At 64.9% G+C, this 401397-nt stretch carries 393 protein-coding genes, 6 tRNA genes and 1 other RNA gene; 257 read left to right on the top strand and 143 right to left on the bottom strand.

Features of this window, described 5'->3' with window-relative positions; genetic code table 11:
• Positions 1 to 144: 144 nt before the first annotated feature.
• Positions 145 to 2469 (bottom strand): FdhF/YdeP family oxidoreductase, encoded by a 2325-nt coding sequence (locus ACFWHR_RS05970; protein WP_382447349.1) that lies wholly within the window; start codon positions 2467 to 2469, stop codon positions 145 to 147.
• Positions 2466 to 3380, bottom strand: coding sequence for a formate dehydrogenase accessory sulfurtransferase FdhD (gene fdhD, locus ACFWHR_RS05975; RefSeq protein ID WP_382447350.1), 915 nt, complete (start codon positions 3378 to 3380; stop codon positions 2466 to 2468). Before fdhD ends, ACFWHR_RS05970 begins: the two co-directional genes overlap by 4 nt.
• Before the next feature lie 76 nt (positions 3381 to 3456).
• Here fdhD and glp point away from each other — a divergent pair, with 76 nt between their 5' ends.
• Both glp and ACFWHR_RS05985 read left to right on the top strand, forming a co-directional pair.
• Positions 3457 to 4734 carry a gephyrin-like molybdotransferase Glp gene (gene glp, locus ACFWHR_RS05980; protein WP_382447351.1) on the top strand — a complete coding sequence of 426 codons (1278 nt, stop codon included), beginning with the start codon at positions 3457 to 3459 and terminating at the stop codon, positions 4732 to 4734.
• Positions 4735 to 4744: 10 nt separating this feature from the next.
• Positions 4745 to 5665 (top strand): NTP transferase domain-containing protein, encoded by a 921-nt coding sequence (locus ACFWHR_RS05985; RefSeq protein WP_382447352.1) that lies wholly within the window; start codon positions 4745 to 4747, stop codon positions 5663 to 5665.
• 85 nt (positions 5666 to 5750) lie between these two features.
• On the opposite strand, the gene ACFWHR_RS05990 is transcribed toward ACFWHR_RS05985, so the two are convergent.
• The gene (locus ACFWHR_RS05990; protein WP_382447353.1) at positions 5751 to 6587 is read right to left on the bottom strand and encodes an inositol monophosphatase family protein; all 837 of its coding nucleotides are present in this window, start codon (positions 6585 to 6587) and stop codon (positions 5751 to 5753) included.
• Between the two features lie 101 nt (positions 6588 to 6688).
• Complete coding sequence (locus ACFWHR_RS05995; protein WP_382447354.1) at positions 6689 to 7918, bottom strand: ammonium transporter; 1230 nt, start codon at positions 7916 to 7918, stop codon at positions 6689 to 6691.
• A 283-nt stretch (positions 7919 to 8201) separates the two neighbouring features.
• On the opposite strand from ACFWHR_RS05995, the gene rpsO reads away from it, so the two are divergent.
• Entirely contained in the window at positions 8202 to 8471 is a 270-nt protein-coding gene (gene rpsO / locus ACFWHR_RS06000; protein WP_382447355.1) for a 30S ribosomal protein S15, read from the top strand.
• Positions 8472 to 8597: 126 nt separating this feature from the next.
• Here rpsO and ACFWHR_RS06005 read toward each other — a convergent pair whose 3' ends face one another.
• A complete protein-coding gene (locus ACFWHR_RS06005; protein WP_382447356.1) occupies positions 8598 to 9143 on the bottom strand; it encodes a hypothetical protein in 546 nt (181 codons plus the stop codon).
• A 420-nt stretch (positions 9144 to 9563) separates the two neighbouring features.
• Between ACFWHR_RS06005 and ACFWHR_RS06010 the strand changes: the two genes are divergently transcribed.
• Positions 9564 to 10565: a hypothetical protein gene (locus tag ACFWHR_RS06010; protein ID WP_382447357.1), complete on the top strand. Its 1002-nt coding sequence runs from the start codon at positions 9564 to 9566 to the stop codon at positions 10563 to 10565.
• Between the two features lie 145 nt (positions 10566 to 10710).
• On the opposite strand, the gene ACFWHR_RS06015 is transcribed toward ACFWHR_RS06010, so the two are convergent.
• Both ACFWHR_RS06015 and ACFWHR_RS06020 read right to left on the bottom strand, forming a co-directional pair.
• Complete coding sequence (locus tag ACFWHR_RS06015; RefSeq protein ID WP_382447358.1) at positions 10711 to 12105, bottom strand: aspartate aminotransferase family protein; 1395 nt, start codon at positions 12103 to 12105, stop codon at positions 10711 to 10713.
• Between the two features lie 2 nt (positions 12106 to 12107).
• On the bottom strand, positions 12108 to 12575 hold the full coding sequence (locus ACFWHR_RS06020) for an Lrp/AsnC family transcriptional regulator (protein ID WP_382447359.1): 468 nt from the start codon (positions 12573 to 12575) through the stop codon (positions 12108 to 12110).
• Positions 12576 to 12832: 257 nt separating this feature from the next.
• On the opposite strand from ACFWHR_RS06020, the gene ACFWHR_RS06025 reads away from it, so the two are divergent.
• Complete coding sequence (locus ACFWHR_RS06025) at positions 12833 to 14266, top strand: APC family permease (RefSeq protein ID WP_382447360.1); 1434 nt, start codon at positions 12833 to 12835, stop codon at positions 14264 to 14266.
• Positions 14267 to 14304: 38 nt separating this feature from the next.
• Here the strand turns inward: ACFWHR_RS06025 and ACFWHR_RS06030 are convergent, their stop codons facing one another.
• The gene (locus ACFWHR_RS06030) at positions 14305 to 14949 is read right to left on the bottom strand and encodes a YitT family protein (RefSeq protein ID WP_382447361.1); all 645 of its coding nucleotides are present in this window, start codon (positions 14947 to 14949) and stop codon (positions 14305 to 14307) included.
• Between the two features lie 61 nt (positions 14950 to 15010).
• Between ACFWHR_RS06030 and ACFWHR_RS06035 the strand changes: the two genes are divergently transcribed.
• The 8 genes from ACFWHR_RS06035 to ACFWHR_RS06070 all read left to right on the top strand — a co-directional run bounded on the left by ACFWHR_RS06035 (position 15011) and on the right by ACFWHR_RS06070 (position 23159).
• Positions 15011 to 16465, top strand: a complete 1455-nt coding sequence (locus ACFWHR_RS06035) for a PLP-dependent aminotransferase family protein (RefSeq protein WP_382447362.1) — start codon at positions 15011 to 15013, stop codon at positions 16463 to 16465.
• 54 nt (positions 16466 to 16519) lie between these two features.
• Positions 16520 to 17629, top strand: a complete 1110-nt coding sequence (gene prfB, locus ACFWHR_RS06040) for a peptide chain release factor 2 (RefSeq protein WP_382447363.1) — start codon at positions 16520 to 16522, stop codon at positions 17627 to 17629.
• Positions 17630 to 17722: 93 nt separating this feature from the next.
• Positions 17723 to 18835 (top strand): cell division ATP-binding protein FtsE, encoded by a 1113-nt coding sequence (ftsE, locus tag ACFWHR_RS06045; protein ID WP_382447364.1) that lies wholly within the window; start codon positions 17723 to 17725, stop codon positions 18833 to 18835.
• Complete coding sequence (gene ftsX, locus ACFWHR_RS06050) at positions 18832 to 19746, top strand: permease-like cell division protein FtsX (RefSeq protein WP_382447365.1); 915 nt, start codon at positions 18832 to 18834, stop codon at positions 19744 to 19746. The genes ftsE and ftsX overlap by 4 nt, the downstream gene beginning before the upstream one ends.
• A gap of 110 nt (positions 19747 to 19856) precedes the next feature.
• The gene (smpB, locus tag ACFWHR_RS06055; RefSeq protein WP_382447366.1) at positions 19857 to 20333 is read left to right on the top strand and encodes an SsrA-binding protein SmpB; all 477 of its coding nucleotides are present in this window, start codon (positions 19857 to 19859) and stop codon (positions 20331 to 20333) included.
• A 5-nt stretch (positions 20334 to 20338) separates the two neighbouring features.
• Positions 20339 to 20980, top strand: coding sequence for a TetR/AcrR family transcriptional regulator (locus ACFWHR_RS06060; protein WP_382447367.1), 642 nt, complete (start codon positions 20339 to 20341; stop codon positions 20978 to 20980).
• A gap of 142 nt (positions 20981 to 21122) precedes the next feature.
• Positions 21123 to 21495, top strand: a transfer-messenger RNA (tmRNA) gene (gene ssrA, locus ACFWHR_RS06065).
• Positions 21496 to 21662: 167 nt separating this feature from the next.
• Complete coding sequence (locus ACFWHR_RS06070) at positions 21663 to 23159, top strand: amino acid permease (RefSeq protein WP_382447368.1); 1497 nt, start codon at positions 21663 to 21665, stop codon at positions 23157 to 23159.
• Between the two features lie 49 nt (positions 23160 to 23208).
• Here ACFWHR_RS06070 and ACFWHR_RS06075 read toward each other — a convergent pair whose 3' ends face one another.
• The 3 genes from ACFWHR_RS06075 to ACFWHR_RS06085 form a co-directional block, all read right to left on the bottom strand.
• Positions 23209 to 23655 (bottom strand): hypothetical protein, encoded by a 447-nt coding sequence (locus tag ACFWHR_RS06075; RefSeq protein ID WP_382447369.1) that lies wholly within the window; start codon positions 23653 to 23655, stop codon positions 23209 to 23211.
• Between the two features lie 223 nt (positions 23656 to 23878).
• Positions 23879 to 24577: a response regulator gene (locus tag ACFWHR_RS06080; protein ID WP_382447370.1), complete on the bottom strand. Its 699-nt coding sequence runs from the start codon at positions 24575 to 24577 to the stop codon at positions 23879 to 23881.
• 269 nt (positions 24578 to 24846) lie between these two features.
• The gene (locus tag ACFWHR_RS06085) at positions 24847 to 26082 is read right to left on the bottom strand and encodes a sensor histidine kinase (protein WP_382447371.1); all 1236 of its coding nucleotides are present in this window, start codon (positions 26080 to 26082) and stop codon (positions 24847 to 24849) included.
• Between the two features lie 115 nt (positions 26083 to 26197).
• Between ACFWHR_RS06085 and ACFWHR_RS06090 the strand changes: the two genes are divergently transcribed.
• From ACFWHR_RS06090 to ACFWHR_RS06100, 3 genes are all read left to right on the top strand, one after another.
• A complete protein-coding gene (locus tag ACFWHR_RS06090) occupies positions 26198 to 26815 on the top strand; it encodes a hypothetical protein (protein WP_382447372.1) in 618 nt (205 codons plus the stop codon).
• A gap of 70 nt (positions 26816 to 26885) precedes the next feature.
• Positions 26886 to 27629 carry a YcnI family protein gene (locus ACFWHR_RS06095; RefSeq protein ID WP_382447373.1) on the top strand — a complete coding sequence of 248 codons (744 nt, stop codon included), beginning with the start codon at positions 26886 to 26888 and terminating at the stop codon, positions 27627 to 27629.
• Positions 27626 to 28249 carry a copper resistance protein CopC gene (locus ACFWHR_RS06100; RefSeq protein WP_382447374.1) on the top strand — a complete coding sequence of 208 codons (624 nt, stop codon included), beginning with the start codon at positions 27626 to 27628 and terminating at the stop codon, positions 28247 to 28249. Before ACFWHR_RS06095 ends, ACFWHR_RS06100 begins: the two co-directional genes overlap by 4 nt.
• Positions 28250 to 28264: 15 nt before the next feature.
• Here the strand turns inward: ACFWHR_RS06100 and ACFWHR_RS06105 are convergent, their stop codons facing one another.
• The gene (locus ACFWHR_RS06105) at positions 28265 to 29278 is read right to left on the bottom strand and encodes a GTP-binding protein (protein ID WP_382447375.1); all 1014 of its coding nucleotides are present in this window, start codon (positions 29276 to 29278) and stop codon (positions 28265 to 28267) included.
• 80 nt (positions 29279 to 29358) lie between these two features.
• Here ACFWHR_RS06105 and ykgO point away from each other — a divergent pair, with 80 nt between their 5' ends.
• Positions 29359 to 29481, top strand: coding sequence for a type B 50S ribosomal protein L36 (ykgO, locus tag ACFWHR_RS06110; RefSeq protein WP_382447376.1), 123 nt, complete (start codon positions 29359 to 29361; stop codon positions 29479 to 29481).
• A 15-nt stretch (positions 29482 to 29496) separates the two neighbouring features.
• Here the strand turns inward: ykgO and ACFWHR_RS06115 are convergent, their stop codons facing one another.
• The 4 genes from ACFWHR_RS06115 to ACFWHR_RS06130 form a co-directional block, all read right to left on the bottom strand.
• Positions 29497 to 31056, bottom strand: a complete 1560-nt coding sequence (locus ACFWHR_RS06115) for a hypothetical protein (protein ID WP_382447377.1) — start codon at positions 31054 to 31056, stop codon at positions 29497 to 29499.
• A complete protein-coding gene (locus ACFWHR_RS06120; protein WP_382447378.1) occupies positions 31046 to 31864 on the bottom strand; it encodes a TIGR03943 family putative permease subunit in 819 nt (272 codons plus the stop codon). Before ACFWHR_RS06120 ends, ACFWHR_RS06115 begins: the two co-directional genes overlap by 11 nt.
• Entirely contained in the window at positions 31854 to 32870 is a 1017-nt protein-coding gene (locus ACFWHR_RS06125; RefSeq protein ID WP_382447379.1) for a permease, read from the bottom strand. Before ACFWHR_RS06125 ends, ACFWHR_RS06120 begins: the two co-directional genes overlap by 11 nt.
• 112 nt (positions 32871 to 32982) lie before the next feature.
• On the bottom strand, positions 32983 to 33387 hold the full coding sequence (locus ACFWHR_RS06130) for a transcriptional repressor (RefSeq protein ID WP_382447380.1): 405 nt from the start codon (positions 33385 to 33387) through the stop codon (positions 32983 to 32985).
• Between the two features lie 177 nt (positions 33388 to 33564).
• Between ACFWHR_RS06130 and ACFWHR_RS06135 the strand changes: the two genes are divergently transcribed.
• The 5 genes from ACFWHR_RS06135 (at position 33565) to gap (ending at position 39993) form a co-directional block, all read left to right on the top strand.
• A complete protein-coding gene (locus tag ACFWHR_RS06135; protein ID WP_382447381.1) occupies positions 33565 to 34053 on the top strand; it encodes a YbjN domain-containing protein in 489 nt (162 codons plus the stop codon).
• A gap of 8 nt (positions 34054 to 34061) precedes the next feature.
• Positions 34062 to 35927 (top strand): HSP90 family protein, encoded by a 1866-nt coding sequence (locus ACFWHR_RS06140; RefSeq protein ID WP_382447382.1) that lies wholly within the window; start codon positions 34062 to 34064, stop codon positions 35925 to 35927.
• A complete protein-coding gene (locus tag ACFWHR_RS06145) occupies positions 35924 to 37870 on the top strand; it encodes a hypothetical protein (protein WP_382447383.1) in 1947 nt (648 codons plus the stop codon). The genes ACFWHR_RS06140 and ACFWHR_RS06145 overlap by 4 nt, the downstream gene beginning before the upstream one ends.
• 26 nt (positions 37871 to 37896) lie before the next feature.
• Positions 37897 to 38838, top strand: a complete 942-nt coding sequence (locus ACFWHR_RS06150) for a GlxA family transcriptional regulator (RefSeq protein WP_382447384.1) — start codon at positions 37897 to 37899, stop codon at positions 38836 to 38838.
• A gap of 156 nt (positions 38839 to 38994) precedes the next feature.
• Entirely contained in the window at positions 38995 to 39993 is a 999-nt protein-coding gene (gene gap, locus ACFWHR_RS06155; RefSeq protein WP_382447385.1) for a type I glyceraldehyde-3-phosphate dehydrogenase, read from the top strand.
• A 91-nt stretch (positions 39994 to 40084) separates the two neighbouring features.
• Here gap and ACFWHR_RS06160 read toward each other — a convergent pair whose 3' ends face one another.
• The 5 genes from ACFWHR_RS06160 to ACFWHR_RS06180 all read right to left on the bottom strand — a co-directional run bounded on the left by ACFWHR_RS06160 (position 40085) and on the right by ACFWHR_RS06180 (position 43017).
• Positions 40085 to 40459 carry a DUF3054 domain-containing protein gene (locus ACFWHR_RS06160; protein WP_382447386.1) on the bottom strand — a complete coding sequence of 125 codons (375 nt, stop codon included), beginning with the start codon at positions 40457 to 40459 and terminating at the stop codon, positions 40085 to 40087.
• Positions 40456 to 41253, bottom strand: a complete 798-nt coding sequence (locus tag ACFWHR_RS06165) for an inositol monophosphatase family protein (protein ID WP_382447387.1) — start codon at positions 41251 to 41253, stop codon at positions 40456 to 40458. Before ACFWHR_RS06165 ends, ACFWHR_RS06160 begins: the two co-directional genes overlap by 4 nt.
• A gap of 78 nt (positions 41254 to 41331) precedes the next feature.
• A tRNA-Lys gene (locus ACFWHR_RS06170) sits at positions 41332 to 41404 on the bottom strand.
• An 83-nt stretch (positions 41405 to 41487) separates the two neighbouring features.
• On the bottom strand, positions 41488 to 42720 hold the full coding sequence (gene nhaA, locus ACFWHR_RS06175; RefSeq protein WP_382447388.1) for a Na+/H+ antiporter NhaA: 1233 nt from the start codon (positions 42718 to 42720) through the stop codon (positions 41488 to 41490).
• 87 nt (positions 42721 to 42807) lie between these two features.
• Positions 42808 to 43017, bottom strand: a complete 210-nt coding sequence (locus tag ACFWHR_RS06180) for a hypothetical protein (RefSeq protein WP_382447389.1) — start codon at positions 43015 to 43017, stop codon at positions 42808 to 42810.
• A 161-nt stretch (positions 43018 to 43178) separates the two neighbouring features.
• On the opposite strand from ACFWHR_RS06180, the gene ACFWHR_RS06185 reads away from it, so the two are divergent.
• From ACFWHR_RS06185 to ilvC, 5 genes are all read left to right on the top strand, one after another.
• Positions 43179 to 43418: a hypothetical protein gene (locus ACFWHR_RS06185; protein ID WP_382447390.1), complete on the top strand. Its 240-nt coding sequence runs from the start codon at positions 43179 to 43181 to the stop codon at positions 43416 to 43418.
• Positions 43419 to 43539: 121 nt separating this feature from the next.
• The gene (gene ilvD, locus ACFWHR_RS06190) at positions 43540 to 45234 is read left to right on the top strand and encodes a dihydroxy-acid dehydratase (protein ID WP_382447391.1); all 1695 of its coding nucleotides are present in this window, start codon (positions 43540 to 43542) and stop codon (positions 45232 to 45234) included.
• 87 nt (positions 45235 to 45321) lie between these two features.
• On the top strand, positions 45322 to 47118 hold the full coding sequence (locus ACFWHR_RS06195; protein WP_382447392.1) for an acetolactate synthase large subunit: 1797 nt from the start codon (positions 45322 to 45324) through the stop codon (positions 47116 to 47118).
• 2 nt (positions 47119 to 47120) lie between these two features.
• The gene (gene ilvN, locus ACFWHR_RS06200) at positions 47121 to 47630 is read left to right on the top strand and encodes an acetolactate synthase small subunit (RefSeq protein WP_382447393.1); all 510 of its coding nucleotides are present in this window, start codon (positions 47121 to 47123) and stop codon (positions 47628 to 47630) included.
• Positions 47631 to 47675: 45 nt separating this feature from the next.
• Complete coding sequence (gene ilvC / locus ACFWHR_RS06205; RefSeq protein ID WP_382447758.1) at positions 47676 to 48692, top strand: ketol-acid reductoisomerase; 1017 nt, start codon at positions 47676 to 47678, stop codon at positions 48690 to 48692.
• A gap of 209 nt (positions 48693 to 48901) precedes the next feature.
• Here ilvC and hrpB read toward each other — a convergent pair whose 3' ends face one another.
• Entirely contained in the window at positions 48902 to 51559 is a 2658-nt protein-coding gene (gene hrpB / locus ACFWHR_RS06210) for an ATP-dependent helicase HrpB (protein ID WP_382447394.1), read from the bottom strand.
• A 27-nt stretch (positions 51560 to 51586) separates the two neighbouring features.
• Positions 51587 to 52492: a hypothetical protein gene (locus ACFWHR_RS06215; protein ID WP_382447395.1), complete on the bottom strand. Its 906-nt coding sequence runs from the start codon at positions 52490 to 52492 to the stop codon at positions 51587 to 51589.
• A gap of 96 nt (positions 52493 to 52588) precedes the next feature.
• On the opposite strand from ACFWHR_RS06215, the gene ACFWHR_RS06220 reads away from it, so the two are divergent.
• From ACFWHR_RS06220 to serA, 3 genes are all read left to right on the top strand, one after another.
• Positions 52589 to 53134, top strand: a complete 546-nt coding sequence (locus ACFWHR_RS06220; RefSeq protein WP_382447396.1) for a hypothetical protein — start codon at positions 52589 to 52591, stop codon at positions 53132 to 53134.
• Positions 53135 to 53137: 3 nt separating this feature from the next.
• A complete protein-coding gene (locus tag ACFWHR_RS06225; RefSeq protein ID WP_382447397.1) occupies positions 53138 to 53458 on the top strand; it encodes a hypothetical protein in 321 nt (106 codons plus the stop codon).
• Between the two features lie 89 nt (positions 53459 to 53547).
• Entirely contained in the window at positions 53548 to 55140 is a 1593-nt protein-coding gene (gene serA, locus ACFWHR_RS06230; RefSeq protein ID WP_382447398.1) for a phosphoglycerate dehydrogenase, read from the top strand.
• A gap of 106 nt (positions 55141 to 55246) precedes the next feature.
• Here the strand turns inward: serA and ACFWHR_RS06235 are convergent, their stop codons facing one another.
• Positions 55247 to 55912, bottom strand: a complete 666-nt coding sequence (locus tag ACFWHR_RS06235) for a FadR/GntR family transcriptional regulator (RefSeq protein ID WP_382447399.1) — start codon at positions 55910 to 55912, stop codon at positions 55247 to 55249.
• Between the two features lie 168 nt (positions 55913 to 56080).
• Between ACFWHR_RS06235 and ACFWHR_RS06240 the strand changes: the two genes are divergently transcribed.
• The 3 genes from ACFWHR_RS06240 (at position 56081) to ACFWHR_RS06250 (ending at position 61176) form a co-directional block, all read left to right on the top strand.
• Complete coding sequence (locus tag ACFWHR_RS06240; protein WP_382447400.1) at positions 56081 to 57595, top strand: amino acid permease; 1515 nt, start codon at positions 56081 to 56083, stop codon at positions 57593 to 57595.
• Complete coding sequence (locus tag ACFWHR_RS06245) at positions 57592 to 58632, top strand: asparaginase domain-containing protein (RefSeq protein WP_382447401.1); 1041 nt, start codon at positions 57592 to 57594, stop codon at positions 58630 to 58632. The genes ACFWHR_RS06240 and ACFWHR_RS06245 overlap by 4 nt, the downstream gene beginning before the upstream one ends.
• 279 nt (positions 58633 to 58911) lie before the next feature.
• The gene (locus ACFWHR_RS06250) at positions 58912 to 61176 is read left to right on the top strand and encodes a polyribonucleotide nucleotidyltransferase (protein WP_382447402.1); all 2265 of its coding nucleotides are present in this window, start codon (positions 58912 to 58914) and stop codon (positions 61174 to 61176) included.
• Positions 61177 to 61378: 202 nt separating this feature from the next.
• Here the strand turns inward: ACFWHR_RS06250 and ACFWHR_RS06255 are convergent, their stop codons facing one another.
• Positions 61379 to 62299, bottom strand: coding sequence for an endonuclease domain-containing protein (locus ACFWHR_RS06255; protein WP_382447403.1), 921 nt, complete (start codon positions 62297 to 62299; stop codon positions 61379 to 61381).
• A gap of 498 nt (positions 62300 to 62797) precedes the next feature.
• Between ACFWHR_RS06255 and ACFWHR_RS06260 the strand changes: the two genes are divergently transcribed.
• The 26 genes from ACFWHR_RS06260 (at position 62798) to dapF (ending at position 90958) form a co-directional block, all read left to right on the top strand.
• A complete protein-coding gene (locus ACFWHR_RS06260; RefSeq protein WP_382447404.1) occupies positions 62798 to 64189 on the top strand; it encodes a M16 family metallopeptidase in 1392 nt (463 codons plus the stop codon).
• Between the two features lie 71 nt (positions 64190 to 64260).
• A complete protein-coding gene (gene dapB / locus ACFWHR_RS06265) occupies positions 64261 to 65079 on the top strand; it encodes a 4-hydroxy-tetrahydrodipicolinate reductase (RefSeq protein WP_382447405.1) in 819 nt (272 codons plus the stop codon).
• Positions 65076 to 65537 (top strand): hypothetical protein, encoded by a 462-nt coding sequence (locus ACFWHR_RS06270; RefSeq protein WP_382447406.1) that lies wholly within the window; start codon positions 65076 to 65078, stop codon positions 65535 to 65537. The genes dapB and ACFWHR_RS06270 overlap by 4 nt, the downstream gene beginning before the upstream one ends.
• A 108-nt stretch (positions 65538 to 65645) precedes the next feature.
• Complete coding sequence (locus ACFWHR_RS06275; RefSeq protein WP_382447407.1) at positions 65646 to 67244, top strand: APC family permease; 1599 nt, start codon at positions 65646 to 65648, stop codon at positions 67242 to 67244.
• Positions 67245 to 67368: 124 nt separating this feature from the next.
• Positions 67369 to 68358, top strand: a complete 990-nt coding sequence (locus tag ACFWHR_RS06280) for a GGDEF domain-containing protein (RefSeq protein ID WP_382447408.1) — start codon at positions 67369 to 67371, stop codon at positions 68356 to 68358.
• A 10-nt stretch (positions 68359 to 68368) separates the two neighbouring features.
• Complete coding sequence (locus ACFWHR_RS06285) at positions 68369 to 69178, top strand: thymidylate synthase (RefSeq protein ID WP_382447409.1); 810 nt, start codon at positions 68369 to 68371, stop codon at positions 69176 to 69178.
• Positions 69179 to 69191: 13 nt separating this feature from the next.
• Positions 69192 to 69719, top strand: a complete 528-nt coding sequence (locus tag ACFWHR_RS06290; protein ID WP_382447410.1) for a dihydrofolate reductase — start codon at positions 69192 to 69194, stop codon at positions 69717 to 69719.
• Positions 69720 to 69723: 4 nt separating this feature from the next.
• Positions 69724 to 70701 carry a 4-hydroxy-tetrahydrodipicolinate synthase gene (gene dapA / locus ACFWHR_RS06295; RefSeq protein ID WP_382447411.1) on the top strand — a complete coding sequence of 326 codons (978 nt, stop codon included), beginning with the start codon at positions 69724 to 69726 and terminating at the stop codon, positions 70699 to 70701.
• 14 nt (positions 70702 to 70715) lie between these two features.
• Positions 70716 to 72392 carry a ribonuclease J gene (locus ACFWHR_RS06300; protein WP_382447412.1) on the top strand — a complete coding sequence of 559 codons (1677 nt, stop codon included), beginning with the start codon at positions 70716 to 70718 and terminating at the stop codon, positions 72390 to 72392.
• A gap of 3 nt (positions 72393 to 72395) precedes the next feature.
• On the top strand, positions 72396 to 73469 hold the full coding sequence (locus ACFWHR_RS06305) for a lipid II:glycine glycyltransferase FemX (protein WP_382447413.1): 1074 nt from the start codon (positions 72396 to 72398) through the stop codon (positions 73467 to 73469).
• The gene (murJ, locus tag ACFWHR_RS06310; RefSeq protein ID WP_382447414.1) at positions 73469 to 75088 is read left to right on the top strand and encodes a murein biosynthesis integral membrane protein MurJ; all 1620 of its coding nucleotides are present in this window, start codon (positions 73469 to 73471) and stop codon (positions 75086 to 75088) included. The genes ACFWHR_RS06305 and murJ overlap by 1 nt, the downstream gene beginning before the upstream one ends.
• The gene (locus tag ACFWHR_RS06315) at positions 75085 to 76119 is read left to right on the top strand and encodes a lipid II:glycine glycyltransferase FemX (RefSeq protein ID WP_382447415.1); all 1035 of its coding nucleotides are present in this window, start codon (positions 75085 to 75087) and stop codon (positions 76117 to 76119) included. Before murJ ends, ACFWHR_RS06315 begins: the two co-directional genes overlap by 4 nt.
• Positions 76120 to 76232: 113 nt before the next feature.
• A complete protein-coding gene (locus tag ACFWHR_RS06320) occupies positions 76233 to 79181 on the top strand; it encodes a DNA translocase FtsK (RefSeq protein ID WP_382447416.1) in 2949 nt (982 codons plus the stop codon).
• Positions 79182 to 79210: 29 nt separating this feature from the next.
• On the top strand, positions 79211 to 80257 hold the full coding sequence (locus ACFWHR_RS06325) for a hypothetical protein (RefSeq protein WP_382447417.1): 1047 nt from the start codon (positions 79211 to 79213) through the stop codon (positions 80255 to 80257).
• Between the two features lie 45 nt (positions 80258 to 80302).
• Complete coding sequence (pgsA, locus tag ACFWHR_RS06330; protein WP_382447418.1) at positions 80303 to 80902, top strand: CDP-diacylglycerol--glycerol-3-phosphate 3-phosphatidyltransferase; 600 nt, start codon at positions 80303 to 80305, stop codon at positions 80900 to 80902.
• A complete protein-coding gene (locus tag ACFWHR_RS06335; protein ID WP_382447419.1) occupies positions 80899 to 81450 on the top strand; it encodes a CinA family protein in 552 nt (183 codons plus the stop codon). The genes pgsA and ACFWHR_RS06335 overlap by 4 nt, the downstream gene beginning before the upstream one ends.
• Positions 81451 to 81531: 81 nt before the next feature.
• Positions 81532 to 82995 carry an amino acid ABC transporter substrate-binding protein/permease gene (locus tag ACFWHR_RS06340; protein WP_382447420.1) on the top strand — a complete coding sequence of 488 codons (1464 nt, stop codon included), beginning with the start codon at positions 81532 to 81534 and terminating at the stop codon, positions 82993 to 82995.
• Positions 82992 to 83750 (top strand): amino acid ABC transporter ATP-binding protein, encoded by a 759-nt coding sequence (locus ACFWHR_RS06345; RefSeq protein WP_382447421.1) that lies wholly within the window; start codon positions 82992 to 82994, stop codon positions 83748 to 83750. Before ACFWHR_RS06340 ends, ACFWHR_RS06345 begins: the two co-directional genes overlap by 4 nt.
• Positions 83751 to 83959: 209 nt before the next feature.
• Positions 83960 to 84280 (top strand): helix-turn-helix domain-containing protein, encoded by a 321-nt coding sequence (locus ACFWHR_RS06350; protein ID WP_382447422.1) that lies wholly within the window; start codon positions 83960 to 83962, stop codon positions 84278 to 84280.
• Positions 84281 to 84425: 145 nt separating this feature from the next.
• Positions 84426 to 84644, top strand: coding sequence for a DUF3046 domain-containing protein (locus ACFWHR_RS06355; protein WP_382447423.1), 219 nt, complete (start codon positions 84426 to 84428; stop codon positions 84642 to 84644).
• 234 nt (positions 84645 to 84878) lie between these two features.
• The gene (gene recA / locus ACFWHR_RS06360; RefSeq protein WP_382447424.1) at positions 84879 to 85991 is read left to right on the top strand and encodes a recombinase RecA; all 1113 of its coding nucleotides are present in this window, start codon (positions 84879 to 84881) and stop codon (positions 85989 to 85991) included.
• Between the two features lies 1 nt (position 85992).
• On the top strand, positions 85993 to 86991 hold the full coding sequence (locus ACFWHR_RS06365; protein ID WP_382447425.1) for a regulatory protein RecX: 999 nt from the start codon (positions 85993 to 85995) through the stop codon (positions 86989 to 86991).
• Between the two features lie 26 nt (positions 86992 to 87017).
• Entirely contained in the window at positions 87018 to 88592 is a 1575-nt protein-coding gene (gene miaB / locus ACFWHR_RS06370; protein WP_382447426.1) for a tRNA (N6-isopentenyl adenosine(37)-C2)-methylthiotransferase MiaB, read from the top strand.
• A gap of 15 nt (positions 88593 to 88607) precedes the next feature.
• Positions 88608 to 89597 carry a tRNA (adenosine(37)-N6)-dimethylallyltransferase MiaA gene (miaA, locus tag ACFWHR_RS06375; protein WP_382447427.1) on the top strand — a complete coding sequence of 330 codons (990 nt, stop codon included), beginning with the start codon at positions 88608 to 88610 and terminating at the stop codon, positions 89595 to 89597.
• Positions 89594 to 90067, top strand: coding sequence for a GNAT family acetyltransferase (locus tag ACFWHR_RS06380; RefSeq protein WP_382447428.1), 474 nt, complete (start codon positions 89594 to 89596; stop codon positions 90065 to 90067). The genes miaA and ACFWHR_RS06380 overlap by 4 nt, the downstream gene beginning before the upstream one ends.
• A gap of 9 nt (positions 90068 to 90076) precedes the next feature.
• Positions 90077 to 90958: a diaminopimelate epimerase gene (gene dapF / locus ACFWHR_RS06385; RefSeq protein WP_382447429.1), complete on the top strand. Its 882-nt coding sequence runs from the start codon at positions 90077 to 90079 to the stop codon at positions 90956 to 90958.
• Here the strand turns inward: dapF and ACFWHR_RS06390 are convergent.
• Both ACFWHR_RS06390 and ACFWHR_RS06395 read right to left on the bottom strand, forming a co-directional pair.
• Complete coding sequence (locus ACFWHR_RS06390; protein ID WP_382447430.1) at positions 90925 to 91374, bottom strand: bleomycin resistance protein; 450 nt, start codon at positions 91372 to 91374, stop codon at positions 90925 to 90927. The two genes, dapF and ACFWHR_RS06390, sit on opposite strands and share 34 nt — an antisense overlap.
• Positions 91375 to 91396: 22 nt before the next feature.
• On the bottom strand, positions 91397 to 92017 hold the full coding sequence (locus ACFWHR_RS06395) for a class I SAM-dependent methyltransferase (protein WP_382447431.1): 621 nt from the start codon (positions 92015 to 92017) through the stop codon (positions 91397 to 91399).
• Positions 92018 to 92345: 328 nt separating this feature from the next.
• Between ACFWHR_RS06395 and hflX the strand changes: the two genes are divergently transcribed.
• From hflX to ACFWHR_RS06415, 4 genes are all read left to right on the top strand, one after another.
• On the top strand, positions 92346 to 93980 hold the full coding sequence (hflX, locus tag ACFWHR_RS06400; RefSeq protein ID WP_382447432.1) for a GTPase HflX: 1635 nt from the start codon (positions 92346 to 92348) through the stop codon (positions 93978 to 93980).
• Between the two features lie 163 nt (positions 93981 to 94143).
• Positions 94144 to 96465: a 5-methyltetrahydropteroyltriglutamate--homocysteine S-methyltransferase gene (gene metE, locus ACFWHR_RS06405; protein ID WP_382447433.1), complete on the top strand. Its 2322-nt coding sequence runs from the start codon at positions 94144 to 94146 to the stop codon at positions 96463 to 96465.
• Positions 96462 to 97739: a hypothetical protein gene (locus tag ACFWHR_RS06410; RefSeq protein WP_382447434.1), complete on the top strand. Its 1278-nt coding sequence runs from the start codon at positions 96462 to 96464 to the stop codon at positions 97737 to 97739. The genes metE and ACFWHR_RS06410 overlap by 4 nt, the downstream gene beginning before the upstream one ends.
• Positions 97736 to 98641: a methylenetetrahydrofolate reductase gene (locus ACFWHR_RS06415; RefSeq protein WP_382447435.1), complete on the top strand. Its 906-nt coding sequence runs from the start codon at positions 97736 to 97738 to the stop codon at positions 98639 to 98641. The genes ACFWHR_RS06410 and ACFWHR_RS06415 overlap by 4 nt, the downstream gene beginning before the upstream one ends.
• A gap of 117 nt (positions 98642 to 98758) precedes the next feature.
• On the opposite strand, the gene lipA is transcribed toward ACFWHR_RS06415, so the two are convergent.
• From lipA to lexA, 3 genes are all read right to left on the bottom strand, one after another.
• On the bottom strand, positions 98759 to 99778 hold the full coding sequence (gene lipA, locus ACFWHR_RS06420) for a lipoyl synthase (protein WP_382447436.1): 1020 nt from the start codon (positions 99776 to 99778) through the stop codon (positions 98759 to 98761).
• Positions 99775 to 100488, bottom strand: coding sequence for a lipoyl(octanoyl) transferase LipB (lipB, locus tag ACFWHR_RS06425; protein ID WP_382447437.1), 714 nt, complete (start codon positions 100486 to 100488; stop codon positions 99775 to 99777). The genes lipA and lipB overlap by 4 nt, the downstream gene beginning before the upstream one ends.
• Before the next feature lie 97 nt (positions 100489 to 100585).
• Complete coding sequence (gene lexA, locus ACFWHR_RS06430) at positions 100586 to 101251, bottom strand: transcriptional repressor LexA (protein ID WP_382447438.1); 666 nt, start codon at positions 101249 to 101251, stop codon at positions 100586 to 100588.
• A gap of 260 nt (positions 101252 to 101511) precedes the next feature.
• Between lexA and ACFWHR_RS06435 the strand changes: the two genes are divergently transcribed.
• The 6 genes from ACFWHR_RS06435 to ACFWHR_RS06460 all read left to right on the top strand — a co-directional run bounded on the left by ACFWHR_RS06435 (position 101512) and on the right by ACFWHR_RS06460 (position 106170).
• The gene (locus tag ACFWHR_RS06435) at positions 101512 to 101916 is read left to right on the top strand and encodes a LysM peptidoglycan-binding domain-containing protein (RefSeq protein WP_382447439.1); all 405 of its coding nucleotides are present in this window, start codon (positions 101512 to 101514) and stop codon (positions 101914 to 101916) included.
• A gap of 40 nt (positions 101917 to 101956) precedes the next feature.
• On the top strand, positions 101957 to 103054 hold the full coding sequence (locus ACFWHR_RS06440; RefSeq protein WP_382447440.1) for a histidinol-phosphate transaminase: 1098 nt from the start codon (positions 101957 to 101959) through the stop codon (positions 103052 to 103054).
• Positions 103055 to 103115: 61 nt separating this feature from the next.
• Complete coding sequence (gene hisB, locus ACFWHR_RS06445; RefSeq protein ID WP_382447441.1) at positions 103116 to 103724, top strand: imidazoleglycerol-phosphate dehydratase HisB; 609 nt, start codon at positions 103116 to 103118, stop codon at positions 103722 to 103724.
• A gap of 53 nt (positions 103725 to 103777) precedes the next feature.
• Entirely contained in the window at positions 103778 to 104413 is a 636-nt protein-coding gene (gene hisH / locus ACFWHR_RS06450) for an imidazole glycerol phosphate synthase subunit HisH (RefSeq protein WP_382447759.1), read from the top strand.
• A gap of 102 nt (positions 104414 to 104515) precedes the next feature.
• Positions 104516 to 105262 carry a bifunctional 1-(5-phosphoribosyl)-5-((5-phosphoribosylamino)methylideneamino)imidazole-4-carboxamide isomerase/phosphoribosylanthranilate isomerase PriA gene (gene priA / locus ACFWHR_RS06455; RefSeq protein ID WP_382447442.1) on the top strand — a complete coding sequence of 249 codons (747 nt, stop codon included), beginning with the start codon at positions 104516 to 104518 and terminating at the stop codon, positions 105260 to 105262.
• A 14-nt stretch (positions 105263 to 105276) separates the two neighbouring features.
• Positions 105277 to 106170, top strand: coding sequence for an SseB family protein (locus ACFWHR_RS06460; protein ID WP_382447443.1), 894 nt, complete (start codon positions 105277 to 105279; stop codon positions 106168 to 106170).
• Between the two features lie 3 nt (positions 106171 to 106173).
• On the opposite strand, the gene ACFWHR_RS06465 is transcribed toward ACFWHR_RS06460, so the two are convergent.
• Complete coding sequence (locus ACFWHR_RS06465; protein ID WP_382447444.1) at positions 106174 to 106575, bottom strand: DUF1844 domain-containing protein; 402 nt, start codon at positions 106573 to 106575, stop codon at positions 106174 to 106176.
• A 218-nt stretch (positions 106576 to 106793) separates the two neighbouring features.
• Here ACFWHR_RS06465 and infC point away from each other — a divergent pair, with 218 nt between their 5' ends.
• The 4 genes from infC to ACFWHR_RS06485 all read left to right on the top strand — a co-directional run bounded on the left by infC (position 106794) and on the right by ACFWHR_RS06485 (position 109053).
• Complete coding sequence (gene infC, locus ACFWHR_RS06470; protein ID WP_382447445.1) at positions 106794 to 107420, top strand: translation initiation factor IF-3; 627 nt, start codon at positions 106794 to 106796, stop codon at positions 107418 to 107420.
• A 76-nt stretch (positions 107421 to 107496) separates the two neighbouring features.
• Positions 107497 to 107691, top strand: a complete 195-nt coding sequence (gene rpmI / locus ACFWHR_RS06475) for a 50S ribosomal protein L35 (RefSeq protein ID WP_024356294.1) — start codon at positions 107497 to 107499, stop codon at positions 107689 to 107691.
• A 53-nt stretch (positions 107692 to 107744) separates the two neighbouring features.
• Positions 107745 to 108128, top strand: a complete 384-nt coding sequence (gene rplT / locus ACFWHR_RS06480; RefSeq protein WP_382447446.1) for a 50S ribosomal protein L20 — start codon at positions 107745 to 107747, stop codon at positions 108126 to 108128.
• A gap of 115 nt (positions 108129 to 108243) precedes the next feature.
• Positions 108244 to 109053: a TrmH family RNA methyltransferase gene (locus ACFWHR_RS06485; protein WP_382447447.1), complete on the top strand. Its 810-nt coding sequence runs from the start codon at positions 108244 to 108246 to the stop codon at positions 109051 to 109053.
• 9 nt (positions 109054 to 109062) lie between these two features.
• On the opposite strand, the gene ACFWHR_RS06490 is transcribed toward ACFWHR_RS06485, so the two are convergent.
• The 3 genes from ACFWHR_RS06490 to ACFWHR_RS06500 form a co-directional block, all read right to left on the bottom strand.
• On the bottom strand, positions 109063 to 110334 hold the full coding sequence (locus ACFWHR_RS06490) for a Dyp-type peroxidase (RefSeq protein ID WP_382447448.1): 1272 nt from the start codon (positions 110332 to 110334) through the stop codon (positions 109063 to 109065).
• Positions 110331 to 110873, bottom strand: coding sequence for a copper resistance protein CopC (locus tag ACFWHR_RS06495; protein WP_382447449.1), 543 nt, complete (start codon positions 110871 to 110873; stop codon positions 110331 to 110333). Before ACFWHR_RS06495 ends, ACFWHR_RS06490 begins: the two co-directional genes overlap by 4 nt.
• A 215-nt stretch (positions 110874 to 111088) precedes the next feature.
• Positions 111089 to 111739 (bottom strand): hypothetical protein, encoded by a 651-nt coding sequence (locus ACFWHR_RS06500; RefSeq protein ID WP_382447450.1) that lies wholly within the window; start codon positions 111737 to 111739, stop codon positions 111089 to 111091.
• A gap of 55 nt (positions 111740 to 111794) precedes the next feature.
• Between ACFWHR_RS06500 and pheS the strand changes: the two genes are divergently transcribed.
• From pheS to ACFWHR_RS06520, 4 genes are read left to right on the top strand one after another with little or no spacing between them, the layout of a single operon-like run.
• Entirely contained in the window at positions 111795 to 112835 is a 1041-nt protein-coding gene (gene pheS, locus ACFWHR_RS06505) for a phenylalanine--tRNA ligase subunit alpha (RefSeq protein ID WP_382447451.1), read from the top strand.
• On the top strand, positions 112835 to 115432 hold the full coding sequence (pheT, locus tag ACFWHR_RS06510; RefSeq protein ID WP_382447452.1) for a phenylalanine--tRNA ligase subunit beta: 2598 nt from the start codon (positions 112835 to 112837) through the stop codon (positions 115430 to 115432). The genes pheS and pheT overlap by 1 nt, the downstream gene beginning before the upstream one ends.
• Before the next feature lie 24 nt (positions 115433 to 115456).
• A complete protein-coding gene (locus ACFWHR_RS06515; protein ID WP_382447453.1) occupies positions 115457 to 115867 on the top strand; it encodes a VOC family protein in 411 nt (136 codons plus the stop codon).
• Between the two features lie 52 nt (positions 115868 to 115919).
• The gene (locus ACFWHR_RS06520; protein ID WP_382447454.1) at positions 115920 to 116660 is read left to right on the top strand and encodes an SDR family oxidoreductase; all 741 of its coding nucleotides are present in this window, start codon (positions 115920 to 115922) and stop codon (positions 116658 to 116660) included.
• Positions 116661 to 116712: 52 nt separating this feature from the next.
• Here the strand turns inward: ACFWHR_RS06520 and ACFWHR_RS06525 are convergent, their stop codons facing one another.
• Positions 116713 to 117144 carry a VOC family protein gene (locus tag ACFWHR_RS06525; protein WP_382447455.1) on the bottom strand — a complete coding sequence of 144 codons (432 nt, stop codon included), beginning with the start codon at positions 117142 to 117144 and terminating at the stop codon, positions 116713 to 116715.
• 208 nt (positions 117145 to 117352) lie between these two features.
• On the opposite strand from ACFWHR_RS06525, the gene ACFWHR_RS06530 reads away from it, so the two are divergent.
• From ACFWHR_RS06530 to ACFWHR_RS06625, 20 genes are all read left to right on the top strand, one after another.
• The gene (locus ACFWHR_RS06530; RefSeq protein ID WP_382447456.1) at positions 117353 to 118258 is read left to right on the top strand and encodes a VOC family protein; all 906 of its coding nucleotides are present in this window, start codon (positions 117353 to 117355) and stop codon (positions 118256 to 118258) included.
• 156 nt (positions 118259 to 118414) lie between these two features.
• Entirely contained in the window at positions 118415 to 119005 is a 591-nt protein-coding gene (locus tag ACFWHR_RS06535; RefSeq protein ID WP_382447457.1) for a hypothetical protein, read from the top strand.
• Positions 119002 to 120897, top strand: a complete 1896-nt coding sequence (locus ACFWHR_RS06540; protein WP_382447458.1) for a YhgE/Pip family protein — start codon at positions 119002 to 119004, stop codon at positions 120895 to 120897. The genes ACFWHR_RS06535 and ACFWHR_RS06540 overlap by 4 nt, the downstream gene beginning before the upstream one ends.
• A 78-nt stretch (positions 120898 to 120975) precedes the next feature.
• A complete protein-coding gene (locus ACFWHR_RS06545; RefSeq protein ID WP_382447459.1) occupies positions 120976 to 121665 on the top strand; it encodes a GntR family transcriptional regulator in 690 nt (229 codons plus the stop codon).
• Positions 121662 to 123224 carry an MmgE/PrpD family protein gene (locus ACFWHR_RS06550; protein ID WP_382447460.1) on the top strand — a complete coding sequence of 521 codons (1563 nt, stop codon included), beginning with the start codon at positions 121662 to 121664 and terminating at the stop codon, positions 123222 to 123224. Before ACFWHR_RS06545 ends, ACFWHR_RS06550 begins: the two co-directional genes overlap by 4 nt.
• On the top strand, positions 123224 to 124123 hold the full coding sequence (gene prpB / locus ACFWHR_RS06555) for a methylisocitrate lyase (protein WP_382447461.1): 900 nt from the start codon (positions 123224 to 123226) through the stop codon (positions 124121 to 124123). Before ACFWHR_RS06550 ends, prpB begins: the two co-directional genes overlap by 1 nt.
• Positions 124124 to 124334: 211 nt before the next feature.
• Positions 124335 to 125471 (top strand): bifunctional 2-methylcitrate synthase/citrate synthase, encoded by a 1137-nt coding sequence (locus ACFWHR_RS06560; protein WP_382447462.1) that lies wholly within the window; start codon positions 124335 to 124337, stop codon positions 125469 to 125471.
• Positions 125472 to 125533: 62 nt separating this feature from the next.
• Complete coding sequence (locus ACFWHR_RS06565; RefSeq protein ID WP_382447463.1) at positions 125534 to 126310, top strand: enoyl-CoA hydratase; 777 nt, start codon at positions 125534 to 125536, stop codon at positions 126308 to 126310.
• A 129-nt stretch (positions 126311 to 126439) separates the two neighbouring features.
• A complete protein-coding gene (gene argC, locus ACFWHR_RS06570) occupies positions 126440 to 127501 on the top strand; it encodes an N-acetyl-gamma-glutamyl-phosphate reductase (protein WP_382447464.1) in 1062 nt (353 codons plus the stop codon).
• Positions 127498 to 128655 (top strand): bifunctional glutamate N-acetyltransferase/amino-acid acetyltransferase ArgJ, encoded by a 1158-nt coding sequence (gene argJ / locus ACFWHR_RS06575; RefSeq protein WP_382447465.1) that lies wholly within the window; start codon positions 127498 to 127500, stop codon positions 128653 to 128655. Before argC ends, argJ begins: the two co-directional genes overlap by 4 nt.
• A gap of 7 nt (positions 128656 to 128662) precedes the next feature.
• Positions 128663 to 129565 carry an acetylglutamate kinase gene (gene argB / locus ACFWHR_RS06580; RefSeq protein ID WP_382447466.1) on the top strand — a complete coding sequence of 301 codons (903 nt, stop codon included), beginning with the start codon at positions 128663 to 128665 and terminating at the stop codon, positions 129563 to 129565.
• 29 nt (positions 129566 to 129594) lie between these two features.
• A complete protein-coding gene (locus tag ACFWHR_RS06585) occupies positions 129595 to 130071 on the top strand; it encodes a prepilin peptidase (protein WP_382447467.1) in 477 nt (158 codons plus the stop codon).
• Positions 130072 to 130220: 149 nt separating this feature from the next.
• Positions 130221 to 131552, top strand: coding sequence for an ABC transporter substrate-binding protein (locus ACFWHR_RS06590; RefSeq protein WP_382447468.1), 1332 nt, complete (start codon positions 130221 to 130223; stop codon positions 131550 to 131552).
• 6 nt (positions 131553 to 131558) lie between these two features.
• Entirely contained in the window at positions 131559 to 132908 is a 1350-nt protein-coding gene (locus tag ACFWHR_RS06595; RefSeq protein WP_382447469.1) for an ABC transporter permease subunit, read from the top strand.
• Positions 132905 to 133852, top strand: a complete 948-nt coding sequence (locus ACFWHR_RS06600) for a carbohydrate ABC transporter permease (protein WP_382447470.1) — start codon at positions 132905 to 132907, stop codon at positions 133850 to 133852. The genes ACFWHR_RS06595 and ACFWHR_RS06600 overlap by 4 nt, the downstream gene beginning before the upstream one ends.
• A 20-nt stretch (positions 133853 to 133872) precedes the next feature.
• A complete protein-coding gene (locus ACFWHR_RS06605; RefSeq protein ID WP_382447471.1) occupies positions 133873 to 134577 on the top strand; it encodes an HAD family hydrolase in 705 nt (234 codons plus the stop codon).
• The gene (locus ACFWHR_RS06610; protein ID WP_382447472.1) at positions 134574 to 137114 is read left to right on the top strand and encodes a glycoside hydrolase family 65 protein; all 2541 of its coding nucleotides are present in this window, start codon (positions 134574 to 134576) and stop codon (positions 137112 to 137114) included. The genes ACFWHR_RS06605 and ACFWHR_RS06610 overlap by 4 nt, the downstream gene beginning before the upstream one ends.
• Before the next feature lie 110 nt (positions 137115 to 137224).
• Entirely contained in the window at positions 137225 to 137545 is a 321-nt protein-coding gene (gene fdxA, locus ACFWHR_RS06615) for a ferredoxin (protein ID WP_382447473.1), read from the top strand.
• A gap of 7 nt (positions 137546 to 137552) precedes the next feature.
• Positions 137553 to 138668: a succinyldiaminopimelate transaminase gene (dapC, locus tag ACFWHR_RS06620; RefSeq protein ID WP_382447474.1), complete on the top strand. Its 1116-nt coding sequence runs from the start codon at positions 137553 to 137555 to the stop codon at positions 138666 to 138668.
• Positions 138669 to 138849: 181 nt separating this feature from the next.
• Positions 138850 to 140142, top strand: coding sequence for a citrate synthase (locus ACFWHR_RS06625; protein ID WP_382447475.1), 1293 nt, complete (start codon positions 138850 to 138852; stop codon positions 140140 to 140142).
• Positions 140143 to 140195: 53 nt separating this feature from the next.
• Here the strand turns inward: ACFWHR_RS06625 and ACFWHR_RS06630 are convergent, their stop codons facing one another.
• Positions 140196 to 140606: a hypothetical protein gene (locus ACFWHR_RS06630; protein ID WP_382447476.1), complete on the bottom strand. Its 411-nt coding sequence runs from the start codon at positions 140604 to 140606 to the stop codon at positions 140196 to 140198.
• Positions 140607 to 140721: 115 nt separating this feature from the next.
• Between ACFWHR_RS06630 and ACFWHR_RS06635 the strand changes: the two genes are divergently transcribed.
• Together ACFWHR_RS06635 and ACFWHR_RS06640 are read left to right on the top strand one after the other, a co-directional pair.
• On the top strand, positions 140722 to 141492 hold the full coding sequence (locus ACFWHR_RS06635) for an ABC transporter ATP-binding protein (protein ID WP_382447477.1): 771 nt from the start codon (positions 140722 to 140724) through the stop codon (positions 141490 to 141492).
• Complete coding sequence (locus ACFWHR_RS06640) at positions 141474 to 143138, top strand: transporter (protein ID WP_382447478.1); 1665 nt, start codon at positions 141474 to 141476, stop codon at positions 143136 to 143138. The genes ACFWHR_RS06635 and ACFWHR_RS06640 overlap by 19 nt, the downstream gene beginning before the upstream one ends.
• Positions 143139 to 143162: 24 nt before the next feature.
• Here the strand turns inward: ACFWHR_RS06640 and dapD are convergent, their stop codons facing one another.
• The gene (dapD, locus tag ACFWHR_RS06645) at positions 143163 to 144119 is read right to left on the bottom strand and encodes a 2,3,4,5-tetrahydropyridine-2,6-dicarboxylate N-succinyltransferase (RefSeq protein WP_382447479.1); all 957 of its coding nucleotides are present in this window, start codon (positions 144117 to 144119) and stop codon (positions 143163 to 143165) included.
• A gap of 64 nt (positions 144120 to 144183) precedes the next feature.
• On the opposite strand from dapD, the gene dapE reads away from it, so the two are divergent.
• Together dapE and ACFWHR_RS06655 are read left to right on the top strand one after the other, a co-directional pair.
• Positions 144184 to 145308 carry a succinyl-diaminopimelate desuccinylase gene (dapE, locus tag ACFWHR_RS06650; protein ID WP_382447480.1) on the top strand — a complete coding sequence of 375 codons (1125 nt, stop codon included), beginning with the start codon at positions 144184 to 144186 and terminating at the stop codon, positions 145306 to 145308.
• Between the two features lie 87 nt (positions 145309 to 145395).
• On the top strand, positions 145396 to 145566 hold the full coding sequence (locus ACFWHR_RS06655; RefSeq protein ID WP_075201434.1) for a DUF3117 domain-containing protein: 171 nt from the start codon (positions 145396 to 145398) through the stop codon (positions 145564 to 145566).
• Positions 145567 to 145671: 105 nt separating this feature from the next.
• Here ACFWHR_RS06655 and ACFWHR_RS06660 read toward each other — a convergent pair whose 3' ends face one another.
• The gene (locus tag ACFWHR_RS06660; RefSeq protein WP_382447481.1) at positions 145672 to 146304 is read right to left on the bottom strand and encodes an O-methyltransferase; all 633 of its coding nucleotides are present in this window, start codon (positions 146302 to 146304) and stop codon (positions 145672 to 145674) included.
• A gap of 194 nt (positions 146305 to 146498) precedes the next feature.
• Here ACFWHR_RS06660 and ACFWHR_RS06665 point away from each other — a divergent pair, with 194 nt between their 5' ends.
• Positions 146499 to 146873 carry a twin-arginine translocase TatA/TatE family subunit gene (locus ACFWHR_RS06665; RefSeq protein ID WP_382447482.1) on the top strand — a complete coding sequence of 125 codons (375 nt, stop codon included), beginning with the start codon at positions 146499 to 146501 and terminating at the stop codon, positions 146871 to 146873.
• A gap of 16 nt (positions 146874 to 146889) precedes the next feature.
• Positions 146890 to 148707, top strand: a complete 1818-nt coding sequence (locus ACFWHR_RS06670; RefSeq protein ID WP_382447483.1) for a putative bifunctional diguanylate cyclase/phosphodiesterase — start codon at positions 146890 to 146892, stop codon at positions 148705 to 148707.
• Here ACFWHR_RS06670 and ACFWHR_RS06675 read toward each other — a convergent pair.
• The 3 genes from ACFWHR_RS06675 to ACFWHR_RS06685 are packed head-to-tail and all read right to left on the bottom strand — an operon-like array spanning position 148694 to position 151712.
• Positions 148694 to 149866 carry an Mrp/NBP35 family ATP-binding protein gene (locus tag ACFWHR_RS06675; RefSeq protein WP_382447484.1) on the bottom strand — a complete coding sequence of 391 codons (1173 nt, stop codon included), beginning with the start codon at positions 149864 to 149866 and terminating at the stop codon, positions 148694 to 148696. The two genes, ACFWHR_RS06670 and ACFWHR_RS06675, sit on opposite strands and share 14 nt — an antisense overlap.
• Positions 149863 to 150426 carry a DUF1003 domain-containing protein gene (locus tag ACFWHR_RS06680; protein WP_382447485.1) on the bottom strand — a complete coding sequence of 188 codons (564 nt, stop codon included), beginning with the start codon at positions 150424 to 150426 and terminating at the stop codon, positions 149863 to 149865. The genes ACFWHR_RS06675 and ACFWHR_RS06680 overlap by 4 nt, the downstream gene beginning before the upstream one ends.
• Complete coding sequence (locus tag ACFWHR_RS06685; protein ID WP_382447486.1) at positions 150423 to 151712, bottom strand: magnesium transporter MgtE N-terminal domain-containing protein; 1290 nt, start codon at positions 151710 to 151712, stop codon at positions 150423 to 150425. Before ACFWHR_RS06685 ends, ACFWHR_RS06680 begins: the two co-directional genes overlap by 4 nt.
• Positions 151713 to 151812: 100 nt before the next feature.
• On the opposite strand from ACFWHR_RS06685, the gene ACFWHR_RS06690 reads away from it, so the two are divergent.
• Entirely contained in the window at positions 151813 to 152316 is a 504-nt protein-coding gene (locus ACFWHR_RS06690; RefSeq protein ID WP_382447487.1) for a general stress protein, read from the top strand.
• A gap of 410 nt (positions 152317 to 152726) precedes the next feature.
• Here the strand turns inward: ACFWHR_RS06690 and hrpA are convergent, their stop codons facing one another.
• Positions 152727 to 156770 (bottom strand): ATP-dependent RNA helicase HrpA, encoded by a 4044-nt coding sequence (gene hrpA / locus ACFWHR_RS06695; RefSeq protein WP_382447488.1) that lies wholly within the window; start codon positions 156768 to 156770, stop codon positions 152727 to 152729.
• Between the two features lie 133 nt (positions 156771 to 156903).
• Here hrpA and ACFWHR_RS06700 point away from each other — a divergent pair, with 133 nt between their 5' ends.
• The 3 genes from ACFWHR_RS06700 to argG all read left to right on the top strand — a co-directional run bounded on the left by ACFWHR_RS06700 (position 156904) and on the right by argG (position 160233).
• Complete coding sequence (locus tag ACFWHR_RS06700; RefSeq protein ID WP_382447489.1) at positions 156904 to 157740, top strand: aldo/keto reductase; 837 nt, start codon at positions 156904 to 156906, stop codon at positions 157738 to 157740.
• A 9-nt stretch (positions 157741 to 157749) separates the two neighbouring features.
• Complete coding sequence (locus tag ACFWHR_RS06705; RefSeq protein WP_382447490.1) at positions 157750 to 158742, top strand: malate dehydrogenase; 993 nt, start codon at positions 157750 to 157752, stop codon at positions 158740 to 158742.
• A 69-nt stretch (positions 158743 to 158811) separates the two neighbouring features.
• Positions 158812 to 160233 carry an argininosuccinate synthase gene (argG, locus tag ACFWHR_RS06710; RefSeq protein WP_382447491.1) on the top strand — a complete coding sequence of 474 codons (1422 nt, stop codon included), beginning with the start codon at positions 158812 to 158814 and terminating at the stop codon, positions 160231 to 160233.
• A 211-nt stretch (positions 160234 to 160444) separates the two neighbouring features.
• On the opposite strand, the gene ACFWHR_RS06715 is transcribed toward argG, so the two are convergent.
• Complete coding sequence (locus tag ACFWHR_RS06715; RefSeq protein WP_010156721.1) at positions 160445 to 160693, bottom strand: WhiB family transcriptional regulator; 249 nt, start codon at positions 160691 to 160693, stop codon at positions 160445 to 160447.
• 190 nt (positions 160694 to 160883) lie between these two features.
• Here ACFWHR_RS06715 and ACFWHR_RS06720 point away from each other — a divergent pair, with 190 nt between their 5' ends.
• Positions 160884 to 161306 (top strand): hypothetical protein, encoded by a 423-nt coding sequence (locus ACFWHR_RS06720; protein ID WP_382447492.1) that lies wholly within the window; start codon positions 160884 to 160886, stop codon positions 161304 to 161306.
• A 70-nt stretch (positions 161307 to 161376) separates the two neighbouring features.
• Here ACFWHR_RS06720 and bcp read toward each other — a convergent pair whose 3' ends face one another.
• Genes bcp through aroA form a run of 3 tightly spaced genes read right to left on the bottom strand, consistent with a single transcriptional unit; the run spans position 161377 to position 164482 of the window.
• Positions 161377 to 161850: a thioredoxin-dependent thiol peroxidase gene (gene bcp, locus ACFWHR_RS06725; protein WP_382447493.1), complete on the bottom strand. Its 474-nt coding sequence runs from the start codon at positions 161848 to 161850 to the stop codon at positions 161377 to 161379.
• Between the two features lie 58 nt (positions 161851 to 161908).
• Positions 161909 to 162967, bottom strand: coding sequence for a ribosome small subunit-dependent GTPase A (gene rsgA, locus ACFWHR_RS06730; protein ID WP_382447494.1), 1059 nt, complete (start codon positions 162965 to 162967; stop codon positions 161909 to 161911).
• 3 nt (positions 162968 to 162970) lie between these two features.
• Entirely contained in the window at positions 162971 to 164482 is a 1512-nt protein-coding gene (aroA, locus tag ACFWHR_RS06735; RefSeq protein WP_382447495.1) for a 3-phosphoshikimate 1-carboxyvinyltransferase, read from the bottom strand.
• A gap of 44 nt (positions 164483 to 164526) precedes the next feature.
• Between aroA and ACFWHR_RS06740 the strand changes: the two genes are divergently transcribed.
• The 3 genes from ACFWHR_RS06740 to ACFWHR_RS06750 are packed head-to-tail and all read left to right on the top strand — an operon-like array spanning position 164527 to position 165847.
• The gene (locus tag ACFWHR_RS06740; RefSeq protein ID WP_382447496.1) at positions 164527 to 165141 is read left to right on the top strand and encodes a sigma-70 family RNA polymerase sigma factor; all 615 of its coding nucleotides are present in this window, start codon (positions 164527 to 164529) and stop codon (positions 165139 to 165141) included.
• Positions 165138 to 165395: a zf-HC2 domain-containing protein gene (locus ACFWHR_RS06745; RefSeq protein WP_382447497.1), complete on the top strand. Its 258-nt coding sequence runs from the start codon at positions 165138 to 165140 to the stop codon at positions 165393 to 165395. Before ACFWHR_RS06740 ends, ACFWHR_RS06745 begins: the two co-directional genes overlap by 4 nt.
• A gap of 14 nt (positions 165396 to 165409) precedes the next feature.
• Positions 165410 to 165847 (top strand): hypothetical protein, encoded by a 438-nt coding sequence (locus ACFWHR_RS06750; protein ID WP_382447498.1) that lies wholly within the window; start codon positions 165410 to 165412, stop codon positions 165845 to 165847.
• A 23-nt stretch (positions 165848 to 165870) separates the two neighbouring features.
• Here ACFWHR_RS06750 and ACFWHR_RS06755 read toward each other — a convergent pair whose 3' ends face one another.
• The 5 genes from ACFWHR_RS06755 to ACFWHR_RS06775 all read right to left on the bottom strand — a co-directional run bounded on the left by ACFWHR_RS06755 (position 165871) and on the right by ACFWHR_RS06775 (position 169939).
• The gene (locus tag ACFWHR_RS06755) at positions 165871 to 166686 is read right to left on the bottom strand and encodes a 3-octaprenyl-4-hydroxybenzoate carboxy-lyase (RefSeq protein ID WP_382447499.1); all 816 of its coding nucleotides are present in this window, start codon (positions 166684 to 166686) and stop codon (positions 165871 to 165873) included.
• A 4-nt stretch (positions 166687 to 166690) separates the two neighbouring features.
• Positions 166691 to 167626, bottom strand: a complete 936-nt coding sequence (locus tag ACFWHR_RS06760; protein WP_382447500.1) for an alpha/beta fold hydrolase — start codon at positions 167624 to 167626, stop codon at positions 166691 to 166693.
• Positions 167627 to 167669: 43 nt separating this feature from the next.
• Complete coding sequence (locus tag ACFWHR_RS06765; RefSeq protein WP_382447501.1) at positions 167670 to 168035, bottom strand: Fe-S oxidoreductase; 366 nt, start codon at positions 168033 to 168035, stop codon at positions 167670 to 167672.
• Positions 168032 to 168979: an arginase family protein gene (locus ACFWHR_RS06770; protein WP_382447502.1), complete on the bottom strand. Its 948-nt coding sequence runs from the start codon at positions 168977 to 168979 to the stop codon at positions 168032 to 168034. Before ACFWHR_RS06770 ends, ACFWHR_RS06765 begins: the two co-directional genes overlap by 4 nt.
• 123 nt (positions 168980 to 169102) lie before the next feature.
• A complete protein-coding gene (locus ACFWHR_RS06775; RefSeq protein WP_382447503.1) occupies positions 169103 to 169939 on the bottom strand; it encodes a DUF3097 family protein in 837 nt (278 codons plus the stop codon).
• 181 nt (positions 169940 to 170120) lie between these two features.
• Here ACFWHR_RS06775 and ACFWHR_RS06780 point away from each other — a divergent pair, with 181 nt between their 5' ends.
• Positions 170121 to 170636, top strand: coding sequence for a hypothetical protein (locus ACFWHR_RS06780; protein WP_382447504.1), 516 nt, complete (start codon positions 170121 to 170123; stop codon positions 170634 to 170636).
• 21 nt (positions 170637 to 170657) lie between these two features.
• Here the strand turns inward: ACFWHR_RS06780 and ACFWHR_RS06785 are convergent, their stop codons facing one another.
• Positions 170658 to 171590 (bottom strand): LCP family protein, encoded by a 933-nt coding sequence (locus tag ACFWHR_RS06785; protein ID WP_382447505.1) that lies wholly within the window; start codon positions 171588 to 171590, stop codon positions 170658 to 170660.
• Between the two features lie 98 nt (positions 171591 to 171688).
• Entirely contained in the window at positions 171689 to 172558 is an 870-nt protein-coding gene (locus ACFWHR_RS06790) for a hypothetical protein (RefSeq protein ID WP_382447506.1), read from the bottom strand.
• A gap of 291 nt (positions 172559 to 172849) precedes the next feature.
• Here ACFWHR_RS06790 and ACFWHR_RS06795 point away from each other — a divergent pair, with 291 nt between their 5' ends.
• The 5 genes from ACFWHR_RS06795 to ACFWHR_RS06815 all read left to right on the top strand — a co-directional run bounded on the left by ACFWHR_RS06795 (position 172850) and on the right by ACFWHR_RS06815 (position 178566).
• Positions 172850 to 174181, top strand: a complete 1332-nt coding sequence (locus tag ACFWHR_RS06795) for an MFS transporter (RefSeq protein ID WP_382447507.1) — start codon at positions 172850 to 172852, stop codon at positions 174179 to 174181.
• Positions 174182 to 174228: 47 nt separating this feature from the next.
• Entirely contained in the window at positions 174229 to 175332 is a 1104-nt protein-coding gene (locus tag ACFWHR_RS06800) for an enoyl-CoA hydratase/isomerase family protein (RefSeq protein ID WP_382447508.1), read from the top strand.
• A gap of 69 nt (positions 175333 to 175401) precedes the next feature.
• Positions 175402 to 176244: a DNA-methyltransferase gene (locus ACFWHR_RS06805; protein WP_382447760.1), complete on the top strand. Its 843-nt coding sequence runs from the start codon at positions 175402 to 175404 to the stop codon at positions 176242 to 176244.
• The gene (locus tag ACFWHR_RS06810; protein WP_382447509.1) at positions 176241 to 177818 is read left to right on the top strand and encodes a PLP-dependent aminotransferase family protein; all 1578 of its coding nucleotides are present in this window, start codon (positions 176241 to 176243) and stop codon (positions 177816 to 177818) included. The genes ACFWHR_RS06805 and ACFWHR_RS06810 overlap by 4 nt, the downstream gene beginning before the upstream one ends.
• Positions 177819 to 177855: 37 nt before the next feature.
• Positions 177856 to 178566: a metal-dependent transcriptional regulator gene (locus tag ACFWHR_RS06815; protein ID WP_382447510.1), complete on the top strand. Its 711-nt coding sequence runs from the start codon at positions 177856 to 177858 to the stop codon at positions 178564 to 178566.
• On the opposite strand, the gene ACFWHR_RS06820 is transcribed toward ACFWHR_RS06815, so the two are convergent.
• Both ACFWHR_RS06820 and ACFWHR_RS06825 read right to left on the bottom strand, forming a co-directional pair.
• The gene (locus ACFWHR_RS06820) at positions 178541 to 178936 is read right to left on the bottom strand and encodes a DMT family transporter (RefSeq protein ID WP_382447511.1); all 396 of its coding nucleotides are present in this window, start codon (positions 178934 to 178936) and stop codon (positions 178541 to 178543) included. The two genes, ACFWHR_RS06815 and ACFWHR_RS06820, sit on opposite strands and share 26 nt — an antisense overlap.
• 1 nt (position 178937) lies before the next feature.
• A complete protein-coding gene (locus ACFWHR_RS06825; protein ID WP_382447761.1) occupies positions 178938 to 179252 on the bottom strand; it encodes a DMT family transporter in 315 nt (104 codons plus the stop codon).
• 218 nt (positions 179253 to 179470) lie between these two features.
• On the opposite strand from ACFWHR_RS06825, the gene ACFWHR_RS06830 reads away from it, so the two are divergent.
• Positions 179471 to 180127 (top strand): asparagine synthase, encoded by a 657-nt coding sequence (locus ACFWHR_RS06830; protein WP_382447512.1) that lies wholly within the window; start codon positions 179471 to 179473, stop codon positions 180125 to 180127.
• Between the two features lie 11 nt (positions 180128 to 180138).
• On the opposite strand, the gene ACFWHR_RS06835 is transcribed toward ACFWHR_RS06830, so the two are convergent.
• Positions 180139 to 180498: a GNAT family N-acetyltransferase gene (locus ACFWHR_RS06835; protein WP_382447513.1), complete on the bottom strand. Its 360-nt coding sequence runs from the start codon at positions 180496 to 180498 to the stop codon at positions 180139 to 180141.
• A gap of 63 nt (positions 180499 to 180561) precedes the next feature.
• Between ACFWHR_RS06835 and ACFWHR_RS06840 the strand changes: the two genes are divergently transcribed.
• The 7 genes from ACFWHR_RS06840 to ACFWHR_RS06870 all read left to right on the top strand — a co-directional run bounded on the left by ACFWHR_RS06840 (position 180562) and on the right by ACFWHR_RS06870 (position 188276).
• Positions 180562 to 181125 carry a hypothetical protein gene (locus tag ACFWHR_RS06840; RefSeq protein ID WP_382447514.1) on the top strand — a complete coding sequence of 188 codons (564 nt, stop codon included), beginning with the start codon at positions 180562 to 180564 and terminating at the stop codon, positions 181123 to 181125.
• A 115-nt stretch (positions 181126 to 181240) separates the two neighbouring features.
• The gene (locus tag ACFWHR_RS06845) at positions 181241 to 182725 is read left to right on the top strand and encodes an adenosylhomocysteinase (protein WP_382447515.1); all 1485 of its coding nucleotides are present in this window, start codon (positions 181241 to 181243) and stop codon (positions 182723 to 182725) included.
• 10 nt (positions 182726 to 182735) lie between these two features.
• Positions 182736 to 184052: an amidohydrolase family protein gene (locus tag ACFWHR_RS06850; protein ID WP_382447516.1), complete on the top strand. Its 1317-nt coding sequence runs from the start codon at positions 182736 to 182738 to the stop codon at positions 184050 to 184052.
• Positions 184053 to 184167: 115 nt separating this feature from the next.
• Entirely contained in the window at positions 184168 to 185004 is an 837-nt protein-coding gene (locus ACFWHR_RS06855; RefSeq protein ID WP_382447517.1) for an ABC transporter substrate-binding protein, read from the top strand.
• 6 nt (positions 185005 to 185010) lie between these two features.
• Complete coding sequence (locus ACFWHR_RS06860; RefSeq protein WP_382447518.1) at positions 185011 to 185886, top strand: amino acid ABC transporter permease; 876 nt, start codon at positions 185011 to 185013, stop codon at positions 185884 to 185886.
• Positions 185883 to 186665: an amino acid ABC transporter ATP-binding protein gene (locus tag ACFWHR_RS06865; RefSeq protein WP_382447519.1), complete on the top strand. Its 783-nt coding sequence runs from the start codon at positions 185883 to 185885 to the stop codon at positions 186663 to 186665. The genes ACFWHR_RS06860 and ACFWHR_RS06865 overlap by 4 nt, the downstream gene beginning before the upstream one ends.
• Positions 186666 to 186806: 141 nt before the next feature.
• A complete protein-coding gene (locus ACFWHR_RS06870) occupies positions 186807 to 188276 on the top strand; it encodes an MDR family MFS transporter (protein WP_382447520.1) in 1470 nt (489 codons plus the stop codon).
• A gap of 110 nt (positions 188277 to 188386) precedes the next feature.
• Here ACFWHR_RS06870 and ACFWHR_RS06875 read toward each other — a convergent pair whose 3' ends face one another.
• On the bottom strand, positions 188387 to 189301 hold the full coding sequence (locus tag ACFWHR_RS06875) for a LysR family transcriptional regulator (protein ID WP_382447521.1): 915 nt from the start codon (positions 189299 to 189301) through the stop codon (positions 188387 to 188389).
• Positions 189302 to 189424: 123 nt separating this feature from the next.
• Between ACFWHR_RS06875 and ACFWHR_RS06880 the strand changes: the two genes are divergently transcribed.
• Positions 189425 to 191092, top strand: a complete 1668-nt coding sequence (locus tag ACFWHR_RS06880) for an aminotransferase class I/II-fold pyridoxal phosphate-dependent enzyme (RefSeq protein WP_382447522.1) — start codon at positions 189425 to 189427, stop codon at positions 191090 to 191092.
• Positions 191093 to 191258: 166 nt separating this feature from the next.
• On the opposite strand, the gene ACFWHR_RS06885 is transcribed toward ACFWHR_RS06880, so the two are convergent.
• Positions 191259 to 191486 (bottom strand): hypothetical protein, encoded by a 228-nt coding sequence (locus tag ACFWHR_RS06885; protein ID WP_382447523.1) that lies wholly within the window; start codon positions 191484 to 191486, stop codon positions 191259 to 191261.
• A gap of 134 nt (positions 191487 to 191620) precedes the next feature.
• Between ACFWHR_RS06885 and ACFWHR_RS06890 the strand changes: the two genes are divergently transcribed.
• Positions 191621 to 193309, top strand: coding sequence for a DUF885 domain-containing protein (locus ACFWHR_RS06890; RefSeq protein ID WP_382447524.1), 1689 nt, complete (start codon positions 191621 to 191623; stop codon positions 193307 to 193309).
• Positions 193306 to 193680 carry a YchJ family protein gene (locus tag ACFWHR_RS06895; RefSeq protein WP_382447525.1) on the top strand — a complete coding sequence of 125 codons (375 nt, stop codon included), beginning with the start codon at positions 193306 to 193308 and terminating at the stop codon, positions 193678 to 193680. The genes ACFWHR_RS06890 and ACFWHR_RS06895 overlap by 4 nt, the downstream gene beginning before the upstream one ends.
• Positions 193681 to 193979: 299 nt before the next feature.
• Here ACFWHR_RS06895 and ACFWHR_RS06900 read toward each other — a convergent pair whose 3' ends face one another.
• Positions 193980 to 195368: an aminopeptidase P family protein gene (locus tag ACFWHR_RS06900; RefSeq protein WP_382447526.1), complete on the bottom strand. Its 1389-nt coding sequence runs from the start codon at positions 195366 to 195368 to the stop codon at positions 193980 to 193982.
• A gap of 146 nt (positions 195369 to 195514) precedes the next feature.
• Here ACFWHR_RS06900 and ACFWHR_RS06905 point away from each other — a divergent pair, with 146 nt between their 5' ends.
• Positions 195515 to 196369 carry a PHP domain-containing protein gene (locus tag ACFWHR_RS06905; protein ID WP_382447527.1) on the top strand — a complete coding sequence of 285 codons (855 nt, stop codon included), beginning with the start codon at positions 195515 to 195517 and terminating at the stop codon, positions 196367 to 196369.
• Positions 196370 to 196518: 149 nt separating this feature from the next.
• Here ACFWHR_RS06905 and ACFWHR_RS06910 read toward each other — a convergent pair whose 3' ends face one another.
• The gene (locus tag ACFWHR_RS06910) at positions 196519 to 198126 is read right to left on the bottom strand and encodes a DEAD/DEAH box helicase (protein ID WP_382447528.1); all 1608 of its coding nucleotides are present in this window, start codon (positions 198124 to 198126) and stop codon (positions 196519 to 196521) included.
• A gap of 142 nt (positions 198127 to 198268) precedes the next feature.
• Between ACFWHR_RS06910 and ACFWHR_RS06915 the strand changes: the two genes are divergently transcribed.
• Genes ACFWHR_RS06915 through ACFWHR_RS06925 form a run of 3 tightly spaced genes read left to right on the top strand, consistent with a single transcriptional unit; the run spans position 198269 to position 201661 of the window.
• Positions 198269 to 198988 (top strand): ferritin-like fold-containing protein, encoded by a 720-nt coding sequence (locus ACFWHR_RS06915; protein ID WP_382447529.1) that lies wholly within the window; start codon positions 198269 to 198271, stop codon positions 198986 to 198988.
• A gap of 10 nt (positions 198989 to 198998) precedes the next feature.
• Positions 198999 to 200231 carry a methyltransferase domain-containing protein gene (locus ACFWHR_RS06920; RefSeq protein WP_382447530.1) on the top strand — a complete coding sequence of 411 codons (1233 nt, stop codon included), beginning with the start codon at positions 198999 to 199001 and terminating at the stop codon, positions 200229 to 200231.
• Positions 200232 to 200275: 44 nt separating this feature from the next.
• Positions 200276 to 201661 (top strand): bifunctional phosphopantothenoylcysteine decarboxylase/phosphopantothenate synthase, encoded by a 1386-nt coding sequence (locus ACFWHR_RS06925; RefSeq protein WP_382447531.1) that lies wholly within the window; start codon positions 200276 to 200278, stop codon positions 201659 to 201661.
• A gap of 238 nt (positions 201662 to 201899) precedes the next feature.
• On the opposite strand, the gene ACFWHR_RS06930 is transcribed toward ACFWHR_RS06925, so the two are convergent.
• Positions 201900 to 202226 (bottom strand): DUF3107 domain-containing protein, encoded by a 327-nt coding sequence (locus ACFWHR_RS06930; protein ID WP_382447532.1) that lies wholly within the window; start codon positions 202224 to 202226, stop codon positions 201900 to 201902.
• Positions 202227 to 202296: 70 nt separating this feature from the next.
• Between ACFWHR_RS06930 and ACFWHR_RS06935 the strand changes: the two genes are divergently transcribed.
• Positions 202297 to 205623: a PD-(D/E)XK nuclease family protein gene (locus ACFWHR_RS06935; RefSeq protein ID WP_382447533.1), complete on the top strand. Its 3327-nt coding sequence runs from the start codon at positions 202297 to 202299 to the stop codon at positions 205621 to 205623.
• Positions 205620 to 209045 carry a UvrD-helicase domain-containing protein gene (locus ACFWHR_RS06940; protein ID WP_382447534.1) on the top strand — a complete coding sequence of 1142 codons (3426 nt, stop codon included), beginning with the start codon at positions 205620 to 205622 and terminating at the stop codon, positions 209043 to 209045. The genes ACFWHR_RS06935 and ACFWHR_RS06940 overlap by 4 nt, the downstream gene beginning before the upstream one ends.
• Here the strand turns inward: ACFWHR_RS06940 and ACFWHR_RS06945 are convergent.
• Positions 209035 to 210246, bottom strand: a complete 1212-nt coding sequence (locus tag ACFWHR_RS06945; RefSeq protein ID WP_382447535.1) for a phosphotransferase — start codon at positions 210244 to 210246, stop codon at positions 209035 to 209037. The genes ACFWHR_RS06940 and ACFWHR_RS06945 overlap by 11 nt on opposite strands.
• A gap of 127 nt (positions 210247 to 210373) precedes the next feature.
• On the opposite strand from ACFWHR_RS06945, the gene nudC reads away from it, so the two are divergent.
• Together nudC and ACFWHR_RS06955 are read left to right on the top strand one after the other, a co-directional pair.
• Complete coding sequence (gene nudC / locus ACFWHR_RS06950; protein ID WP_382447536.1) at positions 210374 to 211351, top strand: NAD(+) diphosphatase; 978 nt, start codon at positions 210374 to 210376, stop codon at positions 211349 to 211351.
• The gene (locus ACFWHR_RS06955) at positions 211341 to 213062 is read left to right on the top strand and encodes an ATP-dependent helicase (RefSeq protein WP_382447537.1); all 1722 of its coding nucleotides are present in this window, start codon (positions 211341 to 211343) and stop codon (positions 213060 to 213062) included. The genes nudC and ACFWHR_RS06955 overlap by 11 nt, the downstream gene beginning before the upstream one ends.
• Here the strand turns inward: ACFWHR_RS06955 and ACFWHR_RS06960 are convergent.
• Positions 213018 to 213902: a hypothetical protein gene (locus ACFWHR_RS06960; RefSeq protein ID WP_382447538.1), complete on the bottom strand. Its 885-nt coding sequence runs from the start codon at positions 213900 to 213902 to the stop codon at positions 213018 to 213020. The genes ACFWHR_RS06955 and ACFWHR_RS06960 overlap by 45 nt on opposite strands.
• A 148-nt stretch (positions 213903 to 214050) precedes the next feature.
• Positions 214051 to 215451 (bottom strand): zinc-dependent metalloprotease, encoded by a 1401-nt coding sequence (locus ACFWHR_RS06965; RefSeq protein ID WP_382447539.1) that lies wholly within the window; start codon positions 215449 to 215451, stop codon positions 214051 to 214053.
• A 131-nt stretch (positions 215452 to 215582) separates the two neighbouring features.
• Here ACFWHR_RS06965 and ACFWHR_RS06970 point away from each other — a divergent pair, with 131 nt between their 5' ends.
• Together ACFWHR_RS06970 and ACFWHR_RS06975 are read left to right on the top strand one after the other, a co-directional pair.
• Positions 215583 to 216716, top strand: a complete 1134-nt coding sequence (locus tag ACFWHR_RS06970) for a PDZ domain-containing protein (RefSeq protein ID WP_382447540.1) — start codon at positions 215583 to 215585, stop codon at positions 216714 to 216716.
• Positions 216717 to 216809: 93 nt separating this feature from the next.
• Entirely contained in the window at positions 216810 to 219842 is a 3033-nt protein-coding gene (locus ACFWHR_RS06975; protein ID WP_382447541.1) for a UPF0182 family protein, read from the top strand.
• A gap of 250 nt (positions 219843 to 220092) precedes the next feature.
• Here the strand turns inward: ACFWHR_RS06975 and ACFWHR_RS06980 are convergent.
• Positions 220093 to 220166, bottom strand: a tRNA-Met gene (locus ACFWHR_RS06980).
• Between the two features lie 534 nt (positions 220167 to 220700).
• On the opposite strand from ACFWHR_RS06980, the gene ACFWHR_RS06985 reads away from it, so the two are divergent.
• The 3 genes from ACFWHR_RS06985 (at position 220701) to ACFWHR_RS06995 (ending at position 228234) form a co-directional block, all read left to right on the top strand.
• Positions 220701 to 223700 carry a hypothetical protein gene (locus tag ACFWHR_RS06985; RefSeq protein WP_382447542.1) on the top strand — a complete coding sequence of 1000 codons (3000 nt, stop codon included), beginning with the start codon at positions 220701 to 220703 and terminating at the stop codon, positions 223698 to 223700.
• 181 nt (positions 223701 to 223881) lie between these two features.
• Positions 223882 to 225669, top strand: coding sequence for a S1C family serine protease (locus tag ACFWHR_RS06990; RefSeq protein ID WP_382447543.1), 1788 nt, complete (start codon positions 223882 to 223884; stop codon positions 225667 to 225669).
• Between the two features lie 147 nt (positions 225670 to 225816).
• Entirely contained in the window at positions 225817 to 228234 is a 2418-nt protein-coding gene (locus ACFWHR_RS06995; RefSeq protein WP_382447544.1) for a CDP-glycerol glycerophosphotransferase family protein, read from the top strand.
• Positions 228235 to 228269: 35 nt separating this feature from the next.
• Here ACFWHR_RS06995 and ACFWHR_RS07000 read toward each other — a convergent pair whose 3' ends face one another.
• The gene (locus ACFWHR_RS07000) at positions 228270 to 229328 is read right to left on the bottom strand and encodes a glycosyltransferase (RefSeq protein WP_382447545.1); all 1059 of its coding nucleotides are present in this window, start codon (positions 229326 to 229328) and stop codon (positions 228270 to 228272) included.
• 163 nt (positions 229329 to 229491) lie between these two features.
• Between ACFWHR_RS07000 and ACFWHR_RS07005 the strand changes: the two genes are divergently transcribed.
• Complete coding sequence (locus ACFWHR_RS07005; protein WP_382447546.1) at positions 229492 to 230733, top strand: hypothetical protein; 1242 nt, start codon at positions 229492 to 229494, stop codon at positions 230731 to 230733.
• Between the two features lie 10 nt (positions 230734 to 230743).
• Here ACFWHR_RS07005 and ACFWHR_RS07010 read toward each other — a convergent pair whose 3' ends face one another.
• A complete protein-coding gene (locus ACFWHR_RS07010) occupies positions 230744 to 231520 on the bottom strand; it encodes an ABC transporter ATP-binding protein (protein ID WP_382447547.1) in 777 nt (258 codons plus the stop codon).
• A 1-nt stretch (position 231521) separates the two neighbouring features.
• Entirely contained in the window at positions 231522 to 232337 is an 816-nt protein-coding gene (locus tag ACFWHR_RS07015) for an ABC transporter permease (RefSeq protein WP_382447548.1), read from the bottom strand.
• Positions 232338 to 232438: 101 nt separating this feature from the next.
• Between ACFWHR_RS07015 and ACFWHR_RS07020 the strand changes: the two genes are divergently transcribed.
• Genes ACFWHR_RS07020 through ACFWHR_RS07030 form a run of 3 tightly spaced genes read left to right on the top strand, consistent with a single transcriptional unit; the run spans position 232439 to position 235364 of the window.
• Positions 232439 to 233521: an ATP-binding cassette domain-containing protein gene (locus ACFWHR_RS07020; protein WP_382447549.1), complete on the top strand. Its 1083-nt coding sequence runs from the start codon at positions 232439 to 232441 to the stop codon at positions 233519 to 233521.
• Entirely contained in the window at positions 233491 to 235062 is a 1572-nt protein-coding gene (locus ACFWHR_RS07025; protein WP_382447550.1) for a hypothetical protein, read from the top strand. The genes ACFWHR_RS07020 and ACFWHR_RS07025 overlap by 31 nt, the downstream gene beginning before the upstream one ends.
• Positions 235063 to 235091: 29 nt before the next feature.
• The gene (locus ACFWHR_RS07030; protein WP_382447551.1) at positions 235092 to 235364 is read left to right on the top strand and encodes a DUF3039 domain-containing protein; all 273 of its coding nucleotides are present in this window, start codon (positions 235092 to 235094) and stop codon (positions 235362 to 235364) included.
• Positions 235365 to 235431: 67 nt separating this feature from the next.
• Here the strand turns inward: ACFWHR_RS07030 and ACFWHR_RS07035 are convergent, their stop codons facing one another.
• The 4 genes from ACFWHR_RS07035 to ACFWHR_RS07050 all read right to left on the bottom strand — a co-directional run bounded on the left by ACFWHR_RS07035 (position 235432) and on the right by ACFWHR_RS07050 (position 242601).
• Positions 235432 to 236748: a nicotinate phosphoribosyltransferase gene (locus ACFWHR_RS07035; protein WP_382447552.1), complete on the bottom strand. Its 1317-nt coding sequence runs from the start codon at positions 236746 to 236748 to the stop codon at positions 235432 to 235434.
• Between the two features lie 50 nt (positions 236749 to 236798).
• On the bottom strand, positions 236799 to 240257 hold the full coding sequence (locus tag ACFWHR_RS07040) for an error-prone DNA polymerase (protein WP_382447553.1): 3459 nt from the start codon (positions 240255 to 240257) through the stop codon (positions 236799 to 236801).
• Between the two features lie 104 nt (positions 240258 to 240361).
• The gene (locus ACFWHR_RS07045) at positions 240362 to 241954 is read right to left on the bottom strand and encodes a DNA polymerase Y family protein (protein ID WP_382447554.1); all 1593 of its coding nucleotides are present in this window, start codon (positions 241952 to 241954) and stop codon (positions 240362 to 240364) included.
• Positions 241951 to 242601 carry a hypothetical protein gene (locus ACFWHR_RS07050; RefSeq protein ID WP_382447555.1) on the bottom strand — a complete coding sequence of 217 codons (651 nt, stop codon included), beginning with the start codon at positions 242599 to 242601 and terminating at the stop codon, positions 241951 to 241953. The genes ACFWHR_RS07045 and ACFWHR_RS07050 overlap by 4 nt, the downstream gene beginning before the upstream one ends.
• A 109-nt stretch (positions 242602 to 242710) precedes the next feature.
• On the opposite strand from ACFWHR_RS07050, the gene ACFWHR_RS07055 reads away from it, so the two are divergent.
• The 7 genes from ACFWHR_RS07055 to ACFWHR_RS07085 all read left to right on the top strand — a co-directional run bounded on the left by ACFWHR_RS07055 (position 242711) and on the right by ACFWHR_RS07085 (position 249225).
• A complete protein-coding gene (locus tag ACFWHR_RS07055; RefSeq protein WP_382447556.1) occupies positions 242711 to 243034 on the top strand; it encodes a DUF2469 domain-containing protein in 324 nt (107 codons plus the stop codon).
• A gap of 171 nt (positions 243035 to 243205) precedes the next feature.
• Positions 243206 to 243619: a YraN family protein gene (locus ACFWHR_RS07060; RefSeq protein WP_382447557.1), complete on the top strand. Its 414-nt coding sequence runs from the start codon at positions 243206 to 243208 to the stop codon at positions 243617 to 243619.
• On the top strand, positions 243616 to 245172 hold the full coding sequence (locus ACFWHR_RS07065) for a YifB family Mg chelatase-like AAA ATPase (protein ID WP_382447558.1): 1557 nt from the start codon (positions 243616 to 243618) through the stop codon (positions 245170 to 245172). The genes ACFWHR_RS07060 and ACFWHR_RS07065 overlap by 4 nt, the downstream gene beginning before the upstream one ends.
• Complete coding sequence (dprA, locus tag ACFWHR_RS07070) at positions 245169 to 246497, top strand: DNA-processing protein DprA (protein ID WP_382447559.1); 1329 nt, start codon at positions 245169 to 245171, stop codon at positions 246495 to 246497. The genes ACFWHR_RS07065 and dprA overlap by 4 nt, the downstream gene beginning before the upstream one ends.
• A 152-nt stretch (positions 246498 to 246649) precedes the next feature.
• Positions 246650 to 247321 (top strand): GNAT family N-acyltransferase, encoded by a 672-nt coding sequence (locus tag ACFWHR_RS07075; protein WP_382447560.1) that lies wholly within the window; start codon positions 246650 to 246652, stop codon positions 247319 to 247321.
• The gene (locus ACFWHR_RS07080; protein WP_382447561.1) at positions 247311 to 248186 is read left to right on the top strand and encodes a ThiF family adenylyltransferase; all 876 of its coding nucleotides are present in this window, start codon (positions 247311 to 247313) and stop codon (positions 248184 to 248186) included. The genes ACFWHR_RS07075 and ACFWHR_RS07080 overlap by 11 nt, the downstream gene beginning before the upstream one ends.
• A 70-nt stretch (positions 248187 to 248256) precedes the next feature.
• Positions 248257 to 249225, top strand: coding sequence for a tyrosine recombinase XerC (locus ACFWHR_RS07085; RefSeq protein ID WP_382447562.1), 969 nt, complete (start codon positions 248257 to 248259; stop codon positions 249223 to 249225).
• 42 nt (positions 249226 to 249267) lie between these two features.
• On the opposite strand, the gene ACFWHR_RS07090 is transcribed toward ACFWHR_RS07085, so the two are convergent.
• Positions 249268 to 249837 (bottom strand): M23 family metallopeptidase, encoded by a 570-nt coding sequence (locus ACFWHR_RS07090; RefSeq protein WP_382447563.1) that lies wholly within the window; start codon positions 249835 to 249837, stop codon positions 249268 to 249270.
• Between the two features lie 304 nt (positions 249838 to 250141).
• Between ACFWHR_RS07090 and rpsB the strand changes: the two genes are divergently transcribed.
• The 8 genes from rpsB (at position 250142) to ACFWHR_RS07130 (ending at position 255964) form a co-directional block, all read left to right on the top strand.
• Positions 250142 to 251059 carry a 30S ribosomal protein S2 gene (rpsB, locus tag ACFWHR_RS07095; RefSeq protein ID WP_382447564.1) on the top strand — a complete coding sequence of 306 codons (918 nt, stop codon included), beginning with the start codon at positions 250142 to 250144 and terminating at the stop codon, positions 251057 to 251059.
• A 40-nt stretch (positions 251060 to 251099) separates the two neighbouring features.
• Entirely contained in the window at positions 251100 to 251930 is an 831-nt protein-coding gene (gene tsf / locus ACFWHR_RS07100) for a translation elongation factor Ts (protein ID WP_382447565.1), read from the top strand.
• A 134-nt stretch (positions 251931 to 252064) separates the two neighbouring features.
• Positions 252065 to 252784, top strand: a complete 720-nt coding sequence (gene pyrH, locus ACFWHR_RS07105; protein WP_382447566.1) for a UMP kinase — start codon at positions 252065 to 252067, stop codon at positions 252782 to 252784.
• A gap of 64 nt (positions 252785 to 252848) precedes the next feature.
• Positions 252849 to 253403 (top strand): ribosome recycling factor, encoded by a 555-nt coding sequence (gene frr, locus ACFWHR_RS07110; RefSeq protein ID WP_382447567.1) that lies wholly within the window; start codon positions 252849 to 252851, stop codon positions 253401 to 253403.
• Between the two features lie 5 nt (positions 253404 to 253408).
• Positions 253409 to 254326: a phosphatidate cytidylyltransferase gene (locus ACFWHR_RS07115; protein WP_382447568.1), complete on the top strand. Its 918-nt coding sequence runs from the start codon at positions 253409 to 253411 to the stop codon at positions 254324 to 254326.
• Positions 254326 to 254928: a DivIVA domain-containing protein gene (locus ACFWHR_RS07120; RefSeq protein WP_382447569.1), complete on the top strand. Its 603-nt coding sequence runs from the start codon at positions 254326 to 254328 to the stop codon at positions 254926 to 254928. The genes ACFWHR_RS07115 and ACFWHR_RS07120 overlap by 1 nt, the downstream gene beginning before the upstream one ends.
• Positions 254929 to 255007: 79 nt before the next feature.
• Positions 255008 to 255658 carry a transglycosylase SLT domain-containing protein gene (locus ACFWHR_RS07125; protein WP_382447570.1) on the top strand — a complete coding sequence of 217 codons (651 nt, stop codon included), beginning with the start codon at positions 255008 to 255010 and terminating at the stop codon, positions 255656 to 255658.
• Between the two features lie 9 nt (positions 255659 to 255667).
• On the top strand, positions 255668 to 255964 hold the full coding sequence (locus ACFWHR_RS07130; RefSeq protein WP_382447571.1) for an ATP/GTP-binding protein: 297 nt from the start codon (positions 255668 to 255670) through the stop codon (positions 255962 to 255964).
• A gap of 29 nt (positions 255965 to 255993) precedes the next feature.
• Here ACFWHR_RS07130 and ACFWHR_RS07135 read toward each other — a convergent pair whose 3' ends face one another.
• A complete protein-coding gene (locus ACFWHR_RS07135; protein ID WP_382447572.1) occupies positions 255994 to 256527 on the bottom strand; it encodes a ribonuclease H in 534 nt (177 codons plus the stop codon).
• A gap of 76 nt (positions 256528 to 256603) precedes the next feature.
• Between ACFWHR_RS07135 and ACFWHR_RS07140 the strand changes: the two genes are divergently transcribed.
• Positions 256604 to 257332: an alpha/beta hydrolase gene (locus tag ACFWHR_RS07140; protein WP_382447573.1), complete on the top strand. Its 729-nt coding sequence runs from the start codon at positions 256604 to 256606 to the stop codon at positions 257330 to 257332.
• Positions 257333 to 257340: 8 nt separating this feature from the next.
• Here ACFWHR_RS07140 and ACFWHR_RS07145 read toward each other — a convergent pair whose 3' ends face one another.
• The gene (locus ACFWHR_RS07145) at positions 257341 to 260493 is read right to left on the bottom strand and encodes a hypothetical protein (protein WP_382447574.1); all 3153 of its coding nucleotides are present in this window, start codon (positions 260491 to 260493) and stop codon (positions 257341 to 257343) included.
• 299 nt (positions 260494 to 260792) lie between these two features.
• Here ACFWHR_RS07145 and ACFWHR_RS07150 point away from each other — a divergent pair, with 299 nt between their 5' ends.
• The 9 genes from ACFWHR_RS07150 to gatB all read left to right on the top strand — a co-directional run bounded on the left by ACFWHR_RS07150 (position 260793) and on the right by gatB (position 273249).
• A complete protein-coding gene (locus ACFWHR_RS07150) occupies positions 260793 to 262940 on the top strand; it encodes a glycosyltransferase (RefSeq protein WP_382447575.1) in 2148 nt (715 codons plus the stop codon).
• A gap of 81 nt (positions 262941 to 263021) precedes the next feature.
• Complete coding sequence (locus ACFWHR_RS07155) at positions 263022 to 263996, top strand: tetratricopeptide repeat protein (protein ID WP_382447576.1); 975 nt, start codon at positions 263022 to 263024, stop codon at positions 263994 to 263996.
• Between the two features lie 14 nt (positions 263997 to 264010).
• Positions 264011 to 265201 (top strand): cysteine desulfurase family protein, encoded by a 1191-nt coding sequence (locus tag ACFWHR_RS07160; protein WP_382447577.1) that lies wholly within the window; start codon positions 264011 to 264013, stop codon positions 265199 to 265201.
• A gap of 85 nt (positions 265202 to 265286) precedes the next feature.
• The gene (gene mnmA / locus ACFWHR_RS07165) at positions 265287 to 266453 is read left to right on the top strand and encodes a tRNA 2-thiouridine(34) synthase MnmA (protein ID WP_382447578.1); all 1167 of its coding nucleotides are present in this window, start codon (positions 265287 to 265289) and stop codon (positions 266451 to 266453) included.
• A 29-nt stretch (positions 266454 to 266482) separates the two neighbouring features.
• Positions 266483 to 268873 (top strand): NAD-dependent DNA ligase LigA, encoded by a 2391-nt coding sequence (ligA, locus tag ACFWHR_RS07170; protein ID WP_382447579.1) that lies wholly within the window; start codon positions 266483 to 266485, stop codon positions 268871 to 268873.
• 157 nt (positions 268874 to 269030) lie between these two features.
• Positions 269031 to 269720: a DNA-3-methyladenine glycosylase I gene (locus ACFWHR_RS07175; protein WP_382447580.1), complete on the top strand. Its 690-nt coding sequence runs from the start codon at positions 269031 to 269033 to the stop codon at positions 269718 to 269720.
• A gap of 126 nt (positions 269721 to 269846) precedes the next feature.
• The gene (gene gatC / locus ACFWHR_RS07180) at positions 269847 to 270167 is read left to right on the top strand and encodes an Asp-tRNA(Asn)/Glu-tRNA(Gln) amidotransferase subunit GatC (RefSeq protein WP_382447581.1); all 321 of its coding nucleotides are present in this window, start codon (positions 269847 to 269849) and stop codon (positions 270165 to 270167) included.
• A gap of 8 nt (positions 270168 to 270175) precedes the next feature.
• Positions 270176 to 271726, top strand: coding sequence for an Asp-tRNA(Asn)/Glu-tRNA(Gln) amidotransferase subunit GatA (gene gatA / locus ACFWHR_RS07185; RefSeq protein ID WP_382447582.1), 1551 nt, complete (start codon positions 270176 to 270178; stop codon positions 271724 to 271726).
• On the top strand, positions 271726 to 273249 hold the full coding sequence (gatB, locus tag ACFWHR_RS07190) for an Asp-tRNA(Asn)/Glu-tRNA(Gln) amidotransferase subunit GatB (RefSeq protein ID WP_382447583.1): 1524 nt from the start codon (positions 271726 to 271728) through the stop codon (positions 273247 to 273249). The genes gatA and gatB overlap by 1 nt, the downstream gene beginning before the upstream one ends.
• A 114-nt stretch (positions 273250 to 273363) precedes the next feature.
• On the opposite strand, the gene glpK is transcribed toward gatB, so the two are convergent.
• The 3 genes from glpK to ACFWHR_RS07205 all read right to left on the bottom strand — a co-directional run bounded on the left by glpK (position 273364) and on the right by ACFWHR_RS07205 (position 277497).
• Positions 273364 to 274878 carry a glycerol kinase GlpK gene (gene glpK, locus ACFWHR_RS07195; protein ID WP_382447584.1) on the bottom strand — a complete coding sequence of 505 codons (1515 nt, stop codon included), beginning with the start codon at positions 274876 to 274878 and terminating at the stop codon, positions 273364 to 273366.
• A 43-nt stretch (positions 274879 to 274921) separates the two neighbouring features.
• A complete protein-coding gene (locus tag ACFWHR_RS07200; protein ID WP_382447585.1) occupies positions 274922 to 275677 on the bottom strand; it encodes an MIP/aquaporin family protein in 756 nt (251 codons plus the stop codon).
• A gap of 98 nt (positions 275678 to 275775) precedes the next feature.
• Complete coding sequence (locus ACFWHR_RS07205) at positions 275776 to 277497, bottom strand: glycerol-3-phosphate dehydrogenase/oxidase (protein WP_382447586.1); 1722 nt, start codon at positions 277495 to 277497, stop codon at positions 275776 to 275778.
• A 113-nt stretch (positions 277498 to 277610) separates the two neighbouring features.
• Here ACFWHR_RS07205 and ACFWHR_RS07210 point away from each other — a divergent pair, with 113 nt between their 5' ends.
• Together ACFWHR_RS07210 and dinB are read left to right on the top strand one after the other, a co-directional pair.
• Complete coding sequence (locus ACFWHR_RS07210) at positions 277611 to 278573, top strand: sugar-binding transcriptional regulator (protein ID WP_382447587.1); 963 nt, start codon at positions 277611 to 277613, stop codon at positions 278571 to 278573.
• A 26-nt stretch (positions 278574 to 278599) separates the two neighbouring features.
• Positions 278600 to 279817: a DNA polymerase IV gene (dinB, locus tag ACFWHR_RS07215; RefSeq protein ID WP_382447588.1), complete on the top strand. Its 1218-nt coding sequence runs from the start codon at positions 278600 to 278602 to the stop codon at positions 279815 to 279817.
• Positions 279818 to 279820: 3 nt separating this feature from the next.
• Here the strand turns inward: dinB and ACFWHR_RS07220 are convergent, their stop codons facing one another.
• Genes ACFWHR_RS07220 through ACFWHR_RS07230 form a run of 3 tightly spaced genes read right to left on the bottom strand, consistent with a single transcriptional unit; the run spans position 279821 to position 281072 of the window.
• Positions 279821 to 280414, bottom strand: a complete 594-nt coding sequence (locus ACFWHR_RS07220; protein WP_382447589.1) for a DUF2017 family protein — start codon at positions 280412 to 280414, stop codon at positions 279821 to 279823.
• An 11-nt stretch (positions 280415 to 280425) separates the two neighbouring features.
• Complete coding sequence (gene clpS, locus ACFWHR_RS07225) at positions 280426 to 280734, bottom strand: ATP-dependent Clp protease adapter ClpS (protein ID WP_382447590.1); 309 nt, start codon at positions 280732 to 280734, stop codon at positions 280426 to 280428.
• Positions 280725 to 281072, bottom strand: a complete 348-nt coding sequence (locus ACFWHR_RS07230) for a metallopeptidase family protein (protein ID WP_382447591.1) — start codon at positions 281070 to 281072, stop codon at positions 280725 to 280727. Before ACFWHR_RS07230 ends, clpS begins: the two co-directional genes overlap by 10 nt.
• A gap of 141 nt (positions 281073 to 281213) precedes the next feature.
• On the opposite strand from ACFWHR_RS07230, the gene ACFWHR_RS07235 reads away from it, so the two are divergent.
• Positions 281214 to 283544, top strand: a complete 2331-nt coding sequence (locus ACFWHR_RS07235) for a putative bifunctional diguanylate cyclase/phosphodiesterase (RefSeq protein WP_382447592.1) — start codon at positions 281214 to 281216, stop codon at positions 283542 to 283544.
• Here the strand turns inward: ACFWHR_RS07235 and ACFWHR_RS07240 are convergent.
• Positions 283534 to 284367: a hypothetical protein gene (locus tag ACFWHR_RS07240; RefSeq protein WP_382447593.1), complete on the bottom strand. Its 834-nt coding sequence runs from the start codon at positions 284365 to 284367 to the stop codon at positions 283534 to 283536. The two genes, ACFWHR_RS07235 and ACFWHR_RS07240, sit on opposite strands and share 11 nt — an antisense overlap.
• A 135-nt stretch (positions 284368 to 284502) precedes the next feature.
• Positions 284503 to 284578: transfer RNA gene (locus ACFWHR_RS07245), tRNA-His, on the bottom strand.
• Between the two features lie 111 nt (positions 284579 to 284689).
• Between ACFWHR_RS07245 and ACFWHR_RS07250 the strand changes: the two genes are divergently transcribed.
• Positions 284690 to 285127 (top strand): DUF1801 domain-containing protein, encoded by a 438-nt coding sequence (locus ACFWHR_RS07250; RefSeq protein WP_382447594.1) that lies wholly within the window; start codon positions 284690 to 284692, stop codon positions 285125 to 285127.
• Between the two features lie 28 nt (positions 285128 to 285155).
• Here ACFWHR_RS07250 and orn read toward each other — a convergent pair whose 3' ends face one another.
• On the bottom strand, positions 285156 to 285812 hold the full coding sequence (gene orn / locus ACFWHR_RS07255) for an oligoribonuclease (protein ID WP_382447762.1): 657 nt from the start codon (positions 285810 to 285812) through the stop codon (positions 285156 to 285158).
• 96 nt (positions 285813 to 285908) lie between these two features.
• Here orn and def point away from each other — a divergent pair, with 96 nt between their 5' ends.
• Positions 285909 to 286472 (top strand): peptide deformylase, encoded by a 564-nt coding sequence (gene def / locus ACFWHR_RS07260; RefSeq protein WP_382447595.1) that lies wholly within the window; start codon positions 285909 to 285911, stop codon positions 286470 to 286472.
• 28 nt (positions 286473 to 286500) lie between these two features.
• Here def and ACFWHR_RS07265 read toward each other — a convergent pair whose 3' ends face one another.
• The 7 genes from ACFWHR_RS07265 to pepN all read right to left on the bottom strand — a co-directional run bounded on the left by ACFWHR_RS07265 (position 286501) and on the right by pepN (position 293520).
• Positions 286501 to 287742 carry an MFS transporter gene (locus ACFWHR_RS07265; RefSeq protein WP_382447596.1) on the bottom strand — a complete coding sequence of 414 codons (1242 nt, stop codon included), beginning with the start codon at positions 287740 to 287742 and terminating at the stop codon, positions 286501 to 286503.
• 47 nt (positions 287743 to 287789) lie between these two features.
• Positions 287790 to 287862 (bottom strand) — tRNA-Arg (locus tag ACFWHR_RS07270).
• Positions 287863 to 287935: 73 nt separating this feature from the next.
• Positions 287936 to 288880 (bottom strand): GGDEF domain-containing protein, encoded by a 945-nt coding sequence (locus tag ACFWHR_RS07275; protein WP_382447597.1) that lies wholly within the window; start codon positions 288878 to 288880, stop codon positions 287936 to 287938.
• A gap of 43 nt (positions 288881 to 288923) precedes the next feature.
• Entirely contained in the window at positions 288924 to 289505 is a 582-nt protein-coding gene (locus ACFWHR_RS07280) for an HhH-GPD-type base excision DNA repair protein (protein WP_382447598.1), read from the bottom strand.
• A gap of 59 nt (positions 289506 to 289564) precedes the next feature.
• Positions 289565 to 290023, bottom strand: a complete 459-nt coding sequence (locus ACFWHR_RS07285) for a globin (protein WP_382447599.1) — start codon at positions 290021 to 290023, stop codon at positions 289565 to 289567.
• The gene (locus ACFWHR_RS07290; protein ID WP_382447600.1) at positions 290020 to 290934 is read right to left on the bottom strand and encodes a mechanosensitive ion channel family protein; all 915 of its coding nucleotides are present in this window, start codon (positions 290932 to 290934) and stop codon (positions 290020 to 290022) included. Before ACFWHR_RS07290 ends, ACFWHR_RS07285 begins: the two co-directional genes overlap by 4 nt.
• On the bottom strand, positions 290935 to 293520 hold the full coding sequence (gene pepN, locus ACFWHR_RS07295; RefSeq protein WP_382447601.1) for an aminopeptidase N: 2586 nt from the start codon (positions 293518 to 293520) through the stop codon (positions 290935 to 290937).
• 156 nt (positions 293521 to 293676) lie between these two features.
• On the opposite strand from pepN, the gene ACFWHR_RS07300 reads away from it, so the two are divergent.
• The 12 genes from ACFWHR_RS07300 (at position 293677) to ACFWHR_RS07355 (ending at position 304904) form a co-directional block, all read left to right on the top strand.
• Complete coding sequence (locus tag ACFWHR_RS07300; RefSeq protein WP_382447602.1) at positions 293677 to 294633, top strand: aldo/keto reductase; 957 nt, start codon at positions 293677 to 293679, stop codon at positions 294631 to 294633.
• 17 nt (positions 294634 to 294650) lie between these two features.
• Positions 294651 to 295271, top strand: coding sequence for a DsbA family protein (locus ACFWHR_RS07305; protein ID WP_382447603.1), 621 nt, complete (start codon positions 294651 to 294653; stop codon positions 295269 to 295271).
• A gap of 39 nt (positions 295272 to 295310) precedes the next feature.
• A complete protein-coding gene (locus ACFWHR_RS07310; protein ID WP_382447604.1) occupies positions 295311 to 295802 on the top strand; it encodes a ribose-5-phosphate isomerase in 492 nt (163 codons plus the stop codon).
• Entirely contained in the window at positions 295802 to 296806 is a 1005-nt protein-coding gene (locus ACFWHR_RS07315; RefSeq protein ID WP_382447605.1) for an Fpg/Nei family DNA glycosylase, read from the top strand. The genes ACFWHR_RS07310 and ACFWHR_RS07315 overlap by 1 nt, the downstream gene beginning before the upstream one ends.
• 25 nt (positions 296807 to 296831) lie before the next feature.
• Positions 296832 to 297461, top strand: coding sequence for a dihydrofolate reductase family protein (locus ACFWHR_RS07320; protein ID WP_382447606.1), 630 nt, complete (start codon positions 296832 to 296834; stop codon positions 297459 to 297461).
• 127 nt (positions 297462 to 297588) lie between these two features.
• On the top strand, positions 297589 to 297936 hold the full coding sequence (gene rplS / locus ACFWHR_RS07325) for a 50S ribosomal protein L19 (RefSeq protein ID WP_382447607.1): 348 nt from the start codon (positions 297589 to 297591) through the stop codon (positions 297934 to 297936).
• Positions 297937 to 298087: 151 nt separating this feature from the next.
• Positions 298088 to 298807, top strand: a complete 720-nt coding sequence (gene lepB, locus ACFWHR_RS07330; protein ID WP_382447608.1) for a signal peptidase I — start codon at positions 298088 to 298090, stop codon at positions 298805 to 298807.
• A gap of 3 nt (positions 298808 to 298810) precedes the next feature.
• On the top strand, positions 298811 to 299494 hold the full coding sequence (locus ACFWHR_RS07335) for a ribonuclease HII (protein ID WP_382447609.1): 684 nt from the start codon (positions 298811 to 298813) through the stop codon (positions 299492 to 299494).
• Entirely contained in the window at positions 299491 to 300330 is an 840-nt protein-coding gene (gene murI / locus ACFWHR_RS07340; protein ID WP_382447610.1) for a glutamate racemase, read from the top strand. Before ACFWHR_RS07335 ends, murI begins: the two co-directional genes overlap by 4 nt.
• A gap of 56 nt (positions 300331 to 300386) precedes the next feature.
• Positions 300387 to 301127 carry a ribonuclease PH gene (gene rph, locus ACFWHR_RS07345; RefSeq protein ID WP_382447611.1) on the top strand — a complete coding sequence of 247 codons (741 nt, stop codon included), beginning with the start codon at positions 300387 to 300389 and terminating at the stop codon, positions 301125 to 301127.
• 2 nt (positions 301128 to 301129) lie between these two features.
• Positions 301130 to 301726: an RdgB/HAM1 family non-canonical purine NTP pyrophosphatase gene (gene rdgB, locus ACFWHR_RS07350; RefSeq protein ID WP_382447612.1), complete on the top strand. Its 597-nt coding sequence runs from the start codon at positions 301130 to 301132 to the stop codon at positions 301724 to 301726.
• Positions 301727 to 301844: 118 nt separating this feature from the next.
• Positions 301845 to 304904: an aminotransferase gene (locus ACFWHR_RS07355; protein WP_382447613.1), complete on the top strand. Its 3060-nt coding sequence runs from the start codon at positions 301845 to 301847 to the stop codon at positions 304902 to 304904.
• Positions 304905 to 305076: 172 nt separating this feature from the next.
• Here ACFWHR_RS07355 and mgtE read toward each other — a convergent pair whose 3' ends face one another.
• The 6 genes from mgtE to ACFWHR_RS07385 all read right to left on the bottom strand — a co-directional run bounded on the left by mgtE (position 305077) and on the right by ACFWHR_RS07385 (position 312309).
• Positions 305077 to 306435 carry a magnesium transporter gene (gene mgtE, locus ACFWHR_RS07360; RefSeq protein WP_382447614.1) on the bottom strand — a complete coding sequence of 453 codons (1359 nt, stop codon included), beginning with the start codon at positions 306433 to 306435 and terminating at the stop codon, positions 305077 to 305079.
• Between the two features lie 363 nt (positions 306436 to 306798).
• The gene (locus ACFWHR_RS07365; RefSeq protein ID WP_382447615.1) at positions 306799 to 308394 is read right to left on the bottom strand and encodes an ABC transporter permease; all 1596 of its coding nucleotides are present in this window, start codon (positions 308392 to 308394) and stop codon (positions 306799 to 306801) included.
• Positions 308391 to 309374 (bottom strand): ABC transporter ATP-binding protein, encoded by a 984-nt coding sequence (locus tag ACFWHR_RS07370; protein WP_382447616.1) that lies wholly within the window; start codon positions 309372 to 309374, stop codon positions 308391 to 308393. The genes ACFWHR_RS07365 and ACFWHR_RS07370 overlap by 4 nt, the downstream gene beginning before the upstream one ends.
• 239 nt (positions 309375 to 309613) lie before the next feature.
• Positions 309614 to 310732, bottom strand: a complete 1119-nt coding sequence (locus ACFWHR_RS07375) for a permease prefix domain 1-containing protein (protein WP_382447617.1) — start codon at positions 310730 to 310732, stop codon at positions 309614 to 309616.
• A complete protein-coding gene (locus ACFWHR_RS07380) occupies positions 310729 to 311076 on the bottom strand; it encodes a PadR family transcriptional regulator (RefSeq protein ID WP_382447618.1) in 348 nt (115 codons plus the stop codon). The genes ACFWHR_RS07375 and ACFWHR_RS07380 overlap by 4 nt, the downstream gene beginning before the upstream one ends.
• A 177-nt stretch (positions 311077 to 311253) precedes the next feature.
• Positions 311254 to 312309 (bottom strand): CobW family GTP-binding protein, encoded by a 1056-nt coding sequence (locus tag ACFWHR_RS07385; protein WP_382447619.1) that lies wholly within the window; start codon positions 312307 to 312309, stop codon positions 311254 to 311256.
• A gap of 150 nt (positions 312310 to 312459) precedes the next feature.
• Here ACFWHR_RS07385 and ACFWHR_RS07390 point away from each other — a divergent pair, with 150 nt between their 5' ends.
• Positions 312460 to 313005: a hypothetical protein gene (locus ACFWHR_RS07390; protein ID WP_382447620.1), complete on the top strand. Its 546-nt coding sequence runs from the start codon at positions 312460 to 312462 to the stop codon at positions 313003 to 313005.
• Here the strand turns inward: ACFWHR_RS07390 and ACFWHR_RS07395 are convergent.
• Positions 312950 to 313336 (bottom strand): DUF4345 domain-containing protein, encoded by a 387-nt coding sequence (locus ACFWHR_RS07395; protein ID WP_382447621.1) that lies wholly within the window; start codon positions 313334 to 313336, stop codon positions 312950 to 312952. The two genes, ACFWHR_RS07390 and ACFWHR_RS07395, sit on opposite strands and share 56 nt — an antisense overlap.
• Between ACFWHR_RS07395 and ACFWHR_RS07400 the strand changes: the two genes are divergently transcribed.
• Positions 313335 to 313985 carry a TetR/AcrR family transcriptional regulator gene (locus ACFWHR_RS07400; RefSeq protein WP_382447622.1) on the top strand — a complete coding sequence of 217 codons (651 nt, stop codon included), beginning with the start codon at positions 313335 to 313337 and terminating at the stop codon, positions 313983 to 313985. The two genes, ACFWHR_RS07395 and ACFWHR_RS07400, sit on opposite strands and share 2 nt — an antisense overlap.
• A 95-nt stretch (positions 313986 to 314080) precedes the next feature.
• On the opposite strand, the gene ACFWHR_RS07405 is transcribed toward ACFWHR_RS07400, so the two are convergent.
• From ACFWHR_RS07405 to ACFWHR_RS07415, 3 genes are all read right to left on the bottom strand, one after another.
• A complete protein-coding gene (locus ACFWHR_RS07405) occupies positions 314081 to 315229 on the bottom strand; it encodes a tyrosine-type recombinase/integrase (protein WP_382447623.1) in 1149 nt (382 codons plus the stop codon).
• Positions 315229 to 315705 carry a hypothetical protein gene (locus ACFWHR_RS07410; RefSeq protein ID WP_382447624.1) on the bottom strand — a complete coding sequence of 159 codons (477 nt, stop codon included), beginning with the start codon at positions 315703 to 315705 and terminating at the stop codon, positions 315229 to 315231. Before ACFWHR_RS07410 ends, ACFWHR_RS07405 begins: the two co-directional genes overlap by 1 nt.
• Before the next feature lie 69 nt (positions 315706 to 315774).
• Positions 315775 to 316269, bottom strand: coding sequence for a helix-turn-helix transcriptional regulator (locus tag ACFWHR_RS07415; protein ID WP_382447625.1), 495 nt, complete (start codon positions 316267 to 316269; stop codon positions 315775 to 315777).
• A 130-nt stretch (positions 316270 to 316399) separates the two neighbouring features.
• Between ACFWHR_RS07415 and ACFWHR_RS07420 the strand changes: the two genes are divergently transcribed.
• From ACFWHR_RS07420 to ACFWHR_RS07550, 27 genes are all read left to right on the top strand, one after another.
• Positions 316400 to 316606: a helix-turn-helix domain-containing protein gene (locus ACFWHR_RS07420; protein WP_382447626.1), complete on the top strand. Its 207-nt coding sequence runs from the start codon at positions 316400 to 316402 to the stop codon at positions 316604 to 316606.
• Entirely contained in the window at positions 316603 to 316848 is a 246-nt protein-coding gene (locus ACFWHR_RS07425; RefSeq protein ID WP_382447627.1) for a helix-turn-helix transcriptional regulator, read from the top strand. Before ACFWHR_RS07420 ends, ACFWHR_RS07425 begins: the two co-directional genes overlap by 4 nt.
• Before the next feature lie 11 nt (positions 316849 to 316859).
• Positions 316860 to 317630: a phage antirepressor KilAC domain-containing protein gene (locus ACFWHR_RS07430; protein WP_382447628.1), complete on the top strand. Its 771-nt coding sequence runs from the start codon at positions 316860 to 316862 to the stop codon at positions 317628 to 317630.
• 508 nt (positions 317631 to 318138) lie between these two features.
• Positions 318139 to 318342, top strand: a complete 204-nt coding sequence (locus ACFWHR_RS07435) for a hypothetical protein (RefSeq protein WP_382447629.1) — start codon at positions 318139 to 318141, stop codon at positions 318340 to 318342.
• Positions 318339 to 318572 carry a hypothetical protein gene (locus ACFWHR_RS07440; RefSeq protein WP_382447630.1) on the top strand — a complete coding sequence of 78 codons (234 nt, stop codon included), beginning with the start codon at positions 318339 to 318341 and terminating at the stop codon, positions 318570 to 318572. The genes ACFWHR_RS07435 and ACFWHR_RS07440 overlap by 4 nt, the downstream gene beginning before the upstream one ends.
• 28 nt (positions 318573 to 318600) lie before the next feature.
• Positions 318601 to 318807 carry a hypothetical protein gene (locus tag ACFWHR_RS07445; protein ID WP_382447631.1) on the top strand — a complete coding sequence of 69 codons (207 nt, stop codon included), beginning with the start codon at positions 318601 to 318603 and terminating at the stop codon, positions 318805 to 318807.
• 296 nt (positions 318808 to 319103) lie between these two features.
• On the top strand, positions 319104 to 319469 hold the full coding sequence (locus tag ACFWHR_RS07450) for a hypothetical protein (protein ID WP_382447632.1): 366 nt from the start codon (positions 319104 to 319106) through the stop codon (positions 319467 to 319469).
• A complete protein-coding gene (locus ACFWHR_RS07455; RefSeq protein ID WP_382447633.1) occupies positions 319466 to 320311 on the top strand; it encodes a DUF2303 family protein in 846 nt (281 codons plus the stop codon). The genes ACFWHR_RS07450 and ACFWHR_RS07455 overlap by 4 nt, the downstream gene beginning before the upstream one ends.
• Before the next feature lie 97 nt (positions 320312 to 320408).
• Positions 320409 to 321614 (top strand): AAA family ATPase, encoded by a 1206-nt coding sequence (locus ACFWHR_RS07460; protein WP_382447634.1) that lies wholly within the window; start codon positions 320409 to 320411, stop codon positions 321612 to 321614.
• Between the two features lie 78 nt (positions 321615 to 321692).
• Positions 321693 to 322193, top strand: coding sequence for a hypothetical protein (locus ACFWHR_RS07465; RefSeq protein WP_382447635.1), 501 nt, complete (start codon positions 321693 to 321695; stop codon positions 322191 to 322193).
• Positions 322186 to 322443 carry a hypothetical protein gene (locus ACFWHR_RS07470; protein WP_382447636.1) on the top strand — a complete coding sequence of 86 codons (258 nt, stop codon included), beginning with the start codon at positions 322186 to 322188 and terminating at the stop codon, positions 322441 to 322443. The genes ACFWHR_RS07465 and ACFWHR_RS07470 overlap by 8 nt, the downstream gene beginning before the upstream one ends.
• A 126-nt stretch (positions 322444 to 322569) precedes the next feature.
• The gene (locus ACFWHR_RS07475) at positions 322570 to 322881 is read left to right on the top strand and encodes a hypothetical protein (RefSeq protein WP_382447637.1); all 312 of its coding nucleotides are present in this window, start codon (positions 322570 to 322572) and stop codon (positions 322879 to 322881) included.
• Position 322882: 1 nt separating this feature from the next.
• On the top strand, positions 322883 to 323728 hold the full coding sequence (locus ACFWHR_RS07480; RefSeq protein ID WP_382447763.1) for a PD-(D/E)XK nuclease-like domain-containing protein: 846 nt from the start codon (positions 322883 to 322885) through the stop codon (positions 323726 to 323728).
• Positions 323725 to 324594, top strand: a complete 870-nt coding sequence (locus ACFWHR_RS07485; protein WP_382447638.1) for an AAA family ATPase — start codon at positions 323725 to 323727, stop codon at positions 324592 to 324594. Before ACFWHR_RS07480 ends, ACFWHR_RS07485 begins: the two co-directional genes overlap by 4 nt.
• Before the next feature lie 408 nt (positions 324595 to 325002).
• Positions 325003 to 325290 (top strand): hypothetical protein, encoded by a 288-nt coding sequence (locus tag ACFWHR_RS07490; RefSeq protein WP_382447639.1) that lies wholly within the window; start codon positions 325003 to 325005, stop codon positions 325288 to 325290.
• 576 nt (positions 325291 to 325866) lie between these two features.
• Positions 325867 to 326229, top strand: a complete 363-nt coding sequence (locus ACFWHR_RS07495; RefSeq protein WP_382447640.1) for a hypothetical protein — start codon at positions 325867 to 325869, stop codon at positions 326227 to 326229.
• On the top strand, positions 326226 to 326765 hold the full coding sequence (locus tag ACFWHR_RS07500) for a hypothetical protein (protein WP_382447641.1): 540 nt from the start codon (positions 326226 to 326228) through the stop codon (positions 326763 to 326765). Before ACFWHR_RS07495 ends, ACFWHR_RS07500 begins: the two co-directional genes overlap by 4 nt.
• Positions 326762 to 327109, top strand: coding sequence for a hypothetical protein (locus ACFWHR_RS07505; protein ID WP_382447642.1), 348 nt, complete (start codon positions 326762 to 326764; stop codon positions 327107 to 327109). The genes ACFWHR_RS07500 and ACFWHR_RS07505 overlap by 4 nt, the downstream gene beginning before the upstream one ends.
• A gap of 8 nt (positions 327110 to 327117) precedes the next feature.
• Positions 327118 to 327330, top strand: a complete 213-nt coding sequence (locus tag ACFWHR_RS07510; protein ID WP_382447643.1) for a hypothetical protein — start codon at positions 327118 to 327120, stop codon at positions 327328 to 327330.
• Positions 327327 to 327659, top strand: coding sequence for a hypothetical protein (locus ACFWHR_RS07515; protein ID WP_382447644.1), 333 nt, complete (start codon positions 327327 to 327329; stop codon positions 327657 to 327659). The genes ACFWHR_RS07510 and ACFWHR_RS07515 overlap by 4 nt, the downstream gene beginning before the upstream one ends.
• On the top strand, positions 327656 to 327913 hold the full coding sequence (locus ACFWHR_RS07520) for a glutaredoxin domain-containing protein (protein WP_382447645.1): 258 nt from the start codon (positions 327656 to 327658) through the stop codon (positions 327911 to 327913). Before ACFWHR_RS07515 ends, ACFWHR_RS07520 begins: the two co-directional genes overlap by 4 nt.
• The gene (locus ACFWHR_RS07525; protein WP_382447646.1) at positions 327914 to 328216 is read left to right on the top strand and encodes a hypothetical protein; all 303 of its coding nucleotides are present in this window, start codon (positions 327914 to 327916) and stop codon (positions 328214 to 328216) included.
• Positions 328216 to 328770, top strand: a complete 555-nt coding sequence (gene ssb / locus ACFWHR_RS07530; protein WP_382447647.1) for a single-stranded DNA-binding protein — start codon at positions 328216 to 328218, stop codon at positions 328768 to 328770. The genes ACFWHR_RS07525 and ssb overlap by 1 nt, the downstream gene beginning before the upstream one ends.
• The gene (locus tag ACFWHR_RS07535; RefSeq protein WP_382447648.1) at positions 328770 to 328997 is read left to right on the top strand and encodes a DUF3039 domain-containing protein; all 228 of its coding nucleotides are present in this window, start codon (positions 328770 to 328772) and stop codon (positions 328995 to 328997) included. The genes ssb and ACFWHR_RS07535 overlap by 1 nt, the downstream gene beginning before the upstream one ends.
• Positions 328981 to 329421, top strand: coding sequence for a MazG-like family protein (locus ACFWHR_RS07540; protein ID WP_382447649.1), 441 nt, complete (start codon positions 328981 to 328983; stop codon positions 329419 to 329421). The genes ACFWHR_RS07535 and ACFWHR_RS07540 overlap by 17 nt, the downstream gene beginning before the upstream one ends.
• A 90-nt stretch (positions 329422 to 329511) precedes the next feature.
• Complete coding sequence (locus ACFWHR_RS07545; protein ID WP_382447650.1) at positions 329512 to 329910, top strand: hypothetical protein; 399 nt, start codon at positions 329512 to 329514, stop codon at positions 329908 to 329910.
• Entirely contained in the window at positions 329907 to 330371 is a 465-nt protein-coding gene (locus ACFWHR_RS07550; protein WP_382447651.1) for a hypothetical protein, read from the top strand. The genes ACFWHR_RS07545 and ACFWHR_RS07550 overlap by 4 nt, the downstream gene beginning before the upstream one ends.
• Before the next feature lie 33 nt (positions 330372 to 330404).
• Here ACFWHR_RS07550 and ACFWHR_RS07555 read toward each other — a convergent pair whose 3' ends face one another.
• Positions 330405 to 330935 carry a hypothetical protein gene (locus ACFWHR_RS07555; protein WP_382447652.1) on the bottom strand — a complete coding sequence of 177 codons (531 nt, stop codon included), beginning with the start codon at positions 330933 to 330935 and terminating at the stop codon, positions 330405 to 330407.
• A 32-nt stretch (positions 330936 to 330967) separates the two neighbouring features.
• Between ACFWHR_RS07555 and ACFWHR_RS07560 the strand changes: the two genes are divergently transcribed.
• The 4 genes from ACFWHR_RS07560 (at position 330968) to ACFWHR_RS07575 (ending at position 334003) form a co-directional block, all read left to right on the top strand.
• Positions 330968 to 332692, top strand: a complete 1725-nt coding sequence (locus tag ACFWHR_RS07560) for a DNA cytosine methyltransferase (protein ID WP_382447653.1) — start codon at positions 330968 to 330970, stop codon at positions 332690 to 332692.
• A 95-nt stretch (positions 332693 to 332787) separates the two neighbouring features.
• Positions 332788 to 333219, top strand: a complete 432-nt coding sequence (locus ACFWHR_RS07565; protein ID WP_382447654.1) for a hypothetical protein — start codon at positions 332788 to 332790, stop codon at positions 333217 to 333219.
• Positions 333216 to 333821 (top strand): hypothetical protein, encoded by a 606-nt coding sequence (locus tag ACFWHR_RS07570; RefSeq protein WP_382447655.1) that lies wholly within the window; start codon positions 333216 to 333218, stop codon positions 333819 to 333821. Before ACFWHR_RS07565 ends, ACFWHR_RS07570 begins: the two co-directional genes overlap by 4 nt.
• The gene (locus ACFWHR_RS07575) at positions 333818 to 334003 is read left to right on the top strand and encodes a hypothetical protein (RefSeq protein WP_382447656.1); all 186 of its coding nucleotides are present in this window, start codon (positions 333818 to 333820) and stop codon (positions 334001 to 334003) included. The genes ACFWHR_RS07570 and ACFWHR_RS07575 overlap by 4 nt, the downstream gene beginning before the upstream one ends.
• Before the next feature lie 132 nt (positions 334004 to 334135).
• Here ACFWHR_RS07575 and ACFWHR_RS07580 read toward each other — a convergent pair whose 3' ends face one another.
• The gene (locus ACFWHR_RS07580; protein WP_382447657.1) at positions 334136 to 335176 is read right to left on the bottom strand and encodes a hypothetical protein; all 1041 of its coding nucleotides are present in this window, start codon (positions 335174 to 335176) and stop codon (positions 334136 to 334138) included.
• A gap of 198 nt (positions 335177 to 335374) precedes the next feature.
• On the opposite strand from ACFWHR_RS07580, the gene ACFWHR_RS07585 reads away from it, so the two are divergent.
• Positions 335375 to 335812: a LexA family protein gene (locus ACFWHR_RS07585; RefSeq protein WP_382447658.1), complete on the top strand. Its 438-nt coding sequence runs from the start codon at positions 335375 to 335377 to the stop codon at positions 335810 to 335812.
• Positions 335796 to 337079: a Y-family DNA polymerase gene (locus ACFWHR_RS07590; protein WP_382447659.1), complete on the top strand. Its 1284-nt coding sequence runs from the start codon at positions 335796 to 335798 to the stop codon at positions 337077 to 337079. The genes ACFWHR_RS07585 and ACFWHR_RS07590 overlap by 17 nt, the downstream gene beginning before the upstream one ends.
• Before the next feature lie 8 nt (positions 337080 to 337087).
• On the opposite strand, the gene ACFWHR_RS07595 is transcribed toward ACFWHR_RS07590, so the two are convergent.
• From ACFWHR_RS07595 to ACFWHR_RS07730, 28 genes are all read right to left on the bottom strand, one after another.
• A complete protein-coding gene (locus ACFWHR_RS07595; protein WP_382447660.1) occupies positions 337088 to 337852 on the bottom strand; it encodes a toll/interleukin-1 receptor domain-containing protein in 765 nt (254 codons plus the stop codon).
• Positions 337853 to 337896: 44 nt separating this feature from the next.
• On the bottom strand, positions 337897 to 338952 hold the full coding sequence (locus ACFWHR_RS07600) for an acyltransferase family protein (protein ID WP_382447661.1): 1056 nt from the start codon (positions 338950 to 338952) through the stop codon (positions 337897 to 337899).
• 110 nt (positions 338953 to 339062) lie between these two features.
• Complete coding sequence (locus ACFWHR_RS07605; RefSeq protein ID WP_382447662.1) at positions 339063 to 339380, bottom strand: hypothetical protein; 318 nt, start codon at positions 339378 to 339380, stop codon at positions 339063 to 339065.
• Positions 339377 to 339802: a hypothetical protein gene (locus ACFWHR_RS07610; protein WP_382447663.1), complete on the bottom strand. Its 426-nt coding sequence runs from the start codon at positions 339800 to 339802 to the stop codon at positions 339377 to 339379. Before ACFWHR_RS07610 ends, ACFWHR_RS07605 begins: the two co-directional genes overlap by 4 nt.
• Positions 339802 to 340350 (bottom strand): hypothetical protein, encoded by a 549-nt coding sequence (locus ACFWHR_RS07615; RefSeq protein WP_382447664.1) that lies wholly within the window; start codon positions 340348 to 340350, stop codon positions 339802 to 339804. Before ACFWHR_RS07615 ends, ACFWHR_RS07610 begins: the two co-directional genes overlap by 1 nt.
• A gap of 3 nt (positions 340351 to 340353) precedes the next feature.
• Positions 340354 to 340998 (bottom strand): M23 family metallopeptidase, encoded by a 645-nt coding sequence (locus tag ACFWHR_RS07620; protein WP_382447665.1) that lies wholly within the window; start codon positions 340996 to 340998, stop codon positions 340354 to 340356.
• Between the two features lie 33 nt (positions 340999 to 341031).
• A complete protein-coding gene (locus ACFWHR_RS07625; RefSeq protein WP_382447666.1) occupies positions 341032 to 341334 on the bottom strand; it encodes a hypothetical protein in 303 nt (100 codons plus the stop codon).
• Positions 341335 to 341344: 10 nt separating this feature from the next.
• Positions 341345 to 343156, bottom strand: a complete 1812-nt coding sequence (locus ACFWHR_RS07630; RefSeq protein WP_382447667.1) for a hypothetical protein — start codon at positions 343154 to 343156, stop codon at positions 341345 to 341347.
• Positions 343149 to 344627 (bottom strand): hypothetical protein, encoded by a 1479-nt coding sequence (locus ACFWHR_RS07635; RefSeq protein WP_382447668.1) that lies wholly within the window; start codon positions 344625 to 344627, stop codon positions 343149 to 343151. Before ACFWHR_RS07635 ends, ACFWHR_RS07630 begins: the two co-directional genes overlap by 8 nt.
• A 9-nt stretch (positions 344628 to 344636) precedes the next feature.
• Complete coding sequence (locus tag ACFWHR_RS07640) at positions 344637 to 345731, bottom strand: hypothetical protein (RefSeq protein WP_382447669.1); 1095 nt, start codon at positions 345729 to 345731, stop codon at positions 344637 to 344639.
• Complete coding sequence (locus ACFWHR_RS07645; protein WP_382447670.1) at positions 345731 to 346615, bottom strand: hypothetical protein; 885 nt, start codon at positions 346613 to 346615, stop codon at positions 345731 to 345733. Before ACFWHR_RS07645 ends, ACFWHR_RS07640 begins: the two co-directional genes overlap by 1 nt.
• A 13-nt stretch (positions 346616 to 346628) precedes the next feature.
• The gene (locus ACFWHR_RS07650) at positions 346629 to 349817 is read right to left on the bottom strand and encodes a hypothetical protein (RefSeq protein WP_382447671.1); all 3189 of its coding nucleotides are present in this window, start codon (positions 349815 to 349817) and stop codon (positions 346629 to 346631) included.
• Positions 349818 to 349861: 44 nt separating this feature from the next.
• A complete protein-coding gene (locus tag ACFWHR_RS07655) occupies positions 349862 to 350110 on the bottom strand; it encodes a hypothetical protein (protein ID WP_382447672.1) in 249 nt (82 codons plus the stop codon).
• Positions 350111 to 350262: 152 nt separating this feature from the next.
• Complete coding sequence (locus ACFWHR_RS07660; RefSeq protein WP_382447673.1) at positions 350263 to 350712, bottom strand: hypothetical protein; 450 nt, start codon at positions 350710 to 350712, stop codon at positions 350263 to 350265.
• Positions 350713 to 350807: 95 nt separating this feature from the next.
• Positions 350808 to 351407 carry a hypothetical protein gene (locus ACFWHR_RS07665; RefSeq protein WP_382447674.1) on the bottom strand — a complete coding sequence of 200 codons (600 nt, stop codon included), beginning with the start codon at positions 351405 to 351407 and terminating at the stop codon, positions 350808 to 350810.
• Positions 351408 to 351473: 66 nt separating this feature from the next.
• A complete protein-coding gene (locus ACFWHR_RS07670; RefSeq protein WP_382447675.1) occupies positions 351474 to 351890 on the bottom strand; it encodes a hypothetical protein in 417 nt (138 codons plus the stop codon).
• Complete coding sequence (locus ACFWHR_RS07675) at positions 351887 to 352225, bottom strand: DUF5403 family protein (RefSeq protein WP_382447676.1); 339 nt, start codon at positions 352223 to 352225, stop codon at positions 351887 to 351889. The genes ACFWHR_RS07670 and ACFWHR_RS07675 overlap by 4 nt, the downstream gene beginning before the upstream one ends.
• Complete coding sequence (locus ACFWHR_RS07680) at positions 352225 to 352614, bottom strand: hypothetical protein (protein WP_382447677.1); 390 nt, start codon at positions 352612 to 352614, stop codon at positions 352225 to 352227. The genes ACFWHR_RS07675 and ACFWHR_RS07680 overlap by 1 nt, the downstream gene beginning before the upstream one ends.
• The gene (locus ACFWHR_RS07685) at positions 352614 to 353009 is read right to left on the bottom strand and encodes a Gp19/Gp15/Gp42 family protein (protein WP_382447678.1); all 396 of its coding nucleotides are present in this window, start codon (positions 353007 to 353009) and stop codon (positions 352614 to 352616) included. Before ACFWHR_RS07685 ends, ACFWHR_RS07680 begins: the two co-directional genes overlap by 1 nt.
• An 8-nt stretch (positions 353010 to 353017) precedes the next feature.
• Positions 353018 to 353497 carry an SAP domain-containing protein gene (locus ACFWHR_RS07690; protein ID WP_382447679.1) on the bottom strand — a complete coding sequence of 160 codons (480 nt, stop codon included), beginning with the start codon at positions 353495 to 353497 and terminating at the stop codon, positions 353018 to 353020.
• A gap of 60 nt (positions 353498 to 353557) precedes the next feature.
• A complete protein-coding gene (locus tag ACFWHR_RS07695) occupies positions 353558 to 354574 on the bottom strand; it encodes a major capsid protein (RefSeq protein ID WP_382447680.1) in 1017 nt (338 codons plus the stop codon).
• An 11-nt stretch (positions 354575 to 354585) separates the two neighbouring features.
• Positions 354586 to 355023 carry a hypothetical protein gene (locus ACFWHR_RS07700; protein WP_382447681.1) on the bottom strand — a complete coding sequence of 146 codons (438 nt, stop codon included), beginning with the start codon at positions 355021 to 355023 and terminating at the stop codon, positions 354586 to 354588.
• Positions 355024 to 355038: 15 nt separating this feature from the next.
• A complete protein-coding gene (locus ACFWHR_RS07705) occupies positions 355039 to 355713 on the bottom strand; it encodes a hypothetical protein (RefSeq protein ID WP_382447682.1) in 675 nt (224 codons plus the stop codon).
• 56 nt (positions 355714 to 355769) lie between these two features.
• Positions 355770 to 356879 (bottom strand): hypothetical protein, encoded by a 1110-nt coding sequence (locus ACFWHR_RS07710; RefSeq protein WP_382447683.1) that lies wholly within the window; start codon positions 356877 to 356879, stop codon positions 355770 to 355772.
• Positions 356800 to 358311 carry a hypothetical protein gene (locus ACFWHR_RS07715; RefSeq protein WP_382447684.1) on the bottom strand — a complete coding sequence of 504 codons (1512 nt, stop codon included), beginning with the start codon at positions 358309 to 358311 and terminating at the stop codon, positions 356800 to 356802. The genes ACFWHR_RS07710 and ACFWHR_RS07715 overlap by 80 nt, the downstream gene beginning before the upstream one ends.
• A 3-nt stretch (positions 358312 to 358314) precedes the next feature.
• Entirely contained in the window at positions 358315 to 360075 is a 1761-nt protein-coding gene (locus ACFWHR_RS07720) for a terminase TerL endonuclease subunit (protein WP_382447685.1), read from the bottom strand.
• A complete protein-coding gene (locus ACFWHR_RS07725; protein ID WP_382447686.1) occupies positions 360075 to 360509 on the bottom strand; it encodes a hypothetical protein in 435 nt (144 codons plus the stop codon). The genes ACFWHR_RS07720 and ACFWHR_RS07725 overlap by 1 nt, the downstream gene beginning before the upstream one ends.
• Before the next feature lie 68 nt (positions 360510 to 360577).
• Complete coding sequence (locus ACFWHR_RS07730) at positions 360578 to 360859, bottom strand: hypothetical protein (protein WP_382447687.1); 282 nt, start codon at positions 360857 to 360859, stop codon at positions 360578 to 360580.
• A gap of 1017 nt (positions 360860 to 361876) precedes the next feature.
• Between ACFWHR_RS07730 and ACFWHR_RS07735 the strand changes: the two genes are divergently transcribed.
• The 9 genes from ACFWHR_RS07735 to ACFWHR_RS07775 all read left to right on the top strand — a co-directional run bounded on the left by ACFWHR_RS07735 (position 361877) and on the right by ACFWHR_RS07775 (position 365146).
• Entirely contained in the window at positions 361877 to 362242 is a 366-nt protein-coding gene (locus ACFWHR_RS07735; RefSeq protein WP_382447688.1) for a hypothetical protein, read from the top strand.
• Positions 362239 to 362796 carry a hypothetical protein gene (locus ACFWHR_RS07740; RefSeq protein WP_382447689.1) on the top strand — a complete coding sequence of 186 codons (558 nt, stop codon included), beginning with the start codon at positions 362239 to 362241 and terminating at the stop codon, positions 362794 to 362796. The genes ACFWHR_RS07735 and ACFWHR_RS07740 overlap by 4 nt, the downstream gene beginning before the upstream one ends.
• Positions 362797 to 362897: 101 nt before the next feature.
• Positions 362898 to 363371, top strand: coding sequence for a hypothetical protein (locus ACFWHR_RS07745; RefSeq protein WP_382447690.1), 474 nt, complete (start codon positions 362898 to 362900; stop codon positions 363369 to 363371).
• A gap of 98 nt (positions 363372 to 363469) precedes the next feature.
• Positions 363470 to 363649, top strand: a complete 180-nt coding sequence (locus ACFWHR_RS07750) for a hypothetical protein (protein WP_382447691.1) — start codon at positions 363470 to 363472, stop codon at positions 363647 to 363649.
• The gene (locus tag ACFWHR_RS07755) at positions 363646 to 363972 is read left to right on the top strand and encodes a hypothetical protein (RefSeq protein ID WP_382447692.1); all 327 of its coding nucleotides are present in this window, start codon (positions 363646 to 363648) and stop codon (positions 363970 to 363972) included. Before ACFWHR_RS07750 ends, ACFWHR_RS07755 begins: the two co-directional genes overlap by 4 nt.
• Positions 363969 to 364106, top strand: coding sequence for a hypothetical protein (locus ACFWHR_RS07760; protein WP_382447693.1), 138 nt, complete (start codon positions 363969 to 363971; stop codon positions 364104 to 364106). The genes ACFWHR_RS07755 and ACFWHR_RS07760 overlap by 4 nt, the downstream gene beginning before the upstream one ends.
• A gap of 16 nt (positions 364107 to 364122) precedes the next feature.
• The gene (locus ACFWHR_RS07765) at positions 364123 to 364533 is read left to right on the top strand and encodes a hypothetical protein (protein ID WP_382447694.1); all 411 of its coding nucleotides are present in this window, start codon (positions 364123 to 364125) and stop codon (positions 364531 to 364533) included.
• Positions 364530 to 364799, top strand: coding sequence for a hypothetical protein (locus ACFWHR_RS07770; RefSeq protein WP_382447695.1), 270 nt, complete (start codon positions 364530 to 364532; stop codon positions 364797 to 364799). The genes ACFWHR_RS07765 and ACFWHR_RS07770 overlap by 4 nt, the downstream gene beginning before the upstream one ends.
• Positions 364800 to 364897: 98 nt before the next feature.
• Positions 364898 to 365146, top strand: coding sequence for an XRE family transcriptional regulator (locus tag ACFWHR_RS07775; RefSeq protein WP_382447696.1), 249 nt, complete (start codon positions 364898 to 364900; stop codon positions 365144 to 365146).
• Positions 365147 to 365569: 423 nt separating this feature from the next.
• Here ACFWHR_RS07775 and ACFWHR_RS07780 read toward each other — a convergent pair whose 3' ends face one another.
• From ACFWHR_RS07780 to ACFWHR_RS07805, 6 genes are all read right to left on the bottom strand, one after another.
• Positions 365570 to 365824, bottom strand: a complete 255-nt coding sequence (locus ACFWHR_RS07780; RefSeq protein WP_382447697.1) for a hypothetical protein — start codon at positions 365822 to 365824, stop codon at positions 365570 to 365572.
• Between the two features lie 297 nt (positions 365825 to 366121).
• Positions 366122 to 366179, bottom strand: a tRNA-OTHER gene (locus ACFWHR_RS07785).
• Positions 366180 to 366542: 363 nt separating this feature from the next.
• Entirely contained in the window at positions 366543 to 367094 is a 552-nt protein-coding gene (locus ACFWHR_RS07790) for a hypothetical protein (protein ID WP_382447698.1), read from the bottom strand.
• Positions 367095 to 367224: 130 nt separating this feature from the next.
• The gene (locus ACFWHR_RS07795) at positions 367225 to 367620 is read right to left on the bottom strand and encodes a hypothetical protein (protein ID WP_382447699.1); all 396 of its coding nucleotides are present in this window, start codon (positions 367618 to 367620) and stop codon (positions 367225 to 367227) included.
• A 128-nt stretch (positions 367621 to 367748) separates the two neighbouring features.
• Positions 367749 to 367830, bottom strand: a tRNA-Leu gene (locus ACFWHR_RS07800).
• Between the two features lie 30 nt (positions 367831 to 367860).
• The gene (locus tag ACFWHR_RS07805; protein ID WP_382447700.1) at positions 367861 to 368649 is read right to left on the bottom strand and encodes a TIGR00645 family protein; all 789 of its coding nucleotides are present in this window, start codon (positions 368647 to 368649) and stop codon (positions 367861 to 367863) included.
• Positions 368650 to 368938: 289 nt separating this feature from the next.
• Here ACFWHR_RS07805 and ACFWHR_RS07810 point away from each other — a divergent pair, with 289 nt between their 5' ends.
• The 7 genes from ACFWHR_RS07810 to ACFWHR_RS07840 all read left to right on the top strand — a co-directional run bounded on the left by ACFWHR_RS07810 (position 368939) and on the right by ACFWHR_RS07840 (position 376997).
• Positions 368939 to 370027 (top strand): TerC family protein, encoded by a 1089-nt coding sequence (locus tag ACFWHR_RS07810; protein ID WP_382447701.1) that lies wholly within the window; start codon positions 368939 to 368941, stop codon positions 370025 to 370027.
• 206 nt (positions 370028 to 370233) lie between these two features.
• Entirely contained in the window at positions 370234 to 371772 is a 1539-nt protein-coding gene (leuC, locus tag ACFWHR_RS07815; protein WP_382447702.1) for a 3-isopropylmalate dehydratase large subunit, read from the top strand.
• 3 nt (positions 371773 to 371775) lie between these two features.
• Entirely contained in the window at positions 371776 to 372378 is a 603-nt protein-coding gene (leuD, locus tag ACFWHR_RS07820; RefSeq protein WP_382447703.1) for a 3-isopropylmalate dehydratase small subunit, read from the top strand.
• Positions 372375 to 373871 carry a UDP-N-acetylglucosamine 1-carboxyvinyltransferase gene (murA, locus tag ACFWHR_RS07825; RefSeq protein ID WP_382447704.1) on the top strand — a complete coding sequence of 499 codons (1497 nt, stop codon included), beginning with the start codon at positions 372375 to 372377 and terminating at the stop codon, positions 373869 to 373871. Before leuD ends, murA begins: the two co-directional genes overlap by 4 nt.
• 80 nt (positions 373872 to 373951) lie before the next feature.
• Positions 373952 to 374728 (top strand): lysophospholipid acyltransferase family protein, encoded by a 777-nt coding sequence (locus ACFWHR_RS07830; RefSeq protein WP_382447705.1) that lies wholly within the window; start codon positions 373952 to 373954, stop codon positions 374726 to 374728.
• Positions 374725 to 375858, top strand: a complete 1134-nt coding sequence (locus ACFWHR_RS07835) for an NAD(P)H-dependent glycerol-3-phosphate dehydrogenase (RefSeq protein ID WP_382447706.1) — start codon at positions 374725 to 374727, stop codon at positions 375856 to 375858. Before ACFWHR_RS07830 ends, ACFWHR_RS07835 begins: the two co-directional genes overlap by 4 nt.
• A complete protein-coding gene (locus ACFWHR_RS07840) occupies positions 375855 to 376997 on the top strand; it encodes a D-alanine--D-alanine ligase family protein (RefSeq protein WP_382447707.1) in 1143 nt (380 codons plus the stop codon). Before ACFWHR_RS07835 ends, ACFWHR_RS07840 begins: the two co-directional genes overlap by 4 nt.
• A gap of 3 nt (positions 376998 to 377000) precedes the next feature.
• Here the strand turns inward: ACFWHR_RS07840 and ACFWHR_RS07845 are convergent, their stop codons facing one another.
• Entirely contained in the window at positions 377001 to 377495 is a 495-nt protein-coding gene (locus ACFWHR_RS07845) for a DUF3515 family protein (RefSeq protein WP_382447708.1), read from the bottom strand.
• An 85-nt stretch (positions 377496 to 377580) separates the two neighbouring features.
• Here ACFWHR_RS07845 and thiL point away from each other — a divergent pair, with 85 nt between their 5' ends.
• The gene (gene thiL / locus ACFWHR_RS07850) at positions 377581 to 378612 is read left to right on the top strand and encodes a thiamine-phosphate kinase (protein ID WP_382447709.1); all 1032 of its coding nucleotides are present in this window, start codon (positions 377581 to 377583) and stop codon (positions 378610 to 378612) included.
• A gap of 33 nt (positions 378613 to 378645) precedes the next feature.
• On the opposite strand, the gene ACFWHR_RS07855 is transcribed toward thiL, so the two are convergent.
• A complete protein-coding gene (locus ACFWHR_RS07855) occupies positions 378646 to 380196 on the bottom strand; it encodes a PucR family transcriptional regulator (protein WP_382447710.1) in 1551 nt (516 codons plus the stop codon).
• A gap of 183 nt (positions 380197 to 380379) precedes the next feature.
• Here ACFWHR_RS07855 and gabT point away from each other — a divergent pair, with 183 nt between their 5' ends.
• Positions 380380 to 381717 (top strand): 4-aminobutyrate--2-oxoglutarate transaminase, encoded by a 1338-nt coding sequence (gene gabT, locus ACFWHR_RS07860; RefSeq protein ID WP_382447711.1) that lies wholly within the window; start codon positions 380380 to 380382, stop codon positions 381715 to 381717.
• A 41-nt stretch (positions 381718 to 381758) separates the two neighbouring features.
• The gene (locus ACFWHR_RS07865) at positions 381759 to 383228 is read left to right on the top strand and encodes an NAD-dependent succinate-semialdehyde dehydrogenase (RefSeq protein ID WP_382447712.1); all 1470 of its coding nucleotides are present in this window, start codon (positions 381759 to 381761) and stop codon (positions 383226 to 383228) included.
• A 97-nt stretch (positions 383229 to 383325) separates the two neighbouring features.
• On the opposite strand, the gene rsmD is transcribed toward ACFWHR_RS07865, so the two are convergent.
• Positions 383326 to 383919, bottom strand: a complete 594-nt coding sequence (gene rsmD, locus ACFWHR_RS07870; RefSeq protein WP_382447713.1) for a 16S rRNA (guanine(966)-N(2))-methyltransferase RsmD — start codon at positions 383917 to 383919, stop codon at positions 383326 to 383328.
• A gap of 43 nt (positions 383920 to 383962) precedes the next feature.
• On the opposite strand from rsmD, the gene ACFWHR_RS07875 reads away from it, so the two are divergent.
• From ACFWHR_RS07875 to mutM, 11 genes are all read left to right on the top strand, one after another.
• Positions 383963 to 386161 (top strand): ATP-dependent DNA helicase RecG, encoded by a 2199-nt coding sequence (locus tag ACFWHR_RS07875; RefSeq protein ID WP_382447714.1) that lies wholly within the window; start codon positions 383963 to 383965, stop codon positions 386159 to 386161.
• Positions 386162 to 386470: 309 nt separating this feature from the next.
• Positions 386471 to 387382 carry an ABC transporter ATP-binding protein gene (locus tag ACFWHR_RS07880; protein ID WP_382447715.1) on the top strand — a complete coding sequence of 304 codons (912 nt, stop codon included), beginning with the start codon at positions 386471 to 386473 and terminating at the stop codon, positions 387380 to 387382.
• 60 nt (positions 387383 to 387442) lie between these two features.
• Positions 387443 to 388351, top strand: a complete 909-nt coding sequence (locus ACFWHR_RS07885; protein WP_382447716.1) for an ABC transporter permease subunit — start codon at positions 387443 to 387445, stop codon at positions 388349 to 388351.
• 68 nt (positions 388352 to 388419) lie between these two features.
• The gene (locus tag ACFWHR_RS07890) at positions 388420 to 389844 is read left to right on the top strand and encodes a sensor histidine kinase (protein ID WP_382447717.1); all 1425 of its coding nucleotides are present in this window, start codon (positions 388420 to 388422) and stop codon (positions 389842 to 389844) included.
• Complete coding sequence (locus tag ACFWHR_RS07895; RefSeq protein ID WP_382447718.1) at positions 389841 to 390518, top strand: response regulator; 678 nt, start codon at positions 389841 to 389843, stop codon at positions 390516 to 390518. Before ACFWHR_RS07890 ends, ACFWHR_RS07895 begins: the two co-directional genes overlap by 4 nt.
• 8 nt (positions 390519 to 390526) lie before the next feature.
• Positions 390527 to 391516 (top strand): siderophore-interacting protein, encoded by a 990-nt coding sequence (locus ACFWHR_RS07900; RefSeq protein WP_382447719.1) that lies wholly within the window; start codon positions 390527 to 390529, stop codon positions 391514 to 391516.
• Positions 391517 to 391580: 64 nt separating this feature from the next.
• Positions 391581 to 392072: a pantetheine-phosphate adenylyltransferase gene (gene coaD / locus ACFWHR_RS07905; protein WP_382447720.1), complete on the top strand. Its 492-nt coding sequence runs from the start codon at positions 391581 to 391583 to the stop codon at positions 392070 to 392072.
• Positions 392073 to 392103: 31 nt separating this feature from the next.
• Entirely contained in the window at positions 392104 to 392688 is a 585-nt protein-coding gene (locus ACFWHR_RS07910; RefSeq protein WP_382447721.1) for a YceD family protein, read from the top strand.
• 13 nt (positions 392689 to 392701) lie between these two features.
• A complete protein-coding gene (rpmF, locus tag ACFWHR_RS07915) occupies positions 392702 to 392905 on the top strand; it encodes a 50S ribosomal protein L32 (RefSeq protein WP_382447722.1) in 204 nt (67 codons plus the stop codon).
• A 65-nt stretch (positions 392906 to 392970) separates the two neighbouring features.
• Positions 392971 to 393711 carry a ribonuclease III gene (gene rnc / locus ACFWHR_RS07920; RefSeq protein ID WP_382447723.1) on the top strand — a complete coding sequence of 247 codons (741 nt, stop codon included), beginning with the start codon at positions 392971 to 392973 and terminating at the stop codon, positions 393709 to 393711.
• A complete protein-coding gene (mutM, locus tag ACFWHR_RS07925) occupies positions 393704 to 394696 on the top strand; it encodes a bifunctional DNA-formamidopyrimidine glycosylase/DNA-(apurinic or apyrimidinic site) lyase (protein ID WP_382447724.1) in 993 nt (330 codons plus the stop codon). The genes rnc and mutM overlap by 8 nt, the downstream gene beginning before the upstream one ends.
• A gap of 75 nt (positions 394697 to 394771) precedes the next feature.
• Here mutM and ACFWHR_RS07930 read toward each other — a convergent pair whose 3' ends face one another.
• Positions 394772 to 395335, bottom strand: a complete 564-nt coding sequence (locus ACFWHR_RS07930; RefSeq protein WP_382447725.1) for a hypothetical protein — start codon at positions 395333 to 395335, stop codon at positions 394772 to 394774.
• Between the two features lie 122 nt (positions 395336 to 395457).
• Between ACFWHR_RS07930 and ACFWHR_RS07935 the strand changes: the two genes are divergently transcribed.
• The 5 genes from ACFWHR_RS07935 (at position 395458) to ACFWHR_RS07955 (ending at position 400049) form a co-directional block, all read left to right on the top strand.
• On the top strand, positions 395458 to 396579 hold the full coding sequence (locus ACFWHR_RS07935; RefSeq protein ID WP_382447726.1) for a glycosyltransferase: 1122 nt from the start codon (positions 395458 to 395460) through the stop codon (positions 396577 to 396579).
• Complete coding sequence (locus tag ACFWHR_RS07940; RefSeq protein WP_382447727.1) at positions 396576 to 397652, top strand: glycosyltransferase; 1077 nt, start codon at positions 396576 to 396578, stop codon at positions 397650 to 397652. Before ACFWHR_RS07935 ends, ACFWHR_RS07940 begins: the two co-directional genes overlap by 4 nt.
• Positions 397649 to 398638, top strand: a complete 990-nt coding sequence (locus ACFWHR_RS07945) for a glycosyltransferase (protein WP_382447728.1) — start codon at positions 397649 to 397651, stop codon at positions 398636 to 398638. Before ACFWHR_RS07940 ends, ACFWHR_RS07945 begins: the two co-directional genes overlap by 4 nt.
• Positions 398635 to 399468, top strand: coding sequence for a glycosyltransferase family 2 protein (locus tag ACFWHR_RS07950; RefSeq protein ID WP_382447729.1), 834 nt, complete (start codon positions 398635 to 398637; stop codon positions 399466 to 399468). Before ACFWHR_RS07945 ends, ACFWHR_RS07950 begins: the two co-directional genes overlap by 4 nt.
• Before the next feature lie 74 nt (positions 399469 to 399542).
• Positions 399543 to 400049, top strand: coding sequence for a GNAT family N-acetyltransferase (locus ACFWHR_RS07955; protein WP_382447730.1), 507 nt, complete (start codon positions 399543 to 399545; stop codon positions 400047 to 400049).
• Positions 400050 to 400401: 352 nt separating this feature from the next.
• On the opposite strand, the gene ACFWHR_RS07960 is transcribed toward ACFWHR_RS07955, so the two are convergent.
• On the bottom strand, positions 400402 to 400719 hold the full coding sequence (locus ACFWHR_RS07960) for a chorismate mutase (protein ID WP_382447731.1): 318 nt from the start codon (positions 400717 to 400719) through the stop codon (positions 400402 to 400404).
• Between the two features lie 21 nt (positions 400720 to 400740).
• Entirely contained in the window at positions 400741 to 401259 is a 519-nt protein-coding gene (locus ACFWHR_RS07965) for a DUF1648 domain-containing protein (protein ID WP_382447732.1), read from the bottom strand.
• Positions 401260 to 401397: the final 138 nt, after the last annotated feature.

The following is a 401397-nucleotide window of genomic DNA, read 5'->3' on the forward strand; positions in this document are numbered from 1 at the left end:
CGCCCCCCCGCTTGGGGCCCCCGGCCCCCCCCCCGCGGGGGGGGGCGGGGGGGCCGGCGGGCGCGTCCCCCAAAAATCCCGGGGGCCGCGGGGGGGGGGGGGGGGGGGGGGCCGCCCCCCCCCCCCCCCCACTTCGCTGTGCAGCTACACCGTTACCGGGCGACCGACTCCCACGGGGGTGTTCGACGGCTCGAGCCGCACGATGATCGCCTTCGACACCGGGGTGTTGCTCTCGAGCGCCGTGCTGTCGAGGGGCACCAGCACGTTCGCCTCCGGGAAGTAGGCCGCTGCGCAACCGCGCGCGGTCGGGAAGGCGACGGTGCGGAAGCCGCGCAGCACACGGTCGGGTTGGTCCTTCCACTCGCTAAAGATGTCGACCGTCTGGCCGTCGCTGAGACCGAGCTCCGCGAGGTCGTCGGGGTGCACGAAGATCACCGAACGGCCCTTCTTGATGCCGCGGTAGCGGTCGTTGAGGCTGTAGATGGTCGTGTTGAACTGGTCGTGCGAGCGCATCGTCTGCAAAATCAAGCGGCCGGGCGGGCACTCGACGTGCTCGAGCGCGTTCACGGTGATCCGGGCCTTGCCCGTGGCCGTGTTGAACCGGCGCTCATCGCGCGGTCCGTTCGGCAAGATGAACCCGTCGCGGCGGCGGGTCTTCGCGTTGTAGTCGGCGCAGCCCGGCACGACGCGTGAGATGTGATCGCGAATCACGTCGTAGTTGTCGATCATCGCGAGCCAGTCGATGCCGTGGCGGGTGCCGAGCGTCGCGTGGGCGATCCCGGCGACGATCGCAACCTCTGAGCGTACGTGCTCAGAGATCGGGGGGATCTGTCCGTGGGACGCGTGTACCGCGCAGACCGAGTCTTCGACGGTCACGTACTGCGGTCCGCTCAACTGCGCGTCGACCTCGGTGCGGCCGAGCACGGGCAGAATCAGCGCTTCCTCTCCCGTGATGACGTGCGAGCGGTTGAGCTTCGTCGAGAGCTGCACGCTGAGCCGCGTCTTGCGCATCGCCGACTCCGCGAGGTTCGTGTCAGAGATTGCTCCGAGCAGATTGCCGCCGAGGCCCATCCAGACTTTAATCTTTCCCTCGGCGAGCGCGCGGATGCCGTGCACCGCGTCGACACCGTGATCACGCGGCGGCTCGAACGAGAACTCGGCCCCGAGCGCGTCGAGGAACGAATCGGGCATCTGCTCCCAGACGCCCATTGTGCGGTCGCCCTGCACGTTCGAGTGGCCGCGAATGGGCGAGGCGCCGGCGCCCGGCTTGCCAATGTTGCCGCGCAGCAGCAGCAGGTTGATGATCTCCTTGATCGTGTCGACACTGCGACGGTGCTGAGTGACACCCATGGCCCACGCGATGATGACCCGATCTGAGCTGAGGTACCGCTCAGCGAGTTCGTCGATCTCAGCCGTCGAGAGCCCGGTCGCCCGCTCCACCTCTTCGTCATCGACTCGCTGAATGTGCTCGGCAAACTCTTCGAAGCCGTCGCAGTGTTCTGCGATGAAGTCGTGATCGAGCACCGTGCCCGGAGCCCGTCGTTCCGCCTCCATGACACGCTTCGACAGTGCCTGCAGCAGAGCGGCGTCGCCGCCGGAGCGAATCTTGAGGAACTGGTCCGCGATCTGCACTGCCTTGCCCGCGTAGCCGCGAATCGACTGCGGGTCCTTGTACCCGATCAGCCCCGCCTCCGGGAGCGGATTCACCGCAACGACCTTCGCGCCGTTCTGCTTCGCCTCGTGCAGGGCCGTGAGCATGCGCGGGTGATTGGTGCCGGGGTTCTGCCCCATGATGATGATCAGGTCGGACTTTAAGAAGTCGTCGTACGCAACCGTCGACTTACCGATGCCCACCGAGTAGGTCATCGCCGTGCCGGTGGACTCGTGACACATGTTCGAGCAATCGGGGAGGTTGTTCGTGCCGAGCACGCGGGCGAAGAGCTGATACACAAACGCCGCCTCGTTCGACGCCCGCCCACTCGTGTAGAACGACGCCTCATTCGCGTTGTCGAGCGCGTTGAGGTGCCCGGCTGCGATGTCGAACGCACGGTCCCAGCTCACCGGCTCATAGTGATCTGAACCGGCTGCCTTATAGACAGGTTCGGTGATCCGGCCCTGCATGCCGAGCCAGTATTCAGTCTTGTCTTCAAGTGATGTCAGCGAGTGCTCCTGCCAGAACGCTCGCGACACAGTGACGGGCGTCGCCTCCCACGTGACGGCCTTCGCGCCGTTCTCGCAGAACTCGGCGATCTTGCGGTGATCGGGGTCAGGCCACGCGCAGCTCATGCAGTCAAAGCCGTCTTTGTGGTTGATCTTCGTCATGAGCTTCGCGGTGCGGGCGAGACCCATCACCTTGATCGCGGGCTCCATGGAGTGGAACACGCCCTCAATGCCCACCGCGTGGGTTTTCGGGGGAGTGATCTCGATATCGGCGTCCGAGAAATCGTCGCGTGGGGCCTTCGGGCTCATGAGTGGACTGCTTTCTCGAGGGTGTGGCCGGATACAGGGGAAGTCGTGCCGTCGTTGGCTTCGTTGCCGTCGTTGGCGTCGATCGCGGGGTCGACGATGCGATCGTCGCGAGTGTAAATGACCATCGACTCACCGCGCAGAAATCCCACGATGGTGAGACCGGAGGCTTCTGCGAGCTCGATCGCGAGCGACGACGGCGCCGACACTGCGGTGAGCATGGGAATGCCCGCCATCAGTGCCTTCTGCGTGAGTTCGAAGCTCGCGCGGCCAGACACCATGAGCACGTGGGATCGCAGTGGCAACAGCCCCTGCTGCAGCGCCCACCCGACGACCTTGTCGACGGCGTTGTGGCGGCCGACGTCCTCGCGCAGCACGAGCATTTCGCCGGTGCGGCCGTCAAACAGTGCGGCGGCGTGCAGCCCGCCCGTGCGCTCGAACACGGCCTGCTGCGCGCGCAACGCATCGGGAAACGAGATGATGCGCGAGGCTTCGATGACGAGCGGGTCGTCGGCGACGGTGAAGTGGGATTGCGTGTGGACAGCGTCGATGCTTGCCTTGCCGCACAGCCCGCACGAACTGGTCGTGTAGAAGTTTCGCTCGAGACTCGGATCAAGCGGCGGCACGTCAGGGCCGAGGGCGATGTCGAGCACGTTATAGGTGTTCGGCTCGCCGTCGCTCGCGCAGTGAATTGCGGCTGCGAAGTCGCTCGCCCGATGGATGACGCCCTCCGAAACGAGGAACCCCGCGGCAAGCTCAACATCGTGGCCCGGTGTGCGCATTGTAATTGCGAGCGATTTGCCGCGCACGCGAATTTCGAGTGGCTCTTCCACGGCGAGAAAATCGGCGCGACGGGTTCGGGATCCGCCAGCCGTGAGGCGGGTCACTCGTCGACGAGCTGCGATACGGGACACACCTCTTGGATATCATCGAAGTGGACTGGGAGCAAGCAGGCATACCGGCGAAGACTGTGGCCAGGATCGGAGCGGCATGAGCGAAATCCATGACGAATCGCGCTCTGTCGCCGCGCATCTCGCGACCGTGTTGGCCGAGACGAAGCCGTTGCCCGCCTCGAGTATGCCGCTTCGCGCCGCCGTGGGCCTGACGCTCGCGTCTGACGTGCTGGCCCGTGTCGATCTGCCGCTTTGGCACAACTCGGCAATGGACGGATACGCGGTGCGCGCGAGCGATACCTCTTCGGCGGGCGATGCGTCGCCGGTGGGCCTCCGCGTGATCGGTGAGGTCGCGGCGGGCGATTCAGCCGACCCGGCACTGCCGCCGGGCACGACCGTGCGCATCATGACGGGCGCGCCGATGCCGAGCGCTGCCGACGCAGTGGTGCCCGTCGAGCACACGGTCAACGATGTGAGCGGGGACGCGTGGGCTGAACACACTGTTGACGTGCTGAGCCCCGTGGCCGCCGGCGCTCACGTGCGGCGGCGCGGTGAAGATGTCACCGCTGGCGCATGCATCGCCCGCGCAGGAGACCAGCTCGGCGCTCGCCGCATCGCGGCGCTCGCCGCCGCAGGTGTCGCCGAGGTGAGCGTGCGCCCGCGCCCGCGCGTCGCTGTCATCGCCACGGGAGCCGAGCTGCGCGCCGCGGGTGAACCGCTTGAACGAGGTCAGATTCCCGAGTCGAACTCGCTGCTCGTGCAGGCGCTCCTCGCAGAAGACGGAATTGAAGCCGTCTCAGTCTCAGTAACCGACGATGACGCGGTGACCCTCGGCGCTCGGCTGCGTGAGCTCGCCGGCGAGGTCGACGCGGTGATCACGACGGGCGGGGTGGGGCCGGGCGCGCACGACGTCGTTAGGATCGCGCTTGAGCGTGAACCATCGGTGCACGCCGTGCGGGTCGCCGTGAAGCCCGGGCAGCCGCAGTGCTTTGGAAGGCTGGCTGGCGGTAGTGGTAGCGGTGGCGGCGCGCTGATGTTTGCGCTGCCCGGCAATCCCGTGAGCGCAGCGGTGAGCTACGAACTGTTTGTACGGCCCGCACTATTGCGCCTTCAGGGTGCAACGCGTCTGCAGCGCACCCGCGTCCGGGCGGTGGTCGAACGCGGCTGGCGCGGCAGCCCTGGCCGATTGCAGGTGTTGCCCGTGCGCGTCCGAGGTGCGTCGACGGGCTTGCAGTGCTCGCCAGCTGTCGACCCGCGCGGCTACTCGCACGCCGTCGGCGGCCAGGGGGGCGCTGACGGGTACGCACTCGTTGATGTCGATCGTGGGGATGTTGCGGAGGGCGAATCCGTCGACGTGATCCTGGTGACCTCGTGAGTGTGACGTCGTGAGCGCGATCGTCGCCGCGATCATCTTCGCGGGCGGGCGCGGTTCCAGACTCGGCGGCGCTGACAAGGCAGACCTCGATCTGGGCGGGCAGCGACTGCTCGATCGGGTGATTGCCGCGACGCAGGCCGCTGGCGTGAATCGCCCGGTCATCGTGGGTCCGGATCGCGCGGGCCTGAATCACTGCGTCGTTGTGCGCGAGGATCCGCCGTTCGCGGGACCGCTCGCAGCGCTCGCCGCTGGGCTGAGCGCGATCGGGTTGGAGAGCAGCGAGCGTGACGCCGAACTGCTGCTGCTCTCGTGCGACCTCGAGCACCCCGACGCCGTGATCACTCAGCTGCTTGCGCAATCCCCGGCAGCGTATGAAGACGCCGTGGTGCTGCGCGACCCCGACGGGCGGGCGCAGTGGCTTGCGGGGCGCTACCGCGTCGCGTCGCTCTCGCGAGCTGTCGCACATCTCGGCGACGAGATCGCGAACCAACCGCTTCGGCGCGCCACCGAACGGCTGACGATCGGCTGGCGCGACGCGCCAAGTGAGATCGTCGCAGACATCGATACACCGCAAGACCTTGCGCGAGCGCGAGCGCGAACACAACGTCAAACGCAGCCGTACGTCGAGATTCCAGACCCAGGAGGACGCATGTCGAATCATCTCCCACCAGAAGCTCTTGATGCGTGGCTCGCGGCTGCGACCGCGGAGCTCGGCGTCGATTCAGAAGCTGTGCGCATCGGCACCGTGCTTGACGTCGCGCGCGACGTTGCGCACGACGTTGCGCGGCCGGCGGCACCGCTGTCGACATTCCTGCTCGGGGTGGCCTACGCCCGCTCGGGGGCTGCGGATCCCGCGCAGCTTGAAGCGCTGGCCGAGCGCCTCACCGCCCGCGCGGTGGCCTGGAAAACGGAGCACGGCGGCACGGAGTGAGTCGGGCGAGGCGCGGCTGATCCGCCGCGCCGCTCGGTTGGCTGCTCGTCGCGGGTAGCGAGTAGCGAGTAGCGAGCCGCCCGCGCTACTCGCCGAGTGCGAGTGCGCGCAGCTCTTCGACGAGACCCGGCGCGCCGACGACCATGAACGGTTCGCCCGGCGGGGTCGAATCGTCGCGTCCGATGAGCGTGGCGCCCGCCTCGCTCGCGATGAGCACGCCCGCCGCGTAGTCCCACGGCATGAGGCCGCGCTCGTAGTAGGCGTCGAGACGTCCAGCGGCGAGCATGCAGAGATCGTATGCAGCAGAGCCGTTGCGGCGGATGTCGCGTGCCCGTGGAATCACCCGCGCCACCATAGCGGCCTGCTCCGTGCGGCGCTCGACCGTGTAGCCGAACCCGGTCGCGACCAGCGCGACAGCGAGATCGGTCTGCCCGGTGACGTGAATCGGCTCGCCGTTGCGGGTGGCGCCGCCGCCGAGCCACGCGACGAAGAGCTCGTCTGTGCGCGGGTTGCAGATTGCGCCCGCGATGGCGCGGCGGCCGTCCGCGAACGCCGACTCGTCGGCGACAGTTGCCGCGATGCTGACTGCGTAGGCAGGCAGGTCGTACAGGTAGTTCACGGTCCCGTCGATCGGGTCGATGACCCACGTGATGCCGCTCGTGCCCGTGATGCCGGTGCCCTCTTCGCCGAGGATGCCGTCATCTGGACGGACGTCGAGGATCGCGGCGACGATGAGTCGCTCGGATTCCTGATCTGCCGCCGTCACGACATCGGTAGCACTCGATTTACTCGCGGCGATCGAGACGCCCTGCGCCCGCAGCTCAAGGATGCGTGCACCCGCGCGTTCGGCGATCTCGGCGGCGAGCTCAGCGAGCGCCTTCGGATCGTGGTCAGACGCTGCTGCTGCGGGGGAGTCGCTCATGGAGCAGAGCCTAGTCCAGCCGGGCGCCTTTGCTGGTGCACGGGGCATGAGAACGGGGCCCGAGCGTCATCGACCGGGCCCCGCGTATAGGAGAGACAGAATCAGCGCGTGGGCACCGGCTCCGACTCAGGCGAGGCGTATGCATACGCCTCTTCGCCGTGTGCGGCGAAGTCGATCCCGGCCTCCTCGACCTGCGGCGGCACGCGCAGCCCCGTGAGGAGCTTCACGCCGAGCGCGATGACGAGGGAGACCACGAAGGAGTACAGCATCACCGACACCACCGAGATCGACTGCACAACCAGTAGACCAGCGTCGCCGCCCGTGAACAGGCCGTCGTTGAAGGCGAAGAAGCCGAGGTAGAGCGAACCGATGACACCTGCGACGAGGTGCAGGCCGACCACATCGAGCGAGTCGTCGTAGCCCAGGCGATACTTCCACTCGATCGCGAACGCACAGGCCATGCCGGCGATGAGGCCGAGTAGGAGCGCCCACACGGGGGAGAGACTCGCGGCCGACGGCGTAATCGCGACGAGGCCGCCGACGGCACCCGAGGCGGCACCGATGACACCGGGCTTCTTTCCGCGAATGACATCGACCAGGATCCAGCCGACAATACCGGCGGCGGGTGCTGCGAGAGTGTTGACGAGGATCAGGCCAGCCTCGCCCGTCTCTGTGGCGAGCCCGGCGTTGAAACCGATCCAGCCGAACCAGAGCAGGGCGGCGCCGATCGTGACGAGCGGGATGCTGTGCGGCTGGTGCGACCCCTTGCCGAAGCCGATTCGCTTGCCGGCGACGAGCGCCAGGGCCAGTGCCGCGGCGCCCGCGTTGATGTGAATGACCGTGCCGCCCGCGAGATCGATGACGTCGGGCAAGCCGAGAGTCGCACCGAGATTCTGAATCCAGCCGCCACCCCAGACCCACGCGGCGACCGGGAAGTACACGAACGTTGCCCAGACGCCCGAGAAGAGCACCCACGAGCCGAGCCCGACGCGGTCAGCGATGGCACCCGATATGAGCGCCGTGGTGATCATGGCGAAGACGGCACCGAACCCGACCCCGATGAAGCTTGCCGGATCGGTGTTGATCAGACCGAAATCTTTAAAGGGGCTCCCCGCGAAGCCGCTCTCGCCCTCGGCGAAGTAGTTCATGCTGTAGCCGAACAGGATCCACAGCACGCCGACGACGCCCATCGCGCTGACGCTGAACAGCATCATGTTGACGACGGAGCGCACGCGTACGAGGCCGCCGTAGAACAGGGCGAGGCCCGGGGTCATGATCAAGACGAGGGCCGCGCTCGTAAGCGTCCACACGTCAGAAGGAGTGAGTTCCATGCTGGTGCCTTTCTCTCGAGCGGGCCATGTCCGCCACAGTGGAACCAGTGTGCGCCGCGGCTGTTTCGTAGCCGTCTCCGAGCAGTTACCGCCCCGTGCCGGTTGTGTTTCGTCGCGATGTCGGGCGGGCATTTCGCGCTTATCCGACGTGAGCGAGTAGCTCAAGGGGCGTTCATGGCGGAATGGTGGTAGGCTATGCAGGTTGCCGTTTGAACGGCCGCGGATAAAGAGAGCCCCAGCATCCTGCTGACGGCGCCGCGCAGCAAGAGGAAGGGGATCCCTTATGGCACTTGAAGCAGATGTCAAGCAGGCGATCATCGAAGAATACGCGACGAAGCCGGGCGATACCGGTTCCCCTGAGGTTCAGGTCGCGATGCTGAGTCGTCGTATCAAGGACCTGACCGAGCACCTCAAGGAGCACAAGCACGACCACCACTCGCGTCGTGGCCTCCTGCTGCTCGTCGGCCAGCGCCGTCGTCTCCTGGGTTACCTCCAGAACGTCGACATCGCGCGTTACCGTTCGCTCATCGAGCGTCTCGGTCTGCGCCGCTAGTCTGCAGGTTCGCCGGCGATCGCCGGACGCACCATCTGCGAAGCGCCCGTCACCTTACGGTGGCGGGCGCTTCCGCGTATGCGGGGTAGTGAACAGCGGGGTCGTGAACAGTGCGGGGTCGTGCTGTCAGAATGACGAGCTGAACTGATAGATCAAGCCGCCGAGGAGTGAAAAGCCGTACGATACGAGTCCGATTCCGGCGGCGACCGCGGCGCCAATCGCGGCCCAACGCCAACGGGTCATCCGTTTGGCAACGAGACCGATGATTGCCAGGGCTCCCGCGGTCAGCAACAGCGCGATGTTGACAATGCTGAGGATCGTTCCAAGTAATTGGAAATCGTCCGAGCTCGCCGCCAACCGGTAGAACGTCGGTGTCAGCATTGGGATCAACGCGTTAACGAGCAGCAGTGCGAGTGCGGCGATACCGGGCACATTGAGGCTGCCGGGCGCGTGCGCGTTCCCACGTTGGCCCCCGCCAGGAGTGACCTGCGCGTACTGCGCAGGCGGCTGGTACTGCGGCGGTGCATACTGCGGCACGGCTGCTTGCGCCGGTTGCACCGGTTGCGCTGCTTGCGCCGCCTGCGTCGGTTGCGCTGCTTGCACCGGTGATGCTGTTCGCGCCGGTTGCGCTGTCGCCGAAGACTGCGGAAGCTGTGCGTCATTGCTGCTCATGCCTACACCCTAACCCGCCCGCCCGCTCCCGCACCGCCTGCTCCCGCCCCGCCCGCTCCCGCCCCGCCCGCTCCCGCCCGCTCCCGCCCGCCCGCTCCCGCCCGCCCGCCAACCCAACCCAACCCCGCTGAGCACGAGGGCTTCCACCGAACCCGAACGGTTTCTTGCGGGTTTTTCCCTCGTGTTCGCGGTTAGGCCTCGTGCTCGGCGGGCGTTGGCGCGCGGCGCGGAGCGGCGTTGGCGCGCGGCGCGGAGCGGCGTTGGCGCGCGGCGCGGGGCGGGGCAATTCCGCTCACAGGTATGGTGGCGGCTGAATTTTGAAGGAGTTCAGGGGAGGTCTGTGGAAAACTCCAGTTGGGCGGTATGGGCGGGCAGCATTGAAGCATGCCACTCGATAGCGGGGACATCAGAATACGAGGCGTGTGGGAGCACCTTTCCTTCGCGCGGTCGGCACTCGACGACCTTGAGCGGGGCGCGATTGCCGCGGGTGTTCGAGAGGGGCGACTCGTGCGCGTCATCCGCGGGTGCTTTGTTGCTCATGAAGTGTGGTCGATGTGGTTTCCCGAGCAGCGTCTCCTCGCCCGAACCCTGGCGGTTGCGGCGGTGAATGCGCGGTGCGCGCCCCTCTTCTCGCACCAGTCTGCTGCGGCGTTGTGGGGCATCCCGTTGTACGGGCTCCGCGACCTGAGAGTGCACACGCTGACACCGACTGCGAGGCCGGGGCGTAGCTCGGCGACGGTCGCTCGACACCTCGGCGAATGGTGCAGCAGTGACGAAACGCAGATCTTCGGTATCCGCGTGACGAGTCTGACGCGCACTATCTTGGACCTCGCGCGATGCGCTTCCCCAGAAATGGCTATATCGGCGGCCGACTCTGGCATGCGCTTGCTCTTCGGTGCACAGCGGGAGGGGGTATCAGACCCCGCGCACGAGTGGCGCGCGGAACAACTTGCACTGCTTGATCGGTTCCCGGGACATCGGGGCGTACGCAAGGCCAGACACCTGCTCAAGTTCGCGGACCCGCGGGCAGACTCTCCCGTCGAAAGCGTCAGCCGGCTCTGCCTGGAGCGACTCGACATTGACGTCGACATTCAGGTGCGCGTGGACGGAGTCGGCGGTGCCCGGTACTGGGTTGACTTTGAGTTTCTTGGGCAGGGCATCTTCGGGGAGGTCGACGGTCAGGCAAAATACCTCGATGCCGAACTGCGCGGCGGCCGATCTGCGGAAGCCGTGGTCGTGCTTGAGAAGGAACGCGAGGATCAGATCCGGGGCATCACAGGGAACTCGATGGTGCGGTGGCCCCCGAAAGCGCTGACGAGCGTGCGCACCCTGGGCGAACGCCTGCACTCATTCGGCGTCGAAGTTCCCAATCTCGGACGCGCCCCGTCCCGACGCCCCGCTCAACACGAGCGCTTTCATTGAGCACGAGGGAATATCAGCGTTAAAACCCCTCGCGCTCAGCGAAACCCCTCGCGCTCAGCGGGCTGGCCCGGGCCGCGGCGCGGCGCCGGAAACAGGTGTGGCCCCCTCGCGAAGCGAGAGGGCCACACCTGTCAGGTCAGAGTGATCAGACCTTCGAGGACGCATCCTTGAGGACGCTGCGGAGGATGCCGCCGATTTCTGCGAACTCTGCCGGACCAATGGTCAGCGGCGGAGCGAGCTGGATGACGGGGTCGCCACGGTCATCGGCGCGGCAGTAGAGGCCAGCCTCCCACAGCGCGGGGGAGAGGTAATCGCGGAGCAGTCGATCCGACTCCTCCTCGTTGAAGGTCTCCTTGGTGGCCTTGTCCTTCACCAGCTCGATGCCGAAGAAGTAGCCTTCACCGCGCACGTCACCAACGATGTCGATGTCGAGCAGCTTCTCGAGCTCAGCGCGGAACAGCGGGCTGTTCTCGCGGACGCGGCCGTTGAGGTCCTCTTCCTCGAAAATATCGAGGTTCTCGAGGGCGGCAGCGGCAGCGGCCGGGTGACCGGCGAACGTGAAGCCGTGGTAGAAGGTGTTCTCGACCGAGTTGAACGGCTCAGAAACCTTGTCGGAGACGATCATCGCACCGAGCGGGACGTAGCCCGAGGTGATGCCCTTTGCAGAGGTGATGATGTCGGGCTCGTAGCCGAGTGCCTTCGAAGCGAAGAACTCGCCAACGCGGCCGTAGGCGCAGATGACCTCGTCGGAGACGAGCAGCACGTCGTACTGATCGCAGATCTCGCGCACGCGCTTGAAGTATCCGGGGGGCGGGGGGAAGCAGCCGCCCGAGTTCTGTACCGGCTCAAGGAAGACAGCGGCGACGGTGTCGGCGCCCTCGAAGAGGATCGCCTCTTCGATGCGGTTCGCTGCCCACTGGCCAAAGGCCTCGAGATCGTTCGACGGCGCGCCCATTTCATCGGCGCGGTAGAAGTTCGTGTTCGGCACGCGGTGGCCGCCCGGGGTGAGGGGCTCGTAGAACTTCTTCATGTCGGGGATGCCGGTGATCGCCAGCGCGCCCTGCGGGGTGCCGTGGTAGGCGACCGAGCGCGAGATGACCTTGTGCTTCATCGGCTGGCCCTTGATCTTCCAGAAGTGCTTTGCCAGCTTGAACGCTGACTCAACAGCTTCGCCACCACCGGTGGTGAAGAAGACCTTGTTCATCTCGCCGGGCGCGTAGCTCGAGAGACGCTCCGAGAGCTCGATTGCTGCCGGGTGGCCGTACGACCAGATCGGCATGAAGTCGAGCTGCTTCATCTGCTTGGCAGCTGCCTGCACAATGCGGTCGCGGCCGTGGCCGGCGTTGACGACGAAGAGACCTGAGAGGCCGTCGAAGTACTGCTTGCCTGCGCCGTCGTAGATGTGGTGGCCCTCGGCGCGCGTGATGACGGGGATACCGTCATTGAGCACCTTGCGGTTGGTGAAGTGCGGCCACATGTGCTTCTTGGCCGAGGCCTGGAGCGCGGCAGTGTCTACCGCAGCAGTGGGATCGTAAGACATGGTTATCGTGTTCCCCAGTCGTATTTCTGTTTGGTGAGTTGGAGGTAAACGAACGATTCGGTCGACGCAACGCCTTCGATCTTGCGGATTCGTTCGTTGAGTAATTCGATCAATCCGTCGTCGTCCTCGCAGACGACCTCGGCGAGGATGTCAAAGGAGCCCGCGCTCAGCACGACGTAGCTGATCTCTGACATTTCGGCGAGGCGATCGGCGACGACCCGGGTGTCGCCGGAAACGCGGACGCCGAGCATGGCCTGGCGGGTAAAGCCCAGGCTCATTGGGTCTGTCACAGCAACAATCTGCATGACCCCGGCATCCGTGAGCTTTTGCACACGCTGGCGCACGGCGGCCTCACTGAGGCCGACCGCCTTTCCGATCTCCGCGTACGAACGACGTCCATCGCGCTGAAGTTGCTCGATGATCGCTTTCGACGTGGAATCGAGCGCCGGCGTACTGCGTTTGCTGCTCACGCTTCTGATTCTTGCAGTCGAAACCTGAAAATGCAAAGGAATCCGAAGAAAGACCGACCAAATTCAGACTATCTCCGCGTTCAGAGGACCCGAAAACGACGGCTGAGGGCCCGTTTTGGGCCCGCGGGGCCTGTCTCCGCTTGCGCGGGGACGGACTCGGGTGCAAGATGATGCCTTGGCGATTCCCTTATCGCCTCAGTGAGGCTGCCGAGCAGATTCCGGTCGTGCGACGCAGCTACGTTCTTGAAGGAGAGAACATGAGTGCTTTGACAGCACCGGCATCGGCAAGCGGAGCTCGACTGAAGCGAAGCCTCGGTCTGTGGGCCATTGTCGGCCTGGGCCTCGGCTATATGACCCCAACTGTCGTATTCGATACTTTCGGCCTCGTCGCGCGAGACACGAACAACGTTGTTCCCCTCGCGTACACGGTCGCTCTGATTGTGATGATCTTCACGGCGATCAGCTACGGCAAAATCGCTGGTGCGATCCCGAGCGCAGGTTCGGCCTACACCTACGCCCGCGAATCCATGCACCCCAACGTCGGTTTCATGGTGGGTTGGACGGCGCTCATCGACTACATGCTGCTGCCGATGGTGAACTGCCTCATTCTTCGCAGCTACCTCGAGGCTTTCTTCCCGAGCATCCCCGGCGCTGTCTGGGTGATCGTCTATGTGATCTTCGTCACGGGAATCATTTACCTCACGATGCGAGGCACCTCGAACATCAACATGCTGCTGCTGATCTTCTCGATCGTCGTCATGGCCGTGTTCGTGGTCATGGTCATCGTGCAGCTCGCGGGTGGTGCGGGCAACGGTGGCGTTGTTTCGGTCAAGCCTTTCTTCCACAACGGCGTGGAATTCGGCGCGGTGCTCGCTGGCGCAACGATCGTCTGCTTCTCGTTCATCGGTTTCGACGCGGTCACGATGTACGCGGAGGAGGCGAAGACGCCGAAAATCATGCCCAAGGCGATTCTCTTCACCGTGATCATCGGTGGCGCGATCTTCTTGATCGCAGGCTTCTTTACCCAGCAGCGGTTCCCCGACTGGAACGAATTCGCGCCGGGTGGCGACATGCAGTACGTCGAAGACAGCACGCTCCCGATCATCGGTGAACTCGTCGGCGGCAAGGTGCTCTCGGCCGTGCTGACGGCAGCTGGTTTCGCGGCGACCCTCGCGTCGGGCCTCGCTTCGCACGCCTCGGTGTCGCGCATGCTGCTCGTGATGGGGCGCAACAACGTGCTGCCGAAGAAGTTCTTTGGCTACATCAACCCGAAGACCCACACCCCGACGTTTAACATCGTGCTGACGGGTGCGATCTCGCTGCTTGCCATCGCCTTCACGCTCGAGATGATCGCGGCGTACATCAACTACGGCGCGCTGATCGCGTTTACCTTCGTGAACCTCTCGGTGATCGCCTGGTTCGCGATTCGCAAGGGTCGTCGCCGCACGCCGAAGGACATCTTCAACTACATCGTGATGCCGATCATTGGTACGGCGCTGACCGGTCTGCTCTGGGTGAACCTCGACGGCCACGCGCTGCTCGGTGGGCTCATTTGGACCGCGCTCGGATTTGTCTACCTGCTGTTCCTCACGAAGGGCTTCCGCAAGAAGGTGGCTTCGTTCGATGAGAGCCAGCCGGTCACGGGCTTCAATAAGATCAGCGACGAAGAACCGGAGTTCACCGAGCGGTAATTTTTCCGGGCGCTCCGCTTCGACGACAGCCCGCCGCCTTACGCCGAGTGCATCTGCTCATCGGCGGGGGAGGCGGGCTGTGTCGTGGTTACGGTGCGAGGGCTCCGGATCGCCCGGCCGGCGAAGAGCGGAAGCGTGATCGAGCAGAGCGGCCCGATCAGCACGGCGAAGGCAACCGTGCCAACGCCGACGTTTCCACCCAGCCACCACCCGATCAACAGCACGGTCACTTCAACGGCGGTGCGCCCGATCCAAATCGGCGTTCCAAAGCGCAGGTGAATACCGGTCATCAGCCCGTCGCGTGGCCCGGGTCCCAGGTGGGCGCCGATATAGATGCCGCTCGCGACTGCGAGCAGTACCAGCCCGATCGCGAAGAACACGATGCGCAGCCACAGCGCCTCGGGCGTGGGAAGCAACCACAGCCCCAGCTCGATGCCAGGCCCCACGAGCAAAATGTTGAGGAGGGTTCCGATGCCGGGCTTTTGCCGCAGCGGCAACCAGAGCAGCAGAACGAGCGCCCCCACAATGATCGTCAGCGCGCCGATTCCGACTCCGGTCTGCGCAGAGAGGCCCTGGGCAAACACGGTCCAGGGGTCGACACCGACAGCGGCGCGAATCATGAAGGCATCCGCAATGCCGTAGAGCAGTAGGCCCGGGATGAGTTGGGCGAGTCGTCGAGTCATTGCATCAGTCCACCTGAGATTGGCCTTGTCCTCAAGTGTCCAATTCGCCTAAGGTGGCCCCATGAACGACATGTGGACCGCGCAACGACTGAGCGCGCGTCGCTTGACCGAGCTCCTGGGGAGCTGGCGCGGCGACGGACACGGATATCTCGAACTCGCCGAGAGTGTGGCGCTGCTCGTTCGCGACGGCCGCGTGGTACCCGGCACGACGCTCCCCGCAGAGCGTCCGCTCTCGGAAGCGCTCGGTGTGAGCAGAACCACGGTCGCGGCCGCGTATCACCGATTGCGAGAGACGGGCGTGGTGGTGTCTCGGCGCGGTTCGGGCACCGTCGTGCGCGGCGCGACCGCGACTCGTGACATGGCCTGGGCCGAAGTCAATGGCGGTATCGATTTTGCGAGCGCCTGCCCGCAACCGTGGAGTGGCCTGCCTGAGCTGAACGCGCGGGCGATGAGTGAACGCCCAGATGTGTTTCAGCTGACCGGCTACGACACCCTCGGACTTCCTGACCTGCGGGCGGCGCTCGCCGAGCGCTACACCGCACGTGGCCTGCCGACTTCTCCCGAGCAAATCATGGTGACCCTCGGCGCTCAGCACGCGATCTTCCTCATCGCGCGCACGCTGCTGCGACGCGGTGATCGCAGCCTCATCGAATCGCCCAGCTACCCGCACGCCCGGGAAGCGCTCGCCGCGACCGGCGCTCTCGTTGCTGAGCTGCCGGTCGGGGCTGGCGACGACGGAGGCTACGACGCCGCGAGCACGCTCGAGATTGCGGAGCGGACGTCGCCGAAGCTCGCGTATCTGATTCCGGATCATCACAACCCGACCGGGCTCAGCATGCCCGATGGTCTGAAGTCGAGCCTCATCACCGTGCTCGCTGGACAGGGTGCGCACCTCATCGCTGACGAAACCACCGCCGAACTTGCGCTCGGGGAGCCACGTAGCACCACACCGTTTGCCGCCTTCGCCGAGCACGAGCATCACCAAGACGCGATCTTGACCATCGGATCAATGGGCAAGACCGTGTGGGGCGGGCTTCGTGTCGGCTGGATTCGCGCCGCCCCCGACCTCATCACTCGACTCGAGGCAGCGCGCCGAGTGGGCGATCTCGGCACCGGCACCTGGCAGCAGGTGCTGGCGCTGCTCGCACTCGAACAGTACGACAGCATTCTCGCTGAGCGCACTCGCGAACTCACGGCCCGCCACCGCTTGCTCGTGAGTCGGGTGGCTGCGGAGCTGCCGGAGTGGACGCTGTCAGATGCTATCGGCGGGGTGTGCGTGTGGGCGGACATCGGCGCACGTGCGAGCTCGCGACTCAGCCGCGTCGCGGCCGCCCATGGATTACAGCTGCCGCCCGGCCCGCGGTTTGGTAGCCCGGGGACGTTCGAACGGTTTGTGCGGCTGCCGTTCTCGGCATCGGAAGCGACGATCTCGGAGGGGGTGGCACGTCTCGGGGAAGCATGGCGCAGCGGGGGAGAGGCGACCGGCGCGAGCACGTTTGCCCGGGCAGTGATCTGACGGGCATCGGCTCCCGCATCCGCCGGCGCGATCCGGCGAGTAAGCTTGACCACCATGCTCGACCTTGACTTCAGCGCCCGTATTCGCGCCCTCCGCTCGACCTACGCCGACATCGCGGCGGTGCTGGATCTGCCCAGGCTCGATCGCGAGATCGTCGAGCTCGAGGAACAGGCCGCGGCGCCTGACCTGTGGAATGATCCCGAGGCCGCGCAGAAAGTCACGAGCGGGCTCTCCCACCGTCAGGCGCGTGTGAAGCGCGTGCGCGGGGTCGAGCAGCGCCTCGATGATCTCGAGGTGCTCATCGAGCTCGCGGTTGAAGCCGAAGACGAGGATTCCGCTGCGGAGGCGGCCGCCGAGCTTGCTGCACTCGAAAAGGTCATTCAAGATCTCGAGGTGCAAACGATGCTGTCGGGTGAGTATGACGAACGCGCTGCGGTGGTCACGATCCGCTCCGGCGCGGGCGGCGACGACGCCACCGACTTCGCTGAGATGCTCCTGCGCATGTACCTGCGCTGGGCCGAACAGCACGACTACCCCACCAAGGTGCTTGACACCTCGTACGCAGAGGGCGCCGGAATCAAGTCGGCGACGTTCGAGATCGACGCCCCCTACGCCTTCGGCAATATCTCCGTGGAGGCCGGCACGCACCGACTCGCGCGCATCAGCCCGTTCGGATCGGCAGACAAACGACAGACCAGCTTCGCCGGCGTTGAGGTGATTCCACTTCTGGAAGAGGCGACCGCGGTCGAGGTGCCAGAGACAGACATCCGCGTCGACGTCTACCGTTCGTCGGGCCCCGGCGGTCAGTCGGTGAACACCACCGACTCGGCGGTGCGCATTACGCATATTCCCTCCGGCATCGTCGTTTCAATGCAGAACGAAAAATCGCAGATTCAGAATCGCGCCGCCGCGATGCGCGTGTTGCAGACCCGCCTGCTGTTGCTGCAGCGAGAGCAGGAAGCAGCAAAGAAAAAGGAACTCGCGGGAAGCATCACCGCGAGCTGGGGCGACCAGATTCGCTCGTACTTCCTCTACGGTCAGCAGCTCGTGAAGGATCTCCGAACGGGGTACGAGGCTTCGCAGCCAGAGGCCGTGTTCAACGGCGATCTCGACGGCTTCATCGCCGCCGGTATCCGCTGGCGCTCACTCACGAAGAACGACTGAACCAACCGGGGTGACTGGGAGTTCACCCGAAGCGGGCGTACACCAGCGCGCCTGAACCCCCGCCCCGGCGGCAAGGCGTACAGTCGTCACGTCATGATCCTCTTCGAGAACGTCACCAAGAAATACCGGGGCACCGCAAAACCCGCGCTCGACGGTATCGACCTCAAGGTCGACCGCGGCGAGTTCGTGTTTATCGTCGGCGCCTCCGGTTCTGGAAAATCCAGCTGCTTGCGGTTGATCCTCCGCGAGGATCAGCCGAGTGCCGGGAAGATTCACGTGCTGGGGCAGGACCTCAGCAAGATCTCCTCGCGCAAGGTCCCGTACTTCCGCCGCAACCTCGGCACGGTGTTTCAGGACTTCCGCCTCCTCACCAACAAGACCGTCTACGACAATGTTGCGTTCACGCTGCAGGTCATCGGTAAGTCGCGCGGCTTCATTCAAGAAGCGGTGCCAGACACGCTCGAGATGGTCGGCCTCGCCAATAAGGCGAAGCGCTTCCCCCACGAGCTCTCGGGTGGCGAACAACAGCGCGTCGCAATCGCGCGCGCCATTGTGAATAAGCCGGCCATTCTGATGGCCGACGAGCCAACAGGTAACCTCGACCCCGCGACGAGCCTCGGCATTATGCAACTGCTGCGTTCGATCAACGCAGCGGGAACCACCGTAGTTATGGCGACGCACGAGGCGACCTTCGTCGACATCATGCAACAGCGCGTGGTCGAGCTCTCGCAGGGCGTCATCGTGCGCGACGAGGTCGGCGGCGGCTACGGCGAAACCGCATCGATCCCCATTGCCGATCTGTCGGACGCGAGTGTGCAGGTGCTGCGCACCTCCGAGGCCGTCGTGCGTGCCGCTCTCGCGCCCGAAATGCTGGGAGACGTTTCGCGGCCAGCGGTCCAGGTAGATCATGTGTCGGAGGTAACGCCCGCTGATCCTGAACTGCCTGAAGAGCACGTCGAGGTACACGAGAGCCCGAAGGAAGCTTCTGTCTTCGAGGAGCCGCACCCGTTCGGCATCGAAGAGCCGGACGATGAGATCGACGAGACCGTGCACGCTGACGGCCCGCTCGGCCGCAGCATCCCGAGCTTCCTGGAACCGGGCAAGCCGCTCGACGCCGTGCAGATGTCGGAGACCGGCAATCTCGCCGAGCACCTCGGGTTGAAGCGCAAAGACGACGATCAGACAGATGTGGGGCCAGTGCGATGAGGGTGGGTCTGGTACTCGGAGAAGTCTGGAGCGGATTCCGACGCAACCTCTCCGTCGTGATTTCGGTCGTGCTCGTCACGTTCGTGTCGCTCACGTTTGTGGGCGCAGCGATTTTGATGCAGCTGCAGATCCAGCAGATGAAGACGTTCTGGTATGACCGCGCTCAGGTCGCGGTGTACCTGTGCACGGATTACGACCAGAGCGCGACGTGCTCGGGCAAGGATGCTGGCGAAGAGGAAATCGCGGCAGTGAAGGCCGCGCTCGAATCTGACACGCTGGCGCCGTATATCGAGGATTCGTTCTTCGTCGATCACGATCAGGCGTACAAGGAATTCTCGAAGCAGTTCGAGGGCAACCCGATCGTGGAGATCACGAAACCGGAGCAGCTCAACCAGACGTTCTGGATCAAGCTCAAGGACCCGTCGCGCTCCGACATTATTCAAGAGACGTTCGCTGGGATCCCGGGCGTGCAGAGCGTATCTGATCAACGAAGTCTGCTTGATCGAATCTTCCTGTTCCTCGGGGCGGCGAGCTACACAGCCATCGCCATCGCTGGTCTGATGCTGATCGCGGCTATGCTGCTGATCTCGACGACGATTCGATTGTCGGCGTACTCGAGGCGACGAGAAATCGGCATCATGAGACTCGTTGGCGCCTCAAACAGATTTATTCAAACGCCATTCATCTTGGAGGGGATCATCGCGGCGCTTATCGGCGCGGTGCTCGCGAGCGCGGCGTCGGTCGCCATTGTGAAGTTCTTCGTGCAGGGCTTCCTCGCGAGCGAAGTGCCCTTTACGAGTTACATCACGGTGGAGCAATCGCTGATTGTGCCTCCAATACTGATCCTGGTTGGCGTAGTGCTGTCGGCGATCGCGGCGAAGATCGCAATCACGCGGTACTTGCGCGTCTAGCGCTGAGCTAAGCTCGCCGCGCGATGCTCGCTCGCCCCCTCGCGGGGCGCTGCGGGGTCGCGCGGCGCGCTATGCTGGGAGGTCCGGCCAGGCGAAAGAAAGGACGTGCCATGCCCAAGGAGAGCGGCGAAAAGCTGATCGCCTCGAATAAGAAGGCTCGGCACGAGTACCAGATCTTCGACACCTACGAGGCTGGAATGGTGCTCACGGGCAGCGAAGTGAAATCGCTGCGCATGGGCCGCGCATCGCTCGTCGACGGCTACGTCTTCATCGAGAACGGTGAGGCCTGGCTCGACGCCGCCTACATTCCCGAGTACCTCAACGGTTCATGGACGAATCACGCACCGCGTCGCAAGCGGAAGCTGCTGCTGCATCGGCAAGAGATTGACAAGCTGTACCAGAAGACCCGCGAGGGCGGCATGACCATCGTGCCGCTGCGGCTGTACTTCTTGGATGGCCGCGCCAAGGTCGAGGTTGCACTCGCTCGCGGTAAACGCGAGTACGACAAGCGACAGACGCTTCGCGAGCAGCAAGACAAGCGTGAGGCTGAGCGCGCAATGCGCCAGCGCAACCGCATGGGGGATTAGCTCTCGTGGACGCAGCTGGGACGGCAGCTGGGACGCCAGCTCGGGTGCGAAAACCGCCGGGGGAGCGTCGCGCTGAGATCCTTGCGGAGGCGGCCCGCATCGCCCTGCACTCGGGGCTTGAGCGGGTCACCCTGCGTGCAGTCGCCGATCCGCTTGGTGTTCGGCCAGGTCTGATCGGACACTACTACCCGGCAGTGGAAGATCTCGTCATCGATGCGTTCGTGCTCGCCGTGACGGGCGAGCGCGATTGGCTCTTCGGCGACCCCGAGCCGCCCCTGAGGCAGATGGCGGGGTTCGTGCAGCGAGCTGAGAGCGCCGAAGCGGTCGAGCTGTGTCGGCTGTGGCTGAACGCACGTCACCTGGCACGGTTCATGCCCGGTCTCGCGGTCGCTATCGACGAGCAAGAAGCTCTCGACCGCGAGCGCATGGTGGCGCTCGTCGAAGCAGGCGTGGATTGCGGCGATTTTTTGACGCAGGATCCGGTGGGCGCGTGCACCCGAATCTACATGGCGGTCGACGCGATCGGCGTCTTCGCGAACAACGCGGAACCCTTTGAACACCCCGCGTTTCGGCACTTCGTCGCGGATGTCGCGGGTTGGTCCCTCGGCGTTGACGCGCGTACGCTGCGGGCGGATTCAGTGGCCTGACCCGCACTGGCACTGCCGGGTTGCCCCTGCTACTGTAGAAGTTCCGGCTGTACGCCGGAAGTGCCGGCGTCTCGCCGGGGTTGATAACTCCACAGTGCATGATGTGAACGTCCCGACCGCGCCGCAGTTTCGGCGCAAATACGGGGCCGATCGGTTTCGACACGTCGATATTGAGACCGTGAGAAGCGGGCCGAGGACGCGGAGTTATCTCGTTAACGCCCTTCGCAAACCATAGGTGCCAACGTTAAGCGCACCGACTTCGCTCTCGCTGCCTAAGCACGAGACCGAGTCCGTCAGATCGGGTAAGCTTCCGCCCCGTTTTTCTGGCGTCATTTAGGAAGCTTGCTGGCACGTTGCGCCTCTGGGCGTGCTGGGACTTGCACTGAGGCTGGGCCTGTCGCACTAGGTGTTCGTGGCAAAGAGCGGGGCCGAGTAGAACGTTTTCACGAACTACGCTCGTAGAAGGCACGGAATCGTCGAAGTGGACCGGGGTTCAATTCCCCGCGGCTCCACCGATACGTTCAGATCATGCACTGTGGATTCACTCGTTTGGGTGGCGGTTTGCCGTTGCCTTTCTGAGGTGTGCCATTGTGCGTGGTCACCCGGTTTTCACGCTAGCCTGATAGCGACGGGTAACCAGTGCCACCGCAACGCTGCGGGTGGAGGAAGGATCTTGGATCACATGACCCAGACTGACGTTCAGCAAACTGAGGGCCCAGGCCTGGAAAGAGCGCTGTCGAATCGGCATATTCAACTGATCGCGATCGGCGGAGCGATCGGTACCGGCCTCTTCATGGGTTCGGGCAAGACTATTTCAGTCGCCGGCCCATCGGTCGTGCTCGTGTACATGATCATCGGCTTCATGCTCTACTTCGTCATGCGTGCGATGGGTGAACTCCTGTTGAGTCGCACGCACTACCGGAACTTCGCGGACTTCGCCGGGGACATCCTCGGGCCGGCCGCGGCATTCTTTGTTGGTTGGACCTACTGGTTCTGCTGGGTAGTAACGGGCGTAGCAGACGTCATCGTAATCGCCTCGGTGTACGTCAAGTACTGGCTGCCCGTCTTCCCAACGTGGATCCCGGCGGTCGCGGTCATCGTGCTGCTGATGCTGCTCAACCTGCCATCCGTTCGCGGTTTCGGTGAAACTGAGTTCTGGTTCGCGATGGTCAAGATTGTCGCCATCGTTGCGCTCATCGTCGCGGGCATCGTGCTCATTGCGACGGGCTTCACGAACGAGTACACCAACTTGAAGACTGGAGATTCGATCGAGGGCACTGCCTCGCTGATGAACCTGTTCTCGGTCGGTGGTGGGTTCTTCGGCGGCGGCGCCATGGGCTTCATCATGGGATTCCAGATCGCAGTCTTCGCATTCGTCGGCGTCGAACTCGTCGGCACTGCGGCTGCAGAAACGAAGAACCCTGAGCGCAACCTGCCGAAGGCGATTAACGCCATTCCCGTGCGTATCCTGCTCTTCTATGTCGGCGCGCTCGTCATCCTGATGTCCGTGGTGCCGTGGGTCGCGTTCGGTAAAGATGAATCGCCGTTCGTGATGCTCTTCTCGCTCGCGGGCATCGGGGCTGCAGCTCACCTCGTGAACCTCGTGGTGCTGACGTCGGCTGCATCATCGGCAAACTCGGGCATCTACTCGACATCGCGCATGGTGTACACGCTCGCGACGAGCGGGGACGCGCCGCGAATGTTTGCGAAGCTCACGAAAGCCAGGGTGCCGCGCAACGCGCTCTTCCTGACCGGTGTGCTGCTGCTCAGCTCGCTGGCGCTGCTGCTTACGGGGCTCGATAAGTCGACGGGCTTCTCGATCGTGACGACGATTTCGTCGCTCTGCTTCATGTTCGTGTGGACGCTGATCCTGATCAGTTATCTCGTGTACCGGAAGCGCCGACCACAGGACCACGCGTCGAGCGCGTTCAAAATGCCGCTAGGCAAGGTGATGCCCTACGTGGTCATGGCCTTCTTCGTATTCCTCCTGTGGGCGTTTACGCAGGACCCCGACACGCGTGCTGGGCTCATCGCGACGCCGGTCTGGTTCGTAGTGGTCGGCATTGGCTACCTCTTGCTGCGTAAGAACGCGACGCACGCGAAGCTGCGCGCCGACCACAAGCAGCAGATTGCTGCCGAGCAGGCCGCTGCCACCGAGTGGCACGCAGCCAACCGCTAAGCGCTGATGGGCAGCCTGCGCTGCTGAGTGCGAGCCCCCGTCGTCCCGGCTACATTCCGGTGCGGCGGGGGCTCGTCGTGTATCGGCTGCGAGCGCCGGGCAGAAAGGCTGCAGCGAGCGCAAGTGCGACGGCGAGTACTCCGGCGACGAGCCCGACCGCAATGCAGGCAACGCACAGCAGCGCCGCCGCGGTGCCACTCGCAAATGTCGCAGCGACGGCGCCCCAGCAGCTTGCAACGACGAGCCATGTGCACATTGCGGACGCTCCGGCCGCTCGTCCAATATTGCGGGTGAGGACGCAGCTCAGCGCAACGCAGCACAGTAGCGCGGCTGCCGGTACGCTCCAGTAGAGCACCGCAAACCAGGGTGACCGAAACGCATCACCCGTCGTCGACTTGACGGTGTGACCGAGCACAAATGTGGCTGAGAGAAATGCGAGCGTCAACGCGCCACCAATGGCGATGCCGAGCCCAGCGCTGCGCTGACGGGTGATCACGGTGCTCCTTCTTGAGCGTGCACAACGTTCAGGTATTCGCTGCGAATCGCGCAACGTTCCGTGTTGGCGCACCGGAGGCGCCAAGCGCACCCTGACGCCCCCCGGTGCACTCTCAGTCAACATCGGGCGCACCACTGACGGCATCCCTCGTATGAGGGATGCCGTGATCCTCGTCTTCTGCATTTTCGTGACGCGAGGACTCATCGAGCCTCGCGACCTGCCGCTAGGCGCTGATGAACCGGTACTGCAGTGCCCGCACGACGAGCTGACCCAGGCTGTTTGCGTAGAGCTTCGTGCGCAGCGACTTTGCGTAGGTGCGCGCCGTCCAGACGGAAATGTTGCGTGCCTCAGCGATCTCGTCGTAGCTCAGGCCCTCGCAAATGAGGCGCAGCACGCCGAGTTCGGCTTCGGTGAGTTGCGGCGGCACCGCGGGAGACTCCGGTAGCCGGTCGCCGCTGACCGATATATCTGCGGCGAGGCGCTTCAACAGCACGGGGTCGTCGCCGCGTGCCGCGACTTTGATCGCGTCACGGAGCGTGCGTTCGGAGGCGGTTTTCTGCACGGCGGCGAGCGCGCCAGCCTCGAGCGCGCGTGCGATTCCTGGTCCCGGTGACACCGTTGTCAGAATCATGACGCGTGCGTTCGGGTGCTCGCGCAGTATGAGTTTGGTTGCCTCGACGCCGCTCATTCCGGGTGGCATGTTGAGGTCCATCAGTACGACATCGGCGGGGGCGTTTCGGTAGGCGTCGATGGCTGCGTCGCCGCTGTGCACTGGCTTTCGTACGGAGAGTTCAGCGTCAGAAGAGAGGGCGAGAGCGAGCGCCTGTGTGGTCCAAGGATCGTCGTCGGCGATGAGCACGCTGATGAGTGCGGTCGCCGGGGCGGCTTCGGATGAGGGCGCGACCGTCGGTGCCGTGTTCACAGGCAGTACTTTCTGTACGCCGCCTTGTTCGTCATACGCCAAGTCTTGCAGTCGGCGGCGCGATTCATGGGAGCATCGACCTGCGCTGACTTTGTGTGTTCGCTCGTGAGAGTGTGTTGAAGGGGTGGCGCAGTTTGCGAAGCCCCCGCCAGTGCAGCGCCGACAATGAGTATCGAAATGAGTTTCACTCATCCATGTCAGCCGCGATCCGCCGTTCTGCCATCCCTCATGTGAGGGGTGAATTTCGGTGTCGGCAGTGCTAGCCAGTGCTACAACCGAGGTTCAGGGAGCCGGATAGTGACCTCAACCTGTGCTGCCGCGTACTGCACCACACACGAGCCCCCGAGCGCCTCGGCTCGTGTGACGAGGCTGTGGGGCGCGTCCGCGAACTTCGCTGTCGCCGCGTTTGTCGACGACAGCACGAGTGCGTCGATTCCGTTCTCTGTCTCCCTGACCACTCGCAAGCTGCAGCCCACTGGTTTTGCGGCGTGCTTGACCATGTTTGTGATCAATTCCCGGGCGATGCTGCGCACATGTTCACCACGCGGCGCGGGCATCGCGGCAATTGAGCCGTCAAATTGAAGCGTGATCGGGTATCCGCCCGACTCGGCCGCGGCAATCATCGTTTCGATATCGACGCTGAGTTCTGCGGCCGACATCATTCGAGCACCGCTCTCTGCCGTTGGCCTCGTGAGGCGGCCGAGCAGCACACGCAATTGCTCCTGTGATGCTCCGTTTGCGAGCGCGAGCTCGCCGAGCCTTCGCTGAGCAGCCTCAGGCGTTCGTTCAGCAGAGATGATCCGAATCATGGCCGCCTGGGTGGCAAGACTGTGCGAAACCGTGTCGTGCGTGTCGACGGCGAAGCCGATGCGCAGTTGCTGCACCGTGCGTTCGTGCTCGCGGGCGGCGGTCTCTCGGCGCGCCAATTCCCGTTGGATCGCTGACTCCGCGAGCGCCGCTGACACGGCAAGTACCGATCCCAGTACCCATGAGAATGCGAGCTGGGCAAACGGAGTCGCGAGTTCGGGTTGCACCACCTGCGAGATTTCGGTCAACGCTACGAGCCCTGCCGTGACCCCGAGCGACCAGGGCCAGCGCCAGGCGGAGAGCAGCACCGCGGCCGCGAACTCGATCGGTTCCTGAAACGGATTCAGATAGTCAGGGTACAACGCGAGAAAAGCCACGAAGCCGCAAGCGGCGAGGAGCGCGCCGATCCGCGGCCTCACCGCGCTCACTACGATCAGTGCGCTCGCGAGATAGAGCATTGTGAGGTAGCCGGGTTCGTGCGTCTCGGCGGCACCCGGCATCAATCCTGAGAGGCACAGTACGAGCGCAATTGCGCGGATCGGCCCGTCGACGAACCGCGGTCCCGCGACTCGACTGAGAAACTTGCGGGCGGACGAAAACGGCTGGCGATCGCGCGGTGAATCAGGCAAAGCGGGCGCCGGATCGCGAAGCATATTCGACGGTGACTGCACCCGCCCGGCCCCCTTCTGCACGCACATCGCAGGCGCCATTCGGCCCCCAGTGGCGCCCAGTCTACGGCGCGGCTCGGTGCCGCGCGGCAAGACTGGAGCGGCTCCCCGCGCCGCTCACGAACTCCCGCGATAGCATTGCAGCGTGTTGTCGACGCGAGCAGATCGGACCGGACGCGGTGTTGCCGCGGCCGCGATTGCGACGTTCGTAGCGGCATTCTCGCACTCCATCGCAAACGCTGAGCCGGCGCCGGTGCTCGGTGTGCTGCTCGCGCTCGTCTGCGCGGTGCCGGTGTGTATTGCACTCGCGGGGCGCACACTGTCGTGGGTGAGACTCGCCTGTGCAATTGGGATCAGCCAGTTCGCCTTTCACGGGCTTCTCCAAATGGGGCTCGGTGGTGGAGCCTTCAGCGTCGGGTCAGTTACGCACGCTCACGGCGCTGCGACCCAAGACTTGCTCAGCGGGGCGAGCGAAGCAGGTTCGGCCGCGGGCGTTGCTTCCCACGCCGGGCACACCAGCGCGGCGATGTGGTTCGCGCACGTGCTCGCAGCGGTCATCACCGTACTCGCGGTCGGTGCGGGGGAGCGCGCACTCGTCGCGATCCTGGGCCTCGGCCGGTTGCGCCGCGTGGCCGAGCTGTTCGCATGGCTCCCCGCGTTCGCGGGTGCGCGCCGTGCACCACTCGCTATCTGGCACTTCACCGGTGCCAGTCTCGCGTGTCTCGCAGAGATACGTCGTCGCGGGCCACCGCTTGCTGCCTGAACTCATCCCCGTTCTTATCCCTGTTCTTGGCGGGCGACACGCCCGCACGCAGTCAATCGGAGACCCTTTCATGCAGCAGCACACCCGTACCCAGAAGTTCATCGGCGCCATCGCGGGCGTCGGCGCCGGCGCAGCGCTCGTTCTCGCCGCTCCGCTCGCGGCCTCGGCCCACGTCACCATTTCGCCGGATCAGGCCGAATCCGGAGGTTGGTCGTACATTACGTTCCGCGCACCCACCGAATCGGACACGGCAAACACCACGAAGCTTGAGTTCCACCTCCCCGAGGACACGCCATTCACGCACGTGTCGTATCAGCCGGTCACGGGCTGGTCGGCCGAGGTCGCAAACGAGAAGCTACCAAAGCCCGTGGATGTACTCGGAAATACTGTCAGCGAGGCGCCGACCGAGGTGACATTCACCGCGGAGGGCGATGGCATCGCGCCCGGACAGGTCGAGATGTTCACGCTCTCGGTCGGCCCCGTCGCCGACACCGGGCACATTGTCATCCCGGTGACCCAGACCTACAGTGATGGCACGGTTGTTGAGTGGGCGGCGACGCCCGAGCAGGTCGAGAAAGACGACACGCTCGAGCCGGCCCCCGTGCTGTGGGTGAACGACGCCCCGCCCGCTGGGGACCACCACGCGGCGACCGATGACGCGAAGACCGCCGCGGCGAGCGCTGAGGCGGGCACAGCGGCGACTGACCAGGGCGGCATCACGCTCGGCCTCAGCATCGCGGCACTCGTCATTGCAGCGGGCGGAGCCCTCCTCGGTGCGCTGGCGCTCTCGCGCTCACGCAAGGCCTCGGCGTGACCCTCGCGCGTCGCACGCGGCTCGCGGCAGCGGGCGCCCTCGTGGCGCTCGTTGCGCTGCCACTGGTGTCATCGGCGGCCTTTGCACACGACCAACTCGTCAGCGCTGATCCGCTCGCCTCCGCGACGGTGGAGTCACTTGACGAGGTTACGCTGCAGTTCAATAACGCGCCGCTGGGGCTCGAGGGAAGCAACCTCGTGCGGGTCGTCGGTCCAGACGGAAGGTTTTACGAAACAGGGTGCCCGACCCTTGCCGGCCCCGTGGTGACCGCTCCGATTGCGCTCGGCGAGGCCGGTGAATACGAGGTGCAGTGGCGAGTCGTGTCATCTGACGGTCACCCCATTGCCGAGAACTACTCGTTCACATATTCGCCGACCGATGGCTCGGCTGGCTCGGCAGGATCAGCTGGGTCAGAAACACCGCTCTGTGGTGACGCAGCCGGGGCTGGGGGCGCCGCTGCACCGGATTCGGCCGGATCGGCTCAGGAAGAAACCCGAGCTGATGAGACCCGAAGCCCGGTGAGCGGGCTCTGGATTGGCGTGGGTGTCGGCGGATTTGCGGTGCTCGCAATTGCCGCGGCCGCCTGGGCGATTCTCCGCAAGCCCAGAGACCGGGAGTAGCGTTCGGGCTGGCCGTTAATCGAGCGACTCGTCTGCGGTGAGCCACTCGGGGAACGGGTCGGGGAAAGTCAGCCAGGTCTCTGGTCCCGCGGCAAATTCGGCATCGGTCAGCGCGGCGTCATCGAGCGCCGCGCTGATCGCGTCGCGGTCGAGATCGAGCCCGATGAGTGCGAGATCTTGACCGATTGCCAGCAGCTCTGCGCCTCCGGTCAACGGATCGCCGCCGACCGGCTCGAATGAGATCACGCGCCCGACGTGGTCCCAGCTCGCGACCGCCTGAGGCCGAGTGGCGAGCCGGCAGAATCCCGCAGAGCGCACGAGCGTGCCGAATTCACCCGGTTCGATGCGGTCATCAAGCACTTCGTGGAGTCGCCCAGGTTGCAGCGGGCGCTCGTGGGTGTATCGGAACGCGGAGACCCGAGTGTCGGTCATGTAGGTGTCGTATTCGCCGTTCAGGAGCTTGATCCAGCCGGCGCGGTCTTGGTGGCTCGGAAAAGGTGTGGCCTCGACCTCGGGCTCGGGGCCGGGCTGCTGCAACCGCAGGCGGGCGCTTGGGGCGATATGGTTCGCGAGTGCCATGAGCGCCGACAGGTCTGCCGTCGACAAGGCCTCCCAATTCACCCAGACGATCTGGGAGGCGTACTCCATCTGTGTGACGAGCAGCTCAGCTCGAGCCATAAGTGGCGGGCCACCTCGCGCGGCGATGTAGTCGTCGCGTAGAAGATCCGAGAAAAAGTGTGCGGCGTCGACCACGCAGACGATTCGGGCCAGGGACATCCGCTCGGACTCAGCGGCGAACGCGCCGATGACCTCGGTCGCCCGGGTGTCTGCGGGGAATTCGACCACGACGCCGCCCGTCGACCGTGACCACGGTACGAGCGCTATCGCCTCGCGAAGCGGGTCCGGGCTCGCCGCGAGCCGCGCGGCCGACAGCAGCATCGCCTGCGTTGCAGCGGCTCGCCGCTCGGCGAACCCTCTGCGCTCGGGCGCGCACGCTCCCATAATTACAGTGACTTCCACCGACTCCATGCATTCCTCTCGCGGTAACGCGGGCGCGTCACATTTCGATTATAGTGATAATCCTTATCATTAACCGAAAGGGGCCTCGCATGAAGGTTCGTGCATCACTGAAGTCGCTGAAGGCGCAGCCGGGAGCTCAGGTCGTACGGCGGCGCGGCCGCGTGTTCGTCATTAATAAGAAAAATCCGCGGTTCAAGGGCCGCCAGGGCTAATCGCACGCGCAGGCGTCAGGCGCACCAGTCACTGAGCCCGCCGAGAACGGAGCGCACGGTGTCACCCGTCGCAACACGTACGTAGGTCGTCGTTGTGTGCGAGAACCCCGGTGTAACGGGGCGGCCGTCTGGGGCCCCCTCGCGCGACACGGTCTCGATCGCAGCAAACTCAGCATTCGGCGAGAGGCACACTCGCCCGGTTCGAGTGTTCGGGGATGCGGGGGCGAATATCGTGCGCTCTGCGCCACTTTCGCCGCCGTGCTCGGAGACGGTGACATTGCCACCCGTGACCAGTGAGCCATTGTGCAGTGGCGAGCCGGTCGAACGGAGGTCGATAGTTGCCGGTGCCTCCGGGGTCTCTCGGGGACCATTCGACAGACGGTTGAGTGTACTGTCGGCCGATAGTGCGAGTGCCGCGGGGGTGGCGTGAGCAGCAGGAATCGAGGGCGACAGTGTCGGGGCGCTGAGATCGGCTTCAAGCGGTGCTTGTGGCGGCGGGCCGTCGAGCGTTCCCGAGACAACACCGGACATATCGACGAGTGACACCCCCGTCGTCGTCGATACTGCAAGCGTTGTGGTGCCCGGCAGAAACCCGAGTAGTTCGCCTGAGAGGCCGGGGTCGAAACTGCGGGGCTCGGGAGCAGCCTCCCAACCCATGAGTCGACCGCTTGGGCTTTGGTAGATGAGCGACGTCGTGCCGGGAACGAACCGCCAGTCGCGTACACGAACTGCCGCACCTGCTTCGTCAGCCACAGTCAAGACGATCGCGGTGGCTGGGTCGATAATGAGGAGCGCGCGGTCATACAACGTGCGATCATCGCCGGTACCTGATGCGACCACGCCCACCACGCCACTAGCGGCTTCGCTGCGCAACTGGCCGAGCTGGTCTGCCGTCATGATCCGAAACGGCTCAGCTGAGTCATCCGGGGCTGGGGAGCTGGCTGCGGCCCCAGTCTGGCGGCCACGGATCGCGAGTTCTGCACGCCCCGTCTCGTCGCGGGTAATCACCGCGAGCCCGCTCGGTGTGCTTGCGTACTCCTGAATGCGTGCCGCTTCAAACGCCGTGCGCGTTGCGGTCGCATTCTGCAGGTGATGCTCAAGGATGCGATCGCCCGCCTCTGAACGCAGAAGCGTATACGTCGCCGTATCAGGGGTGGCGAACGTCGCAGAAATACTGCCGACCGCGCCGGTCGCCGTGCCCCGCACGCGTGCGTCAATGCGGTACTCAGTTCCCGTATTGAGCATGCTGAGAAAGCGCACCGTGACCGTGCCGCCATCGGACGTGACCTCCACGGGTGTCTTCGGGGTGACGGTCACAGCACCGGAGGCGATCGTCGACACCGGCTGACTTAGGCGTATTTGCACGCGCTGGTCGGTGCGCGCCACGAGCAACTCGCCATTTGCTTCAACCGCCTTGACCCGCGGTGGCTGGGAGAGATTGGCTCCCGCGAGGCACGCGGCCAAGATGCCGAGCACGACAAACAGCGCGATCTGCGGGGCACGAAGACGCCGGCTGCGACGGGTGCGACGAAGGCGCGGGGGAGCGGCGTTCGCCGGTTGAGGCTCAGTAGACATACGGGTCCCGTGGCTCGTCGATCGCGGTGATTTCGTATGGACGAAGTACGACCGGATGCGCGCTCGTGACGTCCGGGTTCGCCACGAACACTCCGGTTACCTCGACCCAGGCACCCTCCGGGTGTGTCTCCTGCCAGCCCGGTGAAAGCACGGGCACGCCCAGTGGCTGAGCGTCGACCGCGCAGCACGAGACGACGAATCGCGCCGCAAAAAACACATCCGAAGCTCCCGTATTGGTCTTGTCGGCGACCGAAACCGCGCGTTCGCGACTGTTCGAGTCGCCCGGCAGCACGAATCCGATGAAACTCGCGGTGCGACCCTCGGCTGCCGACCCGCCTCCCTGGCGCAGCACCATCGCCCAGTCGCGTGCATCGAGATCAGCATCCGTCTGAGTCGAGACCCCGCCGGCAGCCCCGCCGGCAGCCCCGCCAGACACTGCTCCGGAATTGACCTGGCGCTGCTGCGCTGCCGCTGTCGACAGCGTAGTCGGCGGCACGACGAGCAGCGCTGCAGCGGCCGCTGCGACGAGGGTGACGCTGCCGATGCTCCAGAGCGTTCGGCGGGGGTGACCTCGTGGGTCGGAGTGCGGGGCATGATCCTCGTCGGCGGTGGGCAGCGTGCGCAGCGCCGGCACGGCCGTAATCAGCGCGACCGCGGCGATCCCGCAGAGCGTCACCGTGAACCAGGAATACCGGGGGTGCACATACCAGCCCAGTCGTCCGGTCGCGGCGAGCCAGGCCACGCCAGCGATGCCGAGTCCGCTGAGCACGAGACCGCGCCAGTACCGGTCGAAGCGCTCACGCCACAAGGTTGAGCCCCCAGCCGATCACGAGACAGCAGAGCGCGACGAGCGCCGTGAGCAGGGCGAGCGCGCGTACCGTGAAGGTGGTGCGCAGCAGCGCCAGCATCTTAACGTCCATCATTGCTCCGAACAGCAAGAACGCGACGATGCTGCCCGGGAGAAAGGTTGCGCTGAGCGAAAGGATGAAAAACGCGTCGACGCTGGAACAGATGGCGATGACGAAGGCGAGCAGCATGAGCGCGAGTACCGAGTACAGCGGGTGCGTGCCGAGCGCGACCAGCATCTGGCGCGGGGCGCCGACCTGGATTGCGCCAGCCAGGGCCGACCCGATGATGAGCGCGGGCATGAGGGCGCTCGTCTCCTCGGCGAAGCCGACTGCGCTGCGACGCAGCCGGTCGCCCCGCGCCTCGTGACCGGAGTGCGCGCAGTGCTCGCGGAAACCGGGGGTGAGCAAGGCTGACTGGTCAGCTGAGCGACTGAGTAACCACCCGGCGAGGTTTGCGATCACGAAGCCACCGATGATTCGGCTGACGAGGATGCCGTCGCTCCACCCGAACGCGTGATATGTCGTGATGATGGTGACCGGATTCAGTACCGGGGCGGCCAACAAAAATGTCGCGGCCTCAGACACCGTGAAACCGCGCAGCATCAGCCCGCGCGCGAGCGGCACATTGCCGCACTCGCACACGGGCAGCAGCACGCCCGTCACTGAGAGCACCGCGCGACGCAGCGCGGGATTGCGCGGGAGTACTCGGTCAATCACGGTGCGCGGAACCCACACCTGCACGACCGTCGAGAGCAGAATGCCGAGAAAGACGAACGGGAGTGACTCGATAAATACGCTCAGCGAGAGCGCGACGAAATCAGCGAGGGCTGACGGGAGTGCGATCGCCGGTCCGATGAGATCGGTGCCGGCGCGAATCCCCACCGCGGCGATGAAGACGACCGCTGCAAGCGCCGCTGCCGCGAACGGACGGGCACGCGCGCGGGGGCGCGTGGTCACCACCGACATGCACCCTCCACTCCGACTCTACGTACGTGCGCGGTCGGCACCCGATAATCGTTCTCAGTATATGAGGATCGGGGATGCGAGAGGCGTGACGCGTGCGTGTCGCGCGGATAGGTTAGGCAGCCTGCGCAGCGCGGCAGGCCGCACAGACGCCGAACACCTCAAGCGTGTGCGAGTGGATCTCAAAGTCATGGGTGTGGGCCACCGAAGTGAACCACGCCTCATCGGGTGGCTCGATTTCGATCGTGGTGCCACAGCTGGTGCAGACCATGTGATGGTGGTGGGTCTGCGGATTCTCGCAGGCTCGGTACAACTGCCCGTCGGGCGTGGCAATCGCATCGGCCTCTTGATTCTCAACGAGCGTATTGAGTTGGCGGTAGACCGTCGCGATGCCGATCTTGGAACCGTCGTTCGCGAGGCGGCGATGCAGCTCCTGTGCCGAGATGAATCCGGCCATTGATTCGAGGGCTGAGCGCACCGCTGCGCCCTGAGCGGTACGCCGGGTTCGAGTGGTGGTCACGATTGCAGCTCCAGAGTTCGAGGATCGCATCTGATGCTAGCAGCGGCGTGTCACGCACGGTTCTTCCGCGAGCGAACGGACAGTGTGGGAGCATGTTGGCATCGGTTCTATCAGTGTGGATTCCGGGCGCTGACCATGACCGTACCTCTGACACGTTGACCGAAAGGGTACCCCCGCATGGGATTCTTCACTCAGGATGCTTCCTCGAACACAGGAGCAGCGGGTGGCCTTGCACCGCTCTCCAAAGATCGTGTCAAAGCGGCGCTTGAGGCCGCGGGGTGGTCGTACACCGTCGACGGCGATGGTGATATCGGCGGCGGATGGGAGTACGGTTCGTTCTTCTTTTTCGTGAACGGCAACGAGCAGGAGTTGCTCTGTGTGCGCGGGTACTGGCGCGGGCGGCTCGAAGAAGCCGACTATGCGCGCGCGCTCGAACTGTGCAACACATGGAATGCCGAGAAACTGTGGCCGAAGACCTACGTCGGACGCGACGAAGAGGGTGCGGTGCGAGTGAACACCGAGCACAATGTCGATTATGAGGCAGGTCTGACGGACGCACAGCTTTCACAGCACCTGGTGTGCACCATCAACACCAGCATGGCTTTTTTTGAGCACGTCAACGAGACCTTCCCCGAAGCCTGGGCCAAGTTCAAGCCCGAAGACTGAGTCTCGTCGTGACGCAACGGTTTCAGGTCGACCTCGCGGGAATGGTCGACCTGCTTTCCCGGCATCTCTATTCGGGCCCGCAGGTGTACCTGCGCGAGCTGATGCAAAACGCCGTCGACGCCGTCACGGCGCGACGTGAGCTTGATTCGGGGGCACCCGCGCAGATCAGGATCCGATGCGGCGCAGACGCCGACGGCCGTGCGACTCTCGAGATATCGGACACCGGGATCGGCTTGACCGGAGAAGAAGCCGCTGAGCTGCTTGCAACCATTGGTCGCTCGTCGAAGCGCGATCCGGCGCTCGGGCTCGGGCGAGACGCCTTCATTGGCCAGTTCGGTATCGGGATGCTCGCTGCGTTCATGGTCGCCGATGACATCGAAGTGATCTCGCGCTCGCTCGCTCCCGATTCCGTGGCGACCCGGTGGCTCGGCAGCGCGGACGGCACGTTCGAGGTCGCGGAATATCAGGAGCCAGTCGGGCTCGGCACGACGGTGAGGATCAGTGCGCGGTCAGACGCTGCGCACTGGCTTGAAGTCGACACCGTGCTCGCGCTCGCCGCAGAATTCGGATCGCTCCTCCCGTATGACGTCGCGGTTGAAGTGCCGGTGCCCGGCGGGGCACACGCCTGGCGTCGGATCACGGAACCCGAGCTGCCCTGGCAGGCGGCCCACGCGTCCGCCGGCGAGCGCGAGCGTGCGCTCGCCGCGTACTGCGAGCGCACGTTCGGATTTACACCCCTGGGACACATCGACCTCGAGGTGCCGCTCGCCGGGGTGACCGGGGTCGCGTTCATCCTGCCGCAGGCGGTCGCCCCTGGCTCGGGTCAGCAGCGCGTGTATCTGAAACGAATGCTGCTGGGCCCGCGCGTGGACCGCGTGTTGCCCGAGTGGGCGTTCTTTGTGCGCGCAGTCATTGATACCGACACGCTGTCGCCGACGGCCTCACGCGAACAGGTGCACGACGATGAAGTGCTGATGGGCGTGCGCGAGGCGCTCGGTGATCAGCTCAAGCGGTGGGCGCTCAACGCGCTTCGTACGCCGAGTTTGGTCATGCGCCGCTGCATTGAGACGCACCATCTTGCGCTACGCGCGCTTGCAGTGACCGACCCTCAGATGCTGGGCCTCGTCGCTGAGGTGCTCCCGTTCGAGACCAGCGATGGACCGATGACTCTGGCGGAGGCGGGTCGAAGCGGTGAGATTGTGTATACCTCTACTCCTGAGGCGTATCGTCGCGTCGCCGCCGTGGCGCGCGCGCAGCATCTCGTCGTCGTGAACGCGGGCTATGTCTACGATTCAGATATTTTGAACAGTCTCGGTCGGCGCGATGGCTGGCGCACGCGCGAACTCGAAAGCGCAGATCTCGTGCAGGTGCTTGGGCTCCCCAGCGCAGAGCGTGAACTCGCGCTCGGCGCTGCGGTCGCGCGGGCGCGGGCGATCCTGGCTTCCGATGACTGCAATGTCATAGTGCGCTCTTTCGCGCCCGCAACGGTGCCAGCGATTCTGCTTCGCGATACGGAAGGCGAGCACCGCCGCGAGCGTGATCGTGAGCGGCGAGAGAGCCCAGATCTCTGGGGCGGGCTGCTCGACTCATTTGCCGACGACGATGTCGCTCGGAGCGCTCCCGAACGGTCTCGCACGCTCGTGTTGAACGACGACTCAACCGTGGCTCGACGACTACTCGGGGCCCCCGGCGGTGCGGTCTTTGCGGCCGGGCTGCGTTCGCTCTATCTTTCGGCGGTAATGCTCGCTGGCGATGGGCTGCGCTCCTCGGAGTCCGCTGCACTTTCCGATGCACTCGGTGTACTGCTCGACGCGTCACTGGCGGGGTCGTCGACCCAGAGCGCGGTTCCCCCAAATGCTCAGGAGCCAGCATGACGGTCGAACGAGAACTGATGACGTTGCGGAGCCTGCCCTACGGCACCGCCCGGATTGCAGCAACCGAAGCGATCGCTCGCCGCGTCGAGGCAGAGGGCCCGGCCGAGCATCTGGCAACGGCGCTCCTCGAACTCGTCGAGGCATATACGTTTGCGGACGAAGGGGCAAAATCGTTTGTAGTGTTCGCTCGACTGCTGAGGCTGTGGGACAGGTCGCCCGAACTGTTCGATGCCGACGATCAGCGGAATTTGTTCTGGGAGTTTAAATGGATCGCGGGCGACGTAGCCGAGTTTCCGCAGATCACCCACGCGCAGGCTGAGGCATTTCTGCGCGATATGGAACGTCGCTTTGAGCTCGCTGGCCACGGACTGTCGTCTGTGCGTATGAGTCGTTTTCGGTGGGCCTGGCACGTCGGCGACCCGGGCGCTGAAGCCGCACGAATGACTTGGACTACGGGCGCGCGAGACGAATTTGAGGACTGCACGGCCTGCATCATCGGGCAGCAAGTCGATTTCTTCGTTGAGTCCGGGCGGTACGACGAGGCGGTCGCACTCGGTCTCACGCAGCGCTTCGATTGCAACCTCGAACCCACGCGAACGCGCTACGCGCTCGCTTATGCAGCGCTCATGACTGGCGACACCGAACTCTCCCGGTCGTCGCTCGCGGGAGCGTTCGCAAGTGACGACGGGGCCGCGACCGACTTCGGTCCGGCTCGCGGCAAAGGATTCGAAACGCTCGCTCGTGGCGGCGATCTCGAGTGGGCGCTGCGCATGTTGCGCAACGATCATGCGGCACTGCTGTGTGGTGGATCGAGCCCGCTCTATCGACTGCGCTTTCTGCTCTCCGTGCTCGCTGGTCTTTCGGCGAACGCGGAGTTCGCAGAACGCGACACTGGGTTCCGCGAGTCGGAGTGGCGCACCGTCGCCGACCTTTCCGCCTGGGTGCTGGGGGAGTGCCGGGCACTCACGGCGCTGTTCGATCCGCGCAACGGAAATAACCACTACGCCGATGCGATTGACCGCGCGGCGCGGGCAACACTGACGAGCACTCCGCTGCGCTTCGGAGTCGGCGACTCTGCAAACGTGCCTGAACTCGGGGTTGGATCAGGAGCCGGAGTGGCGTCAACGCCTGGTTCGGCGTCGCGTACTGCGTCTCCGAAGGCGTCATTAGCAATTGCCACTACCGGCACTGACGACTTCGCGGAAGCTGAACGTCACGCTGCCGCACAGCGGTATTCGGCGGCGGCAGCGTCGTACATTGCGGCAGCAGCGATGCTCGAGGCCGAGGGTTGGCTCGAACGAGCTGGCCTCTCGTACGCCGAGGCGGCGCAGTGTGCTGCGCTCGACGGTAATGACCCGGTTTCCCATCAATACTTCGCGGAGGCCGTTCCTCGGCTGCGAGCGGGCGGTGGTGACCCCAGCGCGATCGCTGCGGTGCTCGCAGCGTGGGCGCCCATCGCATCGCGCATGGATGATTCGGGGCAGCAAGTCGCAGAAACTGCCGCAGAGCTCGATCGAATTGGGGAGTTTTCTGATGACGGGCTCGCGAACGAACTCGCCGAACGCCAGCGCCGTGCTTGGCAGCGTCGCCGAGCGACGCTGCGCGACACACTTGCGCGTTCGATCGCCGCTGCGGGGAAGCGGTCGGGTGAGATCGCGTCGCTCGGCACCGACCGCGCAGTGACCGAGGCAGTGCTCGCCGGCGAAGAGTTCGCGCAGCTCGGGTTCGTCACCGACGCTGCGCACGCTTTCTGGCTCGCTGGCCGGCTGCAGCGCAGCGCCGGAGCCACCTCGGAAGCGATCTGGTCGCTGGAATCAGCATTCGAGGGCTTCGGATCATCCCGGAACCTCGGCGATCGCGCACGAGTCGCGGGCGAGCTCATCGAACTGTTGCGGGCGACCGGTCAGCCCGAACGCGCGGAGGCATTTGTCGCGCAGCTGTGAGCTCGTGCGAGAGTATCCTGAGAGGTATGAAGCGGGTCGCGGTCGTCGTGCTCGAGGGGGCAAAACCGATGGATGTCGGTATCCCCGCTCAGGTGTTCACGAATCGCGCCAGCATGCCCTACACCGTCGACGTGTGCGGCGTGCGACCGGGGCTGATCGCTGGCGGCGACGGGCTGTCGTACCACGTCGAGCACGGGCTCGAAGCGCTCGAAGGAGCCGACCTGATCTTCGTGCCCGGCTATCGATTTCCGGATCGCGAACCACCGCCCGCAGCGCTCACTGCCGCCCTCGGGGCGGCGCACGAGCGAGGGGCGATCCTCGCTGCGATTTCGACCGGGGCGTTTGCGCTCGCCGCAACGGGGCTGCTCGATGGTCGGCGCGCGACGACGCACTGGCACTACGCGAGGCGGCTGGCCGAGCAATTTCCCGAAATCGATGTCGATGATCGTGTGCTGTTTGTCGATGAGGGGTCGGTGTTGACGTCTGCCGGGGCCGCCTCGGGCATCGATCTCTGTCTGCATCTGCTGCGCCGAGAGGCAGGGATGGCCGTGGCAAATCACGCTGCGCGCCGCCTGGTCGCTGCGCCCTACCGCAGTGGCGGGCAAGCGCAGTATCTGCCTCACAGCGTTCCGGAGTCGATTGGTGAGCGTTTCACGCAGACCCGGGAGTGGGCCCTGCGCCATCTGGGCGAGCCACTCACCATCGCTCGGCTGGCGGCGCACGCGCGTGTCTCCGACCGCACGTTCTCGCGTCGCTTCCTCGATGAGACCGGCTACACCCCGATGCAGTGGGTGATGCGCGCGCGGGTAGACCGTGCACGCGAACTGCTCGAAGAAACTGAACTCGGCATCGACACGATCTCGGCCACGGTTGGCCTCGGGTCCGCGACCAACTTGCGTCGTCACTTTCGTCGCGTACTCGGCACGGCGCCGACGGCGTATCGGCGCACATTCTCGCAATCTGAGTAACCGCGGTAGCTCGTTTCGGCACCGTTTCTCAGCGATGTCAGAACATGGCAGTTTGTGTTCGAATGATGGCAATGCGGCCACTGGTGCGCGTGGTGCCGACGTACCAGTCTGGTATCAGTTCAGTTTGTACCGCTTTGCGAAGGAGATCGAAGAGCAATGACTCGTCGGGTAGCCATTAACGGATTCGGCCGTATCGGGCGGGGCGTCTTGCGCGCCCTGCTGCAGCAGGGGAGCGACCTCGAGGTCGTCGCGATCAACGACCTCACCGATGCGCCTACGCTGGCGCACCTGTTGGCGCGCGACAGCCTGTACGGCAAGCTTGATCAGCCGGTCTCGGTTGAGGGCACCACGCTCGTCGTCGGCGATCGCCGCATCGAGATTCTCGCCGAGCGCGATCCCGCCAAGCTTCCCTGGGGCGAGCTGGGTGTCGAGGTCGTGCTCGAGTCGACCGGTTTCTTCACGAAGGCCGACGATGCGCGCAAGCACATCGAGGCTGGGGCGAAGCGCGTGCTCGTCAGCGCTCCGGCAAAGGGCGCAGACCTGACGCTCGTCGTCGGCGTGAATGATGACCTCTACGATCCCGAGCAGCACCAGATCATCTCGAACGCGTCGTGCACCACGAACGCACTCGCACCGCTCGCAAAGGTGCTCGACGATCTCGCTGGTATCGAGTGGGGTTCCATGATGACCGTGCACGCCTACACGGCAGATCAGCGCCTGCAAGACGCCCCGCACTCCGATCTGCGTCGCGCTCGCGCCGCAGCACTCAACATCGTGCCGACCTCGACCGGTGCAGCGAACGCGATTGGCCTCGTGCTGCCGCAGCTCGATGGCAAGCTGGTCGGCGGCTCGCTGCGCGTGCCGGTGCCCGTCGGCTCGATCGTTGAGCTGACCGCCATCGTGTCTCGAGAGGTCACCCGTGACGAGGTGCTCGCCGCCTACCGCGCGGCTGCAGACGGCCCCCTCTCGGGCGTGCTCGAGTACTCGGAAGAGCCGCTGGTTTCCTCCGACATCGTCGAAAACCCGCACTCCTCGATCTTCGACTCGGAGCTCACCTACGCCGACGGCAAGCACGTCAAGGTGACCGCCTGGTACGACAACGAGTGGGGCTTCTCGAACCGCGCTGCACAGGTGCTCGGCACCCTCGCGGGCTAGTCCTGCAACACAGAAGCGCCTCCGCCCGGTATTCGGGCGGAGGCGCTTCTGTGTGTGCCAGAGCGGCGCACCTGCAAGTTAGGCCTGCCAGTTACGCCCGCGGCTTGGGCGCGCGGAGCCGGCGCACCAGCGCCGCGATGCTGCGCCAGCCGATGAGAAACACTCCGAGTGTGATCGTCGCGACCACGATGAACGCGGGCGCGATGCCCGATCCTGTCGCCGCGCGCAGTGCCATGCCGATGGCGACCGTACCGATCCAGAGCGGCAGCCCCGATCGCACGATGCTCAGCGGCCAGCGATGCACGCGTGCGGCAAGCCACATCACGACGAGGCCAGCGAGGAACGGCCAAGCGGTCTCGAACAGCCCGCCAAGCGTCGCCGCGCGCTCATGGCTACTGCGGCCAATACCGGCAAACAGTAAGACGAGCACGACGTCGATGGCTCCTGCGACGATTACAACCTTCACGATGCGGCCCCCTCGATCACGGCAATTACGGCGTCGTGCAGTTGCCCATTGCTCGCGAGGGAGCTGCCGTTCCAAGCGCTCTCGGCGCCCGCGATGTCCGTGAACCGGCCGCCGGCTTCCCGAACGATGGGTACGAGCGCTGCGAGGTCGTAGGGCTTCACGTCGAATTCAGCGACGATGTCGACCAGGCCTTCGGCGAGCAGCATGTACGACCACATGTCGCCGTACGCGCGATCGCGCCAGACGGCACGACTCAACGCAATCAGCGGCTGCAGGTAACCGGCGAGGTCCCACTGCTCGATGCTCTGGAAACTGAGCGAGGCGTGCTCGATATCGCGCACGCCAGACACCTGCAGCCTGCGGGGGCCGGCGCCCTGCTGCTGACCCCAGGATCCGGCGCCGGTCTCAGCCCACCAACGCGCCCCGAAGGCGGGCGCCGAGACGACGCCGACCGTGGGCTGACCTGCGACCTCGAGCGCGATGAGTGTTGCCCAGTTCGGCACGCCGCGCAAGAAATTTGACGTGCCGTCGATCGGGTCGATGATCCAGCGCCGGTCGCCGCGCTCATCGCGACCAGACTCCTCGCCGAAGAAACTGTCATCGGGAAGCTCGGCGGCGATGCGCTCGCGCAGCGCGCGCTCTACGGCGGTGTCCGCGTCCGTCACGAACGTTCGGTCTGGCTTCGTGTTCACCGCGAGGTCGGCGGCTCGAAATCGCGGAAGCGAGATGCCGTCGGCAAGATCGGCGAGCTCGAGCGCGAACGCGAGGTCCGGTGAGGGGGGCGCCTGGGTCATGGACACACCTTCCGTGAGCGGCGAATGACGCCGAGATATGCGAAAAGCCCGGTATGAAATACCAGGCTTTTCGATCTGTGCGCCCTCACGGGCTCGAACCGTGGACCCGCTGATTAAGAGTCAGCTGCTCTACCAACTGAGCTAAAGGCGCATATCGCTTTTCCGAGCAAGTAACTCGCTGAGCAACGGATGAAACTCTAGCACGGCCGAGAGGCCGCCCTCAAATCGAGGTGCTCATCCCGCGCGCGTCGCGCCGCGTCGCCTGACGAGCAGAGTTGCCGAGAGCGCCACGGCAATGAGCGAGCCCGCCATCACCGCCAATCGCGCGGTGTCAGCGTCGCCCGCGTCGGGCAGGCTGAGCTCGGTGACGAGCAGTGAAACGGTGAACCCGACGCCGGCGAGTGACGCGACTCCGAGCAGTTCGCGCCACGATACGGACGGGTCGAGCCCCGCCCGCGTGAACCGTGTGACGAGCCAGGTGGTCAGCGCGATCCCGAGCGGTTTGCCGACAACCAGGCCCAGCATGATGCCAATGGCGATCGGGTCGAACGGAAAGCGCGAGGCGCCCCCGAGCGCGACGCCGGCGGCGAAAAATGCGAACACCGGAACTGCGAAGCCCGTTGAGAGTGGCCGGATGCTGTGTTCTAGGTCTGCGGCGAGCGTCGTGCCGTCTCGGCGCTCCACTGGCACGAGGAAGGCCAAGGCGACCCCCGCGATCGTCGCGTGGATACCCGAGGCGTGCACGAGTGCCCAGACGATGATGCCGAGCGGCAGCAGCGTGCACCACGGCAGCCAGCGGTGCCGCGAGAGTGGCCCAGCGAAGCGGCGGGCAACGTACGCAAAGAGCGTCAGCGGAATGATCGCGATGACGAGCGGCAACAGGTGCAGCGCATCGGTGAACGCGACCGCGATGATCAGGATTGCGATGAGATCGTCGACGACCGCCAGTGTGAGCAAGAAGAGGCGCAGCGCGACCGGCACACCCGGAGCGATCACTCCGAGCACGGCGACGGCGAACGCAATGTCGGTTGCGGTGGGGATCGCCCAGCCGCCGGCTCCTTCGCCGCCCGCATTCACCGCGAAGTACATCAGCGCGGGAACGACGACACCGCCTACGGCAGCGGCCACCGGCACGATCGCGGTCGAGAATCGGCGCAGCTCACCCGCTACAAATTCGCGCTTGAGTTCGAGCCCGACGATAAAGAAGAAGATCGCGAGTAGCCCGTCCGAGGCCCAGTGGCCGACGCTGAGGTCAAGGCCCAGCGCGGGAACGCCCAGGTGTGTATCGCGCAGCGCGGCATAGCCGGGCGCAAGCGGGCTGTTTGCCGCTATGAAACCGAGCGCCGCCGCGATAACGACGATGAGACCGCCGATCGATTCAGTACGCAGTAGGCGTCCGACGCGGGCCGCCTCACGGCGACTGAGTCGCGCAAACAGGCGTGGGGTGGTGGGGGAGTCAGGGGACATCAGTGCCTTTCAGGATCGGCGCACACGAAATGCGCGTCGACCAGGCTTCCCGACTCACCGGGACACAGTCTATCCGAGGTTCGCGCCCTACTTGCGTTTCTTGCCGGCCTGTTCCTCGGTGTCTTGCTCCTGCATGGACACGGTCGCAATGGCGAGTGCGAGGCCAGCGAGCCACGCGCCCCAGACGAGAAAACGGCGCCAGTCCTTGCGCATCGACTGCGTGCGGCGTGCGGTACTCATCACGCCGAATGCGGAGCCGAGCACTCCGGGGTTTGTGACGTATTTGCCGATCGACACGGTGCCTCCCTCAGTTCAGTGATAGTGACCGTTTCAGCCTAGTGGGCGTGTGACCAGAGACGAGGGGGTTGCGGTAGCCTGGCTGCACCAGACCTCGCGTGTGCGAGGCAGTGACTGCGCGTTCTCACCGGAGCACGCGATCGACAGAAGGAGAAGCCAGCATGGCGAAGCAGGAGACGGGCGCGCTGTTCGAGGAGAGCTCACAGGGCGCCGTAAGCGCGGTGACGGCCATTATTTTCGTCATCTCGATCGTGCTCGCGTTCGGTGGGTTCGTCGTCATGAGCTACGGCGTGAACCCTGATCTCGGTGCCGCCGAAGTATGGACGTTCTCGGCCGGTCTCGCAGCTACCATTCTGGGCTTCGCCCTGCCATTCACGCTGCTCCCGCTCACCGGGAAGTAACGCCCGCACGAGGTGCGCGGGGTCGGCGAAGCGTGCTTCGCCGACCCCGCTGTCGTTATATGGCCGACTTCGGTAGTCAGGGCGGGCGATCCGGGCATGTACGAGGCCTTAGAATGTCCACATGGCAGACACTGACATGAAGCCGCGCAGTCGCGACGTCACCGACGGGATCGAAAAAGCCGCAGCGCGAGGCATGCTCCGCGCAGTCGGTATGGGAGATGAAGACTGGGATAAACCCCAGATCGGAATCGCAAGCTCATGGAATGAGATCACCCCGTGTAATCTCAGCCTTGATCGCCTCGCGCAGGGTGCCAAAGAGGGCGTGCACTCGGGCGGTGGCTACCCGTTGCAGTTCGGCACCATCTCCGTCTCCGACGGTATCTCTATGGGCCACGAGGGCATGCACTTCTCGCTCGTTTCTCGCGAGGTCATCGCCGACTCCGTGGAAACCGTCATGATGGCGGAGCGCCTCGACGGTTCCGTGCTGCTCGCTGGCTGCGATAAGTCGCTGCCCGGCATGCTCATGGCTGCGGCACGCCTCGACCTCGCTTCGGTGTTCCTGTACGCAGGGTCGATCGCTCCTGGCTGGGTCAAGCTCACCGACGGCACGGAGAAGGAAGTCACGATCATTGACGCCTTCGAGGCGGTCGGTGCGTGCAAGGCCGGCACGATGAGTGAAGAAGATCTCAAGCGCATCGAGTGTGCCATCGCTCCGGGCGAGGGGGCGTGCGGTGGTATGTACACCGCCAACACCATGGCGTCGATCGCCGAGGCGCTCGGCATGAGCCTGCCTGGCTCGGCCGCTCCGCCCAGCGCTGATCGTCGCCGCGATTACTTCGCTCACCGCTCGGGCGAGGCCGTCGTCAACATGCTGCGGCTCGGCATCACCGCCCGCGACATCCTCACCAAGAAGGCCTTCGAAAACGCCATCACGCTGCTCATGGCGTACGGCGGCTCGACGAACGCCGTGCTGCACCTGCTGGCAATCGCGCGCGAGGCCGAGGTTGATCTGACGCTCGAAGATTTCAATCGCATCGGGGCGAAGACCCCGCACCTCGCCGATATGAAGCCGTTCGGCAAGTTCGTCATGGCCGACATTGATCGTCAGGGCGGCGTTCCCGTGGTGCTCAAGGCGCTGCTCGACGCTGGGCTGCTGCACGGCGACGTGCTCACCGTGACCGGCAAGACCATGGCCGAGAACCTCGCCGAGCTGAACCCCGACCCGATCGACGGAACGGTCATCCACCACCTTGACGACCCGATCCATGCCACGGGCGGTCTCTCGATTCTGCACGGTTCGCTGGCACCCGAGGGGGCCGTCGTGAAGACGGCCGGCTTCGACGCCGAGCTCTTTGAGGGCCCAGCGCGCGTGTTTGACCGCGAGCGTGCCGCCATGGATGCACTCACCGAGGGTCGCATCGGTAAGGGCGATATCGTGGTCATTCGCTACGAGGGCCCGAAGGGCGGCCCGGGTATGCGTGAGATGCTCGCGATCACCGCGGCCATCAAGGGCGCGGGGCTCGGTAAAGATGTACTACTATTGACTGACGGACGATTCTCAGGCGGCACAACCGGCCTGTGTATCGGCCACATAGCACCAGAAGCAACGGACGGTGGTCCGGTCGCTCTGGTTCGCGACGGAGACCTGATTCGGGTCGATATCGCCGCACGAACGCTCGATCTGCTGGTAGATCCCTCCGAGCTCGAGGCCCGACGAGAAAACTGGGCCCCACTTCCCCCGCGGTACACGCGCGGTGTGCTGGCGAAGTACGCGAAGCTCGTCAAGTCGGCGTCACACGGCGCCGTCACCGGCTGATCCGGTCGACGGGCGTTCGACGCTCGCACGCCGTGGGCCACTCACGGCCGCGATCCGCGATATCACCTCCGATCACGAAAGCTGGACATGACCTCGGAATCGAGTGCACTCCCATCACCCCAGTCCGCCGCGCGCGGCGAGCGGTTGACCGGCGCGCAGGCTGTCGTCCGTAGTTTGGAAGCCCTGGGCGTTACCGACGTCTTCGGGCTCCCCGGCGGCGCCGTGCTGCCGCTCTACGACGCACTGATGGACGCGGCGAAGCTTCGCCACATCCTGGTGCGCCACGAGCAGGGCGGCGGCCACGCTGCAGAGGGCTTCGCAAGCGCGAGCAACACCGTCGGTGTTTGCATCGCAACGTCGGGCCCCGGCGCAACGAACCTCGTCACCGCCATCGCTGACGCCTACATGGATTCGGTGCCGCTGCTCGCGATCACCGGCCAGGTGTTCTCGCACCTTATGGGCACTGACGCGTTCCAAGAGGCCGACATCGTCGGCATCACGATGCCGATCACGAAGCACTCCTTCCTTGTGAAGCGTGCGGAAGACGTGCCGGATGCGATCGCGTCGGCCTACCTTCTGGCCTCGACGGGGCGCCCAGGCCCGGTGCTCGTCGACATCACCAAGGACGCCCAGGAAGCGGAGTTCGACTTCGTCTGGGAACCCCGCATCGACCTTCCGGGCTACCGCCCGATTACGAAGGCGAACAGCAAGCAGATTCAGGCTGCGGCGGATCTCATCGCTGACGCCAAGCGCCCGGTGTTTTACGTCGGTGGTGGCGTCGTGCGAGCCGGGGCGGCCGAAGAGCTACTGCAGCTTGTCGAACTCGTCGGCGCGCCCGTGGTCACCACGCTGATGGCGCGCGGCGTTTTCCCCGATTCGCACCCGCAGCACCTCGGTATGCCCGGCATGCACGGCACGGTGCCGGCGGTGTTGGCACTGCAAGAGGCCGATCTGCTGATCACCCTCGGCGCCCGGTTCGACGACCGCGTTACGGGTAAGGCTGCCTTGTTCGCCCCGGACGCGAAGGTGATTCACGCCGACATCGACCCCGCTGAGATTGGCAAAATCCGCGCGGCCGACGTGCCGATCGTGGGCGACGCAGCAGAGGTGATCGCCGACCTGATAGCGGCGATGTCGACCGCTCAGGTCAGTCGCGAGTGCGAGAACATCAGCGCGTGGTGGGAGCGTCTGCGCGGTCTGCAGCAGAAGTTTCCACTCGGCCACCAGCCGACGAGCGACGGACTGCTCTCCCCGCAGCAGGTCATCCAGCGCATCGGTGAGCTCACCGGGCCGGAGGGCATTTACGCCGCCGGTGTGGGGCAGCACCAGATGTGGGCCGCGCAGTTCATCAAGTACGAGCGCCCCGGCGCGTGGCTGAACTCGGGCGGCGCCGGCACCATGGGGTACTCCGTGCCAGCAGCAATGGGTGCGAAGGTTGCCGAACCCGACCGCGTGGTGTGGGCGATTGACGGTGATGGTTGCTTCCAGATGACGAATCAGGAGCTCGCGACCTGCGTCGTGAACAACATTCCGATCAAGGTCGCCGTCATCAACAACTCCTCCCTCGGCATGGTTCGCCAGTGGCAGACGCTGATTTACAACGGTCGTTACTCGAACACCGAACTGAACACCGGGCACGGCTCGCAGCGCGTGCCTGACTTTGTGAAGCTCGGTGAAGCTTACGGCTGTCTGGCGATCCGCGTTGAACGCGAAGACCAGATCGACGAGGCGATCCAGCTCGCACTCGCGACCAACGATCGTCCGGTGCTCATCGACTTCGTCGTAAGCGCAGACGCGATGGTCTGGCCGATGGTGCGCCAGGGCACGTCGAACAGCGATATTCAGTACGCACTCGAACACAGCCCTGAGTGGGAGGGGGAGTAACCATGAGCCGTCACGTTCTGAGCCTCCTCGTGGAGGACAAGCCGGGTCTGCTGACCCGCGTCGCCGGGCTGTTCGCTCGCCGCGGCTTCAACATTGAATCGCTCGCGGTGGGCCCGACCGAAATGCGCGGCCTCTCGCGCATCACCGTCGTCGTAGACCAAGACGAGATCCTGCTCGAACAGGTCACGAAGCAGCTCAACAAGCTCGTCAACGTGATCAAGATCGTCGAGCTCGAGGGCCCGACCTCGGTGCAGCGTGAGCACGTGCTCATCAAGGTTCGCGCTGATAACCAATCGCGATCCCACGTTCTCGAGGCCGTGAACCTCTTCCGCGCCAGGGTCGTCGACGTCGTTCCCGACGCGCTCACCATCGAGGTCACCGGAGACAGCGGCAAGATCGATGCCTTCTTGAAGGTGCTTGAGCCGTACGGCATCAAGGAGATCGCGCAGTCTGGCCTCATCGCGATGGGCCGCGGATCGAAATCGATCACCGAACGCGTGTTCAAAAACTAACTTTTTACGCACCACCACAACTAAGGAGAGTCCCCAGTGGCAGAGATGTACTACGACGCTGACGCCGATCTTTCGATCATCCAGGGCAAGAAGGTAGCCGTTGTCGGCTACGGCTCGCAGGGTCACGCGCACGCAATGAACCTGCGCGACTCGGGTGTTGAGGTCGTTATCGCCCTCAAGGAGGGCTCGAAGTCGATCGAGAAGGCCGAAGAGGCCGGGTTCGAGGTCAAGACCGTCGCCGACGCATCAGCATGGGCCGACGTCATCATGATCCTCGCGCCGGATCAGCACCAGCGCACGATCTTCAACGAGTCGATTAAGGATCAGCTGACCGAGGGTAAGACCCTCGCGTTCGCGCACGGATTCAACATCCGCTTCGGCTACATTGAGGCGCCCGCTGGCGTCGACGTGATCCTCGTCGCGCCCAAGGCTCCGGGTCACACCGTGCGCCGCGAGTTCGAGGCCGGCCGCGGCATCCCCGACATCATTGCCGTCGAGGTTGACGCTTCAGGCACCGCGTGGGACACGGCGAAGTCGTACGCGAAGGCGATTGGTGGCACCCGCGCCGGCGTCATCAAGACGACCTTCACCGAAGAGACCGAGACCGACCTGTTCGGCGAGCAGTCCGTCCTCTGCGGTGGCACCAGCCACCTCGTGCAGTACGGCTTCGAGGTGCTCACCGAGGCTGGCTACCAGCCCGAGATTGCCTACTTCGAGGTGCTCCACGAGCTGAAGCTCATTGTCGACCTGATGTGGGAGGGCGGCATTGCCAAGCAGCGCTGGTCGATCTCTGACACCGCTGAGTTCGGCGATTACGTTTCGGGCCCCCGCGTTATCGGGCCCGAGGTCAAGGAGCGCATGCAGGAGGTGCTCGCCGACATCCAGTCGGGTGCATTCGCCACGCGCTTCATCGAGGATCAGGACAAGGGCGGCCCCGAGTTCCAGGAGCTCCGCAAGAAGGAGGAGTCGCACCCGATCGAGACGACCGGTCGCGAACTCCGCAAGCTCTTCGCATGGCAGCAGACTGACGCCGACTACGTCGACGGTTCAGCCGCCCGCTAACTGAGCGAACGCAGAATGCCCACCGGCTCAGCCGGTGGGCATTCTGCGTTCTGGGCGGGCGCGCGGCGCCGCCCGCCCGCCCGCCCGCTGAGCACGAGGGTTTCCGCCGAGCACGAGGGTGAAACCGCGCAAAGTTCCCTCGGGTTCACGAACAACCCTCGCGCTCGGCGAGGTCCCGGGGCGCCGGGGCGCCGGGGCGCCGGGCGGCGTCAGCGGGGGCCGGCGGCCGCGCGCTTGGTGCGGGCCGTCGCCGGGGCTGTCCACGGGTCCTCGGGCCACGGGTGCTTCGGGTAGCGGCCGCGCATTTCTTTGCGCACCTGCTGATATGGCCCGTTCCAGAACGACTCGAGATCGTCGGTGACGGCGAGCGGTTTCCGCGCGGGGGAGAGCAAGTGGAAGAGCACCGGCACGCGGCCGCCAACGAGCCGCGGGGATCGCGCCAGTCCGAACACCTCCTGCAACTTCACCGCAACGACGGGTCTCAGCGAGTCGAGCTCGCCGCCCGCCTCGGCGTACGCGATGCGCGCGCTACCACCCGACGGTACTGTCAGTCGCTCCGGCACGAGTGCGTCGAGTTCTGCGGCCGCGGGCCACGGCAGCAGCCGCCGGAGCGCGGACGTGAGGTCGAGCGAGCGTAGCGCCGACCTGCCAGACGCGCGCCCGATGTCGGGACCCAGCCAGTCGTCGAGGCGATCGAGTAGCGAGGCGGCGTCCATCGCGGGCCAGGGGTCGCCAAGTTCGCGGTGGAGCAGCGCGAGTCGGCCCCGCAACGTTACCGCGGTTTCGCTCCAGTGCAACGACTCGAGCCCGTCATCCCGCACCATGCGCAGAATCGCGGGGCCGGTGTCACTCTGGGTCGCGGCAACGGGAGTTGAGGCGAGCAGGATCGCGCCCAAACTGCGTTCCTCTCGCACGTGAACGCGCCCGTCGCTGACACGTGCCTCACGCTTTTCGCCGCGGAGCATCGCGCCGTAGTGGAGCGCGGCAGCCTCTGTGAGTGGCGCAGCGAGGCGGATCACCGCCCCGGTTCCGTCCGCAGCGCGCCCGTCAGCTCGCTGTACCTCGCGCACCGCGATCCACTCGGAACTGAGCAGCGCGCTGCCCTCGGGAAGCGCTGCGCGCGTGCCGCTGGCAAGCAGATACGCACGCGAATCGTGGGACACCCGGCGCGCGATCCACTCCGGGCGCGACAGCGCCAGCACGATACCGGGCGCGTCGCCCGGCGCAACGCCCGGCGCATCTGCCCGCGCGGCACCCCGTACTCCGCCGCGTTCGGCCTCTGCGATCCTGCGCAGTCGCGTTGCCTCGCGCCGCCACCGGTCTGATCCCGTCGCACGGCCCGCACGAAGTTCGCGCAGCAGCAGTGGCAGATCGGCACCCGCTTCGCGGTGATCGGCCGACATCGCCGCGACGATCTCGGATGCGGTACCGGGGCTGCCGAGTTCGGCCGTGCCCGCGATGAGGGCGCGGGCTTCGCGCGCGCCGACCGGGAGCTGAACGACCCTCGACCCGAGCGGCGTGATGCTGCCGCTGGCGTCGACGAGTTCAAGCGCCTGCAACACCAGCTCGGCCTCCCGAATCGCTGCTTCCGGTGGTCGCGTGGGGAGCAGGAAGCCATCGCCCCGTGGCGTACCCCATGCGGCGAGCATCAGGGCCGCGTCGGTGAGTTCGGCCGCGGTTATCTCGGGCGCCGAATCCGCTGGCATGCGCACGAAGTCGGTTTCGGAGTAGGCGCGAACGGCGCGTCCGGGGCCGAGTCGCGCGGCGCGTCCGGCGCGCTGCACGGCGCTCGCGCGCGAGGCGCTGACGGTGACGAGCCCGGTCATGCTCCGTCCCTGGTCGCGCCGCACCTCGCGCGACAGCCCCGCGTCGACCACGAGTTGCACCCCGGGAACGGTGAGCGAGCTCTCGGCGAGCGAGGTACTCACGACGATGCGCGGCGGATCGCCCGGGCCCCGCCCGCGCACCGCGCGATCCTGGTCTCGTGCCGACATGCGGCCGTGGAGCGCGAGCACCTCGACGGCCCTCGTGCCCGAGGCCGGTACGCGGTCCCTGATCAGACTGACGACCTCATCGACCTCGCGGGCTCCCGGCACGAAGACCAGTGCATCGCAGCCGTCGCTGCGCTGCGCTGTCGCTGCGGTGCTGGCCACATGAGCGAGGAACGAGCGAGTGACGCCGCGCTCATCCAGGCGCTGGCGGTCATCGGGGGAGTAGTCGATGCGAAGCGGGTACAGCGCCGACGGGATCTCGACGATGGGCGCTGGGCTGCCGCCTGGGCTGCCACCTGAGCTGCCACCTGAGCTGCCGCCAGCTGCCCCGAGGAGATCGGCAATGCGTGCCGCCTCGAGCGTGGCCGACATCGCGATGACCAGCAAATCCTCGCGCAGCGCGCGGGCCTCAGCCAGCATGCCGAGCAGCAGATCGCTGTCGACGGAGCGTTCGTGCACCTCGTCGAGAATCACGGCGCCGACCCCGGGGAGCTCGGGGTCGCGGAGTAGCCGCCGCAGCAGCACCCCGGGGGTGAGCGCCTCGATGCGGTGGTCGGGGCCGAGCACACGTTCCCCGCGCACCGTGAAGCCGACGGCATCGCCGAGCGCCGTCCCGTCGAGCTGCGCGATACGCGACGCTGCCGCGCGCACGGCGACGCGGCGCGGTTGCGTGAGCAGCACGGTCGGGGATGCTGCTCCGCTGGGGCCATCGAGCAGGAGATTCGCTACGAGCGGCGGCACGAACGTCGTCTTCCCGGTGCCGGGCGGCGCGGTGACCACCATCGCGCCGGTACGCGCTGCCTGCTTTAGTGCGGCCCGCCCGTCGGCTACGACGAGCCCGGCGCCGATGGCGGTGAGGTCGAAGCGGTGCGGCATTGCTTCAGTCTAGGAGCGGCGTTGCGGCTACTCGGTAGGCGATTCGGTGCCCTCTGTGGGTGCGTCAGCCGGCGCATCGGCCGGTGCGTCATTGTTTTCCAGGACCGCGACATCGCCCGACAGTTCGGATTCGACGGCGTCGACCTGCTCCTCGGTGTAGCCGCAGTACTTCACTGCCTCGCTCTGCCAGCGCAGCGTGAGACGATCCTTGCCGCCGGCGTGGGCCGCGGCGACCGTGCCCCGATAGATCTGCCCATCGGCGGATTCCTTGTTGACGTCGGGCACGGTCTCGCACACGTGGAACACCGATCCGCCCTTCACCCAGAACACCTCGTCAACGCCCGTGAGCTTCTCAACGATGTTTGTCTCGGCCGCGTACTGCTCCTGCGAGGGAGACGTGAACGACGTACCGAAGATCGCGGCGACCAGCAGCACGACGATGCCAACGCCGCCCGCGAGGGCCTTCTGCTTGCCGTCCATGTTCTTGTTCGTGAAGATCAGAATGATGAGCGGCAAGAACGCGATGATGGCAATGATGGCGCCGAGCTGGTTCTGCACGAAGAAGCGCGTGCTGTCACTCCGCGACGCTGGATCAAGCCGGTTCGCCTGCTTCCAGAGCAGGGAACCGACAACCGACAGCACGCCGGTGACGACAATCGCGCCGATCAACAGCCACATATTGACCGGCACCTGCTTGAGAATCCAGAAGATAGCGAAGATCTCGATGCCGATGGCGACGGCCCACGCGGCAGCGGCGATCCAGCGCAGCCGAGTCGCTTTCCCCTTGGCCTCCGGTGTTGGAGTCCAGACCGGTTCGTCGGGTCCGCGGCCGCCGGCGCCGCGCGCCGCGGCCGATCCGCCGCCCGCTCGTGTCGACGAAGCGCCCTTGGGAGCCTCGACTCGAACGACCTTTTTCTTTGATGATTCGGCCATGGCCATCTCCCAGGGGTGTCGATTACGGCTCCCAGCATATCCACATGGAGGCCGCTCTCGGCAGTCTCAAAGTGAGCGAACGGATACCCTGGAGCCATGAAACACAAGCCGGGCCGCGCGTCACGGGAATCTCGGGAGAGCTCGCTCGTGAGCGGATGGACCGTCGAGGGCGAACCGGAGGTCGATCTGACACCCGGATCGCCGCAGCCAACCGGTGACCGGGTCCCATTGCCCGTCGACGGATCCGCGGAGGATTCCGCGAGCGATGCGGTTGACGAAGCGGGCGTCGTCGCCGACGCGCAGACGGAGGTCGGGGCGGGCGAGCCGCGGCCACAGATCTCAAACGGCGGCCTCGTCGTGCTCGGCGTCTTCGGTGGCCTCTATCTGCTGTATACCTGGGGCTGGTTCATCGTCGCGCAGGCGTACTCGGCCGTGAACGCGGTGACCGCGGCGGGCAGCGGCGTGATCGGCGGCGTGCTGCAGCAGGTCATTTTCTGGGCGGCGCCGCTCGCTCCGCCGCTGTGGTTCTTCCTGGCACTCGCCTTCAGTCGCGGGGGACGTACGAAGCGTCTCGCGATCCTGCTCGTGATCGGCGCCGTGGTACTCGTGCCTCTGCCGATGCTCATCGCGAGAGGGGCATAACCGATGACACAGCGTATTGCTGCCTGGGTAGTCGGTCTGTTGCTGTCGCTGCTGTACCTGTATGCGATAGTCGCCGGCATCGGGAACTTCGTCGGGGTCACCGGGCTCGGTGCGGCGCTCGGTACGGGGCTGAGCGGATCCGGCACTCTCTGGCTCATCGTGGGTGTGGCAATGCCGGCATTGGTGTTCATTGTCGCGTTGCTACTCGGGCGTCGGCGGGCAGCCGCTACGCGGCTGCTGCTGCTCGCCGCCGGGATAGCGCTCGTCGCGGCGTGGCAGATCGACATGATGCACGTCATTCCCGAGTCGTCATATTTCGCATAGCTCGAAGCTGTCGAGATCTGCGGGGCTAGACTGGTGACCTGCGTGCGCTGCGCGTATTTTCCTCGTTTTCAACCCGAAGGATTTGCTTGATGTCTGCGCCGGTCGTGCTGATCGCCGAACAACTTTCGCCCGCAACCATCGCCGCTCTCGGCCCCGACTTCGAGGTGGTGCACGTCGACGGTACTGACCGCGACGCGCTGCGCTCGGCGCTCGGCACCGCAGACGCAGTGCTGGTGCGCTCCGCCACTCAGATCGACGCGGAGGCGCTCAGTTGGGCGCCGCAGCTGAAGGTCATCGCCCGCGCCGGCGTGGGTCTCGACAACGTCGACATTAAGGCTGCGACGCAGGCCGGTGTGATGGTCGTCAACGCGCCGACCTCCAACATCATTAGCGCCGCTGAGCTGACCGTCGCGCACATCCTCGGGCTCGCTCGGCACCTGCCGCGTGCCCACGCCTCGCTGTCTGCGGGCGAATGGAAGCGGTCGTCGTTCACCGGCATCGAGCTGTTCGAAAAGACCGTCGGCATTATCGGGCTCGGCCGCATCGGTGCCCTCATTGCCGAGCGACTTCGCGGTTTCGGCGTCGACCTGATCGCATACGACCCCTACATTGCAGCGGCTCGTGCGCAGCAGCTGGGCGTGCAGCTCGTGTCGCTCGACGAACTCGTGAGCCGCGCTGACTTCCTGACAATTCACATGCCCCGCACCCCCGAGACGCTCGGCATGATCGGCGCGGAGCAGTTGCGCGCCATGAAGTCGACCGCCTACGTCGTGAACGTTGCACGCGGTGGGCTCATCGACGAGGATGCCCTCGCTGACGCCCTCGCTCAGGGTGAGATTGCGGGTGCCGCTCTTGACGTGTTCGTGCAGGAGCCCCCGGCCGACACCCGCCTGACCGGGTTGCCGAACGTCAACGTGACGCCCCACCTCGGCGCTTCGACCGATGAGGCTCAAGAGAAGGCGGGGGTGTCGGTTGCGAAATCGGTGCGGCTCGCACTCGCGGGTGATCTCGTGCCCGACGCGGTCAACCTTGCCGGTGGCGCAATCGATGAGTACGTGCGCCCGGGCCTTCCGCTCACCGAGAAGCTTGGCCAGGTGTTTGCTGGCCTCGCCGATGGTGCGATTGCGTCGGTCGACATCGAGGTGCACGGCGAACTCGCCGAGCACAATGTGCACGCGCTTCGCCTCGCGGGCCTCAAGGGGCTGTTCTCGAAGGTCGTCAGCGAGCCCGTCTCATACGTGAACGCGCCGCTGCTCGCTGAGCAGCGCAACATTGACGTACGGTTCACCGTCGATTCGCTCTCCGAGAGCTACCGCAACGTCATCACGATTCGCGGAGCGCTCACCGACGGTACGCCGATCTCGGTTTCTGGCACGCTGACCGGGCCCAAGCAGGTCGAGAAGATCGTTGAGATCAACGGCTACGAGGTCGAATTGCCGATCCCGGATCACTTGATCGTCTTCAGCTACGTCGACCGTCCCGGCATCGTCGCGACGTACGGTGGCGTGCTCGGTGAGGCCGGCGTGAATATCGCCGGTCTGCAGATTGCCCGCGACGAGAAGCACGGCACCGCGCTCTCAGTGCTCTCGGTGGACGCTCCCGTCGAAGAGGCTCTGATCGGCGCACTGCGCGGCGCCATCGGCGCTGAGAGCCTGCACACCATCAGCATCAACACGCTGTAGCACTGGCTGGGTGGGTGGGCGCGGGCATTGAGCCCGCGCCCACCTTTTGCTTGTTGCCCGGCTTCCTGCGCTACTTCCTGCTTCACCGGTTGCGCTACTTCGTGCGCTACCGGCCCGCGCGGATCGCCGACGCAACCGCGTCGATGTGCTGCAGCGCTGCGCGCTCGGCGCCGAGCCGGTCGCCAGCCTCAATGGCGGCGTAAATCTCGGCGTGCTCGACGTCTGAGTCGAGCTGTCGTGCCTGCGTGATGTTGAGAAACTCCGACTGCAGGTCGAGCGACCGGCGCATCGATGCTGTGATGCTGAGCAGCACCGAGTTGTGGCTCGCCTCAGCAACCAGGGTGTGAAAGTCGCGGTCGAGCCGCACCCACTCGTGTAGCACCGTCGTCTCCAGCATGCGGCCGAGCAGTCGCTGCATCGCCTCGAGCTGCACGTCGGTGCGCCGCTCCGCGGCGTGCCCGGCCGTCGGCACCTCGACGTGAATGCGCGCCTCCATCAGCTCGTCGGGGTCGAACCCGCCGAACTCAGACACGCCGGAGGGCGTCTTTGAGACGACGTACGTGCCACTGCCACTGCGCGTCTCCGTGAGACCGAGCGTTGAGCAGGCGTGGAGCGCTTCACGTACGACCGACCGACTGACCCCAAACTGCTTCGCGAGAGAGAGTTCGCCTGGAAGCCGATCGCCAGAGGTGATCGCGTCGTCGTCGATGAGATCGCGGATTGCGCGGAAGGCGGCCTCGGTCGCGCTGACGCGCTGTACGGGGGAGTGCATGAGTGACCTTTCGGGAGCGCAACGCGGGCTCGCAGGTCGAGTGTCGGCGTCGGCGCGGATCTACTGGGATAAGAATATTGAGTTTTTCCCTCATTCAGGTAATCTGTCTGACAGCCGGACAGGTTCGCGAGGGCGCGCCGCCGCTGACGCAGAGAAGGGTCACGACTCATGAACGACGAAGTTCTTTCGAATGAAGCGACGCCGACGGACTCACCCGTCGCTGTCGCGGCAGCGGTCGACCAGGGCGATGACGGGTATCACCGAGGGCTGAAGCGCCGTCACCTCACGATGATCGCGATCGGCGGTTCGATCGGAACCGGCCTATTCCTCGGCGCCAGCGGCCGCATGGAGATCGCCGGTCCTTCGCTCGCATTCGTCTACATCATTTGCGGCCTCTTCGCGTTTCTCGTGGTGCGGGCGCTGGGCGAGCTCGTGATGTACCGGCCGTCGTCGGGTGCATTTGTCTCGTACGCCCGCGAGTTCATGGGGGAGAAAGGTGCATACGCCGTTGGTTGGCTCTATTTTTTGAACTGGTCAACCACGGTCATCGCCGACATCACGGCGGTGGCGCTGTACATGCACTTCTGGGCAGTCTTCGTGCCCGTGCCGCAGTGGCTACTCGCGCTCATCGCACTCGCGATTGTCTTCGCTATGAACGTCGCGTCGGTGAAGCTGTTCGGTGAGATGGAGTACTGGTTCGCGATCATCAAGGTCGGTGCAATCGTCGCGTTCGGCGTCATCGGTATCTTCCTCGTAGTCACGCAGACGCCGGTCGACGGTCACACCCCTGGCTTCTCGCTCATCACCGACAATGGTGGCTTCTTCCCGAACGGCGTCGGAGCCATGTTCGTGATCGCTCTCGGTGTGGTCTTCGCATTCGGCGGCACTGAAATGGTGGGGGTCGCAGCGGGCGAGTCCGAGAATCCACGCGCGGCGATCCCGAAGGCCGTGAACTCGATTATGTGGCGCATCGTGCTGTTTTACGCCGGGTCGGTGATTCTCTTCACGCTGCTGCTGCCGTGGAACGCGTACTCGGGTTCGGAGAGCCCGTTCGTCACCGTCATGAACTCGATCGGCGTACCGTACGCGGGCGACATCATGAACGTCGTCGTGCTCACCGCGGCAATGTCGAGCCTGAACGCCGGCCTCTACGCGACCGGGCGCACGCTGCGCTCGATGGCGGTCGCGGGCACGGCGCCCGCCTTTGCGAAACGCTTGAACAAGGCCGGCGCTCCGTACGGTGGCATCATGATCACGGCTGCGATCGGCGTGCTCGGCGTCGGACTGAACTTCATCGTTCCCGCTCGCGCGTTCGACATCGTGCTAAACCTGGCGGGGATCGGCATTGTGGGCACCTGGGCATCGATCATGGTCTGCCACTGGCTGTACGTGCGGCGCACACGGCGCACCGGTGAGTCGAGGCCAAACTACCGTCTCCCGTTCGCGCCGGTCACCAACGCAGTCACCCTCGTCTTCTTAGTGCTGATCGTGGTGTTGATGGCGCTCGATGCTGCCGTGGGCCAGATCACGCTGCTTGTCTTCCTCGGTGTTGTGGTGCTCATGGTGCTGGGCTGGTTCATCGTGCGACGCCGGATCAACGCGTCAGCGTTCACCGCAGCGTTCGCGATCCCGGACGCAGCGCTTGAGCACGATGACCGGTCGCCCGGGCACAACGACCAGTGAGCGAGGAAGGCCGGCCGACCCGCCTGCTGCTGGTGTACTGCGGCGGCACATTCGGCATGCGCGACGCGGGCAACGGCCTCGCGGCGCAGGCGGATCTCCACGTTGAACTCGAAACGCTGATGCGGACCTCGTCGGCGCACCTTGGACAGGCGATCGCCTGGGAGCTCGTCGAGCCCGAACGCATCATCGATAGCGCCGAAGCCGGACACGGCACAGCGCTTGAGATCGCCGACATTATTCGCGAGCGGGTCGCCGCGGGCGAGACTCAGGGTGGGGGATTTCGGGGCGTGCTCGTGGTGCACGGTACCGACACACTTGCGCACAGCGCCGCCCAGACAGCATTCGCCGTCGCTGATCTCGCGATTCCGATCGTCTTCACTGGCGCTCAGCACCCGCTTGGTACCCCGGCCGGAGACGCGGAGGGGAACTTCGGCGATGCACTCGCCGAAGCAATGACGAGTGATACCGGCGGCGTGCGGATCGTCTTCGGCGGTGCGATTCTGCCCGCCGTCCGGGCCGTGAAGCGGTCGAGCGAGCAGTGCGACGCTTTTGTCGCGCGCCGCCCGTTGGTGGCCCCCGCTGCCGGAGTGAGTAATGAGCTCGCAAGCGCGCTCTCGCGCGCCGCCCGCGCGCCTGCACCCCGCATCGGCATGCTCACGATGGTTCCGGGGCTCCCGGCGGCTCTGCTCGCGACCGCACTCGAGGTGTTTCCGGATGGCCTCGTGCTCGAGTGCTACGGCGCGGGCACCGCGCCGCTCGTTCACTCCGCGGCGCTCTCTGTGCTGCGCGAAGCGCGGGACCGCGGAACGCCGGTGCTCGCCGTCACGCGGTGCGAGCACGGCGAGGTTGACCTCACACGCTACGCGGTCGGCGCGGCGCTCGCCGCGGTGGGCGTGATTGGGGGAGCGGATCTCACCGCCGAGGCCGCGATCGCGAAATTGCGGGCGCTTCGCCGTGCCGGGCTGTCGGGCGAGTGCCTCGAGCGTATGTTCGCTGCGAACCTGATCGGCGAGCAGCACGGCAATGCAGGGATCTGAACGCCGCGCGGCGGCACTGCGCGGTTGGAAGCTGGAGCGGCATGATCCTGCGCTTTGCCAGCCCCTGGTGCTATTCTGTGACTGCGGGCAACTGCCCGTGTCAACGAAGAACCGAGCACGCCGGCTGGCGGGCTGGTCTTCGGTGGTGGATCCCTCTGGTTTCGCGAGCAGCGCTGCGCAGGGTGGTCGTCTACTGAACATCAGCATCCGCGGTCGTCCGCAGCAGCAGGCTGCGCGATCCGACTGTCCGTCGCGTGCTCTCGTGAGTAAGGAGAACCCGTGGAGGGTCCTGAAATCAAGTTCGCCGAAGCTGTGCTCGACAATGGCACATTCGGCAAGCGCACCATCCGTTTCGAAACTGGCCGGCTCGCGCAGCAGGCCCAGGGCGCAGTCGCTGCGTACCTCGACGAGGAGACAATGCTCCTCTCGGCAACCAGCGCCTCGAAGCAGCCGAAGGATCACTTCGACTTCTTCCCGCTGACCATTGACGTCGAAGAGCGTTCGTACGCTGCGGGCAAGATCCCCGGCTCGTTCTTCCGTCGTGAGGGCCGCCCCTCGACCGAGGCGATCCTTGTTTGCCGCCTGATCGACCGCCCGCTGCGCCCCTCCTTCGTGAGTGGTCTGCGCAACGAGGTCCAGGTTGTTATCACCGTGCTGTCGATCGCCCCGGGCGAGTTCTACGATGCGCTGGCAATCAACGCTGCTTCCGCATCGACCCAGATCTCGGGCCTCCCGTTCTCTGGCCCGATCGCAGGCGTGCGCCTCGCCCTGATCGGTGATCAGTGGGTTGCATTCCCGAACGTCGAGCAGCTGAAGGACGCGGTCTTCGACCTCGTCGTGGCTGGCCGTGTTGTCACTGACAAGAACGGCAACGACGACGTCGCGATCATGATGGTCGAAGCTGAGGCCACTGAGCACAGCTGGGAGCTCATTCGCGGAGGCGCAACCAAGCCGAACGAGGCCGTTGTTGCAGCTGGTCTCGATGCGGCGAAGCCGTTCATCGCGCAGCTCTGCAAGGCTCAGTCCGAGCTCGCAGCGCAGTCGGCGAAGGAGATCGCGGACTACCCCGTCTTCCTCCCGTACACCGATGAGGTGCTCGCCGCGGTCGACGCGCTCGCACGCACTGAGCTTGCTCCGATCTACCAGATCGCTGACAAGCAGGAGCGCCAGAACGCTGACGACGCACTGAAGGCTCGCGTCAAGGAGGGCATCGCCGCGCAGGTCGAGGCCGGGACCCTTCCCGATTCGGCTAACGGCCAGGTTTCCGCCGCTTACAAGTCGGTCACCAAGGACATCGTGCGTAGCCGCGTGCTCACCGAGGGCGTCCGCATGGACGGTCGCGGCACGAGCGACATCCGCGCGCTCGACGCAGAGGTTCAGGTCATCCCGCGCGTGCACGGCTCCGCGATCTTCCAGCGCGGTGAGACCCAGATTCTGGGCGTCACCACGCTGAACATGCTGAAGATGGAGCAGCAGATTGACTCGCTGTCGCCGATCACCAGCAAGCGTTACCTGCACCACTACAACTTCCCGCCGTACTCGACCGGTGAGACCGGTCGCGTTGGTTCGCCCAAGCGTCGCGAGATCGGGCACGGCTTCCTGGCCGAGCGCGCACTCGTGCCGGTGCTGCCGAGCCGCGAGGACTTCCCCTACGCGATTCGCCAGGTCTCTGAGGCGCTGTCGTCGAACGGTTCCACCTCGATGGGATCTGTCTGCGCTTCGACCCTGTCGCTGCTGAACGCGGGCGTGCCGCTGCGCGCACCCGTCGCAGGCATCGCCATGGGCCTCGTCTCGGACGAGCACAATGGTGAGACCCGCTACGCCGCCCTCACCGACATTCTCGGTGCCGAGGACGCACTCGGCGACATGGACTTCAAGGTCGCTGGCACCTCCGAGTTCATCACCGCTATTCAGCTCGACACCAAGCTCGACGGCCTCCCCGCTGACGTGCTCAAGGGCGCGCTGACGCAGGCTCACGAGGCCCGCCTCACGATCCTGGGTGTGCTGAACCAAGCGATCGACGTCCCCGACGAGATGGCTCCGACCGCGCCCCGCGTGATCACGGTCAACATCCCGGTCGACAAGATCGGTGAGCTGATCGGCCCCAAGGGCAAGACGATCAACGGCATCCAGGATCAGACTGGCGCTGACATCTCCATCGACGATGACGGCACCGTCTACATCGGCGCGACCGACGGCCCGGCAGCTGAGGCTGCTCGTGCGCAGGTCAACGCGATCGCCAACCCGCAGAACCCCGAGGTGGGCGAGCAGTACCTGGGTACGGTCGTGAAGAACGCCGCGTTCGGTGCGTTCATTTCGCTGCTCCCGGGCAAGGACGGCCTGCTGCACATCTCTGAGGTGCGCAAGCTCGCTGGCGGAAAGCGCATCGAGAGCGTTGACGACGTGCTGTCTGTCGGTCAGAAGATCCTCGTGAAGATCACGAAGACCGATGATCGCGGCAAGCTCTCGCTCGAGCCCGTGCTCGAGGAGCAGGCAGCTGCTGCTCCCGCTGAGGGCGCCGTAGAGGCTCCCGCAGCAGAGTAACCGCTCAGCTCGACACCGATGCCCGCCGGGCCCCGCTTCTCGCGGGACCCGGCGGGCATCGCTGGTTCTGGGCCGCGTGCACCGGGCACCACCTACCGCCGCGTGTGAGCCGCCCCCAACCCGCCTGGAGGCGACAGAAACTCTGCCTAAAAGGCTCGTTTCGGCGGACATTCTGTCGCCTGCGGGATGCGTGCGCACGCTCTCACTCCTCGCTGACACGTTCAGCAGCGTCAATTGCGGCGAGAAGCTCGCGGATGAGCGCCGTCGGATTGCGCAGGTCGTGTGACGTGACCCTGAACACTCGCCATCCGGCGGCCTCCATCGCACGAACTCGCGTGATGTCGCGCCTGGCCTGCTCTACCGCATCACTGCCGAAGTGATACGCCCCTTCGTACTCGATCGCGATCTTGAGGGCCGGGTACCCGAGATCGGCGTGAAGAGTCCGACCGGCGACGCGCACAGGACACTGAATCGTTGGTTCAGGCAGCCCGGCGTCTGCGAGTACTAGCCGCAGCTCGCTCTCGGCCGGTGACTCGGCGCCAACTCGAATGAGCGGCAAAATCTCTCGGCGAAGTTCAGTGCCGTTCGTACCGGCAAACCTCGCAGCCGCCGCAACAAGCCCGCGTCGTGTTGATGGAGGCCTGTCGAAGCGCGACACGCCTGATATCGCCCAGTCTCCCGCGGCGAGTAACTCGGCGCGGCCCGCGACCTGGGCGAGGAGGCACCACGTATCCGGAATACTCGGGAGCCACGGAGACGTCTCGGGTATTCGGCCGAGCGCTCCAGGGCGAAGTTGGTGTCCAGTCGTTTGCGGTCGTCGCAACGGCCGGGAGGGGCGGATAGCCCCGAGCTCGATGCGATCGTCGCTCGTGCGGGCAACCGGCATCGCGTGCATGCGCGCAGCAGTTCGTCGCGTAAAGAACTGGCCGCGATGCAGCTTGAGTGCGAGCCCGAGGTACAGCTTCGATGTCGCGGGCAGGTTGTGCTGCCGCATGACGACACCGTGTATCGGTCGCTCGACGTCAGCGGCGTGTAACCGCCACCGGGGTGTGCCCGCGGCGAGGAGATCGTGAACTGTTTTCGGGTCGGCTGTGAGGTGGGGGATCGGGGAGAGTTTCCGCATGCCGAAAGCCTGACGAGGATCGAAAAGTGGCGCCTACAGTTTCCACAGACCCGTGCGAGAAACGACCGTGCAAGCGAGCCGCTGTGGATAACTCGGCGCCCGAGATCACCGATCCTCCCCGTCCCGCCCGTTCCGCCCGTCCCGCCCGTCCCGTCCGTTCCGCCCGTTCCGCCCGTCCCTTCCCCCCCCCCTGGAGGCGACAAAAACTCCGCCCATAAACCCGTTTTAGGCGGAGTTTCTGTCGCCACCAGGCGCGGTTCGGGCCCCGCGATTCATGGAGGCGACAGAAACTCCGGGGATAACCGGGTTTTAAGCGGAGTTTCTGTCGCCTCCAGGGGCGGGCCGGAGCGGAGCGGGCCGGAGCGGGCCGGAACGGAGCGGGCGGAGCGGCGGGTGGCCGGAGCGGCGGAGCACGGCGGAGCGGGCCGAAGCCGGGTCCGGGGGACCGGGGCACCCCACCGAGCACACCACCGGCACCGAGGGCCTAGGCTGAGACGCATGCGTGAACCGATCCAACTGCCCCTCGATCAAGCCGAACTGTCTGCCGATTTGGGAGGCGGGCTGGTGCGGCGCACCGTGCATCCGAGCGGGCTCCGTGTGCTGACCGAGCGCATGCCGGGCGCACGCAGCGCGTCGATCGGATTCTGGATTGGCGTTGGCTCGCGCGACGAACAGGCTGAGCGCCCCGACGCCCCCGGCAGCTTGGGGTCGACGCACTTTCTTGAGCACCTGCTGTTCAAGGGGACTCCGACGCGCGACGCGTTCACAATTGCCACCGAATTCGATCGGATTGGCGCCGAGCACAATGCGCTCACCGCGAAGGAGTACACCTGCTATTACGCGAAGGTGCGCGACGTTGACCTCGACGTCGCCGTCACGATGCTGAGCGACATGGTCGCGAACTCGGTGCTCGACGGTGAAGAGTTCGAGACAGAGCGCGGGGTGATCCTCGAGGAGCTCGCAATGGCGGCCGACGATCTCGCCGACGTTGCCAACGAGCGGTTCTTCGAGGCAGTGCTCGGCGAGCACCCGCTCGGTCGTCCGATTGGCGGCTGGCCCGAGACAATCAAGGAAGCGAACCGCGCAGACGTCGATCGGCACTACCGCGATCGGTACGATCCGTCGACGCTCGTGGTGACCGCCGCCGGAGCAGTTGATCACGACAAGCTCGTCGCCCAAATCGTGGCAGCGCTCAACGCATCGCCCGAGACCCGCTGGCACACGGACGGCAGCGCCGCGCCGGTGCGCCGCACGCAGCTGGTCGACACGGCTGTGCGCGAGGCCGCGTCGCTCGATTCGGCCATGACCGCGGAGCCCCGCGTGCAGATCACCGAGCGTCCCTCAGAGCAGTTGAATCTGCTGATCGGCACGCACGGCTTCAGCGCGAACGATCCGCACCGCTTCGCTTACGGCATCATGAACTCGGTGCTCGGAGGCGGCATGTCGAGCCGGCTATTCCAGGAGATTCGCGAGAAGCGCGGGCTCGCGTACACTGCCTATTCGTTTGGCGCGAGCTACTCTGACTCGGGGTTGTTCGCGATGTACGCGGGAACGGCTCCAGAGAAGGCCGCCGACGTCATTGAGCTCAGCCGCGTCGAGCTGCGCAAGCTCGCCGATACTGAAATCTCCGCTGATGAGCTTGAGCGCGCGCTCGGTCAAATCGCCGGATCGACAGCGCTCGCACTCGAGGACTCCGACACCCGGATGGGGCGACTCGCGCGCGCCGAACTCGGCAGTGGCGAGCTGTTCGACCTCGATACCTCGCTTGAACGCTTCGCCGCGGTGACTCCCGCCGACATTCGCGAGGTCGCGGGTATTCTCGCCGCCCGGCCACTCACGGTGGTCGCGGTGGGCGACGCCTCGCGTTCATCGCTGTCGGCGCACGGCTGAGCGAGGACGGGCGCGGGATCCCCGCCCACGACCGCGTCATTCCCCCGCTCCGCGAGCGGTACCCTGGGAGCATGACGATTCGTGTAGCGGTCTCGGGTTCGACGGGCCGGCTCGGCCGGTTGGTGTGCGAGGTCATTGACGAGCACCCGGGTTTCGAACTGGCGGCGCGCCTGCGCAGTACCTCGAGCCCCGAGGAGGGCGCAGACGCGGCGGTATTGTTCGACGTCAGCCACCCCGATGCATCGCCCGAGCTCGTCGATCGCGCGCTCGCGCATGGCCAGCAGGTTATCGTTGGCACGAGCGGCTGGTCGGCGGAGCGCCTCGCGACGCTCGAGACGAAGCTCAATGGGGCTCCCGAACGCGGCGTGATCGTGGTGCCGAACTTCTCGCTCGGATCGGTCCTCGGTACAACGCTCGCGCGCATCGCGGCACCATTTTTCGATGCGGCAGAGATTATTGAAGCGCACCATCCTGGCAAGGTTGATTCGCCGAGCGGTACCGCGGTGCGCACCGCTGAAGTGATGGCCGAGGCGCGCGGTGGTAAGCCAATCGCGGCGCCGTTTGCTGAGCAGCCCGCGCGCGGTGAGCTCGTCGCTGGGATCCCGGTGCACAGCCTGCGACTCGCCGGCGTTGTCGCTAAGCAGGAGGTGCGTTTCGGCGGCCCGGGCGAAGTGCTCACGATCACCCACGACACCCACTCCAACGAGGCATACCGGGCGGGAGTGCGGGCAGCGCTCGAAGCGATCGTCGACGCGCGCGGCCTCACCGTCGGCCTCGACGCGATACTCGGCCTGGGTAATCTCGCCTCAGCCAGCTCAGCCAGCTCAGCCAGCTCAGCCAGCTCAGCCAGCTCAGCCAGCTCAGCCGCCGCGAACGGCGGCAATCGATGAACGCCCGCACCCGCGCGATCATAGGCGTGTCCATCATGAGCGCCGTGCTGGTGCTCTACTTCGTGTTCGTCGGTATCCGCGCGATCGCGCTGCTCGGTTCGGGTGACGTGATCGCCGTAATCATGGGCATCGCAATGATCGTGTTGCCGTTGATCGGTGCGTGGGCGTTGATGCGCGAGATCCTGTTCGGTAGCCAGGCGACGCGTCTCGCCGACCGTCTCGAAGCCGAGGGCGCGCTCCCCGAGGAACCGGTGTCCACGCGACCATCTGGCAGGCCGGATCGCGCTGACGCCGATGCGGCGTTTCCGCGATACCGCGACGCGGTCGAAGCGGAGCCTGAATCGTGGCGTGCATGGATGCGTCTCGGAATTGTCTACGACGCGTGCGGGGATCGGAAGCGCGCCCGTGGCGCGATCCGTCAAGCGATCGCGTTTGAACGGCAGGATCTTCGGGCATAGCTTCCGCGTTTCGTGAATCTTTGGCAGAGTGCATAGACTCGATGCCCGGGCCGCCACGACCGGAACTTTCTGGCATGCGCAATGATGCCCTCAGTCTGGAAAGGTGACATGGCGAAGTACGATCTCAACGCCCCGGAACCCGCGACGCGGACGCTCGACTCCGTCAGCGGCATCAGCAAGAAGGGGCTCCCGTCTGGCACTGTGGGCGTGCTCGGAGCGCTCGTGATCGGACTCTCGGTGTGTGCCCCCGCGTACACGCTCACGGCGGCGATCGGTCCGGCGGCGAGCGAGGTCGGCTATCAGACCCCGGCGATCTTCCTGATGGGCTTCATCCCGATGCTGCTCGTCGCGCTCGGCTACCGGGCGCTGAACGCCGCGATGCCCGATTCCGGCACCTCGTTCACCTGGGCAACCCGGGCGTTCGGCCCGTGGGTCGGCTGGATGGCGGGTTGGGGGCTCGTCGCTGCAACCGTGCTCGTGCTGTCGAACCTCGCGGGCATCGCCGTCGAATTCCTGTTTCAGTCGATCGCGATCATGGTCAACGATCCCTCGATCGCGGACATCGCCGACAACAAGTTCATCAATATTGCTGTCTGCCTCGGCTTCATGGCACTCGCGACCCTCATCTCGTATCGTGGCATGACCTCGACGAAGGTGTTCCAGTACATCACCGTCATCTTCCAGATGGGCGTGATGGTGTGGTTTATCGTCGCCATGTTCGTGGGCGCGGGTGATCCCGCCAACGTCGAGGGCAAGATGCCCGAGCTGTCGTGGTTTAACCCGTTCGAAGTCAGTAGCTTCAGCGCATTTGCAGCCGGCATTGCCGTATCGATCTTCGTGTACTGGGGTTGGGACACGGTGCTCACTATGGGCGAGGAAACAAAGCCCTCCAAGGGTCGCCTGTCGACCGAGAGCAAGGCCGCGATGATTCTCGTCGGCATCCTCGTTGTGCTCTACGTCGGCACCGCTACGGCGACCGTCGCGTTTGCGGGCGTGGGTGATGGCCCGACCGGCCTTGGCAACTCGGCGATCGTTGAGAACGTTTTCGCCGCCCTCGCACATCCCGTGATGGGACCCGCGGCGATCCTGCTCTCGCTCGCGATTCTCGTGAGCGCGATGGCGTCAATTAACTCGACCGCGATTTCGCCCGCGCGCACGCTGCTCGCCATGTCTCACTACCGCGCGCTGCCGCCAGCCATCAAGCGCGTGCATCCGAAGTACAAGTCGCCGCACGTCGCGCTCCTGCTGTCGTCGCTCGTCGCATCGGTGTTCTATGCGGTAATGCGCTTCATCAGCGAGGACGTGCTGTGGGACACCATCACGGCGCTCGGCATGATGGTCTGCTTCTACTACGGGATCACGGCGCTCGCGAGCCCGTGGTACTTCCGCAAGACGGCTGTGCGCGAGGGCGTCGGGGCCGTGATTTCAAAGATGGTGCTGCCGGGTATCGGCGGGCTGCTACTGCTCGTTGTGTTCGTAAAGACCACGGTTGATGCAATGAGCCCGGATGCCGGATCAGGCAGCCACTTGTTCGGGGTCGGCCTCGTCGGCATTATCGGCGTCGCCGTGCTCGGTATCGGCGTCATTCTGATGTTTGTGCAGGCGAAGTCGTCGCCCGAGTTCTTTAGCGGACGCGTGCTGTCGCGGGTGGATGCGTCGTCAGACACGTCGGCGATGCCGGTGTTCGACGATGGGCTCGGCTCCTAAGGCAGTCGACTCGTCGCCAGGTTCAGAGTCATCTGAGATCTCGCAAGCTTCACGCAATTCGCCGCTACCCGTGCGTTTTTGAGCACGATGACGTAGGCTCGGTGGTTCTGAGAGCGGGTGGGTCATGGGGGCGATGTTCGGGGCGATTTTCGCGCGCCAGAACGACAGGTCGGTCGCGACCGCCGCGTTCTTCGCATCGGGCATGATTTTCTCCGCCGCGAACTCGACGGTGTTTCTGCCCGCGGGTGATGTGCGCCCCGACCTCATCGCCGTGTCGATCGTGTGCCTGGTTGCGTGCGTCGCAGTGCTCATCGCGGGTAACCGGTTCCCGACGCGCGCAGCTGGCACACTGATGACCATCGCGCTGATCATTGTCGTGCCGTCTGTGCTGATCTCGCCGAACGCGGTCAGGGCTCTGAACACAGCGGTACTGTTCGGGCCGTTCTTTCTCTACCTCGTCTGGTTCATGCCGATGTGGTTCGCGCGCGTGCTCGGATATTCGTGGATCGTGCTCGTCGATGTGCTGATTCTGTTGAAGTTCGGCCCCTCGGTCGCGTCTGTGCTGATGACTATCACGGTGACCGGACTGGTGCTCGGTGAGTTGATCGGCGAATTCAAGCGACGGCTCGAGCGCACATCGATCACTGATCCGCTCTGCGACGTCTGGAACCCGCGCGGGTTCAGGCGACTGCTCGATCGCGCTGTTGCGTCGTCACTGCGCAGCGGTAAACCACTTACGATGCTGTACCTCGATCTGGACGACTTCAAGCAGGTCAACGATCGCAAGGGACACATCGAGGGCGATCGCGTGTTGCAGCAGTTCTCTCGAAGCATGCAGGAGCGATCTCGACCGCAAGACATTTTCGCCCGATTCGGTGGAGATGAATTTGTGCTGCTGCTCGTTGACGCCGACGCCTCTCTCGCGCGTTCGATCGCCGAGCGCATGCACGAGGAAGTCGCGCTGCCGCGGTGGTCGTACGGCATTGCGGAGTGGGAGCCGGGCGAGTCTTCCGATGACTTCATTTCGCGAGCGGACTTTGAGATGCTCGGTTCGAAACGTGAACGCAAGGGCAACTCGCGTCAACCAGCCAGCCGTGCAGCAGAGCCGCGATAGACTGCTCGCTGTGAGTGCAAACGCGATCCTGACCCCCTATGAAGACCTGCTGCGCGAGGTATACGAGCACGGTACGGCGAAGTCGGATCGCACCGGTACGGGCACCCGGAGCCTGTTTGGGCGCCAGATCCGCTTTGACCTGGCCGAGTCGTTTCCGCTGATTACGACGAAGCGTGTCCACTTCAAGTCCGTCGCGATTGAACTGCTGTGGTTTTTGCGTGGCGAGGGCAACACAGCCTTCTTGAAAGAGCACGACGTCAGCATTTGGGACGAGTGGGCAGACGACAACGGCGACCTCGGCCCGGTGTATGGCGTGCAGTGGCGCTCGTGGCCGACGCCGTCTGGGGAGCACATCGACCAGATCGCGAACGTCATCGAGCAGTTGCGCTCAAACCCGGACTCGCGTCGCATCATTGTGTCGGCTTGGAACGTGGCCGACCTCGATGACATGGCGCTCGCGCCGTGCCACGCCTTTTTTCAGTTCTACGTTGCAGATGGCAAGCTCTCGTGCCAGCTATATCAGCGCTCCGCCGACATGTTCCTCGGGGTTCCCTTCAATATCGCGTCGTACGCGCTGCTCACGCTGATGGTTGCGCAGCAGACCGGTCTTGAGCCGGGCGAATTCGTGTGGACCGGCGGCGACTGCCACATCTACGACAACCATGTTGAGCAGGTTGAGCGCCAGCTCGCGCGTGACGCGTTCCCGTACCCGAAGATCGAGATTCGTCAGGCCGCGTCCATTCTCGACTACACGCTCGATGACTTCGAGGTCGTGGGGTACGAGCACCACCCCGGCATCAAGGCACCGGTCGCCGTCTAACATGCTGCTCGGAATGATCTGGGCTGAGGCCCACGGTGGCGCCATTGGCCGCGATGGCGACATGCCCTGGCGCCTGCCAGAGGATGCCGCTTTCTTCAAGCAGCAGACGCTCGGGGCTCCCGTCATTATGGGACGGGCCACATGGGAGTCACTGCCCGAGCGATTTCGCCCGCTGCCGGGGCGGCCAAACATCGTGGTGACCCGTAATGCGGCGTTCGACGCTCCTGGCGCCTCGGTGGTCCCGTCCCTCGAGCAGGCGCTTGCAATGTTCACGGGCCCCGAGGGCACGGCTGAGGCGCAGGATCGCGTGTGGATCATGGGCGGTGGCCAGCTGTACCGCGCAGGGATGCCCCTCGCTGACGAACTCGTCGTGACGAAGATCGAACTCGATGTTCCAGACGCCGATACTTTTGCGCCCGAGATCGGCCCGGGGTGGACCCTCGTCGACCCGGGAACCCGCGAAACGTCGCGCACCGGGCTCGAGTATCGGTTCGAGCGGTGGCGCCGAGAGCGCTCGCCGGGGGATCGTCAGGTAGCCTAGTCACGTGGCACACGCAGAGAATCCTTTCGGTCAGGTCCTCGTCGCACTCATCACGCCGTTCCAGGCTGACGGTGAAGTGGATTGGGCTGCGACCGAGAAGCACATCGACGACTGCATCTCCAGTGGGGCAGACGGCATCGTGGTCACCGGCACGACCGGTGAGACGAGCACGCTGACCGACCCCGAGAAGCTCAAGCTCGTCGAGGTCGCAAAGTCGGTCTCGAGCGGTCGCGCGAAAATCATCACCGGCGGTGGCTCGAACGAAACTGCGCACGCTATTGAGCTGTACCGCGCCAGCGAAAAGGCCGGTGCTGACGGCGTAATGATCGTCACCCCCTACTACAACAAGCCCACGCAGGCGGGTCTGCTCACGCACTTCCGCATGGTCGCTGACGCGACGGACCTGCCCGTCATTTTGTACGACATTCCCGGTCGCACCGGCGTGCCGATCAAGTACGAGACGATTTTGCGGCTCGCAAAGCACCCGAACATTCTCGCGGTGAAAGACGCCAAGGGCGATTTCAGCGAGGTCAGTCGGGTGCTGAATCAGACCGACCTGATGTACTTCTCGGGCGACGATGCCAACGTGCTGCCGCACCTGTCGATCGGGGCTACCGGTCTCATCGGTGTGACGGCGAACGTAGCCGCTGCCCCGTACCGCGCCATTATCGACGCAGTGAACGCGGGAGACCTGCACACTGCGCGCGCCGTGCATCAGCAGCTTGAGCCGCTCGTGCGCGCGGTCATGACCCACGTTCCCGGCACCGTCGCCGCGAAGTACATCCTGCACGGCCTCGGCCGTATCGGAAGCCCGCGCGTGCGCTTGCCGCTCGTGGGCCCAGAAGAGTGGGAAGCCGCCCTCATCGAGGACGAACTCGCGCTCATCACCGACGCCCCCGGCGTCGACTTGTCAAACTTCAGGCCGGACCGCAACGCGGCTGCCGGCGGTGCCCTGCCCCAGATTGCAGGCACCACCCGCTAATAACAGGAGGCTCAGTGCCCAACCCCGTAATGACCCCGCCCGCTCTCGAAGCGGGAACTCTCCGAATCACGCCGCTCGGCGGCCTCGGCGAGGTGGGCCGCAATATGACGGTCTACGAAATCAACGGCAAGCTGCTTGTTGTTGACTGCGGCGTGCTCTTTCCCGAAGAGCATCAGCCCGGCGTCGATTTGATCCTGCCGGATATCTCGAAGATTGAGCACCGGCTGGGCGACATCGTCGCGGTCGTGCTCACGCACGGTCACGAAGACCACATCGGCGCAGTCCCATACCTGCTGAAGCGCCGCGAGAACATCCCGCTGATCGGCTCGAAGCTGACCCTCGCGTTTGTCGAGGCGAAGCTGAAGGAGCACCGTATTCGCCCGGAGACCCGCGTGGTCGCCGAGGGTGATCGCATCACCACGGGCCCGTTCGACCTTGAATTCATCGCCGTGAACCACTCGATTCCCGATGCGCTTGCCGTCGCGATTCGTACCGAGGCCGGCCTGGTCATCGGCACCGGCGACTTCAAGATGGACCAGCTGCCGCTCGACGGCCGCATCACTGACCTGCGCGCGTTCGCGCGGCTCGGTGAAGAGGGTGTCGATTTGTTCATGACGGACTCGACGAACGCCGAGGTGCCGGGTTTCACCGCGCTCGAGAAAGACATCGGACCCGTGCTCGAACGCGTCATCGAAAAGGCGCCGGGCAAGGTGGTCGTGGCGAGCTTCTCGAGCCACGTGCACCGCGTGCAGCAGGTGCTCGACGCCGCGCAGAAGAACGGCCGCCGCGTCGTGCTGCTCGGCCGCTCGATGGTGCGCAACATGAAGATCGCCTCGGATCTCGGCTACCTGACAGTGCCCGAGGGCGTGCTCGTTGACCTCAAGAAGAGCGGCGACATCCCTGACGAGCGCATTGTCTACATGTCGACGGGTTCACAGGGCGAGCCGATGGCCGTGCTCGCGCGCATGGTGAACCAGGAGCACCAGGTCGAGATCGGCGAGAAGGACACTGTGATTCTCGCCTCGAGCCTGATTCCCGGTAACGAGAACTCGGTGTACCGCATCATCAACGGCCTCATGAAGCTCGGCGCGAACGTCGTGCACAAGGGCAACGCGAAGGTGCACGTCTCCGGTCACGCCTCGGCGGGCGAGTTGATGTATTGCTACAACATTGTGCGCCCGAAGAACGTGATGCCGATTCACGGCGAGTACCGTCACCTCATCGCGAACGCGGGCGTGGCCATTCAGACCGGCGTGCCGCAGAACCGCACGATCATCGGTGAAAACGGCACGGTCGTTGACCTCGTTGATGGCGTCGCCCGCAAGGTTGGCCAGCTCGAAATCGACTTCATCTACGTCGACGGCAAGAGTGTCGGTCACGTGACCGACCAAGACCTCAGCGATCGCCGCACGCTCGCCGAAGAGGGATTCATCTCCGTCATCACCGTCGTCGAGACGACCATGGGCCAGATCATCTCGGGTCCTGAGATTCACGCCAAGGGCGTAGCCGAAGACGATCGCGTCTTCGACAACGTCAAGCCGCAGATCGCTGATGCGCTTGAAAAGGCCATGAAAGACGGCGTCACCGATCCGCACGCGCTGCAGCAGATCACGCGCCGCACCGTTGGCCGCTGGGTCGGCACGAAGCTGCGTCGCAAGTCGCTGATCCTCCCTGTCGTGGTGGTGGTGTAACAGGTGGCAACCGCTCCGGCTTCGGCCGTCGCCCGGTTGGCCATCGGTGCCGAGCGCGCCGCGTGGAACGAGCTGGTCGCAGCCAATCCAGGCGGCGGCGAGGTCTGGTCGGGCCAGCAGTATCTCGAGATTAAGCGCACCCAAAACGGGTATCGCGACATCGCGCTGATCGTTGATCGCATCGGCCATCCGCCGGTCGCGGTCGGCGTGCTCGCGAAGCGGGTGCCGCTGCTCGGAGAGTGGTGGCACCTCCCGGCAGGCCCGGCGGGGGAGGACGTCGCTGAGACGCTCGAAGTCGCTGCGGCGGTCGCGCGGCTGGCGCGATCCCGCGGTGCTTTCTTGCTGAAAATCGAGCCGCGCCTCGGCCGGGATGCGATTCCCGCCATCCACTCCGCTGGGTACGTCGATACCGTGCGCATCATCCCGAATCCGTCGACGATTCTCGTCGACGTGTCGGGCACTGAAGATGAGGTATTCGCGCGGCTCGGCAAGAAAGCGCGCAACGCCATCAACCGCGCGGGACGCGACGGCATCGTCGTGACCCGCGTCGAGCCGACGGGCGAGCACAGTGCGGCGCTTTACCGGCTGCTGCAAGAGACCGCCGAGGGCCGGTTCGTGCTGCGCTCTGAGCGGTATTACCGAGAGTTCTGGCAGAGTTTCGCGAGCGCAGACGCCGGGCAGATGTTCCTCGCGCACCGCGACGGTGAGCTCGTCGCCGGCGCGTACGCGATGGCGCTTGGCGAAAAGACGACGTACAAAGACGGGGCGTCGGTGCGCGCCAAGACTGCCTACGGTGCATCGCACGCGCTGCAGTGGGAGGTCATGCGCTGGGCGAACGAGCGCGGCGCAACTGTGCACGATCTCTGTGGCGCACCGCCGTCTGACCGGGTCGACGATCGTGAGCACCCCCTGTTCGGAGTGGGCCAGTTCAAACGTTCATTCGCGCCGGAGATTACCGACTACGCCGGTGCCTTTGACCTGCCGCTCAAGCCGCTCGCGTATCGTGCGTGGGTGCAGCTCGGTGATCGTATCGCCCGCCGCGCCTCGCTCGCGATTCGGAAGGATCCCTACTACTAATGGCTGCAGGACTCATCCGCGCGAGCGCGGTGATGGCCTCTGGCACGATGGTGTCACGCGTGCTCGGCTTGGCGAAAGCCATGCTGCTCGCGTACGCGATCGGGTCAGTAGGGGCGCGCTCAGCTGACGCGTTCGCGAACGGCAATCTGCTGCCGAACACGGTCTACATGATCTTGCTGGGCGGTGTGCTCAACGCCGTGCTCGTGCCTCAGATCGTAAAGGCGGCGCAGAACAGCGACGGCGGCGCCGGGTACATCAACAAGATTCTGACGCTCGTCACCACCGCTCTCGTCGTGATTACCGGTCTCGCGATGGCCGCCGCTCCGTGGATCGTTCGGCTGACTGTCGACGGCTGGGGCGAGGATCAGCTCGCGCTCGCTACTGCCTTTGCGTACTGGTGCATGCCGCAGGTCGTGTTTTACGGCATCTATACGGTGATGGGGGAGGTGCTCAACGCGCGCCGCCACTTCGGCCCGTTCACCTGGGCTCCCGTGCTCAACAACCTGATCGCCATCGCCGGCATCCTGGTGTTTATCGCGATGTTCGGGGCCGACCCCAAGGGTCACGTGGCAGTGACCAGCTGGAGCCCTGGCATGATTGCGCTGCTCGGCGGGAGCGCGACGCTCGGTATTGTCGCCCAGGCACTGATTCTCTTCGTGTCTTGGCGCAAGGCTGGCATTCGCTTCCGGCCTGATTTCGCGTGGCGCGGCGTCGGTCTCGGGCACACAGCACGGCTCGCGACCTGGACGCTCGCGATGGTCATCGTGATGCAGCTCGGCGGCATCGTGACGAACCGCATCGTGGCGATCGGCTCGGGCGAAGGGCCGTCAACGAGCGCGATGCAGAACGTCTGGCTGATCTTCATGATGCCACACTCCGTGATTGCGGTCTCGCTGGCGACGGCGTATTTCACGCGACTTGCTGAGTGGGGCCAAACAGGTCGCATGGCCGAGTTCCGCAGCGATTTCTCTGCGTCCGTGCGTCAGATCACGCTGGTGATGGTGTACGCGGCGGTCATTCTCGTGACGGCTGCACCGTTCATCGGTCGCGTCATTAACTTCGGCGCGTCTCCTGAGCAGGTTGACATGTTCGGCGAGGCGCTGATGGCGTACGCCGTGAGCCTCGCGGCCTACAGCTTTCTGTTTGTCGTGCAGCGCGCGTTTTACGCGCTCTCAGACACGCGCACACCGTTCATCTTCACCACGATTCAGATGGTGATCGTGATAGCGCTGTCACTGCTACTGCCGATCGTCGTGGCCCCCCGCCACATCGGTCTCTCGTTCGCGGTGATCTGGTCATTCGCGACCATCGTGGAAGCGATCATTGCTACCTGGCTGCTGCGCCGCAAGATCGGCGAGATCGACGGTCGACGCATTGCGCAGAGCCTGACGAAGTACGCCATTGCCGCGGTTCCGGCTATCGTCGTGGGGCTGCTCGCGACATACGTTGGACGCATCATCGCGCCTGAGTTCAGCGTGTGGCAGGCGATACCGTTCGCCGTCATCGAGGCCTTGCTCGTCGCCGCGGTCTATTTTGTTGTGTTGCGATTGCTCAGGTCGTCAGAAGTGTCTGACATCGTCGGCACCATTTCTCGAACCCTTGGAAGGACCCGTTCGTGACCTCCCTCACCGTAACCCCCTGCACCGATCGTGCGGAGTGGGATTCGACCGTCAAGCAGTTTGGCGGCCACCCCCTGCAGCTCTGGGGCTGGGGTGACGTGAAGTCGGCGCACCGCTGGAGCGCCGAGCGCGTGCTCGTGCGCGACGGCGCGGATGCCGATGCGCGGGTCGTCGGGGCGTGCCAGCTGCTGACCCGCACGCTGCCCGGCCCGCTCGGCGGGTTCGTCTACGCCCCGCGGGGGCCCGTCGTGCCGCGCGACAGTGCTGATTCAGACCGCCCGTCTCAGCAGCCGGCCCCCGGCGCGGTGGCTGACGCCGTTGCTGACTACGTGCTCGGTTCGCGGCGCGCGGTCGCCGTATCGATCGAGCCCGACGAGAACGCGGGCGAGTTTGCACTCGATTCGAAGTGGCGTGAGGCGGAAACGACCGTGCTGCCCGCGCGCACGCTGATTCTCGACCTCCGGAACTCCGAGGACGATCTGCTGGGCGACATGTCGAAAAAGCATCGGCAGTACATTCGCAAGTCGGGCCGAGAAGACGCGCTAGAGATTCGCGCCGTCGATACGATCGAGCAGCTCGACGTGTGCCTTGAGGTGTACCGCGAGACCAGCGAGCGCGCCGATTTCGGACTCCACGAAGATTCTTACTACCACGACGTGTTCACGATGCTCGGAGACGATGCCCCGGTGTGGGCGGCCTACGTCGAGGATCGTCCCGTTGCGTTCCTGTTCATGGCCAAGTCGGAACGCACAGCGTTCGAGCTCTACGGCGGCATGGACGAGACGGGGCAGCGGCTGCGCGCCAATTACGCGCTGAAATGGCACGTGATCAGGCACATGAAGTCGCTCGGGATCGAGCGCTACGACTTCGGCGGCCTCATCAACGATGGCGTCACGACGTTCAAGACCGGGTTCGCCTCGCACGAGAATCTTCTCGCGGGCAGCTGGGATCGCCCCGGGCCGGGGTACGCACTGTGGACAAAGGGGCTGCCGCTCGCGAAGCGTGCGGTGCGCGCGTTGAAGCGGCGCTAGCGGGCGGTCGCTCGTCGATTCGGCAGGGGTGATTTCCGCGGAACTTCGCGGCGATTCCGGCGGTCTCGGTGCGTCAACTCGCCAATGTCGGCGGTCGAACGTACCCTCGTACCATGGCCAGTAAAGCTTCGTCGCGCCAGCAATCGGGCAAGACCGCGGATCGGGGTACCCGCTCCACGGCGTCCCGAGCGACCGCGAAAACGAAGGTGCTCGCCGAACCCGCGCCCTCAGAAGGCATCGTCGTTCGCGCCTGGAATGGGCTCGCGCACGCTATCGGTGCCGCCGCTCGCGCCTTCCGAGTCGAGCCACTCGCCCCAGAAGACCGTCGCGATGGCGTGCCGTTGCTGCTCGTGCTTCTCGCCGTTGCCGGCGCGGTCATCGAGTGGTTCTTCATCGGACAGCCGTTCGCTGTGGCGCTCGACGCGTGGTCGTTCGGTGGCCTATTCGGCCGTGTCGCGTTCGGGCTGCCGATTATCATGGTCGGGTTCGCCCTCTGGCTCTTCAACCACCCATCAAGCGTGCACGACAATCGTCGCATTGCCACGGGGCTCACACTCGCGGTGCTGTCGATCGCGGGCCTGTGCCACCTCTACGGCGGCAACCCGAACCCGTGGGACAACCCCGAGCAGCTGAGTGCAGCCGGGGGCGTCTTTGGTTGGCTTGTTGGGGGAGCGCTCGGCTATCTCACGATGTGGGTCGCCGTTCCCGTACTCTCGATCATCATTCTGCTGTCGCTGCTGATCGTCTTGAAGACGCCACCATCCCGCATTGCTCAGCGACTCCGCGAGGCGTATGTCTTCCTGTTCGGTGTCAGCGGTGAGCACGAGGCGTCGGCTGCGGCCAGCGCGGACGCCGCCGTTTCAAAGCGAGACCGCAAACAGGCGAAGGCTTCTCAGCAGGCGCTGTTTGATCTCGAAGCCCAAGAGGGTGATGGTGACGCGACGCCGTGGTGGCGCCGCAACGCGTCCGGCCGCGAAGAAGATCCGGCCTACGCTGGCGACCGCACCGCGCTCGACGCGGCGCTCGATGCTTCAGCCCCTGACCCGTTGCCCGAGCGCAGTGGCGCGTTCGAGTCGGCACTCGCTCCCGAGACCGGCACAGACCTCTTCCCGTCTGATCTGTTCGATGAGCTCGATCAGGCGGAGGCCGCGGTCAGCGCCGCAGGTGTGTCCCCGGCTTCCGGGCTGGGCGATGACTCCTGGGACGCGTTTGATGCGCCAGCAGCCGAACCGACTCCGCCGCCCACCGCGGCCCAGGCGGCGGTGCCTCCGGCCGAGGCGCAGCAGCCGTTTGTTGTCGCGCCGCCGCACAGCCCTGCGAACCAAGCGGCATACGTGTTGCCCGATCAGCACGCACTCGCAACCGGTGATGCGCCCAAGACCCACACCGATGCGAACGATCTCATCACAGCGGCCATCGCGCGCGTGTTTGAGGAGTTCAAGGTTGATGCGCGCGTCTCGGGTTTCTCGCGTGGCCCGACAGTGACGCAGTACGAGGTCGAGTTGGGACCCGGCGTGAAGGTCGAAAAGGTCACGGCGCTATCGAAGAACCTGTCGTACGCGGTCGCATCGAACGAGGTGCGCATTCTCTCGCCGATCCCCGGACGCAGCGCGATCGGCATCGAGATCCCGAACCAGGACCGTGAAAACGTCGCCCTCGGCGACGTGCTGCGTTCCAATAAGGCGCAGCGCAGCACGCACCCGATGACCATCGGCGTGGGTAAAGATGTCAAGGGCGGCTTTGTCGTCGCGAACCTCGCGAAGATGCCCCACCTGCTCGTGGCCGGTGCTACGGGCTCTGGCAAGTCAAGCTTCATTAACTCGATGATCACCAGCATCCTCATGCGGGCCACGCCAGCCGAGGTGCGTATGGTGCTCGTTGACCCCAAGCGCGTGGAACTCACCGTCTACCAGGGCGTGCCCCACCTCATCACTCCCATCATCACGAACCCCAAGAAGGCAGCCGAAGCGCTGCAGTGGGTCGTGAAAGAAATGGACATGCGGTACGACGACCTGGCGAGCTTCGGCTTCCGCCACATCGACGACTTCAATGAGGCGGTGCGCTCGGGTGGCATCGTGCTTCCCGAGGGCAGCCAACGCACACTGAAGCCCTATCCGTACCTGCTCGTTGTGGTCGATGAGCTCGCAGACCTGATGCTGATTGCCCCGCGCGATGTCGAAGACTCGATTCAGCGCATCACGCAGCTCGCGCGTGCAGCGGGCATCCACTTGGTGCTCGCCACGCAGCGTCCGTCCGTGAACGTCGTCACCGGTGTCATTAAGTCGAACGTACCGAGCCGATACGCGTTCGCAGTTGCTTCGGGCACCGACTCACGCGTCATCTTGGACGAGGTCGGCGCGGAACGCCTCATTGGGCAGGGCGACGGTCTGCTGTTGCTCAACGGCGAATCGTCGCCAATGCGTGTGCAGGGTGCCTGGGTTGGCGAAGCCGAGATCGCGCAGGTTGTCAACCACGTGAAGGCGCAGGCGCAGCCCGATTACCGCTCGGACGTCGCTCAGGTGGTCGAGAAGAAGGAAATTGACGAAGATATTGGCGACGATCTCGAGGTGCTGATTGCCGCGATCGAGCTCGTCGTCTCGTCGCAGTTCGGCTCGACTTCGATGCTGCAGCGCAAGCTCCGTGTCGGCTTCGCGAAGGCTGGCAGGCTCATGGACCTCATGGAGTCGCGCGACATTGTTGGTCCGTCAGAGGGCTCGAAGGCCCGTGACGTGCTCGTGAGCCCCGAACAGCTTGGTGAGGTGCTCGGGCGCATTACGGGGGGTCCGGCTGCCGCGCCGCCGTTCGATCCGGCTCGTCAGGCTGCGCAACCGGCGCAGGCCGCCGTCCCGGCCGCGGCGACAGCTCCCGCAGTAGCGGAGTTCGCGGACCCAACGCCGACCCGCCCAGTCGAGGCGGAGACAGATGTTATTGATCCCCTTGCAGACTCGTTCGGATTTGGGGATTCCCGGTACGACGATCCAATCGCGCAGCACCAGTCGACGCTTGAAGAGGTCGACGACGACGGCGATGAAGACGCCTGGCAGCTCACCGGTCGCGACTAACGGACCGACGGTAGGAACAAGGAGGCATCGTGACTTATCCCGATGGATACACGCCCGAACGGCAGCCCGACACTCGCGCCCCAGAAGCCCGTGCCCTGTCGCCTAAATGGATGTGGGGAGTGACGGGTGGGCTCGCCGTACTCGTACTGGGTGGAGCCGGTGTCGTCGTCGGACTCGACGCGCAAACGCATAACAGCGGCTCAGTGCGCAACGTGGCCGAGCGCTACATTGACGCGGTGCAAGCGGGCGATCTCGACGAGGCAGAGCAACTGTACGAGGGCGAAGGCGCTGACTCGTCTGCCGCGCTCACACCCGAGGTGTTTGAATCGGCAACGCACATCACAGATACGAAACTCTCGGGATTCCGCGTCAACTTCGAAGACGGCCGTGCCTCGGGCAACCTCAGCTATCGCCTCAACGGTACCCCGTACACCGATCAACTTGAAATGTACCGATCAGACGATGACGATGACGATGAGTGGCAGGTCGTCAGGGGCCTGCGCTACGAAGTGTCGCTCGATGGTGGGGGAAGTGCGCTGAGTTTCAAGGGCATGGATGCGCCCTTCCCGGCTGACGCCGGGTCCATCACCGCGTATGCGGGTGAGTATGAGCTGGTTTCGCAAAACAAGTTCTTCTCGGCCGCAAATGACGCCCGGTTTGCAGTCACGTCTGAGTACACGAGCCTGTACACGGCGGATCAGGTGACCCCGAACGACGGGTACGCTGACGAGGTCGACCGCCAGGTTTCGCTCTGGTACGAAGAGTGCGCAGCTCAGACCGATGTTTGGGAACTGCAGAGCTGCGGCATCGACGCACCTGACCCGGGCAGCAAATTCGCCGATCCCTCGCAGGTACAGGTGTCCGTTGAAATGACGCGGGCGCCTTCGGTGTCGGACGCCGACGGGATGCAAGACTGGATCCCGCTCGCTGATGAAGGGGAATTTGTCGTCACGTACTCGGGAGAAGACCTCCGGGATCGACGCATCACCTCGAAAGAGCGCGTGCAGGCCACGGCTGGCGACGTTGAGGTAACTCCGACGAGCGACGGCCTCGACGTCGTCGTCTACCCGTACTGAGGCGAAGCGAGTGGGCCACTCGACCGACTCAAGTAGGCTGCTGATATGACCGGCACCGCACCAGCCTCCGCGGCACCCAGCAACTGGAACGCCCCGAACATCATTACTGGTGTGCGTATTGTCGCGACACCCTTCCTGCTCTGGATGCTGCTCGCGGATGCTGGTGCCGATGGGCCGTGGCGCTGGGCCGCGGCAGCGTTCTTCGCTCTGGCAATCGCAACGGACGCGTGGGACGGGCACATTGCTCGCTCGCGCGGGCTGATCACCGATCTCGGCAAATTGCTCGACCCAATCGCAGACAAGTTCCTGACGGGAACCGCGCTCGTGGGCCTGTCGATCTTGGCCGAGCTGCCCTGGTGGGTCACGATCCTGATTCTCGTGCGCGAGGTCGGCATCACCGTGCACCGGCTCATTGTGGCGCATGATGTGGTGCTTGCCGCTGCATGGGCAGGGAAGGTCAAAACTGTCGCGCAGTCAGTCGCAATTACGCTTGCACTCCTGCCGCTTGCCAGTGTGCTCGGGCCCGCAGCTCCGGTTGCCGTCTGGATCAACGTCATCACGATGTCGATTGCCTTCATTCTTACGATGTACAGCGGCATCGACTACGTCGTGGGGTACATGCGGGCGCGGAAAGCGGCGCGGTGAGCGACCCTCAGGTCTTTTCGAAGGCGCGCGACGTCATCGAGGCGGCATCCGCGCGCGGTCTCAAGCTGGCCGTTGCCGAGTCGCTCACAGGAGGGCTCCTCGCCGATGCCTTCGTGTCGGTACCTGGCGCATCTCGGGTGTTTTCCGGGGGCGTTGTCGCATACGACACGGCTCTGAAACGTTCGCTGCTGCGGGTCGACGCGGCGCTGCTACGGGAACGCGGCCCGGTCGATGGCGAGGTCGCCGAGCAGATGGCGATGGGCGTGCGGCTTGCCTGCGCCACCCCAGGTGGCGACTCGATCGCCTCCGTGGGAGATGAGACGTTCGCTCCCGCCGACATCGGCGTCGCGACGACGGGCATCGCGGGCCCGGACCCTGATCCGCAGACCGGGCAGCCCGCGGGAACAGTGTGGATCGCAGTGAGCTTCGCGGGCGGCGAGCGGCGCTCGCAGCTCGCGCTGGACGGGGATCGCGCGAGCATTCGATCCGCCACCGTATTGGCCGCGATCGACCTCGTGAGCGTCGCCCTCGGCATCGGAAGTGAATAGCTAGTCCAATTTCTCGCTACGCTGGAGTCGATTCGATCATCGCAGATCGCGGCGATCCAGCTCCGCAAAGGGGAATAGAGAGTGCAGAAGAACAGACGTTGGACTCGCTTGCGCGCGGGTCTCGCGGCCGGGTTCGCAGCGACGCTGCTGCTGGGCACAGCCGCTGCGACGGCGGTCGCGCCGGCCCAGGCCGAAGAGAAAACGTTCGTCATTGCGACGGACACCACCTTCGCTCCATTTGAGTTCCGCGATCCGTCGACCGGCGACCTCGTGGGCATCGACATGGACCTGATGAATACGATCGCTGACAAAGAAGGCTTCAAGGTCGAGATTCGATCGCTCGGGTTCCAGGCGGCGCTCTCGGCCGTGCAGACCGGCCAGGCCGACGGCGTTATCGCAGGCATGTCGATTACTGACGAGCGCAAAGAGATCTTCGATTTCTCTGAACCCTACTTCGAATCGGGCGTGCAAATGGCGGTTGCCGCCACCGACGATTCAATTACCAGCTACAAGGATCTCGCGGGCGAGACGGTTGTAGCCAAGTCGGGCTCTGAAGGGCTCGCAGAAGCAGAGAAGCTCTCCAAGAAGTATGACTTCACGGTGAAAGCGCTCGATCAGTCCGCAACGATGTACGAATCGGTGAAAAACCAGTCGGCGGTCGCGGTCTTTGACGACTACCCGGTGCTCGCGTACGGCATTGACCAGGGCAACGGCTTGAAGGTTGTCACCGACAAGATTCCGGGCGGCGAGTACGGTTTCGCAGTGGCGAAGGGAAAGAACCCTGAGCTGCTGGCGTCGTTTAATGACGGCCTCGCGAAACTCAAGGCCGATGGCACCTATGACAAGATCCTCGACACGTACCTCGGGTCATCTGAGACGAAACCGAGTGCGGGCGGCAATATCTTCCAGCTGGTCGGGCAGAGCTGGCCGGCGCTGTCGAAGGGCCTGTGGAACACGGTGTCGATCACCGTGGTGTCGTTCGTCATCGCGTTGATTCTCGGCCTCGTCTTTGGGTTCATGAAGATCTCGACGTCCCGGGTGGTGCGAGGTATCGCGACCGTGTACGTTGCAATCTTCCGTGGCACCCCGATCTTGGTGTGGGCGTTCCTGTTTTACTTCGGTCTGCCGCAGCTGACCGGCGCACCCGGCAACGTCTTCTTGGCGGGTGTCGCGACCCTCGCGCTCAACGCCGGCGCGTACCTCACTGAGATCGTTCGCGGTGGATTGCAGTCGGTCGATCCGGGGCAGATGGAAGCCGCTCGCTCACTCGGTCTCGGATGGGGTCGATCAATGCAGCGCGTGGTCATGCCGCAGGCCGTGAAGATCTCAATGCCGTCGATCATTAACCAGCTCGTGATCACGCTCAAAGATTCGTCGCTGCTTCTGACCATCGGCTTCGCCGAACTGCTGTACCAGGCCCAGCAGATCTACGCTGCGAACTTCCGCACGACAGAAATGCTGATCATTGTCGGCGTCATGTACTTCATTGTCATCACGCTGCTGACCTGGCTCGCGAATATCGTTGATAAGAAGGTGAACAAGTGACCGAGAATACGGCGACGCAGACTCGCACTCCCGCGATCGAGGTCGTGGGGCTGCGCAAGTCGTTTGGCAGCAACGAGGTGCTCAAGGGTATCGACCTGGTGGTGACCGAGGGCGAAGTGGTGTCGGTCATTGGGCCGTCGGGATCGGGCAAATCCACTATCTTGCGCTGCCTCAACCGCCTCGAAGAGCCCTCCGGAGGAACGGTCGTAGTGAGTGGTATCGAGCTCACCTCGACCAAAACCGACATCAATGTGGTGCGCCAGAACATTGGAATGGTGTTTCAGCACTTCAACCTCTTCCCGAACATGACTGTGCTCGAGAACATCATGCTCGCGCCCGTTGACCTCGGTAAGAAATCGAAGGCCGACGCCAGGGTCGATGCGCTCGCGCTGCTTGACCGCGTGGGGCTTACCGAGAAGGCCGATGCCCGGCCTGCATCGCTTTCCGGCGGCCAGAAGCAGCGCGTCGCCATCGCCCGTGCACTCGCAATGGAACCGAAGATCATGCTGTTCGACGAGGCTACGTCGGCGCTTGACCCGGAGATGGTCGGCGAGGTACTCCAGGTGATTCGCGATCTTGCCGCGTCGGGTATGACAATGGTGCTCGTGACGCACGAGATGGGGTTTGCGCGGGAGGTGTGCGACCGTGTCGTGTTTATGGCTGAGGGCGTCGTGGTTGAAGAGGGGACGCCCGAGCAGGTCTTTGGGGATCCGCAGCAGGCTCGCACACAGGAGTTCCTTTCAAAGGTGCTCTAGGCCCCTCTCGCGGGGCCATTCCTGAGTCTTCACTGGACTTGAGTCGAGCTGGCTCAAGTCCAGTGAGATCTCAGGAATAGAACGACTATGCTCGGAGTTATTGTCAGTACGGCGATCGAAACAGGTCGGCGTATCCGCAGCGACAACCCTGTCGCGTAGCGGGTAGGGTTGAGGCACGACTCGGGTTGTGCACGTGAAGGAGGGTTCGCATGGTGCTGATGCGTCAAGAGATCGGCGATGTACTGCGTGACTTCCGGTTGCAGAAGGGGCGCACGCTGCGTCAGGTCGCCGGGGAAGCCAGCGTTGCGCTCGGGTACCTGAGCGAGGTTGAGCGCGGTCAAAAGGAAGCCTCGAGTGAGATTCTCGCCGCGGTTGCCGATGCGCTGGACACACCGCTCTCGGTCATCATGGGCGAGGTGAGTGAGCGTCTCGCGGTCGTCGAGGGACTGTCGCTGCCGATGAGCCACCGCGTTCCAGACACGATCCCCGCGGATCTGGTGTCGGGGTACGCGCCCGAACTGGTGTCCTAATCCCCAGTTCTTCATTCGTTCCGTGAACTACGGTGAGGAAGCGCCCGGCCGGTTTCGGTCCGGGCGCTTCGTCTTATTTATGGGGACCGGGCCGAGTGCAGTGAGGGCTGAGAGTGTCAGTGAAGGAAGGGGGTGAGCGATGCGGATGAGTGAATTTCGGCGCGCCTGCGCCTCCGAATTTGGCCCCGACTACGCCCCCATTCTGCTGCGGGACCACTGGCTAGCGTCGCTCGCTGGAACCGCAAACGAGGCTCTTGAGCGTGGCGTTGCCCCGCGTCATGTGTGGGAGGCGCTGTGCGTCGATCTCAATGTTCCAGTGGGGCGCCGTCACGGGCGCGGACTGCCTGACCCGCGAGATCGCTAGCTGACACGCCGACACGTTATTCGAATATGTGTTCGAATGGTGTTATCTTCGTCAACAGGTGGCGCAGTGCGCTGATTCATGAACAGACTGGCAGCTCCCGGCATCAGTGTCGGTGGTCCGATCTAACGTGAATACCGCACGACCACCAATGCCTTGTCTACCCCGACCGGGGTCGAGACAGTATGTAGGCAGCACACCCAGCGGCACGCCGCGCACGTGATGAGGAGCAAGACCATGGCAGCACCGAAAGACCGCGAAAAGGCCCTCGAAGCCGCTCTCGCACAGATCGACCGGAACTTCGGTAAGGGCGCGATCATGCGCATGGGCAGCGACGAGCGTCCGCCCGTCGAAGTCATCCCCACGGGTTCGGTTGCACTGGACGTCGCGCTGGGTATCGGGGGGCTTCCCCGCGGACGCATTGTCGAGATCTACGGTCCCGAGTCCTCGGGTAAGACGACGCTGACGCTGCACGCGATCGCAAACGCGCAGCGCGCAGGCGGTATTGCGGCGTTCATCGATGCAGAGCACGCCCTCGACCCCGTGTATGCCCAGAAGCTCGGCGTTGACATCGACGCACTGCTGGTGGCGCAGCCCGACACTGGTGAGCAGGCCCTCGAGATCGCAGACATGCTGATCCGATCGGGCTCTGTCGACCTGGTCGTCATTGACTCTGTCGCCGCACTCGTGCCTAAGGCTGAGATCGAGGGCGAGATGGGCGACAGCCACGTTGGTCTGCAGGCCAGGCTCATGTCGCAGGCGCTGCGCAAGATCACGGGCAGCCTGAACTCAACGAAGACGACCGCCATCTTCATCAACCAGCTGCGCGAGAAGATCGGTGTCTTCTTCGGTAGCCCCGAAACCACGTCCGGTGGCAAGGCGCTGAAGTTTTACGCCTCAGTCAGGCTCGACATTCGCCGCATCCAGACGCTGAAAGATGGCACTGACGCGGTCGGCAACCGCACGCGCGTGAAGGTCGTCAAGAACAAGATGGCACCGCCGTTCAAGCAGGCCGAATTCGACATTCTGTACGGCATCGGTATTTCGCGCGAGGGCTCACTCATCGACTACGGCGTGGAGCAGGGTTTCATTAAGAAGAGCGGTGCCTGGTTCACCTATGACGGCGATCAGCTGGGCCAGGGCATGGAGAACGCGCGTCGTTTCCTCATCAACCACCCCGATACTGCGCTCGAAATCGAAGAGAAGATCCTGACGAAGCTCGGTGTGAACGGCCGCAAGGAGGCAGAGGCCCCCGCAGCAGAGGTGCCCGCGGCCAAGGCTCCGGCAGCTACCTCGGCGAAGACCGCTACGGCACCGGCCGCTGCGGCAGACAAGCGGGCGAGCGCTTAATATGGCGGTCCGGTTCGTTCCTCCGCCCGCCGAGGGTTCCTCGTCGCGGGCGGAGCATCCGGGTGATCTCGCTGAGGTCATCGAGCTGCGGTCGCAGTTGCGACGCCCGCGCGCGACGCCGTTGACCGACGAGATGCGGGGCGGCCATCCGGCCGGTTCGCAGACGGATGGGTGGTCGCGAGCGCGCTCCCAAGACCCTTCGCTTCACGATGACGATGATCGGTTGGCGTCCGTTGTGTCTGACGCCGAAGATGAATCTGACACCGAGACTGAACCTGACGCCCCAGCCGCGGGGCCCGCGCTGCACCTCGTGCGGCCCGTCGTGCACGCGAACTTCGCGGAGCGTGTCACTCAGCTCGGGGGAACCGAGCACACGGGCGCAGCGGTGCAGACGAACGTCGACGCATCGAAGCTCGATGCCGCCGACCAGGACGATGACGCTGAGAGTGACGACGCTGCGGGCGACGAACACGACGTCCCCAGCGAAATCGAGTCGGCAGAAACTGGCCGCACGGCGACGGAAGACGGGGTGCGTTTGCTCGGGCGCCGCGCGCGATCGAGTGGCGAGCTTCGTGAGGAGCTGGCCCGATTGGATCACGGCGTTGATGCGATCGAAGATGTCATTGACGAGTTCACACGCAGCCTGTACCTCGATGACCTGGGGTTGGCTCGAACGCTGACCGAGAAGCTCCGCGACACGAAGCGCGCGAGCCGCTCTCAGATTCGGGTGAAGCTGCAGGCGCGCAAGCTGCCGAACGATGTCATCGAAACAGCGCTCGGTGAACTCGATGTCGATCAGGAGTTCGAGTTGCTGCGCGAAACCGCGCGCCAGCGCGCGGCAAAGCTGGGTGGTCTCGATCGCCAGGTTGCCGAACGCCGACTGCTTGGTTTCCTCGCTCGACGGGGCTGGTCGGGGGAGCCCGCTACGCGGGCAGCCCGTGACGCGCTCGACGGTGCGGGCCGTGCTTCACGCGGCGGTTCCGGCGTCCGGTTTCAGTAGCTCGCAGCGCCGGTAGAATTATTCTCATGAGTCTCACCGCCGTCGAACCCACTCTCATCGAGCGTTCACCCGCAGCGCTTCGCCGCGATGGCACCCCGCGCAGCTACTCAGTACGCACGCTCGGGTGCCAGATGAACGTGCACGACTCCGAGCGGCTCTCTGGTTCGCTCGAAGCTGCCGGGTACGTTGCCGCCGAAGACGCCGAGTCCGCTGACGTCATCGTGATTAACACCTGCGCCGTTCGTGAGAACGCCGCCAACAAGCTGTACGGCAATCTCGGGTACCTCGCCAGCGTCAAGCGCGAGCGAGAGGACATGCAGATCGCTGTGGGTGGCTGCCTCGCGCAAAAGGACCAGGGCGTCATCGTGCAGAAAGCGCCGTGGGTTGACGTCGTGTTTGGCACGCACAACATGGGCTCGCTTCCGGCGCTGCTTGAGCGCGCGCGTCACAACGCTGAAGCGCAGGTTGAGATCCTCGAATCGCTCGAGGTCTTCCCCTCGACACTGCCGACGAAGCGCGACTCTGCGTCGAGCGGCTGGGTATCGATCTCGGTCGGCTGTAACAACACCTGTACGTTTTGCATCGTGCCCGCACTCCGTGGCAAGGAGAAGGACCGTCGCCCAGGCGACATCCTCGCCGAGGTCCAGGCTCTCGTCGATGACGGTGCTATCGAGGTGACGTTGCTCGGTCAGAACGTCAATACGTACGGTGTCGAGTTCGGAGACCGCCAGGCATTCGGCAAGCTGCTGCGGGCTATGGGCGACATCGAGGGTCTCGAGCGAGTGCGCTTCACGAGCCCTCACCCCGCTGCGTTCACCGAAGACGTGATCGCTGCGATGGCCGAGACGCACAATGTGATGCCGGTGCTGCACATGCCGCTGCAGTCGGGCTCCGACGCGGTACTCAAGGCCATGCGCCGTTCCTACCGGTCGAAGAAGTTCCTCGGTATTCTCGACGCGGTGCGGGAGCGTATTCCGAACGCGGCGATCACCACCGACATCATTGTGGGGTTCCCCGGCGAGACCGACGCAGACTTCGCCGACACGCTTCGCGTCGTCGAAGAATCGCGGTTTGCCACCGCGTTCACGTTCCAGTACTCGATCCGCCCCGGAACTCCGGCGGCCGAGATGGAGAACCAGCTGCCAAAGGCCATCGTGCAGGAGCGCTACGTGCAGCTCACGGCGCTGCAGGAGCGCATATCGCTCGAAGAAAACCAGGCGCAGATCGGACGCACCGTCGAGGTGTTAGTGTCCGCAGCCGAGGGAAAGAAAGACGTCGCGACGCGTCGTTTCTCTGGCCGCAGCGAAGACAACCGCCTCGTCCACTTCGCGCTTCCGCTCGATGCGAACAGTGCTGACGAACCGCGCCCCGGCGACGTCGTCACGGTCGCTGTCACCGCAGCGGCGCCGCACTTCGTGATTGCTGACTCGGCGATCGCCCCTGCACCGGGGGAGCCCGCGCTCTACGCCGTGCGCCGAACGCGCGCTGGCGATGCGTGGGATCGTCGTCAGGCAGAGAGCTGCGGGGTGCCCGCGCCCGCGGCCGACGCAGCGGCTCCGCGCGTGGTAAGCCTCGGGCTGCCAGCGCTCCGTAGCCGGTGAACCGGTGACGCTGTAATGCGTGCCGAAGACCTCGGAGGTGCTCCGACTTCGTCCGGACCTCGGTTGTGGGCAATAGTTGGTGCCACCGGTACGGGAAAATCGGCGCTCTCGCTCGACCTTGCGGAACAGCTCGCGGCAGATGGCCGCGCGGCCGAGATCGTGAACGCCGATGCAATGCAGCTGTACCGCGGCATGGACATCGGCACGGCCAAGTTGCCGGTCGCCGACCGTCAAGGCATCACACACCACCTCTTCGACGTGCTCGCGCCGAGCGACGAGGCCACCGTGGCGTGGTACCAGCCCACGGCGAGAGAGACCATCGCAGCCATCCATAACCGCGGTGCCGATGCGATTCTGGTCGGCGGATCGGGCCTGTATGTGTCGAGCGTGCTGTTCGATTTTCAGTTTCCACCGCGCGACGCGGCGCTGCGCGCCGAACTTGAAGCGACAGAGCAGCGAGACGGCGTTGATGCACTGGTCGAGCGCTTGCGCGCGCTCGACCCCGCTGTCGCGGCCGCCGTCGACGTGCGTAACCCGCGACGCGTGGTGCGGGCATTGGAGGTCGCGCTGCTCGGCGGCGACGCCCAGGTGACGCTACCGGCCGCGCCGAAGCTTTGGCATGATCCGGCGCCGGGGGCGACGCGCATCGTCGGTGTTCGGGCGGAGCGCTCCGAGTTAGTTGCCCGGCTAGACCGGCGGGTCGAAGATATGTGGGCGGCGGGCATCGTGGACGAAGTGCGTTCGCTGCTACCGCACGGTATCGCCGACGGACCAACCGCCTCGCGGGCCATCGGGTATGCGCAAGCACTTGCGCAACTCGACGACCGTCTCACGGAGGCCGAGGCGATAGCCGAGACGCAGGTGCTCACTCGCCGCTATGCGCGACGTCAGGTGAGCTGGTTCAAACGCTACGCAGCCGTCGAGTGGGTGACCGCGGGGGAGTTGCCGCGATCCGGCGCTTTCGCGAGTGCTGCGACCGATCCGAATGAAAGGATCGCCGAATGAGCGATACGACCAGCGCGATTCCCGACGGCGCGAGCGCATCCGGGGCGATTCGATCGTGCACCGATGGTGACCTCGAGGCCGTCGTTGAACTCTGGCGCGTCGCCGGGCTGACGCGACCGTGGAATGACGCGCGCGCCGACTTCATGCGCAAGCGCGCAGTGCAGCCCGAGATGTTTCTCGTGCACGTGGACGCGAACGTCGTGGTCGGCACCGTGATGGCGGGGTATGACGGGCATCGCGGATGGCTGTACTACCTCGCAACGGACCCGGCCCGACGCGGGGAGGGCATCGCGCGCGGGCTGATTTCCGAGGCCGAGAGGTTGCTCACCGAACTGGGCTGCCCCAAAGTGCAGCTCATGGTGCGCCCCGACAACGCCGAGGTTGTGGCGTTCTACGATGCGCTGGGATACGAGGAGGGTGACATTCTGCTGCTCGGGAAACGGACGATTTCTGATGTTCCGGACGCGTAAGCTGGGTGCATGACGACCCTCGCGTTCACCAAGGGCCACGGCACGGGCAATGACTTCGTGCTTTTCTCCGACCCCGACGGTGAGCGAGCGCTCACTCCGGATCAGGTTCGCTTCCTGTGTGATCGGCGCTTTGGCATCGGCGCAGACGGTGTCATTCGCGCGGTGCGGTCGCGGGCGCTGCCCGAGGGCGCGTCAAGTCTCGCCGAAGAGCCCGATGCAGAGTGGTTCATGGACTACTGGAACGCCGACGGTACCCCTGCCGAGATGTGCGGCAACGGAATTCGCGTCTACGCGCACTACCTCATCACCGAGGGGCTCGTGGCGCCAGAGCGCCGCGACACGCTGCCAATCGGCACGCGCGCGGGCGTAAAAGATGTGCTTGCGGGGGTGTCGGGGTACACCGTCGACCTCGGTCGGTGGCGGCTCGCGCCTGAACGGCTCGTCGCCGCGCACGGGCTCGACGTGGCGCGGCCCGGGCTGGGCATCGATCTCGGCAACCCGCACATTGTCGCGGCCCTCGCGGATCCCGCGGAACTCGAAGCGCTGGACCTGCACCGCGCGCCAGCGCTCGATCCGGTGCCCGAGCACGGCGCGAACGTCGAGTTTGTCGTGCCTGAAGAGCCGCTCATCGCCGATGGCGTCGCGCGCATTCGCATGCGTGTGCACGAGCGCGGTGTCGGAGAGACCCTGTCGTGCGGCACTGGTACGGCCGCGGCGGCGCTCGCGTTCAGGCACTGGGGTGGCGAGGGAATGCCGAACTACTGGCGTGTAGACGTGCCAGGCGGGCGACTTGCTGTGCGTATGTTTCCGACCGAAGAGGGCGAACACGTGTCGCTGAACGGCCCCGCCGAGCTGGTCTACTCGGGAGTGATCGAGCTCCCCGAAATCTGACGCTGGCCCAGCGAGCTCTGGAATCGAATGAGATACCCGTCGGGGTCGGCCACGAGAAACTGCTCGACACCGACCTCCGTGGCGGCGTCGATGCGGTACCAGCACGTTTCGGGTTCCATAAAGAGCGACTGACCTGCGGTACGCAGCGCTGAAACGAGAGAGCCGATCTCGGCAACCGAGATCTGAAAGTTGATGCCGCGCCCGAGGGGCCGCTCGAGCGGAGCCGTCACCCAGTTGCGAATGATGCCCTGCTGCTCAAGCATCACGTGCACGTTACCCCGCGTGATGTACGCGAAGCCTTCTTCGACGCGCTCATACGCGATGACGAAACCGCAGAGATCGCGCCAGAAAGCGAGACTGAGTTGCAGGTCAGTGACGAGCAGCTCGGGAACGAGAGCGGGAGCCTGGGAAGTCACAGAGGCGTCCATGCTGTCGCGGTCAGGCTTGACGCTGCGCGCGAATGATATGGAAGCCCTTATCGCGGGCGGGGCGGTCGACTGCGAGCTCGGGGAACTCCGTCGCGATCCAGCGCTGCAGTGAATCCGCTCCCAAGTGCTTTGCCACCACGAGATGCGCGACGCCGTCGTCACTCAGGCGAGGCAGCCACTGGCGCAGGATCGCGTGGAGTGCATCCTTGCCCACCCTGATCGGCGGATTCGAGCGAATCTCGCCGAACATGAGCGTCGCCGGAACGTCTTCTGGAGTGGCCACTTCGATGTTCGTGATGCCGAGCCGCGCCGCATTTCTGCGGGTCAACTCGCGCGAGCGCTCGTTGACGTCGATAGCCCAGACCTCGCGCTCGGGCTGGTTGAGCGCAGCGTCGAGCGCAATCGGCCCCCAACCGCAGCCGATATCAAGCAGCGGCGCGGTGCCCGCGCTACCGAGGGTGTCGGCGGCTGGAAGCTCACGCAGCAGGATCGCGGTGCCGCGGTCGAGCTGCTCTGGGCTGAATACGCCGCCGGCGGTCACGACCGACCGGCTGGCGCCCGCGAGTTCAACCTCGATCTCGCGCGGTCGCAGTTCGCCGTCGGGGGACTCGGAAAAGTAGTGCTGGCTCACCCCACCAGTATCTCAGGCGCGGTGCGCGCTCCTTCTTTTTCTGATGGCGACAGATCTGGAGGCGACAGAAACTCCGTGCATAGAGCCGTTTTAAGCGGAGTTTCTGTCGCCCCGAGGTGGAGCTCGGCCGGGGAGACGCGGAGTTTCCTCGTGGAGGCGACAGAAACTCCGGGCGTAGAGCCGTTTTAAGCGGAGTTTCTGTCGCCTCTCGCTCGGCGAGGGCGCCGTCGCCTTCGCTGTCGCCTCTCGCTCGGCGAAGGAGCCACCGCCTTCGCCACCGGCGAACGGGCGGCGCGCCCGGGCGTACGGTGCGTAGACTTGGGGTCAGATGACGAAACGAAACTCAGACGATGCAGGCCTCGCTGTCGAGGACGCAGCCGTGGATGCCGCTCCCGTGAACGCTCACGCGGAAGCCAACGCTGACAACGACAGGAACGCCGACCACGGCAATAACGCCGACTCCGCACCCCGCGCCGACCCGCTCGACCGGGTGCTTTCGCGCGCCGCTGGCGCCGGATCCGCAACGGTCATCCGCGACCTCACAAGCGGCGCCCAAGCGCTCGGCGACGCCGAGCACGATCAGCTCTCGGGCGACCTCGACGCGATTCGCATGGAGCGTGAAGACCGCGCCTCGCTGAAACGCGTCGTCGGGCTCTCTACAGAGCTTGAAGACGTTACCGAGGTCGAGTACCGCCAGTTGCGGCTCGAAAACGTCGTGCTCATCGGCGTGTACTCTCAGCGCACCGCTGACGACGCCGAGAATTCGCTCCGAGAGCTCTCCGCCCTCGCTGAGACGGCCGGTGCCCGCGTGCTCGACGGCCTGCTGCAGCGCCGCGCGCATCCGGACCCGGCCACCTATCTCGGCAAGGGCAAAGCCCAAGAGCTCACCGAGTTGGTCGCGGCGGTCGGTGCCGACACCGTGATCGCTGACACCGAGCTCGCTCCGAGCCAGCGCCGCGCACTCGAAGACGTGGTGAAGGTGAAGGTGATCGACCGTACGGCCGTCATCCTCGATATCTTCAGCCAGCACGCCAAAAGCCGTGAGGGCAAGGCACAGGTCGAGCTCGCGCAGCTCCAGTACCTCCTGCCGCGACTGCGCGGCTGGGGTGAATCGATGTCGCGCCAAGCGGGTGGCCAGGTCGGCTCCGGCGGTGCTGGCATGGGCTCGCGTGGCCCGGGCGAAACGAAGATGGAGCTCGATCGCCGCAAGATTCACACGCGCATGTCGAAACTCCGCAAGCAGATCGCCGGGTTCGCGCCGGCGCGCGAGGCGAAGCGAGCGAACCGCAAGCGCGGCGAAGTGCCCTCGGTCGCTATCGCGGGCTACACGAACGCTGGCAAGTCGAGCCTGCTGAACCGACTGACCGGCACGCAAGAACTTGTGCAGAACCAGCTCTTTGCAACGCTCGACACGGCCATCAGGCACGCCGAGACTGAAGACGGCCGCCGGTTCACGTACGCGGACACCGTCGGCTTCGTGCGTAACCTGCCCCACCAGTTGGTCGAGGCGTTCCGGTCGACCTTCGAGGAGGTGGGCGACGCCTCGGTGATCCTGCACGTCGTTGACGGTTCACACCCCGACCCCGAAGCTCAGCTGCGCACTGTGCGCGACGTCATCTCTGAGGTCGACGCGCAAGACATCACGGAGCTGGTCGCCTTCAACAAGGCCGACCTGATCGACGATTCGCAGCGCCTCGTGCTCCACGGGCTCGTGCCTGACGCCGTGTTCGTCTCGGCTCGCACGGGTGAGGGCATGGACGAGCTGAAGCGTCGCATTGACGCGGCGCTCCCGGTTCCGGATCGCGAAATCACTGTCGTGGTTCCCTACGACCGCGGCGAATTGGTTGCCGAGCTCCACGAACGCAACCGAGTACTTGAAACCGAGTACGTCGAGACGGGCACCCGCGTTCGCGCGTATGTCACCTCGGAGATGCTGGCGAAACTCGAACCGTACCTCGCGTAGTGCGCGCTGTCGGCGGAGAAATGCCGCGCAGCGGCGCCGCGGTAACGGCAAAGTAATAGAGAGCAACACGACTCGGAGTTTGCGCGGGCGCTGGATACCTTGGGGGAGATCCGCGGATCACGGTGGTTGCCGTGATCCTTGAATTTCCCAGTAAAGGACGGCTATGACCGCAACGACGCCACTGCCCACCGCGACGATCCTCGGATACCCGCGGTTGGGCCGCCGCCGCGAGCTGAAGCGCGCGATCGAGTCGTTCTGGAAGGGGCAGAGCGACGAGGCTGCGCTGCAGGCCACCGCGCACGAGCTGCGCGCGGCGACTCGTACCCGTCTTGTGGAGCTCGGGCTCTCCGTTTCGGGCGGCGCTGTCCCCGAGAGCTTCAGCTTCTACGATCAGGTGCTCGACGCGACGCTCGCGCTCGGCGCGATCCCGCATCGCTTTGCCGACATCGCCGGAAGCGACCTGGTTAAGTACTTTGCGCTTGCCCGTGGCGACCGCGACCACCAGCCTCTCGAGATGACGAAGTGGTTCGACACGAACTACCACTACAGCGTTCCCGAGCTTGACGAGCGCACACCGCTCACGGCGAACCCTGCGCAGCTCGTTGCCCAGCTCGCCGAGTCGGCGGCGCAGGGCATCGAATCGCGCCCCGTGCTGGTCGGGCCGGTCACCTACTTGCTGCTGGCAAAGGCATCGGACGAGGCGAGCGAGGGGTTCCAGCCCATCGATCGGCTCGACGAGGTCGTCGCGGTGTACGTCGAGTTGCTCGCGAAGCTCGCAGCCGCCGGTGCGACGTGGGTGCAGCTCGATGAGCCCGCGCTCGTCTCCGACTCGCTCGCAGTGCCCCGCGATGAGACGCTCGCGCTCGTCGAGCGGGCATACGCGCAGCTTGGCGCAGCTTCGAGCCGTCCGCAGATTTTGCTCACCGCACCCTATGGTGACTCGTCGCAGGCGCTCACACGGCTTGGCAGGCTGCCCGTCGAAGCGGTGCAGGCCGACCTCGTACGCGGGAGCCTGCCAGAAGACGCGCTCGCTTCCGGCGACCTCGCAGCAGCATTCAGTGATACGCAGCTGGTCGCGGGTGTCGTCGATGGACGCAACATCTGGCGAACGAATCTGCGCACCGCGTTCGGCATCCTCGAGCGCCTGCAGCAGGCCGGTATCGCCGTCGTTGCTGGCACCTCGAACAGCCTGCAGCACGTGCCGCACGACGTGAACGACGAAACGCGGCTCGACGCTCAGCTCGCGTCGTGGCTCGCCTTCGCCGATCAGAAGGTCGAACAGGTCGCCGTACTCGCGCGTGGCCTGGCTGAGGGCGCGGCCGCGATTGAGGCAGAACTCGCTGAGGTCGATGCGATCCTCGCGGCGCGTGCCGAGACAGCCGGGGTGCGCATCGACACCGTACGTAGTCGCGTCGGCGCGGTCTCCGATGGTGATCGCGACCGCGCCGCGGAGGAGGATCGCCGCACCGCCCAGCGCGCCCTCGATATTCCGCAGCTTGCGACGACGACGATCGGCTCGTTTCCGCAGACCGGTGAGATTCGCAAGGCGCGCGCCGCGTTTGGCACGGGCGAGATCGACCAGGAGGCGTACGACGGCTTCCTGCGTGCAGAAATCGAGCGCGTCATTCGACTCCAGGAGGAGATCGGGCTCGACGTGCTCGTGCACGGCGAAGCCGAGCGCAACGACATGGTGCAGTACTTTGCAGAGCTGCTTGACGGCTTCGCGGTCACCGAGAACGGCTGGGTGCAGTCGTACGGCACGCGCGCGACCCGCCCCTCGATTCTCTGGGGCGACGTCTCGCGACCGGCTCCGATGACCGTGGCGTGGTCGGCCTACGCGCAGTCGCTCACTGATCGCCCGGTCAAGGGCATGCTCACGGGACCGGTCACGATCCTCGCGTGGTCGTTCGTGCGCGACGATCAGCCCCTCGCAGATACCGCGTCGCAGGTCGCCCTGGCGCTTCGCGATGAGATCGATGATCTCGTCGACGCCGGCATCCGCATCGTGCAGGTTGACGAGCCCGCGCTGCGCGAGCTGCTGCCGCTCGATGCTGACCGCCAGCCCGCCTACCTTGACTGGTCGGTTGGCGCATTCCGCCTGGCGACCAGCGGCGCAGCCCCCGAGGTGCAGATTCACACTCATCTCTGTTACTCGGAGTTTGGTGAGATCATCGACGCGGTCGACGGCCTTGACGCCGACGTTACGAGCATCGAAGCAGCGCGCAGCCGCATGGACGTCGTCGAACCGCTCGGTGACCACGGCTACTCGCGCGGCATCGGCCCCGGTGTGTACGACATTCATTCGCCCCGTGTGCCGAGCGTCGATGAGCAGCAAGAGTTGATTCGCATCGCCGCCTCGCGCATTCCCGGCGAGCAGCTCTGGGTGAACCCTGACTGCGGCCTCAAGACCCGCGGATACGAAGAGACCGTGGCCAGCCTCACGAATCTCGTTCAGGCGGCTCGCGCGGTTCGCGCGGGCGCGTGAGCGAGACGCGTACCGGCGAGGCGGGGGCGACTGCACCGGCAGCCCCCGCCTCGCCGTGGCGCGATGCGGAGCTCCCCACCGAGGCGGTGGGGAGCCTGCCGCGTCCGGCGAGCCTGCAGCGTGCGGTGCTTGACGCGGAGACGGGCCTCGTGGGTGCTGATGAACTCGCCGAGGCGCAGGATCGGGCCGTGCGCGACACACTTGCGCGTTTCGCCGAGACCGGCTCGCCCATCGTGAGTGACGGCGAACAGCGGCGACAGAGTTTTTCCAGCTACCCGCTCGGGACCTCGTTTGACGACGGTCAGATTCTTGAGGGGCCCGTGTTCGCGGTCTTCGCAGACGGCCACCATCGCGTCATTCCGAGTCTCGCGCGCGGACCATTCAGGTTTCGCGCGTGGGCAGCCGACGATGTCACTGCGGCGCGCCCGTTGACGACACTGCCGTTGAAGCAAGCGGTGATCTCGCCCTCAATGCTCTCGTTGATGGTGCCTGTGGCGGGCCTCGGCGAGTACAGCCGCGAGGAGTTTCTCGCCGATGTGGTCGCTGGGTGCGCCGAAGACATTCGTCGCAGCTTTGCCGCTGGGGCGGCGCGCGTCACCATCGACTTCACCGAGGGTCGCCTCGCGCTGCGACGCGATCTTCGTGCGCCGTGGGCAGGCCCAGATGCGCTGGGTGGATTTATTGAGCTGATTAACCGGGTGCTCGCCGAGTTGACCCCCGAACAGCGCGCTGCCGTTGGGGTGCACACATGCCCGGGGAATGATCACGACTCCGCGCACAGCGCCGATGTCGACTACGCCGGGCTGATCCCGGAGCTGTTTCACATCGAGGCTGGGTACTTTCTCGTGCAGGCGGCAAGTGAGAAAGACCCGGATCGTGTCGCTCGCCTGATCGGGCGTCAGCTGCGGCAGCGCTCGCGTTCGGCGGATCAGGCGCCGCGCGTGCTCATCGGGGTGACCAACCCCGCGAGCCCGAAACTTGAGACAGCGGAGGAGATTCGTGACCAGATCGTGCGCGCCGCTCGATTCATTCCGCCGGAGCTCATCGGGTCAACCGACGACTGTGGATTCTCTCCGTATCTGATCGACGAGAAGCCCAAGCACGGTTCGCCAGACTTCGCCCGTGATGTGGCGTTCGCCAAGATCGCAGCTCGGGTGCGCGGCACGAGGCTCGCACAGCAAGAACTCGCGGGCGTGGCTTCTGGTCCTGTCTCGTATGCGGGGTTCGGCAAGACGGGCGCGCCCGCCGGAACGGCGGGGGAGGTGCACGCGTGAATTCACTCCTGCTTCCGGGCGGCGGTGCCACCCGCGCGCGCTTTTCTTTCGAGGTGTTTCCGGCGCGATCGGGCGCGGCCGCCCTCGCGCTCGGCCACGCCGTGCAGCACCTGTCGGCGGCTGACCCAGACTTCATCTCGGTGACGTACGGTGCAAACGGCTCGAACCGCGGTGCCTCGCTCGATCTCGTGAAGTACCTGCGAGACCACACCGATGCGTTGCCGCTCGCACACCTGACAACCGTGAGTGAGACTCGCGAGGCCGTGCGCGAGGCGATTCACGCGATCATGGACGCCGGCGTGCATGATTTTCTTGCGCTGCGAGGCGACCCGCCGCGCGGCACAGACGAGAGCGATGCCGGGGTCATCGGTTCACTCAGCTCGCTCGAACTGGTGCAGCTTATTTCGGAGGCTCGTGCCGAGCGACCAGCGTTCACGAGCGTCGGTCGCACGGCAGTAGCCGCGTACCCGAACGGCCACCCGCTTTCGCGGTCTCGCTCCGAAGACCTCGACTGGCTTGTCGCCAAGCAGGAGGCGGGGGCGAACCTCGCAATCACTCAGCTCTTCTTCCACGCCGACGACTATCTATCGTTCGTCGACGATGCGGGGAAGGCAGGGCTGACTATTCCCGTGCTGCCCGGCTTAATGCCGGTCGCGACGAGCGCGCAACTGCGCAAGGTCGCGTCTCTCGCTGGCCAGGCAGCCCCCGCGGATCTCGCGCGCGAGCTCGAGGCTGAAGGTGGCTATGCGCCCGAACTCGGCGTCGAACACACCGTAGCCCTGGCGAGCGAGTTGCTGGCGGGAGGTGCCCCGTCGGTGCACCTGTACACCTTTAATCGGCACGAGCAGGTACTGGCGGTGCTGCGCGAGCTGAATCTACTGACGCCTGATCCGGTGCGCTGAGCAGTGTTCGGGCTCAGCTCGAGATGCGCTTGAACCGAGTTCGGGATGAGCTTAGGTTGAGCTCGATCTGGAAGCGGCGAGCGGTGCTTGTGCTCGCTCGCCGCTCGCCGATCTCAGCTACACCGCCTGCGGGAACGAGTTCGCAGAGCGTTCCGTGAGGTGCGCGAGCGTCTCGGGTATCGGGCGCCCCTGCGCCAGCATTGTTTGCGCCCACAACCGACCAGCGCGATACGACGATCGCACGAGCGGGCCAGCGAGTACCCCGGAGAACCCCATTTCCTCTGCTTCAAGTTGCAACTCCGTAAATTCCTCCGGTCGCACCCAGCGGTCGATGGGGTGGTGCAAGGTCGACGGACGCAGATACTGCGTGAGTGTCAAGATGTCGCAGCCCGAGTCGCGAAGCTCTCGCATGGTGTCGGTGACCTCAGTGCGGGTCTCGCCCATCCCCAAAATGAGGTTTGACTTGGTCACCATGTCGGAGCGTCGCGCAAGCGCGATGACGTCGAGGGACCGTTCATAGCGGAAACCCGGCCGAATGCTGCGGAAAATGCGCGGTACCGTTTCGAGATTGTGCGCAAAGACCTGCGGTCCTGCCTCGAAGACTTGTGCGAGGTCTTCCGGGCGGCCCCCAAGGTCGTCGGCGAGGACCTCGACGCCTGAACCCGGGTTCAACGCGTTGATCTGACGGATGGTCTCGGCGTAGAGCCAGGCTCCGGTGTCGGGGAGATCGTCGCGAGTCACGCCGGTGATGGTCGCGTACTTGAGGCCCATCGTGCGCACCGACTCGGCAACTCGGCGCGGTTCATCACGATCGAGCGGAAGCGGCTTGCCGCTGGCGATCATGCAGAAGTCACAGCGACGGGTGCAGATCGAACCGCCGATGAGGAATGTCGCCTCGCGGTCTTCCCAGCACTCGAATACGTTGGGGCACCCGGCTTCCTGGCATACCGTGTGCAGACCTTCCTTGGCGACGAGATCGCGCACTTCGCGGTACTCGGGGCCGAGGCGGGCGCGCGTCTTGATCCACGATGGCTTTTTTTCAATTGGGGTCTCAGCGTTGCGGGACTCGATGCGCAGCAGTTTGCGGCCCTCCGGCTCCGGTCGAGTTCCGGTTGAGGGGAGGCGCTGCGCGCTCATGCGATGACCCCTTCGAGAGTAGCCTCGAGGCGACTCTGCAGGGGCTCCGCGACCTGCGCTGGCGTGATGGTGCGGCCGGCGATCTCGCTCAAAGTGGTGACTCCCGCGTCTCTGATGCCACACGGCACGAAGTTCAAAAACGGGGCTGGATCATTGCTGCAGTTAATTGCCAGCCCGTGTGTGATTACTCCTGCCTTGGCGTGTAGGCCGATCTGCGCGACCTTGGCGAGCTGGCCGTCTGCAGCGTCTGCCCACACGCCGGACCGGCCCTCAACGCGTCGACCGGAGAGGCCGAACTCGGCCATCACATCGATGATCGTCTCCTCGAGCGCGCGCACGAGATCGACAACGCCCACCTGTGGGCGCAGACGCACGATGGGGTAGGCCACGAGTTGACCCGGCCCATGCCAGGTGACGCGCCCGCCGCGATCGACGGGCACCACAGGTGTGCCGTCGCTTGGATACTCGTCTGGATCGGATCGCCTGCCAGCCGTGTACACCGGGAGGTGTTCGAGCAGCAGGATCGTTCCGAGCTGAGAGCCGCCCTCGAGGCGTGCTGCGGCCTCGGCCTGCAGTGCCAGGCCGTGCTCGTATGGCACGAAGTCGGGGGCGAAACCCACGGATCGGGATTCCACTCGGGATGGGGGCTGCGGCTGTCCGAGCTGCGGCGAGGAGGCTCGCACTGCAGGTGCATCGTCGGTGCTGATCATGCTCCCAGGCTAGTTGGACGCGATCAAACAAATCAAGTCCCGTAAAAAAGCCGCGCTCGACGGATGGTCTGAGCGCGGCTTCCTGGAGTGCCGGGCGCTACACCGAGCGGAACACAGCGACAACTCGCCCGAGCACTTCAGCGTGATCACCGAGGATGGGCTCGAAGGCGCTATTGCGGGGAAGCAACCAAGTGTGTCCGTCTCGCCGACGGAACACCTTTACGGTTGCCTCGCCGTCGAGCATTGCGGCGACGATGTCGCCGTTCTCTGCCTCTCGCTGCTGGCGGATAACGACGAAATCGCCGTCGCAGATGGCGGCGTCGATCATAGATTCGCCGACTACGCGCAGCATAAACAGCTGGCCGTCTCCGACTAGCTGTCGGGGGAGTGGCACAATCTCTTCGACCTGCTGGTCGGCGGTGATGGGAACGCCAGCAGCAATCTGGCCGACAAGCGGCACGAACGCTGCTTCGACGGGCTGCTGTGCGGGGGCGTCGCTGATCGCGCTGGCCGTCGACGCGAGCTCGACCAGGATCTCAAGTGCACGGGGACGGTTCGGGTCGCGGCGGATGTAGCCGCCGAGCTCCAGGCGACTGAGCTGGTGCGTGACGCTCGAAAGGGAAGAGAGACCAACGGCGTCGCCGATCTCGCGCATGCTCGGCGGGTAGCCGCGGCTTTCCACCGAACGGGCGATGTACTCGAGAATCGCCTGTTGCTTCTCACTCAGGGGCTTCGTGGATCGGGGCGCAGCTGCATTGCTCATCGCTGGTCCTTTCTAGCCCGAAGGCGGTGCGGGATTGTCGCGATCCATGAATGTCGGTGGTTGCTGATTCAGTGATCCCGTTGACCGAAACCCTAGCCGCGGTATTCGAACACTGGCAAACACGTGTTCGAGTGTCGCGAAAAAAATCGAAACATATCTTCGATTAATCCCTTGCGGTTTCGAATCATCGTATATATATTCGAAACAGATGTTCGCACGGGTGGGAAATCCGAGGGCATCCGAACAGAAGGGAAGTCATCATGAGCGCATCAGCGGTTCTGAGTCAGGATTCACGAGAGATCACCGTGTCGACGGGATCGATCCGCCTGACTCGTCGCGGGCGCATCGTGTTTGGTGCCTTCGCGACTGTCTTGGTCGCGGCCCTTCTCGCGCTCGTGGCGGCGTTCGCTGCGCCCGAAGCGATGGCCTCGGCCCACGGGTCGAACGGGCAGCAGTTCGAGTACGTCGTGGTGCAGCCCGGCTCATCGCTCTGGTCGCTCGCGACCGACCTTGATCCCGCCGCAGACCCACGTGATCTCGTTACTGAAATTGTGCAGCTGAATCAGCTGAACGATTCGTCAGTGCAGGCGGGCGATGCGATCGCGGTTCCGCTGCGATACTCAGACAACCCGATCGTTGTATCCGGAGATGACCTCGGCGTGTAGCTCAGTTCCGGCTCGCCGGTCGCGGCTTTAGACTGGTGAAGTGACCAGCCTGAGCGATCTTCCTCTCCGCGACAACCTTGTCGGCCAGCAGCCGTACGGTGCCCCTCAAGACACCGTGGCTGTGCGCTTGAACGTCAACGAGAACACGCATCCGATTCCTGAAGAGGTTGCGATTGACATCGTGCAATCGCTCGCACACGCGGTCACGGGAGTGAATCGGTACCCCGATCGAGAGTTCGTGGAGCTTCGCACCTCCCTTGCGGCGTACCTGGGTCACGGCCTCGCCGCTGAACAGGTTTGGGCGGCGAACGGCTCGAACGAGGTGCTGCAGCAGGTGCTGCAGGCGTTCGGGGGGCCTGGGCGGTCGCTGCTGAGTTTTACGCCGACCTATTCGATGTACCCGCTGCTTGCCGCTGGGACCGACACTGACTGGATTCCCGTCGAGCGTCCTGATGATTACGTCCTCACGACCGAGTCGGTGGTTGAAGCGCTGCGAGAGCACCAGCCGGACATTGCCATACTGTGCGGGCCGAACAACCCAACAGGAACCACGCTTGACTCAGAGGTGATTCTCGCAGCCTATGACGCCTTCGACGGCATATTGATCGTCGACGAGGCCTATCAAGAATTCGACGCCGAACACGAAAGTGCTGTCGCACTGCTCCCCGGGCGACACAGGTTGCTCGTGTCGCGCACGATGAGCAAGGCGTTTGCATTTGCGGGCGTGCGGCTCGGCTACCTTGCTGCAGACGCCGCCATCATCGACGCGCTTCGGCTCGTCCGTCTGCCGTATCACCTCTCGGCGCTCACGCAGGCCGCGGCGACCGCTGCGCTGCGGCACGCTGAGGCGATGCTCGCCACGGTCGCTGATATTCGCGGGCAGCGCGATCGTATCGCTGAGGCCCTCACGGGTCTTGGCTACGTAGTGCACCCCTCTGGCGCGAACTTCCTGTTGGTGGGAGGCTTCGCCGATCCGGCAGCCACGTTTGAGGCGCTCTTCGCCCGCGGCATTCTGATTCGTAACCTCAGCATCCCGGGGCACCTGCGCATCACCGCGGGTACGGAGGCCGAAACCACAGCGGTTATCGAAGCCATCACCGCGCTCGGCCCTGGTGGCGCTCGCTCGGCAGGGGAGTAACCAACAGGGCTGCCCGAGTTTGGATGACTGACGGTTGTTCGCGGCCGATAGACTGACAACCATGACTGCAGCTCCGCGCACCGCCTCGCTCACACGATCGACGAGCGAGTCGCAGATCACCCTGAGTGTCGACCTCGACGGTACTGGCTCGTCGCAAATTGAGACCGGCGTGCCGTTCTTCGATCACATGCTCACCGCGTTCGCGCGGCACTCACTCACTGACCTCACGGTCACAGCGGTTGGCGACGTGCACATCGACGTGCACCACACGGTTGAAGACACGGGCATTCTGCTCGGACAGGCGATCTTGGAGGCGTTGGGCGACAAAGTCGGCATCTCGCGCTACGGTGACGCGCTCGTCCCGCTCGATGAGGCGCTCGCTCAGGCGGTCGTCGATATTTCCGGTCGACCATATCTTGTGCACTCCGGGGAGCCCGCAGGGTACGAGTTCCACCTCATCGGCGGGCATTTCACCGGCTCAATGGTGCGCCACTTCTTCGAGGCGCTGACGCTGAATGCGCGACTGACGGTGCACCTGAAGCTGCTCGAGGGCCGTGATCCTCACCACATCGCCGAGGCCGAGTTCAAGGCATTCGCACGCGCGTTCCGCGAAGCGAAGGCGCTCGACCCGCGCGTCTCCGGCGTGCCATCCACCAAGGGCGCGCTGTGACTGACGCCCCGGCGAGCAGCGGCGCGGCGCACGCGGGCGAAGCGGGCAACGACGTGACCGCACGAAAGTCGGTTGTGGTGCTCGATTACGGTTCGGGCAACGTTCACTCCGCCGTCAAAGCGCTCGTTCACGCGGGCGCTGACGTCGAGTTGACGCGCGATCCCGCTGCCGTGTTGGCCGCTGACGGACTCCTCGTGCCCGGCGTCGGCGCCTTCGACGCGGTTATGCGGCAATTGCGGTCCGTGCGCGGTGACGAGTTGATCGATCGCCGGCTCGCCGGTGGCCGCGCAGTGCTCGGCATCTGCGTCGGGGCGCAGGTGTTGTTCGACCGCGGAATTGAGCGCGGCGTTGAGACCGAGGGGCTTGGTCAGTGGCCGGGCACGGTGCGTGAACTCAGTGCCCCCGTGCTGCCGCACATGGGTTGGAACACGGTCGATGTGCCGCAGGGCTCCCGACTTTTTGCGGGGCTTGAGCGCGAGCGCTTCTATTTCGTGCACAGCAATGGCGCGACGGAGTGGACCATTGAGGGGCGCACCGAGGCGACGCGTCCGCTTGTGACGTGGGCCGAACACGGTGAGCGGTTCATCGCCGCCGTTGAAAACGGGCCGCTTAGCGCCACTCAGTTTCATCCCGAAAAGTCGGGCGACGCTGGAATCCAACTGCTCAGGAACTGGATCGCCACCCTCTGAACCTGGGGCGGCGTTTCGGTACCACGACCGAATCGCACGCTCGCCCCGTCGTACTCGAATTGGCAGCGGCGGAAACGCCGCGCACCCGAAGGAGAACCCCGCATGAGTGAACTCGCTGAAGGCCCCGAACTGCAGCTGCTTCCGGCGATCGACATGGTCGACGGCAAAGCTGTACGACTGACTCAGGGCGAAGCCGGAACAGAAACAAACTATGGCAGCCCTGTTGATGCTGCCCTTGACTGGATCGACCAGGGTGCCGAGTGGATTCACCTTGTTGACCTCGACGCGGCGTTCGGGCGAGGGAGCAACGTCGCTGTCGCCCGCAAGATCATTCGTCGTGCGGGTGATGTCAAGATTGAATTCAGCGGCGGTATTCGCGACGACGAGTCGCTCGAGTCGGCGCTTGAGATGGGGGCGACGCGAGTCAACCTCGGCACCGCCGCGCTCGAGAATCCCGAGTGGACGCAAGCAGTGATTGCGCGCTTCGGAGACCGCATCGCGGTGGGTCTCGATGTGCGCGGGGAGACCCTCGCGGCGCGCGGCTGGACGCAAGAGGGCGGCAATCTGTGGGACGTGCTCGACCGCCTCGAAGAGGCGCACTGTGCGCGCTACGTGGTGACCGACGTCACCAAGGATGGCACGATGCGCGGGCCCAATATTGACCTGCTCAGCAAAGTCTGCGCCCGCACCGACCGTCCGATCGTGGCCTCTGGTGGCATCTCGAGCCTCGACGACCTCGCGGCACTACGCCAGCTCGTGCCGAGTGGACTCGAGGGCGCGATTGTCGGCAAGGCGCTCTACGACGGCGCGTTCACGCTGCCCGCGGCGCTCGATGTCGCGGGCCGCTAAGCGCGACTCAAACTATGGCCATTCGTAAGCTGCCGTCAACGGGCGATTCACCGCGCAGCACGGGAGTGCCCGAGAGTCTTGCAGCGGGCGGCGCGGCAGACTCGGCCGGGTTCCCCTGGGCGGGGCGCACCTTCGACCATCACGACACGGCGTTTGCCGGCGACGATGGCCGGGCCCCGGTTGCGGTCACGGAGCTGGTGGGGGCAGTGCGAAGTGCGGCGAGCGTAGCGCACCGCGCGGCGACTGCCGGTGATTACTGGGATGCGGTGAGAGACGTCGCTGACGCCCAGGCGAATGCGATTGCAGGGTTTGGGGCAGAGCGATTTCTCGTGCCGATGCTCGCTGAGGCTGGCGACCTGGGGGAGACCCCCGACGGCCGTACCGTTGAGAAGTCCCAGGAGCTCTCGATCGTCACGGTCGCCGCACCGGATGGGCGGCGAGTATTGCCGATCTTCAGCTCCGTCGAAACCCTCGCCCGCTGGAATGGCGAGGCGCGCCCGATCCCGGTGCCCGGCGCGCAGGCCGCACTCGCGGCGGCGCAGGAGGGGACCGAGCTCATCATCATTGACCCCGGAACCCCCGAGTGCGAATACGGCGTTCGCCGCACCGCAATCGAGGCACTCGCGCTCGGTAGGCGTGCGCTCCCCGCGTGGGCCGATGCCGACGTGCAAGCGGAGTTCCGAGCAATCGCTGCGGTCGATCCGCGCATCGAAGCCCTCTGGATCGCGCCCGGCGAGCTCGACAGTCGACTGCTCGAACCTGAGGTTTCGGTGCTGCTGCGCATCGTCGCGACGACGGCTGACGAACGCGCCGATGTGCTCACGGCCCTGCAATCGCGCATCGCCGCATCGGAGATCGTGGCGGATCGCGTGGACTCACTGAAGCTGCGGCCGACCGCGGCTGGGTAGGGACTAGTTGACGGGGCCCGTGTACTTCTCGCCCGGCCCCTGGCCGATGGGGTCTGGGATGACGGAAGCCTCGCGGAAGGCCAGCTGTACCGATCGGAGGCCATCGCGCAGGCTGCGCGCGTGCATGTCACTGACCTCGGGGGCGGCCGCCGTGATGAGCCCCGCGAGGGCGTTGATCAGCTTGCGCGCCTCATCGAGATCGACCTGCGAGTCGGGGTCGTCGGCGAGCCCCACCTTGACCGCTGCCGCGCTCAGCAGGTGCACGGCCGCGGTCGTAATGACCTCAACGGCAGCAACGTCGGCAATATCGCGCGTCGCCTGCGAGACGTCGTTTTGCTCGCCCGCGTGGCCCTCAGCATTGTCGTTCGTGAAGTCGGTGGGCTGATCGGCGGTCTGCTCGCTCATGAGGTCCTGTCTGTTGCGGCGGTAGATGTGCTACCATTGGTTCGGTTCTCGGTGTTTTGCCGAGATCACGGAAGAGGAGATTCTCCCACCCGGCACCGCTTTAAGGTTACCGGGTAGTTGACACCCCGCCGATCACTCGGCAGCTTGACAAGGGTGTGGGATCGCGCGTGCGCGGCCCTGATCTCAAATTCCGTGGCTCCGTACCGGAGTGCCCACCCATGAGATCAGAGGAGCCGGCGATCAGCGATCCCCGTACGAATGACAGAATCCGCGTCCCCGAGGTGCGACTGGTAGGACCCAGTGGCGAGCAGGTCGGCGTTGTGCCGATCGAGACTGCGCTCCGCATGGCTGTGGACGCCGATCTCGATCTCGTCGAGGTTGCCCCGAACTCGAAGCCTCCCGTAGCCAAGATCATGGACTTCGGGAAGTACAAGTACGAGGCAGCTCAGAAGCAGAAGGAAGCTCGTCGCAATCAGGCGAACACCATCTTGAAAGAGGTGCGCTTCCGTCTCAAGATCGACACGCATGACTACGAGACCAAGATGAAGCGCGCTGTCGGCTTCCTGTCGCAGGGTGACAAGGTCAAAGCTATGATCCTGTTCCGCGGCCGTGAGCAGTCGCGCCCCGAGATGGGCGTCCGTCTGCTGAAGCAGTTCTCAGAGGACATCGCGGAATACGGCATTGTCGAGTCGAACCCGCGCATCGACGGTCGCAACATGGTGATGGTCGTTGCCCCGCTCAAGAACAAGTCTGAGGCGAAGGCCGAGCTGAACGCTCGTCGCGCCGAAGAGAAGGCCACTCGTCGGGCCGACAAGTCCACCGATACGGACTCGGACGACGACTGAACTGCGGTGCGCTGCTGAGCGCAGCGCCACCCCGCAACCCGCGGCCGAAAGGCTCGCACACTACAAGGAGAAATCGATGCCCAAGCAGAAGACCCACTCGGGGGCCAAGAAGCGCTTCAAGCTCACCGGTTCCGGCAAGCTGATGAAGCAGCAGGCTGGCATGCGCCACAACCTCGAGGTGAAGTCCTCGAAGCGGAAGCGCCGTCTGAATGCCGAGCAGGTGCTCGCCAAGGGCGATGCCAAGCAGGCAATGAAGCTCCTCGGTCACTGAGACCGGCGCGAGCGCATAGCTTTCATCTGAGAATTTCGTAAGGAAGAACTGAAATGGCAAGAGTTAAAAGGGCCGTCAACGCCCACAAGAAGCGTCGCGTAATTCTTGAGCGCGCCGAGGGCTACCGCGGGCAGCGTTCACGTCTGTACCGCAAGGCCAAAGAGCAGGTCATCCACTCGCTCGTTTACTCGTACAACGACCGTCGCAAGAAGAAGGGCGATTTCCGTCGCCTGTGGATCCAGCGCATCAACGCTGGCGCTCGCGCCAACGGCCTGACCTACAACCGCTTCATCCAGGGCCTCGGCCTTGCCGGTGTTGAGGTTGACCGTCGTATGCTCGCTGAGCTCGCCGTCAACGAGCCCGCAGCTTTCGCGACCCTCGTTGAGGTCGCGAAGTCGGCCCTGCCCGAGGACACCTCGGCACCGAAGGCCGCGTAAGCAGTTCTTCCGTCGAAGAACCCCGTTCCAGTTGGAGCGGGGTTCTTCGCGTTTTCGGGCCTAGCCGAAGCCGCACCTCGGACGGCTTGACGTGGGTCGCCGATAAGCTGTCCAGATGAGCGACGAGATTCTGAGCAACCCGAAGTCCGAGCGTGTGAAGCGAATCGCCTCGCTGGCCCGCAAGAAGGAGCGGCAGGCACACGGACGATTCATCGTCGAGGGCCCGCAGGCCGTGCGAGAACTGCTGATCCACCGGCCGGAGCTGACAGAAACCGTATACACGACGCTGGGCAATGAGGCGTGGCAGAGCGAAATCGATCGCCTCGCTTCAGACGCTGGAGTGCGGCTTGAACGGGCGACGGGCGAGGTCATCACTGCGATGTCCGAGACGGTCAACCCGCAGGGCGTCGTCGCCGTCGCGCGCAGCTGGGGCGGCGACGTCGCGGACGTGCTGAAGGGTGCTCGACTCGTCGCGATCCTCCATGAAATTCGGGACCCGGGGAACGCCGGTACCGTGTTGCGCGCAGCCGATGCCGCCGGCGCCGACGCGGTTATCTTCGCGGGCGAGAGCATCGACCCGTTCCACCCGAAAGTGGTGCGCTCAACCACCGGTTCGCTGTTTCATGTGCCCGTCGCCGTGGTCGACACGCTTGCCGATGCGGTCGACGCCGTGAAGACCGCAGGCCTGTCCGCGTTCGCGGCTGACGTGCGCGGTGCGGACGTGCTTGAGGCGCGTGCTGAGGGCGCGCTCGCCGGCCCGATCGCTTGGGTGTTTGGCAACGAAGCGCGCGGGCTGAGCGAGCCCGATCGCGCGCTCGCGGACCGCTCCGTGAAGCTCCCGATCTATGGCGCGGCTGAGTCTCTGAACTTGGCGACCGCGGCGAGCGTGCTGCTCTACGAGACCGCCTTCGCGCAGCGCAGCTAGCTCGCTGACTCAGGCGAGCAGCTTCGCGCCAAGCGTTTCGCCGCGCCGAAAGCCGGGCAGGATCGCGAACACCGCCGACCCCGTATGCGTGACCCACTCGTTGAGCAGGTCGAGCTCGTCGAGCCGCCGCTGGATGGGTACGAACTGCCGCAGCGGGTCGCGCTGAAAGCACCCGAACAGCAGGCCCGACTCGGTTCCGTCGTCATAGTTCGCGGCGCGCCGCACGATGCGTTCGCTGGGGTTGCTCGAGTGGGCGCGGCGCACGTGCGCGTAGCTCGGCACCGTCGGCAGTCCGATCGCATTCTTCTGTTCGAAGTCGATCGCGGTGTGTTCGGTGCCGCCGGTGAGAGGCGCGCCGTCAACGACGCGGCGGCCAATGGCGAGCTCTCGTCCCGGGCGGTCGACGCGATCCCAGGTGTCGAGCTCCATCCGAATGCGTCGCAGCACGAGCGCCGTGCCGTTTTCGAGCCACGGGGTCGAAGCTGTTTCTGACCCGTCGATCCAGACGAGTCCGGCAAAGTCCTCATCATCGGGCTGCGCGTTGACGGTTCCGTCAACCTGCCCCATCAGGTTGCGCATCGTGGTGCCGGAGGACTCCGAGCCGCGCGCCTGCCGAAAGCCCTGCTGTGTCCAGGCACGCTTCGCAAACCCACTGATGTCGCGGTCGAGCATGCGGGCGGCGTGCGCGATCGGTAGGGGATCATCGGCCTGCAGCAGCACGAGCAGGTCGCCGCCGTCGTGACGTCCATCGAGCTCGTCTCGGCTGAAGGCGGGCAGAGCGCCGAGCCACTCGGGGGTGAGCGCGGGATCGACCCGGTCGACCAGTCCGCGGCCAACGCCGATGGTGACCGTGAGCCGTGCGGGTCGGGCAGCCAGTTCGGGCTCGGGATCGGCGAGCGGGGCAGACCCAGAGGTCAGCCCTTCCACATCGTCCGTGAGAATGCGGAACAGCCGGGCGAGCGCGGCACGGTCGGTGTCGCGATGCATGGTGTACGCGACGTAACGCAGATGCGCTGCTGGGGTCGTAGCGACTCCAGCTTGATGCATGCCGTGACAGGGGAGGGCATCAGCACCAAATCCGGGCAGCTCTCCAGCTGCACCGCGCGCGGGCCGCGCCGATGGGTCGCTGCCATTGAGGATGGGTATCGCGTCGGACTGCAGCGCGACGGCGCCGAGCGCTCCGCCCGCGCCGAGCGCGGCGCCAAGCCCGACAGCGCCACCCGCGAACAGCGCTCGGCGACCGAAACGACGGGGTGCGAGGGGCGTCTTGTCGTCGCTCACGCGCTCGGCTCCGACCCGCGTGAGCGGCGCGAACGCGCGTACATGACTCCCGCGACCCCTGCGAGCACAAGTACGCCACCCCCGGCCGCCGCAGCAATGGCGATCGGCGGCGGGTTCGCGGCGGCGGGCTCCTGCGCTGAGGGGACATCTTCACTGCGGGCATCCGGCTCAATCACTGCGGCCGCCACGATCTGGGCGGTGCCATCGGCGGCGATTTCGATGCCGAATGCGCCCTCGATCGGGTGCCCATCGCTCGATACCACTCGCCAGGCCGCGGTCGCGGTTCCCTCGGGCAAATCGTCGACGAGGTCTTGCTGCACTGCCGGCCCCGACGTCGCAGGGGGCCCGTCTGCGAGCTCTGCGCCGTCGGCGCTGACGACGGTAATCTCAGTGCCGACGTCGATGATCGAGTCGCTGAAGGTCAGCTCAATCGCGTCGATGCTGCCACTTGCGGGGTCTGAGATGACTCGGGTGCCGACGAGTTGATCGTGCGCGAGGGCGGGAGTCAGCCCGCTCGCGGCGAAGGCTCCCGCGAGCACGCAGCCCGTGAGACCGAGCGCGGCTACTCGCGGCGCGTGGGAAAAACGTCGTGAGGAGCGTCGTGAAGGGTGTCGTGAAGCGTGTGTAGTGAACGACAAAGCGGTCTCCGATGGTGTGCGTCAACGCACGCCGGAGGAAGCCGGCGCGCGCCGAAGAAACATGTGGTCAGCGAGTCATCTCCCGCTCCGCCACGAAGGCGCAAGCGGGAGACGCGTCAGACCTGCGCCGGAGGGCCGCGGTGAGTGATCGACGCGGCCGTGAGAATGCGTGCGACGTGCATCGCGGCAGCGTCGGCGGTCAGCCGCACGGGAGTCGGGAACGCTGTGACTCCGACGCGCGGAACCACGCAGGGGAGCGCGCGGCGCACCAGCCGCAGCAGCGCCATGATGGCCCGTTCGCCCCGCTGCAGTAGCAGCACGGTGACCGCGGCAGCGGCGAGGTGCGCCGCCCACATCGCGAGGTCTGCGACGTCCGTCGCTGCAAGCTGGGGTGCGAACGCGGTCACCGCACGCACGTGCTCGGCGTGCGCGGGAAGAGCGGCCCCCGCACCATCTGCGCCCGAAGCGCCGGATGGCGCGATCCCGAGCCCCGCGAAGCACCAGTGATAGATGCCCTGAGCCGCGCCCACCGCGGCAGTGAGCCGCCACAGCGATCCGACGCGACCGGCGAGCACGGTGCAGATGGGCAGCGCGAGCATCGCCGTCGCGAGCACGGCCACCCAGGTGATTGATCCACCGACGAGTGCGTGCGAAGCCGCCGCGATCAGAGTTGCGGCGACCGCACCGAGTGCGCCGCGGGCCGCACGAACGCCGCGACTCGCTGGGCGCTGATCGGTCACGACACCCGGTCGCGACCTGATCTGCATGGGCTCAAGCCTACCGGCGCCCACGCAAGGGCGAGCGCCGGTAGGATGAGTTCCCGTGGCAGACACGAATCCCATCACTCAGCAAGCGGCTGACGCAGCGGTTGAGGCCGCGCTCGCCGCATTCGCCGCGGCAGACTCTGTCGCTGATCTGAAGGCCGCGCGCACCGCGCACGCGGGCGAGGGCTCAGCCATCGCCCAGCTCAACGCACAAATGCGAGCGGTGCCGAAAGACGAGAAGGCCGCTACCGGCAAGCTCATGGGCCAGGCCCGCGGGCGCATCGAGGGTGCGTTCTCCGGACGTGAGACCGAGCTCGCGGCGATCGAAGCCGCCGCCAGGCTCGCAGCCGAGACCGTCGACGTGACCGCCGCCCCCGTGCGGCGCACGGCGGGCAGCAGGCACCCGCTCGCGCAGCTCCAAGACGAGATTTCCGACGTGTTCATCGGGATGGGCTGGGAGATCGCGGAGGGCCCAGAGGTTGAGCACGAGTGGTTCAACTTCGATGCGCTCGGATTCGATCCTGACCACCCGGCCCGCGCCATGCAAGACACGTTCTTCGTTGAACCGGCCGATCGTCACCTGGTGCTGCGTACGCACACGTCACCGGTGCAGATTCGCTCTTTGCTCGGCCGCGAGCTGCCGGTCTACGTTGTTGCCCCGGGTCGCACGTACCGCACCGATGAGCTCGACGCGACGCACACCCCGGTGTTCAACCAGGTCGAGGGCATTGCGATCGATCGCGGTTTGACGATGGCTCACCTGCGCGGCACGCTCGAGCACTTCGCACGGCAGATGTTCGGCCCGGAGGCCGAGATTCGACTGCGCCCCAACTTCTTCCCGTTCACCGAGCCTTCTGCAGAGATGGACGTGTGGCAACCGCACGCCAAGGGTGGCGCTCGCTGGGTCGAGTGGGGCGGGTGTGGCATGGTCGACCCGAACGTGCTTGCCGCGGCAGGGATCGATCCCGAAGAGTTCCAGGGTTTCGCGTTCGGCATGGGCATCGAGCGGACACTTCAGTTCCGCCACGACATTAACGACATGCGAGACATGGTCGAGGGCGATGTCCGATTCAATCGTCAGTTCGGAGGACTGGTCTAATGCGCGTTCCGCTCAGCTGGCTCGGCGAGGTCGTCTCGCTTCCCACAGACGTGACCCCCGAACAGGTGCACGCCGACCTCGTGCGTGTGGGCTTCGAAGAGGAGTCGATCCGCCGCTTTGACGTCAGCGGACCCGTCGTCGTCGGTGAGGTGCTCTCTCGCGAACCCGAGGAGCACTCAAACGGCAAGACCGTGAACTGGTGCCAGGTGCGCGTGGCGCCAGAGGGTCAGCTCGCAGCAGACGGCGGCGCCGATGTGCGCGGCATCGTCTGCGGCGCCCACAACTTCGATGCGGGCGACCAGGTCGTCGTGTCGTTGCCCGGCGCTGTGCTGCCCGGTGGCTTTGAAATTTCGGCCCGGAAGACCTACGGCCACGTGTCCGACGGCATGATCGCCTCCGCCCGCGAACTCTCGCTCGGTGAGGATCACGACGGCATCATCGTGCTCTCGCGCCTCGGTATCACCGCCGCTCCCGGCGATGACGCGAAGGCGTTGCTCGGACTCGACGACACCGCCGTCGAGATCAATGTCACACCCGACCGGGGCTACGCCTTCTCGGTGCGCGGCGTCGCCCGCGAGTACGCGCACGCGACCGGCGTTGAGTTCACCGACCCGGCCACCACTGTCTCGCCGACGGCGGCGAGCGGCTTCCCGGTCACGATCGACGATCAGTCGCCGATCCGGGGCCGTCTCGGTGCCACCGGCTTCGTCACCCGCGTCGTGCGCGGCATTGACCAGTCCCGCCCGACTCCCGCGTGGCTCGTGTCGCGTCTGCAGCTTGCGGGAATCCGCTCGCTTTCGCTCGAGGTCGACATTTCGAACTACGTGATGCTTGAGCTCGGCCAGCCGCTGCACGCCTACGATCTGGCGAAGCTCACGGGCGGTATCACCGTGCGGCGCGCTGCTGCGGGGGAGACGCTCGTCACCCTCGACGGCCAGACCCGCGCACTGCACGTCGAAGACCTCGTGATTGCCGATGAGTCGGGTGCCATCGGCATTGCCGGCGTAATGGGCGGCGAGTCAACGAAGGCCGACGAGACGACCGTTGACGTGCTCATCGAAGCGGCGACGTTCGACCCGATTTCGATCGCTCGCTCAGCACGTCGCCACAAGCTGCCCAGCGAGGCTTCCAAGCGGTTCGAGCGCGGCGTTGACCCGCTCGTCGCACAGGCCGCGGCGCAGCGCATGGTCGACCTGCTGGTGGAACTTGCGGGCGGCACCGCCGACACGCTCGGCTCCGACATCGTTGCCCCGTGGCAGCCGACCGAGGTGCGCCTGCCGCTCGCGCGCGTCAACGGCCTGCTCGGCACCGACTACACCGACGACGAGGCACGCGGCGCGATCGCGACCGTCGGGTGCACCATCGTCAATGATGCGGACGGCGTGCTCACCGTCACCGCTCCGAGCTGGCGCTCGGACATTTCGCGCGCCGCTGACCTGATCGAAGAGATTGCACGCATCGTCGGGTACGACCGCATTCCCTCGGTGCTGCCCATCGCGCCAGCCGGACGCGGCCTCACGCGATCGCAGCGCCTGCGGCGCCGGGCGGCTGACGTCGTGACGGCCGCCGGGCTCGACGAGGTGCAGAGCTACCCGTTCGTGTCGTCGGCTCAGCTGCAGGCGTTCGGCGCGGGTGCAGAGCCGACCGGCCCTGACGCGCCCGCCGCGGGTGCCCCCGTCACCGCTGTGAAGCTCGCGAACCCGCTCGACGCGCAGTCTCCCTATCTGCGTCGCTCGCTGTTGCCTGGGCTCGTGGTTGCGGCGCAGCGCAACGTCTCACGCGGTCTCACTGACCTCGCGCTCGTCGAACTCGGGCTCGTCTTCGAACCGAGCGTCGCTGGCAACTCGATCGGCACCGACACTGTTCCGCCGCTCGCTGAGCGGCCCGCTGACGAGGTGCTCGCCGAGCTGAACGCGTCGATCCCGGTGCAACCGCGCCGCGCCGCAGGACTGCTGCTCGGCGATGCTGTCGACAAGCAGGCGGGTCAGGCCGCTCGCGCCTATGACTGGTCGGACGCGCTCGATGCAGCCCGCATCATTGCGGGGGCAGTGTCGATTGAACTCGTGGTCGGGCAGGGCTCGCATCGCGCGTTCCACCCCGGCCGGACGGCGGAGCTCGCGGTTCGCGTCACCAGCGACGGCTCTGACGCCGATGGTGACGAGGGCGGCCTCGTTGTCGTCGGTGTCGCCGGTGAACTGCTGCCCGAGCTCGTGGCGGCACACCACCTGCCGGGTCGCGTCGCCGCGTTTGAGCTCGATCTCGATCGTCTCATCGAGCTCGCCCCGCGCCAGCCGGAGACCGCGCAGCTCTCGACGTATCCCGCCGCGACGCAAGATCTCACGCTCGTGGTCGCCGACGACGTGCCGGCGGGCGATCTGCTCGCCGTAGTGGTTGCCGGTGCCGGTGACCTGCTTGAGGGCGCTCGCATCGTCGACGACTACCGCGGTGCTGGCATTGAGCCCGGCACGAAGGCGCTGACATTCGCCTTGCGCTTCCGCGCGGCAGATCGCACACTGAAAGCCGAAGAGGCCAGCGCGGCGAAGCTCGCCGGTGTGGCCGCCGCAGAGCTGGCGTTTGACGCGAAGCTCCGCGACTGACGCGCCCCGGGAACAGGAGCACACATGACCGGCATCACGCCCTACCTGCTGTTCCCGGGCAATGCCGCTGAGGCCCTCGAGTTCTATGGCTCCGTTTTTGGAGGCGGGCTCGAGCTGCACACCTATGCGGAGTTCGGTCGCTCGGACGGTCCGGCGGATGCAATCGCGCACGGCACGCTCGTTGGCCCCGTAGCGATCTACGGTGCCGACGCGGGTCCCGATGAAGACGCCGTGCACATGGGCGGCATGTTCTTCTCGCTGCTCGGCGCGGCAGCGCCCGCAACCCTGCACCGCTGGTTCGATGCGCTTGCGGCCGGCGGTCGCGTGATTCTGCCCCTCGAATTGCGTGAGTGGGATGCGAGTGACGGTCAACTCGTGGACCGCTTCGGCGTGCGGTGGCTGATTGGGTACGAACCCGCCGATACCGACGCGTAACCCGCGGCCGGTGATCGGCTGAGGTGATGAGCGGCGCGTGAAAGGACAGCAGATGAGGATCGCGATTGCCGGGGGTAGCGGCACCGTCGGGCGGCACGTCGTCGAGGTGGTGAGGGCGCACGGGCACGAATCGCTCGTGCTCGCACGGGCTGAAGGAGTAGATCTTGTGACCGGGCGCGGCCTCGACCTGACCGGGGTCGATGCAGTCATCGACGTGTCTGGCACCTCGACGCAGTCAGCGAAGCGGTCCCGAGGCTTCTTCTCAGCAGCGACAGGAAACTTGCTCGCGGCTGGCGCGCTCGCGGCGGTGCGGCATCACGTCGCACTGTCAATCGTCGGAGTGGATCGCGCCCCGCATGGATATTACGCGGGCAAGGCGGCTCAAGAACAACTGATCGCCGCGGGGCGGATGCCCTGGACTGTGCTCAGAGCGACGCAGTTCCACGAGTTCGCCGAACAGATGGTTTCGAATATGCGTTTCGCTCGCAGCGTCGGCGTGCCGAGCATGCGCACCAGACCCGTTGCAGCGCGTACCGTTGCCGAACGCCTTGTGGAAGTCGCGGAGGGCGAGCCCGAGGGTTTCGCGCTCGAGATCGCCGGTCCGCGCGAGGAACGTATGGCGCAGATGGTGCGCGACTTGATCGCCGCGCGCGGAGACGGGCTTCGCGTGCTCGAGGTGCCGCTGCCCGGTCGTTTCGGGCGAGCGCTACGCGACGGGAGTATCTTGCCATCGGGGAGTGGTGCCGCCTACTGTGCAGGCCCGAGCTTCGCCGAGTGGCTTGCGCGTTCTTGAAGCCGCGATGGAGGGTGCTGCGCTCGGTCGGCGCGGCACCCGCCGTTGCCTGCTAGCCCTCGGTCTTCGGCGCGAGGCTGAACATCCACGGCACACCGAAGCGGTCGGCCAGCATGCCGAACGTATCGCCCCACGGGGCAGTGGCGAACGGCTCACGAATGTCGGCGCCCTGGGAGATGCCGTCCCAAAGAGCGCGGATGCGCTCGTCGTCGTCGCCCGAAATGCAGACCGAGTTGCCGACCGACGCGGCATCGGGCGTCCCCGCCATTGAGGCCGGGTAGTCGGCGACCATGATGGTCAAGCCGTCGGGGGTATCGATTTGGCCGTGCATTACCTTCTCGCCCTCGCTGGGGTCGCCCATCATGCCGGGAATCGAGTCGTACCGCTCGATGCGCAGGTCGCCGCCGAGCACCGAGTGATAAAACTCGAGGGCCTCCCGGGCGTTGCCGTGAAAGTTGAGGTATGGGTTCAGGCTGATAGACATGGAAGTTCTCCTTTGTGGCCGGCAGGGCCATCCTCGGCCCTCCTGTGCATATTTTGCTCCCCGACATTGTGAAACACCAAGCCGACATGGGTTTCGCCCTTGATGGGGAGGTCGTCGCGGCGGATACTAAGAACTGAGCGCAGCGCTACGCCTGCGCACGCACTGAGATCGGCGCCGCTGCCGCGCTCGAAGGCGAAAGGAACTGTCTATGTCCGATCAGAAGATCGTGCCCAATATATGGTGCCAGGGGAACGCGGAAGAGGCGGGAACGTTTTACGCGCGAGTGTTTCCCGACACTGCCAGCGAGGTCGAATCGCGCTACCCAGAGACCGGGCTGCTGGAATTTCAGAAGCCGCTTGCCGGGAAGCCGTTGACGGTCGCCGTGCACCTCGCGGGGTTTCGTCTGACGCTGGTGAACGCGGGCACAGAATTCGCCCCCAACCCCTCGATCTCGATGTTCTTGACCTTTGGCAACGCCCGGTTCGGCGACCGCGACGGTGCGCGTGCAGCGCTGCAGGGTGTGTGGGATCAGCTCGCGGACGGCGGCACAGTACTCATGCCCCTCGACACGTACCCGTTCAGCGAGTACTACGGCTGGGTGCAGGATCGATTCGGCATGAGCTGGCAGCTCGGGCTCGCTGACGCGAGCAACGCAGACCCCGTGTTTGTGACTCCCTCGCTGATGTTCGGAGGCAAGGCCCAAAACCGCGCGGCGGCGGCGCGCGACCGATATCTCGAGGTGTTTCCCGATGCGAAGCCGGGCGGCTCGTACCCCTATGGCACACCCCGAGGGCCGGCAACTGCGGAGTCGCTTATGTATAGCGACTTCACCCTCTGCGGGCAGAACTTCAGCGCGATGGACTCGGGCGTCGAACAAGACTTCTCGTTTACCTGCGGGGTATCGCTCGAGGTGCGCTGCGCCGATCAGGCAGAGATTGATCGGCTCTGGGAAGCGCTCTCTGCGGTGCCAGAGGCCGAGCAGTGCGGCTGGCTGGAAGATGAGTTCGGCGTGAGCTGGCAGATCGTCCCAGAGAACATGGGCGAGCTCATGGAGCGGCCGAATGCGTTCGAACACATGCTTGAAATGCACAAAATAGTCATCGCCGATCTCTGAACGCGAACGCCCGTTCAGTCGCGCAGCCCGGTGAGGTGAGGAAGACTACACTCGCAGGGTTAGCGATTGAACGGGCGGGGAATACGAATGCGGGTGCGGGCGACGGCGGTCAGTAAAGGACCGGGCGGGCGGGCACTCCCGCCGAGCGACGTGACGATGACCTCAGGCACAGCCGTGTTCGTCGAAGCAGAAACGGCGCAGCGACCGACTGTGCTCGGTTTGATCGTCTCGGGGCGGATGAAGCCCGATAGCGGCGAAGTTTCCATCGACGACGCCCCCGACGCGAAGGCTCTGAGGCGCCGCATTGCGCTCGTCGACGCACCCGACGTGAGTGAACCCCACAGCGATGTTCTGCTCGCCGACGTCGTCGCCGAGGAGCTGATGTTCGCGGGCAAATTCGGCGGCCCGGTCGCCGTACGCCGCGAACTCGAACGGCTCGAACTGCGGCAGCATGCCCGCCTGCCCATCGGCGACCTTGCGCCGGGCGCGCGCGTGCGAGCTCTTTGTGAGCTCGCACTACAGCGACCAGAGGTCGAAGGAATCGTGCTCGTCTCGCCCGACCGACACGGCGGCGATCCAGAGGAGTGGTGGAGTATCGCGTGTTCACTGGCAGACACCGGGGCAGCCGTGCTCGTCATCGCGGGCCGCGCCGCACGTGCCGCGATCGACGCGCACCCAGAGGGTTGGGGTACGGGGGAAGTGATGCCGCTGCGTGAGCACGCGGCGGACGGAGTGAGTGAAGCGTGAAGATCCCGCAGATGATTCGGGCCGAATTCGCGCGCCTGTGGGCGACGAAAATGGCGAGACTCGCGTTCGTCGCGCTGATGTGCGTGCCGCTGCTGTATGGCGGGCTCTACCTCTGGGCGAACCAGGATCCGTACGCGAAGCTTGACCAGGTGCCGGTCGCCCTCGTGGTGGCCGACGCGGGCGTTGAGCAGGGCGACGACGTGCGGGTGATTGGTGACGAAGTCGCCGACAATCTCGTCGAAGACGGCAGTTTTGACTGGCATCGCGTGAGTGCGGCGGACGCGGAGCGCGGCATCAAAAACGGCGTCTACGACTTCACGGTCACGCTGCCGAAGGACTTTTCTGAGGCTCTGCAATCGTCTCAGACCGATGATCCGCACCGCGCTGATGTTGTGCTCACGACGAACGATGCGACGAGCTATCTCGCGACGACCATCGGCGAGCAGGCCGTGCAGCGCATTCAAAAGCAGATCGTGCAGTCGGTCAATAAAGAGGCCGCGAAGTCACTGCTCGACGGCATCGCCGAGATTCGTGGTTCGCTCGTCGAGGCCCGCGACGGTGCGTCCGAGCTCACCGACGGTGCCGCTACCGCGCGCGACGGCGCGGGCAAGTTGCACGACGGCACGAAGACGGCAAAGGATGGCTCCGGCGAGCTGTCGGCCGGGCTTGCGCAGCTTCGGGACGCAACCGCAACACTGCCCGAGAGCACCGAGACGCTCGCGGGCGGCGCCGCGCAGGTCGCGGCGGGCAATGCCACCGTCGCTCAGTACGGTCGCGACGCGGCGGGCCTGAGTCAACAGGCGGTCGACGCGCTCGCCGCAGATCGCGCGCAGATCCTGCAGGATCTGCAGAACGCGAATGTCGATCCGGCCGTCATCGACCGGGTGACCGCGGCGATGGATCGCGTCGGCGGCGACCTCACTGATGCCAATACGCGCGTCCAGGGAGCGAGCGACCAGCTCGATACTCTCGCGAGCGGCGCTCAGCAGGTCGCCGACGGATCGCGTCAGCTTGCAGACGCTACGCCTCAGTTGGCAAACGGAATCGCCACTGCCGCTGACGGTTCAGCAGCGCTCGATGACGGGCTCGCGCAGCTCGTCACGGGAAGCGGGGAGCTTGAAACCGGGCTCGGCACACTCACCGACGGCGCTGCCCAGTTGCGCGACGGGCTCGCCGACGGTGTGAAGAAGCTTCCGAATAGTTCTGCTGACCTGCGAGCGGACCAGGCCAAGAACATCTCGAAGCCGGTGGATGTACAGACGAGTCGAGTGACCTCGGCCGGAAGCTACGGTGCCGGTCTCGCACCGTTCTTCATGAGCCTTGCGGCTTGGATCGGCATTTACGCGCTCTTCCTGATCTTGAAGCCGGTGTCGCGCAGGGCCGTCACGGCGCTGCACACGCCGCTGCGCGTGACGCTTGCCGGGTGGGCAACGCCGGCGCTGCTCGGTGCGGCGCAGATGCTCGCGCTATTTGCGATTGTGGCTTTCGCACTGCGGTTCGATTTTGCCCATCCACTGGCGGCATACGGCACAATCGCGCTCGCCTCGGCGACATTCGCGGCAATCATTCTTGCCCTGAATGTCTGGCTCGGGAGCGTCGGGCAGTTCTTGGGCCTCGTGTTGATGGTGGTGCAGCTCGTCACAGCGGGTGGCACTTTCCCGTGGCAGACTCTGCCGTCGCCACTCGCAACGCTGCACCACTTCCTGCCGATGTCGTTCGCGGTCGACGGACTGCGACAGCTGATGTACGGGGGAGATCTCTCTGATGCGGCAAGTCAGGCGCTCAAGCTCGTGCTCGTACTGATCATCGCTGTGCTCGTCGCTGCCCTCGGCGTGGCGAAGACAATGCGGTCGCGAACGCTCAAGGATCTGCAACCGAGTCTGATTGGGTAGCTCGTTCAAACGTATACATTGGGGCTAACATCTGCGATTTTCCTTGCAAATTTCTCCCCTGATGTATACGTTTGAGGCATGATCGAGCGACGCGGGGGAGCCCGAGCGAGCGACCGCGCATATGAAGTTCTGATCTCTCAGATTCAGTCTGGCGAGCTGCCTCCCGGGGCCGTCATCGGCGAGGTAGACCAGGCCGAACGCCTCGGTATTAGCCGCACACCAATGCGAGAGGCAATCGGTCGTCTGGTCGCCGACGGGCTCGTGCGGCAGCAGTCGGCACGCGTGCTCGTGGTTTCAGGCTTCGACGTCGCTGATATTCGAGCACTCTTCGAGACCCGACGCGCGCTCGAAGAGATGGCTGCGCGGCTCGCGGCACAGCGCGGCGATCGCGCGGTCTTCACGGAGATCGCGGATGACTTCGAACGTTCACGCCCAGAAATGGGCGGCGAAAGCACCGACGCGTACTACGCCCTCATCGCGGGCTTCGATGCCGCAGTTGACTCCGCCGTCGCGAATGTCTATCTCAGTCAGGCGCTGCGCCCCGTGCGCAGCCATCTCGTGCGTGCGCGTCAGCTCGCGCGCGACAACAGCGAACGTCTGCGGGCTTCTGCGGCCGAGCACGGGTTGATCGCGCGAGCTATTGCCGAGGGTGATGCCGACCTGGCCGCACACGCCACCCACGTCCATCTACACCGAGCGCTCGCGGCGATCCTCGCCTCGATTGCTGACTCGAGCGCATCCGATTCACCACAGAAAGGTCGATCATGACCGTCACCCACCACGTTCGCGTGCACCGCAGCAATGAAGCGCTGCCGCGCGAGGAGCAGCTCGCCTGGAAGATCGCGGAGGTTGCAGCAGACCCTGTGACTGTCGACGCAGAGGTCGCCGAGATGATCATCAACCGCGTCATCGACAACGCCGCAGTCGCCGCAGCATCGCTCACGCGCGCTCCGATCGTTGCGGCTCGCGCTCAGGCGCTCGCACACCCCGTCTCTACCGGTGGCAGCGGCAGCTCGATCTTCGGCTTACCGAGCACTGGGGTGGACAGCCCGGAGCTGACCAGCCCGGAGTGGGCGGCGTGGGCCAACGGCGTAGCCGTGCGTGAGCTCGATTACCACGACACGTTTCTCGCGGCCGAGTACTCGCACCCGGGAGACAACATTCCGCCGATTCTCGCGGTCGCTCAGCACGTCGGTGCCGACGGTCTTGCCCTGATGCGCAGCATCGCGACGGGGTATGAGATTCAGATGGATCTCGTGCGGGCGATCTGCCTGCACCGCCACAAGATCGATCACGTCGCGCATCTTGGACCCTCGGCGGCCGCGGGTATCGGGACTCTGCTCGGGCTCGACGTCGCGACCATCGCGCAGGCGGTCGCGCAGGCCCTGCACACGACCACCGCGACCAGGCAAAGTCGCAAGGGTGAAATTTCGACCTGGAAGGCCCACGCTCCTGCGTTCGCGGGAAAGATGGCGGTCGAGGCCGTCGACCGAGCCATGCGCGGTCAAACTTCACCCGCGCCGATTTACGAAGGCGAAGATGGTGTGATCGCCTGGCTTCTCGACGGGCCGGAGGCTGCCTACGAGGTGCCGCTTCCGGCACCGGGTGAAGCCAAACGCGCGATCCTCGACAGCTACACGAAGGAGCACTCCGCCGAGTACCAGGCGCAGGCGTGGGTCGATCTGGCGCGCAAGCTGCACGGGGTACGCCCCGAGCTTGCGAACCCCGCGAACGTCGCCTCGATCGTGCTGCACACGAGCCATCACACGCACAACGTGATCGGCTCGGGAGCAAATGACCCGCAGAAGTACGATCCGACCGCCTCGCGCGAGACGCTCGACCACTCGATCCCGTATATCTTTGCGGTCGCGTTGCAAGACGGGGGCTGGCACCACGTTGACTCGTACACGCCGTCGCGCGCTGGTCGCCCCGACACCGTCGAGCTGTGGCACAAGATCACGACCGCGGAAGATCCGGAGTGGACGCGGCGATACCACTCGGAAGATCCTGATGAGAAGGCGTTTGGCGGCCGGGTAGAGATCACCCTCACTGACGGCAGCACGCTCGTCGATGAGATCGCCGTGGCCGATGCGCATCCGCTCGGAGCGCGGCCGTTCGCGCGTGCGGACTACATCGCGAAGTTCCGGTTGCTCGCCGAGCCCGTGCTCGATCCCGCCGAGATCGAGCGTTTCTTGGCGCTCGTGCAGCGCCTGCCAGAACTCTCTGCCGACGAGGTGCGAGAGCTCAACATCGTGGCGCGATCCGGCGTGATCGACCTCGCCGCCGAACGCGGCGGCGACCTCGTTTCTTCGAAGGGACTGTTCTGATGCTGTATGCACACACCCCAGCACATGAAAAGCGCCGACTCTTCCGTGAGCGGCTGGCGAGCGGTGAACTGTTGCGATTCCCGGGCGCATTCAACCCGCTTTCGGCGCGGCTGATTGAGCAGAAGGGCTTCGACGGCGTCTACATTTCGGGAGCCGTGCTGTCGGCGGACCTCGGCCTGCCCGACATTGGCCTCACGACGCTCACCGAGGTCGCTGGTCGCGCCCAGCAGATTGCGCGCATGACCGAACTTCCGGCAATCGTTGACGCCGACACCGGCTTTGGCGAGCCTATGAACGTTGCGCGCACCATTCAGACGCTCGAGGATGCCGGGCTCGCGGGCGCGCACATCGAAGATCAAATCAACCCCAAGCGCTGCGGGCACCTCGACGGCAAGGCGGTGGTCGACGAGAGCACCGCGATCAAGCGCGTTCGTGCCGCGGCCGACGCGCGCCGAGACCCGAACTTCTTGATTATGGCGCGAACCGACATTCGCGCGGTCGAAGGTCTCGATGCGGCGATTGACCGTGCGAAGGCGCTCGTTGATGCGGGCGCCGACGCGATCTTCCCGGAGGCCATGCGCACGCTCGAAGAATTCGCCGCGATGCGCGCGGTCCTCGACGTGCCGATCCTCGCGAACATGACGGAGTTCGGAAAGAGCGACCTGTTCACGACGCAGCAGCTCGCCGATGTCGGCGTGAACATCGTCATCTGGCCGGTGTCGATGCTGCGGATCGCGATGGGTGCGACCGGCCGCGCCCTAGACGAGCTGCTCAGCGAGGGGCACCTCACGGGCAAACTCGATGAGATGCAGCACCGCGCAGACCTGTACGAACTGGTCGACTACGAGGCATACAACCGCTTCGACACGAGCGTCTTCAACTTCAAGGTAGAGCGCTAACTGGCGACTGCTGGCCACTGCTCACCACCGCTGCTGCTCGAGAGTACTGAAAGTGTCGTTACACGCGCGTATAACGACCATTTGTGTACGTTGCGACCTGCGGAGCTGAGTCCGTGGAGCTGAGCCCGCGGAGCCGGCGCGGTTGCAAGAGAGAGTAAGTTCGAAGCGAGGCGTCTCACGGGCCTCACCACACCGCAAAGGAGCGCACCATATGGACCAGGAGATCAAGAAGGGCCTCGCCGGAGTGGTTGTCGACACAACGGCAATCTCAAAGGTGAACCCCGACACGAACAGCCTGCTCTACCGGGGGTATCCCGTTCAGCAACTCGCCGCCACGCAGCCGTTTGAGGCTGTCGCGTACCTGCTCTGGAACGGCGAACTGCCGAGCGAGGGCGAGCTGGCGCAACTGCGCGCGACCGAGCGCGAGCATCGCGCACTCGCCGCACCGGTTCGCGCCTCGATCGATCTGTTGCCACTCGATGCCCATCCGATGGATGTTGTGCGCACGGCTGTCAGCGTGCTCGGTGCCACAGACCTTGCGGGCGGGGGATCGGTGCTCGACGCGTCCGGTAGCCCAGAAGAGAATCTTGCGCGTTCGGTCCGGCTTTTTGCTGCACTCCCCGCGATCGTGGCGTACGGCCAGCGCCGCACGCGCGGTGAATCGCTGGTCGAGCCTCGCGACGATCTTGACTATTCGGCTAACTTCCTCTGGATGACCTTCGGAACAGAGGCCGACCCGGTCGTCGTCGATGCGTTCAACCGCTCGATGATTCTGTACGCGGAGCACTCGTTCAACGCTTCGACGTTTACGGCCCGCGTGATCACCTCCACCCTCTCCGATCTGTATTCGGCAGTCGTCGGGGCGATCGGCGCGCTCAAGGGCCCGCTGCACGGCGGCGCGAATGAGGCCGTGATGCACATTTTCGACGAGATCGGTGACGCTGAACACGTCGTCCCATGGCTCGACGAAGCGCTGGCGACCAAGCGCAAAATTATGGGCTTCGGGCACCGCGTGTATAAGAGTGGCGACTCACGAGTCCCCACGATGCGGGCGGCACTCGACACGCTCGTTGAACACTATGACCGGCCCGACCTGGCAGAGCTGTACGACGCCCTCGAGCGCGAGTTCGTAGAGCGAAAGGGGATCCACCCGAACCTCGACTACCCCTCGGGCCCGGCCTACCACCTCATAGGATTCGACACTTTGACGTTTACGCCGCTGTTTATCGCCTCGCGGGTGACCGGGTGGACCGCCCACATCATGGAGCAGGGCGCCGCGAACGCCCTGATCCGCCCGCTCTCCGCATACAACGGACCCGACGAACGCGCGGTTCCCGAGTCGAACTGACAGCACCCAGCACCCCGCACGTCGCCACGCCACACCCTGTTGAACCCACCGAAAGGACCGAGATGCCCGAGTACACCTCCATCATCGCCGAGACGCAGGGTCGCGTCGCCACCATCACCCTGCACCGCCCAGAGGCGCTGAACGCGCTCAACGGCACTCTCGTGCGCGAACTCATCGAGGCCGTGCAGGGCTTTGATGAAGACCCGGGTATCGGCGCCATCGTGCTCACGGGCTCAGCAAAGGCATTCGCAGCGGGCGCCGATATCAAGGAGATGGCGGATCTCGGCTACGCCGAAATGTACCTCGGTGGCCCGTTTCCCGGCTGGGGCGGGTTTGAACGTACCCGCACTCCGCTGATCGCAGCGGTCGCGGGTTTCGCGCTCGGCGGTGGCTGCGAGCTCGCGATGATGTGCGACATCATCCTGGCAGCGGACACGGCGAAGTTTGGCCAGCCCGAGATCAACCTCGGCGTGCTGCCCGGCTTTGGCGGATCGCAGCGTTTGCCCCGCGCAATCGGTAAATACAAGGCCGCTGAGATGGTGCTCACTGGTCGCACGATGGGCGCAGAGGAGGCCGAGCGGTCGGGTCTCGTGTCGCGCGTGGTGCCCGCGGACGACCTGCTCGCTGAGGCCGCACAGGTCGCTGAGACGATCGCGTCGCGATCGCTCGTTGCCGTATACGCCGCGAAAGACGCGCTGCAGGCTGCGCAAGAGATGCCGCTCTCGGAGGGGCTCCGTTTCGAGCGCCAAGCGTTCGCTGCTGCGTTCTCGACTGAAGATCAGAAAGAGGGGATGCGCGCGTTCACCGAGAAGCGCACCCCGAACTTCACGAACCGATAGTGGTCGCCCGCTTCGCTCACAACGACGTCATCACCGAGTTCACCCGTGCCCGGCGGCGGGCTGAGCGGGTCGCGAGTGGTTGAATAGGTGTGTGCGTGCGGCGAGGCGGCGGCGCCGGAGAGGAAGACGATGACTTACAGCGTCGCGGTAGCGGGAGCGAGTGGATACGCGGGCGGCGAGCTGCTGCGTCTGCTCAGCGCACACCCCGACTTCGAAATTCGAACCGTCACGGGTCACTCCTCCGCTGGCCAACCTCTGATTGACTCGCAGCCGCACTTGCGATCGCTTTCGCATCTCACGCTTCGCGAGACGACGCCTGAGGTGCTCGATGGCCACGACGTCGTGTTTTTTGCACTGCCCCACGGCGCCTCAGGGGCGCTCACCGCGCAGCTCACGAATGTGCGGCTCGCGGTCGACTGCGGCGCCGATCACCGACTTGTCAGCTCCGACGATTGGGCCGCTTTTTACGGTGGCGAGCACCATGAGCCGTGGACGTATGGCGTGCCCGAACTCCTTGTAAAGCGCGCGGACGGCACTGATGGCCGCCAGCGGGAGGCGCTCATCGGGGCGACCCGGATCGCGGCACCCGGGTGCAACGCATCGACCGTCGCGCTGTCACTCGCTCCGGGCATCGCCGCCGGTGTGATCGAAGCGCAAGATATCGTGACCGTGCTCGCGGTCGGCCCCTCGGGGGCGGGCAAAGCCGCGAAGACACACCTGCTGGGTGCGGAACTCATGGGAACAGCGAACCCGTACGCCGTCGGCGGCAGCCACCGCCACATCCCCGAGATTCAACAGGCCGTGAGAGGCGCCGGGGCAAGTGGCGCCCCCACGATCAGCTTCACGCCCGTGCTCGTACCGATGAGCCGCGGCATCCTGGCCACCACGACGGCGCGCATCGCGCCCGGGGTCAGCGCCGCCCAGGTGCGCGCGGCTTGGGAGCAGGCGTACAGCGAAGAAACGTTCGTGCACCTCCTCCCTGAGGGCGCGCTTCCGCGCTCGGCCGACACGCTCGGTGCAAACACCTGCCTCATGAGCGTGGTCGTCGACGAAGCCGCGGGCCGCGCCGTCATCGTTGCTGCGCTCGACAACCTCGCCAAGGGCACCGCGGGTGCCGCGATCCAATCGGCAAACATTGCCCTCGGCCTCCCAGAGGCCACCGGCCTTTCCGTGAATGGAGTTGCACCGTGACCGTTACCGCACCGCAGGGGTTCCGCTCCGCAGGCATCGCCGTCGGGCTGAAAAGCACCGGCAAACCTGACCTCGCCCTGGTCGTCAACGATGGACCTCAGCGCGCCAGCGCGGTGGTCTTCACGACGAATCGAGCCCAGGCCAACCCGATCCTCTGGAGCCGCAAGTCAGCGCAGGGCGGCCCAGCTCACGCCATCGTGCTGAATTCGGGCGGCGCAAACTGCTTCACCGGCGACTTTGGGTACGAAACCACGCGGCTGACGGCCGAGGCCGTCGCGAGCGCTATCGGCTCCGACGATGCCGAGCGCATCCTCGTCTGCTCCACCGGCCTCATCGGAACGGGCGATCAAGTCTTCCGCGAGAAAATCGTCGGCAACGTGCCGGCGCTCGCAGCCGCGCTCGCCGCAGACGATACCTCGGCGGCCGCGGCGATCCTCACCACAGATTCGGTCGAGAAGACCGCGGTCCACGCGGGGGAGGGCTGGACAATCGGCGCGATCGCAAAGGGTGCCGGCATGCTCGCGCCCGGCCTTGCGACGATGCTCGTCGTCATCACGACCGATGCGCTGCTCGACAGCGATGCCCTCGACAGTGCTCTGCGCGGCGCGACATCGCTGAGTTTCGACCGCCTCGACTCTGATGGCTGCATGTCGACGAACGATCAGGTGACGTTGCTCGCGAGCGGCGCATCGGGAGTGACCCCCGATGAGGCCGTTTTCGCGGCCGCCCTCGCCGAGGTGTGCGACAGCCTCGCGGGCCAGCTGCAGGCTGACGCCGAGGGGTCGAGCCACGACATTGATATCGAGGTACGCGGTGCAGCGTCTGCAGCAGACGCGGTCGAGGTCGGCCGTTCGGTCGCCCGCAATAACCTCTTCAAAGCAGCGATCTTTGGCAACGATCCAAACTGGGGCCGTGTGCTCGCGGCCATTGGCACCACCGAGGCCGCCTTCGACCCGTACAGTGTCGACGTGTCGTTTAACGGTGTGCGACTCTGTCACGCCGGCGCACCTGACCGGCCGGTCGACGAGTGCGATCTCACACCGCGCCGCACACACGTTGCGATCGAGTTGTTTGCCGGCGAGCATTCCGCGACGATTCGCACGAACGACCTCACGCACGAGTACGTGCATGAGAACAGCGCCTACTCAAGCTAGGGAACAGATGTCGACGACGAAGCAGACCCTCGACCATGAGCAGGCCGCCGCGCGCGCCGAGGTGCTCATTGGTTCGCTGCCGTGGCTGAAGAAATTTCGCAACGCCATCATGGTGATCAAGTTCGGTGGCAACGCGATGGTCGACGATCGGCTGCTCGCGGCGTTCGCCGAAGACATCGTGTATTTGCGTCACACCGGCATTCGGCCGGTTGTCGTGCACGGTGGAGGCCCGCAGATTAATGCGATGCTCGGGCGCCTCGGCATCGAGAGCGAGTTCCGCGGCGGCTACCGCGTGACCACCCCCGAGACCATGGACGTCGTCCGTATGGTGCTCACCGGCAAGGTGAATCCAGAGCTCGTTGACGAGATCAACGCGCATGGCCCGTTAGCTGCGGGTACAACGGGCGAGGACGCTGGCCTGTTTGTCGGGCGCCGCCGGCCTCCCATCGAGATTGACGGTGAAACCGTAGATCTGGGTCTCGTCGGAGACGTGGTCGAGGTTCGCGTTGCGCCCGTGCTGGCGCTGCTCGACGCTGGGCTTATCCCGGTCGTCTCGTCGATTGCACCCGATGTGGATCGGCCGGGCGACTCGCTCAATGTGAACGCCGACGCGGCCGCAAGCGCGCTCGCGAGTGCGCTTGGTGCTGAGAAGCTTGTGATTCTGACGGATGTCGCGGGGCTCTACGCGGACTGGCCGAATCGCGATTCGCTCGTATCCTCTATTAGCGCTGGCGAGCTCGAAGAACTGCTGCCGAGCCTGGAGTCTGGCATGATCCCGAAGATGCACGCGTGTCTTGATGCCGTGCGCGGCGGCGTCTCGAAGGCGGCCATCATCGACGGTCGGGAACCGCACTCGGTGTTACTTGAGATCTTCACCGAACGCGGCATCGGCACCGAGGTCACCCCGTAATCGCTGCTCTACTCGCGATCGCGGGGCTCGTGAGCTTCGCCGCGTGGTCAATCGCACTCTCGGTAACTGATCTGCGTTCGCGTCGGCTGTCCAACCGGATGCTGATCGCAGCGACCGCCTCCACCCTGCCGCTGCTCGCGGCCAGTGGATTCGCGATGCTGTTCGCGGGGGAGTCTCCGCAGTGGATTGCGGGGGAGCGGATACCCGCCCGCCCGCTGCTCGACTCGCTGGGCGTTGCGAGCGCCTTCGGGATCGGCTTCGCCCTGCTCTGGAAGTGGTTCCCCGTCGGCCTCGGAGGCGGAGACGTGAAGCTCGCGCCGCTCGCCGGTGCGGCCATTGGGTTCGCGGGCGGCTGGTGGGCCGCGCTATTCGGACTCGTCATTGCGTTCGGTGCCGCAGCAGCCTGGGGGCTGGCGATCCGGAATCGACGGCACCCCCATCGCCGCACGGTCCCATTCGCACCGTGTCTGCTGAGCGGCGCTTGGATGGCGATCCTAGTTCTGTAGTGCCTATGGGGTTACGGGCGCAACCCCTGTTGATTTCCGACGTGAATCGGTAGGGTGAAATCGGAGGCATCCTCGCGTGATGCGCACTGGTGCGCTCCCCGGGGTGAGAGGTGCTCGCTCCGGTATCGGATCGGTTGGACGGAGTCCAGATGCACACCACACGATTCACGCGATCTCGGGTCGCGCGCGCCACGACCGGCCTCGCTGCCGCAGCACTGCTGCTGACGGCCTGCGCGGGGGGCGGCTCGGAGAGCGGCGGCGAGAGCAGCGACGCTCCTGCCGGCGACAAGTTCGCAGGAAAATCGCTCACGGTAGCGGCCGCCTGGTCGGGCGCCGAACAAAAGAACTTCGAAGCGGTGCTTGCAGAGTTCGAGCGTCAGACCGGCGCCGACGTCTCGTACACGAGCTTCGGTGATAACGGCCCCACCTACATCAGTGGCCAGCTCGAGGGCGGTTCGCCGCCCAACGTCGCAGTGCTCGGGCAGCCCGCCCTGATGCAGTCGCTCGCCGCTGACGGCGATATCAAGCCCGTCACTGACGACGTGCAGCAGGCGGTCAGCGACAACTACTCGCAGGATTGGGTTGACCTCGGCACCGTCGACGACAAGCTGTACGGCGTGTGGTTCAAGGCGGCCAACAAGTCGACCGTCTGGTACAACGCTGACATTTACGACGAGGCCGGGGCCGAGGCTCCAGAAGACTGGGACGGTTTTCAGGACCAGCTTGGCCTGGTCACGGACTCGGGCTACGCGGGCATCTCCGTCGGAGCAGACGTTGGCTGGCCGCTGACCGACTGGTTCGAGAACGTCTACCTGCGCACCGCGGGCCCTGAGAAATACGACCAGCTCACCAAGCATGAGATTCCCTGGACCGATGATTCGGTGAAGGAGGCCCTCACGGTGCTCGGCGGGCTCTGGGGGAGCGACGTCGTGCAGCCCGGCGGTGACCAGCGTGACTTCCCCACGAGCGTGACCGAGGTATTCGGTTCCGATCCGCAGGCAGGTACGGTCTTCGAGGGTGACTTCGTCGCCGGCAACATCACCGCCGACGGCAACTCGAAGGTCGGCGAGAACGCACTGTTCTACGACTTCCCGTCGATCAATGATTCGGCTCCCGCCGTCGTTGGCGGCGGCGACGTTGCCGTGCAGTTCGATGACGACGAGGCAACTTCGGCGCTGATGGCGTACCTCGCTTCGCCCGAGGCCGCGGAGGTCTGGGTGCCGAACGGTGGTCTGACCTCGCCGAACACCGGTGTCGATACCAAGCTCTATCCAGATGACACGTCTCGGCAGATCGCCGAAGCGCTGACCGGTGCCGAGGATTTCCGCTTCGATATGTCAGATCTCGTGCCCAGCGCGTTCGGTGGCACCCCGGGCCAGGGCTTCTGGCAGGAAATGATCACGTTTTATCAGAACCCCGATGATGTCGATGGGGCGGCGAAACGTCTTGAAGCGGCAGCTGCAGCCGCATACGACGGGTAGCGGACGGTGACCCGCACGCAGACGGTCCCGATCGCGCTCCGCGGTGGCGGAGTGGCGCATCGGGGCCGGCTACGCAAGTGGCTGCTGGTGGGGTCGTTCCTCGGCCCCGCCCTCCTCGCCCTTGGCGCGCTCGTGGTGTACCCCATTGTGTACACCGTCATTCGGTCGCTCTTCGACCGCTCAGGCACCGCGTTCGTTGGCTGGGAAAATTACGTGACGATGTTCACGAACGACACCACGTTCACGGCGATCCGCAACAACCTCGTGTGGGTGATTGTGGCGCCGGTCACGGTGACCATCATCGGTCTGCTGCTCGCCGTGCTCGTCGACAAGATTGGCTGGAAGACGGCATTCAGGCTCATCGTCTTCATGCCGATGGCAATCTCGATGCTCGCTGCCGGCGTTATTTTTCGCGGAATGTTCCAGGAGAGCCCGCAGCTTGGCGTCGTGAACGCGGCAATTACAGGCGTGCAGAGCATCTTCTCTGACACCGCGAGCTATCCGGGCGCAAAGCCGCGCGAGGGCACCGGAATCGAAGTCGATCAGGGCATCATCGCTTCGACCGATGCTGTGCCGGCCGGTGGTACGCAGGACTTTCCGCTCATCGGAGTGAAGCGGACCGCGCTGCCCGAGGGTGCGCGAGACGCGACGACGGCGAAGGCCGCGAGCGACACCCAGATTACGGGCACCGTCTTTCTCGATGTGATTCGAGGCGGCGGTGGCACCGACGGCAAACTGGAGGACGGGAAGACCGGGCTCGAGGGCGTGCGGGTCGACGCCGTTGATATGGACGGCTCGATCCGCGGCTACGCGACGACCGGCGCCGGAGGCACGTATACGATCGACGGCCTGGAGGCCGGTGCTGACTACCGGGTCGCACTGCCCGCGTCGAACTTCGGCGATGGCGCAGCTGGCGTGTCATGGCTCAGCGCTTCGTGGATCAACGTTGTGGTGATTCTCGCGTACATCTGGATCTGGGCGGGCTTCGCGATGGTGATGATCGCATCGGGACTCTCGGCGATGGATCGCTCGTTGCTCGAAGCGGCACGCACTGACGGTGCAAGCGAGTGGCAGGTGTTCTCGAAGATCACGGCCCCCCTGCTCGCGCCCGTGCTACTGGTCGTCTTCGTCACACTGATCATCAATGTGCTGAAGATCTTTGACCTGGTGTACGTGATTCCGCCCGGCGCGTCGAAACCCGCGGCGAATGTGATCGCGGTCGAGATGTGGACGGTTTCGTTCGGGGGTGGCAATAATCAGGGTCTCGGATCGGCACTCGCGATTCTGCTGCTCATTCTTGTGCTGCCGTCAATGATCGTGAATGTACGTCGATTCCGAACGGAGCGTGGACGATGACCGTGCAGCTTGAAGACTCGCCGGCCGACGCGGCTGCGGTATCGGCCCCGCGTCCCGGCGGTACGAAACCGTCGGGGCCCGTGCGCCGCCGCAATCGAACGCTTGCGGCGCGCATTGCGAGCGCCGCAAGCAACGGCATCGTGCAGGCCGTGCTCGTGATCGTGGCGGTGTTCTGGCTCGTGCCGACCGTCGGGTTGCTGCTCACGTCCTTTCGCACGGCGGGCGATAACGCGTCGAGCGGGTGGTGGACGGTTCTCACCAAACCCGCGGAACTCACCCTCGAGAACTATGCCAACCTGCTCTCGAACCCGACCATCACGGGGTCGTTCTGGAACACGATCATCATTACGGTGCCGACGACGATTCTCGTAGTGGGAATCGGCGCGCTCGCGGCGTATGCGTTCGCGTGGATGCGCTTCCCGGGCCGAGACTGGTTGTTCATCGCGGTGATCGTGTTGCTCGCGGTGCCGCTGCAGGTGGCCCTAATTCCGCTCGCGCGGTTGTTCGGGGCAATGGGTATCTTCGGCAGTGTGGTCGGCGTGATCCTATTCCACACGGCGTTCGGGTTACCGTTCGCCATATTCCTGCTGCGGAATTTCTTCGCGCAGGTGCCAGAGGAACTCCTTGAGGCCGCACGGATCGACGGCGCGCGCGACTGGCTGATCTTTTTCAAGATCATGCTGCCGCTCGGGCTTCCCGCGATCGCCTCCCTCGCGATCTTCCAGTTCCTCTGGACGTGGAACGACATGCTTGTCGCGTTGATCTTCACGAATACGGACTCGCAGCCGCTGACCGTCGCGATCCAATCCCAGCTGAGGCAGTTCGGGGCCAATATCGACGTTCTTTCTGCGGGAGCCTTCCTGTCAATGATCGTTCCGCTGATAGTGTTTTTCGCATTCCAGCGGTATTTCGTACAGGCGCTGCTGGCTGGCTCGCAAAAGTAGGAACGGAAGGGGACTACCGGGTGATCGATCGGTATGACGCGTATCTCTTCGACCTTGACGGGGTGATCACGCCGACCGTCGAACTCCATAAACGGGCCTGGCAAGAGACATTCGATGCCTTCTTCGCATCCCGGGGGGAAGCGCCGTACGAGGATCGCGAGTACTTCGCGTTCCTCGACGGTCGCCCCCGGTTTGCGGGGGTGGCTGCACTGCTCAGCGGTCGCGGCATCACGCTGCCGGAGGGTGATGAACTCGACGATGGCTTCACCTCGGTGCGTGGACTCGGTAATCGCAAGAATGACGCGTTTGTCGAGGTGCTTGAGCGCGACGGCATCCAGGCGTATCCCGGTTCTCTGCTCCTGCTGGATCACCTCGCCTCGCGCGACGCCCCGCTCGCGGTGGTGTCGAGTTCACGCAATGCCGAACCGGTACTGCGAGCTGCGGGACTGCGTGACCGATTCCTTGCCGTTGTTGACGGCGAGGTCGCGCTGGCCGAGGGGTTGCCGGGCAAACCGGCCCCTGATACGTTCTTGCGCGCCGCCGCGCTGCTCGGCGTTGCCCCCGAGCAGGCTGTCGTGTTCGAAGACGCCGCATCCGGCGTCGCCGCCGGCCACGCCGGGCGCTTCGGACTTGTTGTCGGGGTCGATCGCGGCGCGGGCCGCGACGAACTGACCGCGGCGGGCGCAGACGTTGTCGTTACTGATCTTGAGGAGTTGCTCGCATGAGCCCAGAGTCATTCGAGGGCCCCCTCAAAGAACTGCGTCGCGACTTCGGCGACGACCCCTGGCGCCTCGTGCTGCGGGGCATCGACCCCGCGCTCTCCGGAGAAGACGAAACGGTACTCGCGCTGGGCAACGGTTATCTCGGGATGCGTGGTAACCACGAAGAGGGCCTGCCACTTGGGACCCACGGCACGTTCTTGAACGGCCTGCACGAAACCTGGCAGATTCGGCACGCGGAGAACGCGTACGGATTCGCAGAGCACGGACAAACGATCGTGAACGTGCCCGATGCGAAGACCATTCGCGTGTACGTCGACGATGAACGCCTCAATCTCGAGTCCTCCGACATTCTCGACGTGCGGCGCATTCTCGATCTGCAATCAGGCACCCTGACGCGCTCGCTGCTGTGGCTGACGCCGACGGGTAAGCGCGTTCGCGTGGAGACGCGACGCATGGTGTCGTTCGCGGCGCGCCATCTCGCGACCATCGAAATGCGCATCACCGTGCTCGATGCTGACGCCGATCTCACTGTCAGCAGTCTGATCGTCAATCGCCAAGATCTCGGGCGCGTTCACACCGAGACTCCCTCCGAAAGCAAGGGATCCTCCGACCCGCGCCAGGCTGAACAAATCACAGAGCGCGTTCTCGATCCCGGTGATTCCGTGCACGAGGGTGGCCGTTCGGTGCTGAGCTATCGCGTGCACGACTCGCGCATGGCGCTCGGCGTGGGCGTCGACCACGAATTCGACGGCGGCGACGGCGGCGAAGACGGTTGGAGTCACCGCGTCGACAAGTCGCAGGATCGAGTGCGACACGTGTACCAGGGCACGGCCAAAGAGGGGCGCACGGTGCACCTCGTGAAAACTGTGGCCTATCACTACTCGGCCACGGCGGTGCTTTCCGAGATGATAGACCGCTGTATTCACTCGCTGAACAGCGCGGCCACCGAACCGCGAGAGGCGCGCTGGGAAAAGCAGCGCGAGTACCTCGAAGCGTTCTGGGATCGGAGTGACGTGCGCGTCGACGCCGACCCGGGGGTGCAGCAGGCGATCCGATGGAATCTGTTCCAGGTCGCGCAGGCCTCGGCGCGCGCCGATGGCCGCGGCATCGCCGCGAAGGGGCTCACCGGCTCGGGGTACGGTGGGCACTATTTCTGGGACACCGAGATCTATGTGCTTCCGTTTCTTACTTACACCTCTCCGATGTGGGCGCGAAACGCGCTGCGCGCCCGCGAGCGCATGCTGCCGCAGGCGCGCATGCGCGCCTCGATGCTCAACGAAGACGGGGCGCTCTTTCCGTGGCGCACGATCAACGGCGAAGAAGCGAGCGCGTACTACGCGGCGGGTACTGCCGGGTATCACATCAACGCAGACATCACCTATGCGCTCGCCCGTTACGTCGCCGCGACGGGTGACCTTGAGTATGTGCTCTCGGGCGCGTCAGACATCGCAGTGGAGACGGCGAGGTTGTGGGCGAGTCTCGGGTTCTGGCGTCGCGACCCTGACGGCGTCGATCGCTTCCATATTCACGGCGTGACCGGGCCAGACGAGTACACGACCGTTGTGAACGACAATCTGTTCACGAATGTCATGGCGCGCTTCAATCTCCGTTTCGCCGTCGAGGTCGCGCGCAGACTCGCGGCTGAGGCTCCGGCCGAGTACGGCGTGCTCATTGATCGGCTCGGCGTCACGACGGATGAAATTGATGCGTGGGAGCGCGCCGCCGAGGGCATGGCGGTGCCATACTCACCCGATCTCGGCATTCACCCGCAAGATGCTCACTTCCTTGAGCGCGAGGTGTGGGACCTGGCGGCAACGCCGCCGGAGCAGAAGCCGCTGCTGTTGCACTTCCACCCGCTCGTGATCTATCGCTTCCAGGTCCTGAAACAGGCCGATGTCGTGCTTGCACTACTGCTCGCGAGCAACGAATTCGGGCTCGATCAGAAGCGCCGGGATTTTGACTATTACGACGCGCTCACGACGGGGGATTCGACCCTGTCGGCGGTGGTGCAATCGATCATCGCCGCAGAGGTCGGCTACCGAGAGCTGGCCTACCGTTACTTCGACCATGCGTTGCGGGTCGACCTCGACGACCTGCACGGCAACTCCGCGGATGGCGTGCACATCGCGTCGACCGGTGGTGTGTGGATGATGCTGGTGCAGGGTTTCGCCGGCATGCGCGATGCGGGGAGGCAGCTCACGTTCGACCCGCGTCTGCCTGACCACTGGGGCGCACTCGAGTTCCGGCTCGAGTGGCGCGGTCAGCGGTTCGAGGTGCGGCTCGAACGTGATCGCATACGCTTCGAAATGCTTGAGGGCGACGGTCCCGTCGTCGTCCGCGTGCGCGAGCATGATGTGCGCATCGTTCCGGGTGAACCGGTCGAGGTCGAGCTGGCCGACCAGGGTCCCGACCTCGGTACGTTCGCGGGTCTCTCCGCAGGCATGCTGCCGCGCGAGGGGGACACGGGTGTGGTGCCAGAGCTGTCGCTCGAGGTGCCCGTCGTCACGACCTCGATTCCAACGCGACCGTTCGACGGATAGAGCCGAACGCAGCGCGCCGAGCCGAGCGCACTGAGCGGCACTGCAGTGGCTCGCGAGTAGGATGGAGGTGCCGGGCATTCCCGGCATCTCCCGAGTGAAAGGCGGGTCTCGTGACCTACGTAATCGCTCTTCCGTGCGTCGACGTGAAAGATCGCGCCTGCGTGGACGAGTGCCCGGTCGATTGCATTTACGAGGGCGAACGGTCCCTCTACATCCACCCGGATGAGTGCGTTGACTGCGGAGCCTGCGAACCGGTGTGCCCGGTCGAAGCGATCTATTACGAGGACGACCTGCCCGAAGAATGGGCCGATTACTACAAGGCCAATGTTGAGTTCTTTGACGAGATCGGTTCCCCCGGCGGCGCCGCGAAGACAGGTATCTACAACTTCGATCACCCGGTGATCGCAGCGCTCCCGCCGCAGGGATCGTAGCTTCAGCATGCGCCAAGCACTGCCCGACTACCCATGGGACGCCATGGTTCCCTACGCGGCACAGGCTGCGGAGCACCCGGACGGCGCCCTGAACCTCTCGGTGGGTTCGCCCGTCGACGCGACGCCCGCAGCCGTTCGTGAAGCCCTGGCCGCAGCCACCGACGCGCACGCCTACCCGGCAACCGCCGGAACGCCCGCGCTGCGCGAGGCAATCGCCGAGTGGTTCGCCAGGCGCCGCGGTGTCACGGTGTCACCGCAAGCGGTGCTGCCTACCGTTGGATCAAAAGAGCTGGTGGCGCTGCTGCCGTTTTTGCTCGGCATTGGTGCGGGCGAGGCCGTGGTTTTTCCGCGCATCGCCTACCCGAGCTACGCGATGGGCGCAGCGCTCGTCGGCGCAGATGCGATTGCATCCGACGATCCCAGCGAGTGGCCAGCGCACACGAAGCTGGTGTGGATCAACTCGCCGTCGAATCCGGACGGCCGCGTGCGCGATGTCGCCTATCTGCAGGCGGCGGTGGCCCGAGCGCGAGAGCTCGGCGCCGTTATCGCGGGCGACGAGTGCTACGCGGAGTTCGGCTGGGACGCGCCGTGGGATGCGGAGCCCATCCCGTCCATCCTCGACCCGCGCGTCGTCGGTGATAATCATCGCGACGTGCTCAGCGTCTACTCGCTCAGCAAGCAGTCAAATCTCGCGGGCTACCGCGCGGCGTTTCTTGCTGGCGACCCGAAGCTCGTTGAGCGTCTGCTGACCGTGCGCAAGCACGCGGGGCTCATGCTCCCGGCCCCCGTGCAGGCCGCGATGATGGTCGCGCTCGCGGACGAAACGCACGTCGACGCTCAGCGGGCACGCTATCGCGCCCGCCGCGATGTGCTGCGGCCGGCGCTCGAAGCCGCGGGGTTCACGATCGAGGGCAGCGAGGCAGGGCTTTATCTTTGGGCGACTCGCGGGGTCGATGCGTGGGACGCGGTCGCCGAGTTTGCCGCTCTGGGCATCGTCGTGGGCCCGGGTCATTTCTACGGTGATGATTCACCGCGGCACGTGCGACTGGCGTTGACCGCGCCCGATGCAGATATTGTGGCCGCCGCCGCGCGGATCCGCGGGGGCGCAAGCCTCGCCGAGTGATTCCGGCCGTTCGCGACCGCGCGCGTTCGAATCGACATTTTGCTTCACATCAAGATATTCTGTGCCGAGGGCGGCATCACTGTGCCGTCGGCCCAGGTTCCAGTTGGAGCCGATAGGGTGGGAGGAATGGCCGTGTCATACCCGACGACGCGCCAGCCTGGAGACCTCACGAGGAGACGACGTGACTGAATCGACGCAGGGCCCGGCCACAGCCAAGCTGACCTTCCCCGGCGGATCCGCCGAATTTCCGATCGTCGACGCCGTCGACGGGCACTCGGCCATTGATGTCAGCACGCTCTCGCGTCAGACCGGTCACACGGCACTCGACTACGGGTTTGTGAACACCGCCTCGACGAAGTCGAAGATCACGTACATCGACGGCGAAGAGGGCATTCTGCGTTACCGCGGGTATCCCATCGAGGAGCTCGCGCGCCAGTCGACGTTCCTTGAGGTGGCGTATCTGCTGATCTACGGCGAGCTGCCCACGTCTGATCAACTCGGCACCTTCGACGAAGAGATTCGTCGACACACGCTGCTCCACGAAGACATGCGCTACTACTTCGAGGGCGTGCCGCACACCGCTCATCCGATGGCCGTGCTGTCGGGCGGACTCCAGACGATGTCGACCTACTACGAGTCGTCACTCGACACCGCGGTGCCCGAGTTCGTTGAGGTAAACACGATCCGCCTGCTTGCGAAGCTCCCCGTGCTCGCTGCCTACGCGCACAAGAAGTCGATCGGACAGGCGTTCCTGTACCCGGACAACAGCCTCAACTTTGTCGAGAACTTCTTGCGTCTCAACTTCGGCAACAAGGCTGAGAAGTACGACATGAATCCCGTGCTCGTCGACGCGCTCGACAAGCTGCTGATTCTGCACGCTGATCACGAGCAGAACGCCTCGACGTCGACGGTGCGCCTCGTGGGTTCGACCGGCGCAAACATGTTCTCGTCTGTGTCGGCCGGCATCAACGCGCTCTCGGGCCCGCTGCACGGCGGCGCGAACGAGGCTGTGCTCGACATGCTCGCGCGCATCCGCGACTCGGGGCAGAGCGTTGAGACGTTCGTCGAAAAGGTCAAGAACAAAGAAGACGGCGTGAAGCTCATGGGCTTCGGGCACCGCGTGTACAAGAACTACGACCCGCGCGCACGCATCGTGAAAGAGAGCGCGGCTCGCGTGCTCGAAGAGCTCGGTGTGAACGATCCGCTGCTCGGTCTTGCCCAGGAGCTCGAACAGATCGCGCTTGAAGACGACTACTTCAAGGAGCGCAAGCTCTACCCGAACGTCGACTTCTACACTGGCGTCATCTACAAGGCCATGGGCTTCCCGACGCGCATGTTTACGGTGCTCTTCGCGATCGGTCGCCTCCCCGGCTGGATCGCCCAGTGGCGCGAGGCTCGCGAAGACGGTCAGACGAAGATTGGTCGCCCGCAGCAGCTCTACATCGGTGCGGGCGAGCGCCACCTCCAGCGCTAGTTCGTCGCAGGCGCGCGGCGCTGATCAGAGCGCCGTGCTGAGCAGCTCGGGTGTCACAGCCACGGATACACGTACGTGCAAGTGACCTCGTCAGAGGACGAACTCTCACTCATCACCGGCTCGTTGTCGATGTAAATCGTGCACGTGATGGGCTCGTCGTGCCCAATCTCCGCGGTTACCTGCACCGTTGTTTCGGTTCCCGAGGCACGGAAAGAGTGGCGGTCGCCGGAACCCCAGGTCTCAGAACGCTGCGATGTACTCGTCTCGTAATCGACCTGCATGATGTCGGCACCGGCCGCCTCAATGGACACGAGACGAGGCCTGTTGCGCTCGGCGGCAATACCGATGATGGCGGCTATCACCACGACGATCCCGACCACAACAGCAACCACCGCCAGGACCACAAACCCGCGCCGGCGGGCGGGCCGTGGCCGCGCCCTCAGCGCTGCGAAGCCTTCAGTCATCGTTCCTCGTAACCTTGCCAATCAACTCGTCCGAGCATACACAGTGGAAACAGCAAGGCGGCCGTCTCCGTGCGGCTGCTATCGGCAGGGGTAACGAGCCGGTTAGGGTGGTTACATGGACTCAGTGATGAACCCACCCGCGCTCGAGATTCGAGGATTGGCCAAGCGCTTCGGCGAGAAGATCGCTGTAAACGGTATCTCGCTGGTGATACCGACGGGCTCCTGCTTCGGTCTCGTTGGCCCGAATGGCGCGGGCAAGACCACCACGCTCTCAATGGCGACCGGCCTGTTGCGCCCCGATATGGGGCAAGCGCTGATCGCCGGTGTCGACGTGTGGGAGCATCCCACAGAGGCCAAACAGCTCGTCGGCGTTCTCGCCGACGGGGTGAAGCTGTTCGACCGGCTCACCGGCGAGCAACTCATTACGTACAACGGCTTACTCGCTGGCCTCGATCGCGAGACGGTGGCTCGGCGCTGCTCCGACCTGCTGACGATGCTCGACCTGGGCGCCGCATCGCGCACGCTCGTAGTTGACTACTCGGCAGGCATGACCAAAAAGATTGCGCTCGCGTGCGCGCTGGTGCACGCACCCAGACTGCTCGTGCTTGACGAGCCGTTCGAATCGGTGGATCCGGTGTCTGCAGCGAACATCCGCGACATTCTGCACGGGTTCGTCACGGGCGGGGGCACGGTCATCGTCTCGAGCCACTCGATGGATCTGGTCGAGCGCATGTGCGACCACGTTGCGGTGGTCGCCGATGGCAGGGTGCTAGCCGCCGGCACCGTCGCCGAGGTGCGCGGGGAATCGACACTCGAGGAGCGTTTCGTCGAACTCGTCGGTGGGCGCGCGGCAATGGAGGGGCCGGCATGGCTGAATCAGGCCTGATTCCGGGCCAGCCTGTCTCGTCGTCCGGCGGCGGCTTTGCGCCGCACGCTGTGACCGCGCGAACCGGTGCCGTCGCCCGGGTGCTCGTGATGATCCGGCTTCGTTTTCTCGTGATGGGTAACACGCTGCGGCGGCACCCGTGGCAGCTGGTCGGCGCGATTCTTGGCGGTCTGTATGCACTCGGCGTGATGACGATGGTCGTCTTCGGGCTCGGATTCCTGGGTATGGGGGAGCCGCAGCTCGCACGAACGGTGCTCATTCTGGCCGGTTCCGCGCTTGTCGTGGGGTGGGCGTTCGGCCCGATCCTGGCCACCGGCATGGATCGCACGCTCGACCCTGCCCGTCTCGTGACGCTACCGATGCGGCCCAGCGTCCAGCTCGCGGGCATCGCCGCAGCGAGCATGCTCGGCATTCCGGGCATCGTGACACTGTTGCTTTCGGTGGCGTCCGCGATCGCGTGGCTCAGTTCGCCTGGCGCGATGCTCGCCGCGGTGCTCCTCGCCCCGTTCGCCACGCTCACCTGCGTATTGACGTGCCAGTTAACGGTGACAGCCATGTCTCGCGCGGCCGGGCACCGGCGCTTCCGTGAACTGATCGGTGGGCTGCTGCTGCTTGTCCTGGTGCTGGTCGGGCCGATCATTTCCGTCGTGCAAGAGGGCGTTGCCACATTCGCAGATCGGCTTCCGGCGATCGCCAATGGTCTGTCTTGGTCGCCGCTCGGTGCCGTGTGGTCCGTGCCCGGTGAGATCGCGACCGGGCACGGAATGGCGGCCGTCGCGAAGCTGCTGATTGCGCTGGTCACGCTGGTCGTGCTCTTTGCTGCCTGGGGATGGCTCTACCGCGCAAACCTCGGCGTGGTCGCTGGCGGCTCGCGCACGAACACGCGCGGTGGTGTCGGCTGGCTGGGTCGCTTCCCGGCCACTCCGCGGGGCGCTATTGCCGCGCGAGCGCTCACGTATTGGCTGCGTGACCCGCGCTATCTGCAGAGCCTCATCGTTGTGCTGGTGATGCCGGTCGTCTTCGGTTTTCTGTCGGGGTCGTCGGGGTTGTCGATCATGCTCCCCGGATCAACCGTGCTCGTGGCCGCGCTGCTCTCACTGAGCACCTTCACTGACGTCTCGTATGACGGCACCGCATTCAGCACGCACGTGCTGCGGGGCGTGCGCGGCGTCGACGACCGCCTAGGCCGAATCTGGGCCAATGCCATCGTCGCGCTCCCGTTGATCGTCGTCGTTGCGATCGTGACCACCGCACTCGTGGATCGGTTCGATCAACTGCCCACGCTGCTGGGTCTCGTCGCGGTGGTAACGCTCGGCGGGTTTGGCGTTGCGAGCGTGAGCTCTGCCATCTTCGTCATGCCGGTTCCGCAGTCGGGGGATAATCCGTTCGCGTCAAAGCCGGGAGCGGGCGTGCTCAGCCTCGTCGGAATGGCGGGATCTTACGGATCGTTGACTATTTTGGCGCTCCCGACGATCGCCACCACGATCGCCGCCGGCGTCACCCGCGATCCGCTGTGGGCCTGGGTTACGCTCGCCGTGGGCGTCATTACTGGCGCGGCGGCTTGCTGGGGTGGTGTGCGGTGGGGATCGGCGATCTTCGATCGCAGGGCGCCGGATCTGTTGGCGCGGGTCGCGGCTCAGGCCTAGCGGGAGGCCCGAGCGCGCGAAGCGCTACGCGTGGAGTGCTGCGTTGAGCTCGATGCCGGTGCCTTCACGGGGCAGTGCCTCGACGGCGCCGGTGCGCGAGTTGCGGCGGAACAGCAGCTTGGCGATGCCGGAGAGCTCGACAGCCTTTACCTCGACGGCGGTGCCCGGTGCCGCGGACGTGCCGTGCGGCAGCATGACCTTGGTGCCCGCCGTTACGTAGAGCCCGGCCTCCACGACGCTGTCGTCGCCGATGGAGATGCCGATGCCGGAGTTAGCCCCGAGCAGGGCTCGCTCGCCAACGGAGATTCGCTCCGTGCCACCTCCGGAGAGGGTGCCCATGATTGAGGCACCGCCGCCGATGTCGGAGCCGTTGCCGACGACCACACCCTGCGAAATGCGGCCCTCGACCATCGAGGCGCCGAGCGTCCCCGCGTTGAAGTTCACGAAGCCCTCGTGCATCACGGTCGTGCCGGGTGCCAGGTGGGCGCCGAGACGCACGCGTGACGCGTCGGCGATCCGCACGCCGTTCGGCACGACGTAATCGGTCAGCCGAGGGAACTTGTCGACGCCGACGGCGGTGATCCCGGCCCGCTTCAGCTGCGGTAGACGGGCCGCGTACTGCTCGGGCAGCATCGGGCCGGCGCTCGTCCACGCGACGTTGGGGAGCTTGCCGAAGATGCCGTCGAGGTTGAGCTCATTCGGGCGCACGAGGCAGTGCGAGAGCAAATGCAGCCGCAGGTACGCGTCTTCGGTCGACTCGGGGCGGGCATCGAGGTCGATCTCGACATCTACAAAACGAATCTCAACCCCGCGCAGTTCATCGGAGCCGGTCAAGCCCGAGAGCTCAGAAGGAGCGATCCACGGATCGCGATCCTCGGGTCGCGTGCCGATTGCGGGAGCGGGGAACCAGGCGTCGAGCACGGTGCCGTCTGTAGCGATTGTGGAGATACCGGCGGCCCAGGCGGAGCGAGAAGCAGTCATACGTTCCATCGTATCGTCGGCGAGCGAGTGCTCGCGGGCCGCCGCAGGCAATAGGCTGGTTCGGGTGAGCAGCGATTTCCAGACGACGCCTGAAATTATCCTCGACCCGCACGCGGGCCCGGTTGCGCTGACGCGGCAGCTCTGCGATATTCCGTCGGTCTCCGGCAATGAGCAGAGCATCGCAGATGCGGTGGCGGCGACGCTTCGCGCGCACGCCCCACACCTCACAGTCACCCGCGACGGCGACACACTCGTGGCGCGCACCGAGCTCGGCCGCGACCGTCGCGTTGCCATTGCCGGTCACCTGGATACGGTGCCCATCAATGCAAATCTTCCCGTACGTGACGAGACCGATGCTGCGACGGGTGAGGAGTACATCTGGGGCCGCGGCACCGTCGATATGAAGGCCGGTGTCGCAGTACAGCTCGCTCTCGCGGTCGAGCTCAATGCGCCAGCGGTCGACCTGACGTGGATCTGGTACGACAACGAAGAGGTTGCGTCAGACCTGAGCGGCCTGGGCCGCGCGATGCGCAATCGGCCGGAACTGTTCGAGGCGGATTTCGCGATCCTCGGCGAACCGTCAAACGGCACCATAGAGGGCGGATGCAACGGCACGCTGCGGGCGCGGGTGACGCTGCGCGGCAAGCGAGCCCACTCGGCGCGCAGTTGGATGGGAGTGAACGCGATCCATCGCGCCGGCGCACTACTCGCGCAGCTTGCGGCGTACGAGCCGGAGCGCATCGTCGTCGACGGGCTCGAATACCGGGAGGGCCTGAATGCGGTGCGCATCGATGGCGGTGTCGCCGGGAATGTGATTCCGGATCACTGCTCGTTTGATGTGAACTACCGATTTGCGCCGAGTCGCAGTGGTGACGAGGCGGCAGCGTTCGTGCGCGAGTTTTTCGCCGAAGCCGACGAAGTGGAGATTGTCGACCTCGCGGCCGGCGCTCGGCCGGGCCTCGACGCCCCGCTCGCGCAGCGTTTCGTCGCCGCAGTGGGCCAGGAGCCGAAGGCGAAATTCGGGTGGACCGACGTCTCTCGGTTCTCGGCGCTCGGTATTCCCGCGGTCAACTTTGGCCCGGGCGACCCACTCTTGGCACACGCAGACGACGAGCGGGTGCCGGTTTCGCAAATCGAATCGTCGGCGGTTGCGCTTCGAGAGTGGCTATCGAGCGACATCTCGCGATGACAGCGGTCGCGTCGTGACGCGCGGGTTCGCCTTGCCTGGGTGAATACCGATAAAATGATGAATACCATCAACCTGCAAGGAGGCGTCATGGCTGCAATGAAACCGAGGACCGGGGACGGACCCATGGAAGCGGTGCGGGAAAGCCGTTTGATCGTGGTTCGTGTACCGCTCGAGGGCGGCGGCCGTCTGGTGGTGTCCGTGAACGATCAGGAAGCGGCCGAGCTGCGCGACGTACTCGCGGGTGTGCTCGACGGCTAACTCATCGTTGCCGTCAAACTCGACGGCACACTGCTGTTTCTCATAACCCCCGCGGTCTCGGCCGCGGGGGTTATGGCGTTCGGGAGTGAACCGGCTGCTGCTGGCTTAACCGTCGAGACGAACGAGCGTCAACAGCCCATCACCTGCGGGCGAAAGAATCGGCGCGATCGCGGGCGATTCAGAGACGAGCGCGAGCAAATCCCGCATCGCCTGGGTGTCTTCGTCGCGCGCCGCGGGATCGGGCACCCGCCCGTGCGCAAATGCGCCGGGAACGACGACGGATCCGCCGGGGCGCACGATGCCGAGAGCGTTTTCGAAGTGCTCGAGCAACTGCGCGGGGGCCGCGTCGATGAGCACGAGATCGTATGCCGACAGGTTCATGCGAGGCATGACGTGGCGCGCATCACCCTCGATCAGTCGCAGTCGTGACGCGGCAATGCCTGCGTCCGCGAAGACGCCCTTCGCTTCCCGCAGGTGTTCCGGTTCGATTTCAATCGATGTGAGTGTCGCCTCGTTCGCGTACCGCAGCAGCGAGAGACCGCTGACCCCGACGCCGGTGCCGATCTCGCAGATCGACTGCGCTCGCGCCAGCGCGGTGAGACCGGAAAGCTGTGCCCCGATGGATCGGCTGACCGGTTCGATGCCGAGTTCGAGCGACAGCCGACGTGCGCGCACGAGTGCGTCGGTCTCGCCGGGGTACTGTTCGGCGTACTGCCAATTACGTTCGAGCTTGCTCACGATTTCCTCCGGTGGTGCTCCGCTCCCGAGCGTCGTGATGCACCGCAGAGACGGGCTATCGGAGCGATCCTGCTCCATAGCGTAGGGCCGTGGGCTGGCGAGGGTCGTTGCACACGCGGGGCAATGGAAAAGCAACGGCGTTGCGGCCCGGGCATTCAGGTCGGACGCTGACGCTGAGCGGTACGATTATCGGAATGGGCCTGACAATTGACAAGATTCTGGTGATCCTCGTGATCGCCATGTTTGTGCTGGGTCCGCAGCGTCTTCCCGGCTACGCGAAGAAGCTCGGTGAGCTTGTTCGAAACGTCAAGCGCATGGCTGACGGCGCCAAAGACCGGTTGCGCGATGAGATGGGGCCGGAGTTCGACGATGTCGACTGGCGCCAGCTTGATCCGCGGCAGTATGACCCGCGCCGCATCATCAGGGACGCCCTGCTTGAAGACGAGCGAGACGCCCGCTCAGATTCTCGACAATCTGAAATGGCGGATGCCGAGGCGCGGCGTAGAATCACTCCACAGGCAGAGCGCGGCGCTGGCGGCGCGCTGATGTTCGACGAGGAAGCGACCTGATGGACGGGAACATCGAGTGACCGCGAACGAGATCGACCGCAACGAAGCGGCCAAACAGATCTCATTCGAACAGCGTCAGATGCACGAGCGTCTTACGAATCCGCAGCACGTCTTCGACGACATCATGATTGCGCTCAACGAGTACTCCATTGTCGTTATCACTGACACGAGTGGTCGTATCACCTACGTGAACGATCGATTCTGCGAGCTGTCGCAGTACTCGCGGAGTGAGCTGCTCGGGCGCACGCACCGCGTCGTAAACTCGGGCCACCACCCGCCTGAGTTTTTCGCCGAACTGTGGGAGACGATCACGGCGGGTCGCGTGTGGCATGACGAGATCTGCAATCTCGCGAAAGACGGCTCGGAGTACTGGGTGAACACGACAATCGTGCCGCTCATTGGTCGAGACGGTCAGCCGACCAACTTCGTCGCGCTGCGCACCGAGGAGACACAGCGGCATACCGCAGAATCGGCCGTGCGGAGGCTCGCCTATGTTGACCAGGCGACGGGGCTCGACAATCGTGCGGCCATGATGCTTGCCATCGAGCAGGACACCTGCGGCGAACTCACGGAGCCCGGCTTTTCGGCCTTCATTACCGTGAGCGTCGACCAACTCTCCGCAGTCAATGACGCGTTCGGATTTGAAGCCGGAGACCGCCTGCTGAGCGATGCCGCACAGCGGCTGAGTAGTCTGCCCGACGCCAATACGCGCATCGGACGAATCGGATCCAACACCTTCGGAATTCTGCTCGCACGGCTCGGAGCGGACCTGTGTGATGCGCAGCGGGCCGTGCACACGATGATCGGTCGCGTCTTCGACTTGCTGGTCGATTCAATTGAACTCGAATCCGGCATCGTCATTGGGGCTGGGGCGAGCGTGGGGCACGTGCTGTGGGCGTCAGAGGATGCTGACATCAGCGCGTGGCTCGATTCCTCCTCCTTTATCGTTTCTGGTGATCCTAACGAGGTCGTGAAGTGCTCCGAGATCGCTCGGAAACGAGCGCGCAAGCTCAGCGGTCAGCGCCGCGCGCAGCGATTCGAGCAGCGCATGCTCGACGCGGTACACGAGCGGATGCTGCTGGTTTCTGAGCTGCGAACGGGAATCGAACGCGGAGAGCTACGGCTGTTTGCACAACCGATTGTCGACCGGAATCGGCGCGTCATCGGCAAAGAGGGCTTGATCCGATGGCACAACGGGATCCGCGGGCTAATGACGCCCGACCAGTTCATACCGCTCGCGGAACAAACCGGCATGATCGTTGAAATCGGGGAGTGGGTGCTCGATCAGGCGTGCCGCGTGCTGGCGGCCTGGGCAGCGGGTAGTACGACGCGTGACCTGACCTTTGCGGTGAATCTCAGCGAACGGCAGCTGCAGGGGAGTGACTTTGTGGATCGCGTGCGCGGCGTGATCGCGCGCCACCGGATTGCGCCTGGTCGTCTGAAGGTCGAGCTCACTGAGAGCGTGCTGCACCGTGACCTCGATCGGACAATCGGATTGCTCGATGAACTGCGCGACGAAGGGGTGCGATCGTCGCTTGACGACTTTGGTACCGGGTACTCCTCGCTGAGCTACCTGCGACGGCTGCCAGTGCAGGAGCTGAAAATCGATCGCTCATTCGTATCCACCGTTGTCGAAGACGAGCAGACCGCGGCGATCGTGCACTCGGTGGTGCAGCTCGGACGTATCCTCGGGCTGCAGGTCGTGAGCGAGGGAGTTGAAACCGAGGCGCAGTTCGAGAAGTTGCGCGCGCTCGGCGTCGATGCCTTCCAGGGATTCCTGTTCGGTCGGCCCGAGCCGATTGAAGCAATCGCCGGAGTCGCTAGCGCGGGCTGATTCCGAGCGGTCTGCCCGCGAGTCCGCGACCGGTCGACACGATGCGCTCTGCGATGCGCAACACCTCGGCCGCGGCCGGGTCAGTCGCATCGGTGAGTACCGTCGGTGTGCCGACGTCGCCGCCCTCGCGAAACGCGGGGCTGAGAGGCACGCTGCCGAGCAGCGGTACGTCACCGTGCTCCGCGTCGCTCAATCGTTCAGCAACGAGAGCGCCGCCTCCGGTGCCGAATATATCAAGCACCGTACCATCGGGCTGGGCGAGCCCGGCCATGTTCTCGACGACGCCGAGCACCTTTTGGCCTGTCTGACGAGCGACGATGGCACTGCGCACCGCGACGTCGGCCGCGGCCTCCTGCGGGGTGGTCACGACAAGGACCTCCGCCTGGGGCAGCAGCTGACCGATGCTAATCGCGATATCGCCGGTTCCCGGGGGCAGGTCGAGCAGCAGCACATCGACATCACCAAACCACACGTCGCGCAAGAACTGTTCAATCGTGCGGTGCAGCATGGGGCCACGCCACGACACCGCCGTGGTCCGGGGGTCGGCGTCTCCGAGAAACATGCCGATAGACACGACCTTGACGCCGTGAGCGACGGGAGGCAGGATCATGTCGCCCACCCGGGTCGGTTGTTCGGTGCGGCCGTCGCGGCTGAGCCCGAGTAAGCCAGGAATCGAAAAGCCGAACACGTCCGCATCAACGAGGCCGACCGAGAGGCCGCGCTGTGCGAGCGCGACTGCGAGCCCAGCGGTGAGTGACGACTTGCCGACGCCGCCCTTGCCGCTCGTGACGGCGACCACGCGAGTCAGGGAGTCGGGTCCGAACTGCTGAGGACGTGATCCGCGGTCGCCCCTGACCCGCTCAATAAAGGCCTGCCGTTCGCTCGGCGACATGACCCCGACGACGACCTCTGCGCTCGCGATGCCGGGAGCGGCCGCCGTCGCCGCACGCACGTCTGATTCGATGCGGCGGGCGGCGGGGCATCCCGCTATTGTGAGCAGGATCGACACTTCGGCGTGCCCTGAGTCGTCGACCGTGACTTCTTGCACCATGCCGAGTTCGGTGATCGGGCGCAGGATCTCGGGGTCCGTGACAGTCGTCAGCGCCGCCCAGACGTCGCGCTCCGCTCCCGTGGCTTCAGCTGGGACGCCCGCCGTCATCGTCGCGGCTCGGCGTCATCGCTCGAGTGTGTTGCGGGCTCGGGGTCGGCATTGGTTTCGTCTTCTGCGGCGAGTTCGGCGAGCAGAGCCTTGAGCTCGGCACGCACGAAGTCGCGATCCGGAAGCTCTTTCATTGCGAGCCGCAGGGCCACCACCTCACGAGCGAGAAACTCGGTGTCGGCGAGGTTGCGCTCGGCGCGCTGCCGATCCTGCTCGATCTGCACGCGGTCGCGGTCGTCCTGCCGATTCTGAGCGAGCAGCAGCAGCGGTGCTGCGTACGAGGCCTGCAGCGAGAGGATGAGCGTGAGGGCCGTGAAGCCGAGAGCGGCGGAGTCGAATCGGAACGTTTGCGGACCGTAGGTGTTCCATGCGAGCCAGGCGATACACACGACTGTGAGCGCGAATAGGAACCACGGCGTGCCCATGCCGCGCGCAATGCTCTCGGTCCAGCGGCCGAACCGCTCGCTATTGCCGGAGCGTTCGTCGCTCTTGCGCGGTGCGCCCAGCCCACCCGTCGCGCGTGGCGCATCGAGACCATTGCCCCGCTTGAACGGGCTCATCGCTGCGCTCGCGATTCAGCGTCAGCGGCGGCCTCGTCTTCGTCGTCGGCGTGGCGCCAATCATCGGGGAGGAGGTGATCGAGCACATCATCGACGGTGACGACGCCGACGAGGCGGTCTTGATCGTCGATGACGGGCAGCGCGACCAGGTTATAGCTCGCGAGACGGCGCGAGACCTCGGCCGCGCTTGCGTGCACCGTCACCGGTTCGATCTCGGTGTCGAGCAGTGATCCCATGCGCTCGTGGGGCGGGAAGCGCAGCATGCGCTGGAAGTGCGCGAAGCCGATGTACTCACCGGTTGGAGTTTCATACGGCGGGTGCGTGACGTACACGGCGGAGGCCATCGCGGGGGAGATCTCGGCGCGACGGATCATGGCGAGACCCTCCGCGACGCTCGACTCAGCGGCGAGCACGATCGGTGCCGGGCTCATCAGGCCGCCGGCGGTGTCAGCGTCGTACTCGAGTAGACGGCGCACATCCTCTGCTTCCTCCGGCTCCATGAGGTCGAGCAGCTCGGCGCCCTGCGCGGCGGGCAGCGCCGCGATGAGGTCGGCGGCATCGTCGGCTTCCATGCGGTCGAGCACGTCGGCGGTGCGGTCGGCGGGAAGCTGAGCGAGCAACGCGAGCTGATCCTGCTCACTCATCTCTTCGAGCGCGTCGGCGACACGCTCATCGGGCAGCTCTTCGATGACCTCGATCATGCGGGGCTGGGGGAGTTCGAGGAGCGCCTCGGCGAGGTCGGCGGGCTTCAGGTCGACGAGCGTCTGTATGAGAAGCTCAGCGGAGCGCTTGCCCTCTGTGTCGCTCGGAAGCTGGAGTTCGGGCCAGGGCACGATGCGGGCATCGCCGCGGCTGAATGGTGCCGCGGGCTTGGGGAGGCGCACGAACACCTCTGACACGAGCCACTCGCCCGTGCGGCTGCGCTCGATCGCGGCGTCTTCAATGCGCGCTGTCGGCGCCGGATCACCCGGCGCCTTCGGTGCGAGCCGCACGTCGCGGCCGATGAGCTCGGCGATCATGCGGGTTTCGCCGCCGCGCTGCTCGAATCGACGCACATTGATGAGTCCGGTCGTGATGACCTGGCCCGACCCGATCGAGGTGACGCGGCCGATCGGCACAAACACGCGGCGTTTGCCCGGGATCTCGACGATCAGCCCGACCACGCGCGGGGCACTCGTGGCGCGGAACACGACCAGTACGTCGCGCACTTTGCCGATGCGATCACCAGCGGGATCGAACACGCCGCGACCGGCGAGTCGACCAACGAAGACCCTCGAAGTACTCACACCCACTACGGTACCGCTCGCCACCTACGCTCGGAGCTGAATCTTGGGGGATTCCGCGAGACTCGCCCGCTTGCGGAGCCTTCGATGGGAGGATGGGAGCATGAGTACTCCTGGTGGACCCATGCGGTCGTCGCGTCTCCCGCTGGTTCCTGAGCTTCCGAAGGGCGACATCGTGTCGACCTACGACCGCTATGAAGACGCGAAACACGCGGTCGACGTGCTCGCGCGAGCCAGTTTTCCGGTGCGTCAGATCAGTATCGTCGGCAACGACGTCCGCAGTGTGGAGCGCGTCACCGGCCGCCTCACGTACGGACGCGTGGCGCTCATGGGCGCGCTCTCGGGGGCCTATCTCGGCCTGTTCCTCGGACTACTGCTGTTCATCTTCCAGCCTGACAACGGTGCGATCTTGGGCGTGTTCGCCGCAGCAATTGCAATTGGCGCGGGGTTCGGCATGCTGTTCGGTGTGCTTTCGTACTCGATGAACCGCAACCGCCGCGACTTCTCGTCGGTGATGCAGATGATCGCTACGAGGTACGACCTGATCACGGAGCCCGAGCTGCTGCACGAGGCTCGCCGCGTGCTGACGGAGTCGGCGCAGAAGTAAATCCCGCCCGCTGTGGCGGGTCGCCTGGGGCTGACCCCGCTGGTGGCGCGCCATACTCGGGGTGTCCCCACTGGTGGCGACAGAAACTCCGCCTAAAACGGGCTGAGAGTCGGACTTTCTGTCGCCTCTAAGCGGCCGGAGCCGCGGAACGGGATGCTGACCCCGGAGTGGCGACAGAAACTCCGCCTAAAACTGGCTCAGAGTGGGACTTTCTGTCGCCTCCAGTGAGCGGAGCCCCGCGATCGGATCCGCCAAGCTGCCAAGCTGCCAAGCTGCCAAGCCGCCAAGCCGCCAAGCCGCCAAGCCGCCAAGCCGCCAAGCTGCCAAGCCGCCAAGCTGCCAAGCCGCCAAGCTGCCGAGCCGCCGAGCCGCCGGGCCGCGGTCGGCCACCCGCCACCCGCCACCCACACCTACCCCTCGCGGAGCGCCTTCTGGATGCGCTGCAGCGAGACCGGTTCCGCCGTGCGGAGTTGCTGCGCGAACAGACTCACGCGCAGTTCCTCGATGAGCCAGCGCGCACGCACGAGATGCTCCGGGGCATCGGCGGGTAGCGGGATCACGCCGCCGGCCTCCGCGAACAGCGCCTTCGCGCGATCCACGTCATTCTGCCATGCGCGGTCGCGGCCCACCTGCTCGGTCAGCCCCCGCATGCGCACCTGCACGGCCTCGAGATACACCGGAACTCGTTCGAGCTGGGCGAGCCCCGTGAGCGAGACGAAGCGGTCGAATACGAGCCCGTCGATTTGTTGTGCAGCGTCGGCGACCTGCCCGAGCACCTGAATCGACTTCGCCGCGTCAATCGCTCGGCGGGCAAGCCGCGCGCCGTCCAGCACGCGCGCGGTGAGCGAGATCGCGCCATAAATCTCGTCGATGAGGGATCGCGCGTAGTCGTCAGCCAACGCCTCGAAGGTCGCAGCGCGCCAGACGAGACCGTCGGCGGCGTGGCGTCGGATCACGCGGTCCGCGACCGCGAGCGAAACGTCCGCAATGGCCTGGTCGAGCGTGCGGTAGGGCCCGGCTCCGAGCAGCAGCTTCTCCTGGTTAGACAGGTGGTCGCGCACGTAGGATGCCGGTGACGGCGAGCTCAGCACGAGCAATCGACGAATGCCCCGGCGAGAGATGCGCGCCTGCTCCGCCTCGTCGGCCACGAGTACGAGGTCGACCGCGGTGCGGCGATCCACGATCGCGGGGTATGCCCGAACCACGCCAGCGCCAGCACCTCGCCCCTTCGCGTACGACGTGTCGACGTGACGCGGAAGATCCCCGAAGTCCCAGGTCGTCGCGCCCGTCCGCTCGAGTTCGCTCTTCGGAAGCGCGGCCGCAGCGACCTTCGCGACACCCTGCGTTGCCTGCTCACGGTGCGCGGTTTGCAACTCGGCGAGATTCTTGCCCGCACCCACGGTGCGGCCTCGCCCATCAACCACGCGAAACGTCGGCGTCAGGTGGGCGGGGAGCCGCTCGGGGTCGAAGTCTCCTGCTGAGACCGGAACACTCGTGCGACGCCGTATCTCACTCGCGAGCAGCTGCGTGAGAGCGGGAGGTGTCGCCCCGGGGGCGACGGGTGCGTCGAGCTGCGGTCCGACCGTCGCGAGCAGAGTTCGTGCCCAATCGGCCGCCGGCACCACGTGCTTCCGAATTGCCTTCGGCAGCGTCTTGATGAGCGCTGTCACAAGCTCTTGACGCAGCCCGGGCACGAGCTTCTCGAAGTCGGAGCCTTCGAGACGGGGGAGCAGCGGCAGCGGCACGTTGACGGTCACCCCGTCGTCATCTGCCGTCGGGTCGAAGCGGTAACGCAATCGCAGCGTCTGGTCGCCATGCGACCACTGTTTCGGGAATTCGTTTTCGTCGACGGTTTCAGAGTCGTCTTCGACGAGGTCTTCGCGGCGCAGATGCAAAAATTGCGGATCTGTCGCGCGCTTCTGCTTCCACCACCCCTCAAAGCTGCGCGTCGAAACGACATCCGCGGGGATACGCGCGTCGTAGAACTCGAAGATCGCCTCATCGTCGCCGACAATGTCGCGTCGTCGCGTGCGTTCCTCGAGCTGTTCAAGTTCGCGACGGAGCTGCCGGTTCGCGCGATCGAACGCCTGGGGCGAGTCCCACTCGCCATCGACGAGCGCGTGCCGAATGAACAACTCGCGCGCGTGCGCCTGGTCATAGCGGGCGAGTTGTACGCGTCGCCGGTCAACGATGGGCACGCCGAACAGCGTGACCCGCTCATAAGCGACCGCCGCACCTTGACTCTTCTCCCAGCGCGGCTCCGACACCTGGCGCTTCGCGAGGGGCCCGGCGAGTTCTTCCGCCCAGGCCGGATCGACGACGGCGTTCGATCGCGCAAACAGGCGCGAAGTTTCGACAAGCTCCACGCTCATCACGACCTCCGGCGGCTTCTTCGACAGCACCGAGCCCGGGTAGAGCACGAACCGCGTCCCGCGTGATCCGAGATACTCCTGCGCCGGCTTGCGCTTCGTCGCCCCGGCAGTGCGACCCCGGGCGGGCGCAGCGCGATCCTGCCGGTCATCACGCACGCCCAGTTGCGAGAGCAACCCCGCGAGCACAGAGCGGTGGATCGCGTCGCCGGTTGCCCCGGCCGCGCCGTCCGCGGTGTCGGGCAGAGCATTACCGGCACTACCGGCACCACCAGCACCAACACCACCAGTCCCATCGGCGCCACCGCGCGGCGACTTCGCAATGCGCGCGAGCTGCCGATTGAGATCCATCCACTCGCGCACGCGCAGAAAGTTGATGTATTCCGCCTTGCAGAGCCTGCGGAACGCGCTCGATGAGAGATCGCGCTGCTGCTCCTGCAGGTAGTTCCACAGGTTCAGCAGGGTCGCGAGATCGCCCTGCGGGTCAGCGAAGCGACCGTGCAGTTCGTCGGCCCGCCCGCGCTCGGCCTGCGGGCGCTCCCGAACGTCTTGCACCGTGAGCCCGGCGACGATCGCGAGCACCTCGGGCACGACACCGTGGTTGCGGGCTTCCACGACCATGCGGGCAAACCGCGGTTCAATTGGGAGACGCGAGAGCTCGCGGCCGATCTTCGTGATGCGGTGGCTGGCGCCGGCTGAGCCGCGTCCGCCGGATCCGCGCCCGCTAGAGCCGCGCCCAGCGCCTGAGCCGCGCCCGCCCTTCGCCGCCGGTTCTACCGCCCCCAACTCGGTGAGCAGCCCGAGCCCGTCGGCGATGCCGCGTTGATCGGGCGGGGTGAGAAACGGGAAGCGCGCGATGTCGCCGAGGCCGAGCGAGAGCATTTGCAAAATCACGGAAGCGAGCCCGGTGCGACGAATCTCCGGCTCGGTGTACTCGGGGCGCGACAGAAAGTCCTCTTCCGAGTACAGCCGGATCGCGATGCCCGGGCTCGTGCGTCCTGAACGCCCCGAACGCTGATTCGCGCTCGCCTGCGAGACCGCCTCGATCGGGAGGCGCTGCACCTTGCTGCGCGCACTGTACCGCGAAATGCGCGCTGTGCCAGCGTCGACGACGTAGCGAATGCCCGGCACCGTCAGCGACGTTTCGGCAACGTTGGTGGCGAGCACGATGCGCCGGGCGCCGCCTGATCGCCGTTCGAAGACACGATGCTGTTCGGCCGAGCTCAGGCGACCGTAGAGCGGCAGAATTTCAGTGCGAGCGGCGCTCGTGCCCCGTCCGGTCGCTCGCATGCGGCCCTGCAGAGCGTCCGTTGCATCGCGAATCTCGGCTTCGCCCGACAGGAACACCAACACGTCGCCTGGGGCCTCCTTCGCGAGCTCGTCAACTGCGTCGCCGATGCCGTCGAACAGATCGCGCTCAACGGTGAGCACCTTCGGTGCCCCGCCCTTTGGGTCAGGTTTCTCAACGCGTTCGACGAGCGGCCGATATCGCAGCTCAACCGGGTAGGTGCGACCAGACACCTCGATGACCGGCGCGGGCTCCTGCGTTTTCGGGTCTTCGAAGTGTTTTGCGAACGATTCGGGGTCGATAGTTGCCGACGTAATAATGACCTTGAGATCGGGGCGGCGCGGCAACAGCGTCTTCAGGTATCCGAGCAGGAAGTCGATGTTCAGGCTGCGCTCGTGAGCCTCGTCGATGATAATCGTGTCGTAGGCCGAGAGTTCGCGGTCGCGATGGATCGCATTCAGCAGAATGCCGTCGGTCATCAGCCGCACGCGCGTCTCGGCTGACACCTGGTCGGTGAATCGCACCTGGTACCCCACGAGGCCGCCGAGCTCGGAACCGAGCTCTTCGGCGACACGCTCCGCAATTGTTCGGGCGGCGATTCGCCGCGGCTGGGTGTGCGCGATGCGCTCCCGGCCGAGCGCCAGGGCGATTTTCGGCAGCTGAGTGGTCTTTCCAGACCCGGTCTCACCCGCCACAATGACGACCTGGTGGGTGCGAATGGCCTCCGAGATCTCGTCGCGCATCTGCGAGACGGGAAGCTCCTCGGGAAACGAGATATGCAGCGGAGGAAGCGTCATGATCCTCCTATTATCCCGTGCCTAGGTGCCGTTCACGTCGCCCGGCGTAGACTGGCGCCGACCGCGCCGGCAGCAGGGTCGGCGGTGTGTACTGCGCGATGCACCACGCGGCGCGACGACGTGAAAGGGCACGATGACTGCACTCCCGATCCCGAATCTCTCACTCAGTAGCGGCACGACGATTCCGCAATTGGGCGCCGGCGTCTATCTCGTGAAGCCGGGTGAGGCTGTGGACGTCGTCGGTACCGCGCTCGAAGTTGGCTACCGCCACATCGACACCGCGAGTCTGTACGGCAACGAGGCGGAGGTCGGCGCGGCAATCGCGAAGAGCGGTCTCGCTCGCGACGAGGTGTTCGTGACGACGAAGCTCTGGAACACTGATCAGTCACGCGCTGCAGAGGCCTTCCAAGAGAGCCTCGATCGCCTCGCACTCGATCGCGTTGACCTGTACCTCATCCATTGGCCGCAGCCCATGTATGGCGAGGCGCTGGGCGCGTGGCGGTCGCTCATCGATATCGCCGACTCGGGTCGCGCATCGGCTATCGGCGTGTCGAACTTTGAGATTTCGGATCTTCGGCAACTCATCGATGAGACCGGCGTCGTGCCCGCCGTCAACCAGATCGAGCTGCACCCGCTGCACCAACGCCGCGAGCTCGTCGAATTTTGCACTGAGCACGGCATCGTGGTCGAGGCTTGGGGTCCGCTCGCGCAGGGGAAGTCCGACCTGTTCGAACGCGAGGAGCTGTTAGAGATTGCGCGGGCGCACGGCAAGAGCGCCGCGCAGGTCGTACTGCGCTGGCATGTGCAGCAGGGACGTGTCGTGTTCCCGAAGACGGTGCGGCGTGCGCGCCTGATTGAAAACGCCGACATCTTTGATTTCGCGCTCACCGATGGTGAGCTGGCCACCATTGATGCGTTTGAGGCCGGAACGAATTTCGGACCGGATCCGCGCACCTTCGACAAGCGATAGGGGAGTCCCGTGACACACGCACCCATCACCATCACGCTCACCGGCGCCGGCGGCCAGATCGGCTATGCGGCGCTGTTCCGGATCGCGGCCGGCGATCTGCTCGGCCCCGATCAGCCCGTGTCGCTCCGCCTGCTTGAGATTCCGCAGGGGATGCGCGCGGCCGAGGGCGCGGCGCTTGAGCTCGCGGATTGCGCGTTCCCGACGCTCGCCGGCGTCGAGATCACCGACGACGCGAACGTCGCTTTCGACGGCGCGAATCTCGCGTTGCTCATCGGATCGCGCCCGCGAACCGCCGGCATGGAGCGCGGCGACCTGCTCGCGGCGAACGGTGCGATCTTTGGGCCTCAGGGGCGCGCGATTGGCGAGTACGCCGCCGACGACGTGCGAGTTGCCGTCGTGGGGAATCCCGCGAACACGAACGCGCTGATCGCCCAGCAGAACGCGCCCGATGTGCCCGCAGATCGCTTCACTGCACTCACCCGGCTCGACCACAACCGAGCCGTCGGTTTGCTCGCCGCAGAGGCCGCGGTCCCGGTGACCGACATCTCAGGCGTGACGATCTGGGGTAACCATTCGGCGACGCAGTACCCCGACCTCAGCCACGCGACAGTGCGAGGTGCTGCCGCGCTCGACGCCGTGGACGCCGACTGGGCGCGCGGCGCCTACATCGATCGGGTCGCGAAGCGCGGCGCAGAGATCATCGAGGTGCGCGGCGGATCATCGGTCGCTTCGGCCGCCAACGCGGCGATCGAGCACGCGCGCGACTGGCTACTGGGAACCTCAGCCGGCACGCGGTGGACGAGTGCCGCAGTGGTGTCGCGCGGCGAGTACGGGGTGCCAGAGGGACTCATCTCGTCTTTCCCGGTGACGTCCAGCGGTGGCGATTGGGAGATCGTGCCCGACCTCGAACTCGACGAGTTTTCACGGGCGCGCATCGACGCGTCGGTGGCCGAGCTGATCGCCGAACGCGATGCGGTGCGTCAGCTCGGGCTGATCTCGTAACCCCGACGGCGCGCTCGCCGCGATCCTGTGCGGAATTGTGAGGGCTCTGAGAGCCCTAGGATAGAGAGCATGTCCAAGGTTCTATCTTCCCTCCCCGTGGGCGAGCGCGTCGGCATCGCCTTCTCCGGAGGTCTCGACACCTCCTGTGCAGTCGCGTGGATGCGCGAAAAGGGCGCTGTGCCCTGCACCTACACCGCTGATATCGGTCAGTACGACGAGCCCGATATTGATGGCGTCGCAAGCCGCGCCAAAGAGTACGGCGCCGAAATCGCGCGTCACGTGGATGCGAAGCGCCCGCTCGTGGAAGAGGGCTTCGTCGCCCTGCAGACCGGCGCGTTCAACGTGCGTTCGGGTGGCAAGACCTACTTCAACACCACGCCGCTCGGTCGCGCCGTCACCGGCACCCTGCTCGTGCGCGCCATGAAGGAAGACGGCGTCGACATCTGGGGCGACGGGTCGACCTACAAGGGCAACGACATTGAGCGGTTCTACCGCTACGGTCTGATGGCCAACCCCGCACTGCGCATCTACAAGCCGTGGCTCGATCGCCAGTTCGTCGAAGAGCTCGGTGGCCGTCACGAGATGAGCGAGTGGCTCGTCGCGAACGGCTACCCGTACCGCGATGCGACTGAAAAGGCGTACTCGACCGACGCGAACATTTGGGGCGCGACGCACGAGGCAAAGAAGCTTGAGTTCCTCGACGCTGGTCTCGATATCGTTGAACCCATCATGGGCGTCGCTGCCTGGCGTGATGACGTCGAGGTTGCGACCGAGGAGGTGTCGGTGCGGTTTGAAGCCGGCCGTCCCGTCGCAATCAACGGTGTCGAGTACTCCGATCCGGTGGCGCTCGTGCTCGAGGCCAACGCCATCGGCGGCCGTCACGGTCTCGGCGTCTCCGACCAGATCGAGAACCGCATTATCGAGGCGAAGTCGCGCGGCATCTACGAGGCACCGGGCATGGCGCTGCTGCACATCACGTACGAACGCCTCGTGAACGCTATTCACAACGAGAACACGCTCGCGAGTTACCACAATGACGGTCGCAAGCTGGGTCGTCTGATGTACGAGGGTCGCTGGCTCGACCCCGAGTCGCTGATGCTGCGCGAGGCGCTGCAGCGCTGGGTCGGCTCGGCCGTGACCGGCGAGGTCACGCTGCGCTTGCGTCGCGGCGACGACTACACGATCCTCAACACCGAGGGCGACAACCTGAGTTACCACCCCGAGAAGCTCTCGATGGAGCGCACCGTGGGCGCCGCGTTCGGCCCTGTGGACCGCATCGGACAGCTCACGATGCGTAACCTCGACATCGCCGACTCGCGTCAGCGCCTTGAGCAGTACGCGCAGCTCGGCCTCGTGGGCGGCTCGATCGCTGAGCTCGTTGGCCAGCTTGAGCAGGGTGGTGCGGCAGAGATCGCCAACGCTGTCGGCGGCATCGATGAGGACGCCGACGAGCTCGGCCTCTCGGCGGCATTCGACGCCGGAACCGACTAGGTTTCAACGCAGGCCTGGGGCGAGGGGCTCAGTCTCGCATGTGAGGGTTGGCCTCGGTGAGAGATTCGGCTTCGGTGAGACGCCTGCGGGCCAAGTTATCTCACCGAAGCCGATTTACTGACGGCAGGCGCGCAGCCGCCGGGCCCGGCATCGCAGGGCCGAGTACGACGAACGGCCCGGTGCCGAAGCACCGGGCCGTTCGTGAAACTACTTAGGAGGCGCGGCGTGCGCGAGCTGCGCGACGCTTCAGAGCGCGACGCTCGTCTTCGCTCAAGCCACCCCACACGCCCGAATCCTGGCCCGTGTCCATTGCGTACTGCAAGCACATCTCGGTGACGGTGCACCGTGCGCAGACCGACTTGGCCCGCTCAATCTGCTCAACCGCTGGCCCCGTGTTACCGACCGGGAAAAAAAGCTCCGGGTCTACTGTGAGGCAAGCTGCCTGTTCACGCCAATCCAATGTGTCCTCCTCTGTAACGCACGCGCGCGAACAATCCGGAGACCGGATAGCCTAGTTTCGCGACGTAACTACCTAATACGTGGCTGAGAATGCTCACGTCGGTGTGCGCGATACTCGACGGGTTATATAGTTCCACGGATATAGATGCAAATCAATAGGTAATACGCAATTGATTGGAAAGCGAGCCGCAATGCCCCCGACATCTCCTGATCACCCACGTTCACGTGCGGGGTGGGCGGTGCTCCGGATCCTGCTCGTCCTCGAGAGCGCTCTGCTGATCGGCGTCGTGATCTTCTCGTTCTCAGCGGCACTCGGCTCGAAGGGTCCCGTGACGCAGAACGTCAGTCTGGTAGTGATGGCTGTACTCGCACTCGTGTGGGTTGCGATCACCGCAGTTGCTGCCGTGCGCGGCCGCCCGAGCTGGGTGCGGGGATCATCCCTCACGATTCACGTGTTGCTGTTTGCCGCTGGCACCGGGTGCCTGCAGCTCGGTATCGGCAGCTGGCAGTTCGGCTTTACGCTCGTGGCGGTTGCGCTGCTCGGTTTCGTCGCCGCCGTGCTCGCGCGACCCGAGCCGCGGCCCGCCTACGACGAGCACGGCAACGAGTTCTAGCCGCCGATACGCGAAGGGTGCTCAACGGGCGCTGTGCGCCCGTTGAGCGCCCTTCGCGCGCAATGCCGGGTCAGACGTCGAGCAGCTTGCGCAAGCGCGCTACGTGTCCGGTTGCCTTCACATTGGTGAGGGCGTGGGCGATGCGCCCAGATTCGTCGATGACGAAGGTCGATCGAATGACGCCCTGCACGATGCGGCCGTAGTTGTTTTTCTCGCCGTAGGCGCCGTATGCGTGGTGCACGGCGGCGTCGGGGTCGCTCAGCAGGGGATAGCTGAGCGCGTCGCGGTCGGCGAACTTGCGGAGCTTCTCGACGGAGTCGCGCGAAACGCCGAGTACGTGATACCCGGCCGCCTCGAGCGGAACGGTCGAGTCACGGAAGTCGCAGGCTTCTGTCGTGCACCCCGGGGTCATGGCCTCGGGATAGAAAAACAGGATCACACGCTTTCCGCTGTACTGAGCGAGCGCGCGCGTATTGCCGTCTTGGTCGAGGAGGGTGAAATCAGGGGCCTGCTGGCCGGTTTCAAGGACAACGCGATCAGTCATGCGTTTAGCCTAGCGGCGCGTCCTCGGGCAGGCAGCACCCTATCGGCCGAGCATGGCCCTACTTCAGCAGGCGACGCAGCGACTCAACGCGGGCGGCACCCGCCGCGTCCAGTCGACCGTCAGACATCGCCGCATCGAGTTCACAGTCGGGGGCATCGTCTTGGTGCGTGCATCCGCGCGGGCAGAGGTCAATTATCTCGGCGAGATCAGTGAAGCCGCGCAGGATGCCCTCGGTGGTGACGTGGCCAAGCCCGAAGGAGCGTACGCCCGGCGTATCGACGACCCACCCGGCTTCACCGTTGGAGGCACCAGGCGTTGCCACACGCAGCGCGACCGACGACGACGACGTGTGGCGGCCCCGCCCTGTGACCTCGTTGACGTGCCCCGTGGCGCGCTCAGCCTCGGGAACGAGTGCGTTAATCAGTGTTGATTTGCCGACGCCAGAGTGGCCGACGAAGACCGTCGTGCGCCCCGCGAGTGAGGCGCGAATGTCGGCCAGCGGCCACGCGTCAGGTGCCGAGTGAAACACCGGCACCTCGAGCGCCGCGAAATGCGCGAGAAACGGCTCAGGGTCGGCGAGATCGACCTTCGTGATGCAGATCAGGGGTGTGATGCCAGCGTCGTAGGCCGCTACCAGGTAACGGTCAACAAGGCGCACGCGTGGCTCAGGATTCGCGGCGGCAACGACGATCAGCATTTGGTCGGCGTTCGCGACCATCACCCGCTCGACACGGTCGCTGTCGTCGGCGCTGCGGCGCAGTAGCGTGCGTCTATCCTCAACAGACACGATCCGCGAGAGCGTGCCCTCGGCCCCGCTCGTATCGCCTACGAGCTGTACGCGGTCGCCAATGACGATGGCTGTGCGGTGCAGCTCGCGTGCGCGCGAGGCGAGCACGCTGCGCTCACGGGCGTCGTCAGGATCGGCGCTAGCGCCGACCAGCGCGGTGTATCGGCCGCGATCGACCGCGGTCACCATCCCGATGACCGCATCGGCGTGCTCGGGGCGGCGCTTCGTGCGCGGTCGGTTCGCCTTCGGATTCGGTCGCTGCCGCACCTGGAGGTCTGCATATTCCGAGTACGGATCGTCGGTGTCGTCGTCGGGGGTGAGCCAGCTCACGGTTTAGAGCCCTTCGATGAAGCCGCGCGCGGCTCGCCCGAGGCCACTGATGGCCGGTCCAAGCCCCGCGGTGGCGTCAAACGCGACGTCGATGCCCGTGCTCGCGGCCGGGTCGACGGACGAGTCGCGTCGCAGCATCTCGCTCCAGAGTTCGGTGAACCGGGGGAGCGTCTTCGAGGTCGAGGCAACGTCCTCGACCTCGATGCCGGGAATGCGCAACCCGATGAGCGCGCCGGTGGTGGCGATGCGGTGGTCGGCGTAGCTGTGCCACACCCCGCCGTGGAGCGCCGCCGGTCGAATCTCAATGCCGTCGTCGAGTTCGGCGGCGTCTCCGCCCAGAGCATTGATCTCGGCGACCAGAGCCGCGATGCGGTCGGTCTCGTGGTGACGAATGTGGCCGATGCCGGTGATTGAGCTCGGGGAGCCATCGGTGCCGTCCGAACCATGAGCTGCAAGGGCGGCGAGGCCCACGAGCGTTGGGGCGAGCTCGCCCGCCTCTGGGACGTGCAGCGTGACGCCCGCGAGCGTGCCCTGCGCGCGCACCGTCAGATTGCCCGTGTCATCTCGCGTCGCGCTCGCCCCAAACTCGGTAAGCAGGCTTCGCAGCAGGTCGCCGACCTGAGTCGTGGCAGCGGGCCAGTGGGGCACCGTGACGCTGCCGCCGGTGGCGACGGCGGCAGCCAAGAACGGAGCGGCATTTGAGAGATCGGGCTCGATCGTCACGTCAATGGCGCGGATCGGCCCGGGCGCGACGATCCACTCCCCGGTCGCCGGCGAACTGACCTCGACACCGCGAGCCCGCAACGCCGCAATCGTCATCTCGATGTGGGGGAGGCTGGGGAGTCGCTCACCCGTGTGCACCACGTGCACGCCCTCGTCGAACCGAGCACCTGCGAGCAACAGCGCTGATACAAACTGGCTCGACAGCGATGCGTCGATCTCGACGCGTCCGCCGCGCAGAGACCCACGCCCGTGCACCGTGAACGGAAGCGCGCCTCGTCCCTCGTCAGCGATATCGGCGCCGAGGTCCCGAAGCGCGTCAAGCACGGGCCGCATCGGGCGCTTGCGCGCGTAGGGGTCGCCGTCAAAGGCGACGGGGCCGAGCGCGAGCGCGGCGATCGGTGGCACGAACCGCATGACAGTTCCGGCGAGGCCGCACTCGATCGTTGTGGATCCGGTGAGCTCATCGGCCGGTTCGATGCGCAGATCGGGGTCGACGAACTCGCCAGTCTGCTGCGGCATTGCGGTGATTTCCGTGCCGAGCTCGCGGAGGGCGTCGACCATGAGCGCCGAATCGCGGGAGCGCAGCGGGACGTGCAGGGTGCTCGGTCCGTCTGCCAGCGCCGCGAGTACGAGCTCGCGGCCGGTGAGAGACTTCGAGCCCGGCAACGGCACCGTGGCGCTGATCGCGCCGCTTGAGAGGGGCGCGGGCCACAGCTCGACACCATCGTCAAGGCTCTCCCCGGTGCCGGTCTCGTCGCCGTCTTTACCCTGGTTCATCTTCGCGATCAGCATCGAGGTCGATTCTACCCGCAGCGAGCGCCAGTAGGATCGGAGTCGTGAGTGATACCGCAGCACAGACGAAGCTGGAACAGCGCTTCACATCGGAAGCGCTTCCGATGCTCGATCAGCTGTACGGCGCGGCCATGAAAATGACGCGCAATCCGCAAGACGCGCAGGACCTCGTTCAGGAGACGTTCTTGAAGGCGTTTTCGGCCTTCGGTTCGTTCCAGGAAGGCACGAACCTCAAGGCGTGGCTGTACCGCATCATGACGAACAGCTACATCAACACGTATCGGAAGCGGCAGCGCGAACCGTATCTCGGTGCCGTCGACGACCTCGAAGACTGGCAGCTGGGCGGTGCGGAGTCGACGACTGCGATGTCGTCGCGCTCTGCCGAGGCCGAGGCGATCGACCGGACGCCTGATTCCGTGGTCACCACGGCGTTGAACGAGTTGCCAGAAGACTTCAGGATCGCGGTCTACCTCGCGGACGTCGAAGGCTTCAGTTACCAAGAGATCGCCGACATCGCGGAGGTGCCGATCGGCACCGTGATGAGCCGCTTGCATCGCGGGAGAGCCCGCTTGCGCAAGGCGCTCGGGGAATACGCCAACGAGCAGGGCGTTGGACTCAATACGGGTACGAAACAGTCCAAGAAGGGAGCAGTTCGATGAGTGATTGCCAGCAGGCTAAGGCGAATGTCTACGAGCTGCTCAGGGGCGAACTCTGCGCAGAGGAATCAGCGCCGATCCGTGAGCACATTGCCGAGTGTCCGTCTTGTCAAGACGAGCGCAACGCGTGCGAGAAGCTCACCAATGTGGTGAAGCGAGCCTGCGAGGAAGAACGCGATAGTAACTGTCCGCCGGTGGATCTTCGCGAAGCGATACTGCGTAGCCTGCGCGGCGAAGACTCGGCCGCGGTCGTCTAGACAGCGCTGCGCTCATGTTCGGGTCGAAGAAGAAACTCAACGACGTAATGGCGCAGCTGCGACCCGATCTCTCGCCAGAATCGCTGGGAGTCGGGCCCGACTTCCCGGGAATCGCCCCGAATCCGTCGTTGAGCGGCGAAGCTCGCAAGCGCAACGCAGAGCTGAGATCAGGGGAGCTGGCTATCGGCGTGCTCGTCGACTGGCGCGAGGTCAATAGCAATCCGCGCGTCGTGCTCATGCTCGATGTTGAGACTGCCGATGGCGGTGCGTTTCGCGGTGTCGCTGACGAGGATCTCACGACCACTGAGCTCACCCGTCTCGCACCGGGGCAGCGGTTTCCGGTGCGCTATCGGCCAGCCGTGATGGACCACTGTGTGGCCCTCGCTCAAGATGCGGACCCCGCTCTGGTGCAACAGCTCTCCGACGAAATCGCGAGCCGTAAGCGGGCGTAGCTTGCAGTGCGCGAGACGACTGGCTAATCGTCTTCGATGGTGAATGCGCCCGAATCGTCGGTGAAGAGCGCAGTCTGGCCCGCTCGCGCGGTGCGCACGAAGTCGGCAACCCACGGGAAGCGCTTGACGTATGAATCGGTCGACCAGACCTCAAGATTCGCCGCATCGTCCATGTACTCGTTCGACTCAAGGCCGGTGACCGACTGCAGCTCATTGCCCGTATAGGTCAGCCATCTCGGCGGATGGTCTGCGTGAAGTTTGGTAATGAAGACCGGCGAATTCCCGGCGATCGGCGCCCGCTCAACCGTGTCCTCGCGCGTGACATCGAGCAACGCATCGACCGAGCCAGCTGCGGCGACGAGCGCCGGCCATCCGTTCGCCGTCGCGTACGTCGCCTCTGCGTCGGTGAGGAGCCGTAACGTGCGCACGTGACCCGCAATGGCGCCGTCAGCTCCGCGCACCTCGTCGAAGGTGTCGCCCCACCGCGACGACGTCGCCATGATCGCCGAGATGAGCGTGTCCTTCAAAAACGGGTTACTGTTGCGCCACGGTGTTCCCACCGGGGGCACGCGCCGGTTCGTCGCAATGTCATCGCAGACGATACTCAGTGCGATGCGGGCCGCTCCCTGCTGGCCATCGAGCACTTCGACGGCCAGTTCGACGCGTTCGCCCGAGTCAGTCGGCAGGAGTGACGCACCAGACGTCATTACTGTGATCGGGCCCCCGTCGGGCCGCTTTTCGATAACGCGCACTGCGCCGCCGATCAGATCGTCATATACGCGGGGCTCAACACCCAGCACATCGAACACGTGCGCGGGAAAAGACTGGTCTACGGTCATCGCTTCAGTGTCGCAGATCGCGTACCGCATTGGCCAGGTCCAGTGGCGCAGCCTCGTGCAGGTTGTGCGGTCCAGCAACGGTGACGACCGGGCTGCGAGGCAACCGGGAACGCCACTCCGCAATATGCTCGGGGCCGCACATCCCTCGGCCAGCGGCGATCAGCGAGACAGGAACCTTGAGCGACTCAAGCGACTCCCAAATGGGCTCGTACGGGTGCAGGGCCGCGTCGTCGCCGTCACCACTCGCTCCGCCGATGGTCAACCCATCCATGTGCGCCAGATGATGCGTCCACTCAAGGCGGCCGTCTGCTCGGCGCCGCGTGTTCAGCGTGACGCCGCGCATGAGCGCCTCGGGATCGCGGCCGATGCCGAACTGCTGAGCTCGCGCAACGATTTCGTCGACGGTCGCGAAGTCACGCTTGCCCTGAATGAACTCGCGAACGGCGCTCGCATCGCGCGCAGGCGAGACGCCCGGGGTGATGTCAACCAGGATGACATCGCGCACCCGTTCGGGCCGCAGCTCGGCGACGAGCGCCGCGGTCAGGCCGCCAAGCGAGTGCCCGAGCAGAGTTACCGGGCCGACCGTGAGCTGATCGAGTGCGGCGGCGATTGCTGCCGTCAAGCGCTGTGGTCGATAGTCGGCGTCTTCTCGCCAATCGCTCCGGCCGTGTCCTGGCAAATCAAGTGAGAGCGCCGGGCGGCCGAGGGCGAGCAGCGTCGGATCAAAACTGTGCGCGTTCAGTCCGGCGCCGTGCAGCGCGACGATTTCAGGCGGGTGCTCACCTGCAAAGGACAGGCCGCTGACCGACCGGTGATCCGGCGCTGTTGCCCACACGCGCCGCACGGTCGGCAGCGGCCCTGCGGCGCCTACTCGCTCGGCATCGCTCGCGAGAAACGCGAATTCGTCAACAGTCGCGGGTGCCTCTATCGGAGTGGACATACCGTCAGTTTAGGGAGCTTCGACAGTGAGCGTCGCGCTCAAGTTACTCGCCGCGAATGTACCCGCCGTCGCGCAGTCCGGCCTCGATTTCAAAGCGATTGCGTAGTGGGTCTCGCCCCGAAAGCGCATACAAAATGGGCAGAGCCATGCCGTAGTGCCGCCACTGCTCAAGATGCACCCGCTCGTGTCGCAGCACGGGCTCCGAGACGTTGTGTCTCGTGAGGTAGCAGGCGCCGACGCAGCTGCCGCCGCGGCCAAACGTCCACTTGGGCATTCCGGTGAATACCCAGAGCCCCTCGCGCCGTTCGATGCGCCCGCGGCTCCAAATGGCGCCCCAGATGAAGCCGACGCAGGTCGCGTACCAAAATCCGACGGCGGCGAACGGCCAGGGTCGGCGGCTCACGGTCACTCGCTCGCCCCGGTGTCGGACGCTTCTGCGGCCCGCGACCCAGACGTCAGAGCCGCGAGGATGCGGAGCACCGTGGGAAGATCTTCGGCCGCGCGGTGCGCGTCGGCCGGTGCGAACTCGCAGATCGCCGCGCCCGCGAGCGGCACGGCCGCGACGGCCGCACGTATCGCGCCGGTGAGTGCCGCGATGCTCAGCCCAAACGGTTCCGGCGCGTGCACCGAAGAAAACTCTGACGGATCGAGGACATCGAGGTCGATGTGAATGTAAAGGCCATCGGCGCCACTGATGCGGTCGAGAATGGCACGATGTAGGGCATCTGTGCTCGCACTTGCGCCTGCAGCATCGGTGCCCGCGCCTGCAGCGTCGGTGCTTGCAGCCGCGGCTGGCGATGACACCGTCGCGCGCACAATGTCAATCTCGAGCCGTTCGAGGTCGATCACCTCTTCGGGATCGAGCGCGCGAGTGCCGACGAGCGTGAGAGCTCCTGGATCGAGTGCTGGTTCAGCGAGTAGATCGGGGGAGCCTTCGCCGAGTGCGTGCCTCAGGGTCATCCCTGACGCCGCGCCAGATGGCGAGGTGCTCGGGTGCTGCAGGTCGGCGTGCGCGTCAAACCAGAGCACCGCAAGTTTGCCCGTTGTGCGCACCGCAGCCTCGATACCCGGGAGCGAAGACGCGCAGTCGCCGCCGACGATGATGGGCGGACGGCCCTCGACGAGGATCGGCTCAAGCGCCGTGCGTGCTGCCTCGCGTGCGCGCAGCAAACTACTCAAGCGCGCGACGGGTGTGCCCATGGCATCACCGGCCTCAAGCGGCACTGCGATCTCGGTGAGCGCCGATTTTGGTAGATCTTCGCGCAACGCATCCGCGCCCTCAGCGAGTTGCATCGCGCGGGACGATGGTGATCCCTGCCACTGCGGCATCAAAAGAAACATCGGGCTTGCCACGGCAACCTCCTCGGGAGTTCCAGTGCTGATCAGGATACCCCCGCGGGTGCCGCGATCTGCCGAGTTCCGCGGTGCGAGAACAGCGGAGAGAGCGCGACGATGAATGAGGCGTGTGAGCCGGCGTCAGCCCACCGTGACGAAATCGATGAGGTGCTCCATGCGTCCCACCAGTTCGGGCTCCAAATCTCTGAAGCTTCGTACGCGCCCCCGAATGCGCGACCACGCGTCAGCGATATCGGCCGGCTCGTCGCCCGGCCAACCGAGGGCTCGGCAAATGCCTGATTTCCACTCGATACTGCGCGGGATTGCCGGCCAGGCCTGTAACCCGACGCGCTCCGGTTTGACAGCTTGCCAGATATCGACGAACGGATGCCCGACAATGAGCACGTGATCGCGGTGCGGACCGCGGGCGATCGCGTCTGCGATCCGAGTTTCTTTGCTGCCACGCACGAGGTGGTCGAGCAGCACCCCCGCGCGGCGATCTGCTGCTGGGCCGAACTTGGCGAGTACCTGTTCGAGATTATCGGCACCCTGCAGTAACTCAACCACGACACCCTCGACCCGCAGATCGTCGCCCCATACCTGTTCGACGAGTTCAGCATCGTGCTTGCCCTCAACGAAGATGCGGCTCGGCATCGCCGTGCGTGCCCGCTGCTGAGGGGCCGCGAACGAACCGGACGCCGTGCGCTTTCGCGGACCCGTTTGTGCAGCTGGGCGCACGAGCCGCACGGGCACGCCGTCGACGAGAAACCCGTCAGTCAGTGGGAAGGCGCGTACCTTGCCTCGGAAGTCTTCGAGCTGCACGAGCCCCTCGCGCGCGCTCACGACCGCGCCGCACCACTCCGTCTCGGTGTGCTCAAGCACGAGCCCTTTTGCGAGAGGTACGTCCTTTCGCTCGGCGGGGCCGCGGCGTGGTTTCATGCGGGCGACGGGATCGAGGTCGTATCGGTCGTCGAACATGAGATTGAGCCTAGTGGGGAGTCGAGACGAGGCGTGCTTCCGGTTGCGAGTCACGACCGAACGCCCGTATCTTGGAATCAAATCCGAATTCGGTCTAGGCCGGACAGACGATAGACTGCGAATGAACTGGGTGTGGGGCTCTGTTCGCAATAGCCAACTGGCAGCATTGAGGAGCCCCAGAATGTTGTATTTACGTCGCGGAGTCGCGGTGCTCGTCGCCGTGTTCGCGACGTGTGCGATCGCTGCCTGTTCGGCCCCGCCCGCTCAGTCCGAGACTGCAGCGACACCCGCGGTGACCTGGCACACCGCAAAGGCGACCTCGCAGGAGCTCGAACGAACGGTCGTCGCCCTGCTGCCAGCCGAGGCTGTGGTCGAGGTGGATCAGGCCGAAACTGGCGATGTTGACGTCTGCAACTCCCGCGAGTATCGGTGGCTGGGCATCACGACCGTGACTCTTGATGAGTCGATGACGCCCGGTGAAGCTGTCGCGTTCATCGAAGCGCGCCTGGGCGAACTCGAGTGGACACTCGTTCCTGATCACGATGTGCTTCGCAACAGGCGACTCGTCGCTACTGACCCGAAGACGGCGACCCGCATTCTGGTGAAGGGCGACGGCGCAGACGAAGAAATTCAGATTGCTTCGACGTCGCCCTGCTTCGCCTCGTCGAACGACGTGGTGCCCGGTCCCGGTTATTAGCGGCTGGCACGCTGGAGCTCGCTAGTGTGGCACCACGCACTCGGTGTTGAAGCCTGCGAGTGTCAGCGCACCGCGGCTGCTTTCATCCGCAAGAATCGCTCGGCCGTCGCCAATCTTGTTGGTGGGGAGCTCTGACACCTTCAAGCTGGCCTGCGAAAGGCGTTGTAACTCGCCGGGATGAAACCCGCCGCCCAAGCTGAGTGCATCGCTGCTTGACCAGACCGTGCGCACGAGGGTCGCGGGACCGGCCTCGCTGATAGACGTGCGCACGCCGTCGAGCAAGGTGGCGGCCCAAGCTGACCGTTGTTTCGCGCCGTCGGCTTCCGAGACTCCCTTCCAGCGACCGTCAATCAGCTGTTCGGGGTGGCGCGAGCGAACAAGCGCGAGGGCTGTGGTGCCGTCAATGGTTTGGCGACCCGCTCGCTCGATGCTGAGCTCTGCGGCAGTGTCCCGCACGGGGTGATCGACGTCAACGTCGACGCCGCCGAGCGCATCGATGGCATCGACGAATCCAGCGCCGTCGATCGACACGTACCGATCAACGGTGACCCCGATGGTGTCGCACACGCCCCGCATCAGCGATTCCGGACCGTCGAGGAGCTTCAGTGACATGGGCTCCCACGAACCGTCGAGCGACAACATGTCTCTGGGGATCGACACCGCTGAGGCGGTGCCAGTGGGGGAGAGACGCACGAGTACGATCGCGTCGGCCCGGGCTTGCCCGTCAGGCGTTTCGGCCTGCACGTCGGAATCGCTGCGTTCGATACCGGAGTCAGCGCCGACGAACATGTAGACGACGCCATCGTCTTGCGGTGTCGGTTCGGCTGTATCGCTGAATCCGAGCTCGGGCATCGACACCGGTGTAATGCGCGCGGCAACAGCGGCAGCAAACCCTGTCGCCGTGAGCACCAGCACGAGGAGCGTCGCCCCGCACACGCGAATGACACGCCGCAATACCCCCGACCTGGACGGGGGCTGCCCAGCCAGATCGGGGGTATTGGGTTTCGCGGTGGTACGCAGTTGAACTACCTATCTCAACGTATTTTTCGGAATTATCGGGCTGCGCGGGCCTTGCGGCGGCCGACGGCGACAGCGCCAGCGCCGAGCGCGAGCGCGGTCACGCCGCCGATGGTTGCGAGGGGAGCGAAGCTCTCGCCACCCGTGGTCGCGAGTGTACCGGGGGAGGCGGGGCGAGCAATCGCTGCCGGATCAACGGGCGTTGCAGCGCTGTTGTCGATCAAGTTGCCGCCGTTGCCGCCGCCTCCGGTGCCATCGGTGATTGTGAGCGGAGCGCTGAGCTCCGTGCCACTTTCTTCGCCGATGAAGACCACGTCGTACGCGCCGAGAGCGAGCGTGTTACCGAGGGTAATCTGGCCCAGGATCTCACCGACATCCGACGCGCTGACTGTGCCGAGGCTCTCGACGAGCACGCCATTCTGGCGGAACTCGACGCGAACCGACTCGTTGGGGGCGAAGCCAGCACCGCTGAAGTCGAACGATTCCAGCTGCTTCGCCTCGCTCACCGAGAGCTGCACGCCCGCGGCCTTGCTGACCCGCAGATCGGATGTCGCGTAGGCGAACTGATCGGCGTAGAGGTTGCAGTACGCGGCGACTTCGTAGACGCCGCTTTCGGAGGGAGCGTCGAGACTGATGCTCCAGGTGCCGTCGGCACTTGCGAAATCGGTCTTCATAATCGGATTGGCGGGATCATCGGTCGCGAGCACCGCGACCACTTCGCCTGGGGCACCGGTCGGATTGACGCAGTTTTCGCCCGACACGGTGAACGATGTCGCGCCGAGCGTGATCGCGGGAGCCAGGGTGATCGGATCGCCCTCCGCCGCCTGTGCGGCAGCGCCGCCAAATGCGAGTGCGGCGATCACGCCGAGTGCGGCCGCGCTGGCCAGCTTGTTCGTGAACTTCATGAGTTCTCCTGGGATTGTGAGTGAATAAGATAACGCGGCGTCAGCGCGCGTTTTTCGTCCTCTACACCCCTCGCAGCATCTTCCGAGTGCGCACAACTCGACGAGTCGAGGTGTGCGGTCAGAGTACGTTCCCCCTGCGGGCCGAACAACATGGAACTTCAGCCACGTAAAAGACTATGCCCAGGTGTTTAAAGTAGCAAGCACACAGTAAATGATGTGGAGACGCTCGTTGGGCGCAGAGGGCAAGAGTGGCGTCGAAGCGCCGCCTCTCGCGTGCACTACTCTGATGCGGTGAACGATCCCGCCAGCGAATCCGGAGCACGCAGACGAACGCTTCGATCTCTGCTGGTCGACACGACCCCACTGCGCGAGAGCCCGGCGTTCGCGAAACTGTGGACCGGAACTTCGATCGCTCAGATCGGTGCGCAGGTGACGATCGTGGCGGTTGGGTTGCATATTTACGAGCTCACGCGCTCAACGTTTGCGGTGTCGCTCGTCGCGCTGTGGGCGCTCGGACCCATGATTCTCGCGGGGTTCGTGGGCGGCGCGCTGGCCGACGCGTTTGACCGAAGACTGGTGGCACTGTGCACGGCAATTGCCGCGTGGCTCAGTATCGGCACCATGACCGTGATCGCCTTCCTCGATGTGCAGGTGACCTGGCCGTACTACGCCCTTGCTGCAGTGAACGCCGCATCGGCAACGATTATGGGTGCGACACGCGGCGCGATGCTGCCGCGGCTACTGCCGACACGGTTGCTGCCCGCGGCCGCGGCGCTGAGTGGCATCACGATGGGTCTTGCGATCACCGTCGGACCAGCAGTCGCCGGGGTGCTGGTCGCGAGCGTCGGAGTGCCGTGGACCTATCTGCTCGATGCGGTGCTGTTCACGGGCGCTTTCCTCGGCATCCTGAGTCTGCCGAGCATGGCCCCCGGCGGCGAGCGCGTGGCGCCAACGTTCCGCTCGGTTGTCGGGAGCCTCACGTTCCTGAAGCGCGCACCGAACGTGCGCGCGACGTTTATCTGGGACCTCGTCGCGATGATCTTCGGCACGCCGCGCGTCGTATTCCCCGCAGCGGGTGCGCTCGTGCTGGGCGGTGGCCCCATCACCGTCGGCGTGCTGACCGCGGCCTTCGCTGTCGGTGCGCTGCTGAGCGGTCTCTTTTCTGGCCCCCTCGGCGGTGTGCGCCGGCAGGGTCGCGCAGTCACCCTCGCGATCGCGACGTTCGGTGTGTTCACCGCGCTGTTCGGGCTGGTGCTGCTCGTCACGGCGACGACGTCCGGCGTCAGCGAGCGCACCGATGAACCGATTATTCCGGCGATCATTTGCGCTGGGCTCGCACTCGCCGGCACGGGAGCCGCCGACAACGTCAGCGCGGTCTTCCGCACGACGATCTTGCAGGCTGCGGCTCCTGACGACGTGCGCGGTCGCATGCAGGGCCTCTTCTATGTGGTCGTGGCGGGTGGACCACGTGTCGGCGACCTGCTCGCCGGTGGCATTGCGACGCTCGTTGCGCTGTGGGCGCCCGCGCTGTTCGGCGGAATCGTGATTCTCGGCATCATGCTCGTGCTGCTGCGCACTGCGCGCGGGTTTCAACGGTACGACGCGCTGCACCCGACCCCGTGAACGCTCGCTTCGCTCGCTGCTGCGGCCCCCGATGATACGGTGCTGAGATGAGCGACGCAGCGCACTCGCAGTCCGGTAGCAGCGACGCACCCCTGGTGCTGGTGCGTCGAGACGGAGCGATCACGCACCTCACGCTGAACCGGCCGCGCGCCATCAACGCCCTGAATACTTCGATGTTCGCTCAGCTCACGAATGCGGTCGCCATAGCGCAGCAAGACGGGTCTGGCGCGATCCTGCTCGACGGTGCCGGCGAGCGTGGATTCTGCGGCGGGGGAGACATCAAAGAGATCTCGAGCGGCTCGGCGCGCACGATTCTCGCGGCCGAATACCGGCTCGACTACGCAATCGCGACCTCTTCACCCCCGGTGGTCGGCATTATGGATGGCATCACTATGGGAGGTGGGATCGGCCTCACCGGGCACGCGGCGCTGCGCGTCGTCACCGAGCGCAGCAGACTCGCCATGCCAGAGGCGCGCATCGGCATTGTGCCAGACGTCGGCGGCCATCTACTGCTTGCTCATGCCCCCCACCGACTGGGTGAACTTCTCGCCATCACCGCTGGAGACATGACCGCTGGCGATGCGATCGCGCTCGGATTCGCCGACGCCTTCGTGCCGACGGAGCGCCTTGACAGCCTGCGCGCCGCGCTCGCCGCTGGGGAACATCCGAACGCCGCGGTAGACGCCGCGCGCGAGCCCGCGCCCGTATCCGCGTTGCTCAACGCGCGTGACTGGTGGACGCCGATTGCCGAGGCGGCGCTCGGGGATGGCGAGCTCGCTGCCAGCTCAGACCCCGTCGGCGCGGCACAGCGACTCATTCGCGCCCTCGAGTCGAGCACCCACGCGCACGCGGCGAGCACCGCGAAGGCCGTGCGCACCATGAGCCCGACTTCGGTCGCCGTGACGCTCGCTCAGATCGACCGCACGCGGCGGTTGAAGCTGCGACTGCCTGAAGTGCTCGCCGACGACCTGCGGACGCTTGGACGGCTCGCGGCCATGCCCGATTTCGCGGAGGGTGTGCGCGCGCAGATTATCGACAAGGATCGCAATCCGCGCTGGTCACCAGCTCAGGTCGAGCACCTCGACCCGGCAGTGATGGCCCGTGTGCTCGATCCGCTGCCCGCGCTCGGGGAGGAGCCGCTCGCGTTCTAACGTGGCCGCGGTGGACAGTACCCTGGAGGGGTGAGTGAGCCCTGGAACGCCGACGGGCCGAGTCGGGTGATGCGCGGTGATAATTTGACGATCCTGCGCTCACTCCCGACAGCCGCGTTCGCCGTTGCGTACCTCGACCCGCCGTTCAACACGGGTCGTGTGCAGCAGGCAGAGCGAGTGCGCGGTACGCGCGTTTCAGACTCGGAGTCGCCGTCGGAGCTGGCGGAGCCGGGCAGTCGGCTCGGGTTTCGCGGTCAGGGCTATCGGGTCACGCGCGAAATGACCCTTGGATACGACGATCGTTTCGGCGACTACTGGGAGTTTCTCGAACCGCGACTCGAAGAGACCTGGCGGCTGCTCTCGCCGGATGGGTTGCTCTATCTGCACCTCGACTATCGCGAGGTGCACTACGCAAAAGTGCTGCTTGACGCCCTGTTCGGCCCTGAGTGCTTCATCAATGAGATCATCTGGGCCTACGACTATGGCGCGCGCACAAAGCGTCGGTGGCCTGCAAAACACGACAATATCTTGGTGTACGCGAAACACCCGGACTGGTATTACTTCAATGCTGAGGCCGTGGATCGCGAGCCGTATATGGCCCCCGGTCTTGTGACCGCTGAGAAAGCTGCACTCGGCAAATTGCCCACTGACACCTGGTGGCACACGATCGTCTCTCCAACGGGAGGGGAACGCACGGGCTACCCCACTCAGAAACCGGCGGGTATCTTGCGCCGCATCATTCAGGCCTCGACGCGTCCGGGCGACTGGGTGCTCGACCCGTTCGCCGGGAGTGGCACGGCCGGTGCGGCGGCGGCTGAGCTGGATCGTCGCTTCCTGCTGATCGACGACAATCCCGAGGCGATCGATGTGATGCGCGCCAGACTCGGCAGTACTGGCACGGTGTTTTCATGACCGGCGCAAACGCGGAGAAGCGCGCAAACGACGGGACACGGCAGACGCTGGCGCCGGATCGCGCACCCGCCGCCCGAGGTCGCGCCGCAGGCGGGTTTCCCGTACACCTCGACCGCCACTCGGACACACCGCTGCCGGTACAACTCGCCGGAGCTCTGCGCGAAGCCATTGACGCGACGGTGCTGCGGCCGGGGGAGACGGTGCCCGCGACGCGCGAACTCGCGCGACGCCTCGGGGTAGCGCGGGGCGTTGTTGTCGCCGCTTACGAGCAACTCATTGGTGAGGGCTATCTGGCCGCGTCCCAGGGCCGCGGCACGCTTGTACACCCCGATTTGGCGCGCACCCAGCTCGACGCGGTGCGCCTTGCGGGAGGCGAATCGGGCACGGCGCTTATTGCGACGGAAGCGGGTGTGGGCGCCGGTGTCAGCACGGGAGCCGGCGAACTTGTCTCGCTCGCGCCGCTTGCGCCCGGCGTGCCAATCACGGACGGCGTCGTGGGGTCAGCGTGGCGCGCCGCCTGGCGCGAGGCCGCCGCAGATGTGTCCGCCGCCTCGGCCGTGGCCCCGTCGCTCGGCAATCCGAAACTGCGACATGAGATCTCCGAGCATCTGCGTCGCATGCGCGGCACCCCACGCGCGGCTCTCGACGTGCTTGTTACGGCAGGCACGCGAGACGGACTCTGGTTGTTACTGACGGCTCTCGGCACCACACGCGGGCGCGATCTCGTGGTCGGCGTCGAAGATCCCGGTATCCCCTCACTGCGCGGCGCTGCTGCGCGCGCGGGCGCTCGCATCGTCGCACTCCCGGCCGACGGTGAGGGGCTCGACACCGGGCGACTCCCGGACGGCTTGCTCGACGCTGTGATCGTGACGCCGAGCCACCAGTATCCGCTCGGCGGCTCGCTGCCACTGGCGCGTCGGCGCGCCCTGATCACCTGGGCTCGGCGCAACGGCGTCGTCATCATTGAAGACGACTTTGATTCCGAACTGCGCTACACGGGCACACCGCTCCCCACACTCGCAGCGCTCGACGACCCCGAAACGGGGGTCGTTGTGCTCCTCGGAACGTTCTCACGCACGATCACCCCGGCGCTCTCGGCGGGCTATCTGCTCGCTCCAGCGGGGTTGCGCGCGCGCATAGAACCCGTGCGCCGAGACCTCGGTGGTCCTGTTTCGAGCGTCGTCCAGTCTGCGCTCGCGGCCTACCTCGCGAGCGGCGAATTGCGACGACACACGGCCCGCATGCTGCGGCGCTACGCCGCTCGACGTGACCTTGTCTCCGAGCGGCTCGCTGGCACAGAATCCGCGCGCGTTCGCCAGATGGACGGCGGGTTACACGCCGTCATCGAATTTTTGGACGACTCGGGACGCGCCCGCCGTCGAGAAGCTGCGGTCGTCGCCGCGACCGAGTCCGCAGGCTTGGGGGCGCAGGCGCTCGGTAGATACTGGCAACGACGGGGGAGCAACGCCGGCATGGCGGGGCTTGTGATCGGTGTGGGTGGTGCCGATGACGCCGCGTTTGACACTGCCCTCATCGAACTCCGAGCGATCCTCGACCGGTTCGCGCACGGGTGACCTGCCGGTCTCCCGTGGTGGCCGATATCCTGGTGCGGTGAGTGTCGACGATCTGTCTCCGAGCATGCAGAACTACCTCAAAGTGATCTGGGGTCTGCAAGAGTGGTCAGACGCGCCGATTTCGAACTCCGCCATCGCCGAGTCAGCGGGCGTCCGATTGTCGACTGTTTCTGATGCGCTTCGCAAGCTCTCAGACCTCGAATTCATTGGGCACGCGCGATACGGAAGCGTGACGCTCACCGACCTCGGACGCGTGCACGCAGTCGCCATGATTCGACGACACCGGTTGCTCGAGACATTCTTGGTGCGCCACCTCGAATACGAGTGGGACGAGGTGCACGATGAAGCCGATCGTCTCGAACACGCAGTGTCCGACGAGTTCATCGACCGGATGGATCGCGTGCTCGGCTTTCCAACGCGCGATCCACACGGTGACCCGATTCCGAGCGCTGCCGGGGCGGTGCACCGCCCCGATGCGATGCAGCTGCTCGCGGCGCCGGCGCCAAGTCGCGCTCGCGTCGAGCGTATTTCAGACGCTGACAACGGCATGCTGCAGTTCTTCGCTGGTCGTGGCATCGTGGTCGATGCAGTATTGCATCTGTTGCCGGGCGAGCCATACTCCGAGACGGTCACGGTTCGGGTTGGCGACGCAGCGAGCGAGCCAGAGACGCCGGTGAGTCTCGGACCCGCCGCCGCCGCCGCGGTGTGGGTGTCGCTTGAGGCTACGCAGGATCCTTCACGAACTTGAGTCCGATCACGCAGCCGATGATGCCCGCGAGAAACAGCAGCTTCAGCACGGACGGCGCCTCGGTTCCGAGCACCATTGACGCCCCCACCGTGAGTGCCGCGCCGAGCCCCGTCCAGATCGCGTAGGCGGTACTCACCGGGAGGCCGCGCATTGCGTAACCGAGCCCGATCATGCTGATCGGGTTTGCAATGAAAAACACGATGGTCGGCACGAGCACGGTAAATCCCTGCGCGTCGTGCAGAGCGAGCGCCCAGACCGACTCAAGAATCGCGCTGGCCAGCAGCACGATCCAGTGCGCCGGTCGAGCCACCTTGGGTGAGTCGCTTACCGGAGGTTTGACCGACGGCGAGAAACGAATCGCGCGAGCCATCTCAGCTCACCGCCTTCAGGCCGACGACGCAGGCAATGAGGCCGATGAGCAGCACCACTCGCAGCACCGTCGCGCGATCTTTACGCGTTGCCATGGCCCACGCCGCGGTCAGCACAGCGCCAATTCCCACCCAGACGGCGTACGCGGTGCCGACGGGAATCTGAGTCATGCCGTAGGCGAGTCCAGCCATGCTGGCGATGTATGCGGCCACAAACGTGACCGAAGGCCACAGCTTACGAAACCCCTTCGACGCATCGAGCGCCGTCGCCCAGACGGCCTCGAGCATGCCGCTCAGAATCAGTAATATCCACGCCACTGACATGACACTGTCCCTCTGGCAGTCGTCAATAGGCGGGTACTGCTCCCTCGTCCGCACCCCAAATTTCGGGGTCCCTTCCAGTGTTGCACGAATGGCTTGGCGGGGAAAGTGCGCGTGCTTCCGCATCGACGCGCGGGTCGCCGATCTCGATCTGTGGGATGTCGGTCGAGTAGGAGATAATGGTCGAGTGCCCACTCGGGCCCGGAAGGAGCGCGGTGTTCGGCTGGTTCAAGAAGCGCAAGCGAGGTTCATCGCGCCCACCGCGGCGGCTGCCTCGGCGAGTGCTCGCGCCGGTTGAAGACATTGTGGAGCAGGGTCTGCTCGTCGCTGACGTCGCAGTTCGCATGACCGTGAAGAACGCGATCATCATGAACGCGCTGAAACGCCACGTCGACTATGACGCCGATCAAATTATTGACATGGTGCGCACCACGACCATCGACCTCGCTGAAGAGCGCGAGCGAGACGCTGCACACATCTCGCGCATGCGCGGCGAGATTCGTGACACCGGCCGCAGCTCGTGGAGTGAGTCCGACTACGGCAATGACGACAACCGCACGCTGCGCCACCGCCAAGAGGTGTACGAAAAAGTCGCCGAAGAGCTGCGCGCCCGCGCCGCGGACGACACCTATCTGAATACGGCGGCTGAGCGCGCTCGCGAGATGGCGTGGGACGAAATCGGAACATCACTGGCTGACCGCGCTGAGCACCCGTACTACAGCGGTGGCAACAATGACGAGTACCGCGAAGAGCGCGAGAGCCGCATTCAGCAACTCATTGAAAAAGATCTGACGGCGCTGATCCAACAGGGCACGCCCGCGCCCGCGAAGGTGCGCAAGTTCAAGCGGAAAGACAAAGACTCAGACGCGTGAGACCGCGTCGGTTAGCTCGCTGATTCGCCAGAATCTGCCGAGTCGGCCTGCGCTGCGAGCAACTCGGGGTGCCGCTGCAGGTAGCCGTCGATGAACCAGCATGATGCTTCAATTCGGCGCTCGCCGACCGCTTCGCCCGTGACAGCGCGACGCGCGAGAAGCCCTGACAGGCCGTTTCCGCGCAGCTCTGGAGCAACGACGGTGTGGTCGAAGTCAATGACATCGTTGCCTCGCAGGGCGTAGTGCGCCTCGCCGACGACGCGCCCGCCATCTGGACCGCTTGCCGTGATGACGTAGCGGCTGCGGTCTGGCTCGTGCGTGATAGTGAATCCGGCTGCCGCTGCGTCTGCTTCGTTCAGATATCTCGCCATGGGGCAAGCCTATCCCCGCCTCGGTCTCGCGGCGAGGCCCGCTCGCGACGGTAGTCTCGGAGCATGCGTCACACCCGTCGTTTCAGCGCGAGCCTCGGCATCGCCCTGGTCGTGCTCGCGACGGTCGGCTGCTCTGCGCCCGAGCCAACGCCGAAGCCAGAGTCACTCACGGTGAGCCGCGCGGGAGCCGTGTATTTGGACGCGGTGTGCCCGGTGAACGACGCGTGGGACACCGCTGATGTCGAGCTGGATCAATTGCGGCTTGCCGTGAGTCGCGACCTGTCGCCCAGCACGAAAAAGTTCTCCGCGGCCATGACCGACGTCGCCGAACAGAGTGCAATCGCGAAGAAAAAGCTCACGTCGCCGAAGCGCACCTGGCCCGCAGTCGCTGACGCCCCCGTCGCAGAAGTTGCAGACACTCTCGAAACGGATCGGGTGCAGGCGCAGCGAGTCGCGAAGCTCACAGCGGCGAAGGCCATTGCGTATGACTGGGCGGGAGCGGAAGAAATCGGAACTGCGGCAGCCGCTGCGCGCGCCGCACTCCAGCTTCCTGCCGATGCAGACTCGGCGTGTGCACAATGGGAGAACACCCTCGACAATAAGCGGACGACTGATGCCGATGAGTAATTCGTCGAGCCTCGTCATCGAACGAGTAATTCGAACTGCGGCACGTGCCGGTAACCGGCTCATCGCCGGGAGCACCGCATCGATAAGCGTTGCTGATGCCGGCGTGAGGTCCGCCTTGACCCACGCGCTGCAGCGGATGGGCGCGCGATTGCGCGAGTCGACTGTCCCCGTAGACTTTGCATTCGTCGATCACGTCGAACAGGTGGAACACGCTGAGTCGCCGATGGCTTACCGCGATCGGCTGCCCGGTGTGATCGTCGGGCTCGATGGCAGCCTGCGAAACCCGCGGGGGGCGAGCGCTGCGGCGCGGATCGCGTGGGCGGCGACCGGCATGCCTGCGACCACGGCACTCGCCGCTCGGCTGGGCGCGAAACGGGCTGACGCTGCTCTCGGCGGCGCTGGACTGCGGATTGGCGTCAGCCTCGTGCTCGAGCCGAAGACAGCCGCCTTCGCGCGTGTGCTCGCCGACGCCGGCTGCGCCGTCGCGGTGTTCAGCGCGGTGTCAGAGACCGACCCAGAAATCGCCGCCGAGCTCGCGCGCGACGAGCGCATAGCGGTGTTCGCGCCGACGGCGGCCGTCGCGGATACCGCACTCGAGATCGATGCTGCTCACGCCGCGGCGATACTCGACTGGTCGCCAGACCTGCTCATCGATGACGGAGCGCATCTGGTGCGGCTCGCACACACGGAGCGCCCGGCGGCGGTCGCAACGCTGCTCGGCGCGGCCGAGGAGACCACGAGCGGCGTGCGGCCTGTGCGTGAAATGGCGGCGCTCGACGAACTGCGCATTCCGGTGATCGCGGTCAACGACGCGCGCACGAAGACCGATTTCGACAATCGAATCGGCACCGGCCAGTCGTGCGTGTTTGCCATTGCAGACGTGCTCGATGGTGCAGCTCCGCGCCCATACGCGGGCATCGCCGGATCGCGCTGGGCCGTGATCGGGTATGGGCCGGTCGGGCAGGGCGTTGCTCAGTTCGCTGCGGCGCTCGGCGCAGAGATCGTGGTGATCGAGCAGGATCCGGTGCGCGCGCTGCTCGCGATCCACGACGGCTACGAGGCGGCACCCGGTGCGTCGGCGCTGCCGAACGCCGACGTGGTCGTCAGCGCGACGGGGGTCTGGCACACGCTGGGCTCCGAGGCGATGGCGACGCTGCGGGACGGCGCAGTTGTTGCGGTCGCTGGCGGCATCGACGATGAGATCGCACTCGACGATATGCGGTCCGCGGGCTGGTCAATGCGCGAGATCGGGCCAGGCATTGCCGCGTGGCGCGGCCCTGGAACCGAGTCGGTGCACGGGGTACGTGTGCTCGCCGCGGGCGGCGGAATCAACTACACGGCGGGGGAGGGAAACCCCATCGAGGTCATGGACCTCTCGTTCGCCACCCAGATCGCAGCGCTCATGCGGCTGCTCGAAACATCGCCGGCGCCAGGAGTGCACCTGCTCTCGGCAGCGGACGAGCATCTCGTCGCTGAGGCCGCTTTGACCGCTCGCGGCGGCGGCGTCGACCCCGCAAGTAACAGCGCGCGTGCGGGCGGCGCGGCGCAACCCTGGCGAGTCCACCGCTATCGCGCAGCCGGGCGGCCCGAGACGCCCTAGACTCGTGCGGGTGAACCCCGCACCCGCCATTGTTGTCTACAGCGCAGCCCTCGTTTTTCCCGTCACCAGCCCGCGCATTGTCGACGGCGCTGTCGCGGTGCAGGGGGACCGCATTCTGCACGTCGGCGACCGCCGCTGGGTGCTCGAGGTGCTCGATGAGCGCGGCGCGGAGTATCGCGAAGAGCACTGGGACGGCGTGCTGGCGCCCGGGCTCGTGAATGCGCACACTCACCTGCAGTACACCGGGATGCGCGAGGTCGCGTCACGGAACTACACGGGATTCGACCACTGGGGCGACGCGTTTGACACCGTCTACGCACGCGAATCGCACGACTGGCGAGCCGCCGCCGCCGAGGGCGCGCAGCTCTCACTCGCTGCCGGCGTTACCGCCGCGGCTGACGTGGTGACCGACCGTGATGCGCTTGGGGCGCTGCACGATGCCGGCATGCACGGCATCGCCTACTGGGAGGTGTACGGCGCAAATAACGCTGATTGGACGCCAGAGGCAAAGGCCGAAGTGCGAGAGCAGATTCGGCAGATACCGACGCCGCCCGGCGCTGGAGTTTCACCTCATGCGCCGTACTCGCTCGAGGTGCAGCCGCTGCTCGAACTCCCCGACATCGTGCGCGAGGAGGGGCTGCGACTGCACATTCACCTCGCTGAAGCGCACATGGAGCGGGAATTCGACGGTATCGACGGCTACGTCGGCGCCGGCCCTGGCGGCCACGGTGCCTGGCCCGAGCTCGGCGCAGACAGCTTCCGCGCGCTGCGCTCACACGGTATCGGGGTGTCGTCGACCCAGTTCGTCGACCATCTCGGAGTGCTCGGCCCCGACTGTCACATCGCTCACGGCGTTTACGTCAGCGCCGACGATCGCGCGCTGTTGCGCGCACGCGGCACGAGCGTCGCCCTGTGCCCGCGTTCGAACGAGGTCATCGGCCTCGACATGCCACCCGTCGCGGCGTATCTGCGCGAGGGCAATGCGATTGCCGTTGGCACCGATTCGCTCTCATCGTCGCCGTCACTCGATCTGCTCGCCGATGTGGCAAAGCTCTACCGGGTGGCTCGCGAGCAAGGGTATCGAGGCGACGACCTGCACCAGCGGTTGCTGGGGGCGGCAACGCTGGGCGGCGCGACCGCGCTCGGTTTGAACGTGGGCAAGCGCCGCATCGGGCAGCTGGGAGTGGGCGCCATGGCCGATCTGGCGTTCTTCGATCTTCCAGTGCACGACGCCGAAGCGGCGCTCGCGGAGCTCGTCGAGGCCGGTGCCGGTCGCGCGCGTCGCACGGTCGTTGGCGGCGTAGAACTGTATCGCGCGAGCGTGTGACGCCCGGTGACTGAGCAGGCACCCGGGCATCGCTGCGTGAGCCCCGAAGTCTCATAGAATAAACGACGTCTTGATCCGCGCCGTTCTGCGCGTTCGCCAGTAGCCAAGGAGTTCCATGTTCCGCACGTCTCGTCTCGCCGCCGCCGTTGCCGTCGGGGCCGCCGCGATGCTCGCACTGTCTGCCTGCTCGGGTGGTGCCACGGATTCCGGTGATGATGCCGGTGTGGCTGCCGTCACTGAGGGCAAGCTCACGATCGCTACGGGCGAGCCTGCATACGCGCCGTGGGTGCTCGACGACGCCCCCGAGAACGGCGAGGGCTTCGAATCTGCCGTAGCCTACGCGGTCGCCGATCAGATGGGCTACGACAAGAGCGACGTGGAGTGGGTGCGCACGAGCTTCGACGCTGCCATTGCGCCGGGTCCCAAGGACTTTGATCTCAACATCCAGCAGTTCTCGGTCAGCGAGGATCGCGCGAAGGCCGTGGACTTCTCGACGCCGTACTACACGACGACCCAGGCCGTGGTCGCCGCGGGCGGCACAGACGCGGCGAAGGCAAAGAGCATCGCTGATCTGAAGGACGCAGTCATCGGTGTCGCTTCGGGAACCACCTCGCTCACCGTCGCTGAAGACGTGATCGCCCCGTCGCAAGACCTGCAGGTCTTCAACAGCGTCGATGACGCGGTGGCAGCGCTGCAGAACGGCACGATCGACGCCCTCGTTACCGATCTGCCCGGCGCGTTCTACGTGCGCGATGCGCAGCTCGACGACGGCGTGATTGTCGGTCAGCTTGATTCAGCCAAGGGCGGCGATGATTTCGCCTTCGTGCTGCCGAAGGACTCCTCACTCACCGCCGACGTTTCGAAGGCTGTTGATGCGCTCCGCGAGAACGGCACGCTTGATGACCTCACCGCGAAGTGGATCGCCGATCAGGGCGCTCCTGTCCTGAAGTAGCCCCGGGTGTCGCAGGTTCACACATCGAGCGGCCCCGCGGCGTTCGAGCCCAGCGCGATCGAGCTCGAACGGAGGGGGTTTCGCAGCGCCAGAAAACGTCAGTCGATCCTCGTCAGCATCGCGAGCACGCTGGTATTTGCCGCCGTCATTGTCGTGGTGCTGATTAACAGCCCCGGGTGGGAAGCGGTGCGCACGACGTTCTTCGACTGGGGTGTCGCGCGTGATGCGTTCCCGCGCGTCATTAAGGGCCTGTGGCTCAACATTCAGGTGCTCTTCGTTGCTGCCATCGGAGTGGCGATCCTCGGCACGCTCCTCGCGGTTGCGCGCACGCTCAAGGGCGCGGTGTTCACCCCGATCCGGCTACTGGCCGCCGGATACACGGACCTGTTTCGTGGCATCCCCGTGCTGCTCGTGCTGTACCTCGTCGGATTCGGCATCCCGGGGCTCGAACTCACCGGACGGCTCCCCGCGCAGTTCTGGGGCACGGTCGCGCTGATCCTCTGCTATTCAGCGTACGTAGCCGAGGTGCTGCGAGCTGGCATTGACGCAGTGCACCCCTCGCAGCGGCTCGCCGCTCGTTCGCTGGGGCTGAGCCACGCCAAGACCCTGCGTCTCGTCGTCATGCCGCAGGCCGTGCGCAAGGTGACTCCGGCGCTCATGAACGACTTCGTCTCACTGCAGAAAGACGTCGGTCTGATCTCGGTGCTCGGCGCGGTCGACGCGATTCGCGCCGCCCAGATAGAGTCCGCGTCGAGCTATAACTTCACGCCCTACGTGCTTGCCGGCCTCCTTTTCGTGCTGCTGTCGCTGCCGTTCATCAGGCTCACCGACTGGATTACGGCTCGGTCTCAGCGCCGCGAGCAGATCGGGGGAGCAGTATGAGTGGGCACGGCCAGGAACAGGGCCACCATCAGGATCAGCCGGTGCTCGACGTGCGCGGAGTGCACAAGCGATTTGGCGATCAGCACGTGCTGCGCGGCATCGATCTGACAGTGCGCCGCCACGAGGCCGTCGTGCTGATCGGGGCCTCCGGTTCGGGCAAGTCGACGCTCCTCAAAACCATCAATTTGCTTGAGCAGGTCGACGACGGGCGCATCGTGCTCGCCGGCGATGACATCACCGATCCCCGCGTGAACGTCGACGCCGTGCGCGCACGCATCGGCGTGGTCTTCCAGCACTTCAACCTGTTTCCGCACCTGTCGGTCATTGAGAACGTCACCCTCGCGATGCGCAAAGTCTTTGGCTCGAGCCGCGCCGAAGCTGACCGGGTCGGACTCGACCTGCTCTCACGCATCGGGCTCGGTGACAAGGCCAATGAGTACCCCGACCGGCTCTCGGGTGGGCAGCAGCAGCGCGTCGCAATTGTGCGAGCCATCGCGACGAACCCCGAGCTGCTGCTGCTCGACGAGATCACGAGCGCGCTCGATCCGCAGTTGGTTGGCGAGGTGCTCGATCTCGTGAGCGAACTCAAAGCGACGGGCTCGACGATCGTCATGGCGACGCACGAGATGTCGTTTGCGCGTCGGGTCGCCGACCGAGTGGTGTACCTGAAAGACGGTGTCATCATCGAGTCGGGCACTCCCGAGCAGATTTTCGAGCATCCCACGCGGCCTGAAACCCGAGAGTTTCTCGCGCGGCTCGGCGATCCGTTCGGGCGGTAACTCCGCGCCTCGGAGGCGTAAATAATCGGTGAACGCGGGAATGATAGTTCCTCACCGTGGGTTAAGGTTGTAGATCTGCCTACGAGAAGCTGTGCGCTTCTCTTTGGGGGCAGCGATTAACTTTTCAAGGAGCCCCAACTTTTGACCCCCGATACCGCCTCAGTGCGGCTACCGAAAACCTCAGATGAGACGATAGATCCCGCGGGCATGCGCGTGATCTGGCTGCTGCTGGTTGCAGCCTTCGTGGCGATCCTGAACGAGACGACGATGGCCATCGCCATCCCCGAGCTCAACAAGACGCTGGGCATTCCACCCGAGCTCGGCCAGTGGCTGACTAGTGCGTTCATGCTCACCATGGCCGTCGTCATTCCGACGACCGGCTTCCTCCTGCAGCGCTTCACCACACGTCAGGTCTTCCTGGCGGCGATCAGCACGTTTGTGCTCGGCACCGCGATCTGCCTCGTTGCGCCCGGCTTCGAAATGCTGCTCGCCGGTCGCGTCGTGCAGGCCGCGGGCACCGGCATCATGATGCCGCTGCTCATGACCACCATCATGAACGTTGTTCCGGCGCGCTCGCGCGGCCGCATGATGGGTCGCGTCGGGCTTGTCATCAGCCTCGCTCCGGCCCTCGGCCCGACCCTTTCGGGTGTCGTACTCGACACGCTCGGCTGGCGCTGGCTCTTCGGCATCATCTTGCCGATCGCTGTCGTTGCGCTGCTGCTCGGCGCGAAGTGGATGACGAATCTGGGCGAGACCACGCAGGCGCCGATTGATGTACTGTCAATTGTGCTCTCAGCGCTCGCGTTCGGTGGCATCGTGTTCGGACTGAGCCAGATTGGTGGCCACGGTGCTTCCGCTGGCGCTTCTTCGCCAGGAGTGATCATTGCAGTCGGCGCAATCTTCTTGGCCCTGTTCGTGTGGCGTCAGCTATCACTGCAAAAGAAGAATGATGCGCTGCTCGACCTGCGTGTGTTCCTTTCGCGTAACTACGTCATCTCGGTTGTCATCATGGCGGTCGTCTCGCTCGCGATGTTCGGCACGTTCTCGTTGCTGCCGCTCTACCTGCAGAACGTGGCGGGCCTCGACCCGACGGCGGCGGGTCTCGTGCTGTTGCCCGGTTCCGTACTGATGGGCGTCCTCGGTCCCGTCATGGGCCGCGTGTACGATTCGCGCGGGCCTCGCACGCTGCTCGTACCGGGCACAATCCTGATCGCGGGTGCGATGTTCGTGTACTCGACAGTGGGCACTCATACCCCGATGTGGTTCCTGATGCTCGTGCAGATCGCAATGTCGCTCGGCCTCGCGGGATCGTTCACGCCGCTCTTCTCAGCGTCGCTCGGATCGCTGGATCGTTCGCTCTACTCGCACGGTTCGGCGGTGCTCAATACACTGCAGCAGGTGGGCGGCGCGGCAGGTACTGCCGTCTTGATCTCGATCTACTCGAGCGCACTGCACGCCGGTGAGGCCGAGGGTCTCTCGACTCCCGACGCCGGAGCTCCGGGCGCGCACGCGGCGTTCTTCACCGCGGCGTGCATCGCGCTGGTGCCTGTTGTGCTCTCGTTCTTCGTGAAGAAGCCAGAGGAAGACGGGGCGTCGCACGGCGGTCACTGACCGTCACTGGTGATCACCGAGTAGCCCAAAAGCGGGCCCACTCCGCGATACCAACGGCGGCTGCGGGAGCAAGTGCTCCTGTAGCCGCCGTTGTCGTTTTCTCGGCTTGCCTAGCCCAGCGCGCTGATTGATCTGCGAACAGCTTCGGCGAGCTGGCGCACCGCTGCCGATGGGCCACCGGGCCCCGCTGGCGCGGCGAGCAGCAGCTCGCGCGCGAACATCGGGTCGTCAATGGGCCTGAGCACTACGCCCTCGGGCGGGTTGAAGCTGACGAGGCTCGGCACGAGCGCTACGGCCATGCCAGCGGCGATCAACCCGAGCACGACCGAGTAGTCGTCCGTGCGAATCGCGACGTTGACCTGCAACCCCTCAGACTCAAACACCTCGCGCACGAGGTCGTCGAGCGTGTCACCGGGGGTCGACCCCATCACCCAGCTGTCGTCGGCGAGAGTGAGCAGGCTGCGGCGATCGAACGAGGTTTGCGAGGCGGCGGGGTGCGACGCGGGAAGCGCGAGCAGCATCGGGTCGGTGAACAGGTGCGTGGTGTGCACCTCAGAGCGAAACGGAAGCCGATAGCCGCCGGCGGCGTACACGAGTGCCGCGTCGAGCGTGTGCTGGTTGACGCGCGTGATGAGCGGTGCGAGCTCTTCGAGTGTCGCGTCGAGCTCAATGCCCAGCTCGGCCACGCGGCTCGCGATACCCGGCAGTAGGCGAGACGCCGCGGTCGGGAACGTGCCGAACCTCAGTCTGATTTTGCCGAGCTGTGCGAGATCGCGCACGTCCGTGAGGGCTCGGTCGGCGAGGCTTAAGATCTCATCTCCGCGCTCGAGCATGAGGTGCCCGGCCGTGGTGAGCTTGCTGCCGCGCGTGCTGCGCGTGGTGAGATCGGTGCCCACGAGCCGATCAAGGTTGCGCAGGTGATAGTCGACCGTGGGTTGGCTCCACCCGAGGCGTTTTGCCGCGCGTGCGACGGATCCCTCTGACGCGACGGCGCTCAGCGCCTGGAGCTGACGGAAGTCGATCACTCGGTACCTCGGTTTCCCTGGAACAACAGGGCCGATTTGCCCCGTCGCGATACATACAGTCTATGGCTGCCGCGAGTCGAATGCGGGCTTCCGGCGCGGCCGCCGAGCGGCCAATCTGGAGGAATGCTGGATCAGGAATCTCGTTTCGACCCCCGTCAGTCGCCTCTCGGCCACGAATCGCAGGGCGCTGCGTCGCGGGCGACTGTCGCCGCGCTCGCGCCGCGCGCGAGCCGTGCAGATGCGAGCCACGCCGATGCGAGCCGTGCAGATTCGAGCCGTGCAGAGAAGCGTCGCCCGGCTGTGTCAGAGGCCCAGCGCACCGCTCCCTACGCTGACGCCCTGCGGCACTTCGCTGATGCGAAACCGATGTCGCTCATGGTGCCCGGCCACGGCAGCGGCGCTGAGCGCGGTGCGGAGCACCTCGCCGGTTTGTTTGGCGACCGCGTTCCCGCCGTCGATATTCCGCTCATGCTCGAGGGTATCGACCTCGGCGAGGACTCACCGCTCGTGCGCGCGCAGCAGCTTGCAGCGGAGGCGTGGGGCGCAAAGCGCAGCTGGTTCCTGACGAACGGTGCCTCGCAGGCGAACCGTACGGCGGCAATCGCTGTGCGCGGGCTGGGCGAACGCGTGCTGGTGCAGCGGAGCATGCACTCGAGCTTCACCGACGGCGTACTGCTGTCCGGACTGATCCCGGCGTTCGTGCAGCCAGCGGTTGATGCGCACCACGGCATCGCCCACGGGCTCACCCCCGAGGTGCTCGACGAGGCGCTGAAGCGCGAGGCCGAGGCGGGCCGCGCGGTGTCGAGCGTCTACGTTGTCTCTCCGAGCTACTTCGGCTCGACCGCCGACGTCGCAGGCCTCGCCGAGGTCGCGCACGCGCACGACGCCGCGATTATCGTCGACGGCGCCTGGGGAGCCCACTTCGGCTTCCACCCGGGGCTGCCCGACTCGCCCGCGCGACTCGGAGCCGATCTCGTGGTCTCGAGCACGCACAAGCTCGCGGGTTCCCTCACGCAGTCGGCCATGCTGCACCTCGGGGAGGGCCCGTTTGCGGATCGGCTCGAACCGCTCGTCTCCCGCGCGTACTCGATGACCGCCTCCACCTCGATGAGCAGCATCTTGATGGGCTCGCTCGACGAAACGCGTCGTGCGCTCATGATGGGCGAGGAGCGCATCGGCGAGGCGCTGCGAGCGGCGGACGAAATTCGGGATCGGCTGCGCGACGATGAGCGTTTCTCGATTATCAGCGATGGCTTCGACGCGTTCGCCGACATCGTTGACGTCGATCGATTGCGGATCCCCATCGACGTGTCAGCACTTGGGCGCAGCGGCCACTGGGTCCGCGGACGCATGAGCACCGAACACGGTATCTATCTGGAAATGTCGACCGCAACGAGCGTGGTTGCCGTTATTGGCGCACTCACGACGCCCGATGCTGATCGTGTACTCACCGCGTTCGACGAGGTCGCCCGCACGGCGCTCGCTGATCCCGACCCGATTGCTGCGGGGGAGTCCTTCCCCGAGCTCCCCGCTCCGGGGGCACTTCGCGCGCTCCCGCGCGATGCCTACTTCGGCGAGAGTGAAGTCGTCGCGGCGGTCGACGCAATCGGACGAGTGTCAGCCGACACCCTTGCCGCCTATCCGCCTGGCATCCCCAACCTGCTCCCTGGCGAAGAGGTTACCGCTGAAACGGTCGCGTTCTTGCAGGCGGTTGCTGCGTCACCGACCGGCTATGTGCGCGGCGCGGTCGATACCGCCGTGTCGGGCATCCGCGTCGTTCGGGCGCAATAGCCCCGGGCGGCGGGCACGTGCTCGCCGCTGCCGCTGACGGTGCCGTTGCCCATGGGCGGTGACAGGCGGCATTGACACGCGGCGTTAATAAGCACAGAGGGGCGGCGATCCTGAATCGGATCGCCGCCCCTCTGTGCGTGTCAAAGCTGCGTGTGTGCGCCTTGCGCTACGGCTTCTTCACGAACAGATTGCCGATCAGCGTTGAGCCGACCAGCACGACGAGCAGCAGCACGACGCCGACGATGGAGATCGCGACAACGTCGAGCGGGTGACCGGCGCTCGAAAGCTCGGAGCCCGTGGTGTCGCCGCCGCCGCTCGCAAACGCGGGGGCTGCAAGGAAGACCGAAGCGAGCGCGACAGTCACGGCGGTGGCGATGCGGGTGCGGATCTTCACGGAAACTCCTCAAGACGTGCGGGCGCGCGGGTGCGCGCGTGAGTGGTTTTAGTCTAGCGTGCGCGGCAGGTCGGTTCGCGCGCGCTCGCCGCGTCGCACGGACGGAGCCGAGGTTCACGCCGTAGCGTAGCCCTATGACTGAACAGCGCCAGCACACCGCGATCGATCGCATCGCCGAGGCGTGGGTAGATACCCTCGTTGAACACGACCCGACCGTCGGCACCTATATCGGCCGCACAGTCGATGGCCTCCCTGACCTGTCGCCCGCTGGGCACGAGACGCTCGCGGCGGATCAGCGCCGCGCGCTCGCCGAGCTCATGGCGACATCGCCGGTTGATGACGTCGACGCAGTGACACGCGCCGACCTTGAAGCTGAGCTGCGACTGTCGCTCACGCAGCACGATGCAGGGGAGCACCTCCGTGATCTCAACGTCATCGCGTCGCCACCTCAGAGCATCCGCGACGTGTTCGATCTCATGCCCACCGACACCGAAGAGGACTGGTCGCGCGTAGCCTCTCGCCTCCGCGCGGTGCCGGCGGCGCTCGCGGGGTACAGCGAAACGCTGGCGGACGGCGTGCGGCAGGGACTCGTGCCGGCGATCCGCCAGGTCACAGAGGTCGCCGCGCAGGCGCGCCGCATCGCGGGTACACCAGAGGATCTAGGTTTCTTCAGTAGCCTCGCGGGATCCGCTGGCACGCCAGCCGGGCTCGCAATCGAGCTCGCTGCTGCAGCCGCGGGCGCTTCGAGCGCGTACGCCGATCTGGCGAGCTTCCTGGAGCGGGAGGTCGCACCGAGTGCGCCCACCGCCGATGCGTTTGGTCGGGATCGCTACGCGCTTGCCTCCGAGGCGTTTCTCGGCGCGAAGGTCGATCTCGACGAGACGTACGAGTGGGGACTCGACGAACTCTCGCGCATGGTCGCCGAGCAGGAGCGCACCGCCGCTGAGATCGTCGGCGGATCGCCCCGGCCCGGCATTGTCGCGGAGGCGATCGCGAAGCTTGAGCGGGATCCGGCGCGCAAGCTTCACGGCACAGATGCGCTGCAGCGTTGGATGCAGGAGACGAGCGACCGCGCCGTCACTGAACTCGCGGGCACGCAGTTCGAGATTCCAGACGAGATTCGCGCGCTCGAGTGCCGCATCGCTCCGACGCAGGAGGGCGGCATTTACTACACCGGCCCGAGCGACGACTTCTCGCGCCCAGGTCGGATGTGGTGGTCGGTGCCCGAGGGCGTCACCGAGTTCGACACCTGGCGGGAGCTGACCACGGTGTACCACGAGGGCGTTCCCGGGCATCACCTGCAGATCGGGCAGGCCGTGGTGAATCGCGGATCGCTGAACGAGTGGCGACGACAGCTCGCGGGAACGTCCGGGCACGCAGAAGGGTGGGCACTGTACGCGGAACGCCTCATGGAGCAGCTCGGTTACCTCGATGACCCGGCGGATCGCCTCGGCATGCTCGATGGTCAGCGCATGCGGGCGGCTCGCGTCGTGCTCGATATCGGTGTGCACCTCGGCAAGCGCCGCCCCGACGGTGGCGTGTGGGACGGCGAGTATGCGTTCGGCTTCCTCGCCGAGAACGTAAACATGAACGATGGCTTCGTGCGCTTCGAGGTGCTGCGGTATCTCGGCTGGGGCGGGCAGGCGCCGTCGTACAAGGTCGGGCAGCGCATCTGGGAGCAGCTGCGCGACGAGGCGGCCGCGCGTGCTGCTGGAGCCGGCGAGTCGTTCGATATTCGGACGTTTCATCGCGACGCGCTGGCTCTCGGCGGCGTGCGGCTCGACACGCTGCAGCGCGCGCTGCGCGGTGGCATCGGCGCGTGACCGGACCGTGCCCGTGCGGGCGGGGCGTCGACTACGATTCGTGCTGCGGTCCGCTTCACGCGGGCGAGGCGGCGCCCACCGCTGAACGGCTCATGCGCTCGCGCTACAGTGCGTTCGCGCTCGGCGACGAGGCGTATCTGCTCGCGAGCTGGGCTCGGGCGACGAGGCCCGCCACGCTCGATCTCGACGAGGATACTCAGTGGTTGCGGCTATTCGTGGAGCGAGTAGAGGCGGGCGGCCCGTTCGACGATGAGGGCTTCGTGACCTTCACCGCGATCGCGCGCGAGCCAGCGGGCCGAGTGGAGCTGCGCGAACGCAGCCGCTTCGCGAGAGACAACTCCCGCCGCTGGGTCTACGTCGACGGCGAGTAAGCGGCTGGCCCGGGCCGCGGCCGTCCCGTCCCGTCCCGTCCCGTCCCGTCCCCGCTGGCCTTGCCCCAGCTGGAGGCGACAGAAACTCCGCCTAAAACGGCTTCTAAGACGGAGTTCTTGTCGCCTCCCAGGTTTTCGCTGGGCCCTACGACGTCTCCCAATGCTGGAGGCGACAGAAACTCCGCCTAAAAGCGCGTTTTAAGCGGAGTTTCTGTCGCCTCCAGCGGGCGGAAGGGCGAGGGGCAGAAGGGCGCAGCCGGAGGAGGGCCCAGCGGGCCGAGGGCGCCGCCGCGGCGGGGTTAGGGGCGGGTGCCTCGGAGTTGGCGGACCCAGTTCTCGACCTCGTCCGCATCGCGCGGGATGTCGGCGGACAGGTTGATGCAGCCGCCCTGCGTCACGACGATGTCGTCTTCGATGCGGACGCCGATGCCGCGGTATTCCTCGGGCACGGTGAGATCGTCGGGCTGGAAGTAGAGGCCGGGCTCGATCGTGAACACCATTCCGGGCTGGAGCACGCCGTCCATGTACATGTCGCGACGCGCCTGCGCGCAGTCGTGGACGTCCATGCCGAGGTGGTGGCTGGTGCCGTGCACCATGTAGCGCCGGTAGTAGGCCGTGCCGTCATCAGCGGGCAAGATTCCCCACTCGCGCGTGCGACGCTCGATGACCTCCATCGCTGCGGCGTGCACGTCGCGGAAGTGGATGCCTGGCTGCACGATCGCGCGCGCGGCGTCGGCAGCTTCGAGCACCGTCTCATAGACGCGACGCTGCACCTCCGTGAAGGTGCCCGAGATCGGCACCGTGCGCGTGATGTCGGCGGTGTAGAGGCTGTCCAGCTCAACGCCAGCGTCGAGCAGCAGGAGGTCACCCTCGCGCACGGCGCCGTCATTCTGAATCCAGTGCAGCGTGCACGCGTGCGGGCCGGAGGCCGCGATCGTCTCGTAGCCCACGGTGTTGCCCTCGAGGCGGGCGCGCTGGTTGAAGACGCCCTCGACGATGCGCTCGCCGCGGGGGTGAGCGCTCGCCTGCGGCAGCGCCGCCAACACGTCATCGAACCCCTGCGCGGTCGCGTCGACGGCGCGCTGCATCTCGTCGAGCTCGTACGCGTCTTTCACGAGGCGCAGTTCGGAAGCGACGCGCGCGACTTCTGCGTCGTCGAGCCCGCGGTCGTGCTCGCCAGCGGTAAACGCGTCGAGAGGCGCCGTGGCAACGCCCAGTGCTGCGGCGACCTGTTCGAGGGATGGCCGGGGGCCGATCCAGAATTCGCCAATTTCTGAGTTCGCGAAGAACTCATCGCTGTCGCGCCCCGCGCGCTCGCGGAAGTAGACCGTCGCGTCGTGCCCGCCCTCGCGCGGCTCGAACACGAGCACTGCGCAGGGTTCAGACGCCGACCCCCAGCCCGTGAGGTGCGCGAACGCGCTGTGCGCGCGGTACTGGTAGAACGTGTCATTGGAGCGCTGCTTCATCGCGCCCGCAGCCACCACCACGCGCTCGCCCGGGAACTGTGCCGCGAATGCCTCGCGCCGCGCCGCCGCGTGCGCTGCAACGGGCAACGCGGCGGGGAGCACCTCGGGGCGGTCCGCCCACTGCGTCGAGAGATACTCGACGAACGTGTCGGTCTGCGGTGTGGTGCTGCGGTTACTGTTGTCGATCTCCACCTCGTGAGTGGACTGCGCAATATCGGTCATGCGTCCATCTTCTCACCTTGTGCGCGAATCGGTAGGGCAGGTTCGGCGGCCTCAACGCGGGCTCAACGCGGCTTCAACGCCGACATGCGCGCGGCTCCGGCGGCTGATGACTCGGGCGTCCGGTGCCGTCGCCGTAAGATGTCAGGATGACTGAATCCGTGGTGGCGCAGGCCGGCTTCGATCTGCACACCCACTCGGTTTATTCGGACGGCACGACTCGGCCGGGCGAAATTGCCCGGGACGCGGCGAAACTCGGACTCACCGGCTTTGCGCTCACCGACCACGACACCATTGACGGCTGGGATGAAGCGCGTGAGGGCGCCGCTGACGCGGACATCGACTTCTTTCCGGGTATCGAGATCACCACGAAACACGACGGTCGATCGCGCCACCTGCTCGGCTACGGCATCGCTCCGATCGCCGGTGAACTCTTCGACGCCCTCGCGCACGTCAGGCGCTCGCGGTTGACGCGAGCCAGGCAGATGGTCGCGCTCGTCGCGAGGGATTACGCGATTACCTGGGAGGGCGTCATTGGCGACGCTGACGCCCGCACCATCGGGCGGCCGCACATCGCTGACGCGCTGGTTGCGGCCGGGTATTTTCCGGATCGCAGCACGGTGTTCACCGAGGTGCTCTACCCACGGTCGCCGTACTACCTCGGCACCGACGCGATTGAGACCGTCGACGCGATTCGCATGGTGCGCGCAGCCGGCGGCGTCGCGGTGCTCGCGCACCCGGCCGCTTTTCGCCAGCGCACGCCCGTTTCGCCGCGTGAAATCGAGGTGCTCGCGGCTTCCGGGTTGAGCGGGGTCGAGGTGCGTCATCCCGAGCACCGCGACGACTGGATGCCGCCGATCATCGCGGCAGTTTCGCGGCTCGGACTGCTCGGCACCGGCTCGAGCGACTACCACGGGACGGGCAAGCCCAACCTGCTCGGTCAGCAGGTGACGGATCTCGATACGGTCGCCCGACTGCGCACGGGCGTCGCTACACCGCGCTAGTGCACGCAGATCCCCGCTAGTGCACGCAACACCGCGCTAGTGCACGCAGATCCCCGCTAGTGCACGTAGCACTGCACTCGAAACTCAGCCCGCACAACCAACTGTGCCCCGTTGACCGAATCTGGTCAGCGGGGCACAGTTGCTTCGCCTTAGGCGTCAGAGGCGACGGGCTCGGTCGAACCCGTGTCTGCAGCGTTCGAGGCCGATGTCGAGCTTTCACCGTTCGAGCCACCGCGACGGCGACGGCGACGACGCTTCGGCGCGGCGGGCTCACCCGAGGCGGCGAGCGCATCAGCCGGCGTCAGGGGAGCACCCGGCTCGCCGCCGCCCTCGGTGTCGTGTCCGTGCTGCTCGTGGCCGTGCGATTCGTGTCGTCCCTGGCCGAGCGGGTTCGCGCTTCGCGTGCGGCGGCGGGTGCGCTTGGCGCCGTTCTCTCCATCGGCTGAGTTCGACGAGTTCGACGAATTCGAAGATCCCGATCCCGATCCCGAGCCCGATCCCGAAGCGCCCGATCCCGAGCGACCGCCGCGACCGTCGGAGCGCTCGCGAGGTGCGCGCTCCTTCACCGGCGTCGCCTTCAGGCGACCCTTTGTTCCCTCGGGAATCTTGAGGTCGGCGAAGAGGTGCGGCGACGACGAGTAGGTTTCGACGGGCTCGGGTACCCCGAACTCGAGCGCCTTGTTGATGAGCGCCCACTTGTGCAGGTCGTCCCAGTCGACGAAGGTTACGGCGATGCCGGTGCGACCCGCGCGTCCGGTGCGGCCGACGCGGTGCAGGTAGGTCTTCTCATCGTCGGGAACCGTGTGGTTAATGACGTGCGTGACGTCGTCGACATCGATGCCGCGCGCCGCGACGTCCGTGGCGATCAGAATGTCTTTCTTGCCGGCCTTGAATGAGGCCATGGCCCGCTCGCGCTGCTCCTGGTTGAGGTCGCCGTGCACAGACACTGCGGAGTAGCCTCGATCGACGAGCTCCTCCTGCAGCTTCGCGGCTGCGCGCTTCGTGCGCATGAAGATGACCGTCTTGCCGCGACCCTCGGCCTGCAGGATGCGGCCGATTACCTCGTCCTTGTCGAGCGAGTGCGCGCGGTAGACTATGTGCTCGATGTTTGCCTGCGCGGCACCCTCATCGGGGTCAGTCGCGCGGATGTGAATCGGGTTTGACATGAAGCGACGTGCGAGCGTCACGATGGTGCCGGGCATCGTCGCCGAGAACAGCATCGTGTGACGGGTCGGGGGAGTCAGCGACATCAGCTTTTCAATGTCGGCGAGGAAGCCGAGATCAAGCATCTTGTCAGCCTCGTCGAGCACCATCTCGCGCACCTTGCTCAGGTCGAGCAGGCGCTGGTTCGCGAGATCGAGCAGGCGGCCTGGGGTGCCGACGACGACCTGAGCACCGGCCTTCAACTGTTCGATCTGGCCCTCGTAAGCCTTGCCGCCGTAAATCGGCACGACGGTCGCCTTGCGGTTCTTCGCGGCGAGTTCGAGATCTTCGTAGACCTGCACGGCGAGCTCGCGGGTAGGTACGACGATGAGCGCCTGCACACCGTCGATCGGGTCAGTCCCGACGCGCTGCAGCAGCGGCAAACCGAAACCGAAGGTCTTACCTGTGCCGGTCTTCGCCTGGCCGATGATGTCTTGCCCGGTGAGCGCGAGCGGGATCGTCTGCTCCTGGATGGGGAAGGCGTCGATGATGCCCTGATCCGTGAGCGAGTCGACCATGTCTTGATCGACTCCGAGTTCGAGGAAAGTGGTCACGTTGCGTCCTATTCGATGGGGGCGATGCTGCGCGCGCGGTTCGAAGGAGCGCAGCGGCCGGCGCTCCGATGGCTCCGGCGGTGAATAACGTTCCGGGCCAGTCTATTCCAAGCGCGTACCACCACGGCGGTAAGCTGGCAGGGTGTTCGAGTGGATCAAAGGCCTGCGCCGGCCGAATGCGCCAGCGCGCAAGATGCGCTCCCGCGGCGATGCGGCTGACGCTGAGCGCGTCGAGCTCGCCGAATTTGCGCCCGCAATCATGACGTTTCTTGGCCTGACCGCGTACCTGCAGCTTGAGCTGTACGAAGCGGCAACACGCGCGGTGTCGGGCGCACCGTCGCTCGAAGCAAAAGACGTGCTCGCTCGCGTAGCTGGGCAGACACTCGCGAAGCACCAACAGCTCACCGGTGAGATTCGTGAGCGGGGCCACGAGCCGCACATCGTCATGCAGCCGTTCTCGTCAGTCATTGACGACTATGTAGAGCGCATCGATACAAGGGACTGGCACCAGCACGTACTCTCGCTCTACCTCGTGGGCGGTCTGTTCGATGACTTCTTTGCGAGCCTCGCTGGCGGGCTGAAAGACAGTTACCGCAGCGAAGCAGTCGCGACCCTGCGCAATGACACCGGTCGCCCCGAGCTCAAGGCGCTGCTCGAAGGCGCGCTCGCCGCGAACGAGCTGCTCTCGAGCTGGCTCGCGCTGTGGGGTCGCCGGCTCGTGGGGGACACACTCCTCGTGTCCCGCGCAGTGCTCACGTTGAGCGAGCACCGCGAGTTCGACGCGAGCGAGGTGGAGCCGGTGTTCACCGAACTGATCGCCGATCACATTCGCCGAATGGACGGGTTGGGGCTGACCGCCTGAGGCGTTCTCCATGCTGACTCTTCCTCTTCCGCACTGCGACTACTTCGAGGCGGGGCGCTGCCGCTCGTGCGCGCTCATCGAGGTGCCGTACGTCACGCAGCTCAGCGAGAAGGAGCGGCGCTGCCACGACCTGCTGCCGCAGGTGCCGGTATCGCGCTGGTTGCCGAGCGTGGCGGGCGGCGTCGCCGACTTCCGCAACAAGGCGAAGCTCGTCGTCGGCGGAGCGTCGGGCACGGTGACGCTCGGCATACTCGGTCGCGACGGCGAGGGTATCGACCTGCGCGAATGCCTGATCCAGGAACCCGGCATTCGCGATGCGATTCCTCACCTCGCAGCATTCCTTGACGGCACCGGGTTGGCGCCGTATGACGTTCCCGCACGGCGCGGAGAGCTGAAATTCGTGCACGTCACGCTGGCGCCGTCGGGTGAACTCATGCTTCGGTTCGTGGTGCGCTCTGAACAGTCGCTGCACGTACTGCGCAAGGCGCTTCCTGCCCTGCTCGCGCTGGTACCGCGCGCCGTCGTTGTCTCCGTGAATCTGCTGCCAGAGCACAGGGCCGTGCTTGAGGGGGAGCGCGAAGAGATGCTCCTGGGATCATCGCTCGATATGGATCTTGGTGACGTCTCGCTGCACCTGCGACCGCAGAGCTTCTTTCAGACCAACACGGCGGTTGCCCGCGCGCTCTACGCGCAAGCGGCCGAGTGGATCGCGGCTGAGCGGCCTGGCTCCATCTGGGACCTGTACTGCGGCGTCGGCGGGTTCGCGCTGCACTGTGCTGCGGCTGCCACGGCCACGGCCACGGCCACGGCTGCCACGGCCGCTGCTGCTGCTGTTGATTCCGGCGCCGGATCGGGTGCGAGCGCAGCTGCCGCGCCGCGCGTACTCGGCGTCGAAATCAGCGCTTCTGCCGTGGAGTCCGCTCGGCGCAGCGCCGCGGACGCCGGTATCACCGCCGAGTTCATCGCGGCCGACGCGACAGCATTCGCGCTCGCCGCCGACGCGAGCGACGTTCCCCACACCGTCATCGTGAACCCGCCTCGACGCGGCATTGGCCCGGCCCTGGCCGCCTGGCTTGAGGCGGCTCCGGCACAGCGCGTGATCTATTCGAGCTGCAATCCTGAGAGCCTGGCAACGGACCTCGCGGCCATGCCCTCCTGGGGTGTGCGCGGCGCGCGAGTGTTCGACATGTTTCCGCACACCACGCACCTTGAGGTGATGGTGCTGCTCGAACGCCAGCGGTAAATCGATCGTCGACGATAGGCCGACGGGAATGGGAAGATGAACCCATGAACATCGTGCTCGGAGTGACCGGCGGCATCGCCGCGTACAAGGCTGTGCTGCTCGCTCGCATCCTCGTAGAGGAGGGGCACGAAGTGCACGTCGTGCCGACCGAGGAGGCGCTGCGCTTCGTCGGGAAGCCCACGTGGGAGGCAATCAGCCGCAACCCCGTGACGACTTCAGTGCACGAGGACGTGCCGGAGGTGCGGCACGTCGCGCTCGGGCAGCGCGCCGATATCGTGGTTGTCGCACCCGCGACCGCGCACACGCTTGCTCGCATGACGGCTGGCCTCGCAGACGACCTGCTCGGCACGACACTGCTCGCGACCCGCGCGCCCGTCGTCGTGGCGCCCGCGATGCACACCGAGATGTGGATGCACCCGGCGACGCAAGACAACATCGCAATTCTCCGTTCGCGCGGCGTGCACTTCGTTGGTCCAGAGTCGGGACGTCTCACGGGCTCCGATAGCGGACCGGGGCGCATGAGCGAACCCGAGACAATCGCTGACCGCGTGCGTGAGCTGCTCGGTTCTTCGGCGCTGATCTCCGATGACGCGGATCGCGGAGCGCCTGAAGACCCGACCTTGACGGCGGTGTTCCCCGTTTCTGAACCCCTCGACGACGTCGCCGAGGTACCGCTTGAGACGGCCGCAGCCGAGGCGTTCGATTCGGCGCGCATCGAGACGGGCGGGTCGGGGCGTGCACCCGATCTCGCGGGGCTGCGCATTCTCGTCACCGCTGGCGGCACGCGTGAACCGATCGACCCAGTGCGATATCTCGGCAACCGATCAAGCGGTCGGCAGGGTATTGCTGTCGCGGCAGCGGCGGCCGACCGCGGAGCGAAGGTCGTGTTGCTCGCTGCGAACGTCGACGACGCGGTGCTCGCTGAGGTGCGGGATCGACCGGCCGTGCGCGTGGTAACCGTCGGCACGACGGCCGAGCTTGAGCGAGCCGCGCGCGCGGCTGCGGCTGGCGCGGAAGCGGTCATCATGGCGGCGGCGGTCGCCGACTACCGGGTGGCTGATGTGGCGGACCGGAAGATCCGGAAGGAGGATTCTCCAGGCTCAGCACCCGTGCTTGAGCTCGTCGAGAACCCCGACATTCTCGTTGGACTCGTGCACGATCGCCGCCCCGGTCAGATCATCGTTGGCTTCGCGGCCGAAACCGTCGAGAGTGAGGACGAGCTGCTTGAGCGCGGATTGCGCAAGCTCTCCCGCAAGGGTGTCGATCTGCTCGCGGTGAACGCGGTGGGGTGGACCGAGGGGTTCGAGTCGGCGGAGAACACGCTGCACCTGCTCGCCGCCGACGGCGATGAGGTGGGCGTCGCAAGCGGCTCGAAGCGCGAGGTCGCTGACGAGTTGCTCGACGCCGTCCGCGCCGCGCTGCACGCGTAGCGGCAGCGCCCGCGCGCCGCACCCGCGCCGCACCCGCGCCGCACCCGCGCCGCACCCGCGCCGCTGAGCGCGAGGGGTTTCGCTGACCACGAGGGAACTTTCGGCATGTTTTCACTCGTGCTCGGCACGAACCCTCGTGGTCAGCGGGGTTGTGCGGGCACGGTCGGGCGACGCTGAGAACGACGCAGCCCCCGCGATCCTGATCGGATTGCGGGGGCTGCGTCGCGTTGCGAGCGAGTCAGCTGATGAAGCCGACCTTGCGGCCGCCCTCACCGCCGAGCTCGATGTAGGCGATCGCCTCAGTGTTTACGAGGTACTGGTGACCCTTCACGTCGGACAGCGAAACGAGTGCGGCGCTGTTCGTGATGGCCTCCTCGACGACGCGGCGAACCTCGTCGGCGCTCGAGTCGGTGTCGAACGCGAGCTCGCGGGGCGAATGCTTGATACCGATGCGGATTTCCACGGGGCCTCCTGAAGTCAGTGGCGCTGAGCCACGGGTCGAATCGTTGTCGAGTCTACGGCTGACGACTAGCTGGGCGCCCGCGAAGCGGTCGACGTTCGCCACCAGCGCACCGCTCCGCCGCGTCGGCGTGTGTGCGACCGTCAGTGTCGGCGCCCGTCAGTAGGCTGACGATATGCCCGCATTCGATCCCTCGCAGCTCCGCGCCATAGAGCTCGATGTTGACGCGCACGCGCGCGTGCTCGGTGCGCCCGGAAGCGGTAAGACACGCGTGCTGGTCGAGGTCTACCGGCGAGCAATCGAACGCCCGGGCTGGGGCGAAAACGACGTCATTGCAATCGCACCGAACCGCCTCGTCGCCTCAGACCTCCGCGCGCGGTTCGAGCGCAGCATCGGGCGCGCGATCGGCGGAACCCCGGTGCGCACCGCGGCCTCGCTGGGGTTCGCGATTCTGTCGCGTGAACATGCTCGAGCAGGGATCGACGCTCCTCGCCTCCTCACCGGCACGGTGCAAGACGAATTGCTCGCGGAGGTGATCGCAGAATCGGGCGTTAGTGGGCGTGCGGCGGCGTTTGCGCATACGACGGGGCTCGTGCCCGAGGTGCTCGCGACGCCGGCGTTCCGTGCTGAGTTGCGCGACCTCGCGCGCATTCTCGATGATTTCGATCGCTCCCCGGCGGAACTCGTTGCTGAGCTCGCAGCCGCACGAGATGCCGCCGCCGGTGCCGCGTTTAGTGAGGGCCCGGGCAGCGAGCTGGTCGAGCGCTGGGCCGCGGCGCTTGCGTTGCTCGAGGAGGCGGCACAGCGCGCTGCCGATCGCAGGCCGGGTGAGCTCAGTTCGAGTGCCATGTTGCGCGCGGCCAGCGCCGCCGTGCGCGAGCACGGCGTCCGATCCGACGCCGAACCGGGCGATGGGTTTGCGGTGCCGAGACTCATCTTGATCGATGATGCGCAAGAGCTCGGCGAGGGGGCGCTCTCGTTGCTCGCCGCTTGCGCTGCTGTCGGCAGCAGCGTGTGGGCGTTCGGCGACCCCGACACGGCGACGGGCGCGTTCCAGGGCGAGCGAAGTGGAATGCTATCGGGCGTCGCGACGACGCTCGCGCGCCGGCAATCGCCAGGAGTCGTGCGCGCCACTCAACGACAGGGTGCGGCCCCCGAATCGCGGGTGACGCTTGCGACGGTGCACCGCCACGGCACTGAGCTGCGAGGTTTCGTGCAGAGCGTGACAGCGCGCATCGGGGCTGCAGGCGCCGGGTCGCAGCGCGAGGCGAACGCTCACGAGACCGAGACTGACCCTGCTGCTGTGCCGGCACGGGCAGCGGTGCAGTTTGCCCGCGTGGGATCGCCGGCTGAGCAGCTCGGAGTAATCGCGCATCGATTCCGCGCACGACACCTCGGGCTCGACGGCGGGGTACCGCTTCACTGGGGTGACATGGCGGTGGTCTGTCGCAGCAGAAGCGAGGCGACCCGTGTGGCGCGGGCGCTTGCGGTGCATCAGGTGCCGACCGGTATTGCGGCGGGCGGTCTCGTATTGCGTGAGCACCGCATTGTGCGCGAGCTGATTCGGCTGCTGCAGCACGCGCTCGGCATCGCGTCCTTGACGGCGGACGACATCTTGCAGCTGGTGGGCGGAGTTGTTGGAGGCCTTGACCCCGTCGCGGTACGGCGACTGCGCGGCGCGCTGGTGCTGCTCGAACGCCGCGAAGCTGCCGCAGCGAATAGGGCACCCGCGAGTATTGATGAGCTTGTACGGGAGGCGGTCGCGTTTCCCGGTGCGACTCCGCTCATCGACAGTGCAGGCGGTCGTGTGCTGCGCCGCATTGGGCTGATTGCGCAGTCGGCAACGCGCGTGCGTGAGGCGGGCGGAACCGCCCGTGAGGTGCTGTGGGCAATCTGGGACGGCACGCGACTTTCGCGTGACTGGCAGGAAGACGCGCTCGCGATCAAAGGTGCGCGCGCTGACGAGGCGAACCGCTCACTCGATGCGGTGATGGCACTGTTCTTCGCGCTGCAGCGCCACGAGGAGCAAGACAGCGCGCAGCCAATTGAAGCGCTGCTGAGTGACCTGTTGGAGAGCGCGGTTCCCGAAGACTCTCTGGCTCGTCGTAGTGAGCGAACGTCAGTAACAGTGACCACACCGCAGGGCGCGATCGGCCGCGAGTTCGACATCGTCGCACTCATCGGCGCACAAGATGGCGCGTGGCCCAATCTGCGCTCACGCGGGTCGCTGCTTGGCACGACAGCCTTGGAACGCTGGTTGCTTGGGGGAGCCGCCGCCCAGCCGTCACGGCGCGACACGATGCACGACGAATTGCGATTGTTCGCTCACAGTTGCGCGCGAGCACGGCGTGAGCTACTCGTCGTTGCCGTCGCTGACGAGCAGCAATACCCGAGCGCGTTCTTCGGCTTCGGCCGCGATCACTTAGTCGAGGGCTTGCCGAGCACCAGGCTCACGCTCAGGGGACAGGTCGCGGCGATGCGTCGACGCGCCGCTCGCGACGTCACCGACACGGGCGCACTGCGTGCACTGGTCGCGCTCGCTGACGCCGAGGTGCCAGGGGCACACCCCGATGACTGGTACGGGGTGATGTCGCCGAGCACAGCAGCACCGTTGATTGACCTCGACGGTGACCCAGACGCGCGTGTTAGGGTCAGCCCCTCGCAGCTCGAACGTGCCGAGAACTGTCCGCTTGACTGGGCGGTGTCGAGCCTCGGCGGGGGCGCTGGGAGCGTGCAGGCGAGTCTCGGCACACTTCTACATCATGCGTTCGAGGTCGCAACGGAGCCCGACGCCGAACAACTGTTCGCGGCAGTGCGTGACGAGTGGGGCAAGCTTCCGTTTGCCGCGGAGTGGGAATCAGAACGCACCGAGCGGCTCGCACGGGCGATGACGGCCGGTCTGGCCGACTATCTCAGGGAGTTCGAGGGCTCCGATCGCACGCTGCTGGGGCGCGAGGCGATGTTTCGCGCGACCATCGACCGCGCCGAACTCAGGGGAGTGGCCGACCGGCTCGAACAGCGAGAGAATCGCGACGGTGAAATGGAGATCACGGTGCTCGACTTGAAGACCGGGCGCACCCCGCCAAGCAAGGTTGCCGCGCAGGAGCACGCGCAGCTGCAGGCCTATCAACTCGGTGTGCTGCTCGGTGCTTTTGAGATTGATTCAGCGAGCGAGCAAGCCGAGGTTGGGTCCGAACCGAGCACGTCTGAGTCGCACGGACTCGGACACGAGCACGAGCGAGAGCACGATTCTGAGCCCGTGAGCGGGGGAGCGCGATTGCTCTACGTGCACCCCGACGCGGCGAAAGGCGCCGGCTTCGTCGAACGTGTGCAGCAGCCCATCTCTGACGAGGCACGCGAGGCGTTCACGACTCGGGTGTCGCAGATTGCTCGAGTGATGGCGGCAGGCACGTTCACAGCCCGCGTTGAACACCACTGTTCTGACCCGCATCAGCCCGGTAGCTGCCGTCTGCACGTGATCCCGTCTGTGAGTCACGCGTGACCGGCCAGGACGCGACGCCGGTGTTCTCAGCCGCGCGCATCGCCGAGATTCTGGCGGTGCCGCCTGCGGTGCCGCTGACGCCCACCGCCGAGCAGCGCGCGGTGATCGAGCATCCGCTAGGTGGCACGGCGCTCGTCGTCGCTGGCGCCGGGAGTGGCAAGACCGAAACCATGGCCAACCGGGTGGTGTGGCTCGTCGCAAACGGCCTTGCCGCGCCCGACGAGGTGCTCGGGCTCACATTTACTCGAAAAGCGGCGGGTGAATTGCGTGAACGCATCTCGGGGAGGCTCGCAGCGTTTGCCGATCGCCTCGGTGACGCCGCAGAACGTGGCGCGCTGTCACCCGAGGAGTTCGCGCGCTCTGGTGTGCTCCGAGAATTGCTCGCCGACGGGCTCGAGATCCCCGAGGTGAGTACGTACAACGCATTCGCCGCCGGCGTGCTGCAAGAATTCGGCATTGCAGCGGGCGTCGCCCCGGGAGCCGCCGTCATCGACACCGCGACCGCCTGGCGCATTGCTCGAGAGGTGCTGCTCACGAGTCGCGACCCCGGTCTCGTCGAGAGTGAGCTGCGCGTGCCCGAGCTGATTCGGCACATGCTCGGGATCGACCACGCGGTGTCTGACCACCTGACATCGCTCGATCGCGTCGATCGCGTCATCGAGGAATTCGCTCGCGTGCAGCACTTGCCCTACAACGAGAAAGAACTTGGCAGCGAACCCAGCGGAAAGCAATACGCGGCCGTTCGCGACGCGGTCGCGAGCCTGGCTGAAACCCCGCTCATCACGCGGCTCGCGCGTGAGTATGCTGCCGAAAAGCAGCGGCGCGGTGTCATTGAATTCCCCGACCAGCTCTCACTCGCGACCGCCGCGCTCGACGGATCAACCGATGCCCGCCGCGTGCTCAGGCGCCGCCATCGAGTCGTGCTGCTTGACGAGGTGCAAGACACATCGGTAGGTCAGACGCGCTTCCTGTCGCGAATCTTCGCTGGCTGTTCGGTAATGGCCGTTGGCGACCCGCACCAATCGATCTACGGCTGGCGCGGAGCCTCCGCCGAGGGGCTGCAATCGTTTCACACTGACTTCGCAGCCCGTAGTCGTGAATCGGCAGTCGATTCGCGCGCCACTCTCACGCTATCGACGAGCTGGCGCAACCCCGGCAGAGTGCTCGACGCGGCAAACGTGATCGCTGCGCCGCTCGCGGCGGATGCGGCAATCGACGTTCCCGTGCTCGCTCCCCGCCCGGGAGCGGGTGCGGGTAGTGTCGAGTGGTTTTTTCCCGAAACGGTGCACGAGGAGCGACTCGCGGTGGCCGAGTGGATGCGCGAGGCGCGCGAGCAACACCTCGCGAGGCACGGCGTACTCCCGACGGCGGCCGTGATCTTTCGCACGCGCAGCGCGATGGCGGCGTTTGCCGCGGCGCTCGCCGATGCGGGGGTGCCGGCGCGTATCATCGGCCTCGGCGGGCTGCTCACCACCCCGGAGGTCACGGATGTCGTGAGTGCCCTGCGCTGCCTCTGGTACGCAGATGCCGGGGGCGACCTGATTCGGCTGCTCGCCGGCCCGCGCTTTCGAATCGGCGTGGCAGACCTCGCCGGTCTCCGTGAAGCAGCCCGCTGGTTCGGTGAGCGCGACATCGCGCAGCGGCCGCTCACGCCCGAAGATCGGGCGCCGGATCAAGTGTTGCCAGACCCTGACCGGCAGTACACGCTCATCGATGCACTCGATCAAATCGCAAGCATGCGCGACCTTGAGCACCGCGCGCTCGCGGGCATCACGACGGTCGGTCGAAAGCGGCTGCGCGACGCGGGCCGGATGCTGGCGGCGCTGCGTCAGGGAGTCGGCGGCAGCATCGCGGAGCTGATCGGGGCGACGGTGCAAGCGCTGCGTATCGATATCGAACTCGACGCGAACGAGGCGCGGGAGCTTGCCGGGAGTTCGGCGGCGCACGCGAACCTCGATGCCTTCACGGACCTCGTCGAGGGATACCTGGCCGTCGACACGCACGGCACGCTGCCGTCGCTGCTCGAATGGATCGAGCGAGCCATGGAGGCTGACGAGGCTGCCGAGCACGTGCCCGAGCCCACGCCCGGCACCGTCCAGCTGATTACTGCGCACGGATCAAAGGGACTCGAATGGGATCTCGTGGTGGTCCCACGTCTCGTGGCCGGCGAATTTCCTGGCCAGGCGCGTGCCGGAGCGGGATGGCTGCGCACCGCGCAACTTCCCGATGAGCTCCGCGGAGACGCGAACGCCCGCCCGGCGCTCAACTGGCGCATCGCGTCAACGCAGCAGGAACTTCGAGATCGCATCACCGAGTACCGGGAAGCACTGAAGGAACGACACCAAGACGAGGAGCGCCGCCTGGCGTATGTGGCGGTGACTCGATCCGCCGATCGACTCCTCCTCAGCGGGTCCTTCTGGGCCGGACACACGCGGCCGCGCCACCCCTCACCGTTTCTTGAGGAGTTGCAGACGGCGGGTGTCGTCAGCGGGTTGCCGGAGACGAGTGCGTTTGGCACCGACCCGACCGAGCGCGAAGAACTCACGCTCGAGTGGCCGCTCGATCCGCTCGGTGCGCGGTCCGAGACGGTGTTGCGGGCCGCCGCGGCCGTGCGGGGAGCGATTGCGGAGGCAGAAGCGAGCGGAACGATCGCCGACGAGCCCCTCGATGAAGCGGTCCGGCTGCTGCTCGCGGAACGTGCGGCGAGCGCGCCCGGACGGCGATCCGGTGTAGCGCAAAACGATGAGTTGCCAGAACGTCTCACAGCGTCAACGTTCCACGAGTTTATTGAAGATCCTGTCGCCGCAGAGCGCGCACGGCTGAGGCCGGTTCCGCAGCGGCCGTACCGGCGCACCCGAGTTGGTAACCGGTTTCACGAGTGGGTTGAACGGCGAGCGACTACGGTTCGGGGAACCGAGTTGCCGCTCGCCGGCCTCGACGAGGTCTCGTGGCAGGCCGATCCCGCGCTTGAAACCGCCGAGGCCGCCGACGCCGCGGAGACGCTTGAGTGGTCAATGTCGCCGGACGCCGCCGAGCTGGCGCCCCTGATCGAACAGTTCGAGCGTTCACGCTGGGCAGCCCTGCAGCCAATCGCCGTCGAGCAGGAGGTGACCCTCCCGTTCGCCGGGCGCACCCTCGTCTGCAAACTCGACGCCGTCTACCGTGTGAGCGACGACCGTTTCGAAATTGTCGACTGGAAGTCCGGCCGAGCGCCGAAGAACGATACTGAGCGTGCGTCTCGCTTTTTCCAGCTCGACCTCTACCGTCACGCGTACGCGCAGTGGGCCGGCATCGACCCCGAGCGCATCGATGTGTCGCTGTTCTACGTCGCAGAGGGGGTCGAACTCACCGTCGACGCACCGCGCAGCCTCACTGAACTTGAGGAGATCTGGCGCTCTGCCGCGGCGACGCTCAGCGGCTAATCGAGCCGGGCAGTTCGTCGTCGGAGATCGGCTCGGTGAGCTGCTCGCCGTCACCGGCGCTGTCAACGTCTTCGATAACACCGGTGGCTTCAGCATCTGAATCGCCGTCGGAGTCGCCTTCGCGTTCCGTGAGCGGCTCGATGAAATCGGTGTCGACGCCAAACATGCGGTCTTCGTCGAGCGCCTCAAACGCGGCGGTGTCCGACTGCGCATCGTCAATGTCGGGTGTCTGACTGAGCAGCGCCACGACCTCGTCAGAGCTGAGCGGCGCCGCAGCCACCGCTGCCGTGAACGCAGCCCCCAGCGCGCCACCGGTTCCCACCATGCGATCGAGCATGGTGACCGCGTCGTCAATGACCGCTTGATCGTGCGTCTCCGTACCGTGTAGCAACCAGCGCGCAACCTCGAGTTCGTGGTACAGCGCGGCGCGTGCGCGGAGGTGCGACAGCGACTCACTATTGCGAGCCCTGGCGTAGCGGGCGATGACACCGTCGAGCACCTCCGGGCCGCCAGCGAGCAGCCACGCCAGATCTGCTGCCGGATCCCCGACCGAGCACTCGGACCAGCCCAGAATGGCCGACACAGTCGCCTCGTCGACTCGGATGTGTTCGGCGTCGAGCGACCCGTGCACCACGGTGGGCGTGAAATCCCACAGGTCGGCCGTCTCCAGCACGTGGGTCCACCGCCGGCGGACGGTCTCTGGGAGCAGACGCGTGGCGTCAGCCCGATCAACGAGTCGGGTCGCGAGCACGCGCAAGTCTTGCGCAGAGCGCACGGGCAACCCGCCGTGCTGCGCCACGGTAATGGGGAGTTCGTGGATCGCCGCGATCGCCTCGGCGAGCGGCTGCAACAGAATTGCGTCGTCGGTCAGCGCGTCGGCCTCGAACCGCGCACCGTCGAGGTGGGTAGTCACGACCGCGCGGGTGTCGCCGGCCCGGGTCATGCCGAGTGCGGTCGGCACGGTGAATGGCAACCGGCTGCGCGGGCCGTCGGTGAGCGCGGCGAGCCCGAGTAGTTCGGCCGACTGCTGCACCTCCGCCTGTTGGGTGCGCGGCACGCGAACGAGCAGCTCAGCATCTTCAGTGACGACGATTGCTGAAACGAACGAGTCATCGCTCTCGTGTTCGCGGGCCCCGAACACCACGAGTCCCGGCACCGCAGAGGTGGAGAGCGCGGCTAAAGTGAAAGGGATGCTGGCCATGTACTCAGGGTATGCACGCGGGTCGACTCGATCGACGCGCCACGCGCACCGAGTCTCAGCCCGCCAGCAACTTGAAGCAGCGACGCGTGCCGGTGCCAGCCTCGGCCGCGCTTGAACAGGGGAACGCATGACCGCCAACTCGACTAGGCCACCACTCGCCAGCGGTGCACTCGACCGCGATGCGGCAACGCGAATGGACCCTAATCTGCTGGCCGCTGCCTGGAACGATCCGGCCGCAAAGCTCCTGGGCCTGCGCGGTGTCGAGATTCCCGTGCGCGAGAACGGCGATGAGGTTGCGATCGCCTGGGCAGTAGCAGGACAAGCGAACGATGCAGACTACGCGCCCGCGACCGACCTGTACCTCGGGCGCATCAACGGCGATCCCGTCTTCGCGCGGTCAGTGCCGGTGAACACCGAGCATTCGGGCGAGGAAGTGAGCGGGTCGTCCAGCGATTCACAGGCACTTGCACGCTGGTGTCACCCGTTCGAGGTCGGCGCACGCCTCACCGAAGCAGAACGGGAAGCGATTGGAGTTGCGTCAGCGCTCATCCGATGGCACGAGGCAGCTAGTTTTTCATCGCGCGACGGCGAACCGACGACGGCCATGCAGGGCGGGTGGGCCCGTCGTGACGCGCACGGCGGTGAGCATTTTCCGCGGACCGATCCGGCGGTGATTGTGCTCATCGAACACGAGAACCGAGTACTGCTCGGATCGAACGCGCTTTGGGAGACGGGCCGGTTCTCGCTGCTTGCGGGGTTTGTCGAGGCGGGCGAATCGCTCGAACAGGCCGTGCTGCGTGAGGTGTTCGAGGAGTCGGGAGTGCGGCTCGGCGACATCACCTACGTCACCTCGCAGCCGTGGCCGTTTCCGCGGTCGCTCATGTTGGGCTTCCACGCGCGTCTCGCGGCAGGGGTTGATCCCGAGGCGCTCACTCCCGATCCGAGTGAGATTTCCGAGCTCCGCTGGTTCACCAGAGATGAGCTGCGCACGCCCGATGCCAGCCTTACGCTGCCGATGCCGCTCTCAATCGCGCGCTGGATGATAGACCGCTGGGTTGCCGAGGGCGACACGACCACGAACGAACCCGATAATCGTGACGCCTGAGGCCGACGACATTCTCGCCGCGCTCGACCCCGACCAGCGCGAGATTGCCGAGAGCCTCCGCGGCCCAGTCGCGGTTCTTGCGGGTGCGGGCACGGGCAAGACGCGCGCAATCACGCATCGCATCGCCTACGGCGTGCGCACCGGGGCGTACGACCCTGAGCGCGTGCTCGCGGTGACGTTCACGCGGAAGGCCGCGGGTGAACTGCAGGGGCGATTGCGCGCGCTCGGTGCCGACGGAGTGCGCGCGCAGACGTTCCACGGTGCAGCGCTCGCGCAGCTCAATCACTTCTGGCCGCAGCTCGTCGGGGGAGCCGCGCCGAAAATGCTCCCGGGCAAGGTCGCCGCGATCTCGCAGGCCGTCGAATCGCTCGGCCTGCGCCTCGGAGGCGAGGCGCTCCGTGACGTCGCGGCTGAGATCGAGTGGCGCAAGACCCGCATGCTGAGCATCGACGCGTACGCGGATCAACTTGAGCAGCGTCCCGTTCCGCAGGGACTTACCGCAGAACAACTTGTGGACGTGCATCGCGCATACACGGGGCTGCTCGAAGAGCGTCGCCAGATTGACTTCGAAGACGTGCTCGTACTCATGACGGGCATGCTCGAGGCTGAGCCGAGCGCGTCGCTGCAGGTTCGCGAGCGGTACCGGTTCTTCACGGTCGACGAGTATCAGGACGTTTCGCCGCTGCAGCACTCACTGCTGCGGATGTGGCTCGGTGACCGCGACGACCTGTGTGTGGTCGGCGATGCCAGCCAGACCATTTACTCGTTCGCGGGGGCGTCGAGCTCGTATCTGCTTCGATTCGGAAAGGAGTTTCCTCGGGCCCGCGAGATCAGGCTCGAACGCAACTACCGATCGACGGAACCCGTCGTACGCATTGCGAACCGGCTGATGCGGGACCGTCCGGGCGCCCTCACGCTGCGCGCCACGCGCGAAGACGCTGCGGGGGCTCCCTCGGGGCGCGCGGCGGTCGTGGCCCCCGCGCCCACGTTCGAGTGGTTCGCGACTGAGCACGACGAGGCGTCAGCCGTCGCCGATTCAATCGCGGCGGCGGTGCGCGAGGGCACCCCGGCGTCTGAGATCGCGATTCTTTACCGTACGAATGCCCAGTCCGTGCGATTCGAGGAGGCGCTGCGCCAGCGCGGCCTGAGCGTGCGCGTGCACGGGGCGCAGCGGTTCTTCGAGCGCGCCGATGTGAGACAAGCGGTCATGCTCATCCGTGGCGAGGCAAAGGTGGCCGACACGCGCCCGCTTTTCCAGATCGTCAGCGACGTGCTGCGCGCCGGCGGCTGGTCTTCTCAGCCGCCCGAGGGCGCCGCTCAGCGCGAAAAATGGGAGGCGCTCAATGCGCTGCTCGGGCTCATCGACGAGATGCCGCCGGGCACAGGTATTCGGGAATTCAGCGAGGAGTTGCTGGCCCGCCAACGCACGCAGCACGAGCCGACCATGGAGGCCATCACCCTGAGTGCGATTCACGCTGCAAAGGGTCTTGAATGGTCGATGGTGCACGTCGCTGGCCTGAGTGAGGGGCTGCTGCCAATCACGCACGCGACGGACGAAGCAGCAATCGATGAGGAGCGGCGGCTTTGTTACGTCGCGTTCACCCGCGCGAAAGACGTGCTCAGGCTCTCGGGTGTCGCCGGGGGAGCCCGTTCGTCACGGCAGCCGTCACGCTTCATCAGCGAGGCCGGGATGATCGCTGCGGGGCACTGAGGCGCGGTGCAGCTCGGCGTGCGCCCCACACGCGCACTCGGTGTGCGGCACGACCGTTTCACGTCGGGGTAGGGCGGTGCCGATTCCGCGGGCGACCGGCAACACTACCCGCGTGTGGTGAACGAGCCGTTCCCCCGCGCGCCAATGGTGTATGAATTTCGCGGCGTATGCGGCGGCGAGGAGCGCTGACTCGGGGTGCTCACTGCTCGGCTGTGAGCCGGCGAGCTGAGCAGCGAGGGCGGCAGTTGCTGCGTCTCGCTCAATTCGGTCAAGTGAGACGCAGATGTGGCAGGGTGCGCCCTCCGGCGCAACAATCGGTCCCACGTGCACGGCGCCGTCGGTGAACCTGACGAGCAGCTGGGGCACTCCCGCCATCAGCCACCGCTGCGAACGTTCGAGCGGCTCCCAGAAGCGCTCGACAAACACGACCAGATCCAAGTCACCCGACGCTTCGTGCGATGCGTCAGCGGTGAAGACGCAAGCGCCGCTAGATTCGAGCCCGGCCTGCAGCGCCGGAATCTGACGGCCGCCGTCGCACACCGCGGCCCGCACCTCGGTGACCTGTTTCGCGCCGTGCTCGGGCACCGGGACGCGCAGCAGTGCCGGCCCAAGCTTCGTGAGCGCTGCCTGCACGTCCGCGAGCGGAGCGCCGACACGACGCGCTTCATGGGGAAGCAGTGCGGCGTCGACGCCAGTGCGCAGCGCGCCGATGAACCGTTGCACGCCCGCGCTTGGTGAGGTGATTCGAGCGATGGCACGCTCGAATCCGATGCGCAGCGTGGTGGGGTCTTCCCAGCAGATTGGGTACGCGGGATCGATGCGGGTGAGTATGGCTGCCATGCCAGTAGTCTGACCACCCCAAGCGGACATCTGGCGTTATCCACAGAAGCCGCGCACAAACGCAGATATCCGCTTACGTGGCGATCTGTGAGCGGATATCTGTGTCAGGAAAGCTGAAGCGCGCTACCTCGGGGGCACTCCCGGCGCGCTACGCGCGAGAATCGCCGTTCTCACCCTCGTGCGGCGGCAGTTCGCCGTCGAGCAGTTGCGCGAGCGCGGCATCGAAGTCGTCGGGTGCCGAGTCTGTCGTTGTACCCGCGAGCCCGAGTCGTTCGAGCAGGCGTGCCGGGTGGTCAAGCTCTTCCGAAGACGGCAAGAGGTCGGGGTGAGCCCACAGCCCGTCGCGCGTGGCCATGTCACTCCGCTCACCGACAAGGCGCCAGAGCGCTGCGGCTTCCCGTAGGCGACGCGGGCGAAGTTCAAGGCCGGCGAGAGCCGCAAAGGCGTGCTCCGCCGGTCCGCCAGTGGCGCGACGGCGACGCACCATCTCGGCGACCGCCTCAGCGCCGGGAATGCGCTTTGCGGCATCTGCGGTTACCACGTCAACCCAGCCTTCGACAAGGGCGAGCATGGTTTCGAGCCGCGCGTGAGCTGCCTCCTGCGCCTCGGTTTTCGGCGGAATCAACGCACCGTTCGAGATCAGTTCCTGAATCTGCTCGGGGTGCTGCGGGTCGATGTCGCGTGCGAGTTCCTCGATGCGATCAGTATCGATGCTGATGCCGCGCGCGTAGTCACCGATCGCGGTGAGCAGGTGCAAGCGCAGCCATTTTGTGTGGCGGAACAGACGCGCGTGGGCGAGCTCGCGAATAGCGAGGTACAGAGTCACGGTCTCTGGATCCTGGTCGAGGCCCTCAGCGAACGCGGCAACTCCAGTCGGAAGCAGCGCACCGCCCTCGCGGCCCTCTCCCGAGAGCAGCGGAATGCCGATATCGCCAGCCGACACGACCTCACCCGAGAGGCGGCCAACGATGGTTCCGAGTTGCACTGCGAACAACGCGCCGCCCACGCTGCGAAGCATTGGCGACGCACCCTGCAGGGCACTACTGAGCTCTTCGGGCATCTGACTCTGCAGGGCGTTCATGAGCGCTCGCGTGATCGACTCGGCGACCGGCTCTGCGAGACCCACCCAGGTGTCAATTGACTGCTGCACCCACTCGATGCGTGAGAGTGTCTTCGGAGCGTCAGGCGTCGGCCCAAGCTCAGTGGCCTCATCGAGCCACAACGTCGCGACGGGAAACGCGCGCATGGCAGCGGCCGGATCGCCATTGCCAGCACCGTCGCTCGCAACATCTATGGCAGTTTTACGAGCGACCGACCAGTCAATTTGATCTGACGGATGCTGCATGGCTCCCTGCAGCGTGCTGAACAAGCCCTGCAGCGCCCCCGGGTCGATGTTGATTCCGGCAGCCTTCGCAAACTGTTCGGGATCAAAGCCATTGGCGGGGGTGCCACCGTTGCCTGACAGCATGTCGCGCAGAATGCGCTGCAGTTCTTCAAAGTCGCCGCCAGAATCGGGGCGGTCGACGCCATCGTGGTCGTTCGCGCTCATTGCCGCTCCTTCTTCGTTGCCTCCCGAATAACGCTACGGCACGGTGCTCAGATGCGCCTGCTAGATTGGCCGACGCTCGGCGAATTCCATTGCGCCGACTGCGAACAGGTGCCGGTGTACTGAGGAGCAAATTGGTTCAGCACGACGTCTCTTCAGGGCTCGGCGAGTGGGGAAACCCAGACGAGGATCGCCGGCGTCGACGCCGGTACACGGTATTCGGCTGCATCGCGATCCCGATCTTGCTCGCCGCTGCCATCCCATCGCCGTACGCCATCGAGCGGCCGGGTCCGGTGGTCGACACGCTCGGTGATGTGACGATCAATGCTGCCGCTGAGCCGGTAGTTTCATTTCCCGACGCGAAAACCTATCCGACGACGGGGACACTGAATCTGCTCACCGTGCAGGTTCTTGGCAGTCCAGATCAGCGCCGCAGCTGGCTGTCACTGCTGCCAGCGGTCTTCGACCCTTCCCAGCGCATTGCGCCGCTCACCGACTTCTTTGTTGAGGGCGAGACGTCTGACGACCGCGACGCACAAAACACCGCATTGATGGCGAGTTCGCAGACTACCGCCGCCGCCGCCGCGTTCCGCGAGATAGGACAAGACGTGGGCGTAACCCTTACGGTTGCGCAGATCGGCAAGGGGAGCGCGGCTGACGGAGTCTTACGCGAGGGTGACGTCTTGAAGACGCTCGACGATGAACCGATCGTCGACTTCGCGATGCTGCGCACACGCACGGTCGCAGCGGGAGCCGGGGCAACGCTTCGGATCGGGATCGAGCGTGAAGGGAAGCAGCAGACGGTTGACCTCAGTCCCACGATCCCTGATGGGGGTACTGAGCCGCTCATCGGCGCGACGATTTCAATCTCGTATGATCTGCCGAGCGAAGCCGACATCAAGCTCGAAGACATCGGCGGCCCGAGCGCCGGCATGGTGTTTTCGCTCGCGATGGTCGATCGCCTGACGCCGGAGGACATGCTCAACGGTTTGACCGTGAGCGGTACGGGCACCATGGCAGACACCGGCGAGGTGGGCCCCATCGGTGGGCTCGAGCAAAAAATGTGGGCCGCATCGCGTGCGAAGAGTGATCTATTTCTCATGCCGATCGGCAACTGTGCAGATGTTCCCGATCACATTCCCAGTGGCTTGCAGGTCGCTCCCGTCTCAACCCTGTCAGAGGCGATCGACGCGGTGGAAACGGCGGCTGCGGGCGACGATCCCGCCGGGCTTGAACGGTGCACAGCTGACAATTCTGCCGCCGGATAATTCGGGCAGCGGGCTAAGACCGCCCCCGGGTTTTGTCAGCGCAGCCCGGTAGGGTGAAGTGACCCATCCCCGCCCTGCACCCTCGTGTGCGCAATGGACAGGAAAGTGAACGAAGACGTGACCGACCCGAACCCCCCGGCCCCGGCCATTCGACGGCGTCGGCTTTCGCCGCTCGCAATTACCGTCATCCTGGTGGTGATCCTCATCCTGGGCTTCCTCGCGGTTGCCTCGGTGATGTCTGAGGTGCTGTGGTACCGCCAGACCGGTTATCTGCCGGTGCTCACGACGCAGTGGCTCGCAGCGGGCGTGATGTTTGTGATCGGGTTCCTGGGTATTTCGGTGCCGGTTTTCTTCGCGATCGATATCGCGTATCGCAAGCGGCCCGTATATGCGCGGCTCACCGCCCAACTCGACCGGTACCAGGAGCTCTTTGAGCCACTGCGTCGCCTCGTGAAGTGGGTGTTGCCCGCGGTCATTGGACTGTTCGGCGGATTCAGCACCGCGGCCCAGTGGCAAACCGCCCTGCTTTGGCTCAATGGCGAGAACGCTGGCGAAAAAGATGCGCAGTTCGGTCTCGACATCTCGTTCTACCTGTTCGATCTTCCGATGCTGCAGGGCATCGTCGCGTTCGCTTCGGCCGCGACGCTGCTCGCACTGATTGCGGGAGTCGCTACGAGCTACCTCTACGGTGGCATCGCCTTTGCCGGGCGCGATGTGCGCGTCTCGAAGTCGACGCGCATTCAGGCTGCTGTGCTCGCCACTCTGTATCTCGTGCTGCAGGCGGCAAGCCTGTGGCTCGACCAGTACAGCACGCTCACGGGCTCCGGTGGTATCCGCACGGGCGCAATGTTCCAGGACGTGAACGCCGTGATCCCGGGTAAGCAGATTCTCGCCGGCATTGCCGTGCTCGTCGCCATCCTGTTCATCGTGACATCGTTCACTGGCAAGTGGCGATTGCCGGTTATCGGTACCGCGCTGCTTATCGCCTCGAGCCTGGTGCTCGGCGTCGGGTACCCGTGGGCTGTCCAGCAGTTCCAGGTCGGGCCCGATGAGAAGAGCCTCGAGTCCGAGTACATCGAGCGCAACATCGCGGCGACCCGCACGGCGTACGGTATCGATGACGTCAAGATGGAGCGGTACGACGCCGTCACGGATGCAGAGCCAGGCGCGCTGCGCAACGATGCGGCGACCACCGCGAACATTCGCATCATGGACCCCGAGATCGTGTCGCCGACATTTGCGCAGCTCGAGCAGATTCGTCAGTACTACAAGTTCCCGGACTCGTTGAATGTTGACCGCTACGAAATTGACGGTCAGGTTGAAGACACCGTTTCGGCGGTGCGTGACATCAACATCGAGGAGCAGACCGGTTGGTACAACCGCACGCTCGTCTACACGCACGGCTACGGCCTCGTGGCGGCCTACGGTAATCAGCGTTCGCCCGGCGGCGAGCCAGTCTTCTTGGAAAACGGCATCCCGACGAGCGGAAAACTCGGCACCTTTGAGCCGCGCGTGTACTTCGGTATGAACTCGCCCAAGTACTCGATCGTCGGTGGCGATCGCTCGAAGTCGATCGAGCTCGACTTCCCAGCCGACGCCGAGAGCAACGCTGAGGCGTCTGCTGACGATGCGAAGCCGGCTGAGCCTGACGCGGCTGAAACCGAACAGGCGGTTGAGTCAGAAGAGACTGCAGAGGACGGCGGTCGTCAGAACATGACGACGTTCACCGGCAACGGTGGCCCGGTGCTCAATAACATCTTCACCAAGCTGATCTATGCGCTGAAGTTCCAGGACATGGAGGTGCTGCTGTCGGGCGCCGTGGTCGACGGGTCGCAGATTCTGTACGACCGTAACCCGGTGGATCGCGTGCAGAAGGTTGCACCGTATCTGACGGTTGATAAGGCGCCGTACGCCTCGGTCGTCGATGGCCGAGTCGTCTGGATCGTCGATGGGTACACGACCTCTGACAACTACCCCTACTCCGAGACGTCAGACATGAATGATTTGACCGTCGACGCTGACAATCCGCAGCGGGACGCCCTGGGGAAGCCGATCAACTACATTCGCAACTCGGTGAAGGCGACCGTCGACGCCTACGATGGCAGCGTTTCGCTCTACGCCTGGGACACCGAAGATCCGCTTCTGAAGTCGTGGGGCAAGATTTTCCCCGGCACGCTCAAGAGCGTCTCAGACATGAGCGGTGACCTGCTCAGCCACGTGCGGTACCCCAGCGACCTGTTCAAGGTGCAGCGCGCGATGCTCGGCGAATACCACGTCACCGACGCCGACGCGTTCTACTCCGCCGAAGACAAGTGGCGCACGCCCGATGATCCGGTATCCAGCACGAAGCAGGGGGCCGCGAAGCTTGCGCAACCGCCGTATTACCTGACGCTCGCGGCAGGCGCCGAGGCCGATCCGAACTATTCGATCTATTCGACCTACATCCCCGCTCAGTCTGGTGCGGGGTCCAGGGATATTTTGACCGGTTACCTCGCGGCGAATTCAAATGCGGGTACGACCGACGGCAAGGTGTCGGAGGATTACGGCACGCTGAAGTTGCTCACACTGCCGAAGGGCGACCCGATTCCGGGGCCGGGCCAGGTGCAGAACAGCTTCACCACCGACTCCAAGGTCTCGAATCTGCTCAATATCTTGCGCCAAGGTGAGAGCCAAGTGATCAGTGGCAACCTGCTCACGCTGCCCGTGGGTGGTGGTCTGCTGTACGTTCAGCCGGTGTATGTGCAGGCAAAATCGGGTACGAGTTTCCCGATTCTCCAGAAGGTACTGGTGTCGTTTGGTGATCAGATTGCGTTCGAAGACACGCTCGATGAGGCCCTCGACGCGCTCTTCGGTGGCAATTCCGGTGCCGACGCTGGTGACACCGGCACGACGCCGACGACTGAAGATCCAGACACGAGTGGGGACGATACCGGCGGTGATACCAGCGCAGGATCGGGTTCGGGTACAGGCTCAGGTGCGACCGCTACGCTCGACGCCTCGCTCAAGGAGATGAAGGACGCACTTGAAGCTCGCGATACCGCGATGCAGAAGGGCGACTGGACGGCGTACGGTGAGGCCGATGACCGCCTGAAGAAGGCGATCGAGGCCGCGCTAGCTGCGGAATAGCAGGTACGAACGTTCGCAGCGGGGTTCGGGTGACTTTGGTCGCCCGAGCCCCGCTGCTTTTGGTGTACTCGTCTGTCGCGGTACACGGGGCAGGAGCCAATCGTGAGGGGAGAGCAGAGTCGGTTCGTCGCTCACAGGCCGAAGATCCCGGAACGCCAAAAATACCCGGCGGGCGCTAAAACTGCTCGCGCGATACACAGCCAAAAGGCCCTTGATCTGGAACGAATTCCTGATCAAGGGCCTTTCTTCGTTGCGGGGGCGGGATTTGAACCCACGACCTCCGGGTTATGAGCCCGGCGAGCTACCGAACTGCTCCACCCCGCGGCACAAGACATTACTCTAGCACGGCATTCTGGGCGGTGCAAACTCGGCGTGTCTCGTCCCTGTGGACAGCGCCAGCGTGATGTTCGCCGCACGGGGGAGTATCACTGCACGCCATCCCGTGACCGCACCGGGTACGGCAGCTCCTGACTCGCGGCCTCGAAAGGAATTATGAATATGACTGCTAGAACACCGCCACCGAGCGTGCGCGGACGGCAATGCGGATCACATGAGAAGCCACCGGCCCCTCGCCTCGCCGCACTTGTCAGCGGGATCGTGGCGGGCGTGATTGCCGTTGCCGGTGCACTCACTGGTGCACCGACCGTCGCGCACGCGGTTCCGAGGGGAGAGTCGGTGTCGTTTAGTGGTGGGCTGACGATTTCAAATTTTGTGTTGCCCAGTGGCTCTCGCGCCTATTGCATCGAAGTGGGGCGAAATGAGCCGTCGGGGTACGTCTCATCGCTCGGCCGACTCACCTATCTACCAGGCGAGAGCGGATCATTTCCGTCCTGGGGTGACCCGCATGGCATGCGACAGATGAACTATCTGATTGACCACCACGGTCAAACCGCGAACGCGTGGAAAGCGGCCGCGGTGCAGCTCACAATTTGGCGGATGCGTGAGAACTTCCGGTCGGGGAACACAGCGCTTGATCGCAAAATCCACGTGTTGGAGGGTTCCGCCCGTGGGCAGAGACTGATTGCTGAATCTGATCGTCTCTACGCCGATGCAAAGTCGAAGGCCAAGCCGCCCGCCGCACCCAAGCCTGTGACGCGCACGTTACGTGTTGCGCCCGATCCGAGCGGCGCTGCTGGTCGCTACCGCGTCGCGTACCCGAAGGGTACGACCGCGTTGAGTGTCACCGGGGGAGTGTTCGTGAGAAACGGCGTCGAATCAATCTCGGTTCCTCGGGGTGAGGCGTCCGCGAGGTATGTGCAGGTCAAAGCGGGCGCGCGACACATTTCCGTGACGGGAACGTGGGCGTCCCAGGGTGGCCGCGGCTGGGAGCCCGCACTTGAAGTGCACGACACAGCGACCGCATCAGGCGCGAGCGGTCAACGAATCGCCGTAGCCGTCGGGAGCTCGTCGGGGCCCGACACGACCGGCAGATTCAAGGCTGCGCGTCACGACGTGCCGCCACCGTCTGCACCTCCTCGGGTAGCTTCGCAGGCGCAGCCGAGCGCCACCGTCGGGGGCACCATGACGGACTCTGTGATCGTGTCGCAGGCACCTGATACAACGGTTGAGATGTGGCCTGAGGCGGTCACCGATTTCACGGCGTACCTCGAACCAGAGGTTGGCGCTCAAAAATATGACGAGCGTTGGCAGCCAGTCTTGGGTGACGAGTACTTGGCGCAGGCGGCGGAGCCTGAGACGGGTGCGCTGCTCTGGAACGAGTGGTGGGGGAACTCGCGGGGCGAAGCGCTGCTCGACGGCACTGGAAGCCGCATCCCAGTAGCCGACGACACCGGCGCTCCGACGAGCGGCGTGAGCGCTGATGGCACGGACTACCCGGTAGTGGCGCTCGACGGAAATGGAAGGCCAGAAATCGACGACGCTGGCAATCCGGTGCTGTTGACGGGGCGAGACCCGGTGATGGAAGAACGCCGCGATCCCGTGACCTGGAGTGAAGTGGAGCTCGCCGGTCTCAGCACCGAGGAGCGATGCCTCGCTCAACCGGTGTTCCACGGCGGAAAAGTACCCGTCAATCAGCCGGGCACGTTCACATCGCCAGAGGTGCCCGTGCACTCGGGAGGCACGATTCACTGGGTCGAGCGAGTCGTGTCGAGCGGCAAGACAGTGCACGAGGGACGCTGCGGGCTCGCAAACGAAACGACGAAAATTGACCAACCCGCTGTGGTGACTCGGGCACTTCCAGACGCGGTCATCGGTGACGAGCTGTACGACGTCGCGATCATCTCGGGCAAACTCGCCGAAAAGGCACAGTACTCAGTGCGGTTCGAGGCGTACCGGGGGCCGGATCGCTCCGGCGGTCACGTACCGGTCGCTGATAGCGATGGCACCCTGTCCGAGGATTCACATGGTGACCCGTCATGCACGGCAGAGAACATTGTGTTTCGTTCTGAACCGATCGCGGTAACCGGACTCGGGGAGGTACGTTCGCCAAGCTTCACTGCGAGGCCCGAGCACGGCGCGACGATCTGGTGGGTGGAAACCCTCTCACTGGAGACACCGGATGGGCCTCGCACCCTGCACCGAGGTGCCTGCGGTATCGAACACGAGACCACCACCGTGGCGCAGCCCGAGATCGAGACCCGTGCCATCGAATCGGCGCCAGTCGGTGCGATGATCTCGGACGTTGCGGTGGTGTCTGGCGGTCTCGCGGCCAACGCTGGGGCCAGCTGGGAAGTGAGTTTTGACGGGTACCGTGCGCACACCGGAGATGGGCAGCCAACGTGTTCGGATGAGAACCGCCTCTTCGGAACCCCGGCGGTCCCGGTTACGGGTCCCGGGGAGGTTGCGTCCCCAAACGTTCTGGCAGAGTCAGACTGGGTGGGCGCCGTGTGGTGGGTGGAAACGCTGTGGCTGACGCAGGGTGACGCACGCACCGCCATACACACGGGCGCGTGTGGCATCGCGACGGAGACGACCCGCATCACAGCGCCCGAGGTGACCACAGACGCCACCTCGTTCGCAGCGATAGGGGATGTGATCAGCGACACGGCGACTGTCACGGGAGACCTTGCGGATCGCGCCGGAGTCGAACACCGAATCGTGTTTCGCGGGTACCGTGGCGACGCCTCAGCAACTGGCACAGCCGCGGCTACTTGCACGGAAGAGTCACTTCTGTTCACCCTTGACCCCGTGCAGGTGACCGAAGCCGGCAGCGTGAAATCGCCCGAAGTAACCGCACTCCCCGAATACGGTGACACGATCTGGTGGGTCGAAACGCTCTCTCAATGGGAAGGCGACACCGAACGTGAACTGCACCGGGGAGAATGCGGCCTTCCCGGTGAGACAACGACAGTGCAGTTTCCGACGGTGCGCACCGAATCTGCTGGCTCGGTGCAAGTTGGGCAGCCGATGTTCGACACGGCGATCGTCGGAGGCAAGTTGTCCGAGCGTCGCGACGTGGAGTTTCGAGTGCGATTCACCGCGTATGCCAGGGACGCCGGTGGTGCCCTGACTTGCGCGTCAGACACCGAGCTGCGTGAGCTCAGTGACTCCGGCGGTATTCGGGTCAATGGGCCAGGCAAATATCAGTCACGAAGCGTGACGACACGAGGCGCGCACGTCGGGTTCGGCGGTTATGTCGAGACGCTTGTCATGATCGAGAACACGAATGAGCATGTCATTGCCGTCGGAAAATGCGGGGCGCCGTCAGAGAATTTCGAGATCCGGCCCGCAAGCGCCGTTGCGCTCGCCGCAACTGGTACGGGCTCGGCATCACTCTGGCTGCTGGGCGCGGGTGCGCTTGTCATCGGCTGTAGTGCGGTGTGCTTCGGTGCTGCGCGGCGGTTGCGTAGACCTCGGGCAGCTCGAGAGCGGGGTGACCTGGCAGTCGGCAGGCCCTAACACGTGCTTCCCGGGCGGGGCGGTCTGAGGACGTGCACTCTCGACCGCCCCGCCGGGGCCCCCGAGCGCAGGCTGGCGTGAATTTTTGGGAAAGTTGTAGCATCTGCAGACGCTCTGCAGCTCTCCCAAACGTAAAACATAGAATTCATCGCCATGCTGAGTACACACGAAGGGAGCCCCCATGAGCACCACACCCGAGTACGACCAAGACGGTCGCCTCATCACCCCCTCCTCTGCGACCCCCGAGGCCGCGGCGGAGTCGCCGGCAGCCTCGGCAGCACCGGCAGCCCCGCCGGTGCAGCACACGCAACCAACTGTGCAGCTACCCGATGCGGTTCAGCCCCAGATTCCGCCGGTTGCGCCCCCGGTTACGCCGCCCACTCCGACGCAGCAGCTGCAGCACCAGCAGCAGGAGAGCTACGGCGTTCCGGCAGTGCCCGCCTATGCGCCGTACGCCGGAGACCAGGCGCAGACGCAGCACACTGCGCCGACGACTCCGCTTGACGGGGTGCACGTGGGCGCAGAGGCGGGCACCGCGTTCGGCCTCGGTGCCCATCACCCCGGTGCCCATGACCCCGGTGCCCACACCGCCGGGGCTCAGGCGCCAGGTTCGCACGCAACTGGCGGTTATGCAGGCGCCGGTGCACCGGGTGGTCCAGTCGTACCGGTTGCGCCGGGCGGAGCAGGCGCTGAGTCCCAGCCCAACGCGGCGAAGGGTCGAGCCGGCATGTTGCTCGCTGGCCTCGCCATTGGAGCACTGCTTGGCGGTGCTGTCGGCGGAGGCGTTGCCGCCGTGGTTTCAGCGAATTCCACCAATACCGGCTCAGCGTCGGCGACGGGCAGCAGCGCAATTACGCTGAACAACGCCGACAATGCCACTGCGATCTCGGGCGTTGCCGCGGTCGCGACGCCGAGCGTCGTCACGCTCGAGGTGGCAGGTGCCAGTGCCAGCGGATCCGGATCAGGCGTGATTTACTCCGAGGACGGGTACATCGTGACGAACGCTCACGTTGTCACGCTCGATGGAGCAGCGATGAGTGACGCGAAGATTCGCGTCAAGCTGAGCGATGGGCGCATCTTTGATGGCAGCGTTGTTGACGTCGATCCATACGCCGACCTCGCAGTCGTCAAGGTTGATGCGACCGACCTTCCCGCGATCAAGGTTGCCGACTCCGACAAGATCGATGTCGGTGATTTGACTGTTGCGATCGGCGCACCGCTCAACCTTGCAAACACCGTCACCAGCGGCGTCGTGAGCGCACTCAACCGCGGTATCTCGGTGGGCAGCCCGCTGATTGAGGATCAGCCGTCGGGCGACAATGGATCGGGCGACAGCGGCTCCGGTGACAGCGGTTCGGGCGATAGTGGCTCCGGCGACAGCGGCACCTCGCCGTGGGACTTCCGGTTCGGCCTCCCCGACGAGCAGGGCCAGCAACAACAGCCCGCCGCGTCGAGCGGCAGTGTGACCCTGCCCGTGATCCAGACGGACGCCTCGATCAATCCGGGTAACTCTGGTGGAGCGCTGCTGAACGGGAATGGTGAGCTCATCGGGATCAACGTGGCTATCGCTTCGACCTCCACGACCGGTGATACGGCCGGCAGCGTCGGGCTCGGCTTCGCTATTCCGTCGAACCTCGTGTCGCGCGTCGCAGACGCGATTATCGCGGGAGATCAGCCGTCGCACGGTCTACTCGGCGCCTCAGTCGCTGACTCCTCGCAAGACACCGACGCCGATGCGAACCACGCCGGTGGCCTGCTCGTAGATGTCTCTGACGGTGGAGCAGCGGTGAAGGCTGGTTTGAAGGCCGGAGACGTCATCACCGCGGTGGACGGCGTCGCAGCGGTCGACGGCACCTCGGTGTCCGCGCTCATTCGCGAACACGCGGGCGGCAGCAAGGTGACGATCGAGTACACCCGCAACGGTAAGGCCGGTGAGACCGAGGCGACTCTCGGCACCTTGAAGTGGTAACTCGACGCAATTAGGGATTGGGCTCCCGACGAACGCCGCGGCACGTTTCCTCACGGAAGCGGTCGCGGCGTTCGCGTGTCTGCGCGGAGTCGCTGTGAGGTCCGGCACGATCCTCTCGGGCGTACTCGATGCCCTACAGTTGAAGCGATGAGTACCGCCGGATTCGACTTCGCGAGCGGCAACCTCTCGAAGCTCCTCGCCATTCCGAAATACGCCCTGTCGTTGATCCTGTCGTGGTTCGTGCCGCGCGTCACGCTTCGCTGGGTGTTCGGCAGTGGTGCAGGCGTCGGTGAGGGTGCCCTCGCAGTCGCGCGGCGACTGCAAGCCACGCAGCCGGACGCCGAGATTCAGTGGCTCGTTGCCAATGAACACGAGGCCGATCGCGCCCGGGCCGAAGGGTTCACCCCGGTGCTGCGCCGCAGTCGGCAGGGGTTCTGGGCGACGCTGCGGGCGGGGCACATCGTGGTCACACATGGACTGGGCGACGTCAACCGGTTCGGAGTGACCGGGGGCTTCATCGTGCAGCTCTGGCACGGCGCACCGTTGAAGCGTCTGCACCTGGACTCGCCGGTCACCACCGCGGTGCGAGGCCCCGCGCCGGTGCGTGCGCTACTGCGCCGCATGTACCGAGCTGGTTCTCGCCAGGTTGACCTGTACGTCGCAGGTTCACCGGTCGCTGCCGAACGCCTGCGATCTGCCTTCCGAGTTGCGCCGGGAAAGGTGCGCGTGCTGGGGGACCCCCGCGACGACGCCCTTGCCCGTCAAGCGCTGAACCCCTCCGAGGCCGCCGACGCACGCGCACGAGTTGTAGAACTGCTCGCGGGTGCGGACGCGGACGCGGGCGCGCGCGCGGGCATTAGCTCGGGCGCGAACACGAGCTCTGGCGCAACAATCGCCGCGGAAGACTCGCTCGTGCTCTATGCGCCGACCTGGCGTGACGGTGAGGCAGATCCGGCGATACCGACCGCCGCCGAGGCCGAACAGATTCGTGGCGTACTCGCCAGGCTCGGTGCGCACCTCGTGATCCGGTCTCACCCGCTTGGTCGTGGCGCTTACGACGCGCTGCTCGGCGACCGAGTGCACGTGCTCGGCGCCGAGACCCTCCGCGACATCACACCGGCACTCGGGGCATTTGACGCCGTCATCACCGATTACTCATCGCTCGCAATCGATTTCGCGTTGCTGGGGCGGCCAATTCTGTGGTTCGCCCCCGACCTAGCAAGTTACGGTCGGACGCGCGGCCTCTACGAACCGCTTGAGGTCACCTCCGCCGGTCGCGTTGCGCTCGACTGGGCAGGCGTGTGCGAGCGCCTGATGTCGCTCGCAGTTCCGTCGGAACACCGCACGCTCGCCCGCGAGGCGAACGCTCTTGCTGCCCGCTTCCACGCGCACACCGATGGCAATTCGGCCGATCGTGTGCTCACGGAAATTGCTCGCCTGCGCACTCCCACAGCCCAGCTCATCCCGGCAGACGCTGTGTTCTTCGAGAGTTTTTATGGGCGCCAGGTCAGCTGCAATCCGCTCGCGCTCGATCGCGAGATCGCGCGGCGGTTCCCCGATCGGGCAAGATACTGGAGTGTCACGAGCGAACGGCAAACGGTGCCCGCCGGCGCGGTGCCGCTCCTCGTCGGTGGCCGTGAGTGGTTCGCAGCGCGCAGGCACGCGCGACTGCTGATCGTGAACGACTGGCTGCGCTACGGGTTCCGGCGTAGGCGGGGGCAGACGGTGGTGCAGACCTGGCACGGCACGATGCTCAAGCACCTGGCGCTCGGTCGCCCGAACGTCGGTTGGCGCACACGACTCGCGATTCACCGCGAAAGCAGGCGCTGGAACCTCATGCTTTCCCAGAACGCCCACTCGACCGAACAGTTTCGCTCGAGCTACGCGTTCCGCGGCGAGATTCTTGAATCCGGATATCCGCGCAACGATCGACTCGCGCGAGCGATGGCCGGAGACACCGCCAACCCGGTTGAGGTGCAGCTCGCGCGTGCTGGTCTGGGGGTGCCGCCCGGGGCGCGCGTGCTCGTGTATGCGCCGACCTGGCGCGACCGCGGCGTAACACTTGTCGACGATCTTGACGTTCGGCGGCTCGCTGAGGAACTCGGGGAAGAGTGGGTCGTGATCGCCCGTGGCCACACCCGCACGCACGCCTTCGGTGGCTATGGCGGAACCGACGCTCGCGTCATCGACGCCTCACAGCACCCCGACGTCGTCGATATCATCTTGGCCGCTGACGTGCTCGTCACCGACTACTCTTCGATCATGTTTGACGCGGCGGTGTCGCGCACTCCGATGCTGTTTTTCGTTCCTGATCTTGCGGCCTACCGAGACCGCGAGCGCGGCTTCACGTTTGATTTCGAACGAGTCGCCCCGGGCCCCCTGCTGTCCGAACGTGCAGACGTCCTCGCCCACGCGCAGGTGCTCGCGGCTGAGGGACGCGATGCGACGTGGATGCGCGAGTACGCCGCGGCCGCCGAGAACTGGCGTGAGCGGTTCGTTCCCCACGACGACGGCCATGCGGCGGAACGTGTTATCGACGCGCTGGTCTCCCGCGGGACCCTCTAGCGACGTTCGCCGCGCGCGAGCACCGAACGTGCGCGCTACACTCGCGACCGATCGACGACTCGGCCGCTGCCGAAGATCCGCCCGCCACCAAAGACGATGCCGCGCAAAAATCCGGTGCCCCAACTCAGGTGCATGGTCACGAGGGTTGCCGCGGTGAGCAAGCGATCGCGCGCACCGCGCTGGTCGGGAATGCGCGCCGTAGCGACGGCGATGCCACCGAGATACGCGACCGCCGGAAGTAGCAGAACGGGCCAGCCAGATGCCCACGGCAACACGCCGAAGGCGAGCAGTGCGAGAATGACGATGCTCACGGCGAGTCCGAGCACCAGCGCCCCAGGGGCAAAAAAGCGCCACGGGTTCGCGCGACCGTAGCGACGCACGAGCACAGCACGCCAAGTGCCCGTTGCGAAGAACTGACGCGCGAGATCGGCAAGACTCGCACGCGGCCAGTAGGTGACGCCGAGCGCGGGTGCGAACCAGATCAGCCCGCCCGCACGACGGATCCTGAGATTGAGTTCCCAGTCCTCGCCGCGCAGGATCGCCGGATCGTATCCACCCACAGCCTCGATGGCCTCGCGACGAAAGATTCCGAGGTACGCCGATTCGGCTTCGCCGGGAACTCCGTCACCGTGGTAGGCCCCGCCGCCGAGGCCATACGGGCTGTTGTACCCACGGGCAATCGCGCGTTGTACGTCGTCGGCACCCGCGGCGCGCATGACGCCGCCAACGTTTGCGGCGCGCTCGACGCGCAGCGCTTCAACTCCGAGGCGTGTGTAATCGGGAGTGAGTTCTGAGTGCGCATCGACGCGCACGATGACCGGATACCGGCTCACCGCCAGGGCACGATTGAGGCCAGCTGGGATATCACGTTCGGGGTTCGCAACGAGCCGTACGCGCGCGTCCTCGGCCGCGAGTGCGGCTGCGATGGCGTCGCTTGCGTCGGTAGATGGGCCGAGCGCGAGTACGATCTCCTTCTCGCCGGGATAGTCCTGCGCGAGAATCGTGCGCACGGCCCGGTCGAGAAACCCTTCTTCGTTCAGCACGGGCATGACGTAGCTCACGGCTGGCAGCTCGGGAAGGGGAGGAAGTCGCACGCCACGATCCTCCCATATCAGCCTGCGCCGCCCCCGCTCACCCGTGCTTACGCTCGGCGAGTGTACCGAAATGGTCGGAAAGGGGCCGGTAACGGGCCGTTTGGGTACGCTCGCGCCTCGGCGACTCAGGTGGATCAGCTGTGACTCCGGTTAGGCTGGTGGGATGCAGGTGGCGAAGGATGTGAAGCGCGCACTCAGGCTCGGTAAGCGCGTACTCAAGGGACGTCAGGCGTACTTTCAGTTGCGGCAGCTCATCGAAGCGCGTGGCGAACTGCCAGAGCAGCACTTTCGGGTCGGCGTCTACTTCGCCGACAGCGACGTGAATATCTATCAGATGCGGCAGTGGTACGCGCCCCTGCGAAAACTCTCGGAACTGCATCCGGTGCTCGTCCTCGCGCGGAATGCGGCCGGCGCCCGCCAACTGATGCAAGAGAGCGAACTCGCCGTTGAGTTCGTGCAGCGTGTGACTGACATCGAACGGGTCATTGAAGCGCAGCAGCTCGACGTGATTCTGTACGTTAACCAAAACACTCGCAATTTCCAGATGATGAGGTACGGGCAGCGCTGGCACGTCTTCGTCAATCACGGTGAGAGCGACAAGATGTACATGACGAGTAATCAGCACAAGACCTACGACTTCGCCTTTGTGGCGGGCGACGCCGCACGCGAACGTCTGTCGCGCGCACTTTGGGACTACGACGTCACCCAGCGCACCGTGCCGATCGGGCGCCCGCAGGCCGACCATCTCGACGGCGAACCGCCCTTCACCCCTGACAATCGAACAGTGGTGTTCTATGCACCCACCTGGGAGGGTGACCGCCCGGCCGCAAGCTACGGGTCAGTGGCCTCACACGGCGAAGCCATCGTGCGCAAGCTCATCGCCACGGGACGTCACCGCGTCGTCTACCGGCCGCACCCGCGCAGTGGCGTTGTCGACAGCGAATTCGGGGCGGCGAACCAGCGCATCATCGAGATGATCGAGGCCGCAAATCGAGACGACGCGACAGCGCAGCACGTGTACGACACGAGCCCGAGCCTCGGCTGGCAGCTGAGTCTGCCCGACGTCGCCATCTGCGACATCTCGGCAATGATCTACGACCGGCTAGCCACGGGCCGCCCGCTGATGGTCACGCGCCCCGTCGAAGCGGCCGCTGCCGTCGACGAGGTGGGGTACCTGAGCGTGTGTGAGTGGCTGACGGCCACTGAGACTGGCAATATCGAATCGGTGCTGGATCGCGTAATCGGCGACGACGAGGCGCGCGAGCGCCTGGTTACGTGGTCGGCGCACTACTTCGGTGACACCACGCCCGGAGCTCCCACGCGCCGTTTCCACGCGGCCATCGCCGATCTGCTGGCGAAGGCCGATGCCGAGCGGGTGAAGCACGCGGCGCTGGGCCGAGGGTAGACGAGCCGAATTAGGCCGGGTGATCGTCGTTATAGCGATCCAGCACGTCATCTATCGGGCCGTCAAGCACGAGCTTGCCACGATCGAGGTAGAGTCCGCGCGAGCAGAAGCGGCGCAGATCGCGCTCGTTGTGGGACACGAGGAAGAGCGTCTTGCCCTCGGCAAGAATCTGTTCGATGCGCGTGTAGCACTTTGCGCGGAACGCCCGGTCACCGACGGCGAGCACCTCATCGACGAGCAACACGGGCTCTTCCAGCTGTGAAATTACCGAGAATGCGACGCGCACCTTCATGCCACTCGAGAGGTGCTTGAACGGGGTATCTGTCACGTCTTCGGCGCCCGCGAACTCGACAATCGAGTCGAATCGATCGGCGATCGTGCGTTTGCTCAGCCCGTGCAGACCAGCGGTGAGCCACACATTGTCGCGCACCGTCAGATCGCCGACGAAGCCGCCGGTGATTTCGATGAGGGGGGCGACTCCTGCGTGCACGTCGACTCGGCCCTCGTCGGGAAAGAGCACACCGGCCACGAGCTTGAGCAGGGTCGATTTGCCCTGACCGTTCCGGCCGACGACGCCAATGGCCTCCCCAGCGTGCACGTCAAACGAAACGTTGCGCAGTGCCCAGAAGTCGCCCGGGCGCCCGCGGCGGGAACGACCGGAGAAGAGATCTTTAAAGCTGCGTCGGGACCCCCGGTTGCGACGGAATCGCACGCCGAGCCCGGAGACGGAAATGATCTTCTCGAGCGCCGGGGTAGCTGCGGAGTCAGACAGGTGTGAAGCGGTCACGTCACAGCTCCTTGAGTACGCCGCCGATGGTGCGGCGGAAGACGAGAATTCCAATGCCCAGGAAGACCAGAGTCATTGCGGTCGACGCGCCGATCAGTGGCCAGTCGATCTGATCCGGGAAGAAACCGGCGCGGAACAGGGCAAAGATTCCTGACAGCGGATTGAACCAGGCGAGGGGCTGAGCGAAATGGGGGAGGTCCGCCGCGCCGTAAATGATGGGCGATGCGTAGAAGAGCACCCGAAGAATCAGTTTCGTGGCCCGTTCAAGATCGCGGAAATAGACGACGAGTGGCGCGACAATGAGTCCAACTCCGAGCGTCAGCATCGCGAGCAGCACGACGGCGACGGGCATCAGCAGGATGCCCCAACCTACGGGCGCGCCGGTGAAAATGGCGAATGCTGCGAGCACTGGCAGGCTCAGTAAAAACTCGATGCCCTTTGAGCACACGATGCGCCCGACCCAGATCCAGTGCGGAAGGGCGACCGATCTCACGAGTTTCACGTCTCGTAAAAACGCGCGTGTCGAATCCGAAATGGCGCCGTTGACCCACACCCAGGGCAACAGTGCGGTGAGCAAGAAAACGATGTACGGCTGCTCGCCGACCGTGCGCTGAAAGACCTGCGTGAAGACGAACCAGTAGATCAAGCTCATCAGCAGCGGGTCAAGAATGGACCAGAGGTAGCCGAGCAGTGACGTCGAATACCGGACCTTCAGATCACGTCGAGTCAGCAGCCACAGTGAAGACCACGCGCTGACGCGACGCGGTCGGGTGCGGGGTGAAGAGGACACAAAGCTATTCTGCCGGGTTCCGACCATCGGCGAGGCCACACGATGTACACCGAACCTTTGCTAAATTAGTAGTCGTGCCGCCCGTAACTCCGTCAGCCATGCCCGCGCCCGAACCCCAGAGGGGGTCGATGCCGAATGAAGCGACGGTGATCGGCGAAGTAGCCAGTGGGGCTGGTGGGGCATCACGATTGCGTCCGAGCCGGACCTCGGGCGGCTCGTCAGGCGCCTCGCAGCCTGACACAGCAACGGATTCAGGAGCGCCTTCGGTCGCCGCTGAGCCGCGCGCGGGGGAGCCTGCCGGCGCGCCGCGCTCCGCGACGCCGCCTCCCGCCGCCGGTTCAGCCTCAGAAGAACCCGCGACTCGCTCGCCCCGCACCGGTCGCATTGAGGTGCCGGTGCCATCGGTGGTGCGCGCCCGCGAACGCGGCCGAATCGCCGAGCAAAACCCCGTTGTGCTGCGCACAGAGATGCTCACGAAGACGTATGGCTCGCTCGTCGCGGCGGGCGACGTCTCCATCGACGTGCACGCGGGCTCATTCACAGGTTTCGTCGGGCCGAACGGTGCTGGCAAGACCACGACGCTCTCGATGATCAGCGGCCTGCTGCGCCCCACGTCGGGTCGTGTCACCGTCAGCGGCGTTGATGTCTGGACGGACGGTCCGGCGGCGAAGCGACTTATCGGCACGCTGCCTGATCGCCTGCGGCTATTTGACCGGCTCACGGGCGCCCAGCTCCTCTATTACAGCGGCGTGTTGCACGGTGTCGCTGAAGCCGCGGTCGCCACACGCTCTGCCGAACTTGCTGAAGCATTCGGGCTCGAATCGGCACTTGGCCGCTTGGTCTCCGACTACTCAGCCGGTATGCAGAAGAAGATTGCGCTCGCCTGCTCGATGATCCACGCACCGGAGGTGTTGGTTCTCGACGAACCGTTCGAAGCCATTGACCCCGTTTCTGCGGCGAACGTCACCGACATTCTTGAGAAGTATGTTTCTGGCGGTGGCAGCGTCGTGATGTCGAGCCACAGCCTTGATCTCATCCAGCGTGTATGTGACCACGTCTCGATCATTGTGGACGGCAGCGTGATTGCTCAGGGCACCGTAGACGCCGTGCGCGATGGGCTCAGCCTCGAGGAGCGGTTTGTGCAGCTCACCGGTGTGAGTGATGCAAGGAAGGGGCTCGAGTGGCTTTCCGGCTCTTCCGACTCCGAGTAGCGCTGCTGGGCGGTAGCTTCCGCGGGTCATTTGGCAAGGGTCTGCGTGCCGCCCTGCTCTACGCGGTGCTCGCGGCCGCTGCCGTGGTGCTCGCCTTCGCGCCGACTGTGCTCGTGGCAGACGCTCACGAGCGCTCTGTTGTCGACCTCATCATTGGCACCGCGATCCTCTTCGGCGTGTTCATCGTTCCCTTCTTCGAGAACCGACGGATGCTTGAGCCGCGCCAGTTCGCGCAGTACCCCGCGGAGTCGGGTTCAGTTGCAGGATCACTGCTGCTTTCGACGGTGCTGACGTGGCCGTTCTTCCTGTTGGTCATCTGGCTCGCAGTGCTCGTCACCACGCGCCCTGAGTGGCATGATCCTGCCTGGATCGCCCCCGTCGCCTGCGTGCTCGCGGCACTCTTTGCCGTGGCCAGTGTGCGAGTGACCTCGCTCATTTCGCGACTGCTCGCGGGTCAGCGATTCGCCGGGGCACTGCGCACCGCTGGCGTCGTACTGATCGTCGCGATGTTGCCGCTCGCCGTGTTCGTCGGCGCCACAATCTTTGCTCCTGGCGGGTTCGAGACTGCTGATCAAGCGGCTGAAACGCTGGCTTTGACGCCGTTCGGGGCCCCGTTCGCGGCAATCCAGGCTGCAGCGGCTGGCGACAGCCAGGGCGCGTTGCTTGAACTCGGCATCCTCGCGGCGGCGATCGTTGTGCTGCTCGCGATCTGGTTTCCGCTCGTCGCCGTTTCGAACCAGCACATTGAACGTCCGCTCTCGCCCGGTATTGCGCGCAGCGGCCTCGGCTGGTTTGAGCGGTTCTCGGCGCGACCCGCGCAGGTAATCGCGGCACGCCAGTTGACGTACTGGGCAAGGGATCCGCGCTATCGCGTCGCACTCTTTGCGATCCCGCTCGCGCCGATATTCATGATGCTCGCGTTTTGGGTCGCGGGGGCTCCGCTCACGTGGCTCGCACTCGTGCCGTTGCCCGTGATCCTGCTGCTGCTCGGCTGGTCCCAGCACAACGATGTCGCGATGGACTCCACTGCGATCTGGGAGCACGTCGCGAGTGGCACGCGCGGTCGCTCTGACCGTGCTGGGCGCCTCGCGCCGGTGCTCATGATCGGTGTGCCGCTGGCCGTCATCGGATCGAGCATCACGGTGACGATTGTCGGCGACTGGCGCATTCTGCCGGCTGTCGTGGGAATGAACCTGGGCGTGCTGCTGGTGGCGTGCGCAGTGTCGAGCATTTTCTCGGTGCTGACCCCCTACCCGGCGACGCGGCCCGGCGACAGTCCGTTCGTGCAGCCGCAGTGGTCGGGGTCGGGCTCCGGCCTCGCGCAAACCATCGCGATGATTTTGGCGCTGGCACTCGCTGCTCCACCGGTCTGGTTTGCGATCACGGCGATCATCGATGTTGAGTTCGCCTCGAATATGTGGGCACTCGGTTTTGGCATCGGATACGGATTCGTCGTGCTGGTGCTCGGTGTTCTGATTGGCGGGTGGCTCTTCGATCGCAGCGGTCCAGAGCTGATTGCAGTCACCCAGGTCTTCGATTAATTCACCGATCCCAGGAGTACACTGACCGCATGGGTATCTTCACGCGCAATGATTCCGACACCGGAGGCGGCGTCGATGTGCTCGACCGCGAACTCGAGAAGCTGCTCGAAGATTCGCAGATCGAGGACGGAGACCACGAACGGTTCTCGCACTACGTCCCCAAAGACAAGATCATGGAGTCGGCGATGACGGGCAAGCCCGTACGTGCGCTCTGCGGCAAGAAGTGGACGCCGTCGCGCGACCCCGAGAAGTTCCCCGTCTGCCCGGACTGCAAAAAGGTCTACGAGGAGATGCGCAAGTAGCCTCTCTGCTGCGAAGCTTGCTTTGCTGCGAGGCGTGAGCGACTGACGTTGGTCGGCCGACGCGCGGTTAGCGGTACTCGGTAGGGATTGCGGGATCTCCGCGCGTCAGGCTCATCGCAACCGGCGGCAGCTCCGCAACGCTGGCCAGGTGGCGCTCACGCGCTGCGGCAATACCGTCGTGGCCGGTGTATTCCTGCTGGATCGCGCCGTCGATGACGAGCGGCACCAGAACGAGGCGGCCGTCGGCGTCGGCGCCCTCGGTTGTGCCACCCGGGCCGTCGCCGAGCAAGATCAGTTCGTTTGTCGCGACGCCGCGAGGGGAGAGTGCGCGACGCACGCTCTTGCGCCCGCCGACCGAAGCCTTCTCCGCCGACTTCTTCGCGACCGACACCCACGCGCCGTCGGCGTCTTCGTGAGCGACGAGCTTGTAGACCATGCCCATCGTGGGCGTGCCAGAACCGACCACGACCGACGTGCCGACGCCGAAGCTGTCGACGGGGGAGGCGGCCAGTGCCGCAACCGTGTATTCGTCCAGGTCGTTCGTGACCGTGATCCGGGTGCGTGTCGCCCCGAGCTCGTCGAGCAGGCGACGCACGCGGCTGACGACGATGGGCAGGTCGCCAGAGTCGATGCGCACGGCCCCGAGCTCGGTGCCGGCGACCTCGATAGCGGTGCGTACGCCCTCGTCGATGTCGTAGGTGTCGACAAGGAGCGTGGTGCCGGTGCCGAGCGCGGCCACCTGCGCCTCGAACGCCGCGAGTTCGCTCTCGTGCAGCAGCGTGAAGCTGTGCGCTGCGGTGCCCATGGTGGGGATGCCGTAGCTGCGGCCAGCCTCAAGGTTCGACGTCGCGGTGAAGCCCGCAATATATGCGGCGCGAGCCGACGCGACTGCGCTGTACTCGCCGGTGCGGCGCGAGCCCATCTCGGCAAGCGGCTTGCCTGCTGCCGCGTGCACCATGCGCGACGCCGCTGTGGCGACCGCGGAGTCGGCGTTCAAGATGCTGAGCGCGAGGGTTTCGAGCAGCACGCCCTCGGCGAAGCTCGACTCGACCGTGATGAGCGGAGAACCCGGGAAAAACACCTCGCCCTCGGGATACCCCCAGATGTTGCCAGAGAACTTGAAATCGGCAAGCCAGTCGAGTGTCTGTGCGCTCACGACCTGGTGCTCGCGTAAAAAGGTGAGTTCTTCGTCGCCGAATCGGAACTGCTCGATGGCCTCCAGGAGGCGGCCGGTGCCCGCAACGACGCCGTACCGGCGGGCGCCCGAGAGGCGCCTCGCGAACAGCTCGAAGACGCTGCGTCGGTGGGCGGTGCCGGCTTGCAGCGCGGCATCGACCATCGTCAGTTCGTAGTGATCGGTGAGCAGCGCCGTCGAGGTATGCACCCGGCCAGCTTAGCCGGTCGGTGTCGGTTGAGCGGGAGCCGTCGCCTCGCTCAGCGGAAGTCGCGGGAGGCGACGCCGATGGGTGCGGCAAGCGGCTCGAAGGTCTGGGCAATCACGTTTACGACGCCCTCAGGGGAGCGCTCGAGCACGCCGCGCACGATCAGCGCTGGCGAGGCTCGCGCGACAAGCCGGTTGCGCGCCCACACCTGCGCCCACGTGACGATGTTGACCGTGCCCGATTCATCCTCGAGCGTGAGAAAGGTGATGCCGCTCGCGGTGCCAGGGCGCTGCCGGTGGGTCACGAGCCCCGCGACCTCCACCACTACGCCCGGCCGCGCGTGTTTGGTGCGGTCCGAGCGAATCACGCCTCGCGCGTCAAGCCCGTCGCGCAGCAGCGCGAGCGGGTGGGTGCCGGTGGCGACCCCCGTGGTCCACAGATCAAGAGCCGTCTGTTCCGCCTCGGTAAGCACGGGCAGCAGCGGCGGTTGCACGTGCACTGCGATCCCGGGAAGAAAGCGCTCGCGGTTGTCCGAGGCCGGAGCCGCCGCCCAGAGCGCCTCGCGGCGATCGAGCCCGAGGCTTTCGCAGGCGCCGGAGGCCGCGAGTGCTTCCAGGCGGGTGCGGTCGAGGTCGGCGCGGCGGGCGAGATCTGCCAGATCTAGAAACGGTGCTTCGGCTCGCGCGCGTTCGATGCGCTCGGCGGTGTCGCGCTCGATGCCGCGCACCTCGGTCAGGCCGAGCCGCACGGCAAACGCGCCATCCCTGCGGTGCAGGGCGCTCGTGTCAGGGGAGCCCTGCACAAACGGCCCCGGCGCTGGTTGATCGTGTAACAGGCAAGCGTCAGAGCCGGTCGGGGCTCGGTGATCCTGCGCGATCGCTTCGAGGCCAGAGAGCGCACCGGAGCGCTGCACATCGGGTGGCAGAATCTCGACGCCGTGCCGCCGCGCGTCCTCGGTGAGGGAGCGGGCGTTGTAGAACCCCATCGGCTGCGCACGCAGCAGGCCGGCGAGAAACGCGCCGGGATAGTGGAGCTTGCACCAGGAACTCACGTACACAATCAGGGCGAAACTGATCGAGTGGCTCTCGGCGAACCCGAACCCAGCGAACGCCTCGATCTGCTCGTACACGCGCACCGCTTCGTCGCCGGTGATGCCGTTTTCTGCCATGCCAACGAAGAGCTTCGCCTTCAGGCTGTCGATGCGCTCCTGGCCGCGTTTTGACCCCATGGACCGCCGCAGCAGGTCGGCGTCTTCGCCGCTGCAGCCGCCCACGATCATCGCCATCTGCATGAGCTGCTCCTGGAAGAGCGGCACGCCGAGTGTGCGTTTGAGCACCGGCTCGAGCTTGGGGTGCGCGTAGGCCACCGCCTCCTGGCCGTTCTTGCGGCGCAGGAACGGGTGCACCGCGCCGCCCTGAATTGGCCCGGGGCGAATCAGAGCGATCTCGATGACGAGGTCGTAGAAGGTGCGCGGCAACAGGCGCGGCAGCGTGTTGAGCTGGGCACGGCTTTCAACCTGAAACACCCCGACCGCGTCGGCTCGGCAGAGCATGTCATAGACCCCGGCCTCCTCTTTCGGCACGGTGTTGAAGGTCCACTGCTCGCCGGTCGATGCCGCGATGAGGTCGAAGGTGTGACGCAGCGCGCTCAGAATGCCGAGCCCGAGCATGTCGAACTTCACGAGGCCCATCGTTTCGCAGCCCTCTTTGTCCCACTGCAGCACCGTGCGATTCTCCATGCGCGCGTGCTCAATGGGGCAGACTTCCCCGACGGGCCGCTCGGTCAGCACCATACCTCCAGAGTGGATGCCGAGGTGCCGCGGCGCTTTCTGGAACGCCTGGGCGAGGTGCTGCACGGCGAGCGGGATCGGGCTCTCGGGGTCCGTCTCGATCGTGCGTCTGCGCTCCAGACCGCGCGTCCAGGCTCGCTGCTGGCCGGCACTGTACCCGAGCGCTTTTGCTGCGTCGCGAACCGCTGCCTTCGGCTGATACGTGATGACGTTCGCGACCTGGGCGGCATTGCGTCGGCCGTAGCGTTCGTAGACGTACTGAATGATCTCTTCGCGGCGCTCCGAATCGAAATCGACGTCGATGTCGGGCTCCTCGTCGCGCAGGCTTGACAGGAAGCGCTCGAACGGCAGGTCGTATCGGATCGAATCGACCGAGGTGATGTCGAGCACGAAGCAGACTGCGGAGTTCGCCGCCGATCCGCGCCCCTGGCACAGAATTTCGCGGCTGCGTGCCTCGCGCACAAGGTCGTGCACGATCAGGAAGTAGCCCGGGAAGTCTTTCTGTTCGATAACCTCGAGCTCGCGCTCGATACGGGTGCGGTGCTTGTCAGAGAGGGGCGTGCCGTACCGGCGCTCTGCCCCCTCCCACACGAGCGCGCGCAACCAACTCATCTGGGTATGGCCGTCGGGGAGCGCGAGCTTCGGGAGGTGCGGGCGAGCCGCACGCAGCGGGAACGCGAGTTCTTCGGCGAGTGGCACCGTGCGCGCGATGGCGTCGGGGTGCCGCGCGAAGCGGCGCAGCATTGCGGCCCCGCTGCGCAGGTGGGCTGCGCCCGATGCCGGGAGGTGAGGATCGAGTTCTGCGAGGCTGCGTCTGGCGCGCACGGCGGCCATTGATTCGGCGAGCGGTGCGCCGGCGGCGGTCGCGTAGTGCACGTTTCCGGTTACGAGGGTCGGCAGGCCGCGCGCCGCGGCGAGCTCGGCGAGCCGGTCGTTGCGCGGATCGTCGCCCGGGTGGCCGTGGTGGCTGAGCTCTACGTGCACGCTGTCGCGACCGAAGAGCGCGGTGAGCCGGTCGAGCTCGATCAGTGCTTGATCGTCGCCCGCAGCCCGGGTCGAGGCACCCTCGAGGGCGCGCCGCACAGCGCCCTTGCGGCAGCCGGTGAGGATCGCCCACTCGCCTCCTCCCGCAGCTGCGAGGGCCTCGAGATCGTAGAGTGGCCGTCCCTTTTCGCCGCCCGCGAGCTGCGCCTCGGTGATTGCGGCTGCGAGCCGGTGATAGCCGCTCGTGCCGCGGGCGAGTACGAGCAGGTGGGTGCCCATGGGATCGGTGGCGCCGAGCTGGGGTGCGTCAAGTCCGAGTGAGAGTTCTGCGCCGTACACGGTGAGGGGGAGCGTCGCCGTGTCGTCGGTCGGTGTGCTCGCCGCCTGTCGCGCGCGGGTGTCGGCGGCGTCGGCGAAGGCCGCGGCGCCGTAAAACCCGTCGTGGTCGGTGAGCGCGATGCCCGCGAGTCGCAACCGGGCCGCCTCATCAAAGAGGTGCTCGGGGGATGACGCGCCGTCGAGAAAGCTGAAGTGAGAATGGGCGTGGAGCTCGGCATAGGGCACGTCGGTGGCTGCGGGGTGCGCGACTGCTGGCGTTGCCGGCTGCGTTTTGCCCCCGGCCCCTTCGGCCGCGGTTTCGTCTGGTGCGGTCTCGGTGGCCGCCGTCTCGTTCGGTGCGCGGCCCGAGAGGCGGCGCTCGAACTCCTTCCAGGGGAGCGAGGAATTGTCCCAGCGCATGATGCCTCCGTTCGCGAGAGTGGTGTCGATTGTGTGCGGTGTTGCGTGCGGTGTGCGGTGTGCGGTGTGCGGTGCGGCGTGCTGTGTGGGTGCGCTCGCAGCGGTCAGTCGTAGCGCCCCTCGGCCAGCCACTCGCCGGCTTCGCAGAGCAGCAGCCAGGCGTCGCCGTCGGCGAGCTGCACCTGGATGCGGAACCGCGCGGGGGCGCCCTCCCACCACCTCTCGCGCACAGCCCAGGGCGGGGACCAGCCCGCAACGGCGGCCTCGAATGCAGTGGTCGCCACGCGCAGCTGAGCGGGGTCGGTGGTCAGCAGATCGTCCGCGTCAATCTCGACGGGGGCGCCCGTGGCGTCGAGCAGCGCGGCGGGGAGCGGCGTCGGAAACACGCGGCTGGGCACGGGACCGACGAGCGCGCCGGGCCACGGCCCCGACGCAGACGTGCGTGCGCTCGTGCGCTCGACGCGCGCGGTGCTCCAGGGCACGAACCGTTGCCGATCCGCGAGGAGGCGCCCGCCCGCGAGTGCGACCGTGCCCACTCCGGTGTGGCCGAGACGGCTCTGCGCGCGGCTGAGGTGATGGTGCACGCGCTCGTCTGGTTCGGTGCTCCAGAGGGCCGGCTCGTGTGCGGCGATGCGGTCGGTGTGTACGGGGGTGATGCGCACGCGCACGACGCCGGCGCCGCCGCGATCTGTCTCGGTCGCGGCGGATGCGGCCTGCCACCGAATACGGCCGACCGTATCGGCCGCGGTGAAGTGCCGCGGGTGTGCCCACTCTCGTTCGTGGTGTACGCCAATGTCGTCCGTGAGCTCGACGCGGAGCACGGTGCACACGAGGCGTTCTTCGGTGAGACCGCCGATGAAGCGTTCGGCGAGCGCGCTGCAGGCAAACGCCAGCTGATCTGCCGCGTCGAGCGGCGTCTCGAATGTGAGGTCTACCGCGAGCTCGCGAACCGGTTCGCGGGGGCGCACTTCGGCGCCGTGGCCAGCCCCAGAGGCGGTTGCGCGCCGATGCGCGGTGAGTCCCAGCGGCCCGAAGCGCTGCCGCACCGCATCCTCGGGAAGCGCCGCCAGCGCGCCGAGTGTGCGAATGCCGAGCCCCTGCAGCGTTTCGGCGAGCCCGGCATCCGTGGCGCGTGACACCGGGAGTGGCGACAGAAACGCCGGCGAGGCACCCGGCTCGACAATGCGGAGCCCTTCACCGGGCGCCGTGATGCCGGGGTCGGTCGACGCCGACCGCGCGACTTGCTCGGCGGTGAATCTGCCATCCGCGATCCCGACTCGCGCGTCAGGGAGGCCGAGCTCAGCCGCGAGCCTGAGTACCGCGGCGCCTGCCGGTGCCTCGCCTCCGTAGTAGCGCGCTGGCCCGCGTGCGCGCATGGCGCAGAGCCCGGGGCGCACGAGCTCGACGCCGGGCACGAGCTGCTCGAGCGCCGCGACGATGGGTGCGAATCGTCGCGCGTCGGTTTCTGGAGCGTGGGGGTAGACCGCGAGTTCTGGGCAGCGGGTCTGTGCCTCGCGTTCTCGGAGGCCGGTGCGCACGCCCTCCATGCGGGCGGCGGCCGAGCAGGCGATCACGATGCGGTTCGCAATGAGGGCGAGCGGGGCATCGGGGGAGAGCCCGTCTGCCGCGTCATCACGGAGCAGTGCGTGCACGGGCCAGTCGGGCACCCAGAAGATGAGTGTGCGCTCGGCGGTCATAGTGCGGCCAGCCGTCTGACAGGTGCGGTGTCGGGGGAGACGACCGCGCCCTGCTCGAACCGAACGGTGTGCTTCCTGGCGCCGAGCCGATCCTGCGACTGCACCACCAGCTCGCGGTTCGCAAGCACCCCGTGGCCGCGGCCCAGGCCGTCCCACCGGGAGGCCGTGACGTGCAGCGTTGACTCGGGTCGCGGCCACGTTCCGGCGACGATGAGTGCGGCATCGTGATCGCGCAGACGGGCCGAGATGCGCTCGGCCTCGGCGGGGCTCGGGCGGGACGTGGGGGCCAAGAGTACGACGGTGAGTACCTCGGCGAGCGCGCCGGTGAGTCCCATCGCATCGGCTCCGGGGTGCGGAATGACGACGCATCGGTCGAGGGCGATACCGAGCGCGGCAGCGGCCTCAGCCCCGAACGAGGGGTCGCCAATCACCCCGCACCACGCACCCGACGCCGATGCCTCCGCGAGCATCGCGAGCGCCAGTTGCCGCGAACCCTGCACGGCGTAGCTCGCCCCCATGCGCAGCGACCCGCCGGGAAGCAGCGGGCGCAGACCGGCCAGTGTGGGCAGTACGCGAGCGTCGAGCCGCACCGGCTGCATCTCGGAGATGCGCTGCTGCAGCGAGCGGACGGTCGCGGGGGAGTTCATGCAGGTATATTCGAACATATGTTCGAATAAGTCAATCTCGCGGTCATGGGCGCGTCGCGGCCCGCACGGGGCTCGAAACTCGCGGGCCAGTCGGCGTAGGATGGTGAGGATGAACGAGGACGAGCTAGACGATTACGAGCGCGAAGCCGAGCTGTCGCTGTTTCGCGAGTACCGCGATATCGCGAGCCAGTTTCGCTATGTCGTCGAGACTGAGCGACGTTTCTATCTGGCAAACGACGTCGATCTGAAGCGCCAAGATGCCGGCAGCGATTTCTACTTCGAACTCGCGATGACCGATGTCTGGGTGTGGGATGTGTATCGCGCTGACCGGTTCGTGAAGTCGGTGCGCGTGCTCACGTTTAAGGACGTCAACGTCGAAGAGCTGTCGGCCCGTGAGTTCTCACTGCCGCAGGAGCTCGCGCTCGACGAGTAACGCTGCGCGGGGTGTGGTGCTGAGCTGAGCGAAGTATGGTGCTGAGCGGTGGTGTGATTTCCGCTCACAACGCGGCCAGTATTCGAGATATCGCCGACTTCTCCACATTCTTCTCAAACCGCTCCACAGCATTCTCCGCTGCACCCATGCTGGTGCTCCAGGAGGTGCAACATGGAGCGCACAACGGCATCACGGCACGAGGTTCCGCCCAGTGGCGCGGGCGGCGAGTCACCCCATAACCAAGCGCTCGGGGCACGTGGCGAGAGCATCGCCGCAGCGTATCTCGAGGGGCTCGGTCTGCGCGTGCTTGACCGCAACTGGCGTACCCGACACGGCGAAATTGACCTCGTCGTCTCCGATCAGGGCGTCATCGTCGCGGTAGAGGTGAAGACTCGCAGCGGCGCGGGTTACGGTAATCCCCTCGAAGCCATCACGGCCCGAAAGGCGGCGCGCCTGCGGCGGCTCCTGCTCGACTGGGTGCGTGGACACTCGGCTCCGGGGGCGGGCCTCCGCATCGACGCCATCGGTATCACCCTGATGCCCGGCGCCCCGCCCCGCATCGATCACCTGCGGGGCCTCTTGTGAGTGGCGTTGTATGCCGGGCGGCCTCCATCGCGCTCACGGGGCTGCACGGCACCACCGTGATGGTTGAATCTGCGATCTCTCAGCAGCTCCCCGGCATCGCAATCATCGGCCTCCCCGACACGTCGCTCGCCGAGGCGAAACTGCGGGTGCGCACGGCGACCGCCCAGGTGGGGATGCCACTGTCAGATCGTTTCATCACGGTGAATCTTTCGCCGGCCTCGCTTCCGAAACACGGCTCCGGGTTTGATCTAGCGATTGCGCTCGCCGCGCTCGCCGCATCGCGGCACCTCCCCGTCACCGGCCTCTCCGAGGTCGCACACCTGGGGGAGTTGGCGCTCGATGGAGAGCTGCGCAGGCCAGCCGGGCTGCTCTCATCGGCTGCTGCCGCTCGGTCGCTGGGCTTCCGGCGGGTGATGGTGCCGGAATCGTGCGGGGCGGAGGCCGCACTCGTGCCCGGCATCGAGGTCATCGCGGTGCGAGACCTTGCGAGTGCAGTGGGGTGGTATCGCGGAGAGCCGGATCGCGGGCGCATCGTGCTCGCGAGCACCTCGACGGCCGTCCCGCCGGCCAGAGACCTCCCGGGTTCAGCGGTCGACATGGCCGATATCGTCGGCCAACCGGAGGCGGTTGAAGCCATGGTGATTGCCGCGGCCGGCAGGCACCATGTGTCATTGCTTGGCCCGCCGGGAGCGGGCAAGACACTGCTCGCGACGCGCCTTCCCACGCTGCTCCCCGAGCTCGCCGATGACGCGGCGCTCGAGGCAAGCAGCATCGCCTCACTGGGTGGTTCACCGCTGCTGGAGCTCGTGCGACGGCCACCGTTTGAAAATCCCCACCACACGGCCTCAACGGCCTCGATCATCGGTGGCGGGCAGGGCATCGAGGTGCGACCGGGCGCGATCACCCGGGCCTGTCACGGGGTGCTGTTTCTCGATGAGGCACCCGAATTTCCGCGCACCGTGCTCGACGCACTGCGGCAGCCACTTGAGACCGGGCGCATTGAGATACACCGCGCACGCATCCGCACAGTGCTCCCCGCGCAGGTGCAGCTCGTGCTCGCCGCCAACCCGTGCCCGTGCGGCAACGCCGGGTCTCCCGACACGGCACTGCGCTGCAAATGCACGCCGCGCGTGCGCGTGAACTATCAGCAACGCATCTCGGGGCCACTCGCCGACCGCATTGATCTGCGGCTGACACTGCACCGCGTATCGAAGGTGCTGCTCGATGACCCCCACGAACGAACCCCATCGAGCGAAGAGCTGCGTGAGCGAGTGGCGGGGGCTCGAGCGCTCGCCGCCGCCCGCTGGGCCGATACCCCGTGGTCGGTGAACGCCGACGTACCGGGAAGGTGGCTGCGCAGTGCACGCCTGCGGCTGCCGCGCGCCGATACCGCCGTACTCGACCACGCGCTCGCGCGCGGTGCCCTGACGCTGCGAGGCTACGATCGCGCTCTGCGCGTCGCCTGGACGGTGAGCGACCTCGCCGGCAAAGACCGCCCGCGCCGGCCAGAGGTTGCCCGGGCACTGGCTCTGCGCGGAGGTGACTTCGCATGAGCATCAGCAAATTGATCAGATGCTCCGACTCAGGGGTGCCTGAACTCCTCGATCAGCTGGTCCCAGCCCCGATGCCCGTACGGCCGCAGGCGCAGTACGCCGAATCACGCTGCGACACCGCCCGTGACGTCCTGCTTGCCAGAGTGGTGTGGTCGCGGCTCATCGAACCCGGCGACGCGGTGGCAGGAACACTGATCGATACGCTCGGAGCATTGCCAGCGCTTGAACTGCTCGCGGGGGAGTCTGGGAAGTACGCGCGTGAGGAGGGCAGCGCTCACCGGGGTACCGTCGGTGCCGCACGTCAATTGCGAACGGCCGCGGCTGCAGCCGGGATCGCGATTGATGGTCGCACGCTCTCCGCCGCGGTCGCTCGCTGGCTTCCGCGTCTCGACCGATCCGCGAGCCTGACTGACCTCGACCGCGCCGTTGCCGCGGGACTGCAGGTCATCGGGCCAGAATCAATCCTGTGGCCGACGTCTCTGAACGATCTCGGACCGCACTCTCCACAACTCCTCTGGGCGCGGGGCAAACCCGCCGAGCTCAGCGCAAAAGCGCTCGCTGTGGTGGGTGCACGGGCGTGCACCGGCTACGGCGCGAACATCACCGCAGAACTCGTGGACACCGCAGGGTCCGCCGGAGTAGCAATCGTGTCGGGTGCGGCCTACGGCATCGACGCGGTCGCACACCGCGCCGCGCTCGCCGCAGGCGTCCCCACGATTGCCGTGCTCGCGGGCGGGGCCGACCGCGCCTACCCAAGTGCCCACGAATCGCTGCTTGAACGTATTGCGGAGACCGGGGTCGTGTGCTCCGAGATGGTGCCGGGGGCCGCGCCAACTAGATGGAGGTTTCTGCAACGCAATCGGGCAATTGCCGCTCTCGCAGAGGCGACACTCGTCACGGAGGCGGGCATGCGGTCAGGGTCACTGAACACGGCTGGGCACGCGGCCGAGCTCGGACGAAACCTCGGAGCAGTCCCCGGACCCATCACCAGTGCAGCCTCCGCTGGTTGCCACCGACTCATTCGCGACTACGGCGCCACACTCGTATCCAGCAGCGACGAGCTGCGTGAATTCATGGGGATTATCAGCGCCGCAGAACAACTGCTCCCGAGTGCGTCTGATCGCCAACCGGCTGCGCACCGTCGCACGCTCGACGCGATCCCGCTGCGCGGCTTCCGCAGCGGTGACGAGATTGCGCTCGCCGCAGGCCTGACTGGGGAAGAGACGCGGGCGATACTCGCCGAACTTGAACTCATGGGGTGGGTAGCCCGTGGTGATCGCGCAGACGGATCGCCCCCGCGATGGCGTCTTGTGCGGCGCGAGTAAGGCCTTCTTAGAGGATAAAAAAAGTGCTGTCAAGGCCCCCCTCAAAACCGTCACTTGAGGGTCTTCAAACCATAGAATATCGGCTCTTCGGGCCTCGGAAATGAGCGAGGTCCTCCGCATGAATAACCGAATAACGTAAGGCTGTCACTGACGTGAACACAGAGGTTCAAGCTCGTTCGTCGAGCACGATGTCGGCGTATCGCATCACCCAGGTAGCCTCAGACGCAGATCTGTTTACCTGGCGTCTGCTCCGTCAGCGTGTGTATCTTGAAGAGGGGCTACTCACACCCGACGACGTCGGGTCCACCATGTACATCGACACGTACGATGCGTACTCAGAGCACTTCTTGGTGTGGGACTCATTGGGTGCGCCTGTCGGCACGGGGCGACTGATCTTTGGGGCCCATGTTGCTGGGCAACGCCTCCAGATCGAAGACACGTTTGACGTGGATATTTTGCCCGACAGCGCCGAGGTCTCAGGGTTCGCAATTTTGCGGGAGCACCGCGTCGGCCTCGCCCAGGTGGGGCTGCTTCGCGCGATGATCGAACGGTTGCGCGAGCGAGGCGTATCGAACGCGTACGCAGAGGTTGAGCCGTGGTTCTTCAGGGGGCTCAATCGCTTCGGATATCCGTGCGCCCGCATCAGCGAATCGAAGTTCGTCTTCAACGCAGAGAACTTCGTGATCCACATGCCGCTCGACGACTTCTGGGAGGGGGTGGAGCACGATATCTCGCGTGCGCGCCGCACCCTTCGCGGCACGTACTACTCGCACCCGTGGGACGGCACGATCGGCGACCAGCACCTGGTGTTCCGTGACGCGTGACCCTGCGCCCTCCGCGGCGCAGGGTCCCACCTTTCTGGATCGCAGTCGCGGCTTATTTACCGATGCCGAACTCCGCAGGCTCGGCTCTGCGACCGTAGCGATTGCCGGGGTCGGGGGAGTTGGCGGACGAGTGGCCGAGGTACTCGCTCGGAGCGGTATCGGAAACCTGCGACTGGCTGACCCCGACACGTTCTCGATCACGAACCTCAATCGGCAGGCGGCATCGACACTCGACTCGCTTGGCCGGCAAAAGACGACCGTCGTCGCCGAGCTGTGCCGTTCGGTCTCGCCGATTGTCACAGTCGACGAATGGTCCGAGGGCGTTTCGGCTGGCAGCATCGACGCCTTTGTGCGGGGCGCGGATGCGGTTGTTGACGGAACCGACTTCACGCTCCCGTCGTTGGGGCTGCTCGTCGCACGCGCAGGAAGCGCGCAGCACGTCCCGGTCGCGCTTGGTGTCGAGGTCGCGTTCGGCGCTTGGCACACGGTGTTCACCCGACCCGGGCAGTTCGAACAGCTGATGGGTCTCCCGCTCGATGTGAGTCCGGAGGCGCTCGACAGCGGTGAGATCTCGGTGCCGCTCTGGCGCTGGGTGCAGCGCGTCCCTCCCTACCTGAACGCCGACGTTTTCGCGCGGGTCGCGCGAGGTGAAATCGATGCCCCCGCCATCGCGCCCGCCGTTGAGATTTCTGCCGCGATGCTCGCGACCGATGTGCTGCAACTTGTACTGGGACGTCGTCCAGCAACGCGCGCGCCCGCCGTACACGGCATCGATGCGCGTACCGGGCGATCGTGGCGGGGGCGCCCCAGCCTGGCTCGGTTCATGCTGAGCGCCAAAGTCGCATCGTGGCGGGCACGCCGGTAGCACGCCAATAGCACGACGAAACGCCGCGAGCCAGAATGCGCTTCTGACGCGCGCCGCCCACAATGAAGACATGCAACTGTCTACGGCCGTCGAGCGTTTCTTGACGGCCGTGCAGTTGGAGTATGGCTACTCCGAGCACACGCTGCGCGCCTACCAGCGAGACCTCGCATGGTTCATCGACTTCGCGGAGGAAACTGGTGCGCGCGAGCTCGCCGACTGCGATATCGAGCTCATGCGTGGCTGGTTGTGGCAGCGTCAGCAACAAGGGCTCGCAGCCACAACGCTCGCCCGCAACGTCGCGACGCTGAAGTCGTTTGGCACCTGGCTCGAACGCTCCCGGCTGGTGCCGGGCAATCCTGCGTCGCGGCTCCGTGCTCCGAAGGCTCCGCGTGATCTTCCGCGAGTGCTCGCCGACGAGCAAATGCGCCGCCTGCTGGCCCGAGTTGAAGGCCGAGGCGACGCCGAGCACCCCGAATCGCTGCGCGATCACGCGGTGCTCGAACTGCTCTACGCGGCGGCGCTTCGCGTTTCGGAGCTGTGCTCGTTGCCGATCACTGGGCTCGATGCCGGTGCTCGAACCGTGCGCGTGCTGGGCAAGGGCGGCAAAGAGCGAGTTGTGCCGTTCGGCGGACCGGCCGCGCGTGCCATCGACACCTATCTGACCGTCGCTCGCCCCGCACTGATTGCTCGAGCCGCGCAAGCCGCAAGCGCTGCATCACAGAGCGCTGCATCACAGAGCGCCGGGCCGCAGAGCGCCAGGCATGATGCCCTATTCGTGGGAAACCGGGGTGGCAAACTGACGCCCAATGCGGTGTACCGACTGGTGGCCCGCGAGCTCGAAGACGAGCCGGGTGGAGGCCCACGCGGTCCGCACACCTTCCGGCACACCGCGGCGACGCACCTGCTGAATGGTGGCGCCGACCTGCGAGTGGTGCAAGAGATGCTGGGGCACTCGAGCCTGGCGAGTACTCAGGTCTATACGCACGTCTCGACCGAACGATTGGCTCAGAGCTACCGGCAGGCTCACCCGCGGGCCTAACGTGCCCTCGCCCTCTCGTTCGCGCCATCTGCATGAGCAGATTCACCACGGCAACAGCACCGGTCTCGTGAAGAAGTAGCGAAGCGGGTTCACATACTCATCGCTGACGCGTACTCCGAGGTGCACGCAACGCCCGCCGCAGTGCCCGGCACCGCTCAGAGTGCCAATCGGCGCGCCAATGTTGACGGTGTCGCCCGCGCTCAGCATGCTCGATACGGGTTCCATCGAGTACACAGTGGTCTCATCGACGCGCACTGAGATCACGGGCCGGTCGACGACCGTGCCTGCGAAGGTGACTGTGCCGCCGACGGGAGCTCGCACCTCGGTTCCGGCGCGTGCGGCGAGATCGACGCCGCGATGACCGGGTCCGTAGGCGTGCTCGGGAGCACGGAACGGCTCGATCACCTCGAACGGAACAGCGACGGGCGGCACCCAGCGGGCGATGCTCGCGGTTTTCGCTGTGACGGTCTGAGGTATCGCAGCCGCCGCGCTCCCGGACGTCGCTGATATCGCTGCCGGGGGGATCGCCACGAGTGGCACTGCCGTGAACACAGTGGCAGCGAGGCGGAGGATCGAGAAGAGAGAGGTGAGCTGAGTGAGCCGGGGAGTCATGCGAAAATCGTGTCAGCCGTGGCGTCCGCCGGCGAGGCGCGAGCGAGATCTGTGAAGAACTCGCGAGAAAGGTCCAAAAATGCGGGCCTGTGAGCGCGCAATTGAGCGGCCTGGCTGGTGTACACTGGTCCAGCACCTTGCAAGAGGTGACTTCGCGTGCCCACGCATCGGAGTGAAGCCAACGGTCCGCGCTCAACACGAACGCGGCGGCTAATCCCGAGGGCACCAGGATCGGGTCGCAACCGCGACCGATGACAACCGTAATACGCGTGCCCGCGAGGGTGCGCAGAACAGGAGGACGGCCATGGCCGTCGTTACCATGCGCCAGCTGCTCGACAGCGGCGTGCACTTCGGACACCAGACCCGCCGCTGGAACCCGAAGATGAAGCGTTTTATTTTCACCGAGCGCTCGGGCATCTACATCATCGACCTGCAGCAGTCGCTCGGGTACATCGATGCCGCTTACGAGTTCGTGAAGCAGACCGTTGCCCGTGGCGGCAACATTCTCTTCGTCGGCACCAAGAAGCAGGCCCAGGAAGCGATCGCCGAGCAGGCGACCCGCGTTAACCAGCCCTACGTCAACCAGCGTTGGCTCGGCGGCCTGCTCACCAACTTCCAGACGGTCACCGGTCGTCTTGAGCGCATGAAGGAGCTCGAGCAGCTCGACTTCGAGGGCACCACGAGCGGCTTCACCAAGAAGGAGCTCCTGCTCAAGAAGCGCGAGCTCGAGAAGCTGCAGAAGTCGCTCGGTGGCATCCGCCACATGGGCAAGACTCCCTCTGCGCTCTGGGTCGTCGACACCAAGAAGGAGCACCTCGCGATCGACGAGGCGAAGAAGCTCGGGATCCCCGTGATCGCGATCCTCGACACCAACTGCGATCCCGACGAGGTCACCTACCCGATCCCGGGTAACGACGACGCAATCCGCTCGGTCGCACTGCTCACCCGCGTGATCGCCGACGCCGCAGCTGAGGGCCTCATGGAGCGCCACCAGAAGCCGTCGGAGGGCGCTGAGCAGGCCGCAGAGCCGCTCGCTGAGTGGGAGGTCGAGCTTCTCGCAACCGAGGCTCCGGCCGCCGAGGAAGCTCCCGCCGCTGAAGCTGAAGAAGCACCCGCTGCTGCAGAGGCTCCGGCCGCTGAAGAAGCACCCGCTGCCGAAGAGGCACCCGCCGCGGAAGAGGCCCCGGCCGACGACGCTGCGAAGACCCCGGCCGCAGAATAATCTCTGACCGTTCACCGAACGACCACTGAAGGAGTCACACATGGCTGCAGTAAGCATGGCCGCTGTGAAAGAGCTGCGCGACCGCCTCGGCGCCGGCATGCTCGACAGCAAGAACGCACTCGTTGAGGCTGAGGGTGACATCGAGAAGGCCATCGAGATCCTGCGTCTCAAGGGCCTGAAGGGTGTTGCAAAGCGCGGCGACCGCGAGGCAAGCGAAGGCCTCGTCGCTGTTCGTCAGACCGAGGGTGCTGCCACGATGATCGAGCTCGTTTGCGAGACCGACTTCGTTGCGAAGAACGAGAAGTTCATTGCCCTGGCTGATCGCGTCCTCGACGCAATCGTCGCGGCGAGGGCCTCGTCCGTGGAGGAGGCTCTTGCAGCTCCCGCCGAGGGCAAGACCGTCGCCGACGTCATCACCGAAGAGGCCGCCATCATTGGCGAGCGCATCGAGATCCGCAAGCTCTCGCGCGTTGAGGCACCCGCCACCTCGGTGTACCTGCACCAGACCTCGAAGGATCTGCCGCCGCAGATCGGCGTGGTCGTGGGCTACGAGGGTGACGACGCCGAGGCCGCTCTCAGCATCGCTCGTCACATCTCCTTCGCGGATCCGCTCTACCTGAGCCGCGAAGATGTGCCCGAGGCTGATGTCGATAAGGAGCGCGCGCTCGTTACCGAGATCTCGAAGAACGAAGGCAAGCCTGAGGCTGCACTGCCGAAGATCGTCGAGGGTCGTCTGACCGCGTTCTTCAAGCAGGTCGCGCTGAACGAACAGATTCACGCGCTCGACGCTGACAAGCGCGAGGTGAAGAAGTTCGCTGAGGCCGCAGGCATCAAGGTGACCGGCTTCGCACGGAGCAAGGTCGGCGCTTAGCCAATCACACCAGGACCCGGGCCGTTCGGCTCGGGTCCTGTGCTGTGTCCGCACTATTATTGGCCCCGGGTACATACGGGGCCCAGTGACGCGAAAGCGTCCACGCTCGACATTCGACAGAGGAGACACCCCACATGACGAAGACCGCCGATCGCAAGCGACGAGTACTGCTCAAGCTCTCGGGAGAAGCCTTCGGTGGGGGAACGCTCGGTGTGAACCCCGACGTTGTCAGCCAGATTGCGCGCGAAATCGCGGCCGCAATGGAAGATGCCGAGGTCGCCGTCGTTGTCGGTGGCGGTAACTTCTTCCGGGGTGCTGAGCTCTCGCAGCGCGGCATGGACCGCGCTCGCGCTGATTACATGGGCATGCTGGGCACCGTCATGAACGCCCTCGCCCTGCAAGATTTCCTCGAGCAGGCCGGTGTCGAGACCCGCGTACAGTCGGCAATCACGATGACCCAGGTCGCCGAAACCTACATCCCGCTGCGCGCCATTCGCCACCTCGAAAAGGGACGCGTCGTTATTTTCGGTGCTGGCGCAGGTTTGCCCTATTTCTCGACCGACACGGTCGCGGCGCAGCGCGCACTTGAGATTCAAGCCGACGAAGTGCTGGTCGCGAAGAACGGCGTCGATGGCGTTTACACCGCTGATCCCCGTCAAGACCCCGATGCCACGCTGATCGAGCAGATCACCTACAACGACGCACTCGTGCGTGGTCTGAAGGTCGTCGACTCGACCTCGTTCAGCCTCTGCATGGACAACGGGATGCCGATGCGCGTCTTCGGCATGGAGCCAGCTGGTAACGTCACCGATGCGCTGCGAGGCGCACCCCTCGGCACCCTCGTTCACGCCTGACGCGGGCGGCGCGGGCCGCGCCCGCTAAGCTGGATCAACGAGCGTTTTCACTAAGGAGTACACCGTGATCGATGAAGTCTTCGCCGATGTCAAGGACCGCATGAACCGCGCGGTTGAATCCGCGAAAGAGAGCTTCGCCACGGTTCGCACGGGGCGGGCGAACCCGTCACTGCTGCAGAACGTGCAGGTCGACTACTACGGTACGCCCACGCCACTTTCGCAGCTCGCTTCCGTGCAGAACCAGGATGCGCGCAGCCTGCTCATCACCCCCTACGACAAGGGAGCGATGAAAGATATCGAGCAGGCCATTCGCGACATGCCGAACCTCGGCGCGAACCCCTCGAACGATGGCACCGTCATTCGCCTGGCGCTGCCCGAGCTCACCGCAGAACGCCGCAAGGAGTTCGTCAAGATCGTCAAGGGCAAAGCCGAAGATGCCCGCGTTGCGATCCGCAACGTACGCCGTTCCGGCAAGGACGACTTTGACGCGCTGAAGGGTGAGGTCGGCGAAGACGAGATCTCGCGCGCTGAGAAGGAGCTCGAGGCCGTCACGAAGCAGTTCATCGATCAGATCGACGAGGCGCTGAAGCGCAAAGAAGCCGAGCTGCTGGAGGTCTGATCCGCATGGCGGGCTCGGAGAAACGCGACGAGATTCGGAGCGCGCTCGAATCGACTCGGGCGCAGCTCGAGGCGACGAACGCCCGGATTGAGGCCCGAGCCGGCCGTAACCTGGTCTTCGCCATCGCTTCCGGAGTCATTTTCGGGGGCGTGTTTCTCGCGAGCCTGCTGCTGGTGAAGCAGCTTTTTGTGTTGCTGGTTGCGGCGCTGGTGGGTATCGCACTCGTCGAACTCGCCTCGGCTTTCCGGATCTCGGGCCGACGTGTGCCGCGCATCGGCGTCGTGCTCGCTGGACTCATTATCGTGGCGGGGGCCGCGATCTGGAACGCGCAGGGCATGTTGCTCGGGTTGTTTGCCGGGTCGCTATTGCTGACAGTGTGGCGTTTGTTCGAGGGCCTCGTGCCGCGCTGGGAAGCGCCGCCGAAGACTGTCGTTCGAGACGTGTTCTCTGGCCTGTTCACGCTGGTCTATGTGGCATTTCTTGCGTCGTTCACCGTGTTGCTGGTGCTCGCTGACAATGGTGAGTGGTGGGTGTTTGCACTCGTGCTCGTGGTCGTGTCGGTCGACGTCGGCGCCTATGCCGCTGGCGTGACGCTGGGCAAACACAAGATGACCCCGCGTATTAGCCCGAATAAGACGTGGGAAGGGTTCGCGGGTGCGGCGGTGGTGGCTGCGGCAGCAGGCGTGCTCGTTTCAATCTTCGCGCTGCACCAGTCCTGGTGGGTTGGCGTCATCATCGGCGTGGTGGTGCTCTTTACCGCGACGGGCGGCGACCTCACTGAGTCCCTCATTAAACGAAACTTGGGTGTGAAAGACATGAGTTCTTGGATTCCAGGTCACGGTGGTTTTCTTGACCGCCTCGACTCGCTGCTGCCTTCTGCGGTCGGCGTCTACGGTGTCGCCCTTGCGTTGGGGGTCGTGTGATGGCCCGGCGTTCACAGCGACCAGAGAAGCCCGCCGTGCAGAATGGACGGGTGCACACCTCTTTCCCGCTCGCGACTGGGTCGCAGCTCGGCTATCACCAAGAACAGGTTGATCAGTTTTTGAGCGATGCCCGCTCCGCGTATGAGGGGGGCACCGAAGGCGGCGCGATGACGTCAGCTTCCGTGCGTCGCCGCGCTTTCTCCGTAAAAAAGGGCGGGTACGCTGCCCGTTACGTCGACGCCGCAATGGATCGACTCGAAGAGGTCTTCTACGAGCGCGAGCGACGTGCGCAGGTGCGTGCCGCTGGCGAAGACGCCTGGTGGGACGAAACGCGCCAGCTGCTCTCGGATGTTCGCGGGCGGATCCATCGCCCCCGTGGCAAGCGGTTCCGGCGCAGGGGACTGTTCGCGACGGGGTATCGCCGTTCGCAGGTTGACGCGTTTTTGGATCGGGTTTCAGAGATGTTTGAGCGTCGTGAACTGGCGCTGCAGCCGGCAGAAGTGCGTGACGTTGTATTCCATTCGCAGTGGCGTGGATACGACGAAGAACAGGTAGATGCGCTGCTCGACGGAGTCGTGGAACTTATTCTCGCGACCCGGTGAGATGCGAAACCATGCGGCGAGATCGTTGCTGAAACGTCCGGTTGTTCAAGACGCCGCGCTGAGATAGAATCGTTATATTGTGTCTGTTGTGAAATTTGCCCCCGTCTCCCGCTGGTCGAAAGTTCGAGGTCCAGTCGCGGCCCTCGCGGTCGCCGGATTCCTTGGCGCGGCCGTGGTCGCGCCGTTTGCGATGCCGAGCGCGCCAGCCGATGCTGAGACGATGGCGTTCCAGGAGCGCATCCACCAGCAGTTCACACCGAACCTGAGTGTCGACGCCGACCTGGTGTACACGGACGTCGAGGTGGTCGAGCTTCCCGATCCGGCAGAGGTTCGTAAGAAGCAAGAGGCGAAGAAAGCCGCTGAGGCAGAAAAGGCGGCGAAGGAGGCCGAAGAGGCGTCACAGTCGACCGGCGGTTCGTCTTCTCCGGCTGCTCCGCCTCGGTACACGGGTGGCGGCTCGCCGGCAGAGTGGATGGCTGCGGCGGGTATCGCGGAGTCAGACTGGGGCTATGTCGACTACATTGCCTCGAAAGAGAGCACCTGGAACCCCAACGCGACGAACGCGAGCTCGGGTGCTTGCGGCCTGATCCAGGCACTGCCGTGCAGCAAGGTGCCCGGTAACGGGTACGACCCGGTCGACAACCTGCGATGGGCGTCGGGCTATGCGACTGATCGCTACGGCAGCTGGGCTGGCGCGTACGCATTCTGGACCGCCAACAACTGGTGGTGAGCTCGCCGCATGGCGAAGCAGCGTCGACCGAATAAGTACCAGCGAGCAGCGCTCGCCCCGCAACCGGATGTCACACGTCTCGCAAACGGCGGTGCACGACGAGAGTCGCGCTCGGGGTCAGAGTGGTTCGTGCGCGATATCCCCGGGCATCGCGCCGAAAAGGAGTACGCCTGCCCGGCGTGCAGCACAGGCATTCCCGTCGGTCAGGCGCACGTCGTCGCGTGGCGAGCCGACGACTTCTTCGGTGACGAGGTCGCGGTGCGCAATCGACGCCACTACCACCTGCACTGCTGGCGCCTCGCGTAACGCAGAGCGTGTAGCTCCCGCGAACGCTCCTAGAACAGCATCGGGGGAGCCGCGGGCTGCTCGACGTCGACCGATGGTGTCGCGGGCGTAGGATCTGTGCCCGCGAGCCCCGGGCCCGTCGCGGGATCACGCCCGGCCTGGAACGCAGTGGCGGCCGCCCGCGCGCGCACGTCTGCGGCCTCATTCAGCGGGTGCCCGGCGTGGCCCTTGACCCACTCGAACGTCACATTCCGGCCCACCATCGCCGCGTCAAGGCGCTCGAGCAACTCGCGATTGAGTACGGGCTTGCCGTCGGATTTTCTCCAGCCGCGACGCTTCCAACCTGGCATCCACTGCGTGACCGAGTTAATGACGTACTGACTGTCGCAGAGAATCTTGAGCGGTTCGGTGGCCCTGTCAGACGTCGCGAGCAACAGGTCGAGTACGGCCATGAGCTCACCCTGGTTATTCGTGGCGCGCGGCCATCCACCGGCGCGCCACTGCGCATCGTCGACGTACCAAGCCCAGCCTGCGGGGCCTGGATTGCCGAGCGCCGAACCGTCTGCTGCTGCCGTGAGTGCCATGCCTTCCATCCTGCCAGAGCGCGCGGGTCCCTCCGGATAGGCTGGGGGAGATCGGCTGAATCCGGAGGAAGAGGGCATGGTAGAGATTTCGAGTAACACGGTCTTGCGGGCGCGCCGAGAAAACATTGAGCTGCACACGGCCGACAGACTCACCCTGTACGGCGAGCTGGCGACGCCGCTCGATCGCGAACCTCAGGCGACCCTGGTGACGCTGCACCCGCTGCCCACCGCTGGTGGCTTTATGGAGTCACACATCATTCGAAAGGCGGCGAACCGTCTACCCGAGCTTGCCGACCTCGCCGTATTGCGTTTCAACACGCGCGGCACTTCGTCGCCGCGCGGCACGAGCGAGGGCGAGTTCGGTGAGGGAATCACAGAGCAGCACGACCTCGCCGCTGCGATGGCGTTCGTGAAGGAGCGATCGCTGCCGCATCCCTGGCTGCTCGGTTGGTCCTTCGGCACCGAGCTCGCGCTCAAGTATGGTCTTGCGCACAATATCGACGGGGCGATCCTGCTCTCCCCACCACTGCACCGGGCGACGCCAGAGGAGGTCGCGGCCTGGCAGCCAGCGGATCCGAAGCTCGTCGCCCTGATTCCCGAGTTTGACGATTACCTTCGACCGCCGGAGGCCGCTGAACGGTTCGCTGACGTGCCGCGAATGACGTTGATTCCCGTCGAGGGTGGTCGTCACCTCTGGGTCGGTGAAAAGCAGACGCGACGCGTGCTCGATGAGATCGTTGCGGCGGTGGGTTCGGCGGCCACCCCATTACCGGGTGAGGTGGCCGCCGAGCGCCTGCAGCAGTAGTTGCCGGTTTAGGCCTGCGTGCCGCGCTGCTCGTCTGTGACCCGGGCGACCGGCGCGGTTTCGTCGCTGACTGGCGCCTCTTCGCCGGCGAGAGCACTGTCGCGCGCGGGCGTATCTCGCTCGGCGGTTGAATCGTCGGTCGGCACCCCTTCAGCTACCGGCTGGGATACGAGGCGGCCGGCGACCGTGCTCATTTTCTGTGCGTTCGTGATGACCTCACCGAGGCTCTCGAAGTATCGCGCGACGGCCCCGCGTTCGACCTTGAGTTGGGTCATGCGATCCTCAGCCGCGGCGAGCACCTTGGTTGCGCGATCTTCAGCCGACGCGAACGTTGTCTGAGCGCGCTGTTCGGCTTCGAGCACGATCTCCGCAGCGTGGCGCTCCGCGGCCGCACGCACGTTACGCGCGTCTTGTGTTGCCTCCGAGCTCAGGTGCTCATACTCGGCACGGGCGAGCTCGAGCTGTGAGCGCAGCTCGGTGAGCTCTGCGCGGGTCGCTTCGAGTTCTCTCTGCGCGGTCTCCGACGCTGCTCGCTGGCGCTCAGCAAGATCGCGCTCAACTGTTTCGCGCTGCTGTGTGATGTCTGCGTTGAACGCTGCGCTCTCGCGCTCGATGCGCTCGGTCATTTCGCGCACTGCGTCTTCGGTATCGGCGCGCAGCTGAGCGAGTCGGGACTCCTCGGCAGCGCGGTGCTCAGCGAGCTCAGCAACTGTGTCGGTTCGCAGCAGGTCGGTCTCTTCCGTCACAGCGGTGCGTTGCGCCGCGACCTCGCGCGCGATTGCAGCCGACTGCGCCTCGCGCTCGCGCTGGAGGTCTGCCTCGTGCTGGGCGACCGCAGCCGCCAGTGTGCGCTCGTGTTCCTCGCGCTCACGAACAACATCGTCGGCGAGTTTGGCGCGCTCACGTTCGATCTGCAGTTCGAGGGCCTCGCGCTCAATGCCGAGTGCCTCAGCTGTCTCATCGCGCTGGATGCGCAGTCGCTCGGTCTCAGCCGCGCGTTCGTCAGCCAATCGCTGCTCGTGCTCGCGCGTCTGCGCGGTGAGGCGCTCCTCGTGGACGGTCGTCTCGTCTGCGATGCGAGCCGCGTGGGCCTGCTGTGAACGCTCGTGTTCGCGCGCGAGCGTTGCCTTCGCCTCAGCGACCTCACGCTCGTGGGCTGTGAGTTCGTCGGCGATCCGCGTACGGTGGTCGTCCCACTCAGATATGACGCGATCCTGGTGCGATGCGAGCTCTGCACCGAGCCGGCTCTCGTGCGTCGCAATCTCTTCTGCGATGCGCGTGTCGTGAGCAGACCGTTCGGCGCTCAGCTCGGCGGCGAGGGACGCACGCTGGGCCTCCTGCTCCGCGGCGAGTTCCGCGCGCGCGTCCGCAATCGCAGACTCATGAGCTGAGAGCTCGTACGCAATGCGGGTCTCGTGCGCCTCCCGCTCCGCAGCGAGAGTCGCTTCGTGCGCGCCGCGCTCGTCCGCGATCGCAGTGTTATGCGCTTCGCGCTCGGAACTCAGCGTGGCGTCGTGCGCTTCCCGCTCCGCAGTCAGGGTGGCGTCGTGGTGAGCGCGCTCCTCGTTGATTGCCGCCTCGTGGGCCGCACGCTCCTCCGAGATCGAGGTGTCATGTGCCGAACGTTCTTCGAGAATCGAGTTCTCGTGCGCGCTCCGCTCTTGCGCGAGTCGCGAAACGTGAGCTGCGAGCTCGTCAGAGAGGCGTACTTCTTGTCGCTCCTGCGCATCCCGAAGCTGAGCCTCGTGCGCCTCGCGTTCGCTACTCAGCGCCTCGTCGTGCGCGGCGCGCTCGGAGTGCAGCGCCTCGCTGTGCGCGGCGAGTTCAGAGCTCAGTGCCTCATCGTGGGCTCCGCGCTCGGTCGCGATCAATTCGCGGTGTTGCGCAAGCTCCGCGGCGATGACTTCGTCATGGGAATCGCGTTCGTGCGACAGTGCTGCCCGGTGGGCGGTAACCTCGCGCACAAGCAACTGGTCGTGATCTTCGCGCTGAGCAGCGAGCTGCGCCTCCAGACGCGTCGTGGCCGCTGCACGATCTTCTGCGGCGACAGCGTCTTCGCGTGCCCGCTCGCGCTCAGCCTGGGCGGCACGAGTGGCGAGTTCGCTCTCGAGCGCCTCGCGATCTCGCGTGATGCCCGCCTCGTGTTCCGCACGCTCCTGCGCGATGCGGTCTGCATGAGCCTGTGCCTCGGTCTGCAAGCGACGATCGTGAGCTTCGCGCTCCTGGGTCAGCGCGGCGTCGTGTTCGGCCCGCTCTTGGGCGATGCGGCCCCGAAGCGTCTCGACCTCAGTGGTGAGCTCGCGGCGCTGCGCATCAATGTCGGCCTCGAGTGTGCGCTGTTGCTCGGTGTAGCGCTCTTCAAGCTCGGCCTCTTCACGGAGACGTCGTGCCTCGAACTCGGCGCGAGCCCGTTCGCCCTCTTGCACTAGGCGTGCGCGTTCGAGCTCAGCTTCGCGCTCGTTCTCGGCTCGCTGGCGTTCAAAGGCTTCGGCCTGCACCTCTGTCTGAGCGCGTAGCTCGTTCGCGGCAGCGCGAGCTTCGGAACTGATGCGTTCGGCTTGAACCTCTGCGGCGGCAATGGCGGCCTGCGCATCTCGGTGGGCTGTTTCGCGAGCCGAAAGTGCCTCACGTTCTGCAGCGCTGCGGGTCAGTTCTGCTTCGCGGCGGGCCTCGTCGAGTAGTCGCTCGCGCTCGGAGTTCGCAGCGGCGGCCTGAGTCGCGACGTCGTTGCGCGCCCCCGTCAAGATGATCTCGGACTGCTCCGAGGCTGAGGTGAGGAGTTCGTCTGCGCGGCTCTGCGCTTGAGTCAGTACCCGTCGGCTTTCTTCTTCAGACGAGCGACGCAGCTTTTCGGCGTCGAGGTCTGCTTGGGCCATGAGGCGCTGGGCATGGTCTTCGGCGACCTGCAGACTCTTTTCAACGCGGAGGCCGAGCCCCGAGTACCCTGATGCTCCGAGCTCGGCCACTTGCTCCTGGAGATCCGCAATCAGCTGGCGTTGCTCATTTCCCACCTGCGACGACTGCTGATGAGCTTGCTGCAGAGCTTCAAGGTGTGACTGCAGCGTGGCAATGTGGCCAGTGAGCGCGCCGACGCGTTCATCTACTTCGTCGCGGTTGTACCCGCGAAACGCAGGGGTGAACTGCTGGGCTGGTTCGGACACAGGCCCTCCGATATCTCTACATGTCGAGTCGTCGCGCCCCGAGCGGGCCGCCGTGCGAACAGAATTGCTCCCCAACGATACCGCAATCGCCCGAGAGCTACGGGGGAGAACAGCAGGCCGGTGATTGGCAATATGAGCGGTCTAGATGCCACTGTCCGCGGCCATTTTCACTGGGTTTCAACGAAGTGCTCATGTCACATGCGGGAAGCTCCGGTAGCGTTGCAGGTTGAAGAATCGTGTTCGGGTGTCGCGACTCCCGCAGTGGCCGCTCGAACCGACGCGAAAGAAGAGGAGATCCCGTGCGACATGCGCTTGCGATCGCAGTGCTCGTGCTCTCTGGCGTGCTCCTGCTGCTGGGGCTCGGCCAACGCACCTTTCTCGCCGGCCCGGCCGAGATCAGCTTGCCAGTAGACACACAGTCCGAGTCAGCCTTCGCAATCGTGGACGGTGCCGAGTTTGCGAAGATTCCCGGGCAGGCGAACGTAGTGGTGCAGGGGAAGGACGCCTTTGTCGCGACCGGCATGACCCGCGACATCGATGCCTGGGTCGAGCCGTTCCCGCACGCGGAACTCTCAGTTGACAAAGCCAAGCAGCGGCTCTTGAGCGCCCTCGTGCCGGGTGCGATTCCCGATACCGCTGTGGCTGAGTCAACGACGACTGACGTCCCCGCAGCGACTGATGCTCCCGCAACCGATGGTGCCGCGACGGACGTGCCGGCAGCAACTGACGAAACTGCCACGGGCGCTGTTGACGCGACCGAGGGCCTTGATCCGCGGGGAAGCGACTTGTGGCTCGACTCACGTTCGATCGATAGCGCGGGAAGCGCCACGGAAACAGAGACTCTGAGGGTTCCCGTTGCTATCGCTGCGGATCAGTCGGTGTTGATCGCGACGAATGGCACGGATCCGATCCCGAGCGAATTCTCGCTCGTCTGGGCTCAGGATCGAAGCACGCCGTGGGCAGGTCCGCTACTGGCGGCGGGTGGCCTGCTCGCGATCATTGGAGCTGTGCTGTATTTGCTCGCGGTCGACCATGATCGACGCGGCTTGGGCCCCCGCCGTGGCCGTCGCGGGCCGCTGCTCGGATTGAGAAACGCGTTTAGCCGTCGGGGCGCACGACGGAGCGCTGCACCCACGACCGAAACCGAAGCCGCACCCCAGGGAGAGCGCATGATCGCGAACGATCGGCGCACGCTGGCCGAGACTCTGCCAGCGGCTCCGCGGGCGAAGCGCGCCTCGCGCCTCGCCCGTCGAGCGCTGCCTGTGATCGGCATCACGGTCGCGCTGGGACTCTCGGGATGCTCGGCCGAGTACTGGCCGGGATCGACCCCGGTGGTCGAAGAGACGCCGTCAGCGCAGCCCTCAAACATCGCACCTGTGCCAGTCACAGAGGCGCAGTTGCACCGCATTATCGAGCAGGTGTCAGCCGCGGCAAACGCCGGAGACGATGATCTTGACGCCGCCGCGCTCGACGACCGTTTCGTGGATGACGCGCTCGCGCAACGCACCGCGAACTACAAGATTCGCGCCGCCGTTCCCGACTACGCCGTAGTGCCGCCCCGGATCACTGATGACGAGCTCGATTACGCGCTCGTGCAAAGCACTGAATCGTGGCCGCGTACGGCGTTCGTTACAGTCGCCTCGACGTCGGGCAAGCCCGATGCCGCGGCAACGGCTGATGGAACCGAAGACGCGAGTGGCGACGCGGCAGCCGGAGGGGCGGCCGCGGGTGATGCCGCTGCCGGAACTGATCCGGCGACTGGCACCGAAGCCGTGGCTGACGCGTCGGCCGACGCTGCCAGCAGCGAGACGACCAGTGAGAAGACTTCCCCCTCACTCGCGCTCGTGCTCACTCAGCAGAGCCCGCAGGAGAACTTCGAAGTGTCGCGCGTGATTGCGCTGAAGGGCGGCATTTCGATGCCGCAGGCAGCGCCCGCAGAAGACGGCACCGCGTTGCTCGCAAACGATATTGAGACGCTCGTGCTCCCGCCGGAAGAAGTGGGAAAGGCATACGCAGCGCTACTTCAGAACGGCGCTGACGCGCCCGAATCGGCCAACTTTAATCTCGACGACGACACGCTGCTCGAAAACTACGGTCTCGCCCGCGCGACGGCTGCACAGAAAGAATCGGATGACAAGGGTCAGACGATGAAGTACAGCGCTTCGGCTCGACAGGGAGACGCAGATGTGGTCGCGCTCTCGACCGGAGCGGGCGGCGCGCTCGTCGCGACGACCGTGATCGACGAGCAGATCGTCGACGCCGCCGGCGGCCGGTACAAGCCGCAGGCGCAGGGCGCGATCACGGCCCTCTCCGGGCTTGAAGGGGAGCAGGAACGACTCGTTCAGCAGGTCGCGCATCAAATGCTCTTCTTCGTGCCGAGCAAGTCGGAAAACGAGAAGATCAAACTGCTCGGCGTCACCAGCGAGCTCGTAGGCGTAACGAACTAGCCGGGTGCGGGTGCCGGCCTCCCTTTCGGCTCCCGCACCCGCACCCGCCACAAGTGTGCACTTCAGAAAGGATCGACAACGATGACGCAGCAGATTCCAGAGCGGCTTCCCGGCGGCGGCGTAGACCTCAGCCATCTCGCGGCGCGCGGCCAGGCTCCGCAGTCGCAGGCGGGGCCCCCGGCTGGCGCTTCGGTAGCCGCCACTGGCGGCTCGGTTGTTGACGTCCCGTCACTCGTGATCGACGTCAGCGATGCGACGTTTGAGCAGGTGGCGCAGCTCTCCACGGTGGTGCCTGTCGTGGCGTTTATTTGGGCTCAGCACAGCGAGCCCTCACTCGCGCTGGGGCCGATCCTCGAGCGAGTGACCAGGGAACTCGGCGGTCGAATCCTGCTCGCGCGCGTTGACGCCGATGCGAACCCGGGGCTGACGCAAGCCTTCCAAGCTCAGACTGTTCCGACGGTTGTCGCGCTCGTCGGTGGCCGCCCGGTGCCGCTCTTTCAGGGTGAGCTTCCCGAGCAGCAGGTGCGCGAGTTCTTCGAACAGCTACTGCAGCTCGGTGAGCAACACGGGGTCGCGGGGCGCGTCAACGCGCCCGATACCGATGGCGCAGAGGCGCCCGAGGCTGGGCCAGCCGAACCCGTCATCCCCGAGGCGCATTTGGCCGCGATCGAGGCAGCAGAGAGCGGCGACTACGAGCGGGCGATCACCGAGTGGGAGGCAGTTCTGACGAGGGCACCAGCCGACGCCGAGGCCCGCGCGGCACTCGTGCAGGTGAAGCTGCTGCACCGTCTGCAGGGACTCACCGCTGACGAAATTCGCAGTGCGGCGGCGGCAGCACCCACCGATATCGAGGCGCAGTTGCGCGTTGCTGATCTCGACGTTTCTGGAGGCCATGTCGAAGACGCCTTCTTGCGATTGCTCGATCTCTTCGCCGCACAAGACACGGATGGGCGCGCGGTGATTCGCGAGCGGTTGCTCGAGCTCTTCGAGGTGGTCGGAGTCGCTGATCCCCGCGTCGCTGCGGCACGCGGGCGTCTCGCTAATCTGCTCTACTGAGCGTCACACAAACCATGCCGATTGCCCGCGCATATTTCGACCACGCAGCGACGTCGCCGATGCCAGCATCAGTGCTTGCGGCGTACGTCGAGGCGCTCGGCACGATTGGCAACCCCGCTTCGACGCACGGTCACGGGCAGCACGCGAGCGAACTGCTTGAGGGCGCGCGTGACCGCATTGCTCGCGCGGTCGGATGCGATCACGCTGAGCTGACACTGACGGCGGGCGGAACTGAATCGATCAATCTGGCGCTCAAGGGCCTGTATTGGTCGCGGCGCCGTTCGGGATCAGGGCCCGTGCTGCTCGTCGCCGAGGGGGAGCATCACGCCACCATCGAGAGCGCCGAGTGGCTTCGCGACACCCAGGGTGCGCGCGTCGAGTGGCTGCCGATCAACGGCGAGGGTCGCCTCGCGCCCGAGGTGCTCGACGCTGCGATTCAGCGGGTCGGCCCCGCGCAGGTGGCGATGGTCTCATTCCTCTGGGCGAACAACGAGGTAGGAACCGTGCAGCCTGTCGCAGAGCTGTGCAGGATCGCTGCGGCCTACGGCATACCCGTGCACGTTGACGCCGTGTCGGCGCTCGGCCAGGTGAGGGTCGACTTCGCCGCATCCGGTGCGTCGCTACTCAGCCTCTCCGCGCACAAGATCGGCGGACCGGTAGGCGTCGGTGCGTTGGTTGTCGGCAGACACGTCACGGCCGACCCGCTGCTGCACGGTGGGAGCCAGCAGCGGGCGCGATCCGGCACCCAGGACGTTGCCGGAGCAGTAGCGTTCGCGGCCGCCCTGGATCTCGCCCTCGACAGCGTCGGAAATCCGAATGCTGAAACGACTCACCGGGTGACTCAACTGCGTGACCGACTGATCGCGGGCGTGCGCGCGGCCGATTCCGGGGCCGTGTTGCGCGGTGCTGAGCCTGGACCGGGGCGCGTACCGGGAAACGCGCACTTCACGTTTCCGGGCTGCCAGGGAGACTCGCTCGTGTTTTTGCTCGACGGTGCTGGGATCTCAGCCTCGGTCGGTTCGGCGTGTCAGGCAGGCGTTGCCGAGATTTCGCACGTGCTGCTCGCGATGGGGCTGCCCGCCGAGGTTGCAGCCGGTGCCCTGCGATTCACACTCGGCCCTGACACGACCGACGTCGAGGTCGACGCACTCGTCGATGCGCTGCCTGGCGCACTGTCGGCGGCTCGAATCGCCGGGCTCAGCTGATGCGGCCGATGCCAGTGTCTGCGGGCACGGCGCCCCCGCGCGCGGTGGAGTCGACGCGGTGCGCTCGGTCGATTAGGCTGCTCTGGTGAAGATTTTGGCAGCTATGAGCGGCGGCGTCGATTCAGCCGTTGCTGCGGCGCGCGCCGTCGAGGCGGGCCACGAGGTGGTCGGGGTACACCTGGCCCTGAGCCGCATGCCCGGCACCATTCGAACTGGATCGCGCGGGTGCTGCACGATTGAGGATGCGATGGACGCCCGTCGCGCCGCCAATCTGCTTGGCATCCCGTTTTACGTATGGGACCTGAGCGAGCGTTTTAAGGAAGACGTCGTTGACGACTTCATCGCTGAATACGCAGCTGGACGCACGCCGAACCCGTGCATGCGGTGTAACGAGAAGATCAAGTTCGCCGCACTGCTCGATAAGGCAATCGCGCTTGGGTTCGATGCTGTCGCCACTGGCCACTATGCGACGCTCACCGAGGGCACGCACGGAATCGAGCTTCACCGCGCGAGTGCGTGGGCGAAGGATCAGTCGTACGTGCTCGGCGTGCTGACGGAGCGTCAGCTCGCGCACTGCTACTTTCCGCTGGGCGACACGCCCTCGAAGCAGCTGATCCGCGCAGAAGCAGCCGAGCGCGGCCTGCAGGTTGCGCAGAAGCCCGACAGCCACGACATCTGCTTCATTCCCGACGGCGATACGCGGGGCTGGCTCTCCGGCCACGTCGACCGCACGCCGGGCGAAATTCTCGACGAGTCGGGCGAGGTCGTTGGCACGCACGACGGCGCGCACGGCTATACCGTCGGCCAGCGACGCGGTCTGCAGCTCGGTCGCCCCGCACCCGATGGCGAGCCGCGATACGTGTTGTCGATTCGACCCGTCTCAAATCAGGTTGTCGTCGGCCCGAAGGAGCAACTCGCGGTCGCGCGCATCGCGGGCGGTCGCTTCAGCTGGGCAGGCGAGCCAGGGTTCGAACTTTCAGAGCGATTCAGCTGTGACGTGCAGATTCGCGCCCACGCCGATCCGGTACCGGCGTTCGCGCGGCTCGAAGCAATTGACGAAGACGAACGCACTGAATCGCATCGCGCGGGCGCGACGCACGAGGTGATCGTTGACATCGATCTTGAGCACGCTGAGCCGTTGCTCGGCGTGGCCCCGGGGCAGACCGCGGTGCTCTACGTGGGGACCCGGGTGCTTGGCCAGTTCACCATCGATCGTGCACTGCCGCTCGAGGTCGCCGCAACCCGATCCTGAATGTCGTCGGTCGCTTCTACACTGGAGGCGTGAGCACGAACACGCAGCAGATTCCCGACGACTTCGACGCAGCCCGCGAGGAGGCGCAGCGACTCGCCGATGAGATCGCGAAGCTTCGGGTGGCCTACTATTCTGAGGCCGCAAGCCTCGTCTCTGACGCCGAATACGATGAGATGTTTCACCGGCTCGAAGCGATTGAGCGCGCGTTCCCAGAACTCGCCGGGCAAGACAGCCCGACACGCGAAGTGGGGGCCGCCGTCGTGTCGGCGGGCTTCCCCGAGCATGAGCATGCGGAGCGCATGCTCAGCCTCGACAACGTGTTCTCCATCGAAGAATTTCGCGAGTGGGCTGAAAAGGCCCGCATGGCAGCCGGGCGGTCGGTGCGGTGGCTGTCGGAGCTGAAGATTGACGGCCTCGCAATCAGCCTCGCGTATCGCGACGGCGTGCTCGAAACCGCTACCACGCGCGGCGATGGGCGCGTGGGCGAAGACATTACCGAGAACATCGACCTCATCCCGGTGATCCCGCGAACACTCACGGGTGATACGTTTCCGCCGTTCTTTGAGGCGCGCGGTGAGGTCTTTCTCACGGGTGCGAACTTTGCTGCTCTGAACGAGCGGCAGCACGAGCTGCAGGCCGCATTCGTTGCCGAACAGCTGGCAAAGGGGCGCGACGAAGATCAGATCCCGGTGCGGTATCCAGAATTCGCGAACGCGCGAAACACGGCGGCCGGGAGTCTGCGGCAACGCGGCGACAAAAAGACCGATGCCGAGCTCGCACTGATGCGTGATCGCCTGGGGCGACTCTCGCTGTACGTGCACGGCATCGGAGCGTGGCCGAATCCACCGATCGACAACCAGTCGGACGCCTACGACTTGCTCGCGAGTTGGGGGCTTCCCGTATCTCCGCACTCGCGCGTCTTTGAGACCATTGACGAGGTCGCCGAGTTCATCGAAGACCGCGGTGCGCACCGGCACGATGTCGAGCACGACATCGACGGCATCGTGGTGAAGATCGACGAGCTTGAGCTGCACGACGAGCTCGGGGAAACGAGCCGTGCTCCGCGCTGGGCGATCGCGTACAAGTACCCCCCAGAAGAGGTGCACACTCGGCTGATCGACATTCGCGTCGGTGTGGGCCGCACGGGCCGTGCCACGCCCTATGCGGTAATGGAGCCAGTGAAGGTGGCCGGCTCGACGGTGCGACAGGCGACGCTCCACAACCAGCAGGTCGTGCAGGCGAAGGGTGTGCGCATCGGCGACACGGTGGTGCTGCGCAAGGCCGGCGATGTGATTCCCGAGGTGCTCGGGGCAGTGCTCGAACTGCGAGACGGCAGCGAAGTCGAGTGGCAAATGCCCGCTAACTGCCCGGAGTGCGGCACGCCATTGCGCCCGATGAAAGAGGGGGACATCGACCTCCGCTGTCCAAACGCACGAGCGTGCCCGGCTCAGGTGAGAGGTCGTGTTGAGCACATCGGCTCGCGCGGAGCGCTCGACATCGAGGTACTCGGTGAAATCACGGCGGCCGCACTCACTCAGCCCGAGGTCCCAAGCACACCGCCGCTCGAAACCGAGGCGGGCTTGTTCGACCTCACACTTGAACAGATCGTGCCGATCGAGGTCAACGTGCGTGACGCCGAGACCGGCGAGCAGAGAATCGACGAAGCGACGGGGGAGTTCGTGCGCCGCGCTCCGTTCCAGCGCGTCACGCTCGACTACGCGCCAGAGGCTGCGGAGCTCACGCCGGCCGAGCGTCGAAAGGCGGGGTTCCGTAAAGATCACCGCGTGGTAACGCCGTCGCGCGACGCCGAGACGTTCTTGGCAGAACTCGAGAAGGCGAAGACAAAGCCGCTGTGGCGGCTGCTCGTGTCGCTCAACATTCGCCACGTAGGGCCAGTCGCGGCGCGCGCGCTCGCCGACTGGTTCGGATCGCTCGAAGCGATTCGCGGGGCGACCGAAGCGGAGCTTGCTGAGGTTGATGGCGTCGGTGGAATTATCGCTGAGTCGTTGATCGCGTGGTTCGAGACTGACTGGCACCGCGACATCGTTGAGCGCTGGACCGACGCCGGCGTGCAGTGGGCGACGCCCGGGCACCCGGGGCCGGGGGCCGCAGCCGCGGCCGGGGGAGTGCTCTCGGGCCTCACGATCGTTGCGACGGGGTCGCTCGAGGGGTTCACGCGCGACGGGGCGAAGGAAGCAATTATTTCGGCCGGTGGCAAGGCTGCATCGAGCGTCTCCAAAAAGACAGACTTCGTAGCGGCGGGCCCGGGCGCGGGTTCGAAACTGGGGAAGGCTGAAGAACTGGGCATCCCGGTGCTCGACGCTGCGCAGTTCGCGCTGCTCGTGACCGAGGGGCCGAGCGCGGTGACGATGGCGGATTCCGTCGCGGAATCCGCCACGCCGAGCGATGAGACAGCGTGACTGGGTTCGTGCATTCGTCCACAACTGTCTAGTTCGACGGGTTATGCACAAGCTGTCGCGTGTGTGGCCGGGGCTACGCAATCCGAGCTACGGTGAAACGGGCCGCTGCGCAACGTGAGTTGGTCACACTTCGGCAATACGACGGTAGGGAGCGCCAATGGCCGCGAACATCGAATCCCCGACGCGTGCCGCGTGGGCGCAGCAGGACCCGCTGCTCACCACCTATTACGACGAAGAATGGGGCATGCCGATCTTCGATGACGACGGGGTGTTCGAGCGATTGTCGCTCGAAGCATTTCAGTCGGGGTTGTCGTGGCTCACGGTGCTGCGTAAGCGTGACGCGTTTCGAGAGGCGTTCGACGGTTTCTCTATCGCTCGCGTCGCGAGCTACGACGACGCAGACATCGAACGGCTTCTGGCCGACGACCGCATCATTCGGAACCGCCGAAAGATCACCGCGACAATCGCAAATGCCGTCGCTGCCGTGCGCCTTCGAGAGACCGCGGGTATCGGGCTCGCGGAGTTCGTCTGGTCATTTCGTCCGGACGAGTCCCCAACGCCCGAGGCCGAAGTAGATGTGCCGAGCACGTCGTCCGAGTCCCGCGAACTTGCGCGCGAGCTGAAGCGGCGCGGCTTCGCGTTCGTCGGCCCCACGACCGTCTACGCGTTGATGACGGCAATCGGAATCGTCGACGCGCACCTGGTCTCAAGCCATCGCCGTGGGTGCTCTGGGCTCTGGACGCGAGACGGCTATCGCACCGACATGCGCGTGCCGTTTACCTTTCGCGTACCGCTTGAGCCGCTGCAACTGCTCGAACCGCTCGAACCGCTCGAACCGCTCGAGTAGCCGCCGTCGCTGAACGGGTTTGGGAACGGACACGGGTACGGGCGCGGCTGAGCGCCACAGATTCCTCGCGGGCACCCCGCCGATAGGATGGAAGGCGTCCCAGAAGACCCCTCCCGATGGAGCAGCATGCCTGACACCAGCGCGGCGAGCACCGAGATCACGGCGGACACCGTCGCACATCTCGCGGGCCTCGCTCGAATCGCCCTCACGCCCGAAGAGATCGGGTCGCTCACGAGCGACCTCGGCTCGATCCTGACCCACATTGCCAAGGTTGGTGAGGTGACCACGCCAGACGTTCCGGCGACGAGTCACCCGATCCCGCTGAGCAATGTCACGCGTCCAGACGAGGTTGCCGATGTGCTGACTCGCGAAGAGGCGCTCGCAAACGCTCCCGAGACGACCGACGGTATGTTCCGCGTGTCGTCGATTCTTAGTGAAGAGCAGTAGGGCCCGCGATGAGTGAATTGATCCAGCTGACCGCGGCCGACCTCGCCGCGAAGCTCGCCTCTGGCGAGGTGTCTTCAGAGGAAGCGACGCGCGCGCACCTCGATCGCATCTCCGCCGTCGACGGCGCGCTGCACGCCTTCCTCGCAACTGATGCGGAGGCATCCCTGACGGCCGCACGCGACATTGACGCGCGTCGTGCTGCCGGTGAGCAGCTCGGAGAGCTCGCGGGCGTACCACTCGCGGTCAAAGACGTGCTCGTGACTACCGACATGCCATCGACGTCGGGCTCCAAGATCCTTGAAGGGTACCGCTCGCCCTACGACGCGACAGCAGTTGCTCGTGCCCGTGCGGCCGGGCTTGTTTCGATCGGCAAGACGAACATGGACGAGTTCGCGATGGGCTCGTCCACCGAGAACTCGGCGTACGGCCCTACGCTGAACCCGTGGCAGCTCGATCGCGTACCGGGCGGCTCCGGCGGTGGCTCTGCAGTCGCGGTGAGCGCCTTCGAGGCGCCGCTCGCTCTCGGGTCAGACACCGGTGGCTCGATCCGCCAGCCCGCCGCGCTCACTGGCACCGTCGGTGTGAAGCCGACCTACGGCGGCGTCAGCCGCTACGGCGCGATCGCGCTCGCATCGTCGCTTGATCAGATCGGGCCCTGCGCGCGCACCGTGCTCGACACGGCGCTCCTCCACGACGTCGTCGCCGGGCACGACTGGCACGATTCGACGTCCCTCGACTTCGAGTGGCCGTCAATGGCGGCAGCCGCACGCAGCGGCGCCGATCCGAGCAGCCTGAAGGGGCTGCGCGTAGGCGTCGTGAAGCAGCTCATGATCGACGGGGTGCAGCCTGGTGTGCAGGCTCGCTTCGAAGAGTCACTCGCGCTGCTCACTGCTCAGGGCGCCGAGATCGTTGAGATTGACGCTCCCCACTTCGAGTACGCGGTGGCGGCTTACTATTTGATCCTGCCCGCGGAGGCCTCAAGCAACCTCGCGAAATATGATTCAGTGCGATTCGGCATGCGCGTCACCCCAGAGGGCGGCGGCACCGTTGAGGGTGTCATGAGTGCGACTCGCGCGGCCGGGTTCGGCGCCGAGGTGAAGCGCCGCATCATCCTGGGCACCTACGCGTTGTCAGCGGGATACTACGACGCCTACTACGGCAGCGCCCAGCAGGTGCGCACACTCATTCAGCGCGACTTTGCCGCTGCGTTCGCGCAGGTCGACGTCATCGCTTCGCCGACGGCGCCAACGACTGCGTGGGCGCTCGGAGCGCACTCGGGTGATCCGATGCAGGATTACCTGAACGACGCCACGACGATTCCGGCGAACCTCGCCGGAATTCCGGGGCTGAGTTTGCCGATTGGCACCGCGAGCGAAGACGGTCTGCCAGTGGGGCTGCAGCTCATGGCGCCGGCCTTCGAAGACGCGCGACTGTATCGCGCGGGCAGTGCAATTGAACAGCTCATCGCCGAGCGCGACGGCAAGCCCTTCTGGGCGCAGGCCCCCACGCTCGATGCGGCCACCCTCGCGGCGGCTCAGACCGGAAAGGCGTCGAACTGATGGCCAAGACCAAGCTGATGGATTTCGACCGCGCGCTCGAGCTTTTCGAGCCGGTCATCGGCCTCGAAGTGCACGTCGAGCTCAACACCAAGACGAAGATGTTCTCTTCGGCCCCGAACGTGTTCGGCTCGGAGCCCAACACAAATCTGGCGCCGGTGTGCCTCGGGCTTCCGGGGTCGCTGCCCGTGCTCAACCACGAGGCTGTTCGCTACTCGATCAGCCTGGGCCTCGCGCTCGGGTGCGAGATTGCCGAGGTGTCTGGCTTCGCCCGGAAGAACTACTTCTACCCCGACATGGGCAAGAACTACCAGATCTCGCAGTTTGACGACCCCATCGCGCACGACGGGTCCGTCGAGATCGAGCTGTCCTCGGGCCGTGTGATCCACGTCCCGATCGAGCGCGCGCACATGGAAGAGGACGCTGGCAAGCTGAATCACATCGGCGGGTCCACCGGTCGTATTCAGGGCGCGGAGTACTCGCTCGTGGATTACAACCGCGCCGGCGTGCCGCTGGTCGAGATTGTGACCCGACCGATCTTCGGCGGCGAAGCAGATACGCCTGAGATCGCAGCGGCGTACGTGTCAACCATTCGCGACATCGTGGTGTCACTCGGAATCTCAGACGCGCGCATGGAGCGGGGCAACATTCGCTGCGACGCGAACGTCTCCCTCCGTCGGCGCGGCAATGAGAACGCCGGTATGTCGGTGCTCGGCACTCGTACCGAGACGAAGAACGTGAACTCGCTGCGTTCGATTGAGCGCGCCGTGCGCTTTGAAATTCAGCGTCAGGCGTTGATCCTCGAGGGTGGCGGCTCCATCACGCAGGAGACCCGCCACTGGCACGAAGATACCGGGGAGACCTCGCCCGGTCGTCCGAAGAGCGACGCAGACGACTACCGGTACTTCCCGGAGCCCGATCTCGCGCCGCTCACGCCCGAGCGATCGCTCGTTGAAGAGCTGCGCGCGCAGCTTCCCGAGCACCCGACCCTGCGTCGCCGCCGGCTGCGCGCCGACTGGCAGTTCTCGGCGCTCGAGTTCCAGGACCTGGTGAACGCCGGGCTGCTCTCGACCATTGAGCAGACGGTAGCCATTGGCGTGCCGCCGCAGACCGCTCGCAAGTGGTGGACGGGAGAGATTGCCCGCATCGCGAACGAGCGCTCCGCGGCCTCGTCTGCCGACCTGATCACGCCCGAACAGGTTGCCTCGGTCGTCGCACTCGTCGACGATGGCACACTGAACGACAAGCTCGCACGTCAGGTGATTACCGGCATCATCGATGGTGAGGGGACGGCCGCGGAGATCGTAGCGGCGCGCGGTCTCGCTATCGTTTCTGACGACGGTCCGCTCATCGAAGCTGTCGACGCTGCGCTCGCGCAGCAGCCCGACGTGCTCGCGAAGATCCGAGACGGCAAGGTGCAGGCGGCCGGAGCCATCATCGGCGCCGTCATGAAGGCCATGCGCGGCTCTGCCGACGCGGCTCGCGTGCGCGAACTTGTGCTTGAGCGGGCGGCCGCAGCCGAGTAGTCGTCGAGCGTCTGGGCCGCCGCGGCCGCAACACGCCGAAGGGCGGCAGTTCACAGAACTGCCGCCCTTCGTGTGTGTAGGCGGATGTGACCGGTTCGCACCGGGCACACTCACTTACTTGACGTCTTCGTCCACCCAGTCCATCGACTTGGTGACGGCCTTCCGCCACTGGCGCAGCAGTCGTTCTTGCTCCGCGCTATCGAGCTCTGGCTCCCAACGTCGATCCTCTTGCCAGTTGGTAGAGAGATCGTCGAGCCCCGACCAGTATCCGACCGCGAGGCCTGCGGCATACGCGGCGCCGAGTGCGGTCGTCTCGGTGACGACGGGACGCACGACGGGTACGCCGAGGATGTCGGCCTGAAACTGCATCAGCGTGTCGTTGGCGACCATGCCACCGTCGACCTTGAGCTCGGTGAGATCAACGCCGGCGTCGGCGTTCACCGCGTCGAGCACGTCGCGCGTCTGGAAGGCGACCGCTTCGAGCGCCGCGCGGGAGATGTGACCCTTGTTCGCGTACCGGGTGAGGCCGAGAATGGCACCGCGAGCGTCGGGGCGCCAGTACGGGGCGTAGAGACCAGAGAACGCGGGCACGATGTAGACGCCGCCGTTGTCGGGCACGCTGTCCGCGAGGGTCTCGACCTCGGGTGCGTCGGCGATGATGCCGAGCTGATCGCGCAGCCACTGAATCAGCGAACCGGTGACAGCGATAGATCCCTCGAGTGCGTAGTGCGTCGGGCCGTCGCCAAGCTTGTAGCCGACCGTCGTGAGCAGCCCGTTCTTCGAGTGCACGATCTCTTCACCGGTGTTGAAAATCAAGAAGCAGCCGGTGCCGTAGGTGTTCTTCGACTCGCCCGCGGTGAACGCGGCCTGACCGAAGGTGGCGGCCTGCTGATCGCCGAGGATGCCGGCAATCGGGGTCTCGCGCAGCAGCGATGAGTCTTCGGCGACCCCGTAGACCTCGGAGGACGACTTGATCTCGGGGAGCATTGAGCGGGGTACGCCGAACGCCTCGAGGATGTCATCTCGCCACTCGAGCGTCTTGAGATCCATGAACATGGTGCGCGAAGCATTCGTGACGTCGGTGACGTGCACGCCGTGCTCAGAACCGCCGGTGAGATTCCAGATGACCCAGCTGTCGGTCGTACCGAACATCAGGTCTCCTGCGTCGGCCGCCTCGCGCGCACCCTCCACGTTCTCGAGAATCCAGGCGATCTTCGTGCCGGAGAAGTACGTCGCCAGGGGAAGCCCGACGATGTCTTTGAACCGGTCGAGGCCACCGTCGGCGGCAAGCCGATCAACGATCGCCTGCGTGCGGGTGTCTTGCCACACGATCGCGTTGTAGACGGGTTTGCCCGTCTTACGGTTCCAGACGACAGCGGTCTCGCGCTGGTTCGTGATGCCGATCGCGGAAATATCGTGTCGCGTGAGATCAGCGCGCCCGAGGGCGATGCCGATCACCTCCTGCACATTGCGCCAAATCTCGCTCGGGTCGTGCTCGACCCAGCCGGCCTGGGGCATGATCTGCTCATGCTCTTTCTGGCCGACGGAGATGATGGTGCCGCGCTTATCAAAAATGATTGCTCGGCTCGACGTCGTGCCCTGGTCGATTGCGATGATGTACTCGGACATGGTGTTCCTTTCGTGTCAGCTTCGTTGCTTGGGAAGAACTTCGCTAGGCCGCGAGGCCGAGCAGGACGGGTGCTGCGAACGCCGCGAGCGCACCACCCACGAGCGGGCCTGCCACCGGTACCCAGGCATAACCCCAGTCGCTCGAACCCTTGCCCGGAATGGGAAGGAGGGCGTGTGCAATACGCGGGCCGAGGTCGCGGGCGGGGTTGATGGCGTAGCCGGTCGGGCCACCAAGGGACGCGCCGATGCCGACTACGACGAGTGCGACGGGCAGCGCGGTCAGGGGCCCGAGGCCTCCGGGTACGCCGACCTGAATGTCGCCGTAATCAGCAAACCCGAACACCGCGAACACGAGCACGAAGGTGCCGAAGACCTCGGTCAGGAAGTTGCCGAACGGGGTGCGAATCGCGGGGCCGGTCGCGAACACGCCGAGCTTCGCGGCGGGGTCTGCCTCAGCGGCAAAGTGCGAACGGTATGCAACCCAGCAGAGCATGGCGCCGATGATGCCGCCGAGCAGTTCCGCACCGGCAGCGACGAAGAACTGCACAATGCTGATTTTGCCCGCAATAGCAAGGCCGAGACCGACGGCGGGGTTCAGGATGGCGCCCGAATAGGCGGAGCCAAGCACGCCGACGAACACGGCGAGCCCCCAGCCCCAGTTGACCATCAAAAAGCCGCCGCCGTTGCCCTTCGTCTTCGCAAGCGCGACGTTGGCAACTACGCCGCAGCCCATGAGTACGAGCAGCGCCGTACCGACGAACTCGGAGAGGAAATAGAGACCGAGGTTGACATCTGGCATGTCGTCATTGACCTTTCGGAAAAGCGAGCGGATTGGCTCGCGGTGGGTGGTGAATCCGGGCGCGCGAGGATGTTGCGCGCCAGGCCGGGTCGCCCCGCTCAGATGTCGACGACGGCGCCCCCGTGTTCGGCGTCGATGCGGTGAGCGGTGCGAAGCAGGGTGACCATGCGGGAGGTCTCGTCGTCGACTCGGGCGGCATCCCAGCCGAGTACCGAAGCGATGGCCTCGGCAGCGGCGTGAATGCGTTCGACGGTGAGCCCGCCAAGGAAGGCGATCGAAGTGCGACGCAGCAGCAGATCGTCGAGGTGCACGACATCTTCGGAGACCGCGAGGTGCGCAAGTTCGGCGAAGGTGTATCCGGAAAGCAGCGGGATCTCGGCGTCGTCCTCGGGCAGCGCGGCGAGAATCTCGTCTGCGCGAGTGCCGTAGCGTTCGAGCAGCGCCTCGACGCGGGCGCGGTCGTTGCCGTCGGCGCGCTCAGCGACCCAGCGAGTGCGCGCTGCGCGCCCCTTCGGGAAGGCCTTACCGCCACCGATAGCGAGAGTCTCGGTGCCGACTGTGCGCGGCACTCCCAGCAGCTCTAAGGTGTCGTTCGCGAGGTGTGCAGCGAGTGCACGGAACGTCGTCCACTTGCCGCCGACGAGGCTCAGCAAGGGAACACCGGCGCGGGTGGTTGATTCGATGCGGTAGTCGCGCGAGACGAAGCCGGGCGCGGTGTCGTCGTGGCGCGGCAGCGGGCGGATACCTGAGAACGTGTAGACGATCTGGGATCGATCTACTGTGATGTCGGGGAACACGTGCGAGATGAGATCGAAGAAGTAGTCGACCTCGTCGCTTGTGCACGACGTTGGGGAGCTCGGATCTGCGTCGATGTCCGTGGTGCCGACGAGTACGCGATCCTTGAGCGGGTAGATCAGCACGATACGGCCGTCCGAGTGCTCGAAGAAGATCTCGCGGCCGCCGGTGGCGGCGAGCAGCTCGGGGTGATCAAGCACGATGTGCGAGCCCTTCGTGCCGCCCATGAAGCGGGTGGCGCCACCGAGTGCTTCATTCGTGAGGTCGGTCCACGGTCCGCTGGTGTTCAGGATCACCTGTGCGGTGATGTCGAATACGTCGCCGGTGGTCTCGTCTCGAAGCTGTACAGCCCCGTTTTCGAAACCGACAGCGGGGAGATAGTTCGCAGCACGCGCGTGCTCGCCGCCGGCCACGATTCCGTCGTGAAGCACGTCGAGGGCGAGTCGCTCTGGGTCGTGCATCGAAGCGTCATAGTAGGTCGCCGTGTACTTCACTCCCGCGTTGAGGCGGGGGAGCTCGTTCAGTGATCGGCGACGTCCGCGGAAGCGGTGGCGCGGCACCTGGCCGCCATCGCGTGAGAATGTGTCGTAGAGCGTCAGACCGATTTTAATGAGGGCGGCACCGCGCTCGCGAGCTTTGCCGCGGCCGTGCGTGACGAGCAGCCGGAAGGGCGCGGAGAGGATGCCGGAGAACGTCGAAAAGATCGGGATCGTCGTCTCGAGCGGGCGCACGTAGTGGGGTGCGGTGCGGAGCAGCCGGTTGCGCTCGGCTACGGCCTCCTGCACGAGCCGGAACTCGCCGTTTTCGAGGTAGCGGACGCCGCCGTGCACCATGTGGCTGGATGCGGACGATGCGCCCGAGACAAAGTCGCCGCGCTCTACGAGCGCAACATCGACGCCCTGCAGCGCGAGTTCTCGGAATGTCGCAATGCCATTGATGCCGCCGCCGATGATGAGGACATCGGCGTGTGGGCGATCCCGTAGGCTCTGCACTGCGGGGCGGGTGTGTGGCGTGCGATCATTCATGACTTCAACCCTTTCAACGTTCGAGGTCAGCTTCCTCCTCCCGTGCACCGAGTTGCAAGCCCATTGCACGTATGTGCATGATGTGTTCATCGAAGCGAGCGAAGGGAGCAGCCATGACGTCGCAATCGTCGAAATCACACGAGGCGCTGCGAGCCGCACAGCTGTATTACCTGCAGCATCTGACAATGGAGGCGATCGCGCAGGAGATGCGCGTATCGCGATCCTCGGTCTCGCGGCTACTCACGCACGCGCGTGAGTCGGGGCTGGTCGAGATCCAAGTGCATTCACCACACGAGGCCCGTTCGCAGCTCGAACTGCGCATCGCCGAGCGTTACGGCATCACCGCGCACGTCGTGCCGTCACCCGCCCGAGCGACTGACGCCGAGCGGCTCGAGCGCACGGCGCGCACCGCAGCGCATCGGGTGGCCGCGGCTGTCGTGGATCGGTCAACGGTCGGGGTCGCGTGGGGTGCGACGATGAGTGCGGTGGCCAGGCATTTGCCGTCGAAGACGGTGCACGAAACACGTGTCGTGCAAATGAACGGTGCGGCCAATGTGCGGACCACTGGGGTGTCATATGCGACTGAACTGCTCGGTGGCTTCGGTAATGCGTTCGCTGCATCGGTGTACCAGTTTTCAGTGCCGGCCATTTTCGACGACCCCGATACCCGGCGTGCAATGTGGCGGGAACGCTCGGTAAGCCGAGTCCTCGAACTCCAGGCGTCGAGCGATCTATTTGTATTCGGCCTCGGTTCGCGAATCGGCGACCCTCGCTCACGCATCTACTCGGGCGGATACCTCGATCGAGAAGATCTCCAAGAGCTGGTGCGCGCGGGGGTCGTTGGAGACTGCGCGACGGTCTTCTATCGGAGCGACGGCACCACCGACGGGGTTGCAATGAATCAGCGCTCCAGCGGGCCTTCGCTCGACACCGTACGTCATATTCCGCACCGTCTCTGTGTCGTGTCGGGAGCCGCAAAGCGAGACAGCCTGCGCGGCGCCCTCGCGGCCCGCATCATCACTGAGCTCGTCGTCGATGAGGAACTCGCGCGGCTGGTCGTCGAGGCTGGCGGCTGAGCTCGCAACGTGGTGGAATAGTACACATGTTCGAAGCCCCGCGGAAGATCGCCTCGGTGCTGCACGTCGATATGGACTCGTTTTTCGTGTCCGTTGAGCTACTCGATCGCCCCGAACTGCGCGGCCTGCCGGTAGCAGCCGCGCACGACACCTCGCGCTCAGTGGTGTCGAGCGCGAGCTACGAGGCGCGCAGGTTTGGCGTGAGGTCAGCGATGCCGGTGGCGCGGGCAAAGCAGCTGTGCCCGCAACTGGTGCTCGTCGACCCGGTCTTCTCAAAGTATCGGGCCGCTTCGAAAGCCGTGATGGCGGTGTTCGAGGAGTTCACGCCGCTCGTGGAGCCGCTCAGCATTGACGAAGCATTTCTTGATGTCGCGGGCACCGTACGCTTGTTCGGCGAACCGGTTGAGATCGCCAGGGCGATCCGGGAGCGCATTCGCGAACGCACTGGGCTGCCGGCGTCGGTGGGCCTTGCGGCAACCAAGTTCGTGGCGAAGCTGGCATCGCAGCGGGCAAAGCCCGACGGCATCCTTGAAATTCCTCCGCAACGCACCCTCGAGTTCTTGCACCCGCTGCCGATAGGAGCGATGTGGGGCGTCGGCCAGGCCACCGAGCGTGCGCTGCACGGGCGAGCAATTCGCACGGTGGGGGAGCTCGCGCGGGAGCCATTGGCCTCCCTTGAGCGGATCGTCGGGAGCGCGAGCGCGCGTCGACTGCACGAATTGGCGAACGGACGCGACGCTCGCGAAATTCAGACCACGCGCACCGAGAAGAGTATTGGGCACGAAGAGACCTTCGCCCACGATGTGTCTGACGCGGCGACCCTGCAGCGCGAACTGCTTCGGCTGGCGACGCGGGTGGGTGAGCGCTTGCGCGGGGCAGACGCCGAGGCGCGCACGGTTGCGATCAAGCTGCGCTGGGCTAATTTCGAGACGATCACGCGTTCGCGCACGCTCCAGGAGGCGACCGACGCGACACAGCGTATCTATCAAACCGCTCGTGAGCTATTCGAAGCGGTCGACCGTGGCGGGCGTGCCGTACGACTCATCGGCGTGCGTGCGGAGCAGCTCATTCCGGCGGGAAGCGATATCGCGGCGCTGTGGAGCGAAGACGAGAGCTGGCGCGCGGTCGATCAAGCGGTCGATGATGTGCGCGAGCGCTTCGGCACGTCGGGCGTGACCTCGGCGAGCCTGCTCACTGGTCGGGGCAAAGTTGTCGACCCGCGTTCCCTCGAAGCGCCCAGCTGATTTTCACGCGACTGGGCCGGGCTGATCCGCGTCTTCCGCTGGTTCGTCGCGTTCACCCGATGCCACGATCGCGAGCACGGATTCGAGAATTGCGGCGAGCCAATCAAAAACGAGGACGGTGCCGCGGGTGCTTTCGTCTTCCGTGAGTCTGTCGTGATCTTCAGGGTCATTCAGTCCGATGCGAGCGGCGATCGCGAGTCTGAGCGCGGTCACGGTCCGCACCCACGCTGGCAGCGTGGTGCGGGAAATGTCGACCTCGACTGGAGCGCTCTCGTTCGGTCCACGGCCGCCGAGACCGAGTGCCGCGGTGACCTCGACCGCGTCCTGCAGCTTGCGATTCAGGAGACCCTGCTCGGTGACGCTGCGAAACGCGCCGGCCTCGGAGTCGCCCGCGTACGCATCCGGGAAGAGTCGAGCCAGCGCCGGGTCGTTGGGGGGTGCATCCGAGCCACCGACCTCAAGGCTCGCAAACAGCGGATCAGGATCAAGGGCCGTGCGGCTGTGGCTTTGCAGGAGCTGGATGAGCTGAGCGATCAACTGGTCAAGCATCGCTGCCTCGTCGTGGTCGAGCAGCAGTCGCAGCCCGTGATCGGGCATCGGCAAGAGTCTCATTGCTCGCCCGCCTGCCTCACGGTGGCCCACAGGCCGTATCCGTGCATGGCTTCGACGTGCATTTCCATGGCCTCTCTTGATCCCTCTGCAACAACCGCGCTGCCGCCGTGGTGCACGCGCAGCATGAGCTCCTCCGAACGCTCCTTCGTGAAGCCAAAGTGCTCCTGAAACACGTACGCGACGTACGACATCAGATTCACCGGATCGTCCCACACCACGGTCTGCCAGGTCGGAGAGCCTAAGGGGACCGGTCGGTCGAGTCGCCGAGTGTGCGTCTCGGCCTGCGCCGCGGGCACTAGCCCCACCCGAGTTCGTGAATGCGGGCTTCGGAGATGCCGTAGAAATGCGCGATCTCGTGCACGAGCGTTACCCGAATCTCATGTTCGAGTTCAGCCTGGTCTGCGCAGTGACGCAGCAGATTTTCGCGGAACAGGATGATGCGGTCGGGCGCCTCGCCGTAGCCGTACACATCCCGTTCAGCGAGTGAGAATCCCTCGTACACGCCAAGGATGTCGCTGCCGTCTTCGGGACTGTCTTCAACGAGGAAAATGACATTGTCGAGCTGCGCGAGCATGTCGTCATGCAACGAATCGAGGCCGTCAGCGACCAGCGATTCGAACTCCTCGTGCGAGATCTCGAGCATGTCTTCACCCTACACAGGTCGGGTGCCGCGCGGCGGGGAGAATCAACCGAGTCGAAGGTTTCACCCGTGACATAATGAGCTGCTGCATATAAGCGCGAGCCGGGAACGGTGGCGCTGAATACTACGGGGGTGGGGGCGGCGATGAAGCGCGTTGGTGTGGTGAAGGGTGACCTCGCGTTTGTGCTGCCATTCATCGCCTTCGCGTTCTTCGTGATCGGCAATGCCGCGGTCCACCTCGTCCGATCACCCCCGGAGTCTTGGACACTCGTGCTGGCGGTGATCGCGAGTGTCATCATCTGCGGGCCATTCCACGTGGGTATCGGGTACGACCGCGGCTTCCCGCAAGCGGGCGTGTCGATCGTCATCCTCGCGATCCAACCTATGAACGGAGCGACGTTCGCTGGCGTTGGCGTGTGGGCGGTGGGAGTGCTCGTAGCCCAGATCATTCTCAAGCGAAGTGTGTGGCGCGGTCTCTACGCCACCGGGCTCGCGAGCGTGGGCGGGGTAGCGTTTGTTGCGACACGCGCTGGGCTTGAATCGCTCGGGGTGTGGCTGATTCCGTCGCTATTCGTCGCTACTGCGGCTTACTACGCGGTCATGTTGCTTGGCGAATTCGCCCGCCAGTGGGGGAGGGCCGAGGTCGACCGCGGCGTTTCGGCCGCTTCGGTGAAGCCGAGTCGGGTCGTGTTGCTGGTGTTCCTCGTCGGCACGGCGATGTCTCTCATGCACTTCATCGACGCGACGGTGATCGGCTGGCTTGAGGGTGACCCTGCAGTGCGGCGCAGCTCGTTTATCGTGCTTCTCACCGGATCGGTCTTCTACGTGCTTGCTCAGCGAACCCGCTCTGAAGACATCGAGGAGAGGTTGAATGCCGTCGTAGATGCGGCGATCGAGCTGCCGCGCGAACACGCTGAGGCACTGGGCCTCGCACTCCAGCGGCGCACTCGTGAGATCGTTCGAGCGAACGAAGTCGAACTGCGGCCCTCCGGCCCGGGCCCCGATGAAATCGGTGCGCCCGTGAGGCTTGAGTCTGGCCCGGAGCAGTACCTCGTCGCATCACGCAAGCTCGGCGGCGGCCCGTTCTCTCGCGACGATGAGCGCGCAATCGAATCGCTCGCGCACTTGGCCACCGAGGCGGCACGCGTGCAATCGGAGGTTGACACGCTCGAGCACCGAGCAAATTCAGATCCGCTCACCGGGCTGCCCAATTACGGCGCGTTTCAGCACGCGCTGACCGAGGCCAATGAACATCGCCCGTATCACGAGGGCATCGCACTGCTGTTCATCGATCTCGACAACTTCAAGAAGCTCAATGACAATCTCGGCCACAGCGCCGGTGATGCACTGCTGCAAGCGATTGCGTCCCGGCTCGAACGCGCGTCGGGCGGCGGCGACTTCGTATCTCGAGTGGGCGGCGACGAATTCGTTGTGATCTTCACGGGCCTCGTCTCGGTCGACCAGGCAAAAGAGTCTGCGGATCGCGTCATCGACGCGGTAAGCGAGGCCCTGGAACTCGAGGGGCACAACTTGCACCCGGTGGTGAGCGCCGGGCTCGCGTTCTCTAGCCACCGCGAGATCGATGCGCAGTCGCTGGTCGAAGACGCCGACCGCACCATGCTGCAGGCGAAACAGCAACGTCGCCGGGGCAGTGATGTGGAGCGCAGCACGGTGAGCATTTCGACGCACCGCTCAACGCGTCTGAACGAGATCGTGGCCCGTGCAATCGCTGACAACCGCCTCATGCTGGCGTTCCAGCCAATCGTTGATATGTCGACGGGAAAGGTGTGGGCGTTCGAGGCGCTCACGCGATACATGGATCCTGAGCTCGGACCGATCTCGGCGCCGTCTCTGATTGCGCGCGCGAAGCGGCTGGGGCTCATGAACGAGCTGACGCGGCAGGTCATCACGAAGGCGCTCGACGCCGCGGAGGAGTTTCGTGACGTTGTGCCGTCGATCGATTGCATGACGGTGAACCTCGAGCTCGGGCAGATTAGCGACGTGCAACTCGGTCCCTACATCCGCGAAGCCGCCCGTAATCACCCCAATATCAAATTGTGCATCGAATTGAACGAGCGATCACTGCGAACAATGAGCGACGAATTGCGGCGCGACGCGGAGCTGTTGCAGGCCGCGGGCGTGATCATCGCACTTGACGACTACGGATCAGACGACTCGCTCGTCGGCGCGCTCGTGCACTTCCCGATGGACATCTTGAAGATTGACAAAAGCCTGATCAGCAATCTCGGCGATGTGCGGCAGCAGGAGGTCATCAAAGCACTGCAGGGTTTCGGCGACAACCTCGGACACACCGTAATAGTCGAGGGCATCGAGGATCGCGCCGCCGCCGAGACCCTGCAAGCGCTGGGCGTGCGAGACGCGCAGGGTTATTTCTACGGACGGCCGATTGCGGCGCCCCTCGTGATGGATCGCCTCAGGAAGCACGGCGATGCCGCCGATATCACTACGGCGTAACGTCGATCCCTGACTTGAGGCGTGCAATCGCCTCGTCCGGATCAAAATCCGGGTCCGCCTCGAAGAAGGCGTCAAACACGCCCATATACGACATTGCAGCGACTGACCAGGTATCTGTACGGTCGAACGTTGGCATTTCGAAGCGCGCCTCGACAAGCGTCGGCACGGTCGCGCGCACAATGCCGAGGCCCTCAATGACCGACGCGGCCGCGACAACGAACGGCTGGTAATCGTCATTCAGACCCGGCTTCAAGCGCAGCCCGATCGTCGGAAGGAGGTTTCGGTAGAAGTTCTCGAGCGTCTCGACGAACGAAAGCTCGCTGGCTCGGAGCGCGTCGAGAATGCGTGTACGTGCGGCGCCTTCGGGCCACGCGACGATGGTCGTTGAGAGCGCGGCGTACGTGCGCCACTTGCTCGACGCTGTGACCACGCTGAAGTTGTACTCGGTTGCCGTGCGAATGATGTCGACCAGCACATCGCGGCGCCCCTCTGGGGTGCGCAGGTCGTCGACTCGCGAGGTCACGTACTGCCACGTCGTGAGGAGCGTCATCGTGTCGGCGCGATCTATCTGGGCTTGATTCGCGAGCTCACAGAACAGATCGGTGAGAAACTCTTCGCCGCTCTGCCAGACCTGACCGAACTGTTTGGGTGTGACGTTGGCATCGGCGAGCAAGCGCGCAATCACCGCATCACTGATACTCAGCGTGAGGCCGGTCGATTCCACATACTTAATGCCAGCGAGTAACACCCTCGTCCGCACGTCATCAATTGCGGGCCGCGCGCGAAGCGTCCCCTGCCCGTTCCAGAAATCACTCTGCATCATTCCCACCCATCCCCATGTTGCGGTGGCCAAATCGTATCACTGGGTGAGAGCCGCAAGGAAAGGCCTGAAACGCAATCGAGGCCCGACTCGCGCTGGAGAATCTCCGTAAGTGCGCGAGGCGGACCTCGATTATCTTGGGGTGGCTAACGGGACTTGAACCCGCGACCACCGGCACCACAAGCCGGTGCTCTACCGACTGAGCTATAGCCACCATGCTGACCTGACCCGCCGGGGCGAACGAGGCAACCCCACGATCATAACCCAAAACCATGACGCATCGCGAACCGACGCGCGTGTCCGAGTCGTGGGGCAGAATGAGCACATGGCTAGTGAACCGAAGACCCAGCCCACCCCCGCCGATGTGGGCGAATTTCTTGACGCAGTGACGCCTGCGAAACGTCGCGAGGACGGGTTCGTACTTGCCGACATCTTTCGTCGGGTGACCGGTGCCGAGCCAGTGCTGTGGGGGCCCACGATGGTGGGGTACGGAAGCTATCGCTATATTTCGCCATCGAATCCTCGCACGCGCGGGAACTGGCCGAAGACGGGGTTTTCCCCGCGCAAGGCCAAGCTTTCGCTCTACGGAGTGAAAGATCTCCCGGAGGGTGCAGCGCTGCTTCCGCGGCTCGGTAAATACACCGAGGGTGCGGGGTGCGTGTACGTAAACAAGCTCGAAGACATCGACCTCGACGTGCTGGGCACCCTAATTGAGATCGCGTGGTCACGGCAAGACGACCCCGAGCCCGTGCGGGGCGCCTGAGCGATTCGCTCTGAGGAGGCCAACGACGTTACTGCGCCGTCGGAACCTCTTCAGCCAGCCCGTCAATGAGCTCGGAATACTGCTGCGTAGCAGCGGTCGAGGTCGCCGTCGCCGTTGCCTTGTCTGGGCCGGGCGCCGCGACCATCACGGCGTCGCGGAAGTACGCGAGCTCCTGAATGGACTCCGCGATATCAGCGAGGGCGCGGTGCCCACCGTGCTTCTTCGGTGCCGCGAAATAGGCAGCGGGGTACCAGCGACGGCTGAGTTCCTTGATGGTCGAAACGTCAACGCTGCGGTAGTGCAGCTGTTCTTCGAGAGTGGGCAGATATTTGGCGATGAACCGGCGGTCCATGCCGATCGTGTTTCCTGCGACGAGCGGGCGACGACCCGAGGTGATGAATCGCTTCAGGTAGGCGATGACCTGCTGTTCGGCGTCCTCGAGCGAAGCGCCCTCGGCGATTCGGGGGAGCAGGCCAGACGTTTCGTGCATCGAACGCACGAAGTCGTTCATCTGGTCAAGAGCCGCCTCGCCCGGATTGATGACGATCTCGAAGCCCGGATCGAGCGGCGTGAGGTCGAAATCAGTGACGATGACGGCGATCTCGCACAGGCCATCCTGATCGACATCGAGCCCGGTCATTTCGCAGTCGATCCAGACGATCTGGTCAGCTGGCGTATTGGCCACGGTGATCTCCTCGGTGCGTCGTCGGGGCGTGCTGAACGCGCGCAATCGGTCCAGTCTACTTCGAGCGCCAAACAAGCCGGGGTTAAACTGGCGGGTATGGCTGTTCTTCCCATCGTGATCTCTGGCGAGCCCGTGCTGCATCGCCCCGCCGCCCCCGTCACCGCATTCGACGCCGAGCTGCGCACCCTCGTTGACGATCTCTACGAGACAACGGTTGCGGCGCCGGGCGTCGGTCTTGCGGCGCCCCAGGTGGGCGTCGGCAAGCAGGTGTTTGTGTGGATGTACGACGAGCAAGACGAGGGGCCGGCGCGCGGGGCCGCGATCAACCCTGAGCTCTGGATCACCCCGGCCGAGCCGGGGTTGCCTGGTGGCGATGAGGTGGAGGGGTGCCTCTCGTTTCCCGGCGAGCGCTTCGCGCTGCGACGCTCGCCACGGGCGCTACTTCGCGCACAGGATGTGGATGGAAAACCGTTCGAGATCACCGCGAGCGGGTGGTTCGCGCGCATTCTGCAGCACGAGTTCGACCACCTGAGCGGGTTGCTCTATGTCGACCGCCTCGTGCACCCCGAAAATCGCGGCGCGCAGAAGGCGCAGCGTAAGAACGGCTGGGGCAAGCCCGGGCTGAGCTGGCTTCCGGGCGTCGACGACCTCGAAGGCTAGTCGGCACGTCGCTCGGTGATCCGGCGCCCTACGGTGCTGGAGTAGCCGGGTCCGTCGGTGGCTCTGGTGTATCGGGCGCGCGGTGCGGTCGCGACGCCGGCGTAATGATCCACGCCAGCGCGGCGACGCCAATGAGCGCGGCTGTGACGCCGAAGGCCCAGCCGAAGCCAGCGACGTCGACGATCGCGCCCGCGATGAGCGGGCCGAGCACGCCGCCCAGGTCGCTCGTCATAGAGTAGGCGGCCACTACCGACCCGCCGCGTCGCTGAGCGAGTACGTCGGCGAGCACGGCCTGTTGCCCGGGATTCACGAGTGCCGAACCCGCGCCCGCGGCAAACATGATCACCAGCGCCACCCACAGTTCCGGAGCGGTGGGAAAAGCGGCATAGGCCGCGGTCAGAATTATCGACCCCGTGATGAGCAGCGGTTTACGGCCGATCGTGTCGTTCCAGCGACCGGAGGGGAAGATGAGGATCGCATTGCCGGCAGCATAAGCTGCGAGAACCCAGGCCGCCATCGTCGCATCGCCGTGGAACGTCGCCGCCACGAGCAACGGGATCACTGACACCCGCACTCCGAATGACGACCAGCCGAAGGTGAACACCGACAGCAGCAGCGTACGATACTGCGGCACTCGCAGTGCGTCGTGCAGCGACATCACATCGCTCGCGTCGAGCACACCCTTGGGTGCGCGATCCGCGAGCTTCGAGGATCGGAGCGCGAATGCGACGACGGCCGCCGCAGCGACAAGCGTGAAGAAATAGAACACGAATGGTGCACGTAGGCCGAATACGGCGACCGCGCCGCCAAGGACGGGGCCCAGGAGGCCGCCGAGTAGGAATCCGGCCGCGTTGACGCTCGCCACCCGCCCGCGGGCGGAGGGCGGGCTCACCTTAATGAGTAGGGCGGTCGCTGCGATCGTAAACATCGCCGACCCAATGCCGCCGACCCCCCGCAGCACCACGAACTGCGTGTAGTTCGCCGCGAGTGCCGCCGCGCCGGTCGAGCCTGCGACGATGAGGATCCCGATGATGTACGTGCGCCGTTCGCCCAGTCGGCCGACGACCCAGCCGGCGAGCGGTGCCGAGACAAGTCGCATCAGCGCGAACGCGCTGACGATCGCTGATGCCGCGAAGTTGCTGACATCGAATTCGAGCGCAAACTGGGGGATCGCTGGCGCGACGACGCCATAGCCGAGAGCGACGGTAAAACCACCCGCGACGAGTGCCCACACCTCGAACGGGAGCTTCGCCTTTTCAGGGGTGCGCACGCGCCATCTTCCCTTCAGATCCGCCTGAGCGGACGTGGAAAACCAAGTGCCTCCGGCAGGATTCGAACCTGCGACCAACGGATTAGAAGGCCGTTGCTCTATCCACTGAGCTACGGAGGCAGCTCTACGAGCGTACACCGTGACGCGAGGCAGGCGCGTGCAGCACCGCCGTGCGGCACCGCCGCGTACCGGCTTAGGCGCGGGCCGCGGCCTTTTGCGCGTACATTGCTCGGTCGGCCATAGCCACAGCCTCGTGGATGGTCGCAATTGACGGCACCGCAGCTGCGGCACCGAGTGATGCAGAGATTCCCGCGTGTGCGAGGGCCGCCTGGAACGACGCGAAGTGTGCGTCAGTCTCGTGTGTTGTGACACCGTTTGCGAGGATCGCAAACTCGTCGCCGCCAATACGCGCAATGCGGTGTACGCGTGTTGCCGCTGAGCTGAGCGCTGCGGCAGTCTCGGCGAGTAACTGGTCACCCGCGGCGTGACCAGCGGTGTCGTTCACTGCCTTGAGGCCGTCAAGATCAATGATCGCGATTGCCACGGGATCGCCGAAGGCATCGACGCGCTCCTGCGCATCGGCCAGCACACGATCCCAACCGCGGCGATTGAGCAGACCGGTCAGCGCGTCGGTGTGCGCGAGCGCGTCCGTGATCGCGATGCTGCGTCGTTCGCGATCGATGCCGCGGGACAGTTCGAGCTGAGATGAGAGCAGCTCGCTGAGCAAACGGATCAGTTCCTCGTCGATCGTCTCCTCTTCGGCCAGCGGCGCTTCGCGTACGCCGCACAGCACGCCAAACAGCTCGCCCTGGTCATCGCGAATGGTGTACCCGGCATAGGAACCCACGTGATCCGCGGCCTCGAGATCTGAGAAGTCGGGATCCTGTTTTGAGTTGCGCACCACGTGTGCCGCACCGGCCGACATGCGGCTGCAAAATGACTCGTTCCAGTCGACTCGATCGCCAACGGACAGCACGTGGTCGTGGTGCACATGCACGTGAATTTGCTCGCCGTTGGTGACGCGGGAGACAGACCAGTCGGTGAGCGGCGTGTGTTCGTTCAGATACGACACGACACGTTCCGCTGATTCCGTGAAGCTCACCGCTCCATTGAGCTCAGAGGTTTCTGGCGTCATCATGTCGCCACCCCGCGTGCGCAATTGACGCAATCGTCAGATGCCGTCATCGCGCACCGCGTTCGGCTTTAGCTGCCGCCTTGGCCGCTCGTTTCGTTTCGCGCACGCGCAGCAGAGACTCCGGCGATGAGATGTCGGCTACGCTGCGGAATGATCCGGCTTCCCCGTAGTTACCTGCGGCTTCGCGCCAGCCAGCGCCTTCGAATCCGAGTTGCTTGCCGAGCAATGCGAGGAAGATCTTGGCCTTTTGCTCACCGAATCCGGGTAGCGCCTTGAGACGCTTCAGCACCGTTGGTCCATCGGGGGAGTCCCGGGTCCAAATCAACTGTGCATCGCCATCCCACTCGTCAACGATGGTCTGGCACAGCGTCTGCACGCGTGTAGCCATTGAGCCCGGGTAACGGTGCACCGCGGGAGTCTGCTTGAATGCCTCTAACACCGTGTCGGGGTCGGTGCTCGCGAGGACCGCAGCATCGACCGATCCGAGTCGTTCCTGGATCTTCAGAGGACCAGAAAACGCGACCTCCATCGCGATCTGCTGATCAAGCAGCATGCCGATAAGCAAAGCGAGGGGATTGTTCGTCAGCAGCTCGTCGGCCGCCGGATCATCGGTGAGGTGCAGGCTCATGCAGCCAGTGTACTGACGGGCGGGGCCGTAATCGAGGCGAGCGCACCCCGTCCGTGCAGTTACTCGAAGCGGTTGACCATGGCGAGAGCCGCGCGCTCGACGTAGTCGCGGAACGCGGCGTCGTGCATGGGGGAGAGAGCCGCCTCGTCGAGCGCAGCGTGCATGTGCTTGAGCCAGCGGTCGCGAGCGTCGGGGGTGACGGCGAAGGGTTGGTGCCGCATGCGGAGCCGAGGGTGTCCGCGCTGCTCTGAATACGTCGTCGGGCCGCCCCAGTACTGTTCGAGAAATGCCTGCAGTCGCCAGGTCGCCCCTTCCCAGTCGTGGTCGGGGTACATGGGCGCGAGCACCTCGTCTTCGCGCACTCCACGGTAGAACGCGGCGGCGATGCGCTCGAACGTCGGCGTGCCGCCGACCTGAGACCAGAGCGTCTCGGTCACGGCATCGCCGCTCGCGCCGGAGCGCAGCGTCAGTCGCGGGCCCGGGGCAGCTCCGGCGCCCGGGTCGACAGCTTCACTCATGCGGCGCCTCCTGGCGGTTTCGGGAGTTCGTCCGCGAGGGTGATGTTATTCTCTCGGAACTTGCTGCGCAGCTCGGCGCGGATACCGCGCTGCACCTCCCACTGAGCCTCGGGTCGGGTCTTCACGGTCAAACGCAGCGTCGCGCGGTCGCCGTAGATGCTCTCGAGCCCGAGGATCTCGGGCGAGCCCGTGACCTTGCGCGCGTACTTCTCGGAGCGCAGCAATTCACGGGCCGCCTCAAGCGTGACGTCGGAGACGTGCGACAAATCTTGCCTGGCGTCAACGGTGACATCGATGACGGCCTGGCCCCACCCCTGCGACGAATTGCCAAGGGTCAAGATTTCGCCGTTTCTGATGAACCAGAGCGTACCGTCAATCGCGCGCACCTGGGTCACCCGTATGCCGACGTCTTCGACGGTGCCACTGATGGTGCCGATCTTCACGACGTCGCCGACCCCGAGCTGATCCTCGAACACCATGAAGATACCGTTCAACAGGTCCTTCACGATGTTCTGGGCGCCGAATGCGAGACCGGCCGCCACGATGCCGGCGGAGGTCAGTAGCGCGCCGAGATTCACGCCCAACTGCCCCAGGATGAGGATGAGCGAAATTACGACGATCACCCAGGTGATCACCGCGCGGCCGACGGTGCCGAGGGTGCGCGTGCGTTGCACGGCGCGCGCGCTGACATACGGCGCTGCGCGCATCTCCGATGTCGTGTCGACGTCTTGCGCCTTCTTAACTCCGCGCACCACGTGCGTCACCGTGCGCATGAGCAGGCGCCGCAGCAGCCAGTTCAGCACCAGCGCCAAGATCACGATGATCACGATCGCGATCGGCACGTGATACAGGGTCAGAAAGTCTTGGAAGGCGTTGCCGACCACCTCTTCCACACCGTCGACATTCTCCATCTAGACCTCCCGGTCGGCGGCCTGCACCCGCAGGGCGCGCTCGACTCCGGCCAGGCCCTCCGTGATCATGCGGCGCACGGCCGCGGGCGCGTCCACGTTCGCGTCAAGCCAGGCTCGCGTCGCATCGGCGAGCGGCTGGTTCGCGAGCTCGGCGGGGTAGAACCCCTCGACCAACTCTTCGGCGATCGCGTAGCTGCGCGATTCCCAGACCGGCAGCACCGCTTCGAAGAAGCGCTCAACATACGGCTCGAGCGCCGCCACGTCGTGCACGCGGGTGAATCCCGCGGCGGTTGCGCGCACGATCGCGTTTGGCTGATCGGTCTGCTCGAACACGGAAGCCCATGCATTCGCCTTGTCTGCCGCGCCGGGCAACGCCGCGCGAGCGTGGGCCGCCGACTGGTTGCCATTGGCGGTGCGATCCTCAGCGAGTCGTGCCTCGATGTCCGCGAGCGTCGCCCGCCCGCCCGCAGCTAGTGCGATGAGCAGCTCCCAGCCGAGATCGGTGTCGATAGTGAGACCCGCGAGCGTGATCGTGCCGTCGGCGAGACCCTGAACAGTGTCGAGGTGCGCCTCGCTCGCGGCGACCTGGCCGAACGACTTGACGAACTGGAATTGACGATCGGAGCCGGGTTCGGCCGCGCTCGCGAGATCCCAGAGCGTGTTGGCGACCTTCTCGAGCGTTGCGGTGCGGCGATCGCGAGCGACATAACTCGCCGACGTGAGCAGGAGCTGACCGAGCAGCGTGCGCAGCGTTGTCGAAGCTGACTCGCGCCCGATGTGCGCGAGCACGATGTCAACGAATCGGCTCGCGGGGAATTCGCCGTCGCGCGTCGCGTCCCAGAGCGTGCCCCAGAGCAGGGCACGCGTGAGCGAGTTGGGCGCATCGCCGAGGTGGCGCGCCGCAGTGTCGAGCGAACGCTCGTCCAGGCGGATCTTGGCGTACGTGAGATCGTCTTCGTTGAGCAGCAGTAGCGCAGGCTGCGCGGCGCCGACGAGCTCTGGCACATCGGTTGATGCGCCATCGACGTCGAGCTCGATACGCTGCGTGCGCGTCAGTTCGCCGTTTTCCAGCTCGTAGAGTCCGACTGCGATGCGATGCGGGCGAATCGTCGGATAGTCGGCAACGGCCGACTGTGCGATTGAGAAGCTCGTGTAGTTGCCGTCGCTGTCGACTTCAAAGACTGGCCGAAGCGTGTTCACGCCCGCGGTTTCGAGCCAGAGCTTCGACCACTCGGTGAGGTCGCGACCGCTGCGGGTCTCAAGCTCGGTGAGCAGGTCGGGAAGCTCGGTGTTTGAGTGGTGGTGCTTCACGAAGTAGTCGTGCACGCCCTGCATGAAGGGCTCGCGGCCGACCCAGGCGACGAGCTGCTTCAGCACCGAGGCGCCCTTCGCGTAGGTGATGCCGTCGAAGTTCACGAGGACGTCTTCGAGGTCGCTGATGGGGGCGACGATCGGGTGGGTCGACGGCAGCTGATCCTGCCGGTATGCCCACGACTTCTCGGAGGCAACAAACGTCGTCCAGCAGTCAGTCCACTCGGTGGCCTCGGCGACTCCGAGCGTCGACATGTACTCGGCGAACGACTCGTTCAGCCACAGATCATTCCACCACCGCATTGTGACGAGATCGCCGAACCACATGTGGGCGAGCTCGTGCAGGATCGTGACGACGCGGCGCTCGCGCATAGCGTCGGTCACCTGGCTGCGGAACACGTAGGCCTCCGTGAAGGTGACCGCGCCCACGTTCTCCATGGCGCCCATGTTGTACTCGGGCACGAAGAGCTGGTCGTACTTATCAAAGGGGTAGGCGTAGTCGAACTGCTCCTCAAAGAACCCGAACCCCTCGCGCGTCTTCTCGAAGATGTAGTCGGAGTCGAGGTACTGCGCGAGCGACTCCCGGCAGAAGACGCCGAGCGGAATCGTGCGGCCGTCGCGGCTGGTCAACTCGGAGCGCACAACGTGGTAGGGGCCAGCGATGAGTGCGGTGATGTAGCTCGACATCACCGGGGTCGGCTCGAACGCCCAGGTCGCAATGTCTTGCTCGGCCCAGTCGCTACCCTGCGCGGCGGCCTTCGTACCAGCGGCACTCGGCGTGGGCGTCGGCTGATTGCTGACGACCTGCCACCGCGCGGGTGCAGTGATGGTGAAGCTGAACGTCGCCTTGAGATCGGGCTGCTCGAACACCGGGAACATCCGGCGCGAGTCGGGTACCTCGAACTGCGAGTACAGGTAGACCTCGCCGTCGGCTGGATCGACGAAGCGGTGCAGACCCTCGCCAGTGTTGGTGTAGCGCTGCGTCGATGCGATGCGCAGCGTGTTCTGCTCGGCAAGCCGCGGCAACTGAATGCGCGAATCGGCAAACACCGTCGCGGGATCGAGTGCCTCGCCGTTCAGCTCGACGCTCTCCACTGAGTCGGCGATGATGTCGATGAACGTGCTGGCTCCCGCGGTACCGCTGAAGTGAACGGTCGTTTCTGCGGTGAATTGCTCGGCACCGCGGGTGAGGTCGAGGGCGACTTCGTAACGGTCGGTCGAGACGACTGCGGCGCGCTGCTGCGCCTCTGCACGGGTGAGATTCGTTCCTGGCACAAATGCTCCTGACGATTGCGAATACGTAATGGCACCAGCCTAGGCCCGACGGTCGACATCGGTTATGAAACCGCTGGATGCGTGCTGAGAACGGCGCCGAAACCGCCGCGAAGGAGGCCGCGACGGCGGTGATCGGATGTGCGTACAGTGGGGCGCATGGCACGCACACTCGGAACCTCTGACCTCCTCGTTTCTGCCGTCGGACTCGGCTGCAACAACTTCGGCCGCCCCGGCACCCTGACAGAGCACCAATCGGGTACAAACGAGGTCATCGGTGCAGCGATCGACGCGGGGATCACGCTCTTCGACACCGCAGACCTCTACGGCTACGCCTTTGGCCGCAGCGAGCGGATGATGGGCGAGGCGCTCGGGGCGCGTCGCGACGAGGTGATTCTCGCGACCAAATTCGGGCACCCCGACGCTGATTCGCCCTACGCCGGCAGACGCGGCTCGCGCGAGTTCATTAGAGCCTCGGTCGAGGGCTCGCTCACCCGGCTGCGCACCGATTGGATCGATTTGTATCAAATGCACGTGCCGGATCCGGGGACCCCGATTTCCGAGACCCTGAGCGCCCTCGACGAGCTCGTGCGAGAGGGAAAGATCCGTTATTACGGTCACTCAAACTTCACGGCAGGGCAAATGCGCGAGGCCGCCACAGCCGCTGACGAGCTGGGAGTGCGCGGCTTTGTCTCCGCGCAGAACGAGCTCAGCCTCGTGCAGCGTGCAGCGGATCGATCAGAAGTGCCGGCCGCCCGCGAACTCGGCCTCGGATTTCTCCCGTTCTTTCCGCTCGCGAACGGGCTGCTGACGGGCAAGTTTGCGCGGGATCGGTTTCCCGCCGATTCGCGCATCATGCGGCAGCGCCCGCACGTTGCGGAGGACGCGGATTGGGATGCGCTCGACGCGTATCGCGCGCACTGCGCCGATTGGGGAGTCACGATGCTCGAGGCGACCTTCGGTTGGCTGCTCGACCATGAGCCCGTCGCCAGCGTCATCGCGGGCGCCTCGACGCCCGCTCAGGTGCGTGACAACGCACTCGCGGGGGAGAAGTGGCGCCCAGATAACGCCCAGCGCGAACGCATTGAATCGCTCTTCCCAGTACTCCGCAGCTGAAGAGTAGGCTGAGCCGCATGAGCATCGAGCGCACCGATTCCGCACAGCCCGCCGTCGAGTTTTGGTTTGATCCGATCTGCCCGTGGTGCTGGATGACGAGCCGCTGGGTGACCACCGTTTCTGAGGCGCGCGGCTTCTCAGTGAAGTGGCATCCCGTCAGTCTGCAGGTCATCAACGAGGGCAACGAGCCGGGATCACACGCGGAGCGCATGCGTGAGGGGCATCGACTCGGCAAGGTCGCCGTCGCGGTCGGTCGCGAACACGGCGCCGAAGTTGTCGGCAAGCTCTATACCGAGTTTGGCACCGCGATTCATCCGGGTGCGCGCGACGATTTCGACGGCATCCTCGCTGACGGGCTTTCCGCGCTCGGTCTCGACGCCGCGTTCGCCAAGGCCGCCGATGACGACCAGTACGACGCTGAGCTGCGCGAAAACACGGCGCACGCGCTGAAGATCGCTGGCCCCGACGTCGGCGTGCCGGTTATCTCCGTAAACGGCGTGGCGTTCTTCGGCCCGGTCGTGACGCCCGCCCCCGAGGGCGAGCAGGCACTGGCTTTGTGGGACGGGATCGTCGCTGCGGCGAGCGTGCCCGGCTTCTACGAGCTGAAGCGCGGGCGCACCGCTTCGCCGCAGTTCTGAACGGGCGTTTGAGCCGTCACGCCGGGTAGAATCGAGCCCATGCGTATTCACGTCGCCACTGACCACGCCGGACTCGATTTCAGCCACCAGCTGCAGCAGCATTTGCGCGCCCAGGGGCACGAGGTCATCGACCACGGCCCCGCCGAATACGACGCGCTCGATGATTATCCGTCGTTCTGCATTAACGCCGCACTCGGCGTCGCTCGCGATGAGCGCGACGGCGTCGAGGCGCTCGGTGTCGTCTTCGGCGGCTCGGGCAACGGCGAGCAGATGGCCGCAAATAAGGTCGACGGTATCCGCGCCGCTCTCGTGTGGAGCGATTCGACCGCGGTGCTCGCACGAGAGCACAATAATGCGAACGTGATCTCGATTGGCGCGCGTCAGCACGAAGTTGCCGATGCAACTCGCTTCATCGATCTGTTTATCGCGACGCCGTTCACCGGTGACGAGCGACACGTCCGCCGCATCGCTCAACTCGGTGAGTTCGAGCGCACCGGTGAGATCGCCGGCAAGCAGGTCGATAGCCTCTAATGCCAGAGGGCCACTCCGTTCACCGCATCGCGCGGCAGTTCGCGGTCAACTTCGTCGGCACAGCGCCCGAGGTGACGAGCCCGCAGGGGCGGTTCTCGCAGGGCGCCGCACTGCTCACGAGGCACACCATGATCGATGCTCGCGCTGTCGGCAAGCAGATGTTTCTCGAGTTCGAGGGCGATCGATGGTTGCGTGTGCACCTGGGTATCTACGGAGCGTGGGACTTCGCGGGCGAGGTTCGCGTTGACCCGTCAATCCAGATTCACGGCCAGACTCCTGGTCACTCGAAGCTCGGCCAGACGGGAGAATACTCGCGGCCGGATCGCGCGTTGCCGGTCGACCGTGACGCGGAGGACTCCGTCACATCGATCGGTGCGCCGCGGCGCAGTCGGGTGCGCATGGCAGAGAGCGACCGCGAGAGCGCCGCTCCAGCGTCATTCCCGCCCGACCCGGTGGGCCAGGTGCGGGTGCGGTTGCTGAACGATCTCGTGTGCGCCGATCTGCGCGGGCCGACGGCCTGCGAGGTGCTCACTCCCGCAGAGGTCGACGCCGTGATTCACAAGCTGGGCCCAGACCCTGCAAATGCGAACACGCCCGCTGAGCGTGACCGTTTCGTCGAGCGTGCGCTGCGTAAGAAGACGCCCATCGGACTCGTGCTGATGGACCAGTCAGTGATCGCGGGCATCGGAAACGTGTATCGCGCCGAAATGCTCTTCCGGGCAGAACTCAACCCGCATACACCGGCCAACACTATTGACCGCACGGTTCTTGAATCGCTCTGGGACGACTGGGCGTATCTGCTCGAGATCGGCATCACCGTCGGTCAGATGATGACGATCGACGGGCTGACCGGCGACGACTATCAGCGCGCGCTTGTCGAGCGAGACGAGCGCCACTCGGTGTACAAGCTCGAGGGAACGCCCTGCAAGCGGTGTGGCACAAACATCGTGCTCGAAGAATTCGGTGCGCGCAAACTCTACTGGTGCCCGGGCTGCCAACATTGACTGCTCCGATGAAAGGAATCCGCGCATGACTCGCACCGTGTTTTATACCGCAACCACGCTCGACGGCTACATCGCCGACCCGAGCGATTCGCTCGACTGGCTGCTGCGCCAGCCTCAGGAGGAGAATGGCGCGGGCGACTACGCGACGTTCATTGCTGGCGTTGGCGCAGTCGTAATGGGGGCGACGACGTACGAATGGGTCATGCGCCACGAGAAAGGCGTCTGGGGATATGAGGTGCCAGCATTTGTGCTGACCCACCGTGAGCTAGAGCCGCCGACCAGCACGACGCATGGCGGTCCAGCAGACGTACGGTTCCGACAGGACGATATCACCGCGCTAGCTGACGAGATGCGCGAGAGCGCCGGCGATCGCGACCTGTGGGTAGTGGGCGGGGGAGATCTCGCCGGACAGTTCGCAGATCACGGTTTGCTCGATGAGATCCTGACATCAATTGCGCCGGTCGTCTTGGGTGCTGGTCGCCCGCTGCTGCCCAGGCGGCTCGACCTTGAACTCCTGGAAGTGGGGCGAAATGGTGCGTTTGTGGTCGCCCGCCACCGGGTGCTCGGCCCACTCACCGAAGACCGTGCGACAGAAGCGGCAACAGCAGCGGCAACAGAATCCGCGCCCGGTGCTCAGCGCGGCTCAGAAGTATGACATAATTGATCCTTGTGCCACGGTGCGGTACTGCCGCGAGGGTCCGCACGGACCGTGAGCTGAATACCTCAATACTTTTTCGATATCCGCGTTCCCGACTTGCGGCGGGCGCAGAGAGTAGACAATCATGCAGAAGCTCGACCTCGTCGATGCCCCGTCGCTCAAGAGCGACATCCCCGATTTCCGCGCCGGCGACACCGTCAAGGTGCACGTCAACATCGTCGAGGGTAACCGCTCGCGTGTTCAGGTGTTCCAGGGCATCGTGATTTCTCGCCACGGCGAGGGTGTTCGCGAGACCTTCACGGTACGCAAGATCAGCTTCCAGGTGGGCGTGGAGCGTAAGTTCCCCGTGCACTCGCCCGCGATCGACAAGATCGAGGTCGTCAGCCACGGTGACGTGCGTCGTGCGAAGCTCTACTACCTGCGCGGCCTCACCGGCAAGAAGGCAAAGATCAAGGAGAAGCGCGACCGCTAAGTCGTGTTTTTCCGGGCCGTTTCACACGTGCCCGTGACGCTCTCAGGCTCCCCCCTGCAATAGGGTGGGAGCCTGAAGTGTCTCACCGAGCGGGTGAGGCCCGTGGCGTCGGTTTTACCGCAGCACCGCTCCCATCGACAGGGGAAGTTACATGAGTGAAGCAGAGGCCACGACCTCAACGCGTCGGCCACGTCGAGGCGGCGTCATTGGATTTTTGCGCGATCTCCTCGTCATCTTGGTGGTGGCGTTCCTGGTCTCCTTCCTGCTGAAGACCTTTCTCGTGCGGAGCTTCTTCATTCCCTCAGAGTCGATGGAAAACACGCTCCAGATTGACGATCGCATCCTTGTCAACCAGCTCGTCCCCGATCTCATCGACGTGCATCGCGGAGACATCGTGGTCTTTAAAGACCCGGGCGGGTGGTTGTATCCGCGCGCTACGGAGCCTCCGCAGGGATTCGAACGAGTGCTGCAGACCATCGGCCTGGCGGCTGACACGAGCAACGAATATGTCGTCAAGCGCGTCATCGGCGTCGGCGGCGACCGCGTTGAGTGCTGCGATGCCCAAGGCCGCGTCATGGTCAACGGTGTGCCCATCGACGAGCCCTACATTGTGAAGCCCGCGGGAGAAGAGCGTGCCTCGGCGATCGACTTCGACGTGACGGTGCCCGAGGGTTCGCTCTGGGTCATGGGCGACAACCGCTACCAGAGCAAAGATTCCCGCTACAACCAAGACCAACCGGGCAAGGGCTTCGTGCCTGAAGAAGAGGTCGTTGGTCGCGCGTTCGTGCTGAACTGGCCGCTCAACCGCTTCACCTGGCTCGGCACGCCCGAGGGAACCTTTACCGGCGTCGACGCCGCACGGGAGAAGTGAGCCGTGGCCGTCACGGCCGAAGCGCGCTCGAAGGACCCGACGCTCGACATAGAGCTGGCCTACTTCGCCGGAGGCGCTGAACTGGTCATTGGTATCGACGAAGTGGGGCGCGGCGCGATCGCCGGTCCGGTTGCGGTGGGAGTTCACGCGGTGCTGCCAGGAACGACCGCGTTTCCCGAGGGCCTCCGCGATTCGAAACTGCTGAGCGAGAAGCGGCGTGACGCACTCGCTCCGATCGTCCACGAGTGGGGCGCAGGCGCCGTCGGATTCTCGAGCGCCGAAGAGATCGACGCGCAGGGCATTACGTCGATGCTTGGGCACGCCGCGCGGCGCGCACTGCTCGAACTCAGATCGACTGGCGTGCCGGTCGAACGCGCCGTGATCCTGCTCGACGGCGCTCACGACTGGCTCTCAACGGTGCTTCGCTCGCCGCTCGATGTGCGCACCCGGGTGGGGGCAGATCGCGAGTGCGCGAGCGTGGCCGCCGCATCTGTGCGGGCGAAGGTCGCTCGAGATGCGCTGATGCGCGAAGCTGATGAGGCACACCCCGAGTACGCTTGGGCGTCGAATAAAGGGTATGGCGCGAAGGCCCACTACGAAGGCATCGCAACGGCTGGCCTAACCGAGTTACACAGGCACACCTGGATCAAGCTGTCGGCGATCGGCTCGGGTAGTGTGGAATCGTGAGTTCGCCCCAGCCTGACGCATTCGCCCCCATCGGGGTGTTTGACTCCGGAGTCGGCGGCTTGACCGTGGCCCGAGCGATTCGTGACCAGTTGCCAGGCGAATCAATGATTTACGTCGGTGACACCGCGCACACCCCCTACGGCCCGCGGCCCATCGCTGAGGTGCGGCGGTTCGCGCTCGACATTCTCGACGGCCTGGTCGAGCAGGGCGTGAAGTTGCTCGTGATCGCGTGCAACACCGCGTCAGCTGCGGTGCTGCGCGACGCGCGCGAGCGCTACGACGTGCCGGTGGTCGAGGTGATCGGTCCGACCGTGCGCAGTGCCGCCGCGATTACCCGGAATGGACGCGTCGGTCTCATTGGCACCCAGGGCACGATCCAGTCGCGCGCCTACGATGACCTGTTCGCCATGCGCCCGGAGATTACGCTCACATCGGCCGCGTGCCCCCGCTTCGTCGAGCTCGTGGAAGCTGGCGAGACGAGCGGCGCGACCGTGCACGCCGTCGCCGAGGAGTACCTCGCGCCGCTCGCGGCAGAGGGCATCGACACACTGGTGCTCGGGTGCACGCACTATCCATTTTTGCGCGGTGCGATTCGTCAGGTCGTTGGCCCCGATGTCGCACTGGTTTCGAGCGATATCGAGACGGCGAACGAGGTCTTCGAAGTGTTGACCGAGCGGCAGCTGCTGCGCCCGTCGGGGTCAGGCGATCCCGAACTGCGGTACGAGGCGACCGGCCCCGATACGGCCGGGTTCGTCGAGCTCGCGCGCCGCATGCTCGGGATCGGTATTGATGCCGTCGACCACCTCGAAACCGGCGTAATCCGGTTACCCCGCTGACCCACGGACGCCGCGCGTTCGTCCCCGTTGATTCACACGTACCACAGGAGCACCGCATGACTGAGACCCTTCGCGCCGATGGGCGCACCCCGCAGCAGACCCGACCCGTCTCGATTGAACGCGGCTGGAGCGCGCAGGCCGAGGGCAGTGCGCTCATTTCGTTCGGCAACACGAAGGTGCTGTGCACCGCTTCATTTACCCCTGGCGTGCCGCGCTGGCTCGCGGGCAAGGGCACCGGCTGGGTCACGGCCGAGTACTCGATGCTGCCTCGTTCCACCAACGAGCGCATGCAGCGCGAATCGGTCAAGGGCAAGATCGGCGGCCGCACGCACGAAATCTCGAGGCTCATCGGGCGCAGCCTTCGCGCCGTCATCGATACGAAGGCACTCGGCGAAAACACGATCGTGATTGACTGCGACGTGCTGCAGGCCGACGGCGGCACCCGCACCGCGTCGATTACGGGCGCGTATGTTGCCCTCGTTGACGCGCTCGAGTGGGCACGCAAGCGTGGCTTTATTGCGAAGAAGGCGCAGCCGCTCTCCGACAGCGTCGCGGCAATCTCGGTCGGCATCGTTGGCGGCGTGCCAATGAGCGACCTTGCCTACGTTGAAGATTCACGCGCAGAGACCGACATGAACGTCGTGGTCACCGGCTCGGGCGACTTCGTCGAGGTGCAGGGCACGGCCGAGGGGGCGCCGTTCAAGCGCGCCGAGCTCGACGCTCTGCTCGATCTCGCGCTCGCGAGCACCACCGAACTGAGCGAGCTGCAGCGCGCGGCACTCGCCGAGGGGCGCTGAACATGACGACCGTCGTGCTCGCGTCGCACAACGCGCACAAGCTCGAAGAGCTGCGCCGCATTCTTGGCCCGCTGATCCCGGGTGTCGAACTCATCGGCTATGACGGCCCCGAGCCGGTCGAGAGCGGTGTGACGTTCGAGGAAAACGCGTTCATCAAGGCCCGGGCCGCGGCGGCGCATACCGGGCTGCCCGCGATCGCAGACGATTCGGGTATCGCGGTCGATGTGCTCGGCGGCAGCCCGGGGATTTTTTCTGCGCGCTGGGGCGGCCCCGCGCGCGATGACCGCGCAAACCTCGAGCTACTGCTGTGGCAGCTGACCGATGTCGCCGATGAGCATCGCGACGGTGGGTTCGTCTGCGCCGCCGCGCTCGCGCTTCCCGGCGATTCGCGCGCGGGCGACATCTGCGAACTGGGCGTGTGGCCCGGTCGCGTGCTGCGCGAACCGGCCGGTGAGCACGGCTTCGGCTACGACCCCATCTTCCAGCCCGAGGGCGAGACCCGCTCGGCCGCCGAGTTGACCGGCGCCGAAAAGGACGCTCTCTCGCACCGCACCCGAGCGTTCACCGCGCTCGCCCCCGCAATTCGCGCGCTCGCCTGAGCCGCACCCCTTCGACGTCGGCTTGTGCGGCCCCTGCGCCCGAGCCCGAGTGCCCCAGCATGGCGAGCACCCAACACACGAGTGACATCATTTCAACTGAAGAAATGGAGACCACCCGATGACGGAATCATCGACGAGTGGACTGGTTCGCCCGAATGTGAGTGCGGCCGACGCCGAAACAATTGCGCGCGAGTGCTATGGGCTTGAGGTCACAGCTCGCGAGCTGGGGAGCAACCAGGATCGCAACTTCGCGCTGACCGCGACCGACGGATCGCGCAGCGTGCTGCGCATCGACAATCCCGTGTTCGCCGACGACGCGCGCGACGCCCAGCACGCCGCGCTCGAGGCGTACCGAGCGGCGAGCGTCGCGGTGGCCTCGGTGCTGCCTGGGCTCGACGGCAACCTCACGCAGCGCTGGAACGGATTTGCGGTGCGTCGCAGCGAGTTCGCAGCGGGGGAGCCGATGGTCGACCTGGGCTACTTTGCGCCGGCGGTGCTCGCTGCATTCGGAGCGCTCTCGGCCGACTCGGCAAACGCGCTCGCGTCGCTTGCGCACCCGGGGCTCGATCGGGCCCACATGTGGGACATGCGCGTCGCATACGCCGAGACGATGGCGCTGGTCGATTCTATCAGCGATGAGGATCTGCGCGAGCGGGTGGCCTGTGCCGCTGATGCGGCCCAGGAGGCGCTCGCGCCGCTCGTTGACGCTCTGCCGGTGCAGGCCATTCACGGTGACCTCACCGACGACAACGTGATGGGCGCGCGGAGCGACGATACGCGCGTCTATCCGGCCGTCGTGCTCGACCTGGGTGACCTGTCGTACGGCTGGCGTGTGGCTGAACTCGCGGTAACGGTCAGTTCGCTACTCCACCACGAACCCGAGCGGCCGCTGCGCGTACTTGACGCTGTAGCTGCCTTTCATCAGCGCGCGCCGCTGTCGGCGGCCGAGGCCCGCGCTGTCTGGTCGCTTGTCGTGCTGCGAGCCGCGCTGCTCGTGGCGAGCGGGTGGCGCCAGCTCGAAATCGACGGCGACAATGACTACGCGCGCGAGCGCATTGCGGGGGAGCAGGCGATCTTCGACGCCGCTACTGCGTTACCGCTCGCCGAAATGACCGAACAGGTGCTTGCGCAACTGGGCTTTGTGGGAGCACCGCGCGGGAGCGGGCTTGAGCTCATTGCCGTTCCACGCGCGATGCAGCGAGTCGGGGTGAACGCCGACTTGGCGGGTGACTCCGGTGTAGCCGGCGTTGAGGCTCATGCGCCACTGCGCGCGTTGCTGCCTGATCTTGGCGGCGCGGTCGCGGTTCTCGACCCGGGCGTCGAGTCCGAGCAGCTCGATTCGGGCGCCTGGATGGAGGCTGACGTCGAGGCGCAGCTAGCACTCACTGCGCTGCGCGCGGGCAACGCGGCGGCGGTGTTCCCCTACGGCGTGTATCGGCTCACGCGTACCTCGGTCGACACGCAAGATGCGGCCGAAACCTGGCCGATTGCCACCGAGATTCACGTGGCTCCCGGGGCTGAGCTCGCGGTGGCGTCGCCGTCGGCTGGCGCGATCGCGGTCGCGACGGAGCAGGGGCTGCTGATCGAACTTGCCGATGGCTGGTTCCTCTCAATCGACGGCGCCGGATCGCAACTCGACCTCGGTGCAACGATTGCCGAGGGCGACGTCGTCGCGAAGCTTGCGGCAGCCGACGAGGTGCGCAAAATGTCGGTTGTGCTCTGCCGGAGTGACGCGATCTCGGGCGCTGAGCCCCCGATCCTCGCCGTGCAGGAGCCGCACCCGGGGCGCGCCCCGCTCGTCGCTCCGGATCGCGTCGCCGCGTGGCGACGCTTCACCCACGATCCGGCTTCGTTGCTCGGCCTGCCCGCGCTCGCGCAGCACGACGAGTCGGGCGATGAGCTCGCGCGCCGCGAGCGGATCTTCGCGAGCGCCCAGGAGCGCTACTACGAGCGCCCCATGCAGATCGAGCGGGGTTGGCGGCACCATCTCGTCGACACGACCGGACGCGCCTACATCGACGTCGTGAACAATGTCACGGGTCTCGGCCACGGCCACCCCGGTGTCGCCGACGCGGTGAATCGCCAGATTCGCGTGCTCGGAACGAACTCGCGCTTTCTCTATCGTGAGCTCGCCGAGTACAGCGAGCGCTTGCTCGCGCTGCTGCCTGCGGGGTCCGGCCTCGACACGGTGCTGCTCGTCAACAGCGGCTCCGAAGCGGTCGATCTTGCCCTGCGGCTCGCCCAGGCCGCGACGGGCCGCAAGACGGTGGTGGCGCTGCGCGAGGCATACCACGGTTGGACGATGGCCTCGGATGCCGTCACCACGAGCGCGTACGACAATCCGTTTGCCCTCGAGAATCGGCCCGACTGGGTGCACGTCGCCGACGTTCCGAACCAGTTCCGCGGCACCCATCGCGGTGCTCAGAGCGGTGCGGACTACGCCGCGGACCTCGGCCGTGACCTGCAGCAGCTCGCCGCCGAAGACCGTGACGCAGCAGCCTTCATCTGCGAGTCAGTGCTCGGCAATGCTGGCGGTGTGCTGCTGCCAGAAGGGTACCTCGCAGACGCTTACGCGCGCGTGCGCGCGGCCGGCGGGCTCTGCATCGCCGACGAAGTGCAGGTCGGGTTTGGCCGCATGGGGTCGACCTTCTGGGGCTTCGAGCAGTCGGGCGTCATGCCCGACATCATCACGATTGCAAAGCCGATGGGCAACGGTTTCCCGATCGGCGGCGTGATCACGTCGAAGCGCGTCGCCGATGCGCTCGCCTCGCAGGGGCAGTTCTTTTCGTCGGCCGGCGGCAACCCGGTGAGCTGCCGCGTGGGTATCGCCGTGCTCGACGCGATGGAGCAGGAAGGCCTGCAAGAGAACGCGAGGATCGTCGGTGCGCGCCTGGCTGACGGCTTCCGCTCGCTCGCAGAACGCCACGCGCTCATCGGGCCAATCCACGGTGAGGGCCTCTACCTCGGGGTCGAGCTCGTGCGCGACCGCGAGACCCTTGAACCGGCGACCGCGGAAGCCGCCGCGATCTGCGAGCGCCTCAAAGAGCTCGGCGTGGTGGTGCTCACGACGTCGGAGCGCTCGAATGTGCTCAAGGTGAAGCCGCCGCTCTGCCTGACGCCAGAGAGCGCTGGCGCGATCCTGGCCGCCCTGGACCGCACCCTCACCGAAGGCTGGTAGCGGACCGGGCGGCGCGGCCGCCCGCCCGCCCGTCCGGCAGCCCGTCCCGGCCGCCCGTCCGGCCCAAACCCGTCGAGCCCCTCTCTTGTTGCCGAGTCCCTTGCGAACATGCGCGTTCGTGGGAGGGGCTCGGCGCCGGGAGAGGGGCTCGGCGGCGTGGCGTGCGCCCGCGCTACAGGCCCAGGATCGCCGTTGCGATACCGAAGTAGACGAGCAGACCGGTCGCGTCGACGAACGTCGAGATGAACGGGTTTGAGAACACCGCGGGGTCGACACGCACAGCCCGAGCGAGCAGCGGCATGCAGCCGCCCACCACAGCGGCAACCGTGCACACGGCGAGCAGAGTGAGGCCGATCACGGCGCCGATCTGTAGCGAGTAGAACGTGCCGGCGATCCCGAACCCGAGACTTCCGAGCAGCAGACCCAGCAATGCACCGGTACGCAGCTCGCGCGAGAGTACGCGGAAGATATCGCGCGGTCGCACGTCGCCGAGGGCGAGCGCGCGGGTCACGGTCGTCGCAGCCTGGTTGCCGGTGTTGCCGCCCGTCCCAATGAGTAGTGGCACGAACAGTGCGAGCACGGTGACCTGCTCGATCGATGCCTCGAATATCTCGAGCACCTGCACGGTCAGCGTCGCGCCGACCGCGAGCACGAGGAGCCACACGACGCGCGACCGCACAAGGGAACGCACCGGAGTCGACAGGTACGGCCGACGTAGCGGTTCGGCACCGCCCTGGCGGGCGGCATCCTTATTCTCAACGTTCTCGAGGATGCGAATCGCGTCGTCAATCGTGAGCATGCCGACGAGTCGCTCCTCGCTGTCGACGATGGGGAGCGCGAGCAGCGAGAGGTCGGCGCAGCGGCGAGCGGCGTCCTCGTCGGAGTCGGTCGCCTCGGCGGTGTGCGCGGGGCTCATGAGATCGGCGATCACGTCGCCCGGCTGGGCCGCAAGCATCTCGCGGAGGCTGACGATCCCGACGACAACGCGCGTGCCATCGAGTACGGGGATCGTGTAGACGGTTTCGGCGTCATTGATGTGGGCCCGTACCCGTTCAAGCGTTTCAGCGACGGTAAGCGACGCGCGCGTTGACACGTACTCGGGGGTCATGCGGCGCCCGACGCTGCCCTGCGGATATCCGAGGAGTGAGGCAGTGAGCAGGCGATCCTGCTCGGGGAGCCCGCGGAGCATCTGCGTCGCCAGCACCGACGGCACCTCATCGAGCAGCCAGAGCCGGTCGTCGGGATCGAGCTCGGCGAAGAGGCGGCTCACGTCGGCGTCTTGCAGCCCGTCGAGCAGGTCGCTCTGCAGTGACGGCGGGAGCGCCTCGAACACCTCGACGGCGCGCTGCTTCGTGAGTAGCCGGTAGAGCACGGCGCGCTGGCGCAGATCGATGCGCTCGAACAGCGGCACGAGTTCCGCGGCGCTCAGCGGTGACAAATCGCGAGTAAGCGCGGGTAGGTCGTTGCTGGCCAGGTGGTTCATGATGTCGTCAAACGACGCGGCGACGGTGGGGATCTGCTGGGTGGTCATGGCGGTGCTCCTACGTGTGGGCGCCGTGGCGCGGCTCGGTGGCGCGACAAGGCGTGCCTGCTTCGGGGGAGCCGGGCGTGCGCGCAGGCCGACGTGGTCGAGTGAGCCGAAGGAGAAACGGCCGCTAGTGCGACGGCGTGGAAACGAGCGCGGAGCCCGGCTGATGACTGCAACTGTCACTGGACATCGGGCTCACCTCACTTCGTTTCGCGGTCGAACAGACCAAGGTGAACCCTAACACCCTCGCCACCGCCCACCCAAACCGGAGCGGGGTAACTTGTGGTGAGTGTCGCGGCGCCGACACCCGCCACAAGTTACCCCGCTTGAGGGGGCGTCAGCCCGTCAGCCGTCAGCCGTCAGCCGTCAGCGCGATGCGATGTCGCGGCGGCGGAAGCCCGTGAAGCCCACGCCGAGCAGCACGACCGTCACGAGCGTGATCCAGACCAGGCCGAGCCAGTCGGCGTCAGATTCCGTCACGTTCGGCACATGCCAGAACGGGCTGATCGCGAGCACCCAGTCCCACAGTTTGAACGTTGGGCCGAGAAGCGTCAGCACAAACGACGCGAGCACGCCCACCCACGCGGCAATCGACACCTGTGGGCGTGCCCCAACAACGGCGACGGAGACCGCGGTGATCGTCCAGACCGCCGGGATCGTCGCGGCCGCCTGCTTCAGGGTGTCTCCGAAATCGACCCCGACGTCACCACTCGAAGCGATCGCGCCGATCAAAGTGCCGGAGATCAGCACGTACATGGCCGGCATTACGAGCGCCAGCGCCACGGTGCTCGCGTAGAGCCGAGACCGGCGTACGGCGCCGGCGAGCACGATCTCGACGCGATCCTCAATTTCTTCACTGTGTAGCCTGAGCATGAGTTGCACCCCGGGGATCGCGGCGATGATCCCGACCAGGCTCAAGATCGTGACCAGAAAGGCGCCGGTCAGCGCCTGCGGGGTGGTTGCCCCAGCGGCGAGGATCGATGCTACGGCCGCGTCTTTCTCCAGGATGTCGTGAATCGATGTGGCGAAGTATCCGAACACGACGCCCAACACCGCGAAGGCGATGGCCCAGGTGATCATCTGGCTTCGATTGAGCCGGATCGCCAACTGCGCTGGCGTGCGCACCGTTCCGCGGGCAGGTCCCGCCCGAGGCGCGATGACTCCCTGCCCAAAATCCCGCCTGGCCTGCAATGCAAACGCAACTCCGAGAGCCGCGACGGTGAACACAACGGCCCAGAGCAGCGGCAACCAATTGTTGCTGTTCGCGGGGCGCGTCTCGGTCAGCCAGCCGAGCGGATTCACCCAGACGGTCCACGCAGGCGCATCGGCGGCGTACGCGAATCCGCGCGCCATGAATAGCACACCCAGCGTCGCGACGGCGAGCGTGCTTGCGGTTCGGGCGTCCGATCCGAGCTGGGCGGTGATTGCTGCGACACCCGCGAACATCCATCCGGATGCGGTGAATGTTGCTGCGAGTAGCAGCGAATCGTCCCACGCGCCGCCACAGAGGCCCGTGGCGACCCCGGCGATAATGCCAACGGCGAGGGAACCGATGAGCGCGAGCCCGACACCCGTCAATAGTCGACCGCCGCGGCCGAGTACGCCCGATGCGAGCAATTCCGCCTGCCCTGAGTCTTCCTGGGCACGCGTGGCACGCACGACGGCGAAGATCGCGCCGAGCGCGGTGAGGAATCCGGCGAGCGCGAGCGACCGCCACGAGTTGAACCCTTCGCTGGTTGAGATATCGAATGCCGGCCCGAAGATGATGCCGAGCGCGGGGTTCGCGCTGATCGCCGTGGCGAGGCCCGCGCGGGCTTGCTCATCCGGGAAGGCCCACGGATACACGAGCACCGACGACACTGAGAGCCCTGTTGCGATCAACACCCAGGGGGCAAATCGTCGGGCGTCGTGAGCGAGCGTAGTTCTGAGCAGCGGGCCGGTGCCCGCGAACGTGGCGCTCATGATGCACCGTGCCTGCCGGCGGCGGTTGGTTTGGCGGTCTCGTCGGCCTCGCTTGTCTCGCTTGACTTGTCGTCCTGGTCGCTCTTGTCGCCCTTATCGTCCTCATACAGGCGCAAGAAGAGCGACTCGAGCGATGGTGGCTCGACCGTCAGCGACGCGATCCCGAACCGGGTGAGCAGAGCCATTGCGTCGCCGATATTGTCGGCATCGGCGGTCGCGGTAAGACGGTCGCCATCGAGGTGGACATCGTGCAGTGCGGCCAGTGCTGACGCCGGAGGCGCGGTTGCGAGCGTCGCACGGATCGATGTGCGAGCGTGACCGCGCAACTCGGTGAGCGTGCCCGTTTCGACAATGCTGCCGCTTCGGATAAGTGACAGCCGGTCGGCCAGACTCTCAACTTCGGCGAGGATGTGGCTCGAGAGCAGCACCGAGGCTCCGCGTGCCTTCGCCTCACTGATCACCTCGATGAACACGTTCTCCATGAGCGGGTCGAGTCCGCTCGTAGGTTCGTCGAGGATGAGCAGTTCGGCGTCAGACGCGAGTGCTGCGACGATCGCGACTTTCTGTCGATTGCCCTTCGAGTACTGCCGCCCGCGTTTCGTCGGGTCGAGTTCGAATCGCTCGATGAGCTCACCGCGACGCTGCTCGTTGAGGCCGCCACGCAGCGCTCCGAGCAGGTCGATGGCTTCGCCGCCGGTCATGCCTGGCCACAGAGATACGTCGCCGGGCACGTAGGCGAGACGACGATGCAGATTCACGACATCGCGCCAAGGATCCGCGCCGAGCACGCGCGTGGTTCCGCTGTCGGGGCGCAGTAACCCCAGCAGCACCCGGATCGTCGTTGATTTGCCCGCACCGTTCGGCCCGAGAAAACCGTGCACGTGCCCGCGCGAGACCTGGAGGTCCAGCCCGTTCAAGGCGGTGAACTTGCCGAAGGACTTCGTGAGTCCGTGGACGTCAATCACGTGTGCTTCGCTCATGAGCGGCACCTTTCCGTGGCGGTCAGCGGTGACGCCTTCAGTGTAGATCCGCTGTGCGCGAGCGCGCTCCGCAACGCGCCAAACGCAGCCCGCACCCTCCCACCCCACCCCCACCCACCACCCCCCCCACTCAAAATCCGGAGCGGGGTAACTTGTGGTGGGTGTCGGCACCTCGACACTCACCACAAGTTACCCCGCTTGCAGGGCGCGGGCGGCGTGAGGGCGGCGTGAGGGCAGTGTTAGCGCGGCGTCCTTCGGTAGCGCTCGACCGCGCCACTTCCCGCCGCGATCGCGGCGAAGAGCACTCCGCCTACGGGCCACACGATCCACGATCGCGACCAGGCGTCGCCAATGAAGCTCCACGCGAGGAAGATCGCGGTGAGCAGCGGCCAGTAGAACGCGGCGATAACGCTCACGATGCTGCGCTCGTCATCGGCGCTCCCAGAGGCGCCGCCCCGGCTCGAGTCTTTGCCGCTCGAGATACGTTCGGCGACCGTGTGCGCCCACGCCTGCGGGAGGAGTACGCCGAGCCCGGCCGCGACTATGACGAGCACGATGACAACGCCGATCACGCTCCAGATCGATCCTTCGGGATCATCGCCCATGAACAAACCGAAGGCGATGAGCGGCATGGGGGAGAGGATCCAAAGCGCTATTGCGACCTGCAGCGCGCGGATACGTCGCCGTTCGTACTGCTCAGCGAGTGCATTCGCCCAGTGAGTGGCCAAGGGGTTCGCGGCAAATTTCCCCTCCGCGATGCGCTCGTGGGGTTTCATCTCCCGTGACGTCGAGAGGAACAGCATGACGCCGACGGCCACCAAAGCGAGGAGCATCAGAAGACCGATGAACACCCCCGCCGACTCCGTGATTGGCACGACACCTGCCTCCGCGGCCGTCGGGAGAAAAATGAGGGTAGCCGGTGAGACGACGAACAACATGATCGCCGCACTCACGCGGAAGCGGATGCGCTGCTGTGCGTCGGCGTACGCCTGAGCTTCGTCGAGAGTGATCGGCTCGTAGCCGCCCGCCCCGCGCGGCGGAACGCCGGCCGCCCGCCCACTCTCATCAGCCAAGCCAGCTACGCCAGCTACGCCAGCGGAGTCTGCTCCACCCGCGACAACGTGCGTGAGCGGTGGCGCAATGTCAGCGGTAATTCCCAGCACGGGCGCCAGTTCCTCAAGGTTGCCGAAGTCGCGAATGACCTGCCCGACTGCCTCATTCTCGGAACGTCCCGACGCGATGATGCTCGTGTAGGCGTCCTCCATCATTCCCTGTAACTCGGTTTTCGCTTCGAGCAGGCGCGGCGTCTGCGGGTAGGCGCTGAACATCGTGTCGAGGTAGGCGATGATCACGTTCACGGTGTGACTCCTTCGGTTGCTTCGGCGATAAATCTGTCAACGACTGACTTCGTGCTGAGCCACTCTTCGACCTTGACGTGAAAGTGCTCGAACCCCGCGGGCGTGAGCTGGTAGTAGGTGCGCGGTTTTCCGGACGGAGAAATCCCGGGGGAGGCGCTCACAAGTTCGCTCGCCTCAAGACGTTTCACGGCCGAGTAGAGCGTCGTTTGTTTGATGACGTATTCGTCACCGCTGATGTTCGAGATGCGCTGGGCAAGCTCGTACGCGTAGGACGGCCCGCTGCGCAGCAACGAGAGCACCATGAGGTCGACGTAACCGCGAATCGCGTCGGCGCTAATGCTCATGCGTACTCCAGGTTTCGGATGTGTTGTCGCCCGAGTGGCTACTACTCCAAACGTACTACGCCTGACGTAGTAACGCGAGCACTTTCCGCAGCGGGGTAACTTTCGACGCGTGTCGGCGCCTCAACACGCGTCGAAAGTTACCCCGCTCGCGGCTAGCCAGCCAGCTGAGAGGGGGCTTCAGTCACTGAGGCGGCGGTAGCGCAGGAGGCGCTTGAGGCCAGCTGCGTCGGGCGCAGCGATTGGACCGGCCGCAACTTCTCGAAGTCGTCGCTCGGCCGACACCTCGTCGAGCTCGATGCCGATCGCGACGAGTTCGCCCACCTCTGGCGGCTGCGCCAATCGCGCCACGTGAATCATGCGGCCGACCACATTCACCAGGTATCCGCGACCGCCCCGCGGTCCGCGCACGCGCACTCGCCCCTTCATGCGGTACGCGCCCTCCGCAGGATCCTCAAGCAGATCTACGAGCGCACCCGGTGCAACCGCCTCGGGGAGCGCGACCGAGACTGCGTGCGCGTGCTCGTGACCCACATGCGCGGGTGCATCCTCGCGGAGCAGGCGCGCGATCGGCAATTCGTCAATCGGATCTTCGGTGCTCGCGGTGTCGAATACCAGTGCCGGATCAATGCGCCCCTGCCGAGCCTCGACAACCAGTGCCGCGGGGTTTCGTTCGAGCACTCGACTACGAATCCGCTCGATCCTGTCGTGTCGTTCGGTCTCGGGAATCAGGTCGGCCTTGGTGACGACCACGAGCGTCGCTACCGCGTGCCGCAGGGGAGGCTCGGGCCAGGTGTCTACGGTCTGAAAGTGTTCGACGGCGTCGATCACTTCGACCACGCCGCCGAGCCTGACGCGCTCCGCCCCGCTAAACCTGATGAGTCGAGCTAGCGTGATGGGATCGGCCGCGCCGCTCGCCTCGATCACGATAGCGTCGAGACCGAGCCGCGGCTGGGTGAGTTTTTCGAGTGCGTCGTCGAGCCCGCCCGCGTCGGGGAGGCAGCAAATGCACCCGCCTGAAATCGCGGCGGCTTCATCGACTTGCCCGGACACGAGCGCCGCGTCGACGTTGAGTGCCCCAAAGTCGTTCACTACTACGCCGAGGCGGGCGCCGGGGGCGCGCAATAGGTGATTCAGCAGGCTGGTCTTCCCGGCACCGAGGTGCCCCGCGACGGCAATGACGGGAATGCGGGGCGAAATATTGACTGGGCGAGACGCGCTGCGCGGTGTGTTCATCAGGGTCCCTCTCCGGTCGCCGAAGGTGTCGACCGCACCAGTCTATTGAGAACGATTATCGGTGGGCGTATCCGCGGAAGGATACGCGCACGAATTTCGCGCAGAATAGCCGTGGGCATCCGCGAGCCGGGTCCGGAGAGCGAGGTCGTCTTGATTATCAACGTTCACGAGCGAGGGCTCCGTGGCTCAAGCCACGATGTGGCCGAGCTGCTCATGACGCTCGCGGGTTCCGATGATCGAATATGGCCGGGCGAGGCGTGGCCCAAGATGCAGTTCGCGGACGGACTTGTCGTGGGTGCGAACGGTGGTCACGGCCCCGTGCGCTATCGCATTGAACTCATTGACCCCGCGGGCCGGGTCGCGTTTCAATTCACCAGGCCGACCGGATTTGGCGGCGGGCATGCTTTCAGTGTCGTTGATACGGCGAAATCCGGGGAGACAGCTTCAGTGGTGCTGCGTCACGAGTTACAGATGTTCGTCACGGGAATGGCCCGCGTGAGTTGGCCGTTGTTCTTTCGTCCGCAGCACGACGCGTTGATCGAGGAGGCCCTCGATAAGGCCGAGCCCGAGCTTGGGACGCCGCCGCTCACGCCCTACCGGCGTAGCCTCTGGACACGCGTGCTCCGCCGCGCTGCGTTTTCTAGGGTTGTCGTGCGGCTTTCTCTGTGGCTGTCACGTGCGCGTGCCACCAAATAACCAGCGGCACCACGAGGAGTTCAAGCACCAGTGCGGCGATGAACACGGGGTGCGGCCAACCGCTCACCAGTACGGAGAGTAGACGCGCAATTCCCCCGATCGCCGCGATCAATAGCATTGCGCGTGTGACTTTTCGTCGTTCGACGGGCTGAAACAGCGACCACCACAGGGCAATTCCTGCCGCGAACCAGAATACATTCGTGAACCGATACTCGCTGTCGACACTGGCGGTGGTGGGCTCGCCGCCGGGGGCGCCCGCTGGACCGAGAATGATTCCAGACAGGCCAGAAGCGACAGGCACGATGCCGAGTATCGCCAACACTGCAGCCATGCGGCTGTTTGCCGAACGCGGCTATGAGAGCACGTCGGTGGCAGAGATTCAGGTCGCGGCCGGCATGACCGGTGGTTCCGGAGCGCTGTACAAGCACTTCGCGAGTAAGGAAGCCGTGCTCGCAGAGGGAGTAAGGCGCTATATCGCTGACTTCGCCGAGCACAGCGCAACCACGGTGCGCAGTCTCCCAAACGATCCTCAAGCCGCACTGCGGGCGATCGCGGAGGGAGTCATGGACTCGATGACCGCGAATGAGGCGATACTTCGAGTGTTGCTGCGCGACCTTGAAGGGCATAGAGAAATGCTTGACCGCGTATGGGAGGGCGTGCTCGCGGGCGTGTACACCGAAATGGCGCAGTGGATCCGCGCCCAAAATGCGGACAAATTGCTTGCGGTAGTCGATCCTGAGGCGACGGCGACTGTCTTGATGAGCGCGCTGACATACTGGCCGATCCTGCACTCGCTGACGGGAAAAGAATCTGGCGGCCTTGCGCGCTCAGCGTATATTGAAGCGTGGATCGACACCTCAGCCCGTGCTTTGGGCATCACTGAGCCGACTCGACCCAACCACCACGTGCGCGAGGGGGGACTTGAACCCCCACGTCCGAAGACACTGGAACCTAAATCTAAACACGGTGAGCCAGACTAGGTCATTTGCCGCATGGTTCTGCCGTTTCCGGGACAGTTGACCCCGCCTAGATCAGCCGTTGCAAGCGTCATAAGGTGCACAATAAGGTGCACCGGTCAACCGTCGGCGGCCTCCATATGACGCGTCTCGATCAAGTCGGCGAGTGCACGCTTCCGTTCCTCCACCGCGTGCGTGTACACACTGAGAGTGAGCGCGGGGGAGGAGTGCCCCATCATGTCAGCAACCGACACCACGTCAGCACCCGCGCTCAGCGCCATAGATGCTGCGGTATGGCGGGCGGTGTACCTGCGGGTATGCGGCACCCCAGCCTTCTCGAGAAGAGCTTTCCAATTTTTCGCGTCCGAGCTCGGCCGGTACGGGCCGCCGCTGTCTCGGGTGAAACACCATGCGTGCGGCTTGCCGTCAGGCTCCCATTCGACCCAATCGGAGCCCTTTTCCGAGCGCTTCAGCATTTGCCGGGCACGCTCTGCTTTCAACATGCCCATGATTCGCGGCGGAACTGCAATCACGCGAGTTCCAGCGGCAGTCTTGGTCATTTGCGCGAGCTGTGCTCCCTTCCCCACGACTTGCACCACCTCCTGTTCGACACGGATCGTGTTCGCCGCGAAGTCAACGTGCTTCCATTCGAGCGCGATCGCTTCACCGGGGCGGAGGCCGAGGTCGAGAGCGAGATGCCAGCGCGCCTGCAAGGGGTCGCCGACGAGAGCTTTGTGGACTGCGCGTACGTCAGCTTCGCTCATAGTCGTCGTGTCAGGTTTCGCGCGCTGAGGAGGCTTCACGAGCGCAGCCACATTGCGTCCGACATGACCGCGCCAAACGGCATGCTTCAACGCTGCCCGGATGATCGAATGCGCTTGCCGTTGAGTGGAACCAGATTTGCCAGAGGCCTCCATCCCTGCGTACAGCATTTCGAGATCGTCCATCGTTAGCTTGTCCACTGCTTTCCCACCGATGACGGGCACTATGTACTTCCTGATGTAGATGTCGTAGATGCCGTTCGTGGTTTCACGACGCTCTGGGCCGGTCACCTTCATCCAATGATTGAGCCAAGTCTCCATTGAGGGGACTTTGCCCGCGACAAGGTGGCCCGTTTCGCGCTGGTGCAAGAGTGCGCGCTTCTTGCGTGACGCCTCTGCCTTGGTCGCGGCGCTGAAGTACTTGCGCTTGCTGTTGACGGTAACGTATCCGCGCCATCCGTTCTCGGTCCTGTAGAGGGTGCCTTCACCCTTTGCTGCGCGTGCCATTACGCCACCTCGAACTTTCTGGCCCACTGGCCTGCGCCCATCTTCGGGTCCTGGTAGATCGTCTGGCCGTAGCGTTCAAGTCGATGGGTGCGTTTCGTACTGAAATGCTTGTAGAGCGCGAGAAATTGACCGCGTGTGATGCCGAGCTCTAGGCAGATGCGGTCAAAGTCGGCGTGGGCCGCGGTCAGCGTTGACCACTCTTCGGGGTCTGCGAGACGGAGCCCGGAGGCGAGATTCGCACGGTGCTCAGTGCGAGTGTCATGTCCTCCTGGGTCGTTGCTTTCTGCGTGGGCGCACTCATGGGCCAAAACTGGGCGCTCGTATTCAGAGGCGACATTGCGATCGAGAATGACGAGTTTTCTAGAGGGAACCCAAACGGCACTGAGGTTGTTCAACGTGTGTCGAACGAGGCGAACCTTCATCTGTTCCAGATGTTGGATGGGATCGTAGGCGGGGTCGTATGAGAGTTCGAACATGCTGCTCCTTCCGAAAATGGGTGCACTAAGTAGAGCTACCCAGCTTCCCGGGCAATTGGTGATGCGCTTCTAAGGGGTGTGGTCCTCGGGTAGGTCGCTCTTCGGTGAGGCCGCAAAGTCTTCAGCCCACACGGCTTCGACGTTGTCGGGGATCTCGTCTTCATCTGCGCTGGCATTCTCGCCGAAGCCGCCGACAATGACATTGCTACGAGCCGCTACCTGCAGGTGTTCGGTCACAGTGGCGACTGCGGCCCGGCCGGCTTCTGCTCGTCTCGTCTCGGGGAGGCTGTCAAGGATGCCCCCGACGATAGCGAGCCACTGACGGGTTTCCGTAGAGAACTCGAACGGTGTGATCTCAATGCCTAGCACCTCGTAGATTCGTCGCAAGTTGTCAATCTGCGGGACCGAGCCTCGCTCAATGTTCGAGAGGGCCTGCCTAGTGATGCCCGCAAGCTCTGCCAACTCTGATTGCTTCATTCCGGCGGTGGTGCGCAGCTCCTTCACGCGCGCAGCCAACTTTCCTCGCTCTTCGAAAGAAAGATTCGGGAGATCGGTTTTTGACATGACTCAAAGCTAACAGGTCAATGTTTTGTTAGCAAGTGATCCCAACAAGTTGACATTTGTTAAATTCCTTGAGTCAAATACTTGTAGTTCGGAATTGCGGCGCGTCAAGAACTGTGTAAAACTACTTGACATGAAGCAGCAAACACAGCCGCCGGGAGTGGCAATCAAGGCACTCCGCGAGATGGCTTCTATGACCCTGAAGGAAGTTGCCACAGGTGCCGACACTTCGGTTTCATACCTGTCCAAGGTTGAGAACGGCGTATTTCATCCCACTCAAACTTATGTCGCCAGAGTTGTCGGGTTCATCTCGTCTTCGATGCTGAGGAAAGCAGCATGACTGCCGTGAAGGTGCTCGAGGTTGAACGCCAGTACAGCGTGAGGTCCGCGGCAGATCTGCTTGGTGTTTCGACGCAGTACATCTACGACCGCATGGATGACGGAGAACTTCCCCGCCGCCTCGATCTTGGCGGAGGCAAAGCTAAGTACCGCATTCCGGCCTCTGATTTGCAGCGTTTCATCGACAGCCGAACCTCAAACAGCAAGAAGCCCAAGGTTGCAGCCTCGGGCCAGAACAACTGATTGGAAGATCAATGTCTGAAGTTCAGCGTATCAACATCATCGAGGATGCGGAGGGTGAACTGCGTATCTCGTCTTTGATCATCGCCGGTCGCACCGACGTGCAGCACAAGAACGTGCTCGAGCTTGTTCGCAAGAACCTCTCGCAATTGTCGGCATTTGGAGGGGTCGCGTTTGAAACGCAACCCTTCATGACGTCGGGTGGGGCCCAAGTGCGAGAGTACGCCCTCTTGAATGAGCCCCAGTCAACACTCCTGATGACGTTCATGCGCAACAGCCCGATCGTTGTTGGTTTCAAGGTGGAGCTGGTAAAGCAGTTTTACGAGCTGCGTCTGGCGCTTGCTACGCCCCGTCGCGTGGTCGAACTCGACCGTAGGCAGCTCGCGCTCATGGTTATCGATGCGGAGGACGCTAGGGAAGCTGCGGAGCAGAAGATCGCAGAGCTAGAACCACGTGCCGGTGCTTGGGACGACCTTGCAGCGGTAGATGGCGACTACTCGATTGGCGATGCGGCGAAGATGCTTCAGCGCGCAGGCATCGTGACGGGGCGCGATCGCCTGTTCGAGTTTATGAAGTCAATCCGGTGGGTATATCGGCAGTCGGGACGATGGCAGGCGCGGCAGAGCGCAGTTGATACCGGTCGTCTTCGTCATAAGCCCCAGTCGCATCGTCATCCTGAGACCGGCGAGACCGTGCTCGACTCCCCGCAGGTGAGGGTCACGATGAAAGGCATCGAGCAGCTGCGAACCCACATGCTCGAGCCACTTTCCGAACTCGCCGGCTAGTACACCGGCGCCCGCCGACCGCCGTTTCGACGGTGGCTGAGCTACTGCATACCCGAAACCGGGTTCGTCACCGTCGAAAGCGTCGAACTCACGGCCGCTGAGCGGTTCACAACTACATAGCTGCAACTGAAACGCCCCTGATTGGTGGGGCGGCACACCACCTGCGCGGTGGGTGACACCGATGGTCTACGCATGACACCCGGTCCCAAAGGTTGCAGCGCTGAATAGAGAACTTGAACAGGATCCTGCCCGAGCAAGCAGTTGCGCGCTTTGCTCCCGGTGACCGCTGAATGGCGGCCAAGGATCCCGACCGGCCACGACGGCACACTTCCTTATCGGCGTTCGCGCTGGGTGTAGCTGTTACACGCACGTTGCTGAACCCGTAGAGGTGGGGAGCGCGGTAGGAAGCATGGTCACGGAGGTGGAGCGTCGGACTTGACGGCCCGCCGCGGGGTTTGAGTGACCGCGGCCACCACGGCAGAGAGCCAACAACGAAGGGAGAGGCGACATGCCCACTCGAATCAAGAAGCTGCGCCGACAGAGCGGTGTGAAATTCACCAAGGCCGAGAAGACGCCGACGCCGCTGTCAGAGCGTCGCGAGTTCCGGGGCCTTGTCCGGGGAGCGTTCGGCACGAAGCACGAGAACTCCACGGTGCTTCGGTCTCCGAAGAAGCTCGCCGAGGCGCGCGAGGCGTGGGGGTTGAAGCCGTGAGCTTGCAGCCCACCGTCGGATGCATCGTCCATGACCACTCGTACGGGACGCCGGGTGGTGAGCACAAGCCGGAGCCTCGCGCCGCGATCGTCACCGCGGTGAACACCTACGACGAAACTTCCACCGTGAGCCTCGCCGTGATGAACCCGACGGGGATGTTCTTCAACGAGCACGTCGCCTACTCGGACGCTTCGAAACTCGGTCACTGGTCGTGGCCGCCCCGAAACTGACCCATCAAACAAAGAGAGAAGAGCGCACATGGAAATCAAGCGCAGCAAGACCGTTGAAGCGAAGGTCGTCGGCGTTCGTCTGATCGGTTCGCAGGTCGCGGTAGCAGCCTTCGAAGAAGCCGAAGGGGAGGAACGCAAGGTCGAACGCTTCCTCACATTGAAGGAAGCCAGGAAGCTTCGGAAGCAGCTCGGACAGGCCATTAAGGCGGCCGAGGGAGCGCCGAACCCTTTCTGAGTAGCCCGGCCGTCGGCAAGTTGACAGCCGGGCTTGACGTCGCGAGCTATTTCGGCTCCGCGATCGCTCCGCCACTCGCCCGAAGCGTTCTCAAGCACCGCCGACCCGTGAGCCTCCGAGATGCCTACTTCTTTGACCGTGAACCCGCGGAACAAACGGTACACATCGCTCGAGAATCGCTTCTGAATATCCAGGACGACGAGAGTGGCATCACGGTCAGCTTCAAAGCGTAAGTCCACGGGCATTTGCCCAGCGCCCAATTGCGTATTCCAGTAACTCTGAAGAAAGGAAGCCTCATGGCTGAAATTGGTGACGACGAGATCGTCGACCCGCAGGACTTCTCAGCGTTCTTGCTGAAACGTCCGGCCACTCACGAGGAGCTCTCGGTCAAGATGCATGACTTGGTGGCGGCCGTGATGGATACGGGAAAGAAGGGCTCTCTCACACTGAAGATCGTGGTGCAGCCCTTCAAAAACGACACGTCGACTCTCGAAGTAGCCGACGACGTGAAGCTCGTCATGCCCCAGCATGACCGCAAGCCGGGGATCTTCTTCCCCGATAAGGACGGCAACCTCACCCGAGATTCGCCGCAGATGCTCGACTTCGGGCCGCTTCGCGTAGTGGACCAAAAGTCGGGCGAGATCAAGGAGGTCAAGAAGTGACAGAAGCTCTCGTTACCGAGCTCAGCGAGGCGTTCACCGCGGAAGCGGTGGTCGCGGACCTTGCGACGCGTGCCGCGGCGCCGGTGAAAGTCGGCCACGGGGACAAGTTCCTCGTCGAGGATGGCAACGGAACTAAGACGGTGCTCACCGTCGACGCGTTGCCGCAGTTCGCTGAGCGGGCGAGCAACAACCGGGTCGTGACGAACGACAATGCGTTCATTGCGTATATCAAGCGGCACGGCGACGACCACACCGAGGTCTGGGCTGATCAGAAACACAACCGCGTTGTCGGCATTATCGACGCGCACTCGGGCGTCACCGAGTTGTCTGCGACACGTTTTGGGCACGAGAAGCACAAAGTCACCCTCGAGCTCGAACACACGCCCGCCTGGGGCGCGTGGGTGAACGGCCAGGGTCTCGGTCCTCAGATGAAGCTCGCCGAGCACATCGAGGAGTACGCCGAGACCGTTCTCTCGCCGTCAGCCGCCGAGCTCCTCGAGATCGCTCAGACGATGCAGGGCGCGCGAAACGCAAGCTTCGTGTCCGGTCAGCGGCTCTCGAACGGAGAGACCCAGTTCTCTTACCAGGAGGAGATCAAGGGGCAGGCCGGCAAGACCGGTCAGCTCACGATCCCTGAGGAGTTCGAGATCGGGGTCGCCCCGTATCTCGGTGGAGCCGCCTACAAGGTGGTCGCGAAGCTCCGATGGCGGCTCGAGGGCGGCGCGGTGAAGATCGGCTACAAGTTGATCGGCATCGACCGCGTCCTCGAAGAAGCCTTCAAGGAAATCGTCGAGCACATCACCGAGGGCGTCGAGTTCTCGGTTTTCAACGGGCGCCCGTAGTCGCCCAGCCCGTCACGGGGTCGAAGCCGTGGCGGGCACTAGCCCGCTCCACATCGAACGTGGGGCGGGCTTTCTCGTGCCCATCGGAAGGAACATCATGCACATCGTCGAATTGTCCATCGAGAACTTCAAGCGGATCCGAGCGATCAGCATCGAGCCCGACGACTCCAGCGCCGTCGTCATCTCGGGTCGCAACGCTCAAGGCAAGACCTCAGTACTCGACGCCATTTGGGCTGCACTCGGTGGCCGCGAGGGCAACAAGAGCGTGAAGCCCATCCGTGACGGTGCCGACCAGGCGCGCGTCACGCTCAACCTCGGCGACATGATCGTCACCCGAATCTGGCGCAACGGGACGACGGCCGTGAAAGTGCAGTCCGCCGACGGTGCCGAGTACAAGTCGCCCCAGTCGTTGCTCGACACGCTGTTCGGGCGAATGTCGTTCGACCCTCTCGCATTCACTCGACTGAGCGCGCGAGACCAGAAGGAGATGCTGCTTAAGCAGGTGACACTCGACGTCGACATCGACAAGCTCGACGCCGAACGCGAGACGAAGTTCGCCGAGAGAACTGAGGTCGGGCGGACGAAGAAAGCTCTTGGTGAGCCGCCAGCGATCGACCCTGCGATTGCTCACGAAGAGACGAGTGCGCGTGAAGTTCTCGGGCAGCTCGAGGAGGCGATGCAGCACAATCAGAGCGTTCGGAGCGCGATTGAAGCGAAAGAGAAGTTGGTGCACCGGATCGAGCAACTCGAGAAGGAACTCGACCAGCTCAAAGGTTGGCTTGGTGATGCCGAGGAGAATGCAACTACTCAGCTCGTTGATGAGGATGAATTGCGCTCACGCCTCCAGGCACTCGATGAGGTGAACGTAGCGATCCGGTCGAACAACGCAGCGCGTGAGCAGAGCGTGAAGCACGCCGAGCTCGAGATCGAGTACGCGGATCTTAGCGAGCAGATCGCAGCGATCGATGCGGAGAAAGCGGAAGCTCTCGCCCGCGCGGAATTCCCGGTCGATGGCCTCGGTTTCGACGCTGACGGGGTGACGTTCGCCGGCATCCCATTCTCGCAGGCCTCCGCGGCCGAGCAGATTCGGGTATCGATGGCAATGGCGATGGCCTCTAATCCGAAGCTGCGTGTCATCCGCATCATGGATGGCTCGTTGCTCGACGACGACGGGATGCGGATCATCACCGATTCCGCGCGTGAGCACGGCTTCCAGGTGTGGATCGAACGTGTCGCAGACGGTGGTGCAGCGTTTGTGATCGAGGACGGCGAGCTGCAGGAGGTCGCAGATGCGGTGGCGTGACCTCGTTCTGATTTTCGTCGTGGCGGCGCTAGCCCTGCTCCTGCTGTATTACGTCCGACTATCGATAGGGGCGTGGGCATGAAGGATCACCTGAAGCTCGCCCGGAAAGAGTTCCCCCGCTACGGCGCCGTGCTCATCGAGGAACACTCTCGGGCTGGTCAGACTTGGCGCATGCCGTGGGGGGAGCGGTGGGTTGCGACACCGCATATGCGTCTCGCCACTGTCCGATCGATGGTCGCTGAGCTGCGAGCACGAGAGGACCCTTTGCACGGCTACCGCTCCGGCGACGTGCCGCCTGGTTCCGAGTTCACCGGCACGGACCACTTCACCGAACGGTTTCAGCTCATGGCTGGCCAGCGCGGACAACTCACCTACGCCGAAGTGAGGGCCGCATTGCTCGAGCCGTCCGAAACACGAATCCATCCCGAGTCCGGGCGATGCGCGTACATCCGAGACCGCGTCGCTGTCATCGCAGCCGTCGAGCCAGGTGTTGGGCTACGGCTTATCACGGCGCTGTGGACGCGTCCTGACCTGTGGGCACAGAACCCACGAGAAATGAAGGAGACCACCAATGTCTGACCAGAACATCACCCGCGAGCACACTGTCGCGAACGCTCACGCTTGCAACGGGATCGTGCATGTCGTTGTCGCCGACGAACTCACGATCGAGGAATCTCGGAAGCTACGGCACGCGATGGAAACCGCGGAGCAGGAAGCTGCTGAGCAGCGAACCAAGCTCGTGAGTAACGTCCATCCGATGTTCGCCGGTCTCCGGGACTTCCTCGAAGACGCTGCGAAAGCACCCGTGGACGACCCCGATGCCGCCTGACCAGATCGCAGGAGGGGGTGCCACGGTGATCGCCCTTACCCTCACCGCCGCAACTTGTTTCTTCGCGGCATGGAAACTCGGCCACATCAGCACGCTGCTCGAGTGGCTCGGAATGAAGGAGAAGTGATGTCGAAGAACCCCATTCCTCGAGTGGCAGCGGTCGGTGCACGCGCTGCCACGGTTGTGTCGAAGCCTTGCAGGAATCGCAACAACCCCGCGGGGCACAACCGCGAGTGCCCCTGCGGTTGGTTCCGAAAGGAGCGGCCGCCGCAGACCGTCCCGTATGACGAGGACGCCCTGAACCTGCCCGCGTCGCCCTATGTCGATTTCGACGAGCTCGAAGACATGGACGACCCGGCCTACATCGAAGCGCGATTCGAATCCGATCGGCTGGACGCCGACGTCGACCGCGTACGAGAGGAGACCCATTTTGGGTGAAATGAAGCGCGAAGGCCTCGTGCTCGGAATGGCGGAGGACGAGTACCACGGCGGACCCGAGTTCTCGTCGTCAGCGGCGAAGGAGATCCTGAAATCTCCGCTGCACTACAAGCACGTCTATATCGACGGGCACCGCGAACCCAAGAAGGCCTGGGACATCGGCACCGCAGCGCACGCGATGGTTCTCGGAACCGGCGCCGAGACAGTCGTCATCCCCGAGGCGCTCCTCGCCGCAAACGGGGCAGCGTCCACGAAGGCCGCCAAGGACTTCATGGCCGAAGCGCGAGCGACCGGCAAGACTCCCGTGAAACAGGGCGAGTTCGACGACATCAAGCGCATGGCTGAGGCTGTTCTCGCGAACAAGGACGCCCGGATGCTGTTCGAGCAAGAACGCCACTCGGAGGCGTCCGTCTTCTCGACGGATGCCGCGACGGGGGTACGGCAGCGATGCCGGTTCGACACCATCACTGCATCGCTGCGCTATGCGGGCGATCTGAAGACGACGGACGACATTGCCCAGCAGGCGGTGAAGATGACCGTCAAGAAGTTCAAGTACCACGTGCAGCGCGAAATGTACGACGAGATCGCGGCGGCCGCAGGCATCGAACTCGTCGACATGCTGTTCATCTTCGTTGAGAAGAAAGCCCCTCACGACGTCGTGGTCTACAAGTTCGACGAGGACCTTCGCGAGATGGGTAAGCGTGAAGCCGCAGCGGCGCGCGAGCGTCTCGTGCGGTGCCGAGAAACGGGCATCTGGCCCGGCCGATACGACGGAATCCAGCTCCTGAAGCCTGCGATGGCCCAGGTCTACGACTTCCAAGACGAATATGAGAGCGAGATCCTGTGAACGACATTCCTCTGCCCGCTGATCCGAAGACGAAGACGAACCCGGTGCAAGCTCTGCAGAACGCTCAGCCCTCGAAGTCGGCGCCGTCGCCCCAACTGGTAACTCGGAAGCCCTCGGGCCTTCCTTCTTGGCCCGTGCTGCTCATGGCAGGGCGCGAGAAGACCGGGAAGAGCTATCACGCGGCGCTCGCGTCAGCCTCCGCCCTGATCGGGCGCACGTTCTGGATCGGCTTTGGAGAGAAGGATCCCGATGAGTACGGGGCGATTCCGGGCGCCGAGTTCGAGATCGTGGAGTACGACGGCACCCTGGGCAGTCTGCAGCACGTCGCTCGGGCTGTCGTCGCCCAACCCGAGGAAGACGGGCGCCCGAACCTCATCATCGTTGATTCGGGCACGCTCATCTGGGAGACGCTGCGGGACAAGGCAACATGGCTCGCTCAGCAGCGTCACCAGGCGCAGAACCGTACCGGTGAAGCTCCCGTCGGCATGGACCTCTGGAACAAGGTCACTGCAGAGTGGAACCAGTTGCTGCGCACCCTCCGGTCTCACAACGGTCCCGTGATCATTACGGCCCGAATGGACACGGTCACTGTGATGGACAACAAGGGCAAACCAACCACGGCGAAGACGGAGAAGGTCAAGGGGCACCGAAACCTCGCTTACGACGTCGACGCAATCATCGAGATGCCCCTGCGCGGCAAAGCCACCCTCACAGGTGCTCGCTCGGTCGTCCACAAGCTGCCCGAGCGTATGGACATCGACGACTTCGACACGAAGGGCATCGACTGGCTCTGGCGATCTCTCGGCCTCGACAAGCACGCCGCGGCGCGCGCCCAGTACACGGAAGCCGCGCCCATCGATGGTTAAAGGTGCAGATCTCGGCGCATTCACTGACGACGTCGTGGACCAGATCTTCAAACGTGACAAGAACAGATGCGCGAGATGCCGACGTGAGCAAGATCGTCGCTACGGGCGGGGCCTGTTGTGGAGCATCCACCACCGGGCCCCACGCGGCGCCGGTGGTAGCCGGAAGGTCGCATGGATCGGTGACGTCTCGAACGGTGTCATCCTGTGCGGCCACGGCACCATCGGATGCCACAAAGACGTCGAGAGATTCCGCCTCGATTCACGCGTCCACGGCTTCATTGTTTCTCGAATCGGTATTCGCAAATCACACGAGGTACCCATCCGGCACGCCGTTCACGGCTGGTGTCGACTCACGCAGGAAGGAGGCCACGAGCCATGCGATCCGCCCTACGACTAAACGATGAGCACGTGCTGCTCGCAGCACGAAACCTGACAACCGAAGAGCTTTGCAGGTTCGCAGGTGAGTACGAGGAGCTCGGCGAGCACAGCCTCGCCCAGCTCTACGCTGACGCTCTCAGTGTCCACGCCTACGAGGTTGGGTGGGGAGAAATCATCCGGCAGAGCATCCACGGGTGGAAGGAGGTGGAAGAAGTTGAGAATCCGCTCGATCAAGCCCGAGTTCTGGAGATCACAGGACATCTCATGCCTGCATCCCGAAGATCGCTTACTTCTGGTCGGGATCTTCTCGTACGTTGACGACAACGGAGTAGGTGAAGATCGGGTTTCGCAGATCGCAGCTGACCTTTTCGCGGATGACCTCGAGCGAGATGCTCCGGAGACATTCGCGAGAGTCTCGCGAGGCCTCGCGAACATCGCAGAAGCGGGCCGAATCTCTCGCTACAAGGTCGAAGGACGCTCCTACCTGCGGGTCGTGAACTGGTCTCGGCATCAACGAATCGACAAGCCCAATAAGCCCCGATACCCGTTTGAGAACGGCGAAATCATGCGGAGTTTCGACGAACTCGCGACATCCTCCGGAGATTCCCGCGAGGATGTCGCGCCTGGAACAGGGGAACAGGGGAACAGGGGAACAGAGGAACAGGGGAGCAGGGGAGAGGCGCAAGCGCCCCCGCCCCCCTCCACTCGAACCTGCAAAAAACACGACCACTGGGGTCACAATGAGAACTGCCGAGCCTGCAAACAGGACCGCGAGGCCTACGAAGTCGAGAAGCACTCGATCGACGCTGACGCCCGACGATTCATCCGCCGGCAGAAGCAGTTCTGTCCGCACGGGTTACCGAGGCATGAATCCTGCGAGAGGTGTGGTGACGCATGGCCGGGCAAATGACGCTGTCGAAGCTTGAAGAAGCGGCAAATGAGAACTCGACCTCGCTACTGGCGCTCATTGAGCGGGGCGATCGCGTGAAGCTCCGCGACTGGGTTGTCAGCAGATCCGGGTCTGAGCTCGCGTGGATGGTTCTCGCACTTGGTGCCGGGTACCTCGATCGTGAGGCCGAATCAGACATGCTGCAACTCTCGTCTGGCCGATTGAGACGCGAGAACGCGACGCTCGAGGAGGCAAACGTGAACCTCTTCCGGGAGAGACGAGAACTCACCGAAAAAGTCCGCGAACTGCGGCAAATCATCGAGGCGCGCGCCGCGGCCGCGCCCGCAAACGGAAGGAGGGTTGCGTGATCCTCGGAATTGATTTCTCGCTCACCGCGACAGGTGTGTGTGCCATCACGGACGGGGAAGCCGAGTGCATCACCGTCCGATCCGGGCCCGGCAGTGAATGGTGGATGCACCCGGATCGAGTCGCCAGCATCGCCGACAAGATCGCCGAGTGGGCCATCCCGCTCGGGGGAGTACCGGCCTGGACCATCGAGTCGCCATCATTCGGCTCGAAAGGGCAACTCGACAAGCTCTACTCCGGTTGGTGGATGCTCGTCGACGCGCTTTTGCTGCGTGGCTGGGATCCGCCGCTACGTGTGACCCCGTCGCAGCTCAAGAAGTACGCCACAGGGCGTGGGAACGCGGCGAAGGACGAGGTACTGCTCGCGGTCGCGCGCCGCTTCCCCGACGTCGCACCGAAGAACAACAACGAGACCGACGCACTCGTGCTCGCTGCCATCGGCGCTGCAGCGTACGGCGAACCGTTCGCCGGCGAACTGACCAAGTACCAACAAGACATCGTCGACGCCGTGCGCGCCGGCGGAAAGGACAAGAAATGAGCTCCCGAAAACGGGCCCCTGGTGCCTTCGGCTGCCTCGCCATCGTGCTTCTCATACTGCTCGCGGGCAGCATCGGAATCACGAAGAGCTTGCACCGCGTTGAGCACACTTCGTGCGTCGTCGAGGAGAAAGACCGTGCCGCAAGTGAGCACGGCTCAGACATGCGGGTGTACACGTCGTGTGGCATCTTCGCCGTGGCCGACAGTATTTGGCTGTTGCGATGGAATTCAGCCGACGTGTACCAGCAGATTGAGGTGGGCAAGACGTACGACCTCGAAACGTCCGGGTGGCGAGTGCCGCTTCTCTCGTGGTTCCCGAACATCGTGAAGGCCGAAGCGGTCTGATGGTTGACATGCGCGGCCAGACTGTTGGCCAAATTCAGGGCAAGATCCTCTTCCAGCTCGGCGAATGTGAGCCCGTCACAATCGGCTACGTTCCCATCCCGCTCAAGGTCACGAAGGTTGGCACCTCTGATGTCGCCGTTCTCGAGATCGGCGCCGATGTCTCCGAGGTCGCCGGCACCATTCGTGCAATTTTCGATTCCCACCAGAAGGAGAAATCATGACCAACCGCCCATCACCCCCATACCCGTCTAAGGACGAGCTGAAGGCCACGAGAGCACCCGCGATCGTGGCCTTCTTGCTTGCCATCGTCGTGATCATCGCGCTGATCGTGATGCTCACCCTGCAGATCACCCACGTCGCAGACTTCGGCGCCGCGACCTTCCTCGCGGTCTTCTTCGGAGGAGCGCTCGCGTTCTTCCTCATTGCCATCTTCGGTAGCCGAAAGCACCCTCGTCAGAGGCAAGTAGAAACCGTGTTCTCGTCCGCGGAACAAGCCTCGATCGATCGGGTCGTAAATCGCGTCAAGCACCAGAGAGGACACAACGTTTGAGGACCGTACGCGTCTACACGAAGCCGCAGTGCGCGCAGTGCACCATGACCAAAACACTGCTCGGAGCTCACGGCATCCCGTTCATCGAAGAGGATGCCACGGAGCCTGGCAACCTCGCAGCGATCAAGGAACTTGGGTTCCTCGCGGCGCCGGTCGTCACCGCCGGAGATTCCCTCGACGACATGTGGGCCGGGTTCCAACCGGATCGAATCAAGGAAATCGCTGAGCGATTCAACAAGTTGGAGGAGAAGTAAATGTCTGAGTTGGTTTTCTACGGCGCCTCGGATGACCTCGTAGAACTTGAAGGCGCGATCCGTAAGGAGTTTGACGCGAGCGGGCCGTGGCGCGGGAAGCTCATCGCTCCTGACGGCGGTGCGCTGTTCTTGAACGCTGAGTTTTCACGGGCGGGCGCCGCACTCGACTGGACCCTATGGGTCGAGAACGCGGAGACATATCCCAGTTGGCTGATCAGATTTGGTGAGAGGCCCGACCGCGAAGGCGACCCCGCAATCATCATCGATGTTCCAGAGGGAACGACCATTGAGGAGGCAAACTGATGGCTGGTGAACCGCTCATCACAGTAGTCGGCAACCTTGTCGCCGATCCCGAACCCCGTGTCAGCCAAGCTGGCAAGTCGTGGGTGACGTTCCGTATCGCGAGCACTCCGCGAATCCGCGACCGCCAGTCCGGGGATTGGTCGGATGGCGAACCATTGTGGCTCGGTTGCCGCGCCTACGGCGAGTACGCCGACAACATCGCCGCATCGCTCATGAAGGGCTCCCGCGTCATGGTGCAGGGCCGCCTCACCCAACGCAGCTACACCGACAACCAGGGGCAGCAGCGCACTTCACTCGACCTCGAGGTCGAGGAGATCGGGCCCTCGTTGCGGTTCGCCACGGCTCAAGTGGCACGCAACAGCGACCGAGGCCAGGCAGGAGGGTTCGGTGCCCCATCGCAAGGTGGGTTCGGCGGACAGAGCGCCGGCGGGATGAACGAATGGGCGCAGACCCCGCCGGAGGGTGCTGGTGGCGGCGCGCAAGGTGGGAGCCAGATGGACTCCTACTACGGCAGCGGCAGCCAAGGTGGTTTTGATGACGAGCAGCCGTTCTGATGAGCGCCGACGTACTCGAGAAGCCTGACACCAGGGTCAAGACGACCGACGGCGGCGACCACGAGCGCATGTCGCACTACTTCCGCAAAGCCGACATTGAAGCCGCATACTTCGACGGCGCCGAGGTGACCGCGCTGTGCGGCAAGAAGGACGTGCCGACGCGCGACTTCACCCAGTATTCGATCTGCAAGACATGCCAGGAGGCACTGAATGCAATCCCAGAGTGACTACGTCACAACCACCGAAGCGAACGACGCTGTGAGGCAGGTCCGCCGCTACCACCAGGAGCAAGTGCGTGAGTTCCGAGTCGCGTGCGGCGACGTCGTCTCCGACGTACCGAAGCTCCCCAACCAGGCGGTTCTCCGCCTCGGGCACAAGCTCATCAAGGAGGAAGTGAAGGAACTCATCGACGCGGTGATCGATGCCGACGCCCCCGAAGTGCTCGACGCGCTCGGAGACATCCTCTACCTCACCTACGGGCTCGCCGCGGCCGCCGGATACGACGTCGACGAAGCCTTCGACCGCATCCACGCAACGAACATGGCCAAGGTCGGCGCCGACGGCAAAGTCCAACGCCGTGAGGACGGCAAGATCCTCAAGCCGGACGGCTGGACGCCCCCGGATCTGACGGATCTCGTCGCCGAGAAATAACCCACCAAGCCTCGCCGCGCGCGGGGCTTTCGCGTTCGAGGGGCCCGGCATGAGTCGGGCCCCTCGTCATTTCGCAAGGAGGTGCCCGACTTGGGGCCAGATAACGAATCTCACAACTTCCCCACAGGCAGCATCTTCATCGCCCCATCGGGGACAGAACTGCCGACCGACAAAGACCTCGAAGTCGCGGGTTTCACGCCGCTCGGTTTTCAATCTGACATGAAGTGGGTCAATGAGGCCCACGAGAAGTTCGAATCCGTCACAGACGCGGCCATCAAAGTGGGCGAAGCGATGAAGACGTGGTCGGTCACCCTTTCCGGGTTGCAGTTCGACGCGTTGCTTCTCTCTGCGGTCTTCGGACGCAAGCCGGTCCGTAAGCGCGATCGGAAGCGCTGGGTCGCACTTAAGAAGCTGCAGTCGAAAACAGCACGAGGTCTCTGGCGCACTGAACAGCGACATGCAATCGGAATCAAGGAGGGCTCACGATGAGCACCTATGCATCGAAGACTGACGTCACGAGTGACCGCTCCCGGGGCGAGATCGAGAAGACCCTCAGCCGGTACGGCGCGACGCACTTCGCCTACATGACGGAGCCTGGTGCCGCACGCATCGCGTTCCAAGCGAACGACCGCCAGGTGCGGTTCACGATCCCGCTCCCGGACCCCGCCGCGCGCGAGTTCACACACCACTCACGGGGCGAGCGCACCGCGTCGGCGCGCGATGCCGCCTATGAGCAAGCGTCCCGGCAGAAGTGGCGCGCGCTCGCGCTCGTCGTGAAAGCGAAGCTTGAGGCGATCGAATCCGGTATCGCGACGTTTGAGCAGGAGTTCTACGCGCACACCATCCTTCCGTCGGGCCGCACTGTGTTCGAGGAGACTGGTGAGCAAGTCGCGACCATGATCGAGACAGGGATGCCATCTCGGCTGATGATCAATGCCAGCCCGCGGTAGGCGATTCGGGGCCGCAAAGTACTGTCACGCCCGTCACTTTCCCACTGCTTCACTAGCTTGCGGACCCGCGTTCCAGTCGCTGATCCAGACACGCAATGAATTTGCGATCTTGTCTATCTCGGAAAGTCGGTCTGCGGATTGCCGAGCAAGGTTCGAAATGCGCCCGAGCTCTTCATTGAAACGGGCCCGCACGGGAGTCATATCCTCACCGGTATAGAGCGCGATCTCCCTGTAAGCAATGACCTTGAGACGCCTGAATTCTTGCTTCGCTGGAAGCTCTGAAGCACTACCGGTGCCCGGCGCCGTCTCCGCCCAGACGACGAAAGCTTCGAGGAAATCGAGCATCGCTGCAGCGACTGACCGTCGCTCATCCTGCGCCACCTTGAGCTTCTCTCGAAGTATCCGATCTTCATCGCGCTTTGCTGCCGCGTTGGCGATCCGATTGGCGTTCATTCCGCTCAAGAGCGCAATGACGGCGGCAACGGCGGAAGCGACCGCCGCTGCCGCCGCCACCTCTTCTATTGACCAGTTAACCGCGTTCGTGGCCAGGGCAACAAGGTTCATGCCTCGAACTCTACCGACCATTGGAGGTCGCTTTGGCGATCCAATTTCTCGACTTCTTCGCCGGCTTCGGTGGCGCGAGCTCGGGCCTCGTCGAGGCCGGGTTCGAGCTCGTGTCGGCATACAACCACTGGGACACCGCGATAGCTGTGCATTCGGCGAACCACCGTGACGCCGACCACGTGCAGGGCGACCTCTCGGGCTACGACATGCGCCGCCTGCCGAACGCTCCGATGCTCTGGGCCTCACCCGAGTGCACCTGGCACTCGCCCGCCGGCGGCCGCAAGCGCATCCGCGCCACCGAGGCAACCCTCTTCGGTGACGACCCGCTGCCGGCCGACGCCGGTGTGCGCTCGCGGGCGACAATGTATGACCCGATCCGTGCTGCGGAAGCGCGCGGGTTCGACGTAATCGTGATCGAGAACGTCGTCGAGGTCGCGTCGTGGCCGCTGTTCGAACCATGGCTGAAGATGTGGGAGGCGCTCGGCTACCGATGGAAGATCGTGAACGTCAATGCCGCCCATGTATACGGCGCGACGAACCCCGCCGCGGGCCAGTGGCGCGACCGCATCTACATCGCTCTTGTGCGCGACAGCGTCCCGATGCCTCGCCTCGAGCCCTCACCGCCCGCTCACTGCCCCCAGTGCGATCGCGTCGTCTCGACACGGCAGCATTGGAAAAAGCCCGGCGCTGAGGGCGCACCCCGTGTCGGGAAGTACAGCACCCAGTACGTCTACGTCTGCGATGCTGGCGCGCACGCGCTGCAGGTCGTCGAACCATTCGTGCTCCCGGCCGCTGCAGTGATCGACTGGACCGACCTCGGCATCCGTATCGGCGATCGCGCGTCGCTCGGGATGCGGAAGCTCGCCGCGGCCACCATGCGCCGCATAGAGGTCGGGCTGCGCATGTTCGCGCGCCCCGCAGTCGTCGCCGGCGCCGGACAGACGTGGGATGCCGCGAACGCGCGCCACCCGCGCGCTGGCGAGAACGACGCCTATTACCGTGCATGGGACTCGCTCGCCCCACTGAACGCGCGCCAGGCGGGCGGTAGCGGAGACGGCATTGCGGTGCCGCCTCACATGATCGCGGTGAACCACGACGGCGACGCCCGCGCGCGCGAGTTCGGGGCGAGCCCGCTCCCGACGCGCTCCACGAAGATCGGTGACGGCCTCGTCTTCCCTCCGATCGTGACGCAGCAGTACGGCGTAACGGCAGGCGATGAACGTCGGAACCTCTCGCCAGAACGGTCACCGATCGGCACGGTCGTCGCCGGCGGAGCACATCACGGCCTCGTCGTGCCGCCGTTCTTCGCCGAACTCTACGGCACGAGCACTGTGCGGAGCATCGAGTCCGAGGCGCTCTCGACGGTGACGGCGGGAGGTGGCCACCACGGGCTCACCGTGCCGCCCGGCGCATTCATCTCGAAGCACCACGGCGGCCTCGACTACGCCCGCATCGAGCACATGAACAAGAGCACCGACGAGCCGCTGCCGGCGATGGTGACGTCGCCGAACGTGTCGCTCGTCGTGCCGGAACGGAAACGACCGACGGCGCGCTACGAGGGCGATCTGCCGTTCGACCTCGACGACGTGCGGTTCCGCATGCTCGGCCCCACCGAGCACCTGCGCGCGCAACGGTTCGCTGACGGCTATGACACGTCGGCGGCGAACAAGTCGGAGACCACGAAGGGCGCAGGCAACGCGGTCGCGGTGAACGTCGCGCACTGGATCGGCAACGAGATACAGGCGGTGCTCGCATGACCACCTACCCGCCGCTGACCGCGACTGATTTCGATGCTCTTGCCCGGTTCGGGGCGACCCGGGAAGACCTCACACCCCCAAAGGAGAACACCACCATGACGAACCAGAAGACACCCGTGCAGGGTGGCGCGACCGCGTACGTGGGAGGTTTCAGCAGGGAGCAGGTGTCGGCTGCGGCTGTGGCGTACAACTCGTTCCCGCGGAACTACCTCGATCTATCTGATCTTGAGAAGCACGAGGTCAGGATCAAGCAAGCACTTGAAGCCGCCGCATCTATCGCCCGACCGACACCCGTGCAGGGTGGCGCGACCGAGGAACAGATCGAAGCCGCGACATGGGCGCTCATCGACTCGGATACCGACGTCGCGGATCATGGCGTGAGTGACGAGCACTACCGCGAGCGTCGCGCTGAGGTCGAGCGCATCGCCCCGATCCTCGCTCTCTCAGCGCCGACGTCCGCCGATCCAGCGGACGAGCGCCACGATGCCGAGGAGCGTCAGGGCTCCGGTGTGGAAGGTGCTCGATGACCTTCTATCACCCTGGCGAGACGCCAGAAGAACTTATCGAGGAGGCGCGCGAGGCTGTCGCTCGGATCAACCCAGATCACTACAACGCTTGCTTCCAGTACAAGGGTGGCGTCATGTGGCGCGGAGCGGAGAAGATTCTTGCGGACGTGGTGGACGCGCTTGAAGCCGCTCTCGCGCGTCGGGCCGAGGGCGAGGATCATGCGGCAACGGTAACAGGCCGAGTAGGTGAGCACGCGCGCGACCATATGGGCATCTGCAGGAACTGTGGTGCTGGGTTGAGCGCGATGGACATCCTTGACGGAGAGCTCCCGTGCGCGGCAACGGTAACAGGCGACCGAGAGAAGCTGATCGCCGAGGCGCAAGCCGTGGGGAAATACCTGGCTGACCCGGAGTACTACGAGTACCGGCTAATCGCTCGTCTCGCCGATGCGCTCGCCGCCCCGTTCGAGGTAGACGAAGCGAAGCTCGCCAACGCAATCGCCGACGAACTCGGGACCGACTCTTGGATCTCCAGGGCGTTGTCGAACGGGAGGGTCAATGCCACAGCGCGTCGCCTAGTCGAGTTCGCCGTGAAGCCGGTTCTGCGAGGTGAGGGGCGATGAGCGACATCCAAACGCACTGGTGCGGCGCTCCCGGCCCGTACGGGGCGCACTGCACCGAGGACGTGGGACACCGGCATTCCTGCTACGACGCGGGCGACGACGTGTCATTCAACGAGCGCACGATGCGCGATGACGAGATCCCACACGGGGAATGCGACGAGGAGGGCTGCGATGCTGACTGAGCAGTCGCGCACAACCTGGCTCGAGCTCACATTCGACGAGGTACCCACCCTGCTCTTACGCATGGTAGGTGAGGGCTGAAGAGTGAGGGCCACCCGAAGTGCAAGCGGACCGAGACTCTGATCAGGCTAGGTTTACTCGACTTGGGTGTCCTCATTTCCATGCTTCTGGGCTGTCCAGTGCGCTCTGCGTCGAGCATATTCCTCCTGCTTTTGAAGGTAGCTCTCGCTAACGAACTCAGGGTCGTATGTCTCCACAGGGTGAATTGCGTTGCGGGTGAGCGCGAGGTTGAAATCGGAAGCGGCAAGTCGAACGGCGGAGTCGACGACAAACATGTAGCTGGCCCTGTAATGGTCATCCGTTGGGTTCTTGAATCGCACTTGAACGTGCGGTCCCGTGCCGTACCCCATTAATCTTATGTGGGTAGGGGCGACCGCATCAAAGTACGCATATCTGCTCAAATCGATGCCCATAGCGGAGAGCATGACCTTCTGATCGAGAGAGGCCACCCAGTCGCGCACCTGTTTGAGGGGTTTCTCCCACCCCCACTCGTCGATTCCAACGCGCGTCGGACTGCTCGGGCTGACATCGAAGATCGTGCGCCAGCCGTCAATGCTCTTCCTGGCGGCATAGTCGTCGACCGCGAGCTGAAACGCCGATCTGAGGTAGCTCAGCGCATCGATAATGCGGTTCTCGTGTGCAAGTGACTCCGCTTTCTCGATATAGGTTCGAACCCCTTCGTGTCTCACGAAGACCAGTAGCGAGACGTCATCGAGCGCAATTCTGAACCCTGATGTGACAAGCTGGTGGACGAGAGTCACAGCCACATCGTTATGACGCCGGAGTGTCTCGTCGCGGACCTGGTTCCCATGGTGCTTGAAACCGACACGCGCGTTGTTAAGGGCGATAGCAGCGGTACGTAGACCGACCAGCTCGGCAGGCGACCCCAGTCTGGTCGCCACGGCATCGAATAGCTTGTCGAAGTCGCTCCTGGCCTTCACATCCGCACCAATATGCTCTGCTACGGCACCGAGGGATGACTCGATCGCATCCTGCATAGAGTTAATCGAAAGGGTGTTGATGGGAGGTGGCTGTTTGAGCATCTCGCCCGCACTTCGGAGTTGGTAGCGGATGAGGCTCAGCCGCTCGATCTCCGCCTCGGTGATCCCGGTCATGCCGTGGCCGTCCTTCCTTGAACCTTGCCAAGCTCGTTTTCAACTGGCTCGAGAAGCACGGCAGTGGTGCAAGTGTCGTCATTCATGAGCTCAGGATAGGGGTCGACAGTGCGTGGCGACAGGCTTTAATTCGCAAATGTCGGACCTCGGGCGTAGCATCTCCATTCGAACAAATGTTCGATGAATGGGGGTTGGGGGATGCACGTAACCGAGGTTCGCTTCCTGCTCCCTGACGCGCCCTCCGCGCTCATCCCGTTAGCGAGCGTGGAGGCTGCGTGCGGCTTCCCGTCGCCGGCGCAGGATTACCAGACTAACGAGATCGATCTCAACGAGCACCTCATGCCGAACAGGGTCGCCACCTTCCTGATCCGCGCCCGCGGCCACAGCATGACCCGCGCCGGCATCTTCGACGGCGACGAACTCATCGTCGACCGATCGATCCGCCCCAAGGATGGCCACGTCGTGGTCGCAGTAGTTGACGGAGACATGACGGTGAAGCGACTCCGGGTCGGCGCCGACGGCGTCGTCCTCTCAGCAGAGAACCGGCACCACCCTGACATCGTCGTCGCTGAACTCTCCGAACTGCACATATGGGGCGTCGTCACGAGGAGCCTGCACCGTGTCCTCCGCGCCTGAACGCATGATCGCGCTCGTCGACTGCGAGTCGTTCTACGCGAGCTGCGAGCGCGTGTTCAATCCTTCGCTTTACGGTCGTCCAGTTGTAGTGCTCTCGAACAATGACGGCTGCGTAGTAGCAATGTCACGTGAAGCGAAAGCGCTGCAAGTCGAGATGGGCGCGCCGTGGTTCAAGATCAAAGACTGGGCGGCGGCCGCCGGTGTGGTTGCGCGCTCGAGCAACTACGAGCTCTACGGATCAATGTCGGCACGAGTGATGGAAATCATCGGCCGCTACTCCGCATGGCAGGAGGTGTACTCGATCGACGAATCGTTCATCGGTCTGGATGGCACCGTCGATGAACTCACCGCGATCGGGCACGAGATCCGCGACGAAGTACTTCGCTGCACCGGCGTTCCCGTCCGCGTCGGAATCGGCCGGTCAAAGACGCAAGCCAAGCTAGCCTCTCGGGGTGCCAAGGCGGATCTCTCGCTCGGTGGCGTCTGTCATCTCGGCGCCTATCCGGCTGACCATCTCGAACGCATTATGGTCGGCACCGCAACGACTGACCTTTGGGGTATCGCTGGCCGCACTGGGAAGCGACTCGCGGCCATGAGTATTTTCACCGCGAAGGACCTCCGTGACGCGGAGCCAAAGTGGATCCGTAAGAAGTTCTCCGTCGTGATCGAGCGAACTCTCTACGAACTTCGCGGCATTCCATGCATGCCCCTCGAAGAGCAACCGCCGAACAAGGAACAGCTCATCTTTTCCCGATCCTTCTCGCGGCCAGTATCAACGGCGGAGGAAATGCAGCAGGTGCTCTCGATCTATGCGCAACGCGCAAGCAGTCGGCTGCGCGAGCACGATCTCGTCACCGGTGTCGTCTCAGCGTGGGCGTCGACCAGCAGGTTCCGCGAGGGGGACTTCCACAGCGCTCACACCGCCGTCGGCATGCCGACCGAAACAGACGACCCCATCGGCATCGCCAAAGCCGCGTTCACGCTCCTCCCGAAAGTGCGACCAAGCTCACAGTACGTCCGCGCCGGAATCGTCCTTACTGGCCTCCGCAAGAAAGCGACCGTCACGCCACTCGCATTGTTCGAGCCCGAATACGAAGGGCGCCGCATCGGAGAAACGCTCGACGAGATTACCGCGAAGCTCGGTGCCAGGGCGATCGGCGTCGGCCGCGGTGGCCTCAAAGGTGCGCCGGCGTGGACGATGAAGCGGGAGATGCTGTCGCGTCGTGCCACGACGCATTGGGAAGAGCTCTGTGAGGCCATTGCCTAATACTCGTTTTATGAAGGCTCTTCACCCAAGATTTCCGTACGCCGCGCGCGTGCGATAGCAGCTTCCCATCGGGGGGCGATGCTCGATGAAGCATTTCTATTTGGATGGCCCTCCTGGCGATTCCTTTTCTCGACCTTCGCGCGGAGGCTGCCAACTGGAGCGTCGCTGAAACCGAGTTCCTCGAGAGCGTTACGGACAATCAGTGGGTCAAGGGCGCTTCTAGCCTGGTCCCGCACTATTCCAAGAATCTCTTCCAGCATCGACTCAGTAGAACGTGTGGTGGCGGGTTCCTGAGACCCCACGTTCTTCTCGACCACCTTCTTGAGAACATCCCACTGAGACTCAAACAGAAGCTTCGCGCTCTCTGCCTTTACGGCCGACAGCTCGGCAAGTTCGTCAACAAACTTGAGCATGTCGTCCTTATCGGTCAACAGGGTGCTTTGGAACTGATTGAGAGGGCCCACGACATCCGCGCGAGTTACGTCGACGAGCAACGGAGCGACCTTGCCATCGCCAAGTGACTTCCCAAGGGCACCCGCTTCGAAATGTATCCACTCGGATTTCAGGTTCTCGCGCGTGAGGATGACAATGCCATAGTCCCGAGAGTCGAGCTCGCTCGCGATCACATCAAGACCGCGATCGCCTCGCCGAATATCCTGACTCGAAACGAAGCAGTTGACCGTCCCTGCAAGGACAGTGGGCAGCCAGGTGTGCAGCGCTTTAGCGATCGCATGCGAGGCTTCCCCGGACCAGCTAATGAAGATGTTCGTCACAGGACTGATCCTATACAGGTCGCTGTTGGCCTGAGCGCTGAGGACTAAGCCGTGATTTGATTCTTTTCCCGCGACGGAAGCTTGCGCGCTAGCCGATTGATGGGCATCTCGAACCAACGATAGCTGGCATATGCGACAACGAGAGTTAGAACGATCGTCGCTAGGGCTGTTGAACGATTCCCGAGCAGTTCCGACTTGTTGAGCACGTTGTACACGATCGGATGCAGCAGGTAGACGGAATAGCTAGCATGCCCGAGCGTCACCAGCGGTACATGGACCGGTCGCGGCAACGAAGGTTGAATCTTGTAGATCGCAGCACATATCAGCACACACAAGACAGTGAAGACGAGTCGGTTCCAGCCCGTAACGAGGTCGATGCGCTCGGCGCTCGTTGGCCACAGAATAAAGAGCGCAATCCCTCCCCACAGGGATCCGTGGACGACGACCTTGGAGAGTCGCACAGAGTGTAGGAGATGCCCGATTAGGAATCCGCAGTAGAAGAGGAAAGCCTGGTTGAGGGGGTTGATGTACGTACTCCACTCGTCGGTCATCGACTCGGAGGGGTCGATGCCGATGAACGCGAAGTAGAGGTACAGGCCGCCAAGTACCGCCCCCACAACCCAAAGTCCAGCACGTGACCTTGCGGCGAGAACGATGATCGGGAAGAGCGCGTAGAAAACGAGCTCATTCCCGATCGACCACACGCCTGCGGAGAAGTACGTGTCCCACGACACGAACCCGAACAGACCAGTGAGATTGAGGAAGAGATCGAACGGGTCGGGCGCGGTGCGGGACAGGACAATGGCGATGATCGTGACGAGCCAGAGCAACGGGAAGATGCGGAAAACGCGGCGTACGAAGAACTGACGCACTGACCGCATGTCGGTCATCTGACTGAAGTAGACGTGCTGCAACGTGAGCCCACTCAGAACGTAGAAGATCGAGACACCGTAGGTCCCGATCCGCCCAGAGAAAGTGTCTGCCGGCTGGTCCCCAAACGTCCAAGACGCCACGTGGTAGAGCATGATTCCGAGGGCAGCGAGCCCGCGTAGATAGTCCAGAGAGTCCAACCGAACAGCGGGCTTCATGGTTGACTGCACAGATCAATACTAGAGCTCGCCTCGCGAAGGCTCAGCTAGTCAACGAACGACGAAAACGCCCCCTCCCGGCCCGGAGGCTAGGAGGGGGCGTGTGCTCGTGCGAGCGCGGCTTAGGCGGCGTGGTTGCCAACCTTCTGTAGCGCGTCGGCGGTGCCGGTGGGTTTGTACAGGCCGTAGTGCATGCCGACTGCGGTGAGGAACGCGGCCAGGGCCGTAAGTAGGCCGATGCCGATGTTGTAGGTCACGCCCTGCGTGAGTGCCGAGCCGAGCTCGGTGAGTAGGCCGGTCGCGGCGGCGAGCACCGCGAGCAGCACGGCGCGTGTGCCGGGTTTCGTGATCTTCGTGGTGACGAGCCCCACGAGTAGCGGGAGAACGGTTGCGACGAGCACGCCGATCAGTAGTGTTGCGGGGATGTCGAATGCAATCATGGGGTCTCCTTGGGGATGCGGATGGTGTCTTCGAGGTCTTCGTCTGTGGCGAGGTGACCGATGCCGAGTCGGTGGAGGATGGGCAGTGGCAGCATGGGCATGTCGCCGAGGCGGCCGCGGTTGTCCCACATCCAGCTCTGAACGGCGTACGACCGGAACGCGGTATTCATGTCGTGTGACTCGGCCTTCACCTCGGCGAGTTCTTTCTTGAACGGGGCGACTTGCTTCTCGACTTCGGCAGCGATGAATGCCTGCATTTTTTCTGACAGGCCAACGACGTCATCCCATCGTTCACCGATCGCAGTGTTCTGGTTTGACGCTTCGGTTGAACGGGCAGTGCGACGGTCTCGGAAGAACGCGATCACGAGCGCGATGATGCCGCCGGGTCCGATGATGAGTCCGAGCACTGCGAGTGTGTCCACTAGGTCGCCTTTCGTTTCCGATACTCGTCACCAAGCCACAGGATGCGGGAGACAGGCAGCAGGCACACCGCGATAGTCAACCCGCCGACGAACCCGCGCGCAGGTTCGGTCACACTGCTGCCGAGCAGCATGACGCCGTAAACGAGAAGGATCGTCGTTAGGGTGATCTTTGCTGCTGCCTCGAGCCGCCACAGCCTGGGGAAGGCGACCCCGATCAGACAAAGCGACGCGGCCCCGAGTAGGGACCATGCCGCGGAGCCTGAGACGGCGTCGTTGTAGACGATCACGAACGTTGGCATGCCTCCTCGTATCGCGAGGAGTGCGGCCCCAATCAATACGAGATCGTAAAAGGGCAACAGTGTCCGCTTCACGTCCGCGGCGACCTTGCCCTCGCCCTCTGGAATCGCGTCCGGGTGCCAGATCGACGCCCGCCACAGCCGCAGCACCCACCCATTGGGCTGCTCGAGTCCCGCGCCGATACACAACACGATGCTGAGGATCACGAGTGAGAACGCCGCCGCGATGAGCACGTAGGCGATGGGGGACACGGGCTACTTCTTCCGAGCGTCCTTGATCAGCTCGTCGAGGGTCTTGGCCGTGAGCCAAACTTCCGGCGTGCCGATCTTCGTGAGGTTCTCGCGCTCGTCCTTGTTGGCGAGCACGACGAATCCGCCGGTCGGTCCTGCGTAGATGCCGTTCGGGGCGTTGTACTTCTCGGCTCGGTAGATGATTCCGCGCATGTCTTCTTCTCCTTCGGAGGTCGGTGCATTGGGTGATGTGGTGGCGAGGTAGGTGTCGGGGTTGACGTAGCGGCCGCCGACGAGCACCTCAAAATGGAGGTGCGGGCCGGTGGCGGCCCCCGTCGACCCGACCTGGCCGATGTCGGTGATGCCCGCAGTGACGCGTTCTCCGACGCGCAGCGGGGACTCTGCGAGCATGTGCGCGTACCGGGTTTCGGTACCGTCGTCGCCGCGGATCGCGACCATGTTGCCGCCGGCGCCCGCACCAGTGGATGCGAACGTGTCCCACCACTTGCGGATGACGACGCCCGACTGTGCTGCCTTGATCGGGGTGCCTGCGGGCGCGGCGATGTCGCGGCCGGTGTGGTCGCCCGCCGAGACGACGCCCGCGATCGCGCCGCGCATCCCGAAGGCGTCGGTGAGCTTGCCCCCGGCAACAGGATTGATGAGTGCCATAGGTTCCCCTTTCGCGGGAATGAAAAAGCCCCGCTACTCGGCGGGGCTCGGGGAGGGTTCGGGAGGGGCGGGCGGTGATTCCTTAGTGCGAAGCGCCTGCACAGCGGCGAGGATCATTCCGTCCGTGATGACCGTTTCATCAGCGCCCGGGTCCGGGTTATCGGTCGTGAGTGCATATTCGTACGCGTCATCCCATCCGGGCTGCGCCGATAGATTCCAGGCTTGCTGCTGCGCCCAAAATGAGGGATCAGGGATGCCCTCGTTCAGAGCGCATGCGTGTACCCGAAGCGTGAGCGAATGGTCAGAAGCGAGCTTCGCTTGAGTCCAGTAGGACATGTTTCTCCGATCAGATATCCCAAGAGCCAGAGCCGTAGAAGCGTGTCCCGGCACTCGATTGGAGGTTGCGTAGGCGGAACCCGCCAACGTTGTTCATCGTTCCCGATGCTTCGACTTGCCCACTCATCGCGACATCCAACACCGTTGATATCGCGGGCCGGTACCCTTCGGGGATCAGGATTCGCTGCTCGTCGGCATACGCGCCGGCTGCGACAGATGCCAGGTAGGTGATGTCGAATCGGCAATACACCTTTCTGGCTTGCATCTTCCACTCGAACACGGACGCTGTGGTCGTGTTCGGCACAGTGACCGCCGCCCATTCCGTGTCGCCTAGGAAAGTGACAGGCCCGTTCAGCTCGATGCTGGGCGAGGTGAGCCGGATCTTTCCGCCGGTGGGTTGAGTGGCGTTGATATCGATTTGCCGTGTGTTCGATCCGGCAGTGAAGGAGGTAATGCTGGTGCCTCGCGAGATCGTCACACCGCCACCGAGCGAGATCGAATGGTCATCAATCGTGACTTCCCCGTACCGTCCTGACAGCGTGAGGCGCCCAAAGGAGTCGACATCAGTGTTGGATGTCGGCCCTGGCGTGAGGGCAAACCGGCTTGTTGTACCGTCCGGTCCCGCAAAGCCGAACAATCCGGGGTTGCCGAACGCGTTCCGGTCGATGCGTACCTCACGAAAATCGGTGGCGCCGCCCTCTGATGTGATCCAATCGATCCACATCGATGCGGGGGCTGGATTCTCGGTGAAGAGTCGAACGACTTGGAACTGTGACGTCCCGGTGGGCACAGAGGTCGAGGCGTACTCGATCGTTGTCCAGGTGTTCGCTTCCACGGGGATCGGGGCCGACTGCTCGATGAGGGGGCTGCCACCCGCCATGAGTGACAGCCCCACGTACACGTTTGTGGCAGTGGGGACCCGGATACGCGCCTTTACCTTCACTGACTTCACGTCAGAGGCAATGGCTCCCCAAGCTCGCCGGGCAGCGATACCGTTCGCAGGATTCGTGGCAGTCCCGCGGTCGATCCTGATCGAGCTGGTGCCGGTCTCCTTGACCGCCGTGTCAAGCGTGATCGTGGAGAACGCCATGTTGTTGACGTACCAGTTTGTGAGCGACGACCCGTTGTCATCGACAACGAAGGTCGGGTTCGTGAGACCCGAGAGTTTCAGAACAGAGCCGCTGATGAGCGCGCCCAGGATCGTCTTGCCGTAGATCGCATCGAAAGCGAGCTTCGTGCCGCTGATACCGCCGTCCTCAAGAAGTAGGTTCCCCACTGTTCCGGGGACCAGGATGGAGCTTGCGACGAGCTGGTACGGCTTCCACTCGGTGCCGTTCCACATGAACACTTCAGCGAACTTCGTGACGCCGTCAATGAGCTCGGTTCGGTACCAGAGATCACCATTCACGAACGGAATCTCGGGCAGTGCGACCGGGTTCAGTGCCTGCGCGAAGATCCGGTTCCGCCCATCCGCTGTGTACTGCGCTTTCAATGCATCCTGCGCTGCCTTATCAGATGCCTCGTGCGCCTCCTGCACTGCAAGGACGTTCTCCGTCGCCATGACTGTCGCTTTGAATGCAGCATCCGCGGCGTCTTGCGCCATGTCGGCCTCGTAGATGCCGCTGCTATTGTCGAGAAGGTCAAGGTCGTCCGCGTGCTCATCCACGATGAACGCGACCTCTTGGGCTTCGATCAGCGTTTCGCCGAGTTCAACATCGTTGACGATTGTTCGTGAGACCTGCCGGGTCTGGGCGAGCCCGGCGACGCTTCGCTTGAGCTTTGCGACTTCGCGCGCGAGGAGCGCGATTTCCCGATCAACCATCGAGGGGCTCCAATCTGATGATCGCTTTGTTCGTGCCAACGCGTTTCCAAGACCGAATGCGGTGCTTCACCACTACGCGTCCGAAATGTGGGACGTTGCGAAGGCGAACGGTGATGATGTCGCCGAGAGACCAGGCCCCGATCTGCACGTTGTCGGTGCCGCGGACAGTGATCTCGGGAATCAAGACAGGAGCTCGCAGGCGGCGTAGTTCGTTGCGGCCGACGGCGCGCAGAGTAGCGCGCTTTGTAATAGAGGGGTCGGAGAAGACTTCATTGCGTCGTAAGCGCGGATCTTCCACGGCGATCGATTCACGAAGAGTTTTCGTGTCGTCGCCTGATCCCTCGCCGGCGCCCAGCACAATCACTTCTGAGGCGTAGTCCACGGGTACCTCGACTTGCGGCATTTCGCTAATGTTTTGACCGAGCTCAAAGACCAAGTCCTCACGTGAATGACTGAGCGCCGGGTAGTGAAGGTGCAGTCTAAGAATTGGGGCGCCATCGGAATATTCGGTTTCCGTCGTGAAATCGAATGGCCCGGCAGCGGCAAGGTCCTGAAGAACTTTCCAGCAATCCGGGGTGTCTTCGGCGAGGACCTTCCACGCCCCGCCGTCCTCCTGGGCTTGTTTCTTGGCTGCGTCGTAGTCGGACTTCGCAGCGTCAAATGCCTCTTTGAGCGGAGTCTCTTGAAACGAGAGATCCTCGATGCGTGCTTTCATGACGCCGACAAGACTCTCTTTTTGGTCACGCTGCACCTTGATCTGTTCGTCCTTCGCGGTGACGAGCGCTTTTCGTGCGTTGACGATACTGCTGCCGAGTTTCTTGGCGACCGCGTCCGCCCAACTGTCGGAAAGCACCCGTCTCTCGCGATTGAGAAGTGTGATCTTGCGGTCGTAGGGTCGCGAAATCTTTTTGACCTTGTTTTCGAGCTCTTTGCGAGGCTTCGAGTATGCTTCCCAGGCCGACTTTCTCGACTCCATTTGAGTCTTCCGGTCCGCTGCGATGTTGTCGGACTGCGTACCCACGCGGGTAGGCGTTGACCCAACAACTTCGACACCCTTCAAGCCGTGTGGGAATGAGCCCACATGTTTGAACAGTGAGGTGACAAGACCGGCCGGATCCGAGTTGATCCCCCATAGTGTCGATGTAAAAGTCAGGCCATCGAGGTATCCAAGCCATTCACGGATCTTGATACGAAGCTTCGAGCCTTCCCCCCACACATCTTCGACAATCCCGGTCCAGTCCCGACCACCAGGGAGCTCCATGTGAATCCATGTTCCCCACTTCCAAAGGACCGGGTAACCGTCTTCCGCGAGTTCCTCGAACCGCTCCGGCGAGATTGTCGCATCGACCACTTCGTAACCAGAGAGCGTGTATTCAGCGCCGTCAATCTCGAGTGGAAGGTCGAAGTGGAGCCAGTCGTTTGTGCCGATTCGCTGTGCGGAATATCGAATTTTGGGCGCGCCTGAATTCACGTGTGCCTCCTAGAGGATGTTGTCGTCAACCGCGCGTTCTGCGAACGTGATCCGCATGCCGAGGCCACCGTCCCATTTCATCCACACAGAGTCGCGGGGCAAACCGACAGCACCGATGCCCGCCTTGAAGACAAATGTCACAGTCTTCCCTCGAAGCTTTGCGGGGATCGCGACCTCGTCCATCAACGACCAATCCGCCGTTTTCTCATCATTGGTCAGAGGAGCGTTGAACCCAAACGCTTGGGTGGAGAACTCGAGCTGGAATTTTCCCGGCCACGTATGGTCTCGGTACTCGTCGCCGAATTCAATCCAGAATCTCCCGTAAGGGTTTCTGCCGGCTGCGTAGTAGATGCCCATCCAACGCGCATCGATGATCATTCGCGTGGCCCACAGTGGAATGTCCACTTGGAACTGATTTGGAGCGCCACTGCCACCTGGGAAGTACTCTCCGCCATCCGAGAGCTTGCCGTTGAGGAATCGCTGTGCGGTGTCGTCTGCTGCGATACGAGGACGAGCAAATACCACCTCAGAGCGTCGGGGCCGCGCCACTTCGCGAAGATCTGTGATCATTGAAGATGTGATCGCACTCGTGGCGGCTGGAATGTCGATGCGAGCAAGTGTTATCGCTGTGTCGTTCTCGTACCCAGCGACGTCTTGCAGCCGGCGAGTACCCGCGGGGACGGATGGAATTCGCTCGATGTAGACGTACTTCGCGTTGGCCCGCGCCTTATCTGCTGCCGCGGGGTCGCTGATATTCGCGCCCGGATCCTCCCATGGGGAACCCTGAACGTAAGGATCCCGAACTCGCATCACAACGAGATCCCTGCGCACTCCGGAGCCAGCATTCTGCGGAATCGTGACGATCTCTTGGGAAGTTACGGAGCCCATGTATGTTTCGTTGATCGCGCTCGAATAACGCGAATAGATGTAACCAGAACCGATTGTGACGCGAACCGCGCCAATCGCTACCGGTTGCTGCAGCACACGTAGGTCGTTCACTGCGCAGATGCCCTCGGCGCCGCCAAGTTTCGCGTTGGTGTCTCTACGCACCATTTCCGCCGTGTGCTCGGCGCCACCACCGACAAACCAGTGAGATGTTGCCATCAGATACTCTCCTTCGTGTCTCGCCAACGCACAGACACCGAAGCGGTGCCTTCAATCGACGCGCCCCGCAGGGCAAGTACGTTTTGTCCGGGAAGAAGCGCGCAGTCGTCGAGCAGCGATGATCGCGGGTCGAGAAGCTGCACCGCTTTCCCGTTGAGGTAGGTGCCTCGCCGCCCGGGTCTTGTATCGATCCGGGCGGTCTGGTTGTACGCGAGTGAGCGGTTTAAATAGAGGCGCCACCGATTGGGGACCTCGATCTGCGCATTTGATTGAATCGGACCTGTGAGGTCGTAGATGCCCCAAGCTTCGGCGTCACCCCCTACTGAGATCGGCGCCGCCCGCGACGATTCGACCGAGGTTCTCAACGGCGCTTTCAGCGGAGACTTGATGCCCCCGACCTGTGCTGGGACCAGGCCAAGTGTGGCCGATTGCCAGGGAGCGTCGCCCTGTTCGTTCAGCACGTAAGTCAGAAGATCGGAGCGCACAAACGTTGCTGTGCCTTTGAGGTAACCCAACCCGAATGTGGACCAATCCCACTCTGCGCGCCGCGGACGACCTTCAAAAAGTCCAAGAAATGGAATCGTGAGCTCGCCGAGCGCACCGGCTGTTGCCCGCAGCGCTTTCGCATCCCAGGCGTGAAGGAAAGCGTCAGCTGCCTCCTTGAGTTTCGCTCGCTGCATAGTGAGGTTCCGTGTTGTTTGGAACGTGAGCAGCAACTCGAGCTTGATGTCTCCGGGATCCGCGAAGTCCTGCCCAAACGCGACCCCGTCGGATCGAGGGTTGGACGTATCGTCAACTCGATAGGTCCTTCCCTCGATCTCGACGGAGATGACCGCGACGTGGTCAAACGAATAGCTGGTTCCGTAGTACTTCAGTGACCACATTTGCGATCCTCCGTTACTTTCTGAGTTCTCGCTGCAGTAGTGAGCTGAACTCGCGGAACTGCTCCCGTTGCTCGGGTTGAATGAAATTCGCCGTCACGTTGGTCGCAACTGACGTCGTGCCGCTTGAGAGGGGAGTGACTGTGCTCCCAAGGCGAGCCGCATGTGCGCGATCGAGTGCGAACTGTCCGGCGACGTCGAAATTCATTCCGGACACATCTCCCGAGAGTGAGGAGAATTCTCCCCGGATCCCTGTGATGGAACGAACTACCTTCGCCTTCGAACTATTGAGAGAGGACGCGATTGAGTCACCGAATGTTTGGCCAATTGCCTGACCCGAATACGACACCCAGCCGCGTCCAGAAAATGGTCCCCACTTTGCGGGGCTATTCGGGAAAAGGCCGCGAAGATGAGCGACGGCTGTTGCCACTTTGGCGGCGACGGAGCCAATCGCCGACTGGACACCTGCACCGAAACCTTCAAGGAGTGCTACGCCTGAGTTGAAAAGCCAATTGCCTGCACCTGAAAAGAAGGAGGCAATCGTGCCAGGCAATCCGGCAAACCAGACAACAACTGCGACCCACGCCGATGTCGCACCCGCCTGTAGCCCGTTGAGGATCTCGCTACCTCTCGATACAAGCCAAGTTCCAGCATTGGTGAAGAACGCGATCACTTGGTTTGGAATGCTCGAGAGCCAGAGAACGGTTGACACCCAAGCGCTCGTCGCTCCGAGTTGAAGGCCACCAATGATCTCTGCACCCTGGTTGACGAGCCAGATACCGGTGTCGATGAAGATCGACGTAATCTGCTCCGGGAGTGACGTGACCCACAAGATGGCCGTTGCGATACCCACCGAAAGGCCAACAAAGAGGTCGTCCATTGCGGCCAAGGCGTCCGAAAAATACTCGCTCAGTGAATTGGTGAGATCGTTTAGAGAGAAGCCGAAATCGTTCAGGGCACCCCAGACGGGGTTTATAAGGCCAAGCAACTCTTGAATCGAGTCGGTGCTCTCAGTGATCCAGTCAGTAGAGAACATTTCATCGTTCGGTTTGTCGCCGTACAAGCTGAATATGTCCGTCAGTTTCGTGAGCGAATCAGCGAGCGCATCAATCCCCTCAGACGCCTCACCTACCATTCCGCTGGCGAGTGGTCCGAGCAGTTCCACGAGTGTTCCGAGCGCGGGCAGGCCACTTCCGGAAAGCTCGACGAGCGCTGGTACCAGTTCCTCGCCGATACTGCTCGCAAGGTCTTCCAGTACAGGACCGGCGTCAGATTCGAGGAAATCGTTGAACGCATCAGCGAGGCGTTTTACAACATCGTGGTCCTTGAAGCTTGCGAGGAGGTCGCTCATGATTCCAGATGCGGTCTCGAGGGCGGTCTGTAGTACGGGCCCTACGGCATCCGCGAGATCACCCGCGAAGATCGCAAGATCGCTGAAGGCGTCAGCCATCGGTCCGAGTGCTGGTTCGAGCGAGTCGAGTCCGCTCTTGACTCCATCGATGAACCCGGTGAGTCCATCTGCGACTGCAGGTCGTGAAAGTGCTTCGGCGACGTCACCGAGAAAATCCCCGAGAGCCTGACCTGCGGTGCCCATGAAGTACTCGATGGCGTCTCGCTGCGAATACAGCATGTCGCCGACGCGCTTGAGTCCTTCCCCGAAGCCGTCCATCGCGACTCCGGCGCCGCGGAACATCGCGACAAGAGTGTCTTGCCACTTCGCGCCGTTGATGGCCTTCTCCCAATCGAGAAGCGTGTCGGCAAAGCCACGAAGGCCACCTGAGCCTCCGGCCTCGGCAGCTTTCCAAAGACCCTGCAAAATGCCAGTCGTTGCAGCGGCTACGTCCCACAGTGCGTAGAACGCGTCGATCGACCCTTCGATCCATTCGTCTAGCCGACCGTCGGTCGCGACGTCAGAGAGCCACGTATCGAACGTGTTCGCGAGACGTACGAACCACGACGCGAGTCGAGGCATGTAGCGTGACGCCACCAAGCCAAGATTCGTGATGGCACCGGCAAACGCATCGGTGCCGGTAGCGAGAACGTCCCACGACGCGGTGAGACCGTCGAACATTGCCTCGAGCCGTCCGTTGTCGAATTCCTGCTGGAATGACTTGGCGAGGTTCGCGGTGAAGCGGCCGATCGCAGCTGAGGTCTTCTCGAACGAACGCTCGAGCTGCGGCATGATCGAGTTCGAGAACTCGATGATCGGCTGACGCGCTTCCGCCCAGAAGTTCGAGGAGATGATGTCGCCGAGATTCCGGTAGGAGTCGCCCAGTTCAGCGAGCTCGTCCTTCGCGTCCTTGAGTGCCACGACAAGGGCGACACCCGAAAGCACTGCGCCGGCCAGCAAGCCTGGAAGGAGCAGCAGAGACGGGAGCGTTGCAGCAAGGCCGTCACCGATTCCAACTATCCCTGACAGAGCGCCCATGAGACCGGAGAAGGCCGTCGTGACACCGGTGACCCCGAAAGTCAGCGTTGGCAGCTTCTTATCGATCTCGCTCATCCAGTCCGAGAACCGCTTTAAGTAGTCGTATGACAGGCGCGCGCCGGAGAGGGCAGAGAGCGCCGTCATCGCCTTCGTGAGAGCAGCCTTCGAAACCCGAGGGACGATCTCGACAACGCGAGGGCGAGTCAGCCACGCGAGCCGAGACGACGCCCACGCGGTGAACGGATTGATGCCGAGGTGGACCGTTCGGTCCTTCGCCATGTCATCGAGTTCTTCACCGATCTGGTGGATGCGATGACGAATCACCGCACGCTGCTCTTCCGACAAGACTGAGATGTGCAGGTCTTTTTCCAGTTTCTTCAATTCACTGGTGAGCTCGTAGACCTTCGCCCGGACCCCGTCGTCATCAATGAACGGAGTGATCTTCGCCTCGATGCCGGCGATGGCCTTGTCGACCTGCTTCGCGACGCGGCCGAGCATGGCGTTGTCGAGCTCGGGCAAGAGTTCGATCCGCTTGTCTCGGGTGAGCTTCTCGATCGACCTGGAAGCGTTGACCGCATCGACCTTCGTGTCTACGTTCACTTCGAGATCTCGAACCGAGGCGAGTTGAGCCTGGATCGATCGCTTGATCTTCTGCGTATGGACTTTGGCCTTGGATATCTCGACGGTCAGTGGAGGCATCGACTTTTCGATGCGCTGCAACTGCTGCTTGAGTTCGCGCGGGAAGTGCTTCGTGTTCGGGAGAACCCGAACGTGCATCGTTCCGGCTCGTTTTCCCAGGGAGGGAGCGGCCATTGTTCCTCCTACGAGTTGATGACCTGCATAAAGGCAGGTACGTTGAAGTCCGCGAGAGTCGGCGCGAAGAGTTCGCCAGCCTCATCGGCGTGCTTCGGCGCGTGGCCGGGACGCGGGTATCGGTCGGACTCCGTGAACTTGTCGCCAAGAGCGAACTGGTGAATGAGGTCGTGCTGTGAAGCCGCGAGCTCGGAATTGGAGTCCCACCCGATCCATCGGGGGTCGCCGCCGAGCGAGATCATTCGGCAGCGAGACATCGGGTTGAGTACAAGGTGCCCTGCGAGGACGATTACGTGCTGCGCGCTGACTCGACCTGCCCACACATCGGCGAGCTTGAGTCCGTGGTGGAATTGGTCGAGATCAGCACTTAGCGACCCGGGATACTCCGGGTGGTGGTCGTATTCGTCAATCAGCTCGCAGAGCTGTTCGATTCCCCCGCTGCGTCCGCGTAGCGCATGAGGAGAGCGATGAACGGTGCGTAGTCGTCGGCGTTCTTGTTTGACCACTCGATGTAGCCGGGCACGTCGATCGCGATGGACTCTGCGAAGTCGTCGACGGCTTCCTGCACGCGCATCATGTGCTTCATGTACTCGACAGCGGTTGCCTCGGGAAGGTCGGAAATCTTCGTCCCGTCTTTCACGTCGCCAACGATCTTGGCGAGGTTACGGCCGTGATCCATGCGGATCGTTTTGATCTTGTTTCGCGCAGCAAGTCGCAGTTCGTGCGGCGAGCGAAGCTTCGGCAGGTCTGCGAGGAGATCGTTGGTCTCTGCCTCGGCCTCGAGGAGCTCTTCTGCTGTAGGGGTTGTGACGTCTTCGGCGACGTTCTCTGCCTGAGGTGTGGTCTTCTTGGCGGCCATGTGCGGACCTTTCGTCGTGGGTGTGTGCGGACCGGAGGATGAGAAAACCCCCGGCGCGGGTCCGCAAAGCGCGCCGGGGGTCGTGAGAGGGCCAGTTACGGTGTGGTGGGCGCAACCAGGCCGGTTTTGAAGAGCTCCATGATTCCGGGGCGGCCATCGACAGCCGGGATCACGTCGTTGTCTGCCGCATTGATCGACGCGGTGAGCGGGAGCTCGAGGTACTGCTCTCGGTTGACCGTGGGCGGCTCACCGAGGGTGACCTCGGAGTTCGGGATCCAGAAGCCGAGCTTTCCGGTGTTGTCCTGCATCAGGACGTAGAGCTGCGTTTCGATCGCGGCCGTCTGGCCCGGAACGATGTAGCCGCCCGTCACCGGGTCGAAGTCGCCGTTAAAGGCCATATCGAGTACATCGCTGTCGAACTGCAGCGCGGGGATCGACATCCCCCATGCGACCGACGAGTAGATCGTCTTCGTCGAGTCCGCGAGCCAGGTGCCGATCGACGATGCTTCGCCGCCCTCGCGGCTGAAACCGAGGGTGTTCTCGCGGCTGGTGTGGCCAAGGTTCGTCCAGCCTTCCGGCGGGGTGCCGGTGAGAGTGAACGCGGTGAGAGGGTTGGTTGGGAATGCGACGGCCTTGGGTGCGTGGAAGATCGTGCCGTTGCCGGGAACGATCATCGCTGTGGCGTTGACGCCCATGATTTCTCCTTCAGAAATGCGAAAAGCCCGCCTGGTGGGGCGGGCTTGAGGTGGGTATGGAAGCGTTCAGCTCAGGTCTTGTACCGTGATGCGGAACGTGGCGACGGCTTGTGAGAGGTGCTTGCCGGGCAGTCGAATCTCGTTGATTTTGTCGAACACTCCGGCGTCTTCGACCGTGTTGATCGCTGCGACGCCAAGGATCACGCCTTCTCCGGGAATGTTCCATGACTGAATCGCTGCGTAGATCTCGGCCGAGTGCGAGAAGATCTCGCGCGGCGCCGCAAGCAGGTTCAGCACCAAAGTCACGTTCCAGAGCCCGAAGTCGTACTGCCCCTGGTTGATCGCCGTCCAAGAGACGAATGGGACCTCGTCGTAACTGTCGGCGTGCTGATCTTGGATGGCCGTGACCGTGTCGGGCGCGGCCGCCGTCATCAGCGAGTCGAAGAAGGTGTCAAGATCTGGAAGTACGGGTCTCAGGGTCATCCTGACGTCCTCCCTATCGCACGCTCGAAGACGTGCTTTCCGGGGACTCGGGTGGCTTCGCCTGTGTCCTTGTCCGTGTACTTGCGGCCGTAGTTGATCGCCATTGCGCCGGGATCCGTCGTGTAGACGACGCGGTCGCTGACCTGCTGGCCAGGGCCTGATTCGCCGGGCACGGTGGCGGTTTCGAAGCTGTTCATGAACGCGCTCGTGAGATTGTGTCTCGCTGCCTCGGCTACGAGATTCGTCTGCAGCTTCGCGGCCGCGCGGTCCATCGCTGGATCGCCGCCCGCGATGATGGCTGCGGTGAGTCGGACGTGTGATTCAACGCTCGCCATTACTCACCCTCCTGCTCTTCGTTGATGTCGGGGACGTGTGGGGGAGGCCCGTCTCCGAGCCACTTGATCGTCGTCACCCAGTGAGCGGTGCGGCGGGAACCGTCCATGTGCTGAGGATCTCCGACTGTCTCGAAGATGCCGCCATTGAAATAGACGAGGCCGTTCGCGTCTGCGGGCCAGGTGCGGGTGAACACTCGCCTCATGGACAAGAGGCTGAGGCCGTGAGTGAAGATCTCCTCTGCGGTCGCCCATTCCCTGACGGATTGCACGCTGCAGCGTTCGATCTTTACCGGCGGGCCGTCGTCGACGTAATCAACGGCGCCCTGGTATCGCTCGATCTTCCGTGGCTGCAGGATGACGGTGTGGGGCCCTCTGCCTCGAATCGACATCAGGCCCCCCGGTGGTCTCCGATGGCAAACGTGCCGATGACTGGCGACGGTTCTCCAAGTAGGTCGAGCATGTTCTCGGCCGTGAACATGAGGTAGCCGGACGCGACTACGGCACGCAGTCCATAGGAGTAGTTGCCCTGTTGTTCGGTCGTGTACCCCTCGGGGTTACGAATGATGCGGAGCACCGCCTCGGCGACGGTATCCCTGAACAGGTCTTCCTCGAGCTGGCCTGCCGCCAGTCTCGATTCGATCCGCTTTCCGAACCGGGTCTTGAGCTTCCCCACTGTGTGGCGAATCTTCGACTTGACGTATGACTCGCGGCCGAGTTCGTCGGGCTCCCCCTCGAAGGCGTCGCAGACCCACTCGTACGTGACGTCGGGGAGTGTGACAGCCATGAGTGCTCCTACTCGCTCTGGGCCGACTGGATCACGGCGGCGAGCTCTTCCGACGTGGACGCGTCCGCTACGTCGATGCCTTGCTTCTCGGCGAATGCCTTCAGCTCTTCGACGCTCATCGACCACAGGTCCGCTTCCTCGCCGGCGGCCGCAGCCTTGTCGGACTCGCGCAGTCGCTCGATGAGTTCCGGCTTGTTGCCAGCAGTGGACAGCTCACGACTCGTGAGCAGCTCCTGCAGGTCCTTCTTGCTCAGCTCGTCGTAGGTGTCCGCGCTGGGGGCCTTCACTACTACCGGTGGCACCGGCGGAGTGGGGGTGCCCGCTTCTTTCGCCGCCTCAGCGACAGCGGCGGCGAAGTCTTCGTCAGAAGCGATCACAGCGGGATTGGTGATGCGAGCGACTGCCCATTCCGGCACTTCATCGCCGGGGAACAGCGTGACGAGACGGAACTGTTCATCGAGCAGGTTGATGGTCTGGCAGACCTTCATTGTTTCCTCCTGGAAGACGGGAGGGGGCGGGTGTTTGCCCGCCCCCTCGTGTGGGTCTGGTTAGAGCACCTGCAGCGATGCGGTCGCGTTGGCGTTCTGAAGGATCGGCAGGCCGATCGCTGCGACGAGCACGTCGAAGCCGACGGGGTCATCGGAGGAGAGCGCGCCGGCCGCGGCGCCGGGCTGGCCGCCGAGACCGTTTTCGGGCACGAGCGACTCGCCGGTGACACCGAAGTCGGTCGTGCCCAGCGGGCCAACGCCTGCCGCCTGGCCGAGAGCGGTCTGCTCTGCGGCCGGGAGGAAGATCACCTTGTTGGTGCTGAACAGCGTGCGTTCGGTGCCGGTGTGGTCGACGAACCGCTCTCGATTGGTGAAGAGACCGTCGAAGCCGAAGCTTCGAAGGGTGCTCAGCACGTCATCAAGAGAGATTCGCGTGGGGCTGCCGAGGCCGCGGGTGGCGAGCTCGATGATGCCCTCGTTGCGGGTGAGGTGCTGCAGCACGAGTTCCGGGATCAGGATCGATCCGGGCGAGCTGCCGTAGACGGCGCGCAGCGCTTCGAGATCGCCGATGACGTCGGCTGCGGGGTTCGACCAGAGGGTCGGTGCCGTCGCCGTCAGGCCCGCCTTGCGGCCGTAGTCGATGGTGAACTTGAGGCCGCGTTCGTCGATCGTGAGCTTGCCGCTCTCGATTGCCTCGGCGCCGCCCCACACGAAACGGGTTGCGATCTGTGCCGCGATGCGGCGGGCGTAGGCCTCGAACACCGGGCCGAGGTCACCGCCGATCTGGGTGATCTGCGCGAACTCGTCGACGTGCAGGCGCCGCGAGATCGGCGGGAGCTTGCCCTGGCGGGACTCGCTGCCCTCGAAGCTCCCGACGTCCGACTGAGTGTTGTACGAGCGGAAGCGCGCGGCCTCGGGCAGGGACGTGTTGCCGACATTGAAGTCGAACGTCAGGCCCTGGTTCTCCTTCTGCGGGAGGAACGTCGAAACGATGGATGCGCCGAAGACGCCGTCGATAGTGCCCTGGGCGATGCCCGTGAGCTGCGCGGCGGTCCGGTGGGACTTGGTAAATGCCATGCGGAATCTCCTTAGATGAAGGTGAACAGGCCGGTCGTCGGCGCCACCTGCACCGGTGTGCGCTGGGCGCTGACCGGCAGGCGGGTGGCGTCGATGCCTCCGAGGATGAGCAGCGCGAACGCGGCCTTGGTGGACTTGGCGACGCCGGCGCGACGGTACAGGTCGATGCCTGCGTCGTCGTTGATGAAGCCGGCGAGGTTGGGGCGGTCCTCCGCGCTGGCTCCGGGCGTCCAGGGCTCGTAGAGCCCCGAGGTGGTGTTCTTCGTCAGCGCGACGCCCGAGGGGATCACGTTGTCGGTGCGGCCACCGATGTTGTAGTGCGTGCCCTCGACGAACTTCGTGAGGTCCAGGGTGCCCGGCTGGGCTTGGTCCTGGCCGAACTTCGATGCGCGCCAGCGGGTATCAATCCGCGGCTCGGTGCGGGACGTGTCGATCGCGAAATCGGTCATCGTAGCCTCCTGGGTCTACTTGCTGTTCTGTGCCGTGTAGCGTTCTCGCTCACGGTTTCGGTATTCGGCGACAGAACCCGCGTGGTCCTTCGGGGGCGCGGTCGTGCGACGGAGTACGTCGCCGAGAGCAGCGCCGCCCGGTGCGGGATCTGGTGCAGGAGGCGTGTCGCCGTCCTGCTTCGGGGCGTCGGCGAGCTTGCCAGCCAGCCGCTCCACCCGTTCGGTGTCGAGGCGCTCATCCTGGCCGAGGAACTTATCGAGCGCGACGTCTTCGAGGAACTCGTCGAGTTCGTCGTTAGTCATGTGGGGGCGCCGGGCCTTGAGCTCGGCACGAACGGCGTCATGGAGGAACGCGGTCGCGCCCTCGCGGCGGCCCGCGGTGCGGGCGGCGTTGACTGCCTTCTCGTCGGGAGGAAGGTCTTCGTGCTCCTTCTCACGCCACTTCTGAGCGTCTGCAGCGATCTCGTCGAAGTTCTCGGGACGGGCGCGCTTCTCATGCTTTCGCGAGAGTCCCTTCCACTTCTCTGCATCGTTCTTGTAGAACGCGAGCTGCTGCTCCGGCGTCATGTCTTCCGGCCTCGTGTCGGCCGGGAAGCCGAGATCGTCCTCGGTCTTCACCGCGGGCTTGCCGCCATTCTCATCGTCGCCGTTGAACCGAAGTCGAAACCCGAGTCGGGGTGTGGTGAACATTCGTGAGGTCCCTTACATGTCGTAGGTGTAGTGGTGGCCGCCGCATGGCGCGGTGGTTATGCCGCGAGACGGGCGTCGAGTTCCTTGAGAGACTGTTCGACTTCCCATATCGCGTGGTCGATTCCTTCGCGGCTGCCGTCGCCGCCCAAGCGGGCGCGCAGGTTCGCGAGGGTGGCTTCAAGCTCGGAGCGCCGGTTCGAGAGACGTTCCTTCTGCACGGAAGCGTTGGGCGGCGTGTATGGCTCGAAGCCTTCAACGGGCGACCAACCCCGCTTCGCTGAGTAGGCGAGCATCGGCCCGAGTTCCCCGTGCTCGCGGACGGCGACGCGGATGCGCTTCAACTTCTTACCTGCCGTGCCGCCGCCGGCACCGTAGATCTCGTCGAGGTTCCGACGTAGGTCCTCGGCGTTCCAGCGAAGCCCCGGGTCGGCGCTTTTCGTCACCGGCAGAGTGGCGCACTTGCAGAGATGGTGGATCGCCTGCAGATCACCGCGCGTGTACCACTGGGTGGCAGCGACCACGCAGAGTCCGCAGGAGCCGTGACGCGAAAGCTCAGGACGGATGACGCGGCGCCAACCGATGACTCGTTCGCCGCCGACGATCGGTTTGTTCTCGAGTCCGTAGTCGTCCTCGAACCGCTTGATCCACTGTTCCATCTCGTCGCGCGACATGAGCTCGGTGGAATCGTCATCGTCGTGCACGATGGCGTCTTCAGACTCCGAATACTCCGTGAGCCCGTCAGCTTCGAGCTGGTCTTGGATGCGCTTCAACTCGTCACGGTCCGCGATGATGACATCCGCCTCGACAATGCCTTCGAGCCGTTTCTCGAACGCTTCGAAGGCTTGCTCCGGGGTCCCGCCCCGTTCGAGCACCTTCGCGGCGTCTCTAGCGGGGCGGCCGTAGACCTCCAAGAGATCGACGCGCGACCTTGGGTACAGGTCGATCGGTGGACGGTACTTCGGCGTTGCTACGCCGAGCTCCTTGAGGACCCGGAACTGGAACTGCCGAGTCTCCTTCTGAATCTCCCGCAGCGCGGACTCGACGTGCGGGATGCTCGCCGCCGTCCGCGCTTTCGTGAGATCTTCGTCACTCCACTGGCTGTAGTTCCCCCACAGCCCGAGCAGCAGCCGGAGGAGTCGCTCTGTCAGCGACCGTTTCCGCTGCACGTGGAGGTCCAGCATTTTGTCCGTTACCGGCATCGACGGTCACCCCCATGAGCGAGTTCTGGAACTGTTCGTCCCGGATCGACATCTCTTCTTGCTGCATCTCGTCGGGCGTCATCTGATAGATGTGCTCGTTGATGCCGCGCAGCGACATGCCACCATCGCGGGCAGCTCGGGCAGCCTCGGCGGCTTCAGCCATCGAGATGTGCTCCATCGGGCCCCACATCGAGACGATCTCGGTTCGGTCCGCCCGCTGCTGGTCACCGTTGGCCTCGAAGAGCAGCGACATGAACTCTGTCGCGCTGCGGCCATCACGTTTGTTGCGGTCGCGAACTTTCGTGCGAATCGTCTCGCGTGAGAGCTTCGCGCCTTCCGCCGACTGGTTCTCTGCCGGCGACACGGAGAAGAGCGGGGTGCCTGTGACGGCGGCGAGGTGCTCGATGTCCTTGTCTTCGGCATTGATGAGGCTGCTGATGTCGGTCGGCGAGGACTCCCAGATCTTCGCCCCTTCGGGCAGGAACCAGAGCGCTGCAGGGCCGCCCTTGTAGATCTCGTCGTAGTCGATCGGTTCGCCCGGACTCTCCGGGTGATCGTCGGGGTAGTGCGACGGGAGGGCCTGCCCGTCGCCGGGGGTGACGGCGCGCTGCCGGAATGCCTGCATGGCCGTGATTGTGAGGCGCTGCAGGATGTCTTCGGTGATGCGGTCGATCGAGTCGATGTGATTCTCGTACTCGCCGAGCCCGTGCGGGTTCGACCACCGCACCACCGGGACCCGTTCGGTGAAACCGAGGGGGATGGGGCCGCCCGTCCAGTCCCATGCGAGACCGGGCTCCCACTGGGTGCCATCGCGCGGGATGGTCGACTGCTTGCCGGGCTTCACCGCGACGCGCATGTAGCCAGGACGAAGCAGAGTGAGCACGTCCTGCTGGTTGAACGGATCCCACGAAGCGATGATCGCCGCATCCACTTGCATGGGGCGGATCTCGCTCATGCGGACCGCGACCGACCAACTGTCGAGGATTTTCCCGAACGGTTCTCCGGTGAGCGGGTCGATCGCGACGACGCCGAACGAGACGCCGTGCTGCGCTTTCTTGTCGAACGCTTCAGAGAACTGCACGTCGAGGTCGTTCTGTCGCATCAGCCGAGCAGCTTCTCGGTCGCCGTTCGCGTCGTTCTCGGCCGCGGTGCGGAAGCCGCGTAGGTCCTGGCGGCCGACCACCTGTGTCACGATCGTGTCGGCAATGGTCAGTCGCGCCTTTCGGGCGAACTTCTTGTAGGCCTCCCGTACCGCGGGATCCGCTTCGACCGGTACGACGAAAGTCCCATCGCGGTACGACTCGAGCATGGCGATGCGCGGGAAGTTCGCCCCGAGTTCTTTGCCGAGCTCGACGAGGTACCAGTCGTCCGTGCCGGGGATGAGTGCTTCTGTGAGCATCTGCTACCTCCGTCTGCGCGCGTTGCCGCGCGGGTTGAATGGCTCGAAGGCCTGTTTGTCGGGACGCTCTTTCGCGAGGTAGCGTGCTCGAGCTTCGAGCGCGAGCACCATAGCCACGGCGGCGTCCATCTTGTTCTTGGATCCGCGCTTGTCCTTGCCGATGACGTCACCCGTGTTCCGCTCCCACCGGCGCGCGTTCATCACGTGCCGGGAGAACTGGGGGTCATTGCTGTGGGTGATCTGACCGGTGACGATCGCGGTATGTGCGCGTTCTACGGCCATCGCCATCGTCTTGTGATTCGCGGTGTAGAAGTGCAGGCCTTTGTCGCGGGTGCCTCGGACCTTCATGTCGTCGCCGAAGTCCTTGTCCCAGGCGTCGACGTAGTCCTGCCAGTAGGGAGGGTCAGCGAAGAAGCCCACGACCTCGAACTTCGCGAACGTGAGTCGGACGTGTTTGTCGACCTTGTGCTGATCGACGACCCAGTCTTTCGCTTTCTCGGAGTCAGGCGGCTCTTCGATCAAGACCGGCCACGTGTACCCATCGGAGACGCGGCACGCGATGAGCGCGGTCGCGTCGTCCGAGCGGGACCCGTCGAACCCGAGTGTGATCCGCTCGCCGGCAAATGGTGGCCGCCACGACGGGGCGATCCCCTCCTTGAGAGCGGCTTTGATACGCGCCCCCAGGCCGATGTCATTCCATTCCGCGATCTTCAGCCACGAGTTGTTGGCCTCAACAACGGCGTTCAGGAAGTAGCGGCGCTGCTCCGATTCGTTGTTCCGGGGGTCGAAGAACGCGTCGAGCATGTCCTCGACGTCGTTCCACGCGGCCGCATCACCGTAAGCGTCTGCGAACGCTTCCTTGATGCGCGACTCGTAGGCGTCGTTCGACTCGTCCGCGCCCTGCGCTGCGTCCCCGAGCTCGCCCCACCGGTGGTCGAAGAACAGCCGCTTGCGGCGAGTGCGTCCCTCTTGGATGAGGTCGGCGAGCCGGTACGTGTCCTCGGCGACCGAGTCTTCACCGGGCTGGTACATCGTTGTGGTCTCGATGTACCACGGCTCGGCGATCTTCTTTCGCTTGCGGAGGTTTCGCGTGACCGTGCCATGCATCTGCTTCAGGCGGTCGACGTTGTACAGGTGCGACTCGTCGAAGACGACGAACGTCTCGAGGCCACCGTCCTTGGACGCGGCGCCGGACGACATCGGCTCGATTGACCCGCCGCCGGACGACTTGGGCAGAACCACACGAGTGAGGCCAGCATCCACGCCATACGCCTTGACGAGCGCATTCAGGGGAGCGGTCTCGGTTGCGAGGTTGTAGTAGATCGTGTCGTAGACGTTGCCGGTCTGGCCTTCCTCAGTGGCGAGGATGCGGATGATCGGCTGGGTGACGGGCCGGCCCATCGGCTCGCCCTTGCTGTAGGTGTACGTCTGACCCAGGAACGTGTACTGCTCGCCGCCCTCAGCCCAGCCCTCGAAACGGCAGGGCCCGAACGCCTCGAGCAGGGCGATCGCCGCGGCGACACCGGACTTGTCCGTGCCCTTCGGGCGCGAGAAGAATGCGGAGTCGTAGAGGCGGCGCCCGCGGTTGTCGAGCGCGTAGCAGTCGACGATGAACCCGAAGTACTCGTCTCCGTAGCGGATCGGCTGGCCCGCAATATCGCCGCGGCCGTGAACAACGAAGGTTTCGATGAACCAGACGGCGAGATAACCGAGTGACCGTTCCCGGTCGTGGGACTCGTCGTTCTTGATGACGCGACGGGGCATCAGACACCCCCGTTGGCTACTCGCTTCCTGCGCGCATCATTCATCGAGGACACGTTTGCCGTTGACGAACCGACCTCGAACTCTTCAGGAATCTCGATCTCGAACTTGAGCCGCGCGCGGTCCGCCGGCGTTGCACCAAACGTCGCCGCACGCAGACGGATCTCGGCCGCACGTTCCGAGTTCTTGCCGCCCGACTCCCACATCTGGTGATGCAGCAGTGCGGTATCGAGCAAGTAATCCCAGTCGACCGCCGTCGCCATACGGACGCCCTGCGGCGACTCTCGCCAGTTGTTCCACCAGCGCACGGTCTGCGGGTGCCAGTCTTCGCGGATCGGATTGCCGTCCATGTCGAACTGCAGCTCTCCGCCGATGCGAAGTTGCGGCAACACGTCGTCCGGGAGCTCGAAGCCGCCGACCTTTCCATCCGACTTCACGAGGTCACGCTTCGGGGAATCCCGAAGGCGCGATCGCTCATCCTTCGGGGGAGGCCCGACGCCGGCCATCAGGCCACCGCCTGGATTGCGTGCTGAACACAGCCACACTCGTGGGAACGCGCGTACTCGATGAGTTCCGAGATTCGCCGAGGAGAGGCGCGATGCTCGGCGCCAGGCAGAAGCACCCAGCCAGCGAACACACGACCCTTGATGCGGCGAAGCGCGCCCGGGTCGCTCACGACGACGACCATCGCGTGTGAGTACTCGGGATGACGACGAGTCGCAGCGACGCCGGCTTCATGGTGAGGGGCGATCAGTACGATGCGCGCGGAACAAGATAGGACGGCCATCGGGAACCTCCATGTCGGCAGGTGGAAACCCTCGGCCCTGGCGGCCGCGGGAAGCTCTCGCGCCTCGCGCGCGCACCCCTCAGCACTCAGCGCAAAAACCCCCCAGACCCACGCGCACCGCGAGATGCAGAACGCTTGCGGGCGGGGGAGGCGGGGGCGGGGGGAGGGGGTGGCCCCCGTGCGTTCGTGTGCGCTCGTGCGTGCGTGGCCGGGTGCGCGTGGTGTGTGCGCCCGTGTGGCGCGTGGTGCGGGTGTGCGTAGGCGTGCGTGTGCTCGTGTGCGTGTGGGCTCGCGAGCGGGGCGCGTGATGCGTGGCGTGGTGCGTGTGCTCGGTGTGCCGGGTGTCTCGCGCTATCGGTGCGAGGTGCAGGGCGGCAGCGGCGGGCGTGGTGCCGGGTGTGTACGTCTCTAGGTGCGTGGCGCTCTCCGACTGGTGCGACACGCCCGGGCTGACATGCTGAAGTAAAACCCGTCGTGGCGCATGGTGATGCGGATGCGTGGGGTTCGGGCGAAGCAATGCGCGGCGCATGACTTGTGAACAATGCGCGGCGCATGGTTTAGTTTTCTCATCGCCACCGGGAAGCCCCAACGGGAACCAGTACCGGACCGGCACAGATCGTTCACAACTCCACAGCGAAACGACGGGCAGCGCGATAGGCGCGACGGCATCAGCCGTGTACGGGTTCGATCCCCGTACCTGCCACGGGTTCCCCGGTCTTCGGGGGCCTGGCCGCGCAAGCGGTCGGAACGCAGAAACGCCCCGCTGTAGGGGCGGGGCGTTCCAAAGGAGGTGACAGGAATGACAGTCGTTGACGCGGTAGTCATCCTGCTCGCTACACCCGGTGCGATTGTCGCGGTGCTTGCACTGCGCGATCGCTTCGAGGAGTAGCGGCCTGGGGCGTCGAGCGTATGCCGCTTGGCGTCCTGGCCCTCCTAGTTTCACCCAAAGTCTTCACACACTCAAGCCCCGACCGTTGCAGCGGTACGGGGCAACTACCGAACGTTGGAGGTTCGACCATGACTCTCATCGGAGCAATGCGTGAGCGCTACGCCGAAGCGATGCGCGACACCGACCCGCGGCCTTCCCGGTTCGTTGATCCGGCGGCCTACCTTGCATGGACGAAGCGTGCGGATGCGTGGGCGGCTGGGGAGAACCCGCGCTACGCATCGCGTGACGGGGTGACTTGCAAGCTCGAGTGGACCGGCGAAGTGCTGCCCTTGCACCTGATGCGCGTTGCAGGTGCACCGGTAGTTGCGTGGAAGGCGCGCTATTTCATGCACACACCGATCGGCACCCATGTGGAGGCCTACGGATTGCGCCGTGAATTGCGAGCCCTGGCCGAAGCAGACGCGATGGCATTCGATGCGGGCGTGAACGCATGAGCGTGAAGTCGGAGCGCCGCGCATGGTTCGCAGCCAATGTTGAGCCGCGGCCTGAGTTGCGTGCTGACTCGCCTGAGTACCTTGCATGGGTGCAGCGGGCGAATGCGTACATGGTTGCGCGTTGCGTGCCGGGTACCGCGATCTTGCAGGATCCGGCCGCGGTTGCGGCTCCGTCGCGAGTTGCGGCGAAGTCGTTGCGGGCGTCGGGAACCGACGACACGGACCGCGCGGCGTACCGCTCACTGATCGAAGCGATGCAGTACCGAATTGCAGACCACATGGGATGGCCGGGCACGTTGTGGGATGACTTCTGGCGGCAACAAGCGTTCGGCGCGGATGCTCGCCGGCGTCCGTCACTCGAGTTCTGCAAGGGCTCGCTGCATATCGCGTGGCCTCACCTGACCGAAGAAATGCAGCGCGCTCACGACGCCGGCGTCTGGCGTTGGGTGACGTTCGCAGAGTTCAAGGCTGAGCAGGTCGCAGAGCGCGCGGCGATGGCCGAAGCCTACGCGGCCGAAGTTGCATCGGAAGACGTGTGGTCTCAGACGTTCTGAGGCTGCGCAGGTGGCGAGCGTAGAGGCGTTGGCCCGGTTCGAGTCCGGGCGCCACCACGGGCGCGCAAGTTGCGTGCCAGCAATGACGAGAGGAGTCAATAATGAATATTGAAGCGATTGACGCGGTACAGACCAAATTAGTTGAGCGGGATCTCACACCGGTGCAGCTCGAAGCGCTGTACGCCGAATTGCCCTTACGCGGAACGCGCACCGACGAAGAGATTGCAGTCGCGATCGCGATCTCTAGGCAGTATCGGGTCAAGCTGCAACCGGCACACGAACTGTTGCACTGCCGTGGACTTGCAAGCGAGTACCGTCTGCGCATCGACGCGACCGGTCGCTACATCGCATTGCATGGCGAGCCGCTCGACCTCGTGAGTGACCGATGCGACGTCATCGATCACTTGCTCGAGACGCGCCTAAGTTGCGACTTCTTCGAGCTTTGGGAAGAGGCAGGTGGCTCAGTTGACCGGGACGCTGACACAGATGCATTTGCGCGGTTCGTAGTCGAAGAAGTTGCACGGCGTTGCGACACCGAGAACACCACCTATTGCGCGCACAACCCGCGCTGGTGAGCAAACACGCGCTACCGGAACGAGCCGGGGGCGGATTGCGAGCATCCGCGAGCGCACGGGGCACGATCGTCGCGCCCATTACCGAGAGGAGGCCAGAAGTGGCCGCATTGCTGGAACTTGTACTGATGATCGCCGTAGCGGTGCTCCCCGCCTGCGCGAGCGAGGATGCCACCAATTGCACCTGGGATGCCCGCGTGCATGGCAACGGTGCCGGTACATCGTTCGTCGACATCGACGGACGCGCGTACCCGGTGGAATTGCAGGGGGCGGACCGATGAGCCGGGCGACGCTGCCACTGCGTGTGCTCGGTGCGCTCTCGATGGGCTGGCCGATGCCTGAGGAGCACGATGGGCTGCCGGTCGCTTGGTCGTTCGACCTTGCACCAGGCGACAACGACGGAATCGACGAGCCACATTTCTCGATCGAGCTGTGGACGCTTGGTGGAACGGTGATCGCGAGCTTCTCTGAGCGGTCGATCGAGGCGGTGCACAGCATCTCTGCTTGCACGCTGCGCCCGAAGCAAATTGCAACCGTGATCGAGCAGTGGGAAGCGCTCTACGCGTGGCCCTACAACGGCGAACTCGATGAGGTCGCCGCATGACCGACGACGAGCGGCGAGCTCAATGTCGGTTGGTTCTAGTAGAAATTGCGGGCGCCGTTCTGACGCTCGGGGGAGCCATTGCCGTCTGGCAGGGGCTCGAATGGTACGCCGTCGCCACGATGAGCGCGGTATAACGGAAGGAATTGCATCATGGATATCAAGACAGCATCACAGATCGCCGAGGACGTCACGCCATTCGACGGAGGTAGGCCCACGGAGCGCGCCCCACTCACATGGGAGGAAATTGTTGCAGTTGCGACCGCTGCCGTTGAGGCTGACCGTGCACAACGCAATGGCCGGCTCGCCAAGGTCACTGTCCGCTCAGCCGAGCTCAGTGACCCAGCACTCCGATGTGACGATTGCGGAGACGAACTCTGCACTGTCGAAGAGGCCGACGTGATTGTGACTCTCGCCGACGTTGCCCTCACTCATGGGGGTACCGTCTGCGAACCGCGGGCGATGTGCGACAACTGCGACGAGCGCATCGAGCCTGACGACGTGCACGCCGGTGACGGCATGTGTGGAAGTTGCAACCACAACGCGGCAAGGAGCGGAGCATGACCATGTATCTCAGTCAGGTACTGAACGCCGACGGATTGGCCAGCGTAAACCGAATCCTGAGTGGATTCCGCGACTACTGCATTGATGCGACTCCTGCTGAGTTGCGGCGTGCGGCAACTCGCTGGCTCGAAGCACTGGACAATCCGGAAGTTGAGTCCGAAGCAGCGAAGGTGCTCGACGAGATCTACGTTCAGCCGGTCCGCCGAGGGTATCTCGAAGGGACGGAGGCGCACGCTCGTAAAGTTCTTCAGCGACTTGCATCGTGATGAATTGCAGTAGCTCGCGTCCTGGTGGGCGTCCGCGTTGGTTCGATCCCAAGGGCGAGCACTAGCCCCGCAGGCGGCGGGGCAGCAAGGAGACGACCATGAAGTTGCACGCATTGCCATACGTCGCGCATGATGTAGATATGACGCGTCACTACCTATCAACCACGGAGATCGCCGAGCGCCTCGGAATCACCCGTGGGGCGCTGTCCTCGCTCACGCTCCCAAAGCCCGACGTCACTGTCGGCACGGTGCGCGGGTGGAGCGAGAAGACCATCGACAAGTGGAACGAGCAGCGACCAGGATCCGGCAACCGCAAGCCGCGCAAGACTGCCGGCAAGAAGGCTTAGAGGATCCCAGGGTGTGCCCGAGAAGAGACTTTGCGTCGACGCGCTGCGGCCGCGTTGCCGCCTTGGCTTGAGGTCTTCTGCTGGTGGTGCCAGCTGCAGAGAGATTGCAGGTTCTCGGGTCGGTGGTCGTTCCGGTCTTTGATGTGGTCGACGTCGGTGGCCGGCTGCAAGCACTTGCGCCCCGTGTCGTAGCGGACGTGCTGGCATCGGTGGCCGTCGCGCTTAAGTACGTGGCCGCGTAACCACCACCAGTTCGCAGGCAGAGTTGCACGCCGGTCTGTCGGGCGCGCGACCCAACCTGACGAACTCACCGCTTGCGTAACTGCCGGATGCGTCGGTCTTCGACGCGGTCGACCTCGCCGCATTCCTCGGCGGCGAGCGCTGAGGAGTACTCGGCGCCGCACTCTGGGCAGGGTTGCATGGTCATTCTCCTTGGTGTCCGCTGTAGGCGCGGTTTTCTCTGGCGATTTCGAGCAGGCCGCGCCCCTTGACCCAGGAAAGGTCGGGGGAGGAAATCACTCCTACTGCTGAGGCACCTTCGGCTTCGAGCTCGACGGATAGTTTGTGCGTTACGAGCACCCAGCCGTCGACGAATTCGCCGGTGGTCGCTTGGTAGTAAGCGGAAATTGCACGTGAGAGCTCTGCGTGAGCTTCCCGCCATGCTTCTTCGGGGCCCATGATTCCTCCGGTGAGATGTTGCCGGGCTCGCCTCGCACTATGTGATGTTGGTGGTCGAGGGTCCGGCAATTAGTGGGTGGAGTAGGCGTGTAGCGACGCCTCGTTCTTAAGTTCCAAGACGACGAAGTCCTTCTGGCGCTCGCTCCCGTTGACATCGACTTACTCGACGGCGAGTTCTAGACCTCGCCGCTTTCGTCCGATGCCCACGTTGAGGAGCTCAGTTAACGCCATGACTCTTCGACTTCCTAGTCGCGCCTCCGGGACATGCCCTTGTACCGACTCGGAATCTCCACCTCGCTGGCCTGGCAGGGTTCGAACCTGCGCACCTATCGCTCTTCCCCTGAGCTACAGGCCAATGTTGCGGCGAGAGCTTCGCCGCTATTCAGTTGTCGATATTCAGTTGTCGTGAAACGACAAAACCCCCGGGCGCTGAGCGCTGCGGGGGTTTCTGTGTTTCAAGCTTGGTGAAGTGGTTATATTCCTCCACCATCAATCACATTACCGCATAGCGCGCATTAGTCAAGTCGCCCGTCTCTTGCGGCGTTGCGTCTTCGAGTCCATGCGTTCGAGATCCGGCACATAGAGCCAAACCTCTTGCAGTGGCCGCATGGTCCTGACCTGCTTTTCGGAGATCCATTTCTCGACCGTGCGGCGTGGGCGGTCGAATCTCTCGGGAGCTGAGGCGAGGCGAACCCACAATGCCGTGCCCGTTCTCGTGTCAAGCTGCAAGGGCGACCTCCGTTGCATCTACAGCGACGTCGGCGCCGGCTATCTCTGCTTCGATGAGAAGTGCGTTGACCGAGAACAGATCCTCGGGCATCGAGTACCCGCACTTTGGGCAGTCGACGACAATTGCGTCGCCGGGGAAGCGTGGCGGACGGTACATGAGCGTCAGCTCTGAGCAGCCCGCGCAGCGCATTAGGCGCATTGCGTGCGGCTTGTCTTCGCGCGGCCAACGTCGGTCCGCTTTTGACACCGCCTTGCCCAGTTCAATTGCGAGGTATGAGCCCTTCTGATCGTTGGCAGCTTGCTCGGGTGTGGAGAACCTGTTGAGCTCCTGCAGGTAGCGCGCGATCTCGTCCGCGGCGAGCCACGTTGCCGGCAGGTTGATCGTGGGCGCGGAGGATGAATCGACGCGGACGTCGGTCTCTCCGGCCATGTTGAGGTTGCCCGCTGAGTACAGCCACGTGACGAGAGACGCGGCGGCGGACCACGCCCAGATGAATCGGGACCATTCCCGTTGCTCGAGCCGGCCTATGCCGTCGGCCACGTGCCCGGTGTGATCGAGGTGGAAGGGGGGAGCTTGATGCTGGCGCATTGCGTTGTTCCCGGCCTCGGCCCGGTAGACCCGTGCTCGAGCTATTCAGTTGTGCTGCCGTGAATATTACACGGCGCCTGATCTATATGAAGGAATCGAAGACGCGCAGAACAGGGAAGAATGCGAACAGCGCAGCGAAAACTAACGCGACTGTGGAAAGTTGCTTGCCGACACCATTCTTATTAGCCCGCAGGATCCCGAGAATTCCGAATGTTGCAGCAAGGACGATCGGGACGAGTCCGATCGTGTAGATAGGCCAGGCCGTATTCGTGAAAAAGGCGAGAAGCGCTGACGGTAGAACAAGGATTGCGGCCACAAGCGCGGTTACAGCGAAGCCATTCCCCTGCGGAACGGAAGGTGCCGGCGCTGCAATCTGCCCCCATGCGTACCCATCCCACCATTGCATCTGTCCGAATTGATTCGGATACCAGCCAGCGGGAGGTTGTGCCGTGTGAGGCGCGGGTGAAGGCAGGGTCATGCGATCACTCTAACTACTGACAGGCCTCCGGGTAGTAGCAGTCGGAAAATCTATAAGGTGCAAAATAAGGTGCACCGACAACAAAGGGCAGCAGCCGTATCTGGCTACTGCCCTTTCTTTGTATACCGTGCGCGAGGGGGGACTTGAACCCCCACGTCCGAAGACACTGGAACCTAAATCCAGCGCGTCTGCCAATTCCGCCACTCGCGCGTGGGCCGACTGAGTCGGCCGGGTACCACTTTAGCGGTCGTTGAGTACGACCTCTGCACCCTCGGGGAGTTGCGCGCCGGCTGGCATGCGCACTGTGACGAAACCGTCATCGGCGGTTCCTTCTGCTCGCGATGCTCCGGCGGCGCCGGCCGCCCCGGCGGCAGCTTCTTCACGCAGCCCAGCTTCGATGACGCCGACGCTGAGGCCGCCCTGCTGACCGACCGGGTGGTGCTGGCTCATCCGATCGATCCACGCGAGGGCGATGGCAGAGAGGATGAACGCCAGGTGGATCCCGACCTCCCACATGACGCCATCTGAGGAGTACAGCACCGTGCCATCAGCGTTCAGCACCACCCCGTTGTCCATCCGCCCGACCTCGATGAAGGTCTTGAGCAGGTGAATCGACGAGATCGAGATAATCGACACGGCGAGCTTCACCTTGAGCAGGTTCGTGTTGACGTGCGACAGCCACTCGGGCTCGTCGTGGTGTCCCTCGACGCGAATCTTCGAGACGAACGTTTCGTAGCCGCCGATGATCACCATGATCAGCAAGTTTGCGATCATCACGATGTCGATGAGCGCGAGCACGCTCAGCATCACATCGGTTTCGGTGATGTGCCCCGAGACGATGACATTCTCAACGAGGTGCCAGAGCTCGACGAAGAACAGCACGACGTACACCGCCTGAGCAATGATCAGGCCGAGATAGAGGGGTGCCTGCAGCCATCGGCTCGCGAAAATGAAGCCGGCGAGCGTGCGAGACGCGGGGCCTGGTCCGGTTTTCGTGCTGCGCTCGATCGGGCTGGGTCGCTTGTTCACGTGGTGGGCCTCTCGTACGGTCGAAGTGCACCAAATGCTAGCGTAGGCAGTTTGAGTGTTCGCGAGCAGCGGGATGCACGCGGCCTGAACAGCGTCTACACTGGTGCAAGCGAAAGGGAGTATTCCTGTTCGCCCGTGTCGTCAATACGTGTCGCTCCGCAGCGACGCCGGTGCGGGCGCGGCGCACGTCACACGCAGAGCACCGAGGTGCTGAGCGTGGTCGGGTGCCGGGAAGAGACTTTCGGCCATTTGCGCACCTCCGCGCCTCAGCCGAAGGAAACACACACCGGTGACTTCAGTTCTCCCGCTCTGGTTTGAAATCGGATCGATGGTCGTGCTCGTCGCGATTCTCGTGTTCGATCTGGCCCTCATTATTCGTCGCCCGCACACGCCGTCAATGCGCGAGGCGAGCCTCTGGGTCGGCTTCTACGTCTTGCTCGCACTGATCTTTGCCGGCGCCATATTCATGCTCGGCGACGTGCAGCACGGCACTGAGTTCCTTGCGGGCTGGCTCACGGAGTACAGCCTCTCGATCGATAACCTCTTTGTGTTTGTGCTGATTCTCGCGAGTTTCAAGGTGCCGAATGCCTATCAGCAACGCGCACTCATGATCGGTATCGTGCTCGCGCTGATCTTCCGCGGGATCTTCATTCTGGTCGGCGCCGCGATCATCGAGCGCTTCATTGCCATCTTCTTCGTGTTTGGAGCCTGGCTCATCTACACGGCGTGGCAGCAGATCAAGCCCGGTGGGCACGACGATCAGGGCGAGAGCTGGATCATCCGCCAGGTCAAGAAGGTCATGCCCTTCAGCGAGCACTACGACGGCGGCAAGCTGCGCACGACTGTCGATGGCAAGCGCATGTTCACCCCGTTCCTGCTGGTGCTGATCTCGCTCGGCGTGACTGACCTGCTCTTCGCACTCGACTCGATTCCCGCGATCTTCGGTATCACGCAGAGCCCGTTCATCGTGTTCACGGCGAATGTCTTCGCGCTGATGGGTCTGCGTCAGCTCTACTTCTTGCTCGGCGGTCTGCTCGAGCGTCTCGAATACCTCAAGTACGGCATCGCCGCGATCCTCGCGTTTATCGGCGTCAAGCTGATTCTCCACGCGCTCCACGAAAACGAGCTGCCGTTCATCAACAACGGCGAGCACGTTCCGGTGCCCGAGATCACGACCTGGACCTCGCTCGGCTTCATCGTGGCCGCAATGGCCATTGCCACGATCGCGAGCCTCGTCAAGGCGAACCGAGATGCGAAGGCCCACGGCGAGCGACTGCACCTGGGCGTCGCCGAGCCGCACCCGCAGATCGAGGCGGCAGATCCGCACCGTCCGATCGAACAATCGGGTGAGGATCACGGTCACACCGACCAGCGCTGACTCTGAGGGTGGTGCGATGGTAGACTCTCGCCATGCGTTCGCGGGCTCTGCTTCTTCATAGCCGCGACGGGGTCTAGTCCATCGGCCGCCCGTCGCGGGGTTCTTGCATGGTCGATCCGCCGCGTCAGGCCCCGCGAAATACTTTCGTGCCGCGCGGTGTTGAACAGCACAGTGCTGAGTGCACAGAACCGGGAAGAGAAGCACACATGAGCGAGCAGATTACGTCGGAGGCGGCCGTGCGGCCCCGCACCCTGGCTGAGAAGCTGTGGGAAGACCACGTTGTCGTCAAGGGTGAGAATGGCGAGCCCGATCTCATCTACATCGATCTTCACCTCATCCATGAGGTGACGAGCCCCCAGGCCTTCGACGGGCTGCGCGTCGCGAACCGACCGCTGCGTCGTGTCGATCTGATGATCGCGACGGAAGATCACAACACTCCGACCCTCAACATCACTCGTGAGATCGAAGATCCGACGAGTCGGTTACAGATTGAGACCCTCCGGCAGAACGTCGCAGAATTCGGTGTGCGCGCTCACCCGCTGGGCGATCGCGAGCAGGGCATTGTGCACGTCGTCGGGCCGCAGCTCGGACTCTCGATGCCCGGCATCACCGTGGTCTGTGGCGACAGTCACACTTCCACGCACGGCGCGTTCGGCGCTCTGGCTTTCGGCATCGGTACGAGCGAGGTCGAGCACGTTATGGCGACCCAGACGCTGCCGCTGAAGCCGTTCAAGACCATGGCGATTAACGTCGACGGCGAGCTGCGCCCCGGAGTTACCGCGAAAGACATCATTCTCGCGGTCATCGCGAAGATTGGCACCGGCGGGGGTCAGGGCTACGTGCTCGAGTACCGTGGTTCGGCGATCCGTGCGCTGTCCATGGACGGGCGTATGACCATGTGCAACATGTCGATCGAGGCCGGCGCTCGCGCGGGCATGGTCGCCCCTGACCAGACGACGTTTGACTACGTCGAGGGTCGCCCGCACGCGCCCAAGGGTGCCGACTGGGACGCCGCGGTCGCCTACTGGAAGACGCTGCCCACCGATGAGAGTGCGGTGTTCGATAAAGAGATCTTTATCGATGCGAACGCACTTGAACCGTTTGTCACCTGGGGTACAAATCCGGGTCAGGGCGTGCTCCTCAGCGACACCGTACCGAATCCCGCCGACATCTCAGACCCCAACGAGCGTGCTGCGGCCGAGCGTGCGCTCGAGTACATGGATCTCGAAGCTGGCACCCCGATGAAGCAGATTCCCGTTGACGCGGTATTCATGGGTTCGTGCACGAACAGCCGTCTCGACGATCTGCGCATTTTTGCCGAGCTTATCAAGGGCAAGCAGAAGGCAGAGGGCGTCAGGTTGATGGTCGTTCCCGGCTCCGCGCGCGTGCGCGCTGAGGCCGAAGCCGAGGGGATCGACCGCGTGGTCGAGGCGTTCGGCGGCGAGTGGCGCTTTGCCGGGTGCTCCATGTGCCTCGGCATGAATCCCGACCAGCTCGCGCCCGGTGAGCGTTGCGCGTCGACCTCGAACCGCAACTTCGAGGGCCGCCAGGGCAAGGGCGGGCGCACCCACCTCGTGTCCCCGCTCGTTGCAGCTGCCACGGCAATTCGTGGCACGCTGTCGAGCCCGTGGGATCTCACGGAAGACGCAGCGAACGGCATCACACACGATGCCCCGGCCGGTTCCGAAGCGCCAGTGCGCCGCCGCATTCCCATCATGCCCGTCTCCGAGAAGGCGGGAGCCTGAGCCATGCAGAAGTTCATCACACTCACCGGCATCGCCGCGCCGCTCGAGCGCTCCAACGTTGACACCGATCAGATCATCCCCGCGGTGTTCCTGAAGCGGGTTACGAAGACCGGGTTCGAAGACGCGCTCTTTTACCACTGGCGGCAAGACGAAAACTTCGTGCTCAACCTGCCCGAGTTTCAGGGCGCCGAGATTCTGGTAGCTGGCCCCGATTTCGGCACCGGTTCATCCCGCGAGCACGCCGTCTGGGCGCTTCGCGATTTCGGCTTCAAGGTCGTCATTTCGCCCCGCTTCGCCGACATTTTCCGAGGGAACTCTGGCAAGCAGGGTTTGCTCGCCGCGCAGGTGCCCGAAGACGACGTGAAGCGCATCTGGGCCGCGATTCACGCGCAGCCCGGCGTCTCGCTCGCAGTGAGCCTTGAAGACTGCACGATTACAGTGGGCGATCTCACCATTCCGTTTGAGGTCGACGACTACACCCGTTGGCGCCTCATGGAGGGGCACGACGATATTTCCCTCACGCTCCGCAACGCGGATGCGATTACGACGTTCGAGGCCAACCGCCCGAGCTGGATGCCGACAACGACCCCCGTGGAGGCCGCATGACCGAGAAGCTCGAATCCCAGACCGAGACCGTCAATACCCTCGACGCAGTCGAGAGCCCCGCGCACGGCGCGGGCACCGAGAGCGCTGAGAACGAGACCTCCGCCGAGAGCGCGGCCGCGCAGGCTGAGGGTCTGCGCCAAGACGCGCAGAAGGCTGGCGCGCGCGTTGGATTGACCTCTGACGAGATCATCATCAACGGTGGCCGCCCGCTCAAGGGACGCATCGAGGTGCGCGGCGCGAAGAACCTCGCGACCAAAGCAATGGTGGCGGCCCTGCTCGGCAAGACGCCGAGCGTGCTGCGCAACGTTCCCAACATCTCCGACGTGCGCGTTGTCGCCGGGCTGCTCGCTCTGCACGGTGTGCTGATTACCCGTGGTGAACAGGCCGGCGAGTGGCGTCTCGACCCCTCAAACGTCGAGGTCGCCCACCAGGCAGACATTGACGCGCACGCGGGATCCTCGCGTATTCCGATTCTGTTCTGCGGCCCGCTGCTGCATCGCCTGGGCGAGGCGTTCATCCCTGATTTGGGTGGGTGCCGGATCGGCGATCGTCCGATCGACTTCCACCTCGAGGCCCTCCGCAACTTTGGTGCGGTCATTGAGAAGCTTCCCAGCGGTATTAGCCTGACGGCGCCGAACGGCCTCAAGGGCGCGAACATCGAGCTCCCGTACCCCTCAGTCGGTGCGACCGAGCAGGTGCTGCTCACGGCTGTGCTCGCCGAGGGCCAGACTGAGCTGCGCAACGCGGCGATCGAGCCCGAGATCGTCGACCTCATCTGCATCCTGCAGAAGATGGGCGCGATCATTTCGATGGAGCCGAATCGCGTCATCTTTATCGAGGGCGTCAGCGAACTGCGCGGCTACGACCACCGCGCGATCTTCGATCGCAACGAGGCCGCTAGCTGGGCCGCAGCGGCACTCGCGACCAAGGGCGATGTGTTCGTTGGTGGCGTGCAGCAGGAAGAGATGATGACCTTCCTGAACGTCTTCCGCAAGGTGGGCGGCGACTTCGACGTGCACGACGACGGTATCCGCTTCTGGCACCCGGGCGGCGCGTTGAAGCCGGTCACCATCGAGACCGATGTGCACCCCGGCTTTATGACTGACTGGCAGCAGCCGCTTGTCGTCGCACTCACGCAGGCGGAGGGTCAGTCGACCATTCACGAGACCGTCTACGAGAACCGCTTCGGCTTCACCGACGCACTCGTGCAGATGGGCGCCGACATCGTCGTCTACAAGGATGGGCTGAACGATGCGACCCGTCGTGTGAAGCGTCGCGAATTCGAGCAGGCAGCCGTCATCACGGGACCGACTCCGCTGCACGGTGCGGACATCGAGGTTCCCGATCTGCGCGGTGGCTTCAGCCACCTGATTGCGGCGCTCACAGCCGAGGGTCAGTCAAAGGTCACGAACCTGGGCATTATCTCTCGCGGCTACGAGAATTTCATCGAGAAGTTGCACCTGCTCGGCGCAGATTTCGTCTACGAAAGCTAAACACGGCAAGTCTTCTGCGAATGCGGCGGTTACCCGGGGCGTATGCCCCTGGGTAGCCGCCGCTTCGAGATAATGGACCTATGACTGACACCGTGAAGTTCCGGAGCCGGCTGTCGCCGGAGAAGCGTCGCCCCTCGGCGTTCTGGGTACTTGCTTCAATGATTCTTCCGTTCTGGTCGCTCATGGTGCGTTACCGATTCACGCCCCAGTCGAAGCTCCCTGAGCGCGGCCCGTTCATCCTTGCCCCGAACCACTACAGCGAGGTCGACCCGATTGCAATCGGCGCTGCGGTATGGCACCTTGGCCGCTTGCCGCGGTTCATGGCGAAGGCCAGCCTGTTCAAGGTTCCCGTGCTCGGTTGGCTGATGCGCGCTTCGGGGCAGGTACCGGTGCAGCGTGACGGCGTTGCGCGCTCGGCCGGGCGCAATGGCAATCCGATGAGCGCTGCGTCACAGATTATCGAGCGGCAAGACGGCCTCATCGTGTACCCCGAGGGCACACTCACACGCGATCCTGATCTGTGGCCCATGCGCGGTAAGAGTGGTGCCGTGCGCCTGGCGCTCGAATCGGGTATTCCCCTCATTCCCGTCGCACACTGGGGCGCGCACCGGCTGATGCCGCGTTACGCCAAGCGTCTGCACCCGTTCCCGCGTAAGACAATCGAAGTGTCAATTGGCGAACCGCTCGACCTCAGCCGCTACGAGGGGAAGCCCCTCGACCAACGAGTCATCAACGACGCGACGCGCGATCTCATGGACGCAATTACCGCGCTCCTCGCAGATCTGCGCGGCGAGACGCCCCCGGCCGAGCGCTGGGATCCGAGTAAGCATCACCAGAGCGAAACGGGGCGCTTTTGAGCAACCGATCAGGCGCGACCATAACGGGTAAGGCCAACAGCAGTGTCGAGCGCAATAGTGGCCGCAAAGTCGCCGTTATCGGTGCAGGCAGCTGGGGAACGACGTTCGCCAAAGTACTCGCCGACGCCGGCTGCGATGTCACGATGTGGGCGCGCCGGCCCGAGGTCGCGAATGAGATCCAGGTCGCGCGCCGCAACAGCCAGTACCTTCCCGGAATTAACCTGCCGAAGTCGCTGCATGCGACCGATGACCTTGCGGTCGCGCTGCGAGGCGCACGCTTGGTCTTCCTCGCAGTACCGAGCCAGACGCTGCGCCAGAATCTGATCGACCTCGAGCCGTATCTGGAGCGCACCTCTGTGCTCGTCAGCCTCGTCAAGGGCATCGAAAAGACGACCACCATGCGCATGTCCGAGGTGATTGCCGACACGCTTGACCTGGGGCCCGAGCGCATCGCGGTGGTCTCCGGACCGAATATCGCGCTCGAGATCGCGAAGGAGCAGCCAACGGGTGCCGTTGCATCGTGCACCGATCTCGGGGTTGCTCAAGAGGTCGCGACCGCCGCGAGCGCGCCCTACTTCCGCACTTACGTGAACACGGACGTGGTCGGCACCGAACTCGGCGGCGTACTGAAGAACCTCATCGCGCTCGCGATCGGCATTGTCGACGGCGTCGGTTACGGCGAGAACACGAAGGCTGCGATTATCACGCGCGGGCTCGCCGAGATGACCGAGTTCTCGATCGCTTCTGGCGCCGATCCCGTGACGCTTTCAGGTCTTGCGGGTCTTGGCGATCTGATCGCCACCTGCCAATCGCCGCTATCGCGCAACAACACTGCGGGCCGATTGATCGGCCAGGGGTATACGCAAGAGGAGACGCGCGAGCAGATGCAGCAGGTCGCTGAGGGCATCACCTCGGTGCCACCGGTGCTTGAACTGGCTCGCGAGCGGGGCATCGTGATGCCAATTGTTGAGCAGGTGCAGATGGTGCTGAGCGGCAGCATGCTGCCGAAAAACCTCGGACCCCACCTCGCGACTGAAGACGGCGTGCCGCAGGCCGAACTCAGTGTCGTCGCGCCCCAGCCGGGCCGTCTGAAGCGATTCTTCGGCCGAATGAGGGGGACTGGCGCATGACTGAGATTGATAACGCGGTGCCGAGTGCTGATAGCGCGGTGAAGCGCACGGTCGTGCTCCTGTTTGGTGGACGTTCGAGCGAGCACGGCATCAGCTGCGTGACGGCGGCCGGGGTGCTTCGCGCGATCGACCGCAGCAAGTTCCAGGTGATCCCGGTCGGCATTACCAAGCGCGGTGCGACGGTCCTGATGCGGGAGGAAGATCTCGACGCGTACCGGCTTGACGCCGCCGTGCTTCCCGAGGTGCACGACAATGGCACGCGGGTGCTGTGGCCGGCCTCCACCGATACGCGAACACTCACGGCCATTAATCAGGCCGGCGAACTGCGGAATCTCGGGCACGCGGATGCCGTATTGCCCATGCTGCACGGCCCGTACGGGGAGGACGGCACGGTGCAGGGCATGCTCGAACTCGTCGATATGCCGTACGTCGGTAGCGGAGTGCTCGGTTCAGCGCTGTGCATGGACAAGCACGCGGTGAAGACTGTGCTGGCAGACGCCGGCATCGCGGTCGCGCCGTGGAACACCGTCACCCGATCGCAGGTCGAGCACGACGCGAGCATCGTCGCGCGCCTCGATGACGGGCTCACATATCCGCTCTTCGTGAAGCCGGCGCGCGCTGGCTCGAGCATGGGCGTCACGAAGGTGACGAACGCCGCGGAACTCCCTGCGGCGCTTGAAATTGCCTTCGCTGAGGATCGCACGGTGCTCGTCGAATCCGGTGTTGTCGGCCGCGAAGTCGAAATCGCGGTGCTTGAGGGGCGCGGAGATTCGCGTGCGCGCACGAGCTCCGTGATCGGTGAGATCGTGGTGACGGGCGACGGATTCTACGATTTTGAGTCGAAGTATCTGGGCGGAACGGGCGTGAGACTCGAGCTGCCGGCCGACGTCAGTGACGAAGAATACGCGGCGCTGGAGCGCGACGCGGTGCTCGCGTTCGAGATCGCGCAGTGTGCGGGGCTCGCTCGAGTCGATTTCTTCCTCACCGAGTCTGGTCCCGTGCTGAACGAGATCAACACGTTGCCAGGTTTCACGCCAATCTCGATGTACCCCAGACTCTGGGAGGAGTCGGGACTGAGCTACACCGAGCTCATCACCGAGCTCATTGAACTCGCGATCGAGCGTCGGCCCGCGTACTGAAAATTACTGCTTGGCGCCGGGCACATCAAACGTGTCTGAGAGCGTCGTGCACTTCCGCTCCTGCGGCAGCTGCTGCACGACGGCATTGAGATCGACCGTTGTCTCCGTCCCGCTGACCTGCTCGGAATCGACGTAGACCGCGATTCCGGGAGTGCGGCCATAGGGCTCAAACCGGTAGATCGGCGCCGCTGAGTCGTCGATCACCCAGTCCACGCCGTTGACGTTGACGCACGTGTCAGTCGTCGGCCCACTCGGTTCGAGACCGCAGATGAGCTGCACCGCCCCGTCGCCCCAGGCGCCGGTCGACTGCGCGTTCGTGCTGCGGCGCTCCTCGCCAGCAACCACGTCGGGCAGGCGCACAATCACGTTCGCGCAGGCCGGATTATTCGCGTCGTCAGCGGCCTGCATCGGTACGGTCGGTGCGCACGCGGTCAGGAGCGACGCGGTCCCTGCGAGTGCGGCCGAAAGAGCGATGATCTTCAGGGCACGAAACTTCACCCTGCCAGCCTAGTCGGCGGGAGCTGGTCGTCGGCCGCGTGCGTTGAGCGGAGCATGATGAGGTCGGCGGCGGTAGCGTTGAGACGTGAAACAGCGCGAAGATCACGTTACGACGGTCGGCGAGCTCGGCGAAAGCGGTGTGCTCGCGAGGGTGCTCGCGCAGCTTTCTGACTCCGACGCTGCGATTGTGGGCCCGGGCGACGACTGCGCGGTGCTGCGCACAGTCGGCGACGTGGTCGTGACGACCGACACGATGATCGAGGGCCCAGACTTTCGGCTCGCGTGGCACGACGGATTTGAGCTCGGCTGGAAGCTCGCCGCGACGAACCTTTCGGACGTCGCGGCGATGGGCGCGCGCCCAACCGCCCTCACCGTGGCCCTCGCGGTTCCTCGTGAGACACCGGTGTCGCTGCTGGAACGCATCGCGGAGGGCCTCGACGCCGCTTGTCGAGCGCTCGCTCCCGGCTGCGGGGTTGTGGGCGGCGACCTCGGGCGTGCGCCCGTGATCGTCGCGTCGGTGACTGCGGTCGGAGACTTGGAGGGGCGCGCCGCGGTGCTGCGCTCGGGCGCGACGCCAGGCGACATCGTGGCATACGCGGGGGAGCTGGGACTCGCGGGGCTCGGTCTGTCGGTGCTGTTTGCGGAGGCGGCCGATGGTGACGGCCTCGCTCACTCACGGTCGCTGCCCGAGCTCTGGCGCACGCACCCGGAGGCGATCGCGGCGCAGCTTGCCCCGGCGCCGCCTATCCCGCTCGGGGTGGCAGCTGCCGAGGCCGGCGCGACCGCGATGATGGACGTGTCTGATTCGCTGTCGATCGACGCCGGACGCATGGCGGTAGCGAGCGACGCGCGCATCGCGTTCGACGCTGAACGCTTGCGGCTGGCGTTCGGAGTGCAGAGCGACGTCGAGGTGCCGGTCGATGCGATGCTCTACGGCGGTGAAGACCACGGTTTGCTCGCGACGTTCCCAGCGGAGGCGATACTCCCCACCGGTTTCCGGGTCATCGGGGAAGTCGTCTCAGCGCAAGCTCCCGACGAGCGGATCACCCTCGATAGCGCGCCCCTCACGGCACGCGGATGGGACCCGTACACCGTCCAATACCCGGGTGCCGCGTAGGCGCGCACGGCGGTAATCGCGAAGCTGCGCGAATTAGCGGAGCAGCCTCAGCGCCGCCCAGAGCTCGGCGCGGACATCGGGGGAGTCGAGGTCTGACTGAAGTAACTGCGCCGCCGTCTGCACTCGCGCCTTCACAGTGTGGCGGTGCACGTCGAGTTCAAGCGCCGCAGCGCTTGTCTGTCCGTGGTGCGATAACCACACGCGGAGGGCTTCCTCAATGCGGTCGCTGTGGCGCTCGTCGTGGTGCCTCACCGGTGCCAGCAGGAGTGATGCGCGCCGCTTCGCCTCCGGCTGCGCGTCGAGCAGGTGCAACACCCCCTCGTGCAGCGACGGAAGATAGTCGACGGGCGCTTTAGCCCCACTCGCGACCGCGCGGCTGAACGCAAGCTCGGCTTCGACGAGTGCTTCGCCCATCCGCGCGAGGTCACCGCGATCGGACACGCCAGCGGCGAGATGGTGTGCAGAGAACAGGCGCCGGATCGCCGGGAGATGACGCGCCTCAGCGATCATGAGCGGCTCCGCGTTCGCGGTGGCGGTAAAGAGCCCCGGGGTGCCGGCGTCGAGCGACTGCAGATCTTCAGCGAAGGTCGGGTCGAGGTGATCCGGAACCGCGTAGCGCACCACCACAGCGGGGCCCTGCGGAAAACGCGCGAGCACCCCGGTAGACAGCCGCTCGGCGAGCGCGACGTGCTTCGCTAGCAGCAATTCGACGATTGCGTCTCGCAGCACCGACTGTGCAGAACGGATGCCGCTGCGATGCTCCAACTGCACCGTCGCGAGTGCGGCGATGAGACCGTGGAGGCCGCGCTCCGCAGAATCAGGCACGCCGCGCTCCTCAACCGCGAGCACGCCAAGCACGTGTCCCTGACGTCCGAGTGCCTGCAACTGCATGCCGGTTCCCGACTCAGTTTCAATGCGCGCGGCGCTCACCCCGCGGTCGATGATGCGTCGAGACTCGCGGCGCACCCAGTCAGCGGGCAACTCGGGCCGGGCACTCTGCGGGGCGAACTCGACGATGCGCCCAAATCGATCGGTGATGCAGACCCACCTGCCGAGTCGAGTCGCGGCCTCACGCACTGCTGCACCGAGCCCGTCGCGATGCAGCGAGGCATTGGCTACGGCGCGCTGCGATTCGAGGGACCAGACATCGCGATCCCGCGTCTTCGCTTCGAGCAGCCGTGCAGCCGTCTGGACGATTTCAATGAATGCGGTGTCGTAGGGCACGCGGATGAGTGGGAGGTCGAGCCGGTCACAAGCCGAGACCACGAGCGCCGGAACGCGCTCCCAGTGCAGCCCGACGGCCACGCCGAGTGCCGTCACCCCCGCATCGACGAGGCGCCGCACATAGTCGCTGGCGTCGCCTGCGGTGCGCATGACGCCAAATCTGGCTCCGGTCGTCAGCAGCACCGTGCGAGGCGTGAGAAACGGTGTGGGGTCCTCGAGCTCGCTGACGTGCACCCACTGCACCAACCGGGTGGCAGCAGCTTGGCTTGCCCCGGCGATCAGGGCGAGTTCGAGTTGATACTGGTGCAGCAGTTCGCCGAGTTCAATGGTCGGCGTGTGCGCGGCTGTTGCGTCGACCATTGGATACTCCATTCGTGTTGACTCTGCGCCGCACCTCGCGTGCCAATGTGGTGAAACTTACCCTACTCAAACACCATCATGGCAGAATGTGAAATGTTTCACAGGGCGTATGCTGATCCGGAATCACACTGAGCCCGCGGTTCTGCAGCGGGCCCCCTTCGAGACTCATAAGGAGAATCAGTCATGGCCGAAGTTACCGGCGGTCCCTCGCTTCCTCAGGAGCGCAAGCTTGTCACCAGCATCCCTGGTCCGAAGTCGCAGGAGCTGCTCGCTCGCAAGAACTCGGCCGTTGCTGCGGGTGTGGGCGTTGCCCTTCCCGTTTCGATCGTCGCGGCAGGCGGCGGCGTCATGGTTGACGCCGATGGCAACTCGCTCATCGACCTGGGTTCCGGCATCGCCGTGACCGGTGTCGGCAATGCCGCTCCTGCGGTCGTTGAGGCCGTCATCAACCAGGTGCAGCAGTTCACGCACACCTGCTTCACCGTCACCCCCTACGAGGGCTACGTGGCCGTCGCCGAGAAGCTCAACGAGCTCATCCCGGGCGACCACGAGAAGCGCTCGGCGCTGTTCAACTCGGGTGCAGAGGCGGTTGAGAATGCGATCAAGATCGCTCGTCACTTCACGAAGAAGAACGCCGTCGTCGTGTTCGATCACGCGTACCACGGCCGCACGAACCTGACCATGGGTATGACCGCGAAGAACATTCCCTACAAGGATGGCTTTGGCCCGTTCGCCCCCGAGGTCTACCGCGTTCCCACCTCGTACCCGTTCCGCGACGGCCTCTCGGGTGCCGACGCCGCTTCGGTCGCGCTGAGCCAGATCGAGAAGCAGGTCGGCGCCGGTAACCTCGCGGCGATCATCATCGAGCCCATTCAGGGCGAGGGCGGCTTCATCGCTCCCGCCGAGGGATTCCTCCCGGCGATTCAGGAGTGGGCAACGGCAAACAACGTCGTCTTCATCCTTGACGAGGTGCAGACCGGCTTCGCGCGCACGGGCGACCTGTTCGCAGCGAACCACGAGGGCGTCGTGGCCGACCTGGTCACCACCGCTAAGGGCATCGCGGGCGGCCTGCCGCTGTCGGCGGTCACCGGCCGCGCCGAGATCATGGACTCGGCACACGCCGGCGGACTGGGCGGCACCTACGCGGGCAGCCCGATCGCGTGTGCTGCGGCACTCGCGACGATCGACACCTACGAGCGCGAGAACCTCACGGAGCGTGCCCGCGAAATCGGCGCGATCATCGACGAGTTCTTCGGCGAGCTGCAGAAGTCGGACGATCGCATTGGCGATATCCGCGGCCGCGGCGCGATGAAGGCGATCGAGCTCGTCGAGTCGGGTTCGAAGAAGCCCGCCGCAGCGCTCACCGGCGCAATCGCGAAGGCTGCGGGGGAGCAGGGCGTCGTCGTGCTCACCTGCGGTACCTTCGGTAACGTCATCCGCTTCCTGCCGCCGCTCTCGATCTCCGATGAGCTGCTGCGCGAGGGCCTCCAGGTCGTCGCTGAAGCGCTTGCCGCCAACTGATCTCCGCTTCCTATTCTGAAGATTCTGAAAGGACACCGCACATGGCTGTGAAGCCCAATGAGCAGGATCTGCTCGACCGCGTCTCCTCTGGCCTCGGCATCGGCGGCTCCTGGGAGCCCTCGACGTCGGGTGCGACGCTCGACGTGCACGACCCCGCGACCGGCGAGGTTATCAAGACGATTGCCGACGCGACCGTTGAAGACGCCGTGCGCGCCCTCGACGCCGCGGTTGCCGCGCAGGAAAAGTGGGCGGCGACGTCTAGCCGCGAGCGCTCCAATATCTTGCGCCGTACGTTCGACCTGCTCATGGAGCGCAAGGAAGAATTCGCGCTCCTCATGAGCATGGAGATGGGTAAGCCCATCGCCGAGGCTCGTGGCGAGGTCAATTACGGTGGCGAGTTCCTGCGCTGGTTCTCGGAAGAGGCCGTGCGGGTTCCGGGCGACTACCGCCAGAACCCAGAGGGCACCGGCACGATGATTGTTTCGCAGATGCCCGTTGGCCCCTGCTACTTCATCACGCCCTGGAACTTCCCGCTCGCAATGGCGACCCGTAAGATCGCTCCCGCGCTCGCTGCGGGCTGCACCGTCGTCATTAAGCCGGCAGCGCTCACGCCGCTCACCACGATCTTCTTCGCGCAGCTGCTCGAAGAAGCCGGCCTCCCCGCCGGTGTCGTGAACGTCGTCGCAACGTCGAAGTCGAGCGCGCAGTCGAGCGCGCTGCTCTCCGACCCGCGTCTGCGCAAGCTGTCGTTCACCGGCTCGACGCCGGTCGGCGTGACGCTACTCAAGGCCGCTGCCGAGAACGTGCTTCGCACCTCGATGGAACTCGGCGGCAACGCCCCGTTCGTCGTGTTCGAAGATGCAGATCTCGACAAGGCAGTAGAGGGCGCGCTGCTCGCAAAGTTCCGCAACATCGGCCAGGCGTGCACCGCGGCAAACCGTATCATCGTGCACGAGTCGGTTGCCGACGAGTTCGCTCGTCGCGTGGGCGAGAAGGTCGCTGCGATGACCATCGGCCGTGGCGCTGACGAGGGTAATGACATCGGCGCGCTCGTCGAGGAGAAGGCCGTGACCAACACGGCTCGCCTTGTTGCCGACGCCGTCGAGACCGGTGGCACGATCGTCACAGGTGGCGAAGCGATCGACGGCCCGGGCAACTTCTTCCAGCCGACCGTCATTGATCACCTCAGCCCGCAGGCTGCAATCATGCGCGAGGAAATCTTCGGACCGGTGCTCGGCATCATCCGCTTCTCCACCGAAGATGAAGCCGTCGAGATCGCCAACAACACCGAGTACGGTCTGGTCAGCTACGTGTTCACCGAGAACATCGGTCGTGGACACCGCATGATCGAGAAGCTCGAGACCGGCATGATGGGCCTGAACACCGGCCTCGTGTCGAACGCGGCGGCTCCGTTCGGCGGCGTCAAGCAGTCGGGCATCGGCCGCGAGGGCGGCTTCGAGGGAATCCACGAGTTCCTGTCGTCGAAGTACACCCTGCTGCCGCGCTCCTAAACACGGCGGTATATAGAACGGGCCCGGGATCGCATGATCTCGGGCCCGTTCTGGTGTTTCGGCGGGTGCGGCTGACTACTGGGCTGCGTCGGCGGGTTCAGCCCACCTCGGGTTCAGCCCACCACAGAGCGGTTTCGCCGTAGCGTTTCTCGCGTATCAGGGTGATACCGGCGGGCCACGCGGGCTGCGGAGTGCGCGTGCTGCGCTCGACGAGCACAGCCGATCCGGGTGCCAGCAGCGGAACCACGGCCGCGAGATTCTCAGCGATCTCTGCTTCCGTGAGATCGTAAGGCGGATCGAGCATCACGACGTCCCAGGTCGGCGGCGTAGGCCGTTCGGCCATTGCCGTGAGAAAGGTCTGCACCGATTGGCGCACGACGTCGATCGTTGGCGTCGCGTCGGGGGTGCGCGCGAACGCGGTCAGTACGGTCCGAGCGTTGCGCTTTGCCGTTTCGGCCGCCTGCGGGTGTTTTTCGACGAGCGTGACCTCGGTGGCCCCGCGGCTCGCCGCTTCGAGGCCGAGCGCACCCGAACCGGCATAGAGATCGAGCACGCGCGTGCGTTCGACGAGGTCCCACGATCCGAGCGTCGAGAAAATCGCCTCGCGCACGCGGTCGCTCGTGGGCCGCGTGCCTGATTTGGGCACCTCGAGCCTGAGGGATCCGGCAGCACCAGAGATGATTCTCGTCACCGTTCGAGCGTAGCGTGTCTGCCGTCGGCGATACGCTGGGTGTATGACCCGCGTGACTCTCGATACGCCCCTCGTGGGTGTGGTCGGTGACCGCACCGCGAAACCACTCGAGCGCGCGTTCGACATGCACACGGTGGGTGATCTGCTCTATCACTTTCCCCGCCGGTACTCGCGGCGCGGCGAGCTCACGCCGCTCAACGGCCTGCCGGTGGGCGAGCAGATTGCGGTGGTCGCGCAGGTGCTCGACGTTCGCGAACGTCAGATGCAGCGTCGCAATGGCAAGCTTCTCGAGGTGCGCATCACCGACGGCACGGGCACACTCACGCTGACGTTCTTCAACCAGGCGTGGCGGGGTCGAGAGCTGCTGCCGGGCAAGCGCGGACTCTTCGCGGGCAAGGTCAGCGAGTACCGCAGTCAGCTGCAGCTGCAGCACCCCGAGTACGAGCTGTTTGACAATCGCGATGACGCCCCAGGCGGTGACCAGCTCGACGAGGCGGCGGCGAAAGCCTGGTCGGAGACCCCCGTTCCGATCTACCCGGCGACAGCGCAGATGCCAACCTGGACGCTGCAGCGCGCCGTCGAGCTCGCTCTCGACGCGCTCGGGGCGGTAGATGATCCGCTGCCGAGCGATATCCGCGAGGCAGAGGGAGTCGTGCCGCTCGGCCGCGCGCTCGAACATATTCACCGGCCACAGCACGACGCCGACTGGCGTGCAGCGCGGGAGAGTTTTCGGTTCCGCGAGGCATTTGAGTTGCAGCTCGCGCTGCTCGATCGGCGGCGGCGCGCAGGGCTCGAAGCGAGCACGCCTCGACCGGCAGCGACGCAGGGTGGGCCGCTCGCGCGATTCGACGCAGCGCTGCCCTTTGAACTCACCGGCGACCAGCGGCTCGCTGGCGCGACGATCGCCGCTGAACTGGCTGAGCCGCACCCCATGCACCGATTACTGCAGGGCGAGGTCGGCTCGGGTAAGACCCTCGTCGCGCTGCGCGCGATGCTGCAGGTCGCCGACGGTGACGGTCAGAGCGCGCTCTTGGCTCCAACCGAGGTGCTCGCTGCGCAGCACTATCGCTCGATCGTCGACTCGCTAGGACCGGAGCTCACCGAAGAGCTGCGCCCTGTGTTGCTCACCGGGCGCATGCCCGCGGCCGAACGCAAGCGGGTGCTGCTGTCGCTTGTCTCGGGGGCGTCGCGCATCGCGATCGGCACGCACGCACTGCTCAGTGAGGGCGTGACATTCCTCGACCTGGGACTCATCGTGGTTGATGAGCAGCACCGATTCGGAGTCGAACAGCGCGAGGCGCTGCGTCAGAAAGGTACACAGCCGCACGTACTCGCGATGACCGCGACTCCGATTCCACGCACGGTCGCGCTGACCGCGTTCGGTGACCTCGAGGTCACCACCATTCGCGAGTTGCCGCCCGGGCGTCAGGGCATTGAGACATTCACGGTGCCGGAGCTTGAGATGCCGAACCGGGCCGCCCGCGTGTGGGCGAGGTCGGGCGAAGATCTCGCCGCGGGGCGACAGATTTACGTTGTGTGCCCAGCGATTGCACCCGGAGAGGTCGAAGACGGTCAAGCTGAGGCCGCGCCAGAGGTCGCTGCCGAGCAGGCAGGCGGGGACACACGGCGGCTCGCAAACGTGGAAGAAACGGTGGGGGAGCTGCGTCGGCACCCCGCGTTCCAGGGTGTGGTGATTGAGGGGCTGCATGGCGGCATGCCCTCCGATGAGAAAGACCGCGTGATGCGCGGGTTTGCAAACCGCGAAATCGGTGTACTCGTCGCGACGACCGTCATCGAGGTCGGCGTCAACGTGCCGAACGCGTCGATCATGATCGTGCGCGACGCCGACAGGTTTGGCATCTCACAGCTGCACCAGTTGCGCGGGCGTGTCGGGCGTGGCGAGCACGCGGGCCTCTGCCTGCTGATGACGACCGCGGAGGCCGGCACGATTGCGCGTGAGCGAATCGAGGCGGTTGCCGCGACGTCCGACGGGTTCGCGCTCGCGGAGGTCGACCTCGAACTCCGTCGCGAGGGCGACATCCTCGGCACCGCTCAGTCGGGTGGGCGTTCAACCCTGCGCCTGCTTCGCGTGGCTGAACACGGGCCGCTCATCGCGCACGCACGCGAGGTCGCGGGCGCGCTGCTCGACAGTGACCCCGAGCTGCAGGGCTCACCTGGCCTCGCAGCGCTGATCGCGCGCGAGCACGAGGCAGGCCTCCTAGACAACCTGGCCAAGTCCTAGCCTGAGCCTGGGCCCCTGGGCCTGGGCCCCTTGAGCCCCCTGGGCCTGAGCCCCTTGAGCCCTCGCGGGTGAGCAATATTTGTCGCAAATCGCTCTGCGATCGACAAATATTGCTCACCCGCGAGGGTGCAGGGGTGCAGGGGTGCAGGGGTGCAGGGGTGCAGGGGTGCAGGGGTATAAGCAGGGCAGGGGCAGCACCCGGTACTCGGGTACCACCTGGGTTGGCACTCGCGAGGGATGCGCCTGCCGATACGCGCGCCTAACTTGGAATTATCGCCAGAACCCGGCGGCAGCAGAAACGGAGTCATCATGATCGAAGCGCGCGGATTGACCAAGCAGTACGGCACCAAGACTGCCGTCGACGATGTCAGCTTCAGCATCAAGCCCGGGCAGGTCACCGGATTCCTCGGCCCGAACGGCGCGGGCAAATCCACGAGCATGCGGCTCATGGTCGGCCTCGACCGACCGACCGCTGGCACCGTTACGGTAAACGGGGCGCGCTACTCCGACGCCGCGGCGCCTCTTGCTGAGGTTGGTGCCTTGCTCGACGCGAAGGGTGTTCACCCGGGCCGCAGCGCACGCAGCCACCTTCGAGCGCTCGCGGCGACCCATGGCATTTCAGATCACCGGGTGTCTGAGGTGCTCGACCAGACCGGGCTGGCGGCGGTTGCCAATCGCCGCGTCGGCGGGTTCTCGCTCGGGATGGGGCAGCGGCTCGGGATCGCCGCCGCGCTGCTCGGTGACCCGAAGATCCTGATCCTCGACGAGCCGGTCAACGGGCTCGATCCCGACGGCGTGCTGTGGGTGCGCCAGCTGCTGCGTCACCTTGCCTCAGAGGGGCGCACCGTGTTGCTTTCGAGCCACCTCATGAGCGAGATGGCTCAGACGGCAGACCACGTCATCGTGCTTGGCCGCGGCCGGGTTGTCGCCGACGCTCCCATCGCCGAGTTCATCGGTGGTGTGGGCAGCGCGAGCGTTGTCGTTCGCAGCCCACAGGCTGCGAAACTCGCGTCGCTGCTCATGGGCGCTGAGCGCGTCGACGCGGCACTCGAGCCGCTCGGCGACGAGGGGTTCACTGCGCGTGGGTTTACGGCGGCCGAGATTGGTGGGGTCGCTTCGCAGCACAGCATCGAGCTCCACGAGTTGAGCCCGCAGGCCGGCAGCCTCGAAGACGCTTACCTCGAACTCACCCGCGGCGAGGTCGAGTACGCGGCGTCGTAACGGCGAACCGCACCGGCCCCACGACACCCCAGATTTCATCGACGAAGAATCGAGACGCACATGACCTCCTCCATCGTGATTGACGCCAACGCGGCGGCAACACCGGCAACAGATCCCGGCAAGACCACTTCCCAACGCCGCGCGGGCTATCGCGAACCGGTGCGCGGCGTGTCCTTTGCGGGCATCCTACGGTCCGAACGAATCAAGCTCAGCTCCCTCCGAAGCATCAAACTCACGCTCCTCATCACCGTCGTGCTGGGCATTGGTCTGAGTACCGGGGTAGCCCTGCTGTTCAGCAACGAACTGCGCTCGGGCGAAACAGACATTCTCGGCTCTGGTGCCGTTGCATTGCAGGCGTACCTGCTCATGATTGCGACTTTCGCGGGTCCATTCCTGGCGCTGATCTTCGGTGTGCTTGGGGTACTCGCGATTTCAAGCGAGTACTCAAGCGGCATGATCCTATCGACGCTGACGGCCGTGCCAAAGCGCACTCCGGTCTTCATCGGTAAAGCCATTGTGCTCGCCGTGGTGTCGGCGCTCACGGCGCTCGTACTGGTCGTCGGCGGGCTCGCCGCGGCTATCATTTGTTATCCCGAGAGTGCCGCCCAACTCGGCTCGAGCGTCGTAGTTTCTGGCGTACTCGGCACGGTCGTCTACCTCGTCCTGATCTCGCTGTTCGCGTTTGGTGTCGCAGCACTGCTGCGATCGACGGCCGGCGGCATCGCGGTTCTCGCCGGCGTAACGTTCGTCCTGCCGATCGCGTTCCAGATGCTCACCATGACCGGCTGGTCATGGGTGTCAACGGTGAGTGAGTATCTGCCGTCGCAGCTCGGATTTGTGCTCTCGCAGGGCGTCGTTGACGTGTCGAGTGGCCCGAGCTTCGCGGTAGCGCTGGCCGCCATGATTGGGTGGGTCGCGGTCGTTGTCGTACCCGCCACCATCGCGTTCAAGCGTCGGGACGCGCGCTGATCCCGACTCGTCTCTCGGGGCGCACCAGCCAGGCTTCGTTCACGGGTCGTGCCAGTACGATGATCGGTATGACCCCGGACTCTGAGGTGCGCCTCCCGCGCCCGCCGGGAATGATCCGGCGGGCGTTTGCCGCGCACCCTCGCGCGGTCGACATCACGATCGTGGTCTGGTTCTTCATCGGCAGCGCGATTGGTGTGACCCTCGATATCGCCAGCTCTTCGCGCTGGGACGAGGCCACTCAGACGAGTCAGTGGATGGGCGTGCCGTCGCACCTGACCTGGCCCTGGGTGCTGATTGCAGTGGCGCGTATCCTGCTGATCGCGGCAACGCTGCTCTACCGGCGCCGCTTCCCGCTCGCGGGGCTCATCGTGGTTGTTGTAGTAACGTTCGGCGAACAGGGCATCCAGGCGATTGCAAACGGCGTCGCCCTCATGTTCCTGCTGTACGCCGTTCCGGTGTACCGCAGCGTCGCCGCCGGGTGGCTCGCGTACGGCATATCCGTGTTCGGCACACTCGTGCAGACCAGTCTGGCGCTGTGGCTGGGATCGCGTGACGTCGCGCCGACGACTCCGGCAGACCTGCTCGTCGCCGATACGAGCCCGGCACTCTCCTTCGGTGAGTACATCACACTGAACATCATGTCGGCGCTGTGGCTGCTCGCGGTGCTCATGCTGGGCATCAATCTCGGCAATCGCAGGCGATACATCGCGGCGGTCATCGACCGCGCCCACCAGCTCGTTCGTGAACGGGACCAACTCGCGCAGCTCGCCGTGGCTGAGGAGCGATCCCGCATCGCGCGAGAGATGCACGACATCGTGGCGCACTCCGTGTCCGTGATGATCGCGCTGTCCGAGGGAGCGGCACGCGCCGCCGCGACAGCGCCCGACGCAGCGAGTGAAGCCATGAGGCGAAGCGCTGAGACGGGCCGAACCGCTCTCGCAGAGATGCGACGATTGCTCGGTGCACTGCACTCAAATGGCGAAGAGGCCGACCTGCTGCCGCAGCCGGGCGTTGACGACCTGCCGCAGCTCATTGCGGGGTTCCGTGACGCTGGCCTCCAGGCGACTCTCGAAGTCACCGGCAAGGCATCGGGCGACCGCGGGCAAGATCTCGCCGTGTATCGCGTGGTTCAAGAGGGTCTCACGAACGTGCTGAGATACGCGGGTGCCGGGGCCAGGGCGCGCGTGAGTATCGAACGCAACCCTGATCGCACGACGGTGCTGGTCCGTGATTACGGACCGGCACCCGGGGCGCAGCGCTTCGAATCGGGAGTGGGCTCTGGCCGGGGTCTCGCGGGGCTCACCGAGCGCGCTCGCGTGTTTGGGGGTCGCATTGAATCCGGGCCACTGTCGGCTCGGGAGGGCGGCGGCTGGCGCCTCTGGGCCGTGCTTCCGGTAAGCGCTGACGCAAGCGGGGTCGACGGCCGTTCGACACCCGCCACCACTGAAGAAGTGCAGGCCCCGCTGCCTGTCTCAGGAAAGGAACACCGTTGAGCGCCGAAGACATTCGCGTCATGCTGGTCGACGACCAGGAACTCATACGTACCGGGTTCAAGCTTGTACTCCTGGGGGAGCCCGGCATCAATGTGATCGCCGAGGCTGCAGACGGCGGCGAAGCGCTGCAGCAGCTCGCGAGCCTCGGGCAGCACGGGTGCGACATCGTATTGATGGACGTGCGCATGCCCGGCATGAACGGAATCGATGCGACAGCCGAGATTGTGCGTCGCTTCCCCGAGGTGCGGGTCATAGTGCTCACCACGTTCGATCTCGACGAGTATGCGACCGGCGCGATTCAGGCGGGCGCCAGCGGTTTCTTGTTGAAGGACGCGCGCCCCACGGAACTGGTCGACTCGATCCGGCGGGTTGCCGCGGGTGACGCGACCATGGCACCGAGCGTGACGCGCCGGTTGCTCGAACAGCTGCGCGCAGGTAACGGAGCGGGGCTTGGCGGCGCTGAACCCGTGCCTGGTCCGGCGCTCGACGCGCTGACGGAGCGTGAACTCGAGGTGCTGCGGCTGATCGCCGACGGTTTGAACAACGCCGAGATCAGCGCTGACCTGTTCCTCTCTGAATCAACCGTCAAGACGCACGTGGGGCGTGTACTGGCGAAGCTGCAATTGCGGGATCGTGTGCACGCGGTCATTTTCGCGAAGCAAAACGGGCTCTGAGGCGCGGCGTGAGTGCTTCGGCATATCGACTGTTCGACGTGGCTGCCGCCGAGGTTTCGCGACCGTCGCCGGGCTTCGTGCGAGTCGTGTTCACGGGTGACGATCTCGACCGCTTTGGGTTCGCCGGTCTCGATCAGCGCATCAAGCTGCTGCTGCCGAATTCGCGCGGCGTAATTCCTGCGCTCGAAGACGGAGACGGTTGGTACCGATCATGGGCTGCACTCGCAGACGAGGATCGGCCACCGATGCGCACCTACACGCCACGCGCGCTGACCCGAGCCGAACCCGATTCGGAATCGCCAACCCGTCTCACCGTCGACTTTGCGCGCCACGCCGCGAACCCCGGCCCGGCATCGGCGTGGGCTGAAGCGGCGCAAATCGGCGACGCGCTCGTGATCCTCGCCCCCGATGCGGGATTCGACGGCCCCAACACGGCCGTAGGGTGGATTCCGCCTCGCGGTGCCGACCGCTTCCTGATCGTTGGCGACGATACTGCGCTCCCGGCCATTGCGGGCATTCTTGCCTCTCTCGACGGGGCTGCCTGCGCCCGAGTAATTCTCGAGGTGGCGGATCGCGCAGACGCCGCCCTGCTCGATGCCGACGCGATGCTGAAGAGTGGGCGGCTCGAACTGCAAGTCTGCGAGCGCGGGAATGCGGCGCGCGGGGCGGCCCTCGTGGATGCTGTTCGATCGCTCGACGAGGTGTTTCCAGGGGGACTGGCTACAGGCGAATCGACGCTTGCGGAGGCGATGCGCGGCGATGCGCTGCTGCAAGAGATCGACGTCGACCGCGAACTGCTGTGGGAGGTTCCGGGTCTCGACGAGGCGACAGGTGTACCGCTCGCTGACGACGCTCGGCGCTCACATGGATATGCGTGGCTTGCGGGGGAGGCCGGGGCGATTAAGCAGATTCGCCGCAACCTGGTCAGTGAGCGGGGTATCGACCGGCAGTCGGTTGCGTTCATGGGGTATTGGCGCAGCGGACGCGCCGAAAACTAAGAGTGCGTGCACGCTTTCTCCATTCTTAGGGGTTCCTCCGGCGGCAAACCTCTAGGCTGATGCCATGACGAAAATCGCTGTGGTTCCCGGCTCCTTCGATCCGGTCACGATGGGGCACCTCGACGTCATCTTGCGCGCCGCGCGCATCTTCGACGAACTGCACGTACTGGTCGTGCACAACCCCAGCAAGCACGCGATGCTGCCGATCTCTGAACGGATGACGCTGATTCAGAAGTCGCTCGATGAAGCGGGCGCGCCGAAGAACATCACGGTGGCCTCTTGGTCGGTCGGCCTGCTCGTCGATTACTGCACCGACGTGGGCGCATCGGTGCTCGTGAAGGGCATCCGGTCACAGATCGACGTCTCCTACGAAACGCCGATGGCGATCATGAACCGCAGCCTCGCAGACGTTGAGACGGTCTTCATGCTGCCCGACCCAGCGCATGCGCACGTGTCGAGCACCCTGGTGCGCCAGGTCTCAGAGATGGGTGGCGACGTCAGTCCGTATGTACCCGAAGCAGTTGCGCGGTTCCTCGATAAGCGTCGCCCCGCCTGACTTCCGGGTTGAGGCGCGGTAGGATGTCTCGGTGAGTACGAGCCGTATCTACCAGGAGAACATCCGCGACATCATCAACCGTCCGGGGGAGATGCGCGAGCGGTCGCGCACCCTGACGGTTCCCGAGAAGTTCGGCGAGAGTCTTGCCGAAATCCCGGAGGGCGTCGAGCTCGATCTCGACGTTCGCCTCGAGTCGGTGCACGAGGGAATTCTCGTGTCCGCTGAGGTTGCAACGACCATGCATGCGGAGTGCGGTCGCTGCTTGAAAGATTTCACCACGCCGTTTCAAGTCGAATTCCAGGAACTTTTCGCGTATACTCCTACGGAGGCCGACGAGTATGGGGTTCACGGTGATCACGTGGATCTTGAACCTCCGCTCCGAGACGCGGTAGTGCTTGCACTTCCGTTCCAGCCCGTGTGTCGCCCAGACTGCCCGGGGCTCGATCCCGAGTCCGGCGAGTTGCGTGACACTGAGGCTGCGGTGACGAACAGTGCGAATCTTGATCCGCGCTGGGCGGCGCTGGCGGGTTTCGCTCCGAATGGGGCGGAGACCACAGCAGTCGAGGCTGAAGTAGACCACGGCTCGGGTGAGACTCCCGAGTCCGCAAGCAAGTAGGAAAGAGAGCATCATGGCTGTTCCCAAGCGGAAGATGTCGCGATCGAACACCCGTCACCGCCGTTCGGCGTGGAAGGCCACGGCCCCCACACTGGTGAAGACCGAAGAAAACGGTCGCACCGTGTACAGCCTGCCCCACCGCGCCCGCGTCGTCGAGGATTCGCAGGGCAACGCCCTCTTCCTCGAGTACAAGGGCCGCAAGGTCGCTGACGTCTGAGTCGGTTGATCTCGGAAGTCTATTGACTTCTGAATCTGCTGACTTCTGAGATTTCTGACACTTCGTTGACTCAGAGTGTTGCAGAGCCGTCGGGCTCCCCGGTAGGGGATCCCGGCGGCTTTCTCCATGCCTTCGGCGTCCACGCCGACCCCGATCTCGTGCAGCTCGCGCTGACCCACCGATCGTGGGCGTACGAGCACGGTGGCGCGCCTCATAACGAGCGGCTCGAGTTTCTCGGGGACGCCGTTTTGGGGCAGGCCGTCACGGTCGAGCTGTTTCGATCGTTCCCTGACCTCAGTGAGGGTGAGCTCGCAAAGCGCCGCGCTGCGCTCGTATCGACGGTCGCACTCGCTGCCGTTGCGCGGCAGCACGGGCTCGGCGACATGCTGCGTCTCGGCAAGGGCGAAGAACTCACCGGTGGGCACGACAAAGACTCGCTGCTCGCGGACGTCGTTGAAGCCGTGATCGGTGCGGTGTACCTGTCGACGGATCAGGCCACCACGACGCGCTTCGTGCTGGAGCTGGTCGCTCCGCTGCTCGACGACGCCGAACGCTTCCTCGACGCGCTCGAAGCGCTCGACCCCAAGACTTCCCTGCAGCAAGAGGCCGCGCGCCGCGGGCTGCCGCACCCGCCGTATGAGACCTCGGGCACAGGCCCGGATCACGAGCGTAGGTATGCGTCGAGCGTGACCCTCGACGGGGTCACCGGGCGCGGCGTCGGCACCAGCAAGAAGTCGGCGGAACTCGCTGCAGCCCGCGACGCCGTGACGCGACTGCGTCTCCCGGCGAAGCGCTCACATGCCTGAGCTTCCCGAGGTCGAGGTCGTTCGTGCGGGGCTCGCTCCCGCCGTGACCGGAGCCCGCATCGTTGGCGCCCAGGTGCTCGACCCGCGCGCGCTCAAGCGCCACGTGCCGACGTCCGGCGATGACGGTCTCGGCGGGCACGGCGTGACGCTCACCGAGGCTGCCGGCGTCTCACGTTCCGCCGACTTCGAGCGCCGCGTCACCGGTCTCGAACTCGGAGCTCCCGAGCGGCGCGGCAAGTTCATCTGGATTCCCACCTCCGGCGTATCGGGCGCGGGCGATCGCATCGCCCTCCTCGCACACTTGGGCATGAGCGGGCAAGTGCTGTTGCGCGCGCATGACGCCCCAGATGATCGGCACGTGCGGATCCGGATCTGGGTCGAGCACCCCGAGCACGGCGAGCTGCGCGTCGACTTCGCCGACCAGCGCCTATTTGGGTCGCTCGCCCTCGACGCGCTGCGCCCCGCGGCGGACGGCCTCGGTGAGGTTCCGGCACAGGCCAGCCACATCGCTCGAGACCCGCTCGACCCCGCATTCGACGACCAGGGCTGGATCGCGGCGCTGCGCGCCCGCAGTGCGGGCGTCAAGAAACTGCTGCTTGACCAGACTCTGGCGAGCGGCGTCGGCAACATCTATGCGGACGAGGCGCTCTGGCGCGCACGGTTGCACCCCGACACGGCCGGTCGATCGCTGAGCGCCCGAAAGGCCGCCGAGCTGCTCACCGTGCTGCGCGCCGTCTTCGCGCAAGCGCTCATGGAGGGCGGCACGTCGTTCGACGAGCAGTACGTGAACGTGAACGGTCAGGCGGGGTATTTCGCGCACTCGCTGAACGCCTACGGGCGTACGGGGGAGCCGTGCGCTCGCTGCGGCACTCCGATCAAGCGGATTGCCTTCGGCGGGCGTGGCTCGCACCTGTGCCCGCGGTGCCAACGGCGTCGACCTCCGGTTGGACGGATCACTGAGCAGGCGAGCAGCCCGCGAGATTGATGCCGACTGCGGACGTAGTCCAGGCACAACGGCCGTGCTCGACGAGCTAAGTAGCCCAGCGCAATGGGTGCGGTCTCAGAGCGAGATCGCCGCGAGCGTGACGAGTGTCACGACGATCACGACGAGGACTCCACCGCCGCAACCGAGCCCGAGAAGCAGCCCGTACCCCATTCTGGATGTCCGTGCGCCGGACTGCTGCGCCGCCGCCAGAAACGCCGGCCCGCCGCCGAGATGGAACGAGTAGGCGGCGCCAGCCACGTTGACCGTGCGAGCGAGGTCCACGCCCATCTCAAAACGGGGCTTGTCCAGCACATCCGCGACACCGCCGATTATCGCGTGTTTGATGGCCCGATCCACCGAACGTGGGTCGGCCAGCATCGGAAAGCTCTGGCCGCGCACGACGAGTGTGATCCGCTGTGCGGCAGACCTGACAGTCACATCACTGGCGGGCACGCTGAAGTACTGCGTCCAGCCAGTGGGAAGTGCCACCCACAGCGTGACGTAGCCGTTGCTGACCTCGGCGCGGGCAGGGAACCAGCTCCCGGTGGCGTTGTCGCCGAGAGCGCCGGAGAACACCGCGTATGGCCACTGCGATGCCTGTTGCGAATACGGCGGTGTCGGTGGGTACTGCAAGCTCATGGGTTCCTCGGATCGTTGGGGGTTCACGTAGCCGGTTACTGACGGGAGTTCAAGGGCGTACTCCTCATGCGGTCCTCCTAGTGACAATGAACTGGTCACCTGAAATCTGCCTGGAGGTATTTGTGGTTGAATCCGTCGTCGATCAGCGACGCGTCGTGCGTTCGGAGTCGCGAACTATTCGCGTTGCCAGTATCCCGGCTGGACATGTCTACGTTCGTCACCTCCAGCCTGAAGGCTTCCTTGAGGGGTATGCGGACATCGAACGACTGGCTGATCCTGATCCGGATATCCCCAGTCGGCCCGCGCAGTCGCGATGGTGGCCACCGGTCATGCTGCAGCCCAATTGGGTGCGAGAAGAACTCGACTTTGATGTCATGCATCTGCAGTTCGGGTTCGATGCGCAGACCCCGGAGCAGTTGGCCGAGTGGGTCTCCGCATTACGAGAGACGGGCCGTCCACTCGTGTACACGGTCCACGATCTTCGCAACCCGCACCACCTCGACAGGTCTTTGCATGACGCACAGCTCGACGTGCTCATCCCGAGCGCGGACGCGCTGATCACGCTGACGCCGGGCGCTGCGCGGGAGATTGCAGCGCGATGGGGGAGAGAAGCGCAGGTGATCCCTCATCCGCACGTGGTCGATTTCGAAACCATGCGGTCGGTGTCTCGGCCCCGGAGCGCGCAGGAGTTTCGAGTAGGCGTGCACGTCAAGAGCCTGCGAGCCAGCATGAACCCGATGCCTGTACTCGAGACACTCGCCGATTCCGTAAGTAGGATTCCCGGCGGCGTGCTCCAGGTCAACGGCCATCACGACGTGCTGGACGAAGGTGGCGCCAATTTTGAGCCGGAACTCGCGAGTTTCCTGCGTGAGGGTGCGGATAGCGGACGTCTTGACCTCCAAGTTCACGACTTCCTCGAAGATGATGAGCTCTGGAAGTACCTCGCGTCGATCTCCGTCTCCGTGCTGCCGTATCGCTTTGGGACGCACTCCGGATGGCTTGAGGCGTGCCGCGACCTGGGAACAACGGTGATTGCTCCGAGCTGCGGGTACTACCGGGACCAGGGCCCGGTGATTGAGTACGTGCACGAGGAGAACAGCTTTGATCCAGAATCTCTCGATCGTGCCGTTCTTGTCGCCTACCAAGAGGGAGCGCCACAGCCCGCCTCTGTGGGCTGGCGTGCGTCGCAACGGAGGAGCGTGGCCGTGGCCCACTCCCGCGTGTACGAACGGCTGGTTTCATGAGCCCTCTGCGTATCTGCTTGATCGCATCCAGTCGTTTCCCGGTTCGAGAGCCCTTTGCGGGTGGGCTGGAAGCGCACACATACGCGCTCGCTACTCAACTCATGTCTCGCGGTCATTCGGTGAGTGTCTTTGCGGCGCCCGGTTCCGATCAACGTCTGAACCCACGCGAACTTGAGGTTGCGCCGCTGAACCTGTCTGAACACGCTCGCGCTGACGTCGCTGCTCCCGCTGACGTGTGGATGCAGGAGCACCATGCCTATCTCTCGCTGATGCTGTCGCTTGCGGCGGCAGGCCAGGGCGCTTTCGACGTGATTCACAACAACAGCCTCCATCACCTGCCGGTCGCGATGTCGCCCGCCGTGGCTGTCCCCATGCTGACGACCCTGCACACGCCGCCGACGCCGTGGCTTGAGTCCGCTCTCCAATTCGCAGCCCCGAACTCGAGATTCGTTGCGGTCAGCAGCACATCCGCGACTCAATGGCGCGGGGCCGCTGACCTGGGGGTGATTCGCAACGGCATAGACGTGCATCGCTGGCCGAGTGGTGCCGGGGGAGAACACGCTGTGTGGTTCGGCCGGATTGTGCCGGAGAAGGCCCCGCACCTGGCGTTGGAAGCCGCGCGACGCGCCGGAATGGCCATCGTCCTAGCGGGGCCGATCTACGACCGCGACTACTACGACTCTGAGATCGCGCCGCGTCTCAACTCGCACGCGTCATACGCGGGCCACCTCAACACGACGGAACTCGCTCACTTGGTCGGACGATCTGCTGTAACGGCTGTCACTCCGATATGGGAGGAGCCATACGGGCTCGTCGCTGCAGAGTCGATGTCGTGCGGAACGCCGGTGGCGGCGTTCTCTCGCGGCGGACTCACGGAGGTTGTTGGGCCAGACGGAGGCGTGCTGTGCCCGCCAGACGATGTCGAGAAGCTTGCGGCGGCGCTCATCGAAGCGCGTGATCTTCCTCGCGAGAAGGTTCGCGCGTTTGCGTGCGAATTCCTTTCGCACGAACGGATGATCGATGAGTACGAACGCGAGTTTTGCGAGATGTCTGCAGTGGTGGCCGCCGCGTGATCGGATACTACATCCATCATCACGGACGCGGTCACCTCTCCCGCGCCACCGCAATTGCTCGCGAGTTGGACGAGCCGGTCACGGGCCTGTCGTCACTCGAACGACCTGATGACTGGCCGGGCGAGTGGGTGACGCTGCCGCTCGAGGAGAACGTCGGCCCGCAGGATGCTGAGGCGAATGGGCGCCTGCACTGGGTGCCAATCGGTGACCGGGGTCTGCGGGGGCGCTCTGCAGCGGTCTCGAAGTGGATAGATGCGCACGATCCCGCCCTGATCGTCGTTGACGTGTCGGTCGAGATCGCCCTGTTGGCGCGGCTTCACGGCGTGCGGGTGGTGGTAATCGCACTGCCGGGCGAACGTACCGACCCGGCACATGAACTCGGATTTGATATCGCGACGATGATTCTTGCGGCCTGGCCGCCCGCGGCGAAACGAATGGTCGCGGGAGTACCCGCCCCAACAAGAATCCTCGCGGTCGGCGCGATCGGCGGTCGAGTGAGTGATCCTGCGCAAGGCCCCGAGCGAGTCACATCTCAAAGTGTCGTGGTGCTCGGTGGCGCAGGCGGGGACGAGTTCACGCGTTCAGCGATTGCGGCCGCGGAAGCCGAAACGCCGGAATGGACCTGGGAACACTTCGGGGGAACTGGAACGTGGGTTCCCGATGTCAGCCGGCGGCTTCGTCAAGCGAGTGTGGTGGTCACTCACGCGGGCGAGGGTGCACTCGCCGATGTTTCAGCTGCGCGAGTGCCAGCGGTCGTGATCCCGCAGAAGCGGCCGTTCAACGAACAGTTCTCGACGGCGACGGAGCTGCTAGACGATAGCTGGCCCGCGGTGGTGCGAGCGGAGTGGCCTGATCGCGGGTGGCTCGAGCTATTGGAATCAGCCCGCGCACTCGATGGCGCGAAATGGCGGCACTGGAACGACGGATTGGGAGCGCGCAGAGCGGCGCAGGCGATCCTCGGACTCGTGGGCGAGAGGCGGGCATGATGCGCACCGCCATCATTACCATCGCGCATGGCCGACACGACCACTGGCGAAACCAGCGGCGCGGAGTCATTGCCCAAACGTCGCCGCCCGATCACCACGTGCTCGTCGCGATAGCGGATCCCGACCTGCCTCTGGACCGCAATGCTCCCACGCCAAAAGTACTGAGCCTGCCCGGTCACTCGTCCCGTCTGCCGCTGGCGCGTGCGCGCAATATGGGGGCAGAAGCGGCGATTGAGGCGGGAGCTGAACTGCTCATCTTTCTCGACGTCGACTGCATTCCGAGTCCACAACTCGTGGCCGGGTATCAGGCGGCCGCCTCGCTCCCGAGCTTTACCGATCAACTCTTGTGTGGTCCGGTGACTTATCTCCCGAGACCGCCCGATGACGGCTATGACATCGAGAACTTGGCCGAACTGGACGACCCGCACCCGTCCCGTCCAGCTCCGTCGCCGGGTGAGCACATGTCCGGCGGAAACCACGAGCTTTTCTGGTCGCTATCGTTCGCGCTGACGGCCGGCACGTGGCGGAGACTCGGAGGATTCTGTGAGCGCTATCGCGGCTACGGTGGCGAGGATACGGACTTTGGACAACTCGCTTTGAGCGCGGGTATCGACCTCGTCTGGGTTGGAGGCGCGCGCGCCTTTCATCAGTTCCACGAGGTCGAGGATCCGCCGGTGCGGCACGTCACAGACATCGTCAGAAACGGGCGCGTGTACGCCGAGCGTTGGGGTGTCTGGCCGATGCTGGGATGGCTCAACCAGTTCGAGGCGATGGGTCTTGTGGAACAGGACGATCAGTTGGGCTACCGAGTGAGCGGCTCGGCGCGCTGAGAGTGTGGCGCGCTGACGGTTCGGCGCGAGCTGTGGGATCGACTGTCTGGGTGTGGAGCAGCTATTCTCAGCCCATGAGTGCTTCTGAATCTGGTCTCGCACGTCGTCCGCTCACCGTGACGAGACTCGGTGTCGACGATGCCGGAGAGGTGCTGACACTGCAACGTGCAGCCTATGTTACTGAGGCGGCGGCACACCGGGATTTCGACCTCCCGCCTCTCACGCAGAGACTCGAAGAACTGTGTGCTGAGCTGAAGCATCCGGATGTTGTGGCGCTGGGAATTCGGGTCGACGGGCGACTGCTCGGGGCCGTGCGTTTACGGCGCGTCGATGCTGGCGAGGCGGTTGAGCTCGGGCGGTTGACGGTGGTCCCGGACTGTCAAGGAATGCGGATCGGCACCCAGCTCTTGCGCAGCGCGGAGGCCGAGTTCGATGGCGCGAGTGAGATGCGGTTGTTTACCGGGGAGCGCAGCCTCGCGAATATTCGTCTCTACGAGCGGAACGGGTATGTCGAAACTGAACGCACGCCGGCCGGCGACTATCACCTCGTTCATCTCGTGAAGGTGCTCAATCGGGGCTGACCGGGCTGGACGGAGCCCCGTGTGTGCGGAACGGTAGCTGCGAGTCTCGAGATTAGTTTGTGCACTAACTAATCTGCTATGGTGGGGGTGTGCGCGAACGTAAAAGAAGACTCTGGCATGCAACTCCCTGGGACGGCCAACCTGGATTCTGGGCTGCCTGGCGACGATTCTTTTATCAGTTCGAGGGCACCTCGCAGCTCGGAGATCCAAACGAGCCCGCATACGTCATGCCGGCCAATCCAACATGCCCGATTTGCGGGTCAGCGATGACCGACCACCAGATTGATCGGGGTGGCCCCGGTAAACCGACCTACATGAAGTGCCCAGCTCAGCCCGCCGTGGCGCAGGCGAGCTAGCCGCGCTCAGGCACGCTCGCTGAGTCCGCGCGAGACTCCGCTGAAGTGTTGAGTTCTAGCTCGATGAAGGCCTCAATCATCGCGCGATACGTGTGCTCGACCACTTCTGGGGATGCACCCGCCACCGTCGCGAGAGTGCGCACCTTCTCGATGACCTGCTCGACCCGGGCAGGCGCTCGGACGGCGGCATCGTCAGACTTCAGCGATCCTGCGCGAATCACCCACTGCTCTCGCTTGGCGATCAGCTCAACGAGGCGGCGGTCGATGGCGTCGATGTTGTCGCGGACGACGGAGAGAGCTGCGGGGTCGGGCATCGTGCCAGCGTACCGGCTGCGTTATGCGCGCATCATTCGAATGGTCCCCACGATGAGTGACACGATCAGCGCGACGAGGCCCGCGACCACGAAGGGGAGCAGCGGAATGCCGCCGATGATGGCGAGCGCCAGCCCGAGCAGTAAGACCGCGACGATCGCCGTCTTCCAGACGAGCATCTGCTCGCCCGCGCGGTACAGGTGCTGCGCATTCTCACGCGTGATGGAGACCGGATACGTGAACAGCCGCGGATAATGCGATGCCCACGAAAGCGCCGCCTCAATCGCTACGAGCACACCCACAACGACAAGCAGGATCGACCGCTCGCCAAATCCGTCGGCGTTGCCCTCATTCGTGAAGTGAGTCGGAATGGCCTCCGGGAGAAACGGATAGGCGAGCAGACAGGCGGCTGCGGTCACAGCGGTCAGGATCAGCGCACCTCGGCGCACCCACACCGTCGCGCGTCCGGTCAGGTACGCGCGCGGCGGCCGCGTGATGAGCGCGGCGGTTGGCTGCTCGCGCGTGCCATCGTCGAGGTCCATCTGGTCAGGGTACTCCGGGCGCCCGGGCGCCGGCCCCGGGCGCCGGCCCCGGGCGGCGGCGCCCCGGGCTTGGCGCCCACTGCCCGGCGCCCGCTGGGGGGGACAAGAAACACGCCGAAAAACGGCGGGTAGAGCGGG

The sequence above is a fragment of the Leucobacter sp. NPDC058333 genome (assembly GCF_042726155.1).
In the GTDB taxonomy this organism is placed as follows: domain Bacteria; phylum Actinomycetota; class Actinomycetes; order Actinomycetales; family Microbacteriaceae; genus Leucobacter.

Coding starts and splice junctions, on each gene's coding strand:
- ACFWHR_RS06485 (WP_382447447.1), top strand. CDS start 108,244: ATGAGCGACGAGATTCTGAGCAACCCGAAGTCCGAGCGTGTGAAGCGA.
- ACFWHR_RS06965 (WP_382447539.1), bottom strand. CDS start 215,451: ATGAGCGCGAACGACCACGATGGCGTCGACCGCCCCGATTCTGGCGGC.
- ACFWHR_RS07235 (WP_382447592.1), top strand. CDS start 281,214: ATGAAGCGCGTTGGTGTGGTGAAGGGTGACCTCGCGTTTGTGCTGCCA.
- argC (WP_382447464.1), top strand. CDS start 126,440: ATGACTTACAGCGTCGCGGTAGCGGGAGCGAGTGGATACGCGGGCGGC.
- ACFWHR_RS06945 (WP_382447535.1), bottom strand. CDS start 210,246: ATGGCCAGCATCCCTTTCACTTTAGCCGCGCTCTCCACCTCTGCGGTG.
- dapB (WP_382447405.1), top strand. CDS start 64,261: ATGACGATTCGTGTAGCGGTCTCGGGTTCGACGGGCCGGCTCGGCCGG.
- pheT (WP_382447452.1), top strand. CDS start 112,835: ATGCGCGTTCCGCTCAGCTGGCTCGGCGAGGTCGTCTCGCTTCCCACA.
- ACFWHR_RS07730 (WP_382447687.1), bottom strand. CDS start 360,859: ATGGCCGTCCTATCTTGTTCCGCGCGCATCGTACTGATCGCCCCTCAC.
- ACFWHR_RS07830 (WP_382447705.1), top strand. CDS start 373,952: ATGACTGACACCGTGAAGTTCCGGAGCCGGCTGTCGCCGGAGAAGCGT.
- rpsO (WP_382447355.1), top strand. CDS start 8,202: ATGGCACTTGAAGCAGATGTCAAGCAGGCGATCATCGAAGAATACGCG.
- ACFWHR_RS06350 (WP_382447422.1), top strand. CDS start 83,960: ATGGTGCTGATGCGTCAAGAGATCGGCGATGTACTGCGTGACTTCCGG.
- serA (WP_382447398.1), top strand. CDS start 53,548: ATGTCTGCGCCGGTCGTGCTGATCGCCGAACAACTTTCGCCCGCAACC.
- ACFWHR_RS07465 (WP_382447635.1), top strand. CDS start 321,693: ATGAAGGATCACCTGAAGCTCGCCCGGAAAGAGTTCCCCCGCTACGGC.
- ACFWHR_RS07625 (WP_382447666.1), bottom strand. CDS start 341,334: ATGTCCTACTGGACTCAAGCGAAGCTCGCTTCTGACCATTCGCTCACG.
- ACFWHR_RS06125 (WP_382447379.1), bottom strand. CDS start 32,870: ATGTCGGTGGTGACCACGCGCCCCCGCGCGCGTGCCCGTCCGTTCGCG.
- ACFWHR_RS06085 (WP_382447371.1), bottom strand. CDS start 26,082: ATGTGCGTGCAGAAGGGGGCCGGGCGGGTGCAGTCACCGTCGAATATG.
- ACFWHR_RS07655 (WP_382447672.1), bottom strand. CDS start 350,110: ATGTCTCGCTGCCGAATGATCTCGCTCGGCGGCGACCCCCGATGGATC.
- ACFWHR_RS06030 (WP_382447361.1), bottom strand. CDS start 14,949: ATGACTCGACGACTCGCCCAACTCATCCCGGGCCTACTGCTCTACGGC.
- ACFWHR_RS07040 (WP_382447553.1), bottom strand. CDS start 240,257: ATGCGCTGGGACAATTCCTCGCTCCCCTGGAAGGAGTTCGAGCGCCGC.
- ACFWHR_RS06775 (WP_382447503.1), bottom strand. CDS start 169,939: ATGTTCGACGACCGATACGACCTCGATCCCGTCGCCCGCATGAAACCA.
- ACFWHR_RS07085 (WP_382447562.1), top strand. CDS start 248,257: ATGCAACTGTCTACGGCCGTCGAGCGTTTCTTGACGGCCGTGCAGTTG.
- ACFWHR_RS07765 (WP_382447694.1), top strand. CDS start 364,123: ATGGATATCAAGACAGCATCACAGATCGCCGAGGACGTCACGCCATTC.
- ACFWHR_RS06800 (WP_382447508.1), top strand. CDS start 174,229: ATGAGCGACGCAGCGCACTCGCAGTCCGGTAGCAGCGACGCACCCCTG.
- ACFWHR_RS06435 (WP_382447439.1), top strand. CDS start 101,512: ATGAGCGCATCAGCGGTTCTGAGTCAGGATTCACGAGAGATCACCGTG.
- ACFWHR_RS06220 (WP_382447396.1), top strand. CDS start 52,589: ATGAAACACAAGCCGGGCCGCGCGTCACGGGAATCTCGGGAGAGCTCG.
- def (WP_382447595.1), top strand. CDS start 285,909: ATGGCTGTTCTTCCCATCGTGATCTCTGGCGAGCCCGTGCTGCATCGC.
- ACFWHR_RS07220 (WP_382447589.1), bottom strand. CDS start 280,414: ATGCCCGATCACGGGCTGCGACTGCTGCTCGACCACGACGAGGCAGCG.
- ACFWHR_RS07320 (WP_382447606.1), top strand. CDS start 296,832: ATGACTCGCACCGTGTTTTATACCGCAACCACGCTCGACGGCTACATC.
- ACFWHR_RS07780 (WP_382447697.1), bottom strand. CDS start 365,824: ATGGGCCCCGAAGAAGCATGGCGGGAAGCTCACGCAGAGCTCTCACGT.
- ACFWHR_RS06280 (WP_382447408.1), top strand. CDS start 67,369: ATGGGGGCGATGTTCGGGGCGATTTTCGCGCGCCAGAACGACAGGTCG.
- ACFWHR_RS07365 (WP_382447615.1), bottom strand. CDS start 308,394: ATGAGCGCCACGTTCGCGGGCACCGGCCCGCTGCTCAGAACTACGCTC.
- ACFWHR_RS06690 (WP_382447487.1), top strand. CDS start 151,813: ATGAGTACTCCTGGTGGACCCATGCGGTCGTCGCGTCTCCCGCTGGTT.
- ACFWHR_RS07685 (WP_382447678.1), bottom strand. CDS start 353,009: ATGGCTGTCACACTCCCCGACGTCACGTACGAGTGGGTCTGCGACGCC.
- lepB (WP_382447608.1), top strand. CDS start 298,088: ATGAGTGAAGCAGAGGCCACGACCTCAACGCGTCGGCCACGTCGAGGC.
- ACFWHR_RS06675 (WP_382447484.1), bottom strand. CDS start 149,866: ATGACGGCGGGCGTCCCAGCTGAAGCCACGGGAGCGGAGCGCGACGTC.
- ACFWHR_RS07400 (WP_382447622.1), top strand. CDS start 313,335: ATGCGGCTGTTTGCCGAACGCGGCTATGAGAGCACGTCGGTGGCAGAG.
- ACFWHR_RS06195 (WP_382447392.1), top strand. CDS start 45,322: ATGACCTCGGAATCGAGTGCACTCCCATCACCCCAGTCCGCCGCGCGC.
- glpK (WP_382447584.1), bottom strand. CDS start 274,878: ATGTCCGAGTACATCATCGCAATCGACCAGGGCACGACGTCGAGCCGA.
- aroA (WP_382447495.1), bottom strand. CDS start 164,482: ATGCTGATCGCGAAGATGAACCAGGGTAAAGACGGCGACGAGACCGGC.
- gap (WP_382447385.1), top strand. CDS start 38,995: ATGACTCGTCGGGTAGCCATTAACGGATTCGGCCGTATCGGGCGGGGC.
- ACFWHR_RS07695 (WP_382447680.1), bottom strand. CDS start 354,574: ATGGCATTTACCAAGTCCCACCGGACCGCCGCGCAGCTCACGGGCATC.
- ACFWHR_RS06920 (WP_382447530.1), top strand. CDS start 198,999: ATGCTGACTCTTCCTCTTCCGCACTGCGACTACTTCGAGGCGGGGCGC.
- ACFWHR_RS06655 (WP_075201434.1), top strand. CDS start 145,396: ATGGCTGCAATGAAACCGAGGACCGGGGACGGACCCATGGAAGCGGTG.
- ACFWHR_RS06590 (WP_382447468.1), top strand. CDS start 130,221: ATGCACACCACACGATTCACGCGATCTCGGGTCGCGCGCGCCACGACC.
- hflX (WP_382447432.1), top strand. CDS start 92,346: ATGACGAAACGAAACTCAGACGATGCAGGCCTCGCTGTCGAGGACGCA.
- ACFWHR_RS07535 (WP_382447648.1), top strand. CDS start 328,770: ATGAGCGCCGACGTACTCGAGAAGCCTGACACCAGGGTCAAGACGACC.
- ACFWHR_RS07885 (WP_382447716.1), top strand. CDS start 387,443: ATGACCTCCTCCATCGTGATTGACGCCAACGCGGCGGCAACACCGGCA.
- ACFWHR_RS06225 (WP_382447397.1), top strand. CDS start 53,138: ATGACACAGCGTATTGCTGCCTGGGTAGTCGGTCTGTTGCTGTCGCTG.
- ACFWHR_RS05970 (WP_382447349.1), bottom strand. CDS start 2,469: ATGAGCCCGAAGGCCCCACGCGACGATTTCTCGGACGCCGATATCGAG.
- ACFWHR_RS07405 (WP_382447623.1), bottom strand. CDS start 315,229: ATGGCACGCGCAGCAAAGGGTGAAGGCACCCTCTACAGGACCGAGAAC.
- ACFWHR_RS07565 (WP_382447654.1), top strand. CDS start 332,788: ATGACGAACCAGAAGACACCCGTGCAGGGTGGCGCGACCGCGTACGTG.
- ykgO (WP_382447376.1), top strand. CDS start 29,359: ATGAAGGTTCGTGCATCACTGAAGTCGCTGAAGGCGCAGCCGGGAGCT.
- ACFWHR_RS06630 (WP_382447476.1), bottom strand. CDS start 140,606: ATGACTGAAGGCTTCGCAGCGCTGAGGGCGCGGCCACGGCCCGCCCGC.
- gabT (WP_382447711.1), top strand. CDS start 380,380: ATGGCCGAAGTTACCGGCGGTCCCTCGCTTCCTCAGGAGCGCAAGCTT.
- ACFWHR_RS06465 (WP_382447444.1), bottom strand. CDS start 106,575: ATGAGCGAGCAGACCGCCGATCAGCCCACCGACTTCACGAACGACAAT.
- ACFWHR_RS07640 (WP_382447669.1), bottom strand. CDS start 345,731: ATGGCAACATCTCACTGGTTTGTCGGTGGTGGCGCCGAGCACACGGCG.
- ACFWHR_RS07135 (WP_382447572.1), bottom strand. CDS start 256,527: ATGGCACTCACGGCAGCAGCAGACGGTTCGGCGCTCGGCAATCCAGGC.
- ACFWHR_RS07475 (WP_382447637.1), top strand. CDS start 322,570: ATGTCGAAGAACCCCATTCCTCGAGTGGCAGCGGTCGGTGCACGCGCT.
- ACFWHR_RS07155 (WP_382447576.1), top strand. CDS start 263,022: ATGACGCAGCAGATTCCAGAGCGGCTTCCCGGCGGCGGCGTAGACCTC.
- ACFWHR_RS07760 (WP_382447693.1), top strand. CDS start 363,969: ATGACCGACGACGAGCGGCGAGCTCAATGTCGGTTGGTTCTAGTAGAA.
- ACFWHR_RS07160 (WP_382447577.1), top strand. CDS start 264,011: ATGCCGATTGCCCGCGCATATTTCGACCACGCAGCGACGTCGCCGATG.
- ACFWHR_RS06500 (WP_382447450.1), bottom strand. CDS start 111,739: ATGCAGATCAGGTCGCGACCGGGTGTCGTGACCGATCAGCGCCCAGCG.
- lipA (WP_382447436.1), bottom strand. CDS start 99,778: ATGAGCGCGCAGCGCCTCCCCTCAACCGGAACTCGACCGGAGCCGGAG.
- ACFWHR_RS07680 (WP_382447677.1), bottom strand. CDS start 352,614: ATGTCGATTCGAGGCAGAGGGCCCCACACCGTCATCCTGCAGCCACGG.
- ACFWHR_RS07470 (WP_382447636.1), top strand. CDS start 322,186: ATGTCTGACCAGAACATCACCCGCGAGCACACTGTCGCGAACGCTCAC.
- tsf (WP_382447565.1), top strand. CDS start 251,100: ATGGCTGCAGTAAGCATGGCCGCTGTGAAAGAGCTGCGCGACCGCCTC.
- ACFWHR_RS07060 (WP_382447557.1), top strand. CDS start 243,206: ATGGAGCGCACAACGGCATCACGGCACGAGGTTCCGCCCAGTGGCGCG.
- ACFWHR_RS06520 (WP_382447454.1), top strand. CDS start 115,920: ATGAGGATCGCGATTGCCGGGGGTAGCGGCACCGTCGGGCGGCACGTC.
- ACFWHR_RS07890 (WP_382447717.1), top strand. CDS start 388,420: ATGACCCCGGACTCTGAGGTGCGCCTCCCGCGCCCGCCGGGAATGATC.
- ACFWHR_RS06185 (WP_382447390.1), top strand. CDS start 43,179: ATGGCGAAGCAGGAGACGGGCGCGCTGTTCGAGGAGAGCTCACAGGGC.
- ACFWHR_RS07960 (WP_382447731.1), bottom strand. CDS start 400,719: ATGCCCGACCCCGCAGCTCTCTCCGTCGTCCGCGACAACATCGACGCC.
- ACFWHR_RS06905 (WP_382447527.1), top strand. CDS start 195,515: ATGACTGAATCCGTGGTGGCGCAGGCCGGCTTCGATCTGCACACCCAC.
- ACFWHR_RS06150 (WP_382447384.1), top strand. CDS start 37,897: ATGAAGCGGGTCGCGGTCGTCGTGCTCGAGGGGGCAAAACCGATGGAT.
- ACFWHR_RS07580 (WP_382447657.1), bottom strand. CDS start 335,176: ATGACCGGGATCACCGAGGCGGAGATCGAGCGGCTGAGCCTCATCCGC.
- ACFWHR_RS07120 (WP_382447569.1), top strand. CDS start 254,326: ATGGCCCGGCGTTCACAGCGACCAGAGAAGCCCGCCGTGCAGAATGGA.
- hrpB (WP_382447394.1), bottom strand. CDS start 51,559: ATGCCGCACCGCTTCGACCTCACCGCCATCGGCGCCGGGCTCGTCGTA.
- ACFWHR_RS06990 (WP_382447543.1), top strand. CDS start 223,882: ATGAGCACCACACCCGAGTACGACCAAGACGGTCGCCTCATCACCCCC.
- ACFWHR_RS06380 (WP_382447428.1), top strand. CDS start 89,594: ATGAGCGATACGACCAGCGCGATTCCCGACGGCGCGAGCGCATCCGGG.
- ACFWHR_RS07575 (WP_382447656.1), top strand. CDS start 333,818: ATGAGCGACATCCAAACGCACTGGTGCGGCGCTCCCGGCCCGTACGGG.
- ACFWHR_RS06835 (WP_382447513.1), bottom strand. CDS start 180,498: ATGGCGAGATATCTGAACGAAGCAGACGCAGCGGCAGCCGGATTCACT.
- ACFWHR_RS07525 (WP_382447646.1), top strand. CDS start 327,914: ATGTCTGAGTTGGTTTTCTACGGCGCCTCGGATGACCTCGTAGAACTT.
- recA (WP_382447424.1), top strand. CDS start 84,879: ATGGCAGCACCGAAAGACCGCGAAAAGGCCCTCGAAGCCGCTCTCGCA.
- ACFWHR_RS07310 (WP_382447604.1), top strand. CDS start 295,311: ATGCGTATTCACGTCGCCACTGACCACGCCGGACTCGATTTCAGCCAC.
- ACFWHR_RS06995 (WP_382447544.1), top strand. CDS start 225,817: ATGAGTACCGCCGGATTCGACTTCGCGAGCGGCAACCTCTCGAAGCTC.
- ACFWHR_RS07855 (WP_382447710.1), bottom strand. CDS start 380,196: ATGGTCGACGCAACAGCCGCGCACACGCCGACCATTGAACTCGGCGAA.
- glp (WP_382447351.1), top strand. CDS start 3,457: ATGAGCGAAATCCATGACGAATCGCGCTCTGTCGCCGCGCATCTCGCG.
- murJ (WP_382447414.1), top strand. CDS start 73,469: ATGGCTGCAGGACTCATCCGCGCGAGCGCGGTGATGGCCTCTGGCACG.
- ACFWHR_RS06610 (WP_382447472.1), top strand. CDS start 134,574: ATGAGCCCAGAGTCATTCGAGGGCCCCCTCAAAGAACTGCGTCGCGAC.
- ACFWHR_RS07795 (WP_382447699.1), bottom strand. CDS start 367,620: ATGACCCTGCCTTCACCCGCGCCTCACACGGCACAACCTCCCGCTGGC.
- ACFWHR_RS07355 (WP_382447613.1), top strand. CDS start 301,845: ATGACGGAATCATCGACGAGTGGACTGGTTCGCCCGAATGTGAGTGCG.
- ACFWHR_RS06015 (WP_382447358.1), bottom strand. CDS start 12,105: ATGTCTTACGATCCCACTGCTGCGGTAGACACTGCCGCGCTCCAGGCC.
- nhaA (WP_382447388.1), bottom strand. CDS start 42,720: ATGTCCCCTGACTCCCCCACCACCCCACGCCTGTTTGCGCGACTCAGT.
- ACFWHR_RS07660 (WP_382447673.1), bottom strand. CDS start 350,712: ATGGCCGCCAAGAAGACCACACCTCAGGCAGAGAACGTCGCCGAAGAC.
- ACFWHR_RS07055 (WP_382447556.1), top strand. CDS start 242,711: ATGAACGAGGACGAGCTAGACGATTACGAGCGCGAAGCCGAGCTGTCG.
- rph (WP_382447611.1), top strand. CDS start 300,387: ATGACTGAGACCCTTCGCGCCGATGGGCGCACCCCGCAGCAGACCCGA.
- ACFWHR_RS06035 (WP_382447362.1), top strand. CDS start 15,011: ATGAACGACATGTGGACCGCGCAACGACTGAGCGCGCGTCGCTTGACC.
- ACFWHR_RS07550 (WP_382447651.1), top strand. CDS start 329,907: ATGAGCACCTATGCATCGAAGACTGACGTCACGAGTGACCGCTCCCGG.
- ACFWHR_RS07940 (WP_382447727.1), top strand. CDS start 396,576: ATGAGCCCTCTGCGTATCTGCTTGATCGCATCCAGTCGTTTCCCGGTT.
- ACFWHR_RS06960 (WP_382447538.1), bottom strand. CDS start 213,902: ATGGCAGCCATACTCACCCGCATCGATCCCGCGTACCCAATCTGCTGG.
- ACFWHR_RS07700 (WP_382447681.1), bottom strand. CDS start 355,023: ATGACCGATTTCGCGATCGACACGTCCCGCACCGAGCCGCGGATTGAT.
- ACFWHR_RS06820 (WP_382447511.1), bottom strand. CDS start 178,936: ATGGCTCGCGCGATTCGTTTCTCGCCGTCGGTCAAACCTCCGGTAAGC.
- ACFWHR_RS06925 (WP_382447531.1), top strand. CDS start 200,276: ATGAACATCGTGCTCGGAGTGACCGGCGGCATCGCCGCGTACAAGGCT.
- ACFWHR_RS06665 (WP_382447482.1), top strand. CDS start 146,499: ATGGGCCTGACAATTGACAAGATTCTGGTGATCCTCGTGATCGCCATG.
- ACFWHR_RS06890 (WP_382447524.1), top strand. CDS start 191,621: ATGACTGAACAGCGCCAGCACACCGCGATCGATCGCATCGCCGAGGCG.
- ACFWHR_RS06810 (WP_382447509.1), top strand. CDS start 176,241: ATGACCGGCGCAAACGCGGAGAAGCGCGCAAACGACGGGACACGGCAG.
- ACFWHR_RS06790 (WP_382447506.1), bottom strand. CDS start 172,558: ATGAAGTTCACGAACAAGCTGGCCAGCGCGGCCGCACTCGGCGTGATC.
- miaA (WP_382447427.1), top strand. CDS start 88,608: ATGCGTGCCGAAGACCTCGGAGGTGCTCCGACTTCGTCCGGACCTCGG.
- dinB (WP_382447588.1), top strand. CDS start 278,600: ATGTTCGAAGCCCCGCGGAAGATCGCCTCGGTGCTGCACGTCGATATG.
- ACFWHR_RS07745 (WP_382447690.1), top strand. CDS start 362,898: ATGAATATTGAAGCGATTGACGCGGTACAGACCAAATTAGTTGAGCGG.
- ACFWHR_RS07585 (WP_382447658.1), top strand. CDS start 335,375: ATGCACGTAACCGAGGTTCGCTTCCTGCTCCCTGACGCGCCCTCCGCG.
- ACFWHR_RS07275 (WP_382447597.1), bottom strand. CDS start 288,880: ATGATGACGCCAGAAACCTCTGAGCTCAATGGAGCGGTGAGCTTCACG.
- ACFWHR_RS06025 (WP_382447360.1), top strand. CDS start 12,833: ATGAGTGCTTTGACAGCACCGGCATCGGCAAGCGGAGCTCGACTGAAG.
- ACFWHR_RS07420 (WP_382447626.1), top strand. CDS start 316,400: ATGAAGCAGCAAACACAGCCGCCGGGAGTGGCAATCAAGGCACTCCGC.
- ACFWHR_RS07690 (WP_382447679.1), bottom strand. CDS start 353,497: ATGAAGGTCTGCCAGACCATCAACCTGCTCGATGAACAGTTCCGTCTC.
- rplS (WP_382447607.1), top strand. CDS start 297,589: ATGCAGAAGCTCGACCTCGTCGATGCCCCGTCGCTCAAGAGCGACATC.
- ACFWHR_RS07775 (WP_382447696.1), top strand. CDS start 364,898: ATGAAGTTGCACGCATTGCCATACGTCGCGCATGATGTAGATATGACG.
- ACFWHR_RS07605 (WP_382447662.1), bottom strand. CDS start 339,380: ATGATTGCATTCGACATCCCCGCAACACTACTGATCGGCGTGCTCGTC.
- ACFWHR_RS07670 (WP_382447675.1), bottom strand. CDS start 351,890: ATGACCCTGAGACCCGTACTTCCAGATCTTGACACCTTCTTCGACTCG.
- ACFWHR_RS06240 (WP_382447400.1), top strand. CDS start 56,081: ATGAACGACGAAGTTCTTTCGAATGAAGCGACGCCGACGGACTCACCC.
- ACFWHR_RS06535 (WP_382447457.1), top strand. CDS start 118,415: ATGACCTCAGGCACAGCCGTGTTCGTCGAAGCAGAAACGGCGCAGCGA.
- ACFWHR_RS07735 (WP_382447688.1), top strand. CDS start 361,877: ATGACTCTCATCGGAGCAATGCGTGAGCGCTACGCCGAAGCGATGCGC.
- infC (WP_382447445.1), top strand. CDS start 106,794: ATGAGATCAGAGGAGCCGGCGATCAGCGATCCCCGTACGAATGACAGA.
- ACFWHR_RS07875 (WP_382447714.1), top strand. CDS start 383,963: ATGACCCGCGTGACTCTCGATACGCCCCTCGTGGGTGTGGTCGGTGAC.
- ACFWHR_RS07045 (WP_382447554.1), bottom strand. CDS start 241,954: ATGACCGCCGAGCGCACACTCATCTTCTGGGTGCCCGACTGGCCCGTG.
- ACFWHR_RS07510 (WP_382447643.1), top strand. CDS start 327,118: ATGCGCGGCCAGACTGTTGGCCAAATTCAGGGCAAGATCCTCTTCCAG.
- ACFWHR_RS07505 (WP_382447642.1), top strand. CDS start 326,762: ATGAGCTCCCGAAAACGGGCCCCTGGTGCCTTCGGCTGCCTCGCCATC.
- ACFWHR_RS07665 (WP_382447674.1), bottom strand. CDS start 351,407: ATGGGCGTCAACGCCACAGCGATGATCGTTCCCGGCAACGGCACGATC.
- ACFWHR_RS07395 (WP_382447621.1), bottom strand. CDS start 313,336: ATGGCTGCAGTGTTGGCGATACTCGGCATCGTGCCTGTCGCTTCTGGC.
- ACFWHR_RS07250 (WP_382447594.1), top strand. CDS start 284,690: ATGGCTAGTGAACCGAAGACCCAGCCCACCCCCGCCGATGTGGGCGAA.
- ACFWHR_RS06530 (WP_382447456.1), top strand. CDS start 117,353: ATGTCCGATCAGAAGATCGTGCCCAATATATGGTGCCAGGGGAACGCG.
- ACFWHR_RS06560 (WP_382447462.1), top strand. CDS start 124,335: ATGGACCAGGAGATCAAGAAGGGCCTCGCCGGAGTGGTTGTCGACACA.
- murA (WP_382447704.1), top strand. CDS start 372,375: ATGACCGAGAAGCTCGAATCCCAGACCGAGACCGTCAATACCCTCGAC.
- hisB (WP_382447441.1), top strand. CDS start 103,116: ATGACTGCAGCTCCGCGCACCGCCTCGCTCACACGATCGACGAGCGAG.
- ACFWHR_RS06700 (WP_382447489.1), top strand. CDS start 156,904: ATGACTGCACTCCCGATCCCGAATCTCTCACTCAGTAGCGGCACGACG.
- ACFWHR_RS05990 (WP_382447353.1), bottom strand. CDS start 6,587: ATGAGCGACTCCCCCGCAGCAGCAGCGTCTGACCACGATCCGAAGGCG.
- ACFWHR_RS06840 (WP_382447514.1), top strand. CDS start 180,562: ATGCGTCACACCCGTCGTTTCAGCGCGAGCCTCGGCATCGCCCTGGTC.
- ACFWHR_RS06255 (WP_382447403.1), bottom strand. CDS start 62,299: ATGCGGAAACTCTCCCCGATCCCCCACCTCACAGCCGACCCGAAAACA.
- ACFWHR_RS07410 (WP_382447624.1), bottom strand. CDS start 315,705: ATGTTCGAACTCTCATACGACCCCGCCTACGATCCCATCCAACATCTG.
- ACFWHR_RS06855 (WP_382447517.1), top strand. CDS start 184,168: ATGTTCCGCACGTCTCGTCTCGCCGCCGCCGTTGCCGTCGGGGCCGCC.
- ACFWHR_RS07425 (WP_382447627.1), top strand. CDS start 316,603: ATGACTGCCGTGAAGGTGCTCGAGGTTGAACGCCAGTACAGCGTGAGG.
- ACFWHR_RS07205 (WP_382447586.1), bottom strand. CDS start 277,497: ATGAATGATCGCACGCCACACACCCGCCCCGCAGTGCAGAGCCTACGG.
- ACFWHR_RS06635 (WP_382447477.1), top strand. CDS start 140,722: ATGGACTCAGTGATGAACCCACCCGCGCTCGAGATTCGAGGATTGGCC.
- ACFWHR_RS07435 (WP_382447629.1), top strand. CDS start 318,139: ATGCCCACTCGAATCAAGAAGCTGCGCCGACAGAGCGGTGTGAAATTC.
- ACFWHR_RS07880 (WP_382447715.1), top strand. CDS start 386,471: ATGATCGAAGCGCGCGGATTGACCAAGCAGTACGGCACCAAGACTGCC.
- ACFWHR_RS07050 (WP_382447555.1), bottom strand. CDS start 242,601: ATGAACTCCCCCGCGACCGTCCGCTCGCTGCAGCAGCGCATCTCCGAG.
- gatA (WP_382447582.1), top strand. CDS start 270,176: ATGAGTGAATTGATCCAGCTGACCGCGGCCGACCTCGCCGCGAAGCTC.
- rdgB (WP_382447612.1), top strand. CDS start 301,130: ATGACGACCGTCGTGCTCGCGTCGCACAACGCGCACAAGCTCGAAGAG.
- rplT (WP_382447446.1), top strand. CDS start 107,745: ATGGCAAGAGTTAAAAGGGCCGTCAACGCCCACAAGAAGCGTCGCGTA.
- ACFWHR_RS07300 (WP_382447602.1), top strand. CDS start 293,677: ATGGCACGCACACTCGGAACCTCTGACCTCCTCGTTTCTGCCGTCGGA.
- ACFWHR_RS06070 (WP_382447368.1), top strand. CDS start 21,663: ATGACCCAGACTGACGTTCAGCAAACTGAGGGCCCAGGCCTGGAAAGA.
- ACFWHR_RS07740 (WP_382447689.1), top strand. CDS start 362,239: ATGAGCGTGAAGTCGGAGCGCCGCGCATGGTTCGCAGCCAATGTTGAG.
- ACFWHR_RS07020 (WP_382447549.1), top strand. CDS start 232,439: ATGCCGAATGAAGCGACGGTGATCGGCGAAGTAGCCAGTGGGGCTGGT.
- ACFWHR_RS06985 (WP_382447542.1), top strand. CDS start 220,701: ATGAACTATCTGATTGACCACCACGGTCAAACCGCGAACGCGTGGAAA.
- ACFWHR_RS06235 (WP_382447399.1), bottom strand. CDS start 55,912: ATGCACTCCCCCGTACAGCGCGTCAGCGCGACCGAGGCCGCCTTCCGC.
- gatC (WP_382447581.1), top strand. CDS start 269,847: ATGCCTGACACCAGCGCGGCGAGCACCGAGATCACGGCGGACACCGTC.
- argG (WP_382447491.1), top strand. CDS start 158,812: ATGTCCAAGGTTCTATCTTCCCTCCCCGTGGGCGAGCGCGTCGGCATC.
- ACFWHR_RS06640 (WP_382447478.1), top strand. CDS start 141,474: ATGGCTGAATCAGGCCTGATTCCGGGCCAGCCTGTCTCGTCGTCCGGC.
- ACFWHR_RS06720 (WP_382447492.1), top strand. CDS start 160,884: ATGCCCCCGACATCTCCTGATCACCCACGTTCACGTGCGGGGTGGGCG.
- ACFWHR_RS06270 (WP_382447406.1), top strand. CDS start 65,076: ATGAACGCCCGCACCCGCGCGATCATAGGCGTGTCCATCATGAGCGCC.
- ACFWHR_RS06975 (WP_382447541.1), top strand. CDS start 216,810: ATGGACAGGAAAGTGAACGAAGACGTGACCGACCCGAACCCCCCGGCC.
- ACFWHR_RS07865 (WP_382447712.1), top strand. CDS start 381,759: ATGGCTGTGAAGCCCAATGAGCAGGATCTGCTCGACCGCGTCTCCTCT.
- ACFWHR_RS07015 (WP_382447548.1), bottom strand. CDS start 232,337: ATGGTCGGAACCCGGCAGAATAGCTTTGTGTCCTCTTCACCCCGCACC.
- rpmI (WP_024356294.1), top strand. CDS start 107,497: ATGCCCAAGCAGAAGACCCACTCGGGGGCCAAGAAGCGCTTCAAGCTC.
- ACFWHR_RS07555 (WP_382447652.1), bottom strand. CDS start 330,935: ATGAACCTTGTTGCCCTGGCCACGAACGCGGTTAACTGGTCAATAGAA.
- ACFWHR_RS07480 (WP_382447763.1), top strand. CDS start 322,883: ATGAAGCGCGAAGGCCTCGTGCTCGGAATGGCGGAGGACGAGTACCAC.
- ACFWHR_RS06260 (WP_382447404.1), top strand. CDS start 62,798: ATGCGTGAACCGATCCAACTGCCCCTCGATCAAGCCGAACTGTCTGCC.
- ACFWHR_RS06750 (WP_382447498.1), top strand. CDS start 165,410: ATGTTCGGGTCGAAGAAGAAACTCAACGACGTAATGGCGCAGCTGCGA.
- ACFWHR_RS07705 (WP_382447682.1), bottom strand. CDS start 355,713: ATGTTCACCACACCCCGACTCGGGTTTCGACTTCGGTTCAACGGCGAC.
- ACFWHR_RS07175 (WP_382447580.1), top strand. CDS start 269,031: ATGGCCGCGAACATCGAATCCCCGACGCGTGCCGCGTGGGCGCAGCAG.
- ilvC (WP_382447758.1), top strand. CDS start 47,676: ATGTACTACGACGCTGACGCCGATCTTTCGATCATCCAGGGCAAGAAG.
- ACFWHR_RS07770 (WP_382447695.1), top strand. CDS start 364,530: ATGACCATGTATCTCAGTCAGGTACTGAACGCCGACGGATTGGCCAGC.
- ACFWHR_RS06550 (WP_382447460.1), top strand. CDS start 121,662: ATGACCGTCACCCACCACGTTCGCGTGCACCGCAGCAATGAAGCGCTG.
- mutM (WP_382447724.1), top strand. CDS start 393,704: ATGCCTGAGCTTCCCGAGGTCGAGGTCGTTCGTGCGGGGCTCGCTCCC.
- ACFWHR_RS07385 (WP_382447619.1), bottom strand. CDS start 312,309: ATGAACACACCGCGCAGCGCGTCTCGCCCAGTCAATATTTCGCCCCGC.
- ftsX (WP_382447365.1), top strand. CDS start 18,832: ATGAGGGTGGGTCTGGTACTCGGAGAAGTCTGGAGCGGATTCCGACGC.
- ACFWHR_RS05995 (WP_382447354.1), bottom strand. CDS start 7,918: ATGGAACTCACTCCTTCTGACGTGTGGACGCTTACGAGCGCGGCCCTC.
- ACFWHR_RS07280 (WP_382447598.1), bottom strand. CDS start 289,505: ATGAGCCTGCACCTCACCGATGATCCGGCGGCCGACGAGCTGCTGACG.
- ACFWHR_RS07305 (WP_382447603.1), top strand. CDS start 294,651: ATGAGCATCGAGCGCACCGATTCCGCACAGCCCGCCGTCGAGTTTTGG.
- ACFWHR_RS06320 (WP_382447416.1), top strand. CDS start 76,233: ATGGCCAGTAAAGCTTCGTCGCGCCAGCAATCGGGCAAGACCGCGGAT.
- ACFWHR_RS07240 (WP_382447593.1), bottom strand. CDS start 284,367: ATGATGCAGAGTGATTTCTGGAACGGGCAGGGGACGCTTCGCGCGCGG.
- ACFWHR_RS07285 (WP_382447599.1), bottom strand. CDS start 290,023: ATGAGTGAAGCTGTCGACCCGGGCGCCGGAGCTGCCCCGGGCCCGCGA.
- ACFWHR_RS07200 (WP_382447585.1), bottom strand. CDS start 275,677: ATGCCAGATGTCAACCTCGGTCTCTATTTCCTCTCCGAGTTCGTCGGT.
- ACFWHR_RS07720 (WP_382447685.1), bottom strand. CDS start 360,075: ATGCCCCGTCGCGTCATCAAGAACGACGAGTCCCACGACCGGGAACGG.
- ACFWHR_RS07130 (WP_382447571.1), top strand. CDS start 255,668: ATGGCGAAGCAGCGTCGACCGAATAAGTACCAGCGAGCAGCGCTCGCC.
- ACFWHR_RS06275 (WP_382447407.1), top strand. CDS start 65,646: ATGGCGAAGTACGATCTCAACGCCCCGGAACCCGCGACGCGGACGCTC.
- dapD (WP_382447479.1), bottom strand. CDS start 144,119: ATGACTGCTTCTCGCTCCGCCTGGGCCGCCGGTATCTCCACAATCGCT.
- ACFWHR_RS06880 (WP_382447522.1), top strand. CDS start 189,425: ATGCTGGATCAGGAATCTCGTTTCGACCCCCGTCAGTCGCCTCTCGGC.
- dapC (WP_382447474.1), top strand. CDS start 137,553: ATGCGCCAAGCACTGCCCGACTACCCATGGGACGCCATGGTTCCCTAC.
- ACFWHR_RS06105 (WP_382447375.1), bottom strand. CDS start 29,278: ATGGAGTCGGTGGAAGTCACTGTAATTATGGGAGCGTGCGCGCCCGAG.
- rpmF (WP_382447722.1), top strand. CDS start 392,702: ATGGCTGTTCCCAAGCGGAAGATGTCGCGATCGAACACCCGTCACCGC.
- ACFWHR_RS06515 (WP_382447453.1), top strand. CDS start 115,457: ATGACCGGCATCACGCCCTACCTGCTGTTCCCGGGCAATGCCGCTGAG.
- mgtE (WP_382447614.1), bottom strand. CDS start 306,435: ATGACCACCCAGCAGATCCCCACCGTCGCCGCGTCGTTTGACGACATC.
- ACFWHR_RS07930 (WP_382447725.1), bottom strand. CDS start 395,335: ATGAGCTTGCAGTACCCACCGACACCGCCGTATTCGCAACAGGCATCG.
- ACFWHR_RS07650 (WP_382447671.1), bottom strand. CDS start 349,817: ATGCACGTTCGGGTTCTCCCGAACACGAAGCACTTCCCGCGCGAACTC.
- ACFWHR_RS07620 (WP_382447665.1), bottom strand. CDS start 340,998: ATGGCACTCATCAATCCTGTTGCCGGGGGCAAGCTCACCGACGCCTTC.
- ACFWHR_RS06215 (WP_382447395.1), bottom strand. CDS start 52,492: ATGGCCGAATCATCAAAGAAAAAGGTCGTTCGAGTCGAGGCTCCCAAG.
- ACFWHR_RS07370 (WP_382447616.1), bottom strand. CDS start 309,374: ATGAGCGAAGCACACGTGATTGACGTCCACGGACTCACGAAGTCCTTC.
- ACFWHR_RS07230 (WP_382447591.1), bottom strand. CDS start 281,072: ATGCTCGAGATCTCGCACGAGGAGTTCGAATCGCTGGTCGCTGACGGC.
- ACFWHR_RS06545 (WP_382447459.1), top strand. CDS start 120,976: ATGATCGAGCGACGCGGGGGAGCCCGAGCGAGCGACCGCGCATATGAA.
- ACFWHR_RS07645 (WP_382447670.1), bottom strand. CDS start 346,615: ATGTGGTCACTGAAGTACTACGGAACCAGCTATTCGTTTGACCACGTC.
- ACFWHR_RS06900 (WP_382447526.1), bottom strand. CDS start 195,368: ATGACCGATATTGCGCAGTCCACTCACGAGGTGGAGATCGACAACAGT.
- priA (WP_382447442.1), top strand. CDS start 104,516: ATGAGTGAACTCGCTGAAGGCCCCGAACTGCAGCTGCTTCCGGCGATC.
- ssb (WP_382447647.1), top strand. CDS start 328,216: ATGGCTGGTGAACCGCTCATCACAGTAGTCGGCAACCTTGTCGCCGAT.
- ACFWHR_RS06135 (WP_382447381.1), top strand. CDS start 33,565: ATGGGATTCTTCACTCAGGATGCTTCCTCGAACACAGGAGCAGCGGGT.
- ACFWHR_RS07495 (WP_382447640.1), top strand. CDS start 325,867: ATGGCCGGGCAAATGACGCTGTCGAAGCTTGAAGAAGCGGCAAATGAG.
- ACFWHR_RS06935 (WP_382447533.1), top strand. CDS start 202,297: ATGCCCGCATTCGATCCCTCGCAGCTCCGCGCCATAGAGCTCGATGTT.
- ACFWHR_RS07090 (WP_382447563.1), bottom strand. CDS start 249,837: ATGACTCCCCGGCTCACTCAGCTCACCTCTCTCTTCTCGATCCTCCGC.
- ACFWHR_RS06760 (WP_382447500.1), bottom strand. CDS start 167,626: ATGTCCACTCCGATAGAGGCACCCGCGACTGTTGACGAATTCGCGTTT.
- ACFWHR_RS07450 (WP_382447632.1), top strand. CDS start 319,104: ATGGCTGAAATTGGTGACGACGAGATCGTCGACCCGCAGGACTTCTCA.
- ACFWHR_RS06525 (WP_382447455.1), bottom strand. CDS start 117,144: ATGTCTATCAGCCTGAACCCATACCTCAACTTTCACGGCAACGCCCGG.
- ACFWHR_RS07315 (WP_382447605.1), top strand. CDS start 295,802: ATGCCAGAGGGCCACTCCGTTCACCGCATCGCGCGGCAGTTCGCGGTC.
- ACFWHR_RS07715 (WP_382447684.1), bottom strand. CDS start 358,311: ATGCTCACAGAAGCACTCATCCCCGGCACGGACGACTGGTACCTCGTC.
- lexA (WP_382447438.1), bottom strand. CDS start 101,251: ATGAGCAATGCAGCTGCGCCCCGATCCACGAAGCCCCTGAGTGAGAAG.
- ACFWHR_RS07290 (WP_382447600.1), bottom strand. CDS start 290,934: ATGGAGAATGTCGACGGTGTGGAAGAGGTGGTCGGCAACGCCTTCCAA.
- prfB (WP_382447363.1), top strand. CDS start 16,520: ATGCTCGACCTTGACTTCAGCGCCCGTATTCGCGCCCTCCGCTCGACC.
- ACFWHR_RS07630 (WP_382447667.1), bottom strand. CDS start 343,156: ATGGTTGATCGGGAAATCGCGCTCCTCGCGCGCGAAGTCGCAAAGCTC.
- ACFWHR_RS07570 (WP_382447655.1), top strand. CDS start 333,216: ATGACCTTCTATCACCCTGGCGAGACGCCAGAAGAACTTATCGAGGAG.
- metE (WP_382447433.1), top strand. CDS start 94,144: ATGACCGCAACGACGCCACTGCCCACCGCGACGATCCTCGGATACCCG.
- ilvD (WP_382447391.1), top strand. CDS start 43,540: ATGGCAGACACTGACATGAAGCCGCGCAGTCGCGACGTCACCGACGGG.
- ACFWHR_RS06365 (WP_382447425.1), top strand. CDS start 85,993: ATGGCGGTCCGGTTCGTTCCTCCGCCCGCCGAGGGTTCCTCGTCGCGG.
- leuC (WP_382447702.1), top strand. CDS start 370,234: ATGAGCGAGCAGATTACGTCGGAGGCGGCCGTGCGGCCCCGCACCCTG.
- hrpA (WP_382447488.1), bottom strand. CDS start 156,770: ATGACGCTTCCTCCGCTGCATATCTCGTTTCCCGAGGAGCTTCCCGTC.
- ACFWHR_RS06355 (WP_382447423.1), top strand. CDS start 84,426: ATGAGTGAATTTCGGCGCGCCTGCGCCTCCGAATTTGGCCCCGACTAC.
- ACFWHR_RS06780 (WP_382447504.1), top strand. CDS start 170,121: ATGTTGTATTTACGTCGCGGAGTCGCGGTGCTCGTCGCCGTGTTCGCG.
- dapF (WP_382447429.1), top strand. CDS start 90,077: ATGACGACCCTCGCGTTCACCAAGGGCCACGGCACGGGCAATGACTTC.
- pyrH (WP_382447566.1), top strand. CDS start 252,065: ATGACGAAGACCGCCGATCGCAAGCGACGAGTACTGCTCAAGCTCTCG.
- ACFWHR_RS07445 (WP_382447631.1), top strand. CDS start 318,601: ATGGAAATCAAGCGCAGCAAGACCGTTGAAGCGAAGGTCGTCGGCGTT.
- dprA (WP_382447559.1), top strand. CDS start 245,169: ATGAGCATCAGCAAATTGATCAGATGCTCCGACTCAGGGGTGCCTGAA.
- smpB (WP_382447366.1), top strand. CDS start 19,857: ATGCCCAAGGAGAGCGGCGAAAAGCTGATCGCCTCGAATAAGAAGGCT.
- ACFWHR_RS07005 (WP_382447546.1), top strand. CDS start 229,492: ATGCAGGTGGCGAAGGATGTGAAGCGCGCACTCAGGCTCGGTAAGCGC.
- ACFWHR_RS07540 (WP_382447649.1), top strand. CDS start 328,981: ATGCAATCCCAGAGTGACTACGTCACAACCACCGAAGCGAACGACGCT.
- ACFWHR_RS07755 (WP_382447692.1), top strand. CDS start 363,646: ATGAGCCGGGCGACGCTGCCACTGCGTGTGCTCGGTGCGCTCTCGATG.
- ACFWHR_RS06005 (WP_382447356.1), bottom strand. CDS start 9,143: ATGAGCAGCAATGACGCACAGCTTCCGCAGTCTTCGGCGACAGCGCAA.
- ACFWHR_RS07460 (WP_382447634.1), top strand. CDS start 320,409: ATGCACATCGTCGAATTGTCCATCGAGAACTTCAAGCGGATCCGAGCG.
- ACFWHR_RS07030 (WP_382447551.1), top strand. CDS start 235,092: ATGGGTATCTTCACGCGCAATGATTCCGACACCGGAGGCGGCGTCGAT.
- ACFWHR_RS07675 (WP_382447676.1), bottom strand. CDS start 352,225: ATGGCGAGCGTTGAATCACACGTCCGACTCACCGCAGCCATCATCGCG.
- ACFWHR_RS06145 (WP_382447383.1), top strand. CDS start 35,924: ATGACGGTCGAACGAGAACTGATGACGTTGCGGAGCCTGCCCTACGGC.
- leuD (WP_382447703.1), top strand. CDS start 371,776: ATGCAGAAGTTCATCACACTCACCGGCATCGCCGCGCCGCTCGAGCGC.
- ACFWHR_RS07380 (WP_382447618.1), bottom strand. CDS start 311,076: ATGAGCATTAGCGCCGACGCGATTCGCGGTTACGTCGACCTCATGGTG.
- argB (WP_382447466.1), top strand. CDS start 128,663: ATGTCGACGACGAAGCAGACCCTCGACCATGAGCAGGCCGCCGCGCGC.
- ACFWHR_RS06115 (WP_382447377.1), bottom strand. CDS start 31,056: ATGTCTACTGAGCCTCAACCGGCGAACGCCGCTCCCCCGCGCCTTCGT.
- pgsA (WP_382447418.1), top strand. CDS start 80,303: ATGACCGGCACCGCACCAGCCTCCGCGGCACCCAGCAACTGGAACGCC.
- rpsB (WP_382447564.1), top strand. CDS start 250,142: ATGGCCGTCGTTACCATGCGCCAGCTGCTCGACAGCGGCGTGCACTTC.
- ACFWHR_RS06460 (WP_382447443.1), top strand. CDS start 105,277: ATGGCCATTCGTAAGCTGCCGTCAACGGGCGATTCACCGCGCAGCACG.
- prpB (WP_382447461.1), top strand. CDS start 123,224: ATGCTGTATGCACACACCCCAGCACATGAAAAGCGCCGACTCTTCCGT.
- nudC (WP_382447536.1), top strand. CDS start 210,374: ATGACCGCCAACTCGACTAGGCCACCACTCGCCAGCGGTGCACTCGAC.
- ACFWHR_RS06290 (WP_382447410.1), top strand. CDS start 69,192: ATGATCTGGGCTGAGGCCCACGGTGGCGCCATTGGCCGCGATGGCGAC.
- ACFWHR_RS07140 (WP_382447573.1), top strand. CDS start 256,604: ATGGTAGAGATTTCGAGTAACACGGTCTTGCGGGCGCGCCGAGAAAAC.
- ACFWHR_RS07965 (WP_382447732.1), bottom strand. CDS start 401,259: ATGGACCTCGACGATGGCACGCGCGAGCAGCCAACCGCCGCGCTCATC.
- ACFWHR_RS07515 (WP_382447644.1), top strand. CDS start 327,327: ATGACCAACCGCCCATCACCCCCATACCCGTCTAAGGACGAGCTGAAG.
- gatB (WP_382447583.1), top strand. CDS start 271,726: ATGGCCAAGACCAAGCTGATGGATTTCGACCGCGCGCTCGAGCTTTTC.
- ACFWHR_RS06565 (WP_382447463.1), top strand. CDS start 125,534: ATGCCCGAGTACACCTCCATCATCGCCGAGACGCAGGGTCGCGTCGCC.
- miaB (WP_382447426.1), top strand. CDS start 87,018: ATGAGTCTCACCGCCGTCGAACCCACTCTCATCGAGCGTTCACCCGCA.
- ACFWHR_RS07415 (WP_382447625.1), bottom strand. CDS start 316,269: ATGTCAAAAACCGATCTCCCGAATCTTTCTTTCGAAGAGCGAGGAAAG.
- ACFWHR_RS07210 (WP_382447587.1), top strand. CDS start 277,611: ATGACGTCGCAATCGTCGAAATCACACGAGGCGCTGCGAGCCGCACAG.
- ilvN (WP_382447393.1), top strand. CDS start 47,121: ATGAGCCGTCACGTTCTGAGCCTCCTCGTGGAGGACAAGCCGGGTCTG.
- ACFWHR_RS06165 (WP_382447387.1), bottom strand. CDS start 41,253: ATGACCCAGGCGCCCCCCTCACCGGACCTCGCGTTCGCGCTCGAGCTC.
- ACFWHR_RS07950 (WP_382447729.1), top strand. CDS start 398,635: ATGATGCGCACCGCCATCATTACCATCGCGCATGGCCGACACGACCAC.
- ftsE (WP_382447364.1), top strand. CDS start 17,723: ATGATCCTCTTCGAGAACGTCACCAAGAAATACCGGGGCACCGCAAAA.
- ACFWHR_RS06865 (WP_382447519.1), top strand. CDS start 185,883: ATGAGTGGGCACGGCCAGGAACAGGGCCACCATCAGGATCAGCCGGTG.
- ACFWHR_RS07430 (WP_382447628.1), top strand. CDS start 316,860: ATGTCTGAAGTTCAGCGTATCAACATCATCGAGGATGCGGAGGGTGAA.
- ACFWHR_RS07955 (WP_382447730.1), top strand. CDS start 399,543: ATGAGTGCTTCTGAATCTGGTCTCGCACGTCGTCCGCTCACCGTGACG.
- ACFWHR_RS06745 (WP_382447497.1), top strand. CDS start 165,138: ATGAGTGATTGCCAGCAGGCTAAGGCGAATGTCTACGAGCTGCTCAGG.
- ACFWHR_RS06095 (WP_382447373.1), top strand. CDS start 26,886: ATGCAGCAGCACACCCGTACCCAGAAGTTCATCGGCGCCATCGCGGGC.
- ACFWHR_RS06755 (WP_382447499.1), bottom strand. CDS start 166,686: ATGACCGTAGACCAGTCTTTTCCCGCGCACGTGTTCGATGTGCTGGGT.
- ACFWHR_RS06805 (WP_382447760.1), top strand. CDS start 175,402: ATGCGCGGTGATAATTTGACGATCCTGCGCTCACTCCCGACAGCCGCG.
- ACFWHR_RS07115 (WP_382447568.1), top strand. CDS start 253,409: ATGGCGGGCTCGGAGAAACGCGACGAGATTCGGAGCGCGCTCGAATCG.
- ACFWHR_RS06600 (WP_382447470.1), top strand. CDS start 132,905: ATGACCGTGCAGCTTGAAGACTCGCCGGCCGACGCGGCTGCGGTATCG.
- ACFWHR_RS07840 (WP_382447707.1), top strand. CDS start 375,855: ATGACTGAGATTGATAACGCGGTGCCGAGTGCTGATAGCGCGGTGAAG.
- coaD (WP_382447720.1), top strand. CDS start 391,581: ATGACGAAAATCGCTGTGGTTCCCGGCTCCTTCGATCCGGTCACGATG.
- lipB (WP_382447437.1), bottom strand. CDS start 100,488: ATGATCAGCACCGACGATGCACCTGCAGTGCGAGCCTCCTCGCCGCAG.
- bcp (WP_382447493.1), bottom strand. CDS start 161,850: ATGACTGATCGCGTTGTCCTTGAAACCGGCCAGCAGGCCCCTGATTTC.
- ACFWHR_RS06680 (WP_382447485.1), bottom strand. CDS start 150,426: ATGAGCCCGTTCAAGCGGGGCAATGGTCTCGATGCGCCACGCGCGACG.